412 protein-coding genes, 11 tRNA genes, 1 other RNA gene, 2 pseudogenes and 4 riboswitches (2 of these 430 only partly in view) are annotated in these 461,373 nt (G+C 72.1%); of the genes and pseudogenes, 157 read left to right on the top strand and 269 right to left on the bottom strand.

Features of this window, described 5'->3' with window-relative positions; genetic code table 11:
• On the bottom strand, positions 1-900 hold the 5' portion of the coding sequence (gene cofD, locus DEI93_RS10225) for a 2-phospho-L-lactate transferase (protein WP_111009571.1). The gene continues 117 nt to the left of window position 1, outside the view; only the first 900 of its 1,017 coding nucleotides appear in the window; its start codon is at positions 898-900; its stop codon lies beyond the left edge, outside the window.
• A gap of 339 nt (positions 901-1,239) precedes the next feature.
• On the opposite strand from cofD, the gene DEI93_RS10230 reads away from it, so the two are divergent.
• Together DEI93_RS10230 and DEI93_RS10235 are read left to right on the top strand one after the other, a co-directional pair.
• Positions 1,240-2,100 carry a DUF2382 domain-containing protein gene (locus tag DEI93_RS10230; protein ID WP_111119291.1) on the top strand — a complete coding sequence of 287 codons (861 nt, stop codon included), beginning with the start codon at positions 1,240-1,242 and terminating at the stop codon, positions 2,098-2,100.
• A 141-nt stretch (positions 2,101-2,241) separates the two neighbouring features.
• On the top strand, positions 2,242-3,630 hold the full coding sequence (locus DEI93_RS10235; RefSeq protein ID WP_111119290.1) for a hypothetical protein: 1,389 nt from the start codon (positions 2,242-2,244) through the stop codon (positions 3,628-3,630).
• 16 nt (positions 3,631-3,646) lie between these two features.
• Here the strand turns inward: DEI93_RS10235 and DEI93_RS10240 are convergent, their stop codons facing one another.
• From DEI93_RS10240 to DEI93_RS10260, 5 genes are read right to left on the bottom strand one after another with little or no spacing between them, the layout of a single operon-like run.
• A complete protein-coding gene (locus tag DEI93_RS10240) occupies positions 3,647-4,795 on the bottom strand; it encodes an NAD(P)/FAD-dependent oxidoreductase (RefSeq protein ID WP_111119289.1) in 1,149 nt (382 codons plus the stop codon).
• A gap of 41 nt (positions 4,796-4,836) precedes the next feature.
• Positions 4,837-5,790 (bottom strand): endo alpha-1,4 polygalactosaminidase, encoded by a 954-nt coding sequence (locus DEI93_RS10245; protein WP_258372179.1) that lies wholly within the window; start codon positions 5,788-5,790, stop codon positions 4,837-4,839.
• Positions 5,787-7,124, bottom strand: coding sequence for an alpha-amylase family protein (locus DEI93_RS10250; RefSeq protein WP_111119288.1), 1,338 nt, complete (start codon positions 7,122-7,124; stop codon positions 5,787-5,789). The genes DEI93_RS10245 and DEI93_RS10250 overlap by 4 nt, the downstream gene beginning before the upstream one ends.
• Before the next feature lie 60 nt (positions 7,125-7,184).
• Positions 7,185-7,877: a response regulator gene (locus DEI93_RS10255; protein ID WP_258372178.1), complete on the bottom strand. Its 693-nt coding sequence runs from the start codon at positions 7,875-7,877 to the stop codon at positions 7,185-7,187.
• Positions 7,870-9,408 carry a sensor histidine kinase gene (locus tag DEI93_RS10260; RefSeq protein ID WP_111119287.1) on the bottom strand — a complete coding sequence of 513 codons (1,539 nt, stop codon included), beginning with the start codon at positions 9,406-9,408 and terminating at the stop codon, positions 7,870-7,872. Before DEI93_RS10260 ends, DEI93_RS10255 begins: the two co-directional genes overlap by 8 nt.
• A gap of 218 nt (positions 9,409-9,626) precedes the next feature.
• Here DEI93_RS10260 and DEI93_RS10265 point away from each other — a divergent pair, with 218 nt between their 5' ends.
• Positions 9,627-9,881: an SHOCT domain-containing protein gene (locus DEI93_RS10265; protein ID WP_220037850.1), complete on the top strand. Its 255-nt coding sequence runs from the start codon at positions 9,627-9,629 to the stop codon at positions 9,879-9,881.
• A gap of 46 nt (positions 9,882-9,927) precedes the next feature.
• On the opposite strand, the gene DEI93_RS10270 is transcribed toward DEI93_RS10265, so the two are convergent.
• A complete protein-coding gene (locus tag DEI93_RS10270) occupies positions 9,928-10,401 on the bottom strand; it encodes a MarR family winged helix-turn-helix transcriptional regulator (protein ID WP_146244360.1) in 474 nt (157 codons plus the stop codon).
• A 178-nt stretch (positions 10,402-10,579) separates the two neighbouring features.
• Positions 10,580-10,655: transfer RNA gene (locus DEI93_RS10275), tRNA-Lys, on the bottom strand.
• A gap of 99 nt (positions 10,656-10,754) precedes the next feature.
• Between DEI93_RS10275 and bcp the strand changes: the two genes are divergently transcribed.
• Positions 10,755-11,225 carry a thioredoxin-dependent thiol peroxidase gene (gene bcp, locus DEI93_RS10280; protein WP_111009565.1) on the top strand — a complete coding sequence of 157 codons (471 nt, stop codon included), beginning with the start codon at positions 10,755-10,757 and terminating at the stop codon, positions 11,223-11,225.
• Between the two features lie 10 nt (positions 11,226-11,235).
• On the opposite strand, the gene DEI93_RS10285 is transcribed toward bcp, so the two are convergent.
• Positions 11,236-11,610 carry a hypothetical protein gene (locus DEI93_RS10285; RefSeq protein WP_111009564.1) on the bottom strand — a complete coding sequence of 125 codons (375 nt, stop codon included), beginning with the start codon at positions 11,608-11,610 and terminating at the stop codon, positions 11,236-11,238.
• 304 nt (positions 11,611-11,914) lie between these two features.
• Here DEI93_RS10285 and DEI93_RS10290 point away from each other — a divergent pair, with 304 nt between their 5' ends.
• A complete protein-coding gene (locus tag DEI93_RS10290) occupies positions 11,915-12,163 on the top strand; it encodes a WhiB family transcriptional regulator (protein ID WP_066515941.1) in 249 nt (82 codons plus the stop codon).
• Between the two features lie 135 nt (positions 12,164-12,298).
• On the opposite strand, the gene DEI93_RS10295 is transcribed toward DEI93_RS10290, so the two are convergent.
• Positions 12,299-13,792, bottom strand: a complete 1,494-nt coding sequence (locus tag DEI93_RS10295; protein ID WP_111009563.1) for a sensor histidine kinase — start codon at positions 13,790-13,792, stop codon at positions 12,299-12,301.
• Between the two features lie 139 nt (positions 13,793-13,931).
• On the opposite strand from DEI93_RS10295, the gene DEI93_RS10300 reads away from it, so the two are divergent.
• Positions 13,932-14,525 carry an Rv3235 family protein gene (locus DEI93_RS10300; RefSeq protein ID WP_220037849.1) on the top strand — a complete coding sequence of 198 codons (594 nt, stop codon included), beginning with the start codon at positions 13,932-13,934 and terminating at the stop codon, positions 14,523-14,525.
• 140 nt (positions 14,526-14,665) lie between these two features.
• Here the strand turns inward: DEI93_RS10300 and secA are convergent, their stop codons facing one another.
• The 8 genes from secA to DEI93_RS10340 form a co-directional block, all read right to left on the bottom strand.
• Positions 14,666-17,479 carry a preprotein translocase subunit SecA gene (gene secA / locus DEI93_RS10305; protein WP_111009562.1) on the bottom strand — a complete coding sequence of 938 codons (2,814 nt, stop codon included), beginning with the start codon at positions 17,477-17,479 and terminating at the stop codon, positions 14,666-14,668.
• 223 nt (positions 17,480-17,702) lie between these two features.
• Positions 17,703-18,404, bottom strand: a complete 702-nt coding sequence (hpf, locus tag DEI93_RS10310; RefSeq protein ID WP_111013447.1) for a ribosome hibernation-promoting factor, HPF/YfiA family — start codon at positions 18,402-18,404, stop codon at positions 17,703-17,705.
• A gap of 90 nt (positions 18,405-18,494) precedes the next feature.
• Positions 18,495-19,187, bottom strand: a complete 693-nt coding sequence (locus DEI93_RS10315) for a ComF family protein (protein WP_111013448.1) — start codon at positions 19,185-19,187, stop codon at positions 18,495-18,497.
• 101 nt (positions 19,188-19,288) lie between these two features.
• The gene (locus DEI93_RS10320; RefSeq protein WP_111119286.1) at positions 19,289-20,959 is read right to left on the bottom strand and encodes an LpqB family beta-propeller domain-containing protein; all 1,671 of its coding nucleotides are present in this window, start codon (positions 20,957-20,959) and stop codon (positions 19,289-19,291) included.
• On the bottom strand, positions 20,956-22,608 hold the full coding sequence (gene mtrB, locus DEI93_RS10325) for an MtrAB system histidine kinase MtrB (protein WP_111036638.1): 1,653 nt from the start codon (positions 22,606-22,608) through the stop codon (positions 20,956-20,958). The genes DEI93_RS10320 and mtrB overlap by 4 nt, the downstream gene beginning before the upstream one ends.
• A gap of 72 nt (positions 22,609-22,680) precedes the next feature.
• Positions 22,681-23,358 (bottom strand): MtrAB system response regulator MtrA, encoded by a 678-nt coding sequence (gene mtrA, locus DEI93_RS10330; protein WP_111009558.1) that lies wholly within the window; start codon positions 23,356-23,358, stop codon positions 22,681-22,683.
• A gap of 133 nt (positions 23,359-23,491) precedes the next feature.
• Complete coding sequence (gene ahcY / locus DEI93_RS10335) at positions 23,492-24,970, bottom strand: adenosylhomocysteinase (protein ID WP_111119319.1); 1,479 nt, start codon at positions 24,968-24,970, stop codon at positions 23,492-23,494.
• 105 nt (positions 24,971-25,075) lie between these two features.
• A complete protein-coding gene (locus tag DEI93_RS10340; RefSeq protein WP_111009557.1) occupies positions 25,076-25,285 on the bottom strand; it encodes a DUF3499 family protein in 210 nt (69 codons plus the stop codon).
• 42 nt (positions 25,286-25,327) lie between these two features.
• Here DEI93_RS10340 and DEI93_RS10345 point away from each other — a divergent pair, with 42 nt between their 5' ends.
• Positions 25,328-25,780, top strand: a complete 453-nt coding sequence (locus DEI93_RS10345) for a metallopeptidase family protein (RefSeq protein WP_111009556.1) — start codon at positions 25,328-25,330, stop codon at positions 25,778-25,780.
• A 14-nt stretch (positions 25,781-25,794) separates the two neighbouring features.
• Here the strand turns inward: DEI93_RS10345 and DEI93_RS10350 are convergent, their stop codons facing one another.
• The 5 genes from DEI93_RS10350 to manA all read right to left on the bottom strand — a co-directional run bounded on the left by DEI93_RS10350 (position 25,795) and on the right by manA (position 32,877).
• Entirely contained in the window at positions 25,795-27,210 is a 1,416-nt protein-coding gene (locus DEI93_RS10350; protein ID WP_111049239.1) for a DUF5719 family protein, read from the bottom strand.
• Positions 27,207-30,041 carry a glycosyltransferase family 2 protein gene (locus DEI93_RS10355; RefSeq protein ID WP_146244359.1) on the bottom strand — a complete coding sequence of 945 codons (2,835 nt, stop codon included), beginning with the start codon at positions 30,039-30,041 and terminating at the stop codon, positions 27,207-27,209. The genes DEI93_RS10350 and DEI93_RS10355 overlap by 4 nt, the downstream gene beginning before the upstream one ends.
• Positions 30,042-30,143: 102 nt before the next feature.
• Positions 30,144-30,467, bottom strand: a complete 324-nt coding sequence (locus DEI93_RS10360; protein ID WP_111009635.1) for a WhiB family transcriptional regulator — start codon at positions 30,465-30,467, stop codon at positions 30,144-30,146.
• 203 nt (positions 30,468-30,670) lie between these two features.
• Positions 30,671-31,633, bottom strand: coding sequence for a UDP-glucose 4-epimerase GalE (gene galE / locus DEI93_RS10365; RefSeq protein WP_111009553.1), 963 nt, complete (start codon positions 31,631-31,633; stop codon positions 30,671-30,673).
• 38 nt (positions 31,634-31,671) lie between these two features.
• Positions 31,672-32,877 (bottom strand): mannose-6-phosphate isomerase, class I, encoded by a 1,206-nt coding sequence (gene manA, locus DEI93_RS10370; protein WP_111013582.1) that lies wholly within the window; start codon positions 32,875-32,877, stop codon positions 31,672-31,674.
• 68 nt (positions 32,878-32,945) lie between these two features.
• Between manA and DEI93_RS10375 the strand changes: the two genes are divergently transcribed.
• Entirely contained in the window at positions 32,946-34,328 is a 1,383-nt protein-coding gene (locus DEI93_RS10375; RefSeq protein WP_146244358.1) for an O-antigen ligase family protein, read from the top strand.
• A gap of 52 nt (positions 34,329-34,380) precedes the next feature.
• Positions 34,381-35,814, top strand: coding sequence for a glycosyltransferase family protein (locus DEI93_RS10380; protein WP_111119283.1), 1,434 nt, complete (start codon positions 34,381-34,383; stop codon positions 35,812-35,814).
• Here DEI93_RS10380 and DEI93_RS10385 read toward each other — a convergent pair.
• Positions 35,768-36,517, bottom strand: a complete 750-nt coding sequence (locus DEI93_RS10385; RefSeq protein WP_111009633.1) for a polyprenol monophosphomannose synthase — start codon at positions 36,515-36,517, stop codon at positions 35,768-35,770. The two genes, DEI93_RS10380 and DEI93_RS10385, sit on opposite strands and share 47 nt — an antisense overlap.
• A gap of 129 nt (positions 36,518-36,646) precedes the next feature.
• Between DEI93_RS10385 and DEI93_RS10390 the strand changes: the two genes are divergently transcribed.
• Positions 36,647-37,942 (top strand): O-antigen ligase family protein, encoded by a 1,296-nt coding sequence (locus DEI93_RS10390; RefSeq protein ID WP_146244357.1) that lies wholly within the window; start codon positions 36,647-36,649, stop codon positions 37,940-37,942.
• Between the two features lie 73 nt (positions 37,943-38,015).
• On the opposite strand, the gene DEI93_RS10395 is transcribed toward DEI93_RS10390, so the two are convergent.
• The 3 genes from DEI93_RS10395 to DEI93_RS10405 form a co-directional block, all read right to left on the bottom strand.
• Positions 38,016-39,341: a hypothetical protein gene (locus tag DEI93_RS10395; protein ID WP_111119281.1), complete on the bottom strand. Its 1,326-nt coding sequence runs from the start codon at positions 39,339-39,341 to the stop codon at positions 38,016-38,018.
• A gap of 150 nt (positions 39,342-39,491) precedes the next feature.
• Positions 39,492-41,651 carry a hypothetical protein gene (locus tag DEI93_RS10400; protein WP_146244356.1) on the bottom strand — a complete coding sequence of 720 codons (2,160 nt, stop codon included), beginning with the start codon at positions 41,649-41,651 and terminating at the stop codon, positions 39,492-39,494.
• Positions 41,652-41,798: 147 nt separating this feature from the next.
• Entirely contained in the window at positions 41,799-42,821 is a 1,023-nt protein-coding gene (locus DEI93_RS10405) for a glycosyltransferase family 2 protein (RefSeq protein ID WP_111026188.1), read from the bottom strand.
• 111 nt (positions 42,822-42,932) lie between these two features.
• Between DEI93_RS10405 and DEI93_RS10410 the strand changes: the two genes are divergently transcribed.
• The 6 genes from DEI93_RS10410 (at position 42,933) to DEI93_RS10435 (ending at position 50,950) form a co-directional block, all read left to right on the top strand.
• On the top strand, positions 42,933-45,491 hold the full coding sequence (locus DEI93_RS10410) for a glycosyltransferase (RefSeq protein ID WP_220035633.1): 2,559 nt from the start codon (positions 42,933-42,935) through the stop codon (positions 45,489-45,491).
• A 68-nt stretch (positions 45,492-45,559) separates the two neighbouring features.
• A complete protein-coding gene (locus DEI93_RS10415; protein WP_111009546.1) occupies positions 45,560-46,495 on the top strand; it encodes an ABC transporter permease in 936 nt (311 codons plus the stop codon).
• 26 nt (positions 46,496-46,521) lie between these two features.
• On the top strand, positions 46,522-47,766 hold the full coding sequence (locus tag DEI93_RS10420; protein WP_111009545.1) for an ABC transporter ATP-binding protein: 1,245 nt from the start codon (positions 46,522-46,524) through the stop codon (positions 47,764-47,766).
• 2 nt (positions 47,767-47,768) lie between these two features.
• Entirely contained in the window at positions 47,769-48,884 is a 1,116-nt protein-coding gene (locus tag DEI93_RS10425; RefSeq protein ID WP_111119279.1) for a glycosyltransferase family 4 protein, read from the top strand.
• Complete coding sequence (locus DEI93_RS10430) at positions 48,881-49,747, top strand: glycosyltransferase family 2 protein (RefSeq protein WP_111009544.1); 867 nt, start codon at positions 48,881-48,883, stop codon at positions 49,745-49,747. Before DEI93_RS10425 ends, DEI93_RS10430 begins: the two co-directional genes overlap by 4 nt.
• Before the next feature lie 48 nt (positions 49,748-49,795).
• Positions 49,796-50,950 carry a glycosyltransferase family 2 protein gene (locus DEI93_RS10435; protein ID WP_111026190.1) on the top strand — a complete coding sequence of 385 codons (1,155 nt, stop codon included), beginning with the start codon at positions 49,796-49,798 and terminating at the stop codon, positions 50,948-50,950.
• Between the two features lie 96 nt (positions 50,951-51,046).
• On the opposite strand, the gene DEI93_RS10440 is transcribed toward DEI93_RS10435, so the two are convergent.
• Together DEI93_RS10440 and DEI93_RS10445 are read right to left on the bottom strand one after the other, a co-directional pair.
• Positions 51,047-52,627 carry a glycosyltransferase family protein gene (locus DEI93_RS10440; protein ID WP_111119278.1) on the bottom strand — a complete coding sequence of 527 codons (1,581 nt, stop codon included), beginning with the start codon at positions 52,625-52,627 and terminating at the stop codon, positions 51,047-51,049.
• Complete coding sequence (locus DEI93_RS10445; RefSeq protein WP_146244355.1) at positions 52,614-54,521, bottom strand: glycosyltransferase family protein; 1,908 nt, start codon at positions 54,519-54,521, stop codon at positions 52,614-52,616. The genes DEI93_RS10440 and DEI93_RS10445 overlap by 14 nt, the downstream gene beginning before the upstream one ends.
• 109 nt (positions 54,522-54,630) lie before the next feature.
• On the opposite strand from DEI93_RS10445, the gene DEI93_RS10450 reads away from it, so the two are divergent.
• Genes DEI93_RS10450 through DEI93_RS10460 form a run of 3 tightly spaced genes read left to right on the top strand, consistent with a single transcriptional unit; the run spans position 54,631 to position 58,740 of the window.
• A complete protein-coding gene (locus DEI93_RS10450) occupies positions 54,631-55,560 on the top strand; it encodes a glycosyltransferase family 2 protein (RefSeq protein ID WP_375334619.1) in 930 nt (309 codons plus the stop codon).
• Positions 55,550-57,103: a DUF2142 domain-containing protein gene (locus tag DEI93_RS10455; protein ID WP_111119276.1), complete on the top strand. Its 1,554-nt coding sequence runs from the start codon at positions 55,550-55,552 to the stop codon at positions 57,101-57,103. Before DEI93_RS10450 ends, DEI93_RS10455 begins: the two co-directional genes overlap by 11 nt.
• On the top strand, positions 57,100-58,740 hold the full coding sequence (locus DEI93_RS10460; RefSeq protein ID WP_111119275.1) for a DUF2142 domain-containing protein: 1,641 nt from the start codon (positions 57,100-57,102) through the stop codon (positions 58,738-58,740). Before DEI93_RS10455 ends, DEI93_RS10460 begins: the two co-directional genes overlap by 4 nt.
• A gap of 85 nt (positions 58,741-58,825) precedes the next feature.
• Here DEI93_RS10460 and rfbA read toward each other — a convergent pair whose 3' ends face one another.
• Both rfbA and DEI93_RS10470 read right to left on the bottom strand, forming a co-directional pair.
• Positions 58,826-59,689 carry a glucose-1-phosphate thymidylyltransferase RfbA gene (gene rfbA, locus DEI93_RS10465; RefSeq protein ID WP_111119274.1) on the bottom strand — a complete coding sequence of 288 codons (864 nt, stop codon included), beginning with the start codon at positions 59,687-59,689 and terminating at the stop codon, positions 58,826-58,828.
• Positions 59,690-59,694: 5 nt separating this feature from the next.
• Complete coding sequence (locus tag DEI93_RS10470; protein WP_111009536.1) at positions 59,695-60,300, bottom strand: dTDP-4-dehydrorhamnose 3,5-epimerase family protein; 606 nt, start codon at positions 60,298-60,300, stop codon at positions 59,695-59,697.
• Between the two features lie 116 nt (positions 60,301-60,416).
• Between DEI93_RS10470 and DEI93_RS10475 the strand changes: the two genes are divergently transcribed.
• From DEI93_RS10475 to rfbD, 3 genes are read left to right on the top strand one after another with little or no spacing between them, the layout of a single operon-like run.
• Positions 60,417-61,979 carry a DUF2142 domain-containing protein gene (locus DEI93_RS10475; RefSeq protein WP_181435980.1) on the top strand — a complete coding sequence of 521 codons (1,563 nt, stop codon included), beginning with the start codon at positions 60,417-60,419 and terminating at the stop codon, positions 61,977-61,979.
• 40 nt (positions 61,980-62,019) lie between these two features.
• On the top strand, positions 62,020-63,006 hold the full coding sequence (gene rfbB, locus DEI93_RS10480) for a dTDP-glucose 4,6-dehydratase (protein WP_111009534.1): 987 nt from the start codon (positions 62,020-62,022) through the stop codon (positions 63,004-63,006).
• Entirely contained in the window at positions 63,003-63,854 is an 852-nt protein-coding gene (gene rfbD, locus DEI93_RS10485; RefSeq protein WP_111119272.1) for a dTDP-4-dehydrorhamnose reductase, read from the top strand. The genes rfbB and rfbD overlap by 4 nt, the downstream gene beginning before the upstream one ends.
• 94 nt (positions 63,855-63,948) lie before the next feature.
• Here rfbD and DEI93_RS10490 read toward each other — a convergent pair whose 3' ends face one another.
• On the bottom strand, positions 63,949-65,043 hold the full coding sequence (locus DEI93_RS10490; RefSeq protein ID WP_258372177.1) for a glycosyltransferase: 1,095 nt from the start codon (positions 65,041-65,043) through the stop codon (positions 63,949-63,951).
• Positions 65,044-65,106: 63 nt separating this feature from the next.
• Between DEI93_RS10490 and DEI93_RS10495 the strand changes: the two genes are divergently transcribed.
• Both DEI93_RS10495 and DEI93_RS10500 read left to right on the top strand, forming a co-directional pair.
• Positions 65,107-66,120 (top strand): lysylphosphatidylglycerol synthase transmembrane domain-containing protein, encoded by a 1,014-nt coding sequence (locus DEI93_RS10495; protein ID WP_146242879.1) that lies wholly within the window; start codon positions 65,107-65,109, stop codon positions 66,118-66,120.
• A gap of 91 nt (positions 66,121-66,211) precedes the next feature.
• Positions 66,212-67,354, top strand: a complete 1,143-nt coding sequence (locus DEI93_RS10500; RefSeq protein WP_111009531.1) for a glycosyltransferase family 4 protein — start codon at positions 66,212-66,214, stop codon at positions 67,352-67,354.
• Between the two features lie 71 nt (positions 67,355-67,425).
• On the opposite strand, the gene purE is transcribed toward DEI93_RS10500, so the two are convergent.
• The 4 genes from purE to DEI93_RS10520 form a co-directional block, all read right to left on the bottom strand.
• Complete coding sequence (gene purE / locus DEI93_RS10505; RefSeq protein WP_111009629.1) at positions 67,426-67,893, bottom strand: 5-(carboxyamino)imidazole ribonucleotide mutase; 468 nt, start codon at positions 67,891-67,893, stop codon at positions 67,426-67,428.
• A gap of 162 nt (positions 67,894-68,055) precedes the next feature.
• On the bottom strand, positions 68,056-69,378 hold the full coding sequence (locus DEI93_RS10510) for a glycoside hydrolase family 6 protein (RefSeq protein WP_258372183.1): 1,323 nt from the start codon (positions 69,376-69,378) through the stop codon (positions 68,056-68,058).
• Complete coding sequence (locus DEI93_RS10515) at positions 69,336-69,761, bottom strand: hypothetical protein (RefSeq protein ID WP_258372176.1); 426 nt, start codon at positions 69,759-69,761, stop codon at positions 69,336-69,338. Before DEI93_RS10515 ends, DEI93_RS10510 begins: the two co-directional genes overlap by 43 nt.
• 238 nt (positions 69,762-69,999) lie before the next feature.
• Positions 70,000-71,184, bottom strand: a complete 1,185-nt coding sequence (locus DEI93_RS10520; protein ID WP_258372175.1) for a 5-(carboxyamino)imidazole ribonucleotide synthase — start codon at positions 71,182-71,184, stop codon at positions 70,000-70,002.
• A gap of 62 nt (positions 71,185-71,246) precedes the next feature.
• Between DEI93_RS10520 and DEI93_RS10525 the strand changes: the two genes are divergently transcribed.
• Together DEI93_RS10525 and DEI93_RS10530 are read left to right on the top strand one after the other, a co-directional pair.
• Positions 71,247-71,726 carry a GtrA family protein gene (locus tag DEI93_RS10525; RefSeq protein WP_111009529.1) on the top strand — a complete coding sequence of 160 codons (480 nt, stop codon included), beginning with the start codon at positions 71,247-71,249 and terminating at the stop codon, positions 71,724-71,726.
• An 82-nt stretch (positions 71,727-71,808) separates the two neighbouring features.
• Positions 71,809-72,546, top strand: a complete 738-nt coding sequence (locus DEI93_RS10530; RefSeq protein WP_111119269.1) for a hypothetical protein — start codon at positions 71,809-71,811, stop codon at positions 72,544-72,546.
• Between the two features lie 48 nt (positions 72,547-72,594).
• On the opposite strand, the gene DEI93_RS10535 is transcribed toward DEI93_RS10530, so the two are convergent.
• The 3 genes from DEI93_RS10535 to DEI93_RS10545 form a co-directional block, all read right to left on the bottom strand.
• Positions 72,595-73,902, bottom strand: coding sequence for a UDP-glucose dehydrogenase family protein (locus DEI93_RS10535; RefSeq protein WP_111009528.1), 1,308 nt, complete (start codon positions 73,900-73,902; stop codon positions 72,595-72,597).
• 111 nt (positions 73,903-74,013) lie between these two features.
• Positions 74,014-74,577, bottom strand: a complete 564-nt coding sequence (locus tag DEI93_RS10540; protein ID WP_146244020.1) for a PH domain-containing protein — start codon at positions 74,575-74,577, stop codon at positions 74,014-74,016.
• A gap of 4 nt (positions 74,578-74,581) precedes the next feature.
• Complete coding sequence (locus DEI93_RS10545) at positions 74,582-75,373, bottom strand: biotin--[acetyl-CoA-carboxylase] ligase (RefSeq protein ID WP_111119268.1); 792 nt, start codon at positions 75,371-75,373, stop codon at positions 74,582-74,584.
• Positions 75,374-75,504: 131 nt separating this feature from the next.
• Between DEI93_RS10545 and DEI93_RS10550 the strand changes: the two genes are divergently transcribed.
• On the top strand, positions 75,505-77,118 hold the full coding sequence (locus tag DEI93_RS10550; protein WP_181434842.1) for an acyl-CoA carboxylase subunit beta: 1,614 nt from the start codon (positions 75,505-75,507) through the stop codon (positions 77,116-77,118).
• Entirely contained in the window at positions 77,115-77,378 is a 264-nt protein-coding gene (locus tag DEI93_RS10555) for an acyl-CoA carboxylase epsilon subunit (RefSeq protein WP_111119267.1), read from the top strand. The genes DEI93_RS10550 and DEI93_RS10555 overlap by 4 nt, the downstream gene beginning before the upstream one ends.
• 292 nt (positions 77,379-77,670) lie before the next feature.
• Here DEI93_RS10555 and DEI93_RS10560 read toward each other — a convergent pair whose 3' ends face one another.
• From DEI93_RS10560 to DEI93_RS10575, 4 genes are all read right to left on the bottom strand, one after another.
• The gene (locus DEI93_RS10560) at positions 77,671-78,735 is read right to left on the bottom strand and encodes a DUF8320 family protein (RefSeq protein WP_111009524.1); all 1,065 of its coding nucleotides are present in this window, start codon (positions 78,733-78,735) and stop codon (positions 77,671-77,673) included.
• On the bottom strand, positions 78,732-80,006 hold the full coding sequence (locus DEI93_RS10565; protein ID WP_111119266.1) for a sensor histidine kinase: 1,275 nt from the start codon (positions 80,004-80,006) through the stop codon (positions 78,732-78,734). The genes DEI93_RS10560 and DEI93_RS10565 overlap by 4 nt, the downstream gene beginning before the upstream one ends.
• The gene (locus tag DEI93_RS10570) at positions 79,996-80,676 is read right to left on the bottom strand and encodes a response regulator transcription factor (protein ID WP_258368518.1); all 681 of its coding nucleotides are present in this window, start codon (positions 80,674-80,676) and stop codon (positions 79,996-79,998) included. The genes DEI93_RS10565 and DEI93_RS10570 overlap by 11 nt, the downstream gene beginning before the upstream one ends.
• Before the next feature lie 144 nt (positions 80,677-80,820).
• Positions 80,821-82,068, bottom strand: coding sequence for a class I SAM-dependent RNA methyltransferase (locus DEI93_RS10575; RefSeq protein ID WP_111119265.1), 1,248 nt, complete (start codon positions 82,066-82,068; stop codon positions 80,821-80,823).
• Between the two features lie 14 nt (positions 82,069-82,082).
• Between DEI93_RS10575 and DEI93_RS10580 the strand changes: the two genes are divergently transcribed.
• The 5 genes from DEI93_RS10580 to DEI93_RS10600 all read left to right on the top strand — a co-directional run bounded on the left by DEI93_RS10580 (position 82,083) and on the right by DEI93_RS10600 (position 88,531).
• A complete protein-coding gene (locus tag DEI93_RS10580; RefSeq protein WP_111119264.1) occupies positions 82,083-82,847 on the top strand; it encodes a Maf family protein in 765 nt (254 codons plus the stop codon).
• Between the two features lie 96 nt (positions 82,848-82,943).
• Positions 82,944-84,713, top strand: coding sequence for an acetyl/propionyl/methylcrotonyl-CoA carboxylase subunit alpha (locus DEI93_RS10585; protein ID WP_111009519.1), 1,770 nt, complete (start codon positions 82,944-82,946; stop codon positions 84,711-84,713).
• Between the two features lie 98 nt (positions 84,714-84,811).
• Positions 84,812-85,648 carry a purine-nucleoside phosphorylase gene (locus DEI93_RS10590; RefSeq protein ID WP_111009518.1) on the top strand — a complete coding sequence of 279 codons (837 nt, stop codon included), beginning with the start codon at positions 84,812-84,814 and terminating at the stop codon, positions 85,646-85,648.
• Positions 85,645-87,390, top strand: a complete 1,746-nt coding sequence (locus DEI93_RS10595; protein WP_502868530.1) for a phospho-sugar mutase — start codon at positions 85,645-85,647, stop codon at positions 87,388-87,390. Before DEI93_RS10590 ends, DEI93_RS10595 begins: the two co-directional genes overlap by 4 nt.
• 199 nt (positions 87,391-87,589) lie before the next feature.
• A complete protein-coding gene (locus DEI93_RS10600; RefSeq protein ID WP_284158409.1) occupies positions 87,590-88,531 on the top strand; it encodes a hypothetical protein in 942 nt (313 codons plus the stop codon).
• 95 nt (positions 88,532-88,626) lie between these two features.
• On the opposite strand, the gene DEI93_RS10605 is transcribed toward DEI93_RS10600, so the two are convergent.
• From DEI93_RS10605 to DEI93_RS10650, 10 genes are all read right to left on the bottom strand, one after another.
• Positions 88,627-88,899 (bottom strand): PTS sugar transporter subunit IIB, encoded by a 273-nt coding sequence (locus DEI93_RS10605; protein ID WP_111009516.1) that lies wholly within the window; start codon positions 88,897-88,899, stop codon positions 88,627-88,629.
• Positions 88,896-89,348, bottom strand: a complete 453-nt coding sequence (locus DEI93_RS10610; RefSeq protein ID WP_111009515.1) for a PTS sugar transporter subunit IIA — start codon at positions 89,346-89,348, stop codon at positions 88,896-88,898. Before DEI93_RS10610 ends, DEI93_RS10605 begins: the two co-directional genes overlap by 4 nt.
• Entirely contained in the window at positions 89,345-90,460 is a 1,116-nt protein-coding gene (locus DEI93_RS10615; protein ID WP_111009514.1) for an adenosine deaminase, read from the bottom strand. Before DEI93_RS10615 ends, DEI93_RS10610 begins: the two co-directional genes overlap by 4 nt.
• A gap of 10 nt (positions 90,461-90,470) precedes the next feature.
• Entirely contained in the window at positions 90,471-91,763 is a 1,293-nt protein-coding gene (locus tag DEI93_RS10620) for a thymidine phosphorylase (protein WP_111119262.1), read from the bottom strand.
• Entirely contained in the window at positions 91,760-92,230 is a 471-nt protein-coding gene (locus tag DEI93_RS10625) for a cytidine deaminase (protein WP_111119261.1), read from the bottom strand. The genes DEI93_RS10620 and DEI93_RS10625 overlap by 4 nt, the downstream gene beginning before the upstream one ends.
• A 65-nt stretch (positions 92,231-92,295) precedes the next feature.
• Positions 92,296-93,585 (bottom strand): ABC transporter permease, encoded by a 1,290-nt coding sequence (locus tag DEI93_RS10630; protein WP_111026204.1) that lies wholly within the window; start codon positions 93,583-93,585, stop codon positions 92,296-92,298.
• The gene (locus DEI93_RS10635; RefSeq protein WP_111119260.1) at positions 93,582-94,898 is read right to left on the bottom strand and encodes an ABC transporter permease; all 1,317 of its coding nucleotides are present in this window, start codon (positions 94,896-94,898) and stop codon (positions 93,582-93,584) included. Before DEI93_RS10635 ends, DEI93_RS10630 begins: the two co-directional genes overlap by 4 nt.
• Positions 94,895-96,415 carry an ABC transporter ATP-binding protein gene (locus DEI93_RS10640; protein WP_111009509.1) on the bottom strand — a complete coding sequence of 507 codons (1,521 nt, stop codon included), beginning with the start codon at positions 96,413-96,415 and terminating at the stop codon, positions 94,895-94,897. The genes DEI93_RS10635 and DEI93_RS10640 overlap by 4 nt, the downstream gene beginning before the upstream one ends.
• A 139-nt stretch (positions 96,416-96,554) precedes the next feature.
• A complete protein-coding gene (locus DEI93_RS10645; protein WP_111009508.1) occupies positions 96,555-97,628 on the bottom strand; it encodes a BMP family lipoprotein in 1,074 nt (357 codons plus the stop codon).
• 203 nt (positions 97,629-97,831) lie between these two features.
• Positions 97,832-98,944: a mannose-1-phosphate guanylyltransferase gene (locus DEI93_RS10650; protein ID WP_111009507.1), complete on the bottom strand. Its 1,113-nt coding sequence runs from the start codon at positions 98,942-98,944 to the stop codon at positions 97,832-97,834.
• Positions 98,945-99,171: 227 nt separating this feature from the next.
• On the opposite strand from DEI93_RS10650, the gene sdhC reads away from it, so the two are divergent.
• The 5 genes from sdhC to DEI93_RS10675 are packed head-to-tail and all read left to right on the top strand — an operon-like array spanning position 99,172 to position 103,421.
• Positions 99,172-99,645 carry a succinate dehydrogenase, cytochrome b556 subunit gene (gene sdhC, locus DEI93_RS10655; RefSeq protein WP_111119259.1) on the top strand — a complete coding sequence of 158 codons (474 nt, stop codon included), beginning with the start codon at positions 99,172-99,174 and terminating at the stop codon, positions 99,643-99,645.
• A 14-nt stretch (positions 99,646-99,659) separates the two neighbouring features.
• A complete protein-coding gene (gene sdhD, locus DEI93_RS10660; protein WP_111009505.1) occupies positions 99,660-100,106 on the top strand; it encodes a succinate dehydrogenase, hydrophobic membrane anchor protein in 447 nt (148 codons plus the stop codon).
• Positions 100,107-100,140: 34 nt separating this feature from the next.
• Positions 100,141-101,964: a succinate dehydrogenase flavoprotein subunit gene (sdhA, locus tag DEI93_RS10665; protein WP_111009504.1), complete on the top strand. Its 1,824-nt coding sequence runs from the start codon at positions 100,141-100,143 to the stop codon at positions 101,962-101,964.
• Between the two features lies 1 nt (position 101,965).
• The gene (locus tag DEI93_RS10670) at positions 101,966-102,742 is read left to right on the top strand and encodes a succinate dehydrogenase iron-sulfur subunit (protein WP_111009503.1); all 777 of its coding nucleotides are present in this window, start codon (positions 101,966-101,968) and stop codon (positions 102,740-102,742) included.
• A 22-nt stretch (positions 102,743-102,764) separates the two neighbouring features.
• Positions 102,765-103,421 (top strand): TNT domain-containing protein, encoded by a 657-nt coding sequence (locus DEI93_RS10675; protein WP_111009502.1) that lies wholly within the window; start codon positions 102,765-102,767, stop codon positions 103,419-103,421.
• A gap of 37 nt (positions 103,422-103,458) precedes the next feature.
• Here the strand turns inward: DEI93_RS10675 and DEI93_RS10680 are convergent, their stop codons facing one another.
• The 5 genes from DEI93_RS10680 to ptsP all read right to left on the bottom strand — a co-directional run bounded on the left by DEI93_RS10680 (position 103,459) and on the right by ptsP (position 109,566).
• The gene (locus tag DEI93_RS10680; RefSeq protein ID WP_111009626.1) at positions 103,459-104,400 is read right to left on the bottom strand and encodes an NADP-dependent oxidoreductase; all 942 of its coding nucleotides are present in this window, start codon (positions 104,398-104,400) and stop codon (positions 103,459-103,461) included.
• 218 nt (positions 104,401-104,618) lie between these two features.
• On the bottom strand, positions 104,619-105,770 hold the full coding sequence (locus DEI93_RS10685; RefSeq protein WP_111119258.1) for a mannitol-1-phosphate 5-dehydrogenase: 1,152 nt from the start codon (positions 105,768-105,770) through the stop codon (positions 104,619-104,621).
• A complete protein-coding gene (locus tag DEI93_RS10690; protein WP_111009500.1) occupies positions 105,767-106,204 on the bottom strand; it encodes a PTS mannitol transporter subunit IIA in 438 nt (145 codons plus the stop codon). Before DEI93_RS10690 ends, DEI93_RS10685 begins: the two co-directional genes overlap by 4 nt.
• Before the next feature lie 88 nt (positions 106,205-106,292).
• Positions 106,293-107,852 carry a PTS mannitol transporter subunit IIBC gene (locus DEI93_RS10695; protein WP_181435169.1) on the bottom strand — a complete coding sequence of 520 codons (1,560 nt, stop codon included), beginning with the start codon at positions 107,850-107,852 and terminating at the stop codon, positions 106,293-106,295.
• Positions 107,853-107,910: 58 nt separating this feature from the next.
• A complete protein-coding gene (gene ptsP / locus DEI93_RS10700) occupies positions 107,911-109,566 on the bottom strand; it encodes a phosphoenolpyruvate--protein phosphotransferase (RefSeq protein ID WP_111119257.1) in 1,656 nt (551 codons plus the stop codon).
• A gap of 227 nt (positions 109,567-109,793) precedes the next feature.
• On the opposite strand from ptsP, the gene DEI93_RS10705 reads away from it, so the two are divergent.
• The 10 genes and pseudogenes from DEI93_RS10705 (at position 109,794) to DEI93_RS10750 (ending at position 119,274) form a co-directional block, all read left to right on the top strand.
• Positions 109,794-110,564, top strand: coding sequence for a DeoR/GlpR family DNA-binding transcription regulator (locus tag DEI93_RS10705; protein ID WP_111026212.1), 771 nt, complete (start codon positions 109,794-109,796; stop codon positions 110,562-110,564).
• 97 nt (positions 110,565-110,661) lie between these two features.
• On the top strand, positions 110,662-110,934 hold the full coding sequence (locus DEI93_RS10710; RefSeq protein WP_111009497.1) for an HPr family phosphocarrier protein: 273 nt from the start codon (positions 110,662-110,664) through the stop codon (positions 110,932-110,934).
• A gap of 129 nt (positions 110,935-111,063) precedes the next feature.
• Positions 111,064-111,906, top strand: coding sequence for an exodeoxyribonuclease III (locus DEI93_RS10715; protein WP_111009496.1), 843 nt, complete (start codon positions 111,064-111,066; stop codon positions 111,904-111,906).
• A 48-nt stretch (positions 111,907-111,954) separates the two neighbouring features.
• On the top strand, positions 111,955-112,962 hold the full coding sequence (gene trpS, locus DEI93_RS10720) for a tryptophan--tRNA ligase (protein ID WP_111026213.1): 1,008 nt from the start codon (positions 111,955-111,957) through the stop codon (positions 112,960-112,962).
• A 16-nt stretch (positions 112,963-112,978) separates the two neighbouring features.
• A complete protein-coding gene (locus DEI93_RS10725) occupies positions 112,979-113,545 on the top strand; it encodes a GNAT family N-acetyltransferase (RefSeq protein WP_111009494.1) in 567 nt (188 codons plus the stop codon).
• Between the two features lie 88 nt (positions 113,546-113,633).
• Positions 113,634-114,632, top strand: a complete 999-nt coding sequence (ribD, locus tag DEI93_RS10730; RefSeq protein WP_111009624.1) for a bifunctional diaminohydroxyphosphoribosylaminopyrimidine deaminase/5-amino-6-(5-phosphoribosylamino)uracil reductase RibD — start codon at positions 113,634-113,636, stop codon at positions 114,630-114,632.
• Between the two features lie 29 nt (positions 114,633-114,661).
• A pseudogene (gene ribA / locus DEI93_RS10735) lies at positions 114,662-115,285 on the top strand (GTP cyclohydrolase II); the annotation flags it as partial.
• Positions 115,286-115,516: 231 nt separating this feature from the next.
• Positions 115,517-116,944: an MFS transporter gene (locus tag DEI93_RS10740; protein ID WP_111009492.1), complete on the top strand. Its 1,428-nt coding sequence runs from the start codon at positions 115,517-115,519 to the stop codon at positions 116,942-116,944.
• A gap of 145 nt (positions 116,945-117,089) precedes the next feature.
• Positions 117,090-117,305, top strand: a complete 216-nt coding sequence (locus tag DEI93_RS10745; protein ID WP_111009491.1) for a helix-turn-helix domain-containing protein — start codon at positions 117,090-117,092, stop codon at positions 117,303-117,305.
• Positions 117,306-117,354: 49 nt separating this feature from the next.
• Positions 117,355-119,274, top strand: a complete 1,920-nt coding sequence (locus DEI93_RS10750) for an ABC transporter ATP-binding protein (protein ID WP_111119256.1) — start codon at positions 117,355-117,357, stop codon at positions 119,272-119,274.
• A gap of 16 nt (positions 119,275-119,290) precedes the next feature.
• On the opposite strand, the gene DEI93_RS10755 is transcribed toward DEI93_RS10750, so the two are convergent.
• The 13 genes from DEI93_RS10755 to DEI93_RS10815 all read right to left on the bottom strand — a co-directional run bounded on the left by DEI93_RS10755 (position 119,291) and on the right by DEI93_RS10815 (position 132,864).
• Positions 119,291-120,826 (bottom strand): NAD-dependent succinate-semialdehyde dehydrogenase, encoded by a 1,536-nt coding sequence (locus tag DEI93_RS10755; protein WP_111119255.1) that lies wholly within the window; start codon positions 120,824-120,826, stop codon positions 119,291-119,293.
• 21 nt (positions 120,827-120,847) lie between these two features.
• On the bottom strand, positions 120,848-121,465 hold the full coding sequence (locus DEI93_RS10760) for an isochorismatase family protein (protein ID WP_111009488.1): 618 nt from the start codon (positions 121,463-121,465) through the stop codon (positions 120,848-120,850).
• Between the two features lie 42 nt (positions 121,466-121,507).
• Positions 121,508-123,034, bottom strand: a complete 1,527-nt coding sequence (dacB, locus tag DEI93_RS10765; protein ID WP_258372174.1) for a D-alanyl-D-alanine carboxypeptidase/D-alanyl-D-alanine endopeptidase — start codon at positions 123,032-123,034, stop codon at positions 121,508-121,510.
• 11 nt (positions 123,035-123,045) lie between these two features.
• Entirely contained in the window at positions 123,046-124,065 is a 1,020-nt protein-coding gene (locus tag DEI93_RS10770) for a Gfo/Idh/MocA family protein (protein WP_111009487.1), read from the bottom strand.
• Positions 124,066-124,171: 106 nt separating this feature from the next.
• A tRNA-Thr gene (locus tag DEI93_RS10775) sits at positions 124,172-124,244 on the bottom strand.
• A gap of 44 nt (positions 124,245-124,288) precedes the next feature.
• Positions 124,289-124,915: a TetR family transcriptional regulator gene (locus tag DEI93_RS10780; RefSeq protein ID WP_111009486.1), complete on the bottom strand. Its 627-nt coding sequence runs from the start codon at positions 124,913-124,915 to the stop codon at positions 124,289-124,291.
• 61 nt (positions 124,916-124,976) lie between these two features.
• Complete coding sequence (locus DEI93_RS10785) at positions 124,977-126,119, bottom strand: DNA polymerase III subunit delta' (RefSeq protein ID WP_111026218.1); 1,143 nt, start codon at positions 126,117-126,119, stop codon at positions 124,977-124,979.
• Between the two features lie 49 nt (positions 126,120-126,168).
• Positions 126,169-126,819 carry a dTMP kinase gene (gene tmk / locus DEI93_RS10790; RefSeq protein ID WP_111009484.1) on the bottom strand — a complete coding sequence of 217 codons (651 nt, stop codon included), beginning with the start codon at positions 126,817-126,819 and terminating at the stop codon, positions 126,169-126,171.
• On the bottom strand, positions 126,816-129,569 hold the full coding sequence (gene topA / locus DEI93_RS10795; protein ID WP_111026219.1) for a type I DNA topoisomerase: 2,754 nt from the start codon (positions 129,567-129,569) through the stop codon (positions 126,816-126,818). The genes tmk and topA overlap by 4 nt, the downstream gene beginning before the upstream one ends.
• A gap of 546 nt (positions 129,570-130,115) precedes the next feature.
• Entirely contained in the window at positions 130,116-130,457 is a 342-nt protein-coding gene (locus tag DEI93_RS10800; protein ID WP_111026221.1) for a TadE family type IV pilus minor pilin, read from the bottom strand.
• Positions 130,454-130,690: a DUF4244 domain-containing protein gene (locus tag DEI93_RS10805; RefSeq protein WP_111119254.1), complete on the bottom strand. Its 237-nt coding sequence runs from the start codon at positions 130,688-130,690 to the stop codon at positions 130,454-130,456. The genes DEI93_RS10800 and DEI93_RS10805 overlap by 4 nt, the downstream gene beginning before the upstream one ends.
• A gap of 156 nt (positions 130,691-130,846) precedes the next feature.
• Entirely contained in the window at positions 130,847-131,806 is a 960-nt protein-coding gene (locus DEI93_RS10810; protein ID WP_111027007.1) for a type II secretion system F family protein, read from the bottom strand.
• Entirely contained in the window at positions 131,803-132,864 is a 1,062-nt protein-coding gene (locus DEI93_RS10815) for a TadA family conjugal transfer-associated ATPase (protein ID WP_111027008.1), read from the bottom strand. The genes DEI93_RS10810 and DEI93_RS10815 overlap by 4 nt, the downstream gene beginning before the upstream one ends.
• A gap of 629 nt (positions 132,865-133,493) precedes the next feature.
• On the opposite strand from DEI93_RS10815, the gene acs reads away from it, so the two are divergent.
• The gene (gene acs, locus DEI93_RS10820; protein WP_111119253.1) at positions 133,494-135,440 is read left to right on the top strand and encodes an acetate--CoA ligase; all 1,947 of its coding nucleotides are present in this window, start codon (positions 133,494-133,496) and stop codon (positions 135,438-135,440) included.
• 236 nt (positions 135,441-135,676) lie between these two features.
• Here the strand turns inward: acs and DEI93_RS10825 are convergent, their stop codons facing one another.
• Positions 135,677-136,138, bottom strand: a complete 462-nt coding sequence (locus DEI93_RS10825; RefSeq protein ID WP_258372173.1) for a RidA family protein — start codon at positions 136,136-136,138, stop codon at positions 135,677-135,679.
• Positions 136,135-136,293 carry a Sp36 family protein gene (sp36, locus tag DEI93_RS10830; protein WP_258368513.1) on the bottom strand — a complete coding sequence of 53 codons (159 nt, stop codon included), beginning with the start codon at positions 136,291-136,293 and terminating at the stop codon, positions 136,135-136,137. The genes DEI93_RS10825 and sp36 overlap by 4 nt, the downstream gene beginning before the upstream one ends.
• A gap of 50 nt (positions 136,294-136,343) precedes the next feature.
• Between sp36 and DEI93_RS10835 the strand changes: the two genes are divergently transcribed.
• From DEI93_RS10835 to DEI93_RS10845, 3 genes are all read left to right on the top strand, one after another.
• Entirely contained in the window at positions 136,344-138,893 is a 2,550-nt protein-coding gene (locus DEI93_RS10835) for a transglycosylase domain-containing protein (protein WP_111119252.1), read from the top strand.
• Positions 138,890-139,852 (top strand): metallophosphoesterase, encoded by a 963-nt coding sequence (locus tag DEI93_RS10840; RefSeq protein ID WP_111009476.1) that lies wholly within the window; start codon positions 138,890-138,892, stop codon positions 139,850-139,852. The genes DEI93_RS10835 and DEI93_RS10840 overlap by 4 nt, the downstream gene beginning before the upstream one ends.
• 78 nt (positions 139,853-139,930) lie before the next feature.
• Positions 139,931-140,007: transfer RNA gene (locus DEI93_RS10845), tRNA-Pro, on the top strand.
• Positions 140,008-140,130: 123 nt separating this feature from the next.
• Here DEI93_RS10845 and DEI93_RS10850 read toward each other — a convergent pair.
• The 12 genes from DEI93_RS10850 to ffs form a co-directional block, all read right to left on the bottom strand.
• Entirely contained in the window at positions 140,131-141,180 is a 1,050-nt protein-coding gene (locus tag DEI93_RS10850; RefSeq protein ID WP_111009621.1) for an LLM class flavin-dependent oxidoreductase, read from the bottom strand.
• Positions 141,181-141,368: 188 nt separating this feature from the next.
• Positions 141,369-141,995: a thymidine kinase gene (locus DEI93_RS10855; RefSeq protein WP_111009475.1), complete on the bottom strand. Its 627-nt coding sequence runs from the start codon at positions 141,993-141,995 to the stop codon at positions 141,369-141,371.
• Positions 141,995-142,789 (bottom strand): DNA-binding response regulator, encoded by a 795-nt coding sequence (locus DEI93_RS10860; RefSeq protein WP_258368512.1) that lies wholly within the window; start codon positions 142,787-142,789, stop codon positions 141,995-141,997. Before DEI93_RS10860 ends, DEI93_RS10855 begins: the two co-directional genes overlap by 1 nt.
• Complete coding sequence (locus tag DEI93_RS10865; protein WP_111119251.1) at positions 142,776-143,921, bottom strand: hypothetical protein; 1,146 nt, start codon at positions 143,919-143,921, stop codon at positions 142,776-142,778. Before DEI93_RS10865 ends, DEI93_RS10860 begins: the two co-directional genes overlap by 14 nt.
• Positions 143,918-145,207 carry a sensor histidine kinase gene (locus DEI93_RS10870; protein ID WP_111119250.1) on the bottom strand — a complete coding sequence of 430 codons (1,290 nt, stop codon included), beginning with the start codon at positions 145,205-145,207 and terminating at the stop codon, positions 143,918-143,920. The genes DEI93_RS10865 and DEI93_RS10870 overlap by 4 nt, the downstream gene beginning before the upstream one ends.
• A 226-nt stretch (positions 145,208-145,433) precedes the next feature.
• Positions 145,434-146,654: an Rv2578c family radical SAM protein gene (locus DEI93_RS10875; RefSeq protein ID WP_111119249.1), complete on the bottom strand. Its 1,221-nt coding sequence runs from the start codon at positions 146,652-146,654 to the stop codon at positions 145,434-145,436.
• A 45-nt stretch (positions 146,655-146,699) separates the two neighbouring features.
• The gene (locus DEI93_RS10880; RefSeq protein ID WP_111119248.1) at positions 146,700-148,184 is read right to left on the bottom strand and encodes a malate:quinone oxidoreductase; all 1,485 of its coding nucleotides are present in this window, start codon (positions 148,182-148,184) and stop codon (positions 146,700-146,702) included.
• A gap of 63 nt (positions 148,185-148,247) precedes the next feature.
• Complete coding sequence (locus DEI93_RS10885) at positions 148,248-149,300, bottom strand: aspartate-semialdehyde dehydrogenase (RefSeq protein WP_111009470.1); 1,053 nt, start codon at positions 149,298-149,300, stop codon at positions 148,248-148,250.
• A gap of 12 nt (positions 149,301-149,312) precedes the next feature.
• On the bottom strand, positions 149,313-150,578 hold the full coding sequence (locus tag DEI93_RS10890; RefSeq protein WP_111071341.1) for an aspartate kinase: 1,266 nt from the start codon (positions 150,576-150,578) through the stop codon (positions 149,313-149,315).
• 135 nt (positions 150,579-150,713) lie between these two features.
• Positions 150,714-151,313: a recombination mediator RecR gene (gene recR, locus DEI93_RS10895; RefSeq protein ID WP_111119247.1), complete on the bottom strand. Its 600-nt coding sequence runs from the start codon at positions 151,311-151,313 to the stop codon at positions 150,714-150,716.
• A 2-nt stretch (positions 151,314-151,315) separates the two neighbouring features.
• Complete coding sequence (locus DEI93_RS10900; RefSeq protein WP_111119246.1) at positions 151,316-153,970, bottom strand: DNA polymerase III subunit gamma and tau; 2,655 nt, start codon at positions 153,968-153,970, stop codon at positions 151,316-151,318.
• Between the two features lie 645 nt (positions 153,971-154,615).
• An RNA gene (ffs, locus tag DEI93_RS10905) (signal recognition particle sRNA small type) lies at positions 154,616-154,712 on the bottom strand.
• A 66-nt stretch (positions 154,713-154,778) separates the two neighbouring features.
• Here ffs and DEI93_RS10910 point away from each other — a divergent pair.
• Positions 154,779-155,450: an SDR family oxidoreductase gene (locus DEI93_RS10910; RefSeq protein ID WP_111036796.1), complete on the top strand. Its 672-nt coding sequence runs from the start codon at positions 154,779-154,781 to the stop codon at positions 155,448-155,450.
• Positions 155,451-155,605: 155 nt separating this feature from the next.
• Here DEI93_RS10910 and DEI93_RS10915 read toward each other — a convergent pair whose 3' ends face one another.
• Positions 155,606-156,805, bottom strand: coding sequence for an acetate/propionate family kinase (locus DEI93_RS10915; RefSeq protein WP_111119245.1), 1,200 nt, complete (start codon positions 156,803-156,805; stop codon positions 155,606-155,608).
• Positions 156,802-158,922, bottom strand: coding sequence for a phosphate acetyltransferase (pta, locus tag DEI93_RS10920; RefSeq protein ID WP_111036798.1), 2,121 nt, complete (start codon positions 158,920-158,922; stop codon positions 156,802-156,804). The genes DEI93_RS10915 and pta overlap by 4 nt, the downstream gene beginning before the upstream one ends.
• A gap of 110 nt (positions 158,923-159,032) precedes the next feature.
• Between pta and DEI93_RS10925 the strand changes: the two genes are divergently transcribed.
• A tRNA-Ser gene (locus tag DEI93_RS10925) sits at positions 159,033-159,120 on the top strand.
• 295 nt (positions 159,121-159,415) lie between these two features.
• A complete protein-coding gene (locus DEI93_RS10930; protein ID WP_111119244.1) occupies positions 159,416-160,054 on the top strand; it encodes a hypothetical protein in 639 nt (212 codons plus the stop codon).
• A 35-nt stretch (positions 160,055-160,089) separates the two neighbouring features.
• Here DEI93_RS10930 and DEI93_RS10935 read toward each other — a convergent pair whose 3' ends face one another.
• Positions 160,090-161,340, bottom strand: coding sequence for a multidrug effflux MFS transporter (locus tag DEI93_RS10935; RefSeq protein ID WP_111009462.1), 1,251 nt, complete (start codon positions 161,338-161,340; stop codon positions 160,090-160,092).
• A gap of 188 nt (positions 161,341-161,528) precedes the next feature.
• Here DEI93_RS10935 and DEI93_RS10940 point away from each other — a divergent pair, with 188 nt between their 5' ends.
• Positions 161,529-162,098, top strand: a complete 570-nt coding sequence (locus DEI93_RS10940; RefSeq protein ID WP_111009461.1) for a TetR/AcrR family transcriptional regulator — start codon at positions 161,529-161,531, stop codon at positions 162,096-162,098.
• A gap of 125 nt (positions 162,099-162,223) precedes the next feature.
• Here DEI93_RS10940 and DEI93_RS10945 read toward each other — a convergent pair whose 3' ends face one another.
• The 10 genes from DEI93_RS10945 to DEI93_RS10990 all read right to left on the bottom strand — a co-directional run bounded on the left by DEI93_RS10945 (position 162,224) and on the right by DEI93_RS10990 (position 174,938).
• On the bottom strand, positions 162,224-164,215 hold the full coding sequence (locus tag DEI93_RS10945) for a S53 family peptidase (RefSeq protein ID WP_258372043.1): 1,992 nt from the start codon (positions 164,213-164,215) through the stop codon (positions 162,224-162,226).
• A 334-nt stretch (positions 164,216-164,549) separates the two neighbouring features.
• Positions 164,550-165,164 (bottom strand): type 1 periplasmic-binding domain-containing protein, encoded by a 615-nt coding sequence (locus tag DEI93_RS10950; RefSeq protein ID WP_284158413.1) that lies wholly within the window; start codon positions 165,162-165,164, stop codon positions 164,550-164,552.
• Positions 165,165-165,266: 102 nt separating this feature from the next.
• The gene (locus DEI93_RS10955) at positions 165,267-166,658 is read right to left on the bottom strand and encodes an MFS transporter (RefSeq protein ID WP_111119242.1); all 1,392 of its coding nucleotides are present in this window, start codon (positions 166,656-166,658) and stop codon (positions 165,267-165,269) included.
• Entirely contained in the window at positions 166,655-167,806 is a 1,152-nt protein-coding gene (locus DEI93_RS10960; RefSeq protein WP_111119241.1) for a cystathionine gamma-synthase, read from the bottom strand. Before DEI93_RS10960 ends, DEI93_RS10955 begins: the two co-directional genes overlap by 4 nt.
• A 79-nt stretch (positions 167,807-167,885) precedes the next feature.
• Positions 167,886-169,250 carry a cystathionine beta-synthase gene (locus DEI93_RS10965; protein ID WP_111013593.1) on the bottom strand — a complete coding sequence of 455 codons (1,365 nt, stop codon included), beginning with the start codon at positions 169,248-169,250 and terminating at the stop codon, positions 167,886-167,888.
• A 115-nt stretch (positions 169,251-169,365) separates the two neighbouring features.
• Positions 169,366-171,276 carry an ABC transporter ATP-binding protein gene (locus tag DEI93_RS10970; RefSeq protein WP_181434864.1) on the bottom strand — a complete coding sequence of 637 codons (1,911 nt, stop codon included), beginning with the start codon at positions 171,274-171,276 and terminating at the stop codon, positions 169,366-169,368.
• 194 nt (positions 171,277-171,470) lie between these two features.
• The gene (rplL, locus tag DEI93_RS10975; protein ID WP_111009457.1) at positions 171,471-171,857 is read right to left on the bottom strand and encodes a 50S ribosomal protein L7/L12; all 387 of its coding nucleotides are present in this window, start codon (positions 171,855-171,857) and stop codon (positions 171,471-171,473) included.
• A 45-nt stretch (positions 171,858-171,902) separates the two neighbouring features.
• Positions 171,903-172,418, bottom strand: a complete 516-nt coding sequence (gene rplJ, locus DEI93_RS10980; protein ID WP_111009456.1) for a 50S ribosomal protein L10 — start codon at positions 172,416-172,418, stop codon at positions 171,903-171,905.
• A gap of 255 nt (positions 172,419-172,673) precedes the next feature.
• Positions 172,674-174,149 (bottom strand): sensor histidine kinase, encoded by a 1,476-nt coding sequence (locus tag DEI93_RS10985; protein ID WP_111013526.1) that lies wholly within the window; start codon positions 174,147-174,149, stop codon positions 172,674-172,676.
• Between the two features lie 48 nt (positions 174,150-174,197).
• Positions 174,198-174,938 (bottom strand): response regulator transcription factor, encoded by a 741-nt coding sequence (locus tag DEI93_RS10990; protein ID WP_111009454.1) that lies wholly within the window; start codon positions 174,936-174,938, stop codon positions 174,198-174,200.
• A 199-nt stretch (positions 174,939-175,137) separates the two neighbouring features.
• Between DEI93_RS10990 and DEI93_RS10995 the strand changes: the two genes are divergently transcribed.
• The 3 genes from DEI93_RS10995 to DEI93_RS11005 all read left to right on the top strand — a co-directional run bounded on the left by DEI93_RS10995 (position 175,138) and on the right by DEI93_RS11005 (position 179,203).
• Positions 175,138-176,685: a bifunctional PIG-L family deacetylase/class I SAM-dependent methyltransferase gene (locus DEI93_RS10995; RefSeq protein WP_181435977.1), complete on the top strand. Its 1,548-nt coding sequence runs from the start codon at positions 175,138-175,140 to the stop codon at positions 176,683-176,685.
• A 143-nt stretch (positions 176,686-176,828) separates the two neighbouring features.
• A complete protein-coding gene (locus DEI93_RS11000) occupies positions 176,829-178,397 on the top strand; it encodes an ABC transporter permease (protein ID WP_111119239.1) in 1,569 nt (522 codons plus the stop codon).
• 131 nt (positions 178,398-178,528) lie between these two features.
• Positions 178,529-179,203 (top strand): ABC transporter ATP-binding protein, encoded by a 675-nt coding sequence (locus DEI93_RS11005; protein WP_111027065.1) that lies wholly within the window; start codon positions 178,529-178,531, stop codon positions 179,201-179,203.
• A 91-nt stretch (positions 179,204-179,294) separates the two neighbouring features.
• Here DEI93_RS11005 and DEI93_RS11010 read toward each other — a convergent pair whose 3' ends face one another.
• From DEI93_RS11010 to DEI93_RS11035, 6 genes are all read right to left on the bottom strand, one after another.
• Complete coding sequence (locus DEI93_RS11010) at positions 179,295-180,308, bottom strand: TolB family protein (RefSeq protein WP_111119315.1); 1,014 nt, start codon at positions 180,306-180,308, stop codon at positions 179,295-179,297.
• A 172-nt stretch (positions 180,309-180,480) separates the two neighbouring features.
• Positions 180,481-181,320, bottom strand: coding sequence for a carbohydrate ABC transporter permease (locus tag DEI93_RS11015; protein WP_111009451.1), 840 nt, complete (start codon positions 181,318-181,320; stop codon positions 180,481-180,483).
• Positions 181,313-182,308 (bottom strand): carbohydrate ABC transporter permease, encoded by a 996-nt coding sequence (locus tag DEI93_RS11020; RefSeq protein ID WP_111009450.1) that lies wholly within the window; start codon positions 182,306-182,308, stop codon positions 181,313-181,315. Before DEI93_RS11020 ends, DEI93_RS11015 begins: the two co-directional genes overlap by 8 nt.
• 82 nt (positions 182,309-182,390) lie before the next feature.
• Complete coding sequence (locus DEI93_RS11025; RefSeq protein WP_111009449.1) at positions 182,391-183,707, bottom strand: ABC transporter substrate-binding protein; 1,317 nt, start codon at positions 183,705-183,707, stop codon at positions 182,391-182,393.
• A 111-nt stretch (positions 183,708-183,818) separates the two neighbouring features.
• Positions 183,819-184,934 carry a Gfo/Idh/MocA family protein gene (locus tag DEI93_RS11030; RefSeq protein ID WP_111009448.1) on the bottom strand — a complete coding sequence of 372 codons (1,116 nt, stop codon included), beginning with the start codon at positions 184,932-184,934 and terminating at the stop codon, positions 183,819-183,821.
• Positions 184,931-185,677, bottom strand: a complete 747-nt coding sequence (locus DEI93_RS11035) for a sugar phosphate isomerase/epimerase family protein (protein WP_111009447.1) — start codon at positions 185,675-185,677, stop codon at positions 184,931-184,933. Before DEI93_RS11035 ends, DEI93_RS11030 begins: the two co-directional genes overlap by 4 nt.
• 176 nt (positions 185,678-185,853) lie before the next feature.
• On the opposite strand from DEI93_RS11035, the gene DEI93_RS11040 reads away from it, so the two are divergent.
• Positions 185,854-187,068 (top strand): ROK family transcriptional regulator, encoded by a 1,215-nt coding sequence (locus DEI93_RS11040; protein ID WP_111119238.1) that lies wholly within the window; start codon positions 185,854-185,856, stop codon positions 187,066-187,068.
• Between the two features lie 28 nt (positions 187,069-187,096).
• Positions 187,097-187,741, top strand: a complete 645-nt coding sequence (locus tag DEI93_RS11045; protein WP_111119237.1) for a YqaJ viral recombinase family protein — start codon at positions 187,097-187,099, stop codon at positions 187,739-187,741.
• An 8-nt stretch (positions 187,742-187,749) separates the two neighbouring features.
• Here the strand turns inward: DEI93_RS11045 and DEI93_RS11050 are convergent, their stop codons facing one another.
• The 6 genes from DEI93_RS11050 to DEI93_RS11075 form a co-directional block, all read right to left on the bottom strand.
• Complete coding sequence (locus DEI93_RS11050) at positions 187,750-188,376, bottom strand: Pr6Pr family membrane protein (RefSeq protein ID WP_111009444.1); 627 nt, start codon at positions 188,374-188,376, stop codon at positions 187,750-187,752.
• A 192-nt stretch (positions 188,377-188,568) separates the two neighbouring features.
• A complete protein-coding gene (gene rplA, locus DEI93_RS11055) occupies positions 188,569-189,261 on the bottom strand; it encodes a 50S ribosomal protein L1 (RefSeq protein WP_111009443.1) in 693 nt (230 codons plus the stop codon).
• Positions 189,262-189,340: 79 nt separating this feature from the next.
• Entirely contained in the window at positions 189,341-189,772 is a 432-nt protein-coding gene (gene rplK, locus DEI93_RS11060) for a 50S ribosomal protein L11 (RefSeq protein WP_111009442.1), read from the bottom strand.
• 126 nt (positions 189,773-189,898) lie between these two features.
• Positions 189,899-190,954, bottom strand: coding sequence for a transcription termination/antitermination protein NusG (gene nusG, locus DEI93_RS11065; RefSeq protein WP_111119236.1), 1,056 nt, complete (start codon positions 190,952-190,954; stop codon positions 189,899-189,901).
• A 119-nt stretch (positions 190,955-191,073) separates the two neighbouring features.
• A complete protein-coding gene (gene secE, locus DEI93_RS11070) occupies positions 191,074-191,355 on the bottom strand; it encodes a preprotein translocase subunit SecE (protein WP_111009440.1) in 282 nt (93 codons plus the stop codon).
• A gap of 84 nt (positions 191,356-191,439) precedes the next feature.
• A tRNA-Trp gene (locus DEI93_RS11075) sits at positions 191,440-191,512 on the bottom strand.
• 210 nt (positions 191,513-191,722) lie between these two features.
• On the opposite strand from DEI93_RS11075, the gene DEI93_RS11080 reads away from it, so the two are divergent.
• On the top strand, positions 191,723-192,937 hold the full coding sequence (locus DEI93_RS11080) for a pyridoxal phosphate-dependent aminotransferase (RefSeq protein ID WP_111119235.1): 1,215 nt from the start codon (positions 191,723-191,725) through the stop codon (positions 192,935-192,937).
• 82 nt (positions 192,938-193,019) lie between these two features.
• Here the strand turns inward: DEI93_RS11080 and DEI93_RS11085 are convergent, their stop codons facing one another.
• Genes DEI93_RS11085 through DEI93_RS11095 form a run of 3 tightly spaced genes read right to left on the bottom strand, consistent with a single transcriptional unit; the run spans position 193,020 to position 195,009 of the window.
• The gene (locus tag DEI93_RS11085) at positions 193,020-194,126 is read right to left on the bottom strand and encodes a UDP-N-acetylmuramate dehydrogenase (protein WP_258370173.1); all 1,107 of its coding nucleotides are present in this window, start codon (positions 194,124-194,126) and stop codon (positions 193,020-193,022) included.
• Positions 194,127-194,134: 8 nt separating this feature from the next.
• Positions 194,135-194,563, bottom strand: a complete 429-nt coding sequence (locus tag DEI93_RS11090; protein ID WP_111071328.1) for a MaoC/PaaZ C-terminal domain-containing protein — start codon at positions 194,561-194,563, stop codon at positions 194,135-194,137.
• On the bottom strand, positions 194,560-195,009 hold the full coding sequence (locus DEI93_RS11095; protein WP_111049301.1) for an FAS1-like dehydratase domain-containing protein: 450 nt from the start codon (positions 195,007-195,009) through the stop codon (positions 194,560-194,562). Before DEI93_RS11095 ends, DEI93_RS11090 begins: the two co-directional genes overlap by 4 nt.
• A 164-nt stretch (positions 195,010-195,173) precedes the next feature.
• On the opposite strand from DEI93_RS11095, the gene DEI93_RS11100 reads away from it, so the two are divergent.
• Positions 195,174-195,977 (top strand): helix-turn-helix transcriptional regulator, encoded by an 804-nt coding sequence (locus DEI93_RS11100; protein WP_146244353.1) that lies wholly within the window; start codon positions 195,174-195,176, stop codon positions 195,975-195,977.
• Between the two features lie 40 nt (positions 195,978-196,017).
• On the opposite strand, the gene DEI93_RS11105 is transcribed toward DEI93_RS11100, so the two are convergent.
• The 6 genes from DEI93_RS11105 to DEI93_RS11130 form a co-directional block, all read right to left on the bottom strand.
• The gene (locus DEI93_RS11105; RefSeq protein ID WP_111009435.1) at positions 196,018-196,959 is read right to left on the bottom strand and encodes an AraC family transcriptional regulator; all 942 of its coding nucleotides are present in this window, start codon (positions 196,957-196,959) and stop codon (positions 196,018-196,020) included.
• A gap of 104 nt (positions 196,960-197,063) precedes the next feature.
• Positions 197,064-197,137: transfer RNA gene (locus DEI93_RS11110), tRNA-Met, on the bottom strand.
• A 35-nt stretch (positions 197,138-197,172) separates the two neighbouring features.
• Positions 197,173-197,244: transfer RNA gene (locus DEI93_RS11115), tRNA-Thr, on the bottom strand.
• A gap of 98 nt (positions 197,245-197,342) precedes the next feature.
• On the bottom strand, positions 197,343-198,107 hold the full coding sequence (locus DEI93_RS11120; RefSeq protein ID WP_146249508.1) for a M23 family metallopeptidase: 765 nt from the start codon (positions 198,105-198,107) through the stop codon (positions 197,343-197,345).
• Between the two features lie 456 nt (positions 198,108-198,563).
• Positions 198,564-199,385 carry an inositol monophosphatase family protein gene (locus DEI93_RS11125; RefSeq protein ID WP_111009433.1) on the bottom strand — a complete coding sequence of 274 codons (822 nt, stop codon included), beginning with the start codon at positions 199,383-199,385 and terminating at the stop codon, positions 198,564-198,566.
• Positions 199,386-199,479: 94 nt separating this feature from the next.
• Positions 199,480-199,561, bottom strand: a tRNA-Tyr gene (locus DEI93_RS11130).
• Between the two features lie 124 nt (positions 199,562-199,685).
• On the opposite strand from DEI93_RS11130, the gene DEI93_RS11135 reads away from it, so the two are divergent.
• Both DEI93_RS11135 and cls read left to right on the top strand, forming a co-directional pair.
• Positions 199,686-200,174, top strand: coding sequence for a YajQ family cyclic di-GMP-binding protein (locus DEI93_RS11135; RefSeq protein ID WP_111013542.1), 489 nt, complete (start codon positions 199,686-199,688; stop codon positions 200,172-200,174).
• 36 nt (positions 200,175-200,210) lie between these two features.
• Positions 200,211-201,671, top strand: a complete 1,461-nt coding sequence (cls, locus tag DEI93_RS11140; protein ID WP_111036812.1) for a cardiolipin synthase — start codon at positions 200,211-200,213, stop codon at positions 201,669-201,671.
• Here cls and DEI93_RS11145 read toward each other — a convergent pair.
• From DEI93_RS11145 to DEI93_RS11160, 4 genes are all read right to left on the bottom strand, one after another.
• Entirely contained in the window at positions 201,652-202,719 is a 1,068-nt protein-coding gene (locus DEI93_RS11145) for a DUF418 domain-containing protein (protein WP_111119233.1), read from the bottom strand. The two genes, cls and DEI93_RS11145, sit on opposite strands and share 20 nt — an antisense overlap.
• Before the next feature lie 7 nt (positions 202,720-202,726).
• Positions 202,727-204,097, bottom strand: a complete 1,371-nt coding sequence (locus tag DEI93_RS11150) for an FAD-dependent oxidoreductase (protein WP_111036814.1) — start codon at positions 204,095-204,097, stop codon at positions 202,727-202,729.
• A 43-nt stretch (positions 204,098-204,140) separates the two neighbouring features.
• Positions 204,141-205,217, bottom strand: coding sequence for a polyprenyl synthetase family protein (locus tag DEI93_RS11155; RefSeq protein WP_111036815.1), 1,077 nt, complete (start codon positions 205,215-205,217; stop codon positions 204,141-204,143).
• Between the two features lie 88 nt (positions 205,218-205,305).
• A complete protein-coding gene (locus DEI93_RS11160; RefSeq protein ID WP_111071428.1) occupies positions 205,306-206,124 on the bottom strand; it encodes a demethylmenaquinone methyltransferase in 819 nt (272 codons plus the stop codon).
• Positions 206,125-206,212: 88 nt separating this feature from the next.
• Between DEI93_RS11160 and DEI93_RS11165 the strand changes: the two genes are divergently transcribed.
• Entirely contained in the window at positions 206,213-207,499 is a 1,287-nt protein-coding gene (locus tag DEI93_RS11165; RefSeq protein WP_375334628.1) for an isochorismate synthase, read from the top strand.
• Between the two features lie 30 nt (positions 207,500-207,529).
• Here DEI93_RS11165 and menD read toward each other — a convergent pair whose 3' ends face one another.
• Both menD and DEI93_RS11175 read right to left on the bottom strand, forming a co-directional pair.
• Positions 207,530-209,227 carry a 2-succinyl-5-enolpyruvyl-6-hydroxy-3-cyclohexene-1-carboxylic-acid synthase gene (menD, locus tag DEI93_RS11170; RefSeq protein WP_258372172.1) on the bottom strand — a complete coding sequence of 566 codons (1,698 nt, stop codon included), beginning with the start codon at positions 209,225-209,227 and terminating at the stop codon, positions 207,530-207,532.
• Positions 209,228-209,288: 61 nt separating this feature from the next.
• Positions 209,289-209,672, bottom strand: coding sequence for a PLD nuclease N-terminal domain-containing protein (locus DEI93_RS11175; RefSeq protein ID WP_111009424.1), 384 nt, complete (start codon positions 209,670-209,672; stop codon positions 209,289-209,291).
• A gap of 100 nt (positions 209,673-209,772) precedes the next feature.
• Here DEI93_RS11175 and DEI93_RS11180 point away from each other — a divergent pair, with 100 nt between their 5' ends.
• Positions 209,773-210,105, top strand: a complete 333-nt coding sequence (locus DEI93_RS11180; protein WP_111013548.1) for a DUF4229 domain-containing protein — start codon at positions 209,773-209,775, stop codon at positions 210,103-210,105.
• A 148-nt stretch (positions 210,106-210,253) separates the two neighbouring features.
• Here the strand turns inward: DEI93_RS11180 and DEI93_RS11185 are convergent, their stop codons facing one another.
• From DEI93_RS11185 to DEI93_RS11200, 4 genes are read right to left on the bottom strand one after another with little or no spacing between them, the layout of a single operon-like run.
• Entirely contained in the window at positions 210,254-211,213 is a 960-nt protein-coding gene (locus tag DEI93_RS11185; RefSeq protein ID WP_111119313.1) for a 1,4-dihydroxy-2-naphthoate polyprenyltransferase, read from the bottom strand.
• Between the two features lie 17 nt (positions 211,214-211,230).
• Complete coding sequence (locus DEI93_RS11190) at positions 211,231-212,403, bottom strand: AMP-binding protein (protein ID WP_111119312.1); 1,173 nt, start codon at positions 212,401-212,403, stop codon at positions 211,231-211,233.
• A 37-nt stretch (positions 212,404-212,440) separates the two neighbouring features.
• Positions 212,441-213,370 carry a 1,4-dihydroxy-2-naphthoyl-CoA synthase gene (locus tag DEI93_RS11195; RefSeq protein ID WP_111119231.1) on the bottom strand — a complete coding sequence of 310 codons (930 nt, stop codon included), beginning with the start codon at positions 213,368-213,370 and terminating at the stop codon, positions 212,441-212,443.
• A gap of 48 nt (positions 213,371-213,418) precedes the next feature.
• Positions 213,419-213,904 carry a hypothetical protein gene (locus tag DEI93_RS11200; RefSeq protein ID WP_146244352.1) on the bottom strand — a complete coding sequence of 162 codons (486 nt, stop codon included), beginning with the start codon at positions 213,902-213,904 and terminating at the stop codon, positions 213,419-213,421.
• Between the two features lie 139 nt (positions 213,905-214,043).
• On the opposite strand from DEI93_RS11200, the gene DEI93_RS11205 reads away from it, so the two are divergent.
• Complete coding sequence (locus tag DEI93_RS11205; protein ID WP_258372171.1) at positions 214,044-215,051, top strand: o-succinylbenzoate synthase; 1,008 nt, start codon at positions 214,044-214,046, stop codon at positions 215,049-215,051.
• 26 nt (positions 215,052-215,077) lie between these two features.
• Here the strand turns inward: DEI93_RS11205 and ccsB are convergent, their stop codons facing one another.
• From ccsB to DEI93_RS11245, 8 genes are all read right to left on the bottom strand, one after another.
• A complete protein-coding gene (gene ccsB, locus DEI93_RS11210; RefSeq protein WP_111009420.1) occupies positions 215,078-216,061 on the bottom strand; it encodes a c-type cytochrome biogenesis protein CcsB in 984 nt (327 codons plus the stop codon).
• 103 nt (positions 216,062-216,164) lie between these two features.
• Complete coding sequence (locus tag DEI93_RS11215; RefSeq protein WP_111009419.1) at positions 216,165-216,512, bottom strand: DUF7882 family protein; 348 nt, start codon at positions 216,510-216,512, stop codon at positions 216,165-216,167.
• 3 nt (positions 216,513-216,515) lie between these two features.
• A complete protein-coding gene (locus tag DEI93_RS11220) occupies positions 216,516-216,851 on the bottom strand; it encodes a hypothetical protein (RefSeq protein WP_111009418.1) in 336 nt (111 codons plus the stop codon).
• Between the two features lie 101 nt (positions 216,852-216,952).
• Positions 216,953-218,662, bottom strand: coding sequence for a cytochrome c biogenesis protein ResB (gene resB / locus DEI93_RS11225; protein ID WP_111119310.1), 1,710 nt, complete (start codon positions 218,660-218,662; stop codon positions 216,953-216,955).
• Positions 218,663-218,771: 109 nt separating this feature from the next.
• Positions 218,772-219,470, bottom strand: a complete 699-nt coding sequence (locus tag DEI93_RS11230) for a cytochrome c biogenesis CcdA family protein (RefSeq protein ID WP_111009609.1) — start codon at positions 219,468-219,470, stop codon at positions 218,772-218,774.
• A 48-nt stretch (positions 219,471-219,518) separates the two neighbouring features.
• Complete coding sequence (locus tag DEI93_RS11235) at positions 219,519-220,166, bottom strand: TlpA family protein disulfide reductase (RefSeq protein WP_258368505.1); 648 nt, start codon at positions 220,164-220,166, stop codon at positions 219,519-219,521.
• The gene (locus tag DEI93_RS11240; protein ID WP_111071319.1) at positions 220,163-220,807 is read right to left on the bottom strand and encodes a histidine phosphatase family protein; all 645 of its coding nucleotides are present in this window, start codon (positions 220,805-220,807) and stop codon (positions 220,163-220,165) included. The genes DEI93_RS11235 and DEI93_RS11240 overlap by 4 nt, the downstream gene beginning before the upstream one ends.
• Before the next feature lie 103 nt (positions 220,808-220,910).
• Entirely contained in the window at positions 220,911-222,413 is a 1,503-nt protein-coding gene (locus tag DEI93_RS11245) for a SulP family inorganic anion transporter (protein ID WP_220037848.1), read from the bottom strand.
• A gap of 82 nt (positions 222,414-222,495) precedes the next feature.
• On the opposite strand from DEI93_RS11245, the gene aspS reads away from it, so the two are divergent.
• A complete protein-coding gene (gene aspS / locus DEI93_RS11250) occupies positions 222,496-223,839 on the top strand; it encodes an aspartate--tRNA(Asn) ligase (protein ID WP_111119229.1) in 1,344 nt (447 codons plus the stop codon).
• An 87-nt stretch (positions 223,840-223,926) separates the two neighbouring features.
• Here aspS and DEI93_RS11255 read toward each other — a convergent pair whose 3' ends face one another.
• From DEI93_RS11255 to proC, 6 genes are all read right to left on the bottom strand, one after another.
• The gene (locus tag DEI93_RS11255) at positions 223,927-224,220 is read right to left on the bottom strand and encodes a Dabb family protein (RefSeq protein ID WP_181435326.1); all 294 of its coding nucleotides are present in this window, start codon (positions 224,218-224,220) and stop codon (positions 223,927-223,929) included.
• The gene (locus DEI93_RS11260) at positions 224,217-224,471 is read right to left on the bottom strand and encodes a glutaredoxin family protein (RefSeq protein WP_111009414.1); all 255 of its coding nucleotides are present in this window, start codon (positions 224,469-224,471) and stop codon (positions 224,217-224,219) included. The genes DEI93_RS11255 and DEI93_RS11260 overlap by 4 nt, the downstream gene beginning before the upstream one ends.
• A gap of 80 nt (positions 224,472-224,551) precedes the next feature.
• The gene (locus DEI93_RS11265) at positions 224,552-224,650 is read right to left on the bottom strand and encodes a 30S ribosomal protein bS22 (protein WP_003792170.1); all 99 of its coding nucleotides are present in this window, start codon (positions 224,648-224,650) and stop codon (positions 224,552-224,554) included.
• 110 nt (positions 224,651-224,760) lie between these two features.
• Entirely contained in the window at positions 224,761-224,955 is a 195-nt protein-coding gene (locus DEI93_RS11270; RefSeq protein ID WP_111009413.1) for a helix-turn-helix domain-containing protein, read from the bottom strand.
• Positions 224,956-225,075: 120 nt separating this feature from the next.
• Positions 225,076-225,594 carry an ArsR/SmtB family transcription factor gene (locus DEI93_RS16475; RefSeq protein ID WP_111009412.1) on the bottom strand — a complete coding sequence of 173 codons (519 nt, stop codon included), beginning with the start codon at positions 225,592-225,594 and terminating at the stop codon, positions 225,076-225,078.
• Positions 225,595-225,665: 71 nt separating this feature from the next.
• Complete coding sequence (proC, locus tag DEI93_RS11280) at positions 225,666-226,496, bottom strand: pyrroline-5-carboxylate reductase (protein ID WP_111009411.1); 831 nt, start codon at positions 226,494-226,496, stop codon at positions 225,666-225,668.
• Positions 226,497-226,551: 55 nt separating this feature from the next.
• Between proC and DEI93_RS11285 the strand changes: the two genes are divergently transcribed.
• Both DEI93_RS11285 and DEI93_RS11290 read left to right on the top strand, forming a co-directional pair.
• Positions 226,552-227,508, top strand: coding sequence for a cation diffusion facilitator family transporter (locus DEI93_RS11285; protein ID WP_111009410.1), 957 nt, complete (start codon positions 226,552-226,554; stop codon positions 227,506-227,508).
• 93 nt (positions 227,509-227,601) lie between these two features.
• Entirely contained in the window at positions 227,602-227,979 is a 378-nt protein-coding gene (locus DEI93_RS11290; protein ID WP_111119228.1) for a hypothetical protein, read from the top strand.
• A 24-nt stretch (positions 227,980-228,003) separates the two neighbouring features.
• On the opposite strand, the gene DEI93_RS11295 is transcribed toward DEI93_RS11290, so the two are convergent.
• A complete protein-coding gene (locus tag DEI93_RS11295) occupies positions 228,004-228,435 on the bottom strand; it encodes a nucleoside deaminase (RefSeq protein WP_111009606.1) in 432 nt (143 codons plus the stop codon).
• Between the two features lie 161 nt (positions 228,436-228,596).
• Here DEI93_RS11295 and upp point away from each other — a divergent pair, with 161 nt between their 5' ends.
• The 6 genes from upp (at position 228,597) to DEI93_RS11325 (ending at position 234,975) form a co-directional block, all read left to right on the top strand.
• Entirely contained in the window at positions 228,597-229,232 is a 636-nt protein-coding gene (gene upp, locus DEI93_RS11300; RefSeq protein WP_111009408.1) for a uracil phosphoribosyltransferase, read from the top strand.
• A 431-nt stretch (positions 229,233-229,663) separates the two neighbouring features.
• Entirely contained in the window at positions 229,664-230,506 is an 843-nt protein-coding gene (locus DEI93_RS11305) for a winged helix-turn-helix domain-containing protein (RefSeq protein ID WP_111027042.1), read from the top strand.
• Positions 230,507-230,782: 276 nt separating this feature from the next.
• Positions 230,783-231,313: a MarR family winged helix-turn-helix transcriptional regulator gene (locus DEI93_RS11310; RefSeq protein WP_309146556.1), complete on the top strand. Its 531-nt coding sequence runs from the start codon at positions 230,783-230,785 to the stop codon at positions 231,311-231,313.
• Positions 231,310-232,659, top strand: coding sequence for a cryptochrome/photolyase family protein (locus DEI93_RS11315; RefSeq protein ID WP_111049317.1), 1,350 nt, complete (start codon positions 231,310-231,312; stop codon positions 232,657-232,659). The genes DEI93_RS11310 and DEI93_RS11315 overlap by 4 nt, the downstream gene beginning before the upstream one ends.
• A complete protein-coding gene (locus DEI93_RS11320; RefSeq protein WP_181435976.1) occupies positions 232,656-234,173 on the top strand; it encodes a serine hydrolase domain-containing protein in 1,518 nt (505 codons plus the stop codon). The genes DEI93_RS11315 and DEI93_RS11320 overlap by 4 nt, the downstream gene beginning before the upstream one ends.
• Before the next feature lie 100 nt (positions 234,174-234,273).
• Positions 234,274-234,975 carry a TetR/AcrR family transcriptional regulator gene (locus DEI93_RS11325; protein WP_111119226.1) on the top strand — a complete coding sequence of 234 codons (702 nt, stop codon included), beginning with the start codon at positions 234,274-234,276 and terminating at the stop codon, positions 234,973-234,975.
• On the opposite strand, the gene DEI93_RS11330 is transcribed toward DEI93_RS11325, so the two are convergent.
• The 3 genes from DEI93_RS11330 to DEI93_RS11340 all read right to left on the bottom strand — a co-directional run bounded on the left by DEI93_RS11330 (position 234,965) and on the right by DEI93_RS11340 (position 237,881).
• The gene (locus DEI93_RS11330) at positions 234,965-235,579 is read right to left on the bottom strand and encodes a superoxide dismutase (RefSeq protein ID WP_111009403.1); all 615 of its coding nucleotides are present in this window, start codon (positions 235,577-235,579) and stop codon (positions 234,965-234,967) included. The genes DEI93_RS11325 and DEI93_RS11330 overlap by 11 nt on opposite strands.
• On the bottom strand, positions 235,572-236,162 hold the full coding sequence (locus tag DEI93_RS11335; protein WP_111119225.1) for a flavin reductase family protein: 591 nt from the start codon (positions 236,160-236,162) through the stop codon (positions 235,572-235,574). Before DEI93_RS11335 ends, DEI93_RS11330 begins: the two co-directional genes overlap by 8 nt.
• 195 nt (positions 236,163-236,357) lie before the next feature.
• Complete coding sequence (locus DEI93_RS11340; protein ID WP_111119224.1) at positions 236,358-237,881, bottom strand: MFS transporter; 1,524 nt, start codon at positions 237,879-237,881, stop codon at positions 236,358-236,360.
• Between the two features lie 138 nt (positions 237,882-238,019).
• On the opposite strand from DEI93_RS11340, the gene DEI93_RS11345 reads away from it, so the two are divergent.
• On the top strand, positions 238,020-238,568 hold the full coding sequence (locus DEI93_RS11345; RefSeq protein WP_111009400.1) for a TetR/AcrR family transcriptional regulator: 549 nt from the start codon (positions 238,020-238,022) through the stop codon (positions 238,566-238,568).
• Between the two features lie 66 nt (positions 238,569-238,634).
• Positions 238,635-238,805 carry a hypothetical protein gene (locus tag DEI93_RS11350; protein WP_181434856.1) on the top strand — a complete coding sequence of 57 codons (171 nt, stop codon included), beginning with the start codon at positions 238,635-238,637 and terminating at the stop codon, positions 238,803-238,805.
• A 167-nt stretch (positions 238,806-238,972) separates the two neighbouring features.
• On the opposite strand, the gene ribH is transcribed toward DEI93_RS11350, so the two are convergent.
• From ribH to DEI93_RS11365, 3 genes are read right to left on the bottom strand one after another with little or no spacing between them, the layout of a single operon-like run.
• Entirely contained in the window at positions 238,973-239,452 is a 480-nt protein-coding gene (ribH, locus tag DEI93_RS11355; protein ID WP_111009399.1) for a 6,7-dimethyl-8-ribityllumazine synthase, read from the bottom strand.
• Entirely contained in the window at positions 239,449-240,123 is a 675-nt protein-coding gene (gene ribB, locus DEI93_RS11360) for a 3,4-dihydroxy-2-butanone-4-phosphate synthase (RefSeq protein ID WP_111009398.1), read from the bottom strand. The genes ribH and ribB overlap by 4 nt, the downstream gene beginning before the upstream one ends.
• On the bottom strand, positions 240,120-240,737 hold the full coding sequence (locus DEI93_RS11365) for a riboflavin synthase (RefSeq protein ID WP_111119223.1): 618 nt from the start codon (positions 240,735-240,737) through the stop codon (positions 240,120-240,122). The genes ribB and DEI93_RS11365 overlap by 4 nt, the downstream gene beginning before the upstream one ends.
• Positions 240,738-240,808: 71 nt before the next feature.
• Positions 240,809-240,946: riboswitch (FMN riboswitch) on the bottom strand.
• A gap of 106 nt (positions 240,947-241,052) precedes the next feature.
• Here DEI93_RS11365 and DEI93_RS11370 point away from each other — a divergent pair.
• The gene (locus DEI93_RS11370) at positions 241,053-241,484 is read left to right on the top strand and encodes a GNAT family N-acetyltransferase (protein WP_111027051.1); all 432 of its coding nucleotides are present in this window, start codon (positions 241,053-241,055) and stop codon (positions 241,482-241,484) included.
• A gap of 15 nt (positions 241,485-241,499) precedes the next feature.
• Here the strand turns inward: DEI93_RS11370 and DEI93_RS11375 are convergent, their stop codons facing one another.
• The 3 genes from DEI93_RS11375 to DEI93_RS11385 form a co-directional block, all read right to left on the bottom strand.
• Entirely contained in the window at positions 241,500-242,036 is a 537-nt protein-coding gene (locus DEI93_RS11375) for an Lrp/AsnC family transcriptional regulator (protein WP_111119222.1), read from the bottom strand.
• A gap of 75 nt (positions 242,037-242,111) precedes the next feature.
• Positions 242,112-242,756 (bottom strand): hypothetical protein, encoded by a 645-nt coding sequence (locus tag DEI93_RS11380; protein ID WP_111009394.1) that lies wholly within the window; start codon positions 242,754-242,756, stop codon positions 242,112-242,114.
• A 38-nt stretch (positions 242,757-242,794) separates the two neighbouring features.
• Positions 242,795-243,175 (bottom strand): DUF5997 family protein, encoded by a 381-nt coding sequence (locus DEI93_RS11385; RefSeq protein WP_111009393.1) that lies wholly within the window; start codon positions 243,173-243,175, stop codon positions 242,795-242,797.
• Between the two features lie 43 nt (positions 243,176-243,218).
• On the opposite strand from DEI93_RS11385, the gene DEI93_RS11390 reads away from it, so the two are divergent.
• Complete coding sequence (locus tag DEI93_RS11390; protein ID WP_181435975.1) at positions 243,219-243,977, top strand: LysR family transcriptional regulator substrate-binding protein; 759 nt, start codon at positions 243,219-243,221, stop codon at positions 243,975-243,977.
• A gap of 4 nt (positions 243,978-243,981) precedes the next feature.
• On the opposite strand, the gene DEI93_RS11395 is transcribed toward DEI93_RS11390, so the two are convergent.
• The 3 genes from DEI93_RS11395 to DEI93_RS11405 all read right to left on the bottom strand — a co-directional run bounded on the left by DEI93_RS11395 (position 243,982) and on the right by DEI93_RS11405 (position 246,898).
• Complete coding sequence (locus DEI93_RS11395; protein WP_111119220.1) at positions 243,982-244,638, bottom strand: DNA-3-methyladenine glycosylase I; 657 nt, start codon at positions 244,636-244,638, stop codon at positions 243,982-243,984.
• A gap of 192 nt (positions 244,639-244,830) precedes the next feature.
• On the bottom strand, positions 244,831-245,190 hold the full coding sequence (locus DEI93_RS11400) for a hypothetical protein (RefSeq protein ID WP_220035630.1): 360 nt from the start codon (positions 245,188-245,190) through the stop codon (positions 244,831-244,833).
• A 28-nt stretch (positions 245,191-245,218) separates the two neighbouring features.
• Positions 245,219-246,898 carry a sodium:solute symporter family protein gene (locus DEI93_RS11405; RefSeq protein ID WP_111027053.1) on the bottom strand — a complete coding sequence of 560 codons (1,680 nt, stop codon included), beginning with the start codon at positions 246,896-246,898 and terminating at the stop codon, positions 245,219-245,221.
• A gap of 237 nt (positions 246,899-247,135) precedes the next feature.
• Between DEI93_RS11405 and aroQ the strand changes: the two genes are divergently transcribed.
• A complete protein-coding gene (gene aroQ, locus DEI93_RS11410) occupies positions 247,136-247,576 on the top strand; it encodes a type II 3-dehydroquinate dehydratase (protein WP_111119219.1) in 441 nt (146 codons plus the stop codon).
• A 336-nt stretch (positions 247,577-247,912) separates the two neighbouring features.
• Here the strand turns inward: aroQ and DEI93_RS11415 are convergent, their stop codons facing one another.
• Both DEI93_RS11415 and DEI93_RS11420 read right to left on the bottom strand, forming a co-directional pair.
• Positions 247,913-248,908: a hypothetical protein gene (locus DEI93_RS11415; protein ID WP_111119218.1), complete on the bottom strand. Its 996-nt coding sequence runs from the start codon at positions 248,906-248,908 to the stop codon at positions 247,913-247,915.
• Positions 248,909-249,443: 535 nt separating this feature from the next.
• Positions 249,444-250,049 (bottom strand): NAD(P)H-dependent oxidoreductase, encoded by a 606-nt coding sequence (locus tag DEI93_RS11420; protein WP_111027055.1) that lies wholly within the window; start codon positions 250,047-250,049, stop codon positions 249,444-249,446.
• A gap of 217 nt (positions 250,050-250,266) precedes the next feature.
• On the opposite strand from DEI93_RS11420, the gene DEI93_RS11425 reads away from it, so the two are divergent.
• Positions 250,267-250,755 (top strand): MSMEG_6728 family protein, encoded by a 489-nt coding sequence (locus tag DEI93_RS11425; RefSeq protein ID WP_111013572.1) that lies wholly within the window; start codon positions 250,267-250,269, stop codon positions 250,753-250,755.
• A gap of 236 nt (positions 250,756-250,991) precedes the next feature.
• Here DEI93_RS11425 and DEI93_RS11430 read toward each other — a convergent pair whose 3' ends face one another.
• From DEI93_RS11430 to DEI93_RS11455, 6 genes are all read right to left on the bottom strand, one after another.
• Complete coding sequence (locus tag DEI93_RS11430) at positions 250,992-251,252, bottom strand: hypothetical protein (protein ID WP_146244014.1); 261 nt, start codon at positions 251,250-251,252, stop codon at positions 250,992-250,994.
• Positions 251,253-251,340: 88 nt separating this feature from the next.
• The gene (locus tag DEI93_RS11435) at positions 251,341-252,480 is read right to left on the bottom strand and encodes a cysteine desulfurase family protein (protein WP_111119217.1); all 1,140 of its coding nucleotides are present in this window, start codon (positions 252,478-252,480) and stop codon (positions 251,341-251,343) included.
• Positions 252,481-252,487: 7 nt separating this feature from the next.
• Positions 252,488-253,429, bottom strand: coding sequence for a carboxylating nicotinate-nucleotide diphosphorylase (gene nadC, locus DEI93_RS11440; protein ID WP_111119216.1), 942 nt, complete (start codon positions 253,427-253,429; stop codon positions 252,488-252,490).
• Positions 253,426-255,054, bottom strand: coding sequence for an L-aspartate oxidase (nadB, locus tag DEI93_RS11445; protein ID WP_111119215.1), 1,629 nt, complete (start codon positions 255,052-255,054; stop codon positions 253,426-253,428). The genes nadC and nadB overlap by 4 nt, the downstream gene beginning before the upstream one ends.
• Positions 255,054-256,382 (bottom strand): quinolinate synthase NadA, encoded by a 1,329-nt coding sequence (gene nadA, locus DEI93_RS11450; RefSeq protein WP_284158418.1) that lies wholly within the window; start codon positions 256,380-256,382, stop codon positions 255,054-255,056. Before nadA ends, nadB begins: the two co-directional genes overlap by 1 nt.
• The gene (locus DEI93_RS11455) at positions 256,382-257,095 is read right to left on the bottom strand and encodes an NUDIX hydrolase (protein ID WP_111120718.1); all 714 of its coding nucleotides are present in this window, start codon (positions 257,093-257,095) and stop codon (positions 256,382-256,384) included. The genes nadA and DEI93_RS11455 overlap by 1 nt, the downstream gene beginning before the upstream one ends.
• 165 nt (positions 257,096-257,260) lie before the next feature.
• On the opposite strand from DEI93_RS11455, the gene DEI93_RS11460 reads away from it, so the two are divergent.
• The 4 genes from DEI93_RS11460 (at position 257,261) to DEI93_RS11475 (ending at position 261,693) form a co-directional block, all read left to right on the top strand.
• On the top strand, positions 257,261-257,542 hold the full coding sequence (locus tag DEI93_RS11460) for an acylphosphatase (protein WP_258370229.1): 282 nt from the start codon (positions 257,261-257,263) through the stop codon (positions 257,540-257,542).
• A gap of 23 nt (positions 257,543-257,565) precedes the next feature.
• Positions 257,566-258,723, top strand: a complete 1,158-nt coding sequence (locus DEI93_RS11465; RefSeq protein WP_220037918.1) for an MFS transporter — start codon at positions 257,566-257,568, stop codon at positions 258,721-258,723.
• An 80-nt stretch (positions 258,724-258,803) separates the two neighbouring features.
• The gene (locus tag DEI93_RS11470; protein WP_111120716.1) at positions 258,804-260,300 is read left to right on the top strand and encodes a DHA2 family efflux MFS transporter permease subunit; all 1,497 of its coding nucleotides are present in this window, start codon (positions 258,804-258,806) and stop codon (positions 260,298-260,300) included.
• A 145-nt stretch (positions 260,301-260,445) separates the two neighbouring features.
• Complete coding sequence (locus tag DEI93_RS11475) at positions 260,446-261,693, top strand: FAD-binding protein (protein WP_111120715.1); 1,248 nt, start codon at positions 260,446-260,448, stop codon at positions 261,691-261,693.
• A 1,001-nt stretch (positions 261,694-262,694) separates the two neighbouring features.
• Here the strand turns inward: DEI93_RS11475 and DEI93_RS11480 are convergent.
• From DEI93_RS11480 to DEI93_RS11515, 8 genes are all read right to left on the bottom strand, one after another.
• On the bottom strand, positions 262,695-263,207 hold the full coding sequence (locus DEI93_RS11480) for a 2'-5' RNA ligase family protein (protein ID WP_111120701.1): 513 nt from the start codon (positions 263,205-263,207) through the stop codon (positions 262,695-262,697).
• A gap of 14 nt (positions 263,208-263,221) precedes the next feature.
• Positions 263,222-264,124 (bottom strand): alpha/beta fold hydrolase, encoded by a 903-nt coding sequence (locus tag DEI93_RS11485; protein WP_111120699.1) that lies wholly within the window; start codon positions 264,122-264,124, stop codon positions 263,222-263,224.
• A 21-nt stretch (positions 264,125-264,145) separates the two neighbouring features.
• A complete protein-coding gene (locus DEI93_RS11490; RefSeq protein ID WP_111011653.1) occupies positions 264,146-265,180 on the bottom strand; it encodes a glycoside hydrolase family 16 protein in 1,035 nt (344 codons plus the stop codon).
• A gap of 93 nt (positions 265,181-265,273) precedes the next feature.
• A complete protein-coding gene (locus DEI93_RS11495) occupies positions 265,274-267,106 on the bottom strand; it encodes a hypothetical protein (RefSeq protein ID WP_111120697.1) in 1,833 nt (610 codons plus the stop codon).
• On the bottom strand, positions 267,103-269,091 hold the full coding sequence (locus DEI93_RS11500; protein WP_220037917.1) for a glycosyltransferase family 2 protein: 1,989 nt from the start codon (positions 269,089-269,091) through the stop codon (positions 267,103-267,105). Before DEI93_RS11500 ends, DEI93_RS11495 begins: the two co-directional genes overlap by 4 nt.
• On the bottom strand, positions 269,088-270,473 hold the full coding sequence (locus DEI93_RS11505) for a lipopolysaccharide biosynthesis protein (RefSeq protein ID WP_111120695.1): 1,386 nt from the start codon (positions 270,471-270,473) through the stop codon (positions 269,088-269,090). The genes DEI93_RS11500 and DEI93_RS11505 overlap by 4 nt, the downstream gene beginning before the upstream one ends.
• A complete protein-coding gene (locus DEI93_RS11510; RefSeq protein WP_181436141.1) occupies positions 270,470-271,528 on the bottom strand; it encodes a glycosyltransferase family 2 protein in 1,059 nt (352 codons plus the stop codon). Before DEI93_RS11510 ends, DEI93_RS11505 begins: the two co-directional genes overlap by 4 nt.
• Positions 271,525-272,382, bottom strand: coding sequence for a glycosyltransferase family 2 protein (locus tag DEI93_RS11515; protein WP_111011649.1), 858 nt, complete (start codon positions 272,380-272,382; stop codon positions 271,525-271,527). Before DEI93_RS11515 ends, DEI93_RS11510 begins: the two co-directional genes overlap by 4 nt.
• Before the next feature lie 536 nt (positions 272,383-272,918).
• On the opposite strand from DEI93_RS11515, the gene DEI93_RS11520 reads away from it, so the two are divergent.
• Positions 272,919-273,083 carry a hypothetical protein gene (locus DEI93_RS11520; RefSeq protein ID WP_181434970.1) on the top strand — a complete coding sequence of 55 codons (165 nt, stop codon included), beginning with the start codon at positions 272,919-272,921 and terminating at the stop codon, positions 273,081-273,083.
• 657 nt (positions 273,084-273,740) lie between these two features.
• On the opposite strand, the gene DEI93_RS11525 is transcribed toward DEI93_RS11520, so the two are convergent.
• Together DEI93_RS11525 and DEI93_RS11530 are read right to left on the bottom strand one after the other, a co-directional pair.
• Positions 273,741-273,869 (bottom strand): hypothetical protein, encoded by a 129-nt coding sequence (locus DEI93_RS11525; RefSeq protein WP_284158420.1) that lies wholly within the window; start codon positions 273,867-273,869, stop codon positions 273,741-273,743.
• A 440-nt stretch (positions 273,870-274,309) separates the two neighbouring features.
• Entirely contained in the window at positions 274,310-274,543 is a 234-nt protein-coding gene (locus DEI93_RS11530; RefSeq protein WP_111011648.1) for a hypothetical protein, read from the bottom strand.
• Between the two features lie 276 nt (positions 274,544-274,819).
• Between DEI93_RS11530 and DEI93_RS11535 the strand changes: the two genes are divergently transcribed.
• The 3 genes from DEI93_RS11535 to DEI93_RS11545 all read left to right on the top strand — a co-directional run bounded on the left by DEI93_RS11535 (position 274,820) and on the right by DEI93_RS11545 (position 277,629).
• A complete protein-coding gene (locus DEI93_RS11535) occupies positions 274,820-275,773 on the top strand; it encodes a MetQ/NlpA family ABC transporter substrate-binding protein (RefSeq protein ID WP_284158421.1) in 954 nt (317 codons plus the stop codon).
• A 99-nt stretch (positions 275,774-275,872) separates the two neighbouring features.
• Positions 275,873-276,961, top strand: a complete 1,089-nt coding sequence (locus DEI93_RS11540) for a methionine ABC transporter ATP-binding protein (RefSeq protein WP_111120632.1) — start codon at positions 275,873-275,875, stop codon at positions 276,959-276,961.
• The gene (locus tag DEI93_RS11545; RefSeq protein ID WP_111120631.1) at positions 276,958-277,629 is read left to right on the top strand and encodes a methionine ABC transporter permease; all 672 of its coding nucleotides are present in this window, start codon (positions 276,958-276,960) and stop codon (positions 277,627-277,629) included. Before DEI93_RS11540 ends, DEI93_RS11545 begins: the two co-directional genes overlap by 4 nt.
• Before the next feature lie 162 nt (positions 277,630-277,791).
• On the opposite strand, the gene DEI93_RS11550 is transcribed toward DEI93_RS11545, so the two are convergent.
• Complete coding sequence (locus DEI93_RS11550; protein ID WP_258368790.1) at positions 277,792-278,532, bottom strand: endonuclease/exonuclease/phosphatase family protein; 741 nt, start codon at positions 278,530-278,532, stop codon at positions 277,792-277,794.
• A gap of 205 nt (positions 278,533-278,737) precedes the next feature.
• Here DEI93_RS11550 and DEI93_RS11555 point away from each other — a divergent pair, with 205 nt between their 5' ends.
• Positions 278,738-278,920, top strand: a complete 183-nt coding sequence (locus DEI93_RS11555; protein WP_111011606.1) for a hypothetical protein — start codon at positions 278,738-278,740, stop codon at positions 278,918-278,920.
• Positions 278,921-279,031: 111 nt separating this feature from the next.
• Here the strand turns inward: DEI93_RS11555 and DEI93_RS11560 are convergent, their stop codons facing one another.
• Entirely contained in the window at positions 279,032-280,462 is a 1,431-nt protein-coding gene (locus tag DEI93_RS11560; RefSeq protein WP_111011607.1) for an MFS transporter, read from the bottom strand.
• A 116-nt stretch (positions 280,463-280,578) separates the two neighbouring features.
• On the opposite strand from DEI93_RS11560, the gene DEI93_RS11565 reads away from it, so the two are divergent.
• On the top strand, positions 280,579-281,823 hold the full coding sequence (locus tag DEI93_RS11565; RefSeq protein WP_111011608.1) for a mannosyltransferase family protein: 1,245 nt from the start codon (positions 280,579-280,581) through the stop codon (positions 281,821-281,823).
• Between the two features lie 97 nt (positions 281,824-281,920).
• A complete protein-coding gene (locus DEI93_RS11570; protein WP_146244130.1) occupies positions 281,921-282,253 on the top strand; it encodes a hypothetical protein in 333 nt (110 codons plus the stop codon).
• Between the two features lie 926 nt (positions 282,254-283,179).
• On the opposite strand, the gene DEI93_RS11575 is transcribed toward DEI93_RS11570, so the two are convergent.
• The 3 genes from DEI93_RS11575 to DEI93_RS11585 all read right to left on the bottom strand — a co-directional run bounded on the left by DEI93_RS11575 (position 283,180) and on the right by DEI93_RS11585 (position 286,077).
• Positions 283,180-283,830: a hypothetical protein gene (locus DEI93_RS11575; RefSeq protein ID WP_111027601.1), complete on the bottom strand. Its 651-nt coding sequence runs from the start codon at positions 283,828-283,830 to the stop codon at positions 283,180-283,182.
• Positions 283,831-284,080: 250 nt separating this feature from the next.
• Positions 284,081-285,238, bottom strand: a complete 1,158-nt coding sequence (locus DEI93_RS11580) for an LLM class flavin-dependent oxidoreductase (RefSeq protein WP_258372358.1) — start codon at positions 285,236-285,238, stop codon at positions 284,081-284,083.
• A gap of 71 nt (positions 285,239-285,309) precedes the next feature.
• Positions 285,310-286,077 (bottom strand): NRDE family protein, encoded by a 768-nt coding sequence (locus DEI93_RS11585; protein ID WP_111120630.1) that lies wholly within the window; start codon positions 286,075-286,077, stop codon positions 285,310-285,312.
• A gap of 242 nt (positions 286,078-286,319) precedes the next feature.
• On the opposite strand from DEI93_RS11585, the gene DEI93_RS11590 reads away from it, so the two are divergent.
• The 8 genes from DEI93_RS11590 (at position 286,320) to DEI93_RS11625 (ending at position 293,884) form a co-directional block, all read left to right on the top strand.
• On the top strand, positions 286,320-287,720 hold the full coding sequence (locus DEI93_RS11590) for a bifunctional phosphopantothenoylcysteine decarboxylase/phosphopantothenate synthase (protein WP_258372357.1): 1,401 nt from the start codon (positions 286,320-286,322) through the stop codon (positions 287,718-287,720).
• A gap of 148 nt (positions 287,721-287,868) precedes the next feature.
• On the top strand, positions 287,869-288,264 hold the full coding sequence (locus tag DEI93_RS11595; protein ID WP_111120639.1) for a DoxX-related protein: 396 nt from the start codon (positions 287,869-287,871) through the stop codon (positions 288,262-288,264).
• A complete protein-coding gene (locus tag DEI93_RS11600) occupies positions 288,261-289,016 on the top strand; it encodes a DUF2071 domain-containing protein (protein ID WP_111011615.1) in 756 nt (251 codons plus the stop codon). The genes DEI93_RS11595 and DEI93_RS11600 overlap by 4 nt, the downstream gene beginning before the upstream one ends.
• Positions 289,013-289,456, top strand: a complete 444-nt coding sequence (locus tag DEI93_RS11605; protein WP_111027597.1) for a DUF1810 domain-containing protein — start codon at positions 289,013-289,015, stop codon at positions 289,454-289,456. Before DEI93_RS11600 ends, DEI93_RS11605 begins: the two co-directional genes overlap by 4 nt.
• 68 nt (positions 289,457-289,524) lie before the next feature.
• Positions 289,525-290,166, top strand: coding sequence for a GntR family transcriptional regulator (locus DEI93_RS11610; RefSeq protein ID WP_111011617.1), 642 nt, complete (start codon positions 289,525-289,527; stop codon positions 290,164-290,166).
• 97 nt (positions 290,167-290,263) lie between these two features.
• On the top strand, positions 290,264-292,009 hold the full coding sequence (locus DEI93_RS11615; protein WP_258372356.1) for an MFS transporter: 1,746 nt from the start codon (positions 290,264-290,266) through the stop codon (positions 292,007-292,009).
• On the top strand, positions 292,006-292,638 hold the full coding sequence (locus DEI93_RS11620) for a MarR family winged helix-turn-helix transcriptional regulator (protein WP_111120627.1): 633 nt from the start codon (positions 292,006-292,008) through the stop codon (positions 292,636-292,638). The genes DEI93_RS11615 and DEI93_RS11620 overlap by 4 nt, the downstream gene beginning before the upstream one ends.
• Positions 292,639-292,765: 127 nt before the next feature.
• Positions 292,766-293,884, top strand: a complete 1,119-nt coding sequence (locus DEI93_RS11625) for a low temperature requirement protein A (RefSeq protein ID WP_258372355.1) — start codon at positions 292,766-292,768, stop codon at positions 293,882-293,884.
• Between the two features lie 123 nt (positions 293,885-294,007).
• Here the strand turns inward: DEI93_RS11625 and DEI93_RS11630 are convergent, their stop codons facing one another.
• A complete protein-coding gene (locus DEI93_RS11630; RefSeq protein ID WP_146244481.1) occupies positions 294,008-294,325 on the bottom strand; it encodes a hypothetical protein in 318 nt (105 codons plus the stop codon).
• Between DEI93_RS11630 and DEI93_RS11635 the strand changes: the two genes are divergently transcribed.
• The gene (locus tag DEI93_RS11635) at positions 294,293-294,934 is read left to right on the top strand and encodes an MOSC domain-containing protein (protein WP_111120626.1); all 642 of its coding nucleotides are present in this window, start codon (positions 294,293-294,295) and stop codon (positions 294,932-294,934) included. The genes DEI93_RS11630 and DEI93_RS11635 overlap by 33 nt on opposite strands.
• 95 nt (positions 294,935-295,029) lie before the next feature.
• Here DEI93_RS11635 and DEI93_RS11640 read toward each other — a convergent pair whose 3' ends face one another.
• A complete protein-coding gene (locus DEI93_RS11640) occupies positions 295,030-295,443 on the bottom strand; it encodes an MmcQ/YjbR family DNA-binding protein (protein WP_111120638.1) in 414 nt (137 codons plus the stop codon).
• Positions 295,444-295,935: 492 nt separating this feature from the next.
• Here DEI93_RS11640 and DEI93_RS11645 point away from each other — a divergent pair, with 492 nt between their 5' ends.
• The gene (locus tag DEI93_RS11645; protein WP_111120625.1) at positions 295,936-296,877 is read left to right on the top strand and encodes a putative endonuclease domain-containing protein; all 942 of its coding nucleotides are present in this window, start codon (positions 295,936-295,938) and stop codon (positions 296,875-296,877) included.
• 180 nt (positions 296,878-297,057) lie between these two features.
• On the opposite strand, the gene epsC is transcribed toward DEI93_RS11645, so the two are convergent.
• The 3 genes from epsC to cysK are packed head-to-tail and all read right to left on the bottom strand — an operon-like array spanning position 297,058 to position 298,853.
• A complete protein-coding gene (gene epsC, locus DEI93_RS11650; protein WP_258370234.1) occupies positions 297,058-297,564 on the bottom strand; it encodes a serine O-acetyltransferase EpsC in 507 nt (168 codons plus the stop codon).
• 17 nt (positions 297,565-297,581) lie between these two features.
• Positions 297,582-297,854 (bottom strand): hypothetical protein, encoded by a 273-nt coding sequence (locus tag DEI93_RS11655; protein WP_284158425.1) that lies wholly within the window; start codon positions 297,852-297,854, stop codon positions 297,582-297,584.
• A gap of 60 nt (positions 297,855-297,914) precedes the next feature.
• Positions 297,915-298,853, bottom strand: coding sequence for a cysteine synthase A (gene cysK, locus DEI93_RS11660; RefSeq protein WP_111027591.1), 939 nt, complete (start codon positions 298,851-298,853; stop codon positions 297,915-297,917).
• Positions 298,854-299,028: 175 nt separating this feature from the next.
• Here cysK and DEI93_RS11665 point away from each other — a divergent pair.
• The 3 genes from DEI93_RS11665 (at position 299,029) to DEI93_RS11675 (ending at position 300,466) form a co-directional block, all read left to right on the top strand.
• Positions 299,029-299,101, top strand: a tRNA-His gene (locus tag DEI93_RS11665).
• Positions 299,102-299,325: 224 nt separating this feature from the next.
• Positions 299,326-300,066: a TetR family transcriptional regulator C-terminal domain-containing protein gene (locus DEI93_RS11670; RefSeq protein WP_111011626.1), complete on the top strand. Its 741-nt coding sequence runs from the start codon at positions 299,326-299,328 to the stop codon at positions 300,064-300,066.
• A 55-nt stretch (positions 300,067-300,121) separates the two neighbouring features.
• The gene (locus tag DEI93_RS11675) at positions 300,122-300,466 is read left to right on the top strand and encodes a metallopeptidase family protein (protein ID WP_111011625.1); all 345 of its coding nucleotides are present in this window, start codon (positions 300,122-300,124) and stop codon (positions 300,464-300,466) included.
• On the opposite strand, the gene DEI93_RS11680 is transcribed toward DEI93_RS11675, so the two are convergent.
• The 5 genes from DEI93_RS11680 to DEI93_RS11700 all read right to left on the bottom strand — a co-directional run bounded on the left by DEI93_RS11680 (position 300,421) and on the right by DEI93_RS11700 (position 304,753).
• Positions 300,421-301,167, bottom strand: coding sequence for a nucleoside/nucleotide kinase family protein (locus DEI93_RS11680; RefSeq protein WP_258368797.1), 747 nt, complete (start codon positions 301,165-301,167; stop codon positions 300,421-300,423). The genes DEI93_RS11675 and DEI93_RS11680 overlap by 46 nt on opposite strands.
• Positions 301,160-301,951 (bottom strand): energy-coupling factor transporter transmembrane component T family protein, encoded by a 792-nt coding sequence (locus DEI93_RS11685; RefSeq protein ID WP_258372354.1) that lies wholly within the window; start codon positions 301,949-301,951, stop codon positions 301,160-301,162. The genes DEI93_RS11680 and DEI93_RS11685 overlap by 8 nt, the downstream gene beginning before the upstream one ends.
• The gene (locus tag DEI93_RS11690) at positions 301,948-303,462 is read right to left on the bottom strand and encodes an ABC transporter ATP-binding protein (RefSeq protein ID WP_111120624.1); all 1,515 of its coding nucleotides are present in this window, start codon (positions 303,460-303,462) and stop codon (positions 301,948-301,950) included. Before DEI93_RS11690 ends, DEI93_RS11685 begins: the two co-directional genes overlap by 4 nt.
• A complete protein-coding gene (locus DEI93_RS11695; RefSeq protein WP_284158427.1) occupies positions 303,462-304,244 on the bottom strand; it encodes an ECF transporter S component in 783 nt (260 codons plus the stop codon). The genes DEI93_RS11690 and DEI93_RS11695 overlap by 1 nt, the downstream gene beginning before the upstream one ends.
• A riboswitch (TPP riboswitch) is annotated at positions 304,237-304,346 on the bottom strand. It overlaps the preceding gene by 8 nt.
• A gap of 83 nt (positions 304,347-304,429) precedes the next feature.
• Complete coding sequence (locus DEI93_RS11700) at positions 304,430-304,753, bottom strand: hypothetical protein (RefSeq protein WP_111120635.1); 324 nt, start codon at positions 304,751-304,753, stop codon at positions 304,430-304,432.
• Positions 304,754-304,910: 157 nt separating this feature from the next.
• Between DEI93_RS11700 and glgX the strand changes: the two genes are divergently transcribed.
• Genes glgX through treZ form a run of 3 tightly spaced genes read left to right on the top strand, consistent with a single transcriptional unit; the run spans position 304,911 to position 311,397 of the window.
• Entirely contained in the window at positions 304,911-307,184 is a 2,274-nt protein-coding gene (gene glgX / locus DEI93_RS11705; protein WP_111027588.1) for a glycogen debranching protein GlgX, read from the top strand.
• Positions 307,181-309,613, top strand: a complete 2,433-nt coding sequence (gene treY / locus DEI93_RS11710; RefSeq protein ID WP_258372352.1) for a malto-oligosyltrehalose synthase — start codon at positions 307,181-307,183, stop codon at positions 309,611-309,613. Before glgX ends, treY begins: the two co-directional genes overlap by 4 nt.
• Positions 309,610-311,397: a malto-oligosyltrehalose trehalohydrolase gene (treZ, locus tag DEI93_RS11715; protein WP_284158428.1), complete on the top strand. Its 1,788-nt coding sequence runs from the start codon at positions 309,610-309,612 to the stop codon at positions 311,395-311,397. Before treY ends, treZ begins: the two co-directional genes overlap by 4 nt.
• 1,388 nt (positions 311,398-312,785) lie before the next feature.
• On the opposite strand, the gene DEI93_RS11720 is transcribed toward treZ, so the two are convergent.
• From DEI93_RS11720 to DEI93_RS11750, 7 genes are all read right to left on the bottom strand, one after another.
• The gene (locus DEI93_RS11720) at positions 312,786-313,565 is read right to left on the bottom strand and encodes a polyprenol monophosphomannose synthase (RefSeq protein ID WP_111120617.1); all 780 of its coding nucleotides are present in this window, start codon (positions 313,563-313,565) and stop codon (positions 312,786-312,788) included.
• A 51-nt stretch (positions 313,566-313,616) separates the two neighbouring features.
• Entirely contained in the window at positions 313,617-314,375 is a 759-nt protein-coding gene (locus tag DEI93_RS11725) for a class F sortase (protein ID WP_146244480.1), read from the bottom strand.
• Entirely contained in the window at positions 314,372-315,523 is a 1,152-nt protein-coding gene (locus DEI93_RS11730; protein WP_181436134.1) for a family 8 glycosyl hydrolase, read from the bottom strand. The genes DEI93_RS11725 and DEI93_RS11730 overlap by 4 nt, the downstream gene beginning before the upstream one ends.
• Positions 315,524-315,545: 22 nt before the next feature.
• Complete coding sequence (locus DEI93_RS11735) at positions 315,546-316,385, bottom strand: DUF4397 domain-containing protein (RefSeq protein WP_111011591.1); 840 nt, start codon at positions 316,383-316,385, stop codon at positions 315,546-315,548.
• A gap of 80 nt (positions 316,386-316,465) precedes the next feature.
• Positions 316,466-318,451: an ArnT family glycosyltransferase gene (locus DEI93_RS11740; RefSeq protein ID WP_111120614.1), complete on the bottom strand. Its 1,986-nt coding sequence runs from the start codon at positions 318,449-318,451 to the stop codon at positions 316,466-316,468.
• Positions 318,448-319,971 (bottom strand): glycosyltransferase, encoded by a 1,524-nt coding sequence (locus DEI93_RS11745; RefSeq protein ID WP_181436133.1) that lies wholly within the window; start codon positions 319,969-319,971, stop codon positions 318,448-318,450. The genes DEI93_RS11740 and DEI93_RS11745 overlap by 4 nt, the downstream gene beginning before the upstream one ends.
• Positions 319,964-320,572, bottom strand: a complete 609-nt coding sequence (locus DEI93_RS11750; RefSeq protein ID WP_111120621.1) for a GtrA family protein — start codon at positions 320,570-320,572, stop codon at positions 319,964-319,966. Before DEI93_RS11750 ends, DEI93_RS11745 begins: the two co-directional genes overlap by 8 nt.
• 178 nt (positions 320,573-320,750) lie before the next feature.
• On the opposite strand from DEI93_RS11750, the gene DEI93_RS11755 reads away from it, so the two are divergent.
• The 4 genes from DEI93_RS11755 (at position 320,751) to DEI93_RS11770 (ending at position 324,933) form a co-directional block, all read left to right on the top strand.
• On the top strand, positions 320,751-321,755 hold the full coding sequence (locus tag DEI93_RS11755; RefSeq protein ID WP_111037496.1) for an aldo/keto reductase family protein: 1,005 nt from the start codon (positions 320,751-320,753) through the stop codon (positions 321,753-321,755).
• A 160-nt stretch (positions 321,756-321,915) separates the two neighbouring features.
• Complete coding sequence (locus DEI93_RS11760; protein WP_111011595.1) at positions 321,916-322,476, top strand: YceI family protein; 561 nt, start codon at positions 321,916-321,918, stop codon at positions 322,474-322,476.
• Between the two features lie 913 nt (positions 322,477-323,389).
• Positions 323,390-323,956, top strand: a complete 567-nt coding sequence (locus tag DEI93_RS11765) for a TIGR03086 family metal-binding protein (protein WP_111120613.1) — start codon at positions 323,390-323,392, stop codon at positions 323,954-323,956.
• Positions 323,953-324,933: an aldo/keto reductase gene (locus tag DEI93_RS11770; RefSeq protein ID WP_111011597.1), complete on the top strand. Its 981-nt coding sequence runs from the start codon at positions 323,953-323,955 to the stop codon at positions 324,931-324,933. The genes DEI93_RS11765 and DEI93_RS11770 overlap by 4 nt, the downstream gene beginning before the upstream one ends.
• Before the next feature lie 118 nt (positions 324,934-325,051).
• Here the strand turns inward: DEI93_RS11770 and DEI93_RS11775 are convergent, their stop codons facing one another.
• On the bottom strand, positions 325,052-325,972 hold the full coding sequence (locus tag DEI93_RS11775; protein ID WP_111120612.1) for an oxygenase MpaB family protein: 921 nt from the start codon (positions 325,970-325,972) through the stop codon (positions 325,052-325,054).
• A gap of 70 nt (positions 325,973-326,042) precedes the next feature.
• Here DEI93_RS11775 and DEI93_RS11780 point away from each other — a divergent pair, with 70 nt between their 5' ends.
• Complete coding sequence (locus DEI93_RS11780) at positions 326,043-327,728, top strand: long-chain-fatty-acid--CoA ligase (RefSeq protein WP_111120611.1); 1,686 nt, start codon at positions 326,043-326,045, stop codon at positions 327,726-327,728.
• Between the two features lie 939 nt (positions 327,729-328,667).
• On the opposite strand, the gene DEI93_RS11785 is transcribed toward DEI93_RS11780, so the two are convergent.
• From DEI93_RS11785 to DEI93_RS11800, 4 genes are all read right to left on the bottom strand, one after another.
• Complete coding sequence (locus DEI93_RS11785) at positions 328,668-330,671, bottom strand: APC family permease (RefSeq protein ID WP_258372351.1); 2,004 nt, start codon at positions 330,669-330,671, stop codon at positions 328,668-328,670.
• A gap of 54 nt (positions 330,672-330,725) precedes the next feature.
• The gene (locus DEI93_RS11790; protein ID WP_111120610.1) at positions 330,726-331,559 is read right to left on the bottom strand and encodes an ABC transporter permease; all 834 of its coding nucleotides are present in this window, start codon (positions 331,557-331,559) and stop codon (positions 330,726-330,728) included.
• Positions 331,556-332,638 (bottom strand): ATP-binding cassette domain-containing protein, encoded by a 1,083-nt coding sequence (locus DEI93_RS11795; protein WP_111120609.1) that lies wholly within the window; start codon positions 332,636-332,638, stop codon positions 331,556-331,558. The genes DEI93_RS11790 and DEI93_RS11795 overlap by 4 nt, the downstream gene beginning before the upstream one ends.
• A 69-nt stretch (positions 332,639-332,707) precedes the next feature.
• Entirely contained in the window at positions 332,708-333,595 is an 888-nt protein-coding gene (locus DEI93_RS11800; RefSeq protein ID WP_111120608.1) for a hypothetical protein, read from the bottom strand.
• Positions 333,596-333,814: 219 nt separating this feature from the next.
• Here DEI93_RS11800 and DEI93_RS11805 point away from each other — a divergent pair, with 219 nt between their 5' ends.
• Complete coding sequence (locus tag DEI93_RS11805; protein ID WP_111027704.1) at positions 333,815-335,248, top strand: purine-cytosine permease family protein; 1,434 nt, start codon at positions 333,815-333,817, stop codon at positions 335,246-335,248.
• Positions 335,245-335,943: a nucleoside deaminase gene (locus DEI93_RS11810; RefSeq protein ID WP_111120607.1), complete on the top strand. Its 699-nt coding sequence runs from the start codon at positions 335,245-335,247 to the stop codon at positions 335,941-335,943. The genes DEI93_RS11805 and DEI93_RS11810 overlap by 4 nt, the downstream gene beginning before the upstream one ends.
• Before the next feature lie 752 nt (positions 335,944-336,695).
• On the opposite strand, the gene DEI93_RS11815 is transcribed toward DEI93_RS11810, so the two are convergent.
• The 3 genes from DEI93_RS11815 to DEI93_RS11825 all read right to left on the bottom strand — a co-directional run bounded on the left by DEI93_RS11815 (position 336,696) and on the right by DEI93_RS11825 (position 338,859).
• Entirely contained in the window at positions 336,696-337,109 is a 414-nt protein-coding gene (locus DEI93_RS11815) for a DUF3054 domain-containing protein (RefSeq protein ID WP_111011584.1), read from the bottom strand.
• 85 nt (positions 337,110-337,194) lie between these two features.
• Positions 337,195-337,848, bottom strand: coding sequence for a spermidine/putrescine ABC transporter substrate-binding protein (locus DEI93_RS11820; protein ID WP_181435257.1), 654 nt, complete (start codon positions 337,846-337,848; stop codon positions 337,195-337,197).
• A gap of 105 nt (positions 337,849-337,953) precedes the next feature.
• On the bottom strand, positions 337,954-338,859 hold the full coding sequence (locus DEI93_RS11825; RefSeq protein ID WP_258372350.1) for a DUF3097 domain-containing protein: 906 nt from the start codon (positions 338,857-338,859) through the stop codon (positions 337,954-337,956).
• A gap of 95 nt (positions 338,860-338,954) precedes the next feature.
• Between DEI93_RS11825 and DEI93_RS11830 the strand changes: the two genes are divergently transcribed.
• Positions 338,955-340,004 (top strand): zinc-binding dehydrogenase, encoded by a 1,050-nt coding sequence (locus DEI93_RS11830; RefSeq protein WP_111011573.1) that lies wholly within the window; start codon positions 338,955-338,957, stop codon positions 340,002-340,004.
• A gap of 181 nt (positions 340,005-340,185) precedes the next feature.
• On the opposite strand, the gene DEI93_RS11835 is transcribed toward DEI93_RS11830, so the two are convergent.
• The 9 genes from DEI93_RS11835 to mnmA form a co-directional block, all read right to left on the bottom strand.
• Entirely contained in the window at positions 340,186-340,950 is a 765-nt protein-coding gene (locus DEI93_RS11835) for a methyltransferase domain-containing protein (protein ID WP_258370182.1), read from the bottom strand.
• Positions 340,947-342,077, bottom strand: coding sequence for a type III polyketide synthase (locus DEI93_RS11840; protein ID WP_111011574.1), 1,131 nt, complete (start codon positions 342,075-342,077; stop codon positions 340,947-340,949). The genes DEI93_RS11835 and DEI93_RS11840 overlap by 4 nt, the downstream gene beginning before the upstream one ends.
• Before the next feature lie 154 nt (positions 342,078-342,231).
• Positions 342,232-343,731, bottom strand: coding sequence for an Asp-tRNA(Asn)/Glu-tRNA(Gln) amidotransferase subunit GatB (gene gatB, locus DEI93_RS11845; protein ID WP_111013616.1), 1,500 nt, complete (start codon positions 343,729-343,731; stop codon positions 342,232-342,234).
• Positions 343,731-345,254, bottom strand: a complete 1,524-nt coding sequence (gene gatA, locus DEI93_RS11850) for an Asp-tRNA(Asn)/Glu-tRNA(Gln) amidotransferase subunit GatA (RefSeq protein WP_111120619.1) — start codon at positions 345,252-345,254, stop codon at positions 343,731-343,733. The genes gatB and gatA overlap by 1 nt, the downstream gene beginning before the upstream one ends.
• Positions 345,255-345,271: 17 nt before the next feature.
• Positions 345,272-345,571 (bottom strand): Asp-tRNA(Asn)/Glu-tRNA(Gln) amidotransferase subunit GatC, encoded by a 300-nt coding sequence (gene gatC, locus DEI93_RS11855; RefSeq protein ID WP_111011576.1) that lies wholly within the window; start codon positions 345,569-345,571, stop codon positions 345,272-345,274.
• Positions 345,572-345,643: 72 nt separating this feature from the next.
• A complete protein-coding gene (locus DEI93_RS11860) occupies positions 345,644-347,833 on the bottom strand; it encodes a transglycosylase domain-containing protein (RefSeq protein ID WP_111120606.1) in 2,190 nt (729 codons plus the stop codon).
• A gap of 80 nt (positions 347,834-347,913) precedes the next feature.
• A complete protein-coding gene (locus DEI93_RS11865) occupies positions 347,914-349,320 on the bottom strand; it encodes an alpha/beta hydrolase (RefSeq protein WP_146244479.1) in 1,407 nt (468 codons plus the stop codon).
• Positions 349,321-349,530: 210 nt separating this feature from the next.
• Positions 349,531-352,047 (bottom strand): NAD-dependent DNA ligase LigA, encoded by a 2,517-nt coding sequence (ligA, locus tag DEI93_RS11870; protein WP_111120604.1) that lies wholly within the window; start codon positions 352,045-352,047, stop codon positions 349,531-349,533.
• 1,292 nt (positions 352,048-353,339) lie between these two features.
• A complete protein-coding gene (gene mnmA / locus DEI93_RS11875) occupies positions 353,340-354,461 on the bottom strand; it encodes a tRNA 2-thiouridine(34) synthase MnmA (protein ID WP_111011580.1) in 1,122 nt (373 codons plus the stop codon).
• 39 nt (positions 354,462-354,500) lie between these two features.
• On the opposite strand from mnmA, the gene DEI93_RS11880 reads away from it, so the two are divergent.
• From DEI93_RS11880 to DEI93_RS11890, 3 genes are all read left to right on the top strand, one after another.
• Positions 354,501-355,784, top strand: a complete 1,284-nt coding sequence (locus DEI93_RS11880) for an MFS transporter (RefSeq protein WP_111011581.1) — start codon at positions 354,501-354,503, stop codon at positions 355,782-355,784.
• A 49-nt stretch (positions 355,785-355,833) separates the two neighbouring features.
• Positions 355,834-355,914, top strand: a tRNA-Leu gene (locus DEI93_RS11885).
• Positions 355,915-356,071: 157 nt separating this feature from the next.
• A complete protein-coding gene (locus DEI93_RS11890; protein WP_111011582.1) occupies positions 356,072-356,773 on the top strand; it encodes a DedA family protein in 702 nt (233 codons plus the stop codon).
• A 144-nt stretch (positions 356,774-356,917) separates the two neighbouring features.
• On the opposite strand, the gene rdgB is transcribed toward DEI93_RS11890, so the two are convergent.
• The 3 genes from rdgB to murI are packed head-to-tail and all read right to left on the bottom strand — an operon-like array spanning position 356,918 to position 359,189.
• The gene (gene rdgB, locus DEI93_RS11895) at positions 356,918-357,589 is read right to left on the bottom strand and encodes an RdgB/HAM1 family non-canonical purine NTP pyrophosphatase (RefSeq protein WP_111120307.1); all 672 of its coding nucleotides are present in this window, start codon (positions 357,587-357,589) and stop codon (positions 356,918-356,920) included.
• The gene (gene rph, locus DEI93_RS11900; RefSeq protein WP_111120306.1) at positions 357,586-358,335 is read right to left on the bottom strand and encodes a ribonuclease PH; all 750 of its coding nucleotides are present in this window, start codon (positions 358,333-358,335) and stop codon (positions 357,586-357,588) included. Before rph ends, rdgB begins: the two co-directional genes overlap by 4 nt.
• Complete coding sequence (gene murI, locus DEI93_RS11905; protein ID WP_111010821.1) at positions 358,332-359,189, bottom strand: glutamate racemase; 858 nt, start codon at positions 359,187-359,189, stop codon at positions 358,332-358,334. Before murI ends, rph begins: the two co-directional genes overlap by 4 nt.
• Before the next feature lie 244 nt (positions 359,190-359,433).
• Between murI and DEI93_RS11910 the strand changes: the two genes are divergently transcribed.
• A complete protein-coding gene (locus DEI93_RS11910; protein ID WP_375334772.1) occupies positions 359,434-360,681 on the top strand; it encodes a nicotinate phosphoribosyltransferase in 1,248 nt (415 codons plus the stop codon).
• Between the two features lie 12 nt (positions 360,682-360,693).
• On the opposite strand, the gene DEI93_RS11915 is transcribed toward DEI93_RS11910, so the two are convergent.
• Genes DEI93_RS11915 through DEI93_RS11925 form a run of 3 tightly spaced genes read right to left on the bottom strand, consistent with a single transcriptional unit; the run spans position 360,694 to position 363,916 of the window.
• Complete coding sequence (locus DEI93_RS11915) at positions 360,694-360,957, bottom strand: DUF3039 domain-containing protein (RefSeq protein WP_111010823.1); 264 nt, start codon at positions 360,955-360,957, stop codon at positions 360,694-360,696.
• Between the two features lie 50 nt (positions 360,958-361,007).
• Positions 361,008-362,579: an ABC transporter permease gene (locus DEI93_RS11920; RefSeq protein ID WP_111120305.1), complete on the bottom strand. Its 1,572-nt coding sequence runs from the start codon at positions 362,577-362,579 to the stop codon at positions 361,008-361,010.
• Positions 362,555-363,916 (bottom strand): ABC transporter ATP-binding protein, encoded by a 1,362-nt coding sequence (locus tag DEI93_RS11925; RefSeq protein WP_349815061.1) that lies wholly within the window; start codon positions 363,914-363,916, stop codon positions 362,555-362,557. The genes DEI93_RS11920 and DEI93_RS11925 overlap by 25 nt, the downstream gene beginning before the upstream one ends.
• A gap of 265 nt (positions 363,917-364,181) precedes the next feature.
• Between DEI93_RS11925 and DEI93_RS11930 the strand changes: the two genes are divergently transcribed.
• The 4 genes from DEI93_RS11930 (at position 364,182) to DEI93_RS11945 (ending at position 366,905) form a co-directional block, all read left to right on the top strand.
• Positions 364,182-364,877: a phosphocholine cytidylyltransferase family protein gene (locus DEI93_RS11930; RefSeq protein WP_111010825.1), complete on the top strand. Its 696-nt coding sequence runs from the start codon at positions 364,182-364,184 to the stop codon at positions 364,875-364,877.
• A 43-nt stretch (positions 364,878-364,920) separates the two neighbouring features.
• A complete protein-coding gene (locus tag DEI93_RS11935; protein WP_111027116.1) occupies positions 364,921-365,739 on the top strand; it encodes an ABC transporter permease in 819 nt (272 codons plus the stop codon).
• Positions 365,739-366,509 (top strand): ABC transporter ATP-binding protein, encoded by a 771-nt coding sequence (locus DEI93_RS11940; RefSeq protein WP_111120304.1) that lies wholly within the window; start codon positions 365,739-365,741, stop codon positions 366,507-366,509. Before DEI93_RS11935 ends, DEI93_RS11940 begins: the two co-directional genes overlap by 1 nt.
• 114 nt (positions 366,510-366,623) lie before the next feature.
• The gene (locus DEI93_RS11945) at positions 366,624-366,905 is read left to right on the top strand and encodes a hypothetical protein (protein ID WP_111120303.1); all 282 of its coding nucleotides are present in this window, start codon (positions 366,624-366,626) and stop codon (positions 366,903-366,905) included.
• A gap of 22 nt (positions 366,906-366,927) precedes the next feature.
• Here the strand turns inward: DEI93_RS11945 and DEI93_RS11950 are convergent, their stop codons facing one another.
• The 5 genes from DEI93_RS11950 to DEI93_RS11970 form a co-directional block, all read right to left on the bottom strand.
• Positions 366,928-368,202 carry a CDP-glycerol glycerophosphotransferase family protein gene (locus tag DEI93_RS11950; protein WP_111120302.1) on the bottom strand — a complete coding sequence of 425 codons (1,275 nt, stop codon included), beginning with the start codon at positions 368,200-368,202 and terminating at the stop codon, positions 366,928-366,930.
• Between the two features lie 45 nt (positions 368,203-368,247).
• Positions 368,248-369,093 (bottom strand): glycosyltransferase family 2 protein, encoded by an 846-nt coding sequence (locus DEI93_RS11955; protein ID WP_258372307.1) that lies wholly within the window; start codon positions 369,091-369,093, stop codon positions 368,248-368,250.
• A 62-nt stretch (positions 369,094-369,155) separates the two neighbouring features.
• Positions 369,156-370,049, bottom strand: coding sequence for a CDP-alcohol phosphatidyltransferase family protein (locus tag DEI93_RS11960; RefSeq protein ID WP_111120301.1), 894 nt, complete (start codon positions 370,047-370,049; stop codon positions 369,156-369,158).
• Between the two features lies 1 nt (position 370,050).
• Positions 370,051-371,094 carry a glycosyltransferase family 2 protein gene (locus DEI93_RS11965; protein WP_111120300.1) on the bottom strand — a complete coding sequence of 348 codons (1,044 nt, stop codon included), beginning with the start codon at positions 371,092-371,094 and terminating at the stop codon, positions 370,051-370,053.
• A 176-nt stretch (positions 371,095-371,270) separates the two neighbouring features.
• On the bottom strand, positions 371,271-373,082 hold the full coding sequence (locus tag DEI93_RS11970; protein ID WP_258372306.1) for a S1C family serine protease: 1,812 nt from the start codon (positions 373,080-373,082) through the stop codon (positions 371,271-371,273).
• Positions 373,083-373,372: 290 nt separating this feature from the next.
• Here DEI93_RS11970 and DEI93_RS11975 point away from each other — a divergent pair, with 290 nt between their 5' ends.
• Positions 373,373-374,578, top strand: coding sequence for an aminotransferase class I/II-fold pyridoxal phosphate-dependent enzyme (locus DEI93_RS11975; RefSeq protein WP_111120299.1), 1,206 nt, complete (start codon positions 373,373-373,375; stop codon positions 374,576-374,578).
• Here the strand turns inward: DEI93_RS11975 and DEI93_RS11980 are convergent.
• The 4 genes from DEI93_RS11980 to DEI93_RS11995 form a co-directional block, all read right to left on the bottom strand.
• Positions 374,565-375,371, bottom strand: coding sequence for a carbon-nitrogen hydrolase family protein (locus tag DEI93_RS11980; protein ID WP_111120313.1), 807 nt, complete (start codon positions 375,369-375,371; stop codon positions 374,565-374,567). The two genes, DEI93_RS11975 and DEI93_RS11980, sit on opposite strands and share 14 nt — an antisense overlap.
• Positions 375,372-375,517: 146 nt before the next feature.
• A tRNA-Met gene (locus tag DEI93_RS11985) sits at positions 375,518-375,591 on the bottom strand.
• A gap of 79 nt (positions 375,592-375,670) precedes the next feature.
• Positions 375,671-378,721: a UPF0182 family membrane protein gene (locus DEI93_RS11990; protein WP_181436101.1), complete on the bottom strand. Its 3,051-nt coding sequence runs from the start codon at positions 378,719-378,721 to the stop codon at positions 375,671-375,673.
• A 162-nt stretch (positions 378,722-378,883) separates the two neighbouring features.
• Positions 378,884-379,996: a YlbL family protein gene (locus tag DEI93_RS11995; protein WP_111120298.1), complete on the bottom strand. Its 1,113-nt coding sequence runs from the start codon at positions 379,994-379,996 to the stop codon at positions 378,884-378,886.
• A 135-nt stretch (positions 379,997-380,131) separates the two neighbouring features.
• On the opposite strand from DEI93_RS11995, the gene DEI93_RS12000 reads away from it, so the two are divergent.
• Together DEI93_RS12000 and DEI93_RS12005 are read left to right on the top strand one after the other, a co-directional pair.
• Positions 380,132-381,493: a zinc-dependent metalloprotease gene (locus DEI93_RS12000; RefSeq protein ID WP_111036484.1), complete on the top strand. Its 1,362-nt coding sequence runs from the start codon at positions 380,132-380,134 to the stop codon at positions 381,491-381,493.
• An 81-nt stretch (positions 381,494-381,574) separates the two neighbouring features.
• On the top strand, positions 381,575-382,528 hold the full coding sequence (locus tag DEI93_RS12005; protein ID WP_181436100.1) for a hypothetical protein: 954 nt from the start codon (positions 381,575-381,577) through the stop codon (positions 382,526-382,528).
• Here the strand turns inward: DEI93_RS12005 and DEI93_RS12010 are convergent.
• Positions 382,419-384,134, bottom strand: coding sequence for an ATP-dependent helicase (locus DEI93_RS12010; RefSeq protein ID WP_111013632.1), 1,716 nt, complete (start codon positions 384,132-384,134; stop codon positions 382,419-382,421). The two genes, DEI93_RS12005 and DEI93_RS12010, sit on opposite strands and share 110 nt — an antisense overlap.
• A 71-nt stretch (positions 384,135-384,205) precedes the next feature.
• Positions 384,206-385,141, bottom strand: a complete 936-nt coding sequence (nudC, locus tag DEI93_RS12015; RefSeq protein ID WP_111013633.1) for an NAD(+) diphosphatase — start codon at positions 385,139-385,141, stop codon at positions 384,206-384,208.
• A 147-nt stretch (positions 385,142-385,288) separates the two neighbouring features.
• Here nudC and DEI93_RS12020 point away from each other — a divergent pair, with 147 nt between their 5' ends.
• On the top strand, positions 385,289-386,290 hold the full coding sequence (locus tag DEI93_RS12020) for a phosphotransferase (RefSeq protein WP_111120296.1): 1,002 nt from the start codon (positions 385,289-385,291) through the stop codon (positions 386,288-386,290).
• A 3-nt stretch (positions 386,291-386,293) separates the two neighbouring features.
• Here DEI93_RS12020 and DEI93_RS12025 read toward each other — a convergent pair whose 3' ends face one another.
• Positions 386,294-389,497, bottom strand: a complete 3,204-nt coding sequence (locus tag DEI93_RS12025; RefSeq protein WP_111120311.1) for an ATP-dependent DNA helicase — start codon at positions 389,495-389,497, stop codon at positions 386,294-386,296.
• A gap of 83 nt (positions 389,498-389,580) precedes the next feature.
• Entirely contained in the window at positions 389,581-392,784 is a 3,204-nt protein-coding gene (locus tag DEI93_RS12030) for a UrvD/REP family ATP-dependent DNA helicase (protein ID WP_111120295.1), read from the bottom strand.
• A gap of 103 nt (positions 392,785-392,887) precedes the next feature.
• On the opposite strand from DEI93_RS12030, the gene DEI93_RS12035 reads away from it, so the two are divergent.
• Together DEI93_RS12035 and DEI93_RS12040 are read left to right on the top strand one after the other, a co-directional pair.
• Entirely contained in the window at positions 392,888-393,112 is a 225-nt protein-coding gene (locus tag DEI93_RS12035) for a DUF3107 domain-containing protein (RefSeq protein WP_111010909.1), read from the top strand.
• 13 nt (positions 393,113-393,125) lie between these two features.
• Entirely contained in the window at positions 393,126-393,428 is a 303-nt protein-coding gene (locus tag DEI93_RS12040; RefSeq protein WP_111120294.1) for a hypothetical protein, read from the top strand.
• A gap of 101 nt (positions 393,429-393,529) precedes the next feature.
• Here the strand turns inward: DEI93_RS12040 and DEI93_RS12045 are convergent, their stop codons facing one another.
• A complete protein-coding gene (locus DEI93_RS12045; protein ID WP_258368670.1) occupies positions 393,530-394,243 on the bottom strand; it encodes a ferritin-like fold-containing protein in 714 nt (237 codons plus the stop codon).
• A gap of 119 nt (positions 394,244-394,362) precedes the next feature.
• Between DEI93_RS12045 and DEI93_RS12050 the strand changes: the two genes are divergently transcribed.
• Positions 394,363-395,904: a DEAD/DEAH box helicase gene (locus tag DEI93_RS12050; RefSeq protein WP_111120293.1), complete on the top strand. Its 1,542-nt coding sequence runs from the start codon at positions 394,363-394,365 to the stop codon at positions 395,902-395,904.
• An 87-nt stretch (positions 395,905-395,991) separates the two neighbouring features.
• Here DEI93_RS12050 and DEI93_RS12055 read toward each other — a convergent pair whose 3' ends face one another.
• Complete coding sequence (locus DEI93_RS12055; protein WP_111010843.1) at positions 395,992-396,867, bottom strand: PHP domain-containing protein; 876 nt, start codon at positions 396,865-396,867, stop codon at positions 395,992-395,994.
• A 93-nt stretch (positions 396,868-396,960) separates the two neighbouring features.
• Here DEI93_RS12055 and DEI93_RS12060 point away from each other — a divergent pair, with 93 nt between their 5' ends.
• Together DEI93_RS12060 and DEI93_RS12065 are read left to right on the top strand one after the other, a co-directional pair.
• The gene (locus DEI93_RS12060) at positions 396,961-398,439 is read left to right on the top strand and encodes an aminopeptidase P family protein (protein WP_181436099.1); all 1,479 of its coding nucleotides are present in this window, start codon (positions 396,961-396,963) and stop codon (positions 398,437-398,439) included.
• 30 nt (positions 398,440-398,469) lie between these two features.
• The gene (locus DEI93_RS12065) at positions 398,470-398,955 is read left to right on the top strand and encodes a GNAT family N-acetyltransferase (protein WP_111120291.1); all 486 of its coding nucleotides are present in this window, start codon (positions 398,470-398,472) and stop codon (positions 398,953-398,955) included.
• Positions 398,956-398,997: 42 nt separating this feature from the next.
• On the opposite strand, the gene DEI93_RS12070 is transcribed toward DEI93_RS12065, so the two are convergent.
• On the bottom strand, positions 398,998-399,975 hold the full coding sequence (locus DEI93_RS12070; protein WP_111120290.1) for a YflT domain-containing protein: 978 nt from the start codon (positions 399,973-399,975) through the stop codon (positions 398,998-399,000).
• A 68-nt stretch (positions 399,976-400,043) separates the two neighbouring features.
• Here DEI93_RS12070 and DEI93_RS12075 point away from each other — a divergent pair, with 68 nt between their 5' ends.
• From DEI93_RS12075 to DEI93_RS12085, 3 genes are read left to right on the top strand one after another with little or no spacing between them, the layout of a single operon-like run.
• Positions 400,044-401,372, top strand: a complete 1,329-nt coding sequence (locus DEI93_RS12075) for a magnesium transporter MgtE N-terminal domain-containing protein (RefSeq protein ID WP_111010847.1) — start codon at positions 400,044-400,046, stop codon at positions 401,370-401,372.
• A gap of 52 nt (positions 401,373-401,424) precedes the next feature.
• Positions 401,425-401,970 (top strand): DUF1003 domain-containing protein, encoded by a 546-nt coding sequence (locus DEI93_RS12080; protein WP_111013692.1) that lies wholly within the window; start codon positions 401,425-401,427, stop codon positions 401,968-401,970.
• On the top strand, positions 401,963-403,144 hold the full coding sequence (locus DEI93_RS12085) for an Mrp/NBP35 family ATP-binding protein (protein WP_111120289.1): 1,182 nt from the start codon (positions 401,963-401,965) through the stop codon (positions 403,142-403,144). Before DEI93_RS12080 ends, DEI93_RS12085 begins: the two co-directional genes overlap by 8 nt.
• Positions 403,145-403,254: 110 nt before the next feature.
• Here the strand turns inward: DEI93_RS12085 and DEI93_RS12090 are convergent, their stop codons facing one another.
• Positions 403,255-403,614 (bottom strand): twin-arginine translocase TatA/TatE family subunit, encoded by a 360-nt coding sequence (locus tag DEI93_RS12090; protein WP_111010849.1) that lies wholly within the window; start codon positions 403,612-403,614, stop codon positions 403,255-403,257.
• A 62-nt stretch (positions 403,615-403,676) separates the two neighbouring features.
• Here DEI93_RS12090 and DEI93_RS12095 point away from each other — a divergent pair, with 62 nt between their 5' ends.
• Positions 403,677-404,309 (top strand): O-methyltransferase, encoded by a 633-nt coding sequence (locus tag DEI93_RS12095; protein ID WP_111010850.1) that lies wholly within the window; start codon positions 403,677-403,679, stop codon positions 404,307-404,309.
• Here the strand turns inward: DEI93_RS12095 and DEI93_RS12100 are convergent, their stop codons facing one another.
• The 4 genes from DEI93_RS12100 to dapE all read right to left on the bottom strand — a co-directional run bounded on the left by DEI93_RS12100 (position 404,310) and on the right by dapE (position 407,778).
• Positions 404,310-405,032 (bottom strand): AAA family ATPase, encoded by a 723-nt coding sequence (locus DEI93_RS12100; protein WP_111010851.1) that lies wholly within the window; start codon positions 405,030-405,032, stop codon positions 404,310-404,312.
• A 157-nt stretch (positions 405,033-405,189) separates the two neighbouring features.
• The gene (locus DEI93_RS12105; RefSeq protein ID WP_111010852.1) at positions 405,190-405,360 is read right to left on the bottom strand and encodes a DUF3117 domain-containing protein; all 171 of its coding nucleotides are present in this window, start codon (positions 405,358-405,360) and stop codon (positions 405,190-405,192) included.
• A 106-nt stretch (positions 405,361-405,466) separates the two neighbouring features.
• Positions 405,467-406,711 (bottom strand): mannosyltransferase family protein, encoded by a 1,245-nt coding sequence (locus tag DEI93_RS12110; RefSeq protein ID WP_111120288.1) that lies wholly within the window; start codon positions 406,709-406,711, stop codon positions 405,467-405,469.
• A complete protein-coding gene (dapE, locus tag DEI93_RS12115) occupies positions 406,696-407,778 on the bottom strand; it encodes a succinyl-diaminopimelate desuccinylase (protein WP_111120310.1) in 1,083 nt (360 codons plus the stop codon). Before dapE ends, DEI93_RS12110 begins: the two co-directional genes overlap by 16 nt.
• Before the next feature lie 214 nt (positions 407,779-407,992).
• On the opposite strand from dapE, the gene dapD reads away from it, so the two are divergent.
• A complete protein-coding gene (dapD, locus tag DEI93_RS12120) occupies positions 407,993-408,940 on the top strand; it encodes a 2,3,4,5-tetrahydropyridine-2,6-dicarboxylate N-succinyltransferase (protein ID WP_258372308.1) in 948 nt (315 codons plus the stop codon).
• Positions 408,941-409,035: 95 nt separating this feature from the next.
• Here dapD and DEI93_RS12125 read toward each other — a convergent pair whose 3' ends face one another.
• The 7 genes from DEI93_RS12125 to typA all read right to left on the bottom strand — a co-directional run bounded on the left by DEI93_RS12125 (position 409,036) and on the right by typA (position 417,084).
• Positions 409,036-410,265 carry a citrate synthase gene (locus DEI93_RS12125; protein ID WP_258368678.1) on the bottom strand — a complete coding sequence of 410 codons (1,230 nt, stop codon included), beginning with the start codon at positions 410,263-410,265 and terminating at the stop codon, positions 409,036-409,038.
• Between the two features lie 172 nt (positions 410,266-410,437).
• A complete protein-coding gene (gene dapC / locus DEI93_RS12130; protein ID WP_111120287.1) occupies positions 410,438-411,586 on the bottom strand; it encodes a succinyldiaminopimelate transaminase in 1,149 nt (382 codons plus the stop codon).
• A gap of 3 nt (positions 411,587-411,589) precedes the next feature.
• Positions 411,590-411,907, bottom strand: coding sequence for a ferredoxin (gene fdxA, locus DEI93_RS12135; protein WP_111010856.1), 318 nt, complete (start codon positions 411,905-411,907; stop codon positions 411,590-411,592).
• Positions 411,904-413,205 (bottom strand): PIG-L family deacetylase, encoded by a 1,302-nt coding sequence (locus tag DEI93_RS12140; protein WP_111120286.1) that lies wholly within the window; start codon positions 413,203-413,205, stop codon positions 411,904-411,906. The genes fdxA and DEI93_RS12140 overlap by 4 nt, the downstream gene beginning before the upstream one ends.
• A 62-nt stretch (positions 413,206-413,267) precedes the next feature.
• The gene (locus DEI93_RS12145; protein WP_111013647.1) at positions 413,268-413,855 is read right to left on the bottom strand and encodes a hypothetical protein; all 588 of its coding nucleotides are present in this window, start codon (positions 413,853-413,855) and stop codon (positions 413,268-413,270) included.
• Entirely contained in the window at positions 413,855-415,048 is a 1,194-nt protein-coding gene (locus tag DEI93_RS12150) for an amidohydrolase (RefSeq protein ID WP_258372304.1), read from the bottom strand. Before DEI93_RS12150 ends, DEI93_RS12145 begins: the two co-directional genes overlap by 1 nt.
• Before the next feature lie 113 nt (positions 415,049-415,161).
• On the bottom strand, positions 415,162-417,084 hold the full coding sequence (gene typA, locus DEI93_RS12155; RefSeq protein ID WP_111010860.1) for a translational GTPase TypA: 1,923 nt from the start codon (positions 417,082-417,084) through the stop codon (positions 415,162-415,164).
• 86 nt (positions 417,085-417,170) lie between these two features.
• Here typA and DEI93_RS12160 point away from each other — a divergent pair, with 86 nt between their 5' ends.
• The 3 genes from DEI93_RS12160 (at position 417,171) to DEI93_RS12170 (ending at position 419,682) form a co-directional block, all read left to right on the top strand.
• The gene (locus tag DEI93_RS12160) at positions 417,171-417,971 is read left to right on the top strand and encodes a CPBP family intramembrane glutamic endopeptidase (RefSeq protein ID WP_111010861.1); all 801 of its coding nucleotides are present in this window, start codon (positions 417,171-417,173) and stop codon (positions 417,969-417,971) included.
• Positions 417,972-418,256: 285 nt separating this feature from the next.
• Complete coding sequence (locus DEI93_RS12165) at positions 418,257-418,583, top strand: peroxiredoxin (RefSeq protein ID WP_220037904.1); 327 nt, start codon at positions 418,257-418,259, stop codon at positions 418,581-418,583.
• A gap of 496 nt (positions 418,584-419,079) precedes the next feature.
• Entirely contained in the window at positions 419,080-419,682 is a 603-nt protein-coding gene (locus tag DEI93_RS12170) for a hypothetical protein (RefSeq protein WP_111120284.1), read from the top strand.
• Positions 419,683-419,823: 141 nt separating this feature from the next.
• Here DEI93_RS12170 and DEI93_RS12175 read toward each other — a convergent pair whose 3' ends face one another.
• On the bottom strand, positions 419,824-421,599 hold the full coding sequence (locus tag DEI93_RS12175) for an ABC transporter ATP-binding protein (RefSeq protein ID WP_111010864.1): 1,776 nt from the start codon (positions 421,597-421,599) through the stop codon (positions 419,824-419,826).
• Positions 421,600-421,691: 92 nt separating this feature from the next.
• Here DEI93_RS12175 and DEI93_RS12180 point away from each other — a divergent pair, with 92 nt between their 5' ends.
• Positions 421,692-422,327, top strand: coding sequence for a PH domain-containing protein (locus DEI93_RS12180; protein WP_111120283.1), 636 nt, complete (start codon positions 421,692-421,694; stop codon positions 422,325-422,327).
• A gap of 44 nt (positions 422,328-422,371) precedes the next feature.
• Here the strand turns inward: DEI93_RS12180 and DEI93_RS12185 are convergent, their stop codons facing one another.
• The 3 genes from DEI93_RS12185 to DEI93_RS12195 all read right to left on the bottom strand — a co-directional run bounded on the left by DEI93_RS12185 (position 422,372) and on the right by DEI93_RS12195 (position 426,988).
• Positions 422,372-423,388 (bottom strand): ABC transporter permease, encoded by a 1,017-nt coding sequence (locus DEI93_RS12185; protein ID WP_111010866.1) that lies wholly within the window; start codon positions 423,386-423,388, stop codon positions 422,372-422,374.
• Positions 423,389-423,419: 31 nt separating this feature from the next.
• On the bottom strand, positions 423,420-424,946 hold the full coding sequence (locus tag DEI93_RS12190) for an ABC transporter permease (protein ID WP_111010867.1): 1,527 nt from the start codon (positions 424,944-424,946) through the stop codon (positions 423,420-423,422).
• A 278-nt stretch (positions 424,947-425,224) separates the two neighbouring features.
• Positions 425,225-426,988, bottom strand: coding sequence for an ABC transporter family substrate-binding protein (locus DEI93_RS12195; RefSeq protein WP_111027091.1), 1,764 nt, complete (start codon positions 426,986-426,988; stop codon positions 425,225-425,227).
• Between the two features lie 338 nt (positions 426,989-427,326).
• Here DEI93_RS12195 and DEI93_RS12200 point away from each other — a divergent pair, with 338 nt between their 5' ends.
• Positions 427,327-429,357 carry a S9 family peptidase gene (locus DEI93_RS12200; protein WP_111120190.1) on the top strand — a complete coding sequence of 677 codons (2,031 nt, stop codon included), beginning with the start codon at positions 427,327-427,329 and terminating at the stop codon, positions 429,355-429,357.
• 171 nt (positions 429,358-429,528) lie between these two features.
• Here the strand turns inward: DEI93_RS12200 and gcvP are convergent, their stop codons facing one another.
• The 3 genes from gcvP to gcvT are packed head-to-tail and all read right to left on the bottom strand — an operon-like array spanning position 429,529 to position 434,076.
• Positions 429,529-432,516: an aminomethyl-transferring glycine dehydrogenase gene (gene gcvP, locus DEI93_RS12205; RefSeq protein ID WP_181436085.1), complete on the bottom strand. Its 2,988-nt coding sequence runs from the start codon at positions 432,514-432,516 to the stop codon at positions 429,529-429,531.
• Positions 432,517-432,532: 16 nt separating this feature from the next.
• Entirely contained in the window at positions 432,533-432,910 is a 378-nt protein-coding gene (gcvH, locus tag DEI93_RS12210) for a glycine cleavage system protein GcvH (protein WP_111071237.1), read from the bottom strand.
• A 2-nt stretch (positions 432,911-432,912) separates the two neighbouring features.
• Complete coding sequence (gene gcvT / locus DEI93_RS12215; RefSeq protein ID WP_111120192.1) at positions 432,913-434,076, bottom strand: glycine cleavage system aminomethyltransferase GcvT; 1,164 nt, start codon at positions 434,074-434,076, stop codon at positions 432,913-432,915.
• A gap of 49 nt (positions 434,077-434,125) precedes the next feature.
• Positions 434,126-434,233, bottom strand: a riboswitch (glycine riboswitch).
• A riboswitch (glycine riboswitch) is annotated at positions 434,234-434,348 on the bottom strand.
• A gap of 98 nt (positions 434,349-434,446) precedes the next feature.
• Here gcvT and DEI93_RS12220 point away from each other — a divergent pair.
• A complete protein-coding gene (locus tag DEI93_RS12220) occupies positions 434,447-434,824 on the top strand; it encodes a BlaI/MecI/CopY family transcriptional regulator (RefSeq protein WP_111010873.1) in 378 nt (125 codons plus the stop codon).
• An 11-nt stretch (positions 434,825-434,835) separates the two neighbouring features.
• Entirely contained in the window at positions 434,836-435,645 is an 810-nt protein-coding gene (locus DEI93_RS12225; RefSeq protein WP_111120193.1) for a M56 family metallopeptidase, read from the top strand.
• Here the strand turns inward: DEI93_RS12225 and DEI93_RS12230 are convergent.
• On the bottom strand, positions 435,594-435,761 hold the full coding sequence (locus DEI93_RS12230; protein ID WP_181434884.1) for a hypothetical protein: 168 nt from the start codon (positions 435,759-435,761) through the stop codon (positions 435,594-435,596). The genes DEI93_RS12225 and DEI93_RS12230 overlap by 52 nt on opposite strands.
• Before the next feature lie 220 nt (positions 435,762-435,981).
• Here DEI93_RS12230 and DEI93_RS12235 point away from each other — a divergent pair, with 220 nt between their 5' ends.
• The 3 genes from DEI93_RS12235 (at position 435,982) to DEI93_RS16535 (ending at position 437,246) form a co-directional block, all read left to right on the top strand.
• On the top strand, positions 435,982-436,476 hold the full coding sequence (locus DEI93_RS12235; protein WP_111010875.1) for an FBP domain-containing protein: 495 nt from the start codon (positions 435,982-435,984) through the stop codon (positions 436,474-436,476).
• The gene (locus DEI93_RS12240; protein ID WP_111013659.1) at positions 436,473-436,739 is read left to right on the top strand and encodes a hypothetical protein; all 267 of its coding nucleotides are present in this window, start codon (positions 436,473-436,475) and stop codon (positions 436,737-436,739) included. Before DEI93_RS12235 ends, DEI93_RS12240 begins: the two co-directional genes overlap by 4 nt.
• Before the next feature lie 96 nt (positions 436,740-436,835).
• Entirely contained in the window at positions 436,836-437,246 is a 411-nt protein-coding gene (locus DEI93_RS16535) for an antibiotic biosynthesis monooxygenase family protein (protein ID WP_181436086.1), read from the top strand.
• Between the two features lie 6 nt (positions 437,247-437,252).
• On the opposite strand, the gene DEI93_RS12250 is transcribed toward DEI93_RS16535, so the two are convergent.
• The gene (locus tag DEI93_RS12250; protein WP_111120194.1) at positions 437,253-438,095 is read right to left on the bottom strand and encodes an alpha/beta fold hydrolase; all 843 of its coding nucleotides are present in this window, start codon (positions 438,093-438,095) and stop codon (positions 437,253-437,255) included.
• Between the two features lie 720 nt (positions 438,096-438,815).
• Here DEI93_RS12250 and DEI93_RS12255 point away from each other — a divergent pair.
• Complete coding sequence (locus DEI93_RS12255; protein WP_111010879.1) at positions 438,816-439,106, top strand: hypothetical protein; 291 nt, start codon at positions 438,816-438,818, stop codon at positions 439,104-439,106.
• A 120-nt stretch (positions 439,107-439,226) separates the two neighbouring features.
• Here DEI93_RS12255 and DEI93_RS12260 read toward each other — a convergent pair whose 3' ends face one another.
• The 5 genes from DEI93_RS12260 to DEI93_RS12280 are packed head-to-tail and all read right to left on the bottom strand — an operon-like array spanning position 439,227 to position 446,519.
• Complete coding sequence (locus DEI93_RS12260) at positions 439,227-441,416, bottom strand: hypothetical protein (protein ID WP_111120195.1); 2,190 nt, start codon at positions 441,414-441,416, stop codon at positions 439,227-439,229.
• Positions 441,413-442,312 carry a carbohydrate ABC transporter permease gene (locus DEI93_RS12265; protein WP_111010881.1) on the bottom strand — a complete coding sequence of 300 codons (900 nt, stop codon included), beginning with the start codon at positions 442,310-442,312 and terminating at the stop codon, positions 441,413-441,415. Before DEI93_RS12265 ends, DEI93_RS12260 begins: the two co-directional genes overlap by 4 nt.
• The gene (locus DEI93_RS12270; protein ID WP_111013662.1) at positions 442,309-443,253 is read right to left on the bottom strand and encodes a carbohydrate ABC transporter permease; all 945 of its coding nucleotides are present in this window, start codon (positions 443,251-443,253) and stop codon (positions 442,309-442,311) included. The genes DEI93_RS12265 and DEI93_RS12270 overlap by 4 nt, the downstream gene beginning before the upstream one ends.
• A 9-nt stretch (positions 443,254-443,262) precedes the next feature.
• Complete coding sequence (locus DEI93_RS12275) at positions 443,263-444,528, bottom strand: ABC transporter substrate-binding protein (RefSeq protein ID WP_111120196.1); 1,266 nt, start codon at positions 444,526-444,528, stop codon at positions 443,263-443,265.
• A gap of 56 nt (positions 444,529-444,584) precedes the next feature.
• Entirely contained in the window at positions 444,585-446,519 is a 1,935-nt protein-coding gene (locus DEI93_RS12280) for a glycoside hydrolase family 127 protein (protein ID WP_111120197.1), read from the bottom strand.
• A 165-nt stretch (positions 446,520-446,684) separates the two neighbouring features.
• Between DEI93_RS12280 and DEI93_RS12285 the strand changes: the two genes are divergently transcribed.
• Positions 446,685-447,701: a LacI family DNA-binding transcriptional regulator gene (locus DEI93_RS12285; protein WP_111010885.1), complete on the top strand. Its 1,017-nt coding sequence runs from the start codon at positions 446,685-446,687 to the stop codon at positions 447,699-447,701.
• Positions 447,702-447,890: 189 nt separating this feature from the next.
• On the opposite strand, the gene DEI93_RS12290 is transcribed toward DEI93_RS12285, so the two are convergent.
• From DEI93_RS12290 to DEI93_RS12305, 4 genes and pseudogenes are all read right to left on the bottom strand, one after another.
• The gene (locus tag DEI93_RS12290; protein WP_111120229.1) at positions 447,891-448,355 is read right to left on the bottom strand and encodes a DUF8821 family protein; all 465 of its coding nucleotides are present in this window, start codon (positions 448,353-448,355) and stop codon (positions 447,891-447,893) included.
• 200 nt (positions 448,356-448,555) lie between these two features.
• Positions 448,556-449,290 carry a hypothetical protein gene (locus DEI93_RS12295; protein WP_220037901.1) on the bottom strand — a complete coding sequence of 245 codons (735 nt, stop codon included), beginning with the start codon at positions 449,288-449,290 and terminating at the stop codon, positions 448,556-448,558.
• A gap of 75 nt (positions 449,291-449,365) precedes the next feature.
• Positions 449,366-449,671 (bottom strand): annotated as a pseudogene (locus DEI93_RS12300) (DUF933 domain-containing protein); the annotation flags it as partial.
• Between the two features lie 107 nt (positions 449,672-449,778).
• Positions 449,779-450,726 carry an aldo/keto reductase gene (locus tag DEI93_RS12305; protein ID WP_111120198.1) on the bottom strand — a complete coding sequence of 316 codons (948 nt, stop codon included), beginning with the start codon at positions 450,724-450,726 and terminating at the stop codon, positions 449,779-449,781.
• Positions 450,727-450,825: 99 nt separating this feature from the next.
• Between DEI93_RS12305 and DEI93_RS12310 the strand changes: the two genes are divergently transcribed.
• Positions 450,826-451,425: an acyl-CoA-like ligand-binding transcription factor gene (locus DEI93_RS12310; RefSeq protein ID WP_111013668.1), complete on the top strand. Its 600-nt coding sequence runs from the start codon at positions 450,826-450,828 to the stop codon at positions 451,423-451,425.
• A 449-nt stretch (positions 451,426-451,874) separates the two neighbouring features.
• A complete protein-coding gene (locus tag DEI93_RS12315) occupies positions 451,875-452,081 on the top strand; it encodes a hypothetical protein (protein ID WP_111120199.1) in 207 nt (68 codons plus the stop codon).
• A gap of 674 nt (positions 452,082-452,755) precedes the next feature.
• On the opposite strand, the gene DEI93_RS12320 is transcribed toward DEI93_RS12315, so the two are convergent.
• From DEI93_RS12320 to DEI93_RS12330, 3 genes are all read right to left on the bottom strand, one after another.
• Positions 452,756-453,562: a hypothetical protein gene (locus DEI93_RS12320; protein ID WP_146244447.1), complete on the bottom strand. Its 807-nt coding sequence runs from the start codon at positions 453,560-453,562 to the stop codon at positions 452,756-452,758.
• Positions 453,559-455,097, bottom strand: coding sequence for a DUF262 domain-containing protein (locus DEI93_RS12325; RefSeq protein ID WP_111120200.1), 1,539 nt, complete (start codon positions 455,095-455,097; stop codon positions 453,559-453,561). The genes DEI93_RS12320 and DEI93_RS12325 overlap by 4 nt, the downstream gene beginning before the upstream one ends.
• Positions 455,098-455,414: 317 nt before the next feature.
• Complete coding sequence (locus DEI93_RS12330; RefSeq protein WP_146244448.1) at positions 455,415-457,847, bottom strand: P-loop NTPase; 2,433 nt, start codon at positions 457,845-457,847, stop codon at positions 455,415-455,417.
• 199 nt (positions 457,848-458,046) lie between these two features.
• Here DEI93_RS12330 and DEI93_RS12335 point away from each other — a divergent pair, with 199 nt between their 5' ends.
• On the top strand, positions 458,047-458,985 hold the full coding sequence (locus DEI93_RS12335) for a DNA-methyltransferase (RefSeq protein WP_111120202.1): 939 nt from the start codon (positions 458,047-458,049) through the stop codon (positions 458,983-458,985).
• On the top strand, positions 458,978-460,111 hold the full coding sequence (locus tag DEI93_RS12340) for a PDDEXK family nuclease (RefSeq protein WP_111120203.1): 1,134 nt from the start codon (positions 458,978-458,980) through the stop codon (positions 460,109-460,111). Before DEI93_RS12335 ends, DEI93_RS12340 begins: the two co-directional genes overlap by 8 nt.
• A 47-nt stretch (positions 460,112-460,158) precedes the next feature.
• Here the strand turns inward: DEI93_RS12340 and DEI93_RS12345 are convergent, their stop codons facing one another.
• Positions 460,159-460,740 carry a hypothetical protein gene (locus DEI93_RS12345; protein WP_146244449.1) on the bottom strand — a complete coding sequence of 194 codons (582 nt, stop codon included), beginning with the start codon at positions 460,738-460,740 and terminating at the stop codon, positions 460,159-460,161.
• Between the two features lie 609 nt (positions 460,741-461,349).
• Between DEI93_RS12345 and DEI93_RS12350 the strand changes: the two genes are divergently transcribed.
• A protein-coding gene (locus tag DEI93_RS12350; RefSeq protein ID WP_258372289.1) for a tyrosine-type recombinase/integrase crosses the window boundary here: on the top strand, positions 461,350-461,373 show its 5' portion. 342 nt of this gene lie beyond the right edge of the window; only the first 24 of its 366 coding nucleotides appear in the window; the start codon lies at positions 461,350-461,352; the stop codon falls past the right edge of the window.

The raw sequence follows: 461,373 nt of genomic DNA on the forward strand, positions 1-461,373 counted from the left end.
CTCGGCCGCGGCGTCCGCGTCGACCTCGTCGACGAGCCAGGCGTCGAGCAGCCCGCCGTCCCGGCGGGCGCCGTAGTGCCGTGCGATCCCCGCGGCTGTCGCCTCGACGCCGGCCACCGCACAGCAGACGTCGGCCATGCCACGCACCGGTCGACCTCCGATCACCGGGGCGACGCCGACCACCGGACCCCGGGCCGCGGCGAGCGCCTCGCGGACCCCCGGCACGCCGAGCATCGTCCCGATCGACACCACCGGGTTCGACGGCGCGAGGAGCACGACGTCGGCACCACGGATCGCCGCCGCTGCCGCCGCACTGACCGACGCCCGTTCGACGCCCTGCTGCACGAACCCGTGCGTGGGGATCGCGGCGCGATGGCGCACCCACCACTCCTCGAAGTGGATGCGGTCCCGGGTGCCGTCGGGACGGTCGACGTCGACGAGGGTCGGGACCTCGTCGTCGGTCACGGGCAGGAGCGTGACGTCGAGGGCCCACCGCGCTGCCAGCCGCGCCGTGGCGCGGGTGAGGTCGTCACCGTCGCGGAGCATCGCGGTGCGGGCGATGTGCGTACCGAGGTCGAGGTCGCCGAGTGTGAACCAGGGCCACCCCACGCCGTAGGCGGTGAGCTCGGCACTGACGCGTTCGGACTCACCGGCGCGCCCCCATCCGCGCTCGGTGTCGTTCGCGTCGGCGAGGGCGTACATGACGGAGTCGAGGTCGGGGCACACGCGCAGCCCGGTGAGCCAGAGGTCGTCACCCGTGTTCACCACGACGGTGACGTCGAGGTCCTGCTGCCGCGCGAGGTGCCGCACGCCGCGCGCGAACCGTCCCCCGCCGACGCCGCCGGCGAGCACGGTGACGGAACGGCGGGTGGGCACGGGTGTCGAGGTCGAGGAGGCCATGCGTCTGATCCTCCCAGGCACCGGGAACGCCAGGGAACGCGGCTGGATCCGGCACGAACCGGCAACAGGAGGAGCACGTCCCCCACATCCTCCGACATGCGTCGTGGCGCCGGGTCCCAGGCCGCAGAAGCGCGCCGAACGGCTCCGTTTGTCCCCCGTTCGATGGGTGGCACCCGGACATGCGGGACGGCACGGCCGAGGACGCGTTGCATCACCTTCGTCGACGTCAGCCCGTACGGCGCGTCGCGATCACACCGGAGCAGGGCCCGACGTCCACGCGCTCCAGAGCAGACCCGAGAAGCAGACCCGAGAAGCACCACCGACATCAGGGAGAACGCGATGATCGACACCACCACCATGAACGACATCTTCGACGCGACGGTCATCGACCGTGACGGCGACAAGGTCGGCACCGTCAAGCAGGTCTACGTGGACCAGAACGACGGTCACCCGCTGTTCGCCAGCGTCTCGACGGGCCTCTTCGGCACCTCCGAGTCCTTCGTCCCGCTCGAGAACGCGGACTACAGCAGCGGCACGCTCACCGTCGGGTACGACAAGGCCAAGATCAAGGACGCCCCGCGGGTGGACGCCGACGGCCAGCTCGGCATCGACGAGGAGAACACCCTGTTCTCGTACTACGGCATCACCGGCGGCACCGGCACGACGGACACCTACGCGGGCACGGACACCACCACGACCGGCACCGACACCACGGGCACGGTCGGCACCGACACCACGGGCACGGTCGGCACCGGCACCACGGGCTTCGAGGGTGCCGGCCACGACACCTCCGGCCCCGACACCGACGACGCCATGACCCGTTCGGAGCAGCACCTCCAGGTCGGCACGCAGCAGGTCCAGACCGGCCGTGCGCGCCTCCGCAAGCACGTCGTCACCGAGCAGCAGAACGTCACCGTCCCCGTCCAGCACGAGGAGGTCCGACTCGAGCGCGAGCCGATCACCGACGCGAACGTCGGCGCCGCGACCGACGGCCCGGAGCTCAGCGAGGAGGAGCACGAGGTGACCCTCAGCGAGGAGCGCGTCGTCGTCGACAAGGAGACCGTGCCGGTCGAGCGCGTCCGCCTCGGCAAGGACACCGTCACCGAGCAGGAGAACGTGACCGAGGACGTCGCGCACGAGGAGATCGAGCTCGAGGGCGACGCCGGCACCACCGGCACGACGGGCACCACGCGGAGCTGAGTCCGCAGCGCCGTCACCACGACGACGGCCCGCCACCCCTCGGTGGCGGGCCGTCGTCGTTCGTCGTGCACGACGCGTCCGGACCGCCGACCCCGAAGAGGGGCCTGTGCGGCAGCTGGGAGGCGCCGGTACGGTCGCCGCATGGGGGAACTCCGTGACACCGCCGTTCCGTCCGAGCCCGCGGGAGCGGCGGCCCCGCCGTTCCGGTTCCGCCGCCCGCCCGGGTGGCCCGAACCGTCGGCGGAGTGGGTCGCCCTGCACCAACTGTGGGAGCCGCCGGAGGGCTGGGCCCCGGCACCGGGCCTCCCGGCCGCGCCACGCGGATGGCGCTTCTGGACGCGCGATCGCGCGGCGATGCTCGCGTTCCTCGGCCCGTCGTGGTCGGCAGCCAGACGCGCCCGCTGGATCGCAGCGGTCGTGTTCCTGGCCGGCGTCGTCGTCACGGCTGTCGGGGCGGCCTCGCGCGGACCCTTCGCCGTCGCGAGCGGCGCGATCCTCGTCGGCGGCGTGCGCCTGATCGTGGCGCACCGTCGTGAACGACAGCTGGTCGGCGACGCCGTGGAGCGCATCGCGACCGACGCGCGGAGCTGGCGTGCCTGGGCGGTGCCGCAGCGGGCGCGTCGGCGGGCGGACGCCCTGGGCACGCCGTGGCTGACCGATGACCAGGCCGTGACGGCGTGGTCATCGGAGGCGTGGGGCACATCCACCGCCTCGCCGTTCGTCGAACCCGGGCGGACCACCCCCACGCAGCTGCACGAACGGCTGACCCGCCGACGGCGATCGGACACGGTCGGTGCGAGCGCCGTCGTCGCGGTGACGGCCCTCGTCGTGGCGGCCGGACTCGTCGTACCCGCCCTGCCGTCACCGGCACACGGTCCGGTGACGGCCGCGGGCCGCTCTGGAGGCCCGGGCACCGCCGACGGCACGCGCGCCGGCGGTCCCGCACCGCGAGCCGAGGACGACGTCCACGTCACCGACGTCCCCGACGCCGACGTCGGCCGCTACTGCGACCCGTCACCGACGCTGCCGGGCGCCACGGACGACGGCGGGTGCTGGGCCTGGACCCTCTCGACGACCACGACGTGCCGCGCGCGCGTCGAGGTCGGGTTCGCCGACACCGCGACAGGCGTCGCCACCCGCCTCGCGCTGCGGTTCGTCGACGTCCCCGCGGGCGTCCCCGTCGTCCTCGTCGAGTCCGGGAACGAGGCGTACGCCGGGGTCCAGGACGTCATCTGCCACGAGGTCCGCCCGTCGCTGCTGCCGGTGTCGGTCGACGGTCAGGTCCCCGCCACCGCCTACCCCGACGCGTGCAGCACCCTCGGGTGCGTCGGCTTCCGGCTCACCCCGCACGAGACCTGCCCGATGTCGACGATCACCATCGGCGTCGCGTCACGGCAGGGTGGCCAGGACGACCGACGGGTCGTGGAGTCCGAGCCGCTCACCGACGGCACGCCGACCACCGCGTTCGTCGGCGGCGTCGGCGGCGGGGACGCCGCGACGATCCGCGCGATCACCTGCGGCGGGGTCTGACCGGACGACCGGCGGATCAGCGCGCGTCGGTGCCACGGACGCCAGCGCGTCCGGGCGCGGTGTGCTCGAGCTCGGGTGCCGGTTCCCCCAGCACCCACCGGGCCACGGCGTCACCCAGCAGCGGGCCCATCGTCAGTCCGGCCGCGCCGTACCCCGTCGCGACGACGACGCCCGGCGCACCCGGCAGCGCACCGACGACCGGCATGGTGTCGTCGGGCAGGGGCCGCAGCCCGACCCGCGTCTCGATGAGCGTCGCGTCCGCGAGTCCCGGCGCGACCGCCAGCGCGTCCTGCAGGACCTGGAGCTGCCCGGCCGCGGTGACGCGTGGGTCGAACCCGCTGCCGGTCTCGCGGGTCGCGCCGACGGCGACGCGCGAGTCGTCGAACGCCACGAGGTAGTGGTGCGACAACGGGTGGACGGAGGGCCAGGCGGACGTGTCGACGCCCTCGACGCGGAGGTGCGTGATCTGACCGCGCTGCGGTGCGACCGGGACGGCGGCACCCGTGGATGCGAGGAGGTCCCGTGACCACGCGCCCGCGGCGACCACGACGACGTCCGCCGTCGTGTCCGCGCCGTCGACGTCGACCAGCGACCGGCCCTGCACGACGCGCACCGACCGGACGTGGCCGCCCCGCCGCACCGCGCCGAGGCGCTCGGCCGCCAGGAGGAGCGCATCACGGAGCGTGCGGCCGTCCACGCGTCCGCCGCCCTCGATGAAGAGCGCGTCGAGTCCCGTGGCGAGCGGAGGGAAGCGTCGTCGGGCCTCGGCGTTCGTGATGCGCTCCACCGCGCCGACGACCGACCCGGCGACGGCCGCCCGCGACCGGACCCGGGCCTCCGCGGCGTCCAGGAGGGCCGGGTCGGCGTTGACGACGAGCGCACCGCTCCGACGGTGGTCGGTCCGGGTCACGCCGACGCCGGCGAGCTGCGCGAGCAGGTCCGGGTAGAACGCGGCGCCCGCCGCGTAGAGGTCGAGGAACGGCCCGTCGACCGCGGACGACCAGGGCTGCAGGATCCCCGCACTCGCCGCGGTCGCCTGCCCGGTCGCGCCGTCGTCGACGACCGTCACGGCCACCCCACGGCGCGCCAGGGCGAACGCGGTGGCGGCGCCGGCGATCCCGGCTCCGATCACGAGGGCGGTGGCGGTGGTGTCGGAGCGGGGCACGGAGCGGCTTCCTGTCGGCGGGCGGGGGCGCGACGATGCTCTCACGAGCCGGCGACGAGGCAGCGCCGGTACCGGTACGCCGCGTGCGAGGGCGTGACGAGGTCACGATCGCGGAGGATCGTCATGCGCGGCCGCGACGCGGAACGGCAGGCGGCGGCGAACGTCGTGCGGAGCGCGTCGCTGTACTCGACGTCGATCACCCGTCCGCCGTACACGCGGGCGTACGCACGGCACTCGTCGTAGCGCACGCACTCCTCGGCGACGGCGAAGTCGAAGCCCGCGACGTCCCGCCCTCGCGTGCCGAGGCCCGGCGCGTTCTTCTGCCCCGCGGCGAGGCCGTCCCGGTGCGCCACGTCGACCAGGAGCGCGGCGGTGGCGAGGGCGTCAGCGCGGCTGAGGCGCCCGCGCGAGCGCGTCCACGAGTCGAGGTTGTCGAACTCGACGGCGTCGAACCCACGACGTGCACAGCGGTCCACGGTGCGGGACAGGACCCGGACGACGTCTCGACGGTGCGCCGCGGTCCCGGTGTCCAGGAGGACCTCGTCCGGCCACCCGGGATCGCTGACCGGTTTCCCCGATGCGGTCCGGAGGAGGTCCCTCGGGTGCTCGCGCCGCCACCACGCGGTGTCCTGGGGCTGGGTCTGGAACCCGTTGACGTAACAGATCCCGTACGTGCCCGGTGCCGGATGCGCGGTGCTGTCCCGTTCGACGATCGTGACGCTGGCGGGCGGACGGTACGCGCCGCCGAGCTGGTAGTCCGGGCGCCCGCGGGTCGGGAACGGCCGGACCGGCGGGGACGAACGCGTCGCGGTGGATGCGGGCGCCGCGACGGCGGGCCTCCCGACACCGAGCCTCCCGACACCGAGCCTCCCGATGGCGGCCGACGCGGGTCGGTCCGCCGGCACGGCGGACGCCACGGGCGGGGCGACCACCCAGCCGGCCACGACGAGCACGGCGGCCATGCAGGCCCGCCCGAAGACGCGACGAGCGGTCACCCGCCGAGCACCGCCCAACCGGAGGCCGCCAGTCGGACGCGACCGTGGTCGACCTCGCCCGCGCCCGCCTCGATCGTGGTCGACCCGGCCGCGGGCAGCGACACCGCCTCGTCGCCGATGTTGAGCGCGGTGACGACCGCGTCCGTGCCGATCGCCGTCCGGAGCACGATCGCCGTGTTCTCGAGGTGCACGACGTCCGTGTGCGCGCGGTGCAACCACGGGTGGCGACGCCGCACGGCGACGAGCGCCTGGTGCGTGCGGAAGGCGTCCCGGCCCTCCGGATCGAGGTCGGCCGGAGCCGGTGGCACGGGTGGGAACGCCGGGCGCACGGCGTCGTCGCCGCCGACCCGGGCCTCCTTGACGCCGCGGAAGGCGTACTCGTCGCCCGCGTACACGCTCGGCACGCCGGCCACCGTGAACAGGACCGCGAGGGCGTGCGGCAGGTGCCGCGGACCGACCGCGGACGTGATGCGCGTCACGTCGTGGTTGCCGACGAACGTGCTCGGGACGAACGTCGACAGGAGCGCGTCGTGCCGGCGGATCGCGTGTGCGAGCTCGTGGCAGTTGCCGTCCGCGATGCCGTGCCAGATGCCCTGCCACAGCTCGTACTGGGTGACCGAGTCCATGGTCGAGGCCCGCACGACGGCAGCGGCGTCACCGTGGATCACCTCACCTGAGAACCAAGCGTCCGGGTGCCGCTCTCGCACGCGGGGCAACACCGCCGCCCAGAACGCGGGCGGCACGGCGTACGCGGCGTCGAGGCGCCAGCCGTCCACGCCGCGGTCGAGCCAGTGGGTCATGACGTCGACGACCAGGTCGACGGTCGCCGAGGAGCCGTGGTCGAGGGCGACGAGTTGGTCGTGGCCCTCGAACACGTCCGCGTCGACGCGGTCACCGGGACGCCACCCGTCCCAGCGCACGCGGAACAGTCCGGCGGTCGGGGCCGCGGGTCCGTCCTCCTCGAGCGCTCGGAACGCCGGATGCTCGCGCCCCACGTGGTTGAACACCCCGTCGAGCAGCACCCGGACGCCGCGGTCGTGCGCCGTGGCGACGAGACGGAGGAGGTCGTCCTCGTCCCCGAGCCGCGGGTCCACCCGGAAGTGGTCGAGCGTGTCGTAGCCGTGCGTCGACGACGCGAACACCGGTCCCAGCGCGATGCCGTTCAGCCCGAGGTCGACGACGTGGTCGAGCCACGCCTCGAGTCGACCGAGCCGGTGCTCGACCGGTCGATCCCGTGCCGACGGCGTGGGGGCATCCGGCGGACGGATGTCGGCACCGACGAACCCCAGCGGGTACACGTGCCACCAGAGGGCGTGCTCCACCCAGGACGTCATCGACCACCTCCGGTTCGTCGGCCTGGTCGACCCTACCGATCCGCGCTGGGGGCCACGCGGTCAGGAGCCGGACCAGCCGGGTGCGACGAGGCCCGTCTCGTAGGCGAACACGACGAGCTGCGCCCGGTCCCGTGCGCCGAGCTTCACCATCGCCCGGCTCACGTGTGACTTCGTCGTCGCAGGGCTGATGAACAGGCGTTGTGCGATCTCGCTGTTCGACAGTCCCCCGGCGACCCACCGCATGACCTCGCGCTCCCGATCGGTCAAGCGGTCGAGTGCAGGGGTCAGTTCCGCCGGGGTGGCGTGCGTGGCGAAGGCGGCGACGAGGGACCGGGTCGCCCCCGGCGAGAGCAACGAGTCACCCGCGACCACCGTCCGGATCGCGCGGAGGAGCTCGGCCGGCTCGGTGTCCTTGACCAGGAACCCGGCCGCTCCGCCCCGGATCGCCTCGAACACGAAGGCGTCCTCCTCGAAGGTCGTGAGGACCACGACGCGCACGTCACGGAGCGCCGGGTCGGCACCGATGCGCCGCGTTGCCACGAGTCCGTCGACGCGGGGCATCCGGATGTCCATGAGCACGACGTCGGGATGGTGTTCCACGGCAGCACGCACGGCGTCCTCGCCGTCGGCGGCCTCGGCGACGACGGTCATGTCGGGCTCGGACTCGACGAGCGCCCGCAGTCCGGCGCGGACGAGTGCCTGGTCGTCCGCGATCACCAACCGGAGCGGTGCCGCCTCGCTGGCGTCAACCACGGTGTGCCTCCTGTCCTCGCTCGAGGGCAGCGGTCCGTCGGTCCGTGATGTCCGTGCCCGTGGTCGTGGTCGTGGTCGTGCCGGTGGTCGGGGTCGGGGTCTGGGTCGTGCCGGTGGTCGGGAGCCGCGCGTGCACCCGCCATCCGCCACCGGTGACCGGGCCGGCTTCGAGCACGCCGCCGACCGCAGCCACCCGCTCCCGCATGCCGATGATGCCGTTGCCCGACGGACCGAGGCCGGCCTGGGCGCGGTCGAGGGTGTCCTGCGGGGCGTCCAACGAGGCCGACGCGGAGGACGCGGCCGACGCGGAGGACGCGGCCGACGCGGAGGACGCGGCCGACGCGGAGGACGCGGCCGACGCGGCCGACGCGGCCGTGTCCGGCGGCTCAGCAGGGCCCCTCCGCACGCGCGCGTCGGGCAGGTCCTCCACGGTGACGTCGAGGACTTCCGCAGACGTGCCGACGACCACCGCGACACGATTCCACGGCGCGTGCTTCATGACGTTCGTCACCGACTCCTGCACGATGCGGAACGCCGTCCGATCCACGATGCGGTCGACGGCGCCGAGGTCGCCGTCGACGTCGAGCGTGACGTCGAGTCCGGCCGCCTCTGCGCGCAGGACGAGATCCCGGAGTCGATCGAGGCCGGGCACCGGGGACCGTTCGGGCACCACGACGCCCCCGTCCCCGGTCGCCGCACCCGCGCCGCCGCTGTTCGTTCCCGCGTCGGGATCGTCCACCCTCCGGAGGACCCCGAGCACCGCGCGGAGCTCCACGAGGGCCTCGTGGCTGGCGTCGCGGATGCTCGTCAACGCGGCCCGGGTCGGGTCCGGCAGGTCGGCGCCGAGGTGCAGCGCCACCCCGGCTTGCAGGTTGATCAGCGACATGTTGTGCGCCACCGAGTCGTGCAGCTCGCGAGCGATGCGGACGCGTTCGTCCTCGGCGCGCCGCCGGACCGCTTCCGCGCGTGCGCGGCGGGCCTCGGCCGCCCGGAGCACGCGGACGCGAGCGAGCTCGCTGAGCGCGATCGTGAGCCCACCCCACGCGAGCATGACGGTGGCCGTCCCCCAGGGCAGGACGGACGAACGCCCGGTCGCGAGGTCCACCCACGGGAGCGCGAACGCGCCGATCGCCACCGCCGCGGCCGCGGAACGGCGACGACCCGACAGCCACGCGTTCACCGCCGCCATGGTGAGGGCCGCCACGAAGGGACCCCGCGGGCTCACGAGGACCGCGTAGCCGAGGGTCGTCGCCAGCGTCACGCCGAGGACGACGACCGGCCAACGCCACCGGAACGGCAGGACGACCACCGCAGCGACGAGCATCGCGATCGCGAGCGGACCGGGTGCCGCCACGACGGCCTCCCCCGCTCCCGGCCCCCACGGCGGTCCCGGATGAGCGGGCACGGTGCCGGGCGTCGGCCCGGTCCAGCGCGACAGGACGAGGGTGCCGACGAGTTGCAGTGCCGCGACCGGGAGCACCCTGCCGACGCGCGCGAACCGCCGCCGCCCGGTCTCGGTGGGTCTCCTCATGCCCGGAAGCCTAGGTGCCGACCGGGCCGCCGTCGTCCGCCCGGGGAGGTGTCCGTGGACTCCTCCCTCCGGCGTGATGCGTGTGGAGGAACGACCTCGGGTACTGCCGTCGGGAGCACGTCCAGGAGCGTCCCCCGAGCGGACGACAGGACGACCGCGGAGCAGGAGCCTGGACCGGTCGCACCAGCGACGCCCAGCCACCGACCGAGGAGGTCACCATGACACCCGCACTCACCACCGCACTCGCCGCCGCACCGTCCTGGCACGGCGGCCCACCCGTGGCCCCGTTCGCCGTGTTCCCCGTCGTGTTCCTCGCGACCCTCGTCGTGCTCGCCCTCGTGTTCGGGGTCCTCCGCCGCGGGCCGTGGCGCGCTCGCTCCGACGCCCGGGCCGTCCTCGCGGACCGGTTCGCGCGCGGCGAGATCGACGCGACGGAGTACCGGGCGCGGTCGTCCGAGCTCGACCGACGTTGACGCCGCGGCACCGTGACGCACGCCGCGGTCGCCGCCGGTCCCGGGACTACGTCCCGTCTCCGCCCGCGGCGGCCGCGTCGGACACGACGCCCTGCGCCTGCTCGAGCAGCCCGGTCGCGAGGTCGTTCAGCACGAGGTACAGCCCGGCCCGGTGCTCGGCGTCGACGGCCCGCATGACCCCCTCGTAGCGGCGCCGGATCTGCGCGACGACGGCCTGACCCGCGGGTTCGAGCGTCAGCAGGGACCCGCGCCGGTCGGCCGGGTTCGGGATCCGCTTGATGAACCCGCCCGCCACGAGTCGGTCGAGCATGCTCGTGACCGCACCGGAGGTCAGCTCGAGGAACCCGGCGACCTCGGTCGGCGTGGACCGGGCCGTGTCGTCGATGAGCACGAGCGCCCGCAGCGCGTTCTCGTGCACGCCCGCGAGGAGGCTCAGCTGCCGCATGAGGGCGGCGTTCGCCCGCTGTACGGAGGCGAACGCCGCGATGAGGTCGGACACGTCCTCGTCCGCTGTTCCCACCCGTCACCCCCTGCTCCCGCCCGGAGGTACGCACGCTACACCGAGTCCAGGTCGTCCTCGGCGCGACCCGCGAGCGCCGCGGTTGCCGGACGACGCCCCCGATCGAGGGGGACGACGGCCGCGCCTGGCAACGACGAAGCCCCGGACCTGCGGCTGATGCCGGGAGGTCCGGGGCTGGTGGTGCGCCCCCTGGGACTTGAACCCAGAACCCACTGATTAAGAGTCAGTTGCTCTGCCAATTGAGCTAGAGGCGCGTGCCGTCGCGGCTCGCCGCAACGGAGAACAACAATAGCATGGGTCTCGGCCGCCACGGACCACGGGGCGCCGCCACCACGTCGCGCAAGGAGCACAGGATGACCGAACGTCTCGCCGCCGGGGCCGACGCCCCCGACTTCACCCTGCCGGACGAGCACGGCACGCCGACGAGCCTGCGCGACCTGCGGGGCCGCAAGGTCATCGTGTACTTCTACCCGGCCGCGTCGACGCCCGGATGCACGACCGAGGCCTGCGACTTCCGCGACAACATGAACTCCCTGCAGGGCGCCGGCTACACGGTGCTCGGCATCAGCAAGGACGACCTCCCCGCGCTGCAGCGGTTCAAGGACGAGCAGGCCCTGACCTTCCCGCTCCTGAGCGACCCGGACCTGACGGTCCACCGCGCGTACGGCGCGTACGGCGAGAAGAACCTCTACGGCAAGGTCACGACGGGCACGATCCGCTCGACGATCGTCGTCGACGAGGACGGCCGCGTGCAGCTACCGCTCTACAACGTGAAGGCGACGGGGCACGTGGCCGCGCTGCGGAAGAAGCTCGGCCTGGACTGAGTCCCTGCCCTCAGCGCTCGAGGTCGCGGCGGGCGAGCACCGCCGTCGTCGCCGGTGCGAAGACGAGCACCAGGGCGAGCAGCGCTGGCAGGAGCAGCACCCACCCGATCGCCGGGACCCGGAACACGCCCTGGAACGCACCGACGGCGAGGGCGATCTGGAGGAACTGCCAGACGACGACCCCGCTCCGCACCCAGGAGCGGGCGCGGGCCAGTCCGAGCACCATCGCTCCCAGCCAGATCGCGGCGACGGCGGCGAGGACGATGAGCGCCAGACCGTTCACGACCGAGTCCGGCGGGGCGACCACGAGGTCGACGACGAGCACCACCGTGAGCACCGCCACGGCGAGGAACTCGAGCCCCACGACGACCGCGAGACCGAGCACGGTCGGCGTCCGGAATGCCGCGCGATCAGGTGATTCCCGATCAGCGGCACCCTCGGGGCGCTCCGGGCGTGGGGCATCCGACACAGCGTTCCTCCAGCTCTCGACCCTTGATTTGGCCATATCAGTATGGAACGATGTTCGAGGTCGATGGAACGCCACGATGACGTGTGCGCCTCCCGCAGAGTCTTTCTCTCCCCCACAGAGAATCCCCCCGCAGTGCTGCAGCCCAGCTGGCCCACGCCTGCACTTGATTCGCCACGGCCGTTCGTCGTGCGATTCGAAGCTATTTAAGGAGCATCAACACATGGATTGGCGTGACAAGGCCGCCTGCCTCACCGCGGACCCCGAGCTCTTCTTCCCGGTCGGGAACACCGGCCCGGCCGTCGACCAGATCGAGAAGGCGAAGTCGGTGTGCGCTCGGTGCACCGTCACCGAGACCTGTCTGCAGTACGCGCTCGAGACCTCGCAGGACTCGGGCGTCTGGGGCGGTCTGAGCGAGGACGAGCGTCGCGCGCTCAAGCGCCGCGCTGCCCGCGCACGTCGCGCCTCCTGACCGAGCGCACCCGTTCCGACGCCGACGGCGCCCGGTCCCCCAGGGGACCGGGCGCCGTCGTCGTTCCACCCCACGTCGTCCTGCCGCGCCCGTCGTCCCTCGACTCGGACCCCGCGCGATCCCGAGGCCGAAGCCCTACGACTGCTCCGACCACCGGAAGGGGATGCCGATGGTGACCTCGGTACCGCTGCCGACCAAGGTGTGCCAGTCGATCGTGCCGCCGAGTTCGCCCTGGATCAGGGTCCGCACGATCTGCGTGCCGAGTCCCGCACCGACCTTGCCCTCGGGGAGTCCGCGCCCGTTGTCGCGCACCTGCACCTCGAGGTGGTCCTCGAACCGGTCGGCCACGATCTCGACCTCGCCGTCACGGCCGTCGAGCCCGTGCTCCACCGCGTTCGTCACGAGTTCCGTGAGGCCGAGCGCCAACGGCGTCGCCGCTTCGCTCGGGAGCACACCGAACTCGCCCGTCTTCTTGGGGCGCACGGTCGTGTTGTGACTCGCCGCGACCTCGGTCACGAGCATGAGCACGCGGTCGAACACGTCGTCGAAGTCCACGTTCTGACTGAGACCGGTCGAGAGCGTGTCGTGGACGACCGCGATGGCGGCGACCCGACGCATCGCCTGCTGCAGGGCCTCCCGGGCCTCCTCCGAATGCGTGCGACGCGCCTGGATGCGGAGGAGCGACGCGACCGTCTGCAGGTTGTTCTTGACGCGGTGGTGGATCTCGCGGATCGTCGCGTCCTTCGTGATGAGCTCGCGCTCCTGGTGCCGCTGCTCGGTGACGTCACGGCAGAGCACGATCGCCCCGATGCGCTCCCCGTGGTCGCGCAGGGGGATCGCGCGGAGCGTCACGGTCACGCCCTTCGCCTCGATGTCGGTGCGCCACGGAGCGCGACCGGTCACGACGAGCGGCAGGGACTCGTCCACGACGAGTTGATTCCCGAGCAGCCCGGTCGTCACCTCGGCCAGGGAGAGCCCTTCGAGCTCGCCCTCGAAGCCCATCCGGTTGAAGGCACTGAGGCCGTTCGGGCTCGCGAAGGTGACGACGCCCCCGACGTCGAGTCGCAGGAGTCCGTCGGAGGCACGAGGAGCGCCCCGACGCGGACCGGTCGGTGCGCCGATGTCCGGGAAGTCCCCCGTGGCGATCATGCCGAACAGGTCGTTCGCGCTCGAGTTGAACGTCAGCTCCTGGCGGCTCGGCGTGCGCTGCTCGTTGACGTTCGAGTGGCGTGTGACGACGGCGATGGGCGCCTCCGTCGTCTGGGCGCTCGTGGCGGACAACCGACGCAGGACCGGGATCGCGCGCACGCGGGTCGGGGTGTCCTCGTACCAGTCGGGCTCCGCCGAGTCGACGATCTCGCTGCGTTCGAAGCACTGGGTGATCTGGTCGCGCCACTCGTCCCGCACGCCCTGCCCGACGACGTCGCGGTAGAACAGCGTCGCGGCGGACGACGGCCGCGCGTGCGCGACGGCCACGAACGAGCCGTCCTCCGCGGGCACCCACACCACGATGTCGGCGAACGACAGGTCGGCGAGGAGCTGACCGTCGCCCACGAGCAGGTGGAGCCACTCGACGTCCGCGTCGGTGGACCGGCCTTGGGCGAGAACGAGGTCACTGAGGGTCGACACGGAGCAAGTCTAAGTGGCCGCCTCCGGTCCTCCCCGCGACCGTCCCCACCTCGGTCCGGGGATTAAATGTCACATTCCAACGGTCAGTAGCCTGAGGGCGTGGCCGGGGAGGCCGCACCACCGCACCACGAGGGGGCTCATGGACGACCGTGCCGCACAGCGCACCGACGACGGACCGGAGGGACGGGGCACGCGCCGTCAGGGGCGGCACGCCCTGACCGAGCACGGAGCGCAGCCGGCTCCTCCGCTGCCCACGGCGCTCGACGGCGCGGTCCTCCGCCCCACGCCTCCCGGGCACGAGCCGGATCGCTCTGCCGAGCACGCGCCGCGGCGCACCGCCGGGCCGCGCCGGCTCCGCCGCGCCGACGCCGCACCGCAGCCCCCTCGCGCAGCGCTGCCGGACCCCACCCCCGTCGCGCGGGACCTCGCCCGCTGTGTCGTCGAGATCCTCGCCGGCGCCCGTGAACTCGACCAGATCGCGCGGTGGGTGACGGACGACGTGCACCGACACCTCCAGGTCCGCGTCCGGTTGGCGGCCCGCGCGCGGTCGGTACGCCGGACGGCGCCGCGCCGGCCCGTCTTCTCGATCGGTTCGGTGATCGTCCGCGAACCGAGCGACGGTGTCGCCGAGGCCACCGTCATCGTGCATGCACGGGCACGAACTCGTGCGGTCGCGATCCGCCTGGAGGGCCGCGACGGCCGATGGCGCGCGACCGCGGTCAGCGTCCTCTGACCACCGGCGCGGACCGCACCGGAGCGCAGGGCTGACCGGCGCGGACCGCACCGGAGCGCAGGGCTCACCGGCGACGGGTGCGGGAACGCCGAACGGCGACGGCCCGAGGAGGACCGCCGCCGTTCCGGGAACGCTCCCGGTCAGCTCTTCTTGGCCTGCGCCCGACGGTCCGCCCGGTTCGTCGGCGCCGTGTCGCGCTGCCCGAAGGCACCGCGCTGGCCGGACGCCGTCGCCGCAGCACCGAACGACGACCCCCGCTCGGGACCCGGGACCTGCTCGGCCTCGGCGACGGCCTGCTGCCGCTGCGCGAGTGCGGTCGCGGCCTGCTCGAGGCGACCGCTCTGGTCACGGACCTCGACCTCGCCGTCGATCGACGGTGCCGAGTACTCCAGCCCGGCGGCCTCCGAGTCCTCGCCGAGGCCCTTGGCGTCGATGACGGCCGTCTCGCCGTCACGCTGCACCTGGACCTCGAGGTTGAACAGGAACCCGATGGACTCCTCGCGGATCTGGCCCATCATGCTCTGGAACAGGGCGTAGCCCTCGCGCTGGTACTCGACGAGGGGGTCGCGCTGAGCCATCGCGCGGAGACCGATGCCGTCCTTGAGGTAGTCCATCTCGTAGAGGTGGTCGCGCCAGCGTCGGTCGATCACCGACAGGACGACGCGGCGCTCGAGTTCGCGCATGGCCTCGTCGCCGAGGGCCTCCTCGCGCTTCTGGTACGCGAGCTTGGCGTCCGACAGGATCTCGCGGCCGAGGAAGTCGCGCGATGCCTTGCCCCGCGATCCGGCCTCGGTGATGACCTCGTCGATGGTGATCGACACGGGGTAGAGCGTCCCGAGCTCGGTCCACATCGCATCGAGGTCCCAGTCGTCCGGGGAGCCCTCGCCCGTGTGCGAGTCGATGATCTCGTTGACCACGCTCTCGAGGAACTGCTGCGACCGGTCGTGCAGGTCGTCGCCCTCGAGGATGCGGCGCCGGTCGTCGTAGATGGCCTCGCGCTGGCGGTTCAGGACGTCGTCGTACTTCAGCACGTTCTTGCGGATCTCGGCGTTCCGGGCCTCGACCTGGGCCTGCGCGGAGCGGATCGCACGACCGACGAGCTTGTTCTCGATCGCGAGGTCGTCCGGGACGTTCGAGCGGCCCATGAGGCTCTCGGCCGCGCCGGAGTTGAACAACCGCATGAGGTCGTCGGTGAGGGACAGGTAGAAGCGGCTCTCGCCGGGGTCGCCCTGTCGACCGGAGCGACCACGCAGCTGGTTGTCGATGCGCCGGGACTCGTGTCGCTCCGTGCCGAGCACGTACAGCCCACCGGCGTCGCGGACCTTCTCGGCCTCGACCTCGACCTCGGCCTTGACGCGGGCGAACACGTCGTCCCACGCGGCCTCGTACTCATCCGGGGTCTCGGTCGGGGACAACCCCTTCGCGTGCATCTCGGCGACGGCGAGGAACTCCGCGTTGCCGCCGAGCATGATGTCCGTACCGCGGCCGGCCATGTTCGTGGCGACCGTGACCGCACCGAGACGACCCGCCTGGGCGACGATCGCGGCCTCGCGCGCGTGGTTCTTCGCGTTGAGCACCTCGTGCTTCACGCCGCGCTTGGCGAGGAGCTTGGACAGGTACTCGCTCTTCTCGACGCTCGTCGTGCCGACGAGGACGGGCTGGCCGTTCTCGTGCCGCTGCTCGATGTCGGCGGCGACCTGTTCGAACTTCGCGGGCTCGTTCTTGTACACGAGGTCCGTCTGGTCGTTGCGCTGCATCGGCCTGTTCGTCGGGATCGGGACGACGCCGAGCTTGTACGTCGACATGAACTCCGCCGCCTCGGTCTCGGCGGTACCGGTCATGCCGGAGAGCTTCTTGTACAGGCGGAAGTAGTTCTGCAGCGTGATGGTGGCGAGGGTCTGGTTCTCCGCCTTGACCTCGACGCCCTCCTTCGCCTCGATCGCCTGGTGGATGCCCTCGTTGTACCGGCGGCCCATGAGGATGCGACCGGTGTGCTCGTCGACGATGAGCACCTCGCCGTTCATGACGACGTAGTCCTTGTCGCGCTTGAACAGGGCGTCGGCCTTGATCGCGTTGTTGAGGAACGAGATGAGCGGGGTGTTGGCCGACTCGTACAGGTTGTCGATGCCGAGGTAGTCCTCGACCTTCTCGATCCCGGGCTCGAGCACGCCGACCGTGCGCTTCTTCTCGTCGACCTCGTAGTCGACGCCGGGACGCAGGCGCGTGGCGATCGTGGCGAACTCGGTGAACCAGCGGTTGGCCTCGCCCGAGGACGGTCCGGAGATGATGAGCGGCGTGCGGGCCTCGTCGATGAGGATCGAGTCGACCTCGTCGACGATGGCGAAGAAGTGCCCGCGCTGCACCATGTCCGACGCCTGCCACGCCATGTTGTCGCGCAGGTAGTCGAAGCCGAACTCGTTGTTCGTGCCGTACGTGATGTCGGCGGCGTACTGCTCGCGACGCTCGGCGGGCTCCTGCCCCGCGAGGATGCAGCCGGTGGTCATGCCGAGCGCGCGGAACACGCGGCCCATGAGCTCGGACTGGTAGCTCGCGAGGAAGTCGTTGACGGTGATGACGTGCACGCCGCGCGAGGCGATGGCGTTGAGGTACGCGGCCGTCGTCGCGACGAGCGTCTTGCCCTCACCGGTCTTCATCTCGGCGATGTTCCCGAGGTGCAGCGCGGCACCGCCCATGAGCTGGACGTCGAAGTGACGGAGCCCGAGCGTGCGCTTCGACGCCTCACGCACCGCGGCGAACGCCTCGGGCAGCAGGTCGTCCAGGGACTCGCCGTTCGCGTACCGCTCGCGCAGCTCACGCGTCTCGTCGCGCAGTTCCTCGTCGCTGAGGGTGGCGAAGTCGTCCTCGAGGTCGTTGATCGCCTCGGCGTAGGCCTTGAGGCGTCGGAGCGTGCGCCCTTCGCCGATGCGGAGGACCTTCTCCAGCACGTTGGTCAATCGAGACTCCTCATGGTGTCGTCTGGCGCTGATCGCTCGGGGCCTCCGGACGGCCGGTCGCGCGCGCCTGATCAGCCAGCCATGCTAGCAACCTCCGCGCCCGCACACCTGGGCAGCGGGCGCTGCCGGAGCCGATGGGTGCGCCCGTTCGCTCGGGGCGGACACGAGGGCCCCGACCGCACCGAGTGGTGCCGAGCGGGGCCCTCGTGGTCGTGCGCGGAGGTCAGACGGTCACGCCAGCGCGTTCGACCGTCGCGGCCTCTTGCTGGACGGGTGCGGCGTCGTCCAGGGCGATGACGCCGTAGTCCCAGCCCTTGCGGCGGTACACGACGCTGGGGCGTTCCGTCTCAGCGTCGATGAAGAGGTAGAAGTCGTGGCCGACGAGCTCCATGTAGTACAGCGCGTCGTCGACGGTCATCGGGGACGACGCGAAGACCTTCGTGCGGATGACGACGGGGTTGTAGGCGTCCTCGTCCGTCGCCTGGGCCTCGTCCGTCACGACGGGCAGGCTGCCGGTCGCGACCGTCTCGATGAGCGTGCCGTCGGCGGGCACGACGTCCATCGTGGCGAACCCGTCACCCGCCGCCTCGGCGACCGAGGTCGGGCGGTGACGGCCCCGGTGGACCTTCTTGCGGTCCTTCGCACGCCGCAACCGTTCGGCGATGCGGGCGAACGCCAGGTCGAACGCCGCGTACTTGTCGGACGCGGTCGACTCGGCGCGGATGAGCGGCCCGGGGCCGATGAGGGTGAGCTCGACGCGGTCGTCGCCGCTCGCCCCGCTGCTCTTCTCGTGGTGTCGACTGACCCGGACCTCGAAGGCCACGGCACGATCGGCGAGCGCGTCGATCTTCGCGGACTTCTCCTCGGCGTAGGCGCGGAAACGGTCGGTGATCCCGACGTTCCGTCCCGTGATCGAGATGTCCATGGCGGCTCCCATCCAGACTCGGCGCGTCGCCTCCTCGTGGCGACTCCAGACGCCTTTCGAGCGAGCGTAGACCCGGGTGCACGCGACGATTCAGGGTCCGGTCCCAGCCTCCGACGGGGAGGACGGCTCCACGCTCGCCGTCGCCACGCACCGCACCACGCGGCCGCCCGCGGCGCGGACCGCCCGGATCGCCTCGGCCATGGTCACCCCGGTCGTCACGACGTCGTCGACGAGCACGACGGCGCGGTCGCGCACGTCCACCGCGCGGAGGGTGCCGACCGTCGCGGTCACCCGGTCCACCGCCGACAGCGACTTCTGGCCGCCGTCGCGCCTGCCGCGGGCCCGCGGGTCCGGCACCCGTCGGAGCACGCGAGCGGTCCGGAAACCACCGCGACGGAGCAGGACGACGACCGGGTCGAATCCCCGCCGCCGACGTCCCGCCCGCGAGGACGGCACCCGGACCACGACCGCGTCGGGCGCCTCGGCGAGCGCCCCCCGGAGTGCCCGCACGGTGGGGCGGGCGAGCGGTCCGACGACGTCGAGCCGTCCGTGCACCTTGAACGCGAGCACGAGGGCCCGGGCCGTCCCCCGGTAGGTGAACGGGGCGTCGAGCCGGACGCCGGCCACGAGCCGGACGCACGACGGGGTCGCGGCGAGGTCCTCGAGACACGCGTGGCACACCGGGCGGTCGTCACGCCCGCACACGACGCACGACACCGGCAGCAGCACGCCGAGCGCCTCGATCGCCGCGTCCCGCCACCGGTCGGCTTCCCGCTCCCCCATGCCTCGATCGTCGCGCCGCGGCCGCGTGACTCGGCGCCGGATCAATCAGTCGGTGGACGGCGGTCCGGACGGGAGCGCCGGGGGAGGACGGGCCTCCCGGCCTACCGCTGCGTGCCGAGGACGGCCGCCGTCACGCCGCTGTCGTCCCAGCCACCGCCGCTCTCGGCGAGCACACGGCCGTCGGTCATGCGCAGGAGCAGCGAGTCGGACGCACCGCCGACGATCGTCGTCGCCGAGCCGGACGGGCGGTTGAGCGTCGTCGAACGCCCGCCGATGGTCGACGACGTCACGGTCGAGCCGGTCGCGGTGGAGCCGAGCGACGCCACCTCGAGGTCGCTCTGCCACGTCGCGTCGACCGGGGTGCCCGCGGCGACCGGCACCCGGACGGGTGCGCCGAGCGCGGTCGGCTGCTTCTGCGAGTTCCGGAGCACGCCCATGACGTACAGGGCGGCACCCTCGTCGGTGTCGATGAGCGCGAGTGCCCGGGTGGCGTCCCGCGACACGCGGAACGCGACGAGTCGGCCGTCGGGCAGGCTCGACGAGATCGGGTGCGCATCGCCCTCGAGCCCGTACGCGACGACCGACCGGGGGTCCGCCGCCTGGGCCGACCACACGAAGCCCTCGTCGTCGATGGACGGCGCGACGAGACCGCTCCGCGTGTCCACCTGCACGGGAGCGCTCGAGCCGGACCGGACGGCGTCCACGCCGTCCGCCGTGCCGACCGCGGCGGAGGTGCCCGCCGCCGTCACCTCGAGTGACGTCGGGTCGAGGCCGCGGATCTTGTCCGCGATGCCGGCGAGTTGGTCGACGGCTCCCGCGGCTGCGTTGCCGACGGCGTTCTTCGCGACGACGAGCGGCCGGGCGTCGACGTCGGGGTCGCGTTCGGCGTTCGTGCCCGTCGAGTCGGGCACGTCGAGGCTCGTGCCCTCGACCGTGATCGTCACGGACGAGATGCTCGCGACCGACGCCAGGCTCGCGGTGAGCTGCTCGCGCATCCGGACCTTCTCGACCGTGGTCGCTTTCAGCGCGTCACTCGTCAGGTCGACCTGGGCGGACCCGCTCTCGATCGTCACGGCGTTGAGGGACAGCTGCGTGCCCTCGGGGAACGCCGTGACGACCGCTCCCTTGAGCCACTCGCTCGGCCCGGCGAGCAGCGCGCTCGCGATCCGCGTGCTCGTCGACGACCGGGCGAGGAACCACCGTTCCTCGGGCACGAGGTAGTGGTACGTCGGGTCGTAGAAGTACAGGGCGTGCGCCTGGAACACCGACTCGAAGCTGACGGGCGACAGGATGATCCCGCCGGGCGCGTAGCTGATCCGCCACTGCCCGTGTTCCTTGCGGAACTGGAACGTCAGCGTCGACGTCGCGTCGCTGTCGGCCTGCGTGTACTCGCCGTCGGCGTCCACCGTGGCCGACACCGTCATCGTGTACGAGAGCCGACGGTCCCCGGTGCGCGCGACGGTGCCGCTCCCCTGGCGGACGGTCACACTCTGCCGCGGGTTCCACCGCTGCGCGAACCCCGTCGTCAGGAACTCCCGTGCCACCGCGTAGTTGTCCTGGGCACCGGTGGCCGCGTCGATGAACTGTCGGAGGACGGTCTCCTGGTCCGAGCCCTTGACCGGCCCGTTCGGGCGGTAGTCGACGCCGGACGGCGCCTGGTCCTCGACGCGGCCGCCCTTCTGCACGGCACCGCCGGTCGGGATCGCGGCGCAGGCGGTGAGCACGACGAGCACGAGCGTCGCGACGAGCGCGGTGAGGACGCGCCGGGTCACCGCTGCGGCCCTCCGTCGCCGTCGGCGGGGACGGCCGGGAGGCGCGGCTCGTCCTCCAGGTCGTCGAGCGCGGGCAACGGGATCACCGACCGCGTCACCGCGTCGCCGGCGCGGCGCGGGAGCGTCAGCACGAACACCGATCCGACCGTCGGCCGCGACCAGACGTCGATCCGCCCGCCGTGCAGGTGTGCGTCCTCGAGGCTGATCGCGAGCCCCAGGCCGGTCCCGCCGATGGTCCGCTGTCGGCTCGGGTCGGCCCGCCAGAACCGGTCGAACACGCGCTCGACGTCCTGCGGGGGCATCCCGACGCCCTGGTCGCGCACGGCGATCGCGACCGTGTCGGCGTCGCTGTCGACCACGACCTGCACCGGCTTGGCCTCGCCGTGCTCGATCGCGTTCCCGACGAGGTTGCGGAGCACGCGCCGGATCCGTCGTCCGTCGGCCTGCACGACGACGTGGCCGCCCGGTGTGGCGACCTGCAGCTCGACTCCGGCCGACTCGGCGAGCGGCCGGAACTCGTCGACGATGTCGGTCGCGAGCGCCGCCGGCACGACCGGCTCCGTCTCGAGCTGCACCGCCTGGGCGTCGTACCGCGAGATCTCGAGCAGGTCCGCCAGCAGCAACTCGAACCGGTCGATCTGGGTGTGCAGGAGCTCGCTCGACCGGGCCACCGCTGGTTCGAACGCGTGTCGGGCGTCGAACAGGACGTCGCCCGCGAGCCGGATGGTCGTCAGGGGCGTGCGGAGCTCGTGGGACACGTCCGACACGAACCGCTGCTGCACGCGGGACAGCTCGGCGAGCTGGGTGATCTGCCGGCTCATCACGTCGGCCATGCCGTTGAAGCTCGTGGCGAGGATCGCGATGTCGTCCTCGCCCCGCACGGGGATGCGTTCGTCGAGTCGGCCGGCGGCGATCTTGCGGCTCGTCTCGGCCGCGACGCGCACCGGGCCGACGACGAGGCGGACGACGAGCGACGTGACGAGCGCGATGAGCACGACGAGCGCCACGCCGCCGACGGACAGCGTCTGCGACACGAAGTCCAGCGTCTTCTGCGCGTCGCTGAGGTCGTAGACGAGGTACAGCTCGTACTGCCCGGCGCTCGGGATCTGGAGCGTCGACCCGACCGCGAGCCCCGGTTCCCGTCGTCCGCCGTCCTCGAGCGCGACCGCCTGCAGCCGGAGCGCACCGGAGTCCTTCGCGACGGCCTTCCGCAACTCGGGCGTGATCACCGAGTCCGGGAAGTCGGGGCTGGCGATGTTCTGCAGCGTCTGCGTGGTGGACTGCCCCGGGGTGCGGAGGATGGCGATGCTCGTGCCGCCGGGGCTCGTCGTGGTGGTCAGGATCGAGGTCTGCGCCTCGTTCTGCAGCGTCTCGAGCTCGACCTGGTTGTTGTCCTCGGCGGCGGTGGCGGCGTCGAAGATGTTCTGCGCGAGGACCGTCGCACGTTCCGACTCGGCCTCGATCTGGTCCCGCCGTTGGGCGTAGACGTTGTTCGTGATGCTCAGGGTGATCGCGGTGCCGATGACGCTGACCGCGAGCCCGGTCGTCAGGACCGTGATGGCGACCGCGCGGAACAACAGGGACCGTCGCCAGAGGAACGCGACGGCGCGCCACCCCCGCCGGATCCATCGCCGGGTGCGCCGCCACACCTGCCGGACGGTGACCGCCCCGGGGGACGCGACGGATGTCGGCGTCGCGCGGGCCGCGGGCCTGGCCAACGGCTAGCCCTGCGAGCCCGCCCGGTAGCCGACGCCGCGCACGGTGGTGACGATGCGCGGGTTGTCCGGGTCGTGCTCGATCTTGGCGCGCAGCCGCTGCACGTGGACGTTGACCAGTCGCGTGTCCGCCTTGTAGTGGTACCCCCACACCTGCTCGAGCAGCATCTCGCGCGTGAACACCTGGTTCGGCTTCTCGGCGAGGGCGCGCAGCAGGTCGAACTCGAGCGGGGTGAGTGCGATCGGGGTGCGGCCGCGGCGGACCTCGTGCCCGGGGACGTCGACCGTGAGGTCCCCGACGGTGAGGACGGCCGCGTCGCTCGCCACCGGGCGCAGGCGCGTGCGGATGCGCGCGACGAGCTCCTTCGGGTTGAACGGCTTGACCACGTAGTCGTCGGCACCGTTCTCGAGGCCGGACACGACGTCGGCGGTGTCGCCCTTGGCGGTGAGCATGATGATCGGCGTGCCGCTCTCGGCACGGATCCGGCGACAGACCTCGATCCCGTCGACACCCGGCAGCATGACGTCGAGCAGCACGAGGTCCGGTCGCGTGCTCTGGAAGGCCTCGAGCGCGTCGGTGCCGTCCTCGCTGAACTCGAGCTCGAACCCCTCGGACCGGAGGACGATCCCGATCATCTCGGCGAGCGCCTGGTCGTCGTCGACGACGAGGATGCGCGGGCTCATGGTCCCCCTCAGGATCGGTGGTGCCGGGCGTTGCGACGCGCCCGTGCTGCCACCATAACCGAGGGACCCGGTCACGACGGCCGGGCGCGGCGGGGCGGCGGCCCGCGGGGATCGCCGCCGCGCCGCCCGGACGTCAGTAGCGGTAGTGCTCGGGCTTGTAGGGGCCCTCGACCGGCACGCCGATGTAGTCGGCCTGTCGGGCGTCCAGCGTGGTCAGCTCGACGCCGAGCGCGTCCAGGTGCAGTCGTGCGACCTTCTCGTCGAGGTGCTTCGGCAGCACGTACACGTCGGTCGGGTACGCCTCGGGTCGGGTCCAGAGCTCGATCTGCGCCAGCACCTGGTTCGTGAACGAGTTGCTCATGACGAACGAGGGGTGGCCGGTCGCGTTGCCGAGGTTCATGAGCCGCCCCTCGCTGAGGACGAGGACGCTCCGGCCGTTCGGCAGGCGCCACTCGTGCACCTGGGGCTTGATCTCGATCCGCTCCGCCCCCTCGAGCCGCTCCAGTCCGGCCATGTCGATCTCGTTGTCGAAGTGGCCCACGTTCGCGACGATCGCCAGGTGCTTCAGCCCGAGCATGTCGTCGACCGTCACGACGTCCACGTTGCCCGTGCAGGTCACGACGATGTCGACCTGGTCGAGGACGGACTCGAGCCGGGCGACCTGGAAGCCGTCCATGGCCGCCTGGAGCGCGCAGATGGGGTCGACCTCGGAGACGATGACGCGGGCACCCTGTCCGCGGAGCGCCTCGGCCGCGCCCTTGCCGACGTCGCCGTAGCCGACGACGAACGCGACCTTGCCGCCGATGAGGACGTCGGTGGCCCGGTTGAGGCCGTCCGGCAGCGAGTGCCGGATGCCGTAGCGGTTGTCGAACTTCGACTTCGTCACGGAGTCGTTGACGTTGATGGCCGGGAACCGGAGGACGCCGGCGCGCGCGAGCTCGTACAGACGGTGCACGCCCGTCGTGGTCTCCTCGGTCACCCCGCGCAGCTCGGCCGCGATCCGGGTCCACCGGTCGGGCGAGGTCGCGAGCGACTCGGCGATCGTGCGGAGGACGACGAGACGCTCGGCCGCGGCGTCGGACGCCGGTTCGGGGACGGCTCCGGCGAACTCGGCGTCCGCACCCTCGTGCACGAGCATCGTGGCGTCGCCGCCGTCGTCGAGGATCATGTTCGGCCCGATCCAGTCGGCGCCCTCGGCCGCGGCCTCGGCCGACCAGTCGAAGATCCGGTTCGTGCACCACCAGTACTCGTCGAGGGTCTCGCCCTTCCAGGCGAACACCGGGACACCGGCGGGGGCGTCCGGGGTGCCCGTGGGGCCGACCGCGACCGCCGCGGCCGCCTCGTCCTGCGTCGAGAAGATGTTGCAGCTCGCCCAGCGCACGCGGGCACCGAGCGCGACGAGGGTCTCGATGAGCACGGCCGTCTGCACGGTCATGTGGAGCGATCCCGCGATCCGCGCACCCGCGAGCGGCTGCGACGCACCGAACTCCTCGCGCAGTGCCATGAGGCCGGGCATCTCGTGCTCGGCGAGGCGGATCTGGTGTCGGCCGGCCTCGGCGAGCGTCAGGTCGGCGACGCGGTGGGGCAGCGCGGTCTGCATGTCGGTGGGCATGACCACCAGTCTCCCACCCTCCGGCCGGGAGGCACGTGGCGGGCTCGCACCGCGCCTCCCGGCCGGCGGGCGGTGGCGACCGCCGGGCGACGGACCCGGCCGTCGTCAGTCGCGCCCGAGGGGCGCACGGCGCACCACCTGCCACCCCCGTGGGACCGAGAGGCGTTCGGCGTGCCGGCCGCAGAGGTCGTACCCGTGCGGCTCGACCCGGATCGACAGCGGTCCCACGACGACCATGGAGTCGGCGTAGTCGTACGTCAGGGTCGCCACGGCCCCCGCCCCGCAGGCGACCTTGCTGCAGATCCGCACGTCCATCTCCCGCCCAACCTACCGGGCACCCGGCAGTACCATGGCCGCATGGTCCGCCGACGCCCTCTCGTGACGCCCGTCGACCGGGCCCGCGGTCGCTCGCGGCACGGCCGGGGCGGACGCTCGTCGGTCACCGGACCCGACCTCGCGCCCGTGGTCACCCGGGCCGAGGCGTTCGACCGCATCGTCGGCGACACGGCGCACTACCTGGTCGAGCTGTGGCCCGACGAACTGCGCGGCGTCGTGTTCCAGGTGGCGGACATGCCGTCGACGGCGACCGCACCCGACCCGGCGGACCGCACGGTGCCACGCTGGCGCATCGACCGACGGCCGGACCGCGTGACGATCTACCGGATCCCGGTCGAGCGGCTGACGCACCTGCCCGAGAAGGACGACGTCGACCGCCGGATCGTCGTCGAGACCGCGGTGTTCCGGGCGGTCGCGGAGCTCCTCGACAAGGACCCCTGGGACCTCGCCCCGGACCGGTACCGGCACCTCTGACCCCGTCCCGCCGATCAGGGGTAGACGGTGATCGGCGTCGACGCGGTGGCACCCGGGCGCAGCGGGAACCCGGCGATCCCGGCGTCGCCCGCGTAGGACACTCCCGCGACCAGCCCACGGACACCGCGGAGCGTGAGCGCGGTGCTCGTCGGCACCGTCGTGTCCGCCGTCGTCCCCGCGGCGACCGTGACGGTCGTGCGCTCCCCGCCCGCCGCCATGGTCACCGTGGCGTCGGAGGTCGTGGGGTTGACGAGCGTGAGTCGGGCGCCGGGACCGTCGACGACGTCGACGAGGGTGGTGCCCGTGAGCGTCGGCGCGGACGCGAACCACCCGAGGTCGGTCCGGCCGTCGGTCGTCGGCGTGCTCGTCCGGGCCCCGGCGACGATCGGCACGTCCGCGGTGACCGTCACCGTGTACCGGCCGTCGGTGAAGTCGTCGAGGGGCACGTCCGTCACGACGCCGCCGTCCGCCGTGGCCTGGACCGTGGTCCCACCGCCGTCCGCGGTCGTCAGGGCCATGGTCAGGTGCGCACTCGCGTCACCCGGCACGAACACGCGGACCACCGGTGCTGCGTCGGCGGTGTCGTCGCCGTGCTGCGCGCCGTCCGTGTCGCGGAGCACGACCCCGGGGATCGTCTGCGTCCGGGACGGTGTCGCCGCCGCCTGCACGACGTCGGCCCCACCCGGGGTGAGGGTCCGCACGATGCTCTCCTGCATGGTGGCGACGATCTGACCGCCGGAGGACGTCACGTGCACGACCGGCGACGCCGCGTCGGAGACGAACCCCGCCAGCGGCACGACCTTCTGCGTGTTCGGTGCGACGACGATGCCGGTGGTGCCGGGCGCCGACACCTTGCCCGTCGTCGTGAAGACGTCGAGGTCCACGGTCGCGTTGACGTCGGTGGGGTTCGCCAGGGTGACGATGCTCGTCCGACCCGTCTCGGTGGAGCCGCCGACGAGCCAGGTCGACGTCGACGGGTCGTCGCACGAGGCGGCGGCGAGGCCCGCGACCTCGTCACCGTCGGCCTCCTGGATGCCGCTCCCGGCGACGGTCGGGGTGGTGCGCCCGGCGCGTGCCGTGACGACCGTCGGGTCCGAGCCACCGCTGCTCGCGGCGGCCAGGGTCGACCGGTGCACCTGTCCCGTGGTCGACGCCGCGGCGACGGTCTCGTGGCCGATCCGGGAGGCCGTGGTCGCGTCCGCACCGGACGCGTCGGCCAGCTGGAGGAGTCCGCCCGCGCACACCCGGGAGGCGTCCGCGGGGACGGGGGTCACGGTCCGCCCGGCGGGTCGCGCCGTGATGCCGGTGAGGTCCGCGGCGTGCGCCGCGCCGATGGTGCCCGCAGCGACGAGCACGGCGACGAGCGCGGCGCTCCCCCGGACCGCCCATCGCCGTCCGTTCCGCTGACCGTTCGTGGGCTGCTGGGTCATTCGCGCTCCTCGTCGAAGGTGGTCGCGGGTTCGTCGGCCTCGATCACGTGCGACACCGCCCGCCGCCGACGCGGCCCCGTGGGGATCGCGAGGAGTGCGGTGGCACCGAACACGACGCCGAGGACGACGAGGAACAGCGCGTGGGCGGCGGACGCCGCGGCGGTGCCCGTGGCGGGCCGGTCGACGCGGCCGTCGTAGGTCCACAGGACGCCGGTGCCGGTCGCGCCGATGCTCGTGAACCGGGCGTCCTGGCCGATGGAACCGGCGGCGCGGTCGTGCAGTGCCTCGGCGGCTCGGGAGTCGGGTCCGTCCGCGAGCAGGACGAACCGCACGCCGAGCCGGCGGAGGTCCTCGCGCGGGTCGAAGCCACTCCGGCTGGCGAGGTTCGCCGCGAGCGTCGTCAGGCGCCGGTCGTCCGGACTGAGGCGGTGGGCGGTGGCCTGGACCGTCGACTGGTCGTCGAGCGTCGCCCCCTGCCCACGCTCCAGGGACACCCCGAGCGTGCCGTCGCGCTGCGGGGTCAGGACGAGCGTGCCGACGTCGGGGTTCGTCCGTGCCTCCGCGTTGACGTAGGCGCTGATCACGCGCCCCGTGGTCGGGCTGATCGCCGCCGTGCCGAGGTACAGACCCGCGAACACCGGCGCGACCGTCACGCCCGTGAGCACCGCGGCGACGAGTCCCAGACCGGGCGCGAGTCGCGGCAGCGTGTCGAGCCCGACCACCGCGGCGACGACGAGCGCGAACCAGGACACGCTGAGACCGCTGCCGGGCCACACGATGGTCGTGGTGGACCCGACGCCGGACAGCGCGAGGTGCGTGGCGCCGAAGGCCGTGAGGTACCCGACGAGCGCGAACCCGAGCGCGACCGCGGCGAGGTGCCAGCGTCGGCCGAGCAGCGCACCGATGGCGGTCGCGCCGACCGGGAGTGCGAGCACCGCGAGCGCGATCGGGAGGACCGTGGTGGCGAACCCGGCGGCGTGCGACGCCGTCGTCCACCCGTTCCAGTCCGGGAGCGGGGACCCGATCGCCAGCTGGAGCGCCGACGGCGCCCGGGTGGCGTCGGGCACGCCGGGGTCGGCGAGGACGCCGAGCGGCGTTCCCGCGCGGAGCTGCGTGATCACGAGGGGGGCGAACAGCACGACCGCGGGCAGCGGGATCGCGATGCGCCGGAGGAGGTGCCGCCAGCCGAAGGCGAGGGACGCCAGCCACGTCAGCACGAGCACCGGGATGAGCGACGGGGCGCTCGCGAGCACGGCTGCGAACAGCAGCGCGGCGCCCGCCGACGACGCCCACGACCGATGGGCGCCGAGGAGGGTGAGGAGCAGCCACGGCAGGAGCACGTGCGCGATCACCGCGCCGACATGTCCGCTCATCACGGCCGTCACGAGCGACGGCGAGAGCGCGTACAGCGTCGCACCGACGACCGGCACCCAGACCCGCGTCGTGAGCCGGCGCGACGCGAACCACCCGCCGAGGGCCGACAACGGCACCGCGAGCAGCATGACGAGCACGATCGACGTGGACGGTGACCAGAACGTGAGCGTGCCGAGCACCGCGAGCACCGCCGCGAACGGGTCACTCGGCCCCGTGAACCCGGTGCCGATCGTGTGCCATCCGTACCCGACGTTCTGCCAGAGCCGACCGACCGTCGTGCTGAGCGGCAGCAGCCCCCCACCCGTCAGCGCGGGTGCCCCGAGCAGCGGGCCGAGCAGCACCGCCGTGACGACCGCGGCGGCGAGGACGGTCCACAAGCCGCCGTCGCCGAGGAACGACGCGCGGGGCACGGCGGCGTCCTCGACCCGGGCGAGCTCGAGGTCGCGCGCGGTGACCCGGTGCTCCCGGACGCGGCCCAGACTCACGCGGAGCGGCTCGACGGCGGCCCAGCCGACCCGGCGGTTCCGCGCGAGGGTCCGACGTGCCCGTCCCACGCCACCGCCGAAGGCCACGGCGACGGCGGCACCGATCTCGGCACCGACGGCACCGGGGTGCTTCGCGACGAGGCGCCCGACGCTCCGGACGATCGCGAGCGGCACGAGCGACAGCCAGTGGAGCCAGAGGACCGCGGCCGGTGCGTACACGAGACGCCGGTGCAGCTGGGCCTGCCGCCGGAAACCGAGGCGACGGGTCTCGGACACCGACCGTCGTCCGAAGTCCTCGGGGCCGCCGGCGCTCGTCACCCGGGCCTCGGGCACGACGCTGACGCGGTGGCCGGCGAGCCGCGCCCGGACGCAGAAGTCGAGCGCGGCGTCGACGTGCGGCAGTCCCGGGTCGAAGCCGCCGAGCACGGTCCAGACGGAACGGCGGACGAGCATCCCGGCGACACCGACGCCGAGCACGTCCGCGTGCGCGTCGTGCTGTCCCTGGTCGAGCTCGTCGGCGACGAGGACCGTCGACCGTCCGAAGCGGGTCATGCTCTCGCCGAACTCCCGGATGCGCGTGGGCTCCTGGGCGACCATGACCTTCGGCCCGGCGACCGCGACGGACGGCGCGATCTCGACCGCGGCGAGGAGCTCGGCGAGCGCGGTCGGCGCGGGGGCGTTGTCGTGCCCGATGAGCCACAGCCACTCGTCGACGGACTCGTCGGGTGCGGCGTGCGGTGCGACGCGCTCCCCCTGGGCCACTGCCTCCCCGAACGGCCGACCGGCCGGGATCCGTGCGAGCTGCGCGGACCCGCCGAACGAGAGCTCGTCGGTCGACCCGTCGGTGGACCCGACGTCGACGACGACGAGGGCTTCCGGGGGGCGGGTCTGGGCGGCGAGCGCGTCCAGGGTCCTGTCGAGGAACTCCGCGCCGTTGGCGCAGACGAGGATCGCGGTGACTCTGGGCTGCATGACGCCGGTCACTCTACGTCCGGTCCGGAGCGGCTCCCGGGAGGCGCGGCGCGCGTTTCGGAGACCGCTCCCGCCGAAGCGGATCCGGTGCCGACGACCGGACTACGCGCGCTTGCGCAGCTTCCGTCGTTCGCGCTCGCTCATGCCGCCCCAGATGCCGAACCGCTCGTCGTTCTCGAGCGCGTACTCGAGGCACTGGGAGCGGACCTCGCACGAGGTGCAGATCTTCTTGGCCTCGCGCGTCGAGCCGCCCTTCTCCGGGAAGAACGCCTCGGGGTCGGTCTGCGCGCACAGCGAGTCGACCTGCCAGGCGAGCGGGTTGTCCCCCTGGTCCTCGCCGGCACGACGGACCCCGGGGACGCCGAGGTCGACGGGGTCGACGTGCCAGTCGTCCGGGACGCCGGACCGGAAGTCGGAAGCGTTCACCCTGATCACCCCTTGCTCCACCGCTGAACGGTCGTGTTGGCCACGGTCGCGGCGAGCGCCGCAGCACTAATTACACAGGTGTGATTCGCTGAGGTCAAGTCGGCGGATCATAAAACCGTCGACCTCGTATCGAAGGTCATGTCCCCCGTTCTGGCGTGTCGCGCGGCGCGTCGTCCGTGGTGTACGGGGCCACCGGACGGCGGTCAGGAGGCGTTTCGGCGGGCCTCCCAGGCGCTCGTCACCATCTCGTCGAGCGAGTGGCGCATGGCCCAGTCGAGGTCGCGCGCGGCGAGTTCGCCGGTCGCGACGATGCGTGCCGGGTCACCCGGACGGCGGGGCGCGACGGTGGGCTCGAAGTCGATCCCGGTGCCCCTGGCCATGGCGGTCATGATCTCGCGCACGGACACACCGTCACCGCTGCCGAGGTTGTACGCACGCTCGAGCCGGTCCCCCGCGTCGAGGCGCTGGGCGGCCACCGCGTGCGAGTGGGCGAGGTCCGCGACGTGGATGTAGTCACGGACGCACGTGCCGTCGGGCGTCGGGTAGTCGTCGCCGTTGATCCGCGGCGTCCGTCCGGCCAGCAGCGCGTCGAACACGAGCGGGAACAGGTTGTGGGGGCTCGCGTCGTACAGATCGGGTCCACCGGAACCGACGACGTTGAAGTACCGCAGGCTCGTCGTGCGGAACCCGGCCGCGACCTCCATGTCGTGGAGCAGCCACTCGCCGATGAGCTTCGACTCGCCGTACGGGGACTCCGGCGCCTTCGGGGTGTCCTCGACGACGACGTCGACGTCGGGGGTGCCGTACACCGCCGCGCTCGACGAGAACACAACCCGGTCGACACCGCGGTCCGCCATCGCACCGAGCAGCGTCGCCATGCCGGTGACGTTCTGCTCGTACGTGTGGAGGGGACGCTCGACCGAGACGCCCGCGTACTTGAACCCCGCGACGTGCACGACACCGGTGACACCGTGCTCGTCGATGGCGTGCCGCACGAGGTCGCCGTCGAGGATCGTGCCCTGGACGAACGGGACGTCCTCGGGGACGAACGACGCGAACCCGCTGGAGAGGTCGTCGAGGGCGACCGTCTCGAGCCCCGCGGCCCGCAGGGCGCGTACGACGTGGGAACCGATGTACCCGGCACCGCCGGTGACCAACCAACTCATGGCGCTACCGTACCGGGACGGCGCGCCCCGACCGCGGCTCAGGCGGGGGTGGCGATGAAGACGGTGGCGGTGCCGCCCGCCGCGGCGTCGGTCTCGACGGTGACCGTGCCCTCGTCGGGCGTGACGTAGCACGACTCCCCCCGGCGGAGCATGGTCGCCGACCGTGCTCCGACGAGGGTCGCGGCGCCCTCGGTGCAGATCGCGATGGACGGTCCGCCGAGCGGCACGACCCCGCCGGCGCCCAGCCCGGCCGTGGCACCGGCGCTCGACACGCGGACGAGTGCGAACCCGACGCCCGCGGGTGCGAACCGGTCCACACCCGGCGCGACGGGCTCCGGCGTGAGCAGCGGCGGCGGCCCCGGCGTGAAGTCGAGCACGTGCAGCAACTCCGGCACGTCGACGTGCTTCGGCGTCAGACCACCGCGCAGCACGTTGTCCGACGGCGCCATGAGCTCGATGCCGAGGCCCTCGAGGTAGGCGTGGATGTTGCCCGCCGGCAGGTAGAGGGCCTCGCCCCGGGCGAGCGAGACCCGGTGCACGAGCAGGGCGACCGCGACGCCCGGGTCGTCCGGGTACGACGCGGCGAGGTCGACGACGGTCGCGGTGTTCGGCGTCGGGTCCTCGACGGCGGTCGCGAGTTCCCCGAGCACACGCACGAGGGAGCGCGCGTCGTCGTCCGCGGTGACGAGCCAGCGGACGGTCTCCTCGAGGCCCTGGTCGCGCAGCCGGTCGGCGAGCGGCGCCGTGCGACCGGTCCCGCCGTCGATGCGGACGATGTCGGCGAGCGCCTCGTCCACCGGGCGGAACCCGCTCAGGGCCTCGAACCGCTCGCTCAGCGCGACGACGAGCTCGGGCTTCGGGTACGGGTCCTTGTAGTTGCGCTCCGCGGCGTCGACGGGGATCCCCGCCGCCTCCTCGCGCGCGAACCCGTCGCGGGCCTGCTCGGGCGTGGGGTGCGCCTGCAGTGACAGCGGTGCCGCGGCGGCGAGCACCTTGAGCAGGAACGGGAGGCCCTCGGCCCCGCCACCGAGCGCGGCGTCCGGTTCCTCGCGGATCCAGTCGGCGAGGGTGTCCGCACCACCGACCATCGCCGGGTTCACCACGACGCTCGGGCTGCCCGGGTGCGCTCCGAGCCAGAGTTCGGCCTGCGGCTGACCGGTGACGGTGCGGCCGAGGAGTTCGGGGATCGCGGTGCGGGAGCCCCAGGCGTAGTCGCGCGGGGTGTTCGTGATACCGAGGAACATGGCTCCGACCATATCGGCAGGGGCCGACGGCAGTGGTCCCGGGCCCGCGGCCCGGTAGCCTCGTCGTCGTGACGAACACCTGGCCGTGGACCCGCGGACGCGTCCCGGAGCGTGAGGCGTTCGGCTTCGCCGCCACCGTGCTCTTCATCGTCTTCACCGGCGACGGCATCCCGAACACCATCAGCTGGATCGGATGGGCGGTCGTCTGCGCCGGCGCGGGTGCCTGGGGGGTCGCGATCGCGATCCGGGCCCGGCCGTCGTTCCGGCGCACGCCGAACGCCCTGTGGGTGTACATCGCGTGGTGCCTCGTGAGCGTCGCGTGGTCGCACTGGCGGGTCGCGACGACCGCGAGCATCGCCGCGCAGCTCCTCTGCGCCCTCACGGCGGTCGTCATCGCCTCGACCCTGAGCTGGCGGCGGATCCTCGACGCGCTGAGCCTCGCACTCCGCTGGGTCCTCGCCCTGTCCCTCGTGTTCGAGGCGGTCGTCGCGGTCCTCGTCCGCCACCCCGTCTACCCGGTGTGGACGCACTACGGTGGCCGGCACGTGCCGGCCGCGTTCGCGTTCTCGCGGGCGGAACTGTTCACCGGCGGACGCATCCAGGGCCTCCCGGGCAACGCGAACCTCCTGGCCATGGTGGCGTTGCTGGCCGCGATCGCGGTCGGCGTGCAGCTCGCCGAGGGGCGCATGCGGCGCGTGCGCGCGACCGGGTGGCTCTCCGTGGCCGCGGTGGTGTTCCTGCTCACCCGCTCCTCCACGGTGGTGGCCGCCGCGGCCGTGACCGCGCTCGTGCTCGCCGGTGCGCTCGTGATCCGTCGCGTGCCCACCGGACGACGGACCCCGCGGTACCTCGCCGGGCTCGCGATCGCGGTCGTGCTCGCCGGCCTCGTGGCGCTGCTCTGGCGGCCGGTGCTCGCGCTGGCGGGCAAGAGCCCGGACCTGACCGGACGCGGGGAGATCTGGCGGGCGGTGTGGGGCCTCGTCGAGCAGCACCCCGTGCTCGGGTGGGGGTGGCTCGGGTACTGGTGGCCCGCCATCGAGCCGCTGAACCACCTCGCCGTGCGCAACGGCGTCACGTACCTGCAGGCGCACGACGCGTTCCTCGACGTCTGGATGCAGACCGGCGTCGTCGGGGTGGTCCTGTTCGGCCTCGCCGTCCTCACGATGCTCGTGCGGTCGTGGGCGAGCGCCACGGCGTTCAGCTACGACGCCGACCACCGCCCGCGGGCGTTCGCGCCGGTCTCGCTGCTCGCCCTGCTCGTCGTGGTGGCGCTCCTCGTGCAGAGCGTCACGGAGTCCCGGCTCCTCTACGAGGGCGACTTCATCCTCTTCGTGCTCGTCGTGGTGAAGACCCGGATCGTGGCCGTCGGCGACGAACCGCCGTCGATCGGGGACGGACCGCGTGTGCCGGTCCGCAGCCGGTCCTTCCGTCGTGCCGCGGCCGGCCGCTGACCCGCGACCGGCTACGGTTGACGCCGACCCCGCCCCCGTCCGAGAGGACCCCATGACCGCGCCGGCCGTCCTGCGCTCCCGTCCGCACCCGCTCGAGGTCGTCGGCATGGTGCTCGCCACCGTGCTCCTCACGGTCCTGAGCGCCGCGGACAAGCTCACCTGCTCCAAGGGCGTCTTCGCCTCGAACGGCGCGAGCACCGACCCGTACCAGGACGTCGTCCGCAAGGCCTGCTACTCGGACGTGCTGTCGCTCTGGGGCAGCCGGGGGCTCATCGCGCACCTCGTGCCCTACGTGCACGGGACGTACACGGCCGACCCGCCGGCGGTCCACGGCGGCACGGTCGAGTACCCGGCACTGACGGGCCTGTTCGTCTGGCTCACCGCACTCCCGGTGTCCACCGACGTCGGGTTCCTGCTCGTCACCACCTGCGTGTTCGCGGTCGTCGGCGTGCTCGTGACGCTCCTCCTGGTGCGTGTCGCCGGTCGGCGGGCCTGGGCCTGGGCAGCGACGCCGCCGCTCGCGCTCTACGCCCTGTACAACTGGGACGTCTTACCCGTCCTGATGACCGCGCTCGGGATCGCGCTCGTCGTCGCGGGCCCGCGGCGCTGGTCGCCCACCACCCGCGTGCTCCTCGCGGCCGCCGCGTTCGGGGTCGGCGGCGCGCTCAAGCTCTACCCGATCATGTTCGTGCTCCCCCTGGCCCTCGCGGTGCTCACCGACGGACGCGGTCGGACGATCGGTCGGCGTCTCCTCCGGGCCCTCGCGCCCATCGGCGTCGCGGTGGGGGTCGTCGCGGTCGTCAACGTCCCGCTCGCGGTCGTCAACTTCACCGGGTGGTTCTCGGTCTTCCGGTTCCAGGCCGCCCGCAACATCGATCGCGCGACGCTGTCGATCTGGTACTGGGGGCTCCGTCCGTGGTCCGACGACGGCACCGAGCACATCCAGCACCTGATGAGCGCGGCGTCGACCGCCGCGACCGCCGTCGGCATCGTCGTCGTCGTGGTCGTGAGCCTGCTGCTCGCGCGCGGCGGTCGGCCCTACCCCTGGCTGCAGACGAGCGCGGCGCTGCTGTGCGTGTACATGGCGTTCAACAAGGTGGACTCGCTGCAGTACACGCTCTGGCTGCTGCCCTTCTTCGTCACGGTGCAGATCCGCGTCGGTTGGATCGCCGCGTACCTCGTGGCCGACCTGTGCGCGTTCGTCGGGTGGTTCCGGTGGCTGTACTACCTGACGCTCGGGCATCCGGCCGGGACCACGTGGGCCGACCAGGCGCTCGCACTCGGCGTCTGGGGACGGGCGGTGCTGCTCGTCTGCATGGTCGTCGCGTTCCTGGCGTCACCGACGGCGCGCCTGCGGGGCACGGCGGACCCAGCGCTGCCGGAGCGCGGCTGGACGGACCGAGTGGCGGACACCGGGGACGGCGGCGCCCACGCGGAGCTCAGCGGCGCCGACGCCCGAACCGGCGCTGCAGTCCCCACTGCGTGACCCGCGCCATCGCCTCGAGCACGATCGCCCGGCTCATCTTCGAGGTGCCGAGCACGCGGTCGCGGAACTCGATGGGGCGCTCGACGATGCGGCCTCCCGCGTCGTGCACCCGTAACGTCATGTCGACCTGGAAGCAGTAGCCCTTCGAGTCGATGGTGTCGAGGTCCATCTGCGAGATCGCGTCGGCGCGGTACACGCGGAAGCCGGCGGTGATGTCGTGGACGTCGAGCCGCAGCATCCACCGCGCGTACCAGTTCCCGCCGCGGCTCAGGAGCTCCCGCGACCGCGGCCAGTCGACCACCGAGCCCCCCGTGACCCAGCGCGACCCGATCGCCAGGTCGACGCGGGCTCCGGCGGGTGCGTCGGCGACCGCACGGACGAGGTCCGGGAGCGCGGACGCCGGGTGCGACCCGTCCGCGTCCATCTCGACCAGCAGGTCGTACCCACGCTCGATCCCCCATCGGAACCCCGCGACGTAGGCGGTGCCCAGGCCGAGCTTGCCGCTGCGGCGCATCAGGTGCACGCGATCGTCCCCCGCCGCGATGGCGGCCACGATGTCCGCGGTGCCGTCGGGGCTGCCGTCGTCGACGACGAGCAGGTGCGCTTCGGGCACCACCCCGAGGACCCGTTCCGTCACGGCGGTGATGTTCTCCGCTTCGTCGTAGGTGGGGACGATGACGAGCGGACGGACGGACGACGGCATGGTGCGGACGGACTCCTCGGACGCGAGCGTGGACGGTCGAGCGTATCCCATGCTCGGTCACGCGCCCGGGAACGGCCGCCGTGCCGCGTGGTCCGGGCCGCGGCGCTCCGGGTACGAGATGATTGGTCCGTGAGCTCAGCACCCGGACGCCGTGTCCTGGCGCGCCGGTACGTGTCCGCGTGGATCGGGTTCTCCGCCGGCGGCCGGTTCTCGCAGGCGCTCGCGACCGTGATCGTGGTGTTCGCGTTCGGGTCCCCGACCGTCCACGTGCTCGTCGGCGCGGCCGGCACCGGTGCGGTCCTCGTGTCCCTGGTGGTCCTGGCCGGTCTCAGCCTGCTCGGGCAGCGCTACCGGATCGACTGGCACGGCGTGCTCCCGTTGAGCCTGCTCGGCCTCGTCGGGTACATGGCGCTCAGCGTCCTGTGGAGCACGTACTCCTGGTCGTCCCTGCGCGGGTTCGCGTCCACGATCGGGTTCGTGTCCCTCGGGCTGTACCTGGCGCTCGGACGCGACCTCGTGCAGGTGGTGCGCGCCTCGGGCGACGCGCTCCGGATCCTCGTCGTGACGTCACTCGGGCTCGAGGTCCTGAGCGGCCTCGTGCTCGACGTCCCGATCCCGGCGCTCGGGATCACCGGCGACATCGCCTACGGCGGCCCGATCCAGGGCGTCGGCGGCACCCGGAACTTCATGGGGTTCATCGCGGGCATGGCGCTCGTGACGTTCGTCATGGAGATCCTCACGCACAGCGTCACCCGGTGGCGGGGCATCGCGTCGGCCGCGCTCGCCCTCATCACGCTCATGCTCGTCCAGTCCCCGATCACGGGCATCGCCATGATCGCACTCGCGGTGGCGGTGCTCGCGATCGTCGCGCTCCGCCGGGCACCGCTCCCCCGCCGTCCCGGCATCAACGCGGCGCTCGGCGTGCTCCTCCTCGCCGCCGTCGTCACGGGGTTCGCGCTGCGTCATCCGTTGCTCCGCGGGATCGGAGCGGCCGAGGGCACCGCCACCCGCATCGCCCTCTGGTCGCGGATCCGGATCCTCATCGAGGCGTACCCGATCCAGGGCTGGGGCTGGGTGGGCACCTGGCCGACCGACGTGTTCCCGTTCGACACGCTGCTGACCGAGTCGGGTCGCCCGTTCGGTTCCGGCCTCAACGCCCTCGTCGACGCCTGGTTCCAGATCGGGCTCGCGGGCATGCTCGTCCTCGTCGCGACCGCCGGACTGGCGTTCGCGCGTGCCTGGGTCACCGCCACGACGTTCCCCGGGGTCGCCTACGTGTGGCCCGCCGTCGTGCTCGTCCTCATCGGCGTGACGAGTGCGGCCGAGAGCTACCTGCTCCACGGCGCGGGGTTGATGATGTTCGTCACCGTGCTCGTGATCACCGCGCGGCGCCGGTCCTGGCGCTCACGCCTCCGGCGCCCCTGAAGCCCGTGCACCGGTGCCCCCGCGGCGTCCGCCGGTGCGTGGGTGCACGCGCCGTGGGTGCACCCGCCGTGGGCTAGTGCTCCAGCCAGGTGCACGGCACTGCGGCCACCCACCCGGTCGGGGCCTCGAGGAGTCGTGCCGGCTGCGCGGGTCGGACGTCGCACTCCGCGGTCCACGCCGTCACCTGGTCCGACCACAGCGGCCCGGCCTCGCGCTTCTGACCGTCGACGGGCGCGTTCAGAGCGAACGCCACGGCCACCCCGGCGGCAACGACTCCGGCCACGGCGAGGAGGCCGACCCGGAGCACCCGACGCCGTGCCGCGACCGCGCGGGCCGCGAGGACGTCGGCGGCGACGAGGACCGCGGCGAGCAGGAACATCGAACTCGGCGCACCGTAGCGGATCGTCCAGACCGTCCGCAGCTGCGCGGTCGTGTACTCCGCGTACTCGTAGACCGTGTTGGCGTTGAGGTACACCGACCCCGCCCAGACGAGGAGCGAGCCGTACAGCAGCACGACGATCGCGCCACGCTGCCACCAGCCGCCGAGCACCACGCCGAGCACGAGCAGGGCGAGGACGAGCAGCGCCGGCACGACGAGGACCACGAACCCGTGGATCGCCGCCTCCGTCCCGACGTCCGCGATGTTCCACGTCGCGGCGCCGCCGACGACCTCGATGAGGTAGCCGACGACCATGTCGGCCACCGAGACGGGCACGTGCTCCGAGGCGGTCCGCGCGTTGGACAGCGTCGTCAGGACCTGTGCACCGGTGCCGATGACGGCACCGGCGACGACGGGCCACTTGCGACGTGAGCGGATCCCGACGAGGAGCACGGGCAGGAACGCGATCGACTGGATCTCCGAGAGACCGATGAGCACCGCGACGACCGCCAGCACGCCGGAGTGCCACCACGACCGGACGACGACCCCGAACACCCACGGGGCGAGGAACAGGAGGTACGAGTGGATGTTGGCGGCGTTGCCGGAGATCTCGATCGGGGCCAGCGGGAGCAGCACGGGCACGAGACCGAGGAGCACCCGAGCCACCCAGGACCGGACGACGGCGCCGGACAGGACGAACACGCCCGCGCCCGCGGCCGCGGCGACGGCACAGCAGAGGGCCGTGTCGACCTCGGCGAAGCGGCCGGGTGACGCCACGTGCTCCGCGAGGGCGATCACGGCCCGCGGGACGACGTGCAGGTACCCCTGGTAGGGCACGAGGAGCGACCCGACGGTGCCGTGGGTGAACAGATCCTGCAGGAAGAAGCGGCCGTCCTCGGCCCAGAGGGTCCCCCGGCTCTCGGGAGTGAGCCGGAACCAGGCGACGAGCGTGCCGACCGCCCACAGCGCCACGGCGCCGATCGCGACGACGACAGGGTGGACCGTCCGGTTCCTGAGCACCGCACGATCATGCCAGACCGCTCACCCGCTCCGTCGCCACGGCACGGCGAGCGTGTCCGGCGGCCTCACCCGCGTGGGGCGAGCGTGTCCCGCGGCCTCATCCGCGCGGGGCGGGCCGGTCTCCCGCGGCCGCACCCGCGCACGCCGCGGTCAGCGGACGGTGACGGTGCTGCAGCCGAGCGTCGGGTTGCTGCCGCCGGTCGCGTCGATCGCGTAGACGCACACCCGGTGGCTGCCCTTCGCGGCCGGGACCGTGGCGTCGAACCCGTGCGCCGTGCCGATCCCGCTGAAGGAGCGGGCGACGTCCGGTCGGCTGGTCGACGCGGTCAGCGCGGTCGCGCGGGTGTCGACGTACACGTGGACCGCGATCGACGTCGTCGGCGCGTCCGGGTCGAACGTCCACCCACGGACGTGGACGCCGCCGGTCACCGCCGCGACCTGGTCGAGGCTCCCCTTCGGGGCCTGGTTGACGACCGAGACGGTCCGACAGCCGAGGCTGGTGTCCGATCCGGCGCCCGTGTTCACGGCGGTCACGCAGACCGTGTGCGACCCGTTGCCGGCCGGCACCGATGTCGAGAACCCGTGTGCGGCCCCGTACACCGGGTAGAGCCGCGCGACGTCCGAGCGTGACGCGGAGGCCGTCACCCGCTGCGCCTTCCCGTCGACGGTCACCGTGACGGCCACCGGACCGGTGGTGTCCCCGTCGAGGGCCCAGCCCGCCACCGCGACCGAGTTCGTCGTGGTGGTCACGCCGTCGAGCGACCCCGTCGGGCTCGAGCCCGGGACGTGCACGGTGCTGCACGACCCGATGAGCGCGTTCGAGCCCTCGTCGACGTTGATGCCGTAGACGCACACGGTGTGGGTGCCGGCGGTCGCCGGGAGCGTCTCGTCGAACCCGTGCGCGGACCCGAGCCCGGAGGCGCGACCGACGTCGGAGCGCGCGCCGGACGCGAGGGTGGTCGTGTGCGTGTGGTCGACGTAGACGGCCACGCGGATGGAGTCCGACGTCTGCGGATCGAGCGTCCACCCGCGGACGCGGATGCCGCCCGGCGACGCCTGCGCCTGGTCCACCGCCCCGATCGGGGACGCGCTCGTCACGGTCAGCGTCCGGCACCCGAGCGCCGTCGTCTGACCGCTGCCCACGCCGACCGCGGTCACGCACACCTGGTGACTCCCCGCGGCGGCGGCGAGCGTCCCGGAGAAACCGTGGTCCGAACCCCGGCCCGGGTAGGCCCTGCCGACGTCCGCGCGCGTCTGGTCGGCCGTCATCGTCGTGGGGCTGCCACCGTCCACCGTGACCCGGACCCGGATCGGGTCGTCGACGTCGCCGTCCATCGCCCAGCCTCGGACGCTCAGCTCGTCGAACCCGCCGGTCGCCCCGTCGAACGACCCGACCGGCGACGCCGCGCCGGCCGTCGGTTCTCCGAACCAGTCGTTGTACAGGCGCCAGAAGTTCCGGTTGCCGTACGCCGAGCACGCGTCCCCGGTGCCGTAGAGGTTCGCCAGCGCCGCCGCGTTCGGCGTGTACGGCGTGTAGTAGTAGAGGTCGGCGGTCGCCTGGTCGGTGATCGTCACCGACTTGGTGCCGCACGAGGTCGGGACGTCGTACTGCACCGCGGCGGTCGTGCCGGGTGCGTACCAGGTGAAGTACTTGCTCGTGCCGGCGGGGTTCGCGTACCGCTTCCACTGCCAGGCGGCCCAGTACACCTGGTTGCCGACCCCCGAGTACGCCGGGTCGCAGGCGCCGTTCGTCGTGTCCGGGCAGGCGTAGCCCATGGCCCGCGAGAGCACGCCCGACGAGGGCTTCTGTGCGGTGCTGCCCGACACGAGTCCCTGCTCCTTCTGCAGGGTGACGAGGATCACCTTGGGGCTGATGCCGCACGCGACCGCCACCCGGGTGATGATCGTCGCCGCGCTCAGGCCCGATCCGCCGGTGACCGCCCCGCACATGGGGTCGGCGGCGTGCGCGTTCAGCGACGACGTGCCGACGTTGAGGCACGAGGTCGACTTGCACGTGCCGATCTGGTCGTCGAGGAACGACTGGACCGCCGACGCGGACATCGCGTCCCCGTCGAAGAAGTTGGCGTCCGAGATGATGTTCCCCGCCTGGAACGACGACCCGCTGAGCGCGCGGGCGACTTCCTCCCCGGGCGAGCGCGGTGCGACCTGGAACCCGACGAGCACGGTGGCCAGGGCGAGCACCGCCATGACCGTCGCCAGGAGCTTGTTCACGTCGTCGGTCTCCTCTTCGCCGGTGGCGTCGGTGCTGGTCCGGTCCGCGGGTACGGCGATCATCGGATGAGGTCGCATGACCACATCAGGTCCTCAGGGTCACTTCAGGCTACGGGAACCACTCCAGTCACACAGCCCCCGATCCGTCCCCCGAACGGGCGGCACGACGGAACGGCCGGGAGGCTCGACACACCTCCCCGACGCCGCTGCGGCGGGAGGGTGTGCTCAGTCCGCCTCGAGGAGCTCCTCGACCCGCCGACGGTCCGCACGGGTGGCACCGTCGCCGCGACGGGCGCGACGGGCATGGCGGACCAGGCCCGGGGCCTCCCGGACGAGACGCCGCCACTGCGCGGGCGTCAGCTGTGCGCGGTCGGGGCGCGCGAGGTCGAGGAGGGCGCGCACCGTGGTCCGGAGCACCACCCGCAGCGTCGTGCCGGCCGTCGCGTTGCGCAGGACGACCGCGAGCCGGTTCCGGATGCTCTGGTAGCGGACCAGGGGTGAGTCGCTGCCCGAGCTCGCCGCGTGCCGGTGGACCACCACGGCGTGCGGCGCGTGCCCGATGTCCCACCCTGTCAGGCGCAGCCGCCACGACACGTCGACGTCCTCGTAGTACATGAAGAGGTGCGGATCGAACCCGCCCACCTGGTCGAGCGCCTCGCGACGGATGAACGCGGCGCCGCCGCTGAACCCGAACACGGGGATCGTCTCACGCGGCCCCTCGATCGGGGCGAGCCAGTCGCGGTCGCGGCCGTTGCCGCTCCGGGACAGCACGACGCCCGTGCCGTTGACGAGGTGGACGCCGCCCTCCGAGCGCCGCCAGCGTGCCCCGTCGGGCGCGACGAGGTCGTCGGGGTCGCGGCCGTCCGGGTCCGGGCGGAAGGTGCCCTCGAGCAGGGCGGTCGCGGCGACCGCGGCGGTGCGGGGTCCGGCCGCCTCGAGCGCGGCCACGCCGTGTGCCAGGAAGCCGTCGTCGGCGACCGCGTCGTTGTTGAGCAGGGCCACGACCGTTCCCCGTGCGGCCGCGATCCCGGCGGTCACCCCGCCCGCGAACCCGCTGTTCCGGTCGATCGGCACGACGACCACCCGCGGCAGGTCGCGACGGAAGCGGGCGACGTCGGCGTCGCGGGCCTCGTTGACGACGAGCACCACCTCGACGTCGTGCTCGCTGCGCTGCGCGAGGACGGACTCCACCGCGCGCACGGTCAGGTCGGCGCGGTGCCAGTCGACGACGACGACCGAGACGAGCATCCGGCCATCATCCCGCACCACCGGCGGTCTCCACGGTCCCGCGCCGGGCGGCTGGCTATACTCGCCACGGCCAGTGCGCCACGACCGCCGTCGACATCTGGAGATCCCGTCTTGACCGTCACCACCACGGGCACCGTGTCCGTCGTCATCATCAACTTCCGCGGCACGGACGACACCCTGGAGTGCGTCGCGCGGTTGAACGAGGTCGACTGGCCCGCACGCCAGCTCGAGATCGTCGTCGTCGAGAACGGCTCCGGCGACGACAGTGCGACCCGCCTCCGGGCGGCCCTCGGCGACCAGGCGAACGTCAAGCTCGTCGTGTCCGACGAGAACCTCGGGTTCACCGGCGGCAGCAACCTCGGCGCCCGCACGGCGACCGGCGAGTTCGTGGCGTTCCTCAACAACGACGCCAAGCCGGACCCCCAGTGGATCCGCGAAGGGCTCGCCGCGTTCGCCGCGAGCCCCCGCATCGGCGCGGTCGCCAGCAAGGTCCTCGACTGGGACGGCACGGCGATCGACTTCGTCGAGGCCGGGCTGACCTGGTTCGGCATGGGCTACAAGAACCACACGACCGAGCCCGACGACGGCCGGTTCGACCGCGAGAAGGACATCCTCTTCGGCACGGGGTCGGCGCTCTTCGTGCGCCGGGCGCTGTTCCTCGAGATCGGCGGGTTCGACGAGGACCTGTTCATGTTCTACGACGACGTCGACCTCGGGTGGCGGCTGAACCTGTACGGCTACCGCGTCCGCTTCGCGCCGAACTCGATCGTGTACCACAAGCACCACGGCTCGATGAAGAGCTTCGGCGAGTACCGCGAGATGTACCTGCTCGAGCGCAACGCGCTGCACATGCTCTACAAGAACCTCGACGACGCCAGCCTCGGCACGATCCTCCCCGCGGCCCTCGCCCTCCTCGCCCGTCGTGCCGTCGCCAAGGGCGAGCTCGACAGCGAGTCGTACGACCTCCGCCGCTTCACCGGGGCACCGGACGAGCACGAGCCGACCACACCGGTGTCGAAGGACACCGTGGCCGGTCTGTTCGCGGTCGACCAGTTCGTGGCCGACCTGCCGAAGCTCCGGCAGAGCCGGGCCGAGGTGCAGTCCCGTCGGGTGAAGACCGACAAAGAGGTCTTCCGGCTCTTCGGGAACATCTTCCACCCGCTGTTCGGCAACGACTACTACCTCGAGGGCTTCACCGCCATCCAGGACGCGTTCCAGGTGAACCGGCCGATGATGCGCAAGCGCGTCCTCATCATCACGGGCGACGCGCTCGGCGAGAAGATGGCCGGCCCGGGCATGCGGGCGTGGAAGATCGCCGAGGCGCTGAGCGAGCACAACGACGTCCGCCTCGTCACCTGGAACGTCGCCAACCGGGCCTCGGACCAGTTCGAGGTGCACCGCGTCCGTCTGCAGGACGAGCGCGCGATGAAGGTGCACGAGGAGTGGGCCGACGTCATCTTCTTCCAGGGCTTCGCACTGCGGCACTTCCTGACGCTGCAGGCCTCGAACAAGATCATGGTCGTCGACCTCTACGACCCGATGCACCTCGAGCAGCTCGAGCAGGGGCGCGAGATGGGCGACGCCGCGTGGCGGAACCAGGTCCTCGTGACCACCGAGGTCGTCAACGAGCAGCTCCAGCGCGGCGACTTCTTCCTGTGCGCCTCGGAGCGACAGCGGTTGTTCTGGATCGGGCAGCTCGCGGCCGTGGGTCGCGTGAACCCCGACACCTACGCGCAGGACGAGAACCTGAAGTCCCTCATCGCGATCGCACCGTTCGGCATGGACTCGACGCCGCCGCAGCACACCCGCAAGGCGATCCGCGGTGTCGTGCCCGGCATCGGCGAGGACGACAAGGTCGTCATCTGGGGTGGCGGCATCTACAACTGGTTCGACACCCCGACCCTGGTCGAGGCCGTCGCGAAGGTCGCCGAGCGCCACGACGACATCCGCCTGTTCTTCCTCGGTGTCGCGCACCCGAACCCCGACGTGCCCGAGATGGCCATCGTCGCGAAGACCCGCGAGATCAGCGAGAAGCTCGGGCTGACGAACAAGCACGTGTTCTTCAACGAGCAGTGGGTCGCGCTCGACGACCGCCAGAACTACCTGCTCGAGGCCGACGCCGGCGTCTCGACGCACTTCGCGCACGTCGAGACGACGTTCTCGTTCCGCACCCGGATCCTCGACTACATGTGGGCGAACCTGCCGATCGTCACCACCGAGGGCGACAGCTTCGGCGACCTCGTGGCCGCCGAGGGCATGGGCGTCTCCGTCCCGGAGCGTGACGTCGACGCCCTCGCCGACGCACTCGAGGCGATGCTCTACGACGAGGCCGCCATCGCCGAGGCCCGAGCACAGGTCGCCCGGGTCCGTGCGGACTTCACCTGGGAGAAGGCGCTCGCGCCGCTCATCGAGTTCGCGCACGACCCGTACCCGGCTCCCGACCGCGCGAACGCCGCTGTCGAACGGGAGCGCACGGGCGGAGGCGTCGTCATCCCGCAGATCGGCAAGTCGCGCGAGCAGCGGTTCCACGAGATCGCGAACAGCCGGCACGGGCTCCGTCGCGACGTCATGCTCGCGAGGCACTACCTGACCGACGGCGGCGTCCAGGAACTCGCGGGCAAGGTGCGCAACCGTGTCTCGACGATGCGCGCGAGCAAGTACGGACGCTGAGTGCGTGGCGGTGCCGGCCGGATCGGCGCGAGGTATAGTTTCCTGTTCGTCCGACGAGTGAGGTACACATGAGCACGACCATCGCCGACCGGACCGTCGCCGACCGGACCGTCGCCGACCGGTTCGCCCGTCTCCGCACGGAGCAGCTGGTGCCCGCGGGCCGGACCGCCGGGGGTACCTGGGGGTCGGTGCGCGAGATCCACGGTCAGCGCCAGCTCCTGGACCTCCTGATCCGCCGCGACCTGAAGTCCCGCTACAAGGACAGTGCACTCGGGTTCGCCTGGTCACTCATCCGGCCGCTCGTCCAGCTGGGGATCTACTGGCTGATCCTCGGCAAGATCCTTGGCTCGTCCCGGGCGATCCCCGAGTTCGCCATCTACGTGTTCGCCGGGCTGACCCTGTACGGGCTGTTCAGCGAGATCGTGTCCGGCGCGACCGGCTCCGTCGTCGCGAACGCGGGCCTCCTCAAGAAGGTCTACGTCCCGCGCGAGATCTACCCGCTCTCCGCGGTGGGCGGCGCGCTGTTCAACTTCGGGATCCAGATGGTGATCCTGCTCATCGCGACGGCCGCGTTCCGGTCCTTCCCGATGAACGAGGGGATCCTGTTCTTCTTCCCCGCCACGCTCGTGATCCTGATCTGGGCCACCGCCATCGGCCTGCTGTTCTCGGCACTCAACGTGTACCTGCGGGACATGGCCTACCTGGTCGAGGTCCTGATGATGCTCTTCATGTGGGCGTCCCCGATCGTCTACTCGTGGCAGATGGTGCACGACCGGGCGATCGCCGCGGGGATCAGCTGGATCCTGCCGATCTACGAGAACAACCCCGTCACGCTCGCCATCCTCGGCTTCCACCGCGCCTTCTGGACCGCCGGCGGTCCCGAGCAGTACCCGGACCACATGCTCCTCCGCCTGGTGATCGCCGGTGTCGTGGGACTCGTCGCGCTCTTCTTCTGCCAGCGGGCGTTCGCCCGACTGCAGGGGAACTTCGCACAGGAGATCTGAGTCCTCGGGACCGAGAAAGGCATCACATGTCGATCGACAACGACCTCATCGCCCCGAGCGAGACCGAGGACGCCGTGTTCGAGGACGCCCCGACCGTCGTCAGCATCCGGAACGTCTCGAAGCGCTTCGTCATCCGGAAGGACAACTCCCTCAAGGAACGGATCGTCACGCTCGGTCGCGCCGGGCGCCGACACAGCGAGGACTTCTGGGCCCTCAAGGACGTCAACCTCGACATCCCGGCCGGGACGACGATCGGACTGCTCGGGCCGAACGGATCGGGCAAGTCGACCCTGCTCAAGGTGATCGGCGGCATCCTCGAGCCCAGCACGGGGTCGGTCGCTCGGCGCGGGCGCCTCGCTGCGCTCATCGAACTCGGTGCGGGCTTCCACCCGGACCTCACCGGCCGCGAGAACGTGTTCCTCAACGCCGCGATCCTCGGTCTCACACAAGAGGAAGCCGAGGAGAAGTTCGACGACATCCTCCGGTTCAGCGGCATCGGCGAGTTCATCGACACGCAGGTCAAGTTCTACAGCTCGGGCATGTACGTCCGGCTCGCGTTCGCCGTCGCGATCCACACCGACCCGGACGTCCTCCTCGTCGACGAGGTCCTGGCCGTGGGCGACGAGCAGTTCCAGAAGAAGTGCCTCGACAAGATCCGCGAGTTCCAGCAGCAGGGTCGGACGATCATCCTCGTCAGCCACTCCCTCGGACAGGTCCAGGAGCTCTGCGACCACGCCGTCGTCCTGCACCACGGCGAGGTCAAGTTCCAGGGGTCCGCGCGGCACGCCGTCAAGAACTTCCGCGAGATCCTCGAGGGCCGCCGCGTCGCCGAGGCCGAGGCCGCGGGCGAGGAAGCGACGCCCGGCAAGGTCGAGCGCGTCGAGATCGCCGCGCCGGGCCGCGCGCCGGGCGAGGAACTCCAGCCGGGCGACGACCTCGTCATCCGGATGACCGTGTCCCACACGTCGCCGCTGGAGGAGTGGAACTCGGGGTTCAAGATCGAGAACCAGCACGGCCACCTCGTGTACGGAACCGACAGCCGCAAGATCGGCTTCACGCACCAGCCGTTGCACGGTCGGACCATCGTGGAGTACCGGCTCCGGGACATCCAGTTCGGTGGTGGCCCGTACTTCATCCACTGCTTCCTCGCCAAGAAGACCGGGGAGCACATCGCGATCCTGCGCGAGGCGGCCCGGTTCGTCATGGCCGACGACGACCGTCACGCCGGGATGACGCGGGTGTCGACCGTCGCACGCGAGATCCCCGCCTGACGGTGGTCGACCTCCCGGTCCTCGTCGACGCGACCAGTCTCCCGCCGAACCGCGGAGGCGTGGCGCGCTACATCGTGGGCCTGTTGCGCGGCCTGGCCGAGGACGGCGTGGCGGTGGGTGTCGTCGTGAAGCCCGACGACCTGTCGTGGCTCCGATCGGTGGCGCCGTCGCACCGCTACGCGGTCGCGCCCGCCGCCGTGGCGCGTCGTCCGGTCCGACTGCTCTGGGAACAGGTCGGGCTGCCGCTCCTGGCCCTGCGGGCGCGGGCACGGGTGCTGCACTGTCCCCACTACACGTTCCCCCTCGCCGCTGGCCGCAGGTCCGTCGTCACGCTGCACGACGCGACCTTCTTCAGCGACCCCGACGCACACGGGGCCCTGAAGCGCCGGTTCTTCCGGCTGTGGACCCGACTCGCCCGCCGTCACGCGCGGGCCACGGTCACGCCGAGCGCCGCGACGGCCGCGGAGATCGCCCGCTTCGTGCCCCACACCGCGGTCCCCAACGTCGTCGCGCACCTCGGCGTCGACCCTGCGGTGTTCCACGAGCCGACCCCGGAGGCCGTGCGCTCGTTCGCGGCCGAGCACGACCTCGACCCCGGCGAGGGCTGGGTTGCGTTCCTCGGGACCGTCGAGCCCCGGAAGCAGGTCGCCGCCCTCGTCGCCGCCCACGCCGAACTCCCGGACGCTCCCCCGCTCGTCGTCTCCGGCGGCCTGGGTTGGGACCCGACGGCTCGGGACCTGCTCGAACGCGCGGGGAACCGGCCCGGCGCCCGCCTCCGTCACCTCGGTTTCCTGCCCAACGACCATCTCGCCGCGTTCCTCGGCGGCGCGACCGTCGTGGCGTACCCGAGCACCGGCGAGGGCTTCGGACTCCCGGTCCTCGAGGCCATGGCGTGCGGTGCCGCCGTCCTGACGACGCGCCGTCTGGCGATCCCGGAGGTCGGAGGCGACGCCGTCGCGTACGTGGAGCCCACGGCGGACGCGATCGCCGCGGGTCTCGCGGGCCTGCTCGCCGACCCGGCGCTGCGCTCCGCCCTCGCCACCGACGGCCGACAGCGTGCGCAGACCTTCACCTGGCGCGCGTGCGCTCGCGTGCACGAGGAGGTCTACGCGGCATGACGACGACCGAACGACGCACGGCCCACGTCGGGATCGTGACCGTCAGCTACAACTCCGGCCGCTACCTGACCGACTTCCTCGCCTCGACCGGTGCGTCGTGCTCCGGCCGGGTCCCGGTCGTCGTCGCGGACAACCGGTCCGACGACCTGGCCGGGCTCCGCGCGGCGACGGAGGCGAGCGGTGCCGTGTTCCTGGAACTCGGCACCAACGCCGGGTACGGCAGTGCGGTGAACCGCGCCGTGGCCGCGCTCCCCCCGGACGTCGACTGGGTGCTCGTGTCGAACCCGGACGTCGTCCTCGCGCCCGGTTCCGTCGACCGCCTCCTCGCGACCGGCTCGGAACGAGCGGACATCGGCGCCGTCGGCCCGGCGATCGTCGAACTGGACGGGACCGTCTACCCGTCGGCGCGCGCCGTCCCGTCGCTCCGGAACGGGCTCGGCCACGCGCTGTTCGCCAACGTCTGGCCCCGGAACCCGTGGACCGCCCGGTACCACAGCGACCGCGACGGCGCCCGACGACGCGACGCCGGCTGGTTGTCGGGGGCGTGCCTGCTCGTGCGCCGCAGCGCCTTCGAGCGCATCGGCGGGTTCGACGAGCGCTACTTCATGTACTTCGAGGACGTCGACCTCGGCTACCGGCTCTCCAGAGCCGGCTTCCGGAACGTGTACGAGCCGGCGGCTCGCGTCACGCACGTCGGGGCGCACTCCACCCGTGGCGTGTCCGAGCGGATGCGCCGCGCACACCACGCGAGCGCGTACCGGTTCCTCGCCTCGAAGTACCACGGGTGGTACCTGTGGCCGCTGCGCGTCGCGCTCAGGCTCGCCCTGGGTGTCCGCAGCAGGATGCACGGTTCGACCATCTGACCACGTCGGCCTCCCAGGCCGACCCGACACCTCCCCGGGACTCCACCGATGAAACTCGCAGTCACGCTCATGGTCCGCGACGAAGCGGACGTCATCCGACCGTGGTTGGACCACCACCTCGCACAGGGCGTGGACGTCTTCGTCATCACCGACAACGGATCGGTCGACGGCACCCGCGAGGCCCTCGAGGCGTTCGCGGCGTCCGGCGTCGCCGAGGTCGACCTCCGACACGACCCGGTGCACCGGAAGCAGCAGAGCGAGACCGTGACACGGATGGCCCGCGAGGCGCACACGCTGCACGGTGCCGACTGGGTCGTCAACGCGGACGCCGACGAGTTCCTGTTCGCCAAGGACCGCAGCCTGACGCTCCACGAGGTGTTCGAACGGCTCGACCCCGCGGTGAACGCGTTCGTCGTCCCCGTCGTCAACATGGTCGGTCCCCTCGCTCGGCGCGGCGCCGGCCTGTCGCGGCTCCTGTGGCGCGACGAACGCTCCGCGTCCGAACTGCACGCGGCGGGCCTCATCTCGCAGCCGTCCGGGAACGCGATCCACGTCGGACACCCGGACGTCGCCGTCGTCCAGGGCAACCACCTCGTGACCATCCCCGCGGGCGAGGCCCCCGCCGAGGACCTCGCGCTCGAGGTCCTGCACTTCCCCTGGCGATCGTGGGGGCAGTACGAGCACCGCGTCGAGATCGCCGGTCGCGCGTACGAGGCGAACCCCGACCTCAACCCGAGCCCGAACCACCACGGGATGCGTGACTACCGGCGCCTCCAGGAGGGCGTCCTGCTCCACTACTACGCGCTCCGCCACGTCACCGAGGCGGAAGCCGAAGCGGGGCCGTTCACCCGGGACGACTCCCTCGTCCGCTCGTTCGCCGACCGCGGGACGCCGCTTGCCGACGGCGAGGACGAGGTCGTCCCGGAGGACGAGTTCGTCGACCTGCGCCGGGTCGGAGCCGCGTTGGCGGCGCGCGATGCCGAGGTCGACCGCCGCGAGACCGAACTCGGACGCGTCCGCGAGAACGTGCGGCTGCTCGAGTCGACGGTGCAGCACCAGCAACTCCGGATCGACGCCGTCGAGCAGCTCGCGAACCACCGGGAGGCCGAGCTCCAGCGCATGCGGGCGCGGCGCGTCGTGCGTATGGCCGACCGTGCGGGCGACGTGGCCCGGTCGGTCCGGTCGCGCATCCGCGCGCACTGACACGCGCACTGACACGCGCACTGACACGCGGTCGTCCTCGCTGCGACGCGGAGGTGCCGGAGACGCCGGAGACGCCGGAGACTCCGGACGCGACGCTCAGGCGCCGTCGGGCCGTCCGCCGTGGTCGGCGTGGACGTCGGACTCGGAACCCGCGTCGACGCCGACTGCCGGCGGCCGCCGGAGGCGGAGCACGACGGCCGCCACCACCATGAACGCGAAGACGACGAGCGAGACGACGTAGTCGCCACGCGTGGCGGTCAGCGCGATCGCCGGGCCGACCGGGGTCACGAGCCCGACGGCGCTCGAGTAGGCCACGACGGCGCAGATCGACCAGAGCACCGTCAGGACCGTGCCCGCGATGCGCCCGAGCGCGGTCAGTCCGATCGCCCCGACGATCGCGGTGACCGGGACGAGCGGGAGCGCGTAGCGGGTGTTCGGGGCGCCACCGCCCATCACGAACCGGACCTCGAGGAACACCGTCAGCACGAAGACCGCGACCATCATCGCCGCGACCCACCACCCTGCCGGGACACCCCAGAGCGGCCGCCCGACGACCCCGTCGACCTCGGCCGGCTGCGCATCGGCGGCGGCGGAGCCGTGGCGGCGTCCGCGTGCACGCAGCGTGCGGACGAGGACGACGACACCGACGACCGCGGCGAGCACGAGCGGTGCGAGGAGCAGGACCCACGTGAGCGGGCTCGTCGTCGGCAGGCCGGCCCGGTACACGGCGAACAGCTGCTCCCAGAACCCCTTGTCGGTCACGACGGACGACGCGGTCCGGTCGTGCCGACCGAGGTGCGCCGCGGCCCAGGCCGGGTGGCTGCCGGCCACGTTGCCGGTGAGCGCGCGATTGCGGAGGTAGAACCACCCCGCCCCGAGCGCGGCGACGACACCGACGACGACGGCCGCCAGCACCCGGCGCCCCCACGCCCCGCGCGCGGTGACGGCACGGGTCGGCGCGACGAACAGGGCGACGACGAGGCCCAGGAGGAAGACGGCGAACACGAGCCGACTCAGCATGCCGCCCACGCCGACGAGCGCCGCGGCGACGACGAGCCGCGTCGTCAGGCCGGTCCGCAACGCCCGCGCCGCCAGCCCGATCGCGAGCGCGCAGAACGTGACGTTGACGAGGTCGTTGTAGATCGCGCCACCGACGAGGATGAGCATGCCGGTCGACGCGGTGGCGAGCGCGGCCACGACCGCGACGACGCGGTCCCCCGGACGCACCTGCCGCGCGGCCCACCACGTCGCGAGCACCGTCGTCCCCGCGATGAGCGCGTCCTCGAACCGGCCGGCGATCACCGCGATGTAGAGGTGGTTGCCGTCGATGAGCGGTCCGACCACGGGCGCGAGGAGCGCGTAGAACAGCGGCGGGTGCTGCGAGACCCACTGCACGGGCGGGACGGCCCCGAAGGCGGGGTGGAACTGGATCCCGCGCTCGAAGACCGGGAGGTGACCGTGCCACACCTCGTAGGCGTAGTCGAGGTGCGCGGTCTCGTCGGCCGTCGACAGCGGCCCGTTGCTCAGCGCACGGGCGACCGAGGCGAGCACGACGAACACCACGGCGGCGACCAACCCGGCGACCTCGAGCCGCGCGTCCCGCCGCGCCCGTCCCTCCCGGCGTCGCTCCCGCGTCGCACTCCGGGGTCCCTCGGCCCACGACTCAGCTGCGGACACGGAGGACCTCCTCGATCAGGACGGCGGCTCGGCGGTCGAACGAATGGTGTTCGGCGAACACCGCGGCACGCGCCGATCGGATCATCTCGTCGCCGGGTTGCGCGGCCGCGACGACGCGCCGCAGGTCGTCCGGACCGCCGGCCGTGACCACGACGCTCGGTCCTGCGACCTCGCGGATGCCCGGCACGTCGTCCGACACGACGATGGCCCCCGTGGCGGCGGCGTCGAAGAGCCGGTTCGACAGGAACCCACCGTCGGCCATGTCGGGCCAGTGGTCGTTGAGCACGACCCGAGCGCTGCGGTAGGCGTCGGGCAGGCGGTCGTTCGGGAGGAACGCCCCGCGGACCCGGGGCGCCACCGATGTCGCGTCCCACCCGGATCCCCACACCGTCAGGTCGAGGCCGGCCGCGACCGCGTCGGCGACGACCGGCCGGACGGTGTCGCGGGTCTTGCCCACGAAGAGGACGTCGCTGGCGAGTTCGGGATCGGACGGTCCGGGTGCGAACCGCGCGGGATCGGTGGCCTGGAGCAGCGTCCGGACGGGCAGTCCCGTCCGGGCCGCCGTGGCGTCCGCCCACCGAGCGCCCGCGGCGAAGCGCAGGTCGAACCGGGCGAGCTCCGGGTCGGTGACGAGGTCGGGGTGACTGATCACCCAGAGCACGTTGACGGCGCCGGGGACGACCGGGGTGTCGTCGAGTCCACGGAGCACGAGGCTGACGTCGTCGAGGTGCTCGGAGCGCGGACGGACGTGCCGGTCCCGCGCGTCGACCACGACCTCCTGACCCGCTCGCCGCAGGGCGGCCGCGAGGTCCTGGGCGAAGAACAGGTCGCCCCAGTCGTCACCGCGGCGGCCGGCGTGGGCCGCGATCTTGAGCGACCAGCGCAGACGGACGGCGCGATCGGTCGCGTGCACGGCCCGCACGAGCCACGGCACGGGGACGCGCAGCGCGACGGGACGCCCCGCAGGACCGGCGTCGACGCGTGCGATGGCGAGACCGCGCGCGGCGAGGGTCGTCGGCGTCCAGGCGTCCGCTCGGTCGTCCCACCCGCGGACGACCGCCTCGGCGTCGGTGTCGAGGCGCCGCGGTGTCTCGCGCGCGTCCCGGTACACGCGTCCGACCGGCACGGCCCGTACGGCCCCGCCGTGCACGTCCGCAGCGGCACGTGTCCAGGCGGCGAGCGTGACCTGTGCGTCGATCGTGCGCGGCGGGATCCCGACTGCGCTCGTGTGGACGGCGAGGACGGGTTCGTCGGCGGCGAAGACCACCGTGCCCGCCTCGCCGACGTCCTCGACCGGGAACCCCTCGAGGACCGGCCACGTGGGCCACCCTGGACGGATCAACCCGGCACCCGCGCTCGCGACGAGGTCGTCGCGGGTGCGCACGACCGCCTGGACCACCGCGGTGTCCGGCGTGAGCGCGTCGAGGAGGCGTCCCCACGCCTCCGGCTCGGCGTCGAGCGCCGCGTCGACCACGAGCAGACGCGCTCCGACCACGGCCGGGAGCGCGGCGGCGACGGCGCCGCCGACCGTCGCGTGCACGCGCTCGTCGACGCCCTGCCACCCCTGCGGGACGCGCGGTACGGGATGTGCGGTGGCGGGTCCGGCGTGGACGTCGTACGTGGCCAGGAGCACCTGCGCGGCGTCGACCGAGGCTGCGGCCGCGTCGAGGGCGGCGGCGCGGTCGGCGAGCGACGTCCGGACATCGGCGAGCACGAGGACGGTGGTCACGTCGGCGCGGAGCGCCGCATGGTCCACGCCGCGCTGGTCGATCTCCGTCGCGATGCCGAGCACGACGGGTCCGTGCCCCGCGTCGGGTGGGCTGACGTCACGACCGGCCAACAGGCGTCGAGCGACACCCGCAGCGACGCGAGCTGGTCCCCGGGTCAGCGCCATGCGTCCGAGGGTAGTGCCCGCGCGCCGCCGACACCGTTCCGCTCACGACCTCCGCTAGGATCGACAGCGCTGTCCAGAGCCCGAGGTGTTCCGAATTTTGAAACTGTTCGTGCAGATCCCCGCCCTCAACGAAGAGGCCACGATCGCGTCCGTGATCGATTCGATCCCCCGCGAGATCCCCGGCATCGACGAGGTCGAGCTGCTCGTGATCGACGACGGCTGCTCCGATCGCACCGTCGAGGTCGCGCGCGAACACGGCGTCAAGCACTTCGTGCACCACACGACGAACATGGGTCTCGCGCGGTCCTTCCGGGACGGCGTCGACTACGCGCTCCTGCACGGCGCCGACATCGTCGTGAACACCGACGGCGACAACCAGTACCCGCAGGCCATGATCACCGAGCTGGTGCAGCCCATCCTCCGGCGCGAGGCCGACATCGTCATCGGTGACCGGCAGACCCGCACCATCGAGCACTTCTCGGCCTTCAAGAAGAGCATGCAGCAGTTCGGCAGCTGGGTCGCCAGCCGCGCGGCCGGCCTCGACCTCCCCGACGCCGCGAGCGGCTTCCGCGCGTACTCCAAGTACTCGCTCATCCGGCTGAACATCGTGACGCGCTTCAGCTACTGCATGGAGACCATCGTCCAGGCCGGGTACAAGCGCCTCGCGATCGCCAGCGTGCCGATCACCACGAACCCGAAGACCCGCGAGTCCCGCCTCTTCAGCAACATCTGGCAGCACATGTTCCAGTCGGGGTCCGCGATCGCCCGGGTCTACCTGATGTACCGACCCATGGCCCTGTTCGCCTGGATCAGCGTGCTGCTCGCCGTGTGCGGGCTCATCCCGTTCGTCCGGTACCTCGTCCTGCTGGCGGTGGACGGCGGGGGCAACCACCTGCAGTCGCTCATCCTCGGCGTCGTCCTCGTCATCACGGCCCTGCTCTCGATCGTGATCGGCGTGGTCGCCGACCTGACACGCCTGAACCGGACGTTGCAAGAGGAGACACTCGACCTCCAGAAGCTCGCCCGGTATGGCGATTGACGCCCCTCCGATCACCCGTCGCGAGCGCATCGCCGTCGTCGCGCTGACGGTCGCGTTCGGGCTGGTACTCGCGCTGTGGGCGGTCCTGACCCCGCTGTTCCACACGCCGGACGAGGCCGCGCACGTGGACGCCGTGGTGCACGTGGCGCGCGGCGACGGCTGGGCGGCACCCGGGCATCTCCGCTACGAGGGCGCGACGGTCCAGGCGCAGGCGCTCGTGGGACACGTCCCGACCGACCAGGGCCCGACGTGGGGCGCGCTGGAACGCCGGTACACGCACGAGACCGGCGTGAACCAGATGACGCAGCACCCGCCGACGTACTACGTGCTCGCGGCCGGTGTCCTGCACCTCGTGCACTACGAGCACCTCCGGTACGACCTCGTCGTGCTCACCCTGCGGCTGTTCGACGCCCTCCTCGTGCTCGCACTCCCCCTGCTGGCGTGGGCGACGACCCGACGGCTGACGGGCTCACCCGCCGCGGCGCTCGTCGGCGGGGCAGCCGTCCTCGCGGTGCCACAGGTCGCACAGATCGGTGCCTCCGCGAGCAACGACCCGCTCGTCATGCTCGCCGGTGCGCTCGTCACGTGGCTCGGGGTCCGGGTCGTGACGGGCGACGTCCGACGCCGCACGCTCCTGGCGCTGTCGGTCGCGCTCGGACTCACGGTCGCGTCGAAGGCGACGGGTCTGCCCGCGATCCCGTTCGTCGCCGTCGCCGCGTTCTGGTCCGGGGTCGGTGTCCTCCGTCCCGTGGTGCGCGCGGTCCGGGCGCTCGTCGCGCTCGCCGTCGCCGGGGTGCTCGGCGGCTGGTGGTGGCTCCACAACATCGTCGTGTACCACGCGCTCCAGCCGAACGGACTCATCGCCCTCCGTCCGGACGAGCCCTGGACCGGCGGGGCGACGCCGAACTTCGGCCAGTTCTTCAACAGCGAGTGGACGGGCCTCGGACCGACGTTCTGGGGTGACTTCGGACGCGCTCAGTTCCCGATGACCCCGGTGCTGACGGACCTGCTCACGATCGTCGGGATCGGCGGGATCGTCGTGTGGGGGTTCCGGCGCGGCCCCGCGCTCCGCTCGGCGATCGCGCTCGCGGTGTTCCCCGCGTTCCTCGTCGCGACCCAGCTGCTCAACAACTGGCAGAGCTACGACCGCACGCAGTTCATCGGCGGCGTGCAGGGCCGGTACTTCTTCCCGGGCATCGTGGCCCTGGTGGCGTTGAGCGCGCTCGCGTGGCGACGCGCCGTCCTGACGCCCGCAGGTCGCGCCCGGTTCGGCCGGGTGGCCCTGGTGACGGCCGTGCTCGTGGCCGCGTACGGCGTCACCGTCGGGTACCGCGGCTTCTGGGAGAAGAACCAGTTCCTCGTCACGCAGGACGGCCTCCACCGGCTCGCGAGCGTGAGTCCCGTCGGCGGCGCCGGCGTGACGGTGCTCACCGTGCTCCTCGGCGTCGCCCTCGTCGTGGCGGCCGTCACCACGTGGTGGGCGATCCCCGCAGCCGCGGCGGCGCGGACGCGCGCGGCGCGGAGCGAGGAGGTCCCGGTATGACCGCCGCCGAGCGCCTCCCGGCCACCGCGGTGGTCGTGCCCCGCCCCCGGGTGACCCGGCGCGAGGTCGTGGTGGTCGCGGTGGTCACGCTGGCGTTCGCGCTCCTGCTCGTCGTGTGGGCGCTCGTCACCCCGATGTTCCAGGCCCCGGACGAGGCCGCCCACGTCGACGCCGTGCTGCACCTCGCGCTCGGCGGCCACTGGGACGCCCCCGGGCAGCTGCACTACCTCAACGCGACGCGTGCCGCGGTCGACTCCGCCGCGTCGACCCCGCCCCTCCAGCGGCCCACCGTCGGTGCCCTCCTCGCGGCGCACCCTGGCGAATCGGTGCTCGTGGACCAGATGTCGCAGCACCCGCCCACCTACTACCTGGCCGCGGCGGTCGTCCTCCGGATCCTCCACCTCCACGACCTCCGGTGGGACGTCGCCGTCGTCGTGCTCCGCCTGGTCGACGCCCTCCTCGTCGCGCCGCTGCCGGTCCTGGTCTGGGCGACGGTCCGGCGGCTCACGCGGGCGCCGCGACTGGCAGCGGTCGCGCCGTTCGCGCTGTTCGCGGTGCCCCAGCTCGCGCAGATCGGTTCCTCCGTCACGAACGAGGCCCCCGTGTTCCTCCTGGGCGGCCTGCTGACGTGGTTCGGCGTCCGGATCCTCACCGGTGACCGGCGCTGGTGGACGACACTCGCGCTCGGGCTGACGTTCGCCGTGCTGGCGTCGGTGAAGGCCACGGGCCTCCCGGCGGTCCTGTTCGTCGCCGTCGTCGTGCTCGCCGCACGCGCCCTCCCCTGGCGGGCACGGCTGTCCCGCGCCGGGGTGGCGCTCGCGATCGGCGTGGTGCTCGGCTCCTGGTGGTGGGTGCACTGCCTCGTCGCCTTCCACACCCCGCTGCCGAACGGTCTCGCCGGTCTCACCCCGGTCACGCCGTGGCCGCCCGGCTCGACGCGGAACCCGGGGCTGTTCGTCGACCAGCAGTGGGACGGACTGACGCGATCGTTCTGGGGCGAGTTCGGCGGCTTCCAGTTCCCGATGACCCCGATCGTCACCGACCTCCTGTCGCTCGTGGCGCTGCTCGCGATCGCGTGGTCGTTCACCCGCCGGTTCCCGCAGCGCGGTGCCGTCGTCGCACTCGGCGCGCTGCCTGCGTCCGTGCTCCTCGCCGTCGTCGCGTACGACTGGCGGTCCTACGGTGGCCTGCACCAGATCGGCGGCACCCAGGGGCGGTTCCTGTTCGTCGCACTCGTCGCGGCGATCGCGATGAGTGCGGTCGCCTGGTCCGCGCTCGTGGTCCGGCCGGTGCTCCGTCGCCGGGCCGCCCGGGTCCTCGTCGTCGCGGCCCCGGCCGTCGGTGCGTACGGCTTGAGCGTCGCCTACCGCGGCGAGTACGAGCAGACGAACCTCGGGATCACGCGTCCCGGGCTCGCGCACCTCGCGTACACGACGCCGCTCGGGTCGCACACCCTCGCCGTGGTCGGCGTCCTCATGGCGGTCGCGGTCGTCGTCGCGGTGGTGCTCGCGTGGCGCTGGTGCGGGCTCGGGTCCGGTCGGGACACGACCGGCCGGGAGGCCCCGCCCACCCCGGTCCCGTCGGTCACCGCCACGGTCCCCGCGACCGCGACCGACCGCCTCCCGGACGTCGACTGACGGAGCGCGGGACGCGACGACGCCCCGGCTCCTGGCGGAGGTCCGGGGCGTCGGGGTGCCGGGGTGCCGCGCGACGGGACGCGCGTCAGGCGTCGAGGAGGCGCTGCAGGTACACGCCGTACCCGCTCTTCGCGAGCGGTGCGGCGAGCGCGGCGAGCGCGGCGTCGTCGATCCAACCGTTCCGCCAGGCGATCTCCTCGATGCAGCCGATCTTGTGGCCCTGCCGGTCCTCGATCACGCGCACGTACTCCGACGCCTGCATCATCGACTCGAAGGTGCCGGTGTCGAGCCATGCGGTGCCGCGGTCGAGCACCTGGACGTTGAGCGCACCGGCCTCGAGGTACCGCTCGTTGACCGTCGAGATCTCGAGCTCACCGCGGGCACTCGGCTCGATCGTCTTGGCGATCTCGACGACGCGGTGGTCGTAGAAGTACAGCCCCGGCACGGCGTAGTTCGACTTCGGCTCGGCGGGCTTCTCCTCGATCGAGATCGCGCGGAAGCCGTCGTCGAACTCGACCACGCCGTAGGCCTTGGGGTCGGAGACGTGGTACGCGAAGATCGTCGCGCCGTCGATGTGGGTGTTCTTGCGGAGGTTCGTGCCGAGGCCGACCCCGTGGAAGATGTTGTCGCCGAGGACGAGCGCGACGCTGTCGTCCCCGATGAAGTCCTCGCCGATGACGAACGCCTGCGCGAGGCCGTCGGGCGAGGGCTGGACCGCGTACTCGATCGTCATGCCGAGCGCGGAGCCGTCGCCCAGGAGCGCACGGAACTGGTCGTTGTACTCCGGCGTCGTGATCACGAGGACCTCGCGGATCCCGGCCATCATGAGCGTCGACAGCGGGTAGTAGACCATCGGCTTGTCGTAGATCGGCATGAGCTGCTTCGAGATGCCCTTGGTGATGGGCCACAGCCGCGTGCCGGAACCGCCGGCGAGGATGATGCCCCTCATCGCGATCAGGCCCCCTTCAGCGAGTCGTAGAACGACCGGGCGTCCGCCCACTGCGGCAGCAGCCCCTGTGCCTCGGCCTCGGCGAGCGTCGGCGCCTCGGTGTCCTTCGGGGACAGCAGCAGCTCGCCCGCCTCCTCCGGGAACGCGAGCCCGATGGCCGGGTCGACCGGGCTGATGCCGTGCTCGCGCGTGGGCTGGTAGACGTCCGTGACGAGGTAGGACACCGTGGCGCCCTCCGTCAGTGCCACGAAGCAGTGCCCGAGCCCCTCGGACAGGAAGATCGCCCGCCGGTCCTCGTCATCGAGGAGCACGGAGTCCCACTCGCCGTACGTCGGCGAGCCGACCCGGATGTCGATGACGAAGTCGAGGACCGCGCCGTGCGTCGCCGTCACGTACTTGGCCTGGCTCGGCGGGATGTCCGCGAAGTGGATGCCGCGGACGGTGCCGCGCTTCGACACGGACGTGTTCGCCTGCTTGAGGTCGATCGAACGGCCGGTGGCCTCGGCCAGGCGGTCGAAGCGGTACCACTCGAGGAACACGCCACGGTCGTCCCCGAACTGCTTCGGCGTGATCTCGTAGCTGTCGGGGATCTTCAGTTCGCGGATCTGCACCCCGAGAGCGTAGCAAGGCACCGGATTCGCGCCCTCGCCGGGGAGCGGCGCGGCGCGGGTCGGCGGGTGGGCGGGGCGGTAGCCGATCGGTAAGCTCGCCGACGATGGAGGTCCGGATGCCAGTCACCCGCACGGAGCGCTGGACGATCGGCTCGATCACCGCGGCGTTCACCCTCCTGCTCGTCGTCTGGGCGCTCCTCACGCCGCTCTTCCAGGCGCCCGACGAACTGCCGCACACCGGTGCCGTCGTGGCGATCGCCACGGGCGAGGGCTGGCCGGCGCCGGGCGCACTGCGGGTGTCGAACGCGCTCCTCGCGGCCCGCGCCGAGGTCGCGACGACCGCGCCGGCCGACCGGGGCACCTGGGCCGAACTCGTCCGTGCCGCCCCCGGTGCGAGCGCCGGGGCGGACCAGATGACCCAGCATCCACCGACCGCCTACGCCCTGGCGGCCGTCGTGCTCCGCATGGTCGGGTTCGAGGACCTGCGGTGGGACCACGTGATCGTCGTCCTCCGCCTCCTCGACGTCGCACTCGTCGCGCCGCTGCCCATGCTCGTCTGGGCTGCCGGCCGTCGCCTCACGCGGTCCCGGCGGTTCGGCGTCGTCGCGGCTGCGGCCCTGGCGGCCGTGCCGCAACTGGCCCAGATCGGTTCCTCGGTCACGAACGACGCGCTCGTGATCCTGCTCGGCGCGGTCGTGACCTGGCTGGCGGTCCAAGTGGCCACCGGCGACCTCCGGTGGCGCACCACGGTCGCACTCGGCGCCGCCCTCGGCGTCCTGGTGGCCACGAAGGCGACCGGGTTCCCCGCCGTCCCGCTCGTCGGCCTCGCCTTCGTCGTGGCCACCACGGCTCGTCTCCGCGTACGGCTGGGACGTGCGGCGGTGGCCCTCGCGATCGGCGCCGCGCTCGGGGGCTGGTGGTGGGTCCGCAACGTCGTGCGCTACGGCACCGTCCAGCCGAACGGGCTCGCCGGCACCTGGACGGCGTCGCCGTGGGCCCCGGGCCAGCAGCGCGACCCGGGGTTCTTCCTGTCGAGCGAGTGGTCCGCGCTCACGACGTCGTTCTGGGGTCGGTTCGGACTCCTCTCGTACCCGATCGACCCCGTCGTGGTGGTGGCGTTGACCGTCGTCGGGCTCGTCGCCGTGGCCGCCGCGGTCGTGCTCCGGTCACGGTGGCGTGGACCCGTGCTCGCGCTCGTGACGTTCCCGGCGGTGTCCCTGCTCCTCCTCCTCGCGAACAACTGGCAGTCGTACGGTCGGCTGCACCGGATCACCGGGGCGCAGGGGCGGTACTTCTTCGTGGCGCTCGCCGCGCTCCTGCTCGTCGCCGCCGTCGGCGGACTCCGTCTGCTCCCGACGCGCTGGTGGCCCGTCGCCGGTCGGGTCGTCGCGGTCGGGGCGCCCGTCATGGCGGTCTACGGACTGTCCGTCGCCTACCGCGGCTTCGACGAGGGCGCGGCGCTCCGTGTCACCCGCGCCGGCCTCGCCCACCTCGCCGCGACCACCCCGCTCGGTGCGCCGGTCCTGCTCGCGGCCGTGTGCCTCCTGGCCGTCGCCGGGAGCGCGACGGTCGTCGCGGTGTGGCGATCGGCCGGCCGCGGGAGCGACGTCGGAACGACCCCCGTCGGCGCGGGACCGGACCGCCCGTCGCTCCGACGAGCCCCCGCGGCGTCCCGCTAGAATCCTCGGCGACCCTCCGCCAGACCGTTAGGAACAGTCCGTGAAGATCCTCGTCACCGGTGGAGCCGGGTTCATCGGCTCCAACTTCGTCCGACGCACGCTCGAGGACGCCTACCCGGGCCTCGAGGGCGCCGAGGTCGTCGTCTACGACGCGCTGACCTACTCCGGCAACGAGCAGAACCTCGCCCCGGTCGCCGACTCCCCGCGCTACACCTTCGTGCACGGCGACATCACCGACGCGGCCAAGCTCGACGAGGTCGTCCCCGGCATCGACGCGATCGTGCACTTCGCCGCCGAGTCGCACGTGGACCGTTCCGTGCGGGACTCCGGCGTCTTCGTCGAGACGAACGTCGTCGGCACCCAGCGCCTCCTCGACGCGGCCCTGCGGCACCGCACCCAGCGCTTCGTGCACGTCTCCACCGACGAGGTCTACGGCTCGATCGCCGAGGGGTCGTGGACCGAGGACCGGCCGCTCGAGCCCAACTCCCCGTACTCCGCGTCGAAGGCCGGCAGCGACCTGCTCGCGCGCAGCTACCACCGCACCCACGGGCTCGACCTGTCGATCACACGGTGCTCGAACAACTACGGCCCGTACCACTTCCCCGAGAAGGTCATCCCGCTGTTCGTCACGAACCTCATCGACGACCAGCACGTCCCGCTGTACGGCGAGGGCAACAACATCCGCGACTGGCTGCACGTCGACGACCACACGCGCGGCATCGCCATGGTCCTGACCCGGGGTCGCGCGGGCGAGATCTACAACATCGGCGGCGGCACGGAGCTCACGAACAAGGAGCTGACCCAGCTGCTGCTCGACGCCACGGGCAAGGACTGGTCGTACGTCGACCGCGTGGCCGACCGGCTCGGGCACGACCTCCGCTACTCCGTCGACATCTCGAAGATCCAGGCCGAGCTCGGCTACGAGCCCCTCGTGCCGTTCGAGCAGGGCCTCGCCGACGTCGTGCAGTGGTACCGCGACAACCGCGCGTGGTGGGAGCCGCTCAAGGAGCGTGCGGCGCTCGCATGACCCGGTACCTCATCACCGGCGCCGGCGGCATGCTCGGCCAGGACATCCAGCAGGCGCTCCTCGGGCGGGCGGTGACCGCGCTGACGCGTGCCGAACTCGACATCAGCGACGGCAGCGCCGTCGGTGCCGCGGTCGAGGGCCACGACGTCGTCATCAACGCGGCGGCGTACACGAAGGTCGACGACGCCGAGACCGACGAGGCCACGGCGCGGCGCGTCAACGCCCAGGGCGCCGAGATGCTCGCCCGGGCCGCGGTCCAGTCCGGTGCCCGGCTCGTCCACGTGTCGACGGACTACGTGTTCGACGGCACAGCGACGACGCCCTACGCCGAGGACACGCCGACCCACCCGGTGAGCGCCTACGGTCGCACGAAGGCCGAGGGCGAGGCGTTCGTCCGCTCCGTCGCCCCGCACTCGTCGTACATCGTCCGGGGCGCGTGGCTCTACGGCGCCGGCGGCCCGAACTTCGCCAAGACGATGCTCCGGCTCGCGGCGTCACACGACACGGTGAGCGTCGTCACCGACCAGGTCGGCCAGCCCACGTGGACGGGCGACCTCGCACGGCAGATCGTCGCGCTCGTCGACGCCGACGCTCCCGCCGGGGTCTACCACGGCACGAACAGCGGACAGGCCTCGTGGTTCGAGTTCACGAAGGCGATCTTCGTCGAGGCCGGCCTCGACCCGGAGCGCGTGCTCCCGACGGACAGCAGTGCGTTCGTCCGTCCGGCACCGCGGCCCGCCTACAGCGTGCTCGGGCACGACGGCTGGGCGGCGGCCGGGATCGCGCCGATGCGCGACTGGCGGGACGCCCTGCACGCCGCCGCTGCCGCGGGGGTCCTGACGGCCTGAGGGTCGCCGGGCGCCGTCGCGGCTCGGCGCCGTCGCGCCCGGCGCCGCCCTGGGCCGTCGCGCCCTGGGCCATCGCGCCCTGCGCCGACCGCGTTCAGCGCCGAGCGAGCCGCTCCTCGAGCGGGGCGACCACCGCGGCCGGTCGGAAGGCGTCCGCACGGCTCCGTGCAGCTCTGCGCAGCGCCGCCAACCGGTCACGGTCCTGGGCGAGTTCGCGCAGCGCGGCCCCGAGCGCGGCCGCGTCCCCCGGCGGCACGAACAGCGCGTCCTGCCCGAGCATCCGTCGCTGCGGGGCGGTGTCGCTCGTCACGATCGCGGTGCCCGCAGCGGCGCACTGGTACACCTTGTTCGGCACCACCCGGAGCGCCTTGTCGGTCGTCCCGAACACGCCGAGACCGACGTGGTGCGCGGCGACCACGGACGGCAGATCGGCGGCCTCCACCCAGGGCGTCCAGGTGACGTCGGGTCGGTCGCCGACGGCCGCGCGCGTGGCGTCGAGGTCCTGACCGGACCCGATCATGGAGACCTCGACGAGCCCCTCGGGGAGGCCCGCGAGCGCGTGCCCGATCACCGCGGCCCCTTGGAGGGGCGTGAACAGTCCGAAGAACACGACGCGGACGGGTCCGTCCCCCGGCTCGGGCGCGGGCTCGACCGCGGACCACTCCGAGGGCGCGCCGACGGGCACGACGACCGCCTTCGACCGCAGCGCGGCCGGCACGAGGTCCCGGTGTTCCTCGGTGTCGAGGACGATGACGTCGGCGATGGTGAGGGCGGCGCGGTCGAGCCACCGGAGGGCGCGCTGGACGACGCCACCGCCGACGCCGCGGTCGGCCGCCGTGTCCGCGGCGAAGATCAGGTGGTCGAGCACGATGGTGGTCCGGGGGAACAGCGCTCGCGCCAACCAGACGTCGAAGTGCCCCATGTACCCGACGAGCAGTGCGTCGGGACGACCGGCGGCGCGGACCCGCAGTGCCCGGACGGCGAGCCGGCTCCACGACGACAGCAGCCGCACGGCCATCCGGACCGCCCCGGTCCGCGACCCGAGCATGGCCACGCGGTCCCGGGTGCTCAGGCCGAGCGGCACGTTCGCCTCGACGACCCGGTGGCCTCGGGCACGGAGGCCCTCGACGAGGACCGTGACGCGCGGGTGGTTCGCCGCCTGGTACGTCCCGAATGCGAGAATGCGCACGTGGCCTCGTGTCCTCCCTGCCCGGGCCGATGCGTCATCGGCCGCGAACTACCCTAGGTGATCATGACCACGAGCCCCGAGACGCCGCCCGCCCCGCGACGCAGCCGCCGGACCGTCATCCGCGTCGTCGCCCTCGTGCTCGCACTGGCGCTGTGCGTGGCGTTCCTCGTGCCGCGCGCGGACGACATCGCCGCCGCCTTCGCGCGGCAGCGTCCGGCTCCGCTCGCGCTCGCACTCCTGCTCGGGTTCGCCGCGACGTGGGTGACGTTCCTGTCCTGGCGGAGCCTCCTGGCCGGCGCGGGGCACCGCCTCCCGCTCGGTGCCGCGCAGCGCGTGTTCTTCCTGTCGCAGATCGGCAAGTACATCCCGGGCTCGGTGTGGCCGATCGTCGCGCAGGCGGACCTCGGCCGCGAGCACAAGGTGCCCGCGGCCAAGAGCGTCGCCGTCGGCATGCTGACCCTGCTCGTCAGTTGCGGTGCCGGCGTCTGCGTGGCGGCCGTCACGATCCCGTTCGTCGCCCCCGGCGCCTTCCGGACCTACTGGTTCGTGCTCCTGCTCGTGCCCATCGTCGTCGCCGCACTCCACCCGTCCGTGCTCGGCTTCGGCATGCGCCTGGCCTCACGGGTGACGCGTCGGGAGCTCGGTCAGCTCACGATCCCCTACCCGACCCTGGCCCGCGCGTTCGGGTGGGCGGCGCTCGCCTGGGGGCTGTTCGGCACGCACATCGCCCTCGTCCTGTCGCCGCTCGCGCACCTCCGCCCCGGCGTGTTCCTGCTCGTGATCGGCGGCTACGCGCTCGCGTGGCTCGTCGGCTTCGTCGTGTTCTTCCTGCCGGCCGGGCTCGGCGGGCGGGAGGCCACGCTCACCGCGCTGCTCGTGGCGGGCGTGCCGCTCGCCAGCGGGACCGCGGTGAGCGTCGCGGTGATGTCCCGGGTGCTGCTCACGGTCGTCGACGTCGTGTTCGCGGCCGTGTTCGTGCTGAACCGGCGGCACCGTCCCGTGCCGCCCGTCGCGGTCCCGACCGAGCGGGACGACCTCGGCGCGCTCGGCTCTCGCGGAACTCCAGGGCAGCACTGATAGGTTCGTGCGGCCTGCCGGGGACGTCCGCGGGCCGAGCGAGACCGGGTCCGACGCGTCGTCGGCGAACTCCAGGAGACCGAACAGCCCCATGACCACCCTCCGCGTGATCGTCGACCAGATCGTGGCCCCGGTGCCGGGCGGGATCGGGCGGTACGCCGAGGAACTGACGCGGGAACTCATCGCCACCGCACCGGCGGGCTGCGACGTCGAGGGCATCGTGTCGGCCGTCGACGCCGGGGACCTGGCGCACATCCGGACGCTCCTGCCGGGCCTGGCGGACCTCGAGCGCCTGTCGCTGCCCCGCCGCGAGCTCTCGCTCGCCTGGCAGGGCGGGTTCGCCCACGGCGCCAGCCGCGGGATGGTGCACGCGCCGAGCGTGCTCGCCCCGTTGGTCAAGCACGACCGTGGTCTGGAGCCGGGCCGGCAGACGGTCGTCACGGTGCACGACGTCGTGCCGTGGACCCACCCCGAGACCCTGACGCCCCGCGGTGTCCACTTCCACAAGGCGATGGTGAAGCGCGCGTACAAGTACGCGGACGCCGTCGTGGTGCCCACGCACGCGGTCGCGGCCGAGCTCAACGAGATCCACCGGTTCGAGGACCGCCTCCGCGTGATCGGTGGAGCGCCGAGCGGGCGACTCCGGGTCCCGGTCGACGCCGACGTGCGGGCCGAGCGCCTGGGCCTCCCGGAACGGTACGTGCTCGCGGTGGGGACGCTCGAACCGCGCAAGGGCCTCGGGCACCTCATCGCGGCGATGGCGCGCCCCGATGCTCCCGCCGACCTCCCGCTCGTCATCAGCGGTCCGGACGGCTGGGGCGACGTCGACGTGGCCGGCACGGCCGCCGCCGCGGGCCTCGCCCCGGACCGCGTCAAGGTCCTCGGACGGATCGAGGACGCCGACCTCGCGGTCGTCTACGCCCGCGCGTCGGTGTTCGTGTTCCCGAGCCTGGCCGAGGGCTTCGGCCTGCCCGTGATCGAGGCGATGAGCCTCGGCACGCCGGTCATCCACTCGGACGCGCCGGCCGTGCGCGAGGTCGCCGCGGACGCCGCGGTCGTGGTCGACACGAACCCCATCGAGACGTACCCGGAACGGCTCGCCCACGCGATCTTCCAGGTCGTCGGCGACCAGGCGCTCGCCGCGCAGCTCCGGGTCGCCGGTCCCGACCGCGCGCGCATGTTCGATTGGCGCGACTCGGCCGCCGAGGTCTGGCACCTGCACGCCGACCTCTGAGCGGCACGCGCGGGAGGCCCGTCACCGGACTCGCCGCGTCGCCCGGGACGCCGTGGTCGGCCCGGCACCCCTCAGAGCTGCGCGCGGAGCGCTGCCGCCTTCTGCTCGACGAGGTCCTCGAGTCCCGCGGCGTAGTCGGCCAGACGCGCCGAGACGGCGGCGTCGGCGGAGCCGATGATGCGGGCCGCGAGGAGCCCCGCGTTGGCCGCGCCGTTGATCGAGACGGTCGCCACGGGTACTCCCGCGGGCATCTGCACGATCGACAGCAGTGAGTCGAGGCCGTCGAGCCGCGCGAGCTGCACGGGGACGCCGATGACGGGCAGCGTCGTCACGGCGGCGAGCATGCCGGGGAGGTGCGCCGCACCACCCGCGCCGGCGATGACGACCTGGATGCCGCGACCGGCGGCCTCCCGACCGAACCGCATCATCTTGTCGGGCGTGCGGTGGGCGGAGACGACGTCCGCCTCGAACGGGATGCCGAGCTCGGTCAGGATCTCGGCGGCCGCGCGCATCGTCGGCCAGTCCGAGTCGGATCCCATGACGATCGCGACGAGCGGGGACGACGGTGCGGTGGTGTCGGTCACGGGTCGATGTTACCGGCGCGGGACGGGCCACCCGGCCGCGATCCGTCCGTCCGTTCGTCCGTCCGTCCGCGCGTCGAGATGGCCGCGCCGGCACACCGGCCACCGCGGTCGGTGGGCCTACCGGCTCGTGTTCGGCACCGTGACGGTCTTGCACCCGAGACTCGTGTCGGCGCCACCGCCGACGCTCACCGCCGTCAGGCAGACCCTCCGCGACCCGGCCGCCGCGGGGACGAGTGCCGCGAAGCCGTGGGACGCCCCCGCCCCGTACACCCGCGCGACGTCCTTCCGCGTCGTGTCGGCCGTGAACGTGGTCGTCGTCGACCCGATGGCGGCCCGGACGGTGAGGGCGGTCCCGGTCTGGTCGCCGTCGAACGCCCATCCGGCCACCCGGATGCCACCGGCCGCGCCGGTCGCCGAGTCGAAGGACCCCTTCGGGCTGACGGACGGGACGGTCACGGTCCTGCATCCGAGGCTGCTGTCGCCGCCGCCCGCGACCCCGGCCGCGCTCGCGCAGACCGCGTGCTTCCCGCTCGTCGCCGGGACGGTGGCGGAGAACCCGTGCGCGGCCGTGACGCCGTAGGCGCGCGCGACGTCCGGCCGGGTGACGTTCGCGGTGATCGTGGTCGCCGCGCCGTCGATGGTGATCCGGACGGACAGGGGCGTTCGGGTCGCGTCGGGATCGAACGCCCATCCCTGGACGGTGACACCGGCGGTGACCGCGGTGGCGCGGTCGAACGACCCCTTCGGGGCGGATCCCGCGGGCGCGGTCGTGCCGCCGTTGCCGGAGCTCGCGCTCACGGTGCCGTTCGGGTCCAGCACGGCGTTCGCGACGAGGGCCCGGGCGTAGCTCGGGTACCACTCCCCCGCGGCGGGCGCACCGCCACAGGAACCGTCGCTCGCGCCGGGGGTCTTCACCCACAGGAGGGCGTCGAGCGCCGTGCCGTCGTCGACGACGCGCGGGGCCGCGCCGAGTCCGGCTCCGGGCCCGTTGCACCAGGTGCCCCGCCAGCCCTGCCCGTTGCGTGACGTGTCGATGACGTAGTGGGCGCCGCCCGTCGCCGCGGAGACCTGCTGGTCGTAGGCCTGCTCCTGCGCGGTCGGGTAGTAGTTCGCGACGTTGCTGAAGAAGCCGCGCGCATCGGCGACACCCGCGGAACGGAGGCGCTGCGCCATGGTGGCCGGGGGGACCCAGTTCGAGTTCCCCCCGTCGAGGTACGCCGGGACCCCCGCGGCGGTGAAGGCGCTGACCTCGTGCGACAGGAGCGCGTACCGGCTCGTCGCCTCGTCGGGGCAGCTGCTCAGCATCGCGAGGGAGTCCGGCTCGACCATCACGGCCGCTCGCTTCCCCCGCAGGGTCGATGCGATGAGGTCCACCCACCGCGTGTACTGCGTCGCGGTCATGCCGCCGGACGAGTAGCCGCCGCAGTCGCGGTTCGGGATCGCGTAGGTGACGTAGACGGCCTCGCGCCCGCCCCGGCCGCCGCGGCCTCCGTCGAGGTGAGGAGGTCGACGAGCTGCGCGTCCGAGTACCACTCGCCCAGCCAGATCGCGACCGGGTACTGCGCGATGGCGCGGGCGGCCGCGGCCCCGCTGCTGTCGCCCGCCGCCGCGAGGCTGCTGGCCGCCTGGGCCGCCTGGCTCGTGGGCTCGCGGTACGGTCCGCCGGCGAAGACGCCGCTCGACGCGGCGCTGTGGACCGTGGCGGCGGTGAGGGGTGTGCCCGACGCGGCGGACGCCGCGGACACGGGCACGACGGCGATCGAGACGACCGCGGCGGCGGCCGCGACGATCCCGGCGGTCGCGGCGCAGAGAGAGCGGAGCATGGACGTTCCTGACGGCGTGGTGGGCGCGGTCGTGCGTCGGGGACGCACGGGGTGGAACGTGCGTCGGGAGCACACGTGACTGGCTGTTGTCCATGACAACAGCAGTGGTCACCCCTGTGCACCGCCCAGTCCGGGGGATCCCCCATCGGGGGACGGCGCCGGTCGGGAGGGACGGCGCCGGTCGGGAGGGACGGCGCCGGTCGGGAGGGACGGCGCCGGGCCGTCGCGCGGCCGCCCGTCAGTCGTCGAAGTGCGCTGCGGCCGCCCGGGCACGGAACACGACGTCGTCGACGTCGTCGCCCGTGACCGTGACGTGGCCGATCTTCCGCCCGGGCCGCGGCGCCTTGCCGTAGAAGTGGTACTTCGCCTCGGGGAACTCGGCGAGTGCGGCGGGGTAGCGCGACGCGAGGTCGCCGTCGGCCGGGCCGCCGAGCACGTTCACCATGGCCGCGATGGGCGCGTGCATGCCCGGCGCTCCGAGCGGCAGGTCGAGGACCGCGCGGAGGTGCTGCTCGAACTGGCTCGTCGTGGCACCGTCGATGGACCAGTGCCCGGTGTTGTGCGGCCGCATCGCGAGTTCGTTGATGAGGATCCGCTCATCGTCGGTCTCGAACAGCTCGACCGCGAGCACGCCCGTGACGTCGAGCTCCTCGGCGATGCGGACGGCGATGTCCTCGGTCGTGTCCGCGATCCGCCCCGCGCTGCCCGGCGCCGGCGCGATGACCTCGGCGCACACGCCGTTGCGCTGGACGGTCTCGACGAGGGGCCACGGGACGACCTCGCCCGAGGGACGCCGCGCCACGGACTGCGCCAACTCCCGCGTGAAGCCGACGAGCTCCTCGACGAGCAACGCGTCACCCGAGGCGGTCTCGGCCAGGGCGGTGAACCAGTCGTCGGCCTGGTCGGACGCCGTCACGACGCGGACGCCCTTGCCGTCGTACCCGCCACGGGCGGTCTTGACGACCGCGCGGCCGCCGTGTGCGTCGAGGAAGGCGCCGAGTTCGGCCGCGTCGTGCACGGCGGCCCAGTCCGGCACGGGCAACCCGAGCGACGACAGCCGTGTGCGCATGACGATCTTGTCCTGCGCCACGGCGAGGGCGGCGGGGCCGGGACGCACGGCCACGCCGGCGTCGACGAGGGCGGCCAGCACGTCCTGGGGCACGTGCTCGTGGTCGAACGTCACGACGTCGACCTCGCGCGCGAAGGCGAGCACGGTCGCGGCGTCGTGGTAGTCACCCGTGGCCGTCGCGGCGATCGAGGCCGCCATGCCCGGCTGCTCCGCGAGCACCCGGATGTCGAGGCCGAGTTCCACGGCCGGGGGCACCATCATCCGGGCCAGCTGTCCGCCACCGATCACGCCGACGCGCAACGCCATGTCCGTGTGTTCCCTCCACGACGACCGGGACCGATCCCAGCCCGTCATCTATACTCGCGGCGGCCGTTCTCGCATCCGCCGGCCACAACTCTACGGAACCGGGAGGGCCCGTGCGGCGTCTCTTCGCACAGCTCGCGCGCTTCGGCATCGTCGGAGCAGTCGGGTTCGTGGTCGACACCGGCCTGTTCAACCTCCTCCGCCTCACCGTCCTCGCCCCCGAGCACGTGCACGCCGGTCCCTTCTTCGCCAAGCTCATCTCGACCACGGTGGCGATCCTCGTGAACTGGGTCGGGAACCGCTACTGGACGTTCCGACACCAGCGCCGTTCCGTGGCCGTGCGTGAGGGCATCGAGTTCGTCGTCGTGTCACTCGGCGGCATGCTCATCTCCCTCGGGTGCCTCTGGATCTCGCACTACGTCCTCGGCTACCACTCCGCGCTCGCGGACAACATCTCGTCGAACGTGATCGGCCTCGTGCTCGGTACGGCCTTCCGGTTCTGGCTGTACAAGGTGTGGGTGTACCACCCGGACCGCACCCTGGACACGCAGGACCGCAGCGTCCCCGCGGTCGCAGCCGACACAACGCCCTGACCGCGAGCCGTCGTCGGCGCGTTCCACGACCCTCCCGGCCGTTGCGGGGTGGGGCGGGGGCCCACCTGCCAGGATCGGGTCCATGCCAGGTTCTCGCCGTCGGGGCGGTCTCGTCCCGCTGCCCGTCGTCGTGTCACTCGGGGTCGGCGTGGCCCTCGCCCTCACGGGGTGCAGCGGCGGCGGCGAACCGACACCGACACGGACCGCGCACGGCGCGAGCGCGACGCCCCACCCGACCGGCGACGCCACCACCGCGACGGGTGCGACGGCGGGTGCTGCCCCGATCAGCAGCGGCGCGCCATCGGGACCGGCGTCAGCCGACCCGGGAGCGACCGCGGGTGCCGGCGGGTCCGGCTCCGGCGGGTCGTCATCCTCGGGCGGGGCCGGCACCGGGACGACAGCGCCGGTCGACGTCGCCGGGATCGCCGCGCAGGGCGTCACGGCCGCCGGTGGTGGCACCGTCATCGCGTTCTCGAAGTCCGGTGCCGACGGGTGGACCGTGCTCGTCGTGGGGACCGGCGGGGCCGAGACGCAGTCGGTCGTCTCGGGGACGACGGAACGGGTGATCAGCGGCCCCTTCCCGAAGCAGGTGGACGCCGCGACGCAGGCCGCGGACGCCGCCGCGGCGACGGCGGCACACGTCGACGTCGCCCACGCCGCCACGACGGCGACCGCCGCGGTCAACGGCGGCAGGGTGACGTCCCTCCGCCTCGGCGCCGCCGGATCGTCGCACCGGTGGACCGTGCTCGTCAGTGCCGACGGCACCACCCACACGGTCGTCGTCGACGCGACGACCGGCAGCGTCGTCTCGACGGCCTGACGGACGGGCGGCCGCGGACCGGGCGGCCGGTGGAGCGTCGGACTCCGGTCAGCGCCCCATGCCGCGGTACGTGAACCCCGCCTGCCGCCAGGCCTGCGGATCGAGGCAGTTGCGGCCGTCGACGATCGCCTTGGCAGCCACGAGGGCACCGACCGCGGCCGGCTCGAGGTCCCGGAACTCCTGCCACTCGGTCAGCACGAGGACGACGTCGGCACCGCCGAGGGCCTCCGCGGCGCTCTCGGCGTAGGTGAGTTCGGGATGGACGCGCTGCGAGGTGTGGACGGCCTCGGGGTCGTAGGCCACGACCACGGCCCCCGCCGTCCGCAGTCGTGCCGCGATGTCGAGCGCCGGGGAGTCGCGCACGTCGTCCGAGTCGGGCTTGAACGCCAGACCGAGCACCGCGACGCGGCGGCCCTGGACGTCACCGCCGAGGAGCTCCGTCGCGACGTCCACGAGGCGGTCGCGACGCCGCAGGTTGACGGCGTCGACGTCCTCGAGGAAGTCGAGCGTGTGCGGCAGGCCGAGTTCGATCGACCGGGCACGGAAGGCACGGATGTCCTTCGGCAGGCACCCGCCCCCGAACCCGAGGCCCGCGTTGAGGAACCGCCGGCCGATGCGGGCGTCGAGCCCGATGGCGTCGGCGAGGGCGGTGACGTCGGCGCCGGTGACCTCGGCGATCTCGGCCATCGCGTTGATGAACGAGATCTTCGTCGCGAGGAACGCGTTCGCGCTCACCTTCACGAGTTCGGCCGTCGCGCGGTCGACCACGAGTCGGGGCGTCCCCGCGGCGAGGGCCGCGGCGTAGACGTCGTCGAGCACCTCGACCGCGCGCTCACCCTCGACCCCGTCCGGCACGCCGTACACGATCCGGTCCGGGCTGATCGTGTCCTGCACGGCGAAGCCCTCGCGCAGGAACTCGGGGTTCCAGACGAGCGTCGCGTCGGGTTCGGCCGCGGCGAGGTCGTCCGCCAGGCGCGCCGCCGTGCCGACGGGCACGGTCGACTTGCCGACGACGAGCTGTCCGGCACCGACGTGCGGCAGCAGTGCGGCCACCGCCGCGTCGACGTACCGGAGGTCGGCCGCGCCGTCGGCACCCTGCGGGGTCCCCACGGCGAGGAAGTGCACCTCGGACCCCGCGACGTCCGCGATCTCCGTCGTGAACCGGATGCGGCCGGTCGCGAGGGCCTCGCTGAGGATCTCGGGGAGTCCCGGCTCGAAGAACGGTGCCTCACCGCGGGACAGCGCCGCGATCTTGACGGGATCGACGTCGACGCCGACGACCTCGTGTCCGAGCTTGGCCATGGAGACGGCGTGGACGGCACCGAGGTACCCACAGCCGATCACTGAGATGCGCACCCGACGAACTTACCGGAGCGTGCCGACGCCGAGCGGCCGGACGCACCGGGGCCTCACCCGGCGCCCCACCCCCGGTCTCCCCGTGGGCCCGGACCCCGGATCACCGGCGCGTCACGACCGAACGCCTCCCGGTCCGACGTCGTCGGGCCCGGGGCCGCGGAGGATCTCCTCCCACGTCGGACCGGTGCCGTGCGCGGCGGGCGGCGGTGCGGCACGGCCGGCGAGCTCCTGCACGGCGGCCGCCACGAGCGCGACACCCGGCACGTCCCAGAACAGCACCGGACGGTCCGACGCCCCCTGCACGACCACGTCCCCGGATCCGCAGAGCCGCTGCCCGATCGAGCGGTGCACGGACACGACGAGCGCTGGCGTCAGCACCACCTCGGTGCGGTGCCGCATGAGGACCCCCTCGTGCGCGACGAGTCGGTGCGTGGTGACGACGAACCGCGTCGACAACCAGCGGAGGAACGGCACGAGCGCCCCGAGCACGAGCACCACGAGCGCCGCCACCGACACGACGAGGTCGACCCACGCCCACTGCGCGTGGAACACGCCGTGACCGTAGCCGTAGCCCGCGGCCGCGACGAGGAGCGCGACGACGGGCCGGACCAACTGGCGCCCGGAGGGCCGGATCCGGGCGACGACGCGCTCGCTGGGTCCGTCCTCGTCGGGCATGGCGTCATGCATACCGCAGGTGCGTCACATCGCCCACGGCGATCGCCGTGACGGCACCGGATGCACGGCCTGCTCCCGGCGTGGACGCAGTGCCGGGCCCCTCGACGACCAGACGCCCCTCGTCGTCGAGGTCCCTCGCGGTCCCCTCGAGCACGGACCCGTCCGGGAGCTCGACGCGCACCTCGCGTCCGATGGTTCCGCACGCCGCACGGACCCGGGCGCGCACGGCGGGCAGGTCAGCGGACAGACCGGACACGGCCTCCCGGAACCGCGTCCAGAAGCCGGCCAGCACGACGTCGGCGAGGTCGTCGGCGCCCCCACACGCACCGGCGAGCGCGAGCGACGTCGCGACGGGTGTGGGCAGGTCGTCCTCGGTCAGGGTGAGGTTCACGCCCACGCCCACGACGACGGACCCGTCCGCAGCGACCTGGGCGAGGATCCCGCACAGCTTCCGGTCGTCGACGAGCACGTCGTTCGGCCACTTCACGGCGACCGCGGCCGCCGTGACGAGCGGCGCGACCGCGTCCCGCATCGCCACGCCGGCCACGAGCGGCAGCCAGCCCCGCGCCACCGGGTCGAGGTCCGCACGGACGAGCACGCTGACCGCGAGCGTGCGGCCGGGCGGCGCCGTCCACACGCGGTCGAGCCGCCCGCGCCCGGCCGTCTGGTCGAGTGTGGCCAGCGCGGCGAGGTGCTCGGTCGCCGGGGCGGTGGCGAGGAGATCCGCGTTCGTCGACCCCGTCGACGCGACGACCGTGAGCGGCACCCCGGCGGCACGGGATCGTTCGAACGACATGCGAGCCAATGTACGGGTCGCGCCCCCGCCGGGAGCACGTCCACCGGTTGCATGACACCGTGCACTCCGACCCCCAGGAACCGTGGGGACCCTCCAACGGACGGCGCTCGACCGGCCGGTAGGGTGATCGGGTGAGCACCCCCGAGTCCCCCAACGGCGTGGACGCGCCGGACCTGTCGACCACCGCCGGGCGCCTCGCCGACCTCCGGGTGCGGTACCACGAGGCCGTGACCGCCGCAGGCGAGGCCGCGATCGCGAAGCAGCACGCCAAGGGCAAGATGACCGCCCGCGAGCGCATCGCGGCGCTCCTCGACGAGGGCTCGTTCGTCGAGCTCGACGAGTTCGTGCGGCACCGCACCTCCGCCTTCGGCATGGACGCCAAGCGCCCCTACGGCGACGCGGTCGTCACGGGTACGGGCACGATCCACGGCCGGCAGGTCGCCGTGTACGCGCAGGACTTCACGGTCTTCGGCGGATCACTCGGCGAGGTCGCGGGCGAGAAGATCGTCAAGGTCATGGACCTGGCGCTCAAGACGGGTGTCCCGATCATCGGGATCCTCGACTCCGGTGGCGCGCGCATCCAAGAGGGCGTCGTCGCACTCGGCAAGTACGGCGAGATCTTCCGCCGGAACACCGCCGCGTCCGGCGTCATCCCCCAGATCTCGATCGTCATGGGTCCGGCCGCGGGGGGCGCGGTGTACTCCCCCGCCCTCACGGACTTCGTGATCATGGTCGACAAGACGAGCCACATGTTCGTCACCGGACCGGACGTCATCAAGACCGTCACCGGCGAGGACGTCGGGTTCGAGGAACTCGGCGGCGCGCAGACCCACAACGCGGTGTCCGGGGTGTCGCACTACCTCGCCGAGGACGAACAGGACGCACTCGACTACGCCCGCTCGCTGGTCGGGTTCCTGCCGGACAACAACCTGTCCGACGCCCCGGCCTACGACACCGCGGTCGAGCTCGAGACCACCGACGCGGACCGGGAGCTCGACGTCGTCATCCCGGACTCGACGAACCAGCCGTACGACGTCATGACGGTCATCGACCACGTCGTCGACGACGGCGACTTCCTCGAGGTCCAGCCGCTCTTCGCACCGAACATCGTCATCGGGTTCGGTCGTGTCGAGGGACGCACGGTCGGCGTGATCGCGAACCAGCCGCAGGCGATGGCGGGGACCCTGAACATCGACGCCGGCGAGAAGGCGGCCCGCTTCGTCCGGTTCTGCGACGCGTTCTCCATCCCGATCCTCACGCTCGTGGACGTCCCGGGGTACCTGCCGGGCACCGACCAGGAGTGGACGGGCGTGATCCGGCGCGGCGCGAAGCTCCTGTACGCCTACGCCGAGGCCACGGTGCCGCTCGTCACGGTCATCACGCGCAAGGCGTACGGCGGGGCCTACATTGTCATGGGCTCCAAACAGCTCGGCGCCGACATCAACCTGGCGTGGCCGACGGCCGAGATCGCCGTGATGGGCGGCCAGGGCGCCGTCAACATCCTCTACCGGAGCGACATCAAGCGCGCCGAGGAGGCCGGCGAGGACGTCGCCGCGGTCCGGGCGCAGCTCGCCAACGAGTACACGTACAACGTGGCGAGCCCCTACCTGGCCGCCGAGCGCGGCGAGCTCGACGGGATCATCCAGCCGCACGCGACGCGGGTCGCCGTGGTCAAGGCCCTGCGCGCCCTCCGCGGCAAGCGTGCGGCCCTCCCGCCCAAGAAGCACGGGAACATCCCGCTGTGAGCGCCGACGCGAGCGCGTGGGACCGGCCGGGAGGCCCGGGGAGCGCCGACGGGATCGACCTCTCGGTGGTCGCGGGGTCGCCGACACCCGAGGACATCGCGGCCGTCACGGCCGTGCTCCGCGCTGCCGCCGACGCCGCAGCGGCGCGCGGCCGCACCGTGGTGTCGTTCGACCCCCGCGCCGGGTGGGAGGCCGCCAGCCGCTCTCCGCGGACGATGCCGTCGGGTGCCGCCGGCACCTGGTCCCGCTCGCTCCGCTGATCCCGGGCACCGCAGCGGCCACGTCGCGACATTCCGGGGTACGACATCCAGGAATGTCCCCCGAAATGACGACTGTCCCGGGACCGCGGCCGTGTCATCATCGAAGTGTTCGATGTGCCTCTTCGAGGAACATCGCCGAGCGACGACCGATTCGGGTTCGGCGTCGCTCCCGTCGAGTCAGAGCGACATTCGGGTTGTCGCTCTGACTCGTTCCCTTCGACGAGCGGGCTGGTGGACCACCGGCCCGCTTCGTCGTTCCACGAGGCGCGTGAGCGTCGCGGGACGCCGTCCCTCAGCCGGCCGGGCGCGGGTCGAGGTGCCGTGGGATCTCGAGCCACAGCACGACGGAGTCGTCCTCGTCGCCGTCCTCGTCGTCGAGACCGGCTCCGAGCGCCGCGGACTCGCTCGCGTCGCCGTCCAGGCGGAGTCCGACGACCGTGACGGCGGTGTCCGATCCCCCGGGAACGGTGCGGATCACCACGGTGTCGGCACCCGCGGCAGCCCGGAGGCCCCGCGCCAGCTCCGCGTGGACCCGCGCGCGGTCCTCGTCCTCGAGTTCGTCGAGACCACCCTCGTCGAGGAGCTGGACGGTGGCACCGGCGCGCCGGAGCGCCATGACCTCGTGTCGGACCTCGTCCGAGAGCAGGCTCCGCCCCCGGATCTCGTCGCGGATGGCGCCCTCGAGGTTGATGGACTCGAGTCGCTCCTCGGCGGACAGGTCCCCGCAGGTGGCGATGATCCGCTGGAGCATCGGCAGCGCCATGCGGGTCGTCTGCTCGAGCCGGAACTGCCGCTCGTGCACGTGGGCGTCCTGTGCCGCCTGCCAGTCGACGGTCTCCTGCTCGGCCCGGACGAAGTCGCGGAGCACGCGGGTCGCACCGTTCATCGCGGCGACGAACGCCGACGCGATGGCCACCCAGGACAGACTCCCGATCACCCCGAGCGACGCCAGCCCGCCCGGTCCCGCCCACAGCACCGAGTGGAGCGCGAGGAACCCGACGCCGATCCACGCGAACGCCGTGCGCTGGCGGACGACGAGGATGACCATGAGCGTCCCGACGGCCGCGACGTACCAGGTCGCGTACCCGGTGCCGACCGAGGCCGGGGGGACCTCCGGCGCGATGACGAGCGGCATCACGACCGACGTGGCGAGCGCGAAGCAGGCCGACCACACCGGGAGCGTGCCGTCCGTCGTGACGAGGGCGGCAGCGGTGGCGGCGACGTAGAGGACCATGCACGCGATGACCGGCTGGACGTCCCGGACCTCGGACAAGGACGTCACGGCGAGCACCAGGTGGTACAGCGAGAAGATCGCGGCGAGCGCGGTGGCGACGCCGGCGGGGAGGGAGGCCCTCATCGTCCACCCCGCGACGGAGCCGCCTCGACCGGGACGGACGCGGGCGCGGCCGCGGGCGCCCAGGTGAGCACGACGCGGGTGCCGCGACCGGGCGCGCTGACGAGCTGCGCCTCCCCGCCGGCGACCCCGACGCGCTCGATGATGGACCGACGCACGCCGAGCCGCTCGGCCGGCACGGCCCCCGGATCGAACCCGGCGCCGTCGTCGCCGATCTCGATGCGCACGCCGGCGGCGCCGATCCCGATGAGCGTGACCCACCGACGGACGGCGTCGTCGCCCGCGTGTTGCACGCTGTTCACCGCGGCCTGCAGGGTCGCGGCGGCGAGGGCCTCGGCGACCGACGCCGGCAGGTCGCGGTCGTCGACGTCCTGGGAGCGGACGTCCACGGGGGCGGCGAGCGCCCCGACGGTCTCCACCACGCGGGACCGGACCGCGGAGAACGGCACCGGCGGCACCACGGCGGGGCCGCCCCGCGCGGCCGCCGCGTCGAGGTGGGCGATCGCGTTCCGCGCCATCGTCGCCGCGAGGGTCTTCGCCTCGGGGGTGTCGGCGCGCGCCGCCGAGAGCAGGGTGGTGAGCACGCTGTCGTGCACGATGGCGTCGACCTGCACCCGCTCGAGCTCGATGGCGTGTTCGCGCATGGCACGGGCGTAGCGCTGCACCGCGGTCGCCTGCGCGGCGTCGACGGCGGCGGCAGCACGGCGGATCACGACGATGAGCACGAGGGCCGCGCCCCCGAGGAAGATGACGTACACGCCGTCGAGCACGGCGCGGGGCAGCGAGACGGCGCCACCCGATGGGGTCATCCGGACGACGACGTAGGCGACGGGCACGAGGACGTTGTAGACGGCTGCGATCTGCCACGTGTGGAACGCGATGGCGGCTGCGATCGTCGCGACGTTGCACAACCACCAGAGCCAGGGCACCTGCGCCTGCGGGAGGGTCCCCGGCACCGTCAACGGCCAGGTGACGAGCGCGACGAGGAACACGACCGCGACGACGATCTGCGCGGTCCGCGCGAGCCGGCGGACGACGGCCGTCGCCCCGACGAACACGATCGAGGCGCAGACGACGAGCGCCACGACGAGTCCCCACACGGGGTCGAGCGACGGGAGCTGCTGGAGCACCGGCGGGACGGTGACCGCGCCGAACCCGAGGGCCGCCGCGGCGAGCATGACCGCGATGGCCCGCTCGAGGGTGGTCGCGGTGATGGCCGGCCGGATGCTCCGGCTCGGGTCCGCCGCGACCGGCGGTGCGGCGTCAGCGACCATCGCCGTCCGCGTCGAGTCCCGGCAGGATGCCGTCCTCGACCGCACGGCGCAGCAGATCGACCTTGGTCGGGGCCGGGCGTCCGACCTCGACGTACTTCACGCGGATGCGGTCCAGGTACTCGCGCGCGGTGGAGTAGCCGATGCCGAGCTGCTGGGCGGCGAGCTTGAGCGGCAGCCCGGACGCGTACAGGTGCAGGATCTCGCGTTCGCGACGCCCGAGCTGGGCCTTGGCGAAGTCGCGGTCGGCGTCGATGGCGCTCGCCCACTCGAGGTTGTTGAGGACGTCCCCGCGCGCGACGGTCGCGACCGCGGCCATGACGGTCTTCGTCGCGGAGGACTTCGGGATGACCCCGGCGGCACCGGCGGCGAGGGCCTCTCGGACGCTCGCGACGCGGTCGGCGATGCTGTGCACGAGGACGGCGGCCCCCGTGCCCTGGACGTGCTTGACGTTCTCGGTCACGGTCGAGCCGTCGCCGAGGGACAGGTCGAGCACGACGACGTCGACCTCGCGCCCGGCGAGGGCCTCGACGTACTCCGGGACGCTCGCGGCGGTGAGCACGACCTCGTAGCCCTCGGCCTGGCACGCGGCCTGGATGCCGAGCCGGACGGACTCGTGGTCGTCGACGATCGCGACCCGGACCGGCCTGGTCGTCGTGCTCGTGTGGTCCACGCTGGTGGACGTCGTTCCTGATGCCACGGTCGCCTCGCTTCCGGCGTGCGGCCCCTGTTCCGCTCGCCGTCACCATCGTACTCAGGCCGCCACCAGCATCGGGCTCGGTTCCGGTCCGCGGTTCGGGGGACGGCGAGGACGGGGTCAGACCTCGGGGACGAGCCGCGCCACGGCCTCGACGTGGTGCGTGTGCGGGAACAGGTCGTGCCCGCGGACGTCGTCCAGCCGGTACCCGAGCTCGGCGAACGTGGCGACGTCGCGCGCCAGCGCGACGGGGTCGCACGCGACGTACACGACCTGGGCGGGCGCGAGCGCGACGACGGACTCGACCACGTCCCTCCCGGCCCCGGCCCGCGGCGGGTCGAGCACGACGGTGCCGGCCGCGAACCGGTCCCGCTCGGTCCGCCCGACGGTGTCCAGCGTGCGCCGCAGCCACCGGTCGACGCGCCCCGTCTCGGCACGCGCTCCGACCCATTCGGCGAGGTTCTCCTGGGCGTGCTCGGTCGCGGCCGCGGCGCTCTCGACGCTCGTGACGCGGTATCCACCTCCGACGAGGTCACCGAGCGCCGCCGCGAGCAGCCCGACGCCGCCGTACAGGTCGAGGTGGTGGCCCTGGGGGTCGAGCCGGTCCGGATCCACGGCGCGCCGGACGGCGTCGGTCAGGACCCGGGGTGCGGCACGGTGTACCTGCCAGAACCCCGTGTCGTCGACGGCGAACACCCGGTCGCCGACCCGTTCGTGCACGACGGTGGGTGCCTGCGCGTCGATGACGAGCCGACCCTCGCCCGACCCCTCCGACGGGGCCAGGACGTCGACCACGGCCGCGCCCGGCATGGTCCTCGCGCCGAGCGGTGCGGCCGCCGCGACGGCGGCCGCCGCGAGCGGCAGGTCGTGCACCGCGACGACGTGGTGCGAGCGCGCGGCGAAGGGGCCGGGCGTGCCGTCCTCGTCGACGTGCAGCCGGACGCGGGTCCGCCAGCCGAGACCGTCCGCGGCGTCGTCCCCGGGCGCGGCGACGACCTCGACGTCGGGCAGGTCGAGGTGTGCGAACCGCGCGAACGCCTCGACGAGGACCTGCTGCTTCAGGGCCCGCTGGTGCTCGAGTGCGATGTGTCCGAACTCGGCACCACCGGCCCGCTCGGCGGGATCGCGCTCGATCGCGGCGGCCTCCCAGACGTGCGGACGACGGTGCGGTGACGGCGCGAGCACCTCGACGGTGTCCGCGCGCCAGAACGACTTCTTCCGGTCCTCACCCACCCGGGCGACGACCCGCTCGCCCGGGATCGCGTCGGTCACGAACACGACGCGTCCCTCGTGCCGCGCCACCGTGATCCCGCCGTGCGCGATCCCGGTGACGTCGAGTTCGAGCAGCGTTCCGACCTGGTCACCCATGGAACGATGGTCGCATGCGCACCCGCCTGTACCTCGCGAGCACCTCCCCGGCACGGCGGGCCCTCCTGGCCCAGTCGGGGATCGAGCCCGTCCTCGTGGCGCCCGGCGTCGACGAGGAGTCCACCGCCGCCGCCGAGGCACAGCGCCTCGGTCGGGCGCTCACGGGCCCCGAGCTCGTGTCGCTGCTCGCCGTCGCGAAGGCCCGCGCCGTCGCGGACCGGTCGATCGCCGGCTCCCCCGTGGACGGTGTCGTCCTCGGAGGCGACTCCGCGTTCGAGGTCGACGGCCACCTGTACGGCAAACCCCACGACCCGGTCGTCGCGCGCGAGCGGTGGCGCGGGATGCTCGCGGCCGGCGGCGGCACCCTGTGGTCCGGCCACTGCGTCGTCGACCGCCGACGGGACCGGCCGGGAGGCTCCGGTACGGCCGCGTCGACGACCGCCGACGACCACGCGACCGGTGCGCATGCGGGACCGGCGGGCCGGGCCGGTGCCGTTCCTCCCGGCATGCGGATCGAGGGTGACACCGTCGTGGCGGTGGACGGTGCGCGGCTCACCTTCGCCGACGACGTCGACCCCGACGAGGTGGCGGCGTACGTGGCGACCGGCGAGCCGCTCGAGGTCGCGGGCGCGTTCACGATCGACGGCGCCGCCGCCGCGTACATCACCCGGATCGAGGGTGCCCCGAGCGCGGTCGTCGGACTGTCGCTGCCCATGCTGCGGTCGATGCTCCGTCACGGCTTCGGCATCGCCTGGCACGATCTGTGGGCCACCGCCTGACCCGGAGGGCGTTGTAGCAACCGCACGGCCGGACCACGCCTTCTTTGTGCATGCCGGTCAATGGGGGCACCCGGGGCGCGAATACGCTGAGTTCTCATGCCCCGTATCAGCAAGGTCCTCATCGCGAACCGTGGCGAGATCGCGGTCCGGATCATCCGAGCGGCACGTGACGCGGGCAAGGCCTCGGTCGCCGTCTACGCCGACCAGGACCGTGACGCCCTGCACGCCCGCCTCGCCGACGAGGCCTACGCGCTGAACGGGACGACGAGCGCCGACACCTACCTCGTCATCGACAAGATCGTCTCCGTCGCCCGACGCTCCGGTGCCGACGCCGTGCACCCCGGGTACGGGTTCCTCGCCGAGAACGCGGACTTCGCCCGCGCGGTGATCGACGCCGGACTCGTGTGGATCGGCCCGTCGCCCGAGGCCATCGAGCGGCTCGGCGACAAGGTGTCCGCCCGGCACGTGGCGGAGGCGGTCGGCGCGCCGCTCGCACCCGGCACCATCGAGCCGGTCCAGGACGTCTCCGAGGTCGTGGCCTTCGCGGACGAGGTCGGCCTGCCCGTCGCCATCAAGGCGGCGTTCGGCGGCGGCGGTCGTGGCCTCAAGGTCGCCCGGACCCGCGAGGAGATCCCCGAGCTGTTCGACTCCGCCACCCGCGAGGCCGTGGCGGCGTTCGGACGCGGCGAGTGCTTCGTCGAGAAGTACCTCGACGAACCGCGCCACGTCGAGACCCAGTGCCTGGCCGACGCCGAGGGCAACGTCGTCGTCGTGTCGACGCGTGACTGCTCGCTGCAGCGCCGCCACCAGAAGCTCGTCGAGGAGGCCCCGGCGCCGTACCTGACGCCGGAGCAGACCGAGCAGCTGTACACCTCTTCGAAGGCCATCCTGCGCGAGGTCGGCTACCTCGGCGCGGGCACCTGCGAGTTCCTGGTCGGTCGGGACGGCACCGTCTCGTTCCTCGAGGTGAACACGCGCCTGCAGGTCGAGCACACGGTGTCCGAGGAGGTCACCGGCATCGACCTGGTCCGCGAGCAGTTCCGCATCGCCGAGGGCGGCACGCTCGACTACCCGGACCCGGAGGCCCGAGGGCACTCGTTCGAGTTCCGCATCAACGGCGAGGACCCCGGCCGCAACTTCTTCCCCGCGCCCGGCCCGGTCCACGTGTTCCACGCCCCGTCCGGTCCCGGCGTCCGCGTCGACTCCGGTGTCGTCTCCGGCGACGTCGTCACCGGTGCGTTCGACTCGCTGCTCGCCAAGCTCGTCGTCACCGGAGCGTCGCGCGCCGAGGCGTTGGAGCGTTCGCGTCGTGCGCTGGCCGAGTTCGAGGTCACGGGCCTCCCGACCGTCCTGCCGTTCCACCGCGCCGTCGTGGAGGACCCGGCGTTCGCTACCGCCGACGACGCACCGTTCAGCGTGTACACCCGCTGGATCGAGACCGACTTCGTCAACGAGATCCCCGCGTGGTCGGGCGAGCCCGAGGCGCTCCCCGAGCCGCCGGCGCGCGAACGCGTCGTCGTCGAGGTGGCGGGCAAGCGGATCGAGGTCACGATGCCGAGCGTCGTCGGCGTCGCGGCGTCCCCCCGGCACCGGACCGCTCCCCCGAAGCGCCGCACCTCCACGGTCCGGGGCGGCGGCGCCGGTGGTCCCTCCGGCGCGAGCGTCACCTCGCCGATGCAGGCGACCGTCGTCAAGCTCGCCGTCGAGGAGGGCCAGGAGGTCGTCAAGGGCGATCTGCTCGTCGTGCTCGAGGCCATGAAGATGGAGCAGCCCGTGCAGGCGCACCGCGACGGCGTCGTGCGCGCCGTGAACGCGCCCGTCGGGCAGACCGTGTCCTCGGGACATGTGCTGCTCGAGCTCGCGTAGCGCGGCCCTGGTCCTCCACACGCCGGGAGGCGCGGCGCGGCTCCACACGCGGGGGCCGTCGACGAGCGCGCGGACGAGCCGCATCTAGAGTTGTCGGCATGGCCACCACGACCAGCGAGAACCCCCTGAACGACCCCGCGGTCGACCCGTTCGAGGTCGCCCGCGACGCCGCCGCCGTGATCGCGGACCGCTCGGGCATCGAGCACCACGACATCGCCCTGACCCTCGGGAGCGGCTGGGCGAAGGCCGCGGACCTCCTCGGCGAGACCGTGTCCGAGGTCCCCGCCACCGAGGTCCCCGGGTTCAGCGCCTCCGCGGTCGTCGGACACACCGGGACGCTGCGATCCGTGCGGATGCCTGACGGGCGGCACGCGCTCGTCATCGGCGCTCGGACGCACTACTACGAAGGCCACGGCGTCCGGCGGGTCGTGCACAGCGTCCGCACCGCTGCCGCGACCGGCGCGTCGATCATGGTGCTCACGAACGGCGCGGGCGGCATCAAGGAGCACTGGAAGCCCGGCACGCCCGTCCTCATCAGCGACCACATCAACCTCACCGCGGACAGCCCGCTCGAGGGCGCGACCTTCGTCGACCTGACCGACCTGTACTCCGCACGGCTCCGCGCCGTGGCGAAGGAGATCGACCCGACGCTCGACGAGGGCGTGTACACGCAGTTCCGGGGGCCGCAGTACGAGACCTGGGCCGAGGTGCGGATGGCCCGGACGATCGGCGGTGACATCGTCGGCATGTCCACCGCGCTCGAGGCCATCGCCGCGCGGCAGGCCGGCATGGAGGTCCTCGGCTTCTCGCTCATCACGAACCTGGCCGCCGGGATCCAGAAGGAACCCCTCTCGCACGCCGAGGTCCTGCAAGCCGGCAAGGACGCCGAGCCCGTGATCGCCGACCTCCTCGCCCGGGTCGTGGCGGCACTGTGAGCGGCACGGTGTCCGGCGCGCACGACCCGGACGACGAGTCGACACGCGCAGCCCTGCTCGATGCCGCGACGCGCTGGCTCGACCAGGACCCCGACGACGAGACCCGCGCCGAACTCGACGCGCTGCTCCGTGCTGCACGCGACGACGACGACTGGGCGCCGCTCGCGGACCGTTTCGGGTCACGCCTCGCGTTCGGCACGGCCGGCCTCCGGGGCGAGCTCGGCGCCGGACCGACCCGGATGAACCGCGTGCTCGTCACCCAGGCCGCGGCGGGACTCGGACGCTTCCTCATCGACTCCGGGCGCGTCCGCAGTGTCGTCATCGGCTACGACGGCCGCGTCAACTCCGACGTGTTCGCCCGCGACTCCGCCGAGGTCCTGGCGGGGCTCGGCATCGAGGTCACGCTGCTGTCCGAGGCCCTGCCGACGCCCGTGCTCGCGTTCGCCGTGCGGCACCTCGACGTCGGCGCCGGGGTGATGGTGACCGCGAGCCACAACCCGCCGCGGGACAACGGCTACAAGGTGTACCTCGGCCAGGGCGACCACGGCTCCCAGATCGTCCCCCCCGTCGACGCCGAGATCGCCCAGGCCATCGACGCCGTCGCCGCGGGCGACACCCGTGACCTCGCCCGCAGCGATGCCTACGCGATCCAGGGCACCGAGGTCGTCGACGCGTACGTCGCCGCCACCGCCGGTCTCGTCGACGCACCCGCCCTGCCGCCGCAGGAGCAGCCGCGCGTCGTCTACACGGCCATGCACGGCGTCGGCTGGGCCACCGCCCGCCAGGTGTTCGCGGCTGCCGGGTTCGCCGAGCCCGACGTCGTCCCCGAGCAGATCGAGCCCGACGGGGCGTTCCCCACCGTGGCCTTCCCGAACCCGGAGGAGCCGGGGGCCATGGACCTGGCGCTGGCGCGCGGTGTCGAGCTCGACGCCGATCTCGTCGTCGCCAACGACCCGGACGCCGACCGCCTGGCGCTCGCGATCCCCGTTCCCGCCGACGACGGCTCCCGGTCCTTCCGGCGGCTCTCGGGCAACGAGGTCGGATGGCTGCTCGGCTGGCGTGCGGCGGAGCAGGCTGCTCAGGGTCGAGCTGGGCGGGCGACGGGTGACGCCGCGGACGAGGGCACCAGGCCGACCCTCGCCGCCAGCATCGTGAGCTCCCCCGCACTCCGGCACGTGGCGGAGCGGTACGGCCTGGACTACCGCGACACCCTGACCGGCTTCAAGTGGGTCTCCAGGGTCCCGGGCCTCGTCTTCGGGTACGAGGAAGCCCTCGGGTACCTCGTCGACCCGCAGGTCATCCGCGACAAGGACGGCATCTCGGCGGCGGTCGTGCTCCTGGGTCTGGCCACCGAACTCGCCGCTCGTGGACGCACCATCGCCGACCGGTTGCAGGAGTTCGCCGACACGTTCGGTGCCGCTGGCTCCGGGCAGGTCTCCGTCCGTGTCGACGACCTCGACCGCATCGAACAGGTGATGTCCGCGCTCCGGGAGACGCCGCCGGCCGATCTCGACGGCATCCGTGTCCTCGAGGTCACGGACTTCCGCGACGGCGTGGACGGTTTCCCGCCGTCCGACATCCTGCGCTGGGACCTCGACGGCGGCGCACGGGTGATCGTGCGGCCGAGCGGTACGGAGCCGAAGGTGAAGGTCTACATCGACACGGTGTCCTCCGAGGGCCCGGACGCCGCGGCGGTCCTCGTGCAGCGGATCGCGGACGCGGTGCGCCCCCTCGTCTCCTAGTCCCCCGGACCCTGCCGCTGGAATGAACCGGAGCATTCCGGTCGAACACCCCGAGTGACGTGTTCAACCGGACGAAGGGTGTTCGACGTCTGCTTCCACGCTCGAACGCGCCGTCCCACTGAGCCGGCGCTCGGGCAGTTGTCCACAGAAGTCGAACATCCTCGGAGCCGGGGGTCGGCTACCCGGCACACTGCTCGACATGGACGAGCTCGAGATCCTCGAAGGTGGCACGGCTGATCCGTCGGGCGACCGCGGCCGACGGCTGCTGCGAGCAGTTGAGCGCGGTAGAGCCGTGCGCCTCGCTCCCGGCCGCTTCGTCGCGGAGCCCGGGTGGAGCGCCTCGACACCCGCCGCGCGGCATCGCGCTCGGCTCCGCGCGGTCCTCCCGACCGTAGCCGAACGGCTGATCATCTCGCACGCGTCGGCGGCCGCCGTTCATGAGCTCCCGTGGGTCGGCGAGTTCCCGTCGGTCGTCACGTTCCTCGACCCCGAGCGACAGACCGGACAGCGTCGTACCGGAGTTCGCAAAGTCGGCGCCGCCGGCCGTGTCGTGTCGATCGACCGCTGGTGTGGCGCGCCGGTGACGGCCCTCGCGGTCACCGCTGTGGACATCGCGCTGGAGCCCGATCGACGCTCATCGCTGATCGTGCTGGACGCAGTCCTCCGTCGCGGCGTGCGCTCCGCGGACCTGACCCGAGAACTCCAGGATCGACCCACTCCGCGCGCTGTCCGGAGAGCGGGGGATCTCGTCGCGTTGGCCGCCCCGGAGGCCGAATCACCGGGAGAGAGCGCCACTCGGCTGCTGATGCACGACCTCGGCGCCCCGACTCCGCTCCTCCAGGCCCGGTTCACGGACGCCCGCGGAACGATCGGCATCGTCGACTTCTGGTTCCCGGACCAGGGTGTCATCGTGGAGTTCGACGGCCTCGTGAAGTACCGCTCGCCCGCGGTGCGTGCCGGGAGGACACCGGAGCAGGTGGTCATCGAGGAGAAGCGCCGCGAGGATCGTCTCCGATCGGTACCGGGTGTCCGGGCGGTCGTGCGCTTCGTCTGGGCCGACATCATGCCCGGCGGAGCCGCACCCGCCGTCCTCGCACGCATGGGATTGCTCCCGTCGGTGGGCCGCGCGCGCCGCGGTTGAACCGCCGACATCCGATCGAGCCGCGACACGTGGGGGTTCAAACGGAAGGAGCCGGTGCAATCGCGATCAGACGAGCGGGAGCGACCCGGCCGCGGTCAGCCGAGCGCTCGCTCGACCGCGGCCGAGATCTCCTGCTGGTCGAAGTGGTTCCGGATGACGATGACCTCGGCGTAGGTCCGTCCGATGGCCTCCACGAACTCCTCGCTCGTCAGGATGACCTGCGCGTCAGCCGCGACGTCCCGCACCGAGGCGACGTCGGCCGCGACGACGTCGGCGTCGAGCCCGAGGTCGGCGAGCGCCCGCTCCGCGTTGACCTTGAGGATCCCACTCGAACCGATACCCGCACCGCAGATCGTCACGATCTTCATGCCGTCACCCCCATGATCTGCCGGACCTCGTCCGGGCTCTGCGCCGCCGCCAACCGATCGGTCACGGAGGCGTCGTTGAACAGGTTCGCCAGGGCGCCGATGGAGTCGAGATGCCCTCCGACGGACGCCACGGCGAGCCCGAGCACGACCCGAACGGGGTCGTTGTGCGGATGCCCGAAGACCACCGGTGCGGCCAGGGTCACCACGGCGAGACCGTCGCGGTGCACCTCAGGACCCGGTCGGGCGTGCGCCAACGCCAGCCCGGGCGAGATCACGATGTACGGGCCGTGCTCCTCGACCATGGCGACCATCGACCGGCCGTAGGAGGGGTCCGTCGCTCCCGATGCGGCAAGCGCTCCGCCCGCGAGACCGATGGCCGCGCGCCAGTCCGCCGCCGTCTCGTGGATCACGACGGCGCTGTCAGGGAGCGGCGGGAGCGTGGCGGTCATGCCTCGGCGTGACCCGTGGTGATCGTCGCGATGATCTCCTCGCGGTCCTCGAGGGGCAGGAACGCTCCGAGCGCGGCGTTGATCTGGAACGCCGCGAGGTCGTCGAGGTCGTACCCGAACGTCGCGGCGAGGAGCGCGAGCTCCTTCGACAACGACGTGTCGCTCATGAGCCGGTTGTCGGTGTTGACCGTGACCCGGAACCCGAGCTGGTACAGCGTGTCGAACGGGTGGTCCGCCAGGTCGTCGCCCCAGGCCGCGATCGCCCCGGTCTGCAGGTTCGACGACGGCGACACCTCGAGCGGGATCTCACGGTCCCGCACCCACGACGCGATCTCGCCCAGGGCCGCGAGGGCCGAGCCGTCCGTGTCGGCGTCGGTGATCTCGACGTCCTCGAACACGCGGACGCCGTGCCCGAGCCGCAGCGCACGACCGTCGAGCAGCGCCGATCGGATGGAGTCGAGCCCCGCCGCCTCGCCGGCGTGCACGGTGACGGGCATGAACTGCGCCGCCAGGTAGTCGAACGCCGCACGGTGCCGCGATGCGGGGAAGCCGTCCTCGGCGCCCGCGATGTCGAAGCCGACGACCCCGTGGTCACGGTGCCGCACAGCGAGTTCCGCGATCTCGAGCCCGCGGTCGGCGTGGCGCATCGCGGTCACGAGCTGGCCGACGCGGATCCGCCCGCCAGCGGCGTCCACGGCTTCCTCGATGCCCTGCTGCACCGCCTCGACGGTCTGGTCGAGCGTCAGACCGCCCTGGAGGTGCTGCTCGGGCGCCCAGCGCACCTCGCCGTACACGACACCGTCGGCCACGAGGTCCTCGACGAAGTCCCGCGCGACACGCGTCAGTCCCTCGCGGCTCTGCATGACGGCGGTCGTGACGTCGAACGTCTTGAGGTACTCGACGAGCGACCCGGAGTTCGACTGGTCCGCGAACCAGCGCCCGAGGTCGTCCGGGTCGGTCGTCGGCAGGGACACCCCGGCCGCGTCGGCGAGCTCGACGATGGTCGTCGGGCGGAGGCCGCCGTCGAGGTGATCGTGCAGGGACACCTTGGGCAGGTCGTTGATCACCGCCCCGCCGTCCGGGAGCCGGTAGGTCTGGTCGGGGGCGCTCATGCCCCCAAGGCTACCGGCCGATGCGCTCCCGCACGATCGAACCGCGCTCCGGCGCGGTGTCCCCGATCCCCCAGGCGCCCTCGAGCGCATCGAGGGCCCGGTCGAAGCGCGCGGGCTCGTCGGTGTGCAGCGTGAACAGGGGCTGCCCCGTGGTCACGGCGTCGCCCGGCTTCGCGTGCAGCTCGATCCCGGCGCCCGCCTGCACCGGGTCCTGCGCGCGCGCACGACCGGCACCGAGCCTCCAGGCCGCGATGCCGAACGGCAGCGCCTGCTGCTCGGTGAGCACGCCCGAGCGCGGCGCGGTGACGACGTGGGTCTCGCGAGCCGTCGGGAGTGGCGCGGACGGTTCGCCGCCCTGCGCGGCGATCATCCGACGCCAGGTGTCCATCGCTCGTCCGTCTGCGAGCGCGGCGGCCGGGTCGGCGTCGGGCAGGCCTGCGAGCTGCAGCATCTCGGTCGCGAGCGCGAGCGTCAGCTCGACGAGGTCGGCCGGACCGCCGCCGGCGAGGACCTCCACGGACTCACGGACCTCGAGCGCGTTGCCGATGGTCCGGCCGAGGGGGACGTCCATGTCCGTGAGCAGTGCCGTGGTGGCGACGCCGGCGTCCTGCCCGAGTTCGACCATCGTGCGGGCGAGGGCCCGGGACTGCTCGATGTCCTGCAGGAACGCGCCGGACCCGAACTTGACGTCGAGGACGAGCGCGCCCGTCCCCTCGGCGATCTTCTTGCTCATGATGCTCGACGCGATGAGCGGGATGCACTCGACCGTGCCGGTGACGTCGCGGAGCGCGTACAGCTTCTTGTCCGCCGGCGCGAGTCCGGACCCGGCCGCGCACACGACCGCACCGACGTCGGCGAGGACCTCACGCATCCGGGGGTTCGACAGCGAGGCCTGCCAGCCGGGGATCGACTCGAGCTTGTCGAGGGTGCCACCGGTGTGCCCGAGTCCACGGCCGGACAGCTGCGGCACGGCGACGCCGAACGACGCGACGAGCGGGGCGAGCGGCAGGGTGGTCTTGTCGCCGACGCCACCGGTCGAGTGCTTGTCCACCGTGACCTTGCCGAGTCCGTCGAACGACATGCGTTCGCCGGACGCGATCATCGCCAGGGTGAGGTCGCGCACCTCGCGCCGGTCCATGCCGTTGAGGAAGATCGCCATCGCGAGCGCCGCCATCTGCTCGTCGGCGACGTAACCGCGGGTGTAGGCGTCGACGAGCCAGTCGATCTCGGCGGTCGACAGCGTGCCGCGGCCCCGCTTCGTGCGGATGAGGTCGACGGTGTCGAACGGCTCCACGGCGGTCACTGGTGCTCCGCCCGGTAGGTCGCGAGGGTCCGCGGCCCGAACGCGCCCGGCAGGACCTCGTCCATCGTGCGGACGCCCGACACGGTCTCGAGCAGCATCCCGTCCGCGGAGTGCTCGAAGAGCAGCTGCCGGCAGCGCCCGCAGGGCATGAGCACGGAGCCGCTGCCGTCGACGCAGGTGAACGCGACGAGCCGGCCACCGCCCGTCATGTGGAGCTGGGACACGAGCGAGCACTCGGCGCAGAGCGTCACACCGTACGAGGCGTTCTCGACGTTGCAGCCGGCGACGACGCGGCCGTCCTCGGTGATCGCGGCGGCCCCGACGGGGAACGACGAGTAGGGCACGTACGCGTGGCCCATCGCCTCGGTCGCGGCCGCCCGCAGGGCGTCCCAGTCCACGTCGGCCGGGAGGGACGGGGCCGCCTCCGCCGCGTGAGCGGACTGGGTGGCGGGGTCGGTTGCGGACATGGGGTGTGCCTCCCGGCGGAGCAGGTCGCGGCCGATCGCTCCCCCTGGGGGGCGGCCGCGGTGGATCAGGACTTGATGTACGGCTTGCCGGACGCGGCTGGACCGCGGGACTGCCCGACGAGTCCGGCGACGGCGAAGATCGTCACGACGTACGGCAGCATGAGCAGGAACTGCGTCGGCACCGGCGAGTGGATCGCCGCGAGCAGGTTCTGCAGATTCGAGGCGAACCCGAAGAGCAGCGCGGCGAGCGTCGCCTTGATCGGGTCCCATCGACCGAAGATGACGGCAGCGAGGGCGATGTACCCGGCACCGGCCGTCATGTCCTTCGCGAACGGGCCCGCGTTCCCGAGGGTGAAGTACGCACCGCCGAGACCGGCGATCGCGCCCGCGAGCGAGACGTTCCAGAACCGGGTGCTGGTGACGTTGATGCCCACGGTGTCGGCCGCCTGCGGGTGCTCGCCGACGGCCCGGAGCCGGAGGCCCCAGCGGGTGGTGAACAGGCCGATCGTGACCGCGGCGACCGCGATGTACATGAGGTACACGATCACCGACTGGTGGAAGAACACCGGGCCGATGATCGGGATCGCGGAGAGTCCGGGGATCTCGATCGCCGGGAACCGCACGCCGACGTTGAGCGCCGTGTCGGTCGCGAGGACCTTGGAGTAGAGGAACCCGGTGAGGCCCGAGACGAACGCGTTGATGACGACGCCGACGATCACCTGGTCGACGAGGTACTTGATGCTGAACGCCGCGAGGATGAACGACACGAGCACCCCGGCGATCACCGCGGCGACGAGTCCGACCCACGCCGAACCGGTGATGCTCGCGACGACGGCGGACGCGAACGCACCGGCGAGGAACTGCCCCTCGATCGCGATGTTCACGACACCGACGCGCTCGGAGATGACACCGCCGAGCGAGCCGAAGATGAGCGGGGCGGACAGGCCGAGCGCGCCGACGAGCAGACCCGGGACGGGGATCGTCGAACCGGGCGAGGCCCACGTGAGGAACGCGATGACGAAGGCGATCGCGAACAGCACGGTCACCCAGGTCTGCACCTTCCGCGACCGTGCTGCCCGCCACGTGGCGTAGGCGGTCCCGATGGCGAGGAGGACGATGACGACGATGCCGGTCCCGGTCGCGGGGAGCGGCACGGCGGGCAGCTGCACGAGGTCGTGCGCCGACGCGAGCTCGAACGTGGACGTGCCGGGCTTGTGGAACACGCCGAACAGCACGAGTGCGAACAGCGTGAACACGCCGTACCCGATCGGTGCCTTCCAGCTCCGGATGGCCGTCACCGGACGGTCCGCGGCGGACGCGGCCGGCGCGGTGGCGTTGGGGGCGAGGACGCTCACGCGGCGACCGCCTTCCGCTTGGTGCGGCGAGCACCCGGCTGCGGGATCCGGAAGATCGCGCGGACGAGCGGCGGGGCCGCGATGAACAGGACGATGAGCGCCTGGATGACGCTGACGATGTCGATGGGGATGTTCTGGCTGGCCTGCACGTAGCTGCCGCCGGCCTTGAGCGCACCGAACAGCAGACCGGCCCAGAAGACGCCCCACGGCTTCGAGCGACCGAGCAGCGCGACCGTGATGGCGTCGAACCCGATGCCCGCGTCGATGCCCTGGTCGTACCCGCTGGTGACCGCGGCCTGCACCTGGTAGGCCCCGGCGATGCCAACGAGGGCCCCGGAGATCACCATGGCCCAGATCGTGATGCTGCCGACGTCCATGCCGGCGACGCGCGCCGCACGGGGGTTCTCGCCCACGGTGCGGAAGCGGAACCCCAGCGTCGACCGGTTCATGAGCCACCACGTGAACACGACGGCCGCGATGGCGATGAGGATCCCGATGTCGACGCCGGTCCCCTGGCCACCGATGAGCGTCGGGAGGACCGCGGACGGCAGCGTCGGCGACGACTGCGGGTTCGCGCTCCCGGGCGCCTGGAGCAGCCCCTTCGTGCCGAGGCCGTACTCGAGCAGGTACAGCGCCACGTAGTTGAGCATGATCGTGACGATCACTTCGTGCGCGCCCGTGCGGGACTTCAGCACGCCCACGATCCCGCCCCAGATCGCACCGCCGACGATGCCCGCGACGACCGTCAGCGGGATGTGCACGATCGCCGGCATGTGGAACGAGTACCCGAACCAGGCGGCGGAGGCGGCGCCGACGAGGATCTGCCCCTGGCCGCCGATGTTGAACAGTCCGGAGCGGAACGACACCGCCACCCCGAGGCCCGCGACGATGAGCGGCGTGGCGAAGTCGATCGTCGTCCAGAGCGACGCGATGCCCGACGAGAAGGTCGACTGGCCCGGGTCGTACACCGCGCCGTCGAACATGCTGAGGAACGCGCCGCCCACGCTGTGCCCGATCGCCACGAAGGTGTCGGAGGGCCGGGCGAAGAAGTAGCCCATCGCCGTCGTGACCGTCTTGTCCGTGATCGCGATGAGGATGCCGCTGGCGACGAGCGCCAGGACCACGGCCAACACCGTGACGAGGACCGAGCCGCCCAGGATCCCGCGCAGCGCCGCCGACCAGCGGTCCACGCCGCCGCCGTCGTCGGCGGTCTCGGTGGTCAGCGACGTGCCCGCTTCGAGGTCCTGCAGTCGGTCGTCGGTCTGGAGGTCCGGTTCAGCCGCCGTCGTCGGCGTCCGGGTGTCGTCGGTCATGCGGCGAGTTCCGTCCCGGCGGGGAGTTCCCCCGCCATCATGAGGCCGAGCACGTCACGCGGGGTGTCCGCCGGGACGATGCCGATGATGGTGCCGCGGTACATCACGGCGATGCGGTCGGCGAGCGCGACGACCTCGTCGAGCTCGGTCGAGACGACGATGACGGGAACGCCCTGGTCGCGCGCGGCGACGATGCGCTTGTGCACGAACTCGATCGACCCGACGTCGATGCCGCGGGTGGGCTGCGCGGCGACGAACAACCGGAGGTCGCGGCTCAGCTCGCGTGCGATGACGACCTTCTGCTGGTTCCCGCCCGACAGGCGTCCGACGGCGGTGGTCCGGCTCGGCGTCCGGACGTCGAACTCGGCGATCTTGTCGTCGGCGAAACGGTCGCGCTCGGCGGACCGGATCGTGCCCGCGCTGGCGAACTCGGACGAGGACGTGCGGTCGAGGATGAGGTTGTCGGCGATCGAGAACTCGGCGACGAGGCCGTCCTCTTGTCGGTCCTCGGGAACGAAGCCCACCCCGGCGTCGAGCACCTTCTTGACGCTCGCGTCGGTGATGTCCCGGCCGTCCAGGGTGATGGTGCCCGCGTGCACGGTCTCGAGCCCGAGGATGGCCTCGGTCAGCTCGGTCTGGCCGTTGCCCTGGACGCCCGCGATCGCCAGGATCTCGCCACGTCGGACCGAGAACGACAGGTCGTCGACGAGGACGTGGCCCGCTGCGTCGGTCACCGTGAGGTCGCGGACCACGAGGGCGTCCGCCCCGGGTGTGGCCGGGGCCTTGTCGACGACGAGCTCGACGCTGCGGCCGACCATGAGCGCGGCGAGCTCGGCGTTCGACGCGGTGGGCGAGGCCTCGCCGACGACGCGACCGAGCCGCACGACCGTGATGCGGTCGGCGACCTCGCGGACCTCGCGGAGCTTGTGGGTGATGAACACGATCGCCGTGCCGGCCTCGCGCAGCTGCCGCATGATCGACATGAGCTCGTCGGTCTCCTGCGGGGTGAGGACCGCGGTCGGCTCGTCGAACACGAGCACCGAGGCGTCGCGCGACAGGGCCTTGATGATCTCGACCCGCTGCTGGACGCCGACCGGCAGGTCCTCGACCTTGGCGTCGGGGTCGACGTCGAACCCGAAGCGCTCGGAGATCTCGCGGACGCGCTTGCGGGCGCCCGCGAGGTCGAGACGGCCGCCGAAGGTCGTGGGCTCGTGTCCGAGCATGACGTTCTCGGCGACGGTGAACACCGGCACGAGCATGAAGTGCTGGTGGACCATCCCGATGCCGGCGCGCATCGCGTCGCCCGGGCCGTCGAAGTGCTGCACCGTGTCGTCGAGGAGGATCTCGCCCTCGTCCGCCTGGTACAGGCCGTAGAGGACGTTCATGAGCGTGGACTTGCCCGCGCCGTTCTCACCGAGCAAGCAGTGGATCTCGCCCGGCTCGACGGTGAGCGAGATGTGGTCGTTCGCGACGAGGGCGCCGAAGCGCTTGGTGATGCCGCGGAGCTCGAGCTTCATGGGCCGGATTCTATTTCTCTCGGGAGTCGCGCAGGGGTGGGCGCGGGTCCGCTGGTGGAGGGCGGCGCCGCCGCGGTGGTCCGATGGCGGGCGCACGAACGCGGGCGGACGGCCGGAGCCGTCCGCCCGCGACGGGGTGTTACTTGACGTTCGACTGGGTCGCGACCTTGATCTTGCCGCTGATGATCCCGGCCTTGATCGTCTTCAGCTCGCCGGCGAGCGAGGAGTCGACCTTGGACGAGTAGTCGTGGAACGGGGCGAGCCCGACGCCGTCGTTCTTCAGCGTGCCGACGTACGGGGCGTTCGAGTACTTGCCCTTGCCCGCGGTCTCGACGACCGAGGTCGTGGCCTGTCGGATGCCCTTGAGGACGCTCGTCAGGGCGATGCTCTTGTAGCGCGGGTCCGCGGTGTAGAGGTCGCTGTCGGCGCCGATGAGGACGCTGCCGTTCTTGGCGTCGTTGATCGCCTCGGCCGCGGACTGGTAGATCGGGCCACCGACGGGGAAGATCACGTCGGCGTTCTGGTCGAGGAGCGACTGTGCCACCGACTTGGCCTGGGTGCCGGCCGAGAAGCCACCCGTGAACGAACCCTGCTGCGTCTTCTCGTTCCAGCCGACGACCTTGACGTCCTTGCCGTGCTGCTGGTTGTAGTACTGGACGCCGTCGTAGAAGCCGTCCATGTAGATGGTCACGGTCGGGAGCTTCTGGCCGCCGAAGGTGCCGACCACGCCGGTCTTCGAGTAGCTGGCCGCCGCGTACCCGCCGAGGAACGCCGCCTGCGAGGTGTCGAACGTGATCGGCTTGATGTTCTTCGACTGCAGGGTGTCGTCGATGATCGCGAAGTTCGTCTTGGCGTTCGACGCGGCGTTCGACTTCGTCGCGGCCTCGAGGTTGAAGCCGACCGTCACGATCAGGCTGCACTTCTGGCTGAGGAGGGTGCGGATGTTCGGGTTGTAGTCGTTCGAGTCGGTCGACTGCACCGTCTTCGGGGTGACGCCGAGCGACTTTGCCGCGTCCTGCAGGCCGTCGTAGCCGAGCTGGTTGAACGAGTGGTCGTCGAAGCCGCCGTTGTCCGAGACCATGCACGGCAGGAAGTCCGACTTCGAGCCCGACGCACTGGACGACGACGGGGCGGCCGAACAGCCGGCGAGCATCGTCACGGTGCCCAGCAGGGCCAGGCCGCCGAGCGCGAGCTTACGGGTGCTGAATGTCACGGGGTGTCCTCCACAGGGGTGCAGCCCGGCTCTGCGCACCGGGCGATCGGAAGGACAGTACACGACGGTCCGGCCGGTGCAGGACCGCTCCGGCCGGGGGCTGGGCACCGTTGCCCGATCGCGACGAACCTGTAACGCGCTCGTAACGCTGGTACCCCGGACGCGGGCACCGGGGTACCAGCGCGGACTCCGACGCGGCGTGGCTACAGCACGTCGTCGCGGCCGCTGATCTTGAGCGCGTCGACGACGCCCTTGACCCGCTGCGCGTTGGCGCTCGTCGTGACGAGCAGCGCGTCCGGGGTGTCCACGACCACGATGTCGTCGACGCCGATGAGCGAGATGAGCCGGTCGCTGTGGCTGACCACGATGCCGCTCGACGAGTCCGCGAGGATGCGGGCGTTGTCCCCGAGGACGGCGAGGTTGTGCGGTCGGCCGCCGGACTGCAGCTTGGCGAGCGAGGCGAAGTCGCCGACGTCGTCCCAGTCGAAGTCCCCGGGCACGACCGCCATGCGCCCGGCCGCCGCGGCGGGCTCGGCGACGGTGTAGTCGATCGCGATCTTCTTGAGTCGCGGCCACACCTGGTCGACGACGGCCCCGCGCGAGGACGTGTCCCACGCGGCGGCGAGCTCCTCGATCCCGGCGAGGAGTTCCGGTTCGCTCCGCCCGATCTCCTCGAGCAGTCGGTCCGCCCGGGCGATGAACATCCCCGCGTTCCACATGTAGGAGCCGTCTGCGACGTACGCGGTCGCCGTCTCGAGGTCGGGCTTCTCGACGAACGACTGGACGGCGTGGACGTCCTTCGCCGAGTCGACGTGGATCCGCTCCCCCGCGTGGATGTAGCCGAAGCCGATCGCCGGCTCGGTCGGGGTGATGCCGATCGTCGTGATGTAGCCGGCCTCGGCCGCGACCACGGCCTCCCGGACGGACCGGCGGAACCCGCGGACGTCACCGATCACGTGGTCGGCCGCGAACGAGCCGATGACGACGTCGGGCTCGCGGCGGCGCAGGATCGCGGCGGCGAGGCCGATCGCGGCGGTCGAGTCCTTCGGTTCGCTCTCGAGCACGACGTTGTGGTCGGCGAGACCGGGGAGCTGACGTTCGACGGCGGCGCGGTGCGCACGGCCGGTGACGACCATGATGCGTTGGTCGCCGCTCAGCGGGGCGAGGCGGTCCCAGGTCGACCGGAGCAGGGACGCGCCCGTACCGGTCAGGTCGTGGAGGAACTTCGGCGCGTCCGCCCGGGACAACGGCCAGAGTCGGGAGCCGATGCCACCGGCGGGGATGATGGCGTAGAAGCGCTCGAGGTCGTCGGTCATCCGGTCACCATATCGGCGGGGGCGGCACGAGCGGCAGGGGCACCGGCCGCCGGTCCGGGAGGCGCGGCCCCCGTCCCCGGATCGCCACGGCCCGTTCACGTGGTCACCCCCGGACGGCATGGCACGAGGAGGTCGGTGCCCGGCCGTAGGATGGTCCGTGTTCCACACGAACACGAACGGCAACGGCCGCCGATCGGCGGCCGAGCATCCCACGGGAGGGCGCGCTCATGGCCGAGCAGACCGCTGTGCACGACGAACCCGGTGGCGCGACGGCACTCGCGGCGCCGGTCGGTCCCACGTCGGCACCGACACCGCGACCACCGCGGGCCCCGTCGGGCACGCTCTACCGCGGCGGCGCCGGCATGTGGTCGTGGGTGCTGCACCGCATCACGGGCGTCGCGATCTACTTCTTCCTGCTCGTGCACATCCTGGACACGGCCCTCGTCCGACTCTCGCCCGCCGCGTACGACGCCGTCATCGGCACGTACAAGACGCCGATCATGAACCTCGGCGAGACCGGCCTCGTGATGGCGATCGTCTTCCACGCGATCAACGGCCTGCGCATCGTCGCGGTCGACTTCTGGAGCAAGGGACCGCAGTACCAGCGGCTCATGTTCTGGATCGTGGTCGGGATCTGGGTGGTGCTCATCGCGGGCTTCCTGCCGACCCAGATCATGAACCTCGTGGCCGACCTGCACTGAGCGGAGGAGATCCGATGACCACCGAGACCGTCGAGGCCCCGCGTTCCGCCCCGGCCGCCCGCCGCACCACCAACTGGGAGAAGTGGGGCTGGATCTACATGCGCGCGTCGGGGATCGTCCTCGTCGTGCTCATCTTCGGGCACCTGTTCATCAACATGGTCGCCGGGGGTGGCGTCAAGCAGATCGACTTCGCCTTCGTCGCCGGCAAGTGGGCGAGTCCGCTCTGGCAGGTGTGGGACACGCTCATGCTGTGGCTCGCGCTCATCCACGGCTCGAACGGCATGCGCACGATCATCAACGACTACGTCGGGCGACCGGCCGTGCGGCGCACCCTGCTCGGCGCCGTGCTCGTCGCGTGCGTCGTGCTGATCGCGCTCGGCACGCTCGTCTGCTGGACGTTCGACCCGTGCCCGGCGGGTGCCGCGGCCGCCGACCTGCCGTCGTTCTGCCCCGCGCACTGAGCTCCGCCCTCCTGACCACACTCGAGAGAAGTCCGTGACCGACACCACCGCTGCACCCACGAGCTCCGTCGTCGACGGGGTCCACCACCACCAGTTCGACATCGTCATCATCGGCGCGGGAGGCGCCGGCATGCGAGCGGCGATCGAGGCCGGCCCGCAGGCGAACACAGCCGTGATCTCGAAGCTGTACCCGACGCGATCCCACACGGGCGCGGCGCAGGGCGGCATGGCAGCGGCGCTCGCCAACGTGGAAGAGGACTCCTGGGAGTGGCACACGTTCGACACGATCAAGGGCGGTGACTACCTGGTCGACCAGGACGCCGCCGAGATCCTGGCGAAGGAGGCCATCGACGCGGTCATCGACCTCGAGAACATGGGGCTGCCCTTCAACCGGACGCCCGAGGGCAAGATCGACCAGCGTCGGTTCGGCGGCCACACGCGCGACCACGGCAAGGCGCCGGTGCGCCGCGCCTGCTACGCGGCGGACCGCACGGGCCACATGATCCTGCAGACGCTGTTCCAGAACTGCGTCAAGCTGGGCGTCAACTTCTTCAACGAGTTCTACGCCCTCGACCTCGTCATGGCCGAGGTCACGGGCGATGACGGCGTCACCCGCGAGCAGCCGGTCGGCGTCGTCGCGTTCGAGCTCGCGACGGGCGAGCTCCACGTGTTCCACGCCAAGGCGTTGATCTTCGCGACCGGCGGGTTCGGCAAGATCTACAAGACGACCTCGAACGCCCACACCCTCACCGGCGACGGTGTCGGCATCGTGTGGCGTTCCGGCCTGCCGCTCGAGGACATGGAGTTCTTCCAGTTCCACCCGACGGGCCTGGCGGGCCTCGGCATCCTGCTCACGGAGGGCGCCCGCGGTGAGGGCGCGATCCTCCGCAACGCCTCCGGCGAGCGTTTCATGGAGCGCTACGCACCGACCATCAAGGACCTCGCGCCCCGCGACATCGTCGCAAGGTGCATGGTGCAAGAGGTCGCGGAGGGCCGCGGAGCCGGCCCGAACAAGGACTACGTCCTGCTCGACTGCACGCACCTGGGGGCCGAGGTCCTCGAGACCAAGCTCCCGGACATCACCGAGTTCGCGCGCACGTACCTCGGTGTCGACCCGGTGACGGAGCCCGTGCCGGTGATGCCGACCGCGCACTACGCCATGGGGGGCATCCCGACGAACACGAACGCCGAGGTCCTGCGGGACAACGACACCGTGGTGCCGGGCCTCTACGCCGCCGGCGAGTGTGCCTGCGTGTCCGTGCACGGGTCGAACCGGCTCGGCACGAACTCGTTGCTCGACATCAACGTGTTCGGCAAGCGGAGCGGCAACAACGCGGCGGCGTACGTGCAGACCGCGGAGTTCGTCCCGCTCCCCGAGGACCCGGCGGGCAACGTGCGCCGCATGCTCGAGCAGCTGCGGGCCTCCACGGGCACCGAGCGCGTGGCGAGCCTCCGCAAGGAGTTGCAGGACGAGATGGACAAGAACGCCCAGGTGTTCCGCACGGACGAGTCGCTCGCCAAGGTGACGGCGACCATCCACGAGCTGCGCGAGCGGTACCTGCAGGTCTCCGTCCAGGACAAGGGCAAGCGGTTCAACACCGACCTGCTCGAGGCCGTCGAGCTCGGGTTCCTGCTCGACCTCGCCGAGGTCGTCGTGTTCTCCGCCCGGAACCGCAAGGAGTCCCGTGGCGGCCACATGCGCGACGACTACCCGAAGCGCGACGACGAGAACTACATGCAGCACACCATGGCGTACCTGACGGGCGATCCGCACTCCTCGCTCGCGGACGACCACATCACACTCGACTGGAAGCCCGTGGTCATCACCCGGTACCAGCCGATGGAGAGGAAGTACTGAGATGACCGACACGCTGGTCAGCGACGCCCCCGCGAGCCGCACCGAGGACCGCACCGCGCCTCCCGGCTCGTTCCCGGTGACCCTCATGGTCCGCCGGTTCGACCCGGACGTCGACACCGAGCCGCACTGGCAGGAGTTCGGCGTGATGATGCTGCCGACGGACCGGATCCTCGACGCCCTGCATCAGGTGAAGTGGGAGCAGGACGGTTCGCTGACCTTCCGCCGGTCGTGTGCACACGGTGTCTGCGGCTCGGACGCCATGCGCATCAACGGCCGGAACCGGCTCGCCTGCAAGACGCTGATCAAGGACCTCGACGTGTCGAAGCCGATCTACGTCGAGGCGATCAAGGGCCTGCCGCTCGAGAAGGACCTCGTCGTCGACATGGAGCCGTTCTTCGCCTCCTACCGCGAGGTCCAGCCGTTCCTGCAGTCGAAGTCCGCCCCGCAGAAGGGCAAGGAGCGCGTGCAGTCCGTCGCCGAGCGTGAGCGCTTCGACGACACGACGAAGTGCATCCTGTGCGCGGCGTGCACGTCCTCGTGCCCGGTGTTCTGGACCGACGGGCAGTACTTCGGTCCGGCCGCGATCGTCAACGCGCACCGGTTCATCTTCGACTCCCGCGACGACGAGGCGAAGGTCCGTCTCGACATCCTCAACGACAAGGAGGGCGTGTGGCGCTGCCGCACGACCTTCAACTGCACCGACGCCTGCCCGCGGGGCATCCAGGTCACCAAGGCGATCGCAGAGGTCAAGCAGGCACTCGTCCGAGGCCGCGCCTAGGACCGCTCGGTAGGCTCCGACCATGACCTTCGCGGACGTCCGCCCCACGCTCGATCAGCTCGGCTACACCGACCGGTACGTGGTGCTCCCCGGGGAGCACCCGCTCGACGAGCCGGTCGAGGGAGCCCTGCGGATCGTGCCGGTCGACGCCGCGTCGGCGCACGGGCAGGACTGGGCCCTCGAGGTCGTTGACTACGGCAACCCCCGCCGATTGGCCGTGGCCCGCAGTGAGGACGACGCGGTCGAGATGCTCCGGCGGTTCCTCAACCGTCCGTTCCCGCCGGCCCGCGACGTCCGGCAGTCCGAACTCGACGCCCTCCGCGATCGTGCGGGCGCCACGTACCCGCAGCTCGCCGCGCAGGCGCACGGCGCGGGCAACGCGGGCCTGACGATCCAGATCCCAGCCGGGATCCCCGTCGACCGCGTCGGCGGTCCCGACGGTTACCTGCTGCACCCCCTGGACACACCGCTCCCCGCTCGGTCACTGCCGCCGCACGCGATGCAGCGCCCGGACGTGCACCGCTACGTGACGGACCGGCCGTTCCTCGTGAACGTCCGGCTCGTGCAGCCCTGGTTCGACCAGCCCGGCGGTGCGTTGCGGTTCGCGATCGCCGATCCCGGGGTGACGGTGCGCGACCTCGTGGTCGATGGTTCGCTCGTCCGACTCCGGGTCGTCTGACCGCGACCGCCCCGCCGACCGCACCGAGGCGACCTGCTCAGGGGACGAGTGCGAGCTTGCCGCCCGGGTGGCCTTCCTGCAGGAACCGCAGCGCCTCGACGGCGTCGGCGAGCGGCCATGTCCGGGCGACCGGCACGACGAGCTCCCCCGACGCCGCCATGTCCACGAGCTGCTGCCGCACCGAGTCCCGGAAGGCGGCACTCTCGGGCTGCGCACCGCCCACGGCCCGGAAGCCGTCCTGCTGGGCACGACCGTGCGCCGCGATGGTCACGATGCGGTCGCGGTCGGCCACGAGCTCGAGCGACACGTCGACCGCCTCGTCGGTGCCGACACAGTCGATGGCCGCCGCGACACCCTCCGGTGCGAGCGCGCGCACCCGGTCGGCCAACCCCTCGCCGTACGCCACGGGCTCGCCGCCGAACCGCCGTACCGTCTCGGCGTTCGCCTCCGACGCGGTGCCGATCAGGCGGACGCCCCGCTGTCGCGCCTGCTGGAGCACGCTGACCCCGACCGCTCCGGACGCACCGTGCACGAGCACCGTGTCGCCCTCGCCCGGGTGGACGACCCGCAGCACGTCGGCCGCCGTCGTCCCGGCGAGGAACAGGTTCGCCGCCGCGGCATCGTCGAGGGTGTCCGGCGCCGCGAACACGTCGTGCGCCGGGACGGTGATGTCCGTCGCGTAGCCGCCGTCGACCCGGAACGCGATGACGCGGTCGCCGGTGCTCCCACCACCGGACGCGATCGTCGTCCCCGGTCCGATGGCGCTGATGACGCCCGCGACCTCGTACCCGATCCCCATCGGCAACTGGGAGCGGTCGGCGTTCGGACCGCCCTGGGTGTGCTTGTAGTCGGCGGGGTTGACGCCGGCCGCCCGGACGCTGATCGTCACCTCACCCGCGCGGGGCTCCGGCACGGTCGTCTCCACGAACTCGAACACCTCGACGCCGCCGAACTCCGGCGCGATCCACCGCTTGGCCATCCCGGTCCACTCCCGTCCGGTGTCGTCCGTCGGCACCGTCCGCGCCATCCAACGCCCGACGGCTGCACGGCGCCCCGGAGCCGGCCTGGAAGCGGGGCGGTCGGCGACCGCCCCGGCGCGCTTGGCGCAGACGACACGACGGCCGCCGGCCCGGGAGGGACGGCGGCCGTCGAGCTGGCCCGGTGCGGGCCTGCGTCGGTGCGGGATGCGGCTCCGCGTCAGGCGCGGACCGCGGCCACGCGGTCGATGAACGGTGCGAGGAACGGGTGTCCGGCCTCCAGACCGGTGATCTGCTGCGCGACGTCCGTGTCCGAGGCATCCGATCGGAGCAGGGCCTGGAGTTCGACGCTCTGCTCGTCGTCCGGGACGTCGAAGCGGAGCGCGGCGCCCATGGCGTCGAGCAGCGCGGTCGGCTCGACGCCCTCCTCGGCGAGGGCAGCCCCGGGCGACACGAAGCGCTCGTCGCGCGAGAGCTTGCGGAGCGGCTGCCGCCCGACCCGCGTCACCGTGTCGGGCAGGTGCGGGTTCTCGAAGCGGGCGATGATGGCCGTCACGTAGGCGCGGTGCACCTCGGGGTCGAGCTCGTGCCGACGGACGAGCAGGTCGCTCGTCTCGCCGAGCACGGACTCGAGGGCCGACCGGACCGCGGGGATCGCGATCGCGTCCGAGATCTTGTCCGCACCGGCGAGGTACCCGTGGTAGGCCACGGTCGCGTGCCCGGTGTTGACGGTGAAGAGCTTCCGCTCGATCGACGCGGCGAGCCCGTCGACGTAGTGCGCTCCGGGGATCGTGGGCTCCGTGCCGGCGAACGGCGTGCGGTCGATCGCCCACTCGAAGTAGGTCTCGACGGTGACGTCGAGGCCCGCGTCGGCCGGCTGTGCCGGGACGATACGGTCGACGGCGGTGTTCGCGAACACCGCCTTGGCGAGCGCCGCGTCCCGCTCGCCCTCGGGCAGTGCGTCGACGATGAACTCGCGGAGGCGGTCGGTCGCGTTGATCGCGTTCTCGCACGCCATCACGGCGAGCGGCGCTGTCCCCGGGTCGCGCTCGACGAGGCCGCGCGCGATGACCGGGGCGATGAACCGGAGCACGGTGGGCCCGACGGCGCACGTGACGACGTCGGCCGCGGCCACCTCGGCGACCACGCCGGCCTCGTCCTGAGCGCTGTTCACCGCGCGGAAGCCCGTCACGACGTGGTCCTGCGCACCGGCGCCGACCTCGTGCACCGTGTACGAGTCGGCGGCCGCGAGTGCGTCGATGAGCGGCGCGGCGACGTCGGCGAAGACGACCTCGTACCCGGCCTCGTGGAGCAGGAGCCCGACGAAGCCGCGCCCGATGTTGCCGGCACCGAAGTGGACGGCGACGCTCACTCGTTCACCTCGCCGAGGATCGCCATGATCGCCCCGGCGTCGGGTGCCTCGGTGAGCGCCTGCACCTGGTCCTCGTCGGAGAACACGATCGCGATCTTCGACAGGATGTCGAGGTGCTCGTTGTTGACGCCGGCGATGCCGACGACGAATCGCACCTCGTTGCCGTCCCAGTCGATGGGCGACGCGTAGCGGATGAACGACAGCGCGGACGTCTTGATGGCGTCCTTCGCCTCGTTCGTGCCGTGCGGGATCGCCAGGAAGTTGCCCATGTAGGTGGACACGCTCTTCTCGCGCTCGAGCATGGCGGGATAGTAGTCCCCCGTGACCGCACCGGCGGCCTCGAGGATGTCAGCCGCCTCCTTCATCGCCTCCGTCTTGGTCGGAGCGGTGTCCTCGGTGTGGATCCGGATCTGGCTCTCCTGCAGGACGGGCATCGGTGGTTCTCCTTGTTCGTGGCTGTGGGGCGGGGGAACACGTCGTCCGCGTTCCCCCGCCCCGTGGGTGTGGTGCCGTGTGGTGCGGTTACTGCTGCTTCAGCTGGTCGACGACCTGGTCGTACTGGGGCGCGTTCATGAAGTTACCGACCGACACGTGCTGCGCGTTCGGGTTCTTCTGCTTCGCCCGGTCGGTGAGCTCCTCCTGGGTGATGATGAGGTCCTCGTCACCCGAGAGGTTCGCGATCGCCTTGTTGACGACCGTGACGCCCTCGATACCGGCCTTCTTGATCTTGTTCCGCAGGACGCTCGCGCCCATGGCACTCGAGCCCATGCCGGCGTCGCAGGCGAACACGACGTTCTGGACGCGCGTGGCGGTGGTGGTGCCCGTCGCGGACCCGACGCCGCCGAAGGACGACTCGGTCTCCTCCTCGTTCGCCGGGGCGTTCGAGCCGAAGATGCCCGCGGTCGCCGCGTTGACGTCGCGGCCCTTGTTCGCCTGCATGCGGGCGAGGGCGTCGCTCATGTCGCCACCACCGGCGGCCAGGTCCCGCTTGCGGGTCGAGATGAGGAAGAAGGACGCGACGGCGCCGGACACGAGCGCCGACAGGACGACGGAGAGGATGACGCCGACGTAGCTGTCCCGCGAGGTGTTGAAGAGCACCGCCAGGATCGAACCGGGCGAGGCCGGGGCGACGAGACCGGACCCGAACGTGACGTTCGTGGCGACACCGGTCGCACCACCGAGGATGACGGCGATGAACAGGATCGGCTTCTGCAGCACGTACGGGAAGTAGATCTCGTGGATGCCACCGAAGAACTGGATGAGGATCGCGCCGGGAGCCGTCGACCGCGCGACGCCGACACCGAAGAAGGTGAAGGCGAGGAGGATGCCGAGACCGGGGCCGGGGTTCGCCTCGAGGAGGAACAGGATCGACTTGCCGGACTGCTGGACCTGCTGCGCGCCGAGCTGGTCGAGCACGCCGTGGTTGATCGCGTTGTTGAGGAAGAAGACCTTCGCCGGCTCGATGATGACGCTCGCGAGCGGCAGCAGGTGCGCGTGCACCAGCCACTCGACGGCGGCACCGAGGCCGTCCGCGATGCGGAGGAAGATCCAGGACAGCCAGAAGAAGCCGACCATGAACAACCCGAAGCCGAGGATGCCGGCCGCGTAGTTGTTCACGAGCATCTCGAAGCCCGGCTTGATCTTGCCGTCCCAGATGCGGTCCACCTGCTTGATGAGGTACGCGCCGAGCGGGCCGCAGATCATCGCGCCGAGGATCATCGTCGTGCCCGACGCGCCGAGGATGACGCCCATGGTGAAGATCGAGCCGACGACCGCACCGCGGATGTCGTAGACCATCCGGCCACCCTGGATCGCGATCGCGAGCGGGATGAGGTAGGTGAGGATCGGGCCGACTACGCCGACGTTCGCGACGCCGTGCGTGGTGCCGAAGCCGCCGAGGACGCCGACGGGAGTCCAGCCGGTCTGGATGAAGAAGGCGGTGATGATGCCCCACGCGATGAAGATCGCGATGTTCGGCATCACCATGCCGGAGAGGAAGGCGCCGAACTTCTGGACGGCGACCCGACCGCCGCCCCGCTTCTGTGCGGGGGCGCCGGTCGCTGCGACGGACGTCGTTGTCATGTGCGTTCTTTCTGGTGTGGGTTCGTGGGAACGGATCGGAGGGAACGGGACGGGGAGGTCAGACGACGTGCGCCGACGTCGCAGCGGCACGTGCGGCCGCGGCGGACGGGGCGGCGAGCGCGGCCCGGGCCATCTCGCGCGCCTGCTCGAGGGTGTGCTGGCCGAGTTCGGCGCGCACGTCCGCGAGGGCGGCGGGGGTCATGGAGAGCGTGGTGGCGCCGAGACCGACGAGGACGACGGCGAGCAGCGGGTCGGCCGCGGCCTCGCCGCAGATCCCCACGGCCTTGCCCGCGTCGCGCCCGGCAGCACCGAGCTGGGCGACGAGGCGCAACACCGCGGGGTGCCACGGGTCCTGGTAGGAGGCGACGGACCCGAGCAGCCGGTCCGCGGCGAGCGTGTACTGCGTCAGGTCGTTCGTGCCGACGGAGACGAAGTCCGCCTGCTGGAACACCTGCTCGGCGAGGAGCGCGAGCGACGGCACCTCGGCCATGACACCCGCGGTCCGGACACCGAGCTCGCGGGCCAGGGACACGAAGTACGCGGTCTCCTCGGCGTCCGCCACCATCGGCGCCATCACCCAGAGGTCGGCCTCGGTCTCGGCGTCGGCCTGGACGAGCGCGGTGAGCTGGTCACGGAGGACCGCCTCGTGGTGTCGCAGCGCCCGGAGGCCACGGCGACCGAGCGCGGGGTTCTCCTCGTCCTGATCGGTCAGGAACGACAGCGGCTTGTCCGCCCCCGCGTCGAGCGCGCGGACGACGACCTTCTTGCCGGGGAACACGGACAGCAGCTGCACGTAGGCCTGACGCTGCGCCTCCACGGTCGGTGCGGTCGGCGAGTCGAGGAACAGGAACTCGGTGCGGAACAGGCCGACGCCCTCGGCGCCGAGCGCGACGGCGCCCGCGGCATCGGCGGGGTTGCCGAGGTTCGCCAGGAGCGGCACGAGCGTGCCGTCGGCGAGCGCGCCGGGGGTGACCGGTCGGTCGGCCGCGGCGAGACGCTCGGCGATCCGGGCCTCCGTCGCGGTGACGAGGTCGGGATCGGGGTCGGTGACGACCACGCCGGCAGCGGCGTCGACGACGACCGTCTGGCCGTCGACGAGGTCCGCGGCGCCCTCGACGCCGACGATCGCCGTGATGCCCTTCGCCCGGGCGAGGATCGCGGTGTGCGAGGTGGGGCCGCCGTCGCTCGTGACGAGCGCGAGCACCTTGTCGAGGTCGAGCAGGGCGGTGTCCGCCGGGGCGAGGTCGCGCGCGACCAGGACGAACGGGGTGTCCGAGTCGGGCACGCCCGGTGCGGGCACCCCACGGAGCTTCGCGATGATGCGCTGGGACACGTCGCCGAGGTCGGCCGCCCGCTCCCCCATGTAGCCGCCCATCGCGGCGAGGATGTCCTGGAACGCGGCGAACGCGTCGTGCACGGCGCGCTCCGCGTTCGCGCCACCGCTGATCCGGGTGTGGACGTCGTCGAGCAGCGTCGGGTCCTGCGCCATGAGCGCCTGGGCCTCGAGCACGGCCTGGGCGTCGCCACCGGCGAGCGCGCCGCGCTTCGTCAGGTCGTCGGCGACCGCGGCCACGGCCTCGTGCACGGCGGCGTCCGCGGCCTCGACCGGACCGTCGAGCGGTGCCGACGACGGAGCGCCGAGGGGCTCGGGCATGCGCAGCACGGGTCCGAGCGCGACGCCGCGGCCCACCCCGGTTCCGGGCAGTTCGGACATTCGAGACTCCTTCATCTCATCGCGCAGATCAGGCGGTGCGGTGGGGCTGGACGACGGCGCACGGGCGGCGCGCTGCGACGACCATACATCGATTCCGATTGACAAACAAACAAATCCGGGGATAAAAATGCAGAAACAGATGCCCGTTTGCGTCTGACTCCCCCCGCCCCGGCCACTCGGGCCCCGGGGACGTCGGTCGATGCCCGTTTCGCCCACTCCGAGGTCCGATGTACGCACCAGAACGTCACCAGCGCATCGTCGAGCAGGCGCGCGCGCAGGGGCGGGTCGACGTCAAGGACCTCGCTGAACTCCTCGCGGTCACGCCCGAGACGATCCGCCGCGACCTCACGAGCCTCGAACGGCGCGGCCTCGTCCGGCGCGCGCACGGCGGCGCGATCCCGGTCGAGCGGATCACGATCCACGCGGGCGTGGGCGACCGCGGCGGCATCAACACGGCCGAGAAGATGGTGATCGCCGAGGCCGCGCTCGACGAACTGCCCGAGGGCGGCTCGATCATCATCGACGCGGGCACCTCGACCATCTGCCTCGCCGAGATGCTGCCGACCGACCGCGGGCTCACCGTCGTGACGCACTCGCTGCCGGTGGCGATGGCGGTCGCCACCCGGCCCGGGATCGACCTGCACTTCCTCGGCGGGAACATCCGGAGCGACTCCCTCGCGGGCGTCGGCACGTGGACCCACCAGCTCGTCGGCATGGTGAGCGTCGACGTCGCCTTCCTCAGCATCAACGGCATCACACCCGAGCGGGGCCTGACGACGCACAACATGGCGGAGGCCGCCGTGAAGACCGCACTCATCAAGGCCGCGCGGCGGAGCATCCTGCTCGCCGACCACTCGAAGTTCGGCCGCGAGGAGTTCGGGCGCGTGGCACCGCTCGCCGCGATCGACACGATCATCACCGACCCCGCGGTCAACCTCGACCTCGTGCGCGAGGTCGAGGCCGCCGGCACCGAGGTCTTCTGGCCCGGACGGGACTGACCCGTCGGGCGCGACCGTCCACGGCCACACCGGCCGCGCTCGCTACCATGAGGGCGCATCCACTCGGACCATGCGTCCGATCGAGACAGGAGTTCCGATGTCCGAAGCCACCCGCACCGTCACCGTCGCCAGCGGATCGGGGCTGCACGCGCGGCCCGCTTCGCTGTTCGTGCAGAACGTCACGGCGTCCGGTCACCAGGTCACGATCGCCAAGGGCGACAAGTCGGCCAACGCGGGCAGCATCCTCGGTCTCCTCGGGCTCGGCGTCGAGAACGGCGACGAGGTCACGCTCACGGTCACGGGCGACGACGCCGACGCGACCGCCGACGCACTCGTGACCTTCCTGCAGACCGACCACGACGCGGCCTGACCGCGGCCGCGCCGGCCGCGTCGCGCCACCCGCCGGCCGGGAGGCCCGTGGTGGCGCCGCCACGGACCTCCCGGCAGGGGCGCACGTCCGGGACGGGCCCCGTCGGAGGCCGCCGCTAGGGTTGGACGCATGACCCGCCTGCGTCTCGCGACCGTCAACGTCAACGGCATCCGCGCCGCGTTCCGCAAGGGCATGGGCGACTGGCTGCAGGGGCGGGACGTCGACGTGCTCGCCCTGCAAGAGGTCCGTGCGTCCACCGACGACCTCCAGGAGCTCCTCGGTGAGGACTGGAACGTCGTGCACGACCCCGCGACGGCGAAGGGCCGCGCGGGCGTGGCGATCGCCTCGCGCGACCGGGCCCGGATCCACCGTGTCGAGCTCGGCCCGGACGACTTCGACTCGGCGGGCCGGTGGCTCGAGGCCGACTACGAGGTCGGCGACGCGGTCGTCACGGTGGTGAGCACCTACGTGCACTCCGGCGAGGCCGACACCCCCAAGCAGGACGAGAAGTGGCGCTTCCTCGACGCGATGGAGCAGCGCCTCCCGGCCCTGCAGCGGCACAACGAGCTCGCGGTCGTCGTCGGCGACCTCAACGTCGGGCACGACGAGCGCGACATCAAGAACTGGAAGGGCAACGTGAAGCGGGCCGGCTTCCTGCCCCGCGAGCGCGCCTACTTCGACCGCTTCCTCGGCGCCGCCGGCGAGCAGGTGGACTGCGTCGACGGCACCACCGGCACCGGGCTCGGATGGGTCGACGTCGGACGGGAGCAGGCCGGCGACGTCCCCGGCCCCTACACGTGGTGGTCGTGGCGCGGCCAGGCGTTCGACAACGACTCCGGTTGGCGCATCGACTACCAGATGGCGACGCCCGCGCTCGCGGCGAAGGTCACGGCGTACGCGGTGGACCGCGCGGCCGCGTACGACCAGCGATGGTCCGACCACACCCCCGTGGTCGTCGACTACGAGGTCTGACCCCCGACTCCCCGGCCCCTCGGCCGCCCACGCAAGGACACCTGCACCATGACGAAGACCCGCTTGTTCTCCGGCATCCAGCCGTCCGCCGGATCGCTCCACCTCGGCAACTACATCGGCGCGCTCATGCAGTGGCGGGACCTGCAGACCACGTACGACGCCATCTACTGCGTCGTCGACATGCACGCGATCACCTCGCCGCAGGACCCGGCCGCCCTGCGCGAGAACACCCGTCGCACGGCCGCGCAGTACATCGCGGCCGGGATCGACCCCGAGCAGTCCACGCTGTTCGTGCAGTCGCACGTCCCCGCGCACGCCGAACTCGCCTGGGTGCTCAACACCATCACCGGCTTCGGTGAGGCGAGCCGGATGACCCAGTTCAAGGACAAGGCCGCACGGCAGGGCACCGAGTCGGCGTCCGTCGGCCTGTTCACGTACCCGATGCTCATGGCCGCCGACATCCTGCTCTACGGGTCCGCGATCGTGCCGGTCGGCGATGACCAGCGCCAGCACGTCGAGCTGACGCGGGACCTCGCGGGCCGCTTCAACTCGCGCTTCGGCGACACGTTCGTCGTGCCCGAGGCCCACATCCTGGCCGAGACCGCACGGATCTACGACCTGCAGACGCCGACGAGCAAGATGAGCAAGTCGGCGGCGACCGACGCGGGTCTCATCCAGTTGCTCGACGACCCGAAGCGCACCGCCAAGAAGATCCGATCGGCCGTCACGGACACCGAGCGCGACGTCCGCGCCGACCGCGAGCACAAGCCGGGCGTGACCAACCTGCTCACGATCCTGTCGGCGTTCACGCGGACCCCGGTCCCGGAGCTCGAGCAGGCCTTCGTGGGCAAGGGTTACGGCGATCTCAAGGGCTCCGTGGCGGACGCCGTCGTGGCCGAGCTCGAGCCGGTCCGCGCGCGGACCCTCGAGCTGCTCGACGACCCGGCCGAGCTCGACCGTCTCCTCGCCGTCGGGGCGGACCGGGCGGAGTCGATCGCCGAGACCACGCTCGCCACCGTCTACGACCGCATCGGCTTCGTGCCGCGGCACCGCTGACCCGTCCCCGCCGGACGTGCTCCCCGTCACGCTGCGGTCCCCCGTCGCCCGCCTCGACATGCCGACGCGGGCGGACGCACCCGCGATCACCGAGGCATGCCAGGACGCCGAGATCGCGCGCTGGACGACGATCCCGATGCCGTACGGGCCGCGTGACGCCCATGCCTTCGTCGACGCCCTGGTCGGCCCGGGCTGGGCGTCCGACCGCGAGTACACGTGGGCGATCCGCCGGCCGTCGAGCACGTGGCTCGAGGGCGTCGTGGCGTTCCGGCCCGCGCACCGCGACATCGGCTTCTGGCTCGCGCCCTCGGCGCGCGGGCACGGGCTCATGGCCGAGGCCGTGCGGCTCGTGACCGGGTGGGCGTTCGAGCAGGGCCACGAGGACGTGTACTGGGAGTGCTTCGTCGGTAACCGGGCGTCGGCCGCGGTGGCGCGACGGGCGGGGTTCGCCTACACCGGAACCGGTCCCGGGCTCATCCCCGGCCGTGACGGCACCCCCGTGACCTGCTGGAAGGGACTGCTCCGAGCGGACGGCCGATCGGCCTCGGACCTGCCATGGCCCGCGGCCGCGCTCGACGCCTGACGCCCGGCCGCCAGCCGGGAGCCTCGCTATGCTCGACCGGGTGAGCACCGCGCCCTCCGGACCCGTCTCCCCGGCCGAGGAGCGGGCCATGCGCCGCGCGCTCGAACTCGCGGCCGAGGGCCCGCGCGTCGGCGACCACGCGCGCGTCGGCGCCGTCGTCCTGGCGCCGGACGGCTCCGTGCTCGCCGAGGGACACCACCGTGGTGCGGGCACGCCCCACGCCGAGGTCGACGCACTGTCGGCGCTCCCGCCGGGCGCGGCCCGTGGTGCGACGATGGTGGTCACGCTCGAGCCGTGCGACCACGTCGGCCGCACCGGACCGTGCTCGGTCGCTCTGCTCGACGCCGGGGTGACCCGCGTCGTGTACGCGATCGACGACCCGGGCGAGCACGCGCACGGCGGTGCCGCGCGCCTCCGCGCCGCGGGCGTCGACGTCGTGTCCGGGCTCCTCGCGGACGAGGCCGAGTCGTTCCTCGAGCGCTGGCTGCTCTCGGTCCGACTCGGCCGGCCCTGGGTGACGGTGAAGTGGGCCATGAGCCTCGACGGCCGAGCCGCGGCGGCGGACGGCTCGAGCAAGTGGATCACCGGGGCGGCCGCGCGGCAGCACGTCCACGAGCAGCGTGCGGACCACGATGCGCTGCTCGTCGGTACCGGTACCGTGCTCGCCGACGATCCGAGCCTCACCGCGCGGGGCGACGCGGGCGAGCTCATGCCGGTGCAGCCCCTGCCCGTCGTGGTCGGTGACCGCGCGGTGCCGGACGACGCCGCACTGCGTCGCCATCCCCGCGGCTTCCGCGCGGTTCCGGGCCACGACCTCGAGGCAGTGCTGCGCTCCCTCCGCCCCCTCGGGGTGCACACCGTCTTCGCGGAGGGCGGTCCGACGGTCGCGAGCGCCCTCATCCGGCACGGCCTCGCCGACGAACTGCTGGTGTACACGGCGCCGGTCCTGCTCGGCGGTCCACGGACGGCCCTCGACGACCTCGGCGTGGGAAGCATGGACGACCGCCTGCGGTTGACCATCGCATCGTCCACGGAACTCGGCCCGGACCTGCTGTTCCGGGCCCGCATCGACCGGAGCACCACATGAGCGACGCGCTGACCTCCCCCACACCGGGCAGTCCCGTGCGGTTCGAGGTCGCCACCACCGTCCCGACCGTCCACGGCCGGTTCGAGATGCGCGCGTACCGGGACCTCGTGACCGGGGCAGACCACGTCGCCGTCATCGCGCGCGACCGCACCGGGAACGCCCCGGCCGACGGAGCGCTCGTTCGGGTGCACTCGGAGTGCCTGACCGGCGAGGCCTTCGGGTCGCTCAAGTGCGAGTGCGGCCCGCAGCTCGACGCCGCGCTCGACACCATCGCCGCCGAGGGCGGGGTCGTCGTCTACCTGCGGGGGCAGGAGGGCCGGGGCATCGGGCTCATCGACAAGCTCCGCGCCTACCGGCTGCAGGAGGACGGGCTCGACACGCTCGACGCGAACCTCGCGCTCGGCCTGCCCGCGGACGCGCGTGAGTACGGCGGGGCCGCGGGGATCCTCACGGACCTCGGGATCACCCACATCCGGCTGCTGTCGAACAACCCCGAGAAGCGCCGGCAGCTCGAGGAGCACGGGATCGTCGTCGACGAGCTCGTGCCGCTCGTGGTCGGAGTCTCGGCCGAGAACGCCGGCTACCTCGACACGAAGCGCGACCGGATGGGACACGCCCTCCCCGCGCATCTCGAGGCGGACCTCCCCGGCTGATCGGTCGGGCGGCGGAGCCCATCCGGCGCCGCGGCGTTGGTATCCCACGCTCTGGGCGGATTCGCAGGTTCGACGACGAGCACGTAGACTGTGTGGACCGTCACGAGCGGTACCTCGACGAACGCATCCGACCGGTGTCCGCGCCCACCTGCGCGAACCGGTCGTCGACCCGACGTTCGTGTCCGCACCGCACCCGTCCCGGGTGCTCCCCTCGGAGTCCGACGCGCAACCATGTCCGCACCCGCTCCGGCGACGTCCGTCGCCGCACCCACCACCAACCCGCGCTCCCGCGTGGTGATCGCCAGCCTCGTCGGCACGTCGATCGAGTTCTACGACTTCTACGTCTACGCGACGGCCGCGGTCCTCGTGTTCCCCAGCCTGTTCTTCCCGAACGAGAGCGCGGTCGCCTCGCAGCTGTCGTCGTTCGTGACGTTCGCGCTGGCGTTCTTCGCACGCCCGGTCGGATCGATCATCTTCGGCCACTTCGGTGACCGCATCGGCCGGAAGACCACGCTGGTCGCCTCCCTCCTCGTGATGGGGAGCGCGACGTTCCTCATCGGCGTCCTGCCGACGTTCGCGCAGATCGGTGTCTGGGCGCCGGTCCTCCTCGCCGTCATGCGGTTCTGCCAGGGCGTCGGCCTCGGGGGCGAGTGGAGCGGGGCGGCGCTCCTGGCGACCGAGAACGCGCCGTCCGGCCGCCGGGGCGTCTTCGGGTCGCTCCCCCAGCTCGGCGCGCCGATCGGGTTCCTCATCGCCAACGGCGTCTTCATCGTGCTCAACGCGCTCATGCCGGCCGCGGCGGGACAGGCGGCATCGCCCGCGTTCCAGTCCTTCGGCTGGCGGATCCCGTTCCTCCTCAGCGCCGTGCTCGTGGTGATCGGACTCTACGTCCGGTTCAAGCTCATCGAGTCGCCGGTGTTCACGGGGGTCGTGGAATCGGGCGCGGTCGCCAAGGTGCCGCTCGGCCGTGTGTTCCGCACGTCCTGGCGTGCGGTCGTCGTCGGGACGTTCGGGATGGTCGCGACGTACGTGCTGTTCTACTTCATGACGACGTTCACGCTGACGTACGGCACGGCGCCGTCCACCGTGACCGCCGGTGCGAAGATCGGGCTCGGGTACCCGCGGGGCGAGTTCCTCGGCCTCCTCATGATCGGCGTCGTCTTCTTCGGGATCTTCACGCCGATCGCCGGCATGCTCGCGGACCGCTTCGGGCGCCGCCCGACGCTCATCCTGACGACGATCGGTATCGTGCTGTTCGGCCTGACGTTCCAGTTCTGGTTCGCGTCCGCGCACGGGCCGCTCGGCACGGTGACGTTCCTCGTCGTCGGACTCTCGCTCATGGGCCTGACGTTCGGTCCGATGGGTGCGCTCCTGCCCGAGCTGTTCCCCGCGAACGTCCGGTACACGGGCTCGGCCGTCGCCTACAACGTCGCGAGCATCCTCGGCGCCTCACTCGCCCCGACCGTCGCGATCGCCCTGTGGAGCGCCAAGGGGAACATCTTCCTCGTCGGGCTCTACCTGACGGGAGCGGCGGTGGTCACGCTCGTCGCGCTGTTCTTCGTCCGCGAGACCCGCGGGAGCGACTTCGACCGCACGGACGGCACCGTCGGCGCCGGCACGACAGAGGGGACCACCAGCGCGGGGAGCCTCGCTCCCTGACGCGGGCCACCGCCAGCACGACGGGCGCTCGCCGACCGACCGGGAGGACCGGCACCGGTCGACGGGCGCCCGTCGCCGTGGCGCGGACGGGCGCCTCCGTCAACGCGGGTTGACATGCTGCGAGTGTCAATGTAGGTTGACACCCATGGACAGCGGCACGATCACCGCGCTCGCGGCCGACGCCGGCGACGACGACCCGTTCACGGCCCTCGGTGCCGTGCGGGACCTCCGTCGCGAGGTCGACCGGGTCGAGGCGATCGCCGCCCGTCGCGCACGCAACGCCGGAGCCTCGTGGCAGGAGATCGCCACGCTCCTCGGCGTGAGCCGTCAGGCCGTGCACAAGAAGTACGGCCGCTGCTGACGCGACCTCCGTCACGGGCATGCGCCCGGCACCATCCGAGAAGGAACCGATGAGCAATCCCCTGGCCCGACGCGGCCGCAAGCAGCCGGACGGACCCCGCGCGACCTTCCGTTCGCTGCTCCCGTACCTGTTCGAGAACCGCCCGGTGATGGTGTTCATCGTCGTGCTCAGCGTGCTCGGCTCGGCTGCGTCGCTCGCACAGCCCCTGCTCGTGAACCAGGTGATCCAGGCCGTCGAGGCGGGGCACACCCTGACCCTGCTCGTCGTCGCGCTCGCGGCGATGGTCGTCGTCGCGGGGCTCATCAACGGTTTCCAGCACTTCATGCTCCAGCGGGCGGGCGAGGGCGTCGTGCTGTCGAGCCGGCGGCGCCTCGTCGCGCGGATCCTGTCCCTCCCGATCTCCGAGTTCGACGTCCGCCGCACGGGTGACCTCGTGTCCCGCGTCGGCAGCGACACGACGCTCCTCCGCGCGGTCCTGACCCAGGGACTCGTCGAAGCGATCGGGGGCGCCCTGACCTTCATCGGCGCCGTCGTGGGCATGGCGATCATCGACCCGCTCCTGCTCGGACTCACCGCCATCGTGATCGCCGTCTCGATCGTCGTCGTCGGCGTGCTGTCGCGCCGGATCCGCGCCGCGAGCAAGGCCGCGCAGGAGAAGGTGGGCGACCTGACGGCCGCGGTGGAGCGCGGCATCAGCGCCGTCCGCACGATCCGAGCCGCGGGTGCCACCGAACGCGAGGTCACGGAGATCGACGGCCACGCCTCGGAGGCCTACCGCCGCGGTCTGGACATCGCGCGGATGTCGGCGTTCGTCGTCCCGGTCGCGAGCATCGCCATGCAGCTCTCGTTCATCGTCGTGATCGGCGTCGGCGGAGGACAGGTCGCCGCGGGCAGCATCCAGGTCGCCACCCTCGTGACGTTCATCCTGCTGCTGTTCATGATGATCATGCCGCTCGGTCAGGCGTTCGGTGCGGCGGTCGCGGTCAATCAAGCCCTCGGGGCCCTCGGCCGCATCCAGGAGATCCTCGACCTGCCCACCGAGGACCAGGACGACCACGCCGCCCTCCCGGCCCCCGCGGTCGCCACGGACGACGCCATCACCTTCGAGCACGTGTCCTTCCACTACCGCGAGGCCGCCGTCCGCGCGGTGACCGAGGCGGACGGCACGGTCCCCGGAACCGCCGCCGCGATGTCGGCGCCAGCGGTCGACGGAGCGGGCGCGCGGAACCTGCCGGGCGCGCGCACCGCCTCCCGGCCGGACGGCGACACGACCGGCACGGCCAGCGACACGGCCGTCCTGCACGACGTGTCGTTCGGCGTGCGGCGCGGCACGCGCGTCGCGCTCGTCGGCCCCTCCGGTGCCGGCAAGAGCACGACGCTCGCCCTCATCGAGCGCTTCTACGACCCGACCGACGGCGTCGTCCGGCTCGGCGGGATCGACGTCCGCGGGCTCGACCGTGCCGAGCTCCGCAGCCAGATCGGGTACGTCGAACAGGACGCCCCCGTGCTCGCGGGGACGATCCGGGCGAACCTGCTGCTCGGCAAGCCCGAGGCGACCGAAGCCGAGTGCGTGCGCGTCCTCGAGGCCGTCAACCTGTCCGACGTGCTCGAGCGCGACGAACGCGGCCTCGACGCCCAGGTCGGCGAGGACGGCGTCATGCTGTCCGGCGGTGAGCGCCAGCGGCTCGCGATCGCCCGCGCGCTCCTCGCCGCACCGCCGATCCTGCTGCTCGACGAGTCGACGTCGAGCCTCGACGGCATCAACGAGCAACGGATGCGGGCCGCGATCGACGCGGTGGCCGAGGACCGCACGCTCCTCGTGATCGCGCACCGACTGTCCACCGTCGTCGACTCCGACCACATCGTCGTGCTCGAGCAGGGACGCGTCGTCGGGCAGGGCACCCATTCTGAACTCGTGCAGACGACGCCGCTCTACCGGGACCTGGCGAAGCACCAGCTCCTGGTGTGAGGGCCTCCCCGGACGGTCAGGGCGCGGCGAACGGATCCGGCGTCAGGACGTACACGGTCTCGAGGTACTCCTCGAGACCGTCGTGGGCGCCCTCACGCCCGAGCCCCGACGCCTTGACACCACCGAACGGTGCCGCCGCGTTCGAGACGACACCCGTGTTCAAGCCGACCATGCCCGACTCGAGCCGCTCCGCCATGCGCTGGCCGCGCGCGAGGTCCTTCGTGAACACGTACGAGACGAGACCGTACTCGGTGTCGTTCGCCAGCCGGACGGCCTCGTCCTCGGTGTCGAACCGGGTGATCGCCACGACCGGCCCGAAGATCTCGGTCGACAGGATCGCGGACCCGGGCTGGACCGTGTCGAGCACCGTCGGGGCGTAGTAGGTCCCCGGACGGTCCACGCGCTCCCCGCCGAGCACGAGGGTCGCCCCGCGATCGACGGCGTCCGCGACGAGTCGCGCCGCCTTGTCGACCGAGCGCTCGTCGATGAGCGGCCCCATGGTCGTGCCGTCCTCGGTCCCGCGGCCGATGCGGAACCCGCGGACGCGGTCGGTGAGCGCCGTGACGAAGGCATCGGCGATCCCGGCCTGCACGAAGAAGCGGTTCGCCGCCGTGCAGGCCTCGCCCACGTTGCGGAACTTCGCTGCCATCGCCGCGGACACGGCGGTCTCGAGGTCCGCGTCGTCGAACACCACGAGTGGCGCGTTGCCGCCGAGCTCCATGCTCGTCCGGAGCACGTTGTCCGCCGCCAGCTTGAGCAGTGCCGAGCCGACGGGCGTGGACCCGGTGAACGTGAGCTTCCGGAGTCGCGGATCGGCGATGAGCGGCCCCGACTGCGCCGGGGCGTCCGAGGTCGGCACGACACCGAGCACCCCGGCAGGCAGCCCGGCCTCGGCGAACAGCCGCGCGAGGTACAGGGTCGTCAGGGGTGTGAGGTCAGCGGGTTTGACGACGATCGTGCAGCCCGCCGCGAGCGCCGGCCCGATCTTCCGCGTCGCCATCGCCAGGGGGAAGTTCCACGGCGTGATCGCGTAGACCGGGCCGACCGGGCGCTTGAGGACGATCGCGCGACCCGTGCCCTCCGGGTTCGTGCCGTAGGAGCCACCGATGCGCACGGCCTCCTCGCTGAACCACCGGAGGAACTCGGCGCCGTACACGACCTCGCCGCGCGCCTCGGCCAGGGGTTTGCCCATCTCGAGCGACATCAGCCGCGCGAGGTCCTCGGCGTGCTCGTGCACCAGGTCGAACGTGCGACGGAGCACGTCGGAGCGCCCCCGGGGCGAGGTCGCGGCCCAGGCGTCCTGCGCGACCACCGCGGCGTCGAGGGCCGCCATCGCGTCCTCGGGGGTGGCATCGGCCACTGCGGCGATGACGGCGCCCGTCGACGGGTCGCGGACGTCGAAGGTCCGGCCGGACGACGAGGCACGCCATCCGCCCGCGATGAACAGGCCCGTCGGCACGTCCGTCACCCGGACGACGCCGTCGTCGATCGTGGTCGTGGGGGCGGTCGTGGCCGTGGTCGTGCGCGCGGTCGTGGCCGTGCCGTCGCTCATGCTCGTCTCCTCGGGGTCGCGTCAGATCTGGGCACCGTCGGTGCGCTCGAGTCCCTCCCCGACGTCGCTCCGACCGACGTGCCCACCGGCCGCGCGGATCTCGTCGAGCGCGGCCGCGCTCGGTCCGGACGCGACCCCGGCGATGAGGTCCTCGAACACGAAGACGTCGAGGCCGGCTCGGGCACCGTCGAGGGCGGTCGCTCGGACGCAGTGATCCGTCGCGATGCCGACGACGTCGAGCGCGTGCACCTTCCGGTCGTACAGCAGGTCGACGAGCCCCCGGCCCTGGTCGTCGACGCCCTCGAACGCGGAGTACGCCGGCTCCCCCATGCCCTTCCGCACGTGGATGTCGACCGGTGCGGTGTCGAGGTCCGGGTGGTACTCGGCCCCGAAGGTGTCCGCCACGCAGTGCACCGGCCACGTCGTGACGTAGTCCGGATCCCCCGACGCGAAGTGACCGCCGTTGTCGTCGTCGCCGTGGTGCCAGTCGCGCGAGGCGACGATGACGTCGTAGTCGCCCGCGTGTCGCCCGAGGAAGGTCGTGATGCGCGCGGCCGTCGCAGCACCCCCGTCCACACCGAGGGCGCCGCCCTCGGTGAAGTCGTTCTGGACGTCCACGATCACGAGCGCTCTGGTCATGCGTCCATCCTGTCCCCTGCCGCCGTCTGCGGCCGCACACGGTCAGGTGTTCGCGAGCTTGCCGCCGCATCGGTAGACCGCAGCGGTGATCGCGTCGAGCGCCGGCAACGCGGCGGCCCGCGACGACCCGAGCGCGTAGAACGCGAAGGTCAGCCGCGTGCCGTCCGCGGCGTCCATGTACCCGCCGAGTGTGTTCGCGGTGTCGATCCATCCCGTCTTGGCGTGCACCTTGCCGGCGGCGACCGCGTTCGCCCCCGTGAAGCGGCCGGCGAGCGTCCCGGTCCGACCGGCGATCGGCAGCGACTGCGCCAGCACGCCGAGGCCCTTCTGCCCGGCCGCAACCTGCACCATGAGCTTCGCGACGAGCGCTGGTGCGACGGCGTTCGAGGCGCTCTCGCCCGAGCCGTCCCTGATCGTGATCGCCGAGGCGTCGATGCCGTAGGTCGACAGGGCCGCGCGGTACACGCCGGTCAGCGATGCCGCTGAGCCGTTCGACCCCGACACCTTCGACGAGATCCGGGCGAGCATCTCGGCGAGCGTGTTGTCGGAGTTCGGGATCATCTGCCCGATCAGGGTCGACACCGGCTGCGACTGCACCTCGGCGATGGTCGTCGTGCCCGTGGTGGCACGCTTCGTGATCGTCGCCGACGCCGCACCGACCACGCCCGCGTTCGCCAGGGCGGTGCGGAACATCGCGCCAGCGCGGCCGACGGGATCGGTCGACCGGGGGGAGGTCGCGAGACCGGGACTGGCGCGGTCACCGTCCACCATGAGCGCGGTGATCTCCGGCTGGTAACCGATGGTCCGCTCGGTGACCGGCCACGTCGGGTCCCACGCGTCCGCGTCGTTCCAGTACGTGTCGTCGGTGACGATCGTCGTCACGGGCGTGCTGCCGAGCGTCGTCTTGACCTGTTGCGCCAACTGCGCGAGCGTCGGGGCCCCCGGGTAGACGGTGGCCCCGCCCGCCGAGAGGGTCGGGTCACCGTGGCCGACGATCGCGACGGTGCCGCCACCCTCGGAGACCACCGTGGTCGGGATGCGGTAGCCCGCTCCGAGGTCGGCGAGCGCCGTCGCGGTCGTGAGCGTCTTCATGACGCTCCCCGTCCGTGCGGGCGTGCCGCCGCTCCGGTCGAACAGGGTCTCGCCCGTCGCGGCGTCGACGACGACGCCCTCGAACTGACCGAGACCAGCGGCGGAGGCCGCCCCTGCGACCGAGCACGTCCCGATCGCCGTCGGACCGGCGGGGTCGGTCGGCACCGGTCGGGCGGCCACCGTCGGCGTCGGCGTCGGTGTCGCCGACCGCGTCGCCGGAGGCCCGGACCGGGAGGCGCCACTCGCCGCCGTCACGCCGGTCACGGGCCTCCCGGCGCCGGGTGTCGTCGCCGCCGCGATCGCGGCGGCGCCACCGGACCCGAGCACGAGGACCGCGACGAAGGCGCCGACCGCCCACGGCATCGGGCGTCGCGCGACCGCACCGCGGAGGCGCGTCAAGGCCGCGCGCCCACCGTGCGGGGCGTCGGCGGCGGGGACGTGGTCGGCGTGGTTCGGCGCGTCGAGGTCGTCGGACATCGCCGACGATTCTACGGGTGGGTCGGCTCCGCGCCAGTGTCGGTGGCGTCGTCCGTCTCGCCCGGGTAGCGCACGCCGACCTGCCGACGCGCCTCGTCCATGACCTCCATGATCGCGACGGTCTGCTCGATCGGCATCGGTCCGCCCTCGTGGTCACCCGACGCGATCATCTCCTCGAACGCCCGCGCCTCGTGGTGGTAGCCGACGCGGTCCTCACGCCCGTCGAACTCCTCGAGCACGTGGCCGTCCCGATCGCGCAGCCGGTAGGTCGTCGGGCCGATCCACGACGGGTCGAGGTCGATCCGCCCTTCGTCCCCGATGATCGACGCCGCGTTCGGGCTGCGCAGGTCGAGCGCGAAGTGCAGCACCGACTGCGCGCCGTCCGGGTGCCCGAGCACGAGCCCCATCTGCGTGTCCACACCTTGATCGCTCAAGGACCCCACCGCCGCGACCGTCTCCGGCACGCCGAGCGCGTCGACCGCGAACGCCAGCGGGTAGACGCCGAGATCGAGCAGCGCACCGCCGGCCAGCGCCGGGTCGTTCAGCCGGTGCCGCGGGTCCGTCGGCAGGGCCTGGTGGTGCGTCGCCTCGACGAGACGAGGCCGTCCGATGCGACCCTCGTGCACGAGCTGGCGGATCCGGCTCGCCTGCGGCAGGAACCGCGTCCACATCGCCTCGACGACGAGGACCCCGGCGGCTCGTGCCGCGTCCACCACCCGTCGCGCCTCCGCCGCGTTCACCGTGAACGCCTTCTCCACCAGCACGTGCTTGCCCGCCTCGATCGCCCGCAGGGCGTCCTCGGCGTGTGCCGAGTGCGGGGTCGCGACGTACACCGCGTCGACGGTGTCGTCGGCGACCAGGGCGTCGTAGTCGCCGTGGGCGTGCTCGATGCCGTACTCGTCCGCGAACGCCTGCGCTCGGTCCCGCGTCCGCGACCCCACCGCGGTGAAGCGCACCCCGAGCGCCGCGCCGTCCTCCACGAAGGAGCGAGCGATGCCGCCCGTCCCGATCACGCCCCAGCGAACCGTCATGGTCCCTGTCTACCGGGACCGCGACGGACGTGTGCGCAGCGCGCCGCGGACCACCGCTCACGACGAAGAGGCCCACACCCCGACGTGGGGATGTGGGCCTCGATCGAGCCGCCTGTCGGAATCGAACCGACGACCTATTCATTACGAGTGAATCGCTCTGCCGACTGAGCTAAGGCGGCGGACGCTCCGGATCCGGAGCGGCACGGGTGTCAACTGTAGCGGATCAGGCGGGTGTGCGCGAAACGAGCACGGCGAGGTCCGCGAACGCGGTCTCGATGCTGTCCACCAGGGTCGCGTCCTCGTCCGCCGACCACTGCGACCACGCCTGCCGCACCGCCGCGAGTGCGACGAACGCCACGAGCGTCGAGCGCCGAGCGAGCACGACCGGGTCGCCATCGGGGTGGTCACGCAGGAGCCGTCGTTCCACGACCGCCGAGAGCTGCGCCTGGAACTCCTTCATCGACGCCATGCGCTGACTGAAGAGCTGGGGGTGCTCCTTGAACAGGCGCTGCCGCTCCGGCAGCAGCTCGCGGTCGGCGATGAGTTCCTGCGTCGAGTGGATCAGGAGCGAGCCGACGTCCGACAGCAACGAGCCGGTCGGACCGCCAGCCGCGAACTCAACCAGGATCGCGTCGTCGGGTAATGAGGGATCGTCACCCTGGAGCGCTTGCTCCTTGTTCGGGAAGTAGTTGAAGAACGTGCGTGGCGAGACGTCGGCGCGCCGCGAGATCTCGTCGACGGTCACCGCGGCGAGGCCCTGCTCGAGCGCGATCCGGATCGCCGCCTGCTGGATGGCCAGATGGGTCGCCCGACGCTTGCGTTCGCGCAGGCCCGGCTCGGTGTCGCTCATCGTCTGATCATCCCAGAGGCGGTGCGGTCGGCGACGGTCGTCCGCCGAGGGCGTCCGTGCATCAGCGGACGGCCCGCGCGATCGTCACCATGAGCGCCTCCAGCGCCAGGAGCGCCGCCACGTTCGCGGCGATGCGGTCTCGGGCGAGGGCGACCGCGTCGAGCACCTCGAGCGCGGAGGCGGGAGGCACCGATGTGAGCGCACGATCGAGTTCCGCCTGCATTGACGCGTTCACGGGCTCGACGGGCGCGCCGAGACCGAGCAACAACAGGTCGCGGTACAGGGACATGACGTCGACGAGGATGCGGTCGAGGCCGTCGCGGAGGCTCCGGGTGGCGCGCCGCTTCTGGTCCTCCTCGAGCCCACGCAGCTGTCCGCGGAGCGCCGGCGGCACCGTCCCGCCCGGCTCCACGCCGAGCGACCGGAGCGCCGCGTCACGCTCCTCGGCGTCCTTCTCCTGGGTGATGGCCTTGGCGTCCTCGTCCGCCACGGCGAGCAGGTCGGCCGCGGCGACCACCGCGTCCCCGACACTCCGGACGGCGAGCACGGTCTCGAGGGTGCGGCGACGGCGGTCCCGCGCCTCGGCGCTCGTGGCCAGACGCTGCGCCATCCCGATGTGGCTCTGCGCCTGCCGGGCCGCGTCGACCGCGAGGGTGCGGTCGACGCCGGTGCGGGCGACGATGAGGTCGGCCACCGACGCGACGTCCGGGACCCGGAGGCGCACGGACCGCACCCGCGAGCGGATGGTCGGGATGAGGTCGGCCTCACTCGGGGCGCAGAGGATCCAGACCGTCCGCTCCGGGGGCTCCTCGAGCGCCTTGAGCAGGAGGTTCGAGGTGCGCTCGGTCATCCGGTCGGCGTCCTCGACGATCACGACGCGGTGCCGACCCACCGACGGCGCGTAGTGCGACCCCGTCACGAGCGAGCGGATCTCGTCGATGGTGATGATCACCCGTTGCGTCGACAGGACCGCGACGTCCGGGTGCGTCCGGGCGGTGACCTGCGTCAGGGCTCGGTCGTCGTCGGGGCCGTCACCCACGAGCGCCGCGGCGAACGCGAGCGCCACGTTCGACCGCCCGGAGCCGGGAGGCCCGGTGATGAGCCACGAGTGCGTCATGCTCCCGCTGCCTTCGGGGGCCTCGGCCGCCGCTCGGAGCGCGGCGACCGCGTCCGCCTGGCCGGTCAGCCCGTCCCACACGCTCACCGGGACACGCTCTCATCGGCCACCGACAGCGCGGAGCGATCGCGGGAGGTCACGCCGCCGCTCCGAGCACCTGCGCGACCCGAGCGCGCACCGCCCCCGCCAGTTCCTCCACGGGGCGTGTGGCGTCGAGCACGAGGAACCGGTCCGGCTCGGCTCGGGCCATGGCGAGGAAGGCGTCGCGCACCGCGGTGTGGAACGCGGTCGCCTCCGACTCGAGTCGGTCCAGCGTCCCCCGTGCGGCGGCCACCCGACGGCGGCCGACGACGGGGTCGAGGTCGAGCAGCACCGTCAGGTCCGGGGTCAGGCCGTCCGCGGCCCAGTCCGAGACCGCTCGGACCCGGTCGGCGCCGAGCGATCGCGCGACGCCCTGGTAGGCCACCGACGAGTCGATGTAGCGGTCCTGCACCACGACGTCGCCCCGGGCGAGCGCCGGCCGGACGACGGTCTCGACGTGGTGTGCCCGGTCGGCGGCGTAGAGCAGCGCCTCGGCCCGCGGGGCGACGTGCCCACGCTCGTGCAGGACCATCTCGCGGATGCGCTCGCCCAGCGCGGTGCCGCCCGGCTCGCGGGTGCGCACGACGGTCCGGCCACCCTCGGTCAGCCAGTCCTCGAGGAGGGCCGCCTGCGTGCTCTTGCCCGCGCCGTCGCCGCCCTCGAGGGTGATGAACCGTCCGCGGCCGGTCCGGCCCGACGCGCTCACTTCTTCTTGGTGGCGGGCTTCCGGGTGGCCTTGGCGCGGGGCTTCGCCGGGCCCTTCGCGCGCTTGTCCGCGAGCAGCTGGACCGCCCGGTCGAAGTCGACCGCCTCGACGTCCTCGCCGCGGGGGATGGTCGCGTTCGTCTCGCCGTCGGTGACGTACGGCCCGAAGCGGCCGTCCTTGACCCTGATCGGCTTGCCGCTCACCGGGTCCGCCTCGAACTCCTTGAGCGCGCTCGACGCTCGACGCGCGCCGTACTTCGGCTGTGCGAAGAGCTCGAGGGCCCCGGGCAGGTCGATGTCGAAGATGGCGTCCTCGCTCGGGAGCGTCCGCGTGTCGGCGGCCTTCTTGAGGTACGGGCCGTAGCGGCCGTTCTGCGCCGTGATCTCCTCGCCCGACTCCGGATCCGTCCCGACCACGCGCGGGAGGTCGAGCAGCTTGAGGGCGGTCTCGAGGTCGATGGTCTGCGGGTCCATCGACTTGAACAGCGAGGCCGTGCGCTCCTTCGGGGGCGCTGCCTTCTTCGTGGTGCGCTTCGGCGCCGTCGCGGTCGTCGTCGTGCCCTCGGCAGCGTCTGCCGCCGTCGACGCCCGGACCTCGCCGGTGGCCTGGTCGACCTCGGCCTCAGGTTCCGGCGTCCGCTCGGTCACGTAGGGCCCGAACCGGCCGTCCTTCGCCAGGACCTCCTTGCCGGTCGCGGGGTTGATGCCGACCACGCGGTCCCCCACGACGGGCGCCTCGATCAGCTCGCGCGCCTTCTCGGCCGTCAGCTCGTCGGGTGCGAGCTCCTCGGGCACGTTCACACGACGGGGCTGCTCGGGGTCGTCACTCGGCGCCTCGATGTAGGGGCCGTACTTGCCGATCCGCAGCGTCAGGTCCGGTGCGAGCTGGACGGAGTTGATCTCGCGCGCGTCGATCTCGCCGAGGTTGTCGATGACACCACGGAGGCCACGCTGGGCGTCGGTCCCGAAGTAGAAGCCGTTGAGCCAATCGACCCGGTCGGCCTCACCGTCGGCGATGCGGTCGAGGTCGCCCTCCATCTCGGCGGTGAAGTCGTACTCGACGAGGTCGTGGAAGTACTCCTCGAGCAGCCGGACGACGCTGAAGGCGATCCAGCTGGGAACGAGCGCACTGCCGCGCGGCGTGACGTACCCGCGGTCGACGATCGTCGACAGGATCGCGGCGTACGTGGACGGACGGCCGATGCCGAGCTCCTCGAGCGCCTTGACGAGGCTCGCCTCGGTGTACCGCGGCGGCGCCGACGTGTCGTGGCCCTTGGCCTCGATGTCCTCGACGCCGAGGTGGTCGCGCTCCGCCACCTGCGGGAGCGACGTGTCGGCCGCGTCGCTCGCGTCGTGCCGGTCCTCGTCACGACCCTCCTCGTAGGCGTTGAGGAACCCGCGGAAGGTGATGACCGTGCCCGACGCGGTGAACTCGGCGTCCGTCCCGCCCTGCGTGACCGCCAGCCCCTCGACGGCCTCGGGTGCGGCGATCCCGATCACCACGGAGGCCGTGGAGCCCTTGGCGTCGGCCATCTGCGATGCGACCGTCCGCTTCCAGATGAGGTCGTAGAGCTTCCAGTCGTTGCCGCGGAGCACGCCCTCCATCTGGCTGGGCGTCCGGAACGTGTCGCCCGCCGGCCGGATGGCCTCGTGGGCCTCTTGGGCGTTCTTGCTCTTGCCCGCGTACGTGCGTGGCTTGTCCGGGACGGTGTCCGAACCGTAGAGCTCGGCCGCCTGCTTGCGCGCGGCGGTGACGGCCTGCTGCGAGAGGGACGCGGAGTCGGTCCGCATGTAGGTGATGTGCCCGTTCTCGTACAGCGACTGGGCGACGCTCATGGTCTGCCGCGCGCTGAACCGCAGCTTGCGGGCTGCCTCTTGCTGGAGGGTCGACGTCGTGAAGGGCGCCGCGGGACGACGTGTGTACGGCTTGGACTCGACGCTGCGGACGACCGCATCGCCGGCCTGCTGGAGTACCGACGCGAGGCCGTTCGCCGAGGCCTCGTCGAGCCGGACGGCGTCCGAGGTGGCGTTGCCGCGGTCGTCGAAGTCACGGCCAGCGGCGACGCGGGTGCCGTTGAGCCGCGCGAGGCGGGCCGGGAACACCGACGCGTCCTTCGCGAACCGCGCGGTGAGATCCCAGTAGTTCACCGACACGAAGGCGAGCCGTTCGCGCTCGCGATCGACCACGAGCCGGGTGGCCGCCGACTGCACGCGGCCGGCGGACAGGCCCGGGCCGACCTTGCGCCACAGGACCGGGGAGACCTCGTACCCGTACAGGCGGTCCAGGATCCGGCGGGTCTCCTGCGCGTCGACGAGCGCGGTGTCGAGGTCTCGGGTGGCCTCCTTCGCGCGCTGGATGGCCTCCTTCGTGATCTCGTGGAACACCATGCGCTTGACGGGGACCTTCGGCTTGAGGACCTCGAGCAGGTGCCAGGCGATCGCTTCACCCTCGCGGTCCTCATCAGTGGCGAGGTAGAGCTCGTCGGCGTCCTTCAACGCGCGCTTGAGCTCGGTGACCGTCTTCTTCTTCGCGTCGGAGACGACGTAGTAGGGCTCGAACCCGTTCTCGACGTCGACGGAGAACTTGCCGAGCGAGCCCTTCTTCTTGTCGGCCGGGAGGTTCTTGGGCTCCACGAGGTCACGGATGTGACCGACGGATGCCTGGACCTCGTACCCGTCGCCGAGGTACTGGGCGATCGTCTTCGCCTTCGCGGGGCTCTCGACGATCACGAGCTTCTTCGTGCCTGGCACGTGACTCCTTGATCGAATGCTGCGGGCGGTCGTCGCGCGACGAGCGGCGCTCGAAGGACCGTGGGTGTCGGTGGGTGGCGGACCGACAGGCACACCATACACACACGACCGGCGGCTTCCGCCGCTCGCGTGCGCCGCTGTGTGGTGAGGCCGGGGTGCTGCCCGGGCGTCGTCCGGGGACGGCGGCGGGACCCGCACGTGCCGTCGCCGCCGTCGGGACGAGCGGTCCGACGGCCCGGAGGCGGACCGTCACCGTCGCGCCGTCGACGTCGCACCGTTCGACGTCCGTGCCCTCGGCGCGGGCGACGTGCGACACCGCGTCGCAGGGCGGTCCCGGAACGAGTCCGACGGCGGCGGCCGCGCCGGCGACCGCCGCCGAGTCCGCCGCGGTCGCGACGTGGAGGGCGTCCACGCCGCGCCGGATCCCGGCGAGCACCGCGGTCGACAGGAGGACCGTGGCGAGCACCGTGGCGACCAGCACGATCGTCACCGCGCCGCGGTCGTCCCGGGCGTCGGGATGCGCCGCTCGCGCCCGGGGTGGCCCGGTCATCGCCCGCCCGCTGCGGCACACCCGCGCGCCGACACCGCCACCGCGGGCATCGGTCCCATCCGACGATCCGCTCGGAGCACCGCGCACACGAGTCCGGACGGGAACTCGAACCGGACCGCGGCGCCTGGAGCGAGGGCACCGGCCGCGCCTGCAGCCGCCGCACCGTCCCCACGAGCCGCGGCGCGCGCCGCCACGGCCGCGGCGACCTGCATCCGGGCCTGCTCGCCGGCCAGCACCACACCGCCGAGCACGAGCCCCAGCACGACCGTGACGACGGGGAGCGCGACGGCGAACTCGACCGTCACCGATCCGCGCTCCCCACCGACCGGGGACGTCACAGCGAGAGCGCGTCGCTGATGATGCCACTGAGGAGGGACTGGACGGCCCCCGACCGCACCACTGCCACGAGCACCCCTGCGAACGCCACCGCCGCCAGCACCACCACCGCGTACTCCGCCGTGGCCGAGCCCCGCTCCCCCGCCGCCCGAGACCACCACCGCCCCCACCGCGTCGTCCGCCGGGCCAGAGCCCGCCGTGCGTCCCGCCGTGTCCGTCCCCCGTCGACCACCATCGTCGTTCCTCTCTGTCATGCACACATCGGTCATCCGGCACCCGGGCGGCCGTGTCGTCCGCCCGGGTCGACCGCGGGCCCCCGCCCGCGGTGTCGAATCTGATCATCGCGGCCCGGCGTCGTCGCCCACGTCGCCGTCGCCCGGCTTGTGGACGATCACGTGACGGCGGCGATGGTGGACGACGCGATGCCGACGACGACCGGGACGACGCCGACGAGGACGAACGCCGGCAGGACACACAGCCCCAGCGGCACGACGAGCTGGGCGTTCAACCGCTCCGCCGCAGCCAGACGGTCGGCGACCACGCGACGTCGGACGTCCAGTGCGCTCGTGCGGAGCAGCGCCGCCGCGGGCACGCCCGCCTCCGCAGCGACGGCCAGGGTCTCGGCGGCCGCGCGGGCCTCGGCGTCCGGAGGCGGCACGACCGACTCGGCGACCACCCGTTCGGCGGTCGACCACGCCGCACCGCCCGAGACCGCGATCGCCCAGGCCTCGAGGACGAGCCCCGGCACGGGCCCGTCCGGCCGGGCCCGACGGACGAGGGCGGCAGTCCAGGCCCTCGCGAGCGCCACCAGCCCGACGGCGACGACGATCGACGCCCAACCGAGCGGTGTCAGGAGGAGGAAGCGCAGCGCGTCCGCACCCGAGAGGAGCCCGAAGAGCACGCCCACCAGCGGCAGCGCGAGGACGATACGAGCACTCGCGCGTGGACCCGCGAGCGCCACCTCCACGGCACGTTCGCCCTCGGCGACGTCGCGGAACGCCGCGGCGGCCGCGCCGAGCGCCGGACCGGCGGGCGCGCCCATGCGCTCGGCGACCCGCCACATCGCGGCCACCTGCGCCCAGGCAGGACCGGGCAGCCTGGCGATCGCCGCGACGAGGTCCTCGCCGGCGTCGCACGCGACGACGAGCGGTGCGATCGCGGGTTCCCGCGCCGCAACGATGCGCCAGGCACGGCGCGGTGGGAGCCCGCCGCCCACCAACGCCGCGACCCGTTCGAGCACGCGCGCCGTGGCGGTGGCGACCTCCGCGGGACGGTCGGGCGGACGGGCCTCCCGGGTCAGACGCGAGGCGGCGACGGCGGAGGCCGCCGTCGCGTCATGCGGGCCGGTCACTGCGCCGCCGCCGTCGGCACCGTCTGACGGACGACCAGTCGGCCGCTTCCGTCGAGCGCCAGGGACGCGACCGCCTCGAGCCGCCGGGTCCCGGCGATCCGTCCGACGTGGAACACACGCTCGAACGCGCTGACGGCCTGCCGCGCGAGCGCGTCCGATCCGAGCCCGGCGAGCGCGCCGAGGGCCTCGAGCCGCGCGGGGACGTCCGCCACACCGTTCGCGTGCAGCGTGCCCGCGCCGCCGTCGTGTCCGGTGTTGAGGGCGCTCATGAGTTCCCGGACCTCGGCTCCGCGACACTCGCCGACGACGATCCGGTCCGGCCGCATCCGCAGGGCCTCGCGGATCAACCGGTCGAGCCCGATCGCGCCCGCACCCTCCGCGTTCGCCTGCCGGGCCTGCAGCGCGACGACGTGTGGGTGAGCGACGCGGAGTTCGGCGACGTCCTCGACCGTTAGGATGCGTTCGTGGTGCGGGACGAGTGCGAGCATCGCGCCGAGCAGGGTGGTCTTGCCGCTGCCGGTCGCTCCGCTGACGAGCACGTTCCGGCGCGCGCGCACGGCGTCCTCGACCTCGGTCCGGGCGACGCTGGCGAAGAACCCGGCCGCTTCGAGGTCCGACAGCCCGAGCTGCTCGGTGCTCGGCAGCCGGATGCTGATCGCGGTCCCGTGGTGGGCGACCGGACGGAGCACGACGTGCACGCGGATGCCGCCGACGTGGTGGACGTCCGCGCAGGGCGTGGACTCGTCGACGTGGCGACCGCCCAGCGCCACCAAGCGGACGGCGAGTTCCCGCGTCCGGGCCTCCGGGAGCACCATCCCCACCACGGATCGGAGTCGGATCCCGTCGTCGACCCAGACTCCGCGGCCACCGATCACCAGCACGTCGGTGATGTGCGGATCGGCGACGAGCGGGTAGAGCTCGTCGAAGTCGACGAGCCGGTCCGGACGGGGCCGGGAGTCGAGCAGCGGCCGTCCGTCGCTCGTCGTGGACGGAACGAACGGTGTCACGTCCTGCGTCCAGGCCACCCCGGGCGGACGCGGCGTCTCGGTGTCGTGCATGCCGCGGAACGGTACGCAGGCGCCGAGGGCGCCGATCGCTCGGCAGCGCCAGCGGTGGATGAATCCGAGGCGGCGCGACCTGTGGAGGAGGCATGTGATGCGCGCACCGACGAGACGCGATCTGTACCCCGTTGTGCAGGTGCGGTCCGCGCCCGCGGTCGTCGCGGCCCGGGTCGGGCATACGGTGCCGCGAGGCACGACGAGCAGTGTCGACGACCGCTGTCGGTGCGAGGGTCAGCCGCTCGGCTCGGACGCGGATGGACCGCTGCGGCGACGTCCGCCGAGCCCCCAGACCGACCGTTCTGTGTACAGCGCGGCGATCGGGCGGCGTCCCGGGGGCCCACGGTCGCCCTCGACCGCGTCGACCCTCACCAGGAAGAGAAAGGGGCGGCACCAGTTGGGGGGAACGGGTGCCGCCAGACAACGGAGGATTGGGGGGAATCCCGACCGCTGCCCCCGGAAACGAGTCCGGTACCACCAGTGTACCCCACGACAGCACCGTCGTGGGCGCACCGCGACCGTTCCGAGGGCAGTCTGTCCGCACCGGCAGGATCGGACGCGTGACCGCCGTCGTCCGCGGTAGTGTCCCGAACAGCCACAACCCGTCGCGACGATGCGAAAGGACGCCGATGCCCACTCCCGCCGAGTCCCCGGTCACGCCCCACGACGGGTTCCCCCCGTCACCGGAGTTCTCCGCGACCGCGATCGCGCAGCCCGACGTGTACGACGCAGCACGAGAGGACCCGGCGGCGTTCTGGGCCCGACAGGCACACGAGCTCCTCACCTGGCGGACTCCGTTCGCGCGGACCGTCGACACCTCGGACTCACCGTTCGTCCGCTGGTTCGAGGACGGCACGCTCAACGTCGCCGAGAACTGCCTCGACCGGCACGTACGGGACGGGCACGGCGAGCGGGTCGCGATCCACTTCGAGGGCGAGCCGGGCGACCGACGGGACATCACCTACGCGGAACTGACCGACGAGGTCCGCCGCGCCGCGAACGCCCTCGAGTCCCTCGGCGTCGGGGTCGGCGACCGGGTCGTCGTGTACATGCCGCTCGTCCCCGAGGCCGTGGTGACGATGCTCGCGGTCGCCAGGATCGGCGCCGTGCACTCGGTGGTGTTCGGCGGCTTCAGCGCCGAGAGCCTCCGCGCCCGGATCGAGGACGCCGGCGCGAAGGTCGTCGTGACGGCCGACGGCGGCTGGCGGAAGGGCGCGGTCGCTCCGCTCAAGCCCGCGGTCGACGAAGCCCTCGCCGGCGCGGGGACCGGATCGGTCGAGCACGTCGTCGTGGTCCGCCGCGGCGGGAACGCGGTCAGGTGGCAGGACGATCGCGACGTGTGGTGGCACGACCTGGTACCGGGCGCCTCCCCGGAGCACGAGGCCCGGGCGTTCCCGGCGGAGCAGCCGCTGTTCATCCTGTACACGTCGGGCACCACGGGGCGCCCGAAGGGGATCGTCCACACGTCGGGCGGCTACCTGACCCAGGCGGCCTGGACGCACCGGAACGTGTTCGACATCCACGCTGACCGCGACGTCTACTGGTGCACGGCGGACATCGGCTGGATCACCGGCCACAGCTACGTCGTGTACGGCCCCCTGGCGAACGGCGTCACCCAGGTGCTGTACGAAGGCACCCCGGACGAACCGCGTCCCGGGCGCTGGTGGGACGTCGTCGACCGGTACGGGGTCACCGTCCTCTACACGGCACCCACCGCCGTCCGCGAGGCGATGAAGGCCGGGCGTGCGATCCCCGACGAGCGCGATCTCGGCTCGTTGCGGCTCCTCGGCTCGGTCGGCGAACCCATCAACCCGGAGGCCTGGCACTGGTTCCGGCAGGTCATCGGGCACGACCGCACGCCGGTCGTCGACACCTGGTGGCAGACGGAGACGGGCGCGATCATGGTGTCCGCCCTCCCCGGCGTGACGCGGTTGAAGCCCGGAGCCGCGCAGACGCCGATCCCCGGGATCAGCGCCGAGGTCGTCGACGACGACGGAGCGGTCGTGCCGCGAGGCGGGAGCGGCTACCTCACGATCACGGAGCCCTGGCCGTCGATGGCGCGGGGCATCTGGAACGACCCGGAGCGGTTCGTCGAGACCTACTGGTCGCGGTTCCCCGGCCGCTACTTCGCCGGTGACGGCGCACGGCTCGACGGCGAGGGTGACATCTGGCTGCTGGGCCGGGTGGACGACGTCATGAACGTGTCGGGGCATCGCCTCTCCACCGCCGAGATCGAGTCGGCGCTGGTCGAGCACCAGGCGGTCGCCGAGGCGGCCGTGGTCGGCGCCGCCGACCCGACCACCGGACAGGCGATCGTCGCCTTCGTCATCCTGCGGGCGTCCGCCGACGATGTCGACCGGGAGGCCGTGGCCGCGGAACTCCGCACCTTCGTCGCCACGCGGATCGGTGCGATCGCCCGCCCGCGTCAGGTCGTCGTCGTGCCGGAACTGCCGAAGACCCGGTCGGGCAAGATCATGCGGCGGCTGCTCCGCGACCTCGCGGAAGGACGGGGCGTCGGGGACACGACGACGCTGGCGGACGCCGACGTGATGCGACGGATCACGGAGTTGCTCTGACGGACCGGTCGAGCCGGCCCGCGGAACGGGCACGGACCTCCCTGCTGCGGCGGGACCGCGAAGCGCACGCGTTGTCCGATCAACGACCGGATGGTGACGACGCGGCGCCCGCGCGGACGACGCTCTGACGAGCGGTCACCGCACCTGCGGCGATGCGCGGCGCCGTGGCCGGTCTCCCCCAACACACCGACCGGTCACGGCGTACCCGGCGTCGGTTCGCGGCGTCCCGGGCGGTGTCAGGCCGTGAGCTCGAGGACGAGCTCGATCTCGACGGGCGCGTCGAGCGGCAGCACCGCCACCCCGACGGCGCTGCGCGCGTGCACGCCGACGTCGCCGAACACCGTGCCGAGGAGGTCCGACGCGCCGTTGACGACGCCGGGCTGCCCGGTGAAGGACGGGTCGGAGGCGACGAACCCCGTCACCTTGACCACGCGAGCCACGCGGTCGAGCGACCCGATCGCGGCACGCGCCGCGGCGAGGGCGTTGAGGGCGCACTGGCGTGCCTGGTCCCGGGCGACGTCCGCGGTGACCTGCGCGCCGACCTTGCCGCTGACCGGGAGCGCTCCGTCGACGAACGGCAGCTGCCCGGAGGTGTACACGAAGCCCTGGGCCACGACGGCGGGGACGTAGGACGCGACCGGGGCGGCGACCTCCGGCAGGGTGATGCCGAGTTCGGCCAGCCGCGCGTCGACGTTCACGCCGACGTCAGCGGACGCTTGAGGTACGCCACGAGCCCGCCCTCGGGACCCTGCACCACCTGCACCAGCTCCCAGCCGTCCTGGCCGAAGTTGTTCAGGATCGCCGTCGTGTTGTGGATGATCAACGGGGTGGTGAGGTACTCCCAGCGGGGCATGCGGCTCCTTGTCAGCTGGACGGTCGGGGGCATCATCTAGGCTGCATCCTATGTCTGCCCAGAGGACGAAGCCCGTCTCCGCCGTCGGCGCCCTGGTCGGTTTCGTCGGCTTCAGCGTGCTCGCCGGACTGCTCGTGACGATCGGGGTGACCCCCGCCATCGCCGTCGCGGGCGTCACGACGACGTCCACGATCGGCGTCTTCGAGTCGCTGCCGGAGTACATCGAGATCGGTGCGCTGCCTCAGCGGAACGAACTCTACGCGTACCAGGGCGGCAAGTCCGTGCAGTTCGCGACCGTGTACGACCAGAACCGCGAGGAACTGACGTACGACCAGATCTCCCCGATGCTCAAGGACGCCGCGGTCGACGGTGAGGACCGCCGCTTCTGGAGCCACGGCGGCGTCGACGTCGCGTCGTTGGTCCGCGCGGGTGTGGGCAGCATCGCCGGTGGCAGCCTCGGTGACTCCGGTGGGGCGTCGACGCTGACGATGCAGCTCGTCCGGAACATCAAGATGCAGCAGGCGCTCGAGAAGCCGACCAAGGCCGAGCAGCTGAAGGCCTACAACCAGGCCGTCGAACAGACGATCCCGCGCAAGCTCGAGGAGATGAAGCTCGCCATCGGTCTGGCGAAGAAGTACACGAAGAAGCAGATCCTCACCGCGTACCTCAACATCGCGTACTTCGGCGACAACACGTACGGGGTGCAGGCGGCAGCGCAGCACTACTTCAACAAGAGCGCCACGAACCTCTCGCCGGTCGAGGCCGCGTCGATCCTGGCGGTCGTGCAGTCGCCGAACACGCGGAACCTCTCGGACCCGAAGTACTACGACGCCAACCAGGCCCGCCGCGACGTCATCCTCAAGGCGATGTTCGCCGAGCACGACATCTCGAAGGCGCACCTCGACAGCGCCCTCGCGACGAAGCCCGCGGACTACGTCCACCTGACCCCGGCCACGCAGGGGTGCCAGGCGGCCGGTGGGACCGGCGCGCAGTTCTTCTGCGACTACGCCGTCAAGGTCGTCAAGGAGATGGACCAGCTCGGCGGGACCCAGGAGGAACGCGACGCCGCGTGGCGGACCGGCGGGTACAAGATCCAGACCACGCTCGACCTCGACCTCAACGGGCAGCAGAAGACCTTGCTCGACACGTACGACGACAAGGGCTCGACAGCGCTCTCGCTCGGGTCGACCTTCGACTCCGTCGAGACGTCCACAGGGCGGATCCTGACGATGGCGCAGAACAAGGACTACGACCAGTCCCCGACCTCGCCCCCGTCGTCCACGAGCATCAACTACAGCGTCGACCACAAGTACGGCAACTCGATCGGGTTCCAGACCGGGTCGACGTACAAGCTGTTCACGCTCCTCGACTGGCTCGAGAACGGGCACGGCTTGTACGAGAGCGTCAACGGGACGCCCCACACCGTGAGCGCATGGCAGCACTGCGGGAGCACGCTGTACACGCCCTGGAACCCGAAGAACGACTCGCTCGGCGAACGCGGGTACTACTCCGTCGTCAACGCCACCGCCGAGTCGGTCAACGCGGCCTTCGAGTCCATGGCGGCCAAGCTCGACCTCTGCGACATCCGCGACGTGGCGCAGAAGCTCGGCGTGCACGACGCCGACGGCAAGGCGCTGAAGACCGTGCCCTCGTCCGTGCTCGGTGTGAACAACATCGCGCCCCTCACGATGGCGTCGGCGTACGCCACCGTCGCGAACAACGGCGTGTACTGCGCTCCGATCGCGATCGACGGCATCACGGACGCGAACGGCACGTCGCTCGGCGGCCAGACGAAGCAGTGCAAGCAGGTCATCGACCCGAGCGTGGCGCAGGCCGCGGTCTACGCGATGAAGCGCACGATCTCGAGCGGCACCGCGGTGGGCGCGCAGACGTACGACGGAGCCCAGCTCTTCGGCAAGACGGGGACCACCGACAACGCCGACCAGATCTGGCTCGTCGGCGGGAGCACCAAGGTCGTCACGGCCTACTGGCAGGGCAACACGGACGGCAAGCGGACCAGTCTCCGGCACGTGTACTCGCCCGCGAGCGGGACCACCCTCGCGTCGCAGCGCGCGTCCGTCTGGCGGCAGGCGCAGACGCCGGTCAACCAGCAGTACGCACCCGGCGTGTTCACGGACCCCACGTCGTCCGCGATCAACGGGTCGTCCGTGAGCGTGCCGGACCTCAGCGGGAAGACGACGGCCGACGCCCAGACGACGCTCGCCGCGGACGGCTTCACGTTCGTCGACGGCGGCACGCAGGCGGGGTCCGCCGCCGCGGGCACGGTGTCCTCGACCTCCCCTACCGCGGGCACGATGCTCTCGAAGGGATCGAGCGTCACGGTGTTCACCAGCGACGGGTCCCAGGCGAAGGTCCCCGACGTCAAGGGCAGGACGTCGTCGGACGCCAAGGCGACCCTCGGCGATCAGGGCTTCACGTCCGTGACCGTGAGCGGCACCTTCCAGAAGGGCACGAACGGCCAGGCCTGCAAGGTCGCGTCGACGGACCCGGCCGCCGGGACCGCCGCGACGAAGTCGGCCCAGGTGACGCTCACCCTGTACGGGACGCCGGACGGCAAGGACCCGGGGAACTGCAAGTGACGCGCGGTCGCGGCGGCTCGGCCGCGCTCGGCGTCCTCGCGGTCGGCGCGGCCGTCGGCGTCGGGAGTGCGGCGTGGGGCACGCTCGTGGAGCGTCGGCGGTTCTCGATCCGGTGGGAGACCGTCCCGGTCCTGCCGCCGGGATCACGGGACCTGACCGTGCTGCACCTGTCCGACATCCACATGGCGCCGTGGCAGTCCGACAAGCAGCAGTGGCTCCGTGATCTGAGCCTCGTCGAGCCGGACTTCATCGTGAACACGGGCGACAACGTGAGCCACCCGATGGCGAACGCCGCGGTGGAGTACGCACTCGAACCGTTCCGCGGCGTGCCCGGCGTCTTCGTCGACGGCTCGAACGACCACTTCGGGCCGAGCCCGCGCAACCCGCTCAAGTACTTCGGCGGCCCCAGCCAGCTCCGCAAGGACGTCGAACCGGTGCGCCTCGACGTCACGCGACAGCACGCGTTCTTCGAGTCCCTGGGCTGGCTCGACCTGAACAACCGGGCACATGCCGTCGAACTCCGCGGCTCACGCCTCGAACTGTTCGGGACCGGCGACGCGCACCGCGGTTGGGACCGCCTCGATCTCCTGCCGAACACCGTCGATGAGCTCCGCGAGAACGTCCCGTGGACGGACGAGCCGGGACCGGAGCCCGTGTCGATCGGCGTGACGCACGCGCCCTACCGCCGCGTGCTCGACGCGTTCGTCGCCCAGGGCGCGGACATCGTGTTCGCCGGACACACGCACGGCGGCCAGGTCGCGGTCCCCGGGTACGGCGCGCTCGTCACGAACTCGGACCTCCCCCGGCGCTACGCGAGCGGTCTGCACCGGTGGGAGAACCGGACGCACTGGTCCTGGCTCGAGGTCTCGGCGGGGATCGGGACGTCGATCTACGCGCCCGTGCGGTTCGCAGTCCGACCCGAGGCGGTCGTCGTCACGCTCACGGCGCGCACGGTCTGACGATCCGACGCGTGGTCTCGAACACCTCCGATCATCCGGTAGACTTCTGGGGTTGCTCCGATTCGGACAACCGCACCGCGGGGTGTGGCGCAGCTTGGTAGCGCGCCTCGTTCGGGACGAGGAGGTCGCAGGTTCAAATCCTGTCACCCCGACCACCACGAAGGGCCCGGCTCATGTGAGCCGGGCCCTTCGTCCTCCCGCAGGCAGGACCGCCGCTCGCGAGCGGCCAGCCCCAGTCCGTCGGCCGCTCGCGGATGCGCGTCCGCGTGGCGGACGCGTCAGAGGGCGGGAGCAGCAGCCGAGGCGGTCCGGGTGATCCGGCCCTCCCGGTGCAGCCGCATGACGGTCTCGAGCGCCTGGTGCCGGTACGGGGCCTGCGCGGCACCCGGCGCGATGATCAGGCCGTCGGCACCCGTCGAGTCGAGCAGGGACGACAGCTTGTCGGCGACCTCGTCGGCGGAGCCGTACGCCTGGCGGGCGATCCGCGCGGCGATGAACCGGCGCTCGAGCTCGTCGAACTGATAGGCCCGGGCCTCGTCCATGCTCACGGGCTGCGGCTTCGCACCCTGACGCATCCGGATGAACGAGATCATGCCCGGCGCGGACTGCTCGTCGACGACTCGGGGGTCCTCGTCGGTGACGACCTGGACGCCGATCATCGACCGCGGTTCGGACAGGAACCGCGACGGACGGAACGAGGACCGGTAGAGCTCCAGCGCCGCCTCGGTGTTGTCCGCGGCGAAATGGTGCGCGAACGCGAACGAGACGCCGAGCACGCCGGCGACCTGGGCGCTGTAGCCGGACGACCCGAGCAGCCAGAACTCCGGCACGTCGCCGTATCCCGGGACCGCCTGGATGCGCGCGAGGGGGTTCGTGGGCTCCATGCCCGTGAAGAACCCGATGAGGTCGGCGAGGCGGTCGGGGAAGTCGTCGACGTCGAGCCGGTCGGTCCGACGGAGGGCCATCGCCGTCGCCCCGTCGGTACCCGGAGCGCGTCCGAGCCCGAGGTCGACGCGGTCGCCGTAGAGGGCACGGAGCGTGCCGAACTGCTCGGCGACGACGAGCGGGGCGTGGTTCGGCAGCATGACACCGCCGCTGCCGATACGGATCGTGGACGTGGCCGCGCCCACGGCGGAGAGCAGCACCGCCGGTGCGGACGAGGTGATGCCGGGCATGCCGTGGTGCTCCGCGACCCAGAACCGCTCGTACCCGAGCCGCTCCGCGACGGTCGCGGTCTCCACGCTCCCCCGGAGCGCGTCACCGTTCGACTGCCCGTACTCCCGCGTCGCCAGGTCGAGGACGGACAGGTGCACGCTGGTGTCGGTCATGCCCACTGCAACGCCTCGTGGCGCCGCCGGATTCCCGGGAGGCACGGCCCGGGCCCACCCGCAGCGGGCCGGCACCGCGGCTGGCTCCCGGGAGGCACGGCTCGGGGCCACCCGCAGCGGGCCGCCACCGCGGCTGGATCCCGGGCGGCACGGTGCGGTTGGACCGGCACCGCGCCTCCCGACCGACGTCAGTCGCCGTCGAGGACGCCGCCGGACTCGGTGAGGTAGCAGGTGGCGCAGAGCGACTCGTACGTCACGTCGGCGCCGTCGATCGCCACCTGCGACCCGGCGAAGACGAACACGCCGTCGACCTTGCGCGCGTTGAACACGGCCTTCCGGCCGCATCGGCAGATGGTCTTCAGCTCCTCGAGGGAGTGGGCGACCTCGAGGAGACGGCGGCTGCCCGGGAACGCCTCGGTCCGGAAGTCGGTGCGGATGCCGTAGGCGAGCACCGGGACCTCGTCGAGGACGGCGATGCGGAGCAGGTCGTCGACCTGCCGGGGCGTGAGGAACTGGGCCTCGTCGACGAGGACGCAGCTCACCGGCCGCACCATGCCGTCGAGGGACGACGACATCGGGTCGGTCCCGCTCGCCGTGGCCACCGCGGCGCGCACGTCGTCCGACCCACCGACGACGAGGTCGACGGGACGGGTCACGCCGAGGCGCGAGACGATGTGCCGGTCGCCCTTCGTGTCCACCGAGGGCTTCGCGAGGAGCACCCGCTGGCCCCGCTCCTCGTAGTTGAACGCCGCCTGGAGCAGCGCGGTGCTCTTGCCGCTGTTCATGGCGCCGTAGCGGAAGTACAGCTTCGCCACTACTGGAGGAACCCGTCCTCCGCCGCGCGCCGGATGAGATCGGACTTCTTCGATGCCGGCCGACCGACCTTGCCGTACTTCTCCCGCACGCGACGCAGGTACGTCTTGGCGGTCTCGTACTGCACGTTCATCTGCGCGGCGACCTCGTTCGTCGAGAACCCCGACACGTACAACCGGAGCGCTTCTTCCTCACCGTGGCTCAGCTTCGGCCGCTGGTGCGCGTTCGCACCGGTCGGCAGTGGACGCCAGTCGCGCTGCGGAGCGGCCTCACGAGCGACGCCCATGATGTCGCGGGCGATGTCCATGACCTCGCGCATCGGCAGCGACTTCGACAGGAACGCCGCGGCACCGGCCTGTAGTGCACGGTCGCGGGACTCCCGCGTGTCGACGCTCGACAACACCACGACCTTCGCGCCGGCAGCACGGCAGGTCCGGACCCGGGCCTCGATCGAGACGGGTTCCTTGAGCTGGAAGTCGAGGAACACGAGGTCCGTCGGGAAGCTGTCGCTGTGCACCATCTCGAGCCAGCTGTGCGCGGTGAGCGCGAGATCGAAGTCGTAGGCGTTCACCGAGATCCAGCTCGACAGGCTGTCGAGGAGGACCTCGTGGTCGTCGAGGATCGCGAGCCGGACGCGCCGTGCGCCCTGCCCTGCTCCTTGACCCGGTGCCCCCTGAGCGGCGCGGGCATCGCGCGCGGTGGCCGGCACGGACGTCGCTCCGGCGGGCCGGGCGTCGGTGGCAGGGAACCGCGCCGACTGCCCGTTGGTCAGCCTGTTCGGGTCAGTGCTGGTCATAAGAGAACCTTAGTGCGAGGGCGGAAGGACGGACCTCGACGTCGAGGTCCGGGAACGTCACGCGGAGGACGGCGAGGTACGGATCGAAGGCGCGGTGGATGGCGAGGTCCGTGGCTGCGACCGCGGCCTCGAGCGTGAAGCGGACGCGGCCGTCGTGGTGCGGGTCCGGCTCGATCCGGATCCGGACGCCCGCCGGGTCGACGGTGGACGCCCGGAGCACCGCGCGGACCGCCGTGCGGACGACCGTCCGCTGGTCGACGTCCATGCTGCGGATGAGGGCACCCGGATCATCGACGTGCGCGGCCTCGGCGCCGTCCGCCATGAGCGCCTGCTCGAGCCAGGTGCGATCGGCCTCGGCGACCATGACGCGGCGGATGCCGTCGGCGATGGAGCGCGCGCGGGCACGGTCGGCGTCGGTGATCGCCTCGTGCCTCCGGAGCTGTTCGAAGAACGGGATGACGTCGCGCGCGAGGATGGTCACCCGGTCCTGCTGGACGCTGCGGGCGATGCCGTCCCGCTCCGCGCGCTCGACCGAGTACGAGGCCGCGCGGATCTGCACCCGCTCGGCGAGACCGACGAACGTCCACGCGAACGCCACGGCCGCGGTCGTGAGCACGACGGTGGGGACGGCGGCGAGCACGGCCGACACCGCGACCGGCACGCTGGACGGGAACGCGGCGGCCACGGCCCCGAACGCCACGGCGTCGACGACCGCCAGGACCGCCCCGCCGACGAGGACGTCGCGCCAGGGCCGGTAGGGCGCCATCACGAGGATGCCGACGCCCGTGACGAGCGGCATGAAGTCGTTCGCGGCGTCCCGGTCCGGACCCCACTGCGCCGCGACGCTCGCGATCGACGCCGCCGCGAGGAGCGCGGTGTAGGCGACGAACGCCCCGCGCGCGAACGGCGCACGGAACGGACTCGTCGCGAACGCCGAGACACCGGCGGCCGCCGCGACGAGCAGCACGGTGAGCGCGGAGAGCGTGGGACTCCCCGGTACGTCTCGGGCGACGATGGAGGCCACGAGCGCCCAGACGACCGAGGCGGCCCCGGTCACGAGGGCGAGCGGGCGGGACCCGAGTGCGCCGAGCGGGTCGTACTGCTGCGGGGTCCGAGCGGGCTCGCGGTTCACGAGGCCGACCTGAGCCGGCCGTCGTCTCCGGCGGGGAACGAGGGTGCCGAGACCGCGCCGGCGCGCCGCGCGTCACCCTCGGCGGCACCGCGTCGGCCCGGACGGAAGGGCACGGACATCATGACGCTGGTCCCGCTGCCGGGCGAGGACCACACCTGCACCTCACCACCGACGCGATCGATCCGCTGCCGCACGGAGTTGCGGAGACCGAGGCGGTCGGCGCCGGTCGTCCGCTCGTCGAAGCCCCGGCCGTCGTCGACGACCATCACGGTGCACATGAGGCCGTCGTCGAACACGCTGACTTCGGCGCGATCGGTGCCGGCGTGCTTCTGGACGTTCGTCAGGCACTGCGCGAGCGCACGCGCGAGTGCGGCCGCGACCGGCTGGTCCAGCCGGGCGGTGACGCCCGGGTCGCCGGTCAGGTCGACCTGGAGGCCCGCGGACCGGCACTCCTCCACCGTCCGGTGGACCACGTCGTCGTCCGTCACGGCTCGTCCCTGCGCATCGGCGTCCCGGCCCGCGTCCGGCGCCGCCAACCACTCGTGTCCGGCGAGCATCGCGAAGTCCTCGTCGACGGTCCGGGCGAGGGTGGCGTCCATGGGGCCCGCGGGGGCGAGGGCGATCGCGTTGAGGTGGTTGAGGACCGTGTCGTGGAGGATCGCCGCGGCCTCGAGCTCGATGCCCTGCCGGTACGTCGACACGTGCTCCTCGCGCGCCGACCGCAGCAGCTCGGGTTGGACGCGCTGCAACCGCGCGGTCAGCCCCGTGGCGACGCCCACGATCCCGACGACGAGCCCCATGGTCACCCACGCGAGCAGGGTCGGCACCACCTGACCGATCACCTGGGCGGTGCCGATCAACGTCGCGAGGTGACCGACCGAGAACCCGAGGATCGACCACGCGATCACCCGTCCCGTCGACGTGCTCGCCCCACCTACGAGGACGAGCGGGATGACGGCGAGCGACAAGAGGTAGGACTCGATCCAGGTGGGCGCGTCGAGTCCGCTCGCCACGACGATCGTGAACCAGTACGAGCACGCGCCCCCCACGAGCAGGAACGCCGCCGCGGAGCGCCACGTACCGATGCGTGCGTGGACGGCGATCATCACGGTCGTCGGGACGAGCGCGAGCACCGCGAGTCCGACGCGCGGCGACCCCGTGACCGCGCCGTACAGCCCGAGGACCGCGACGAGTGCGACCAGTGCTGCGAGGGCGGCAGCGTGGAACGCCCGCACCAGCGACCATGCGTTCACGCGCGGCGCGAGGTGCGTTGGGATCCCGAGCATCGGTGCCGTCCCTTCCGCCGCCCTGGTGCGCCGCGGCCGATTCAACCACCACAGCGCGCGTCGTGTACCCCGAACAGTGGAGTTGGCTCGGGTTGACCTGATTGTAGCGGGCCGTCGCGACCATGGTGTGTCCCCCGAATGCCCGGACCCGAGCCCGAGAGCCGGCCCCCGACGTCGGCGGAGGCAGCGCCCGCGCGACCATGCTCGCCGGGCGTGGAGGACGACGTCAGAACAGGGTGACGGCCGACCCTGCGGCGACGTCGAGGTCCCCTCGGGCGCGGCCTGCCGCGGTCGGGGACACGGCGGTCGGCACCGCCGGGGCCCCAACTGCCGGGAGGATCCGGGCAGCTGCTGCCGGGGCCACCGGGGTCGCCGCAGCAGCCGCAGCCGACGCAGCGCCCTGTGCCTCGCCGACCTCGTCACCGAAGGACGCCGCGGCCCGTTTGAGTGGCGAACCGTCGTGGAATCCCATGGAGCCCGTCGCCGGGTCCACTCGCCCCATGGGCAGGCCGTGGTGGGCGAGGATCGGCCGCATCCGCTCCGAGAGCCACCGTCGGTAGTCCCGCGGTGCGTACGCGGCATCGAGGTACATCCGCCGGTAGCGCTCGACGAGGTCCGGGTGGCGTCGTCCGAGCCAGTCCATGAACCACGGCTTGACGCCCGGCTTGAGGTGCAGGGCCGAGAACACCACGCTCGTCGCCCCGGCCGCCGCCGCACGGCCCACCGCATCGGTCAGGTGCGCCTTGGTGTCCGTGAGGTACGGGAGGATCGGCATGAGGAACACGGAACAGTCGAGTCCGGCGTCGCGCACCGCGCGCACGGTCGCCAAGCGCGCGGCCGTCGAGGGCGTCCCTGGTTCCACCGACTGCTGGAGGTCGTCGTCGTACACGGCGATGGACATGGCGAGGTCCACCGGGACGCGCTCCGCGGCCTCGGCGAGGATCGGGATGTCGCGACGGAGCAAGGTGCCCTTCGTCAAGATGCTGAACGGCGTGCCCGAGTCGGCGAGCGCGCGGATGATCCCGGGCATGAGCCGGTACCGCCCCTCGGCACGCTGGTACGGGTCCGTGTTCGTGCCCAGCGCGACGGGATGACGATCCCACGAGGGTCGCGCCAGCTCACGCGTGAGGACCTCGGACACGTTCGTCTTGACCACGATCTGCCGGTCGAAGTCCGCTCCGGCGTCGAACTCGAGGTAGGCGTGGGTGGGGCGGGCGAAGCAGTACACGCAGGCATGACTGCAGCCCCGGTAGGGGTTGATCGTCCACCCCCACACGCCGCCGTCGTGGCCGCCGACCCGGTTGAGCGCCGACTTGGCCAGGACCTCATGGAACGTGACCCCGGCGAACTCCGGCGTCGTCACGCTCCGGACGAACCCGCGGTTCGACGCGAGCCCGGGGAGCATCGCGTCGTCCGAGGCATCGATCGTCTGGCCGTCCCACCGCATGCCCCCATTCGAACACGTGTTCGAACGGAGGTCAAGCGGCGGCGGTCAGCGGTGGAGGTGCAACGTCGCCGCGGTCCGGGTGAGCGTCTCGTCAGCGAGCGCCGGGTCGTCCGACAACCGCTTGCCGTACGTCGGCACCATCCCCCGGATGGCATCCGCCCAGTGGTCCCGGCGGTCGGGGAAGCAGCGCTCGAGCAGCCCGAGCATGATCGGCACCGCGGTCGACGCCCCGGGCGAGGCGCCGAGCAGCCCGGCGATGCTGCCGTCCGCCGAGGTGATGACCTCGGTGCCGAACTGCAGGACACCGCCTCGCTCGCGGTCGGGCTTGATGACCTGGACGCGCTGTCCCGCCGTGATCCGGTGCCAGTCCCCCGGCTGTGCCGACGGCATGAAGTCCCGGAGCGCGGCGAACTTGCGGGACCGGCTCGCGAGCAGCTGCCCGACCAGGTAGCGGACCAGGTCCATGTTCGAGAACGCGACCGACAGCATCGGCCGCAGGTTGTGGAGCCGGATCGACCGGAAGAGATCCGACCACGAGCCCTGCTTGAGGAACTTCGGGCTGAACCCGGCGTACGGCCCGAACATCAGACTCGCCTGACCGTCGACGATCCGCGTGTCCAGGTGCGGCACCGACATGGGCGGCGCACCGACCGACGCCTTGCCGTAGACCTTGGCGGCGTGCTTGACCACGACCGCCGGGTCGTCGGAGCGGAGGAACTCACCGCTCACGGGGAACCCGCCGTAGCCGCGGATCTCCGGGATGCCGGAGCGCTGGAGGAGCTGGAGCGCGCCACCGCCGGCACCCACGAAGACGAACTTCGCTGCGATGCGGGACCTCGACTGCCCCACCTCGTTCTTGACGAGGAGCTCCCAGGTGCCGTCCTTCCGGCGCGACAGGTTCTTCACGACGTGGTTCGACTCGAACTGGACGCCGTCCCGGCGCAGCCCGTCGACGAGCTGACGCGTCAAGGAACCGAAGTCGACGTCGGACCCGGCGGGCGAGTACGTCGCCGCGATGGGCTGCGACCGCTTCCGGCCGGGGATGAGCGCGGGCGCCCACCGGCGGATCTGGCGTGCGTCGTCGCTGTACTCGAGGCCGGCGAAGAGCGGGTGGTCCTTCATCGCCTCGTACCGTGTGCGCATGTAGGACACGTTGTCCTCGCCCCAGACGAAGCTGATGTGCGGCGTCGGGTTGATGAAGGTCTCGGGAGCGGCGAGCGCGCCGGTCTCGACGAGGTGCGCCCAGAACTGCCGCGAGACCTGGAACTGCTCGTTGACGCCGATGGCCTTGCTGATGTCCACGGAACCGTCGGGCAGCTCCGGCGTGTAGTTCAGCTCACAGAGTGCCGAGTGCCCGGTTCCCGCGTTGTTCCAGGGGTTGGAGGACTCCTCGGCGACGTCGGCGAGGCGCTCGTAGATCCGGATGGACCAGTCCGGCTCGAGACGGTGGATGAGCGCGCCCAGCGTCGCGCTCATGATGCCACCGCCGATCAGGACGACGTCCAACGGCTGCACTGGCTTCTCTGGCACCCGATGATCCTACCGGCGGCGGTCCGACACCGGCTGCGCCGGGGCCGGGAGGCACGGCCTGGGTCAGGCGACGACCGCGCGGCGGGCGAGCACCGCCTCCGCGATCTGGACCGCGTTGAGCGCGGCACCCTTCCGGAGGTTGTCGTTGCTGACGAAGAGGGCGAGCCCGTGCCCCTCGGGTGCCGAACGGTCCGTCCGGATCCGCCCGACGAAGCTCGGGTCGGCGCCGGCAGCCTGCAGGGGCGTCGGGACCTCGGACAACTGCACGCCCGGTGCGGCGGCGAGGACCTCCGACGCTCGCTCCGGCGTCAGGGGGCGCGCGAACTCCGCGTTCACCGAGATCGAGTGCCCCGTGAACACCGGGACCCGGACGCAGGTCCCCGCGACGAGCAGGTCGGGCAGCTCGAGGATCTTGCGGCTCTCGTTCCGGAGCTTCTGCTCCTCGTCCGTCTCGCCCCAGCCGTCGTCGACGATGCTGCCCGCGAGGGGGATGACGTCGAAGGCGATCGGCGCGACGTACTTCGTGGGCTCCGGGAAGGTCACGGCGGAGCCGTCGTGCGTGAGGGCTGCGGCGTCCTGCTCGAGCGCCGCCCGGGCCTGCCCGAGCAGTTCCTCCACGCCGGCGAGGCCGCTGCCGGAGACGGCCTGGTACGTCGTCGCGACGAGCCGGCGCAGACCGGCCTCGGCATCGAGCACCTTGAGGACCGGCATGATCGCCATGGTCGTGCAGTTCGGGTTCGCGATGATGCCCTTGCGTGCCTCGTCGATCGCATGCGGGTTGACCTCGCTCACGACGAGCGGGACATCCGGGTCCATCCGCCAGGCGCTCGAGTTGTCGATGACGAGCGCCCCCGCGGCGGCGAAGCGCGGTGCCAGGGTCCGGGATCCCGATGCCCCGGCGGAGAACAGAGCGATGTCGATGCCCGTCGGGTCCGCGGTCGCCGAGTCCTCGACGACGATGTCCTCGCCCCGGAACGGCAACGTCGTGCCTGCGGAGCGGGCGGTGGCGAAGAACCGGACCGTCGTGGCGGGGAAGGCACGGTCCTCCAGCAGACGGCGCATGACGGTGCCGACCTGCCCGGTGGCGCCGACGACGGCGACGGTGAGCTCGCTCATGGTGTCTCCTGTCTACCGGCCGGTGCCGGCGTAGACGACGGCTTCGACGTCGGCGTCGAGACCGAACGCCGAGTGGACGACGCGCATCGCCTCGTTCAGGGTGTCGGCCCGCGTGACGACCGAGATCCGGATCTCGCTCGTCGAGATCATCTCGATGTTGATCGAGGCCTCGTGGAGCGCACGGAACAGCTGCGCCGACACCCCGGCGTTCGTCCGCATGCCGGCACCGACCAGGGCGAGCTTGCCGATCTGGTCGTCGTACTGCACGGTCTCGTAGCCGATGCTCGCCTTCGAGGCCTCGAGCGCGGTGAGGACCCCGGAGCCCTGCGACTTCGGCAGCGTGAACGAGATGTCGGTGCGGCCGGTCGCCGCGGCGGAGACGTTCTGCACGATCATGTCGATGTTCGCGCCGGCCCGGGCGACGGTCGTGAAGATCTCGGCCGCCTTGCCCGGCTGGTCGGGCACGCCGACCACCGTGATCTTGCCCTCGGAGAGGTCGCCAGCGATGCCGGTGATGATCGGTTCTTCCACGGACTCCCCCTCGGCAGGGTTGTAGACGATGGTGCCCTCGGTGTTGTTGAACGAGGACCGGACGTGCAGGGTGACGCCGTGCCGCCGGGCGTACTCGACGGCGCGGATGTAGAGGACCTTGGCGCCCGCGGCCGCGAGCTCCAGCATCTCCTCGCTCGTGATGCGGTCGATCTTGCGCGCCTTCGGGACGACCCGCGGGTCGGCGCTGAAGATGCCGTCGACGTCGGTGTAGATCTCGCACACGTCAGCACCGAGGGCAGCGGCCAGGGCGACGGCGGTCGTGTCGGAGCCACCGCGGCCGAGGGTGGTGATCTCACCCGTCGTGCGGTTGAAGCCCTGGAACCCCGCGACGATCGCCACGTGCCCGGCGTCGAGGGCCTCACGGACGCGCTTCGGGGTGACGTCGACGATCCGGGCACGGCCGTGCTGGGCGTCGGTCAGCATGCCCGCCTGGCTGCCGGTGTACGAGCTGGCTTCGACCCCGAGGCTCTTGATCGCCATCGCGAGCAGCGCCATCGAGATCCGCTCGCCCGCGGTGAGGAGCATGTCCAGCTCGCGACCGGACGGCAACGGGGTGACCTGGCTCGCGAGGTCGAGGAGCTCGTCCGTCGTGTCGCCCATCGCGGAGACGGCCACGACGACGTCGTTGCCGGCCTTCTTCGTCTGGACGATCCGCTTGGCCACGCGCTTGATGCTCTCGGCGTCCGCGACGGACGACCCACCGAACTTCTGCACGATCAATGCCACTGACGAACTCCTGGACTCCCACGGACGCGGTCCGCCGATTCTACCGAGTGTCCTCGGACTGTTGCGTCGCGCGCACGCCGCACGCAGCGACCCCGGGCGGTCGCCGACCGGCGCCCGTCGACCGGGAGGCCCGGGTCAACCGCCCACGAGCCGGCGCCCCTCGAAAGCGCGTCCGAGCGTGACCTCGTCGGCGTACTCGAGATCCCCACCGACCGGGAGTCCGGAAGCGAGGCGCGTCGTCCGGACCCCCATCGGCACGAGGAGCCGGCTGAGGTAGGTGGCCGTCGCCTCGCCCTCGAGGTTCGGATCGGTCGCGATGATGACCTCGTCCACGGTGCCGTCCGCGAGCCGCGTCAGCAGACCCTGGATGCGGAGGTCGTCGGGGCCGACGCCGTCGATCGGGCTGATCGCGCCGCCGAGCACGTGGTACAGCCCGCGGAACTCACGGGTCCGCTCGATCGCGGCGACGTCCTTGGCCTCCTCGACCACGCAGATGACCGCGGGCGAGCGGCGGGGATCGCGGCAGATGCTGCAGCGTTCTGTCTCGGTCACATTCCCGCAGACCTCGCAGAAGCGGACCTTCTCCTTGACCGCCATGAGGAGTTCCGCGAGGCGCGTCGGGTCGAACGACTCGGTCTGCAGGATGTGGAACGCGATCCGCTGCGCGGACTTCGGACCGATCCCCGGCAGACGGCCGAACTCGTCGATGATGTCCTGGACGATGCCGTCGTACATGGTCAGAAGCCTCCGGACCCGCTGCTGTCGAGCGTGGTCTCCTCGATGAACTGGGCCCCGAGGATCTCACGGACGACCGCCTCGCCGTAGCGTCCGGGGACCGGCACACGGGCGGGCCGCTCCGGCGCCGACGGGGCCGTCCGGGCGGGAGCTGGGGTGCCGCCCCCGCGGGGCGCGGACGCCGACGGTGCTCGTCCTCCGGTGGGTACGGGCCCCGCGGCGGATCGACCCGACGGGCCCGGGTCCGGGAACGGCGCTCCGTCGTCGTAGGGCTCGTCGTCGAGGGGGTAGTCGTCGACCGGCACGTCGCTCGGTCCGCCTGCGACAGCCGGGGTGCTGGCCGGACCACGGACGGCACCGGCAGCGGGCGCGCTCGTCGCGGCACCCGCGGGCGCACCGCCCGTCCGTCCGGCTGGCGCGACGGCGGCCGGTGCCGTGCCGTCCGGGCTCGACGCCACCCCGAAGGGCGCGGCCCACGACGGCTCGACGTCGTCCGGGACGGCATCTGCAGTGGGATCGGACGCCGGGATCGTCGCGACCACCCAGTCGGTGACCGGGCCGGTGGGCGCGGGGGCCGGCGCGGCTGCGGATGCTCGGGACGGAGCAGGCGCGGCTGCTGGCGCCGATCCCCCGGCTGAGGCCGGCACCTGCGCGCTGCTCTGCTCGGAGGATCCGCGAGCGCCGTCGCGCGTCGGCGCCGCCGGTGCGGACTCGGGCGCCGACTGGCGCTCGGGTGTCGACTGGCGCTCCGGCACCGCCTGGCGCTCGGGTGTCGGCTGACGCTCCGGCACCGCCTGACGCTCCGGTGTCGCCTGACGCTCCGGCACCGCCTGACGCTCGGGTGTCGCCTGACGCTCCGGCACCGCCTGACGCTCGGATGCGGGCCGTCCCGCGTCCAGGTTCGACCCGGCGGGTGCCGGCCCGCGAGCAACGAACTTCACACGGACGCCGAGGACATCGAGGATGGCGGCCCGGAGGTACTCGCTGACGCTGTCCTTCGGGTCGGTCATCTGCTTGAACGACGCGACGTCCTGCTGACTCGGGAACGTCAGTGTGAGGACGTCGTCCGTGAAGGCGGTCACCTGCGCGGTCACGACGACCATCCAGGCGGACCGCCGAGCGCGCTGCACGTGCTCGACGACCTGCGGCCAGCTGTCCCGCACCTGTTGCACGCCCAGCTCGCCGACGGCCCGGACCGCCGGCGAGGCCGCGAGCGCCGCGCCGACGCCGGTCGACGAGGGCGAGCCCGCGCCCGAGGGCGCGCTGCCGGCCGTGGGGACGACCTCGACCGCGCCGGGGACCGCGCGCTGCTCGTCATCGTCGGCCCGTTCGGTCCCGGACGCGCTGGCCGGGGCGGCAGCAGCGGTGGCTCGGGTCGAAGCGGGGGTCGGCGCGGCCGGCATCGGCGCGACCGGCGTCCGCGCGGGTGCGGCAGCCGGTGCGCTTGACGTGACGACAGCGACGGGCGCAGAACCGGTCTGGCCCCCGGCGTCACCGACGCCGACGCGACGCTCGAGGCGCTCGACGCGCGCCAGGGCGCCCCGCTGGCTGTCGTCGCTCTCCGGCACGAGCATCCGCGCCACCATGAGTTCGAGGTGCAGGCGGGGCGACGTCGCGCCGGTCATCTCGGTGAGCGCACGGTTCGCGATGTCGGCCGCGCGCGAGAGCCCGACCGCGCCGAAGACGGCCGCCTGCCGCGTCATCGTCTCGAGTTCCTCGGGCGAGACTCCGCGCAACACGGCCGCAGCGCCCTCGTTGGTGGCGGCGACGACGATGAGGTCGCGGAGCCGTTCGAGCAGGTCCTCGACGAAGCGACGCGGATCCTGACCTGTCTGCACGACGCGGTCGACGGCCGAGAACGCCGAGGCCGGATCCGCCACGGCGAGCGCGTCGACGACGTCGTCGAGCAGGGCGGCATCGGTGTACCCGAGGAGTGCGACCGCGCGGTCGTAGGCGATCGTGCGGTCCTCGCTCCCGGCCATCAGCTGGTCGAGGAGCGACAGGGTGTCCCGTACCGATCCCCCGCCGGCCCGGACCACGAGCGGCAGGACACCGGGCGCCACCGACACGGACTCCTGCGCGCACAGCTGCTCGACGTACTCGAGCATGGACGCCGGCGGCACGAGCCGGAACGGGTAGTGGTGGGTCCGCGAGCGGATGGTCCCGATGACCTTCTCGGGCTCGGTCGTCGCGAAGATGAACTTGACGTGCTCCGGTGGTTCCTCCACCAACTTGAGGAGTGCGTTGAACCCCTGCGGCGTGACCATGTGGGCCTCGTCGAGGATGAAGATCTTGTAGCGGTCGCGTGCCGGGGCGAACACGGCGCGGTCGCGGAGGTCGCGTGCGTCGTCCACGCCGTTGTGGCTGGCTGCGTCGATCTCGATGACGTCGAGCGACCCACCGCCGTCCCGCGCCAGCTCCACACAGCTCGGGCACACTCCGCATGGCGTGTCCGTCGGGCCCTGAGCGCAGTTGAGACACCGCGCGAGGATCCGTGCCGACGTGGTCTTGCCACAACCCCTCGGTCCGCTGAAGAGGTAGGCGTGGTTGACGCGGTCTGCCCGGAGTGCTGTCCGCAGCGGATCGGTCACCTGCGACTGGCCGATGAGTTCGGCGAAGTTCTCGGGCCGGTAACGGCGATACAAGGCGGTGACCACGCGACCAGGGTAATCGGCGCCGCCGACACCGGGGGTCGTTCTCCACAGACCCCGGCGATGTCAGCTCGTGGTCCCGGCGCTCGCTGGCGAACCTGGACGTCGACCCAGAAAGGGCGTACCGATCAGTCCGTGGAGCGGTATCGTCCACCTACGGCCACGGCGCGACCGACCATCGCAGGACCATCCGTGGCGGATCAGGATCAGGAGTCGAGCTCATGAACGAGCGGTTGACGCTGCCGTGCACGCTGCGCCGGACGATCGTCCGGACCGCCGTGGCGCGGACGGCTGGCCGGGCTCGGAACGGCACCACGACGAGCGCCTGATCGCGGGCTCCGGGAGCCTCGGCCCCCGGAAGCCGGGGCGCGTCGGTGTTCGGGTCATCGCCGCCCCGGCCCCTCGGAGCGGCGGACGACGATGTTCGGGTCATCCTCGTCCGCCGCTCCCTCATGCGTGTCAGGGCCGCGTCCGCGCCGCTGCCCAGCGGCCGCAGCTGATCCGGCGGACGCGCACCGCGGACCGGACCCGGGGAACGGGGGGTCGGTGCCGGCCGTGGCGGTCCGCGCCGGACGCCGGACAGCGCCACCGGTCCCCTGCAGCGGTCTCCGAGCAACCGTGATCGACCGGTTCCAGCGGGCGGCGGCGGAACGAGAAGACTCCCCACGTACCCGCCAGAGCCCGGTTGCCCTTGCTGCGTTTCCGCCCTGGGGGAGTTGGCCTGGATGGCGTCACGTGAGGAGCCGCCGACAGTCTAGCGGACGCCTCGCCCGTTCATCGACGCGCACTCAGCCGCGGGCGGTTCAGTGGAGGCATGAAGATCGTCATCGCCGGAGGACACGGCAAGATCGCCCTGCTGCTCGAACGACTCATCACGCAGGCGGGACACGACGCGGTCGGGATCGTCCGCAACCCGGCGCATGTCGCCGACGTCGAGGCCACCGGCGCGACCGCGATCGTCCGGGATCTCGAGCAGATGGACGAGGACGACCTGGCGGTGGACCTCGAGCAGGCCGACGCCGTCGTGTTCGCGGCGGGCGCCGGACCGAACAGCGGTGCCGAACGCAAGTTCGCGGTCGACCGCGACGCCGCGATCCTGCTCGCCGACGCCGCCTCGCGGGTCTCGGTGCCGCGGTACGTGCTCATCTCGGCCATGGGCGCCGACTCGTACGACCCGGCCACGGCGGTCCTGCCGGCCGCGGACGACCGCGCGGTGTTCCAGGTCTACCTGCGGGCGAAGGCGGAGGCGGACGCGAACATCCGCGCACGCGGGTTCCAGTGGACGATCGTGCGTCCCGGAGGTCTCCTCGACACCCCGGGCCAGGGCACCGTCCGCGCCGGCACCGAGGTGCCCCGTGGTTCCGTCTCGCGGGCCGACGTCGCGGCGGTCGTCCTGGAGGCCCTGCTCGCGGGTGCCGCGATCGGTCGCCAGTTCGAGCTCACGTCGGGCGACGTGCCGATCCACGAGGCGCTCGCGGCGCTCTGAGGCGGCGGCGCGCCACGGCCCGCATCTGAGGCGGCGGCGGGTCACGGCCCGCATCAGCCCGGGCGGCAGCAGCGGCGCGCGCTGGAGATCAGGGGACGCGCCAGCGGCGCCACGACGCCGACGCCGACGCCGGGCGAGCCCGCGAGTCCGGTAGATCAGTGCAGTGCCACAGCGGCGGACTGCCGCGCGATCTCCAGCTCCTCGTTCGTCGGGATCACGAGCACCGCGACCCGGGAGTGGTCGGTCGAGATCCGCCGCGCACGGCTGGAGTGCAGGTCGTTGCGGTCGTGGTCGACCTCGATCCCCAGGTGCTCGAGCCCGGCGAGGACCCGGCGCCGCAGGAGCGCGTTGTTCTCGCCCACACCCGCCGTGAACACGACGGCGTCGAGGCCGCCGAGCTGGGCGGTGTACGCGCCGACGTACCGGCGGATCCGGTGCCGGTAGACGGCGAGCGCCGCCTCCGCCCGGTCGTCGCCCTCGGACGCGTCGCTCTGGACGTCCCGCATGTCCCCGTTCCCGGTGAGTCCGAGCAGGCCCGACTGCTTGTTGAGCATGGTGTCGAGGTCCTCGAAGGACATGCCTGCCTCGCGGTGCAGGTGGATGAGGATCGCGGGGTCGAGGTCGCCCGAGCGGGTCCCCATGACGAGCCCCTCGAGCGGCGTCAGGCCCATCGACGTCTCGATGCTGCGCCCTCCGTCGATCGCGGCCGCGGACGCCCCGTTGCCGAGGTGCAGGACGATCGTCTTGAGCTGCTCGAGCGGGCGGCCGAGGAACACCGCGGTCTGCTCGGACACGTACTTGTGGCTCGTCCCGTGCGCGCCGTACCGCCGGATCGCGTAGCGCTGCGCGAGGTCCGCCGGGATCGCGTACGTGTAGGCCTCCGGCGGCATGGTCTGGTGGAACGCGGTGTCGAAGACGGCGACCTGCGGCACGTCTGCGAACACGTGCTGTGCGGCCCGGATCCCCTCGAGGTTGGCCGGGTTGTGCAGCGGTGCGAGGGCGGACAGGGCGTCGATCCGCGCTTCGACCTCGGGCGTGATGACGGTGGCGCGGTCGAAGTCGGTGCCGCCGTGGACGACCCGGTGGCCGACGACGGCGGGCGGCTCGTCGTCGAACGAGGGTCCGACGGCGGCGAAGGCGTCGAGCATCGCGCGGAACCCGGCGGCGTGGTCCGGCACGTGGGCGTCGTCGTTCGAGGTGGACTTGCCGGTCACGGCGTTCGTGTGCTTGGTGGCGCCGGAGGACTCCCCGATGCGCTCGACCAGCCCGGACGCGAGCATGCGCTCCCCCTCGAGCTCGATGAGCTGGTACTTGAAGGAGCTCGATCCGGAGTTGACGACGAGTGCTGTGGTCACGATGCCTGCTTCCTGGGTTCGGCGCTGGTCCCGGCCTGGATGGCGGTGATCGCGACGGTGTTGACGATGTCCCCGACGAGTGCGCCGCGCGACAGGTCGTTGATCGGCTTGCGCAGCCCCTGCAGGACGGGCCCGATCGCGACCGCGCCGGCGGACCGCTGCACGGCCTTGTACGTGTTGTTGCCGGTGTTGAGGTCCGGGAAGATGAACACCGTCGCGCGGCCGGCGACCGGCGAGTCCGGCATCTTGGCGCGGGCGACGGTGGGGTCGGCGGCGGCGTCGTACTGGATCGGGCCCTCGACGAGCAGCTCGGGGTGCCGTTCGCGGACGAACGCGGTGGCGGCCCGCACCTTGTCGACGTCCGCCCCGGATCCGCTGTCCCCGGTCGAGTAGCTGAGCATGGCGACGCGCGGTTCGATGCCGAACTGCGCGGCCGTTGCCGCGCTGGACGTCGCGATGTCCGCGAGCTGTTCGCTGGTCGGGTCCGGCACCACGGCGCAGTCGCCGTACACGAGGACGCGGTCGGCGAGCGCCATGAGGAACACGCTCGACACGATCGACACGTCGGGCCGGGTCTTGATGATCTCGAACGCGGGGCGGATCGTGTGCGCGGTGGTGTGCCGGGCTCCGGACACCATGCCGTCGGCGAGGCCGAGGTGCACCATGAGCGTGCCGAAGTAGGACACGTCCGTCACCCGGTCGCGCGCCAGCTCGACGGTCATGCCCTTGTGTGCGCGGACACGGGCGTACTCCTCGGCGAACCGTTCACGGAGCGGTTCGGCGGAGGGGTCGACCACGTCGGCGGCGTCGAGGTCGAGCCCGAGCTCGGCCGCGCGGGTGCGGACCGCCGTCGGGTCCCCGAGGATCGTGAGGTCGCAGACGTCGCGCTGCAGGAGCGTCGACGCGGCCCGGAGGATCCGGTCGTCGTCCCCCTCGGGCAGGACGATGCGCTTCCGGAGCTCCCGAGCACGGTCGATCAGACCGTGCTCGAACATGAGCGGCGTCACGACGGACGACGGTCCGACCTCGAGCCGGGCGAGGAGTTCGTCCGCGTCGACGTGCCGCTCGAACAGCGACAGGGCGAGGTCGGTCTTGCGCGGCGAGTCCGCCGCGAGGCGCCCCCGGGTCTGCGTGATCCGCAGCGCCGTGTCGTAGGTGCCGAGCCCGTTGCGGGCGATGGGCAGGGTGCTCGACAGACCCTCGAGGAGGCGCTGGATCTGCGGCGACGTCTCGAACCCGCCGTTGAGGACGACCCCGGCGAGCGAGGGGAACGTCTCCGAGTCGTTCGCGAGCAGCGTCGCGATGAGGACGTCGGTGCGGTCGCCCGGGACGACGACGATCCCGCCCTCGATGAGCCGGGGCAGGACGTTCTCCATGCTCATGGCGGCGACCACCGTGCCGAGGGCCTCGCGGTCGAGCAGGGCCTCGTCACCGCTGACCAGGGTGGCGTCCGTCGCGGCGAGCACGGCACGCACCGTCGGGGCGACGAGCACGGCGTCCTCGGGGATCGCCCAGACCGGCGTGCCCGGGTGCTCTGTCGCGATCGCACTGCGGATGCCGGCGACGACCTCGTCGATGCGCTCGGGCGCGGTGCGGTTCGCGACGACCCCGAGCAACGACGCGTGGGCGGCGCGGAGTTCGCTCGTGGTCAACTCCGCGATCTGTCGGACGTCGTCGCCGGTCCGGGCGCCGCGCTCGGAGCTGCTCCGCCCGCCGAGCACGAGGAGGACCGGTGCGCCGAGGTTCGCCGCGATGCGCGCGTTGTACGACAGCTCGGTCGGGCTGCCGACGTCGGTGTAGTCGGAACCGACGACGACGACCGCGTCGCACTGCCGCTCGACGAGCGCGAACCGGTTCACGATCGTGGCGAGCGCCCCGTCGGGGTCCGCGTGGACGTCCTCGTAGGTCACCCCCACGGCGTCGTCGTAGTCGATGCCCGCCGATGTGTGCTGGAGCAGCAGCTCGAGGACGTAATCCCGCTCGGCGGTCGACCGCGCCACGGGCCGGAAGACGCCGACCCGGCCGACGGTCCGCGCGAGGGTCTCGAGCACCCCGAGGGCCACGGTGCTCTTGCCGGTGTGCCCTTCTGCTGACGTGATGTAGATGCGGGTCGACACCTCCCCAGGGTAGGACCGGGGGCCGGGTGCCGCCCCAGGGCGCGGTGTCGCGGTCGTCGGCCCGCCTCCGGACCTGTACCATGGGGTGTCGTCGCCACAGGGCGACGCCCGGAGGATTCGCCTAGTGGCCTATGGCGCACGCTTGGAAAGCGTGTTGGGTGCAAGCCCTCGGGGGTTCGAATCCCCCATCCTCCGCCACGATCGACCGTCGATTCCCGTCCGTCGCCCCTCGCGTGGCGCGCCCGGGAGGCCCGTCACCGCCCGCACCGGAGCTCCGGTCCCCCACCTGCCGGACCCGGTCGAACCCCACGTCGCGGGGATCCGCAGATCACCTCCACAACGCTGGGACGGCGCGGGGGTCAGGCCCTAGGCTGACGCTCGCAGGCCGCTCCGTCACCGGTGACGGCCGAGATCCGGCAGCGGCAGGGGCGTCGCGTCGGACCACCGGGACGGCTCCCGGTGGCCGCCGGACCGTGAGGGGCGAGGAGCATCCGTGGGGGAGACGACGGCACGCGTCAGGGCGACGCCGGGGAGGGCGCACCTCGTGGTGCGGCCGAGCGGGGCGTTCCTGCGGAGCACCGCATTGAGCATCCTGTTCTCCGCGGTGCCACTCGCGGTCGCGCTCGTGTGGGTGTCGTTCCCGCTCGGGTTCGTCGCGCCGGTGGGGACCGTCGCGGTCGTCGCGGCGGTGCTGACCTCGCTGCTCGTGGTCCGGTTCCGCACGGTGTACGCCGGCGTCGGCTCGCACCACGTCGAGATGCGCGGGCTGCTCGGACCACGCGTCGTGCTCGACCGTGCGCATGTGCACCGGGTCGTGCTCGCGACGACGTTCGGTCCGTCCGTGGACCGCACGACCCGCCAGCTCGTCGCGCTGACCGAGTCCGGGCATCCGCTCTTCCGGATGCGGGGCGTGCTGTGGGACGACACGGCGCTCGGGCACCTCGCCGAGGCACTGGACGCACGGGTCACGGAGCTCACCAAGCCCATGCCGCTGCGCGAGTTCCACCGCCTGTACCCGCAGAGTCGCGCTTGGTACGAGCGGCCGATGGCGATCCTGGGGATCGCGGTCGGGGTCGGGTCGCTCGTGGTCCTGGCGCTCGTCGCGGAGACCGCGGGACGCATCGCTCACTGACGTCGGGCCGCACCCTCGGCGGTGCGGATCCGGGGTCAGTGCGACAGCGCCGGCACCGTGCGCGGCCGGACCACGAACCAGAGCACGAACACGGCCACGACGGCGGTGGCGGCCATGACCTCGGCCATGGGCACGGCGGAGCCGATGCCGAGCAGGCCGACGACCGGCGAGATGATGCCGGCCACGCCGAAGTTCATCGCGCCGAGCAGTGACGCCGCCGTCGCGGCCTCCTTGCCGTGGGCTGCGAGCCCGAGCACCTGGATCTGCGGGAACGAGAACCCACACGCACAGATGAAGAACCACAGGGGCACGAACACGCCCGCGCGCCCCACCCCGACGGAGTCGAACACGGCGATGGCGACCGCGCTGACGAGCAGGACGGCGGTGGAGCAGGCGAGGATCCACTGCGGGCCGACGCGCCGTGCGAGGCGCGACGACACCTGCACGCCGATCACGACGCCCAACGAGTTGACCGCGAACAGGACGCCGTACTGCTGGGTGCTGAGGCCGTACACCTGCTGGAACAGGAACGGCGACGCGGACAGGTACGAGAACAGGCCGCTGAACACCATCGCTCCGATGAGCGCGACGCCGACGAACACCCGGTCCGAGAACAGTGCGCGGTACCGGTCCCGTACCGACGCGTGTCCGACGTCGTGGCGGCGCTCGCGCGGGAGCGTCTCGACGATGAGGCTGATCATCGCGATGATCACCACCGCCCCGTAGCAGGCCAGGAACACGAACACCCCACGCCAGTCGACGACGCGCAGCATCTGCGAGCCGATGAGCGGGGCCAGGATCGGGGCGAGCCCGTTCACCATCGCCAACCGCGACAGCATGCGCACGAGCGGGATGCCCCCGAAGAGGTCGCGCACCATGGCCATGGCCACGACGACGCCCGCCGCGGCGCCCATCCCCTGGAGGAACCGGAGCACGGCCAACGTCTCGAGGTTCGGCGCGAGGGACGCGGCCACCGAGGCCACGATGTGGAGGGACGTGGCGAGGATGAGCGGGAGCCGCCGCCCGACGCGGTCGCTCCACGGCCCGACGAGGAGCTGGCCGACGGCGAAGCCGACCGTCGTGGCGGTGAGCGTGAGCTGCACCGCTCCGGCGCTGATGTCGAAGGCACGCTCGAGCGACGGGAACGCGGGCAGGTAGAGGTCGATCGTGAACGGCCCGAGCGCCGTGAGCGCGCCGAGGACGACCACGTAGACGAGGCGCTGGGAGCGACGCAGAGCGTCGCCGGGGTGGACGACGGTCAGGGCGCCGGTGGCAGGGGCGGTCACGGGGAGGAGGGCCTTCCGGGGTGAGGGGTGGTCGCCGGTCGAATCGATTCGGGTCCGGGACCAATGCTACGGGTCCGCATCGGCCCGCGCACGGCGGGCCGCGCTTCTGCGTGCATCGGCGCGGCCCGTGCGCGAACCGGCCCCGCGACCCGCCCTCCTGGTAGCGTCGGGGCGTCCACAGAGGGGTGATGACCATGGTCGACGCGCGGATCCTGCACACCACGGCGGCGCTGCGTGGGGCCATCCTCGGGCTCGCAGCCGACCGGCCGGTGTCGGCCATCACCGTCGCGGACGTCACGCGCGCCGCTGGCATCAACCGCGCGACGTTCTACTCCCACGCGGTCTCCCCCGGCTCGCTCCTCGCCGACGTCCTGACGCCCGAGCTCGACAGCATCCGCGACGAGGACGCCGCGCTCCGCGAGGTCCCGGGCGCCGACCCGAGCACGATCACCCGCAGGGGCATCAGCGCCGTCGTCGAGCACATCGTCGCGCACCGCGAGATCTACCGGTGGGCACTCCCCGACCCGAACGACGCCTCGCTGCATCGGCTGCTCGCCGAGCACTTCCGGGTGTCGTGCGTCGCGCACATCGCCGGCATGGCGCCCGAGGACCGGCCCGAGGTCCTCCACGACGTCGCCGCGGGGTTCGTCGCACAGGGATTCGTCGGCGCGATCACCGTCTGGGTCGCCGGTCCGCGGCGGTCACGAAAGGCGCTCGTCGACACGATCACCGCGTCGCTCCCCGCCTGGTGGCGCTGACCCCGCCAGGCCCGCGGGTCGCCTGACGGGGCGCTCCGGGCCTCCCGGCGGGAACGGCGAGACGCCGGGCCCCTCGTGGGGACCCGGCGTCTCGTGCTCCCGCGGCGGTGCGTCGGACCGGTCGACTAGACCTTCGCCTTCGCGAGCGCGGTGAGCAGGTCGAACGACACCGAGCCGAGGCCGGTGACGTCGTCGTAGCCGCGCGCGGTCGTGAGCGACGTGTCCGTGTTGAGCGTGACCAGGTAGCTGTTCCCGCTCGTGGCACTCGTGTACGCCAGCGCGATCGGCGAGGCTGGCGGGGTCACGTCGTTGAACAGCGACGGGGCCACGCGGTCGACCGCGTAGAGCGTCGGGTTCGCGAACCCGATCCGCGAGTGGGTCGTCTGCTGGACGAGCGCCATCAGGGCCGCCGTGATCGGCGACGCGAGCGAGGTCCCACCGTAGGTCTCGGTCTCGTAGGCCGCCGCGGCGAGCGTGCTGTCGTCCTTGATCGGACGGATGCCGATCGAGAACCCGGTGTACGGGTCGGCCAGCGCCCCGAGGTCCGGCGAGACGCGCTTGCCGTTCGCGAGACCGGCGGGGACGATGCCCTTCTGGTAGCTCGGCTGGGCGAAGTACGTGCTCGCACCGCCACCCGCGCCGCCACCGAACAGGTTGCCGGGCAGCGGTGCCGCGTAGGAGTCCGTGCCGTTCGTCGACACGATCTTGTCGAGCGTGTCCCCCCAGCCGGTCTCGTAGGCCTTGCGACCCGCCGCGTCGATGCCGAGGCTCGTCCCGCCGACCGCCGTGACCCACGGGGACGAGGCCGGGAAGTCCGGCTCGGGCTGCCCGAGGGCCGCCGTCTCGTCGCCGTTGTCACCGCTCGAGAAGTACAGGCCGATGCCCTCGCCGGCGGCCTGCAGCTGGATGTTCTCCTCGCCCTGCAGGGTCGACAGCGGGACGTCCTCGCCGGTGTTGCCGTAGCTGTTGCTGACGATGTCGGCCAGGCCGCCGTCGAGGATCCGGGACATCGCGATGTCCAGGCCCCCGCCGCAGTTCGTGCCACCGACGTACAGGATCGACGCCGCGGGCGCGACCGCGTGCACGGACTCGACGTCGAGCGTCTCCTCGCCCTGCCAGCCGCTCGGCTCCGCGCAGGCCTCCTGGTCGGTGAACTGCGACACCGACGGGATCTTCTGCGAGAACGTGCTGCTCGTCAGCTGGGGCTCACCGTGGCTGGCCGAGTAGGTGTTCGTGTCGTGGATGATCGTCGGCGACGCGTACGCGTCGATGATCGCGACGGTCTGCCCCTGGCCCTGGACGCCCCGTGCCTCGAGCGCCGAGACACCGTAGGCGGACCGCAGCTGCGACGGGATGTAGCCGCAGTTGAAGGTGTCGACGGTGGTCGTGCCGTACGCGGCCGGGACGGTCGCGGTGTGCTGCCCGGTGTAGGCCGAGCACTGCGCGTTCACCGCGGCCGGCGCCGTGGTCGACTGAGCGAACACGTGCGACGGTGTGGTGGCGGCGGGCGTCTGCCCCTGCCCGACGATCTCGGGACGCGTGGTGAACCGGCCCTGGTCGACGCTGACACCGGAGACCTTCGCCGCGATCGCGGTCGGCAGGGACGGCGTGGAGGACGGCGCGACGAGCGAGCGACCGTCGTGGCGGTACTCGTGGAGCGTCGTGCCCATGACGCTCTGGACCGTGGCAGCGGGACCGCGGAAGACCACGTACTGGTGGCTCGCGGGGACGCCCGAGATCGTCAGGCCCTGCGCGCGCAGGTAGCTCGTCACCTGGTCGACGTCGGCCTTGGTGGGCGCGTACTTCGCGATCCACGCGGCCGGCGACAGCGGCGTGCGGTACTGCGGGTTGCCGGGCGTCGACACCGCCGTGGCGAGGGCGGTCGCCCCGGCCAGGTCGCGGAGCGGCAGGTAGACCTCGCCCTCCACGCTCGTGTCGGCGGCGACGGTCCCGCTGTCGTTCGCGTGGGTCGCCCACGACGGGACGGAGTTGCCCAGCGGCGCACGGGTGGCCGCGTTGGCGGGGGCCGCGGCGAGGAGCGAGGTGCCGGCGACGCACGCCGCGGCGATGACACCGACGAGGACTCGTCGATGAGGGGTGAGTTTGGGAGTTGGCACTACTGTCCTCTCTGACCGTTGTCCAGGAGACCCAGGGAGCTCCAGGAGATTCGTGTGCTGACCCTAATCTGGGGGGTCCCCGGCGGGACAGTCAGCACATCGCGGGACGGTCGCCGTGCCCCGGGCGCGGTCCGGATCCTGAGCGGACGCACAGCTCCGCGCCGCGCGGAGGCAGGCGACGATCCGCTCGGTGGGCAGCACGGCTGGGAGGACGCCCAGAGCGATCCGGGCCCCCTGCCGGCTGCCGTCAGCCACCAGCCACCAGCCACCAGCCACCAGCCGCCAGCCGGAGCGTGCCACGGATGCCCGTCGCCGGACGACGGTCCGACGGCGCTCACTCCCCGGACGGGCGGCGTCCCTCCTGGAGCCGGTCGGTGAGCCGGACCACTCGGCGGACGAGGTCGGCATCGCTGCTCCCCACCGGGAGCCGGAAGTCCGAGACGACCGGCCGTGACACGCCCCCCTTCCGCAGGGGTTCCCCGATCGCGACCACCACCGCGCCCGCGTCCTGCGCGCGCTGGACCGCCGCGGCCAACGCCGTCGGGTCGACCGCTTCGACCACGACCACCTTCGCCCCGGCCATCGCCGCGGCGACGATCGCCGCGGACTGCGCGTCCGGACGGGAGGCGATGCGCACGTCCGGCACGTAGCCGGATGCAGTGAGCGCGGATCGGAAGGCCCCGTCGAGTCCCGGCGTGGGTGTGGCGATCGCGCCGGGCTGCGTCGCGCCGGGTGTCGCGTCGGCGGTCGCGTCGGCCTTGGCTCCGCGCGTGCCGCCGGCCGATGCGCCCGCCGGCACCACGACGGCGATGCGCGCGTGCTCGTCGAACCCGCCGTCGGCCCCCGTGAGGTCCGTGCTCCGCACCGGCGTCGGGGTCGTGCCGTCCTCCGCCGCGCAGGCGGCCGGCCCGACCGCGACCACCGCGGCGAGGATGACGCACCGGGTCACCACGGCCACCGTCCTGCCCCGCCGCATCACGTCCTCCCTGGTCGCCCGGCGCCCCACGCTACACACGGCGGGACGGCCGGCACCGCCGCGTCGCCCGCTCCGTCACCCGCGCGGGGCGGGCACGGGCCCGACGCGGCGGACGAGGGCCAGGCCGGCGAGCGCCACGAGCGTCATCGCGCCGAACACCACCGCGAACGACACGGTGGCCGCCCGACCCCCGAACGCCGTGAAGGCGACGCCCGTGATCGCGAGCCCCACGACCGCGCCGGTGGCGTCGCCGATCGCCAGGGCAGAACTCGCGGATCCCTGGTCCGCGCGGTCACTGAGCCGGAGTGTGAGCATCGAGGTCCGCGGGTAGACGATCCCCATGCCGGCACCCGCCACGAACCACCCGGCGATCATCACGACCGGCAGGACACCGGTGACGGCGACGACGAACGCGGCGAGCAGCCCGAGCGCCACGAGCGTCAGTCCGATGCTGAAGGTGCGGCGCGCCGTGAGCACCCGTTCCGGGATCCGGCCGTGGGCCCAGCTCGCGGCGGCCCAGCTGATCGCCGCCAGGGTCAGGGTGACACCGGCCGCCGACGGGCTGAACCCGTGGTGCGCCTGGAGCAGGTACGGCAGGTACACCTCGCTGCCCATGTAGGCGGCGCCGGCGACGGCGCGCATCACGACGACGGTCGGGAGGCCCGGTGCGACCCGGAACGTCCCCACCGGCAGCAGGGGGCGCAGCCCGACCACCGCGACCACGAGTCCGACGGCGAGCACGAGGGGCCCGAGTGCGCCGGCGAGGTCCGGGGCGGTGTTGAGCCCGAGCACCGCGACGGCCGCGACGGCGGACCAGGCGATGCGCGGGCCCGGCCACGCTGGTCGGTCCGCGACGTCGGGGACCGGGAGACGCCGGAGGCTCGGCAGCAGGAGGACGAACGAACCGACGGCGATGACGAGCGCGCCGACGAACACCCAGTGCCAGCCCCACGTGTCCGTCACGACACCGGCGGCCGCCGGACCGACGAGGCCCGGCACGACCCACGCGCCGGCGAAGCCCGCGAAGATCCGTCCGTGCAGGTGCTCGGGGTAGATCCGCGACACGATGACGTACAGCACGACCGTGAGGGCCCCCGCGCCGAAGCCCTCGACGAGGCGTCCGCCGAGGAACACCGGCATCGACCCCGCCAGGGCCACGATCGCCGTGCCGAGCGCGAAGAGCAGCGCGGAGACGATCGTGACCACGCGTGCCCCCGACCGGTCCGCCCAGGTGCCGGCCACCACCATGCCCGGCACCCCTGCGGCGAGCGGCGCGGCGAAGGCCAGCGAGTACAGCGCCTCGCCATCGAGGTCGCGGCTGATCACCGGCATGATCGTGGCCATCGCCAGGTTCTGGAACGCGCTGACGGCGACGATCGCGACCATGCCGACGGTCGGCAGGACGTATCCGCGTCCCAGGATGCCCGCGCGCCCCGGCCTCGCCGCGCGCCCGGGCGGGATGGTCACCGCGTCAGGGCCTGCTCGACGTCGGCCACGAGGTCGGCGACGTCCTCGATGCCGACCGACAGGCGGACCACGTGCTCGGGCACCGCGAGCTCCGTGCCCTTGACCGACGCGTGGGTCATCTCGCTCGGGTATCCGATGAGCGACTCGACACCACCGAGCGACTCCGCGAGCTGGAACACCTCGGTGGACTCGGCGAACCGGCGTGCGGCCTCCGGACCACCCGTCAGCGCGACCGACAGCATGCCGCCGAACCCGCGCATCTGCTTCGCCGCGATCGCGTGACCCGGGTGGGACTCGAGGCCCGGGTAGAACACCCGCTCGACCGCCGGGTGCCCGACGAGCGCCTCGGCGACGGCCTGCGCGTTCGCCGAGTGCCGTTCCATCCGGACCGCCAGTGTCTTGATGCCCCGGGTCGTCAGCCAGGCGTCCATCGGCCCGGAGATCGCTCCTGCGGCGAACTGCACGAAGCCGACGCGCTCGGCGAGCTCCTCGTCGCGCAGCACGATCGCACCGCCCACCACGTCCGAGTGGCCACCGAGGTACTTCGTGGTGGAGTACGCGACGACGTCGGCACCGAGCGCGAGCGGCTGCTGGAGGTACGGGGACGCGAACGTGTTGTCGACGACGACGAGTGCGCCGACCTCGTGCCCGATCGCGGCGAGCGCGGCGATGTCGACGATCTTCATCAGGGGGTTCGTCGGCGTCTCGACCCAGAGCACCACCGTGGGGCCGGGCTCCCCTGCCTGGAGGACGGCGCGCACCGCGTCGAGGTCGCTCATCTCGACGGTGGTGAGCTCGACCCCCCACGGCACGTGCAGGCGGTTCACGAGGCGGTGGGTGCCGCCGTAGACGTCGTTGCCCATCACGACGTGGGCGCCCGGCGCGAGGACGGCGCGGAGCAGGGCGTCCTCGGCGGCGAGGCCGGACGAGAACGACAACGCCCGGACGCCACCGTCGAGGTCGGCGAGTTGCTCCTGCAGGGAGTCACGTGTGGGGTTGCCGGACCGTGAGTACTCGTACCCGTTGCGCATCCGCCCGATGCCGTCCTGCACGAACGTCGAGGTGAGGAACACGGGCGGGACCACCGCACCGGTGCGCTCGTCGGGCTCCTGCCCGGAGTGGATCGCGCGGGTGGAGAACTCGGCCATGGGGTGACTCCTGGTGATGACGGCGGGGTGGATGGTCGGACGGCTCCACGGAGGGGCCGCCCAGCGGGGCCGGGAACGGCTACGCGGACAGGAACGCGAGCAGGTCGTGGCGGGTGACGACCGAGACGGGCTTGCCGTCCTCGACGACGAGCAGGGCGTTCGTGTCCTCGAGCGCACGGCGGGCAGCCGTGACGGACTCACCGATGCCGATGATCGGCAGCGGGTCGCCGACCGAGGCCGACAGCGAGTCGGTCATGCGGGCCGCGCCCGTGAACACGGCCTCGAGCAGCTCCTGCTCCTCGATCGCGCCGACGACCTCGCCGATGACGACGGGCGGCTCGGCCGAGAGCACCGGCATCTGCGAGACCCCGTACGTCTTCATGATGTCGATGACGTCGCGCACGGTGTCCGACGGGTGGGCGTGCACGAGGTCCGGCAGGGCGCCGGTCTTGGCCTGCAGGAGTGCGCCGACCGTGCGCTCGTCCTCGGTCTCGACGAATCCGTACGAGCGCATCCAGCGCTCGTTGAAGATCTTGCCGAGGTAGCCACGGCCCCCGTCCGGCAGGAGCACGACGACGACGTCGTCCGGTCCGAGGTCGCGCGCGGCACGGAGGGCGGCCACGACGGCCATGCCGCTGGAGCCACCGACGAGCAGGCCCTCCTCGCGGGCGAGGCGGCGGGTCATCGCGAACGACTCCGCGTCCGAGACCGCGATGACCTCGTCGACGACGCTGCCGTCGTAGGCGGGCGGCCAGAAGTCCTCACCGACACCCTCGACGAGGTACGGGCGTCCGGTGCCGCCGGAGTAGACGCTGCCCTCGGGGTCCGCACCGACGATGCGCACGCCGCCCTCCGAGACCTCCTTGAGGTACCGTCCCGTCCCGCTGATCGTGCCGCCGGTTCCGACGCCCGCGACGAAGTGCGTGATCGTCCCGTCGGTGTCCCGCCAGATCTCGGGGCCGGTCGTCTCGTAGTGGCTGCGCGGCCCGTTCGGGTTGGCGTACTGGTTCGGTTTGAACGCGCCGGGGATCTCCTGCACCAGGCGGTCCGAGACCGAGTAGTAGGACTCGGGGTGCTCCGGCGGCACGGCGGTCGGGGTGATGACGATCTCGGCACCGTAGGCGGTGAGGACGTTGCGCTTGTCCTCGCCGACCTTGTCGGGGAGGACGAAGACGCACCGGTACCCACGCTGCTGGGCGACGAGCGCCAGACCGACGCCGGTGTTGCCGCTCGTGGGCTCGACGATCGTGCCGCCCGGTCCGAGCTGCCCCTTCGCCTCGGCGTCGTCCATGATCCGGGTGGCGATGCGGTCCTTGGCCGAGCCACCCGGGTTGAAGTACTCGACCTTGACGAGGACGGTCGCGGCGACCCCCGCCGTCACCGAGTTGAGGCGGACGAGCGGGGTGTTCCCGACCAGGTCGATGACGGAGTTGGCGTAGCGCACGGTCATCGAGTGTACGTCGTGCCCCTGCCGCATGACCTGGCAGGTCGGCGAACGCCCCCCGGCAGCGGACGTCGCACGGGTCTCCCGCGGCGCCGCGCCTGCTGAGGCCCTGCGTTCAGGCCTCGACGCCCTGGGCAGCGGCGACCACCGGCTCGTTCTGCTGACGGTGCAGCGCCGCGTAGACACCGCCGAGTGCCAGGAGCTCCTCGTGGTCGCCGCGCTCGACGATCCGGCCGTGGTCGACGACGAAGATGACGTCGGCGTCCCGCACGGTGGACAACCGGTGCGCGATCGCGATCGTCGTCCGACCGCGGGCGGCCGCGTCCAGGGCGTCCTGCACCACCCGCTCCGAGATGGAGTCGAGCGCGCTCGTCGCCTCGTCGAGCACGAGCACCGGCGGGTCCTTGAGCAGGACGCGCGCGATCGCGATGCGCTGCTTCTCGCCGCCGGAGAGTCGGTAGCCGCGCTCCCCCACGACGGTCGCGTAGCCGTCGGGGAACGACTGGATCGTCGCGTCGATGTTGGCGGCACGGGCGGCCGCGCGGAGCTCGTCGTCGGTCGCGTCCGGCTTGGCGTAGCGGAGGTTGTCGGCGATCGTCGCGTGGAACAGGTAGGTCTCCTGGCTGACGACGCCGACGTGCCGCACCAGGTCGTCCTGCGCGATCGCGCGGACGTCGGTGCCAGCGAACCGGACCGTGCCCGTCGTCGCGTCGTACAACCGGGGCACGAGGTACGAGATCGTGGTCTTGCCGGCGCCGGACGGTCCGACGAACGCGGCGAAACGTCCGGGCTCGAGGTCGAACGACAGCCCACGGAGCGTCGGCTCGTCCGGGTCGCCGTCCGGGTAGACGAACGTCACGTCCTCGAACGCGAGCGCGCCGATCCGCGACTCGTCCACGGGGACGGGATCCGCCGGGTCGGTGATGGCCGGCCGCAGGTCGAGGTACTCGAAGATGCGCGCGAACAGCGCCCCGGACGTCTGCAGGTCGAGCACGACGCGGAGCAACCCGACCGTCGGGAACAAGAGCCGCGACTGCACGGTGGTGAACGCGACGATCGTCCCGGCGGTGACGGGCACACCACCGACGATGAGCCAGGCCGCGACGAGGTAGATGATCGCCGGGATCACGGACAGGAAGATCTGCACGATCGCGAAGAACCACTGCCCGGACATCTGCTGACGTACCTGCAGGCGGATCTGGTTGCGGTTCTCGGCCTCGTACCGGTCGATCTCGGCGCCCTGGCGGTTGAAGCTCTTGGCGAGCAGGATGCCCGACACGCTCAGGGCCTCCTGCGTGATCGCCGTCATGTCCGACAGGGACTCCTGCGTCTCGGCGGCGATGCGGGCGCGGACCCGGCCGACGCGACGCTGCGCGATCACCAGCAGCGGCAGGAGCACGACCGCGACGATCGTCATCTGCCAACTGAGCAGCACCATCGCGACGACGGCGGCGATCACGGTCACGGTGTTGCCGAGGACGGACGAGATGGTGTTGTTGAGGACGCTCGCGACCCCACCGACGTCGTTCTGGAGGCGCGACTGGATGACACCGGTCTTCGTGCGTGTGAAGAACGCGAGTTCCATGCGCTGCAGGTGACCGAACAGCTGCGTGCGCATGGCACCCATCACCCGGTTGCCGACGGTCGCGGTCAGGTAGGTCTGCCAGACGCCGAGCCCCGCCGACGCGATCCACAGCGCGACCATGCCCGCGACGAGCCATCCGAGCACGGGCAGGTCGGGATGTCCGGACCGGGGGAAGAGCCCGAGGTCGAACGCCTTCTGGGTGAGCAGCGGCGGGATCACGCTGAGCGCCGCCCCGAGGAGCACGAGCACGACGGTCCCGATGATCGCCGTCCGATGCGGCCGGAACAGCCCCGCGATGCGACCGAGCAGGTCGGGGATCTTCGGCGCTGCCGCGTTCATGGCCCGCTGGGCGTCCGGGTCGCCGCTCGAGATCCGGTTGCCGCGCATGGGTCCGCCCCCGCCGCCGCCCCGCATGCCACCGCCGCCGGCGACGGCGTCCATCCGGCTCACGGCGCGATCCTCGTCATGAGGGTCCAGGGTAGTCGCGCGCGCCGACGCGGACGGGCGCCGTCGCACCGTCGGTGAGCGTGCGCGTCGTGGCGCCCGGCGACGACGGGCGGTGCGTCGCCCGGGAACGACGGAGGCCGCCGTCCCCGAGGGGACGACGGCCTCCGTGCGAGCGGTACCGACGGGTCTTACTTGACCGTGACGGTCGCGCCGGCGCCCTTGAGCTGGTCGGCGGCCTTGTCGGCGGTCTCCTTGTTGACGCCCTCGAGGACGTTCGCGGGGGCACCGTCGACGAGCGCCTTCGCCTCGCCGAGGCCGAGGCTCGTGAGGGCGCGCACCTCCTTGATGACCTGGATCTTCTTGTCGCCGGCGGACTCGAGCACGACGTCGAACTCCGTCTTCTCCTCGACCTCCTCGGCCGGGGCGGCGCCCGCGCCACCAGCGGCGGCGACGGCGACGGGAGCGGCGGCGGTGACCTCGAAGACCTCCTCGAACTTCTTGACGAAGTCCGAGAGCTCGATGAGCGTGAGCTCCTTGAAGGCGTCGATGAGCTCGTCCTGGGACAGCTTGGCCATTGTTCTCTCCTTGCTACGTGGTGTGGTTGTCTACCGCAGGCCCGATCAGGCTGCGGACTCCTGCTTCTCGCGCAGTGCCTCGACGGTGCGGACGGCCTGCGAGAGGGGCGCGTTGAACAGGTACGCGGCGCCGAACAGCGATGCCTTGAAGGCGCCGGCCAGCTTGCCGAGCAGCACCTCCCGCGACTCGAGGTCGGCGAGCTTGTCCACCTCAGAAGCGGTCAGGGGGTTACCGTCGAAGTACCCCCCCTTGACCACGAGCTGAGGGTTCGCCTTGGCGAATGCACGCAGCGACTTCGCGACGGCGACGGTGTCACCGTGCACGAAGGCGATCGCGGACGGACCGGCCAGCTCGTCGTCGAACGACGAGATGCCCGCCTCGTTGGCAGCGATCTTCGTGAGCGTGTTCTTCACCACGGCGTACGTGGCGTGCTCGCGGATGTCAGTCCGCAGCTGCTTGAGCTGGGCAACCGTGAGACCGCGGTACTCGGTCAGCAGGACGGCGTTCGAGTTGCGGAAGTGATCCGACAGCTCGGCGACCGCAGCTTCCTTGTTCGCCATGGCTCTCCTTAGGGTCTGTGCCGGCAGCCCCCGGTCCCGAACACGAAAAAAGCTCCGGCGCAGAGGCTCGGAGCTGGACCCACGCGAGGCGTGTGAGCGGTTCGGAACACCTGCGCGGGCTGCCTCGTCGGACGAGGACCTTCGGCCACCACACCAGCGACAGTGGGAACTGTGCAGGCACGGCGGCAACCGGCGGTCTTTGGCTTCCGGAAGCGTACCAGCCCCGCCGCAGGGCCACAACCGGCGGACGACCGCTCACGCGCCCGACGCGGCGACTCCCGATCGGCGCAGGTCGTCCGGGCGCGACGGCACCGCCGGCAGACGGACCGTGAACACCGTGTCGCCCGGGACACTCCGGACGGACACGACGCCGCCGTGGGCCTGGACGACCGCGTCGACGATCGCGAGCCCGAGGCCGGTCGATCCGGCGGTCCGGCTCCGCGAGCTGTCGGCACGCGCGAACCGCTCGAACATCTTCGGCAGGAACGCGGGGTCGATTCCCTGTCCGGTGTCGCGGACGGTCAGGTCCACCCCCTCCGGACCGGTCGCGATCCCGACCGTGATCCGGGTGCCGTCCGGGGTGTGCGTGCGGGCGTTCGTGACGAGGTTGACGACCACCTGGTGCAACCGTGCGGCGTCGCCGAGCACCACGACGGGCTCGTCCGGCACGTCCACGTCGATGAGATGGCCGGGACTGGCGGCGTGCGCGTCGTTCACGGCGTCGAGGACGAGCCCGGTCAGGTCGACGTCGTCGAACTGGATCTCGCGCCCCTCGTCGAGTCGGGCGAGCAGCAGCAGGTCCTCGACCATCCCGGTCATCCGGACGGACTCGGCCTCCACGCGACTCATGGCGTACACGACGTCGTCGGGCAGGTCGACGGACATGCGCCGCGTCAGTTCGGCGTACCCGCGGATGGAGGCCAACGGGGTCCGGAGCTCGTGCGACGCGTCGGCGACGAACTGCCGGACCTTGTCCTCGCTGGCCTCACGGGCACGCATGGCGTCGCCGATGTGGCCGAGCATGCGGTTGAAGGCGGTGCCGACGCGCCCGACCTCGGTCCGCGGGTCGGTGTCCTGCTGCGGCACCCGCACGTCGGCGAGCTGGTCGCCTCGGACGAGGGGCAGGCGCGCGACCGTCGTCGCGGTCTCGGCGACGCGTTCGAGCGGGCGCAGGGAACGGCGGACGGCGTACGTGGCGACGAGGCTCGCGGCGACGAGCGCGACGACCATCACGACGACGACCACCCAGATGAGGTTCCAGATGCTCGCGTAGACCGGGGCCATCGGCAGGCCGACGACGAGCACGCCGTTCGTGGTCGCGACCGCGGCGACCCGGTAGTCACCGACGCTGCCCCCGAGGTGCACGGTCTGCGCCCCGTTCCCGACGGTCGCCTGCGCGAGCGTCTGCGCCTGGCCCGCGGTGAGCTGCTTGATGGAGCCGCTCTCCTGGATGATCGTGCTGAAGACACGGTTCCCGTTGAGGTACACGGCCGTGAGCGTGCCGGCCGCTTGACCCGCCGGTCGGGCGAGGTCGTCGGGAGGCGCGCCTCCGAATCCGCCGCCGCCCTGGTTCAGGTGGCTCTGCGCCCGGTCCGTCGCGTGTTCGATCTGCGAGTCGATGCTCGTCGTCTGGATGGTCGCGAGCGCGATGATGCTGCCCGCGCCGATCACCGCGCTCACGGCGACGACGAGGGCGACGATGCTGAGCACGAGGCGTCGACGGAGCGTCATGGGTGGAGGTGCCTTCGTCGGGGCGGTCCGGGCGTGGTCACCCGTCGGTCAGGACGTCGGCTTGATGACGTAGCCGACGCCGCGGACCGTGTGGATCATCGGCGTCTCGCCCGCGTCGATCTTCTTGCGCAGGTACGAGATGTAGATCTCGACCACGCTCGACTTGCCACCGAAGTCGTAGCTCCAGACGCGGTCGAGGATCTGTGCCTTCGAGAGCACGCGTCGCGGGTTCCGCATGAGGAAGCGGAGGAGCTCGAACTCGGTGGCGGTGAGTTCGATCGACCGACCGGCACGGTGCACCTCGTACGACTCCTCGTCGAGCACGAGGTCGCCGACGGTGATCGTGGAGTCACCGGCCTCGGCGATGCTGATCTGCGACCGTCGGATCAGTCCGCGGAGCCGCGCCACGACCTCCTCCAGGCTGAACGGCTTCGTGACGTAGTCGTCGCCGCCCGCCGTGAGCCCGCTCACCCGGTCCTCGACGCTGTCCTTCGCGGTGAGGAAGAGGACGGGGGTGTCGTCGTTGTTCTGCCGGAGTCGGTTGAGGACCTGGAGGCCGTCGAGGTCCGGCATCATCACGTCGAGCACCATCGCGTCCGGCCGGAACTCGCGGGCCTTGGCCAGGGCGTCCTGACCGCCGTTCGCGCTCGTGACGTCCCATCCCTCGTACCGCAGGGCCATGGAGAGCAGGTCGGTCAGGCTGGACTCGTCGTCGACGACGAGGATGCGCAACGGCGAGCCGTCGGCACGGGTGAGACGGGGAGCGGCTGAGGGCTGGGAGATGGTCACGTCTTCCGAGTATCTGGACTCGCCTATGAGCGGTCTGAGGAGGACCGGAGGACCGCCTGTGGATGCGATGGCGTCGGCATCCCCGACATCTGTCGGGCGGCGGCGCAGCCGCTCCTCCGTGCGTACGGTGGCAGGGTGCTCCACCCGACCGCCGCGCCGTCCGCGCACCACCCGTCCGACACGACCGAGGAGGACTGACATGGTGAGCTTCGACCACCGGGAGCCCGGCACCGACCCCGCGTCGTGGACGACGTTCCTCGCGGAGCGGACGACGGAGCGGCTCGACCTCGACGGGATCGCGTCGGTCGTGGTGCTCGCACCCCACCCGGACGACGAGACCCTCGCCGCCGGGGGGCTGCTGGCGACGGCCGCCGAACTCGGGTTGCCGGCACGGGTCCTGCTCGCCACGCGCGGCGAGCGGTCGCACCCGGACTCCCCGACGACCACGCCCGATCGGCTCGCCGCGCTCCGCGAGTCCGAGTTCGCAACGGCGCTCCAGGTGCTCCAGCCGGACATCCGCGCCACCCGCGTCCGCCTGCCGGACGGCGAGCTCCGCGAGCACCGCTCGACGTTGCGTGACGCGCTCGACCACGTCCTCGCGGGCATGCCGACCCCGACCCTCCTCGCGGCGCCGTGGACGGGTGACGGTGACCGCGACCACCGCGCCGCGGGCGAGGTGGCCGAGGAGGCCGCCGCCGCCCACGACGGCGTGACGCTCGTCGAGTACCCGATCTGGATGTGGCACTGGGACGACCCCGCGTCGGCGAGCGGTCCGTGGGACCGTGTCACGGCCCTCCCGGTCCCGCCCGCGCTGCGTGAGCGGAAGTTCATCGCGCTCACGATGTACGCGTCGCAGGTCGGCGCGCTCTCGGACGCCCCGGGCGACGAGGCGATCGTCGACCTCCGTCACCTCGAGCACTTCACGCGCGCCGAGGAGGTCTTCTTCCGCATCGCCGCCACCGAGCGGCCGAGCATCGAGGAGCCCGGAACGACGGCAGCACCCGCCGAGGAGGAGCCCGGAACCACGGCAGCACCCGCCGAGGAGGAGCCCGGAACGACGGCAGCACCGGTCGAGGAGGACCCCAGGACGACCCCCGCACCGGGCGGGGGCGAGGCCGGACCGGCGGACCAGCCGTCGCCGGACGGGTCCGGCTCGCGGACCCGCGCGTCCTCCGAGGCGCACTCCGCGCGCCGACCGGACGGCCGGGACTTCGAGCACGACTGGTACGAGCGCCGGAAGCGGGCGGTCACGCTGGCGGCCCTCCCGCGCGAGCGCTGGCGGTCCGCGCTCGAGATCGGCTGCGCGACGGGGTTCCTCACCCGTGAGCTCACGGAGCGGACGGACGCGGTGCTCGGCGTCGACATGGCCCGGGCACCCCTCGAGCAGGCCCGCCGCACGGCACCGCGCGCGACGTTCCTCCGCATGACCGTCCCCCAGGAGTGGCCGGACGGGCGCTTCGACCTCGTCGTGCTGTCCGAGGTCGGCCACGACCTGAGCGCCGCCGACCTCGGAACGACGGTCGAGCGGGTGTTCCGGTCCCTCGACCCAGACGGGGTCCTCGTCGCATGCCACTGGCGCCACCCGATCGGCGACGCTGGGCTCGACGGCGACGCCGTGCACGCCCGCCTCCGCGCGCGCTGGCCCCGGTCACCGCTCGTGCACCACGAGGAGGACGACTTCGTCCTCGACGTGTTCCCCGGCCCGGCCGTCCCCTCGGTCGCGCAGGAGTCCGGTCTCGTCCGGTGAGGTGCTGAGCCGAGGTCGACCGCACTGGGGAATCCCATAGGAGCGGGCAACTCCGCGCACAGCACCCCTCCCTACGGTCTCCTCGTCGGCCCCGTCCTGCGACAGCATGACGGTGTTCCCCGCCGGCCCCTGCGAGGAGAACCATGTTCCTGACCTACCTCAGGCGCGAGCTCACGAACCGCAAGAAGCAGACCGTGATCATCGCGATCGGGATGGCGTTGGCCATCGCGCTCGTGATCATCGTGTCGTCGATCTCGAGCGGCGTGAAGGCAGCGCAGTCCACTGTGTTGCAGTCCGTGTACGGCGTCGGCACCGACATCACGGTCACCCAGACCGCGAGCGCCACCACGGACGGCGGCCGCCCGAGCTTCGGCTTCGGCCAGAGCGGCGGTGCCACCGGCAGCGACGGCACCACGAAGCTGTCGAAGTCGCGGCTGTCGGTCACCCGCGGCACCACCGCCATGTCGGACAGCACCGTGACGACGGTCACCTCCACGGCCGGCGTGTCCGCCGCGTCCGGGGTGCTGAACCTCACGAACAGCACGTTCTCGGGTTCCATCGCCCAGCGACAGGACTCGTCCTCCGGCACGTCGGGCTCGTCCGGCTCGTCCGGCTCGTCCGGCACGCGTCAGGCGCCGACGGGCGGTCAGGGCGGCGGGTTCGGCGGCGGGAACTTCAGCATCGACGAGTTCACGGTCACGGGCATCCCGACGAGCAGCAGCACGGTCGGCCCGCTGACGAGCGCGAAGCTCACGAAGGGGCGGGCGCTCCGGTCCTCGGACGCGGGCAAGGACGTCGTCGTGCTCGACAAGACGTACGCCAAGAGCCAGTCGAAGACCGTCGGCGACACCATCTCGATCGGCGACACGACGTTCACCGTGGTCGGCATCGTGGCGTCCACGTCGTCCGACTCCGCGACCGCGTCGGATTCGTACATCCCGCTCGACACCGCACAGAAGCTCTCGAGCGAGACCGGCAAGGTCACCACGATCTACGTCTCCGCGGCCTCGTCCTCGAACGTCAGCAGCATCAAGACCGCGCTCGAGAAGAAGCTCACCAAGGCGACCGTCTCCACCGAGGCCGACCTCGCATCGAGCGTGTCCGGGTCCCTCTCGACCGCGTCGAGCCTCGTGTCGAACCTCGGCACCTGGCTGTCGATCGTGGTCCTCGCCGCCGCGTTCCTCATCGCCATCCTGTTCACGATCTCCGGCGTGAGCCGCCGCACCCGCGAGTTCGGCACCCTGAAGGCCATCGGCTGGTCCAACGGCCGCATCACGCGGCAGGTCGCCGGGGAGTCGTTCGTCCAGGGCATCATCGGCGGCGTCGTCGGAGCCGTCGCGGGCCTGGTCGGCATCCTCGTCATCAACGTCATCGCCCCCACCATCTCCGCCAGCGCCTCCAGCACCGGCACGAACGGGGCCCGTGGCGGCCCCGGCACCGGCGGCGGGTTCCCCGGGGCCGCCGCAACCGGCGCGCCGAACGCCGGCACGAGCGGATCCGGTGCGACCTCGGGTGGGTTCGGCGGGGCGGGGGGCTTCGGCGGCGGACAGACGGCCTCGACCACCGACGTCGTGCTGCACGCCCCCGTCACCGTCGAGATCATCCTCGTCGCGATCGGTCTGGCGATCCTCGGCGGGCTGCTCGCCGGTGTCCTCGGCGGCTGGCGGGCCTCCCGGCTCCGCCCGGCAGAAGCACTCCGGAGCGTCGCCTGATGCCCACCGACACGTCCTCGAACCCCTCTCGGATCCCGAGCGCCACCGACCAGTCAGGAGCACCGATGTCCACCACGGACCGCGTCTCGACCATCGCACCCGCCGCAGCACCGGCCAGCGGGAACCGCCCGATGTACCAGCTGAGCGGCGTCGGCAAGACCTACGCCCAGAAGAACAAGAAGGTCACCGCCCTGGCCGGGGTCGACCTCGAGATCCCGACCGGCCAGCTCGTCGCGATCCAGGGTCCGACCGGCGGCGGCAAGTCGACGCTGCTGCAGATGCTCGGCGCGCTCGACCGACCCACGTCCGGGTCCGTCGTGCTCGGCGACCGGGACATCGCCGAGCTCGGCGACGGCGCCCTCACCGAGATCCGGGCATCCGAGATCGGGTTCGTGTTCCAGTCCTTCAACCTCATCCCGACGCTGACCGCTCGCGAGAACGTCGAGACGGCGTTCGCGGGGTCGCTCGCCCGGTCGTCACGTGACGAGATCACCCGGAGCGCGACCGCGGCGCTCGAGTCGGTCGGACTGGGCGAGCGCCTCGAGCACCTGCCCGCCGAGCTGTCCGGCGGCCAGCAGCAGCGTGTCGCGATCGCCCGGGCGCTGGTCAAGAACCCGAAGGTGCTCCTCGCGGACGAACCGACGGGGGCACTCGACGAGGGCACCCGTGACGAGATCATGTCGATCATCGAGGGTCAGTGGAAGGACCGCGGCCTGACGGTCGTCATCGTGACGCACGACTCGTGGGTCGCCCGCCGCGCCGAGCGCCGTCTGCACATCAAGAACGGCCAGGTGCGCGACATCTGACCGTCCCGCACGCACGGCATCTGCGCCGACATCGCACGACACGCCGCTTCCCCACGACGGGAGGCGGCGTGTCGTGCGATCTCGACGCGGGTCAGTCGACTGGGTAGTCGCAGTAGGCGAACCACGTCGAGCTCGGCGCCCACGGCGGCACGTTCACCGTTCCCTGGCCACCCTGCGTCACCGCGACGGTCCGCGGAGCCTCGGTCGTGGTCCCGAGCACGGCGTCGCCGGGGAGCATCCGGAGTTCGACGTCGCGGTCGGCCGGGTGCCCCTGGGTGCCCGTCGGGTACGCCAGGTACAGCAGGTGCCGGCCGTCCGGGGACGGGTGGGGGAACCAGTTCACCCGCTCGTCGTGCGTCAGTTGCTCCGCTCGTTCCGTCAGCGCGGGGTGCTCCGCGGTGCTGTCCGGCACCCCGTCGAGTCGCAACCGTGTCAGCTGCGCGTGCCCGGGCTCGGGCTCCCATCGTTCGGAGTTCCAGAGCAGGGCGGACCCGTCCGGGGCGAACACCACGCCGTCGTCGGCGTGCTCGTCGCGCGTCACGAACGTCGGTTCGCCGGTCGCCGGGTCCACGAGCGCGACGTCCGTCGACCACACGCCGTCGTCCGACAGCTCGCCGACGATCGCCGCGAGCGAGGACCCGTCGGGCGCGATGCCGTGCAGGTAGAACTTGCGGCGGACCGGCGCGGCGGCGGCGTCGGTGATCCGCTCGGCGGGCTCGGCCGCGGTGCCCTCGGGCAGGGTGACGCGGTAGAGGTCGCCGTCGCGGGCGGAGACCACGATCGAGGTGCCGGACGGATCGAGCACGTGGTCGTTGTTGATCTCCGGGACACCGTCCATCGGCACCCGCACCAGGTCGTTCTCGTCGAGGACCAAGCCGGTCCGCGGCACGGGGAGCGTGAAGAGGTCGCCGTCGCCGTTGAGCACGAGCCGTTCGTCCGAGCTCCCCGCCCGGTCGATCCACACGTTCGGCGCCTCGACGAGCACGCGGTCGCTCACGAACACGACGCGGTCCTCGCCGGTCGTCACGTCGACCACGTGCACCCGGCTCGTCTGTCCGGGCCGCAACTGCCGCCCGCGCGGCTCACTCGTGCTGTCGTCGCTCATGGTCTCCATCCTCTCCTGGTCCGCCGCCGTCCGCCGGTCGCTCGGACGCGCCGTGCGGAGACAGGTCGGCCTGTCCCGCCGGCTCCGGACCGTCGCGCCAGCGACGGGGCGACCGTGCCGGGAGGGACGGTGCGGGTCCGACCCGCACCGTCCCTCCCGGAGTGGCTCGTCCCTACTTGACGGCGCCTGCGGTCAGACCGGCGACGAACTGCCGCTGGACGATGAGGAACGCGACGACGACCGGGATGCTGACCACGAGCGAGGCGGCCATGATCTGGTTCCAGTACACGTTCGTCTGGGTCGAGTACTGCTGCAGGCCCACGGCGAGGGTCTGCGAGTTCCCGTTCGTCAGGACGGACGCGAACAGCACCTCACCCCAGCTCGTCATGAACGAGTAGATCGCGACGGCCACGATGCCCGGTCGCGCGGCCGGCAGGATCACCCGGAACAACGCCCCGAGCGGACCCGACCCGTCCACCATGGCGGCCTCGTCGAGATCGCGCGGGATGGTCTCGAAGTAGCCGGCGAGCATCCAGATCGAGAACGGCAGCACGAACGTCAGGTACGTGATGATCAGGCCGAGCTGGGTGCCGACGAGCTGGATGCCGAGGAGCTGGTCCAGGTTGACGAAGATGAGGTACAGCGGCAGCAGGAACAGCACGCCGGGGAACATCTGGGTCGCCAGGATCGAGGTGGTGAACGTGCTGCGACCGCGGAACGTCCACCGCGACACCGCGTACGCGGCGAAGATCGCGATGACGAGCGAGAACAGCGTCGCGATCGAGCAGACGACCAGGCTGTTCACGAAGTAGGTCGCCAGCGGCACCGTGGTCCAGATGTCGATGAACGGCTGGAAGGTGAGGTGTGTCGGGATCCACGTGAACGCGCCCTGCACGTCACCGAGCGGCTTGAGGGCCGAGGTGATCATGACGTACAGGGGCACGATCGTGAAGATCGACAGCAGGACGATGACGATGACGCGGAACGTCTTGGAGCCAGTTGTCTCACGCACGCTGGGACCTCCGGTTGGTGAAGAGCAGGTAGGCGCTCGTGACGATGAGCAGGAACAGCAGCAGCAGCACGCTCATCGCGGCGCCGGAGCCGAAGTTCCACGTGATGAACGAGGCGTTGTAGATGTGGAACGAGATGAGGTCCGCGGCCGGCGGCTGCGCGGTCGAGCCGAACAGCACGTAGGGCGTGTTGAAGTCGTTGAAGGTCCAGAGGAACATCACGAGGACCAGGGTGACGTTGACCGACCGCACCATCGGCAGGGTGATGCTGCGCCACTGCCGGAACGGCTTGGCGCCGTCCACCGAGCTCGCCTCGTAGACGTCCTGCGGGATCGACTGCAGGCCTGCCATGAGCATGAGGAACGCGAACGGCCACAGCCGCCAGATGGCGACGATCACGATCGCGACGAACGCGTTGTTGCCGATCAGCCAGAACGGACCGTGCGCCATGAGGTGCAGCTGGTCGACGAGGATGTGGTTGATCGCGCCGGTGTCGCGCTGGAACATGAACTTCCAGGCGATGATGCCGGCGTAGAGGGGCAGCGCGTAGGGCACCAGGAACAGCGTGCGGAACAGGGAGCGTCCGCGGAACTCGCGCTGCAGGGCGACCGCCGCGGCCATGCCGAGGACCCACGCGAACCCGACCACCAGGACGGTGAACCCGCACGTGACCAGGAACGAGTTGAGCAGGCTCTTGCCGATCGCCTGGTTGAAGTCGAGCGCGACGCTGTAGTTGTGCAGGCCCGCCCACGGTGCGCTCGACCAGTTGGCGATGAAGTACTTGGTGAGCTGGACGAGGCTGATCCAGATGCCCGTGAGCATCGGGACGATGTGGATGAGCAGCTCGAACAGGATCGCGGGAGCCAGGAGCACGTACGGCAGCCACTGCCCGTGACGGCGCCGCTTGGGCGGCTTGTTCGCGAGCGTGGACCGTGAGTCGGTCGTCAGCTCCGCAGCTCGGGACGACTCGGGGAGGACCGTCGTTGACATGTGGATCACCTTCCGGCGGGTGCAGGGATGGGAAGGGGCGGCGCCCCGGGCGATGGCACCATCACCCGGGGCGCCGTCGGGATCAGCCGTTGGCCTGGGACACCTGGTCCTGCGCGGTCTGCAGTGCCGACTTGATCTGGCTGGTCGACACCGTGCTGCCGGTGGCGATCTTGGCGAACATGTCGTTCATCGACTTGCCCACGGTGGACTCGAACTGGTCCTCGGCCGGCACCAGCGGCAGCGGCTTCGCCATCGTGTTGTAGATGTTGAGGAACGTCTTCGTCTCGGCGGACAGGTCCGTCGCGTTCGCGGCGCTCTTGAGCACCGGCAGGGCCGCGTACGGCTTGTCGAGGGTCGCCTGGGTGCTCTCGCTCGTCATGAACTTGACGAACTTGAGCGCGCCGTCCTTGTTCTTCGTGTTCTTGAAGATGGACAGGTTGATGCCGGCCGGGAAGCTCGCGATCTGCTTCGCACCCGTCGGCGCCGGGAAGGGCACCACACCGTACTTGTCGGCGGACATGCCGTTCGACTGGATGGTGGCGTCGGCGTTGTTCTGGTTGAGGATCATCGCCGCCTTGCCCTTGGCGAAGTCCGACGTCGACTGCGTCGCGTTGTCGTACTGGGCGTTCGAGGTGTTCACGGCCTTCTGGGTCTGCATCAGGTCGAGGTACCGCTTGATGCCGTTGACGTTCGCGGTCGAGGTGAACGTCGGGTCACCCTTGCTGTTGAACCACTGGCCACCGTTCTGCGCCGAGTTGATGAACGCGAAGTGCGCGTTCTCGGTGTAGGAACCCGCGGCGAGGGAGAACCCGTACTGACCCTTGGCCGGGTCGGTGAGCTTCTGCGCGTCGCTCGTCAGCTCCTCCCACGTCGTCGGCGGCTTGAGACCGGCGGCGGCGAACATGGCCTTGTTGTAGAAGAGGCCGTAGGCGAGGCCGTAGAGCGGGACGCTCGTCACGGTCTTGCCGGGGGCGCCACCGGTGGACAGCGGCACCTTGCCGAACTTGTCCGAGCCGCCGATCGCCTTCATCGCCGAGCTGTCGAACGGCATGAACGCGCCGGTGGCCTGGAGCGAGGTCGCCCAGGTGTTGCCGATGTTGACCACGTCCGGGCCCTGGCCACTAGTGACCGCGGTCTGGATCTTGTTCTGCAGGTCGTTCCACCCGATGACCTGGAGGTTCACCTTGATCCCGGTCTGCTTGGTGAACTTGGCCAGCTCCGGCGTGAGCACCTCCTTGTCGTTCTGGAGGCTCGTGCCCTGGTTGCTCGCCCAGTAGGTGAGCGTCTTGCCGTCGCTGCTGGAGGATCCGGATGAACCGGAGGAGGAACAGGCCGCGAGGCCCGTGACCATCAGTGCGCCTGCGGCGGCGACGGCCAGTGCGCGGAATGTGGTGCGCATGACTCTCTGCTTTCTCGTCGTTGAGTGGGAGGTGCTATCGGGAAGGGAAAGGAAGGGAAACGGAAGTTCGGGGGCCCGCGCGGCCGTTGGTGTCGGCCGCGCGGGTCGGGGTCAGGCGAGCGTCGACGCCGCGGGGTCGAAGTCCTCGGGGAGGACGGGACTCGAGGACACCGTGCTCTCGACGCGGACGGGGCCGTGCTGCTCGGCGGCCTCGGCGATCGAGACCATGACGTCGAGCACGTGGAACGCCAGCGCACCGGGGACGCGTTCCGGCACGTCGGCGCGGATCGCGCGAGCGAGCTCGACGACGCCGGTCCCCCGCGTGTAGGTCGACCCCGTGGCGGGGATGACCTCGGGCTCCTCGGAGCCGGCGGTCCAGAGCTTCGTGTCCCCGTCGAACATGTTCGGGTCGGGGAACACCACGGTGCCCGTCTCGCCCGAGACCTCGACGAACCCGGCACGCGGCTGGGCCGACTCGAAGCTGAAGATGCTCTGCGCGCTGCCACCGTTCTCGAACTCGATGAGCGCCGAGTAGTGCGTCGGGACCTCGACCGGGAACTCCGTGCCGGCCTTCGGCCCGGACCCGATCACACGGGTGGCGCGGGCCTTCGACGCGGTGGCGCTCACCTGCGCGACCGGGCCGAACACCTGGACGAGCGTCGTGAGGTAGTACGGGCCGATGTCGAACAGCGGGCCACCGCCGAACGCGAACAGGAACTCGGGGCTCGGGTGCCAGGACTCGGGGCCGGGGCTCTGCATGATCGTCAACGCGTTGAGGGGCGTGCCGATCGCGCCACCGGCGATGGTGCGGAGGGACGTCTGGAGCCCGGCGCCGAGGAACGTGTCCGGCGCGACGCACACGCGCTTGCCCGCGGCGTGGGCCGCCTCGACGAGGGCGCGGCCGCTCTCGCGGTCGAGGGCGTACGGCTTCTCGCCCCAGACGTGCTTGCCGGCCTCGAGTGCCTTGGTGGCGACCTCGACGTGGGCGGCGGGGATGGTCAGGTTCACGACGATCTCGATGTCGTCGATGGCGAGGAGCTCATCGACCGTGCCGGAGCCGGGGACGTTCCACTTCTCGGCCTGTGCCGCCGCACGCGGCAGGTCGATGTCCGCGATGAACAGGACCTCGAGGTCGGGGAAGACGGTGAGGTTGGAGAGGTACTGGTCGCTGATCACGCCGGCGCCGATGACGCCGACGCCGACCCGGCCGGTGCGTGCGGCGCTCATGCCTGGACCCCCGTGAGGAAGGCGTGGCTGTCGGCGACGGCCTGGAACACGTCGCCCTCGTGGTCGTCGAGTTCGATGACCTGCTGGGCCTGCGGCGCCGCGGCGATGATCTCGCGGACGGGCATGATGCCGTTGCCGACCGCGACCTGGGCCTTGTCGTTCTTCGTCCCGTCACCGTCCTTGACGTGCAGGAACCGGACCTTGTCACCGAGCTTGCCGAGGATCTCGACCGCGGAGTCACCCCCGACCTGGCACCAGTACGTGTCGAGCTCGAGCACGACGTCGTCGTGCAGGGCGTTCGCGAACACCTCGTAGGCGGAGACGCCGTCGATGCGGTGCTCGAACTCGAACGCGTGGTTGTGGTACCCGAGGGCCAACCCGTGGTCCGCTGCCCGTGCGGCGACGGCTCCGAGCTCGCGGGCGATCGCCTCGACGTCCTCGCGGGTGGTCCAGCGCGCCTCGTCGATGTGCGGGTCGATGAGCGTGGTGAGGCCGACGGTGACGCTCGCGCTGAGGATGCGATCGAGATCGAGGCCGGCGTCGCCGAGGAGGCGAGCGTGACCGCTCGGCGCGGTGAGGCCCGTGGCCTGCAACGCCTCGGCGTACTCGTCCGCGCGGTCGACGTAGCCGGCGAGCTCGACGTTCGTGAACCCGATGTCGGCGATGCGCCGCAGGGTTCCGGGTAGATCGGTCGCGATGGCGTCCCGGACGGTGTAGAGCTGGACCGAAAGCGGTGGGGTCACCTGGTTCTCCTCGTCGAGTGGTGCGGTACCGGCCGGTGTCGGTCCTCCTCCGCGAGGGGCGCCGGCGCTGGCCGCAGGTCACACTACGAGCACTTCTGCCGAGCGTCAAGCAGAAGTCACATGTCGCTCGGCGATCTTGCTTGCTGCCGCCGTCGTTAGTGTGGTTCACTCCGACCATGGTCGATCTGACGCGTGCGGCAGCGCCGCCCACCGTCGGGGCGAGTGAGCTGTTCCAGATCCTGCGGGACGGCGTCCCCCGTACCCGCGCCGAACTCGCCGCCCGCACCGGGCTGTCCCGCTCGACCGTCAGCGTGCGCCTCGACGCGCTCGTCGAGGTCGGCCTCGTCGGCCCGCTCGACACGGCTGTCTCGACGGGCGGACGGCCACCCGCGCAGATCGCACTCCGACCGACCGCGCGGGTCGTCGCCGCCGCCGACCTCGGTGCCTCCCACGGGCGTGTCGCGCTGACCGACCTCATGGGCAACCGCCTCGCGATGGACGAGGCCCGCATCGACATCGCCGAGGGGCCCGTCCCGATCCTCGAGTGGCTCGTCGGGCGCCTGGACCTGCTGCTCGACCGGATCGGTCGCCGCCGCGAGGACGTCGTCGCCATCGGGATCGGTCTGCCGGGCCCGGTCGAGTTCTCCACCGGACGCCCCGCCAATCCGCCGATCATGCGCGGCTGGGACGGCTTCGACGTCCCCGGATGGGTGCGCCAGCACATCGACACCCACGTGCTCGTCGACAACGACGTCAACATCGCGGCGCTCGGCGAACGGGAGCACGCGTGGCCGGACGTCGACCACATGATGTTCGTCAAGGTCGCCACCGGTATCGGCTCCGGCATCGTGTCCGAGGGCCGCCTCCAGCGTGGCGCACAGGGCACCGCCGGCGACATCGGGCACGTCCGCGTCGCCCGCGCGGGCGAGGTCCCCTGCCACTGCGGCAACACGGGCTGCCTGGAGGCCGTCGCCTCCGGTCCGGCGATCGCCCGCGCGCTGCGCGCGAAGGGCCACGACGTCACGTCGAGCGACGACATCCTCGCGCTCGTCGCCCGCGCGGACATCGACGCGATCGGCGCCGTCCGGCAGGCCGGCCGCGACATCGGCGAAGTCCTCGCCACGTGCGTCTCGCTCATGAACCCGGCCGTCATCGCGCTCGGCGGGTCGATGGCGCAGGCGGGGGAACACCTCCTGGCCGGCGTGCGCGAGGTCGTCTACTCCCGATCCATGCCGCTCGCGACCTCGCACCTGGTCATCGCGCAGTCCCGCGCGGGCTCCGCCGCCGCGTTGCACGGCGCGTCCGCCCTGGCGATCGACTACGCGCTCTCCCCCGCCGGGATCGACGAGATGGTGGCCGTGGGCGAGGATCGCCGCCTCGTGTCCTCCTGACCGTCCCGGCGCGAGGGACAATGGTCGCGTGACCATCGTGCAGCCGACGCTCTCCCTCTGGGACGACGACGACGCGCACGACCGGTTCACGGTCCTCCGCGACCACACCGCGCGCATCCTGGCCGACGCGACCGACCGCGTCGACTGGCTCCGTGCCCGCGCGGCCGGGATCACCGCGACCGACGTCGCCCGGCTCGCGTCCCTCCACGCCGTGGAGGCCGTGGTCGCCGACAAGCGCTACGGCTCACGGTTCTCGGGCAACGCGTTCACGGACCACGGTCGCGAACGCGAACCGGTGATCGCCGCCTGGGTCGCCGCCACGCACGGCATCGAACCGTCGAGCGCCCTGTTCCACGCCCGCACGAACCGAGCCCACCTCGCCACACCGGACGGCGTCGGACACGATCACCAGGGTCGTCTGGTGCTCGCCGAGATCAAGACGACGTCGACGGGCTGGCGTCGGATCCCCCGCCACTACCTGCGGCAGATCTGGTGGCAGCAGTACGTGCTCGGCGCCGAGCGCACGCTGTTCGTGTGGGAACGACACGACGACTTCGTGCCCGTCGCCGACGAGCCCGAGTGCCGCTGGGTGGATCGCGACGACGACCAGATCCGCGGGCTCGTCGAACTCGCCGACCTCGTGCTCGACCGCCTCCGCGTCGCCCGGAGCTGACGCCGGGGCTACCGCCGCTCGACGCGGAGGAGCCGCACCCGCGCCACCCGCGCGACGACGATGCCGATGAGGGTGATGAACACCCCGATCGCCACACATGCGATCGCCACGACGCCGTAGCCCTGCCGCGGATCGAGGAACGGGTACGGCACCCAGCCGTCGGTGCCGCCCCGGACGAGGACCACGCCGAGCCAGACCGCGGGGTAGACGAGGAACCACGGAACGCGCCGCAGCGAGATCGGACGTCGGTCGTCGACGAAGAGCCAGTCGAGTGCCAGGTAGAGCGGCACCCAGCGGTGCAGGACGTCGTTCGACCAGGCGAGCCCGAACGCGCCGAGCGGGACGTGCACGAGGAGGGTGTTGTACACGACGCCCGTCGTGGCCATGTACGTCGTGGCAGCGGCGCGCACGAACGTCAACCGGCTCGTCGACCGTCCACGCGCGGCGAGCACCACGACCGCGACGAGCACCACCGCGGCCACGCAGTTCGACTGGATGGTGAAGTACCCGAAGAAGTCCCACGGTCGGAACACGTCCCCGCGCACGAGCACCACGAGCTGCCCCACCACCGCGGTCACGATCGCGATCGCGACGACGAGCCGGACGGCGGACACGACGGTGAGGCTGGTGCGCACGTGGCTCACAGTAGTGGCCCCGGCTGCTGCACCGTGCCTCCCGACAGCTGCCTGTGGACGTCTGCCGAGCGCGGGCGGTGCTGTGGGCGGACGGTCCCTGTCGCGGATGGTCCCCGGCGGCTCGGACGGCGCAGGAACGCGGAACGGCCCACACCGCGTGCGGCGGTGTGGGCCGTTCGGGTCCTCCGGGACTCAGCCGATCGCGTTGACGTCGAGCGGGATGCCCGGGCCGAACGTCGTCGAGATGGCGCCCTTCGTGATGTAGCGGCCCTTCGAGGCGCTCGGCTTGAGGCGGACGACCTCGTCGAGCGCGGCGGTGAGGTTCTCGTTCAGCTGCTCCGGCGTGAACGAGGCCTTGCCGACGACGAAGTGCACGTTTGCGTGCTTGTCGACGCGGAACTCGATCTTGCCGCCCTTGATGTCGTTCACCGCACCCGCGACGTTCGGGGTGACGGTGCCCGTGCGGGGGTTCGGCATGAGACCACGCGGGCCGAGGACGCGGCCGAGACGACCGACCTTGCCCATGAGTTCCGGCGTCGCGACGGCCGCGTCGAACGAGGTGTAGCCGCCGGCCACCTTCTCGATGAGCTCGTCGCCACCGACCTCGTCGGCACCCGCGGCGATGGCGGCCTCGGCCGCCGCACCCGTCGCGAAGACGATGACCCGGGCGGTCTTGCCGGTGCCGTGCGGGAGGATGACGGTGCCGCGCACCATCTGGTCCGCCTTGCGGGGGTCGACGCCGAGCTTCAGCGCGACCTCGACGGTCGAGTCGAACCTGCTCGAGCCGGTCTCGCGCGCGATGTCGACGGCCTCGGACGGGGTGTAGTACCGGTCGGCCTCGATCTTCGCGGCCGCGGCCCGGTAGGCCTTGGAATTCTTCGCCATGGTGGTTCTCCTAGTCGAGAGTGTGGTTGACGAGCCTGGCGAGGCTCTCCCACGGGGGTGTCGGAAGGGGTGCGGGGCCTCAGGCCTCGACGGTGATGCCCATGGAGCGGGCGGTGCCGGCGATGATCTTCGCCGCGGCGTCGACGTCGTTGGCGTTGAGGTCGGCCTGCTTCGTCTCGGCGATCTGACGGACCTGGTCCATCGAGATGCGCGCGACCTTGACCGTGTGCGGGGTCGCGGACCCCTTCTGGATCCCGGCGGCCTTCTTGATGAGCTCGGCGGCCGGCGGGGTCTTGAGGACGAACGTGAACGAGCGGTCCTCGTACACGGTGATCTCGACCGGGACGACGTTGCCGCGCTGGGACTCGGTCGCCGCGTTGTAGGCCTTGCAGAACTCCATGATGTTCACGCCGTGCTGACCGAGCGCGGGACCGATCGGCGGGGCGGGGTTGGCCGCGCCGGCGTTGATCTGCAGCTTGATCAGGCCCGTGACCTTCTTCTTCGGAGCCATGTCTCTTCCTTCTCCTGGGTTCGAACGCACGGGGACCCGTGCACTCTCCCGCTCGTCCGGCCGTTCCGGACCGCGGTGGCGAGCTCGGTCCGCGACACGGATCCGAGCCCAAACTCGAACAGTCTACTAGAGCTTCGTCACCTGGTCGAAGCTGAGTTCGACCGGCGTCTCGCGCTCGAACAGCGAGACGAGGACCGTGAGCTTGCCGCTCTCCGGCTTGATCTCGGAGATCGACCCCGGCAGACCCGCGAACGAGCCCTCCTTGATGGTGATCGTCTCGCCGATCTCGAAGTCGACCTCGGCGGGGGTGACGCGCTGTGCCGCGGCACCACCCTTCGCGCCGCCCTTGGCCGGGGCCACCTCGGCCACCTGCACCAGGCTCTTCAGCATGCCGAAGGCCTCGTCGAAGCGGAGCGGCGTGGGGTTGTGCGCGTTGCCGACGAAGCCCGTGACGCCCGGCGTGTGACGCACGACCGACCAGCTGTCCTCGTCGAGGTCCATGCGGACGAGCACGTAACCCGGGATCCGGACACGCGTGACGAGCTTGCGCTGGCCGTTCTTGATCTCGACAACGTCCTCCATCGGGACCTCGACCTGGTAGATCGCGTCCTCCATGGACATCGACACCATGCGGTTCTCGATGTTGGACTTCACACGACGCTCGAAGCCCGCGTAGGAGTGGATGACGTACCACTTGCCCGGCTTCATCCGGAGCTCGGTCTTGAACGCCTCGTACGGGTCGACCTCGACCTCGTCCTCGTCCTCGTCGCCCAGCGCGTCGGCGGCCTCCTCGGCGGCCAGGTCCGCGTTGGCGGCGACGAGGTCACCCTCGGCCTCCTCGGTCTCGAGCTCGAGCTCTTCCTCGTCCTCCACCGCCTCGACGGCGGCCTCGGCCTCTTCCGGCGTGTCGATCTCGAGCGCGTCGTCGACGATCGCGTCGGCCTCGGGGTCGCGCGACTCGGCGAGGGCGGCGAGCGCCTCGTCGAACGCGTCGCCGTCGGTCGCGCCGGTGGCGAGGGCCTCGTCCTCGTCCTCGACGGACATGGCGCGCTCCTCGGCGGACTCGATCGAGCGACCTTCGGAGGTCTCGACGTTGCCTTCCTGGTTCTCCTCGACCTCGGAGCCCTGCTCGGCGGCGGTCGAGAGGTCGATGTCGTCGCGAGCGCGAGAGTTGTCAGACACTGTCGGTTCTTTCCGTTCGGTTGGCGGATCGGGTGTTCGTTCGGTCCGGTCCGGCGGTGCGGCGCGGCCCCGGGGAGCCGACGCGGATCAGGACTCCGGTCCGGAGCCCGTGGTGGTCGTCAGGAGGTCGCGCCGTTCCCGAAGACGTAGCCGACGCCCCACCCGAACACGAAGTCGAGCACGGACACGAGCACCATCATCACGACGACGAAGACGAGCACGACACCGGTGTAGCTGAACAGCTCACGACGCGTCGGCGTGACGACCTTGCGGAGTTCAGCGATCACCTGGCGGATGAACAGCGCGACGGCGGCGACGGGACCGCGACGCTTCTCGCGGTCACGCTTCGCCTTGGTGACGACGTCGTCGGTCGTCGTCGTCTCCAGGTCTCTTCTCGCCACTTCACACCCTTCGGAGGCCAGATCGCAGACGGTGCGCCTGCTGACCCGTCGTCCGGTCCGCACCGGATCGTGCGGACCGAGCTGCAGGGCGGACAGGACTCGAACCTGCAACCTGCGGTTTTGGAGACCGCTGCTCTACCAATTGAGCCACCGCCCTTCGGAAGGGCTCGCCCTTCCGTCGGTGAGGGAATCCATCCGCTCGACCGTGTCACCCTACCGGGTGCCCGACCGAGGGGCGATCACACGGCGAAGAGGCGCGCGAGAGCGTGGCGGATTCCGACCACCGCGCATCAGTCTACGGGAGCGGCGGAGGCGGTGTCCACTCGGGTGCCTCCGGCCAGGCGGGGCGCCCCGGTAGGCTGACCGCGTGAGCACCGAAGCCCCCCGTTCCGCGCCCCGCATCGCCTCCCGTGTCGCCGCCATCGCCGAGTCGGCGACGCTCAAGGTCGACGCCAAGGCGAAGGCGCTCAAGGCCGAGGGGCGCCCGGTCGTGTCGTTCGCGGCGGGCGAGCCCGACTTCGCGACGCCGCAGCACGTGGTCGACGCCGCTGTCGACGCCGCCCGCGACCCCCGCAACCACCACTACACACCGGCCGCCGGGCTGCCCGAGCTGCGCGAGGCGATCGTGGCGAAGACCCGGACCGTGTCCGGCGCGGACGTCACCGCCGGACAGGTGATCGTCACGAACGGTGGCAAGCAGGCGGTCTACCAGGCGTTCGCGACCCTCGTCGACGTCGGCGACGAGGTCCTCCTGCCCGCCCCCTACTGGACCACCTACCCCGAGGCGATCCGTCTCGCGGGCGGCGTGCCGGTCGAGGTCTTCGCCGGGAGCGACCAGGACTACCTCGTCACGGTCGAGCAGCTCGAGGCCGCCCGCACCGACCGCACGAAGGTGCTCCTGTTCTGCTCGCCGTCCAACCCCACGGGCGCCGTGTACTCCCCCGAGCAGACCCGCGCGATCGGCGAGTGGGCGCTCGAGCACGGCATCTGGGTGATCAGCGACGAGATCTACCAGGACCTCGTCTACGACGGCACGGTCGCGACGGGGATCCTCGCCGCCGTGCCCGCGCTCGCGGACCAGACGGTGCTCGTCAACGGCGTCGCGAAGACCTACGCGATGACCGGCTGGCGCGTCGGGTGGATGATCGGCCCGGCGGACGTCGTCCGCGCCGCCGGCAACCTGCAGTCGCACCTCTCATCGAACGTCTCGAACGTCTCGCAGCGTGCGGCGATCGCGGCGCTCACCGGGCCGCAGGAGCCGGTCATCGCCATGCGCGAGGCCTTCGCCCGTCGGCGCCGACTCATCGTCGACGGTCTCAACGCCATCCCCGGGTTCACCACGCCCACGCCGCAGGGCGCCTTCTACGTCTACCCGGACGTCACGGCGCTGCTGGGCCGCACCTGGCGGGGCGTGACGCCGACCACGTCCCTCGAGCTCGCGGACATGATCCTGGACGAGGCCGAGGTCGCTGTCGTGCCCGGGGAGGCGTTCGGACCGAGCGGGTACCTGCGCCTGTCCTACGCACTCGGCGACGACGACATCCGCGAGGGCGTCGCACGTCTGATGCGCCTGTTCTCCTGATCCCCCGCGGCCCGCGCCCCGACGAACGGGTCGCCGGCCGGGAGGCCCGACACGTGCCCGGAACGTGCGTCCCAGCGAGCGGTCAGTCCGGCACCGAGTCGAGCAGGTCACCGACCACGACGGGTTCCGGCACGAGGGCGACGCCGAACCGGGTCATGACCATCGTCTGGACGTAGCGCGCGAGCTCGGCGACCTCGCTCGCGCTGGCGCCACCACGGTTCGTCAGCGCGAGCGTGTGCTTCGACGACACGGCGGCCCGCGACCCGGGCAGGGCGAACCCGCGGTGCACGCCGGCGTGCTCGATGAGCCAGGCCGCGCTGAGCTTCACCCGCTCGTCGGCGACCGTCGGGGGCGCCGCCGGAGCAGACCCGAGCGGGACGACCGCCGGAGCGGCGTCCGGTGCGACCGGCCAGCGCGGTGCGTCGAGCGGCAGGGTCGCGGCGAACGTGGGCGACACGATCGGGTTCGTGAAGAACGACCCCGCGCTCGCGGTGTCCGCGTCCGTCGGGTCGAGCACCATGCCCTTCGCGGCGCGGAGGCCGAGCACCGCCGACCGGACCGCGGTCGGGGCGACGGCCGCGCCGAGCTCCACGGCGAGCGCGGTCGCGAGCTGCGGGTACCGCACGGGGACGCCACGGTCGTCGGCGAGACCGAGGCGGAACTCGACGGTGAGCACGACCCCCCGGCGTCCGCGCTTGAACACGCTCGTGCGGTATCCCAGGCCCAGTTCGTCGACGGGGAGCCAGGCCCGCTCTCCGGTGTCGGCGTCGAGGAACTCCACCGCGGCGAGGACGTCGCCGACCTCGACGCCGTACGCGCCGACGTTCTGCACGGGACTGGCACCCGTCGTCCCGGGGATCCCGGAGAGCGCCTCGAGCCCGGTCCAGCCGCGTTCGACGGTCCGGGCGACCAGGTCGTCCCAGGGTTCGCCCGCCGCGACGCGGAGCCGGACGGCGTCCGAACCGTCCGGGACGACCTCGACCCCGCGGGTCCGGACCAGCAGGACCGTTCCGGGGAACCCGGCGTCGGCGGCGAGCAGGTTGCTCCCGCCGCCCACCACGAGCCAGTCGTCGCCGTCGGCCCAGGTCCGTCGGGCCGCCTCGACCAGCCCGTCCGTCGTCGCACACACGACGAGCCGGGTCGGACGGCCGCCGACGCGCAGGGTCGTGAGCTCCGCGAGTGCGGTCACCGACTCGGTCAGCGGAACACCACCCACACCTGGGCCTTGCCGAGCACGGTGACGCCCGCCGCGGTGACCGTGAGGTCGATGCGCTCCGGGCGGCCGTCGTCGTCGAGCAGCCCGATCGTCGCGACGACCGTGACGTCGGCGCCGCCCTCGGCGTCGACGACCACGGGACGGGTGAAGCGCACCCCGTACTCGCGGACCCACCCGCGGTCACCGAGCCACTCGGCGACCGGCTGCACGGCGAGCCCCATCGTGAGCATGCCGTGCGCGAGCACACCGGGGAGCCCGACCGCCGCCGCGACGTCGTCGCGGTAGTGGATCGGGTTGAAGTCGCCGGAGGCCCCCGCGTACCGCACGAGGGCATCGCGCGTCAGGTGCACCGTCCGCTCGGCCACGACGGCACCGACCTCGCTCGCGCCGGTGGTGTCGACCGCGCTCATGCGACGTCCCCCCGCACGACCAGGGTCGACGTGGCGGTCACGACGTGGGCTCCCGAAGCGTCGACCACGGCGGACTCCGCCGTGACCATCGCGTTGCCGCCGAGGGTCTTGACCCCCGTCACCGTCAGGGTGGCCGTGAGTTCGTCGCCGGCGACGATGGGTCGCTCGTAGCGGAAGCGCTGCTCGCCGTGCACGACCCGCGCGAAGTCGATCCCCGCGTCCGGCTCGGCGAGGAGCTGCGCGAGCGTGGCCTCCTGCACGACGACCGCGAACGTGGCCGGCGCGACGACGTCGGGGTACCCGGCGGCGCGGGCGGCCGCGGCGTCGAGGTGGACGGGGGCGGTCGCGAAGACGGCGCGAGAGAACTCACGGACCTTCTCGCGACCCACGAGGTACGGCGCTGCCGGCGGGAACGTCCTGCCGACGAGCTCGGGGTTCACTGACACCCGGGCAGTCTACCGAGGACCGCGTGCGCGGCACCCTGCCCGGCTCGGAGCCAGTGAACGAAGACAGTTGTCCCGTGCGCGCACGGCTTCTCCGCGTGCGCGCTCCCCGGCGGTCCCGACGTCCGTCCCGCTCCTAGGATTCCGGGGCAGGAAAGCGAGGGCGAGTGACGCAAGTGTCGGGGCAGCCCCGGTCGACGGAAGAGGACGGTGTCCCCACCGACCGGCAGGCGGGCACGGACCACGTGGGGTCCGATCACGTGCGCGTGCTCCGTCTCCGCCACGTGGTCAGCCCCGAGGACCACGGGAGCGATCACCACCTCCTGCTCCTCCCGCCCGGCGATCACGATCTCCCCGCGACGCTCGACGTGCTCGAGGCGGTCTCGATCCAACTCGCCGTCCTGCACCGCGTGGCACGGACGACCACGGGCAACGAACGACTCCGGCTCCCCCGTCAGCCCGCGCGCCCCGTCGGCACCGCCCTGGCTCGCTACTGGGCCAGTGCCGCAGCACACGCCCGTGCCGCGGCAGCGCTGCCCGGCGTGGAGGCCGGCAGCATCGTCCGGACGACGGCCGAGGAGTCCCTGGCGGCGGCCACCATCGCGGCCTTCGAGCTCGCGCCGGTCGACGCCGGGCTGACCGAGGCCCCCTTGGCTGTCCGGCGCGCGGTGGCGTTCATGGAGGAGCACGCCGGCGCACCGATCACGATCACGGACGTCGCCGCGGCCGCGCACATGAGCGTCCGCGGACTCCAGAGCGCCTTCCGCCGCGCGCTCGGGTCGACCCCGCTCGAGTACCTGCGGTCCTACCGCCTCCGAAGCGCGCACGCCGACCTCGTGGCCGCGGATCCGTCCCGCGGCGACTCGGTGGCGGCGATCGCGACGCGGTGGGGCCTCATGCACGCCGGGCGGTTCTCGCAGCGCTACCGCGAGCGCTTCGGCGAGTCGCCGATGACGACGTTGCACCGCTGAACCAGCACGTTCGGGACCGTGGTGCCCGCACCACGCCTCGTCAGTGCCGCAGGGTCTCGCCCGGCGACCGGCCGTACTCCTCGCGGTAGGCACGACTGAACCGGCCGGCGTTGCCGAACCCCCAGCGCCCCGCGATCTCGGTGACGGTCGCGCCGGTCCCCGGATCCGCTGCCTCCAGTTCCTCGTGAGCGGCGGCGAGCCGAGCCCGCCGGAGATGGTCGAGCGGCGTCGTGTCGAGGTGCCGACGGAACGCGAGCTGCAGTCCGCGCACCGACATCCGGGCCTCCGCGGCGATGTCGGCCACGCTCATCGGACGGCCGGGGTCGTCCTCGATGAACCGGACGGCGCGCCGCACGGACGACGGGAGCGAACCCGTCCCGCGGACCGTGCCCGCCACGACCTCGATCGGGAACGCGTGGAGCGCGGCACCGATGAGCGCGCGGAACGCCTGCTGCCGGACCAGGTCGAAGCCGCCCGACAACTCGTCCTCGCCATCGTCCATGACTCCGCTCGCGGCGAAGTCGACCACGCTGGACCAGAGCGCCGCCGCCGCCGCCGACACGGGCGCCGTGCCGTGGAACCGGACGACCGCCGTCTCGGCGCCGAGGTGCTCCGCGGCGAGCCGCTCGACCGCGGCCGTGGTGACGTTCACGACGAGGAGCCGCGAGTCCTCCGAGTGGCTGCGGACGGCGCCGTGCCACAGGGACGGGCCGGCGGTGGGTCCCGTGTCGACGTTGTCGTAGCGGCCCTCGAGCGTGTGGACGATGCTGAAGCCGTCCGTCAGGTCGCTGGCGAGGTCCATGACCGATCCGAAGCGGATCCGGGCGAAGGTGACGTCCTGGTCTCCGTCGACGTGTTGGGTGAACCGGAAGCCACCTCCGGCGGGCACGTCCTGCACCCGCACCGTCGGGTAGACCGTGCGGAGCGCCGCCAAGGCCTCGTCCGGATCGCTCGTGTCGAAACGCGCGTGGATGAGGGCCATGATCCATCCTGCCTGTCGGTCGCACCGCGACTGCGGGGGACGGAGCGGCCGCGGCCAGGACCGGCCGGACCGACGCCAGCGGCGTCGACCGAGCCGGAGAACGGTAGCGAGGGCGGGACTTGAACCCGCGACACCACGATTATGAGCCGTGTGCTCTAACCAACTGAGCTACCCCGCCGCGGACACCGCGGCGCGGGGAGCGCTGCGGGTCGGAGCCCCGAGTCAGGATTGAACTGACGACCCCTTCCTTACCATGGAAGTGCTCTACCACTGAGCTATCGGGGCGTGGCCGCGGACGGGAACCCGGCGCGCGGCACCGTACGAGGATAGCAGAGCCGGCGCGCCGTGCGTGCACCGGTCACGCTCCCCGGGCGTGCCGAGCGTCAGTCCGCGTTCGCCCGGAGCCAGGCGATCGGGTCCACCGCGACGCCGTCGACGTGGACCTCGAGGTGCAGGTGCGGACCGGTGGAGTTGCCCGTGCTCCCGACCAGGCCGAGTTCGTCCCCGACCGCGACGTGCTGCCCCTCGACCACCTCGAACGAGTCGTCCTCCATGTGACCGTAGACGCTCACGAACCGCTTGCCGTCGACGTCGTGCTCGACCCACACGTCGTTGCCGTACCCGCCGTCGTCCGCCTGCACTTTGGTCACGGTGCCCGCGGCGATCACCCGGATCGGCGTGCCCGCGCCCGGCGCGAAGTCCGCGCCCTCGTGGAACGTGGAACAGAACGAGCAGCCCTCGACGTTGCGGGCGCCGAATCCGCTCGTGATCGGCACGCCGGTCGTGAACGGCCACTGGATGGTCCCGTTCGGGTCGTTCGTGAACGTGTCGCTCGTGTTCGCGGACGCGGCCGCGGGTTGGGAGACCGTGTAGCCGTCCCGACCGGTCTCGGCATCCGAGGCGCCGTCGCCGACGGTCAGGGACTGCGCGGTCGTGCCGGCGGCCGCGTGTCCCGGGAGGGGCATCGGGGACCAGGACGCCTGCGCCGGCAGGGAGGTCGACACGACGAGTCCTGCCACGAAGAGCAGCGCCACCGCACCGGTGACCCGCTCGGCCGCGCGCCGCAGCGCGCCGTCCGTGGCGACCCCGGCCCCGCGGCCCCGCCCGGCACGCCGGGGAGCCGCCACGGCCGCGCGACGCTGCGCCACGACCGGGACCGAGCCCGTCCTGCTCCCCCGCACACGGGCCGACGTGGCCGCGGCGAGCGGGACACCCGCACCGCGGACGGGCGGGACGACGAGCGGCCGGTGGACCGGCGTGACCGCGGGACCGTCGGCGGCCTCCGTGTGCGGAGCGGAAGCCGCTGGACGCGACGCGGATCGGACGCGAGCCGACCTGCGTCCACCGCTCCGGGCCTCCCGGCGTTCTGCGTCGATGCGCTGACGCCGGGTGGTCGGTGCGACCGGAGCTTCGGGACCGGTGACGGACGGGGCGGTTGCACTGGCGTCGAAGGGCATGGCGGCGTGGACGAGATCCTCAGGACGGGGCGGAACGCGCTCGCGGGGCGAGCAGTGACGGAACTGGCACGGTACCAGCGTCCACGGTGCGCCTGCCAGTCGCGCACCCCCGACCTGGGGACGGCCAGTCCGAGGCGGATGGCGCCGTCAGTCCGTGCCCTCGAGGCCCCGCACGAGCTCCACGAGTGCGCCGGCGATCACCGGCGCCGCGACGACGTACCCCCGGGCGTCACCCGAATCCCAGCTCTCGACGGTCGCGCCGGCCTCCGCCGCGACGAGGGCGCCCGCCGCCATGTCCCACGGGTTGATCCCCCGCTCGTAGTAGGCGTCGACGGTCCCCGTGGCCACCGCGCAGAGGTCGAGTGACGCCGCTCCCCCACGTCGGATGTCCCGGACCTCGGTGATGAGTCCCGCGAGCACGCGGACCTGGTCGCGGCGGCGCTCGGCGGTGTACCCGAACCCGGTCGCGACGAGGGACTCGGCGAGCGACGCCGGTGCGCCGACGTGCAGCGGGCGCCCGTTCAGCCACGCTCCGCGACCGCGTTCGGCCCGGTGGACGTCGCCCGTGGCCGGCGCCACGACGACCCCGGCGAGCGCCGACCACCGCGCGGGGTGCGGCTCGCCCTCGACCACCGCGATGCTGACGCCGTACGACGGGCTGCCGTACAGGTAGTTGACGGTTCCGTCGATCGGATCGACCACCCAGGTCAGCCCACTCGACCCCACGCTCGTGCCGGTCTCCTCGCCGAGGAACCCGTCGTCCGGTCGCACCTCGGCGATCCGCCGTCGGATCATCGCCTCGACCTCACGGTCGGCCGCGGTCACGACGTCGACGAGGCTCGACTTGCGGTCGGTGACCTCGACCCCCTCGGTCCGCCGTCGCTGCGCGAGGGCTGCGGCGTCGCGCCCGATCGACTCGGCGATGTCGGCGAGTTCCGGGACGCTGACGGTGGCGCTGGCTCCGGGCACGGGGGCCTCCTCGGGACGGACGGGGCCCGGGACGGACGGACCCGTCGGGACGACGAAGGGTCCGTCCGATGCGGACGGACCCTCGTCGCGTGGGTGGCGAGTGAGGGATTCGAACCCCCGAAGGCTACGCCGGCTGATTTACAGTCAGATCCCTTTGGCCGCTTGGGTAACTCGCCATGTGCGCACCCGACCCGTGTGATCACCGACCGGAGGCGCCGTACGAGCATACCGTGTCGGCGGTGCCGCTCGGGACCATCCGGGGCCCCGCCGCGTGGTGCCGCATTCGTTAGGCTGTCGGGCATGGCAGACAGCTCCTTCGACGTGGTCAGCAAGGTCGACAAGATGGAGGCGGAGAACGCCCTCAACCAGGCCGCCAAGGAGATCGAGCAGCGCTACGACTTCAAGGGCGTGGGCGCGTCGATCGCGTGGAGCGGCGAGGACGTCCTCATCAAGGCCAACTCCGAGGAGCGCGCCAAGGCTGTGCTCGACGTCTTCGAGTCGAAGCTCATCAAGCGCGGCATCAGCCTGAAGAGCCTCGACGCCGGCGAGCCGTACGCGTCGGGCAAGGAGTTCCGCATCGAGGCCGCGCTCAAGAACGGCATCGAGCAGGACGTCGCCAAGAAGGTCGGCGCGCTCATCCGCGGTGAGGCCCCGAAGAGCGTCAAGAGCCAGATCCAGGGCGACGAGATCCGGGTCTCCTCGAAGAGCCGGGACGACCTCCAGGCCACGATGGCCCTGCTGCGGGGGGCCGACTTCGACGTGCCGCTCCAGTTCGTCAACTTCCGCTAGCCGGCATCCCCCGACCGCCGAGACCGGAGGCCCGCTGTGGAGCACTGGCTCGACGTCGCCGTCATCGTCCTGCTCGTCCTGCTCGACCTCGCGATCCGCGCGTTCTCGATCATCTACGTGCCGATCAACCGCAAACCACAGACGGCGACGGGGTGGCTGCTCGCGATCTTCCTGATCCCGTACCTCGGGTTCATCGTCTTCCTGCTCATCGGCTCGACGAAGCTGCCGAAGGCACGCCGCGAGAAGCAGGCCGAGATCAACCAGTACATCCTCGACCAGACCGAGGGCATGGACCGGGTGCGGCGGGAACCGAGCTGGCCGTCCTGGCTGCACGGCGTCAGTGAGCTGAACCGCAACCTCGGGTCGATGCCGCTCGTCGGCGGCAACTCCGCGGAGCTCTACCCGGACTACGAGGAGTCGATCGCCGAGATGACCCGTGCGGTCGACACCGCGCGGCGCTTCGTGCACGTCGAGTTCTACATCGCGACGCTCGACGAGACGACCGCCCCGTTCTTCGACGCGCTCGGGCGAGCGGTGCAGCGCGGTGTGACGGTCCGGTTCCTGCTCGACCACATCGCGAGCCGCGGCTACCCGGGGTACCGGGCGACGCTCGCGCGCCTCGACGAGATCGGGGCGCAATGGCATCTCATGCTCCCCGTGCAGCCCCTGCGCGGGAAGTACCAGCGTCCGGACCTCCGGAACCACCGCAAGCTCCTCGTCGTCGACGGCGGGCTCGGGTTCACGGGCTCGCAGAACCTCATCGACTCGAGCTACGACACGGGGATCAACCGCCGACGGGGTCTGCATTGGAAGGACCTCATGGTCCGGTTCGAGGGTCCCGTGGTCGCGGGGATCAACGCGCTGTTCGTGACCGACTGGTACTCGGAGACGGACGAGCTCCTCGTGCGCGAGAGCGACCCGGTCCACCGCGCCGACCGGCAGGACGCCCTCGACTGCCAGGTGGTCCCCTCGGGCCCCGGGTACGACGGCGAGAACAACCTCCGCCTCTTCAACGCGCTGCTCTACGCGGCGCAGGAGCGCGTCGTGATCACGAGCCCGTACTTCGTGCCGGACGAGTCGATGCTCTACGCGATCACGACGACGGCGCAACGCGGCGTGGCGGTCGAGCTCTTCGTCGGCGAGATCGGTGACCACGCCCTGACCTGGCACGCCCAGCGCTCCTACTACGAGGGGCTGCTGCGCGCCGGCGTCCGGATCTACCTGTACAACAAGCCGACGATCCTGCACGCCAAGCACTTCACGATCGACGACGCCGTCTCGGTGATCGGATCGAGCAACATGGACATGCGGTCGTTCAGCCTCAACCTCGAGATATCGGTCATGGTCCGAGGACACCGCTTCGTCGACGCGCTCCGCGAGGTCCAGGACGCCTACCGCCGTGACGCGTTCGAGATCACGCTCGACGAGTGGCTCGAGCGGCCCACCCGTTCGCAGGTGCTCGACAACGTCGCGCGGCTCACCGCGGCCCTGCAGTAGCCGCGGCGAGGAGCATCTCGAGCGGACCGCGCCGGAACCGGTGCCGCCAAAGCACGGCGACGAGCACCGCGCCGAGCAGGAACGAGGCCGCCACGGCGGGACCCTCGGTCGGCCCGAGGGTGTGCGCGAGCACGGCGATCGCGACGATGTGCAGCGCGTAGACGGACAACGGCATGCTGCCGACCGCCACCGCGGGCCACACGATCCGCGCCAGCCGGGCTCGGCGTTCGGTCAGGAGCAGACAGGCGCCGAGGACCGCGACGGCCACCCCGGTCGAGCCGAGGACGTCGACGACCGACGACGAGTGGGCCCGCGGCGACAGCCACTCCTGCACGACCGCTGACGGTCCCGTCGCGCCGCCGGCCGAGGGCACCCCGGTGACGACGACCACCGCGGGGTCGACCGGCGCGACGACCGCACCGACCGTGTACGCGGCGACGGCGAGCGCCGTCCCCATGACGACGAGCAGCATCTGCGTCCGGCGAGCGGGGAGGTCGCTCCGCCCCACCGCGAGTCCGACGAACAGGAACCCGAGGAACGTGAGGACCGGGTACGTCCGGCCGAACTGCGCCGTCGCGGCGTCCGCGTGGGCGAACAGCGCGGCGGTCGCGAGCGCGACCGGGACCGACAGCGCGACCGCCCCCGCGGCGAACGACAGCAGGACCGACCGGGGACACCGCAGGACCGGGACGACCAGCAGGAACAGCGCCCCGTACGTCGGCAGGATCACGGCCACGGACGTGCCGAGTGCCACGAGCAGCACCCCGAGCGCGACCAGGAGGACCGCCCGGACCACCAGCCGGATCCGGGCGGCGGCCATCGCGGGCGGAGCGAACGGGCGAGTCCGACCCGTGACGAGCGCGACCGACACCCCCGCGAGCAGCGCGAAGAGTGCGGAGGAGCGCCCGTTCACGACGGCGGACCAGGTGGACGGGTCCGACCACGCCACGGTCTGGGACACCGCCCCGACGTGCGCCACGACCATGCCGGCGAGCGCGAGTGCCCGCGCGAGGTCGACCCCCACGAGGCGGCCGCCGGACGGCGCCACGGGTCGGTCAGACCCGCTGTGTGGCGCCCCGGCGGAGCGAGACGTCCACCATGTCCTCGCGCGGGACCACCTTGACGCGCGCACGCCCCGCCGGCTCGCCGAGCGCGATCTCGTGCGCGTCGAGGGCGTGCCAGCCGTCGAGGTCCGTGTACTCGACGCCGCGCTCGCGGAGCAGGGCCGGGACGGCCTCCTCCGACGGGTCCTCCGGACTCCACCAGCTCGCCTGGTCGGTGACGAGGTGCTGGACGGTCTCCATCGCGTCGGACTTCGTGTGCCCGATCAGTCCGACCGGTCCGCGCTTGATCCACCCCGTCGCGTAGACACCCGGCATCTGCTGGTTGTCGTCGTCGAGCACCTGACCCTCGTGGTTCGGGATGACGCCGTGGCGCTCGTCGAACGGGACACCGGGCACCGGCGACCCGAAGTAGCCCACCGCGCGATACACGGCCTGCACCGGGACCTCGCGGAACTCGCCGGTGCCCTCGACGCCGCCCTGACCGTCGGGCCGGGTGCGCTCGTACCGCAAGGCGGTCACCTTGCCGTCGGCACCGACGATCTCGACCGGCCGCGCGTGGAAGTGCAGGTGCAGCCGGCGTGACGCCGTGCCGGGCTCGCGCTTGCGCCACTGCTGCAGGACGCGGTCGATCACCATGACCTGCTTGTTCGTCGCCACGGCGGCCTTGGACGCCTCGTCGTAGTCGAAGTCCTCGTCGTACACGACCATGTCGACGTCCGGCACCTCGCCGAGCTCGCGGAGCTCGAGCGGCGTGAACTTGACCTGCGCGGGGCCGCGGCGCCCGAAGACGTGCACGTCGGTGACGGGCGACGCCTTGAGGCCCTCGTACACGTTGTCCGGGATCTCCGTCGGGAGCAGGTCGTCCGCGTGCTTGGCGAGGATCCGCGCGACGTCGAGCGCCACGTTGCCGTTGCCGATGACCGCGACGCTCTCGGCCTCCAGCGGCCAGGTGCGCGGGACGTCGGGGTGGCCGTCGAACCAGCTCACGAAGTCCGCGGCGCCGAACGAGCCCTCGAGGTCGACGCCCGGCACGTCGAGCTCGGCGTCCTTGATCGCCCCGGTGGAGAACACGACCGCGTTGTAGTGCCGCTTGAGGTCGTCGAGGGTGATGTCCTGGCCGAACCGGACGTTGCCGAACACGCGGACGGCACCGCCGTCGAGGACGTCGCGGAGTGCGTTGATGATGCCCTTGATCCGGGGATGGTCCGGTGCGACGCCGTACCGGACGAGACCGTACGGCGCGGGGAGCTGCTCGAACAGGTCGATCGAGACGTCGAACCCGCGTGCCTCGCGCTTGAGGATGTCGGCGGCGTAGATGCCGGCGGGGCCTGCACCGACGATCGCGAGTCGGAGAGTGGTCACCGTGTGCTCCAGTTCTTGTTCGGCGTGCGACGAGCGTCGCGGGTCAGCGGGTGCGGTCGACGACCGACTCCGCGAAGCGGGTGAGGGCGCGCTTGACCGGCCCGGACGGCAGCGGTGCGATGGCCGCGACGGCCTCGTCCGCCCAGCGGTGCGCGACGGCGCGGGTGGCCGCGGTGGCCTCGTGCTCGCGGAGGTCCGTGACCGCCGACAGGTACGGCGCGCTCGTCACCGCGTCGTCCGCGGCACCGGTGACGTCGCGTTCGATGCGCCGGACGAGGTCCGCCGCCGCGGCGTCCGTCGCCGCGGCGCGCCGCAGGTGCAGGAGCGGCAGCGTGACGACACCGGCGCGGAGGTCGTTGCCCGTGATCTTGCCCGTGCGGTCACCGGCGGGGGCGAGGTCGATGACGTCGTCGACGAGCTGGAAGGCGACCCCGACCTTCTCGCCGAACTCCGCGACGGCCGGCAGGTACGTCCGGTCGGCTCCGGAGAACATGATCCCGGCGCGGGCAGCGGTGGCGATGAGGGACCCCGTCTTGTCGCTCAGCACCTGGATGTAGTGCGCGACCGGGTCGTCGTCCGGGCCGGGGCCGGTCGTCTCGTGGAGCTGCCCGAGGCACAGGCGGGCGAAGGTCTCGGCCTGCATGCGGATGCCCTCGACGCCGAGCTCGGCCGTGATGAGGCTCGCGCGGGCGAAGAGCAGGTCACCCGTCAGGATCGCGACGTTGTTGCCGTAGGTCACGTGGGCGCTCGGCACACCCCGTCGGACCGGCGCCTCGTCCATGACGTCGTCGTGGTACAGCGAGGCGAGGTGGGTCATCTCGACGCTCACGGCGGCACGGACCACGGCGTCGGTCACGCCCTCGCCGAGCTGCGCGATGAGCAGGGTCAGGGTGGGGCGGATGCGCTTGCCGCCAGCCGACAGCAGGTAGCGGCTCGTCGTGTCGGCGAGGGTGTCGGCCGACCGCATGGCCTCGTCGAGCTGTTGTTCGACGAGTTCGAGCCCGTCGTCGATCCGGCCGACGAACCGGCGCTCCGCGGGGGTCGCGAACATCCGCTCACCGACGCCGAGCGAGGCACGCAGGCTGGGCGCGCGTCGGGCGACGGGGACACTCGGGTTCACTGCTGCTCCGTACTGGGGACTGGGTCCGACGCGGACCGTTCGTCGTGGACCGGATCGGTGGGCTCGGCCGCGGGGCTGGCCCCGGCGGTCACGCTCCCGGTCGTTCCGTCGCGGGCGCGTCCGGCTCCGTCCCGACGCGGGGCTGCTCCCCCGTCGGCTGGTGGGCACGCCGTGCCTTCGCCCGGCGTGCGGCGGACTCGCGCACGGCACCCGCGACCGGCTTGCGACCGCGGTGGAGTGCCACGATACCGGCGGTGAGGTTCCGGTACGCCACCATCGTGAACCCCACACCGCGCAGCCACTGGCTCAGCACCTGCTGGTCGGGCCACGCGGAGATCGACTCGGCGAGGTACCGGTACGCCGCCGGGTTGCTGCTCGACAGCCGCGCGATGCCCGGCAGGACCCGCTTGAGGTAGGCCGTGTACGACAGGCGCAGGACGGCGAGCGGCGGGGTCGAGAACTCGCAGATGACGACGCGGCCCCCGGGCTTGAGCACCCGGTACATCTCGGCGAGCGCCACGGACGGCTCGTTGACGTTGCGGAGCCCGAAGGAGATGCTGACGGCGTCGAACGAATCGTCCTCGAAGGGGAGCTGCTCGGCGTCACCGTGGACGAAGGTGATCTCGGGGTGACGCTGTCGGCCGACCTCGATCATGCCCGCGGACAGGTCGAGCGCCGTGACCTCGGCGCCGCGCTTGGCGAACGCGACCGAGCTCGTCCCGGTGCCGGCGGCGAGGTCGAGCACACGTTCGCCCGGCCGGGGGTCCACCGCGCGGGTCGTCGCCACGCGCCAGAGCGCCGCGTTGCCCGCCGAGAGGATGTCGTTCGTCAGGTCGTACCGTGCCGCGACGTCGTCGAACATCGCCGCCACCTCGTCCGGCCGCTTCTCCATGTCCGCCCTGCTCACGAGGAGCCATCCTAGTTGGTCGACGCCGGACGGCAGCCGTACGACGGCGGGCCCGCCGAGGCCGGACGCGTACCATCGTGGGGTGCCCCTGACCGCCGTCGAGACCCCCCGTCTGACCGTCGCGACCCGCATGCTGGACGACCCGGGGGACGTGCTGGCCGCGACGCTCCCCGACCGTCCCCTCGCCTTCGTCCGGCGCGGTGACGGCATCGTCGGCATCGGCGAGGCCGTGCGGTTCGTGTTCACCGGCCCGGCCCGGATGCGCGACGCCTCCGCCACCTGGCGCCGCCTCGTGGAGCGCGCCACCGTCGAGGACGGCCTCCGGGTCCGCGGGACCGGACTCGTCGCGTTCGGGGCCTTCGCCTTCGCCGACGACTCCGCCGCCCCGAGCGTGCTCGTCGTGCCGCGGATCGTCATCGGTCGCCGTCACGGGCGGGCGTGGATGACGACGATCGACCCCGAGCCCCTCGACGGCGACGCGTTCCCCGCGGTCGTGGCGGACGTCGTCCCGACCACCGCGACCGCGTCGATCACCCTGCCCACCCCGGCGCCCGCCCACCTCTCGGCCGCGTTCGGTCCCGGTCGCATCGACGAGGACGCCTACGCGGCCGCGGTCGCCGAGGCCGTCCGGGTGATCCGCGCCGGCGGGGTCGAGAAGGTGGTGCTCGCCCGTGACCGCGTGGCGCGCCTCCCGGCCGACGCCGACCGCCGGGGGGTCCTCGTCGACCTCGCCGCGGCGTACCCGGACTGCGTGACGTTCGCGGTCGACGGCCTCGTCGGCGCGACGCCGGAGACACTCGCCCGTACCGACGGGCGGACGCTCACCGCGCGGGTGCTCGCGGGCAGTGCCGCGCGCGGTGCGGACGCCGAATCGGACCGCCTCGCCGCGGAGTCCCTGGCCGCCGACCCGAAGGACCTCGAGGAACACGCCTTCGCGCGGGCGAGCCTCGTCGAGGCGCTCGGCACGGTCGCCACGGACGTGCGGGCCGATCCCGCACCGTTCCGCCTGCAGCTCCCGAACCTCTGGCACCTCGCCAGCGACGTGTCGGCCACGCTGCCCGAGGGCACGACCGCCCTCGACGTCGCCGACGTCCTCCACCCCACCGCGGCGGTGGCCGGGACGCCGCGAGCGGCTGCGCTCGACCTCATCGCCCGACTGGAGGGCACGGACCGCGGCCGATACGCCGGACCCGTGGGATGGATGGGTGCCTCCGGCGACGGCGAGTGGATGCTCGCGCTGCGGAGCGCGCAGATCGACGACGACGGCACCGTGACCGCGTGGGCCGGTGCCGGGATCGTCGCCGGGTCCGTACCGGACCGCGAGGTCGCGGAGACGGCGTTGAAGCTCCGGCCCGTCACCGACGCGCTCGCCTGAGCCGGACCTCCCGGCCACCCCAGGAGGCGGTCAGACCTGGAGCGGCACCTCGATGACGAGTCGGTCGGCCGGATCCGTGAGGACCTGCTCGAGCTCGGCCCAGGTGGCGGCGCGACGGTACTCCCACCCGAGGCCACGGACGACGGGCTCGATCTCGACCACCTGCGGTGTCGCCATCATCCGGCGCATGTCCGCCGGGTCGGTCGTCGCGGCGACCTCGAGCCCGCCGAAGATCGCACCCCCGCCGTCGTTGCCGACCACGATCTGGAGGCGCTGGCGCCGCTCCTCGACGCCCGTCACCAGCCCGCCGAGGTCGTGCAGGAACGTCAGGTCGCCGACGAGGACGCGGGTCGTGCCCCCCGTCGCGCCCGAGGCCTCGACTCCGGCGGCGATGCCGAGCGCGGTCGAGATCGTGCCGTCGATGCCCGCCAGTCCGCGGTTCGCGTGCACCCGCACCTTCTTGCCCGGGACGCGGCCGTCCGCCACCCGGATGAGCAGCGACGCACCGAACACGAGGCGGTCGTGCGGCCAGGTGGCACCCCAGACCGCGTCGACGAGCATCGCCCGGTCCACGGGACGCCGCCGCACCGCGAGCTCGTCGCGGAAGAACTGCGCCCGTTCCGCACGGTCGGCGGACCGCTTGGCGTCGAGATCGGGGGCGGTGTCCCCGTCGCCGAGGAGGGCACGGCTCGCACCCACCCAGGTGCCCACCCATGCGCGGTGCTCCGGCCCCGGGCGCCCGTCGACGCGGATGCCCGGGACGACGACGGCCGGGTGCGGAGGACGGGCGGCGCTACCGGGGTCGTACGCCTCGGCCGCTGCGCCCCGCACCACGACGACCTCGACGTCCGCGCGCTGGAGGAGCGCCGGGACCTCACGACTGAGCGTCGGGTGCCCGAGCACCACCACGCGGCGGACGCGACCGCCGAAGGCGAGGTCACGGAGCAGCTGACGGTAGGCCACGACGAGGTTGCGACCGAAGTGGGCGCCGCTCGAGACCTCGGCCAGGAGGGGGGCGCCGAGCTCCCACGCGATGCGCTCGGCGTCCGCGCCGGCGTCGTGGCCCGCGACCACCACCGTGGCGGGGTCGGCGTCGACGACCAGGTCGTGGTCGCGCTCGGGTGCGGGTCCGGTGCGACGGGTGGCGAAGTCGGCGTCGACCTCGTGCGGCTCGGGGGCCGTCACGGCCGCGACCGCGGCCGAGAGCGGCTCGCGGAAGGCGAGGTTCACCTGCACCGGCCCGGGAGGCCCGTCGTGGCCGGCCGCCGCCGCGACGGCCTGGCGGACGAGTGCCCGGAGCGTGGCCCGGGTGGAGTCGTCCACTCCGTGGGTGGTCGGCGCCTCGACGTCCCGGACGAACCGCGTGGCGGCGCCGAAGACCCCCGGCTGGTGCGTGGTCTGGTTGCTGCCGATGCCACGGAGCTCGTCGGGTCGGTCGGCGCTCACCACGATCATCGGGACGCCCGAGTGGTGGGCCTCGAGCACGGCCGGGTGGAGGTTCGCCACGGCCGTCCCGGACGTCGTGACGACCGCGGCCGGCCGTTGCGTCTCGACCGCGAGTCCGAGCGCGAAGAACGCGGCGGTCCGCTCGTCGAGCCGGACGTGGACCCGGAGGGCACCGGCGCGCTCGACGGCGGCCGCGGCCAGGGCGAGGGCCTGCGACCGCGACCCCGGGCTCACGACGACGTCCGTGACGCCGGCGCGGGCCAGCTCGAGCAGGAACGCCACCGCGAAGTCGGTCGCCGGGCTCCCGGACCCTGCGGGCCGGATCGGGGAATCGCTGCCGGGACTACCGGTCGGGGCGGTCGCCGCCGGGGCCGCCGCTGGCGCCGGGGTCGTCGTCGAGGTCGGCGAGCTGTTGTTCGAGGTGCCGGAGGGTTGCGTCGCTCTGCTCTTTCTCGCTGCGGGTCATCCCGGCGCGCGCGGTGGCGCCGAGGAAGTCCGGGTCGTCGTCCGGCCCACGGTACCGCTGCCGGGGCACCGCCCGTGCCGGGGCCCGCCCGAGCAGGTACCAGAGCACGGCGCCGATGATCGGCAGGACGACGACGAGGACGATCCACAGGGGCTTGTTGAGGGCACGGACCCGATCGCGCGGCACCCATGCACAGTCGATGACGGCGTACACGGTGAACGCAACGGCGGCGACGACGGCGCCGATGAGGAACTTCACCATGGACGGAGTGTAGGTCGCTCCGGCTGGGACGCGCCGGGACGTGCACACCGGTCGCCGGACGCTCAGCTCCCGCGTCGTCGCCCGACCGTAGAATCATCGGGTGAAGTCGTGGCTGGTGTACTCCCTGGCGAGGATCGGGATCTTCGCGGTCCTGCTCGCGGTCTTCCTCGTCATCCGGCTGCCGTGGCCCGTGGCGACGATCGGCGCCGCGCTCGTCGGGCTGCTCATCTCGTACATCGCGCTGCCGAAGCTGCGGTGGCAGGTGGCGACCAGCTTCGCCGAGCGGCGACGCGGGCCCGACCACGACGAGGACACCGACTTCGAGGACGACTTCGTCGACGCCGAGGACTCCGCTGCTCCGTCGGTCGACCCGGCCCGGAGCGCTGAGCCGGGCGTCGTCGAGCGTCCCGCGTCGCCCCGCGCCGACGCCTGATCCCGCTGACGCCTGATCCCGCTGACGCCTGATCCCGCCGGGGCCTGATCCCGCCGGGGCCTGATCCCGCTGGAGCCCGGCCCCCGCTGCCGCAGACCTCCTGGCGGAGGCAGCCGCCCTGGCAGCGACGTCGCGATCGCTGTCCGCCCTAGGGCTGCAGCGCGAGCGCGATGCCGAGCACGATGCCGTACGCGAGCGCCGAGAACGACGACAGCTGCAGCGCCGTGATGAGCTCTCGCGGGCGGCTCGACGTCGCGCCGATGATCGCGGCCGGCAGCGCCAGGAGCAGCGTGAAGTACGTGTAGCCCGTGCGGAAGTACAGCACGACGAACCACACGAGCACGACGTACGGCAGGACGAGGAACAGGACGTACAGGGTCCGCGCGGCGCGGCTGCCGAGCACGACCGCCAGGGTGCGCTTGCCCGCCAGACGGTCCTCGTCGATGTCCCGGATGTTGTTGACCATGAGCACGGCGCATGCGAACAGCCCGGCGGCGACCGCCGCGGCCCAGGCGTTCAGGGTCACGTGGTGGATCTGGACGAACTCGGTCCCGAGCACCGCGACGAGGCCGAAGAACACGAACACGAAGACCTCGCCGAGCGCGTTGTACCCGTACGGCCGCTTGCCACCCGTGTAGAACCACGCGGCCAGGATCGCCGCGGCGCCGACCGCCAGGAGCCACCAGAGCCCGGTGAGCACGACGATCACGACACCCGCGACCGCCGCGAGCCCGAAGAACGTCAGCGCGACGGTGAGCACCGTCCGCGGACGCGCTCTGCCGGAGCCCGTGAGCCGCGCCGGGCCGACGCGGTAGCGGTCGGTGCCGCGGACGCCGTCGGAGTAGTCGTTGCTGTAGTTCACCCCGATCTGCAGGAACAGGGCGACCGCGAGGCACAGCAGCGCGATGCCGAGGTCGTACCCACCGTCGACGTACGCGACGGCGGTCCCGAGCACGACCGGGACGACGCCGAGCGTGAGGGTGCGGAGCCGGGCGCCGCCGATCCAGTCGCGTGCGGTCGCCTTCTGGGAGCGCCCGACCGGTCGGCCACCGGGCCGTCCGGATCGGCGCTTCGACGTCGGTCGGGGTCCCTTGCCTCGTTGTGCCACGGCCACCGATCGTATCGTCAGGTGTCCATCGAGCCGCTGGGAGCGGCGTCGGCGGCGAGCCGCTGCACCGCGCGTCGGTCCGGCTTGCCCGTCGGGAGCATGGGCACGGCGTCGACCACCACGACGGCGGCCGGCCGGGCGGCACGACCGAGCACGGCGCCGACGCGCTCCCGGAGCACCGCGACCTCCACCGCGACGTCGGTCACGACGACGGGCACCTCGCCCCAGCGGTCGGAGGCGCGGCGGGTGACGACCGCGCTGGACTGGCCCGGGGCCTCCCGGACGACCCGTTCGACCGCGCCGAGCGCGACCTTCTCGCCGCCGGAGATGACGACGTCGTCGAGGCGGCCGACCACACGCACCGTGCCGTCGGCCGCGATCTCGGCGGCGTCCGCGGTGCGGTACCAGCGGAGCCCGTCGCCCTCGACGAACGCGGCGGCGGTGCGCTCCGGGTCGTCCAGGTACCCCTCGGCGAGCATCGGACCGGACAGTTCGAGGCCGCCATCGACGAGCCGCGTGCGGACCGGGCCGAGCGGGACACCGTCGTACACGCAGCCGCCGCTCGTCTCGCTCGCGCCGTAGGTGGTGACGATCCGGGCACCGGCGGCACGCGCGCGGTCGCGCAGCGCGATCGGGGTCGCCTGTCCCCCGACGAGCACCGCGTCGAGCCCGGCCAGCGCGGCGGTCGCGCGGGCATCGTCGAGCACGCGTGCCAGCTGCGCCGGGACGAGCGACGTGTACCGGCGGTCGGTGTGCAGGCGGTCGACCGCGTCGGCGAACGCCGTCGGGTCGAAATGCCCGGGCGGCACGACGACGGGGCTGGTGCCCGCGGCGACGGAGCGGGTGAGGACGTTGAGACCGGCGATGTAGTGCGTCGGCAGCGCCAGCACCCAACCGCCCGGACCGCCGAGCGCCGCGTCCGCCGCCGCGGCGCCGGCCAACAGCGCCTCGGACGACAGCGCGACCCGCTTCGCGGCGCCGGTCGATCCGCTCGTCTCGACCACGAGGGCGACCCGACGCGGCACGACGGCGGGCGGTGTGGAGGACGTCGGGTCCGGCGAGGGCACCGACGCCGACCGGGGCGACGTCGTCCGCGGCAGGATCGCCGGCCCGCCCGACAGCGCGGACTCGAGCGCCCGCAGCACGTCGAACGGGTCGTCGGTGGGGACCGGGAGGAGCGGCCGCGTCATCGGCGTCGGCTCACCGCCGTCACGCCCCACCGATGCATCAGTAGTGCCACGGGTACGCGGTCCACTCCGGCGTGCGCTTCTCGAGGAACGCGTCACGCCCCTCCACGGCCTCGTCCGAGGCGTACGCGAGCCGCGTGGCCTCGCCGGCGAACACCTGCTGCCCGACCAGGCCGTCGTCGACCGCGTTGAACGCGTACTTGAGCATCCGGATCGCGGTGGGTGACTTGCCGAGGATGGTCTCGCCCCACTCGATCGCGGTCCGCTCGAGGTCCGCGTGCGGGACCACGAGGTTCACCGCGCCCATCTCGTAGGCACGCTGGGCGCTGTACTCCCGGGCGAGGAAGAAGACCTCGCGCGCGGCCTTCTGGCCGATCTGCCGGGCGTAGTAGGCGCTGCCGTACCCGCCATCGAACGAGCCGACGTCGGCGTCCGTCTGCTTGAACCGGCCGTGCTCCGCGCTCGCGATGGTCAGGTCGCACACCGCGTGCAGGGAGTGCCCACCGCCGGCCGCCCAACCGGACACGACCGCGATGACGACCTTCGGCATCATCCGGATGAGGCGCTGGACCTCGAGGATGTGCAGGCGCCCCATCGACGCCTGTGCCGCCGCCGGGTCCACGCCCTCGGGCGGGGCGCCCTCGTCGCCGACGTACTCGTAGCCGCTGCGGCCGCGGATGCGCTGATCGCCGCCCGAACAGAACGCCCAGCCCCCGTCCTTCGGGCTCGGTCCGTTGCCGGTCAGGAGCACGCAGCCGACGCGGTGGTCCTGCCGGGCGTCGTCGAGCGCGCGGTACAGCTCGTCGACGGTGCGCGGTCGGAACGCGTTCCGGACCTCGGGACGGTCGAAGGCGATGCGGACGATCCCGCCCGACACGTGCTTGTGGTACGTGATGTCCGTGAACGACGCGGCGATCGGCGCCGCGTCCCAGACGTCGGGATCGAAGGTGTCGGAGACGGGTGCAGCCATGCTCCGAGCCTATCCGGCGGCCCCGACCGGCTTCAGCCTCGGCCTCGGTCAGCTGCCGAACTGCGTGAGCACCTCGGGCGCCGCCACGACGAGGACGACCACGATGACGACGGGGTTCGCGGCGAACGCGATGAACACCGCCACGACGCCGTACCAGCGGCCGAGACCGCCCACCGCGGCGACGAACCCGAGCACCGCGGCGATCACGGTGAGGAACACCACCACGAAGCAGATCCCGCCCGCGAAGTCGACCTCGCCGCCCATGAAGACGGCGAACGCACTCGCGTCCACCGCCACACTCGCCACGGCCAGGGCCAGCCCGACCTTGCCGACGACCGGGCTCCGGCGGGCACGACTGGGCGGCCGGTCGACGTCGACCGTGTTCGTCCGCAGCAGCTGCGCGAACTCGTCGGACCGGTCGACGGCCCGCACCCCACGGCCGCCGTCGGGAGCGACACGACGCGTGGACGAGGCGGGTCGACGGCCTCCGGTGCGCTGCTGCGACTTCGGCGTCACCGGCTCTCCCCGCGTCATCTCCGACCGTTCCTGGTCGTTCCCGTCCCTGGTTCGCGCGACCCGGCGGCCGCTCGACCTGAGGATGCTAACGGCCGGAACTGGCGGTCGCCTCCGAGCACACGGCGCGGCACCTGAGCGCGCCTGGGAGGATCGGGGGGTGACGACCGTGACTCCCCCACCCACCGCTCCGATCCCGTCGATCGACGAGCTCCTGGCCGCCGCGCACGTCGTGGCGCTGCCCATGCGTGTCCGGTTCCGCGGGATCACGGTGCGCGAGGCCATGCTGCTGCGTGGCCCCGAGGGCTGGACCGAGTTCTCGCCGTTCGTCGAGTACGACGACGCCGAGGCGGCCGCATGGCTCCGCGCCGCCGTCGACTTCGGCTGGCGACCGCATCGGGCGGACGCCGACACCGTGCCCGTCAACGCGACCGTGCCCGCGGTGCCCGCGGACGCGGTCCCCGACGTGCTCGCCCGCTACCCCGGGTGCCGGACGGCCAAGGTCAAGGTCGCGGAGCCGGGCACCGGCCTCGCCGACGACGTCGCCCGGGTCCGTGCGGTCCGGGCCGTGATGGGCGACGACGCCGCCGTGCGCGTCGACGCGAACGGACTGTGGTCGGTCGACGACGCCGCACGGGCGCTCGAGGCCCTCGCGCCGTTCGGCCTGCAGTACGCCGAGCAGCCGTGCGCGACCGTGCCGGAACTCGCGGCGCTGCGACGGCGTCTCCAGGGGCTGGGCGTCGCGATCGCGGCCGACGAGAGCGTGCGCAAGGCAGAGGACCCGCTCGCCGTCGCGCGCGCGGGTGCCGCGGACGTCCTCGTCGTCAAGGCGCAGCCCCTCGGTGGGATCACCGCGGCGGGGCGCGTCGTCGCCGAGGCCGGGCTGCCGTGCGTCGTCTCGAGCGCGCTCGACACGTCCGTCGGGATCAGCATGGGCGCGCACCTCGCCGCAGCGGTGGCGGCTGACGGGTTCGCCTCGGGACTCGGCACCGCCGCGATGTTCCGTGCCGACGTCACGGCCCGGCCGATCCTGCCGCAGGACGGGAGGATCGCGGTCCGTCGCGTCGACGTCGCGCCGGACCTGCTGGAGCGCCACGCAGCCGCGCCCGACCGCCGCTCCTGGTGGATCGAGCGGCTGCGTCGGACGCACGCAGTCCTCACCGCGTGACGGGACGGGCAGGCGCCCGCGCTGCCTCACAGTCCGGAGTAGCTGTGCAGCCCCTTGAAGAACAGGTTGACGACCGAGAAGTTGAACATCACGGCCGCGAACCCGATGAGGGCCAGCCAGGACGACCGCGCACCCCGCCATCCACGGGTCGCGCGCGCGTGGATGTACCCGGCGTAGATCACCCAGATGATGAAGGTCCAGACCTCCTTGGTGTCCCACCCCCAGTAGCGGCCCCAGGCACGCTCGGCCCAGATCGCGCCCGCGATGAGGGTGAAGGTCCAGAGCACGAACCCGACGAGCAGCACGCGGTAGGTCATGACCTCGAGCCGGTCGGCGTCGGGGAGGGTCTCCATGAAGCGGAGCTGCTTGACGTCGCCGCCGTGGCCCTGCCGGTAGGTCTGCACGAGCTGTGACACCGCGAGCCCGGCGCCGAGGGCGAAGAAGCCCGTGCCGCAGATCGCCACGAACACGTGGAGGACGAGCCAGTACGACTGCAGCGCCGGCGGGAGCGGCACGACGTCGACGTAGAAGTTGACGGTCGCGATGCCGAGCAGGATCAGGACGAGTCCGCTGACGAACACGCCGAGGAACTTCAGGTTCTGCCAGAACTGCACGGCGAGGAAGATCGCGACGATGATCCCGGTGCCGGTGAGCGAGAACTCGAACATGTTCGCCCACGGCACGCGGTGCGCGGCGACACCGCGGAGCACGATCGACCCGACGTGGATCACGAGCCCGAGCACCATCATCGCCATGCCGACGCGCTCGAAGCGGCTGCCCGACCGGGGCCGGTCGACCGGCGCCTCGACCCGCTCGAGCACGACCGTGCCGCCCTGGACCGTCGCGACCGTCCGCGCCTCGGCCCGCTGTTCCTGCCGCGCCGAGCGCTCGAGCTGCACGTCCCCGGACCGCTTGGCGACGTCGAGGATGAACGAGATGAACGCGATGAGGTACACGGCCATCGCCGAGTACACGAGGACGACCGAGTACTGCGCGAGGTCCGAGGTCATGTCGTTCACCCCCTGATGGTACCGCGCGCCCCTGACCCTGCCGGGGCCGGGGCGGTCGAGCGGGCGCAGTCTGAGCGGATCCGCACCGCGGGCGTCCCCCGGTTCACACCGCTCCGGTCGACAGCTCGGGCCGCCGCGTCTGCGCCTCGCCCTCCGGGGGTTCCGCGAGCAGGTACAGGCCCGTCCCGCTGCCCGCCGCGTCGTCGAGTGCCGCGATCCACGCCCGGTTGAGGCGCGGAGGTCGGCCCCCGATGAACTTGAAGTGCAGCTCGCAGTACGGGTGCAACCAGATCGTGGTGCGGCCGTCGCCGACGCGGACGTCGTCCTTCCACGAGAACGCGAAGCTGTCCCCGCGTCGCAGCCGGTTCACGATCACGACCTGCAGGTGCGCGAGCGTGCGGTCCTCGATCTCCATCCCGAGGCGCATCGCGCCGTACGTCAGATGTCCCATCGCTCAGACCTCCTCGTCGCCCGGGGCGACGATGTCCTCGAGTCGTGTCGTGATGGGCTGCGGCTCGCGCAGGAGCATGATCCGCCGGCGGATCTCCGTCACCGTCTCGTCGTCGACGAGTTCCTCGCCGTCCGCGTCCGGGACGTCCGAGAGCACGATCTCGCTCGCCGGCCCGACGAGGAGCGACACGTGCACCACCGACCCGTCGGCGGCTCGGGCCGGGATCCGCACGGGCTCGGCCGTCGCCTGGTGCGCCAGCTCGGCCGCGTAGTCCACGACGGCATCGGCGATGGCGTCCCCCGTCAGCACGTGGGCGTCGCTGTAGTCGATCGAACGCATCGGGCCTCCTCCCGGTCGATGCAACCAGGACCCGCCCGTGTGCCGGTACGGGCGGAGCACGACCCGCGCCGCCGGCGTCCCGATCGGGACGCCAGCGCGCGTCAGGTCAGCGAGGCCCCCGCCGTCGGCACCACCCCGAGCCCGGCCGTGTGCCGCTCGGCGATCTCGTCGACCGCGCGCTCGAGGTTCGGGTCCTCGCCGCGCGCCAGACCGGCGTACTCGAGGTCGAAGCCGTCCTCGCCAGGGCGGGCGACGGCCTTGACCCACACCCGCCGACGCGGCACGAACAGCGAGGTGAGGAGTCCGGCGACCGCGAGGATCGCGAACCCGGCGACCCACAGCTGCGAGGCGTCGTGGTGGACGTCGAGCGAGACGTACCGCTTGACGCCGTTGAAGGTGATCGAGCCGGTGCCGTCGGGCAGTCGCTTCGTCTGGCCCGGCTCGAGCTCGATCGCGCCGTGCGCCGCCGTCGTCCCCGCGATCTGCCGCAGCCCCTTCGTCGAGAGCTGGTACACGGAGCGCGGGACGCCGTCGTCGAGGCCGAGGTCGCCCGTGTAGACCTGCAGGCTCAGCAGCGGGTTCTCGGTGTCCGGGTAGTTCGACGTGTAGGCGCCCGTCGCCTGCTTGACCGCAGTGGGGTAGAAGAACCCGACCATGCCGAGCTGGTCCGGCTGCGCGTCCGGGACCTTGACCACGCCGAGCGAGGTGTAGTTCGTGTCCTGCGGCAGGAACGGGACGACGTCCTCGAACGCCACGTGCCCGTCGCCGTCGCGCACGGTGACGTCCATCGCGTACCCGTTGCCGAGCAGGTACACGTTCGTCCCGCCGATCGACAACGGGTCGTTCACCTTGATGGTGCGCTTGGTCGCCGCACCGCCCTTGGTCCGGGCGGTCACGACGGCCTTGTAGTCCGTCGCCTGACCGAGCGCGTTGAGGTTCTTCTGCTCGTACGTCGTCGTGAAGTCGTCGAGCGTCAGGTTGTAGCCGCGCAGCTGCGACTGGCTGAACCAGCGCCCCGGGTTGAACGAGTCGTACGAGCCGAGCACGTTCGAGAACGTCTGGCCCTCGACGAGGAGCCGCTGCCCCGTGTAGCTGAACCCGCCACCGATGCCGACCGCGAGCAGGACACCGACGAGCGCGGTGTGGAACACGAGGTTCCCGGTCTCGCGCAGGTAGCCGCGCTCGGCGCTCACCGAGTCACCGAAGCGCTCCACCCGGTAGCCGGACCGCTTGAGGAGCGTCATCGCGCTCGTCACGGCGGTCTCGGCGGTCGGGAGGGCCGGAGCCGGGCCCGTCGCGGACCCCCCACCCGTGACCGTGGTCGGGTCGACCGCGATGCGCTGGTACCCGGCGAGGCGCCCGAGGCGAACCGGCGTGCGGGGCGGGCGGGTCCGGAGGGCCTGCCAGTGGTGGCGTGTCCGCGGGATGATGCAGCCGATCAGGGACACGAACAGCAGGAGGTAGATCGCGGAGAACCACACCGAGGTGTAGGTGTCGAACACCTGCAGCTTGTCGAGGACCGGGTACAACGTCGGGTGGTCGACCTGGTACTGCGTCACGCCGTTCGGGTCGGCCGTGCGCTGCGGCACGAGCGACCCGGGGATCGCGGCGAGCGCGAGCAGCATGAGCAGGAACAGCGCCGTGCGCATGCTCGTCAGCTGGCGCCAGAAGAACCGGACGTAGCCGAGGAACGACAGCGCGGGCTGGTTCACCCCGCCGTCGTCGCCGCCCCCACCGCCACCGCCGCCGGTACCGCCACCACCGGTGCCGCCCGACGTGGGGGCGGCGTCGACGTGGTCGGACGGGCGCATCGGATCGCCGACGATCGTCGTGCCGTCGGCCTCGTCCATGCCGGCGGAGGCAGCCGTGGACGTGCGGTCCGTGACCGGAACCGCTGCGGCGATCCGGTCCTCCCGGATGTCAGACGAGCGGGACATAGCTCTGGATCACCGCCCCGACGCTCGACATGATGGCCGACCAGAGTCCGGTGACCATGAGCAGACCGATGACGATCAGGATCGCTCCTCCGATGACGTTGACGAGGCGGATGTGGCGCCGGACCGTGCGGAGGGCGCTCGACGCCCACCCGGCGCCGAGCGCGACGAGCAGGAACGGGATGCCGAGTCCGATGCAGTAGGCGACGCCGAGCCACATGCCCTGCCACGCGCTGCCGGCCTGCACGCTGAGCAGGTTGATCGCGGCGAGCGTCGGGCCGAGGCACGGGGTCCAGCCGAGGCCGAACACGACGCCGAGCAGCGGCGCCCCGACGAGGCCCGTGGCGGGCGACCAGGACGGCTTGACGGTGCGCTGCAGGAACGTGAACCGGCCGACGAACACCAACCCCATGGCGATGACGACGACCCCGAGCACCTGGGTGATGAGGTCGCGCCAGCGCACGAGCCAGAAGCCGAGCGCGCCGAACACGGTCGTGTACGCGACGAAGACGACCGTGAACCCGAGCACGAAGAACAGGACGCCGAGCAGGACGCGGCCACGACGTCGCCCGACCTCGGTGACGCCGCCGACGTACCCGAGGTACCCGGGCACGAGCGGCAGCACGCAGGGCGACAGGAACGACACCAACCCGGCGAGCGCCGCGACGGGCAGTGCGACGGCCATCTGACCGCTGAGGATCGCGTCGGAGAAGGGGTTGCCGCCGGTCACGGGTCAGGCGTTCCCGTTGAGCTCGTCGCTCACGAGGGTGTCGATGATGCTCGACGAGTCGACCGCACCGAGGACGCGCGCGGCGACGCGTCCCTGCTTGTCGAGCACGATCGTGGTGGGGACGGAGTTCGGGGCGATCGTGCCCGAGAGGGCGAGCTGCATGGTGCCGTGGTCGGCGTCGAGGACCGAGCCGTACGCCGTCCGGAAGGTGCGCTCGAACGCCTGGGCGGTCGGCTTCCGGTCGCGCACGTTGACCCCGACGAACGCGACGTCCTTGCCCTGGAACGTCCCGTACGACTGGTTGAGGTACTTCGCCTCGGCGCGACAGGGCGGGCACCCGGCGTACCAGAAGTTGAGGACGACGACCTTGCCCTTGAGCGCGGCACTCGACACGTGGTCGCCGTCGTCGGTGGTGGCCGAGAAGGTCACGGGCGCGCTCCGCTTGTCGGCGGCGACCTCGGTCACCGCACCGTCGCCGGAGATGTAGTTCTGCGTGGTGCCCTTGCCGTACTGGTTCGTCAACTGGTCGTTCGAGCTCGACGAGCAGCCGGCGAGCGCGAGGGCCGCGACGACGGCACCGGTGATCGCGACGGCGAGGCGGGCGCGGGTCGAACGGCGCCGCGGTTGGACGGTCGTGCTGGTGGTGATCACACTGCTCCCATGTCGACGGCTCCGGCCCGGAGCGGACCCGCGGGATCGGCGTAGCCGACCTCGACGAAGCGTCCGCCACGGCGTTCCACGCTCGTGATGCTCGACAGCGCGCACCGACGGGCACGCGGGTCGTGCCAGAGGTGCTCGCCGGCCAGCCGGCGGTGCACCGTCCAGATCGGGAGCTGGTGGCTCACGAGGACGACGTCACCCCCGTCGATGCTCCCCCACGCGGTCTCGAGCGCGGCCGTCATGCGGTTCGCGATGGACGCGTAGGCCTCGCCCCAACTCGGCCGCAACGGGTTCGCGATCCACGGCCACTCCGTCGGCCGGGCGACCGACCGCCGTGTGAAGCCCGGCGGCTGGCCCTCGTACCGGTTCGTCGGCTCGATGAGCCGCTCGTCGAGCCGGACGTCGAGGTCGTACGCCTCCGCCCACGGCGCGGCTGACTCCTGCGTCCGCTGCAGGGGCGATGCGACGACCGCACGGACGTCCACACCGGCGTCGACGAACGACCGTGCGGCGGCCTCGGCCATGCGTCGGCCGAGATCGCTCAGCCGGAACCCCGGCAGGCGTCCGTACAGGACGCCATCGGGGTTGTGGACCTCGCCGTGACGAACGAGGTGCAAGCGGGTCGCGGGCATGGCCTCCAGTGTAGGTCGGGCGGCGCGTCCACCTCCCACCCAGTTCCCGCACGGGTATGCGGAACCGCTCAGCAGCGGCGTCCGGGAGGCCCGGGCGGGCCCGTCAGGACAGGTGGCCCGACAACCGCGTGTGGATCCGCAGCGAGCGGGTGTCGAGCCCCACCACCTCGACGGTCGCACCGTGCATCGCGTACCGCTGCTCGATGGCGTCCAGCGCGGCGACCGTCGACGCGTCCCACACCTGGGCGCCGGCGAGGTCGATCTCCACCCGCGCCGGGTCCTCGGCGTACGAGAACCGCGTGGGCAGATCGCTCGACGAGGCGAAGAAGAGCGCGCCGTGCACGCGGTAGCGGACGAGGTCGCCACGGACCTCCCGCTCGACGGACACGACGTGGGCGACCCTCCGGGCGAACACGAGCGCGGACACGACGACGCCGATGAGCACGCCGGTGGCGAGGTTGTCGGTGAACACGACGACCACGACCGTGATCACCATGACGCCCGTCTCCCCGAGCGGCATCCGGCGGAGGGTCCGCGGACGGACGCTGTGCCAGTCGAACGTCGCGACGCACACCATGACCATGACGGCGGTGAGCGCCGCCATCGGGATCTCGGCGACCACCCCGCGCAGGGTCACCGTCAGCACGAGCACCGAGACGCCGGCGACGAAGGTCGAGACGCGGGTCCGGGCCCCGGCCGTCTTCACGTTGATGACCGTCTGGCCGATCATCGCGCAGCCGCCCGTGCCGCCGAAGAACGCACTGACGACGTTGGCGATGCCCTGCCCCCACGACTCGCGCCACCCGCTCGACCGGGTGTCCGTGAGCGCGTCGACGAGCTGTGCGGTGAGCAGGGTCTCGATGAGCCCCACGACCGCCATGCCGAAGGCCGTCGGGGCGATGATCCGCAGCGTCTCGAGGTCGAGCGGCACACGGATCCCGGCGAAGGTCGGCAGCGACGACGGCAGCGCGCCCTTGTCCCCGACCGTCGGGACGTCGACGTGGAACAGCAGCGTGAGCGCGGTGACCACGATCACCGCGATGAGCGGGGCGGGCACCGCCTTCGTCAGGAGCGGGAACGCGATGATGATCGCGATGCCGAGCGCCGTGAGCGGCCAGACGACGAACGGCACGCCACGACCGAACAGGTTCGGCAGCTGTGCGGTGAGGATGAGGATCGCGAGCGCGTTGACGAACGCGACGTTGACGCTCCGCGGGATGAACCGCATGAGACGAGCGACGCCGAGGAAGCCGAGCACGAGCTGGAACACACCGCCGAGGACGATCGTCGGCACGAGGTACGCGATGCCGTGGTCCCGGATGAGCGGCGCGACGACCAGCGCCACGGATCCGGCCGCCGCGGAGACCATGGCAGGACGACCTCCGATGAACGCGATCACGACCGCGATGACGAACGACGAGAACAGGCCGACCGCCGGGTCGACCCCGGCGACGATCGAGAACGAGATCGCCTCGGGGATCAAGGCGAGCGCCGTCACGACGCCAGCGAGCACCTCGCGCGTGAGCAAGCGCGGCGACCGCAGCGCCTGCAGCACGGAGTGGGCGACGGGTGCCGACGGACCGGACGGGACAGCTGCGGAGGTCATCGGCGACCACATTACGGGCGGGCGTGAGCGCTCACCACGGCGTCCGACGCGGGACGGGGGCCGCCCGCTAGACTCGACCCCCGTGATCGAACGCACCCGCATCGCCGACCTCGCCGCACTCCCCGACGGTCCCGTGACCGTTGGCGGATGGGTCGAGACCGTCCGTGACCAGAAGAAGGTGCAGTTCGTCGTACTGCGCGACGAGACGGGCGCCGTCCAGCTCGTCAACCCCGCCGTCCGCGCCGTCGACGACGACGCCGACGACAGCGCACGTGCGGCGCTGACCACGACCGAGACGATCTCCGGGCTCGCGCACGGGACCTTCCTGGTGGCCCAGGGCACGCTCAAGCACGACGAGCGCGTCAAGCTCGGTGGCATCGAGGTCAAGATCGACCGCCTCGACGTCGTGACCGCCGCGCTCCCCGAGACGCCGATCGCCGATGACTCCTCGCTCGACAAGCGCCTCGACTGGCGGTTCCTCGACCTCCGGAACCGCAAACAGAACCTCGTGTTCCGGATCCAGACGACCCTCGAGCACGCGTTCCGGACCTACTGGATCGAGCGCGACTTCATCGAGATCCACACGCCGAAGCTCATGGCGTCCGCGTCCGAGTCCCGCGCCGAGCTGTTCGAGCTGCCGTACTTCGACACGACGGCGTACCTGGCGCAGAGCCCGCAGAACTTCAAGCAGATGGCGCAGCCGGCCGGATTCGGCGCGGTGTTCGAGATCGCGGACGCGTTCCGGGCCGACCCGTCGTTCACCTCCCGGCACGCGACGGAGTTCACCAGCGTCGACGCCGAGATGAGTTGGGTCGAGTCCCACGAGGACGTCATGGCCATGCACGAGGAGCTCCTCGTCGCCGGCATCACCGCCGTGCAGGCGAAGTACGGCGAGGAGATCAACGAGGTCTTCGGCTTCGAGCTCCAGGTCCCCACCGCGCCGTTCCCGCGCATCCCGCTCGCCGAGGCCCGCCGGATCGTCGCGGAGGGCGGCTACGAGATCCCCCGCGCCGACGGCGACCTCGACCCCGAGGGCGAGCGCCGGATCTCGGCGTACGCCAAGGAGCAGTTCGGCTCGGACTTCGTGTTCGTCACCGACTACGACGCCACGATCCGGCCGTACTACCACATGCGTCACGAGGACGACCCGACGCTCACGAAGAGCTACGACCTCATCTACAACGGCACCGAGATCTCCACGGGCGCCCAGCGTGAACACCGCGTCGACGTCCTGACGCAGCAGGCGGTCGAGAAGGGCCTGGACCCCGCCGAGCTCGAGTGGTACCTCGACTTCTTCCGCTACGGCGTCCCCCCGCACGGTGGCTTCGGCATGGGCCTGGCCCGGGTGCTCATGCTCCTGCTCGGCCAGTCGTCGATCCGCGAGGTCACGTACCTGTTCCGCGGTCCCACCCGCCTGCTCCCGTAGCGGTTCCCGACCGCACGACAGGAGGCGCTGCCCCCCACCGGGGCAGCGCCTCCTGCGTGTGCGGCAGCGACGGCCGGGAGGCGCGGCTCAGGCCTCCCAGTCGATGGCGGTCCGCCCCGTGACCATTCCGCGGACGGTGTCGGCGGCGGCCTGGTGCTCGGGGTGGACCTGGTAGGCCTCGAGCCCGGCGAGGTCGTCGAACGTGGCGACCACCGCGACGTCCGCGTTGCTGCCGGGGTACGCCACGTTGTCGACCACGCGGATGGAGCGGATCGACGGCACGACGCCGTCGAGGGCTTCGAGCACGGCGCGGATGTGGGCGATCGCCTCGTGACGGACGACGTCGTCGCGCAAGCGCCAGGCGACGACGTGGTGGATCACGCGCGGGCCTCGGCCGCGGCGAGCGCACGCTCGAACCGCTCGGCGTCGACGCGCCAGGTGCTGTGGACCCGGCCGTCGACGATGACCACGGGGATGTCCTCCGCGTACTCCTCGCGCAGGGCGTCGTCCTGGAGGATGTCCCGCTCCTCGAACACGACGTCGGGGTGGGCGTCGAGCACGGAGCGGACGATCGGACGGGCGTCGTCGCACAGGTGGCATCCGGGCTTGGTCAGGAGCGTCACGGTGGGCACCCGTCCAGCGTAGTGCGGAGACGACGAAGCCCCGGCCGGTGATCGGTCGGGGCTCTCGTGGTGAGCAGGTCCGGTAGGACCTACTTCTTGTTGCGACGCTGGTGTCGCGTCTTGCGCAGCAGCTTGCGGTGCTTCTTCTTCGCCATGCGCTTGCGGCGCTTCTTGATGACAGAACCCATACGGCCCTCCTACGGCTGATGTGGACACCGGGTCGGAGACCGCGGAAAAATACCTCGTGCGACATTACCGGAGCCGACCGGCGTTGTCGAACGGCGTGGGCGTGGCGCGCTCAACCGACGTCGGCGACACCACCGCGGAGCATCTCCGCGACGGCGGACTCCGGGACCCGGAACGACCGGCCGAAGCGGATGGCGGGGAGCTCCCCCGCGTGCACCATGCGGTAGACCGTCATCTTCGAGACGCGCATCATCTCGGCGACCTCAGCGACCGTGAGGAACCGCACGTCGTCGAAGTTGCCGGCCATGCTCTGCCTTCAGAAGGGGCCCGGCGCCTCCGGACCATGGTGTGACCTGCGTGGTCTCTGGCAACCATAGGGGCGGCCGTGGCGCGGTGTCCAGCCCGCCCGCTGCCCCGGGAACGGGGGTCAGTCGTCGTCCTCGCCGGCACGCCGCTGGAGCCGACGCCGCACCGGGTCGACCACGCGCTCCCAGCCCGTCTGCGCCCCCGAGATCGCCGTCGTGGCGCGGAAGGACGCCTCGGCCATCACCCGTCCGAGTTCGGTGCCGACGTCCACCCGAGACCGTCCCGCGGCGCCGCGGCGCACCGACACGGGGCGGCCGTCGGGGGTCCACGCCGTGGTCGCCGGGACCTCCTCGGCAGCGACGACACCGGTGAACGGTGCGAGCCATTCCTCGACGCCGACGAGGGGCTCCGGGTCGAGGCGGTAGTAGCGGTGCTGGCCCTCGTCGCGCGTGCGCACCAGGCCGGCGTCGCGGAGCACCCGGAGGTGTTTCGACACCGTCGGTTGGCTGATCCCGAGGCGCGTGACGAGCGCACCCACGCTGAGTTCGCCGACGGACCCGGCCGCGCCGTACTCCTCGAGCAGGGTTGCGAGCAGTCGGCGCCGCGTGGGGTCCGCGATCACGCCGAAGATGTCGGGCATGCGCTCAGGGTAACGGGGCGCGCGCGGCGAGGGCCATCCGGACGCCCTCGGGGTGCCCGAGGGCGCGTGCGTCAGAGCGCGGCGAGCTCCGCGGCTCGGGCGATGGCGGCATCGGCGGCACGGCGGAGGGTCCCCTCGAGGTCCGCGTCCTCGAGGACCGCGATCGCCCGCTCGGTCGTGCCCTTCGGACTCGTCACCGCGCGCCGGAGGGCCTCGGGGCCGTCGTCCGACGTGGCGAGGAGCTCGACCGCGCCGCGGAGCGTGCCCTCGACCATGACCCGCGCCTGCTCGCGGTCGAACCCGAGCGACTCGGCCGCACGCCGCCACTGTTCGACGAGCAGGAACACGTAGGCGGGCCCGGACCCGGACACCGCGCTGAGGGCGTCGAGCTGGGCTTCGGGGACCTCGAGCACATCGCCCGAGACCGCGAAGAGGGACGAAGCGAGCGCGACCGCCGCCGCGTCGGCGCGACTGCCCCCGCTGACCCCGGTGACACCGCGGCCGACGCGCACGGGGGTGTTCGGCAGCGCCCGGACGACCCGCACGCCCTCCGGCACCAGGGACTCCATCGTCACACTCGTCACCCCGACGGCGACACTCACCACCACCGCGTCCGGCTCGAGGTCGGCCCGCACCTCGCGCAGCAGGTCGGCGACGAGGAACGGCTTGACCCCGACGACGACGAGCCCCGCCCCGCGCACCGCGCGCCGGTTCGCCTCCGGGTCGGTCTCCACGGCGACGGCGTCGAGGCCCCGGACGCGGAGCGCCTCGGCGGACGGCTCCGACCGGTTGGTGACGGCGAAGCGATCCGCGGGGACGCCTGCGGCGAGCAGGCCGTCCAGGACCGCTCCCGACATGGATCCGACGCCGAGCATCGCGGTACGTGGCAGATCGAGGACCATCCGGCCATCCTAGGATCTGACCGACCGCACAGGAACGAGAGCAGGGCTGGGCACCATGAGCGCATCCGGAGGCAACAGGGCGATCGTCGCGGCCCTCGGCGCGAACGTCGGCATCGCCGTGGTCAAGTTCATCGCGGCCGCGATCAGCGGATCGGCGTCGATGCTCGCCGAGGGCGTCCACTCCCTCGCCGACTCGGTCAACCAGGTCCTGCTCATCATCGGCGGCCGACGGTCGAAGCGGGCGGCGGACGAGGAACACCCGTTCGGCTACGGCCGCGAACGGTACGTGTACGCCTTCGTCGTGTCGATCATCCTGTTCTCGATCGGCGGCGTGTTCTCGCTGTACGAGGGCATCGAGAAGCTCGAGCACCCGCACCCCCTGGAGACCTGGTGGCTCCCGCTGGCGGTGCTCGCGATCTCCATCCTGCTCGAGGGCTTCTCGCTCCGGACGGCGTTGCGGGAGGCCCGGTCCGACCGCGGGGACCAGTCCCTGGTGCAGTACATCCGTCGGGCCAAGGCACCCGAACTCCCGATCGTCATGCTCGAGGACACGGCGGCGCTCACCGGGCTCGTGTTCGCGTTCCTCGGCGTCGGTCTGACGGCGCTCACCGGCAACGGCGTCTTCGACGCGATCGGCACGATCCTCATCGCCCTCCTGCTCGTCGCCGTCGCGGTCGTGCTCGGTGTCGAGACGAAGAGCCTGCTGCTCGGCGAGGGGGCGACGCCCGCGGACCTGCAGGCGATCAAGCGGGCGATCCTCGACGGCCCGGAGGTCGACTCGATCATCCACATGAAGACCCTGTACCTCGGCCCGGACGAGCTCATGGTTGCGGCGAAGGTCGCGGTGGACGGGGACCGTCGCCTGGGGGACGTCGCGGCGGGCATCGACGCCCTGGAGGCCCGGGTCCGGTCCGTCGTGCCCGTCGCCCGGGTCATCTACATCGAGCCCGACGTCCGGCACGACGCCCCGCGGCCGCCGACCGAGGCGATCATCATCCGCGCGGCCGACTGACGCGTCCTCCCCCGGTCGGGAGGCCGAGCGAGCGTCCGCAGGGAAGGCACGCCTTCGTGGCGGAGCCGGCCGGGCCTCCGCCACGATCGGAGCATGTCCGTGTTGCAGAACGTGTTCCTGGCTCTCCACTTCCTCGGTCTCGCCGCCGTGATCGGCGCCTTCCTCGCGCAGGTCCGGCGCAAGGAGCACATCGAGACCCAGTGGCTCGTCATCGGCCTCGTGACGCAGCTCGTGACGGGTCTGGCACTCATGGGCATCATCGACGCGACCACCCACGGCGGGGCGAACCACGTCAAGCTCGGGGTCAAGCTCGTCATCGCGCTGATCGCCCTCACGACGGCGTTCGTGGCGCGGTCGCGGCAGCGCCGGGCCGACGCGGGGACGGCCGGACCGAAGGCGGCGCTGCCGTTCTTCCACACGACCGGAGCGCTGGCGATCGTCAACGTGCTCATCGCCGTGTTCTGGCACTGAGGCGCGTCCGGTCGCCGAGCGGCCTCAGCGTCTCGCGGCGAAGAACGTGTCGAGCATCGCGGCACAGGGCTGTTCGAGCACGCCGCCGACGACCTCGGCCCGGTGTGGGAGCCGTCGATCGCGCGCGATGTCGTAGACGCTGCCCGACGCACCCGCCTTCGGATCCCACGCGCCGAACACGATCCGGGGTACCCGAGCGGCGAGCACGGCGCCGGCGCACATCGGGCACGGCTCGAGCGTGACGACGAGGGTGTGCTGCTCGAGGTGCCAGTCCCCCGTGCGTGCCGCGGCGGCGCGGAGTGCGAGCACCTCGGCGTGCGCGGTCGGATCCTGTCGGGCCTCCCGTTCGTTGCGCCCCGTGGCGACCACCGCACCGGTCGCGTCGAGCACGACCGCGCCGACCGGGACGTCCCCCGTCGCGAGACACGCGCGGGCCTCGTCGAGCGCCCGTTCCATCGCGGCCACCCACGGCCGGGCCGCCGGGTGCTCGCCCCGGTCCGCTCCGCCGCCGATGCCCGAGGGTCCGGGGCCGACCGGCCCGGGTCCGTGCTGCCGGTGCTCCACTCGCCCTCCTCGTCCGCCGCGGTGGCGCCTCCGTGGCCGGTACCCTTGAGCGTATGCGAGTCCACGTCGCCGACCACCCGCTCATCACGCACAAGTTGTCGGTGCTCCGCGACCGCACGACGCCCGCACCGACGTTCCGCGCTCTGACCGAGGAACTCGTGACGCTCCTCGCGTACGAGGCGACGCGCAACGTGCGAGTGACCGCGACCGCGATCGAGACCCCCGTCGCGAACACCGTCGGCGTCGCCATCGCCAAGCCGCGTCCGCTCGTCGTGCCGATCCTCCGAGCGGGCCTCGGGATGCTCGAGGGCATGGTCAAGCTCGTGCCGACGGCCGAGGTCGGGTTCCTCGGCATGGCGCGCAACGAGGAGACCCTCGAGCCCCAGACGTACGCCGAGCGCCTGCCCGAGGACCTGTCGAACCGGCAGTGCTTCGTCCTCGACCCGATGCTCGCGACCGGTGGCTCCCTGACGGCCGCGATCGAGTTCCTGTTCGACCGGGGCGCCGTGGACGTCACCGCCGTCTGCATCCTCGCCGCGCCCGAAGGGCTCGCCGCGGTCGAGGAGGCCACCGCGGGCAAGGACGTCACGATCGTCCTCGGTGCCCTCGACGAGCGACTCGACGACCGCGGGTACATCGTGCCCGGACTCGGCGACGCGGGCGACCGGTTGTACGGACTCGCCGAGTAGCCCCTTCCACCGCCCTCGCAGGCTCGGTCGGCGCTGGCGTCGCGCCGACGCACGTCCGCCGGGACAGTTGACAGCCCCCTGGTATACCGCCGATACTCGCCCCATGACTGTTTCCTCGTCCACCCGCGTCCTCATCGAGGTCCAGGGGACTGCCGGCATGATGATGCCGGGCATGGCGGTCATGTGTTGTCGAATGTGTGCCTGACCGGCACCCGTTCCAGCCGGACCCACCCCGACGGCGACCCCGTCCTGTGTGCGGTCCCCGGGATCCGGCGCCGACGACCATCGTGATCGTCGACGCGGAGGCACCCGCTCCCCTCGGTCCGTCCCGCCCTCGAACCCCCTCGCCGGGGTCCGGGCAGCGCGGACGCCGCGACCGAGGACGCATTCGACGCACCGGCGCTCCGAGCGCCACAGCCAGGAGGACTCCCATGTCACTCACCATCGATCGCCCGCGACACACCACCGCCCCCGCCGACACCGCGCTCGCCGGCGCTGCCTCGCCGACCCATGCCGGGCCGGCTCTCCCCGCGGCCCAGCACGCCCGCACTGCTGCGCCCGTGCGCACCCCCGCTGCCGGCACCGCCCTGCCCGCCCGTGCCGCACGGCCTGCGCCCGCTGCCGAGGACGTCCCGACGAGTCCCGTCGTCGCTCCCGCCCGGAGCCGCGCTCTGCCCGAGGGCACGGAGGCACGCGGATTCGCCCTCTACGTCGGGATCGACGAGGCGAAGGCCGCTGCGGCTGGCACCTCGCTCGCGGCCATCGTCGAGCAGCTCAAGGCCCTGACGGCCCAACTCGCCCCCGCCGCCGAGACCTACGCGGCGGTCGCCGTGGCGGCCGAGGGCTCCGGGGGCCGCGACGTCGAGGTCGTGCGCCTCGCGCTGCAGGACCGATCCGCGGTCGCGGCGCGGAAGCAGACCTCGCCCGCGGAGCCCGAGGAGACCGGCGTCGTGATCGACATCTCGCGCAAGCGGGTCGTGCTCGACGGCGAGACCGCACCGCTGACGTACAAGGAATTCGAGCTCCTCCAGTTCCTGGTGCTCCGCGAGGGCCGGACGGTCGACCGCCAGGCGATCATCGAGGGACTCTGGGCGGACGGCGAGGACGAGACGCCGAACGAGCGGACCATCGACGTGCACGTCCGACGCCTCCGCTCGAAGCTCGGTGCCTTCGAGGAGATCGTGCGGACGGTCCGGGGTGTCGGCTACCGGTTCGACCGGCACGCGGACGTCGCCGTCCGGTACGCCTCCACGCCGTCCCCCGACCTCTTCTGACGGCCGCGGGGGCTCCCGGCGTCGGCATCGGGCCCTCTGGGTGAACTCGCAGTGAAACAACGATCCGGTACCTACCGCTCGTTACCACCTCGTTATATTCTGACGGAGCAGTCGCTGTTTGCTGTGGCAGCGGTTGCGGAATGTGATTGCAGGACACTCTTGGGTGCAAGGGAGGAGGGCGGCCACCACGCCTCTGGTGGCCGCCCTTCGTCGTGTCCGAGCCGGTCGGGCGTCCGACCCCGTCGATACAGTTGGCGGAGGTCGGAAGGAGCCGCAGTGAGTGACACATCGAAGGCCGTCGCCGCGTGGGAGGCCCTGTTCCGCGCGCAGGTCACCGTGATGCGCAACCTCAACACCGCGTTCCCGTCGTCCGACATCTCGTTCAACGAGTACGACGTCTGCTACAACCTGTCCAAGCAGCCCGGACGGCGCCTCCGGATGCGGGACCTGACCGGCCAGCTCCTGCTGACCCAGCCGAGCATCAGCCGCCTCGTCGAACGGCTGGCGGCCCGCGGCGTCGTCGAGAAACTCCCCGATCCGACGGACGCCCGCGGCGTGATCGTCGCGTTGACGACACACGGCTTCGACCTCTACCGCACCGTGGCGAAGCAACACGCCGCCACCATCGCCGAGCAGGTCGGCGCCGGACTCGACGACGACGAGCTGGGCGAGCTCGAACACCTGTGCACGAAGCTGCGCACGGCCGCCGCTGCCGCCACCGACGGCACCACGGCGCACCCGGCGCTCCGCGCGAACCCGGACCCGTCGGCCTCCGATCTGGCCTCCGACACCGTGCCGAGCGTGTGAGCGGCGCGCTCGTCTGGCTGCGGGACGACCTGCGCCTCCACGACAACCCCGCCCTGCACGCCGCCGTCACGGCCGGCGGCCCGGTCACCGTGGCGTACGTCCTCGACGACCAGTCGGAGGGCCTCCGTCCGTTCGGTGGCGCCGCGCGCTGGTGGCTGCACGGGTCGCTCGCCGCGCTCGACGCCGACCTCCGGGCCCGCGGGAACCGCCTCGTCCTGCGCCGGGGTGCCGCGGCCACCGTGATCGACGAGCTCGTGCGCGACACCGCGGCGGACACGGTCCTCTGGAACCGTCGGTACGGCGCCGCGGAACGCGCGATCGACACGGGGATCAAGCAGTCGCTCACCGACCGCGGTCACGTCGTGCACAGCGCGGCGGCGGCGCTGCTCTGGGAGCCGTGGACGCTCGCCACCGGCCAGGGCCAGCCCTACCGGGTGTTCTCGCCGTTCTGGCGCGCGGCGCAGGCGATGCCGACACCCCGCGAACCGCTCCCGCGGCCCGTGACGGTGCCGGCCGGGCCGTCTGTGGCGAGCGACGCCCTCGACGACTGGGGTCTGCTGCCGACCCGACCGGACTGGGCAGGCGGCCTGCGTGCGACCTGGACCCCCGGCGAGGCCGGAGCCGCGGCCCGGTTCCGCCACTTCCTCGAGCACGGTCTCGAGGACTACGACCAGCGTGACCAGCCGTCGGCCGACGCCGCGAGCGGACTGAGCCCGCACATCCGCTGGGGCGAGATCAGCCCGTACCAGCTCTGGCACCGTCTGCACGGCGAGCTCACGCCCGCGCAGCGTCGGCAGGCGCCGTCGTTCCTCCGACAGCTGGCCTGGCGCGAGTTCAACTGGCACGAGCTGTACCACGAGCCGGACATGGCGACCGTGAACGTCCGCCCCGAGTTCGACGCCTTCCCGTGGCGCTCTGCGTCGTCCGACGAGCTCGACCGCTGGCGGTACGGCCGCACCGGCATCGACCTCGTGGACGCCGGCATGCGGGAGCTCTGGCACACCGGCGCGATGCACAACCGCGTTCGCCTGGTCGTCGGGAGTTTCCTCGTCAAGAACCTGCTCGTGGACTGGCGCGTCGGCGAGCAGTGGTTCTGGGACACCCTCGTCGACGCCGACTCCGCGAACAACGCCGGCAACTGGCAGTGGGTGGCCGGTTCCGGGTTCGACGCCGCCCCCTTCTTCCGCGTCTTCAACCCGCAGCTCCAGGCGGACAAGTTCGATCCCCACCGGAGCTACATCCGGCAGTGGATCCCGGCGGACGAGGTCCGGCCGGAACCGATGGTCGACCTCAAGTCGAGCCGCGCCCGAGCCCTCGACGCCTACCAGCAGATGCGGGCCGTGTGACCAGCGCATCCTCGTCGGACGCCGCTCCCGGCGGCGCCGCCTCCGCCAGGGCTCCACGACCCGCGGACCGACTCCCCGCGGACGTCCTGAGCCGCATCGACGACCTGTTCCGGCAGCGTGTGGAGCGCGGTGTCGCGCCGAGTAGCGCGTGGGGCGTGTTCGACCGCCAGGGCCTCGTCGCCAGTGGCGGCCACGGGGACCGCGGTGACGGACGAGCGCCCGACCATGACACGGCGTACCGGATCGCCTCGTGCACGAAGAGCGTCACCGCCGCGGCCCTGCTGCTCCTCGCCGAACGGGGCCTGCTCGACCTCGACGACCCGGTGACCGCGTTCGTGCCCGCGTTCGCGTCGGTCGCACTGCCCCGCCCGGACGCCCCCGTCCCGACGCTGCGGATGCTGCTGACGATGTCCGCCGGGTTCCCGACCGACGACCCCTGGGCCGACCGGCAGGAGTCCCTGTCCGACGACGCGTTCGACGGCGTGCTCCGCGGCGGCCTGCTCTTCGACCGGGTGCCGGGAACGGGCTTCGCCTACTCGAACCTCGGTTACGCACTGCTCGGCCGTGTCGTGGCGCGGGTGAGCGGTCGGCCGTACCAGCGCTTCGCGACCGAGGAGCTGCTCGACCCGCTCGGGCTCACCCGGACGGCGTTCACCGCGCCCGACGGGGCCGCGCTCGCGTCCGGGTACCGATCTGGCCCGGACGGCTGGGAACGGCTGCCGTTCTCCGGCCCGGGTGCGTTCTCGAGCATCGGCGGTCTGTTCTCGACGGTCACGGACCTCGCGGCGTGGGCGCGGTTCCTGGCCGCCGCGTTCGACGGCATCGGCGTCGGGACGACCGGGGCGGCGCCGTGGTCCGGGTCGGCGCCACTGTCGGCAGCCGACCGTCGTGCCATGCAGCAGGCGTCACGGACGATCCCGGGCGGGACGGGCCTCCCGGGTCTGCGGGATCGCCCTGCCGGGTACGGCTTCGGGCTGTTCGTCGAACAGGACCCGGTCGTCGGGACGATCGTGTCGCACTCGGGCGGCTACCCGGGCTTCTCCGCACACATGCGATGGAGCACGGCCGACGGCGTCGGCGTGGTCGCGTTCGAGAACGCGACCGGGGCTCGGGTGCCGATGGCCGCGACGGAGGCGCACGACCTCCTGCTGTCCGCACGACCCGCACCCCCTGCGGACCCGGTGCTCGACGTGACGCGACGCGCGCAGGCGGCCGTGACGCGCCTCCTGGCCGACGGGTTCCCCGACGACCTCGCCGACGCGGTGTGCACACCGAACGTCGCGATGGACGTGCCCTACGAACGCCGCCGTGCAGCCGTCCGGGAGGCCCTGTCCGCGTCCGGCGCGGACCTCGCGGCCCGCCCCGTGCGCGAGGAGACGCGGTCACCCACGCACCTGGTGTGGTGGCACCCGGGGAGCACCGGTCTGCTGCGGGTCGAGATCCGTCTCGCTCCGATCGCGGCCGGACTCGTGCAGACGCTCACGGTCCGGGTGGAGGACGCACCTGCGGTCTGACCGGCTGCGGACGCCTGTGGAACGTGCACGGGCGCACGACCACCTCCGGTAGCATTCCACATGCCAGTCGACCTCGACGACACCGGAGGACAGGACCGCCGTGCGACGCAGACCCGATCCCAGCATCAAGCCCGCGATCGTCGAACGCGTCGCCGCGCATCTGCGGGCCACACCGATCGAGGCCGTCACGCTGCGCGGCGTGGGTCGGGCCCTCGGCACCAGCGCGTACCCGCTCGTGTACCACTTCGGATCCCGGGACGCCTTGGTGGACGCCGTGGTGGAGCACCTCGAGCGGACGTGCGACCACGTGGAGCTCGATTCCGCCGCGACGCCGACGGACCTCCGCAGCTGGTTCCGGGAGCAGTTCGGCAACCTCGGCGATCCCGATCGGTACTTGGCCGCGCGGTTGACGTTCGAGCTCGGCGCGACCGAGCCGCTCCGCGGCGGATGTCGGCACCGCCCGCGGCACGACCGCCAGGTCGCGTCCGTCGTCGCGTGGTGCCGGCATCACGACGTCACTGATCCCGAGCGACGGGGGCGCGAGGCCGTCCTGTACGCGCGGGGCGTGCAGTGGGGCGGGGTGCTCGACGGCGACCAGCAGGCGGCGGACCAGGCGCTGCACCGGATCGCACGCACGTTGGCCCTCGCCGCCGGACGTGCCGATGCGGCGGTGGGGCCGATCGACACCACGGGGCCGGACGCCGAGCACGACGAAGGCCGCCCCGAACGGGGCGGCCTCCGTGTCGAACCTGATCGCGATCGCGGCGTCGTGCCGGACCGCGACGGTCAGGTCAGAGCGTGACGAACGACTGCGCCTTGGCGTTGGCGAAGCGCGCGGCGACGTTCTCCCAGTCGACGATGTTCCACACGGCCTTGACGTAGTCCGCCTTGACGTTGAGGTAGTCGAGGTAGAACGCGTGCTCCCACATGTCGAGCATGAAGATCGGGACGAGCCCGAACGGGATGTTGCCCTGCTGGTCGAACAGCTGGAACGTCGTGAGCTGCTGCCCCACGATGTCCCAGGCGAGCACCGACCAGCCCGAGCCCTGGATGCCCGTGGCGACCGCGGAGAACTGGGCCTTGAACTGGTCGAACGAGCCGAAGAACTCGTCGATCGCCGCGGCGAGCTCACCCTCGGGCACCTTCGTGTCCGGGCCGAGGTTCGTCCAGAAGATCGAGTGGTTCACGTGGCCACCGAGGTTGAACGCCAGGTCCTTCTCGAGCTTGTTGACGTTCGCGAGGTTGCCCGACTCACGGGCCTCACCGAGCTGCTGCAGGGCGGTGTTCGCCCCCGCCACGTAGGTCGCGTGGTGCTTGTCGTGGTGGAGCTGCATGATCTTGCCGCTGATGTGCGGCTCGAGCGCGGCGTAGTCGTACGGCAGTTCCGGAAGGGTGTACTCAGCCATCGGATGTCCTTTCGTGTTGGGTTGGACGTGCGGGTCCCGCGGCCGGATGGACCAGCCGGGAACGATCGGTGAGGGAGTGGAACTCCCGGTTGTGGTAGACGAGCGGCTCACCCTGCTCGAGGCCGAGCACGATGTCGAGCACCTCGGCGACGACCACCGTCGAGCTGCCGATCGGCGTCGTCGAGAGCGGACGGCACCGCAGGACCGATGCCGCCGCGGGCAGGTACCAGTCGCCGGAAGGCAGGCGCTCCCAGATGCCCGGCTCGTCGACGGACGGACTCCCCGTGGAGGCGAAGCGCCGGGCGAGCTCCACGCCGCCCGCGTGCATCAGGTGGACCACGAACAGCGGCGCACCGAGCACCGCACCCGCCGACCCGGAGTTCGTCGACAGCGAGAACACGAGGACGGGCGGGTCGACCGCCACCGACGCCACCGACGAGGCCGTGAGCCCGGTCGGACCGTCCGGTGTGTCCGCCGTGATGACCGCGACCCCCGCAGGGTGTCCGCGGAACGCCGCCTTGTAGGCGTCGGTCAGGTCACCCGGGGTGCCGGGCACGAACTGGGGGGCGTCGACCTGGGGCATCAGTCGGGGCTCGTTCTCTTCCTCTTCGGGCGCGACCCGTCAGGGCCACGTCCCAACGTAGGACTTCGAGCGCCGTTGAGGTCAAGATCCACAGCATTCGCGTGCGGTCGGGCGTGGCACGGGCGGCCGAGGCGTCCACCGGCGCGGCGGGCGCGACCGGCGCGGCTGGCCCGACCGGCGCGGCGGGCGCGAGGGTCAGCGGACGCGCCGGAGCGTGAACCACGCGCCGACCGCAGCTGCGACCATGAGCACCGCGGCGACGCCGGCGGTCGTCGTGACGCCCGAGTCGAACGCGGCGCGCGCCGATGCGAGCAGCTCAGCGCCCGCGTGGCCGCCGAGGGACCGCGCGGCGGCGACCGCCCCGCCGAGCGTCTGGGCGGCGGCGACGTGCTCGGTCGATGACAGCCCCGCCGGCACGACGACGTGCGCGCGGTACGCGGCGGCGAGCACGGTCCCGAGCACGGCCGTGCCGAGCACGGCGCCGATCTCGTAAGCCGTCTCCGACAGCGCCGACGCCGCACCCGACTTCGCGGCGGGCACCGTCGACACGATGAGGTCGTTCGTCACGGTCTCGGACGCGCCGATCCCGACGCCCAGGAGCACGTACGCCACGGCGAGCGCCCGGATGTCCGCACCGTGTCCGAGCGCGGCGACCAGGGCGTACGCGGCGGCCGAGGACAGCAGCGACACCGCGACCACCCATCGCGGAGCGATCCGGGCGACGACCGGGACGACCACGAGCCCGGCGACGACCGACAACACCGTGCCCGGCAGCAGGACGAGTCCGGCGGTGAACGGGTCGAGCCCGGCGACGAGCTGCAGGTGCTGCGAGATGAAGTACAGGAACCCCGTGAGCGAGAACATCGCCGTCATGTTCGTGACGATGCTGCCCGTGAACGGCACGCTGCGGAACAGCCGGACGTCGAGCATCGGCACACGCGCGGTGAGCTGGCGCCGGACGAAGGCGACGCCGCAGACGACCCCGACCGCGAGTGCGGCGAGCGCGGCACCCCGGGTGTCCGGATCGGCCAGCGACTTGATCGCCCACGCCGTCGGGGCGAGCGCCGCGAGCGACAACGCCATGCTCACGAAGTCCACGGGACCCGGAGCGGGATCACGGGACTCGGGCACGAGGAACGGCGCGGTGAGGAGCAGCAGGACGAGGATCGGCACGGCGAGGAGGAACACGCTCCCCCAGGCGAAGTGCGCGAGGAGGACGCCACCGACCAGGGGCCCGAGCGCGCCGCCTGCGGAGAACGTGCAGGACCACACCGCCAGCGCGAGGCGTCGCTCTGCACGGTCCTCGAACACGTTCCGGATGAGCGACAGCGTCGACGGCATGAGCATCGCGCCGAAGACGCCCATCGCGACCCGGGCGGCGACGAGCATCCAGGCATCGGTCGCGAACGCGGCGGCGACCGAGAACGCGGCGAAGCCCGTCGCGCCGACGAAGAGCAGGCGGCGGCGCCCCCACCGATCGCCGAGGCTGCCCATGACGACGAGGAGCCCAGCCAGGACGAGGGGGTACGCGTCGACCACCCAGAGCAGCGTGGTGGCGGCGGGGTGGAGGTCGGCGGAGATCGCCGGGAGCGCGAAGCTCAGCACGGTGTTGTCGACCGCGATGAGGAGCACGGGGAGCATGAGGACCGCGAGGGCGGCGAACCGTCGGGTGCGTGTCGACGCGGACGGACGGCGGACGGGGGCGAGGAGCAGGGACATCGGTGGTGCTTCCGGGACGGCGGTGGTGCTGCGCAGGCGACGGCATGCGTCGCGGCGAGGTTGACCGATCTACTGTACCGACCGGACGGTACATGCTGCAAACGCTGGCTCCCGCACCGCGCTCCCTAGACTGAGGAGATGACCAGCGCGCGGGACCGCATCCTCGACAGCTTCGTCGGCATCGTGTGCGACGACGGCGAGCGCGTCGCCACGCTCGATGCCGTCGCGGCCCGCGCTGGGGTGTCGAAGGGCGGACTGCTCTACCACTTCGGGTCCAAGGCGGCGCTCGTCGCGGGCCTGTGCGAGCGGCTCTCGGACCTCGGGGTCGCCGACGTCGAGCGGATGCGGGCGGCGACGGACGGCCCGGCGCGGTACTTCGTCCGCAACTGCGAGTTCGTCGGCAGCGAGCTCGACCTCGCACTCCTCGCCGCGTCACGGCTGCAGCAGGCCGGCTACGAGGAGGCCGGTCGCACCCTCGACGAGGTCGAGGGTGCCTGGCTCGCGGCGCTCGTCGACCACCTGGGCGACGTCCCCACGGCGCAGGCGATCAAGCTCATGGGCGACGGCCTGTACCACGCCGCGGCGCTCGGCGCGGTCGCGGGCGGGCGCTCCCGTGCCGAGGGTGTCGTGATGGAGGACATCCTCGGCGTCGTCGACCGACTCGTCGCCACCCGCCCCGGCGCCTGAACGACCGCGGCCGTCACCGGGGACTAGACTGGGCGTCGTTCAACCGCTCGTCACCGGAGGTACCTCGTGGGCCGCGTCTTCCTCGCCCTGTTCTCGATCGCACTGTTGGTCGTCGCGATCTACCTGTTCGGTGTCGCGTTCCAGGTCTCCAGCGGGCAGGGCTTCATCTTCTTCGGCGGCATCCTCCTGATGTGCCTGTCGTTCGGACTGCCGATCCACGCCTTCTCCAAGCGCTAGCGTTCCTCGACGGAACGGAACGGCCCCGCATCCCATCGGATGCGGGGCCGTTCGCCGTCCCGGCGACAGTGTCGAGCGCGTGCGGGGCGATTCGCCGTCCTGGCGACAGTGTCGAGCGCGTGCGGGGCCGTTCGCCGTCCCGGCGACAGCGGCCGGTCGCGGGTCGGTCAGGCGCGACGGTGGAGACCGCGCAGCGCCACGGCCGTCGAGACCGCCGCGTGCAGCGCCTCGGCACCCTTGTCCTCCTTCGAGCCGGGCAGCCCGGCACGGTCCAGCCCCTGCTGCTCGTCGTCGAGGGTGAGCACCCCGAAGCCGACGGGCTTGCCCGTGTCGAGCGCGACCCGGACCAGGCCGCTCGTCGCGGCATCCGACACGTACTCGAAGTGCGGTGTGCCGCCACGGATCACGACGCCGAGGGCGACCGCCGCGTCCGCCCCGGCCACGAGCGCGGCCTTCGCCACGACCGGCAGCTCGAAACTGCCGGGGACGTGGATCACCTCGGTGCTCGCCCCGAGCCGCTCGGCCTCACGCAGGGCGCCCTGGAGGAGCCCCCCGGCGATCGTCTCGTGCCAGCGCCCGGCGACGATCGCCACGTGGACTCCCGTTCCGTCGACCTCGTCGCGCTCGGCCGCTCCTGCTCCGCTCATCCGTCCTGTCCTCTCCGGGACCGTCCGGCCCCGTCCCGCGCCGTCAGCCACGCGCTGAGCTCGGCGATCGTGATGACCGGGACGCCTTCGCGCGCCCCGAGTTCCAGCAGCGCCGGCAGGCGCATCATCGCGCCGTCGTCGCCGACGATCTCGCAGATCGCTGCGGCAGCGCGGAGGCCGGCCGCCGTCACGAGGTCGATCGCCGCTTCGGTGTGCCCCGGGCGCTCGCGGACGCCGCCGGGACGTGCCCGGAGCGGGACGACGTGACCCGGTCGGTGGAGGTCCCCGCGCTGCGATCGCGGATCGGCGAGCACGCGGAGGGTCCGTGCACGGTCGGACGCCGAGATGCCGGTCGTGATCCCCGCGGCGGCGTCGACCGTCACCGTGTAGGCGGTGCCGCGGACGTCCTCGCTCCGCTCGACCATCGGCGGCAGGTCGAGGGCGTCGGCGATCGCGGCGCTCACCGGCGCGCAGATGAACCCGGACGAGTGCCGCACCGTCCACGCGATCCACTCCGGTGTCGCGAGTTCCGCGGCGAGGACGACGTCGCCCTCGTTCTCACGCTGCTCGTCGTCCGCCACGATGACCGGGCGGCCGGCGATGAGCGACCGGAGGGCCTCCTCGACCGACGCGAGCCCCGCCGGCGGTGCGTCGGCGCCGGTGGCGGTCATCGTGCCTCCAGGCGGAGCATGCGGCGGACGTGCCGGGCGAGCACGTCCGTCTCGACGTTCACACGGTCGCCGGTGCGCAGGGCGCCGAGCGTCGTGGCGGCGAGGGTCTCCGGGATGAGCGAGACCTCGAACCACGCTGCGTCCGGGGCGACGGCCTCGTCCGACACGGCGCTGACGGTCAGGCTGACGCCGTCGAGGGCGACGGACCCCTTGTCGACGACGAGGGGCGCCAGTCCCGGGGTCAGGGCGAAGCGGACCCGTCGCCAGCCGTCGCCGTCCTCGGTGGCGAGCACGGTGGCCGTCCCGTCGACGTGCCCCTGCACGATGTGACCGCCGAGTCGGTCGCCGACGCGCGCCGCCCGCTCCAGGTTCACGCGGTCACCGGCCCGCAGGCCGCCGTGCACGCTCATGTCGAGCGTCTGCCGCATGACGAACGCCGTGAACGACGACGCGTCGTGTTCCACGATGGTCAGGCAGACGCCGCTCACCGCGATCGAGTCGCCGTGCCGGACGCCCTCGACCGCGACGGGGCCGGTGACGGTGAGCGCGATGGAGTCCCCGCGGTCCTCCACGCGGTCGACGTGGCCGAGTTCCTCGATGATGCCCGTGAACACTGGTGTCCTGTCTGTGTGACTCCGGAGGGTTCCACGGGAGGACGCCACGGACGGCCCACGACGGTGGACCGCCCAGCGCTTCCTCCCGTCCGGACTCTCACCGTCGGTCCCGGAGTTCCACCGGGTCGACCGCGGTCGGACATCGGTCCGCCCGCAGCTCGTGGACTGTCACCACCGGTTCGGAATTGCACCGACCCCGGAGCGCTGTACGTGGACGGAACATTACCGCACCGGTCCCGCCCGTAGAGTGGACGACGGCCGCCACCCGGAGCGGCCGGTTCGCATCGCCCCACGACGGGCGGCAGGAAGGACACCGTGGCCTCGATCTTCAGCGCCCCGACCCGCAACCTCGACGTCGTCACGCTCCACGAGATCCTGCGGCTGCGGCAGGACGTGTTCGTCGTCGAGCAGGAGTGCGCCTACCCGGACATCGACGGCCGCGACCTCGAGCCCGGGACCGTGCAGTGGTGGAGCGGCAACGGATCGGTCGACGCCACGCTCCGGGTGCTCCACGAGCCGGACGGCACCGAGCGCATCGGCCGGGTCGCCACCGCCCGCGGTGCGCGGGGCACGGGGCTCGCGTCGGAGCTCATCCGCGCCGCGATCGACTCGTGCCGCAGCGGCAGCATCGCCATCGACGCCCAGTCCCACCTGCGCGACTGGTACGCCCGGTTCGGCTTCGTGCAGACCGGTGACGAGTTCATCGAGGACGGCATCCCGCACGTCCCGATGACGCTGACGCGCTGACGCGCTGACGCGTCGCTACGCCTGCCAGCGCCGGAGTTCCCCGAACGAGCGCGCCTGCCGGGGTCGCTCGGCGACGAGCCGCTCGAACACGATGTTCGTCTGCGTCGTCGCGACGGACGGGTCGCCGCTCAGCTCGTCGGCCACGAAGTCCCGCAGCTGCTCGGTCGAGGTGCACGCGATGTGCACGAGGAAGTCCTTGTCGCCGGCGAGGAACGACACGTCGAGCACGACCGGGATCGCGAGCAGTCGTTTGGCGAACTCCCGGAGTTCTCGACGTGCCGCGGCGTGGACCCGCACGGAGACCATCGCCTCGATCGCGAACCCGAGGCGTGCGATGTCGACGTCGGCGCGGTACCCGCGGATGATGCCCGCCTGCTCCAGGGCCCGGACCCGGGTCAGGCAGGTGGACGGAGCGACGCCGACCTCGGCCGCCAACCGGTTGTTGGGGATCCGAGCGTCGGACGCCAGGACCCACAGGATGCGCTCGTCGACCTCGTCGAGGCGGACGGACCAGCTGTCGGCGCGGGTGGCCGGAGTCGAACGATCGAACACGCGCGGGCCTCCTGGTCGAATCATCCGTCGATGGTGTCCCTGATCGTCGCACGACGGGGCAGCCGGCACCACCCGTCACATCATGAGCGTCATGCCGACGACCGCGACCGTCATCGCGAAGACCTCGCCGCTCCGCACCGCACGGCGGTCCTCCCGGCCCCACTCGTACCGCAGCAGCCACCCGCTGAACGCGCAGTACCCCACGACCCCCGCACCGAGCACCGCCGTGAGGACGAGCGTGTGCGCCATCGGATCGGCCGACGCGGCACCCAGCACCGCCGACGCGGTCGAGCCGTGCCCGGCCCCGCTCGTCGTGACGCCGCTCGCGCCGCTCGATCCGGCACCGCTCATCGCACCGCCCATCGCTCCACTCATCGCACCGAGCAGCAGCATCCCCGCCATGACGACCGCGGAGAGCGCCCGGTGCACGTCCATCGGGTCCGCGCGCCGGGCCTCCCGGCCGTCCTCGGCCCGTCCTGGTGCGCCGGCCGCCCGAGCGCGCGACCCGATGACCGGGAGGGGCGCCACGAGCAACAACGCCGCCCCGGCCACGAGGGACCAGCCGGTCCCCACGCCGAACGCCGGGAGCAGCATGGCCACGAGCATCACCAACGCCGGTACGACCACCGCCGGCCGAGGCCGGTACCGGTCGCCGACGACGCAGCAGACCGACGCGAACTGCGGCACCACGAGCATGGCGGTCGCGATCGGGTCGTGCACCAGGAGGCCTCAGCGGCTCGGCAGTCGGGGGTGCGGGGTCAGCGCGTCGCGGCCCGTGCGGCTCGCTGCTCCTTGACGCGGGTGTTCTCGGCACGCACCGCGGCCTGGGTCGCACGCTCGCGGACGAGCCACTCGGGCATCTCCTGCAGGAGCGCCTTGATCTCGGCCGTCGTCAGCGCGTCGTCGACACCGGCGCGCGCGAGTCCCGAGACCGACACGCCGAGCTTCGCGGCGACGACCGGCCGGGGGTGCGGACCCTCGCGCCGGAGCTCCGCGAGCCACTCCGGCGGCTCGGCCTGCAGCGCCTCGAACGTGGAGCGCGACACCGGCGCCGAGCGGAACGACTCGGGCGCCGCGGACACCAGGATGCCGAGCTTCTTCGCGGCCGTCTCCGGCTTCATCGTCTGTTCCTGCGCCATGCCCACCAGGGTACGGGACCCGCCCCGGTCCTATGCTCGACGCATGCCCGGAACCCTCACCGTCGCGTTCGTCCCGGGCGTCTCCCCCGCACGGTGGGCACGGGTGTGGCGGGAGCGGATGCCGGACGTCGAACTCGTGCTCCGCGCGGTCGGCGCCGACGAGGTCGACCGGGCGCTCGACGGCGACGCCGACATGTGCTTCGCCCGGCTCCCCGTGACCGAGGGTCTGCGCGCGATCCCGCTGTGGACGGAGACGCCGGTCGTCGCCGCTCCGAAGGACTCCGAGTTCGCCGAGGTCGACAGCGTCACCGAGCGCGACCTCGTCGGGATGACCCTGCTCGGCGGCGGCCCGGTTCCGGACGACCTCGACGGCACGCTCGATCTCGTCGCCGCGGGCGTCGGCCTCGCTGTGCTGCCTCAGTCCCTGTTCCGTACGGCGAGCCGCCGCGACCTCGTCGCCCGTCCGCTCGTCGACGTCGAGGGGACGCGCGTCGCGCTCGTCTGGCGCGACGCGGACGCCTCCCCGGTGACGGACGAGTTCATCGGCATCGTCCGAGGGCGCACCGCGAACAGCTCCCGCGGGCGGGACGCCGCGGACGTGCGTGACGCGGACGGCACGGACGGCCGGCAGACCCGCGGTCGCGTCAGCAGCGACGGCCGGGAGGCCCGCGGTCGCCCCGGTGCCGACGGCCGGGAGGCGCGGCGCGGCTCCGGCAACGAGTCCAACGGCCGCCCCGGCACGGCCGGCGGCCGCGGTCGGACCGCCCGCCCGACGCGCGGACGTCCGAGACGAGGGCGCTGAACGGTCAGGCCGGCCAGACACCGGAGCTGCCGCGACGGTGGCTGCCCACGAGGTGGGTGTCGACGATCCCGACGGCCTCCATGAGCGCGAACATCGTCGTGGGACCGACGAACGCGAAGCCCCGCTTCCGCAGGGCCTTCGCGAGCGCGACCGACTCCGGGCTCGTGGTCGGGACCTCGGCGACGCTCCGGGGCGCGGGTGTCGTCTCGGGCCGGAAGGACCACACGAACTCGGCCAGACCGCCCTCGTCGCGGAGGGCGATCGTCGCGTTCGCGTTCGTGATCGTCGCGAGCACCTTCGCGCGGTTCCGGACGATGCCCACGTCGGCCATGCAGCGGGCGACATCGGCCTCGCCGAAGGACGCCACCACGTCCGGGTCGAAATCCGCGAATGCACGTCGGAACGCCGGTCGCTTCGCCAGGACCGTGCGCCAGCTCAGGCCGGACTGGAACGCCTCGAGGCTCAACCGTTCGTAGAGGCCGCGCTCGTCCCGGACGGGCATCCCCCACTCGGTGTCGTAGTACTCGCGCAGCAGCGGATCGGTCGCCGCCCACCGGGGGCGTGCCAGGCCGTCCTGGCCGCGGACGAGGTCGGGAACGACGCTCCGCGCATCGGCGGGCACGGGCACGGGCACGGGGTCGGCGGGCGTCGGATCGGTCATGTGCCGATCCTCCCGGCCCCCACCGACAGGTGCCCGGCGCCGGCCGGGGGCTGGCCCTCGGCAGCGGAGGACGCGAGGAGCGGGTCGGGTGCGGCGCGTGGCGGTTCCGCGCCGCGCCTCCCGGCCGGGACACGACGGACGGGAGGGCCGTACCGGTGCCGGTACGACCCTCCCGTCGGGCGTGTGCGCGCGTCAGGCCAGCTCGTGGCCCTCGCCCGCGGCCTTCTCGACGTCCTCGCGCTCGAGGTTGCCGACGATGTCCTCCTCGGGCACCGGCGCCAGCCGGTCCCACAGGAAGAAGAGCAGCCCGAGGACGAGCATCGAGATGCCCGTCCACAGGTTGATCTGGATGCCGCCGGTCTTCTGACCGTCGGTCGCGTGGTGCGCGATGCCCGTCAGCGTGACGATGATCCCGTACAGGACGAACAGGCCCCCGAGGATGCGGCGCAGGTCGAACCGACGGGTGGACGTGACGTACTCGCGCTTCTCGGCGTCCGTCATCGGAGCGCCCTCGCCGCCGGGAGCGGTGCCCGGCTTGTTGGTCTCACTCATGGTGATCTCCTTGTCGAATCAGGACGGTCTACAGGAACGGCAGGTACAGGAGCACGCACAGGACGAGCGCAGCCGTCCCGAGCAGTGCCGGCGACCGGTACCAGGCGGTGTCCGTCGCGACCGAGTCGCCGTGCAGGTCGATCTTGCCGATGCCGTACACCAGCCCACCGAGCTCACGCTCGTCCCGCGGCTTCGTGAACATGCTGATGAGGAACCCGAACACGAGCACCGTGACGAACGAGATGATCGCGCCGTAGAGGGTCTCGGCCGTGCCCGTCGCGAAGAGCTTCGGGTTGACGAGGTAGGCGATCCACGTGACGGTCGGCGCGATGATGCCCGCGATGTACGACCACAGCGCCGCCGAGGTCGTCATGCGCTTCCACAGCAGGCCGAGGATGAACACGGCGAACAGCGGCGCGTTGAAGAACGAGAACAGCGTCTGCATGTACGTCATGATGTTCTGCGCCTGCGCGGCCAGGAACGCCGTCGCGATGCCGATGAGCACACCGACGATCGTCACCCAGCGCCCGGTCTTGAGGTAGTGCACGTCCGGCATGTTCGGCTTGATGTAGCGCTGCCAGATGTCGTAGGTGAAGACCGTGTTGAAGCTCGACACGTTCGCCGCCATGCCGGCCATGAAGCTCGCGAGCAGCCCGGTCACCGCGACGCCGAGCACGCCCGTCGGCAGGTACATCTGGATGAGCTTCGGGATCGCGTCGTTGTAGCTCAGCCCGGAGTGGTGCGCACCGGCGAGCTGGTTCCCGAGCGTCGCCGCGGCGATCAGACCCGGGATGACGACGATGAACGGGATGAACAGCTTCGGGAACGCCGCGATGAGCGGGGTCCGACGGGCGGCCGACATGTTCTTCGCCGAGAACGCGCGCTGCACCTCGGTGAAGTTCGTGGTCCAGTACCCGAAGCTCAGCACGAAGCCGAGGCCGAGCACGATGGCGAGCCAGTTCGCCCCGATCGGGTTCGTCGTGTGCCCGATCGCCGTGCCCGCCCAGGTGGACAGGTGCCGCGCACCGTCGGTGTGCTCGACCGCCTTGGTGAGCCCGGACCAGCCACCGACACGGTGCAGGCCCACGATCGTCAGCGGGATGAGCCCGGCGATGATCACGAAGAACTGCATGACCTCGTTGTAGATCGCGCTCGAGAGCCCGCCGAGGGTGATGTACACGAGCACGAAGCCCGCGCTGACGATGATCGCGAGCCACTCGGGCCAGCCGAGCATCGCCTCGATGACGATCGCCATCGCGTAGAGGTTGATGCCCGCGATGAGGACGTTCGACACCGCGAACGCCAGGGCGTTGACGAGGTGCGGGGCCTTGCCGAACCGGCGGAGCATGAACTCCGGCACCGATCGCACCTTCGAGCCGTAGTAGAAGGGCATCATCACGAGGCCGAGGAACACCATCGCCGGCACCGCGCCGATGAGGTAGTAGTGCAGGGTCGCCATGCCGATCTGCGCGCCGTTCGCGGCCATGCCGAGGATCTCGGTGGCACCGAGGTTCGCGGAGACGAACGCCAGACCGGTGATCCAGGCGGGCATCGACCGGCCCGACAGGAAGAAGTCCATGCTCGTCCGGACCCGGCGACGGGCCGTGAAACCGATGCCGATGACCACCGCGAAGTACACGATGATCATCACGTAGTCGACCCAACTCAGATCGAGTTGGATCCCGTTCTGTCCTGCAGCGAGAACCATGTCAACTCCTCGTCGAAGTGCTTGCGGGGCGGGGCCCGGGGACGGGCTCGGGAGACGCACTCGATCGTGTCGGCGTGCCTCCGTGTGGGGGCGGGAGCGGCTCGGAGCCGATCCGACCCGGAACGTTACACCTCAGGGAACCGGGTGGAACTTCTCCGCCGACTCTCGGTTTCGATGCGTGTGACCGTTCACATCCGGTGAGGCGCACAGGATGGGCTCGGTCGTTATCCTCGGAGGATGCCCGCGCCCCGCATCCTGGTCCTCAACGGTCCGAACCTCGACATCCTGGGACGCCGTGATCCCGCGCAGTACGGCACGGTCACGCTGCAGGAGCTCGAGGACCTGGTGCGGACGACCGCGGAGCCGCTCGGACTCGAGGTCGCCTTCCGACAGAGCAACCACGAGGGCGAGCTCGTCACGTGGCTCCACGAGGCGCTCGACGACCACGCCGGCGTCGTCATCAACCCCGCTGCCTACGCCCACACGTCGGTCGCGCTGCACGACGCGGTCGAGGCCCTGACGGTGCCCGTCATCGAGGTCCACCTGTCGAACGTCTTCAAGCGCGAGCCGTTCCGCCACGTCGACCACGTCGCGACCGCGGCCACCGCCGTCATCGAGGGCGCCGGGGCCGACGGCTACCGGCTGGCCGTGCTCCACCTGGCGACGCTGCTCGGCTGACCGCGCTCGGCACCGCCCGCGCTGCCGGTCGACAACGCAGGAAACCGCCGCCGGGAGGGACGGGCGCGAGCCCGCACCGCGCCTCCCGTCCTGCGTTCTCATCGGAGCCGCGGCAGGCGGCAGGCGGCAGGACCGACTCGCGTCGACACCGCAGGACCCGCAGCCAGGAGGGACGGTGCGCGGCCGTACCGCGCCTCCCGTCCTGAGTTGTCGCCCCCGAGTCGCGGCGGGACGCGCGCGCGGGCGGTCGACACCGCAGGAACCCGCAGCCAGGAGGGGCGGGGCGCGGCCGCACCGCGCCTCCCGGCCGTCGGCCGTCCGCGATCGGCCGCCGACCTACGTCGCGGGGTCCATGGCGAACGGGGCGCTCGTCATCGTGTCGTCGGCCGTGTCGCGGTCGGCGTCGTCGGAGACGCCGGTCGCGATCGACACCACGACGCTGTTGTACGCGAACCGCTCGACACCGACCGGCCGGACGTCGAGGGCGACGGTGAACCCGAACGCGGCCCCGGCGGGGATCGGGACGGCCACGACGAAGTCCTCCGCGAATCCCTCCTCCGGGGCCACGGGACGTGGGGTGACGGTCGCGGCGCTCATCCCCAGCGCGGTGGCCGTCGCGCTGAAGGCGACGATGCGAGCCGCGGAGACCAAGGCGCCACCGGCGGGCAGCACGTCCGGCACGACCACCCGGACGACCGCGCCGGCAGGGGCGTCCGGTCCCGCGTTGCTGAAGGCCGTCGTCACGGAGTACGTCCTCCCGCTCTGCCAGAGCCACTGCTGGTGCTCGTCCAGGTACTCGAGCGGCCGTTCGACGAACGGCTGCCAGCCGCTCCCGGCAGCGTTCCCCACGTCGGTCACCGCGAGGTCCAGAACCGGCGTGGTCGTCACCTGCGCCACCGCGGGCGGCAGTCCCGCGACCGACGCGGTGAGCACGATGACCCCGGGGTCGAGCGATGCGACGAGGCCGGTCGCGGTGGCCTGTCCCGCCGCGTCCGTCACCGCCGTCGCGGTGGTGGTCCCCGGCGTGCCGAAGAACGCCGGTCCGGACACGCTGAAGACGACGGTCTCCCCTGGCGACGGGGTTCCGCTCCCGGAGAGCACCGTCAACATCGCGTCGGACAGCGCGTCGCCCGCGGGGCGCACCGATGCGCCGGTGAAGGCGAGGGTCGCAGTCGCTTCCGCACTCGCGGCAGCCGCCGGGGTCGCCACCACCACGCCGAGCGCAGGGACGGTCCACGCAGCCGCCACGACCACCGCCCGCCGCGGTAACGAGGACGGCGCAACCACCGCCTCCCGTCCGGTGCCGTCGTCGTCCGTGCTGCCCTGTCCCACCGTGGAGTCCCTCCTGCGGGCCGCGACCGACCCGACGACCGGACCATAGGCTCGCCAACCGTCCTGGCGCCGCTTCGGGACCCCCGTTCCACCACCGACGTCACCCCATGCCTCGAGGGAGGTCACCCGCAGGCCCGTCGACAACGCAGGAAACCGCCGTCGGGAGGGACCGCACCCGCCCGCACCGCACCTCCCGTTCCTGAATCACCGACACACCAGCCGCAGGACCGGCCCACGTCGACAACGCAGGAAACCGCCGTCGGGAGGGACCGCACCCGCCCGCACCGCACCTCCCGTTCCTGAATCACCGACCGCACCAGCCGCAGGACCGACCCACGTCGACAACGCAGGAACCCGCCGCCGGGAGGCACCGCACCCGCCCGCACCGCACCTCCCGTCCTGAATTGCCGACACACCGGGCCCGGTGGCCGCGGCCGGCAGCGACCGCGCCGCCGCCAGCGGGCCCGATGGGCTGGGTCGACGCGACGCGTCGGAAGGCTGCGCAGCAGAACGCCGCCCAGCGGAACGCGGCGCGTCAGAACTCGGCGGGCCGCCGCACGTCCGCTCCGGCGAGCGCACCGAGGCGCCCGCTGCGGACGATCGGGAGCGCCCGCTGCACGGCCTGGTCGATGCGCAACTCGAGCTCGACGCTGCGCAGCTCGTACGACCCCTCGTGCTTGACGAAGTCCCGCTCGTTCCCGAACACCCCGATCGGCAGCGTCGTCGACTGGAAGAACCCGAACAACGGCCGCATCTGGTGCTCCACGAGCAGCGCGTGCCGATCGCTGCCGCCGGTGGCCGTGAGCAGCACCGGGGTGTCGACGAGCTCGTACTGCCCGACCCAGTCGAAGAACAGTTTGAACGCTCCCGAGTACGCCGCTCGGAAGGCCGGGCTCCCGACGACGAGGACGTCGGCGGTCTCGACCGCCTCCAACGCAGCTCGTGTCGCCGCTGCCATGCTGTCGCGGGTGGGCGCGGCGCCGAGGTCGGCGAGCACGGGTCCGATCTCGACGACCGTGGTGCGGGCGTCCTCGAACTCGGCGGCGAACCGGTCCACGGTCGCGCGCACGAGCGTCGACGTCCGGGACGGGTCCGAGGGACTCCCGCTCACGCCGACGATCCGGGGGCTGCTGCTCGTCATGCGCCGATGCTCACACGCCCGGCCATGGACGAGCCGCGATGTGACGACATGTGTCGAGGAACGGTGACCGGCACGGCGCCGGATCGGACCGCCGCCAGCCCGATCGCGACAGGCGGTCCGGCCCCACTCCCGGTCCCCACCGACCGCTCGCGCGTAGCGTCGGTCGCGGTTCGGCGCGCCCCGGACCGCACCCACGACCGGGAGGCACGACCGCGGCATGCAGACCTTCCTGCCCTATCCGGACTTCCGTGCCTCGGCGGAGTCGCTCGACGACAAGCGCCTCGGGAAGCAGCGCGTCGAGACCCTGCAGGTGATGCGAGCGTTGACGTTGCCCGGGTACGGCTGGCAGCACCACCCGGTGGTCGCGATGTGGCGGGGCTTCCGACCAGCGCTCATGGCCTACCAGGACGCGACGTGCACGGTCTGGCTCGAACGGGGCTACGCCGACACGTGCCTCGGCAAGACGCTGATCGACCTCGGCCGGGTCGAGGAGGACCTCGAGGCGTACGAGCACGGCGACGTGACCATGCCGCCGTGGTTCGGGGACGAGGCCGTACACCGATCGCACCGCTCGAAGCTCGTGCAGAAGGCGCCGGAGTTCTACCGGGAGCGGTTCCCGGACGTGCCGGACGACCTGCCGTACACGTGGCCGGGCGAGACGGTCCGCGCGGAGGCGGCGCACACGCCCGAGGCCGACCTCGACTGACGCCGCTCCGCGGGCGGAGTACGCGCGGTCCGACGCCCGGGAACGGCAGAGCCGGCCCCGCCACGGTTCAGGGGGGTGTCGTCGTAGGGTCAGGGGTTCGTACGACGACGCCGTGGCGGAGCCGGCTGCCTGAGCGCGACCACGTGGGCCGTGCTCCCCGCCGGGCGCTCAGGGTGCGTCCGGCGGAACGCGTCGATGACCGATCAGGGGGTGGTCACCGGCGCGGGTCCGAGGTGTCAGGAAGTGCGGCGATCGCCTCCGAGGGGGTGGCGGGCCGGTTCGGCGGACATCGGGAGGACGGCGCTGCCGACCGTCGCCAGGATCCCGGCGACCGCGACGACCGCGAGCGGCACGAGTGTCAGCCCGTGCGCCGCACCGAAGCCGAGCGCGAGGATCGTCGCGGGGGCCGGCAGGAGCTGCACCGCGTGGAACCGGGAGGTCCGGGTCGCGGGGCGCAGCGCCGGACTCGCCAGTCGCTGCTCGCTCGTGTCCGTCATGTCCTCCATTGTGCGGACCCCGGGCTGTCCGCGGAAGGGGGGACACGCCCCCCGAGATGGAGTAGACCGTCTAGTACACCCCTCCGGGTCAGACGGCGAGGGCGCGGACCGTGTGGACGGCTGCCGCGATCGCGTCCACCACGGCGGCCGCGCCATCCGGCCCGAGGTGGTCGTCGAACGTGAACCGCACGGCGGTGCGAGCGACCTCCTCCGGCAGCCCGAGCGCCGCGAGCACGTGCGACGTCTCCGTGCTGCCGGCCGCGCACGCGCTGCCCGCCGACGCCAGGATCCCCTGCTGCTCCAGCTCGAGCAGCACCGTCTCGCCGTTCGTGCCCGGCAGGCAGAACGACGCGTGGCCCGGGAGGCGGTGCTCGCGCGACCCGGTCAGCACCGCGTCCGGTACGCGGTCCAGGACACCCGCGACGAGCACGTCCCGCGCCGACTCGGCGACCGCGGCAGCGCGCGCACGTCGCTCGAGCGCGAGTTCGAACGCCCGGGCCAGACCGACGGCACCGGCGACGTCCTCGGTGCCCGAGCGGACGCCACGTTCCTGCCCACCGCCGTGCAGGAGCGGCTCGATCGGGATCCCCCGACGCACCGCGAGCGCGCCGATCCCCTTCGGGGTGCCGAGCTTGTGTCCGGACACGCTGACCGCGTCCGCGCCGAGCACGTCGAGCCCGACGGGCAGCCACGGGGCGGACTGCACGGCATCGCTGTGCAGGGGTACGCCGACGGCGTGCGCGACCGCGGCGAGCGCCGGGATGTCCTGCACCGTGCCGATCTCGTTGTTCGCGTGCGCGACGCTGACCAGCGTGGTGTCCGGCGTGAGCGCGGCGGCCAGGTCGGCCGGGTCGAGCCTCCCGTCCGACCCCACCGGCAGGAGGTCGACGGTGAAGCCGTGGTGCCGTACCAGGTGGTCGCAGCTCGCGAGGACGGCGTCGTGCTCGGTCGGGAGGGTGAGCACCCGGCGACCGCGCGGCGCGGCGAGCGCGATGCCCTTGACCGCGGTGTTGTCGGACTCGGTACCGCCGCTCGTGAACACGACCTCGGCGGGTCGGCAGCCGAGCGCGCCGGCGACCACCGCCCGCGCCGCGGCGAGGCCCTGCGCGGCCCGGGCACCGACCTCGTGGGTGGACGAGGGGTTGCCGAAGTCGCCCGTGAGCCAGGGCCACATCGCCTCGAGGACCTCGCGGCGGACGGGCGCGGTCGCGGCGTGGTCGAGGTACACGGCCGTCCTACCGATCGCGCGGGGCCGTGGCGACGTCGGGCTCGACGACGACGTCGAGCCCGAGGTCGAGCGCCCGGGCCGAGTGCGTGAGCGCTCCGACGGACACGATGTCCACGCCGGTCGCCGCGATGGCCGCGACGGACTCGAGCGTCACGCCACCCGACGCCTCGACGAGGGCGCGACCGCCGACGAGCGCCACGCCCGCACGGAGCATGTCCGGCGTGAAGTTGTCGAGCATGATCGTGTCGACGCCGGCGCCGACCACGGGTTCGATCTGGTCGATGCGGTCGACCTCGACCGCGAGGTGGACGGTGTGCCCGAGCCGCTCCCGCGCTGCGCGGATGGCCTCCTCGATCGGGACGCCCCGGGCTGCGAGCACCGCCAGGTGGTTGTCCTTGGCGAGCACCGCGTCGGACAGCGACGTCCGGTGGTTGTGTCCGCCCCCGCAGCGGACCGCGTGTCGCTCCAGCGCGCGGAGGCCGGGCGTCGTCTTGCGGGTGTCGACGATGCGAGCACGGGTGTCGGCCACCGCCGCGACGTAGCGCGCGGTGACCGTGGCGATGCCGGACATCCGCTGCACGAGGTTGAGGGCGACGCGTTCCGCGCGGAGCACCGACCGCGCGGCACCGGAAACGATCGCGAGCGTGTCGCCGGCCGCGAACGTGGCGCCGTCCGCACGCTCGAGTGTGACGACGATGCCGGGGTCGACCGCGGCCATGACGGCGGCGAACACGCCACCGCCGCTGAGCACGCCCGGCTCGCGCGCGGCCAAGGTGGCGGTGGCCGTGGCGTCGGCGGGCACGAACGCCTCGCTCGTCACGTCGCCCCAGGGGGCGTCCTCCTCGAGGGCGGTCTCGATGACGCGACGCAGCGCATGCGGCGGGATCGCCCCGACGGCGGTGGGGGTCGTGGGCGCGGCGGCAGTGGCACCGGTCGTGATGTCGGTCATGCAGGAACTCCCTGTCGTGATGCGGTGGTGGGGACCGTGCGGGACACGGTCCCCTGCGTCGTCGACACCCAGGCGAGGGGCCGCGCCTGCGCGGGATCGGTGCCGGGGTGGTCGGTGCGGGCGTGGGCGCCGCGGGACTCGGTGCGGGCCGCCGCCGCGTGGGCGACGAGGCGGGCGAGGGTCAGGAGGTTGCGGTCCTCGAGGGCGCCGACGCTCGGCGTCGGGGCGGCGACCTCGAGCGCCGCGAGGTCCCGCGCGGCGTCGGCCAGTCCGTCGGCGTCGCGGAGCAACCCGACCCGGTCCTCCATGACGGCTTGGAGCGCCGGACGCACGCGGGCCTCGTCGACCGGTGCCGGGCCTCCCGGCCGGGAGGCCCGGTCCGGGTCCGCCACGGACGTGACCGCGAGTGCGTGCGGACCCCGCAGGCGCGGCCGTGCCGGCCGCGGGACGTCGAGGGCGTCGGCGGCGCGCACGCCGAAGACGAGCCCCTCGAGCAGGGAGTTCGACGCCAGGCGGTTCGCGCCGTGGACGCCGGTGCAGGCCGCCTCACCGACCGCGGACAGGCCCGGGAGGCTCGCCCGGCCCTCGACGTCGGTCGCGATCCCGCCCATCGCGTAGTGCGCCGCCGGCGCGACGGGCACGGGTTCGCGCGTCCAGTCGAACCCCGCCGCGCGCGTGGCCCGGGTCAGCCCCGGGAACCGGATCGGGAGCGTGGCACCGAGCGCGGTGGCGTCGAGCATCACGGGATCCCCGCCCTGCGCGCGCATCGCGGCCGCGATGCCGCGAGCGACGACGTCACGGGGTGCGAGCTCCGCGTCGGGGTGCACGGCCGTCATGAAGCGGCGCCCCGCCTGGTCGCGGAGGACCGCGCCCTCCCCGCGCACTGCCTCGGAGACGAGGCCGCCGCCGGGGACCGCGAGCCGGGTCGGGTGGAACTGCACGAACTCGAGGTCCGCGAGGACGGCACCGGCCCGCCACGCGGCCGCCACGCCGTCCCCCGTCGCCACGAGCGGGTTCGTGGTGTGTCGGTAGAGGTGCCCGGCCCCACCCGTCGCGAGGACGACCGCGTCGGCGGCGATGCGCAGCGGTTCGCCGAGGAGGTCGAGGACGTCCACGCCGCGGACGGCGCCCTCGTGCACGACCAGGTCGACGAGGAACGTCCGCTCGAGGATCGTGACGTGGCGGTCGAGCAGCGCGCGGACGAGCGCTCGTTCGATCGCCGCGCCGGTCGCGTCGCCGTCCGCGTGCAGGATGCGACGGCGGCCGTGGGCGGCCTCGACACCGCGCGTCAGGTCGTCGCCGTGCACCTCCTGGCTCGCCGGGTCGCGGGTCCGGTCGAACGCGATGCCGATCGCGAGGAGGTCCCGGACGCGAGCCGGTCCGTCGGCGCAGAGGACCTCGATCGCGTGCTGGTCCCCGGCTCCCGCACCGGCGGCGACGGTGTCCGCGACGTGGGCGCCGACCGAGTCGTCCGCGCCGAACGCGACCGCGATGCCGCCCTGTGCGTACGTGGTCGCCGCGTCGGTGAGGGCGCCCTTCGTCACGAGGGTGACGTCGTGTCGTCCGCTGGCACGGACGGCGGTGGTGAGGCCCGCGATGCCGGAGCCGACGACGACGACGTGCATCAGGCCTCCCGGCCTGCGTCGAGGGGACGGGCGGGGGCGAGGGGGCGAGTGGGCGCGAGGGGGCGGGGGCGTGCGGCGAGCATGCGCTCGAGCGCGACCCGCGCGTCGGCCGCGATGTCGTCCGGGACCCGGACCTCGTTGAGGACCTCGCCGCGGACCAGCGCCTCGAGCACCCATGCGAGGTAGCCCGGGTGGATCCGGTACATCGTCGAGCACGGGCACACCACGGGGTCGAGGCAGGAGATGTCGTGCTGCGGGAACTCGGCCGCCAGCCGGTTCACCATGTTGATCTCGGTGCCGATCGCGAAGGTCGTGGGCTCCTCGGCCGCGGCGACGACCTTGCGGATGAGGTCGGTGCTGCCGGCGACGTCCGCGGCGTCGACGACCTCCATCGGGCACTCGGGGTGCACGACCACGACGACGTCGGGATCGGCGGCGCGCGCCTGCTCGATCTGCTCGACGGTGAACCGGCGGTGCACGGAACAGAACCCGTGCCACAGGACGACCTGGGCCGCCTGGAGCGTTGCGGCGTCGTTGCCGCCGAGCGGCTTCCGGGGGTTCCACATCGGCATGCGGTCGGTGCTGATCCCCATCGCCTTCGCGGTGTTCCGCCCGAGGTGCTGGTCCGGGAAGAACAGGACGCGCTGGCCGCGCTCGAACGCCCACTCGAGGACGGTCGCGGCGTTCGAGGACGTGCAGACGATGCCGCCGTGACGACCGCAGAACGCCTTGAGGTCCGCCGCCGAGTTCATGTAGGTGACCGGGATCACCGGCACGCGGCCGTCGGCGTCGGGCTCGGTGCCGTACAGGAGTTCGAGCTGCTCCCAGGCCGCCTCGACGCTGTCGATGTCGGCCATGTCCGCCATCGAGCACCCGGCGGCGAGGTTCGGCAGGATGACGTGCTGCTCGGGGCGGGCGAGGACGTCCGCGGTCTCGGCCATGAAGTGGACGCCGCAGAACACGATCGCCTCGGCGTCGGGACGGGTGAGCGCGGCGTTCGCGAGCTGGAAGGAGTCGCCGAGGAAGTCCGCGTGTCGCACGACCTCGTCGCGCTGGTAGAAGTGCCCGAGCACGACGACCCGATCGCCGAGGGTGGCCTTGGCGGCCTCGATCCGGGCGTGCAGCTCGGCCTCCGGCGCGGTCCGGTACTCCCCCGGGATCACGCCCTGGCGCGGCGCCCGGGTGGGGATGAGGTCGGACATCGAGGACCCGGGACCGTAGCCGGGCCGGGCATCGAAGGTCCAGGTCGGAGCGGCGAGGTCGGGCGTGCAGGTGCTGCCGGCCGCGCGACCGTTCGAGATGAGGTCGATGGTGGTTGCGATGGACATCAGGTTCCCGTCGGTGGTGCTGGGGGCCGGTCGGATCCGAGGGGCCCGTTGTCGGCGAAGGCGAGGAGGGGGTTGGAGCGGTACAGGCGCGCCGGCCGGTGACGGCCTCCCGACGACACCTCGTCGGTCGCGACGATCGCGTCCGACTGGGCCACCTGCCGGCGGAAGTTCGCCGGGTCCAGGCGGCGGCCGAGGATCGCCTCGTGGACGCTGCGGAGCTCGGCGAGCGTGAAGCGGTCGCCGAGGAACGCCTGGGCGATCCGCGAGTAGCCGACCTTGTTCCGCAGGCGCCACAGCGCGTAGTCGACGATGCGGTCGTGGTCGAAGGCGAGTCGTGGCAGGTGCTCGGCGAAGAACCAGCGGACGTTCCAGTCGTCGGGCACACCGGGCGTCTCGTCGCCGCGGACGAGCGCCCAGTAGACGATCGAGACCACCCGGTCCGGCGATCGGTCGACGTCGCCGAAGGCGTACAGCTGCTCGAGGTACCGGGGCTGCACGCGGGTGGTCTCGAACAGCCGGGTGGCCGCGGACTCCTCGAGGCCCTCGTCGACGCCGACCCATCCACCGGGCAGCGCCCAGGACCCCTCGAACGGCTCGGTCACGCGGCGGACCAGGGGCATCGCCAGCGCGAGTTCGCCCGTCTCAGGGTGCCGTCGGAGCGCCACGATGACCGTCGACACGGCGACGCGGATGCCGTGGTCCGGTGTGGTCATCACGATCCTGGTCCATCGGGTTCTGGTCGGAGTGACCCGAACTGATGAGGTCAGTATGACCCCATCCCTCCGCCGACGCGAATCGGTAGAGGTGCGGCCGGATCGTCACCGCGACGAGGACGGGCCGTGACGGCCATGGAACGCGCCGCTCCTACAGTGGGCGGCATGACACCGATCACGAGGATGCACGCCGTCGTGTCCGGATCGGTCCAGGGGGTCGGATTCCGCTACTGGACCGCACGGAAGGCGGACGGGCTCGAGCTCGCCGGGTACGCACGCAACCTGTTCGACGGGACGGTCGAGGTGGAGGCCGAGGGACCGGAGACCGCGGTCGACACGCTCATGGAGCTCCTCCACGTCGGGCCGCCGTCGGCCACCGTCACCGACGTCGCGGTGCGCTCGGTCGTGCCCCACGCCAACGGCGGGTCGTTCGACATCCTGCACTGACGCCGCCGAGTACGGTCGGACGGGTGCCCGGACTCGTCGCCGCCGTCTACGTCTTCACCGCCGTCATGATGGGGACGACCATCCCGACGCCGCTGTACCCGACCTACGAGGCGCACTTCGGGTTCGGCAGCGCCGCGACGACCGTGCTGTTCGCGGTCTACGCCGGTGGCGTGATCCTCGCGCTCGTGCTCGTCGGCCGCCTGTCGGACACGATCGGCCGACGACCGGCGCTCCTCGTCGGCATCGTGCTGTCCCTGCTCTCGGCGGGGCTGTTCACGGTCGGCACCCCCGAGTGGCTCCTGTACGCGGGGCGCGTGCTCTCGGGGTTCTCCGCGGGCATCTTCACGTCCACCGCCACGGTCGCGGTGCTCGAGGCCGCCCCCCGGGGCCGCGAGAAGCTCGCCGGAGCGCTCGCCACCGCGGGGAACATCGGCGGGCTCGGACTCGGCATGCTCATGGCGGGCGTGGTCGCGACCGTCACCCCGTGGCCCCTCCGCGCGCCGTACGTGGTGCACGCCGGACTGCTCGTCATCGCGGGGTTCGCCCTGCTCACGATGCGCGAGACCGCCGGTGAGCGGACGCCGTTCCGGCTGCAACCGCCGCGCGTCCCGTCGGAGACCCGGTCGGTCTTCGGCGCGGCCGCCATCGGGGCGGTCACGGGGTTCGCGGTGTGCGGGCTGTTCTCGTCGATCGCGCCGAACTTCGTCGGCACGGTCATCGGGGTGCACTCGCCCGCGGTCGTCGGGACCGTGACGTTCCTGCTGTTCGGCGCCTCCGCGGCGGCGCAGGTGTCGCTCCGTCCCCTCTCGAACCGGGCACTCGTCCTCGTCGGGACCGTCGGCCTCGTCGTCGGCATGGCGGTGCTCGTCGTCGCTCTGCTCGCCGCGTCGCTGCCCACCCTCATCGCGTCCGCAGTGCTCGCCGGGGCCGGGCAGGGCCTCCTGTTCATGGCGGGCCTCCGGACCGTCACAGGCGCCACGGCGGCAGCGGACCGCACCGCGACGACGACCACGTACTTCGTGGTGGCGTACCTGGCGATCGCCGTCCCCGCCGTCGCGGCGGGGCTGCTCAGCCATGCCGTCGGACTGACCGCGACGGGCGTGGTGTTCGCCGCCGCGGTCGTCGTCGGGACGCTGCTCGGGCTGTTCCGGCTGCGGTCGTTCGACGCGGTCGCGCGCTGAGCGTCGCCGCGCTGGCCCCGGGCTCCCTGGACGTCCAGCTGACCCTGTCCGATGTCACAGGAGGCCGCTAGCCTCGGTGCATGGCCGATCCCGACGCCGCCACCGTCATCACCAGTGCTCGTTCCGAGCCGGCTGGGCCGTCGTCGACGTCCCCGGCGACCGCGCGCCTGGTCATCGGACTCCTGCTCGTCTCCGCGTTCGTCGTCATCCTGAACGAGACGATCATGGGCGTGGCCCTCCCGCGGCTCATGACGGACCTGGACATCAGCGCGACGACGGGGCAATGGCTCACCACCGGGTTCATGTTGACCATGGCGGTCGTGATCCCGATCACCGGGTTCCTGCTCGAGCGGTTCCCGACGCGGCCCGTGTTCACATGGGCGATGAGCCTGTTCTCGGCGGGCACCGTGATCGCCCTGCTCGCGCCGGGGTTCCCGGTGTTGCTCGTCGGCCGGGTCGTGCAGGCGAGCGGAACGGCGATCATGATGCCCCTGCTCATGACGACCGTGCTGACACTCGTCGAGCCGCAGCGCCGTGGCCGTGTGATGGGCAACATCTCGATCGTGATCTCGGTGGCGCCGGCGATCGGGCCCACGATCTCGGGGCTCATCCTGCAGTCGTTCACGTGGCGGTCCATGTTCGGTTTCGTCCTCCCGATCGCGCTCGCGGCCCTGGTCATCGGGCTCCTCAAGGTTCGGAACGTCTCCACGCCACGACGCGTCCCACTCGACGTCGGTTCCGTCATCGTGTCCGCGTTCGCCTTCGGCGGGATCGTGTACGGCCTGTCCAGCATCGCGACGATCGGCAGCGGGGGCATCTGGACTCCCGTCGTCGCGCTCACGGTCGGACTCGTCGCACTCGTGGCGTTCATCGCGCGGCAACGGTCCCTGCAGCGACGGGACCGCGCGCTGCTCGACCTGCGGACGTTCCGGGTGCGGACGTTCACCATCGCGATCGTCGCCATGTGCATCGCGATGATCGCCATGTTCGGCACGCTGATCCTGCTGCCGATCTACCTCGAGACCGTGCTCGGGCTGCCCGTCCTGCAGGTCGGTCTGCTGCTCCTGCCTGGCGGGCTCGTCATGGGTCTGCTCTCGCCGGTGGTCGGGCGGCTGTACGACCAGCACGGCGCGCAGGTGCTCGCGGTGCCGGGCGCAGTCCTCGTGAGCGTCGTGCTGTGGATGTTCACGATGCTCAGCCCGACGACGAGCGTGTGGTTCGTGCTCGCGGCGCACGTGCTCCTCAGCATCGGGCTCGCGCTCACCTTCACGCCGTTGTTCACCGCGGGACTCGGTGGACTCACGCCCGACCTGTACTCGCACGGGTCGGCGCTGCTCGGAACGGCTCAGCAGCTGGCGGGGGCTGCGGGGACTGCCCTCTTCGTCACCCTCATGGCGATCGGCACCGCTGCCGCGGGTGGGGGCGCGAGTTCGGCGGTCTCGGTCGATGCGACCGCAGCCGGCGTCCGGACGGCGTTCCTCGTCGGCGCGATCATCTCGCTGTTCGGCATCGCCGCCTCCGCGATGGTCCGCAAGCCGGAGCTCGCGCCGGGCCTCGTGCCGTCGGCCACGCACTGACCCTCGGTGCGACCGACGGACCGACTGACCGACCCACGCGCTGCGCTGCGCTGCGACCGAGACGCGACCGACACGACCCGTCTGTCCGTCTGACCGACGGGTCGGAAGCACCGACGCCTCCCCGTCGCATGAGAGGGTGACCCCCATGGGCGCGATGACGAGCGAGCTGAACTGGGCGGGCACTTACACGTACACCGCCGAGCGCATCGAACGCCCCACCTCGATCGAGGCCGTGCAGGAACTCGTGTCGGGAGCCGGACGGGTGCGCGGCATCGGCACCCGTCACTCGTTCAACGACGTCGCCGACGGACCGGGCGTGCTCGTGGACGTCACGGCGATCCCCGCCGACCTGGAGATCGCGCCGGACCGCCGGACGGTGACGCTCGGCGCCGGCACGCGGTACGGCGACGTCGCTCCCGCGCTCGACGCCGCGGGTCTCGCGCTCCACAACCTGGGCTCGCTGCCGCACATCTCGGTCGGAGGCGCCACCGCCACCGGAACGCACGGCTCCGGCACCCGCCTGGGGTCGTTGTCGTCAGCGGTCGCCGGTCTCGAGTTCGTCGGCTGGGACGGGACCCTGCACCGGATCGTCCGAGGCGACCCGGAGCACGCGGGCGCGGTGCTCCACCTGGGCCTCCTCGGGGTCGTCACCCGGATCACACTGGACGTCGAGCCCACCTACCGGATGCGCCAGGACGCATACGGCGCGATCCCCTGGACGGCGTTCCTCGGGTCCGTGCGCGAGGTCTTCGCCGCCGGGACGAGCGTGTGCTGCTTCACGAACTGGGACGGCACGGTGCGCGAGGTCCTCGTGAAGACGCGGATCCCCGACGGCGCCGACGACGTCGCCGTGCCCGAGGCCATCGTCGGCGCACATCGCCTGCCGCCGCTACCGGGTGACGACCACCGCACGGCCCGCGACGGGACACCCGGACCATGGTGGGACCGCCTCCCCCACTTCACCGTGGGCACGGTGCCGTCGGTCGGGTCCGAGATCCAGAGTGAGCACTTCGTGCCGCTCGACCGGGCCGCCGAGGCACTCGACGCCGTCCACGCGCTCGGCGACCGCATCCGCCCACACCTCCACGTCGCGGAGCTCCGGACCACCGCTCCTGACGACCTGTGGCTCAGCCCCGGTCAGGGATCCGCGACGCTGTGCATCGCGTTCACCTGGCGCCGTCACGTCGACGAGGTCGCCGCGCTGCTGCCGGACATCGAGGCCGCGCTCGTCCCGTTCGAAGCACGGCCCCACTGGGGCAAGATGTCGTCCCTCGGATCGGATGCCATCGCGGCGCTCTACCCACGGCTCCCCGCGTTCCGGTCCCTCGTCGCCCGGATGGACCCGGAACGGCGGTTCGCGTCCGCGTTCGGCGAGCGCGTCCTCGGGGTCTGAGGCGCCTCCCGGCCCGGCCTCGGTGGCCGGGCCGCAACCGTCGTCGCGGCGTCACGTGCCGCTCATCGGCGCCGCGCCTCCTGTCCGGTCGCGCCCGCCGCACCTCCGGTCGCGCCGCGCCTCCGGTCCGGTCGCGCCGCGCCTCCGGTCCGGTCGCGCCGCCCGTGCCGCGCCTCCCGCCCTGCCGGCACCGCGCCTCCCGTCCGGAGGCGCCGCGCCTCCCACCCTGCCCAGTCCCGTCCCGTCCCGTCCCGTCCCGTCCCATCCCATCCCATCCCATCCCGACCGTCGATGAATCAGGAAATCGGCGCGAATGGCGAAGCGCCCCTCAACGGCGACGCCGTCTTCCTGCGTTCTCGACACGACAGCGGAGCGAACCGTGCGCAGCGCACGGGCGCAGCGCACGATCGCAGCGGACGATGGAAGCGCCCAGGAGGAACGGCACCCGCCTCAGGGCCGCAGCGACCCGTCGACAACGCAGGAACCCAAGCCCGGAGCAGAGCCCTCGCCCCACCAGCGACGCTGTCGTCCTGCGTTCTCGACACGACAGCGGAGCGAACCGTGCGCAGCGCACGATCGCAGCGAGCGGCCACAGCGAACGGTGGAAACGACCCGGAGGAACGGCACCCGCCTCGGGGCGGCAGCGGCCCGTCGACGACTCAGGAAAATGGTGCCGCTGCAGGGACCCGACCCCCGAGTGAACGCGGTCTTCCTGCGTTGTCCACGTGGCAGCGGAGCGAACGGGAGAAGCCAACGGACGGGACGGCCGGACGGGGTGGGCGGACGGAACGGACCGGAGCAACAGCAGCTGCCTCGAACCCCGAGCGCCCCGTCGACAACGCAGGAACGCAGGTCCGGAGCGGAGGCCCGACCCCGCCGGAGACGCCCTCTTCCTGCGTTGTCGACACACGCGTTCACGCGGTCACGCGGCCACGCGGTCGCGCGGTCGCGCGGTCGCGCGGTCACGCGGTCACGCGGCAGCGCGGTCGCGCGGCCGCGCCTCACACACCGGTGAGGGGCGTCACCACCCGCTCGTCCCCGTCCCAGAACCGGACGCCGGCGACCGCGCCGAACTCGGGCACGGGGACCGCCGCGAGCGCGGAGACCGCTGCGGGGAGCGCCTCGGGCGGCAGGCGTCGCGCGATGGTGACGTGTGGCGACCAGGCGTCCGGCAGGCTCGTCGGGAGGCCCCCGGGTACGACCTCGTGGACGCGGCGGTGGAACGCGCCGAGTGCCTCGGACACGACGACGGCGCGCACGAGCACGAACCGCCCGCGGGCGGCCGGGAACAGGGTGAGGCCGCCGAACCGCACCTCGGCAGGGTGGGTGGCGGCAACGGCCGGGAGGGACGGCACCGGTTCCAGCGTCGGCCCGGCCACCAGGGTCACGTGCGGCCGGTTCGACGGGCTGTCGTGGAGCGCGAGGCTCGGGAGCCCCGCGTCGACCAGGGCCCGCCATCCGGCACGGAGGGCGCCGTCGGTGGCGTCGTCGAAGACGAGCTCGATGCTGCGCACGGTGCGGGGGCCCCTCAGGCGTCGGCGGCGCGGCGCACGCGGTCGAGGTGTGCGCGGACCGCGGCGGCGACGGCGACGGGGTCCTCACGCTGGACGAAGTGGCCCACGCCGGGGAGCTCGACGAGGTCGCGTCCGCTCGCGAAGGACGCCTCGTTGCCCCGGGCTGCGGGCAGGGTCTCGGACCCGTCGGCCGTGCCGATGAGGAAGGTCGTCGGCACCGTGATCGCCGGCCACGTGTCGAGGAGCGCCTGGGTCGAGGCGTACCGGGGCGAGCCGGGCGCCTCGCCCGCACCGTGTCGGTAGTAGTGCACGACGTCGGCGGCGAACTCGTCCGTGTCGAACGCCCCGAGCATGGCCTGCTCCTCGGTGGGGTCGAGCCGGAGCGAGGGGGACCAGTTGGCCCAGGCCCACCGGACGAGCGCGGTGGGGTCGGTGCGGAAGGCCCGCGCGCCGGCCTCGGTGCAGAGCCAGTACCGGTACCAGGCGACCGCCGCGTCGTCGAGTCGTTCCGCCGCGCTCAGGTGTCCCCGGTCCCCGTACGGCGTCGCGATCGTGACGAGTCCGGTGAGTCGCTCGGGAGCGAGCACGGCGACGGCGTGCGCGGCCCTGGCGCCCCAGTCGTGCCCGACGAGCAGGAACCGGTCGAGTCGGAGCGCGTCGGCCAGGTCGAGGACGTCGGCGGCGAGCGCGGCGACCTGACCGGACCGGGCGTCGGCGGCGTCGTCACGGACCCGGCTCGCACCCACTCCGCGGAGCATCGGCCGGATCGCCCGGACGTCGTCGGGCAGGAGCGCGAGCACACCGTCCCAGGTCGCGGGCGTGTCGGGGAACCCGTGGAGCAGCAGGACCGGGGTGCCGTCGGCCGGTCCGTCGTCGTGGTACTCGAGGTCGGCGACGGGGGTCGACACGATGGGCATGCCCCGAGCCAACCACGATCGTCAGGCTCGGGAATCCACCTGGATCCAGTCGATGACCATCCGTGACGTCGTGGGGGTGGACGCGTCCGGCGGACCGGGCCAGTTCCCGCCGACGGCGAGGCTGAACAGGACGTCCATCGGCTGGTCGAACACCCAGCGCATGGTCGGCGGAGCGGTGGAGCGGGTGATGCGCATCGCAGTGTGACCGTCGATGGCGGTCGTGATGCTGTCGGCGGTGCGCGACACCGAGTACACGTGGAAGCCGTCGCTCAGCGGTGTGCTGTGGTGGACGGTCGTGCTCGACGCGACGTCCTGGGTGTCCGAGGTGGTGCTCGGCGCGTGGACCGTGTGCACCGAGTCCGCGGTGGTGTTCGGCGTCTCGACGATGTCCACCTCACCGGCCGCGGGCCATCCGACGTGGTCGACGTCCGAGCCGAGCAACCAGAACGCGGGCAGGAGCCCCTGGCCGTCGGGCAGCTCGATCCGGGCGGACAGCGTGCCGGTGGTGAACGAGAACTTGCCCGCGGTGGTCAGCCGGGCCGAGGTGTAGGTCGGCGTGGCGGGGGTGCCCCCGACGTGCGCGGTGAGCACGAGGTGCCCGCTGCCGTCGAGCACGCCGTTCGCCGCCTGGTAGGTCTGCAGTTCGCCGTTGCCCCAGCCACCGGCCCCGGTCTGTGCGGTCCAGACGGACGGGTCGGGCGGAGACCCCGCGGTGCCGTCGAAGTCGTCGCGCACGACGCCGGACGGGCTCGGGGTCGAGGACGGTGTCCCGTTCGGGGTCGGCGCGGGCTGGGTCACCGGGTCTCCTCCTCGCGGCCGGACGGCCCAGGCGACGACGAGCGCCACGACGACCACCCCGGCGAGCACGACGATCCACAGCAGGGGGCGACGCCGCCGTGGGACCGGGATCGTGCGCCCGCCGTCCGAGGCACGCGCGAGCGCCGAACCCCCGTGCCGAGCCGTCCCGCCGTGTCGCGTGGTGCGGTCGTGGAGGGGCACGCCGCCGTGCTCGACGATCCGGGCGACGGGGAACGCGTCAGGTGTCGGGGTCGGCACGAGCGTCCTCCCACCGCCGCTCGGTGGCGGGAGCGCTCACGCGGACGGCCGTCGGTGTCGGCAGAACGCGGTCCGGACGACGCGCGATCGCGGTCACGAGGTCGTCCCCGTCAGCCGGTACAGCACCACGCCGGGCGCCGACACGACGGTGGTCCAGCGCGGGTCCGCAGCGATCTGTCCGCTGAGCCGCTGCAGCGCGCCGTGGGGGTACGTGCCGTTGTACTCGGCCCAGTCGACCATCTGGTCCGTGATGAGCATGTAGACCGGGCGCCCGCCGCCCCGGAGGGCCGTGGTGAGCTTCTGCTCGACGGCCGGGTCCCGGAAGGACTGTCCGGCCCACCCCGCCCAGGTCGTCATGCTCGCGTCGAACTGCGGGTCCACGCGCGCCTGGTCGACGTACTGCTCCGTCATCCGCCCGGGTCCGGCGGCGGCGGGCGCGAGGAGCTGGGACGGCACGGGCGCGGTCTCGAGCAGCTGCGTGCTGACGCTGAGTTCGGCCGGCGTCACGAGGTTGGAGAACCAGGCACCGTAGACCGCCTGCCCGGATGCGAGCGACGCCACGACGACGGCGACCGCCGTCCCCGTCAGGGCGAGTCGACCGGCGAGCACGGCGCTCCTCGATCGACGGGCGTGGACCGCGCCTCCCGTCCGGATGTCGACGCGGCCCCGGACGCCCGCGCGGATGCACCGGACGAGCACCGGCGCGATGAGGACGGCGCAGCCGGGGACGGAGTACAGGAACACGCGGTAGATGGCCTCGCCGCCGTAGCTCTGCCCGGCGAGGAGCGCGAACGGCGCGAAGGCGACCACCGCCAGCCGGAGGGTGCTCCAGCGGCGGAGCCGTGTGCCGCCGAAGCGGTCGGGACGGAGCCCGGCCAGGACGAGCAACCCGGCCGACCCCCAGACGCCGAGGGACACCGCCCGCGCCGCGAGTGCCGTCACCGTCATGCCGATGCTGCCGGCACCGGTCGACGCGGTCTGCGCGTTCGCGAGCGGGTCGAACGCCTGCCCCGTCGTGTACTCCTGCACGAGGTGCCAGTTGAGCAGCACCATGAGGCCGGCGAGGATCCCGAACGGGACGACGATCGTCCGCGGCCGGACCGTGCCGAGCACGCCGAACGCGGCCGCGACGACGAGCAGCCAGTACGGCGTCAACTGGTGGGACACCGCGATCGCGGCGAACAGGGGCAGGGTCAGCCATCCGAGCACCGGACGCGTGCGGCTGCGGACCAGGAGTGTGACGATGACGATCCCGAGGAGGAACGACACGGCCTGCGGAGACAGGTAGTCCTGGCCGACCCAGTTCGCGACGCCGACGATGAACGCGGCGGTGACGGCGCTCAGTCGCGACGTCCCGAGGGACCGTGCGAGGGCGCCGACGGCGCCGACGAGGGCGATGTCCGCGCCGACCTCGAACCACTGCGCGATCGACACCGGCGAGATCCCCGTGGCGGTCGAGAACCACGCGATCGCCGCGAACACACCGGGCCACCCCGCGTAGATGTCGACCCCCGTGGCGACGTGCCCGTGGTGCTGGATCCAGTCGACGACCCCGAGGTGCTTGTAGGTCCAGCTGTAGATCGGCGCGCCGGCCCCGAGGGCGATCGGGAGGCGCATGCACAGCACCGACACGACGGTCGCCACCCACGCGTCCACGACGGAGCCCGACCGGACCGCGAGCACGAACCCGAGGCCGGACAGGCCGATCGCAATCGGCACGCCGGGCACGCCGGCGAACAGCAGCCCGAGGGTGGTGTGCGTCGCGGACGGGATCGCGGGGATCGACACCACCGCCACCACGAGTGCCGCCACGACGACGAGCCGGGTCGCCACGACGAGGTGCGCGCGCGACCGCGGAACGGTGACGCTGGCGGACCGGAACCCGGTGGCCCGCAGGCCCGCGAGGAGGAGGGTCGGTGTCGTCACGACGAGGCTCCCTCCTCGGCGCGTCCGTGGCGGCGCACGGGACGCAGGCGGCCACGGATGACGTTGGCCCGTTCGGTGAGCCAGCGTTCGAACCGCGGGACCCTCGACCGATGGGCGGTGCGGCGTTCGGGTCGCCGTCCCGCGAGGACCCACCGGTCGAGGCCGCCGGCGGCGGTCAGGAGTGCGATCACGACGAGCGCCCCGTCCACGCCCCAGATGCCCGTGGCCGCCATGGCAGCGGTGAGGAGGATCGTGACCGCGATGCCCGTCGCGGGCACCACCACGACGGTCGTCGAGGGTCGCATGTCGATCCAGGTCCGCAGGGCCGCGCCCGGTCCGACGAGCACGAGGGCGCCGACGGCGATGCCGCGCCACCACTCCGCGGTGTCGGGCACGAGTGCGGTCAGCCCGACGAGGGCGACGAGCACCGCGACGATTCCCCAGGGGGTGGGGCGTCGGATCGGCATGGTGGAGGCCGTGGCCGGCGCGCCGGCGTCGGTCACCGCGGTGCGCGACGCGGGGTCGAGGACGGTCGCTCCGTCCCACCGCTGCCGGAGGAACCGGGCGGGACCGAGCAGGACGCTCGCGAGTTCGAGCCGGCCGACGCGGCGGACCTCGCGCGCGAGCTCCTCGTGCGTCGGGGTCGCGACGAGCGCCGTGGGCTCGGTCAGGGCCGTCGCGGCGGTCGAACCGGCGGTGGTCGGAACGGCCGCGGCGGTCGAGCCCATCAACATCGCGGTCACACTGCCGGCGTGAGCGGACCCCACCGTCGGCGGCGGACTCGGGTCCGTGCCGCCGACGGCGTGTTCGGGTCCCTCCGCCAGCCCGCCGGCGCCTTTGCCGACGAGCCGGACGAAGGCCTGGGGCGCACGACGGGCCGCGCGGGCCGCCATGCGGGGCTCGAGGGCCACCTTCGTGAGCCACGCGCCGAGCCCGACGCCGTAGCCCTTCGCCTGCGATCGGAGCGCCGCCAGGTCGGAGCGGTGGCGGTGCCACACGAGCGCGGACGGGTCGACGACGAGCGCCCCGCCGGCGAACAGCACCCGGGTGAACACGTCGAGGTCCTCGCCGCCGCCCGTGCGGGTCCCGGCGCCGAACGCCGTGTCGAACCCGCCGAGCTCCAGAGCGGTGCGCCGACGGAGGGCGAAGTTCGCGCCCGTGCCGAACTCGCCGACCGAGAACGGGAACATCGGCAGGTCGGCGGGCTGCTCGGCGAGCCGGAACTCGCGGCGACGCAGGTTCCGGGACCAGGACACGCGGTCGTCGAAGTACCGCTGCACCGGGGTCCTGAGTTCGCCGCTCGGCACGAGTCCCGACACGCACTCGACGTCCGGCGCGCTCGCGAATGCACGGGTGATCGCCGTCAACCAACCCGGATCGACCACGACGTCGTCGTCCGTGAACGCGACGACGTCGCCCGTCGCGTGTCGGAGGCCCGTGTTCCGTGCGCTCGACAGCCCCGGGACCGCCTCGTGCACGAGGCGCACACGCGGGTCCGTGAACTCGTTCGCGATGAGGTCCGCGGTGGCCGTCGTCGCGCTCGCGTTGTCCACCACGACGACGTCGAACGCCGGATGGTCGACCGCGAGCACGCTCCGCAGGGCGTCCCGGAGCTGGTCGGCCCGGTCGCGGGTGCAGATCACGACGGTCACGGTCGCCGCGGTGGTGTCCGGCGCCGAGGACTCCGCGCGTTCCGCGGCACCCCGGTCGAACCGCGCGGCCGCGTCGGCGAGCACCGGGATCGCGAGGCCCCCGGCCACGACCGGGACCTCGACGAAGCCGAGCACCGTGTCGCCGCGACGGACGAGGAGCCGGGCACCCCGGTAGCCCTCGGCGCCGTCGAGCCGCAGCACCTCGGTGTCCCGGGCGACGGCGTCGTCGAGCTCGCGGACGTCGAGGTCGCCGACCCAGAGGGCGCCGGCCCACACGGGAGGAACGGGGCTCGTCATGGGACGGTGCAGCACGCGGTCGGTTCCGATGGTCACGCGGCGCCTCCCGTGATCGGGGCGGGCGAGGCGACGGCGCTGTGTCGGCCCGTGCCCGGCGCGCGTCGGGCGCGGAGGAGCCCGACGAACCCCACCGCGGCGAGGCCGACCGTGGTGACGACCATCGCGATGGCCCCGCCGAGCGCGCCCCAGGCGCCGATGCACAGGATCGCGACGGGCACGAGGACGACGGTCGACGACGCGCTCACGACGAGGACCGCAGTGGTGCGGTGCAGCGATCGCTGCATGGACCCCCACACCTCGTACGCCGTCCGCAGCACGGAGCCGATCGCGAGCGTGCTGAGTACCGCCACGCCACCGGCGGCGACGTAGTAGTGCCCGAGGAGACCGAGGACGAACGGCGCGAGCGCGACGAGGGCGACCACCCCGAGCCCGACGATGGTCACCACGGCGAGCCAGGTGCGGAACGCGAGCGCGCCCGCCTCGCTGCGGTTCGTGGACGCGTGGGTCGCCATGGAGGTGCCGATCGCGATGACGACGAGGTCGAGCACCTGCCCGATCTGGAAGCACAGCGCGAACAGGGCGCCCTGCGCGCTGCCCGCGACGGTCGTCACGAGGAACGGCATGATGAGCACCCCACCGAGGTACAGGCCGTTCGCGACGCCGACCCGGCCCGCGAAGGCTGCGAACCGGCGGAACGGCCGCTCCTCGTCGGTGGACGCGGGAGCGACCTCCGGGCCCGGCTCCGCGGCGTTCCCGACGACCGGGACGAACGTGCGCATCCTCCGGGGGATCAGGATCCCGTAGGCGACGACGAGCGCCCCGGCCGCCGGGAGGACCGCGGCGACGAGCACGGGGTTGCCGACCGCGCCGACCAGTGCGACGAGCACCGGGATGAGCGCGAGCTTGGCGAGGTTGACCGGACCGTTCATCGTCAGGTTGAGCCGGGCCCCACCGAGCGAGGTGAGCACCGGGTCCTTGAGGACGAACAGCGTCCACACGACGCTCGAGAGCGTGACGCCGAGCACGACCGACCACGCGGGGGCGGCGGGGTCGACGAACCGGACGACGAGCACGCCCGCGACGACCCCGGCGGCCGTCGCGACGAGCACCGCGGTCAGGACGCCGACGCGGTAGAGCGGTCGGCGCCAGCGACGCAGCCCCGGCAACATGACGAGCAGGGCGTCCCCGATCCCGGACGCCGCGACCTGCGCCGCGGCCGTGAAGATCGAGAAGATCGCGGTGTCGACGCCGAGCTTCCCCGGCGGGATGATCCGCGCCGCGACCACCCAGAACACGAACCCGGAGGCGCTCGTCACGGCGTAGCCGGCGAGGATCCAGATCGAGTCGAGCGTCACGCGACGACCGATGGTCGTGCGTGCCGGCGTCGACACGGCGGGCGTGAGGACCTGGTCGCTCACCCGGACACCACCTCGCCGCGGAGCTGCGGGGCGGACGGGTGTCGCGCCTCCAGACCGACGGACGGGAGGGCCGGAACGGATGACGCGGGCCCGGTCACCATGGGGACGGACGGGAGGACCGTGGCGGCACCGAGCGTCGGCGTCGCCCGTGCCGCGCGCAGGTACCCCGCGATCGTCGCCGCCGCCATGAGGGCGATCGCAGCGATGCGGCGCGCACCACCGCGCCCCACCTGGCCGAGTTCGCGGACGAGGGCGGCGGGCAGCACGTGCGCGGCGTAGGCGGTCTCGCTGGACAGGGCGTCCTCGCGGCCGAGCTTGCGGCCCAGGATCGCCTTCGAGATGCCCTCGTGGTAGCTCCGACTGCGGACGTACGACCACGTGGCGCGGTCGGCGCTCACCCGGTGGTGCACGACGGCTCGGGGGTCGAGCAGGATGCGCGCCTCCGGGTCCTGCTGCCGGAGGCGGATGCAGAGCTCCGTCTCCTCGCCGCCGAGCGGGACCGCGCCGACGCGACCGGTGTCGGTGTCGAAGCCGCCCGCGGCCAACGCCGGACGACGCCGGAACGCCATCGAGCAGCCGAGGACGTTGCGGACCTCGGCGAGCTCCTCGGGGAGGCCGCGGTGGCTGCAACCGACGATCCAGAGGAGTTCGTCGGGGTACATCGCCGAACGGGCACCCGCGGGCCAGACCGGCTCCGCCCGCCCGCCGACCGCGATCACCTTCGGGTCGGTGAACGAGGCGACGAGATGACGGAGCCAGTCCTCGGCCGCGGTGGCATCGTCGTCGAGGAACGCGACGACGTCTCCGTACGCGACGTGCATGCCGGTGTTCCGAGCACCGGACAGACCCTGGGGACCACGGTTCGCCACGACCGTGAGGTGCGGCCAGCGCGTCTGCGCCATGCGGAGGAGCTCCGGCTCGTGGTCGATGACGACGACGACCTCCGTGGCCTCCGGCTGGAGGAGCGCGGAGTCGACGGCGTCCTGGAGGTCACCCCACCGTCGCTGCGTGTACGCGCAGACGACGACGCTGACGGCGGGGTTCCACACCGTCACGCGACGTCCCGACGCTGACGCGCCGGCACCGCGATCGCGCCCCCGGCGGGGTGCACCGATCTGGTCCTCGCGGCGGTCCGGGCGACGCGGCGAGCGGCCAGGCCGCGCGTGCGCTCGTCGAGGATCGTCTTGAGCACGCGGAAACCGTCCGACACGGCGTTGAGGTTGCTCTCGCCGTGGATCCGCAGTCGTTCGACGCTCGGGACCTCGACGACGGCCAGGTCGGCGAACGCGATCCGGCAGTTGATGATCGTCTCGATCTCGAACCCGTCACCCCAGAGCATCCGGCCGTCGGCCGCGGGCGCGGCGTCGACGGCGGGCAGGTCGAGGTGCGGGAGCACGGACCGCCGGAACGCGTTGAAGCCGTAGCACAGGTCCGTGTAGTCGGTGCCGAGCAGCAGGTTCGTCAGGACGTTGAGCCCGGCGTTCCCCACGCGACGGACGCCGGTGATGTCCTCGCTGCCACCGCCGAGGCGGAAGCGCGAGCCCTTGGCGACGTCGGCCCCGGCCACCAGCGCCTCGACGAAGCGCGGGATCTCGGTGGGGTCGGCGGAACCGTCGGCGTCGAACATGACGATGACGTCACCCGTCGCCACGGCGAAACCACAGGCGAGGGCGTTGCCCTTGCCGCGCCGGGTCTGGGACACGACGCGGATGTCGGGCATCACGGCCTTCGCGGTCGCGGCGGTGCCGTCGATCGAGTCGCCGTCCACGAGGATGACCTCGTGCACCGGCGGCAGGGTGGGCAGGACGAGCGCCAGGTTCTTCGCCTCGTTCCGTGCCGGGATGACGATGCTGATCGTCGGTTCCGCCGGGATCGGGGCGTTGAGGGGCGCAGGCAAGTTCGGGTTCATGCTGTGTCCACTTTTCGGGTTCGGGTGACGACCGGCCTCGGGAGCCGGTCTGGACCCCTCCGCGATCGACCCGCACCGACGGGTCGGTACGGCCGGCCAGGGAAGGGTCGGCGAGGGCAGCCTTCTGCCCTCGTGGTGCAGCGTGGATCAACGTCGACACGGTCGGCGGTTCGGGTTCGGGTTCTCGGGTGAGCAACCGACCGGCCGGAGCTGATCCTCGCCACCCTCGGGTAAGGGTGGTGGTGAGCAGGAACATACGCTCCCCGCCCCCGAGGGACAAGAGCCCCCTGTCCACCCTGCGCGGTCGGGGTACACGCGGGTCGGCGTCCGCGGCGCCGGGCCGGAGTCCTGGAGGACGGGCGCGGTCCGGGCTCCTCACGGACGGGGAGCGACCGTTCTCCGGGAACCCCCATGAGCACCCGAGTTGTCCCCCGATCGCCCCCCGATGAGGGGCGAGTCCGGCGGATAGGATCGACAACGGCCGACCTGGTCGAACCATCCGCCCCGCCCAGTTCCATCCACGCCCGGAGGACCCGATGGCACGTCGCGACGTCGACCCCCGCGAGCGGTGCGTCTGCGGACACGAGCGGCAGGCCCACGAGCACTACCGGCGCGGGACCGACTGCGCGCTGTGCGGCGCGGCGACCTGTGGCCGGTTCCGTGGCACGGGCGTCATCGTGGTCGCGATCGACGGACCCTGACCTCCGACCGCTCCGGCTTTGTACCCCGTTCGGGGCGCTTCCGAACTCGTCCTGCACCCCTCGGCAGCGTCCGGAGGACGTGCGTTCTCCGGGAGCCGGGGGACGCGCTCGAGCCGGTCCGGGCCTCCCCGTCGCGTGCCCCGTTCTGGGGTCGTCTCCCTGGGTCCGTTCACATGCTCGTTACCCGGGATGTGGGCCCGCCCGTGGTGCGGCCGCGCGCGGCGGGGGCGCGGGCGCGCGGGCCGTGGGCCGTGGGCCGTGGGCCGTGGGCGCGCGAAGCGTGGCCAGCCCCCGTCGCTGGTCGACGAATCAGGAGGATCGTGCGGAACCCGCGCCGCGCCTCCCGGCCGGGAGGCCCGGACCTGATTCGTCGACAGGCACCGGTGTGCAGGCGCACCCGCGCGCAGCCGCCCGAACCGGCGCTGGAGGGCCCTCGCCGCGACGGCACCGGCCCGCGCCGACCCCGGCCCGGCCCGCCTCGGTCGACGAATCAGGAGGATCGTGCGGAACCTCCGCCGCGCCTCCCGGCCCGGAGGCCCGGTCCTGAGTTGCCGACCGATGCCGACGGGCGCGGACGGAACACGCCGCACCAGCCCGCTGCGGCCAGGCAGCCCGCTGCGGCCAGGCAGCCCGCTGCGGTCAGGCGGCCCGCTGCGGTCAGGCGGCGGACGCGGTGGCGACGGACGGGACGGACCGCGCGGGGCGGACGTGCGTGAACGCCGCCCAGATCGCGGCGACGTCGGCGGTGCGCTCGAAGTCCTGCGTCGCGTGGTACTCGCGTCGCACGAAGTCGACGAAGGCGGTGGTGGTCGTCGGGTCAGCGGCGCGCGCGGAAGCGGCAGCGACGACCCCGGCCCGCGCCTCCTCGGTCGACGAATCAGGAGGATCGTGCGGAACCCGCGCCGCGGCTCCCGACCGGGAGGCCCGATCCTGAGTTGTCGACCGATGCCGCGTGCAGGCGCGCACCCGCGCGCAGCCGCCCGAACCGGCGCTGGAGGGCCCTCGCCGCAACGGCACCGGCCCGCGCCGACCCCGGCCCGGCCCGCCTCGGTCGACGAATCAGGAGGATCGTGCGGAACCTCCGCCGCGCCTCCCGGCCCGGAGGCCCGGTCCTGAGTTGCCGACCGATGCCGACGGGCGCGGACGGAACACGCCGCACCAGCCCGCTGCGGCCAGGCAGCCCGCTGCGGCCAGGCAGCCCGCTGCGGTCAGGCGGCCCGCTGCGGTCAGGCGGCGGACGCGGTGGCGACGGACGGGACGGACCGCGCGGGGCGGACGTGCGTGAACGCCGCCCAGATCGCGGCGACGTCGGCGGTGCGCTCGAAGTCCTGCGTCGCGTGGTACTCGCGTCGCACGAAGTCGACGAAGGCGGTGGTGGTCGTCGGGTCAGCGGCGCGCGCGGAAGCGGCAGCGACGAGCTGGGTGCGGAACGGTTCCGTGAGGGTGGGGACGAACGGCATCGGTCTTCTCCGGTGTGGGCCCGAGGGACGGGCGGGGGCGGTGGGCTGGATCATCGTGCAACGCCGTCGCGGGCCGGCCAAGTCCCCCGTTCGTGGAGCGCTCGCCCGAGGGACACCGCCCACCCCGCGCTCGCCCGAGGGACTCCGCCGTAACACGACGGAACGCGAGTGGACCCTCCCCACAGGCGCCTGCACAGTGGAGGCACGTTCTGCCGCAGCACCGGCCGGAACGCAGCAGCACGACGCACCACCGCACACCGAGCACCAGGAGCACCGATGTCCGCCGCACCGACCCTTCCCGACCGCCCCCGCCGCCGACGCCCCCTCGGCTGGATCATCGCCGCGATCGTCGTCGTCGTCGCGATCATCGTCGCGATCGTCGTCGCCGCCACCCGGGGCGGGGACGACACCGCGTCGTCGGGCTCGTCCTCCGCGGCGCCGAGGACCGTCACGATCGGCGTGGCCGACAAGTCCCTGCCCTACTGGGCGACGTACACCAAGCTCGCGAAGTCGCGACTCGACGTGACGGTCAAGCTCGTCAACTTCTCGGACTACAGCCTCCCGAACCCGGCGCTCAAGCAGGGGCAGGTCGACCTCAACCAGTTCCAGCACATCCAGTACCTGGCGAACTACGACGTGACGGCGCACGACACGCTGCAGCCGATCGGCGCGACCGCCGTGTACCCGCTGCCGCTCTACTCGACGACGGTCAGCAAGCCGTCGGGGTTCAGCGACGGCGCGAAGATCGCGATCCCGAACGACGCCATCAACGAGGCCCGGGCGTTGCTCGTGCTGCAGTCCGCCCACCTGTTGGAGCTCCGGGACGGCGGGAGCGCGTTCTCGACGACGGCCGACATCACGTCGCACAAGGTCGACGTCACGACGGTCGACGCCTCGCAGACGGCGAACGCGCTGCAGAACGGCTCGGTGGACGGTGCCGTCGTGAACAACAACTACGCGACCGCTGCGGGCCTGTCGAAGCACGACGCGATCTACCAGGACGACCCGTCGAGCACCTCGGCGGCCCCGTACGTGAACGTGTTCGCGGCGCGCAAGGCGGACGTCCACGACGCGACGTACCTCGCGTTGGCCAAGCTGTTCCACGACAGCGCCGTGCAGAAGGTGTTCCTGAAGGACTACCCGGACGCGGTCGTGCGCTCCACGTCGGCGACCGAACTGCAGCACGAGCTGCGGTCCGTCGAACAGGACGCGAAGGCCGCACAGGGCTGACCCGTCGGCCCTCCGGCCCACCAGCCGGGAGGCCCGCCCCACCCCGGACGCGCACGGTCACGAGCCGTGCGCGTCCGCCCGTCCCCACCGGAAGGACCCATGCCCGCGCTCGTCCGCCTCGAGGCCGTCTCGAAACGCTACGTCCGCCGCGACCACGACGACCCCGTGGTCGCGGTCGACGACGTCACCCTCGATGTGGAGGAGGGCGAGGTCCTCGGCATCATCGGCTACTCCGGTGCGGGCAAGTCCACGCTCGTGCGGCTCGTCAACGCGCTCGAGCTGCCGACGTCGGGACGGGTCACCGTCGCCGGTCAGGAGCTCACGAGCCTGCCGGAACGCGACCGGCGTCAGGCCCGACGCCGCATCGGCATGATCTTCCAGCAGTTCAACCTGTTCCGCTCGCGCACGGTCGCGGGCAACGTCGCCTACCCCCTGCGCGTCGCCGGGGTCCGCCGCGAGGAACGGGACCGCCGGGTGGCGGAGCTCCTCGACTTCGTCGGTCTGCTCGACCGCGCGCACGCCTACCCCGAGCAGCTGTCGGGCGGGCAGAAGCAGCGGGTCGGCATCGCCCGGGCGCTCGCCACGAACCCACCGCTGCTCCTCGCCGACGAGGCCACGAGCGCGCTCGATCCCGAGACCACCACCGAGGTCCTGTCGTTGCTCCGCCGCGTGAACCGCGAGCTCGGGGTGACGATCATGGTCATCACCCACGAGATGGACGCAGTCCGGCAGATCGCCGATCGCGTCGCCGTCATGGAGCGCGGCCGCGTCGTCGAGGTCGGCGACGTGTACGACGTCTTCTCGGCGCCGGGCACCGAGGCCGCGCGTCGATTCGTCCGATCGGCGCTGCACGACCGGCCCTCCGCGGCGACCCTCACCCGGCTCCGCGACCGCCACCCCGGCCGGCTCGTGACCGTGCGGATCACGGACGAGCACGGCCTCCAGGCGCGGATCGACGCGGTGTTCGCCGCGGCCGGCGTCGGAGCGGAGCTCGTGTACGGCGGCGTCAGCGAGATCCGCGAGCGCCGCATCGGCGCGCTGACCTACGAGCTCTCCGGCGCGGACGCCGTGGTCGACCGCGCACTCGCGGCACTCCGGCAGGCAGGGGTCACCGCGGACGAGGAACGACCGACCGCCCCGACGCCGGACATCGCCGACGGCCCGACAACGGAGGAGGCCCGCTCATGACCACCGGACTGCAGGGGTTCGTGACGACGATCGACGTGTACCTGTCCTCGATCCGGGACACCCTCGTCATGTCGCTCGTCTCGTTGGTCGTCGCGGGCGTCATCGGGCTCGCGCTCGGCCTGGCCCTGTACGCCACTCGACCGGGCAACCTGCTCGGACACCGCGGCGTCTTCACGGTCCTCAACGTCATCGTGAACATCGTCCGGCCGATCCCGTTCGTGATCTTCCTGGCCGCCGTCGCACCGTTGTCCCGAGGCGTCGTCGACACCACGATCGGGGTGCCCGCGGTGACGTTCGCGATCTCCCTCGCGGCGGCGTTCGCCGTGGCCCGGATCGTCGAGCAGAGCCTCGTGTCCCTCGACCCGGGCGTCGTCGAGGCCGCGCGGTCGGCCGGCGCGCACCCGCTGGCGATCGTGCTGACGGTGCTCATCCCCGAGGGACTCGGGCCGCTCGTGCTCGGCTACACCTTCATCTTCGTCGGCATCGTCGACATGACCGCGCAAGGCGCCCTGGTCGGTGGAGGCGGCCTCGGCGAGTACGCGATCACCTACGGGTCGCAGCGCTACGACTGGTGGATCGTGTACATCTCGGTCGCGACGATCGTCGTCATCGTGCAGCTCGGCCAGTTAGTCGGCAACCGGTTGGCGCAGGCGACGCTCCGGCGCTGACGACGGACGGGAGGTCCGGGACCGGCCCGCACCACGCCTCCCGTCCGGCGCGACGGACGGGAGGGCCGGGACCGGCCCGCACCACGCCTCCCGTCCGGCGCGACGGACGGGAGGGCCGGGACCGGCTCGCACCGCGCCTCCCGGCCCGGCGGATGGCGCGGGTCAGGCCGCCGGCTCGGCGACCGACGACGGAGCGCCGCTGATCGCGGGGGCCTCGTAGTGGGCGGTGACGAGGATCGGACGGTGGTCCGAGATGCCCGCGGGGAGCGTCTCGACGCCCGCGATGTGCAGACCGACGCTCGTCGCGAAGTCGAAGTGCCCCGTGAACCGGCGGTACCGCAGGTAGGTCGGCTGGTCGCTCAACGAGAGGGCGAAGCCGTGCTCCTCGATCTTCTTGCGGAGGTTCGTCTGGAACCAGGGGTAGTTGAAGTCCCCCACCATGATCGCCGGTGCCTCGCTCGACAGGTCACGGACGAACTGGTGCGCGGCCTCGATCTGCTTGCGCCGCAGGCTGTTCGTCGCCGTCAGGGGCGAGGCGTGGAAGGACGCCACGATGACCTCCGCGTCCGCCTCGTGGTCCTCGAGGTGCATCGCGATGAGCCGCTCGTGCGCGGGCGCCAGGACGCGGTCGTGCAGGGACTTCTGCAGCGAGTGGATCGTGAAGTCGCGCACATCGAACCGGTCGTCGCGCTTGTAGATCGCGAGCCCGAGCCGATTCGCGCTCGTCGACGCCGCGAGGGTGAGCCCCCCGACCTCGGGCGCCAGGTCGTTGCTGTCGCACTCCTGCACGCACAGCACGTCGGCCTGGGACGCCTCCGCCAGTGCGGCCAGCTCCCCGTTCGCGGTGTGCTCGCGCAGGTTGTAGCTCACCACTCGGATGGCTCGCTGCTCTCCGCCCTGCATGTCGCCTCGCATCCTGCCGTTCGTCGTTCGTCCGACCTGGTGGTCGCGCGCCAGGGCAGGGCCCCGGCGCCGCCTTCGGACCGTACCCCCGGTACGCAAGCGCTCGCTGTGACTGTATCGCCGCGAGGCGCCCGAGGGTACGGGGCACCTGGACCCCGGCCGTGAATGACGGACGGCGGAGCGGCCCGGCCCTACCGTTCGGGTCATGAGCTACAGCCAGCCTGACCCTGCCGAAGAGTCCACCACGCCCGAGGCGCCCGAGCAGCCGGACACCGACGCGCCCGACGAACGCCAGCAGTCCGCCGAGGACATGCCCGACGGCCTGCACGGGACGAACGACCACGCCGACCTCGGCGACGACGTCGACTCGGGCAGCCCCGAGCAGTGAGACCGTGGAGGACCCGCTCGCGTGGCGGGTCCTCCCCCACGCATCGCCCGGTGGTGCGGATCCTCCCGCGGCGCGCACCACTCGGCGGCGCGCCGCTCGTCGCGCCTCCGCTCAACGGGCGGCCGCGCGGCGAGCCGGACGCACCGCTGACCCGGCGTCGCGGCTCATGAGCACGCCCTCGAGGCACGCTGCCGCGAGCAGCACCGTGATGACGACGAACGCCGCGTCGTAGGGCACGGAGGACCCCGGGCCGCCGAGCGGTGCCGCAGCGCGGAGCACCACCGCGGCCACGGCCACGCCGAACCCGGCGGCCACCTGCTGCAGCGTCGACGAGAGCGTGTTCGCCGGCGTCATCGCCGTGGGCTCGACGTCCGCGAACGCGATCGTGTTGTACGCCGTGAACCCCACAGAACGTGCGGCACCGCTCACCACGAGCAGGACCGCGAGCACCCAGAACGGCGTCGTCGGCGTCAGGAACGTCATGAGCACGACGGACACCGCGGCCGTCGCCGTCGAGCCGATGACGACGGGCCGGTACCCGAACGCGCGGAGGAGCGGCGTCGTCGTCGGCTTGATCCCGAGGTTGCCGACGAACACGAACAGCACCGCGGACCCCGCCGCGACCGCGGACCAGCCCCAGGCGTCCTGGAACAACAGCGGCAGGACGAACGGCACCGCCGACACACCGAGCCGGAACAGCGAGCCCCCGGCATGCGACACCCGGAAGGTCTCGAGCCGCAGTGCGTCGAGCCCGAGGATCGGGTGGTCCGCCCGGCGGAGGTGTCGCACCGCGAGCCAGCAGCAGACCGCCCCGACGACGCCCGCGACCGTCGCCGCGACCACCGGCACGTGGGTGAGGGACAGCAGCGACGCCATCACCACGAGGCCGCCCAGCCCGAGACACGCGAGCACCGCGCCCACCCAGTCGAAGGGCACGCGCTCGGCGCCACGCTCCTGCGGCACGAGGACGGCCGCGGCGACGAGTGCGACCGCGCCGATCGGCAGGTTCACGAGGAAGATCCAGTGCCAGGACAGCGCGTCCACGAGCACCCCGCCGAGGAACGGCGCGACGATCGGTGCGGCCAACGCCGGCCACGTGAGGATCGCGATGGCGGTCACGAGGCGGTCGCGGCCCGCGCTCCGGAGCACCACGAGCCTCCCGACCGGCACCATGAGCGCGCCACCGAGACCCTGGACGACCCGCCATGCCGTCAGGGTCGCGAGCGAGTCCGCCGCGGCGCACAACCCCGACGCGGCGGTGAAGACGACGATCGCGCCGAGGAACACCGTGCGCGACCCCACCCGGTCCGTCACCCATCCGCTCACGGGGATGAGGACCGCCAGGGTCACGAGGTACGCCGTGATCGCGATGCCGACCGCCGCCGAGTCGACGCCGAGGTCCCGCCCGATCGCCGGCGCCGCCGTGCTGACGATCGTGCCGTCGAGCAGCTCCATGAAGTACGTGCCCGCGACGAGGACGGCCAGGGCCGTCGCGCTCCGTCGCCGTCGTCCGGTCTGCGCCTGCGTCGTCGCCTCGCTCATCTCCGTTCGAGCGTAGTCCGACGCGCGTGCCCCGGCGGTCCCCCCAGGAACGCCGTCTATCGTGGCGGCGTGAGGTCTGCTCGGAGGGTGCCACCCGCCCGCGGTGAGGTGGCTGCATGAGGGGCCCCGACGAACTCGAGCGCCCCGCTCGGCCCGCCGCCGTCTCGGTCGTCGCCCGTCCCTCCCGGAACCGCCTCGCCGACCTCGCCGTCAGCACACCCGCATGGGCGGTGGTCCTCGTCCTGTTCGCGGCGTCGCGGATGCTGTCGACCACGTGGCTCGCCCTGGTGTACCCGCTCATCGTGCGGGCGCAGCCAGCGAACGCCATCCGGGGCAACGACCACGGGTTCCTGACGTTCCTGACGAGCTGGGACGGCCAGTACTACGAGGACATCTCCCTGCACGGGTACCCGTCCGTGCTCCCGACGGACGCCCTCGGACACGTCATGCAGAACAACTGGGCGTTCCTGCCGGCGTTCCCGTTCACGATCCGGATGCTGACGGCCTCCACGGGCCTCCCGTTCCGGATCGGCGCGCCGCTCATCGCCACCATCGCCGGCCTCGTCGCCGCATACCTGCTGCACGCGCTCGTCCGCGAGCGCGCCGGCGGCACCGCCGCGTTGTGGGCCGTGTTCTTCTTCTGCCTCGGGCCGCTCTCGTTCCTGCTCGAGGTCGGGTACGCCGAGAGCATGTTCCTGGCGCTCGTGTTCGGTGCCCTCCTCGCCATGCAGCGGCGGCGGTACCTGCCACTCACCCTGCTCTCGATGGTGGCGGCGTTCACCCGTCCCGGCGAGCTGGCGATCCCCCTCACACTCGGGGTGGTCGCCCTCGTCCGGTACGTCCGGGACCGCGGGTCGTTCCCCGTGCGCGAGCGACTCACCGTCATCGGGACCGGACTCGTCACCGCCGCCGCAGGTGTCGCGTGGCCGGTCATCGCGTCGCATGCCACCGGCCGGCCGAACGCGTACCTCGACACCGAGATGTCGTGGTGGGTCAACTTCATCGGTCGGGTGCACTTCGTGCCGCTCTCGCCCTGGTTCCTCACCGCGGCCCGCTGGGTCGGTGTCGGCGGGGTGCTGCTCGTCATCGCCATGGCCGTCGCGTACGGCGTGTGGTTGTCCCGGCGGTCCACGCGCGAGCTCGGGCTCGTCACCGTCGTGTTCGCGGCCGCGTACGCGCTGTACGTGTTCGCCGTGTCGATCCCCATGGCCTCGACCCCGCGGCTCCTCATGCCGCTCGCGCCGCTGACGGGGTCGCCCGAACTCGTCGCGCGGCCGTGGGCGCGATGGATCATGGTCAGCGGGGCGCTCGTCGGGCAGCCGGTGCTCATCGCGGTGCTGTGGCTGATGGGGCCGCCGTAGGCAGAGGCAGAGGCGGACGCGGACCGGCCCGCTGGCGGTGGTCCACCGACTCGGGGATCTGGGTCCGGTCGACGGCGCCGGGAGTACGGTCCCGGCCATGACCGGTCCGCACGATGACGACCCGACCCTGGTCCGGAACCAGCCAGCCCTGACGACCTCGGACGGCACGATCTGGGTCGTGGTCGGCGCCATCACCGCGATCGTCGTCGGGCTCGTGATGTGGCTCATGGGGCTGCTCGTGCCCGCCGTGGGATGGACCGGCCTCGTGCTCGTGCTCGCGCTGTTCGTCGCCATGCTCGTCGTGCGGTTCGCCGTCCGGCACGTGCGGCACCGGCTCGCGACGCTCGCGGCTCTCGAGGGCGCGATGGTCCTCGTCGGCCTCGTGGTGGTGTTGGTCGTGCTCGTCGGGCAGGCGCGCGCGGTCGGTTGACGGGGTGGCTGCCCGGACCCCCGCCGGCGCGGCTCGCGGCTCGCGGCTCCGCGGGGTGCGGCTCGCGGCTCGCGGGGTGCGGTTCCGCGGGGTGCGGTTCCGCGGCTCCGCGGGGTGCGGCTCGCGGCTCCGCGGGGTGCGGCTCGCGGCTCCGCGGGGTGCGGTTCCCGGGGTGTGGCGCCGGGGACCGCAGTTCCCGGAGGCGCGGCTGTCGTCTGTGCTGATCTGGGCCCCCTCCCCCGGCAGCGCCGACAACTCAGGAAAACCTCGCCAGCCGGGAGGCCCGACACCCGACCGGCACCGATCCTCCTGAACCGTCGACCACAGGCGGCAGATCAACCGAGGCGGCGCGTCGAGACCAACCCACGTGACGACCTCCGAACAGCCCGGAGGGCCGAGCCTGAGCCCGTCGCCCCGCCTCCTCGGCAGCGCCGACAACTCAGGAAAACGGCGCCAGCCGGGAGGCCCGGCACCCGCCCGGCACCGATCCTCCTGAACCGTCGACCAGGGGCGGCAGACCAACCGACAACTCAGGAAAACGGCGCCAGCCGGGAGGCTCGGCACCCGCCCGGCGCCGATCCTCCTGAACCGTCGACCGCAGGCGGGAGATCAACCGACAACTCAGGAAAACCTCGCCAGCCGGGAGGCCCGACACCCGACCGGCACCGATCCTCCTGAACCGTCGACCACAGGCGGGAGATCAACCAACAACTCAGGAAAACTGCGCCAGCCGGGAGGCCCGGCACCCGCCCGGCACCGATCCTCCTGAACCATCGACCGCAGGCGGGAGATCAACCAACAACTCAGGAAAACGGCGCCAGCCGAGAGGCCCGACACCCGACCGGCACCGATCCTCCTGAAGCCGGTCTGCTCGGTCGGGGGTGTCACCGGCGGAGTTCCCCGGGACCTCCCGCGCCCGCGGCGAGTCAGTCGGTCCCCACGCCCGGCCCGCGGATCACGGTCTCGACGTCGACGACCTGGGGCGTGGCGGGCATGGAGGCGAAGCCGAACCGGACCGGCGGGTCGAGCGGTGTCAGGGTGCCGAGGTCAGCGCCGTCCCACGTGCCCGTCACTGCGGTCACCGCATGAGCGCCGGTCACGCCGTAGTACTCCCGCCGACCTCCCCCGGCAGAACCCGCGGTCCCCGCCCCGCGCACCAGCAGGCGCGCGACCGGATCGACGATCGCGAGCCATCGGGGATCGGTGGCGATCCTCCGCGGAACGAGCCGGAGCAACCGGCCGAGGAGTGTGATCGCGCCGACGGTGACCTCGAGGTGGAGCGGTCCGGCGTCGAACTCCAGGCCACGTGTGGTTCGAACGAGGTGCACATCGACGACCCGGGTCGCGTCGAACCGGTAGGTGCTCGACACGTACCGCTCGACGAGTTCGTCCGGCGCCAGGAGCAGGCTGCTGCCGTCGGGCAACTCGACGAACACGTCGGTGAAGTGCCGGAACGGGGAGTCCTGCCACATCCCGACGACGATGCGGTGCCCGGACGTGGTCCCGACGCCGAGGATCCGTCCGCGGAACCGCTCCTCGCGCGCTGAGCGGTCTCGTCGGCTGGACGTGTGGGCCATCGCTGGATGCTACCGGGGCGCGGCCGGACGGACGCACGAGGGTCACCGCCGTCGCGTTGTCACATCCGCCGTACGGGAGGAGGCGCACCGGACCCGAGTTCGGGTCATCGGATCCGGTGCACGCGGGCACGAGCGGACGGCCGTCTGCATGACACAGCTCGACGCGGCTCGCCCCTTGTTTGTGTTCGGTGCCCTCCGCCTCCGGGTTTGGTCACGGATCACCATTTCAGGGAGGCCCGTGGCGCCTCGGTCAGACCGCGGGGACCTCCTCAGCGAGCATCTCCTCGACGAGCGGCTTGACCTTCGTGCCGTACAGCTCGATCGACCGCATCATGTGTTCGTGCGGGAGTCGACCGGTGCTGTAACGGAGATCGAAGCGCGAGACCCCGAGGATGCGCATGTTTCGCGCGATCTTCTTCGCGACCGTCTCGGGCGATCCCACGTAGAGGGAACCGCCCGCCGACAGGCCAGCGCGGTACTGCGACTCGTCGAAGGGCGGCCACCCGCGCTCGCGTCCGAGCCGATCCGTGACGTCCTTGTGGTACGGGTAGAACAGCTCGGCCGCCTCGTCGTCCGTCGCTGCGACGAACCCTGGCGAGTGCATGGCGATCGGCTGCTGCGGGAGCTCGAACTGGTCGAGCGCCTGTCGGTAGAGGCGCGAGAACGGTGCGAACTGAGCGGGCTGACCGCCGATGATCGCGAGGAACAGCGGGAACCCGTAGCTCGCCGCCCGGATCACGGACTGCGGCGAACCCCCGACTCCGATCCACGTCGGGATGCGGCCGTGTTCGGTCTTCGGCCAGACCTCTTGCTCGTGGAGCGGGGCGCGCTTCGTGCCGGACCAGCTGACCGGTCCCTCTTTGAGGACCTCGGCGAAGAGCTCGAGCTTCTCCTCGAAGAGGGTCTCGTAGTCTGCGAGGTCGAATCCGAAGAGCGGGAACGACTCGGTGAAGGACCCGCGGCCGAGCACGACCTCGGCGCGCCCGTTGGACAGCGCGTCGACGGTCGCGAACCGCTCGTAGACCCGCACCGGGTCGTCTGAGCTCAGCACCGTGACCGCGGAACCCATGTGGATCCGTTCGGTGCGCGCGGCGATGGCCGCCAGGACGACCTCGGGTGCGCTGACGGCGAAGTCGACGCGGTGGTGTTCACCGACCCCGATGAAGTCAATGCCCACCTGGTCGGCGAGGACCGCCTGCTCAACCACGTTGCGGATGCTCTGGGCCTGGGTCAGACGGACACCCGCGGTCGTCTCGGTCACGTCACCGAACGTGTCGAGCCCGAGCTGGACCGCTCCGACCCGGTCCGGCGCCGCGGGCGGGACGTCGACCGGACGCCCGGGTCCCGCGCCACCACCGCTGATGTTGCCAAATGCGCTGCCACCCATGAAGTCCTCCAGACGGATCAATGCGTTTGCATGATCCTACAACCGGTTCAGTACGCCAGAATTCCGCGATGCGACGGGAAGGCGCGGGAGCATCAGGAACGCGTGCCGAGCCTCCCGGGCGTCGCCAACCGCGCGTGCTCGAGGACCACGCCGGACGGTCCGACGGCCGCGGCGACGACCGACAGGGTCGCGAATCGGCCGTCGGCACGGAGATCGTCACGGAGGATCGCGTCCGGTCGGTCCGGCGCGACGTCGGCACCCGAACGGAGCACGGCGAACCAGTCCTCCCAATCGGCCCCGAGCCCCGTCGTCGGCGCCTCCGCCGCGAGGAGTGGCTCGATCGACGGTGGCGGTCCGACCGGAGCCGATGCGTGGCGGAAGGGATCGAGCCACCGAGCGATCCGTGGGAGCGCGACGTCGTCCGGAGCGCCTTCCGTCACGACGTGGACGCCCGGTCCGAGTCCTCGCGTGAGGACGCGCGTACCATCCCACGACGTCACGCGCACCCCCTGCGGCGTTGCGTGGACCAGGTTGTAGGAGCGCTCGGTCGGCCGCTCGCTCGCCCGGGTGGCCCCCGTGACGGCGTCGAGCGGAAGCCACCCCCGCGTCGCCCAACCGCCGTCCGTCGCGGGCACGGGCTCGGCGCGGTTGAGGACGACCGCGAGGGCTCGGCGAGGAGCGGACGCTGCGAGCCACGCGCCCCCTGCCGTCCGATCCCGGACACCGACCACGTCGTCGCCGCGGTCCTGCCACCAGGCGCGTGGGGGGTCCCAGGGACGGGACGGGTCCTCGTCTCGCAGTGCGAGCAGGGTGACCGGCCACGCGGTGTCGGGTTCGACCCGGACGACGACGGTGCACATGCGTCGATCATCGCACCCGCCGCACGACGTCCGGGGCTCGCCTGCCCACCTGTGGACGCGCCTCGACGTCGAGCAGCATGTGGACGCGATGGCGCCCGAACGCCCCTGCCCAGGCTCAGCGGACGCGTGAAACAGCGCGCACTGTGGAGAGAGCGATGCGTTGTGGAGGACGGCCTGCCGCTCCCTGCCCGCTGGTACCGTCGGCCGGGCGGGGATCGGCCCCGCCGGAGCGGAGGTCGACCGTGTCACAGTCCGAGCAGCGCCGGACGATCGTCGTGGGCATCACCGGCGGCATCGCGGCGTACAAGGCCGTCGGAGTCGTGCGGGCGTTCGTACGGCTCGGACACGACGTCCACGTGGTCCCGACCGAAGGAGCACTGCGCTTCGTCGGACTGCCCACACTCGAGGCCATCAGCCGTAACCCCGTGTCGACGAGCGTGTTCGAGGAGGTCGCGGAGGTCCGCCACGTCGCGCTCGGGCGCCGCGCGGACCTCGTCGTCGTCGCACCGGCCACGGCCGACTTCCTGGCACGGACCGCGGCGGGACTGGCCGGAGACCTGCTCGGAACGACCCTGCTCGCGACGACAGCACCGGTCGTCGTGGCGCCAGCGATGCACCCGCAGATGTGGGACCACCCCGCAACCCGCGCGTCGGTCGCCACCCTGCGGGAGCGGGGCGTCCACGTCGTCGGTCCGGAGGACGGGCCGCTCACCGGCGAGGACTCGGGGATCGGGCGCATGAGCGAGCCCGACGCCATCTTCGCGGCAGCGCTCGCCGTCCTGCCCGCGAGCGGAACGGGTGGACGCGACGAGTCGTCCGCTGCGACGACGGTCACCACCGCGGCCGACAGCCGGGAGGCCCGCCACGGGTGGACACCGACCGCTCCCGTCCCCCATGTCGACGAGTCGACCACCGCGCCCGAGACCGCGGTGCACCCCGACGCCCGACGCGGGGACCTGTCGGGCAACCACGTCGTGGTGAGTGCGGGCGGCACCCGTGAGCCGGTTGACCCCGTGCGGTACATCGGCAACCGCTCGAGCGGGCGGCAGGGAGTCGCGATCGCGGCCGAGGCAGCCCGCCGGGGAGCCGTCGTGACCCTCGTGGCGGCGAACATCGAGGACGCGGTGCTCGCGGCCATGGACGACGCGCCCGATGCACTCCCGGTCGAGGTCATCCGGGTGGGCACCGCGCTCGAGCTCGCCGATGCCGTCCACGCCGCCGCGGTGGCCGCTGACGTCGTCGTGATGACGGCGGCCGTCGCCGACTTCCGTCCGGCCGAGGTCCGACCATCGAAGCTCAAGAAAGAGGACGCGGGCGACCACCTGACGCTCGAACTCGTCCGGAACCCCGACGTCCTCGCCGACCTCGTGGCGGCGCGCCGTGCGGGCCAGCTCGTCGTCGGGTTCGCGGCCGAGACCGAGCCCGACCGCGCCGCTCGCCTGGACCTGGCCCGCGACAAGCTGGGCCGCAAGCCCGCTGATCTGCTCGTGGTGAACCGGGTCGGCTGGGACCACGGGTTCGAGCGTGGCCACAACGCCGTCGAGGTCCTGGCTGCCGGAGGCGACGTGGTGCGCGAGGCGTCGGGATCGAAGGCCGAGATCGCCCATGTGGTGCTCGACCTCGTGGCGACAGCGCTGACGTGACCCGCGCAGCGGAATCCGGGCCTTCCGGGCGCCCCGGCGGCCCCGGCCGCCCCGGTCGCTCGGGCCGCCCCGCTCGCTCCGGCCGCCCCGCTCGCACGGGCGGATTCGAATGCCGATGCAGCACAGCCGACCGGTCCAGGATGGCCTGATGCGACGAACACGACGCGCGCGCCGCGCGGCCACGACGGCTCGCGGACTCGCGATCCTGTTCACCGGGGCTGGCGTGACCCACTTCCTCCGTCCCCGTGTGTACGACGGGATCGTGCCGGAGGCCTTGCCGACTCGTGCGACGACGATCGGTTCGGGCGTCGCCGAGGTGGCGGTGGCGGCGGCGCTGGCGGTGCCACGCACCCGGCGGATCGGCGGATTCGCGGCTGCCGCGCTCTTCGTCGCGGTCTTCCCCGCGAACCTCAAGATGGCGCGTGACCTGCTCGACGACCCGCGCTCGCAGCGACGGATGCGCGTGGCGGCCCTGCTGCGCCTCCCGCTGCAGGTGCCCCTCGTGCGGTGGGGCCTCCGCGTCGGCATGGACAGCAGGCCATGACGAACGGACCCCAGGAGCTCGACGCCCTCGCCGACATCCTCGTGGCGCAGACGGCCGCGCCGCTCCCGCACCGAGCCGTCACCGCGCACCGCTGGGCGGACGTGGTGTTCGCGTCCTGGCGGGTGGACGCGGACACGGTGGCCAGCCTCGTGCCACCGCGGACCGAGCCGGACCGGATCGACGGAAGCGCATGGGTGTCACTGACGGCGTACGAGTTCCGCCGGACCACGGTGCCGCCGCTGCCGCCGCCCGGGCCGCTCGGTCGCCTGACGGAGATCACCGTCGAGGTGCCCACCGTCGACGACGCCGGTCGACACGGAACGACCTACCTGACCGTGGACACGCAACACGTGCCGGCCGTGCTCGCAGCGCGCATCGGGATCGGCGTGCCCTACACGGCAGCGCGAGCGGGATCACGGCGCGACGGGGACGTCCTCGCCCACCGCACCCGCCGACGGCACGGCGGCGCGTCAGCGTCGGTCCGGGTCCGTGCTGCCGGAGGGGTCACGCCGGACGCGCTGTCGGTCGCTCTCACGCACCGCCCGGGTGTCCACGCCCGCCACCTCGGCGTCACGTCGTGGTGGCGGCGCTCGCACGCTCCCTGGCAGCTGCGTGCCGCCCGGGCAGAGGAACTCCGCGGCGACCTGCCCGACGTCGTCGGGTTCCCCCGTCTGCTCGACCGCGTGCCCGACCGTCTGCTCGTCGGGGACGGCGTCGACGTCGAGTACGCATGGGGAGGCCTCGTCCGATGAGCACCACCGACGAGGATGCCGACCCCTTCGACCTCGAGCGCTTCAGGCGCGCGCAGGCCGGCGTCTTCGAGCAGGCGCTCGCCGAACTCCGCGCGGGCCGCAAGCGCTCGCACTGGATGTGGTTCGTGTTCCCGCAGATCGCTGGCCTCGGCAAGAGCGCGACGGCCGTGCGGTTCGCCATCGGTTCGCAGCGGGAGGCACGGGCCTACCTCACGCATGCCGTCCTCGGTCCACGCCTGCGCACCGCGGCGACCGTCGTCGCAGAAGCGCCCGCCCGCGACGCGATCGCGCTGCTCGGTGAGATCGACGCGGTGAAGCTCCGGTCCTCGATGACGCTGTTCGCGCACGTGGCGGAGGACGCGGCACCGTTCCGCGCCGTGCTGGACCGTTGGTACGGCGGCGAGGAGGACCGGGTGACGCTGGACCTGCTCGGCGGGTGACATCAGCATCCGCCACGTCACATATCAGGTAGCATCGCGGTACTCGAACCCGACGAGGGAGATCCGCCATGCCCGTTCCCGTGACGCCGCCCGCGCATCACCGGCTCCTCCGCGACACCGTCCGCGACCGCATCCACGAGGCCATCATGGACGGCACTCTCGAGCCGGGCGAGCGCCTGAACGACGAGGACCTGATCGCCTGGCTCGGTGTGTCCCGCACCCCCATCCGGGAGGCCCTGAGTCAGCTCGCTCGCGCCGGTCTCGTCGAGATGGCGCCGAACCGCTACACCCGCGTGACGCGGCCGGATCCCACCCAGGTGATCGAGGCCCTCCAGACCTTGGGGGTGCTCCTCGGTGGTGTGGTGCGTCTCGCGGTGCCACGTCTGTCCGGCGAGGAACGTGCTCGGGTGCTCGCCGCCCTCGACACGACGATCGTCGAGATGGCGAACCACGACGTCCTCGGGGCGAACCGTGACGCGCTGGCCCTGTTCGGGATGTTCGTCGACGCCTGCGGCAACGCCTCGCTGGTGCGGGTGTGTCGCGACACGATGGACGGACTGGCCTTCCGCCTCCGCTTACGGGACCTCGATCGGCTCGTGGACTGGGCGGGGATGACGGAGCAGTTGCGCGCTCTCCGGGCGGCGACGGCCGCAGAAGACGCGATCGCGGCCGAACTCGCGACCGAGGCGGTGCATCTGCTCCCTGCGTGACGGTTGCTCGAGGTGACGTCGCCTCGGGGGCCCACCCGGTCCTCCCGGCCGTATGATTGGTTCACAACAGCTAACCAATCGTGTCGGAGGCAGCACGTTGACCACAGCCCGCCCGGCCCTGTTCACCAAGGACCACCCCCACTACAAGTGGATCGCGCTGAGCAACACCACGCTCGGCATGCTCATGGCGACCATCAACTCGTCGATCGTGATCATCTCGCTGCCCGCGATCTTCAAGGGCATCCGGTTGAACCCGCTCGGCGCGGGGAACGTGAGCTACCTGCTCTGGATGCTCATGGGCTACATGCTCGTGACCGCCGTCCTCGTGGTCGGATTCGGGCGACTCGGCGACATGCTGGGCCGGGTCCGCATCTACAACCTCGGGTTCGTCGTGTTCTCGCTCGGGTCCGTGGCATTGGCGCTCGACCCCTGGACCGGCGGATCCGGAGCCATGTGGCTCATCATCTGGCGACTCGTGCAGGGTGTGGGCGGTGCGATGCTGTTCGCCAACTCGACGGCGATCATCACCGACGCGTTCCCGGCGCACCGGCGCGGCATGGCGCTCGGCATCAACCAGGTGGCGGCGATCGCAGGGTCGTTCATCGGCCTCATCGTCGGCGGTCTGCTCGCCGTGGTCGACTGGCGGGCGGTCTTCTTCGTGAGCGTCCCGATCGGCATCATCGGCACCATCTGGTCCTACAAGTCGCTGCACGAGGTGGGGACGAAGAGCCCCGGGCGACTGGACATCCCGGGCAACCTCACGTTCGCCGCCGGACTCACCGCGGTCCTCGCGGGCATCACGTACGGGATCCAGCCCTACGGGAACAGCGCGACCGGGTGGACCAACCCCTGGGTCGACGGAGCGATCGGTCTCGGCGTGCTCATGCTCATCGCGTTCGTCGTCATCGAGCTCCGATCCGCCCAGCCGATGTTCGACCTCGGGCTGTTCCGCATCCGCGCGTTCGCGATGGCGAACCTCGCTGGTCTGCTCGCCTCGGTCGGTCGCGGCGGCCTGCAGTTCATGCTCATCATCTGGCTGCAGGGCATCTGGCTGCCGCTGCACGGCTACTCCTACGAGGACACGCCGCTCTGGGCCGGCATCTACATGCTGCCGATCACCATCGGCTTCCTCATCGCGGGGCCGCTCTCGGGGACCCTGTCCGACCGGTTCGGCGCACGTGCCTTCGCCACCACCGGACTCGTCGTGGTCGCCGGGACCTTCGTCGCGCTCCTGCTCATCCCGGTCGACTTCCCGTACTGGCTCTTCGCGATCATCACCGGTCTGAGCGGTTTGGGCTCGGGCATGTTCGGCGCCCCGAACCGCAGCGCGATCATGAACAGCGTGCCGAAGCACCAGCGCGGTGCGGCGTCCGGCATGGCGGGCACCGTGCAGAACGCCGGGACCTCGCTGTCCATCGGCATCTTCTTCTCGCTCATGATCGCCGGACTGTCGACCACGCTGCCGGGGACGCTCACGCGGGGCCTCAGCGCCCACGGCGTGCCCTCGACGGTGGCGGAGCAGATCGGCCAGACCCCGCCCGTGGGCTCGCTGTTCGCTGCGTTCCTCGGGTACAACCCGATCGGCAACCTGCTCGGGCCGTCCGGGGTGCTGCATCGTCCGGGCGTCGACGCCGCGACCCTCACGGGCAAGGAGTTCTTCCCGCAGCTCATCTCCGGGCCGTTCCACCACGGACTCGTCGTGGTCTTCGCCGCCGCCGCGATCATGTCCGTCGTGGCCGCCGTCGCCTCGCTCATCCGAGGCAAGCGATACGTGCACGCCGACGGCGACACCGGTACCATCGCCACGACCAAGGACCCGGTGACCGACGGAGCGCGTGCATGACCGAGACCCCGATCGACCGCGGCGACGTCGCCGCGCGCCTGGCTGTGGCGGTCGGACGCATCAATCGGAGGGCACGGCCCGGCACCGGCGCGTTGAGCTACGGCCTGGTGTCGGCACTGTCGACGATCGTGCGGCTCGCTCCGCTGCGGCCCGGCGATCTCGCCCGACACGAGGTCGTCACGAAGCCGACGATGACGCGGGTGCTCAGCGACCTCGACGCGCGCGGGCTCATCGAACGGGTCACGGATCCACTCGACGGCCGCGCGTCCGTCATCACGGCCACCCCCGCGGGTGTCGCAGCCGTGCACGAGGCACGCCACGAGCGCGCGGGCATCGTGTCGCAGCTGCTCGCTGATCTCGACGACGGCGACCTGCGTGCCATCGCGGGGGCACTCGACGCGCTCGAGCGGGTCGCACAGGTCGAGCCCCTGCCCGCGCCCTCCGGTCGTTCCGCCGCGCCAACTGGGTCGGTGCACTCCGCGCCCTCCGCGCACGCAGCCAGCGGCGGGGCCGCGAGCGGCGGGGCCGGCGGCGGGACCGCGAGCGGCCGGGCTGGCGGCGGGACCTTGAGTGACACCGTCTCCGGCGAGGCGCTCGCCGCAGTGCCGGCGGCGACCTCCCGGGCTTGACGCGAGCCGGTCCTCCTGGCGGGCGGATGTTACGGCGCTCCCTCCACAGGTCGTCGCCGTGCCGCGGTGTCCACGGCGGCACGTTCCGCCACCCCTGCACCGCCCCCGGCGCTGCCACTATGACACCGTGACGATCCCGAACAGCCCGACGCGACGGTGGCCTGCCGCCGGCCTGCGGCGGATGGTGCCCCGTGACCCGGCCGAAGCCCACCGAGCAGCCAGTCCGCTGGAGCTGTTTTTCGACCTCGTGTTCGTCGTCGCGGTGTCCTTCGCGGCGACGGACCTGCATCACCTCGAGGTGCGTGGTCACCTCGCGGACGCAGTCACCGGCTACGTCCTCGTGTTCTTCGCGATCTGGTGGGCCTGGGTCAACTTCACGTGGTTCGCCACCTCGTTCGACACGGACGACTGGCTCTACCGCGTCACCACGTTCGTGCAGATGGCCGGCGTGCTCGTCCTGGCGGCCGGCATCGGACCGGCGATCGAGCACGGTGACGACTTCGTCGCCACGATGGGCTACGTGGTGATGCGCCTCGCCATGGTGAGTCAGTGGCTCCGGGCGGCGTCGGCGCACACGCGGTACCGCCGCACCGCGCTCGAGTACGCCGTCGGGATCACCGTGGTGCAGGTGCTCTGGGTCCTCCGCGTCACGGTGTTGGCCGATCTCGCGTCGACCCTGACGTTCCTCCTGCTCGTCGTCGCCGAGCTCGCCGTCCCCGTCGTCGCGGAGCGCACGGACACCACCCCGTGGCACACCCGGCACATCGCGGAGCGATACAGCCTCTTCACGCTCATCGTCCTGGGCGAGGGCCTGGTCGCGAGCGCCAACGCGGTGATCGGGGCCTTGGCGGCGTCGGAGCGCATCGGGCCCCTGCTGGCCCTGGCCGGCGCGGGTCTCGTCATCGTGGCGGCGATGTGGTGGATCTCCTTCGCGCGCAGCCAGCACGACCGGATCACCTCACTGCCGAGGGCTCTGGCCTTCGGCTACGGTCACTACGTCGTGTTCGCTGCCGCCGCCGCGATGCCCGCCGGGATCGAGGTGCGATCGCCGCCAGCGAAGGCACTGCGCGCCTCGCTCCAGCTGCGGCCGCCGCGACCATCTCGGTGCCGGTCGCCGCGTTCGTGCTCGCCGTCTGGGCGCTCGCGCTCCGGCCGACGCTCGGGAGGCCCACCAGCGCCCTCGTGGTCGTCCTCACCCTGGCAGCCGGCTTCAGCGCGTTCCTCCCGCAGCTCTCGATGGTGCTGACCGCCATCCTGTTGGCGGCGATCGTCGTGACGCTCGAGGTCGCGGACCGGAATCGGGGCCGCGGCACGAGCGGGGTCCGGAGCCGGGGTCGGGCGCGAGCGGTCGCTCCGGCGTCCAGTCGAGTCAGCTGACCGGAGCGCGGGCCGCGTGCGCCGCGGAGACGACGGGAGCCAGCGTCGCCGGTTTCCAGGCACGCCGACAGCGTTGCAGGCACGCCGACAGCGCGAGCACGCACGCGGGCGCCGACGCCTTCCCTGCCGACTGCCACGGCAACAGCCACAGCCACAGCCACAGCCACAGCCACAGCCACGCCCGCTCTGTCCGCGGCGTGGGCAACGCCTGCCCTGCCGGCGGCGTCGGCAACGCCGTGAGGTTGATCGTGAGCCCGGATGGCGGAACGATGGCGACATGCCCTTCGTCACGGCCGTCTGCCGCGTGCACCAGCTCATCCCGGACTCCGGGACGGTCGGGGTGACCGCGATCGACAAGCGGCCGGTGACCGATCCGTTGCGGGTGCGTCCACTCGGCCTCCAGGGCGACGTCCAGGCGAACCGCAAGCACCACGGCGGCGAAGACCAGGCCGTCTACGCGTACGCGGACGAGGACGCGGCCTACTTCAGTACGGTGCTCGGGCGTCCGGTGGAGCCTGGCCTGTTCGGTGAGAACCTCCGGACGAGCGGGATCGAGGTCAGCACCGCCGTGGTCGGCGAGCGCTGGCGGGTCGGCGATGGTCTCGTGCTCGAGGTGACGCTGCCGCGGGTCCCGTGCGCGACGTTCGCTCGCCGCATGAAGGTGGACAAGTGGGTGCGGACCTTCACGGACGCCAACCGCACCGGCGCCTACCTGCGCGTGGTCCGGTCCGGAGCCGTCCAAGTCGGTGATCGGATCGAGCGCTTCGACCGGCCTGCACACGGCATCACGGTCGCGGATGTGTTCGCCGGCCTCGGGCGGGATCAGGCGGTCGTGCTCCTCGAGGGCGGCCGCGGGCTCCCGTACAAGATCGAGGCGGTCGCCCGGAAGGTGCTCTCGGGGGTCCCGGCCTCGCTCTGACGTGCGGTCACGACGGCACGGTCACGACGGCACGGTCACGAACGCACGGAGGACCCGCCCGCCCACTCGGGAGCCGACGCCCGACGCGACTCGGTTCATCCCGCGCTGTCGGGAGCTGGCCGCAGGTCCCCGACGTCCCCGCGGCGCCAGGGGTCCAGCGGCCGCCGATGCCGAGGCAACCCGACGACCACGAGGTCGTACGAGCTGCCGACCAGATCCTCCACCAGGACCTCGTCGACCCCCGCACCCGGCGCGACCGTGATCCAGTGCTGCTTGTTCAGGTGGTACCCGGGCGTGATCTCCGGATGATCCCGAACGAGCGCCGCTGCGTGTGGCGGCCGGCATTTCAGGGAGACGATCGGAGTGCCGCGGAGCTCGCTGACGATGGCGAACACCTTGCCGACGACCTTGAAGACCTCAGCTCCCTCGCCGAACGGCTGCCCCTGCGTCACGGCCGGCAGCCCCGCGGCGACGCGCAATGCCGTCGCGTGCAGTCCGGGCCCGTCCATGCCCCGACCCTGCCGCACACCACCGACGCTGGCCCGGCCCTTCGCGACGTTCCTCCATCGCTCACCCGCGCTCTGGAGTCGCAGCCCCGCCTGCTCGCGCCGTCTCCCGCCGGACCGGCCGACAGCCGGACCGGCCGACAGCCCCGGACACTGTGCCCGCCCGTCACACCGTCCTCGCGTGCCCGCACAACGGCCGCCACCACCCCGCCCCGCCGCCATCGCCGCTCGCCCCGCCGCCATCGCCGCTCGCCCGGCCGGGCGGCCCGGCCGGGCCGCGAGTCAGCCGGCCAGCCGGCCAGCCGATCTCATCGTCGACAAGTCAGGAAAACGGCCTCCAGACCGCCGGAACGGCCGGAACCGGGAGGCCCGTTCCTGAGCGAGCAACGAAGCCCGCACTCTGTGCCCCCTCCACAGCATCGTCGACAGGGCGGTCGTCCCCGGGTTCCTCCGGGAGCGAGCACGAAGCCGAGGCGACCCGGCACCATCGACGAGATGAACCACGTCCAACACCTCGTCTCCGCGGCGGGCGGGCTCCTGCACCGACGCGACCTGGTCGGCGCAGGAGTGCGCGACCGACAGTTGACCGCTGCCGTCAGGACCGGCACCGTCCGCCGCCCGCGCCGCGGGTGGTACTCGACCTGGGCGCCCGAGGACCCACGGTTCGTCGCCGTCCGCGTCGGGGGCCGGCTCACCGGCTTCATCGCACTGGCCCCGCTGCTGCCATGGAGCGCTGACGGGCGCCGCACACCGGCGCCGATCACGGTCTCCGTTCCGCGGAACGCCGCCCGTCTCCGGCCCCGACGTGGCGTCCGCGTCGTGTACGACCCGCCGCGGGTGCAGGACCGCGGCTCGGAGTGGGCAGTCCATCCTCGTGACGCACTCGCCCGTGCGATCGTGGACGCACCGTTCGACGAGGCCGTTGCACTGCTCGACTGGGCCATGCACTCCGGCGCACTGACGCGCGGCGACGTCCTGGCCGCGGTCGGCTCGCTCCCGGAAGACGCTCGCGGCGTCCTCGACTGGGCGGATCCCCGCTGCGACAGTTACCCGGAGAGCATCGCCAGGACCAGACTCCGCCGAGCGGGCCACGCCGTCCGTCCCCAACTTCCTCTCCCGACCGGCGAACGCGTCGACCTCCTCGTCAACGGTGCTGTCGCACTCGAGATCGACGGTCGTGCCTTCCACGAGGCCACGTTCGAGCGAGACCGGCGGAAGGACCTCACGATCGCCGCGTCAGGTCTGGTCCCGCTTCGGGTGTCTGCGCGGATGATCGCGACGCTCTGGCCGCAAGTGGTCGCCGCCGTCGAGCGAGCCTCGAGGACGCGCTCGCACGGGCGCCGTTCAGCATGGGTGCGCGCGGTGCGGGAGACGCCCGGTGCTCGGCGACGGTGGCACCTCCGCCGCAGCGGTCCCCTCCCCGCACCCACCTGGTAGCCGCGATACCGAGCCCCGTACACGGAGGGCCGGCACGATCCGGTGCGCGCGAAGCACCGTGTGAGCGTGTTCGCCGCCTCACGGCCCCTCCCGTCGCTCACGCAGCCCTTCCCTCGCCAGCTGCACTGCAATCACCTGCCGCTGAGCGGAACCGGCCCCCGGCCGCGAGCAGCCAGCCCGTCAGCGCCGACGCGGACGCGCGACGCCGGGTTGGCCCGTGACCAGCGAGCCGGGAGGCACGTCATGCGTCACGACCGTTCCCGCTCCCACCACCGAATCAGACCCGACGGTGATCGAACCGAGGACCACCGCGCCCGCACCGAGCATCACTCGGTCGCCGATGCGCGGGTGCCGTTGCCCCTGGCCGCCGCCCTTCCCGCCGAGGGTGACGCCGTGGTACATCAGTACATCGTCGCCGATGACCGCCGTCTCGCCGATCACCACTCCCATCCCGTGGTCGATGAAGAACCGCCGACCGATGCGCGCGCCCGGATGGATCTCGATCCCGGTGGCCGTTCGCACCATCTGCGACAGCAGCCGCGCCCCGAAACGCGATCCGGGCAGACCGCGAGCTCGCCACAGGCGCCGCGCGATCCGGTACCCCCACACGGCGTGGAGGCCCGAGTACAGCACCGCGACCTCACCGTCGGCGCGCGCCGCGGGGTCGTTGCGCCGGGCGGTGGCCACGTCCTCGCGCAGACGATTCAGGATGCCGACGCGGGTCCGAGAGCCGGAGGCCCGGGGAAGCACCCCGTTTCCTGAATCGTCAACGGCGACGCCCGGGGTCTCCGCCGCTGCCTCGGGCGCCGGGACCTCGGACCGGTGCCGCGCACCGGAAGCCGCAGCACCGGAAGCCCCCGCACCCGCAGCGCCCGCAGCACCAGCGCCCGCACCCGCAGCACCAGCACCAGCAGCACCAGCACCAGCAGCACCAGCACCAGCACCCGCACCAGCACCCGCACCAGCACCCGCACCAACCGCAGACGCACCCCGAGCCACGGACCCGCCGCGCCGAACGACGCCTCCGGGACGGTCAGTCACGCAACCAGGTCCTGGAACAGCACGGTCGACAGGTACCGCTCGCCGGTGTCGCACACCATCGCGACGATGCGCTTGCCGGCGTTCTCGGGCCGGGCGGCGATCTCGATCGCAGCGTGGATGATGGCGCCGGACGAGATGCCCGCGAGGATGCCCTCGTCGGTGGCGAGGGCACGGGCCACGCGCAGGGCGTCGTCGAGCTCGACGTCGAACACCTCGTCGATCACGGAGCGGTCGAGCACCTCGGGGATGAAGTTCGCACCCATCCCCTGGATCTTGTGCGGCCCCGCGGTCCCCTTGGTGAGCAGTGGGGAGTCCGCCGGCTCGACGGCGACGATCTGCACGCCCGGCACCTGCTCCTTGAGCACGTTCCCGACGCCGGTGATCGTCCCGCCGGTGCCGACGCCCGCGACGAAGACGTCGACCTTGCCGTCGGTGTCGCGGAGGACCTCCTGTGCGGTGGTCCGCCGGTGGATCGCGGCGTTCGCGGCCGTCTCGAACTGGTGCGCGAGGACGGCTCCCGGGGTCTCGTCGACGATCTGGGCGGCGCGAGCGACGGCGCCCTTCATGCCCTCCGACCCGGGCGTGAGCACGATCTCGGCACCGTAGGCACGCATGACGGCGCGACGCTCGATGCTCATGGTGTCCGGCATCGTGATGACGACCCGGTAGCCCCGCGCTGCTCCGATGAGTGCGAGGGCGATGCCGGTGTTGCCGCTCGACCCCTCGACGATCGTGCCGCCGGGCTGCAGGTCGCCGGCTTCCTCGGCGGCGTCGATGATCGCCACACCGAGTCGGTCCTTGATGCTCGCACCGGGGTTGTAGAACTCGAGCTTCGCGAGCACCTCGGCGCTGCCGGGACGGGGCAACCGGTTGAGGCGGACCAGGGGCGTGTTGCCGAACGCCTGGGTGATGTCGTCGTGGATCGTGCCCGTCATTGCCAGTCCCGTCGTGGTCGTGCTCGTCACCGCATCCCTCGCAGGCGCGGGCCGAGGCCGATTCTATGCGCGCGACCCGGCCGGATGACGGGCGCGACCCGCAGGCGGTGGTTCGCCGGGCCTCCCGTGTGTACTACAATCGGTGAGCCGCGTTCCACGCCCCGGACGCGACATGGTGGGTATAGCTCAGCTGGTAGAGCGCCTGGTTGTGGTCTAGGAGGTCGCGGGTTCGAGCCCCGTTACTCACCCCGAGAACGAAGCGGATGGCCGCGGTGGTCCACACCGGTCATCCGCTTCGTCGTTGGAGGACCGTGGTCGCGTGAGCAGACCGCGCAGCGGTACGCGACGGGCGTCGCGGAACCGGCGCAGCCGCCCCAGTTCTGGGCCTGGCGGCGACCGCGCGGAGGCGGTCGAATGGGAGCACGAGCGGAGCCGTCCGGAGGCGTCCGCCCGGTGACACCGCGAGGAGCCCGTGACCGACATCCAGAGCCACCTGCACCTGCCGCTCGGGACGCTGCGTAGCAAGACGCACGACACCGACGAGTTCGGCACGGACGAACCCGGCAGCCGCGGCACCGACCAGCACACGGCCTCCGACGCCGCGCAGGCCGACCGGCAGATCGCCGCCGACTCGCGGGTCCAGATCATCGACGGCATGATCCGCGTCCTCCAGACGACGGCCTTCCACGAGGTGACGGCCGAGGCGGTCGCCGCCGAGGCGGGCCTGACGCTCGAGGCGCTCCGCCACCACTTCCCGTCCTGGGACGGTCTGGTCCTGGCCACGCTCGACCGGTGGAACAGCGCACGGATGACCCCGCTCCTCCCGACCGCGCGGTCGCACGGCACGATCCGGCTCGTGCGGGCGATCATGGCGGACAACGCGGCGGAGCCGTCGCTCATGCGGTTCCTCGTCGCGCTCCTCAGCATCGCGGCGACGCCGGGCCACGCGCTCGCGCCGATGCTGCAGCACCGCTACCGGCAGTTCCACCTGGTGATCCAGCAGAGCTTGGTCGACGACGTCGAGGCGGGCCGTGAACCGCAGACGATGCAGCCGGCTCGCGGCGCGGAGCAACTCATCGCGCTCTACGAGGGCCTGCAGCTCCAGGCCATGGTCCGCCCGAGCATCGACCTGCTCGGCGCGTTCGACCGCGCGATCACCCGCATGCGCGACGGGTGGGGACGACGGTACGTCGCACCCGTCTGGGAGGCGTGACCGCGCGTCCCCGACGCATGCACGGTCCTGCTCCCCGTGCGACGATCGTGCCGTGATGGAGATGTCGCCCGAGCGGTTCGAGGACCTCGTCGTCGACGAGCTCGACCGGCTCCCCGACGAGATGGTGGACGGGCTGGAGAACGTGGCGTTCGTCGTCGAGGACGCCCCCGAGGACGGGGAGGACCTCCTCGGCCGTTACGACGGGGTCGCGGTGACCGAGCGGGACCGGTACGGGTTCGGGGAGCTCCCGGACCGGGTCGTCGTGTTCCGGCTCGCGCATCTGGCGTCCTGCGACACCGAGCAGCAGCTCCGCGACGAGGTGCACACGACCCTCGTCCACGAGATCGCGCACTGCTACGGCATCGACGACGATCGGCTGCACGAGCTCGGCTGGGACTGACCCGCGTCGGGCTCGGCGATCCGGAGCACGACGTCAGCCTGCTCCCGTGGCTGCTCCTCGGCGATGAACGCGGCCTCCTGCGCGGCCCACCGGTCCCACTCCCGCGCGAAGACCGGGCCGTCGCGGTCGAGTGCCCGACGGCGGCGCGCGTCGTCCTCGCCGTCCAGCCAGATCCGGAACGTCGCCATGCCCGACGCGACCCGGGACAGCGCGCCGCACCCCTCGACGACGAGGTCCTGGTCGGGTGCGACCGACACCCATCCGGCCGGGAGGCCCGCCGCCCAGTCCCACCGCCGCCATCCCGGGCGTCCGGTCGGGTCCGGCGGCGCGAGCACGTCCCGCACCACGGCGTCGGCGGCGGCCCGGAGTCCGTCCCAGCCGGGGTAGACGTCGTCGAGGTGGACGACCTGCGCGGGCACGGCTGCGGCGAGCTGGTCCGCGAGCGTCGTCTTGCCGGTACCGGACCGCCCGTCGACGAGGACGACCACGCGCGGTGCCGGAGCCGTGCGCCCGGCACTCGCGCGGGTGGCACCGGTGCGGACACCGCCGCCTGCGGCACGGATGCGGTCGACGAGGGCGCGGACGTCCACCGGGCGCCCCTCGGCGTCGACGAAGCGAGCCGTCGCCGGGACCCCGGCGCCCGGCGCGGGCCACGCGGCACCGGCACCCAGCGGCGCGCGGGCGTCCTGGCCCTCACACACCGTGCCAGGTCCCCGCCACGACGGCGGCGGCGATCGCGACGAGGCCGACCGCGCTGCACACGAGGACCATCGCCCACTCCGCTCCCCCGAACCGGACCGGCCGGGCCCAGGTGCGCCGGACGGGAGCACCGAAGCCGCGCGACTCCATGGCGACGGCGAGCGTCGTCGCACGGCGCAGGGCGAGCACGAGCAGGGCGAACGCCATCGACGCGCCACGCCGCACCCGGCCGCGGTCGGCGATGCCCCGGGCACGTCGGGCCATGGCGAGTTGCCGCCAGTCCTCGCGCATCAGGGTCGTCATCCGCACGGCGGCGAGCGCGCCGAGCACGAACCGCGCGGGCAGGTGCAGGACCTGCGCCAGGCCGTCGGCGAGGTCCGTCGGGTCGACGCGTGCGAACAGCGCGACCGCGGGCAGCCCGATGGCGAGCAGCCGCAGCACGGTGGCGATCGCCAGCACCAGCGAGCCGTCCGTGACGTGGGCGAACCCGAGGTCGAACCAGGTGCGGCCCGATGCGCGTCCGTAGAGCGCGATGCTCACCCCGGCCACGGGTGCCGCGACGAGGACCGGTGCGGCGCGGAGGAGCAGCGACCGCACGGGCACCCGGACGATCGGCAGGAGCACGAGTTCGAGGCCGAGCGCCACCGCGGCCGACACGACGTCGAGGGTCGTCACGAGGCACACGGCCAGGGCGACGCCCCCGAGCAGCGAGGCCACGGGGGCGACGCGGTCGAGGGGCCCCCGGTCGTGCCGCTCGGCGGTCGGCGGTCCGTCGAGCGCGATCACGCGGCACCCGCTTCCACGCGCGCTGGTGCGAGCCGGAGTTCGTCGGCGCCGAGCGCGCCGAGCAGCGTCGCGTCGTGCGTCACGGCGACGATGCCGGACCCGGCGTCCGCCAGCTCCGTGAGCCGGTCGACGATCGCCTGCCAGGTCGTGCGGTCCTGGCCGGACGTCGGTTCGTCGAGGACGACGACGGGCGGCCGCGCCACGATCGCGGTACCGATCGCGAGTCGGCGCTGCTCGCCTCCCGAGAGCGTGAACGGGTTCGCGTCCGCGAGGGCGTCGAGGCCGAACGCCGCGAGCACCGCGTCGACGCGCTCGTCGACGGTGTGGCGGTCGAGCCCGGTGGCGACCGGTCCGACGGCGAGTTCCTCGCGGACGCTGCGGGCCACGAACTGGTGGCCGGGGTCCTGGAGGACCGTCCCCACCCGGGCGGCGAGGTCGCGGCTCGACCACCGCGAGGGCATCGGCCCCGCACCGGCCGCGAGTGCGTCGGACGCCGCGAGGACGCCGCCGGCCGGCGGGAACAGCCCCGCGAGCGTCAGGCCGAGGGTGGACTTGCCGACACCGTTCGGTCCGGTCACCCCGAGCACGCGGCCGGTACGGACCTCGGTGTCGATGTCGTGGCCGACGGGGCTGCGACGCCCTCGAGCCGTCGCGAGCCCCGAGGCCCGGAGCAGCAGCTCCCCACCGGTCCGGAGCGGACGTGGGTCGGGTTCCGCGCCCGGCACCCAAACGCCCGCTGCGGTGAGCGCCGTGCCGTGCCGGGCGAGCACCTCCTCCGGCGTCCCGTCGGCCGCGATCCCACCGCCGGGCGTGAGCAGCACGAGCCGGTCGACGAGGTCGAGCCAGGTGCCGATGCGGTGCTCCACGACGAGGAGGGTGGCCCCGGTGGCCACGAGGACGTCGCGAACGGCGTCGTGGACCTGCCGCACGCCGTCGGGGTCGAGGTTCGCGCAGGGTTCGTCGAGCACGAGTGCCCCGGGCCGCATCGCGAGGACCCCGGCGAGGGCGAGGCGCTGCCGCTGCCCGCCGGACATCGCCGAGGTCGAGCGGTCGAGCGGGAGGTCGAGTCCGACGAGCGCGAGTGCCTCGCGGACGCGCGGACCGATCTCGGCTCGCGGGACGCCGAGGTTCTCGGGGCCGAACGCGACGTCGTCGCCGATGCGCGACATCACGGTGTGCGCCTCGGGGTCCTGCATGACGAGCCCGACGCGGCCCCGCACGCGGCGCGGGTCCTGCCCGTCGACGAGGACGCCGCCCTCCTCGACGCCCGCGCCGACGTCACCCGGCTGCGTGCCGTCCGCGTCGTCGTCACCGAGGACCCCCGCGACGGCCCGGAGGAGCGTCGACTTGCCCGAGCCGGACGCGCCGACCACGGCGACGCGTTCCCCGGGCCGGACGTCGAGGTCGACGCCGCGCACGGCCCAGACGTCACGGTCGGGGTACCGACGCCCCCAGCCACGGAACCGGATCGCCGCGGGGCGCGTCCGTCCGTCGGTGGCGGCGGTGGGCATCAGGACCGGGAGGGGCGCTGCGGGCGGCGACGGGCCTCCCGGCCGGCAGCGAACGCACTGAGCACGCCCGTGCGGGCGAGCGCGCGGACGAGCAGCCACGATCCGCCACCGGCGATGACGCCACCCGAGATGATCGCGCAGACGATGTAGACGACCTTGAACGCGAGTGCGTACGCCGGGTACCAGAGCACCGAGTCGTTGATCCCGAGGGCGAGCCCGGCAGCGGCGCCCGCGAGGACGACGACCGGCGCTCGGTACACGCGGTAGAGGAACAGCGCGAGGACGATCTCGGCGCCGAGGCCCTGGACGAGCCCGGACACGAGCGTGAGCCAGCCGCCCCACTCGTTGCCGACGAGCGCTTCGACGCTCGCGGCGACGACCTCGCCGTAGAGCGCCGCGCCCGGCTTCCGGACGACGACGCCGACGAGCACGCCAGCGAACAGCCAGACCCCGCCGACCAGGGACTGCGACCCGGGGAGGACCAGACCGAGTCCGACGCTGATCGGGGAGTAGCCGAGGTCCCACAGTGTGAAGACGAGACCCGCCGCGACCCCGAGGACGCTCGCGACGACGATGTCGACCACGCGCCACCGGAAACGGCGACGGGAGGGCTGCGGGGCTCCGTCGGTGACAGCGGCGGTGCCGGTCTGGAGGGCCGGGTCGGCTGCCCGGTCGGCGGGGCCGGTCGCCGCGGGGCCGGTCGCGGTGGGGCCGGTCGCGGTGGGGCCGGTCGCGGTGGGGCCGGTCGCGGTGGGCATGGGCGTGGACGCGCGCTCGCGCATGGTGACTCCTCCCTGCGCCGGCATGACCCGGATCAGGTTCGACGGTCGGAGCGCCGTTCGCTCCCTCTCAGCCCGCAGGTCGCGGACTCCCGTGTGTGTGGCCCCGAGTATAGGCGCGGTGGGCCACGTCCCCACGCATGGATCCGTGGCCGGGCAGGAGGCCCGGTCCCCGCGCCTCCCGTCCGCTACTTCTTGAGGGCGCGCACCAGCTTGCGCAGGACCGTGCCGACGGTCCACGCGAACGGCGTCGCGACCGCGAGCAGGGCGATGATGTTCGGCTCGAACACGAGCGCACGACCGGGGCGGCGGACGTACGCAGCGACGGGGATCGACGCGCTGCCGCCCCCGCCACCGCCGTTCTCGTCCTGGTCACCGCCGGCGCCGAAGCCGTACCACCCGATCGACACGGGCACGATGGTGGCGTCACCGACCTCGATCGGGTCGCCGTAGTTCGTGGCGACCCCGAGCGGGCGGACCTTGTCGGCGAGCTGCGCCGCGATGTTCGTCATGCGCGCGAGGCTACTCCCGAGCATCGGCGGGAGCACGGGCACCCCGGCCGTCCACAGGGGAACGGGACCGCCGACCGTCCACAGGCGTGGCTGCGCTCCGGACATCGCCGAGCGGTGCCGATAGGTTGGGCCGGTCATCGACCAGGAGGTCCCGCTTTTGCAGACTTGGCCCGGCAACCCCTACCCCCTCGGTGCGACGTACGACGGCAGCGGCACGAACTTCGCGATCTTCAGCGAGGCCGCCGAACGCGTCGAGCTCTGCCTCTTCGACGACGACGGCACCGAGACCCGCATCGACCTGATCGAGGTCGATGCCTACGTCTGGCACGCCTACCTGCCGAACGTCGGTCCGGGGCAGGAGTACGGATTCCGCGTGCACGGCGAGTACGCCCCGGAGCGCGGGCATCGAGCCAACCCGAACAAGCTCCTGCTCGACCCCTACGCCAAGGCGACCAGTGGAGACATCGACTGGGACCAGTCGCTGTTCTCGTACACCTTCGGTGCGCCGGACAGCCGGAACGACGAGGACTCGGCGTCGCACATGGTGAAGGGCGTGGTCATCAACCCGTTCTTCGACTGGCAGGGCGATCGACACCCGAAGGTCCCCTACGGCGAGACCGTGATCTACGAGGCCCACGTCAAGGGCCTGACGAAGACCCACCCGGACATCCCCGAGGAGCAACGGGGCACCTACGCGGGCGTCGCGCATCCAGCGGTCATCGGGCACCTCAAGCGGCTCGGGGTCACCACGCTCGAACTGATGCCCGTGCACCAGTACGTGAACGACTCGATCCTGCAGCAGAAGGGCCTCAGCAACTACTGGGGGTACAACACGATCGGGTTCTTCGCCCCGCACTCGCACTACTCCGCCAGTGGGGACCGTGGGCAGCAGGTGCAGGAGTTCAAGGCGATGGTCCGGACCCTGCACGACGCCGGGATCGAGGTCGTGCTCGACGTCGTGTACAACCACACGGCCGAGGGCAACCACCTCGGACCCACCTTGTCGTTGAAGGGCATCGACAACGCGGCGTACTACCGCCTGATGGACGACGACCAGCGGTACTACCGCGACTACACGGGAACGGGGAACTCGCTCAACGTCCGGCACCCGCACTCGCTCCAGCTCATCATGGACTCGCTCCGGTACTGGGTGACCGAGATGCACGTGGACGGCTTCCGGTTCGACCTCGCCGCCGCGCTCGCCCGCGAGTTCTACGAGGTCGACCGCCTGGCGACGTTCTTCGAACTCGTGCAACAGGACCCGATCGTGTCGCAGGTCAAGCTCATCGCGGAGCCGTGGGACGTCGGGCCCGGCGGGTACCAGGTCGGGAACTTCCCGCCGCAGTGGACCGAGTGGAACGGGCGGTACCGCGACACCGTGCGCGACTTCTGGCGAGGCGAGCCGTCGACGCTCGGTGAGTTCGCGTCGCGCATCTCCGGATCCGCCGACCTGTACGAGCACGACGGGCGCCGCCCGGTGGCCAGCATCAACTTCATCACCGCCCACGACGGCTTCACGCTGCTCGACCTGGTCTCCTACAACGACAAGCACAACCAGGCCAACGGCGAGGACAACAACGACGGCGAGAGCCACAACCGATCCTGGAACTCCGGGGTCGAGGGCCCCACCGACGACCCGGAGATCACGGCGCTCCGGCTCCAGCGACGCCGGAACTTCCTCGCGACGCTCCTGCTCAGCCAGGGCGTGCCGATGATCCTGCACGGCGATGAACTCGGGCGCACGCAGCTCGGCAACAACAACGTGTACGCGCAGGACTCGGAACTGAGCTGGATCGACTGGGCCCACGCCGACCAGGAGCTCATCGACTTCGTCGGCGAGGTCGTCCGCCTCCGGCGCCACCACCCGACGTTCCGACGGACCCGGTACTTCAACGGCCGACCCGTGCGCCGCGGGCAGGACGAGCCGCTGCCGGACATCGTCTGGCTCACCCCGGAAGGCGACGCGATGCAGCCGGAGGAATGGGACTCCGGCTTCGGCAAGAGCGTCGGGGTGTTCCTCAACGGCGACGGCATCCGCGGCCGTGACTCCCGCGGCGGACGCGTCACCGACGTCAACTTCCTCATGTACTTCAACGCCCACTCCGAGACCGTCACGTTCACGGTGCCGTCCGACGAGTACGCCCACGCGTGGAAGATCCGGATCGACACGGCCGACCCGGGCGAGAAGGGCGACATCGTCGCCGCCGGAGAGCCGCTCGACGTGCCGGCGCGCTCGATGCTCGTGCTCCGCGCGGAACCCCCGCAGGAGCCGACGAGTACACCGGTGTCGACGACCACCACGAGCGCTCCGACCGCGACCCCGACCGCCCCCGACGGCGTCGACACCGCGACGGAGGCCATGACCGCCACCCCGCCGGGCACCCCGCGCCCGGCACCGACCGCCGATGCCGGCAAGGGAGACCCGACGTGACCTCGACCCACAACGAGCAGGCAGCGGTGCCCGCTCGCCGTCCGGGAGGCGCGCGTCGCGTCCCGGACTCCACCTACCGCCTCCAGGTGACCGCCGACTTCGACCTGACGGCCGCCGCCGAGGTCGTCGACTACATCGCCGCGCTCGGTGCCGACTGGGTCTACCTGTCCCCGGTCCTCCAGGCCGAAGCGGGGTCGAGCCACGGCTACGACGTCGTCGACCACTCCCGGATCGACGTGTCCCGCGGCGGCGACGACGCGTTCCGCGTACTGACGACCGCTGCGCACGCGGCCGGGCTCGGGGTCCTCGTCGACATCGTGCCGAACCACATGGGCGTCGCGGACCCGGCGTCGAACCCCTGGTGGGAAGACCTGCTGACCCACGGGCGGGACTCCGCCGTGGCCGACGCGTTCGACGTCGACTGGGCCGCGGGCGGCGGACGCATCCGCGTGCCCGTGCTCGACTACGACCTCGAGAGCGGCACCGAGGACGGCCTGGACGCCATCACGCTCGAGGGCGACAAGCTCATGGTCGGGACGACCGCCTACCCGACCGCCCCGGGGACCGTGAACCCGGGCGACGACGTGCGCACCGTCCACGACCGCCAGCACTACGAGTTCGTGCACTGGCGTCGCGCCGACCACGACCTCAACTACCGCCGGTTCTTCGCCGTGAACACCCTCGCCGCGATCCGGGTCGAGGAGCCCGAGGTGTTCACCGCCTCGCACGGCCTCATCGGGCAGTGGTTCCGCGACGGTCAGGTCGACGGTCTCCGCATCGACCACCCGGACGGCCTGTACGACCCGGCGGGGTACCTCGACGACCTGGCCGAGTTGACCGGCGGGGCGTACACCCTCGTCGAGAAGATCCTCGAGCCCGGCGAGGAGCTGCCCGCCTCGTGGCCCGTCGACGGCACGACGGGCTACGACGCCCTCGGGTACGTCGACCGCCTGTTCGTCGACCCGGCCGGCGCGGAGCCGCTCGGCGCGCTCGACTCGCGGCTGCGCGGCGAACGGGACGCCTTCCGGTGGGACCTCCTGACGCACGGCACCCGGCGCGACGTGACCGACGGCATCCTCGGCAGCGAGGTCGCCCGACTGACCCGTCTCCTGGCGCCCGAGGTGCCCGACGTGGACCCTCGTGTCATCGAGGACGCCGTCGCCGAGGTCACCGCGTCGTTCGGCGTCTACCGGACCTACCTTCCCGAGGGCGCACACGACCTCGTCGAGGCCCTGGAGACCGCGTGCGAGCGCCGTCCCGACCTCGACCCCGTGATCGACCGGATCGCCCCGTTCCTCGCCGACCCCGAGCACCCGGCGGCGATCCGCCTGCAGCAGACGTCGGGGATGGTCATGGCGAAGGGCGTCGAGGACTCGGCGTTCTACCGCTACTCGCGCCTGACGAGCCTGAGCGAGGTGGGAACGGACCCGAGCGTGTTCTCCATCACGCCGACCGAGTTCCACCGCGCGCAAGAGAGTCGCCTCGCCGCCTGGCCGCACGCCATGACCACGCTCACGACCCACGACACGAAGCGGAGCGAGGACACCCGCGCCCGCATCGCGACGCTCGCCGAGCTGGGTGACGAGTGGGTCGCCGCGTTCGAGCGTCTGAACGCCCTCGCACCGCTCGAGGACGGCGTGCTCGCGAACCTCCTCTGGCAGGCGATCGTCGGCGCGCGGCCCGCCTCACGCGAGCGGCTGCACGCCTACGCCGAGAAGGCCTCGCGTGAGGCCGGGAACACCACGACCTGGACCGCGCCGAACGAGCCCTTCGAGGAGCGTATGCACGCGCTCGTCGACGCCGCGTTCGACGATCCGGAGGTGGTCGCGGAGCTCGACGCGATCGACCGTCGCATCGAAGCCGCCGGCTGGTCGAACGGCCTCGGCATGAAGCTCGTGCAGCTCGCTGGCCCCGGCGTCCCGGACGTCTACCAGGGCACCGAGCTGTGGGACCGCTCCCTCGTCGACCCGGACAACCGACGACCCGTGGACTACGCCGAGCGACGACGTCTCCTCGTCGCCGTCGAGGAGGGCGCACTGCCCCCGATCGACGCCTCCGGCGCGGCGAAGCTCCTCGTGACCTCGGCCGCCCTGCACCTGCGCCGCGACCGGCCCGAGCTGTTCACGCGGTACCTGCCGGTGCCGGCTTCGGGCGTCACCGCGGACCACGTCGTCGCGTTCGACCGCGGCGGTGCCGTGGTCGTGGCCACGCGCCTCCCGATCGGACTCGAACGGACCGGCGGCTGGGCGGACACGATGATCCACCCCGTGCCGGAGGACCGCATCGACGTCCTCACCGGCCGGACGTTCCGGGCGGGACGCGGTATCGCCGTGGCCGACCTGCTCAGCACCTACCCCGTCGCGCTCCTGGCGCCGGCGGCCAACACGACGGACGAGCCCTCGGGCGTCACGATGGAAGGCCACGCATGATCCCCGAACCGCCCGCCGGAACCGTCCGCACCGGCTCCTCGTTCCGCTCCGGACCGATCCGTGCCGGCCGGTACGAGGTGTGGGCCCCCGACGCCGACCGCGTGCGGTTGGTCGTCGATGGCACGGACCACGAACTGACCCGCGACGACCACGACTGGTGGAGCACGGATGCCGTCACGCCCGTCGTCGGCGCCCGGTACGGGTTCCGACTCGGCGACGACGACGCGGTGGTCCCCGATCCGCGCACGCTGTCGCAGCCCGACGGCGTCCACGGGCTGTCGGAGGTGATCGACCTCGACGCCTTCTCCTGGAGCGACGAGGGCTGGACCGGGCGTCCGGCCCGGGGCGCCGTGATCTACGAGATGCACGTCGGCACCTTCACCCCCGAGGGCACGCTCGACGCCGCTGCCGCCCGCCTCGAGCACCTGGTCGCGCTCGGCGTCGACCTGGTCGAGGTGCTGCCCGTCAACGCGGTGAACGGCATCTGGAACTGGGGGTACGACGGCGTCGACTGGTTCGCCGTGCACGCTCCGTACGGGGGCGCCGCCGCGTACCAGCGGTTCGTCGACCGGGCGCACGCACTCGGTCTCGGCGTGGTGCAGGACGTCGTCTACAACCACCTCGGGCCGAGCGGGAACTACCTGCCGCTGTTCGGGCCGTACCTGCTCGCCGGGCTCGGCAACACCTGGGGCGACTCGGTGAACGTCGAGCAGCCCGAGGTCCGGGCGTTCGTCCTCGACAACGTCCGCATGTGGTTCCGGGACTTCCACGTCGACGGGCTCCGGCTCGACGCCGTGCACGCGATCCGCGACACCACCCGGCCGCACGTCCTGGCACAGATGGCCTCGGAGACCGACGCGTTCGCGCAGTGGATCCGGAAGCCGCTGTCCCTCATCGCCGAATCCGACCTCAACGACCCGATCATGTTCCGCCCGCGCGAGGCCCACGGCTACGGGCTGACCGGGCAGTGGTCGGACGACTTCCACCACGGTCTCCACGTCGCGCTCACGGGTGAGACCACCGGGTACTACGCCGACTTCGCACCACTCGCCGCGTTGGCGAAGGTGCTCGAGCGCGGGTTCCTGCACGACGGCACGTGGTCGTCCTTCCGCGGACGTCGTCACGGGCAGCCGATCGACACCGAGACCGCGCCCACCACGGCGCTGGTCGTCGCGAACCAGAACCACGACCAGATCGGCAACCGCGCCACGGGCGACCGCCTGGCGGAGCACCTCGACGAGGCCGGTCTGGTGGTCGCCGCCGCCGTGACCCTGCTCGGGCCGTTCACGCCGATGCTGTTCATGGGCGAGGAGTTCGCGGCGTCGACGCCGTGGCAGTTCTTCACGTCGCATCCCGAGCCGGACCTCGGCATCGCGACGGCGAAGGGTCGCATCGAGGAGTTCGAGCAGATGGGGTGGGACCCGAACATCGTCCCCGACCCCCAGGACCCCGAGACGTTCCGACGGTCGAAGCTCCGGTGGGAGGAGACCCTCGAGGGGCGTGGCCGTCGCGTCCTCGATGCCTACCGGGCGTTGATCGCGCTCCGCCGCCGTGAAGAGGCCCTGGTCGACTGGCGCTTCTCGTCCAACAGCGTCCGGTTCTCCGAGGACGACCGCTGGCTGGTCCTGACGCGCTCGGACATCCACATCGTGGTGCACTTCGGGGACGCCGCTGCCTCGGTGCCCGTCGTATCCGGCGCTGAGGTGCTCTTCGCCACGGAAGGTGCCACCGCCTCGGCCGACGGCGTGGAGTTCACCGGCCGGGGCGTCGTCGTCCTGCGCTGACCCGTCCATCCCGCGGGGTGGGGCGGGGCGGGGCGGGTACGCCCCGCCCCTGCTCTGCCCGTCCGCACGTGGGGCCGGGTGCCGTCCCCGTCCCCGCACCGCGCTCGGGGACGAGCACCCGGTCGCCCCGCTCTGCCCCTCCGCGCGTCACCCGGTCCGCACGCGCTCGCTGCCGGCGGCGCCTGCCTCCTTGCTGGCCGCGTGCCCGCCCGGTCCCCCGGCCCCCTGGCCGCCTCGCCCCCTGGCCGCCTCGCCGCCTCGCCGCCTGGCCGCCTGCTGGACTACCCGCTCTGGTGCGCCTTACCCCCTGCGCCCGCCCCACGGACCCGCCTGCGCCCCCACCCTCGGCTCCGCGTCGACAACGCAGGAACGCGACGTCGGGATCGAGCCCCATCGGACGCACCGCGACGGGATCTCCTGAGTTGTCGCCTCTCGGGCGTGCCCTCACCTGCGGCGCTCCGCTGCCCCCATGGGCGCCGCCGCGTCGGCAACTCAGGTGATCGACGCCGGAACCGGCCCGCACCGGGGGCAGCGCAACGAATCTCCTGAGTTGTCACCTCCAGGGCTCCGGATCGCCCCCCCACTCGCGGGATTCGCCGCCTCGTTGCTCGCGCTTCCGCGCCGCTCGCCCTCGCCCGCCTCCCGCAAGCGGACAACTCAGGAGATCAATGCCGGTCGCGGCCCACACGGCGGGCAGCGCAACAGTCCTCCTGAATCGTCGGCTGCGCGGCTGCGCGGCTGCGCGGCTGCGCGGCGGCGGGCGGCGGAGGAGGACGGAGGATCTCGCGTGCACCACCAGGTGCGCGCGGACGCCGCGGCATCGCCCGCACGTCCACGTCCACGTCCACGTCCACGTCCACGTCCACGTCCACGTCCACGTCCACGTCCACGTCCACGTCCACGTCCACAACGCAGGAGAACCCACGAGCCCACGGGAACGCGGCGGAGCGCGCGACCGATCCTCCTGAGTTGTCGCGTCTCGCGCGCCGGCGGCCCCGGATCCGGATCGACCGCCCGCGGCCCGGACCGACAGTGGGACCGCGCCCGCTCACGTCGACAGCGCAGGAAGCGGCGCACGCCACGGCGACGCCCGGGAGGCCCGGCACCGGTCCTCCTGCATCGTCACCAGAGGAGGGGGACGCTGGCACGGTGCCCACGCTCGGCGGGCCCGACCGGCGTCCCACGCCGTCCTCGCTCACGTCGACAACGCAGGAAGCAGCGCACCCCACGGCGACGGCCGGGAGGCCCGGCACCGGTCCTCCTGAGTTCTCGCCAGAGGACGGCGACGGTGAGCGGGGCGGCGCCGCGCCGCGCCCGAGCCACGACGCGACGCGCCGCGCCCGACCTACGCCGCGCCGCGCCCGACCTCCGCCGCGCGCGGGCGAGAGCTACGCCGCGACGTGCGCGTTCGCGCGCACCGACGGCAGCCGCCGCCGGTGCAGCACGAGCGACTTCACCTCACGGATCCTGCGGTCGACGCCCCACTTCGTCACGAGGGTGAGCGACTCGCGCACGATGTTCCCGCTCATCTTGGACACGCCGAACTCGCGCTCGGTGAACGTGATGGGCGTCTCGACGACGCAGAGCCCGGCTTCGAGCGCACGCCAGCACAGGTCGACCTGGAAGCAGTACCCGCGCGACGCGATCCCGGTCAGGTCGATGCGCCGGAGCGCGGGGGCGGTGAACACACGGAACCCGCCGGTGGCGTCGTGCACCGCGATGCCGAGGGCGAGGCGGGAGTACAGGTTGCCACCGCGCGAGAGCAGCGACCGGTGCCAAGGCCAGTTCTCGACCTCGCCGCCGGGGACCCAGCGGGAGCCGAGCACGAGGTCGTTCGTCTCGGACAGCTCGAGCATGTGCGGCAGATACTCGGGGTGGTGCGAGCCGTCGGCGTCCATCTCCACGAGCCGCTCGTACCCGCGCTCGAGCCCCCAGGCGAAGCCGGCGAGGTAGGCGCCGCCGAGACCGTTCTTCTCGGCCCGGTGCAGCACCTGCACTCGCGGGTCCGCAGCGGCGAGCTCGTCGGCGATGGCGCCGGTGCCGTCGGGCGAGTTGTCGTCCACGACGAGGACGTCGACACGGTCCGATGCCCGCAGCGTGCGCGCGACGATGGCCCGCACGTTGTCCTTCTCGTTGTACGTGGGGATGACGACGAGGGCGTCGTTCATGCGTGATGTCTCCTCGGTGGGCACGAACGGACGATACCGTTCACGCACCGCTCAGTCGTTCGCGAGGTCTGCGAACACGATCAGGTTGTCGACGTAGTGACCGGTCGCGCGGTCGAACGCGCCGTCGCAGGTGATGAGCCGCAGCTCGGGCGTCGGGGTGGGGCCGTAGACGTCGTTCGTCGGGAACGCGGTCTTCGGCGCTCGCTCGGTGCCGGTGACCGTGAAGTGGATCGTGGTGCCGTCCGACATGCCGACCGCGATGTCGTCTCCGGGGGCGAGTTCGTCGAGTTTGAAGAACACGGCTGCGCTCGTGATCGAGTCGACGTGCCCCGCGATGACCGCCGGTCCGGTGTGCCCGGGGACGACGCCGTCGCTGAACCACCCCGCGTCCATCCACTGGGTCGGCGGTTGCAGCGCGCCGGTGGCGTCCTTGTGCAGGTGCTCGAGCGATGCGTCGACACCGATGGACGGGACCTCGACCCGCATCGGTGTCGCGTCTGCCGCGGTCGTGGAGGCGCGGTTCGCGGTCGGGTCCTGGAGGCCCGGGGCCGCGTTGGTCCCACCGCCGCCGGACGAGCGCGACGAGCCCGACGACCCGGACGAGCCCGACGCCCCGGACGAGCCCGACGACCCAGCGGGCCGCGGCGCACCGGAGGCACCCGCGCCATGTGCGCCCGCCGCAGCCGACGTACCGGTGGCGCTCGGAGCCTCCCGGCCGGCCGCCACCGCGGTGGCGACCCCGGCACTCCCGCCGACCACCACGAGCGCGGCGGCGCCGGTCACCCACATCCAGCGGGGCAGGCGGATCACGACGCGCCGCCCGAGCTCGTCGCGCAGCCGCCGAGGACGTCGGAGGTGAGCATCGTCGCGCCGAGCGCGGCCCACGCGTCGCCGTAGTACGTGTGCGTCGTGGCCGCGGTGCGGTCGGCGCGGAGCAGGTCGCGCGACGCCGCCATGGTCGACCCGGTGGCCTGCTCGCTGGCGGCGCGAGCGGCGTAGGCGAGCGCGCTCGTCGAGTCGGTGACCGCGGTGCCGCCGAGGTCGAGCTGCGCGGCGAGCTGGGTGTTGCGCTGGAGGGTCGGTGCGATCGAGCCGGCGAGCGCCCGGTCCGACGCGGTGCACGACTCGGCGTACCGGAGCGGCATGCGCATCGCGTCCCACCCGTAGACCACGGGGCCGCCGGTGCCGTTCGCGGACGGCATGGGGTCGACGGTGCCGTCCTGGTGGACCTGCGACCAGTCGCTCGGCAACGCCGCGTTCGCCAGGATCGTCCCGGTGACGGCGTGCGAGCCGCGTTCGAGCTGCTCCCATCGCGGGTCGCCGGTGGCCTTCGCGAGGACCGCGAACGCGACGGGTGATGCGTACGACGCGTCGTACGCATACGGCTGGCCTGTCGCGGCCCACGGGCCGGGCAGGAGGATCCGCCCGACGTCGGTCTGGGCGGTCTCACGATCGAGGATCGCCGACGCCATCTGCTTCCCGGCGGTCGTGTAGGACGGCCGGTCGAACCGCTCGCCGGCGAGCACGAGGGCGCGTGCGGCGTCGAGGTCAGCGTCACTCGCCGACTGCTCGTCCGCGGTCCCGCCCGCCGTCGTCCACCGCCAGGCGAGCAGGTGGTCGTCGCCCTGGAGGTGCTGCCTCGTCCACGACCAGATGCTGCGGAACCGCCGCTGGTCACCCGATGCGAGCGCGACGAGCATGCCGTACGCCTGCCCCTCGCTCACGGTGTCGCCGCCCTGGTCGGTCCGGACGACGCGGCCGCCCCGCACGTACCGGTCGAGGAAGTCCTCGCGGAGCGTCGCGGCCGATCGCCGTCCGCCCGGGGCCGAGCCGGACGTTGCGGTGGAGGCCGGTTGCGCCGCCCGCTCGGTGTCCGTCGATCGGCCCGGGGCCGTCGCGACGATCGCGATGCCGATGGTCAACGCGACCGCGACGACGGCCACGAGGGCCGAGGTCATCCACTGTCTCCTCGTCATGCGGTCAGTGGGCCAGCCCGTGGAGGAACCGGATCACCGCGTGTTCGAAGCGCGTGAACGGCCCCTCGGCGGCGGTGCCACCCCCACCGGTCTGGACCCCGCCGACCGGGGCCGAGGCCGTCGCGGCGCTGTCGACGACGGGCACCACCGTGAGCTTGCCTGCGCTGTTGTCGAGGACGAACAGCGTCGAGACGGTGCCGCTGCCGAGGTCGACCGAAGCCGTTCCCCGCTGGCCTCCGCCGGACACGTTCAGGGTCCACTTGCCGGCGTCGACGGTGGCGTACTGCGTCGCGGTGCCGAACCGGGCGTCCTGGGCGACCGTCGTGCCGGTGGAGGTCTTCACGTCGATCTCCTTGGCGTTCGTCGCGGCCTGCACGAGTCGGAGTCGCGCCTGGCCGTCCCCCGGCTTCGTGAGGTCGTCGGCGAACGCCGTGGTGCGCAGCCGCTTGTTCTTGCCGTAGGCGACGACGGTGGTCGGCGAGCCGGCCTTGACGGTGACGTCGGTGGAGATCACCGGCGTCGAGTCCGGCGAGTCCGCCGCCCGCATCGACAGCACGTACGTCCCGGCGGGGAGCTCCTTGTAGGGGCTCACCTGGCCGTACTCGACGTCGTCGAGCTCGAACACCTTGGCCCCGCCGGACAGGTTCGACAGCTGCACGTCGACCCCCTTCGTGTCGGGCGACAGGTGTCCGACGCGGAGCCAGCCGTCGGGCTGGGCGGCGGCGTTCGCGGGGGCGCCGACGCCGACGGTGGCGGCGACGACGACACCGGCGACGGCGCCGGCGATGGTGAGGCGCCGGGCGCGGAGCGTTCGGGTGGGCGTCGTGGTGGTTCGGGTGGACATGAGGGCTCCTCCTGCGGAATCGGGTCCGCGTCGGTTGTCGGCGTCGTGGTGGTGCGGGGGCCAGGGAAGCCCCCGCACCGTCACGGCGTCGAGGTGACGACCGTGGTCGCCGGGTCGATCGCCGAGAAGGTGATCGTCAGGGTGTCACCGGAACGCAGGACGCGCTTCGGTTGGAACATGCCGGTCATGGCCTGCAGCGTCTTCTGCATGCGCACGGTGGCAGCGGTCGAGGTGCCGTGGACGACGAGTCGGCGGAAGGTCTGGCCGGTCTCGCCGGGGAGCGGCGTGAACGTGTCGAGGCGCACGGTCTGCGCGGCGAGCAGCTGACCGAGCACGAGGATCGCCCGTTGGTCGACCTGGCCCGCGCGCAGCTGACTCGCGGCCTCGTCGGTGGCGTGCAGGCCCGGGTTCCGCGCGAGCTGCGTGCCGAGCGTCTTCCGGACGTCCGCGGCACGGGTGATCTCCGTCCGTGCTGCCGCGTGGCCCTCGGAGTGGATGCGGCGCACGTCGACCTCTTGGTCGCCCGTGCCGAACGAGGCGACGATGCTCGAGTTCGCGATGGCGGCGTGGACGTCCTTCGAGCTCGTGCCGCCGGTGCGCATCGAGTCCGTCGTGACGACGTAGTCCGAGTCGCGCCAGCCGTCTGGCGACTGCCGCTCGACCGCGCCGTCGGTGTCGAGCTTGTAGTACCAGATGACGTTGTCGCGGGCGAAGCCGTCGTGGACGAGGTCCACCCACATCGCGTCGTCGACGAGCAGCCGCGAGCTCTTCGGCACGTTGCCGCCGACCCAGTTCTCGGCCTGCTGCATCGGCTTGTCCAGGTCGGCGAGGAAGAACCCGCGGAGCTGCACGGTCCACAGCGGGACGGCCACCACGAGGGCGGCGGCGCACGCGACGAGCCAGGTGAGCCCGACCGCCCGACGAGCGCGGACCCGACGGCGTCCGAGACCCATGACGGCGATCACCGCACGCTCGGCGGTGTACGCCACGAGGACCGCACCGATCGGGATGAGCATGATGACGTACGGGACCGGCAGGTAGCCGTTCGGTCGGAACATCATCGCGAGCAGGAACACCAGGAGCGCGGCGATCGGCCGGACCCGGCGCAGGAACAGCCCGACGACCGCTGCGGCCGAGCCGAACACGATGAACACGGGGTCGAGGTCCCACCACTGGGACACCGCCTTCGACGCCAGGCTCGACGGGTCGAAGATCGATCCGCTCGCGTTCCTGGAGCCGAGCTGGTACGTGATGCCGTCGAGCAGGCTGACCTGACCGGAGCGCGGCAGGAGTTCGCCCTTGACCGCGGCGAGCATGATGTACCCGCCGCCGATGATGGCGAGCACGGCGCCGGCGACGCTCAGTGCGTACCGCCGTGTCGAGGGGTCGGCGCGGCGGATCGCGATCCAGGCGACGAACGGCAACGCGAGCAGGTAGGTCTCCTTGCTCAGCACCGCGACCCCGAGGCACGCGGCCGCCGCGGTGAAACCGGCGAGCTGCTGTCGTCGGCTCAGGGCGAACACGAACGCGGCGATGAGCCACGGCGTCGCGACGTTGTCGATGTACACCGTGCGGTGGTACTGCACGGCGAGCGGGGACAGCGCGAAGAGCAGCCCGGCGACGGTGGCGCCCGCCCGCGACAGCCCGAGCTTGCGTCCGAGGACGAACAGGAGCGCGGCGGACACCACGGCGAAGAACACCATGGCCTCGCGAGCGGCGTCGACCGCGTACGGGTAGCGCAGCCACGCTCCGGTCAGCTGCGTGTACCCGGCGATCTGGATCCAGCCGAGCGGCGGGTGGTCGTACCAGTACGTGTAGTGCGTCAGTTCGCCGAGGTGGCCGATGGCCCAGGCCTGCGCCGTGTAGGTGCCCTCGTCGTCGATGCGCTGCGGGGTCCCGGTCATGTTCCAGGCCTGCACCACCGCGGTGATCGCCAGGAGCGGGGCGACCCAGACGAGACTCGCGCCGTGCCGGGCGACCCACGTCGCGATGAGCGACTGGTCACGGAGGGCACGACCGGTCCCGATGCTGCCGGCCGCCGGGGTGTGTGTCGCGCTCGCGGTCATCGGTCGCCTCCTCGGGTGGTGTCCGCGCCGGCCATCGCCAGGACGCCGTGCGAGCTGGTCGGTGCCGCCACGTCCTGGGTCACCGCGGATGCGAAGCCGTGGACGGCGGCGGGACGGTGCTGGTTCGTGTGCTCGGTCTTCTCCCAGGCGTTGAGACCCTGGAGGTGCCGGACGACCGCCCGGACGGCGGCGGCGGCGAGGAAGATCTGGTATGGGACGAGGCCGACGACGAGCTTGACGTAGTCGCGGATGCGGACCTTCTCCTGGTAGATGCGGCCGAACTCGTTGAGCCCGACCACCTCGACGGCCAGGAGCATCAGGGTGGGCGCGACGGGGATGAAGCTGATGAGCGCGATGACCGTCGGCACCTTGACGAACACGATCATGAGGACGCTCAGCGGGATGAGGAGCCCCGTCGCCGCCTGGATGAACGGCATGGTGAGCAGGTACCGGGCGAAGAACCGCTGCTTCGCGCTCGGGAGCTGCTTCCACTCCCCCTTGCCGAGCACCTGCAGGAACCCCTGGTTCCAGCGCGTGCGCTGCTTGAGGAGGGACGCGAAGGTCGGCGGGGTCTCCTCGCGGGTGACCGCCTCCGGGCTGTAGGCGACGACCACCTTGGCGCCGTCGGCGGAGAGCCGCACGCCGAGCTCGCAGTCCTCGGCGAGGCAGCCGGCGTCCCAGCCGTTCGACCAGTCGAGGCGTTCCTTCGTGACGAACACGGTGTTGCCGCCGAGGGGGATGAACTTCGACTCGGCGTGGAAGTGCAGGCGGGACCGGAACCAGAAGTAGTACTCGAGGACGTTCCGCAGGCTCCACCAGCTCGACCGGAAGTTCATGAGCTGCACGCCGCCCTGCACGACGTCGGCGCCGGTCTCCTGGAACCGGGAGTCGACGAGCGTGAGCAGGTGGGGGTACACCTCGTCCTCCGCGTCGAACACGCCCACGACGTCGCCGGTCGCGTACTGCAGGGCGAGGTTCATCGCCTTCGGCTTGTTCTTCGGGGCGGTGTCGTCGACCACGACGCGGATGAGGTCCGGGTGGCGTCGGGCGGCGGCCCGGACGACGGCGTCGGTCTCGGGGTCGTCCTCGCCGACGATCGCGATGATCTCGAAATCGGGGTGGTCCTGCCGGGCGAGCTGGTCGAGCGTCTCGCCCATGACGTCCTGTTCGTGTCGCCCCGGCACCAGGAGCGTGAACCGGTGGGCCGCGGGACGAGGGCTCTGGCTGAAGCTGGTCTGCCGCAGCGCCTCGCGCGACCGCCACGCGTGCAGCATCCACCAGAGGGTCGACAGCGCCACCACGGTCAGGAGGATCGACACGGCGATGAGCGCCGAGTACCCGATCCACTCCCCCAGGCTCCACACCGCGTGGTGGGTGGACCCGGAACCGCCGGTCGGCACGGACGTGGTGCCGCGGTTCGGGGTGTCGGTCGCGGGCGCGTCGTGACTCGGCTTCAACAGCGGGCCCGCCGCCGTGATGCGCGAGATCGACGCGAGCGCCGCGACTGCTGTGTCATTCATCAACCGGTGCCTCCTTGATGCGGAAAACGACTGCCTTGTAGGCGACGAAGCGGAAGATCGTGCCGAGCACGAGGCCGACTCCGTTGCCGGCGACGTTGTCGGCGAGGGTCGAGGTGAAACCGAGCAGGTAGTGGGACACGAAGAGGCACCCGGTCGCGATGCCGAGCCCGATGAGGTTCGACAGGACGAACAGGGCACCTTCGCGAGCCGTCTCCCGACGGTTCGCGGTCCGCTGGGACCGGAACGTCAGGAACCGGTTGCCGAGCCACGCGACGAGGGTCGCGACGGCGACGGAGACGATCTTGGCGCCGACGGGCTTGTCGTCGAGCACCGTGGCGCGGAGCAGGTTGTAGACGCCGACGTCGACCACGAAGGACACGCCACCGACCGCTCCGAACGACGCGAGTTCCCGGACGGCCGCGGCCTTCGGGAGGCGCCGACGAACCGAGGGCAGGGGGCGCCGACGCACGGCCGGCGGGAGGCGCACCGCATGGTGACGGGACCGTGGGACGACGGGTACGCCTCCGGTCACCGCCTCCACGAGGACGTCCGCCGTCCCCTGAACGGGTCGCCCCTGAACGGGGGTGGTTGCTCGGGTCATGACACCCATTCGAGGGTGGTCCCCGGGACGGTTTGGGCCGGGTACAGACATGTGCAGGCCATTGCCAGGGGCGCGTCACCCGACGTTCACATCCCCGACACACGCCGGCAGGTCGGCCGGGAGGCCCGGGGCGCCCTTCCGAGCGCCGGATCGGTACCGTTCCGGTAGCGTCCGGAGCATGGAATTCCGATACCTCGGCAACAGCGGACTGAAGATCTCCGAGATCACCTACGGCAACTGGCTCACCCACGGGTCGCAGGTCGAGAACGACGTCGCGACGCAGTGTGTGCGCGCGGCCCTCGACGCCGGCATCACCACGTTCGACACGGCGGACACGTACGCGAACACGGCCGCCGAGACCGTCCTCGGCGAGGCGCTCAAGGGCGAGCGGCGGCAGTCCCTCGAGGTCTTCACGAAGGTGTACTGGCCGACCGGCCCGAAGGGGCACAACGACGTCGGCCTCTCGCGAAAGCACATCCTCGAGTCGATCGACGGTTCGCTGCAGCGCCTCCAGACCGACTACGTCGACCTCTACCAGGCGCACCGTTACGACCACGAGACGCCCCTCGAGGAGACCATGCAGGCCTTCGCCGACGTGGTGCGGCAGGGCAAGGCTCTCTACATCGGTGTCTCCGAGTGGACCGCGGACCAGATCCGTGCCGGACACGAGCTCGCCCAGCAGCTCGGGTTCCAGCTCATCGCGAACCAGCCGCAGTACTCGATGCTCTGGCGCGTGATCGAGGGCGAGGTCATCCCGACCTCGAAGCAGCTCGGGCTGTCGCAGATCGTGTTCTCCCCGATCGCCCAGGGTGTGCTGACGGGCAAGTACAAGCCGGGTCAGCCGCTCCCCGAGGGCTCCCGCGCGACGGACGAGAAGGGCGGCGCGCAGATGATCTCGCGCTGGATGCGCGACGACGTGCTCGAGCGCGTCCAGGCCCTGCAGCCGATCGCGGACGACCTCGGCCTGTCGATGGCGCAGCTGTCGATCGCGTGGGTCCTGCAGAACGACAACGTCGCGTCGGCCATCATCGGAGCCTCCCGGCCGCAGCAGGTCGTCGACAACGTCGTCGCGGCGGGGGTGACCCTCGACGCCGAGGCGATGCAGCGCATCGACGACGCCATCGGCTCGATCGCGGAGCGCGACGCGTCGAAGTCGGTCTCCCCGACCTCCCGTCCGGCCTGATCCGGGCGGTCGGGTCCCACGGCGACACGCGCGTCCCGACCGTTTAGTAGTCGCTACAACCATTTTCGTCGATCCCGGGTTAGACTGCCGACCGATGCGCTTGCATCGACCAGCGGTCACCGGGCCGCGACGAACGTCCCAGCACCACGAGGAGAACTCCATGGCCATCACCGCCGCCGCCATCCCCGGCTACATCGCCGGCACCTGGAAGCTCGACCCGACCCACTCCGAGGTCAGCTTCTCCGTCCGCCACCTCGCCATCAGCAAGGTCAAGGGCACGTTCCAGACCTTCGACGTGACCGCCGTCACCGCCGAGAACCCGCTCGAGTCGACCATCGAGGCGACCATCGACATCGCCAGCGTCAAGACCGGCCAGGAGGCCCGCGACCAGCACCTCGCGACGAGCGACTTCTTCGCCGCGGACGAGCACCCGCAGATGGTGTTCCGCTCGACGGGCATCCGGGAGCACGGCGACGACCTCCTCATCGACGGCGAGCTCACCCTCCGCGGCGTCACCAAGCCCGTCACGCTGAAGACCGAGCTCGGCGGCATCACCACCGACGGCTACGGCCAGACCAAGCTCGGCGCCGAGGCCACCACGAAGATCGACCGCACCGAGTTCGGCGTGAACTGGAACGCGGCGCTCGAGGCCGGCGGGTTCACGCTCGGCAACGACGTCACGATCACCCTCGACATCCAGCTCGTCCTCCAGGCGGCCTGAGTCACCTCCCTCGGGGCCGCAGGCCCACCGGGACACGGAGCCCCGACGCGTGCGCGCGTCGGGGCTCCGCCGCGTCCGGGTCCGGGTCCGGGCCGGGGTCCGGGCTCCGGCCGGGGTCCGGGCCGGGTTCGGGGTCCGGGTCCGTTCCGGGTCCGAGTCCGTTCCGGGTCCAGGTCCGGGTCCGGGTCCGTGCAGGACGGGAGGCTCGCGGCGGCCCTGTCGCGTCCCTCCAAGCAGCGCACGCCTGGACCGTCGACGCAACGCGGGCGCCGCTCCCATCCCGCCGCGGATGCGGGCCCCGCTCCGCCGCCGACAACTCAGGACGGCAGGCAGGAGACGGAGCCGCCACGCCCCTCCCGGCCGAGGATTCCTGAGTCGTCGATCGGACGGGGATCTGCTGGACACGCTCTCGCTGCACCGCTGCCCACCCGCGCGCACGCTGCATCTCCTCCGAACCGTCAGCGGCACCCCGCGGCCCTCCCCCACCGGCGTGCGGGCAGCCTGGTGACAACGCAGGACAGGAGGTCCGCGGCAGCCCCGACCCGTCCCTCCCGACCGCGTGTTCCTGATCTGTCGACGCGACATGGCCGGCAGCCCGCATCGCGCACGCGCGTGCGAGGCGCGCACGAGCACACGAGCGCACGAGCGCGCGAGCGCGCGAGCCAGCGCACCAGCGCGCCGGCTCGCCGGCGCCCACGGCGAACCACGGACGCCACCGCATCCGCGCACACCCACCGCATCCGCGCACACCCACCGCACCCCGCCACCCACCGCACCCACTGCACGAGTAGCGTGGTGACGCCCGACCAGCAGGACGCGCCCGGGCCGAGACCGCGGGGAACACGCCGCCCGCCGGGCACGTTGCCCCGCAGGCACCGCATCCCGCACCAGGACCCGAGACAGGAGCCCGACCATGGCCTTCGACTGGATCACCCTGCAGGCGCTCGCGGCAGCCGAGTTCGGCCGTCGCCTCGAGCAGGTCACCGACTGGGACGCGCCGACGCCCGACACGGAGTGGTCGACGCGCGACCTCGTCACCCACGTCATCGACGAGCAGCGGTGGATCCCACACCTGCTCGCAGGCCACGACCACGAACAGGCCCACGACGAGCTCGAGCCGATCGGCGAGGACCTCGTCGCCGCGTGGACCCGGTTCTCCGTCGCCGCGACGGAGGCCTGGCGGAACGCGCCCGACGACACCCCCGTACACCTGGCGACGGACACGGTGCCCGCCGCGGAGTACCTCGCCGAGCAGACCTCCGACATCACGATCCACACGTGGGACCTCGCCCGCGCCACGCATTCGGACGAGCACCTGCCGCTCGAACTCGTCGAGGCCGTGTGGACCGTCTTCGAACCCCAGATCGACTCGCTCGCCGCGAGCGGTCTCTACGACGCACCAATCCAGGTCGACGACGACGCCCCGCTGCAGACGCGGCTGCTCGCCGTCACCGGCCGCGACGAGAGGATCACCGCATGAAGACCGTCCGACTGGGCAACTCGGGACTCGAGATCAGCGCCGTCGTGCTCGGCATGATGAGCTACGGGGACCCCGCCAGGGGTTCGCACGAGTGGAGCGTCGGCCTCGACGACGCCCGCCCGTTCATCCGTCGCGCCTACGAAGCGGGCATCACGACGTTCGACACCGCGAACGTGTACTCCCTCGGCTCGAGCGAGGAGATCACGGGCACCGTCCTCAAGGAGCTCGCTCCGCGCGAGGAGGTCGTGATCGCCACCAAGGTGTTCAACCGCATGCGCGAGGGCCGCAACGGCGCCGGCCTGAGCCGGGTGTCGATCATGCACGAGATCGACGCCTCGCTGCAGCGGCTCGGCACCGACTACGTCGACCTCTACCAGATCCACCGCTTCGACCCGAACACGCCGATCGAGGAGACGATGGAGGCCCTGCACGACGTCGTCAAGTCCGGCAAGGCGCGATACATCGGCGCCTCGAGCATGTGGGCGTGGCAGTTCGCCGAGATGCAGCACGTCGCCGAGCGGCACGGCTGGACGAAGTTCGTGTCGATGCAGGACCAGGTGAACCTGCTCGAGCGCGAGGAGGAGCGCGAGATGCTCCCCTTCTGCGAGGCCACCGGCGTCGGCGTGATCCCGTGGAGCCCCCTGGCCCGCGGCAAGGTCACCCGCCCCTGGGGTGAGGGCGGCACGAAGCGCGAGGGCACGGACGAGTTCGGCAAGACGCTCTACAAGCAGGGCGAGGAGTCGAACAAGGCGATCGTCGACGCGGTCGCCGCGATCGCGTCGGAGCGCGGGGTCACCATGGCACAGGTCGCGCTCGCCTGGGTGGCTGGCAAGTCCTCGATCACGGCCCCGATCATCGGTGCGACCAAGGAACACCACATCGACGACGCCGTCGCGGGCGTGGAGCTCGAGCTCACCACCGACGAGATCGCTCGGCTCGAGGAGCCCTACACGCCCCGGTACCCCTCCGGGTTCTGAGCGTCCGTCGCGGTCGTGGGCCGCGCCTCCAGGCCGTCCGGTCGGGAGGCGCGGCCCGCGTCCGTCAGGCCGACCCGCGCCTCCAGGCCGTCCGGTCGGGAGGCGCGGCCCACGTCCGTCAGGCCGCCTGCTGTTCCGCGCGGAGCCGGTCGATGCGTGCCAGGGCGACCCGCTCGGTGCCGCTCCGCCCACCGAGCACCCTGCCGATGCCGTCGAGCACGAGCCGCGTCGAGGCGATCGCCGGTGCGGGCAGCGGTCCGACGCCCGGCGCCCGGAGGCCGAGGAGCTTCCGGTGCCGCGGGTCGAGCGACGCCACCGCGCCGTCGAACAGCACGCGGTACCCGGGCCGGAGCATCCGGGACAGGGGCGGGTTCCGGATGAACGAGACGACCTCGTGCGTGCGGTCCGTGACGGCGAGGTCCCCGCGGTCGAGGTACCCGTCGAGCTGGGCGCGCAGTTCCTCGTCGGACTCCGGCGGCCCGTCCACACGCATGAGTCGCCCTGCCGTCGCCCACTCGCGCACGTAGGCGTCGGCGCCGCCGGGGATGCGCTCGCCCCAGAGCTCGGCCGTCCGCAGGAACGAGTCCGCGAACGCCAGATGCACCCAGCGGAGGAGGTCCGGGTCGTTCGCGCTGTAGGGGCGGGTGACGCCGTGGGCGTCCGTGAACTCGCCCCGGACCCGCTCGTGCAGCCGGAGGACCCACTCGCTCGCGGCCGTCGCCGTCGCGGTGTCGCCGTGCGAGACGGTGTAGATCCAGCGGATGGTGCCCGCGAGCCGGCCGAAGGGGTCCTCGCGGTAGCGGGAGTGGTCGGCGACCCCGGCGAGCGCCCCCGGGTGCAGCGCCTGCACGAGGAGCGCCCGCACGCCCGCGACGATGGTGGACATGCCGCCGTGCACCGCCCACGTCGCGGAGTCGGGGCCGAAGAACCCCTCGTCGGTGCCGTGCTCGAGATCGCCGATCCACTGGGGCCGCTCGGTGGCGCTGCCCGTGAACGTGGCGTTGAGGCGATCGCGCATCGCCGTGGCCAGGGAAACCATGCACGGATCGTCCCTCGCACGCCGGGGAGTCGCCTGAGCGCGGGCATCGGGCCGCCTCTAGGGTGAACGGGTGAGCACCGACACGCCACGGCCTTGGCAGCGCAGCTACGCCCCTGGAGTCCCGTTCGACATCGACGAGCCCACCGGGTCGTTGCTCGACCTCGTCGAGGGCTCCGCGGCCCGCTACCCGCGCAACGTCGCCCTCGAGTTCTTCGGCGCGACGACGACCTACCGGGAACTGCAGGCGCAGATCGAGCGCGCGGCCCACGGACTGCAGCAGCTCGGGGTCGGAGCGGGCGACCGCGTCGCCATCGTCCTGCCGAACTGCCCGCAGCACGTCGTCGCGTTCTACGCGGTGCTCCGGCTCGGCGCGATCGTCGTGGAGCACAACCCGCTCTACACGCCGCGGGAACTCCGGCACCAGTTCGAGGACCACGGCGCCAAGGTGGCGATCGCGTGGGACAAGTCGGTGGCGACGCTCCAGGACTTCCCGATCGACCTGGCGCTCGACGCGATCGTCTCGGTCGACATGACGCGTGCGATGCCCCGGTCCACCCGGGCGGCGCTCGCGCTCCCCGTGGCGAAGGCGCGCGAGTCCCGTGCGAAGCTGACGACGAAGGTCCGCGGGACGACGCGCTGGGAGTCGCTCGTCGACGGCCGCCGGCTCTCCCGGAGGCACCCCCGCCCGGCGACCACCGACACGGCGCTCATCCAGTACACGTCCGGCACGATGGGGAACCCGAAGGGCGCGGTCCTGACGCACCGGAACCTCCTGGCGAACGCGGCGCAGGCGCGGGCGTGGATCCCCCAGATCAAGCCCGGTGACAGCGTCGTCTACGCGATCCTGCCGATGTTCCACGCCTACGGCCTGACGCTCTGCCTGACGTTCGCGATGAGCATGGCGTCGCGGCTCGTCCTGTTCCCCGCGTTCGACCCGCAGCTCGTGCTCGCCGCGATGAAGCGCCATCCGCCGACGTTCCTGCCCGCGGTGCCGCCGATCTACGCCCGACTCGAGCACGCCGCCGGCAAGAAGGTCTCGCTGCGGGGCATCGAGATCGGCATCTCGGGTGCCATGCCGCTCTCGCAGGCCGTCATCGAGCCGTGGGAGGCCAAGACCGGCGGCGTCCTGGTCGAGGGCTACGGCCTGTCCGAGACGTCTCCCGTCATCATGGCGAACCCGGTCTCCGACGCTCGGCGACTCGGCACGATCGGCCTCCCGTTCCCGTCGACCGACATCCGCGTCGGCGACCCGGACGACCCCTCGAAGGACGTCCCGGTCGGGCAGCCGGGCGAGCTGCTCGTCAAGGGTCCGCAGGTGTTCCAGGGTTACTGGGGGCGCGCAGACGCCACGGACGAGGCGTTCACGGCCGACGGCTGGTTCCGCACGGGTGACATCGTCTCGATCGACGAGGACGGCTTCGTGTCGATCGTCGACCGCCTCAAGGAACTCATCATCACGGGCGGCTTCAACGTCTCGCCGTCCGAGGTCGAGGACACGCTCATCCGCTCGCCCCTGGTCCGCGAGGTCGCCGTCGTCGGCATCACCACGGGCGGCAACGAGCAGGTCGTGGCGGCGGTCGTGCCCACCGACCCCGCCACGTTCTCGGCCGACGCGCTCCGTGAGTACGCCCGGGAGCACCTCGCCCCGTACAAGGTGCCGCGTCGCGTCGTGGTGGTCGAGGACCTGCCCCGCTCGATGATCGGCAAGGTGCTCCGGCGCAAGGTGCGGGACCGCATCACCGGCGCGGACGCGTAGCGGCGGCGGCGCGGGGCTCGGCGGCGTTGCGCGGCCCAGCGGCGTCGCGGCCCGGTGGCGCTGCCCGTGGTACGGCCGTCGCGCGTGGATTCCGGTAGCCAGCAGCTGCCAGGCAGACAATTCAGGAAAACGACGCCGGGAGGGACGCCACAGGCCCGCCACCCCACCTGTTCTCCTGAGTTGTCCGCCTCCGGCGACGAGACGTACCGCGCCCTGCGCGTCCCCGACGTGCCGGGCGCACGCCGCACCTCCCGACGGCTGGCGGACGACGAATCAGGAACCGGACGCCGGGAGGGACGCCACGGGCCCGCCACCCGACCCGCTTTCCTGAACCGACGTCCGCGCGCGGCAGCCGCTGCTGCCGCCGCCGGCGACAAATCAGGAAGCAGGCATCGCGAGGGGCGCTGCGGAGCCACCAACGGGCTCGCATTCCTGATTTGGCCACACCATGGCGACGGACGGGCTGGGCCCACCACGTCCCCACCTCCCGACCTGCGCCGACCTGCCCAGCCCGCGCCGCGCCGCGGACGACGGATCAGGAACACGACACCGGGAGGGACGCCGCGGCACTGCCGGACACTCGCGTTCCTGAATAGGCCACCCATGACGACGGCCGCACCGCGCCCGCTTCGCCCCATCGACGACGCGCGCCGACCAGCCGACCCCGACCCGCGCCTCCCGGCACCGGCCCCGACACCGGCACCGGTACCAGCCCTGGCACCGGCACCGGCACCGGCCCCGGCACCGGCACCAGCCCTGGCCGCGGCACTGCCCGGCGCCGGCCGCGGCGCAACCGCGGCCCGCCGCGGCCCCCGCCCCAGCACAGCGCGCTGGTGACAGATCAGGAACACGGGCCCGGGAGGCACGCCACGAGCGCGCCACCGGGCCCGCTTTCCTGAGTTGCGCACCGCGGGCGATTGTGAGCACCCGCGCCGCGCCTCAGGACACGTGGACGACGGGACGGCGGGCGACGTCCGGCTCGGCCTCGCGGAGCACCTCGCGCGTGACCGGTGCGACCTCGCCGGCGCCGGTGAACAGGAAGCGCACCATGTTGCGGATGGGGCTGCCCTCGGTCCACGCGAAGTAGATGCTCGGCACGACGCCGGTGAGGTCGCGGACGGCGAGGAGCGTCGACGCGATCGTGTTGGGGACGGTGCCCGAGCGCACACGGAGGATCCGGAAGCCGTGCTTGACGACGCCCTCGATCTTGAGGTCCTCCTCGAAGTCCGACGAGTCCGCCGGGTACACCTCGAGGAAGATCGTCGGGACGCGCGCGGGGATGCCGCTCGACCGACGCTCGATCTTGCCCTTGGTCCGGTACTCCTCGGCGCTCCCGTCGTCCGGCTCGTTCGCGATGATGCACACCTGCCCGAACTGGTCGGCATCGCCCACGACGAACTGCTGCGCGACGGCGTCGAGCTCGATCGACGATGCCCGGAGCTCGAACGACCGGCGCACCCGCGAGAGCAGCGACACGACGACGATCGCCAGGATGAACACCGCCGCGATCCGCACGCCGTCGGGGCGTTCGATGACGTTCGCCACGGTCGTGTAGCCGAACACGAGCGTGATGACGCCGAACGCGATGGTCCGGCCCCGCTGCCGCTTCCGCCGTGCCGACAGGGTCACGGCGACCGATGCGCTCGTGATGAGCACGAGCACCCCCGTGGCGTAGGCACCACCCTGGGCGTCGACGTCCGCCTTGAAGATCAGGGTGATGGCGAACGCGATGAGCGTGAAGATGAGCACGAGCGGCCGGACGGCTCGAGCCCATTGCGACGCCATCCCGTAGCGCGGCAGGAACCGCGGAACGAGGTTGAGCAGGCCCGCCATCGCGCTCGCGCCCGCGAACCACAGGATCGCGATGGTGGAGGCGTCGTACACGCTCCCGAAGACGCTCCCCAGGTACTCGTGGGCCAGGAAGGCGAGCGCTCGGCCGTTGGCCTCGCCACCCGGCTGGAACTCCTTCTGCGGGATGAGGAACGTGGTGACGACGCTCGACAGGATGAGGAACGAGCTCATGATGAGCGCGGCAGTGGTGAGGAGGCGCCGGGTCCCCCGGATCCGCCCCTCCGGGCGCTTCCCCGGCACGTCCCCGTTCCCGCCGTCCACCTGTGGCATGACCGACACCCCGGTCTCGAACCCGGACAGACCGAGCGCGAGCTTCGGGAACACGAGCAACGCGATCCCGATCATCGCGAGTGGATCGGCGTGCTGTGCGGTCAGTCCCGACCACCAGTCCGTGGCCAGGGAGGGACGGCTCAGCACGTGCACGAGCGCCACGGCGACCACGACGAGGTTGAGGACGAGGTACACGGACACGAGCACCACGGCGATGCCGATCGCCTCGCGGAACCCGCGGAGGAACACGACGCCGAGCAGGGCGATGAGTGCGAGCGTCAGGGGCACGGGGATGTCGGTGAACCAGTGCGGCGTGTACGGGTTCTCGGCGAGGTGCGCCGTGGCGTCCGCCGCCGACAGCGTGATCGTGATCATGAAGTCCGTCACGGCGAACCCGAGCAGGACGAGGACGAGGAGCTTGCCCGCCCACCACGGCAGGAGCTTCTCGAGCATGGCGATCGACCCGGCTCCGCGGAAGCTGTCCTGCGCGACCCGCCGGTACACCGGGAGCGCGCCGAACAGCGTGACGAGCACGAGCACCACCGTCGCGATCGGCGACAGCAGCCCCGCGGCGAGCGCCGCGATGGCCGGCTGGTACCCCAGGGTGGAGAAGTAGTCGACGCCCGTGAGGCACATCACGCGCCACCACGAGTGGGTGCGCTCCACCTCGACCTGGTGCGGGCCCTCGTGGGCGCCCGAGCTCTCGGCGCCCTGCAACATCCAGCGCCGCAGGCGGGTGCTCCGGTCGAGCCGCGGCTCGGTGGCGTCGCGGTCCGCTGCTCCGGGACCCGGCAGGGAGGGGCGGGGGTCGGTCGTCGTCATGGCGCGAGCAGCCTATTCTGCGGGCGGCGTCCCCGCCTGGGGAAGCGCAGCGACCTACCGCTTGCTGATCGAGGCGTACTTCCGCACGCTCCAGGGGACGAACACGACGAGCAGCACCACGATGCCGACGAGCACCGTGGCGACCGGGTGCTGCATGGTCCAGACGTCGGGGACGGGACTGCTCCCCACGTTGCCGAACAGTTGCCGGACGGCCTGCACGAGCGACGACACCGGGTTCCACTCGGCGAACACCCGCAGCACCAGCGGCAGGGTGTCGCTCGGCACGAACGCGTTCGAGATGAACGTGATGGGGAACAGGATCATGAAGGAGGCGTTGTTGATCACCTCGGGCGACCGGACGCTCATGCCGAGCAGCGCCATCACCCAGCTGAACGCGTAGCTGAACGCGAGGAGCAGGACGAGGCCGGCGACGAACTCCCCCGGCGACGAGTGCACCCGCCAGCCGACCGCCAGGCCCGTGAGCATCATGATCAGGACCGAGATCCCGTTGAGGACGAGGTCCCCGTTGGTCCGCCCGACGAGCACGGCGGACGGACTCATCGGCAGGGTCCGGAACCGGTCGATGATCCCCTCCTTCAGGTCCTGGGCCATGCTGTAGCCCGAGAACGTCGCGCCGAACACCACGGTCTGCGCGAAGATCCCGGCCATGAGGAACTGCGTGTAGTCGGTACCACGCACGGCGATCGCCCCGCCGTACACCTGGCTGAACAGCAACACGAACATGATCGGCTGCAGCACCGCGAACACGAGCATGTCCGGGGAGCGGCGGATCTTGAGGAGGTTGCGCCGGGTCACGGTCCAGCCGTCGTTGCACCATGCCGCGACGCGACGGTCGCGCACGACGGGGAGCTGCGCGGTCGCGGTCATCGCCGTGCCGTCCCCGACGAGGCCGGGATCTCCGGCGTCGACGCCGCACGGTCCTCCGGCCCGGGAGGCCCGGTCACCGTGGTCGCGTCCGTCGCGGTGGTCGGGTCCCCGGCGTCGGCATCGGGTTCCGTCGTCGCGGCGTGCCCGGTGAGGCGCAGGAACACGTCGTCGAGCGTGGGGCGTCGCATCCCGGCGTCGTGGAGGTCCACCTCCGCCTCGGCGAGCTCGGCCAGGGCCGCGCGGAGCGCCGACGGGCCCGACCGGACGGCGACCGAGAGGGTCCGGCCGTCCCCACCGATCTCGACGGATCCGTCCCCGTGCCGCTCGAGCACTGCCGCCGCGGCCGCCCGGTCGTCCGCCGACACGAGCGTGACCACCACGCGGTGCCCGCCCACACGGCTCTTCAACTCGTCCGCCGTCCCGTGGGCGATCACCCGGCCGCCGTCGATCACGGCGATGTCGTCGGCGAGCCGGTCCGCTTCCTCCAAGTACTGCGTCGTCAGGAGCACCGTGGTGCCCTCGGCGACGAGGCCCTCGATGACGTCCCAGAGCCCGAGGCGGCTCCGCGGGTCGAGGCCGGTCGTCGGCTCGTCGAGGAACAGCACCGGGGGCTTCGCCACGAGCGCGCCGGCGAGGTCGATCCGCCGGCGCATCCCGCCCGAGAACCCCTTGACGGGCCGGTCGCCCGCCTCGGTCAACCCGAACGCCTCGATGAGCTCCCGCGCGCGACGACGCGAGGCCGACCGCCCCAGGTGGTACAGCCGCCCGATCATGTCGAGGTTCTCGAACCCCGTCAGGTTCTCGTCCACGGCCGCGTACTGACCCGACACCCCGATGCGCCGTCGGATGCGCTGGGGCTCCGCGACGACATCGGTCCCCGCGACCCTCACGCGTCCGGAGTCCGGGCGCGTGAGGGTCGTCAGGACCTTGACGGCGGTCGTCTTGCCCGCGCCGTTCGGGCCGAGCAACGCGGTGACGCTGCCCTCGGGCACGGCGAGGTCGAGCCCCGCCAGGGCATGGACCGGCCCCGTCTTCGCGCGGTAGGTCTTCGTCAGCCCGACGGCTTCGATGAACGGCACGGCGACTCCTTCGACGCGTGTTCCCGGTGTTCCTCGTGTGCGGCCGCGCGACCGGTGCGGCCGATGACCTCAGACGTCGAACCCGCCGAGGTCCTGGTCGAATCCTCCACCCCAGTCGGACCCTGCGTCGAGGCCCGATCCGGAGTCCCACCCCGCTGCCTCGTAGCCGCCGCCGTCCGCGCCGACGTCGGTGCCGTCCGCCCCGCTGCCGTCATCCCCGCTGCCGTCGCCCCCGCCGCCACCGTCGCCACCGTCGTCACCGTCGTCACCACTGCCGTCACTCCCGTCGTCCGCCCCACTCGCGTCGACCGGCTCACCGAACATGCCGGGCTCGGGCAGGAAGGCGCTCATGATCGTCGACCCGATGACGTAGCCCGCGACGGAGCCGAGGAGCGAGGCACCGAGCATGCTCCCGAAACCGGACCCGGACCTCCCGTACCCGCCGAACCCGCCGAATCCGCCGCCGAACGCGCTCGCACCGCCGTACGCGCCGCGACCCCCGTACCCACCGCCCCAGCCGCCGAGCGACCGCTCGAGGGTCCCCGGTTGCCGGATCTCCGACCGCGTCGCGGCCTGCGCGAGCGAGCGGGGGTCGTCGGCGCGAGGAGCCTCACCGGCGGGCGCGGTGCGCGACAACTCGTCGAACACCATGCGTCGCTGCTCGGACGTCAACCGGGCGAAGGCCTCGGCGTGGACGTCCTCGATGCGCTCGGGCGGCGCCGTACGCAGGAGGTAGCGGTAGCGCTCCACCGCGAGTTCGTCCTCGCTCGGGGGCGTCGACGATCCCGCGGACGCGGTACGCGCAGCACCCGGTGGCACGTCGTACGACTGCTGACCGTAGCGGTAGCCCGCAGCGGACTGCTGCCCGTACGGGTCGGCGTTCGTCGGCCATGCCTGTCGGCCACCGCCCGGCTGCGATCGGTCCTCGCGCCCGAGCAGTCGATCGAGGAATCCCATGGTGTGCCTTCCGTTCGTGTGACCGCCGAGCAGAGCTCGTCGGGGCGTCCGACACTACGGCGACGGCCGCCGCTTCCGCTGTACACGTGCTCAGAGTCGACCGAAGAGCACTGGGAGCATGCTGGGAACCGGCGACGGCCTCGCGCCGCCGTGTAAAGAGCGTGTGACGAACCGGCCATCACGACCCCGGCCGGCCGCGGGCGCTCGTAGGCTTCCTCAGTGACCACCACTGCACCGTCCCCCGTGCACGCCCGCCCGAGCCGCGTCGAACCCGGCGGCATCGAGGCCATCCCCGCTTCCGCCCGTCACGGCTCCCCGTGGCAGCTCGCGGCCACCTGGACCGCGCCGAACCTCGAGTTCGCCACGATCTACGTCGGCGTCATCGCGGTGCTGTTCTTCGGGCTCGACTTCCGCTGGGCGATGATCGCCCTCATCATCGGCAACGCACTCGGGTCGATCACACAGGGCATCCTGTCGACGTGGGGGCCGCGTGAGGGTCTCGCACAGCTCGTGCTGAGCCGCACCGCGTTCGGGTTCCTCGGCAACATCCTGCCGGCGGGCATCAACACGATCATGGCCGGCCTGGGCTGGTTCGCCACGAACTCGGTCTCCGGCGCGCTGGCGCTGTCGACCCTCACCGGCATGAGCACGTGGCTCGCGCTGATCATCGTCGTGGTGCTCGAGGTCGCCGTGGCGTTCGTCGGCCACGACCTCGTCCAGGTGTTCGAGCGCTACGCGTCGTACATCCTCGGGATCATCTTCCTCATCGCGACGATCGTGATCTTCTCCCACGCCCACCTCGAGTACACCCCGAAGGGCGGGGGCTACTCCTTCGCCGGCTTCACCCTCACCGTGAGCGCGGCGTTCGGTTACGCCGCCGGCTGGAACCCCTACGCGTCCGACTACACCCGGTACCTGCCCGCCAGCGCATCCCGCCGCACCGCCGGCTGGGCCGCGGGCATCGGCGACTTCGTGTCGTGCACCGTCCTCATGGCGGCGGGCGCGGCAGCCGTCACCATCGGTGGGTTCGACCCGGGCGACCCGACCGGGTCGTTCACGTCGAGCCTCCCGGTCGTGATCCGCGACCTGACGCTCATCGCGATCGCAGTGGGCGCCATCGCCGCCAACTCGCTCAACATCTACTCCGGCGCGATGTCGTTCCTCGCCGCGGGCGTTCGCATCCGGTTCGGGCTGCGCCGGGCCATCGTCGCCGTCGGGTTCGGCATCATCGGGTTCTTCGTCGCGCTCTGGGCCCTGCCCGACGCCGGCGAGAAGTACGAGAACTTCCTCCTCGTCATCGCCTACTGGATCGCGCCATGGCTCGGGGTCGTGTTCGCGGACCGGATCCTGCGTCGCGGCACGTCCATCGCGCAGTTCATCCCCGACCGCGTCCGGTACCGCAACTGGGCGGGCATCACCGCGTTCCTCATCGGCGGCGTGCTGTCCGTGTGGTTGTTCTCGAACCAGACGTTCTACGAAGGTCCCGTCGCCAAGGCGACCCCGGTCGGCGACCTCACCCCGCTCGTCGGGTTCGTCGTCGCGTTCGTGGCGTACTTCCTGCTATTCCGCGTCGCGAAGCCGGCCGTCGGCGGTCCGCTCGCCGAGGCCCCCGACACCGTCATCGGCGTCGACGGCGCGGACGACGTCGCATGACCGACGTCGAGGAGCCGGCCGAACCGCGGGAGCCGGCCGAGCCGCAGGAGCCGACCGTCCGGCATCCCGGTGGTGATCCCAGGGACCCGGCGACGGGCCTCCCGGCCGAGGGAGCGAGCGGCGACGCGGCCCCGTCGGCGGTCCCCGGTGGATCGGTGCAGGACGCGGCAGCGGCGTCCGGCCTCGGTGCCGTGGCGGACGACCCAGCCACCGCGGCGGGCCCGGAACCGGTCGGCGCCGGGCCGCGCTTCACGACCGCCGAGGAGCAGCTGGCCGTTGCCCGCGCCGAGGCGGAGCAGGGGCTCGTCGAGGGTGGGATCCCGATCGGCGCCGCGCTGTTCGCCGCCGACGGCACCCTGCTCGGCAGCGGCCACAACCGGCGCGTGCAGGACGACGACGCGTCGATGCACGCCGAGACGAACGCGTTCCGCAACGCCGGACGGCAGCCCGGCTACTCGGGCACGACGATGGTGACGACGCTGTCGCCCTGCTGGTACTGCTCGGGCCTCGTCAAGCAGTTCGGCATCTCCCGCGTCGTGATCGGTGAGGCGGAGACGTTCTCCGGCGGTCACGACTGGCTGCGGGAGCAGGGCGTCGAGGTCACGATCCTGGATGACCCGGACCTCGTCGCCATGATGCGCACGTTCATCGCCGAGGAGCCGACGCTCTGGAACGAGGACATCGGGGTCGAGTAGCGGCGGCGCGCGGACGCGGGCGTTGTCGCGCCCCGACGTGGGCGCGGCGGGCGAGCGCGGGGGCGGCGGGCGCGGGTACGCGCGGCAGGCGCGGGCTGGAGGCGGCAGGCGCGGGCGCGAGGCGGCAGGCGCGGGCGCGCGCGGCCGGCGGTCGGCGGGCGCGGGCGCGGTCCCGAGAGGACGGCTTGCGTCCCCCCGTCCGTTCCAGGCCGCACCGGTGTCCCCCGCTCTGCCCGTACCGGCGCGGTCGACAACGCAGGAACACCGAGCCGGGAGGCACGGCACACCCCCGCCGCGCACCAGGACTCCTGAGTTGTCACCCCCGCCCTGGAGGCCCCACCTCCGCAGCCAGGGCCGCACAGCCGCGAGTCCCAGCTCCGGCCCAGAACCTCGCGGCCGAGGCCGCGCCGCGCCGCGCCTCGCCTGAAGGTCGCGCCTCGCGCACGAAGTCCACCTCGCCCCGCGTCAGACCCCACCGGTCGACAACGCAGGAACACCGAGCCGGGAGGCACGGCCCACCCCCACCACGCACCAGGACTCCTGAATTGTCACCGCTGGTCACTCGTCACCGCGCTGCTTCGGGGCGCCGCTGGTTCTGGGCGCCGCTGCTTCGGGGCGCCGCTGGTCAGCGGTCGCCGCTGGTGCGGGGCGCGGCGCCGCTGGTGCGGGGCGCGGCGGGCGGACCGCCGCGCCGCGCCGCACCGTGGACAGCTCACGCTGCGAGCCGCCGCCGACGCGCCGTGAATCGCCGCTCAGGCGTGCGCGACGGCCCCGCCGCGGCGCTCGCCCCGCCGCACGATCGGCCCGACGATCGCGCGCCAGCCGAGCAGGAACACCCCGAGGACCACACTGGCCACGATGAAGAACGACACGGGCAACGGATTCCCGTGCTCGACGCCCTGCCCCGCGGTGACCCGGATCGCCATGCCGACGAGCACGGTGAGGATCCAGGCCACGACACCGGTCGGCCACAGCGCCAGCGGCCGGGACCACGCCCCGCTCGTGACGTAGGCGATCGCCCAGCCCGCGAGGAACGGGTAGGCCGTGATCCACAGCGTCACGGGCGTGGCCCCCTCGCCGTGCGAGAACCGTCCGATGAGCGCGAAGACGACGACGAGGACGACGTCGATCACGGCCGCGAGCCAGCCGAAGGTGCGTGTGGTCACGAAGCCATTGTCGCGCACCGACTCGTGCACCAACACCGAGCGGCGGTCGGCACCCCGATCCGTGCCGGCCCGATGACAGCCACGATCAGAACAGGCCGCCGCGCGGGGGCGTGCCCGGCACGTCGAGCCCGCGGAACATGTCGGACACCAGGGCCTCGATCTGCGGTTCCACCAGGCGCTCGATGGCCTCGGCGATGCGGTCGCGGTGTTCCACCAGCGCGAGGCACACCGCCGTCCCGGTGGCCCGAGCGCACTCGTCCGACAGCGCGATCTCGTGGTGCAGCGCGGCCTTGGCCTCGTCCGACAGCGGTTCCCGTGGCGACGTCGCCTGGGCTCCGGTGCCGGTGAGTTCGGCGAGCGTGAACAGGAACGGCGAGCCGGGCTCGGGTTCCGGGTCGACGTCGAGACCCTGGAACTCCGGCGACAGTCCGTCGGCCGGCTGGTACCCCGCGGACCGCTTCCGTGCGTCGGAGCGGTCGAGTTCACGCTTGAGCAGCGGCAGGTTCTTGGCCGTGTAGTCGTCCACGGCGTCGTCGATGATGGTCGAGACCCGACCGATCAGCGCGTGCTGGACCGGATGCGGCACGTCCGGACCGAACCCCGCCGCGGTCGCGATCGGGGACCCCACGCAGCGCCGGCAGATGCGCGTCCGTGGCCGGGCCGACCCGATCTGCCACCGCGGCAACCAGCGGAGCCAGACGTCGACCGCGGTCCGCACGCGCCCGTCGATCCCGTCCACCCCTCAAGGGTACGGTCGGGAGGCCCGGTGCGCCCCCGTCCCGCACCGAACGGTGCAGAACCCATCTCTGTGCAGGACCGCAGCGCGAGCCTGCGAGCCGCAGGATCAAGCTGCTTCGGTGACGAAGTCGATCAACTCCTCGACCCGGCCGAGCAACGCCGGCTCCAGGTCGGCGTACGTCCGCACCTGCCCGAGGATCCGCTGCCACGCGTGCGCGATGTCGGCCTGGGACTCGTGGGGCCACCCGAGCGCGTCGCAGATGCCGTGCTTCCACTCGATCGACCGCGGGATCGTCGGCCACTCGCGCAGTCCGAGTCGCGCCGGCTTCACCGACTGCCACACGTCCACGTAGGGGTGCCCCACCACGAGGACGTGCCGACCCCATTTGCCCCGCATCACGGCATCGGCGAACCGAGACTCCTTCGACCCGGGCACGAGGTGGTCGACGAGGACCCCGACGCGGCGTCCACGCTCGGGCCGGAACTCCTCGAGGACGTCGGCGAGGTTGTCCACCCCCGACAGGTACTCGACGACGACGCCCTCGACGCGGAGGTCCGCGCCCCACACCTTCTCGACGAGTTCCGCGTCGTGGCGGCCCTCCACCATGATCCGGGAGGGCAGGGCGACCCGCGCCCGCTGTGGTCCCACCGCGAAGCTGCCGGACGCGGTGCGTGCCCGGCCGGTGGCGGTCCCGGTGCCGGGCGCCGCGCCTCCCGGCCGGTTCGCGGCGCGCCCGCCGATCGGCGCGGCGGGACGCCCGAGCCGCACGAGCTCCCCCTCGAGCAGGAACTGCCCCGTCGCGGGGAACGAGCGCGTGCGCCCCTTCCAGTCCTCGAGTTCGACGAGACCGGCCTCGAGCCGGACGACCGCGCCCGCCCATCCCGACGCGGGGTCCTCGAGCACCATGTCCCGTTCGAGCGGGACCTCCCGCACCGTCTTCCGTCCCTGTGCTCGCCAGTCCCCGGCGAGCACGTCGGAGCCGTAGCGGTCGTCGCCGGATCCCGATTGCACCCGCCGAGGGTAACGTCGAGGCATCCCCTCCCCGGCCCGGCGGCGCGGTGCGTCGTGGTGCCGGGAGCATCCACCCCACCCCGAGAGGCCACCCCATGCGTGCCACCGTCATCCACGCCGCCCGCGACATCCGCGTCGAGGACCGCGACGACCCCACCATCATCGAGCCGGGCGACGTCGTCGTCCGGGTCGTCGCCGCCTGCGTCTGCGGCTCCGACCTGTGGCCGTACCGCGGCGTCCGCCCGGTCGAGCCGCACACGATCGGCCACGAGTTCGTGGGCACCGTCACCGAGGTCGGCGACGCGGTCACGACCATCGCCCCCGGCGACTTCGTCATCGCGCCGTTCACGACGAACGACGGGACCTGCCAGGCGTGCCGCCACGGCATCACGTCGAGCTGCGAACACGGTTCGGTGTTCGGCGGCAAGCAGGACCCCTACGGCCACCCGATGGGTGGCGCCCAGGCCGAGATCGTGCGGGTCCCCGACGCGGAGGCGACCCTCGTGGTCGTCCCCGGCCCCGTCGACGACGCGCTCGTGCCCTCGCTCCTCACGCTCTCGGACGTCTTCTCGACCGGGCACCACGCCGCGGTCTCCGCTGGGGTCGGCCCCGGCAAGACGGTCGTGGTGGTCGGCGACGGCGCAGTCGGCCTGTGCGCCGTGCTCGCGGCTGCCCGGCTCGGCGCCGACCGCATCATCGCGATGAGCCGCCACGAGGACCGCCAGCGGATCGCGCGCGAGTTCGGTGCGACGGACATCGTCGCCACCCGCGGTGACGAGGGCATCGACGAGGTCCGCGCCCTGCTCGGCGGCGAGCTCGCCGACTGCGCCCTGGAGGCCGTGGGCACCAAGGAGAGCATGGACCAGGCGCTGCGCGTGGTGCGGCCCGGCGGCGCCGTCGGGTACGTCGGCGTTCCCGCGGGTGGCCCGGAGCTCCCGATGTCGTTCCTGTTCGGCAAGAACATCACCGTCGCCGGTGGGGTCGCCCCGGTGCGCGCCTACCTGCCGGAGCTGCTGCCCGACGTGCTCTCGCGCGCCGTCGACCCGGGGCGCGTGTTCGACCTGGAACTGCCCCTCGAGGAGGCCGCCGAGGCCTACGCGGCGATGGACGAGCGCCGCGCCGTCAAGGTGCTGCTCCGCCCGTAGCGGCGGTGCGTGGGCCGGGAGCGCGGGCGGTGGTCAGCCACCCGGCCCACGCGACGCGGCGGTGACGCCGACGCCGCGCTCATCGCGTTCCGCCGCTCGTCGCGCTCATCGCGTTCCGCCGCTCGTCGCGCTCGTCGCTCGTCGCTCGTCGCTCTCGTCGCGCTCGTCGCGCTCGTCGCGCTCAGGCGTCGTGCACGGCGAGCAGGCGATGGGGTGCCGCTTCAACCACGTGCCACGGCGTCCCCTCGGGCAGGACGCCGCGCAACTCGCCCGCGGTGTAGCTCCGACGGATCGAGCGCAGCCCGTCGACGCGGACGAAGGTCCCGGCGGCCACCGGTACGACCCCGAGCGCGTACGCGCGGTAGGCCGCCGCCGAGCGTCGGATGTCGCTGTGCACGACCCGGCGCGTCGCGAGCGTCACCGAGTCCGCGAGGAACGCCGCCCGTGCCGCATCGTCGAGGTGGTGCAGGACGTGGTTCGACACCACCACGTCGAACCGCTCCCCCGCCGCGACGAGGTCCTCGCTCGACGCCCGCCGGAAGACCACGCCGTCGGTGGTCGTCCGCTCCGCCGCCCGGATCGCCCGGGGGTCGGGGTCGATGCCGACGACCTCGACGCGATGTCCGGAGGCGTGCGCCCACCTCGCGATCGAGCGCGCCACGTCGCCGCCGCCGCATCCGAGGTCGAGCACGCGCGCGGGCCGCTCGACCGGGAGGACCGGCCGCACGAACCGCCGCCAGACCCCACGCCAGCCGCCGACGAGCGGATTGACGATCGCGAAGCGCCGGAAGGTCCGGTCGAGGGCACGAGGGTCGCATGCGGGGTCGTCCATGACCTCGGCGAGGTCCGTCGCTCGGACGCTGAGGTCCGGACGCAGGGGCTCGCCGAAGACGCGCGCGCCCCGCCGGTGCTGCAGATCCGGGCCTGTCCCGACCGCCGCGTTCACGCTCGCACGACCTCGAGCGCTGCCGTCTCCACCGTCAGTCCCGGGCCGAACGCGAGGGCGACGACGCGGCTGCCGGGCTCCGCCCCGTCCTGCAGGATGCGGTCGAGCACGAACAAGACGGTGCCGCTCGACATGTTCCCGTGCTCGGCCAGCACGCGACGGGAGGCGTCGATCGCCATCGCGGGCAGCTGCAGTTCGTCCTCGACCCGGTCGAGGATGGCCCGGCCGCCCGGATGCACCGCCCAGAGCGGTACCGACGTCGCGTCGTCACACTCGATCGCCGCGAGGACCGGCGCCACGGCTTCTGCCACGTGCTGCTCGATGAGGTGGGGCACGGCCGAGGACAACACCATCTCGAAGCCCTCGTCGCCGATGTTCCACGCCATGTCGCCGGCTCCCTCCGGGATCACCGACGACGCGAACGCGTCGAGCCGCAGGGCCAGGGGCGCGTCGGGGTCCGGCTCCGCGGTGAACCGCGCGTCCGGGAGGTCCGGGGTCACGACCGCCGCGGCCGCTCCGTCACCGAACACGCTGTTGGCGACGATCTGGTCCGGGTCGTCGGAGGCCCGGATGTGCAGGGTGCAGAGCTCCGCGCACACGACGAGCACGACGGCGTCGGGGTCCTCGGCGCAGAACGCCGCCGCGGTCCGGAGTGCCGGGAACGCGGCGTAGCAGCCCATGAACCCGATGTGGTGGCGGAACACCCCCGGCCGCATGCCGAGTTCCGTCGCCACGGCGAGGTCCGGGCCCGGCTGCGTGAACCCCGTGCAGGACACCGTGACGACGTGGGTGACCTGGTCGGCCGCGATGTCCGCCTTCGAGAGCGCGTCGGCGGCAGCGGCGACGAACAACGGGAGCGCGGTCTCGCGGTAGCGGTCGTTGCGGAACCGGGTCGACGGTGAGCGGATGACCCCGTGCTCATCGACGAAGTCGCTCGCGCCCTCGTGGAGGAGTTCGGAGAGCACGGTGTGCCGCTGGTCGACCGCCGAGGCACCGAACGCAGCCCCGACGATGCGCTGTCCGAGCCGACTCAACGCCGGCTGCGCCGCGAACAGCCCCTGCACCGCCCGCTGGTCGAGGGTGGTGGGCGGGACGGCCGTACCGACGGCGCGGATGATTGCGGGCACGATTCATCCTGCCACCGGCCCCCGCGCGCCGCCCAGGCGCGATGCACCCCGTGGTCGTCATGCGATCCGGGAACGTCGGATCGGGACCGACCACGGGGTCACGCCTCGTGGCGGCGGGACGACGATCTCGGCCGTACCGCCGGGCAGCGCGAGGTCAGGCCTGCGCGCGCTCCAACACCAGCTCACGGACACGGGCGGCGTCCGCCTGACCCTTCATCGCCTTCATGACGGCGCCGATGATCGCACCGGCGGCCTGCACCTTGCCGTCGCGGATCTTGCCCAGGACGTCCGGCTGGGCACCGAGCGCCTGGTCGATGGCGGCGATGAGCGCGGTGTCGTCCGACACGACCTTCAGGCCGCGGGACTCGACGACCTCGGCCGGCGACCCCTCGCCGGCGATGACGCCCTCGAGCACCTGACGGGCGAGCCGGTCCGTGAGGTCCCCGGTGTCGACGAGCGCGATGAGCTCGGCCACCTGTGTGGGCGACACGAGATCGGCCGGAGCGGCGTCCTGGGCGTTGGCGATGCGGCTGATCTCGCCCGTCCACCACTTCCGGGCGGACTGCGGTTGCGCGCCGGCGGCGACTGTCTCCTCGACCTCGACGAGCAGACCGCCGTTCACGACGTCCTGGAACTCCAGGTCCGCGAACCCCCATTCGGCCTTGAGACGACGACGGCGCGCCGCCGGGGCTTCCGGAAGGGCCGCGCGGAGTTCCTCGATGAGCTCGGGCGCGGGCACCACGGGCAGCAGATCGGGCTCGGGGAAGTAGCGGTAGTCGTCAGCGTCGGACTTCGGACGCCCCGCCGAGGTACGGCCGGTGTCCTCGTGCCAGTGACGGGTCTCTTGCGTGATCGTCCCGCCGTTGGCGAGGATCGCGGCCTGCCGCTGGATCTCGTAACGCACCGCACGCTCGACCGCGCGGAACGAGTTGACGTTCTTCGTCTCGGTGCGCGTCCCCAGGCGCTCCTGCCCGCGAGGGCGCAGCGACACGTTCGCGTCGCACCGCAGGTTCCCGCGCTCCATCCGCGCCTCGGACACCCCGAGCGCCCGGACGACGTCGCGGATGGTCTGCACGTAGGCGGCACCGAGCTCGGGCGCGCGGTGCTCCGCCCCGAAGATGGGACGCGTGACGATCTCGACGAGCGGCACGCCCGCTCGGTTGTAGTCGACCAGGGAGTACTCGGCGCCCTGGATGCGGCCCGTGGCGCCACCGACGTGCGTCAGCTTGCCGGCGTCCTCTTCCATGTGGGCACGCTCGATCGGCACCGTGAACATGGTGCCGTCGGCGAGCTCGACCTCGACCGACCCGTCGAACGCGATGGGCTCGTCGTACTGGGAGATCTGGTAGTTCTTCGCCAGGTCCGGGTAGAAGTAGTTCTTCCGGGCGAAGCGCGAGGACTCGGCGATCGAGCAGCCGAGCGCCAGTCCGAGGCTGATCGAGTAGCGGATCGCCTGCTCGTTCACGACCGGGAGCGACCCGGGCAGCCCGAGGTCGACCGGCGTGATGTTGGTGTTCGGCTCGCCGCCGAAGAAGTTCGGCGCGTCGGAGAACATCTTGGTCTTCGTCGCGAGCTCGACGTGGACCTCGAACCCGAGCACGGGCTCGAAGCGCTCGATCGCCTCGTCGAAGTCCATGAGTGCGTCCTTGGCCATCAGATCACGCCTTCTTCCGCTGCCGACTGCTGAGTCTCGTCGAGGTCGGGGACCTGCGAGATGAGGGTGCGCCCCCACGAGTCCTCGAGCAGACGCTCGAGCGCCGCGCCGTACCGGTAGAGGCGGGCGTCCTGACGCGCGGGTGCCATGAGCTGCACGCCCGTGGGCAGGCCGTCCTCGGGTGCCAACCCCATGGGGATGCTCATGCCCGGGATCCCGGCGAGGTTCGCGGGGATCGTCGTGAGGTCGTTGAGGTACATCGCGAGCGGGTCGTCGATCTTCTCGCCGAGGGGGAACGCCGTGGTGGGCGCACTGGGGCTGACGAGCAGGTCGACCTGTTCGAAGGCGCGGTCGAAGTCACGCTGCACGAGCGTGCGGACCTTCTGCGCGCTGCCGTAGTACGCGTCGTAGTAGCCGGCGCTCAGGGCGTACGTGCCGAGGATGATGCGGCGCTTGACCTCCGGACCGAAGCCGGCCTCGCGCGTCGCCGCCATGACGTCCTCGACCGTGCCACCGGCCGCGGGCGTGACGCGCATGCCGAACCGGACCGAGTCGAACTTGGCGAGGTTCGACGAGGCCTCGGCCGGGAGGATCAGGTAGTACGCGCTGATCGCGTACGCGAAGCTCGGCGCGTCGATCTCGACCACCGTGGCCCCGGCCGACTCGAGCAGGGCGACGGTCTCGGTGAAGCGCTGCGTGACGCCGGCCTGGAAGCCGTCGCCACCGAGCTCCTTCACGACGCCGATCCGGACCCCGGCCAGGGTGCCGTCCTGGAGACCGGAGCGAGCGGCGTCCGCGAAGGACGGCCAGGCGTCGGTGAGGGACGTCGAGTCGCGCGGGTCGTGTCCGCCGATGACGTCGTGCACGAGCGCGGCGTCGAGCACCGTCCGTGACACGGGCCCCACCTGGTCCAGTGAGGACGCGAGCGCGATCGCACCGTAGCGGCTCACGCCGCCGTACGTCGGCTTGACACCGACCGTTCCGGTCACCGCACCCGGCTGGCGGATCGATCCACCCGTGTCGCTGCCGAGCGCGACCGGTGCCTCGTACGCGGCGACGGCCGCTGCGGAGCCGCCCCCCGAGCCTCCCGGGATGCGGTCGAGGTCCCACGGGTTGCGCGTGGGACCGTACGCCGAGAACTCGGTCGACGATCCCATGGCGAACTCGTCCATGTTGGTCTTGCCGAGCGGGACCATGCCCGCCTGGCGGAGCCGGGCGACGACCGTGGCGTCGTACGGCGGCACCCAGCCTTCGAGGATCCGCGAGCCGGAGGTCGTGGGCATGTCCTGCGTGCAGAGGACGTCCTTGATGGCGACGGGCACCCCGGCGAGCGGGCCGAGAGCGTCACCCGCGGCGCGCCGAGCGTCCACGGCCTGGGCCACGGCGAGCGCGGACTCGTTGACGTGGAGGAACGCGTGCACGTCGGTGTCGACGGCGGCGATGCGGTCCAGGTGGGCCTGGGTGACCTCCACGCTCGACAGGTCGCGGGAGACGAGCGCGTCGGCGAGCGCCGCCGCGGTCATCCCGGTGATCTCGGCGCTCACTGTTCCTCTCCCAGGATCGCGGTGACCCGGAACCGGGAGCCGTCGGAGTCCGGCGCACCCGCGAGGGCCTGCTCCTGCGTCAGCGTCTGGCCGACCTCGTCCGGTCGGAACACGTTCTGCAGCGGGATCGGGTGACTGGTCGAGGGCACGTCGGGCGTCGCGACCTCGCTCACCTTGGCGACGCTCTCGACGATCTGCGAGAGCTCCCCGGTCAGGCGGCTGATCTCGTCCGGCGTGAGTGCGATGCGTGCGAGGTGCGCCAGATGCGCGACCTGCTCGCTCGTGATGTCAGGCATGGTGCTCCGTCGATCGGTTCGTGGGATGCCGACCAGTCTAGAGCGGCGGCGTCCGCCGACCGGGCCGCCGGGTCACTTGCCGGTGGACGGGGCCGGGATCGTCGCCGTGGTGGAGGACGAGCCGGACCGGGCGGTCGACTTCGCGGAGGTCGACCCGACCATCGTGGGGTCGGGCGTCGGCAGGGCATCGCCGCCGTACTTCTGGTCGAGCGTCGTCATCATGGTCCGACCGACGCCGAACTTGGCGCTGTAGCCGGTGGTCCCGGCGAGCATCGGGACGTTCGCGAGCCCGACCGCCCCCTTCACGTTGCCGATCCAGGTCGCGTTCGTGTACTTCGTCGTCGAGGTGACGAGCCAGTTCTGCACGTCGGCGTCGGTCGTGCCGGTCTTGGCGAACTTCGGGGTGCTGTCGCCGGGGTTCGCCGAGGCCGCGGTGCCGCTGCCCTGCAGGACGCCCTGCAACGCGTAGTCGACCGTGGCGGCGACCTGCGCGGAGACACCGCGGGTGCACGTCGTCGGGGTCGGCGCGATCGACTTGCCGTTCGCCTGCGTCACCTTGTCGATCGCGACCGGCGTGCAGAACACCCCGCCGTTCGCGAACCCGGCGTAGGCGCTCGCCAGGGTGAGCGGCGAGAGCTCGTTGACGCCGAGGATCATCGACGGCCCCTCGAACAGTCCGCTCGCACCGTTCGCCTTGTGGATGCCCATCGCCTCGGCGAGCTTCGCGATCTGGCACAGGTCGAGCTGCTTGCCCATCGCGGCGAACGCGGTGTTGATCGACTCCGCCGTCGCGAGCATGACGCTCATCGACGCCGGGACCGCCTCGGCGTTCGCGACGGGCCAGGGGGCACCCGCGATGTTCTCGCACGTGTTCGTGAACTCCGCGGTCGGGTAGGTGTGCTCCGTCGTGTTCACGTACTGGTTCAAGGTGTGCCCGGACGCGAGCCACTCGGCGAGCGTGAACACCTTGAACGTGGAGCCCGTCTGGAACCCGGTGGAACCGCCGTACGCCTGGTCGGTGCTGTAGTTCACCGAGGTCGAGCCCGGAGGCGCCGCGTCCGACTGGTTGAAGCTCGTGTTCTGCACCATCGACAGCACGCGACCCGTCCCGGGCTGGATGGTGACGTTCGAACCACCGATGTGGACGTAGGTCATCGTCGACGGCACGTAGGTCGAGAGCGCGGACTGCGCCGTCGCCTGCAGATCCAGGTCGAGCGACGTGTAGATCTTCAGGCCCTTGGTGTCGAGGGTGGTGATCCGGTCGGCCTCGGTGGTGCCGAAGGCGCTGTCGTGGAGCACGACGTTCCGCACGTAGTCGCAGAAGTACCCGGCGTCGTACTGGACCGCCGCGGCGCACCCGTTCGTCGTCGCGGTGATCTTCGGCGTGATCGGGGCCGCGATCGCCGCGTCGCGCTGCTGCTTCGTGATGTCGTGGTGCACGTACATGCGCTTGAGCACGTAGTCGCGGCGCGCCTTGGTGAGCGCGTACCCGTTCGCCGAGCCGTTGTCCGTGTCGGCCGGCTCGTCGATCCGGAGGTTCGCCGGGTTGTTGAGGATCGCGACGAGCGTCGCCGACTGCTCCAGGTTCAACTGCGCGGCCGTGACCCCGAAGTAGTACTCGGCACCGGCCTCCACGCCGTACACACGACCGCCGAGCCCGACGATGTTGAGGTACCCGGTGAGGATCTGCGACTTCGAGTACTTCTTGTTCACGGCGATCGCGTACCGCATCTCCTGCAGCTTCCGCTGCGGGGACACCTCGGTGACGTGCTGGTAGCAGGAGTCGATCTTCGACTGCGTCCCGAGCTGCTCGCACTGCTGGACGAGGACGTTCTTGACGTACTGCTGGGTGATCGACGACCCACCCTGGACGTCCTTGCCGAGGGCGGTCGACGCGGCACCGCGGAGCGTGCCGACGACGTCGATCCCGCCCTCGGTGGCGAACCGCGGGTCCTCGGTGTCGATCGCGGCCTGCTTCACCGTGGTGGCGATCGCCGAGTCCTTGACGATCACGCGGTTCTCCGCGAAGAACGACGCGATCGCGACGTCCTGGCCGCCCTTCTTCGCGTAGATCGTCGAGACCTGCTGCGGCGTCGAGATGTCGAGGTAGCTCGGCAGGTCCTCGAAGAACTCGGCCGCCGACGACACCCCCTGCCCGGCGAGCGCGACGCCCGGCGTGACCGCGACGGCGACGAGGACGCCGGCCACGACCGCCATGACGACGAAGAGGAGGAACGCTCCAGGCCACCGCACGACACGCATGTGATGACGGTACGGACTACCGCTGTACCCGGGCCGCTGCGACTCGCCCCGAATCTGCGTGGATGCTCAGGCCCAGCGGGTCAATCGCGCAGCTGGACGTCCTGCGGACGCACGAGCAGCAGGTCGGGGGACTCCGGCCCGCCACCACCACCACCACCACCACCGCCGCTCCCGCTGCCGTCCGCAGCGGTGCCAGCGACCGCACCTTCCGCGGTCAGGACGGTCCGCCCCGACGGGCCCGCGCCCGTGACGAGGTCGGAGCGGCCGACCGCGATGAGCGCGACGTCGTGGATGGATGCCGTCCCGGGCACGAGGTACTCGTTGTGGCCGTACGGGCGCCGGAACACCTCCTCGTCCTCGCGGTGATCGACCCCGCCGCGCAGGTCGAGCACGGTCGACCCGAACCCGGGGGCCGCCGGATCGGTGCCGAAGTACCCGGTTCCCGCCACCGGATCCCAGTGTGCGGCGCCGACGAACACCTGCCCCGCCGGCACGGCCAGCTCGGACGCGCGGGTGACCGCGCTGCCGGGCGACCCGAGCACGGTCAGGCTGTCGACGTGGATGCGCCCCGACGACAAGGCCAGCAGGGCGGTCGTCGACCCGTACGAGTGCGCGACGACGGACACCCGCACCGGATCCGCCGTCCTGGTCGCGTCGATGCCCTCCACCACCCGCTCGAGACGCACCGCCCCGGCCCGGGCCAGTCCCACCGACAACACGTTCGTCAGGTCCGGCGTGCGGTAGCCGAGCCACGCGACGACCGCCACACCGCCCCGGCCACCACGAGCGAGGGGTGTCAGGGTCGCCTGCTCGCGGTACAGGTCCGCGCCCGTCGCGGTCCAGTCGGCGAACTGCCCGGAGACGGTGAAGAACATCCCGGGCACCATCACCGTCACGTCCGAAGCGGTCGTGAGGTCGCCCATCGCGATCGCCGCCCGCCCGGACCCCCGAGGATCGAGGGTCAGGAGCTGCTTCGGCGGGTCCTCCGGCCCCCGTACGAGCGCGGTCCGCACCTGCTCGAGCATCCGGAGGCGGGACGCCGACCCGGAGTCCGGGGCACGCGCGGTCCGGAGGTCCTCCCCCAGCACCCGCCGGTTCGCCCGGTCACGCACCGGGTACGGGACGCCCTCGAGGTTCCCCACTGCCTGCGGGGCGGACGTGACCAACCGGTGTCGGGCCTCCCGGCCGAGTCCGGACCACCACCGCGCGACGTCACCGGCGTCCGGCGGGGCGTCGAGCAGCGTTCGCATGACCGGCCCCGCCAAGCGGGCGGCGTGCCGCAGCGTCGCGTCCGACGCCGACGACAGTCCCGACAGCAGCGCACGGCCGTGCAGGTCGTCGAGCCGCTCCGCCCGGGAGGCCCGGTGCACGCCCGTCGCGTCCGGCGCCGCCGCCTCCCGCGGGGCCGTCGCGACGACCACCTCCGCAGCTGGGCTCGACGCGGCCGCGGGCAGCGGCGTGGCCTCGATCACTCCGAGTGAGTGCACCGAGGCGGTGAGCAGTGCTGCGACGAGGAACAGCAGAGCGGTCTCCCCTGGGAAGGCCTGCCCGTCGCCGCCCTGTCGACGACGGGTGATGCAGGCACCATCCTACGGACGTCCTCGTCATCCGGTCCGGGCGACGTGTGTCGCTCTCGCTCCGGACGATCACGCGTCCGGATGATCAGGCGTCGCCGAACCGGTTTCGCCGATGCTGCGTCACTCGCTCGGGGTCGCCTCTGTCGCCGGAGCGCTCTCCTCTGTCGCCGGAGCGCTCTCCTCTGTCGCCGGAGCGCTCTCCTCCGTCGCCGGAGCGATGTCGGCCGCCGCGATGTCCTCCGGGTCGCCTGCCGTGGCGTCGTCTTGGTCGCCGTCCACAGAGCGCTCGTCCGGCTCCAGCGCCGCGGGGCCCTCACGCACGAGCACCGCGAACTGGGCCGCGTCGATGATCCGCAGTCCGAGCTGTTCCGCCTTCGTCAGCTTCGAGCCGGCGCCGGGCCCAGCAGCCACGAAGTCGGTCTTCTTGCTCACGCTCGACGCCGCCTTGCCGCCCGCGGCGATGATCGCCTCTTGGGCGCCCTCGCGCGTGAACCCCTCGAGCGAGCCCGTCGCGACCACCGTGATGCCGGACAGCACGCCGCCCTCCACCGCCGCGCCGCCGGGGCCCGGGTGGTCGGGCGTCGTGAACTGCACGCCGGCCGCCGTCCAGCGCTCGATGATCTCGCGGTGCCAGTCGACCTCGAACCACTCGAGGAGCGCGTCCGCGATGATCCCGCCGACGCCGTCCACGGCCGCGAGCTCGTCGCGCGACGCCGACCGGATGGCGTCGAGGGACCCGAAGTGTGACGCGAGCGCTCGGGCCGCGACCGGACCCACGTGGCGGATGCTCAGCCCCACGAGGATGCGCCAGAGCGGCTTCGTCTTCGCCGCGTCGATGTTCCGCAGCATCTCGAACGCGTTCTTCGACGGGTACCGCCCCGGCTCTCCCCGGTAGTCCGCTCCGCGAGCCTCCGGGTCGAACGGCGGATCGGTCTTCTTGCGCGCGCGACTGAAGGGCGTCACTCGCTTCTGCACGGCCTGGCCGGTGGCATCGGTGTCGTCCTCGAGTCGCACCATGCCCGTCTCGGCGTCGCGCACGATGACCTCGATCGGGACGATGTCCTCCATCGTCAGGTCGAACAGCCCCGCTTCGGTCACCAACGGCGGTGTCTCGGGGAACAGGGGCTGCGTCAGCGCCGCCGCCGCGACTTCGCCGAGCCCCTCGATGTCGAGCGAACCCCGCGATGCGATGTGCTCCACACGACCGCGGACCTGCGCCGGGCAGCTCCGCGCGTTCGGGCAACGGAGGTCGATGTCGCCCTCCTTCGCCGGCCGGAGCTCCGTGCCGCACTCCGGGCACCGCGTCGGCATGACGAACTCGCGTTCGGAGCCGTCGCGGAGCTCGACGACGGGCCCGAGGACCTCGGGGATGACGTCGCCGGCCTTCCGCAGCACGACGGTGTCCCCGATGAGGACGCCCTTCGCCTTGACCACCTGCTGGTTGTGCAGCGTCGCCTGCCGGACCACCGACCCGGCGACCTCGGCCGGTTCCATCGCGGCGAACGGCGTGGCACGGCCGGTGCGTCCGACACTCACGACGATGTCGAGCAGCTTCGTGTGGACCTCTTCCGGCGGGTACTTGTAGGCGGTCGCCCACCGCGGCGCGCGCGAGGTCGCCCCGAGCTCCTCGTGCAGCGCGAGGTCGTCGACCTTGACGACGATGCCGTCGATCTGGTGCTCGACGCTCGCGCGGCGCTCCCCGTAGTCCCGCACGAACCCGATGACCTCGTCGATCGTGTCGAACACGCGGTAGTGGCTGCTCGTCGGCAGACCCCAGCCGCGGAGCAGGTCGTAGACCTCGGACTGCGCCCGCACGTCGGTGTCGCGCTCGAGCTCCCGGACCGGCCAGGCGCCGATCCCGTGCACGAGCATCCGCAACCGCCGGAGGCGGTCGACCATGAGCGCCCGCTTCGCCGGGGACTTGCCCTCTTCCTTCTGACGGAGCGAACCGGCCGCTGCGTTCCGCGGGTTGGCGAACACGCGCTCGCCGGCCTCGCGCTGCCGCGCGTTGAGCTCGTCGAACTCGGCGACGGGGAAGAAGATCTCGCCTCGGACCTCCACGATCGGTGGATGTCCGGACCCCGCGAGGCGCTCGGGGATGGTGCCCATCGTCAGGACGTTGCCGGTGACGTCCTCGCCCACCACGCCGTCGCCCCGGGTCGCCGCCGTGACGAGTCGGCCGTGTTCGTACCGGAGGTTGATCGCGAGCCCGTCGATCTTCAGCTCGGTGAGGAACCGGACCCGCTCGGCACCGGCGTCACGCTCCACCTTGACGGCCCACTCGGTCAGCTCCTCCGGGCTGAAGACGTTGTCGAGGCTCAGCATGCGCTCGGCGTGCTCGACGGGCGCGAACTGCGTCGTCTCGGCCCGGCCGCCGACCGTCTGGGTGGGGCTGTCCGCCGTCAGGAGTTCGGGGAACCGCTGTTCGATCGCGTCGAGACGCCGGACCATCGCGTCGTACTCGGCGTCCGTGACGGTCGAGGCGTTCTGCTCGTAGTACGCGTCCCGGAGCTCCGCGATCCGGGTCCGGAGGCGGTCGGTCTCCTCACGCGCCTGGTGGCCGTCGAGGTCCCCGACGTCGATGGTCTCGAACGTCTCCTCGACGGCGGGTGCGGCGTCCGCGGGCTCGGTGCTCATGGTCCAGTTCTACCGGTCGCCACCGACGCGGGGACGCCCGGCGGGGCCTCGCTCCGGGCGGCGTCGAGTCCCCGGGCTGCGACGCCTGCCGCGCTCGTCGCCCCTCCGTCCGTCGGCCCCTCCACGCCGCCGACCCCGTCGACAGCTCAGGACGATCCAGCCGGGAGGCCCCGCGCCCCGCCACGCAACCGACCCTCCTGAATTCTCCGCCGCGACTGCCCCCTCCCGCCCCGTCACCCGGTCCCCACCGGCCTCCCAGCAGCCCGACGGCCCGCGCGTCAGCCAGCGCGTCCGCCCCGTCCACAACTCAGGACGACCCAGCCGGGAGGCCCCACTCGACCACGCCACACAGCTGACATTCCTGAGTTGCCAACGGGACGGGGCCCGAGGGTCCGTCGCGCCCGCCGCACCCGCGCCCCGCCCGCGCCCGCCGCACCCGCGCCCCGCCCGCACCCGCGCCCCCGCCCGCACGCGCGCGTGGCCTGGCCGCCCCGCCGCCCGCCCGCCCCGGACCGCAGGTGCCGCACCGGGCCTCCCGGCCGCTGCGGCTGCCCCGTCAGCCCCGTCGACAACTCAGGACAAGGCAACCCGGGAGGCCCCCGCACCCCGCCACGCAACTGACCCTCCTGAGTTGTCCGCCGCGACTGCCCCCTCCCGCCCCGTCACCCGGTCCCCACCGGCCTCCCAGCAGCCCGACGGCCCGCGCGTCAGCCAGCGCGTCCGCCCCGTCCACAACTCAGGACGACCCAGCCGGGAGGCCCCACTCGACCACGCCACACAGCTGACATTCCTGAGTTGCCAACGGGACAGGGCCGACGGTCCACCCGGCCCCGAGCCCGACCCCGACCGCGCCAGACCGCCGCCCGCCCGCCGGTGCCGCACCGGGCCTCCCGGCCGCTGCGGCTGCCCCGCTCGTCAGCCCCGTCGACAACTCAGGACAAGCCGGCCAGGAGGGCTCACGCGGCCCCGCCACACAACCTCGTTCCTGAATTGCCAATAGGGCTGAACAAGCCGGGCCGCGCCGACCCGCCGGTGCCGCACCGGGCCTCCCGGCCGCAGCGGCTGCCCCGCTCGTCAGCTCCGTCGACAACGCAGGACGATCCCGCCGGGAGGCCCCACCCGACGCCGCCCCACGACCAACGGTCCTGAATTCCCAACGCAGCGGCCCCGGCGGCCGGAGAGGGCCGGACGGCCCGCGCCGACTGCCGGCCGGGTACGGCCGCGCGCTCCGCGCGCTGACGGCCCCGCGGCCAGCGCCGGACCACGCCCCCGTCACGCCCAGACACGCCGCCTCAGCGGACCGCAGGCACCGCCGAGACCGTGCGGTCGATCGTGCACTGCCCGAGGACGCGCGTGCCGACGTACACGACGGCGGTCTGCCCGGGGGCGACGCCGACGATCGGCTCCGCCGGCGTGACGACGAGTTCCGTCCCACCGGTCGGCGTGGCGGCGACCCGAGCCACCGCCGGCACGGGGTCGGCGTGGGCGCGGATCTGGACCTCGCAGTCGAACGGGAGGGTCGGGTCGGCCGGGGCCGCACCGGCCCACGTGAAGCGCGCACCCGCGAGCTCCGCGATCGCCAGGGCCTCCTTCGGCCCGACCACGACGGTGTTGTCCTTCGGCCGCACCTCGAGCACGAACCGCGGCCGCCCGTCCGGTGCGGGGTGACCGATGGCGAGCCCCCGCCGCTGCCCGACGGTGTACGCGTGGGCGCCCTCGTGCGAGCCGACCACGGTGCCGTCGCGCTCGACGATGTCGCCGGTCGCCGTGCCGACGCGGTCCGCGAGCCACCCACGGGTGTCCCCGTCCGGGATGAAGCAGATGTCGTGGCTGTCGGGCTTCTGGGCGACGGTCAGGCCACGTGCTGCGGCCTCGGCCCGGACCTCGGCCTTCGACGGCGTCGCGCCGAGCGGGAACATCGCGTGCGCGAGCTGCTCCGCCGTCAGGACCCCGAGCACGTAGGACTGGTCCTTCGCCCAGGCCGCGGCACGGTGGAGTTCGCGGGAACCGTCGGCACCCGTGACGATCGAGGCGTAGTGCCCGGTGGCGACGGCATCGAACCCGAGCGCCAGGGCCTTCTCGAGCAGCGCCGCGAACTTGATCCGCTCGTTGCACCGCATGCACGGGTTCGGAGTGCGGCCAGCGGAGTACTCGGCGACGAAGTCGTCGACGACGTCCTCGGCGAACCGCTCGGAGAAGTCCCACACGTAGTACGGGATCCCGATCGCGGCTGCCGCGCGCTGGGCGTCCATCGAGTCCTCGATCGTGCAGCAGCCACGGCTGCCCGTCCGGAGCGTCCCCGGCATGCGACTCAGCGCGAGGTGGACCCCGACGACGTCGTGTCCGGCGTCGACGGCCCGGGCCGCGGCCACGGCCGAGTCGACGCCACCACTCATCGCTGCCAGCACCCTCATCCCTCAAGCGTACGTCGTCGGGCGTACCGTGGAGGGGCCATGAGCTCGCGCGACGCCACCTTCGACCTCCGCGCGGTCGCGTTGTCCGCGTTCCTGCCCGCGACGCTCTTCGCCATCGGCGAGGGCGCGATCATCCCGATCATCCCGATCGCGGCGCACTCGCTCGGGGCGACGCTCGCGTTCGCGGGGTTCGTCGCGTCGCTCATCCTGGTGGGCGAGCTCATCGGCGACGTGCCGAGCGGCTGGGTCGTGGCGGCGATCGGCGAGCGCACCGCCATGATCGGCGCGGCGCTCGTGAGCATCGTCGGCCTCCTCGTCGCGGTGTGGTCCCCGAACGCGGTCGTGCTCGCGGTCGGGGTGTTCCTGGTCGGGGTCTCCACGGCGGTGTTCGCCCTCGCGCGGCACGCGTACATGACGACCTCGGTGCCGATCGCGATCCGGGCCCGGGCGCTCTCGACCCTCGGCGGCGTGTTCCGCTTCGGGTACTTCGTCGGTCCGTTCCTGTCCGCGGGCCTGACGCACGTGACCGGCTCGACGCAGAGCGCGTTCTGGATCCACGTCGTCTGCTGTCTGGCGGCCGCGGGGGTCCTCCTCGTCGTACGCGACCCGGTCGACGGCGCACGCGGCCTCCGGATCCGGCCCCGGGCCTCCCGGCCGTCGCCCGCACGTCCCGCTGCCGCGTCCGCGGACCCGGGCGGTGAGGCCGCCCGAGAGGGCGCCGAGGGCCTGTTCGGCACGATCCGCCGACACCGCGCGGTGCTCCTGCGGCTGGGCAGCGGCGCGGGCCTCATCGGCGCGATGCGGGCGGGGCGTCAGGTGATCCTGCCGCTGTGGGCGGTGAGCGTCGGCATGGACGACTCGACCGCCGCGCTCGTGATCGGGATCGCCGGCGCGATCGACTTCGCGCTGTTCTACACGAGTGGTCAGATCATGGACCGGTTCGGCCGGCTCGCGAGCGCGCTGCCGTGCCTCGGGGGCCTGAGCCTGTGCTACTTCCTCCTGGCGTGGAGCGACCACCTCGACACCCGGGTGGTCTGGTTCGTCGGGGTCGCGATGCTGATGTCGCTCGCGAACGGCGTCGGATCGGGCATCCTCATGACCCTCGGCGCCGACCTCGCGCCGCGCACGGCGCCCGCGCCGTTCCTCGGTGCGTGGCGGTTCACGGGCGACTTCGGGAGCGCGGCAGCACCCCTCGTCATCTCGGGCGTCACGGCGGTCGCCTCCATCGCCGTCGCGAGCGGTGTGATGGGGGTGCTCGGGATCGTCGGCGTCGGCGTGCTGCTCCGGTACGTGCCGCGGTACCTCCCGCGCCCGCTGCGCTGACCGGCACCGCGGGTCCTGTCCGCACCCGCTGGCTACACTGACCGTGCCGGCGGGAGTGGTGAAACTGGCAGACACGCAGGATTTAGGTTCCTGTGCCCTAGGCGTGAGGGTTCGAGTCCCTTCTCCCGCACGGAGCCGGCACCGAGCAGACGTGGACCGGCTCATGACCGTCCCACTGGTCGAGGCCGCGGAACCGCTACCCTCGTGGTGCGGGCGCCCGCCCCGCGAGCCGCCGTGCCGCCGCTGGCTGCGCAGCCAGCCGAGCGCCCGACGACCGGAAGAGAGTCATGACGACCGTCGCACTTGCCCTGATCCCGTGGCTGGATCCGACCTACATCCTCCACCACTTCGGATCCATCGCGGTCCTCGTGCTGTGCGCGATCATCTTCGCCGAGACCGGCCTGCTCATCGGGTTCATCTTCCCCGGTGACACCCTGCTCGTGATCGCCGGACTCACGGCGTTCGACCAGCACGGGCACCTCGGCGGCCTGCCGATCTGGCTCATCGCCCTCTGCGTCGGCGCTGCCGCGTTCCTCGGTGGCGAGGTCGGGTACTTCATCGGTCGCAAGGTCGGTCCCCCGATCTTCGAGCGACGCGAGAGCGGTCTGTTCTCGAAGTCGAACGTCGACCGGACCTACGCGTTCTTCGACCGGTTCGGTGCACTCGCGGTCATCGTGGCCCGCTTCGTGCCGGTCGTCCGGACCTTCGCGCCGATCGCCGCCGGTGTCGGCCGCATGTCCTACCGCCGGTACTCGCTGTACAACGCGATCGGCGCGCTCCTCTGGGGCACCGGGGTGACGTTCCTCGGGTACGTCCTCGGCTACATCCCGCCGGTCGCGCACTTCGTGCGCAACTACATCGACGTCATCCTGCTCGCAGCGGTCGTCGTCACGGTCGTCCCGGCCGCGCTGACCTACGTGCGGAACGCGCGCAAGGCGAAGCGCGAGTCGGACGAGCACGGGACCGCGGGCGAGTCGACCGCCCGCTGACCCGGCCGGGAGGCCCTGACCCGGCCGGGAGGCCCGCTGGCGGCCCGCCAGGTCGGGCCGACCCCGCGCGCCCTTCCTCGCTCCGCCGTCCGGGAGGCCCGTCAGCAGCCCGACGGACCGGGGCCGATCCATCCGGCGCCGGTGTCAGACGCCGAAGTACTCGCGGACGATCGGCGCGATCGCACGGAACGCCTTCGACCGGTGGCTGAGGGCGTCCTTCTCCGCCGCGGACAGCTCGGCGGCCGAGACCCAGGCGTCGTCCGGTCGGAACACCGGGTCGTACCCGAAGCCGCCGGACCCCGCGGGGGCCTCGAGCACCTCGCCGTTCCACACGGCTTCCTCGACGTGCTCCCACTCGGCCGACGTCGCGGGGTCGGACGACGGCGCGACGAACGCCGCGGCGCACACGAACGCCGCGGTTCGCTGCACCACGCCGGCCATGTTCGCGAGCAGCAGTCGCAGGTTGTCCCCGTCGTCGCGGGTCCCGGCGTAGCGCGCCGAGTGGATGCCGGGCGCCCCGCCGAGGGCGTCGACGGCGATGCCCGAGTCGTCGGCCAGGGCCGGCAGTCCGGTGTGCGCCGCGCACGCCCGCGCCTTGATCAGCGCGTTCGCACCGAAGGTGTCGCCGTCCTCGACCGGCTCGGGACCGTCGTAGGCGACGAGGCGGATGCCCGCGAGTGCGTCGCCGAGGATCCGCTGCAGCTCCTGGACCTTGTGCGCGTTGTGCGTCGCGAGGACGACGACGCGGTCGCGCGCCGCCCCGGCGTCGGCGTGGACCCCGGCGGCGGCGTCGGCCCCCGCCCCGGCCCCGGTCATGCCGTCGCCGCCTCGGCGAGGACGGCACGCTGGATCGCCGCGAGCGAGGCCGTTCCGGCGAGCCCGAGGTCGAGCAGCGTGTCGAGCTCGGCCCGGTCGAACGGAGCGTGCTCGGCGGTGCCCTGCACCTCGACGAAGGTCCCGGCGCCCGTCGTGACGATGTTCATGTCGGTGTCCGCGCGCGAGTCCTCCTCGTACGCCAGGTCGAGCATCGGCACGCCGCCGACGATCCCGACGGAGATCGCGGCGACGCTGTCCGTGAGCGGCGTCGCCTTCTTGCCGACGAACCCGCGCTCGCGGCCCCAGGCGATCGCGTCGGCGAGGGCGACGTACGCGCCCGTGATGGACGCCGTCCTGGTCCCGCCGTCGGCCTGCAGGACGTCGCAGTCGAGCACGATGGTGTTCTCGCCGAGTCCCTTCATGTCGACGACGGCACGGAGCGACCGGCCGATCAGCCGCGAGATCTCGTGCGTCCGCCCGCCGACCTTGCCCTTGATCGACTCGCGCTGCATGCGCTCGTTCGTGGAGCGCGGGAGCATCGAGTACTCCGCGGTCACCCACCCGGTGCCCTTGCCCGCCATCCAGCGCGGGACGCCGTTCGTGAAGGACGCCGTGCAGAGCACTTTTGTGCCGCCGAAGGCGATGAGCGCGCTGCCCTCCGCCTGGGCGCTCCAGCCGCGCTCGATGGTCACGGGACGGTGGTCGGTGGCGGTGCGTCCGTCGATGCGGGTGCCGTCGTCGGTCATGGTGTCCTTCCGGTGGTGGCTGGGATGCGTGGCAGGTCGATCGCGCCGGTCTCGAGATGACCGACGCGGGAGACCTCCGGTCCGAGGAACCGGCGGGCGAGCCGGATGAAGCCGGCGCGGTCGGTCCCGGTGGTGTCGAACGCGTACGTCGGCGGCGTCGTCGCCGTCCGCTCGATGCCGTGCTCGACGAGTCGACGGTAGACGTCGTTCGCGGTCTCCTCGGCGCTCGAGACGAGGGTGACGTCCGGACCCATGACGTACTGGATCGCGGCGGACATGAGCGGGTAGTGGGTGCAGCCGAGCACGAGCGTGTCGACGTCGGCGGCGCGGATCGGCGCGAGGTACTGCTCGGCCACGGCGCGGAGCGCGGGCGAGGCGGTGTCCCCGGCCTCCACGAACTCGACGAACCGGGGACAGGCGGCGAGGGTCAGCGTGACGTCCGAGGCCGCCGCGAAGGCGTCCTCGTAGGACCGCGAACCGATGGTGCCGATCGTGCCGATGACGCCGATCCGGCGCGTCCTGCTCTGCTTGACCGCGGCGCGCACGGCGGGCTGGATCACCTCGACGACCGGGATCCCGTAGGCCTGCTCGTAGCGCTCCCGGGCGTCCCGGAGCACGGCGGAGCTCGCCGTGTTGCAGGCGATGACGAGCGCCTTGACCCCTTGGTCCACCAGGTCGTCCATGACCTCGAGCGCGTACCGGCGGACGTCGGCGATCCGCTTTGGGCCGTACGGCGAGTGTGCGGTGTCCCCGACGTAGCGCATCGACTCGCGCGGCAGCTGGTCGATGATCGCGCGGGCGACGGTGAGGCCGCCGACACCGCTGTCGAAGACTCCGATGGGCGCGTCCGTCACGGCCCCCAGCGTACCCGCGCGGCTCGGCCGGGAGGCCCGACACCCGTCCGGCGGTCACGCCCGCCCATCCCGCGGCCGCTCCGACGCGCGGCCGCTCCGACGGCGCGCCGGTCCGGCGCGCGGCCGCTCCGACGGCCCGCCGTTCCGGCGCGCGGCAGGTCGGCAGCACGACGGCAGCACGACGGCCCGGACTACGCTCGGGCGGGTGACCACGGCCCTCCTTACCGACCAGTACGAGCTCACGATGGTGGACGCCGCCCTCAAGGACGGCACCGCGGACCGCCGCTGCGTGTTCGAGGTGTTCGCACGGCGCCTGCCCGACGGCCGCCGGTACGGGGTGTCCGCGGGACTGGGACGGTTCCTCGCCCTGCTCGACGAGTTCCGCTTCGACGACGACGACATCGCGTTCCTCCGCGACCGACGCATCGTCGCCCCCGGCACCGCGGACTGGCTCGCGGGCTACCGGTTCCGTGGCGACGTCCGGGCGTACCGGGAAGGCGAGGTGTACTTCCCGAACTCGCCGATCCTCCAGATCGAGGGCACGTTCGCCGAGGCGGTCGTGCTCGAGACACTCGCGCTCAGCGTGCTCAACGCCGACTCGGCGGTCGCGTCCGCCGCGGCGCGCATGGTGTCGGCGGCCGACCGCCGCCCCCTCGCCGAGATGGGGTCGCGCCGGACCGGGGAACGCAGCGCGGTCGCCGCCGCCCGGGCGGCCTACGTGGCGGGGTTCGGGGCGACGAGCAACCTCGAGGCCGGCCGCGTCTTCGGCATCCCGACGATGGGCACGGCCGCACACGCCTTCACGCTCCTCCACGACTCCGAGGAGGCCGCGTTCCGGTCACAGCTCGCGGCACTCGGTGACGGCACGACCCTGCTCGTGGACACCTTCGACATCGAGCGCGCGGTCGAGACGGCGGTCCGACTGACCGACGGACACCTCGGTGCGGTCCGCATCGACAGCGGCGACCTGCCGAGCGTCGTCGCGACCGTGCGCGCGCAGCTCGACCGTCTGGGAGCGACGTCGACGAAGATCACGGTGACGAACGACCTCGACGAGTACACGATCGCCGCGCTCCGGGCAGCCCCCGTCGACTCGTACGGCGTCGGCACGAGCGTCGTGTCCGGCAGCGGTCACCCGGCGGCGGGCATGGTGTTCAAGCTCGTTGCACACGAGGACGCCTCGGGAGCGTGGGTGCCGGTCGCCAAGAAGTCCGCCGACAAGGCGACGGTCGGTGGTGCGAAGACCGCGGGGCGCCGGCTGCAGGACGGTGTCGCGGTCGCCGAGGTCCTGCGCGTGGGCGGTGCTCCCGCGGACGACGAACGGCCCCTGCTCGTGCCGGTCGTGACGCACGGCGAGGTCGACGACGCGTTCCTCGGCGTGCACGGGGTCGATGCTGCGCGCCGGCATCACCGCCGGGCGAAGGCCGAGCTCCCGGCGGACGCCGAACGGATCGGTCGCGGCGAACCGGCCGTCCCCACGCTGTACGCGTGAGGACGGGACGGGCTACTCGTCGCGCATGCGCTCGTAGATCTCCTTGCAGGTGGGGCAGACCGGGAACTTCTCCGGGTCACGTCCTGGCGTCCATTTCTTGCCGCACAGCGCCTTGACGGGCTTGCCCGTCATCGCGGACTCGAGGATCTTCTCCTTCTTCACGTAGTGCGAGAAGCGCTCGTGGTCCCCGGGCTCGACGCCCTCGTCCTCGAGGAGCTGCTCGAGCTCGCGGTCCATCACGTCGAGGCCGCCACCACCCGGTTCCATCGTGCTCATGGACCCAGGGTACGTCGCCGTCCGGTGGACCGGATGTGCGCTCCGCCCGATCAGTTCCGCTGCGCCGCAGCGAGGATGTCCGGCCCGGAGCGGTCGAAGAGCCGGCCGCCGACGAACACGCCGATCACGAGCACCACGACCCCGATGGCGATGCCCGAGCCGAGCGTCGCGAGCGCCCAGGGGTGCGGACCGTCACGGAACGCGCGCACGGCGAACCATCCGGCGGGCAGGGTCAGCAGCACGGTCACGACGATCGTCGCGGACTGCGCGGTGACGGCGAGCGCGCCCGTGGCCTGCGGCTGCCGGAACGGGTGGTCGCCCGGTCGGACCGCCGGGTACGGCAGGAGCGCGGACGCGATGCTCGACAGCCCGAGGCCCGTGAGCAGTGCGCACCCGGCCACGCCGAGCACCACCGGCAGCAGCGACGGGTCGCCGTAGAGCCAGACGGACACCACCGCGCCGATCACCAGGGCGGGTACGCCGACGACGAGCACGGGCACGAGCCGACCGAGCCGGTCGCTCCACCCCGGTGCCCCCGACGCGACGTGGAGCCACACCGCGGTGTTGTCGTACGAGGCGTCGTTGTGGGGCAGGAACCCGGCGATGAGCGCCATGATCGGCAGCGGCACGAGCGCGGTCCAGTGCCACGGCATGCCCGCGACGCCGAGCGGCAGCACCACGATGGGCACGAACAGGAGCACGAGGTACGACGACCGGTAGCGCGGGTCGCGGCTCCAGTAGGTCAAGCTCCGCGCGGCCACGGCGCCGACCGGGTGCGCCGGGAGCTGGTCGAACCAGCCGAGCGTCCGGTACCGCCGAGTGCGACGACCCGCGTCGACGTGTTCCAGCAGCGTGCCGACGAGTGCCCACCACGCCCACCCGAGCACGCCGACGACGGCGAGGGCGACGACGAGCTGCCCCACGGCGGCCCCCACGTGCCCGCCCGCGGCGGCCGCGGGGAACGACCACGCCGCACCCCACGGGGTCCAACCGGCGGCCCGTGCCGCGTGCCGGACGCTCGCCGACACGGGGTCGTGTCGGGCCGCCATGACCACGAGCGAGAGCGCCGGCAGGCCGAGGACCACCACCACGAGTGCGACGAGCCAGCCGGCGTCGCGGGTGCGGTGCGCGGCGAACAACCAGGCGCCGAGCGTCGCCGTCACCCGTGCGAGGAGCGCGCAGGTGAGCACGACGAGGACCGCGGACAGCAGCGCGAGCAGTGTCGTGCCGACGCCCCGGCTCCAGGCGACCACCTGCGCCACGGCGACGACGGCCACGGCCACGGTCGGCACCCCGACGAGTCCGGCGACGCCGAGCCCGAGGGTGAGGTCACGACGGCCGATACCGAACGTGGCGAAGCGCCGTGGGTCGAGCTGGTCCCCCTCCCCGAGCGCGAACGGGACGAGCGTGAAGCCGAGCGCCACGAGTGCGCCGACCGGCACGACGAGGGCCGCAGCCGTGGACGCGGTGTCATCGCGGACCCCGGCCACGGCGGCGGCGGCGCATGCGGCTGCGACGAACGCGGCCAGCGCGGCGACCACGACGAGGACGGAGCGGGACGCGGACCGGCGGAGCGCGCCGCCCAGCGAGTCGAGTCTCAGTCGGAGGAGTTGTGCAACCATTCCATGCTCTCTCCGACGACCCGGCCACCGGCGAGTTCGACGAACTTGTCCTCGAGGCTCTTGCGCCCGCGGACCTGGGCCATCGTGCCCGACGCGAGCACCTGCCCACCGACGATGATCGCGACCGAGTCGCACGTGCGCTGCACCAGTTCCATGGAGTGGCTCGACAGCACCACGGTGCCACCGCCCGCGGCGTACCGGCGCAGGATGTCGGTGATCGTGACGGCACTGACCGGGTCGACCGACTCGAACGGCTCGTCGAGCACGAGGAGCCGCGGCGAGTGGATCAGTGTCGCGGCGAGGGCGATCTTCTTCGCCATGCCGACGGAGTAGTCCGCGACCTGCCGACCGAGGGCCTCGCCGAGGTCGAACGCCTGCGCCAGGTCCGCGCTCCGCGAGCGTGCCGTGGCCCGGTCGAGGCCGTGCAGCGTCGCCGAGTAGAAGAGCAGCTGTGCGCCCGTCAGGCGGTCGAACAGGCGGAGTCGGTCCGGGAGCACCCCCATCGCGCGCTTGGCCGCGGTCGGGTCGGACCAGACGTCGTGGTCGAGGACGGTCACGCTGCCCGCGTCGGGGCGGAGGAGCCCGGTCAGCATCGAGAGCGTGGTCGTCTTGCCGGCACCGTTCGGACCGACGACGCCGAACACCGAGCCCTTGCGGATCTCCAGGTCGATGTGGTCGGCGGCGACCGTCTGGCCGTACCGCTTGACGAGTCCGGAGGCCGCCAGGACGACCGGTTGCTGCGGCCGGGGCGAGGTGCGCTTCGTCACGGGTCGGGCGGCCCGCTTCTTGCCGGTCCGGGCGGTGCCGGGCGCGGCGGCCGTGGTGCGTTGTCCCCGGGCGTCCCGGGGGGCGTCGTCCTGCTCGGCCGGAACCGCGGGCGCCGTGGCCCCGACGGGCGGAGCGTCCGTGGACGTCACGACCGCATCGTCGTCACCGACAGCGGGAGGCAGGCCACCGACGTCCTCGAGCGGGAACTCCGACAGGTCCGCCGTCGCGTCCATGGTCGCGTAGGGCGAGGACTCGTCCGCAGCGGGGCCGGCGGCCGCGGCCGCCTCCTCGGCGCCACGGGCACCGCGGGCAGCGCCGGCGCGACCGCGCGGTGCACCCGGACGTGCAGCGCCGGAACGACCGGCACCCGTCCGCGGTGCCGCCGGTCGCTTGACCCGGGGCTTCGGCGTCGTGCTCTTCGGGACGGCGGCGGGCAGCGCGCCGCCCTCGCCGTCGGTCCGCTCGCCGTCGGTCACGTCGTCCCCCGTACCGCGCCGTTCGTCGACGCCATCCATGTTCCGGGTGGCAGCACCGACGGCGTCGTCCGCATCGTCGGTCACAGCTCCCACCGCCCCACCGTACCAACGCCAGGGATGACGCGAGCCCGGCTCCGCACGATCACGAATCGGACACGAAATGCGCGGTGCCCGGCCGCTCCGCGCACGAGGGCGCCTAGGATTCACCGAGACACAACGGTGTGTTCACGAATCAGCAACCTGCCGCGCTCGTCCGTCCCCGGGGTACCGATGTTCTCGGGCATCTCAGAGACGTCTCGGGCAGGATCGATCAGCCCGACCGCGCAACGGCGCCCGGGCGGACCCCGAGGAGACCAGCATGACCACGCAGATCGTGATCCTCGCCGCGGGCATGGGCAGCCGGCTCGGTCGCTCGCTCCCGAAGCCCCTCACCGAGCTGGCGGACGGCCGGACCATCATGCAGCAGCAGTTCGACAACATCCGCGCCGCGTTCGGGTCCTCCGCACGCGTCACGATCGTCGTCGGCTACAAGTCGGAGTACATCGTCGAGGCCTTCCCCGAGGCCTCCTTCGTCTACAACGAGTCCTACGACTCCACGAACACCTCGAAGAGCCTCCTCCGTGCGCTCGGCGCGTCCGGCAAGGGCGGAGTCCTCTGGATGAACGGCGACGTCGTGTTCGACCCGCGTGCGCTCGTGCGCGCTGCGGACATGATGGACCAGGACCGCTCGTTCGTCAGCGTCAACACCGAGAAGGTCTCGGACGAAGAGGTCAAGTACACCGTCGACGCCGAGGGCTTCATCGACAAGCTCTCGAAGCGGGTCGTCGGTGGGCTCGGTGAGGCCGTCGGCATCAACTACGTCTCCTCGTCCGACAAGCAGGCGCTCATCCGTCAGCTCGGTCGCGTCGACGACCAGGAGTACTTCGAGGGCGGCATCGAGGCAGCCATCGCCGAGGACGGGCTACGCTGGTCGCCCGTAGACATCTCCGACCTCTACGCGGTCGAGATCGACTTCGCCGAGGACCTCGAGCGCGCGAACGACCTGTTCGTCTGATCCGTTCCGTCCGGGTCGCCTCGGCTCGATGCCGAGGGAACGCATGACCACGACGAGTGCGCCGGTGACCACGCCGACCGCCCCGGCGGCCTCACGGACCGCGAGCACCCGGTACCGTCACGCACTCTGGCTCCTGACGATGCGGGACCTCCGGGTCCGGTACTCGACCTCCGCGCTCGGGTACCTGTGGTCGATCCTCGATCCGCTCGTCATGTCGGGCATCTACTGGTTCGTCTTCACGCGGGTGTTCCACCGCGACGTCGGCGAGGAACCGTACATCGTGTTCCTGCTCACGGCCCTGCTGCCGTGGATGTGGTTCACCGGCGCGGTCTCCGACTCCACGCGGGCGTTCATCAAGGAGACCAAGCTCATCCGCTCGACGACGATCCCGCGGAGCATCTGGGTGGCGCGGGTCGATCTGTCGAAGGGCATCGAGTTCCTCTTCAGCATCCCGGTCCTCGCGCTGTTCGCCGTGGTCTCCGGAGCGCCCGTGCACTGGCAGATCGTCTGGTTCCCCGTCGCGATCGTCGAGCAGCTCGTGCTCGTCTACGGCATCGGCATGATCGTCGCCCCCCTCGTCGTGTTCTTCCGGGACCTCGAGCGCGCGACGAAGCTCGTCCTCCGCTTCGCCTTCTACGCGTCGCCGATCATCTACTCGCCCCTCAACCTGCCGAAGGCCCTGCACGGCTGGTCGTCGTTCAACCCGCTGACGGGCATCTTCAGCATGTACCGGTCGGGGTTCTTCCCCAACCAGTTCAACGAGCGGGCGATCGTGGTCGGCGCGGTCGTCACCCTCGTCGTGCTCGGCGTCGGCCTGCTCGTGTTCCGCGCGAGTGAGCGCCGCGTCCTGAAGGAGCTCTGATGACCGCACCCGTCGCCACCGTCGACGTCCGCACGACCCCGGTGATCGCGGTCGAGGAAGCGGGCATCCGGTTCCGTCGCAACCGCCGCTCGCACCGGAGCTTCAAGGACCTCTTCGCGGGGCGGAACCGACGACGACGCCCCGACGAGTTCTGGGCCCTCCGACACGTCTCGTTCACGGTGCAGCCGGGCGAGTCGATCGGCGTGGTCGGGCGCAACGGCCAGGGCAAGTCGACGCTGCTCAAGCTCGTGGCGCAGGTGATGCTGCCCGACGAGGGCCGGGTCCACGTCGGCGCCGGGGTCGCGCCGCTCATCGAGATCACCGGTGGCTTCGTCGGCGACCTGACCGTGCGCGACAACGTCTTCCTCACCGCCGGCCTCCACGGCATGTCGAAGGCCGAGATCCAGGCGGCCTTCGACGACATCATCGCCTTCGCCGAGATCGGTGACTTCGTCGACACCCCCTACAAGCACCTGTCGAGCGGGATGAAGGTCCGGATCGCGTTCGCGGTGATCGCACGCCTCGAGGAGCCGATCATCCTGGTCGACGAGGTCCTCGCCGTCGGCGACAGGGCGTTCCGCGAGAAGTGCTACCGCCGCATCGACGAGATGCTCGCCGGTGGTCGCACGCTGTTCTTCGTGTCCCACAACGACAAGGACCTGCGCCGCTTCTGCACGCGCGGCCTCTACCTGGACAAGGGAGCACTCGTGCTCGACGGCACGATCGACGAGGCGCTCGACCGCTACGCGGCGGACAGCGCCGGCGCCTGACCCGCGCTCGCTCCCGCTCCACAACCGGAGCCGCACCGCCCCGCTCCACAACCCCCGTCGGCCCATGGGTCCGCCCGGCCCCCACCGTCGGCCGCTCCCCCTAGCGTCGGCCCCATGCTCCACACCGAGACCGCGTACCCCGTCCCCTTCCAGCTCGAACGATCCGACAGCCCGCACCGCTACGACCTCCGGAACCGGAGCGACGAACCACTCGACGACCTCACCCTCACGCATCTCGGCACCGGGTACGCTCCCCCGCTCCGCATCCGCCGGCTCGATCCCGGTCAGGCACTCGGCATCGCCGTGTTCGGTGGGGCGTCGGAGGACGCCGGCGTGGTCGTCGTCCGGTGGCGCCGGCCCGACCGGCAGGAGTACCTCTGGCGGGTCGCCCTGTGAGGGCGCCCGGGCCGGAGCGCAGTCAGGCGGTCGGCGCCGGCGCGGTGGGCGTGTCACCGCGCGCGTCATCGGCACCACGTTCGCGCGCGACCTCGTGCCAGCGGGCGAGCAACCGCTCGACCGCGGCGTGGAACCGCGCCGTCGCCGCTCCGGGCGTCGTGTCCCCGAAGTACCGGCCAACCCAGTACCGGAGCCGCTCGGTCTGCGAGGCGTCGTGCAGCGCCGCGTCGACCCGGTCGAGCACGGCGGGGGCGTCCTCGGCGTGGAGCCAGTCCGCAGCCGTCAGGTAGCCGCCCTCGTCGACCTCGGCGTCCGGATGGACGGGCCGCGTCACGATCAACGGGCGCCCGACGGCGAGCCGGTCGTAGATCATCGCGCTGATGTCCGTGATCGCGACGTCGGCGTCGGCGAGCTGCCACCCGAGCACCGGACCGTCGTCGTACACGTGGTGAGCGGCCGGATCAGCGGCGTTCGCGGCGGTGATGGCGGCGACGATGCGCTGGTGGGCCTCCCGGTAGTCGGCGTCGCGGACGCCGCTGCGGGGGTGTGGCCGGTAGACCAGCCGGTGCTGGGGCGACGCGAGCACGCGCTCGGTGAGCTCGACGCCGTGCGTGGCGATGGAGCCGTACGCGGCTGCCGGCCGGTCGCCCTCCCACGTCGGCGCGTAGAGCACCACGGTGCGACCGTCGGACGGGTACGGCACCGCGCCGGCGAAGTGATCGGCCTGCGGACGTCCGATGGCGATCGTCCGGCGATCGAGGTCGTAGTCCCACAGCGCCTTCGACAGCCGGTCGCGCGCGGCGTCCCCGGCGATCAGGGCGTAGTCGTACGCCTTGAACTGGTTCGTCGTCATGTACATCTTGTCGCTCTCGCCGTGGTTGACGAAGACGTGCCACATGCGCCCGTACCGCATCATCTGGAAGTTCCGGGCGTTCTGGTTGACGTACAGGACGATGCGCGGGCGCTGTTCGTCCACGAACCGCTCGAGGTCGACCACTTGCCGCGCGTACACGACCGGCACGGGCGCCTCCTCGAGCAGACTCAGCATGGTGCCGGGCGACCGCGCGATGATCGCCACCGGGTGCTCCTTGGCGAGCTTGGCCAGCGGCGCGTACCACTGCCGGATCTGGTACATGTTCACAGGTCCGTCGGCGAAGTACACGGCGACCTCGATCGAGCGGGGATCCGGGACGTCGACGGACGGGAGCCGTCGGTCGAGTTCGCGGCGGTTGCGGCGCGAGCGCACGAGGCGGGTGACCAGCCGGCGCGCGGTGCGGACGTCACGGAGGATCGGCAACGGTCCCTCCTTCCGGCCGTCCTGGGACGACCACTTCGATCTGGGCTAGACGACGGGCGGCCGACCGGCGGCGGTCATGCGCGCGATGGTGATGAGGCCGAGCGGTCGGCGGGGGCCGCAGTCGGTGGACCAGCCCTCGCGGAGACCGGCGAACCACACGAGCAGTCGTCGCGGGTGTCGACGCCACCGGATCAGCTGGACGAGGGCCCAGCTCGCCACGTACACCGGCTGCAGCACCGCCGGCAGGTTCCGGCGGGCGAGCCACACCCGGTTCCGGGCGTTGAGCCGGTAGTACTCGCGGTGCCGAGCCGGGTCGATCGCGGGGTGGTTCGCGACGAGGTCCCCCGCGTACCAGGCACGCCGACCGACGCCCCAGACGCGCCAGGCGAGCTCGATGCCCTCGTGCGCGTAGAAGTACACGTCCCCCCAGCCGCCCGTGGCGCGGAACACCTCGAACGGCAACATCGTCACGCCCTCCCACACGCTGAACACCGGACCGGACCGCTGCGGGTCGCCCTTGCGGATCCGGGGCACCCAGCGGCGGGGGTTGGACGCCCCGCTCGGGTCGACGACCCGCGGCTGGATGAGTCCGAGCGTCGGATCTCCCTCGAAGGCACGCACGGCGTCCGCGAGGAACGACGGGGACGGGATCGCGGCGTCGTCGTCGAGGAAGAACACGTAGTCGCCCTCCACGACGGCTGCTCCGGCGTTCCGGCCCGCGGGGATCCCGACGTTCTCGGCGAGCGCGAGCGGTCGGACGCCCTCGGGCAGGCCGGTGGGGGTCCAGCCGTTGCCGACACACACGACGTCGAGCTCGACGCGCTCCTGTGCGAGCACGGACTCGAGCCCGCGCCGGAGGTCGTCCGGACGCGTGCCCTGTGTGAGGCTCACCACCGCGACCCGTGGACGGTCACGATGCGGCACCGCTCGGCGGCGCAGGGTCCCGGGCCCGGTCACGCCCGCACCCGCTTCGAGGCGATGATCGCGAGGAAGTGCCCGGCGAGCGCCAGGACCGACAGCGGCAGGAGCGCCCCGACGAGGATCCGGTCCGCCAGCGGGTGCCCCATGACGAGCCCGAGGAGCGCGAACACGAACGCGAGGATGGTGAGCTCGACGGAGTGGTACAGCCGGTGGAACGGCAGGAACCGCGCGACCTGGCGGAGGGACGCGAGGCGACGGCCGCTCGGCACGGTCGTGTGGTCACGGCGGTCGACCAGTCGATCCAGCCCCGCGTTCGCCCGCGCCACGTGCACCATGTCGTTGAGCGCCTTGTTGAGCACGATCACGAGCGCCAGTGCGAACCCGATCGTCGTCCACGCGTAGTCGCCGCCGTGCACGGGCCAGGTCGCGGCTCGGACGCCGAGCGCAGCCGGGATCAGGCCCTCAGTCGTGTAGTGCCCGACCTTGTCGAGGAACACCCCCGCGGGCGACCGGGTCCCCCGCCACCGGGCGACCTCACCGTCGGAGCAGTCGACGAGCATCTGGAGTTGTCCGAGCACGAGCGCGAGCGCGGCCCCGAGGAGTCCGGGCACGAGCAACGCGGCCGCCGTGCTCCAGCCGACGAGGATCATGACGCCCGTCACCTGGTTCGCGCTGATCCGGGTGCGCAGCAGGAACCAGGTCAGGTACGGGGAGACGTCGCGCAGGTACAGCGACGCCGTCCAGTGTTCCGCATTCGCACGTGAGCGGACCTCGTCGGGCTGCGTCACCGTGCGGAGCTCGGCGATGGACCGCGGCCGGTCGTACGCGTGCTCGACGTGGTCGCCGAAGGGGCGGTCCTGGGGCAGCGACTCGTCGTCCGCTCCCGACTCGCCCGGGACGTGCTCGGGGATCTGGTCGTCGGTCATGTCACCTCCCGGTGTGGGTCGTGAGTTCGGAGGTGCGGGCGAGGAACCCGAGGACGAACCCGATCCCCCACCCGATGTGGATGCACGGCAGCACGACGACGAGCCACGCCCGCGTCACCGGGTCACTGCGGCGTGCGACGACCGATGCACCGACCACCACGAACGCCAGGTACGCGCCCGGGACGACGAACCCGAGCATCGCCCAGGAGAGGGCCGACCGGAGGATCGCCCCGACGACGCCGACGATGCCGGCGATGACACCGCCGGACACCGCCACGACCATGACCGGGGGGACGAAGTACCGCAGACCGTTGCCCGTCGGGAAGCGCCGTGCGAGCTCGCCGCGCCACAGACCGGTCGCCACGAACTGCCGCACGAGGCGACGCAGGCTCGGCCGGGGCCGGTACGTCACCACGAGTTCGGGGGTGAACCACACCGTCCCGCCCGTCATCCGCAGACGACGGTTCAGCTCCCAGTCCTGGCCGCGCTTGATGCCCTCGTCGAACAGACCGACCTCGACGAGCCGCTCGCGTCGGAACACGCCGAGGTACGCGGTCTCGGCCGGACCGGCCTGACCGCCCACGTGGTGCGGGGTGCCACCGAGCCCGACCCGGCTGCCGTACGCGAGCGCGACCGCGCGCTCGAACGGGGTGCGTCCCTCGGCCCGCATGATGCCGCCGACGTTGTCGGCGCCGGACTCGAGCAGCACGCGGACCGCGACCCGCGTGTACTCCGGCGGCAGCACCGAGTGGGCGTCGACGCGGACGACGACCGGGTGCACCGAATGCCGGATGGCGACGTTGAGCCCCGCGGGCGTGGAGCCGGCCGGGTTCGGGACGGCGCGGATGCGGGGATCGGCGCGGCTCATCTCCTCGACCAGCTCGTTGGTGCCGTCGATGGAGGGGCCGAGCGCCAGGATGATCTCGATCGGTCCGTCGTAGTCCTGGTCGAGCAGGCTCCCGACCGCCGCACGGACCTCGGTGACCTCGTTGAGGACCGGCATCACGTACGAGACCCCCGGCAGGGGCTGGCCGTCTGGCTGCATTCGATCAGTACCTCGTGGTCCTCGCGGAACGGAGCCGTGGCCCATCGGGGACCGCCCCGTAGAGCGTGCACGAGCCTAGCAGCGCCGTCGACCGCGCCCCTGCGCCCGGCCGGGATGGCGGGAGGCCCGGCCCACCTCGTCGAGGTGGGCCGGGCCTCCCGGTCGGCCGCCCGGCGTCAGCTGGCCTTGTAGGTGCCCAGCGTGACGTCGGCGGTGTGGCTCTGCCCGTTCCGGACGTACGTGACCGTGGTCTTCGCACCGCCCGCGAGGTACCGCACCTGTGCGGTGAGGTCGGTACCGTCGGTGACCTGGACGCCACCGAGCGCCGTCACGACGTCGCCCTTCTGCAGCCCGGCCGACGCCGCGGCGCCACCGCTCGTCACCGACTTGATGACCGCGCCCACCTGCGTGGCGCTCGTGTCGTCGGTCGCGTCGCCGACCGTGGCGCCGAGGAGACCGTGGCTGGCGGAACCGCTGTCGATGATCTCGCCCGCGACGCGCTTGGCGAGGTTCGCCGGGATGGCGAAGCCGACGCCGATGCTGCCCGACTGGGAGTCGGACGACGACGAGGAGCTGCCCGCGCTCGCGATCGCGACGTTGATCCCGATGAGACGCCCCTTGGAGTCGAGCAGCGCACCACCCGAGTTGCCCGGGTTGATCGCCGCGTCGGTCTGGATCACGGGCAGCGACACGACGTCCGACGTGGACGCGCTGCCGTTGTCGCCGTTGCCCCAGAAGTCGTACGGGCCCTGGCCGTTGTTGCCGCCGCCGTCGTTCGAGTCACCGGAACCGCTGCTCGGCGCGCTCGACGTGACCTGGATGCTCCGGTTCAGGGTCGAGACGATGCCGTCGGTGACGGTGTTCGACAGCCCGAGCGGCGCGCCGATCGCCACGGCGGTGTCGCCGACGTTGAGCTTCTCCGAGTTGGCGAAGTCCATCGGGGTCAGGCCGCTCGCGTCGATCTTGACGACCGCCAGGTCGACCGTGGGGTCGGTGCCGACGAGCGTGCCCTTGTAGATCTTGCCGTCCGAGGTCGTGACCTGGATCGTGCCCTTCGAGCTGTCACCGTCGAGCGTCACCACGTGGGTGTTCGTGACGATGTAGCCGTCCTTGTCGAGCACGACGCCGGATCCGGTGCCGGCCTCGCCGCCCGCGGTCACGTTGATGGTGACGACCGAGGGCGTGGCCTTCGCCGCGACCGCGGTGACCACGGTCGCGGAGTTGTAGTCGTTCACCGTGAGGTGCCCGTTCGAGGTGGTGCCCGACGAGGTCGTCGTGGTCGTCCCGCCGTCGTGGTCGGCCACCGCCCACACGGTGGCCCCGCCCAGCCCGCCGATGATCGCGCCGATGACGAGCATCCCGATGAGCGGCAACGCGCCACGACGTCGGGCGTCGCGCGGCTGACCGCTGTCGCCGCCCTCGAAGTACGTCCCGTTCCGCCGGTCGGCGCCGTCCACGTCGCCGAACGCGCTCGTCGGCGCCTGCGAGGAACCCGGAGCGGTGGTCTGGTGCGCACCCGGTCCGTAGCCGATCGGGTGTCCGTACTGGTCGGTCGCTCCTTGGCCGCCGGCGGACGGAACGCCGTACGCCGAGCCGCCGTGCGACTGCCCGTAGGGCGACTGCTGGCCGTACTGGCCGCCCTCCTGGTGGCCCTGACCGTACTGACCGTACTGGCCGCTGTCCTGGCCCTGCTGGCCGTACTGCCCCTGCTGGCCGTACTGCCCCTGACCGTACTGCCCCTGCTGGCCGTACTGCCCCTGGCCGCCGTACTGCCCGGAGTGGCCCTGATCGCCGTAGCGACCCTGCTCGCCCGAGGGGCCCTGGCCGCCCGCGTCGCGGGGGTAGGGGGCCGTGAAGCGATCGGTCTGCTGCGCGTCCTGCGCGCGACCGTCGGAGCCGTACCCCGGCAGTCGCTCGCCGTACCGCGGCTGGTCCGCGTCCCCCGTGTCGGCCCCGGTCGTGCGGGCCTCGTCGTCGTCGGCCGTCATCGGCGTGCTCCAGTTCTCATCGCGGTCGGCTCGTCGGCGCCCCGCTCCATGGCGGCCGCTCGACGGTCGTCGTTCCCGGTCGGGGTGGTGTCGGTCATGCTCGGCGTGCTCCCTTCCAGCGCAGAGCAGTCTCGCCCACCCACCTGAACGGTCGTCCTGCCACCCCTGGCAGGACCCTAGGTCGAGCATAAGCACCACCTGAACGTCGTGGTCGTCACGCCCGGACACATCGGTCGCCGGGTGCGCCGCGGCCGTTAGGTTGGACCGACCAGCCCAGAGACGGGAGCAGCATGCGAACCACCGGACCCTGGCTCCGCGCCGCCGAGGGAGCGATGCTGCTCGCCCCGGACGGACGACCCGCCCCGACCGTGTTCGCCGAGATGAGCGCGCTCGCGGCGGCCACCGGCGCCATCAACCTGGGCCAGGGGTTCCCGGACCAGGACGGGCCTGCCGCGGTGGTCGAGGCCGCGGCCGCCGCCGTGCTCGCCGGGGTCAACCAGTACCCGCCGGGCCGCGGCATCCCGGACCTCCGCGCCGCCATCGCCGAGCACCAGCGGCGGTTCCACGGGATCGACCTCGACCCGGAGCGCGAGGTCCTCGTGACGGCCGGGGCCACCGAGGCGCTCGCGGCCACCCTGCTCGCCCTCGTCGACACCGGGGACGAGGTCGTCACCTTCGAGCCGTTCTACGACGCGTACGGCGCGCTCATCCGCCTCGCGGGCGGGACGCACGTCACCGTCCCCCTGGTCGCACCGGACTTCCTGCCCGACGAGGCCGCACTCCGCGCCGCGGTCACCGACCGGACCCGGGTGATCCTCGTCAACACGCCGCACAACCCCACCGGTCGGGTCCTGCCGCGCGAGGTCCTCGCGACCATCGTGGAACTCGCCGAGCGGCACGACGCGGTGATCCTCACCGACGAGGTCTACGAGCACCTCACGTTCGGCGTCCCGCACGTCCCCATCGCGACCCTGCCCGGCGCCTGGGAACGCACCGTCACGGTCTCGAGCGCCGGCAAGACCTTCAGCACCACCGGGTGGAAGATCGGCTGGTTGAGCGGCCCGGCCGCGCTCGTGGACGCGGCGCTCGCGGTCAAGCAGTTCCTCACCTTCGTGAACGGCGCGCCGTTCCAACCCGCGGTGGCGGTCGGCCTCCGGTTGCCGGACGCCGTGTTCCAGGGCGTGGCCGACGACCTGCGCGTCAAGCGCGACCTGCTGGCGGCCGGCCTCACCGCCGCCGGCTTCGACGTCATGCTGCCGGACGCCACGTACTTCGTCATCGCGGACGCGGCCCCCCTCGGCGCTCCGGACGCCCGCGCGCTCTGCCTGGACCTCCCGCGCCTCGCCGGGGTCGTCGGAGTGCCCGTGACCGCATTCGTCCGACCCGACCACGCGGCCGGCTACCGCTCCCTCGTCCGCTTCGCCTTCTGCAAGCGCCGCGAGGTGCTCGAGGAGGCCGCCGGCCGGCTCGCGGCACTCCGCGCTACCGCGGTGTGACCGCGTAACGGCGCAACGCCAGCGACGGGTTGACCGCCCGCACGCGTTCGACGGTCGCGGTCTCGATCGTCGCGGCCAGGAGGCCCGGATCCGCTCCGAGCCCGGCGACGACGACGCCCGACGGGTCGAGCACCACCGAGTGGCCGACGCCGACCGGGGGTGTCTGCCCGGCACCGACCACGTACACGGTGTTCTCGATCGCCCGAGCCGCCAGCAGTGTCCGCCAGTGGTGCTCCTTGCCCGGCCCCCGGACCCACTCCGCCGGCACGAGCAGGACGTCCGCGCCAGCGACCGCGAGCCGACGGCTGACCTCGGGGAACCGGAGGTCGTAACACGTCTCGACGCCGATCCGTACGCCGCCGCGCTCGAACACGGGCTCCTGCTCCGGATCCCCCGGCTCGATCCACTCCGACTCCCGAGCGCCGAACGCGTCGTAGAGGTGCACCTTGCGGTAGGCGAGCACGACGTGACCGTCGGGGCCGACCGCCACGACCGTGTTGCGGAACCGGTCGGCGTCCGTACCGCGTTCGCTCATGCCGGCGACGATGGTGAGGCCCGTCCTCCTCGCGTGCCGCGCGAGCCCCGAGACGAACGGGCCGTCCAGCGGCTCTGCGGCATCGACGTACGAACGGCCGAGCTCGGGCTCGAAAAACGAGCTGTACTCCGGTGCGACGAGGACGTCGGCACCACGGGCGGAGGCGCCGTCCGCCGCCGCACCGATGGTCGCCACGTTCGCGGCGACGTCAGCGACCGGCGCGAACTGGGCGACGGCGATGGTCAGGGTGGCGGGCACGGTCACGAGCGTAGACACCGGCCGGGAGGCACGCGACCCCACCGACGCGCCGTGTCTGCTCCGCCCTCGACCGGGAACGCACCAACGGGGAACACCGGAGCGGGAACGCAGAAGGCCCGGTCCTGACGGACCGGGCCTTCATCTTGTTGCGGGGGCAGGATTTGAACCTACGACCTCTGGGTTATGAGCCCAGCGAGCTACCGAACTGCTCCACCCCGCGGCACGGTTCAGAAGCCTAACACGACCGCGACGAGGACGCGAATCGGGGCCGACCGCGCACGCGAGGGCCCCGATCCGGATCACTTGCTGGACGAACTCGTCGAGCTGCTCGACCCCGTGGTCGCACCGTTCGACTCGGCCTGGAGCGCGTCCTGCACCGCCTGCTGCAGTCGCCTGTCGGCCTCGGCCGCCGCCACGAGGTCGTTGTCGGCGTAGGCCTGCTGACGGTCCTGGAGCGCTTGGCTCGCGTCCTGGAGCGCCTGCTGGAGGGCGGCGTTCGCGCTGACCGATCCCGCGCCGCTCGATCCACCGGAACCGCTCGCGCCCGAGTCGGAACCCGTGTCGCTCGAGCCGGATCCGCTGGATCCGCTGGTACCCGAACCGGTACCGCTCGAGCCCGTCGACGCGCCCTGGTCACCCGCCGCGGCACCGGAGTTCCCATCGAACAACGAGTTGAGCGCGTCGTTGAGGGTGTCCTCGAACGCGATCTTGTCCCCGAAGGCGACGAGGACCTTCTGCAGTAGTGGGTACGACGTGTTCGAGGTCGACTGCACGTACACCGGCTGGACGTACAGGAAGCCGCCGCCGATCGGCAGCGTCAGCAGGTTGCCGCGCTTGATCGTCGTGTCACCCCGCTTCAGGATGTTCAGCTCGGTGGAGACGTCGGTGTCCGCGTTGAACGACGACTGGACCTGACCCGGACCGGGCACGCTGTCGGTCTTCGGGATCGTCAGGAGCGACAGACGCCCGTACGCCTTCGAGCGCTTGCCCTTGCCGCGGCCGCCGGCGTCCGAGTCGACCGACAGGTACCCCGTGAGCACGTTCCGCGCGTTCGACCCCGACTGCTGCGGGATGTAGGTCGAGTAGAGCGTGTAGGCCGTCTGCTCCCCCGGGACCTTCATCGTGAGGTAGTACGGGTCCTGCAGGTCGGCGCTCGAGGTCGTCGTGGTGGTGCCGAGTGCGCTGGTGACCCTCGACGTGGACGAACTCGACGAGCTCGACGACGGGTCCTGCGGCGTGACCCAGGCGTCGTCACCGGAGTAGAACGAGTTCGCGTTCGTGACGTGGTAGGTCCCGAGGATGGTCCGCTGCACCTTGAACAGGTCGGTCGGGTACCGCACGTGGTCGAGCAGCTCGGCACTCATCGACGACATCGGCTGGACGGTCGCGGGGAAGATCTTCTTCCACGTCGTCAGCAGCGGGTCCTTCGCGTCCCAGGAGTACAGGGTGACCTTGCCCGTGTAGGCGTCCACCGTCGCCTTGACCGAGTTCCGGATGTAGTTCACCTGGTCGGTGTTGTACCCGGACGAGGTGGTGCCGTTGATGCTGTCCGACAGGCTCGCGCTCTGGGAGTACGGGTACGCGTCGGTCGTCGTGTAGCCGTCGACGATCCAGACGATCCGGTGGTTGACGATCGCCGGGTAGACGTCCTTGTCGAGCGTCAGGTACGGCGCGACCTTCTGCACCCGCTGGAGCGGATCGCGGTCGTACAGGATCTGCGAATCCGCGTTCACCGCGTTCGACAGCAGGATCTGCTCCGACCCGAACTTGGCCGCGTAGACGAGACGGTTGAACACGTTGCCGATGCTCGGTCCGCCGTTCGCCTGGTACGTGGTCGTCGCGTTGCTCGCCGCAGCGTCCTCGGCGCCCGAGGGGTAGTCGAGCTCGATCTTCTTCGTCCCCTTGGCCGCCCCGACGATCGAGTACGCGGGCGAGCTCTCGCCGAAGTACACGCGCGGCTGGTAGTCCCCGAGGTCGCCCGTCGAGGGGATGCCGGACTCGAGGAACACGGGCTTGCCGTCGCTCGTGCGCTGGTTGCCGTACGCGGCGACGACCCCGTACCCGTGTGTGTACACGAACGTGCGGTTGTACTGCGTCGCCGAGGAGCCGAGGCCCTCCACATCGATGTCGCGCACGGCGATCACGGTGTCCTCGGAGGTGCCGTCGATGTCGTAGCGGTCGACGTCGAGGGTGGAGGGGAACTTGTAGTACTGGCGGTACTGCTGCAGCTGGCTGAACGACTCCGACACGATCGACGGGTCGATGATGCGGATGTTCGCCGTGGTCTGCGCGTCCGACGCGAGCGCTCCGGTCTGCGTGTCGGTCCTGGCGTCGTACGAACGCTCCTTCACTCCCGCGACGTCGTACGCGGACCGGGTCGCGTCGATGTTGCGCTGGATGAACGCCGACTCGTAGCTGCGCTCGCTCGGTGCCACCTGCAGGCGCTGGACGACCCAGGGGTAGATCCCGCCGACGACGATGGCCGACACGAGCAGCAGCGCGGTGCCCACGACCGAGATCCGCCAACGGCCGATGACCGCCGTCACGACGAACAGGAGCGCGACGACGGCGGCGATGCCCGCGAGGATCTCGCGCCCGGGGATGGTCGCGTTGACCTCGGTGTACTGCGCACCCGTGATGAGCGAGTTGTCCTTCGAGAGGGTCGCGTACTGGTCGAGCCAGAGGCTGACGGCCTGCAGGGCCACGTACAGGGCCGCGGTGACGGCCAACTGGACCCGAGCGGTCCGCGAGATCCGGACCTCCCGACTGCCGAAGCGGAGCGCGCCGTACAGGTAGCTGGCGGCGACGGCGGCGAGTCCGGCGATGAGCACGACAGCGGAGGCGAAGGCGACGAGCGCACGCCAGAACGGCAGGTCGAACACGTAGAACGCGATGTCGAGGTGGAACTGGGGGTCGACGCGGCCGAACGGCGTGCGGTTGAAGTAGGCGAGCACGAGGCTCCAGCGCGGCGCGGTCGCGAGGCCGGCGAACAGTCCGAGGACCGACGGCACGCCGAACATGACGGCGCGGCGGAGCGGTTCGATGACCTGCTGGTAGCGGTCGAGTTGGGCGTTGAGCTTGGCGTAGACCGGCCGGAACCGGTAGGCGACGGCGATGCTGACGTACACCGGCACCGCCATGCCGAGGAAACCGGCGAAGAACATCGCGGTGCCGGCGAGCCACCGGGTGGTGAGGACGCGTTGGAACCCGAGCTGCGCGAACCAGAGGTAGTCGGTGTACAGGCTCGCGAAGACGAAGAACGCGATCACCAGCGCCGCCAGCACGATGATCGTGACGACGATCGGGATCCGCGGCGAGCGCCGCCGGACAGCGGACGATGTGTTCGTCACCAGGTGAGCTCCAGACGTGTCGACACGACGGCGTCGCAGCCGTCGGGACCCTGATCCTATGGGTTCGGGCTGACGATCACGCTGGGCGGAGCGCAGGCTGTGGAGCGTCGGTGGAACCGCCCGGAGCCGCCCCGGCGTGCCATGGACGGCGGCAGACCCCGGTCAGGATCCGCAGCGCGCCAGGTGGGCGGTGCTCGCGCCACTCCGGACGACGGACAGGTCGTGCACGGCCTGCCGGAGCGTCGACACCGCGTAGACGTCGAGCCCGTCGGGGACGTGTCCGGCGACCTCGTCGCAGTTGCTCTCCGGGGCCAGGAACACCGTCGCGCCCGCCGAGCGCGCACCGTAGAGCTTCTGCCGGATCCCACCGATGGCACCGACGTCGCCGTCGACGTCGATCGTGCCCGTCCCGGCCACGTGGGCTCCGCCGTTGAGGTGCCCGGGCGTCAGCTTGTCGATGGTCCCGAGCGCGAACATCATGCCGGCGCTCGGGCCACCGACGTCCTGCAGGCGGATCTTCACCGAGAACGGGAAGTCGTAGTGCTGGCTGACGCCGATGCCCAGGAGCACCGCACCGTCGGAGGCCTTCGGTGCGATCGAAACGGTCCGGGTGGCGCCGTCGCGACGGACCACGAGGGTGGCGGCCGTCCCGGCGCCGTTCGCGGTCACGCGCGCGCGGAGGGTGCTGGCGTCGCTGTCGTGCGTCAACGACCTCCCGTTGATCGACTCGATGACGTCGCCCTCGCGCAGGACGCCATCGGCCGCCGACCCGGGTTCGACCGCCGAGACGGTGAGCGTGGAGCCGACCGTGAACCCCTGGTGGACGAGGGCCGCCGCGACCGCCGCCTGCTGGGAGTCCGCCATGTCGGCGGCGTCCTGCTTGTTCACCTGCTCCGTGGTCTCGCCGGTCGGGTAGATCGCCTCGGCGGGGACGACGGCCTCGGACTTCGTGAACAGCGCGCGGATGACGCTGAGCCACGACGGGCGTTCGGTCTGGGTGCCCTCGACGCTCACGGTGAGCATGTCGAGCGCGCCCGCCGTGGGGTAGGTGGGGTGTCCCGACACCTGGATGAGCTGCACCCGCTTCGGCTTCGCCGCGGTGCCCTGCTGCTGCGTGCCGATGGTGTTGAACACCGGGCCCGGCAGTTCGATGACGTACGGGCTCGGCAGCACGGTGGCGAGGAGGGCGAGGACGACCGCGGCGACGACGAGCACCCAGCCGACGGTGCGAGCGCGGGAACGCGGGCGGGCAGGAGCCGGGGCGAAGAGGGTCAACGAGGTCCTTCCGACGGGCCGGTGCTCCGCGCGTCCCGGTCACGGGAGCGCGTGTTCGCCCACGGCGCAGCGCGAACGGGCGTCCGAGGGGCACGTCCCAGGTCCGGGTGCAGGGCAGCGGTTAGCGTAGTGCGCATGGCTGATGATCCGCAGCGGCAACCGGACGACGAGTTCCAGGAGATGCTGCGCCGCCTCCTCTCCGGCGGTGCCGACATCGATCCGTCCCAGCTCGCAGGCGCCGCGGGGCTCCCGAACGACCCGGCCTTCGTCGCCCGGCTGATGGGGCAGTTGCAGGACGCGGTCCGCGGCGGCGGCGACGGCATCGACTTCTCGGCTGCCACGGAGCGCGCGGTCGCGATTGCTCGCGAGGGCGGCCAGGGCGTCGACCCGGCGACGAGCGCCGCGCTGACGCAGGCGTTCCAGGTCGCCGCACTGTGGCTGGACGACGTCACCTCGGTCGCCGAGCTCACCGCGGCGCCGCGCCTCATGACACGCGAGCAGTGGGCGTCCGCGACGATGCCGGTCTGGAGCCAGATCGCCGAGCCCGTCGCGACGAGCATCGCCGACGCCCTCACCGAGGTCATCGACCAGCAGGCGCCCGAGGAGCTCCGGAGCATGCTCAGCGGTGCCGGTCGCATCATGCGGAGCGTCGGCGGCGCCCTGTTCGCGGTGCAGCTCGGACAGGTCGTCGGGCAGCTCGCGACCGAGGTCGTGTCCGGCGGCGACGTCGGGGTCCCGCTCCTCGACGACCAGCAGGCCGCCCTGGTGCCGCAGAACGTCGCCGCCTTCGCCGAGGGCCTCGACGTCCCCGTCGACGAGGTCCGGATCTACCTGGCGGTCCGCGAGCTCGCGCACGCGCGCCTGTTCCGCTCGGCGCGGTGGCTGCGCCTCCACCTCATCTCCTCGATCACCGAGTTCGCACGTGGCATCCACGTCGACACCTCCGCGATCGAGGAACTCGCGAGCGGCTTCGACCCCTCGAACGCCGAGGAGCTGCGCGACGCCCTGTCGAGCGGCGCCCTCATCCCCCCGCGGACGCCCGAGCAGGACCAGGCGCTCGCGCGACTCGAGACCATGCTCGCGCTGATCGAGGGCTGGGTCGACGTCGTGACCGCGGCGGCGACCACGCGCCTGCCCCGGTCGGCCGCCATCGCCGAGATGGTGCGTCGACGTCGCGCCGCGGGCGGTCCCGCGGAGTCCGCGTTCGCCACGCTGGTCGGTCTCGAACTCCGGCCGCGGCGGCTACGCGAGGCCGCGGCGATGTGGCAGCGGGTCGTCGACGAGCTGGGCCCGGAGCAGCGCGACGCGCTCTGGTCGCACCCGGACCTCGTCCCGACGTCCGCGGACATCGACGACCCCGACGCGCTCGTCGCGCGGCTGCGGGACCCGGGCACGGCCTCCGACGACATCGACCGCGCGCTCGAGGACCTGCTCAACGACACGACGGACGACCGTCCGCACGAGTCGCCGGACGGCACGGCGCGCGACGACGACTAGCGCTCGTCCACAGGTCCCGGTTCTCCACAACTGCCGGGAGGTCCGGGAACCGTCCGCCCCGGACCGGCGAGACTGCCGGACATGGGCATCCGCATCGATCCGTCGCTCGAGTTCGTCTGGCGCGACCTGCACACGGTGCAGATCGGGGTGGATCCGCCACGGGCTGTGGTCCCCGTCGCCTCTGTGGCGGAGGAGCGCTTCCTGACGTCCCTCCGGCGTGAGACGAGCCGTGAGGCCCTCCCCGCTCTCGCCGCCCAGGCCCGGTGCGGCCCGGCAGCGGCGGCCGGCGTGCTCGCGGCGGTCGCGCCCGTGCTGGTCGACCGGCCGGTCGCACGCCGACGGTGCGTCGAACTCCACGGATCCGGGCCGGTCGTCGACCTGCTGCAGGGGCACCTGCGCGGCGAGGGCGTGACGGTGGCCCAGCCCGATCCTCCAGCGGGGGAACCGCATGGACCGGCGACCCCGGAGGCCGACCTGGCTCTGGCGGTCGCGGACCACGTCCTCGATCCCGCCCTGCGGTCGGCGTGGCTGCTCCGCGACCTCCCGCAGCTCACCGTCGTCGTCGGCGACGGGCGCGTCCGGGTCGGCCCCGTCGTCGAGCCGGACCGCGGTCCGTGCCTGCACTGCGTCGAGCTCGCGCGGGTGGACGAGGACGATCACTGGCCCACGCTCGCGACACAACTGTGGGGGCGACGCGCCGCGCCGCTGTCACCCCACCGCGCGGCAGCGGTGGCCGCGATCGCGTGCCGCCTGGCGCTCGACCGGCTGGGCACCGGGACGGGCGCCGGACCGATCACGACCTCGGTCACCGACGGCGAGGGCGTCGGCGACGGCGACGGCGACGGCGACGCGTCCGCTGACCGGGACGCCACCACCGGTCACGCGGCTGGCGTGCAGGTGTTCGTCGACCGCGAGACGCTCGCGGTCACGAGCCGGACGCTGCTGCCGCATCCACGGTGCGCGTGCCGAGCGCTGCCAGGAAACGACTCGGCTGACGGTCTCCTCCGCGCCCCGATCCCCGCCGCGCCCACGTGACCGTCAGCGAGGCCCGCGCCCGCGTGACCCCGACGTAGAACAGGCGGCGCTCCTCGTCGACCTCGGCGTCCGTCGTCGCGTACGAGATCGGCAAGAGGCCCTCCGACGCCCCGACGATCGTCACGTGCGGCCACTCGAGCCCCTTCGCCGAGTGGAGGGTGGAGAGCGTGACGGCCTCGACCTCGGGCTCGTGATGGGTCGCCTCGCGGTCGACGAGGTCCGCCGCGAAGCGCTGGAGGGTGGTGCCGGGCGCGGCCTGCTCAGCGAGGCCCATGATCGCCTGGAGCGCCTCCCACCGGTCGCGCACCGCACCCGCACCGGCGGCATCGGGCGGCGACGCGGCCCAGCCGAGGGACCGCAGGACGTCGGACACGGTCTTCGTCACCGGCTCGTCCGTGATGCTCATCGCCGCACCCCGGAGGAGCAGCACGGCCTGGCGCACCTCGGGCCGGTCGAAGAACCGTGGGCCGCCCTGCACGCGCGTCGGGACACCCGCGCGCCCGAGTGCCGCCTCGAGCGCCGCGGACTGCGCTCCGATGCGGAACAGCACGGCGCACTCCGACGGCCGCGCCCCGCCGGCGATGCGATCGGCGACGCGGCGGGCGACCTCGCGCGCCTCGGCCGCGTCGTCGGCGACGGGGACGACCTCCGGTGGGTGCCCCGGCTCGTCCGTGCGGGCCTCCAGGTCGAGCGCCCCCGGCTGCCCGCGCATGAGCGTGTTCGCGACGTGGACGACCTCGGTCGTCGACCGGTAGTTCCGCTCGAGGCGGACGACCGAGGCGCGGGGGAAGTCGGTGCCGAAACCGAGGAGGTACCGGCTCGACGCACCCGCGAACGAGTAGATCGTCTGCGAGGCGTCCCCGACGACGCACACGTCGTCGCGGTCACCGAGCCACGCTCGGAGCAGGTCGTGCTGCACCGGGGAGACGTCCTGGTACTCGTCGACGACGAAGAAGCGGTACTGCTGCCGGACGTACGACGCGACCCGCGGTTCCGACTCGACCATGCCGAGCGTCGCGAGCAGGACGTCCTCGAAGTCGAGCTGCCGACGATCGTCCTTGAGGTCCTCGTACGCACGCATGAGGTCGACGACCCGGCGCGGCGTCGTCCCGGTCGGGATCGCGCGGTCGGCCGCGGCGGCCTCGTACTCCTCGAGCGTCAGGCGTTGCACCTTCCGCCACTCGACCTCGGCGGCCAGGTCGCGGAGGGCAGCGGTGTCCACACCCATGCCGATCGTGTCGGCCGCGTGCGCGATGAGGCGGCCCTTCGACTCGACGATGCGCGGCGCCGGACCCCCGATGGTGTCGGGCCAGAAGTAGCTCAGCTGGGACATGGCGGCCGCGTGGAAGGTGCGGGCCGCGACCTGACCGGCGCCGAGTGCTCGGAGGCGCGCGCGGAGCTCGCCGGCCGCGCGGGTCGTGAAGGTCAGCGCGAGCACGTGGCTCGGCGCGTACGTCCCCGTCGCCACGCCGTACGCGATGCGGTGTGTGATCGCACGGGTCTTGCCGGTCCCGGCACCCGCCAGGACGGCCACCGGTCCGAGCAGGCGCCGTGCGACGGTCCGTTGCTCCGGGTCGAGCGCCTCGAGCAGGCGTTCGGGGTCCATGGGCGATCTCCCCTCTCGTGCGGTTCGGTCCGGCTCGTCAGCGGGACGCCGGGACGCCGGGCCGATCGACGTCAGGGGACGTCGAGTTCGGCTCCGTACCAGTCCTCGATGATGGCGCGAGCGATCGAGGTCCGACCGGGCAGGTGGACCGAGCGTCCGGCGACCGCCGCGAGGTCCGCACGCGAGAACCAGCGGACGTCCATGATCTCGACACCGTCGGGCCGGATCGTCGAGGCGTCCCCGCCCACGGCGCGAGCGCGGAACCCGAGCATGAGCGACGCGGGGAACGGCCACGGCTGGGATCCGAGGTAGACCGGGTCCTCCACGTGGACGCCCGACTCCTCGAAGACCTCGCGGCGCACGGCGTCCTCGAGGCTCTCGCCCGGTTCGACGAAGCCCGCGAGGAGCGAGTACCGGCCGGGCTCCCAGGCGGCGTTCGAGCCGAGCAGCAGGCGGTCCTCGCCGTCGGTGACCCCCACGATGATCGCCGGGTCCGTCCGGGGGAAGTGCTCATGGCCCTCCGGGTCGCGCCGCACCCACCCGCCACGCTCGGTCGTCGTGGCGCTGCCGGTCCTCGGCGAGAACCCGTGCACCGCGTGCCAGTTCGCCATGGCCACGGCCTCGACCGCGATGCCGGAGTCACGGGCCGAGAGCTCGGTGCCGAACATCCGGAGGTTCTCCCACGCCGTGTCGTCCGGCTCGATCGCGGTGGCAGTGGCGTCGTCGACGAAGGCCGCGACGAACCGCGTACCGCGCGGTGCGTCCGGGGCGTCCGCGAGCGCGCGCCCCAGGTACAGCAGCGTGGTGCCCTCGGGGATCGCGGCCGCGTCGACGAACCGCAGGACACCGTCCGGCTCCCGCAGCAACGCGGCGCGGCGGACGGGCAGGAACCGCGTCTCGCGGTCGGCTCGGAGCAGCCGCTCGAGGTCCGGTGTCTCCCGGTACTCGCCGTCGCGGTCGAGCTCGTTCCGGGCGAGCGGCAGACGATCGACGAACTCCTGCGACACGATGCGGTCCTCTCTGCGATGCGCCCGGGCGGACGCCGAGACGGTGGGACGCCAGGCGGGACCGCCGCGTCGAGTGCGCGGCGATGATCGTCCGGGAGACAGCGTGGCGTCGGTTCGACACCAGGGCACCGACCTACCCTTGAGGACATGGCGGGTTCCCACTTCACTCTAGCGGCGTTGGCCACCACGGCCGTTCCGGGGCTCGTGGTCACCGGCACCCGGACGCTCGGTTCCGCGCAGGCCGGGGACTACGACTCGGCGGTCCTCCGTGACGCCGAGGGCGAGCAGCTCGTCATCCGACGTCCACGCAGCCAGCGAGCCGAGGGGCGTCAGTCGGCCGACCTCGTCGCCATCCGTGCGCTGAGCACCGGGATCCGGACGCGCCTCCCGTTCGCGGTGCCGGAGTACCGCGGACAGGCACCCATCGGCCAGACCCGTGCGATCGTGACCACCTACGTGGACGGCACGCACGTCGACCTCGGCGCGCTCGTCGAGCGACCCGATCTGGCGACCGCGCTGGGCGGCGCGATCGCCGCGGTCCACGCGCTCCCCACGAGCTTCGTGACGGACGCGGGACTGCCGTCGCTGACACCGTTCGAGATCCTCCGCTCGGCGGTGTCGGTGATGGACCGGGCCGTCGCCACCGGGCTCGTGCCGGCGGCGCTCACGGAACGGTGGGAGGGCGCCGCGCGCGACCAACAGCTGTGGCAGTTCACCCCGACGGTGGTGCACGGCGGTCTCGCCGCGGATCGGGTGCTCGTCGTGGGCGACCACGTCAGCGGCGTCCTCGGCTGGGGCGAGCTCCGGCTGGGCGACCCGGCACGAGATCTCGCCTGGGTCCTCAGCGCACGGAACGCGTCCGCCTTCGAGACGGTCATGCACGCCTACACGGCCGGCGGCGGCGCCCGGGACCGGCAGGTGCCGCAACGGGCGCGGCTCTACCACGAGCTCGAGACCGCCCAGTGGCTCCTGCACGGCGTCCAGGTGAAGAGCACCGAGGTCGTGGACGACGCGGTCGCGATGATGCACCGCCTCGTCGACGTGGTGCACTCGCCCCTCGCCCAGCCGCTCCAGGCCGCGTCGCCGGAGACGATGGAGATCACCGAGGTGGAGCAGCTGCTGTCGTCGACGGAGCGTCGGCACGCCTGACGATCAGCCGATCGCACGCACCCACGCGCGCTCCAGACCGGCTCGGTCGAGCAGTTCCGCTGGACGCACCTCGAGGTCGTCCGCGACGAAGTAGAAGACCGCGTCGACGTCCTCGACCGGCCGTCCGGTGAACTCCGCGTACGCCACGCGGTAGAGCGCGAGTTGGAGCTGCCGCCGCTCCAGGTCCTCGGCCCCGGACGGCGCGCGCCCCGTCTTCCAGTCGACGATCTCGATCCGCCCGTCGATCTCGTACACGGCGTCGAGCTTGCACACGACGCTGTGCCCCAGGAACGGGATGTGGATCTCGCGCTCCACCTCGACCGGGGTGCGGTCGGCCCAGCGGGACCGTGCGAACGTGGCCTGGAACTCGGCGAGCCGCCGGGCGTCGTCGTCGGACGGGGCAGCGGCCGTGCCGCCGTGCTCGTCGACGTCGGCGTCGAGCTCGCCGTCCCAGGCGTCGAGGGTCTCGAGCGACCCCGACGGCCGGGCCCGGCGCTCGACCCACTGGTGGAACAGGGTCCCGAGGCGGGTCGCCCGGTAGGGCCGCTCCGGCATCGGGCGACGGAGCCGCTCCGCGACCGCGGCGGGTTCGGTCAGGTAGTCCTTGAACCCCGAGGCCGGGATCCGGTGGGGCACGGTCACGACGTGACGGTCGCGGTGAGCGGCGCGTCGCTCGGCGAGCAGGAGGTCGAGGTCGGCCGCGTACCGTCCGGCGGCACCCGGGTGCGCTGCCCGCACCCGGTCGGCGGCCGCCAGGACACGCGCGCCCCGTTCGCCGAACGGCAGGTGGGGCCACGGCATGGTCGCGCCGGAGTCGGCGAGCGGGTTCTCGTCGAACTCGGTCCCCGCCGGGATCGCCTCCGGATCCACGACACCGGCGGCGACGAGGTCGGCGAGGTAGCGACTCGGCTCCGTCGGGCGCACGCCGGTCCCCCAGTACGAGCCGGTCACGAGCAGCGCCTGCCGTGCGCGGGTGAGCGCCACGTAGGTGAGCCGGCGCTCCTCGTCGAGGTTGCTGCGCCCGACGGCCTCCTTGAAGGTCGCGATCGCGTCCGCGACCGCCTTCTGGGTCTCGGCACCCCGCCAGGCGAGATGCGGGAGCTCGTCGGCGTCGCCGCGGAACTCGTACGGCAGCCGCCCGAAGCCGAGCCAGCCGGTCGAGCCCTCCTGCGGACGGGCCGGCAGCGCGCCCTCCACCATCCGCGGGACCGCGACGGCGTCCCACTCGAGCCCCTTCGCCCCGTGGATGGTCAGGATCTGGACGGTGCCGGGTTCCGGCTCCTCGCTCCGCGGCCCCATGTCGTCGCGGCGCGCGGCCGCGTCGAGCCAGCCGATGAACGAGCCGAGATCGGCTCGGTCGTCCGTCGCCACGAACCCGGCGAGTTCGTCGAGGAAGGCGTCGAGGTGGTCGGACGCGCCCTGCTCGTGCGCCGCGACCTCGACGTCGAGCCGCATCTCATGCACCACGAGCGTGACGAAGTCGACCAGGTCACCGCCGGCGCGGGCGCGGAGCGCCGCGAGGGCGGCACCGAGCGCCCGCATCCGGAGTCGCCCCTCGGCGCTGATGTCGGCGGTCGCCCCGTGCTCGTCGGGTGCGGTCGCGACGAAGTCGAGGGCGTCGACGAGCGACCCGTGCTCGCCGGCCGCGACCGAGCCCCGGAACGCGTCCGCGACCGCGGGGTCGAGACGCGCGTGCGTGTGGTCGCGCTCGAACAGCCACCGGCCGACGCGCTGCAGGGCGACGACGTCGGCGGGACCGATGCGCCAGCGTGCGCCCGTGAGCAGGCGGATGAGCTCGTTGCCGGCGGACGGGTCGTGCAGCACCCGCAGGCAGGCCACGAGGTCGACGATCTCCGGCCGCTGGAGCAGGCCGCCGGTGCCGAGCACGCGGTAGGGCACCTTGCGGTGACCCAACGCCGCGGTGAAGGCCGCGAGGTCCTTCCGGGCCCGGAGCAGCAGTGCCATCGACGTGCCGGGTCGCGCCGCCCGGCGGGCGGCGAACCAGTCAGCGACCGCAGCGGCTTCCTCCGGCAGGGTCTCGGGGAACCGTGCCTCGACCGTCCCGACCTCCGCACCCGGTCGGGGGCTGAGTTCCTCGACGCGGACGCGCGCGGCCTCGGTGAGCGGCGCCACGAGGGCGTTCGCCCCGACGAGCACCGACACGGGGTTGCGCCAGCTCGTCGAGAGCGCGTACGTCCTGGGCGACGGGTCGTCCGCGCCGAAGTCCCGGGGGAACCGTGCGAGGTTGGCCGCGCTCGCCCCGCGGAACCCGTAGATGGACTGGTGCGGGTCACCCACGGCCATGACGGGGTGCCCGCGGAACAGCCGCGCGAGGAACCGCGTCTGGACGACCGACGTGTCCTGGTACTCGTCCAGGAGCACGACCCGGTAGCGGGCGCGCAGGTCGTCCGCGACGCGCGGTGCCGCCTCGGCCGCGGCGAGGGCGAGGGCGATCTGGTCGGAGAACTCGACGAAGCCCCGCTCGGTCTTCTGGCGTCGGAACGTCTCGACCAGGTCCACCAGCGGCGCGAGTCCGCCGACGGCCGGCACCGTCCCGACCAGCGCGGCCGACGGCTTGCCCCGGGTGGCGGGGAGCTCGAGCAGCGCGGTGAACTGCTCCGCGAAGCGACGGAGCCGGTCCGGGTCGACCAGGTGCTCGCTCATCGCGCCGTTGAGGGCGACGAGCGCCGCGGTGACGGTGTCGACGTTCCGGCCCAGACCCGCCAGGCGGTCGTCCTGCGCGGCGACCACGACGCGTCGCGCGAGCTGCCAGGCCGACGGCTCCGTGAGGACCTGCGACTCGCCGTCACGCCCGACGAGCAGGGCGTTCTCGCGGAACACCGCGTTCGCGAAGGCGTTGTAGGTGGAGACCGTCGGGGCCTCGAAGGCGTCGGCGGGCTCGATCAGCCCGGCGCCCTCGAGCGCGGCGATCCGGTCGTTGATCCGCACGCCGAGCTCACCGGCGGCCTTGCGGGTGAAGGTCAGGCCGAGCACCTCGTCCGGGCGCACCGCGCCGTTCGCGAGCAGCCACACGACCCGGGAGGCCATGGTCTCGGTCTTCCCGCTCCCCGCGCCCGCCACGACGAGCGCCGGCGCGAGCGGCGACTCGATCACGGCGCGCTGCTGGTCGGTGGGGCGAGGCCGCCCGAGGGCGTCGGCGATCGCGTCCGCCGAGTACCGGGCCGCAGGGCGGGCTGCCGCGTGCATCGCAGCCGACGGGACCGCCGCCTCCGCCGATGCCGTCGGCGCGACCTCGGCGTGCCGGTCCTGCTCCGCGGTGGGGACGCCGTTCACCAGGTGACCTCCCCGACGACGTGGATCCGGCACTCGACACCGGTCCGGGCGCGCTCGCAGTGGTCGTCGACGTGGGCGACGAACACCCGCCCCGCCATGCCCTCGGCGACCGTGTGCAGGCGCTCCCGGTAGGACGCGCGGGCATCGTCGTCGAACGCGGGCTGGATCCGTTCCGTGAACGCGTGCCCACCCTGCCCGCTCGCGACGAACACGAGCCGTGCGTCCGACACGGGGACGTCGGCCGGGAGGCCCTCCACCGCCCCGTCGGCGAGCGCGAGCTGGTACGCACCCAGCTGTGCGTGCTCCGGCATGGCGGACTTGCCCGGCATCGTCGTCCCCGTCTTCAGGTCGACGACGCTGACGGTGCCGTCGGGCGCTTCCTCGATCCGGTCGATGCTGCCGCGGAGGCGAGCGGGGCCGGTCACCAGCACGAACGACGCCTCGGCACCGAGGACGCGACGGCCGGCGGCGGCAGCGGTGCGGAGGTAGTCGCTGAGACCCTCGATCATCCGCCGCGTCCGAGCGCGTTCCCGCTCGGCGATCCAGTCGGACTCGAACACGAGCTCGGACCACCGGTCCTCGACGCTGCGCCAGAGCGACTCGACGTCGACGTCGGTCGCGTGCTCCATGGCGTCGTGGACGATCGTCCCGATGCCCATGGCCGGGCTCGGTGCGCCACCGCCGAAGGACTGGGCGAACCAGTGCAGCGGGCACTCCTCGAAGGTCCCGATGCGCGACGGCGACACGGCGACGGTCGGGGGCACGGCCTCCCCGCCGTCCTCCGGCACCACCGGTTCCGCCGTCAGGTCGACGAGGGGTCGGTCGGTGCTCGGCTCGGCTATGCCGTACCACTCGTCCGGATCGGCCCCGGGGACGCCCTCCGCCGCCAGGCGTGCCAGGGCCGATGCGGCTTCCGGATCGCCGGTGGTCACGACCCGTCGGCGCAGGGACCCGGCCATGCCCCGGAGCGAGAGCGGGTGGGGGTTCGGCGTGCGGTCGGGTGGCACCGGGACGAGCCGGAGGAAGGGGCTCGGAGCCTCGTCGTCGTTGGCGATGCTGCCGAGCACCACCTGTGTCGTCGCGCGGGACACCGCCCTGGCGAACAGCCGCAGCTCGTCGGCGACCACGGCGGCGCGCTCGTCGGTCGGTGTGCGCTCGATCCCGGCGGCGGCCCGGACGAGGCCGTCGGGGTCGAGCAGGCTGCCACGGACGCGGGTGTTCGGCCACACGCCGTCCTGGAGTCCGAGCACCACCACGACGTCGCACTCCACCCCGATGGTCGCGAGCGGCGTCACCACGCGGACCCGGCCGGCGGTCCGGTCGGGTCCGATCGTGTCCTCGGGCAGGTCGGCGCCGAGCAGGTCGTCCACGAACACACGCGCCGGGGCGTCCGGTGTGCGTTCGACGAACCGCTTCGCCGCCGTGAACAGACCGACCACCGCGTCGAGATGCCGGTCCGCCTCGGCCGCGCCGACACCGCCGGCGGCCGACTGCCCGCCCCACGTGCGGGCGAGTCCGCTGCGCTCCCACAGCCCCCAGAGCAGTTCCTCGATGCTGGCGCCCCCGGCGGCATCGCGGCGCGCCCGCTCGAGGCTCGCCGCGAGGCGTCCGGCTCGGCGCGCGAAGCCCGCGTCGATCGTCGTGAAGCGGTCCGGGCCGGAGAGCGCCTCGACCAGCAGGTCGTCCGCCGGGCGCGTGCCCCCGGCGGCGAGCTCCTCGCGGCGCAGGGCGAGCCGCAGCCGCCGTACCGCGAGGGCGTCGAGGCCGCCCAGCGGCCCGGACACGAACGCGGTGGCCAGGGCGGGGTCGAGCGCGCGGACCCCGAGGGCGACCGCCGCCGCGTCGATGAGCGCCCGAGCGGCGACGTCGTCCCGCGGGCGCGCCGGAGCACTCGCGGCGGTGGCGGGGACCTCGGCAACGGCCAGGGCGCGGACGAGGTCCGGCACGGCTGCCCCGCTCCGCGTGACGACGACCATGCGCTCCCACGGCACGCCGTCGAACAGGTGGTGTTCCCGCAACCGACGGGCGACGGCGGCCACGAGGCCGGCGCGGCTCGGGGCCTCCAGGTGCACCACGGCGTCGGCCCGGTCGTCCGCAGCCGCGGCGGCCGCCACCCGCTGCCGCCCCGCGGCCGCCGCACCGATCCGGGCGGTGACGGCGCTCACGAGCGCCCGGATCGCGGGCGGGTGTCGGTGGACGGTGTCGAGCACGACCTCGTGCACGGCCGGCACGCCGAGCCGGACCGCCAGGCGACCGAGCACGTCAGGCTCGGCGCCGCGGAACGCGCTCGAGGCGATGTCCGGATCGCCGAAGGCGACGATCCGCACGCCCTGTCGGGCGAGCGCACCGAGGAACGCGACCTCGCCCTCCACGAGTTCCTGGGCGTCGTCGACGAGGACGTGGCGGAGCGCGGCGACCGCGGGCGGCACCTCGCCCCGCGCCACGGCCGCGGTGGCGAACGCCACGAGTTCCGCCGCGTCGAGCGCGGTCTCGCGGTACGCCGTGACCGCCGCGCGGTACTCGTCGACGAGGTCCCCGACGGCCGCCCACTCCGGGCGCCCGTGGTCGCCTGCGAGCTCGCGCATGTCGTCGGGCTCGATCCCGGCGGCGACCGTGCGCATCATGACGTCGCGCAGCGCGGTCCGGAAGCCGGCACGTTCGCGGACGGCAGGGGTGATCGGATCGGGCCAGGCCGGGCCGGTGCCGTCGACGGCGTGCCCGGCGATGAGGTCGGCGAGGACCGCGTCCTGTTCCCCACCGGTCAGCAACGTCGGGGCCTCCTGCCCGACGAGCGCTGCGGCGTGCGTGACGACCTGGAAGGCGAGCGAGTTCACGGTCCGGGCGAGCGCGCCGGGCACCACGCGGTCCGCGGCCGCCGCCAGGCGGTCCCGCAGCGCGGTGGCGGCCGGACGCGACGACGTCAGGGTCAGGACGCTCGTGTACCCGTCGGCGCTGACGCCCCCGGGCTCGGACAGCAGGTGGGCGACGAGCTGCGCGAGCACCGTGGTCTTGCCCGTGCCCGGCGCACCGATCACGGCGGCGCACGTGTCGTGCGGCAGCGCGAGCACGGACCGCTGCGCGGGGTCCAGGAGGACCGGGGCGACGACCACCGCGGCACCCGCCCGCCCGCGGCCGGTCAGCCCGGCGTCGCGCAGGACGGCACGGCGGGGCGCACTGGTCGTCGAGGTCGCGGTCGGCACGCCGTCACGCTACCGAGGGCCGCCGACACCACCGGGACGGCGCGCATGTGCGCTGTGGGTGAACGCCGGAGCCCGCCCCTGGGCCCTCGGATACGCTGTGCTCGTGGACATCAAGATCGGCATCACCAACAGCCCGCGTGAGATCGCCTTCGAGACCAAGCAGACGGCCGCCGACATCGAGCAGGCCGTGTCGGCCGCGCTCTCCTCGGGCGCCACGCACCTGTCGCTCCAGGACGACAAGGGCCGACGGTTCATCGTCCCGGTCGCGTCCCTCGCGTACGTCGAGGTCGGCTCCGAGGAGTCGCGCCGCATCGGTTTCGTCGCCTGACCCCTCGGTCCACATGGAACTCCTCTTCGCCGTGCTCGGCGGGATCCTGACCGGCCTGTTCGCGCAGATCGTCGTGCCGTGGCACGTGACGCGGGGCGTGTTCCTCGCCCCCGCCGTGGGCGGGGCCGTCGCGGCCGTGCTGTGGGAGGCCCTCACCTGGGCCGGGTGGTCGTACGGCCAACCCTGGATCTGGGTGGTCACGCTCGTGGTCGCCGGCGTCGTCGCGCTGGCGACGGCGTGGTCGGTCGGGCGCCGGCGGGAGCGCGCGGACGCCGCGTTCTTCGAGCGCCTCCGCACCGTCGGTACCGCTTCCTGACGCATCCGCCGGGAGGCCCGGTCGGCCGGGAGCACCACGGTCCGGAGCGGAGACCCGGACCGGGTCCGGGATCCGCACCGGGTCCGGTCACCCGGTTCGGCTCAGGCGGTCAACCCGAGGGCGTCCATCCGCCGGGTGTGGGCCGCGATGAGCTCGGTGAACACCGGCTCGAGGCGCTCCTCGTCCTCACGGGCGTGCGAGGCGAGCGCCGACCGCGCCACGAGCAGCGTGTCACCGACGAGGCGCCGCCCCCACATGGCGAGGCGCGAGGCCACGAGCGGGTCGCGGGCGATGTCCGCCGTCAGTTCTTCGACGACCGCGGGCTCCTCGCGCGCGTCGAACACCCCACGCAAGCGGTTCCGGACGTCCGTCGGCAGCGACCGGGCGAGGTTCGCGAACAGGTCGTTGAGGATCCCGGCCGTCACGTAACCGGTGAGGATCGACTCCGCCCAGTCCGCACCGGCCGTCCGTCTGAGGAACGCGTCGATGGCCTCGCGGTGGGGCTCCATGAGTTCCGCCGGCTCGTGTCCGGACCGTTCGATCTCGGCCACGATGGCGCGGTGCCGATCGAGCGCGGTCGTGGCGAGCACGCCCGTGACGAGGCGCCCCGACATGGTCGGCGCCGAGGCACCGGCGCGCCCCATGGCCTCGTACAACGACAGCTGCAGGTACGCGGCCTGGCCCAGGTAGACGGTCAGTTCGGGCGAGACGTCGTCGAGTTGGAGCCGCTCGACGGACGCGGCCGCGCGGGGGTTCCGCGACGCCAGCCAGCTCGCCGCGAGACGCGCGCGTCTCCGGTTCCACCACGACACCACCGGACCAGCATAGGGGCCGCGCGCGTGCCCCATCCCCAGTCCGCCAGCGTCCCGAACTGCGGAAATGCGCAGAACGGTAGACTGAGCGGACTCCCCGACAACGAACAGGGTTGAACTCTTTGACTTTCTCAGATCTCGACATCGAGCAGGACATCGTCGACGCGCTCGCGGCCAAGGGCATCACGGAGCCCTTCCCGATCCAGCAGCAGACGATCCCGCTCGCACTCACCGGCCAGGACATCATCGGCCAGGCCAAGACCGGAACGGGCAAGACGCTCGGCTTCGGCCTCCCCCTCATCCAACGGCTCGGGCACGACCCCGAGCCGGGCGTCAAGGCGCTCGTCGTGGTCCCGACCCGCGAGCTCGCCGTCCAGGTGTTCGAGGACCTCGAGCTCGCCGCGTCGAACCGTCCGGTCAAGCTCGCCGCGATCTACGGCGGCAAGGCGTACGAGGGCCAGATCGAACAGCTCAAGGACGGCGCGCAGATCGTCGTCGGCACGCCGGGTCGCCTCATCGACCTCCACCGGCAGCGGGTGCTCGACCTCGGCCACGTGCAGGAGATCGTCCTCGACGAGGCCGACAAGATGCTCGACCTCGGGTTCCTGTCGGACATCGAGCGCATCTTCCAGTCGGTCCCGGCGGTGCGCCACACCATGCTGTTCTCGGCGACCATGCCGGCCCCGATCGTGGCGCTGGCCCGGCGGTTCATGTCGAAGCCGATCCACATCCGCGCTTCCGACCCGGACGAGGGCCTGACCCAGGCGAACATCAAGCACCTCATCTACCGGGCGCACGCGCTCGACAAGGACGAGGTCATCGCCCGGATCCTCCAGGCCGACGGGCGCGGCAAGACCGTCGTCTTCACGCGGACCAAGCGCGCCGCGGCCCGGCTGATGGAAGAGCTCCAGGACCGCGGGTTCAACGCCGCGGCGGTGCACGGCGACCTGAACCAGGAGCAGCGGGAGCGCGCGATGGCCGCGTTCAAGGCCGGCAAGCGGGACGTGCTCATCGCCACCGACGTGGCAGCGCGCGGCATCGACGTCGACGACGTGACCCACGTCATCAACCACACGATCCCGGACGACCCGGACACCTACCTGCACCGGGCCGGGCGGACCGGCCGCGCGGGCAAGACCGGCATCGCGGTGACGTTCGTCGACTGGGACGACCTCCACAAGTGGTCGCTCATCAACAAGGCGCTCGACTTCGGGCAGCCGGAGCCGACCGAGACCTACTCGTCCAGTCCGCACCTGTACACCGACCTCGACATCCCGGCCGGCACCAAGGGCCGTCTGCCCGGTTCGTCCCCGCACGCGGCCGCGCCGGCCAAGCAGCGGTCCGAGGGCGGCCGGTCCGAGGGCGGCCGGTCCGAGGGCGGCCGGTCCGGGTCCGGGTCCCGCTCGCGCACCCGGTCGGGAGGCCCGACCACGACGAGTGCGCCCGCCGTGGGCTCCGACGCGGTCGGCGCGGAGCCGGAGGCGGCGGAGACCACCGCCGGCACGACCGGTCCCGAGGGCAGCTCGCCGCGGCGTCGGCGTCGCCGCCGTCGTGGTGGCAGTGGTCAGGCCGGGACGACGGCCGCCGACGCGGCGGCCACCGGCGGCGGGTCCGCGGGGTCCGCGGCGAGTTCGTCCGCGGCGAGCGGTCCGGCTGCCGAGTAGTCCGCACACGGTGGTCGTCCGGCGACGACCACCGTGACGGGTCCCGTCGACGCGCGTCCAGCCTCCCGGCCGGACGCGCTTCGCTCGTCAGACGGTGAGTCGGGATCCCTCGCCGACGACCGGTTCGGAACCGGTCGCGGACGCGACGATGGTCCGGAACGCGCGCTCGGCGGTGCGGTGCTCGCCGAGCCGGTTCGGCTTGCCGGTGCCGTGGTAGTCACTCGAGCCGGTCACGAACAGCCCGTAGCGGTCCGCCCAGTCGAGCAGGACGCGCTTGCCGTGCGTCAGGTTCTCGCGGTGGTCGACCTCGAGCCCGCCGAGTCCGGCCTCGACGAGGTCCTCGAGCGCTCGCTCGTCGAGCACGATCCCCCGGGTCGACGCCGCCGGGTGCGCGATCACGGGGACCCCGCCCGCGGCACGGATGAGCTCGACGCCGGCCAGCGGCGACGGCGCCTCGTGGGGCTCGTAGTAGCCCGCGGCGGGGTGCAGGATGCCGCGGAACGCCGCGCTGCGGTCGGCCTCGAGCCCGGCGGCCACGAGTGCGTCCGCGATGTGGGGTCGGCCGATCGTGGCACCCGGGCTCGCCTGCGCGATGACGTCCTGCCACGACACCGGGTGGTCGCGGGCGATCCGCTCGACCATGCGCATCGCACGATCGACGCGGCCCTCGCGGATCCGCTGCGTCTCGGCGACGAGTCCGGGGTGGGTGGGATCGACGAGGTACCCGAGCACGTGCACGCTCCGGTAGCCGATCCGCGTGCTGAGTTCGAGCCCGGGCAGGAGCGTCATCGGGAGCGTCCGGGCCGTCGCGATGGCCTCGTCCCACCCGGCCGTGGTGTCGTGGTCCGTCAGCGCCAACGCGTCGAGGCCCGCGGACGATGCCGCACGCACCAGGTCGGCAGGCCGCTCGGTGCCGTCCGAGACGCTCGAGTGCGTGTGCAGGTCGATGAAGGGATCGGGCACCCGGCCATGCTAGCCGTGGACTCCCCGGTGCCCTGGCGATCGACGCCCACGGCGCCCGGGTCGGTGCGCGACGCATGGTGGGATGATGTGAGCATGGCCGAGCCGACTCCCCGCGCGACGAGCAACCGATCGACGACCCCCGGGTCCTCGACCTTCAAGGACCACATCGCTTCCAACTGGGCGGAACACGACCGCGCACTGCCCGACGCACGCGAGCAGGCATCGTTCGCTGCGGAGCGCCGGGCACGGCTCTCCGCGCTGCACCCGGGCCGGACCCTCGTGGTCCCCGCCGGCCAAGCGAAGGTGCGCTCGAACGACTGCGACTACCCGTTCCGACCGCACTCCGCGTTCGCCCACCTGACGGGCTGGGGCACGGACGCGGTCGTCGGGTCGGTCCTCGTCCTGACGCCGAGGGCCGACGGCCACGACGCGACCCTGTACTTCCGCGCGAGTGCGGGCCGGGACTCCGAGGAGTTCTACGCGAACCCCGAGATCGGCGAGTTCTGGGTCGGACCGCGCCCGTCGCTCGAGGCGGTCGCGGCGGACCTCGGCATCGCGACGCGCGATCTCGGCGCATTCGCCGACGTGGCGGACCGGCTCGACACCGACGCGCTCCTCGTCCGTGACGCCGACCCCGCGTTCACCGAGGCGCTCGACGGCCGGCTCGGGGTCGCGGTGGGCGGGATCGACGCCACGAGCGACACGCCCGCGACGGACGACGTGCTCGCCCGCGACCTCAGCGAGATGCGTCTCGTCAAGGACCCGTACGAGGTGAACGAGATGCGTCGTGCCGTCACCGCGACCAAGCACGGGTTCGACGACGTCATCGCGGACTTCGACACGGTCCTGGCACACCCCCGCGGCGAGCGCATCGTCGAGGGCACGTTCAACCGTCGCGCCCGGGCGGACGGCAACACCGTCGGGTACGACACCATCGCCGCGGCGGGCTCCCACGCCTGCATCCTGCACTGGACCCGGAACGACGGTGCCGTCGCGCCGGGCGACCTCATCCTCATCGACGCCGGGGTCGAGGTCGAGAGCCTCTACACAGCCGACATCACGCGGACGTTGCCGGTCTCCGGGCGCTTCACGGAGGTGCAGCGCCTGGTCTACGACGCGGTACTCGAAGCCGCGGACGCCGCGTTCGCCATCGTGCGCCCGGGCATCACCTTCCGCGACGTCCACGCGACCGCCATGCGCGTCATCGCCGAGCGGACCGCCGAGTGGGGCTTCCTCCCGGTGAGCGCCGAGGAGTCCCTGCGCCCGGAGGCCCAGTACCACCGCCGCTACATGGTGCACGGCACGAGCCACCACCTGGGGCTCGACGTGCACGACTGCGCGAAGGCCCGTCGCGAGCTCTACCTCGACGGCACGGTCGAGGCCGGCATGGTGTTCACGATCGAGCCGGGCCTGTACTTCCAGGAGGACGACCTGACCGTCCCCGAGGAGTTCCGCGGCATCGGCGTCCGCATCGAGGACGACATCCTGGTCACCGAGGACGGCGCGGAGAACCTGTCCGTCGGCATCCCCCGCACCGCCTCGGACGTCGAGGCCTGGGTCGCGAGCCGCTGAGCCCAGAGGTCGACCGGTACCCTGCTGCCCGTGAGCACCCCCGAGACGCGCCCGTTCACGATCGCGCCGGAGCACTTCGACGCCCCTGACGCCGTTCGCCTGCGCGCCGCCCAGCGCATCGAGATCGACGGCACGTACGGGCGCGACACCGAGCCCGGCGAGAAGCCCACGGCCGAGCCCATCGCGGTGTTCTTCGTCGCCCGCGACACCCACGGCGCGCCGCTCGGCTGCGGCGGACTGCGGGTGGTCGAGGACGGCGTCGTCGAGATCAAGCGCATGTACGTGCGGTCCGAGGCGCGCGGCACCGGGGTCGCCGCGGCGCTCCTCGCCCAGCTCGAGGTCGCCGCACGGACCCTGGGGGCTCCGGCGCTCGTCCTCGAGACCGGGACGGAGCAGCGTCGGGCGATCCACTTCTACGAGCGCGAGGGCTTCACCCGCATCGCGAACTTCGGCCCGTACGTCGGCGCTCCGTTGTCGGTCTGCTACGCCAAGGTGCTGACGGCCCCCGAGGCGTGACCGACTGACCCGCGTGCGGCTGGCCCCGCGCCGTCCACGTGCTCAGTCGGCCTGGTCGTCCCGCCGGCCGCCCTGGTGGCGGCGGTCCTCGGCGCCCTCGTGGTCGCCCGAGTCGTCGGATGCCGGCTGCGCGGGCGTCGGTGTCGGTGTCGGCGTCGGCGTCGGCGTCGGGCTGACCCGTTCCCCGTAGCGCGGCGGCTCGTCCACCGGTGCCTGCGGGCCCGGCTGGCCGGGGCGGGCCTCCTGTCCGGACGGCCGCTCGGCCCGGACGGCGCCCGGTTGCCCCTCCTGCCCGTACGGCGGCTGCTGCTGCTGTCCGGACGGCTGCTGCTGTCCGTACGGTGGCTGCTGTTGCTGCCCGTACGGCGGCTGCTGCTGCTGCCCGTACGGCGGCTGCTGCTGCTGCCCGTACGGCGGCTGCTGCTGCTGCCCGTACGGCGGCTGCTGCTGCCCGTACGGAGCCTGGCCGTGCCCACCCTGGGGCGGTCGGCCGGGGTACTGCGGCCCGCCGAACTGCTGGGGACCCGCCGCCCAACCGCCCTGCTGCTGACCGAGCAGCTGCCGGGCCCGCATCGTGAGCTGGGGGTCGACGATGATCTGGTAGTTCATGGCGAGGACCTGGTGCACGCTCGTGAAGTCGCGCTGCCGCCGCGTCACCGAGAAGCTCACGACCCCGTAGAGCATGCCGAACGCGGCGCCGATGAGCGCGGCGGCCCAGAACGACCCGCCCGGCGCTCCGGAGAACAGCGTCAGCACGATCCCGAAGAAGAACCCGAGCCACAACCCGCTGAGTGCACCGGCGAGCGCCGCGCGTCCGTAGGTCAGCTTGCCCGTGACCCGCTCGACGGTCTTGAGGTCGTTGCCGACGATCGACACCTGTCGGACGGGGAAGTCCGCCGCGGCGAGCTGGGCCACGACGCGCTGGGCCTCGGGGTACGTCTGGTACGTGCCCAGGACGTCGCCGCGCGGTGGGGTGGGGAACGCGGCGCCGGGACGACCGAACGGGCTCTGAGTACTCACACAGGGCATCTTCCACCAGCACCCTTGGCGCCCGACGTGAACCAGGTGCGAGCGACTACGCTGGACGGGTGAGCGCCACGAAGGTCTTCGTCGCCCGCCTGGCCGGGTGCTCCGTCTTCGACCCCGCGGGCGATCGCGTGGGCCGCGTCCGTGACGTCCTCGTCGTCTACCGCCGAGCGGATCCGCCCCGGGTGGTCGGGCTCATCGTCGAGGTCCCCGGCAAGCGCCGCATCTTCGTCTCGATCGGCCGGATCACCTCGATCGGCGCCGGACAGGTCATCACGACCGGGCTCGTCAACATGCGTCGCTTCGAGCAGCGCGGGGGCGAGGTCCGGGTCATCGCCGAGATGCTCGGTCGCCGGGTGCTCGTGACGCGGGACCGCGTCCGCGCCACGATCGAGGACGTCGCGATCGAGGACCGCGGCCAGGGTGACTGGGAGGTCGCGCAGCTCTTCCTCCGCAAGCCGAAGACGACCCCTTCGCCGTTCGGCAAGGGCCCGACGACGTTCGCGTCCTGGAACGAGGTCACCGAGGAGGACACGCTCCCCGGCGAGTCCCAGTCGGCCGAGCACGTCATCGCCGCCTACTCCGACCTGCTGCCGGCCGACCTCGCCTCGACACTGCTCGACCTCCCCGCCGAGCGCCGACTCGAGGTCGCGGGCGAACTCCCCGACGACCGTCTCGCCGACGTGCTCGAGGAGATGCCGGACCAGGAGCAGATCGCCATCCTCTCGGGCCTCGAGGACGCCCGCGCGGCCGACGTCCTCGACCAGATGCAGCCGGACGACGCGGCGGACGTCCTCGCGCAGATGCCGGACGAGCGGAGCGAGGCCCTGCTCGAGCTCATGGAGCCGGAAGAGGCCTCCGACGTCCGCATGCTCCTCGAGTACGCGCCGGACACCGCCGGCGGGCTCATGACGACGGAACCGGTGATCGTCTCGGCCGACGCGACCGTCGCCGAGGGTCTGGCACTCATCCGCCGACACGAGCTCGCTCCCGCGCTCGGCGCCGCGGTGTGCGTCACCCTGCCGCCGTACGAGCCGCCCACCGGACGGTTCCTCGGCTTCGTCCACTTCCAGCGCATGCTGCGCTACCCGCCGAACGAGCGCCTCGGCACGCTCGTCGACACCCAGCTCGAGCCCGTCCGCGTCGACGCCAGCGCGGCCGAGGTCACGCGGATCATGGCCACCTACAACCTCGTGTCCGTCCCGGTCGTCGACGACGCCCACCGTCTCGTCGGGGTGGTGACGATCGACGACGTCCTCGACCACGTCCTGCCGGATGACTGGCGAAGTCAGGACGGGCCCTCCGGCCCGGCCTCCAGACCACGGCAACGCACGCGCAGGACCCCGGTGACAGCCGGAAGGAGGACCACAGGTGGCACGAGCACGAGATGACGACCGTCGCCGCACCGACCGCAACGAGCTCCGCCTCGACTCGCCGAAGGGCATGCGGACGCGGGTGCTGCCGAGCCGACGCCGCGGCCGAGGGGACGCCTTCGGCCGACTGACCGAGGCGATCGCACGCGGCATGGGCACGCCGTGGTTCCTCGTCGGGCTCACGCTGTTCGTCGTGGTCTGGATGGGCTGGAACACGCTCACCCCGGCGGCTTGGCAGTTCGACTCCGCAGCGATCGGGTTCACCGCGCTGACGCTCGTGCTCTCACTGCAGGCGTCGTACGCGGCACCCCTCATCCTGCTGGCGCAGAACCGGCAGGACGACCGCGACCGCGTGCAGTTCGAGCAGGACCGGCAGCGCGCCGAGCGGAACCTCGCGGACACCGAGTACCTCGCCCGCGAGGTCGTCGCGCTGCGCCTGGCCGTCCGGGACATGGCGTCGAAGGACTTCATCCGCTCCGAGCTCCGGTCGCTCCTCGAGGAACTGGATCGTCGCGACGAGGCAGCGGCCGCCGCGGCCGCAGCGGCGGCGTCCGACGCCGCCGACGCCGCCGCGAAGGCCGGACAGGAGACGGCGGCGAGCGGTCTGCATGGCTGAGGTCGCGCCTCCCGGTCGACCCGCGACGACCGGTGACGTCGCGCTCGCGGGTGCCGTCGTGGCCGCGCTCGGTCGTGTGCTCGACCCGGAGATCCGCAGGCCGGTGACCGAACTCGACATGGTCCGGAGTGTCGACGCCGAGCCGGGAGGCACGGTGCGGGTCGACCTGCAGCTCACGATCGTGGGGTGCCCGGCCGCCGACACCATCGAGCGCGACGTCCGCGCGGCCGCCGCGAGCGTGCCCGGCGTGGCCGACGTCGTCGTCGACCTGTCCGTGATGTCCCCGGCCCAGCGGTCGGCCCTGACGGAGCGGCTGCGCGCGGGGCGCCCGCGCGGGGTGCAGTTCACCCCCGAGACCCTCACCCGCGTCGTCGCCGTGACGAGCGGCAAGGGCGGCGTCGGCAAGTCGACCGTCACCGTGAACCTCGCGGTGGCGCTCGCCCGCCGCGGGTTGCGCGTCGGCGTCCTCGACGCGGACGTGCACGGGTTCAGCGTGCCGGGCCTCCTCGGGCTCACCGACGAGCGTGGGCGGGCGCCGCGGCCGACGCGGGTCGACAGCATGATCCTGCCGCCGGTGGCCCACGACGTGAAGGTCGTCTCGATCGGGATGTTCGTCGACGACGCCTCGACGGCCGTGGCCTGGCGGGGGCCGATGCTCCACCGCACGATCACCCAGTTCCTCACCGACGTGTGGTTCGGCGACCTCGACGTCCTCCTCCTCGACCTGCCGCCCGGCACCGGTGACGTCGCGATCTCGGTCGGGCAGCTGCTGCCCCACGCCGAGGTCCTCGTCGTCACCACACCGCAGGCGCCGGCGGCGGACGTCGCCGAGCGGAGCGGCGTCGTGGCGCGCCAGACCGGTCAGCGGGTCGTCGGTGTCGTCGAGAACATGGCCGGCCTCGTGCAGCCGGACGGCAGCGTCCTCGAGCTCTTCGGGTCGGGCGGCGGTGCCGAGACCGCCCGACGGCTGTCCGTCGGGCAGGACGAGCCCGTGCCGGTGCTCGGGAGCGTGCCGCTGTCGGTGGCGCTGCGCGAGGGCGGGGACGCCGGCGTCCCGGTCGTCGCGGCACACCCCGAGGACCCCGCTGCCGTGGCGCTCACCGCCGTCGCGGACCGTCTCGTCGGGATGGGCCGCGGTCTGGCGGGCCGGAAGCTCGGGCTCGGCGTGCGGTGACCCGCTCGACGGGGCGTCAGCGCGGTCGCACCGCTGGGTTCCGGTCGAACACCGGGATCACGCGGTTCGACCGGAAGCGAGCGGTGCGCCCCGGCGGCGGGAGGCTCGGGTCAGGTCGCTTCGCCGTCGTACGGCGCCGCCTCGCCCGCCTCGAGGGTCTCGACGGGCGCGGTCGCCCGGACCGCCGGCGGGGTGATCGGCTGCGGCGTCTCGCCCACGGAGTCGGCCAACAGCGCGTCACGGATGATGCGCCGGGGGTCGTACTGTCGCGGGTCGAGCTTCTGCCACTCGATGTCGTCGAAGTCCGGCCCCATCTCGTCCCGCATGCGGGTCTTCGCGGTGTCGGCCAGGCCGCGGAGCATCTTGACGAACTGCGCGAGCTTCTGCGCGTACATCGGGAGTCGCTGCGGGCCCAACAGGAACACGGCAATGATCCCGATGACGAGGATCTTGTCGAACGAGATGGACACGGGAGAAGGGTAACGCCTCCGGCGGTCAGGTCACCCGTAGAGTTGATGGCCGAGGAGTGTGCGTGTCAGAGAAAGAGTCGAACTGGAAGTTCGCGGAGGACATCGTCGCGGAGCCCGAGGTCGTGGCCCGTGCGCGGGAACACTCCCTCGAGCTCGGCGTCGAAGCGGTGTCCCCCGCCGTCGGCGCCCAGATGAGCGTCATCGCGGCGGCGTCCCGCGCCACGGGCATCATCGAGATCGGGACGGGGCTCGGCGTCTCGGGGCTGTACCTGCTCGCGGGTGCCCCTGACGCCACGCTCACGACCATCGACGTCGAGGTGGACCACCAGCAGTACGCGCGCGACGCGTTCCTGCACGCCGGTGCCGTGCCGAGCCGCGTGCGCCTCATCCCCGGTCGCGCCGCCCAGGTGCTCCCCCGCATGAACGAGGCCTCGTACGACGTCGTCGTCGTCGACGCGGACCCGGAGAACGTCATCGAGTACGTCGAGCACGGGCTGCGGCTCGCGCGGATCGGCGGGACCGTCCTCGTCCCCCACGCCCTCTGGCGCGGCCGGGTCGCCGATCCCACCAAGCGCGACCGGGCGGCGACGGACTTCCGCACGCTGCTCACCGAGGTCTCGACGTCGGGGGCGGTCCGGAGCGCGCTCTCGCCCGCCGGTGACGGTCTGCTCCAGATGACGAAGGTCACCAGCTGATCAGAGCAGGTGCCGCAGGTACCGCTCCGGCGCGTCCAGGTAGGCGCGCCAGTTCCTGACCAGCTCGAGGTCCTCCCAGGCGGACGGCCGGATGCCCCACTCGCCCACCTCGTGCACCTTCGCACCGGGGAACGACGCCAGGATCGGCGAGTGCGTCGACAGCACGATCTGCGCCCGCGGATCCGTCAGGACGTCCTGCATGAGCCGCATGAGCTCGAGACACCCCTGGAACGACAGCGCCGACTCGGGCTCGTCGAGCAGCCAGAGACCCGGCCAGGTGGACCGGTCGGCGACGAAGTCGAGGAACGCCTCGCCGTGGCTCCGCTCGTGGAACACCGGTTCGGGCCGTCCGCCCGGGTGCTGCTCCAGGTAGGTGAAGAACCCGTACATCGTCTCCGCGCGCAGGAACGTGCCGTTGCGCTCCGCGCCGGGGTCCCGGACGAGCCGCAGGTGGTCGCCGAGTGTCGACTCGGACGCACGCGTGCGGTGCACCGCTCCGGTCGACCCGCCCTCGGCGTTCAGTCCGAAGGCGATGGCGAGCCCCTCGACGATCGTCGACTTGCCCGCGCCGTTGTCGCCGACGAGGACCGTGCACCGATCGAGGTCGAGCCCGGACTCGAGGACCTGCGCGACCGGTGCGAGGGTCGCGGGCCACACGCCGCGGGGCATGGGGTCGCCCCCGCGCTCCTCGATGCGACGGACGGGCAGGCGCGAGGCGGGCATGCGCTCATCCTGCCCGATCCGGGAGGCCCGCTGACCGCCGTCCGGGGAGGCGCGGCGACGGCGATCCGAGCGGCCCGGCGACGGCCGCTCCGGCGGCGGAGACGACGAACCGCCCGGGTCCGAGGACCCGAGCGGTTCGTGTGGTGCGTCGTGACGACTACACCGAGACGACCTCGGCGAGTGCGTCGTGGAGTTCCTTCGCCTCGGCATCGTTGACCGAGACGACCAGACGGCCTCCACCCTCGAGCGGAACCCGCACGATGATGAGTCGACCCTCCTTAACAGCCTCCATCGGCCCGTCACCGGTCCTCGGCTTCATGGCTGCCATCAGATGTCCCCTTTCGTGCAGTACATGCCCGTCCATTATCCGGCACGGAGGGCCGATCTGCGAAACCATCCAGCTCGACGTACCCCGAACCGCCCCGGGAGCCGGATCACGGCGGCGTCCAGTCGTACCCGTTGATCCACCAGCAGGAGTACATCCACGCCACCTGCAGCGCGATCGAGACGGCCACCACGGCGACGCGGTACGTCACCCATCGCGGGCGGGCGACGATCGCGAGCATCGGGAAGAGCGGCATGAGGATGCGCCAGGTGCTCGACTGCGGGAAGAACACCGCGAGCAGGTACACGAAGTACGACGCCGACCAGACCCGCAGCTCCGGCCCGATCGCCCGGGCAGCCGGCATGAGGAGGAACCCGGCGAACCCCGCGAGCACGAGCACGAGCAGGACGCCGCCCGCGGGCTCGTGGAACCACCAGTCGAACCCCTGGATCCACGGCGCGAACGGGACCAGTTCGTGTCGGCCGATGTAGGACTGCCGCCAAGCGAGCTCGGTGTCCGTGTACGCCTTCGGCACCCCGGTGACCGCCCACGCGATCGTCGGCCACGCCAGCCCGACGAGCCCCGCGACCACGGCCACGACCGCCGGCGGGATCGCGGCGCGCAGCGACAGGGGGTCCGCGGCACTGCGGCGCACGAACCGCAGCACGAGGTAGCCGACCATCATGAGGGCGATCGCCAGGCCGGTCGGCCGGGTGAACCCGAGGACGACCACGACGGGCAGCATCCACCAGAACCGGCGCGTGACGAGCAGCCACAACGCGAGCGTCAGGAGGAACACCCCCATCGACTCCGCGTAGGCCACCTGGAACATCGTGGACACGGGGGCCACGCAGAACAGCACCGTCGCGAAGGTCGCCGTGCCCTCGGGCAGGAACCGGCCGACGAGACGCCGGAAGAGCAGGGCCGCCGCCCATCCGAACAGCACCGAGACCGTCACCGCGACGACCGCGTACCCCGCCCCGGTCGCCTCCATGAGGCCGCGGACGAGGAACGGGTAGGCGGGCATGAAGGCCCAGGCGTTCTCCGTCACGGCGCCGTCGGTCCCGATCGGCAGTGTCGCGGGGTACCCCGTCTGGGCGATGAGGGCGTACCAACGGCCGTCCCAGATCGTCGCGAAGTCGAGGTAGCGCGGCGAGGCCAGCGTGAACGAGTTCTGGGTCTGGACGCGCGCGAACGCGGCCAGCAGCCCGAAGGTCACGATCCGCGCGAGGACGTACACGATGGTGACGCGGAACCACCACGGCACCATCCGGTACTGCACGAGCAGCCGGACCCGGACCGGCCGTCGCGGGCGCTCCCGCTCCGGCCTCGCGGTCGTCAGGCCGTCAGCCACCGCCGGAGGCCCTCCTCGACCGCGGTGATCTGCGCGACCGGCACGCGCTCCTCGTCGTGGTGGGCGAGCGCCGGGTCCCCGGGGCCGTAGTTGACGGCGGGCACGCCGAGCGCCGAGAAGCGGGCGACGTCCGTCCACCCGTACTTCGGCTTCGGGGCGGCGCCCCCGACCGCGGCGACGAACTCCTGCGCGAGCGGCGCGTCGAGCCCGGGGCGCGCACCGGCCGCGAGGTCGACGATGGTGACGTCGTACCCGTCGAACAGTTCGGTGACGTGCGCCACGGCCTCGTCCGCGGAGCGGGAGGGTGCGAAGCGGTAGTTGACGTGGAGCATGACCTCGTCGGGGATCACGTTGCCCGCGATGCCGCCGGTGATCCCGACGGCGTTGAGGCCCTCGCGGTACTCGAGACCGTCGACCTCGACCGTGCGCGGCTCGTAGGCGGCGAGACGGTCGAGGGCCCCGGCGATCTTGTGGATGGCGTTGTCACCGATCCAGGAGCGGGCACTGTGCGACCGCTGGCCGTACGCGCGGACCTCGGCGCGGAGGTTCCCGTTGCACCCGCCCTCGATCTGGGCGTTCGACGGTTCGCCGAGGATCGCGAAGTCCCCGGCGAGCAGCTCGGGCCGCGTGCGAGCGAGGCGCCCGAGGCCGTTCAGGGCGTCGCTCACTTCCTCGTGGTCGTACCAGACCCACGTGACGTCCACGGTGGGGTCGACGAGGTCGTGCGCGAGCTTGAGCTGGACGGCACACCCGCCCTTCATGTCGACGGTGCCGCGGCCCCACAGGACCTCGGCGTCCGCTTCGGTGCGGGTCTGGGTGGGCAGGTTGGCGTTGAGCGGCACGGTGTCGATGTGACCGGCGATGACGACCCGGCGATCACGGCCGAGCCGCGTCCGCGCCACGATCGCGTCGCCGTCGCGCGCGACCTCGAGGTGGTGGAGCGGCGTGAGCACGGCCTCGATGGCGTCCGCCAGTCCGCCCTCGTTCCCCGACACGGACTCGACGTCGCAGATCGCGCGCGTGATGTCGATGGACGAAGCGGTCAGGTCCAGCGTGGCGACGGGCATGGGGGCAGCCTAGCGGGGCCGCCCCGGCACCCGACCGGGAGGCCCGCGACCGCCCGCCCGGACACGCAGGACGAGCGGCCGAGGGGGGCCGGGCCTCCCGTCCGGACGGTCCGCGGACGGACGGAGGGGCGCCGCTACCCTGGTGCCCGTGACCGAATCGAGCAGCAGCACCGACGCCCAGCAGCGTGACCCGGACGCCGTCGGCGACGACCGGGTGCCGACACACGCGTGGGGGCACGGTCTCGCGACGATCGCCGCGGACGGCACGGTCCTCGACACGTGGTTCCCGGCGCCGCGGCTCGGCCGACGGCCCGAGGGCACGGACGGTGCCGTTCCCGCCGACCTCACCGAGGCCGCCGGCGACGACCCGCGCCGCGCCGTCCGGCTCACGGTGACGACCGTCGAGATCACCCTCGACGCCGCGCCCGCCTCGACCCCGGATGCGTACCTCCGGCTCCACCTGCTCAGCCACCTGCTCGTGCGGCCGAACACGATCGCGCTCGACGGCGTGTTCGCGCACCTGCCGACCGTGGTCTGGACGAACGCGGGTCCGGTCGCCGCCGACGACTTCCCGCGACTCCGACCGGCACTGCAGCGGGCCGGGATCGTCGCCCACGCGATCGACAAGTTCCCCCGGCTCCTCGACTACGTCGTGCCCGACCGCGTCCGCATCGCGGACGCCGCACGCGTCCGGCTCGGCGCGCACCTGGCCCCGGGCACGACCGTCATGCACGAGGGCTTCGTCAACTTCAACGCGGGCACCCTCGGCGACGCCATGGTCGAGGGCCGCATCTCGCAGGGCGTCGTGGTGGGGCACGGCAGCGACATCGGTGGTGGCGCCTCCATCATGGGGACGCTCTCCGGCGGCGGCACCCAGCGCGTGCGCATCGGGGACCGCGCGCTCCTCGGCGCGAACGCAGGGCTCGGGATCTCGCTCGGGGACGACTCCGTCGTCGAGGCGGGCCTGTACGTCACGGCGGGCACGAAGGTCACGCTCGTCGGCGCGGCCCCCGCCCCCGACGGCACCCCCCGGACCGTGAAGGCCGTCGAGCTGTCCGGCGCGCCGAACGTGCTGTTCCGCCGCAACTCGCGGACCGGCGCCGTGGAGGCCCTGCCCCGGTCCGGCACGGGCATCCAGCTCAACGCGGCGCTGCACGCCTGACGGGCGGCCGGTCCGGCCGGCGCCGGGCCGGCCGGTCCGCTCCCGTTCCGTACGGGAACAGCCGCGGGGGCAGCCGCGGGGATCAGCCGCGGGGGTCAGCCGCGGGGCGGCAGGTCGCGCTCGGCGTGGCCGAGGTACAGCTGCTGCGGCCGACCGATCTTGTTCTGCGGGTCGGTGTTGAGCTCGCGCCACTGGGCGATCCACCCGGGCAGCCGGCCGATCGCGAACAGCACGGTGAACATCCGCGGCGAGAACCCCATCGCCTTGTAGATGACGCCCGTGTAGAAGTCGACGTTCGGGTACAGCTTCCGCGACACGAAGTACTCGTCCGCGAGCGCGATGCCCTCGAGCTCCATGGCGATGTCGAGCAGGTCGTCCTGCACCCCGAGTGCCTCGAGGACCTCGTGGGCGGACTCCTTGACGAGCTTGGCCCGGGGGTCGTAGTTCTTGTAGACCCGGTGCCCGAAGCCCATGAGCTTGACGCCGTGTTCCTTGTTCTTCACACGCTCGACGAACCGCGACACCGGCTCGCCCGAGTCACGGATCTTCGCGAGCATCTCGAGCACGGCCTCGTTCGCACCACCATGCAGCGGACCGTAGAGGGCGTTGATGCCCGCCGAGATCGACGCGAACATGTTCGCCTTCGTCGAGCCGACGAGTCGCACGGTGGACGTCGACGCGTTCTGCTCGTGGTCCTCGTGCAGGATGAGGAGCCGCTCGAGCGCCTTCGACAGGACCGGGTTGACCTCGAACGGCTCGGCCATCGTGCCGAAGTTGAGCCGCAGGAAGTTGTCGACGAAGCTCAGCTGGTTGTCCGGGTACAGGAACGCCTGCCCGATGCTCTTCTTGTGCGCGTAGGCCGCGATCACGGGGAGCTTGGCGAGCAGGCGGACGGTCTGCAGCTCGACCTTCTCGGGGTCGTCGACGTCCATGTCGTCCTCGTAGTAGGTCGACAGCGCGCTCACCGCGCTCGACAGGACGGACATCGGGTGCGCCGAGTGCGGCAGGGCGTCGAAGAGCCGCCGGAGGTCCTCGTGCAGCAGCGTGTGCCGCCGGATGCGGTCGTCGAACGCCGCGAGTTCGTCCGCCGTGGGGAGCTCGCCGTAGATGAGGAGCCAAGCGACCTCGAGGTACGTGCAGTTCGCCGCGATCTGCTCGATCGGGTACCCGCGGTACCGGAGGATCCCCTGCTCGCCGTCGATGTAGGTGATCGAGCTCTTCGTCGCGCTCGTGTTCACGAAGCCGTAGTCGAGCGTCGTGAAGCCGGTCTGCTTCGTCAACGTCGCGATGTCGATGGCCGACGCACCGTCCGTGCTGCGCAGGATCGGGAACTCGGCGGTGCCTCCCGGGTAGTGGAGGACCGCGGTGGGTGCCGCCTCGTCCGGGGTGCCGGTCGGGGGCAGTGTGGCCGCCTTCTGAGCGTCATTGGCAGTGTCAGTCACGACGACAGCCTAAACCGACGACCGTGGCGCACGCGCACGGGAGGCCCGGCGCCCGTCAGCGCGGAACCGGCGACTCCGCCGCGTGGTCGGCGACCGGACCGGTCCCGGACGACCGCAACCGCACGACCGCGGCATCGATGCGCTCGTCGGTCGAGGTGAGGGCGATGCGCACGTGCGAACCACCAGCACTGCCGTAGAACGTGCCCGGTGCGACGAGGATCCCGAGTTCCGCGAGCGCCGCGACCGTGGTCCAGGCGTCCTCGCCGCGCGTCGCCCAGAGGTACAGCCCGGCCTCGCTGCGGTCGATCCGGTAGCCCGCCGCCACGAGTGCCGACGCCAGGCGGTCGCGCCGTCCCGCGTACCGCGCCTTCTGCTCGCGGACGTGGGCGTCGTCGGCGAGCGCGACGATCATCGCCTGCTGCACCGGCGCCGGGGGCATCATGCCGGTGTGCTTGCGGACGGCCAGGACCTCGGCCAGCACCCGCGCGTCACCCGCCACGAAGCCGGCGCGGTAGCCGGCGAGGTTCGACTGCTTACTCAGCGAGTACACGCTGAGCACGCCGTCGTGCGTGTCACCGACCACGCGGGGGTCGAGGATGCTCGGCGTCGGGGTGTCGTCGTACGGCGGCTCCCACCCGAGCTCCGCGTAGCACTCGTCGCCCGCGATGACCGCGCCGAGGGCACGGGCTCGCTCGACCGCGACCCGGAGCTCCTCGATCGACAGCACGCGGCCGTCGGGGTTGCCCGGCGAGTTGAGCCAGACGAGCTTCGTCGACGCCGGCCAGGACGCGGGGTCGTCGGCGGCCAACGCCTCGGCGCCGACGAGGGCCGCGCCGAGCTCGTAGGTCGGGTAGGCGGCCTCGGGGAACACGACCGTGTCACCGGGGCCGATGCCGAGCCACAGCGCGAGTCCGGCGATGAACTCCTTCGACCCGATCGTCGGCAGGACCTCGTCCGTCGTCAGGGTGATCCCCTGACGTCGGCCGTACCAGGCGACGATGGACTCGCGCAGCGCGGGGGTCCCGGCCACCTGCGGGTAGGCATGGGCGTCCGTGGCGTCGGCCAGAGCGCGACGGACGAGCTCGGGCGTCGGGTCCACGGGCGACCCGACGCTTAGGTCGACGATGCCGTCCGGGTGGCCGCCCGCGCGATCCTTCGCGGCGGCGAGCTGGTCCCAGGGGAAGTCCGGCAGGTCGAGCGGCACGGGTCAGCCCCGCGGCGGCTCGGCGAGCACGACCGGGTGGTCCTGGTGGATCACACCGACCTTGGCGGCGCCGCCCGGCGACCCGATCTCCTGGAAGAACTCGACGTTCGCCTTGTAGTAGTCCGCCCACTCCTCGGGGAGGTCGTCCTCGTAGTAGATGGCCTCCACCGGGCACACCGGCTCACACGCACCGCAGTCGACGCACTCGTCGGGGTGGATGTAGAGCGAGCGGTCGCCCTCGTAGATGCAGTCGACCGGGCACTCGTCGATGCAGGCGCGGTCCTTGACGTCCACACAGGGCTGGGCGATCACGTACGTCACGGTTCTTCGGTGTCCCTTCGAGGCGGCAGCGTCGAGTCTACTCCGGGCGGGTGGGCGTCCCCGCCGTCGGCCATGGCGTCGACGGCGGCCGGACCGCGCTCTCGGCCGTCGGCGGGGACCGTGCCCGCCGGCGGAACGCCGCGAGGGGGCAACGACGGCCACGCGAGCACGAGCATCGCGATCACGGCCGGCCCGAACGTCCACACGTACCCGGCCGTGTTCGCGAGGACGAGCGGCGAACTCGTCCCGCCGACCGCCACGAGCACCTGGGTGACGAGCAGGACCCCGAGCGCCGCCGCCGTCACCATCCACCGGGAGCGGAAGACGAGCCGGACGCCGAGCAGCAGGCACGCGACGAGCAGCGTCGTGATCACCATGCCGACCGGGAGGCTCCCCAGGGTCTGCTGGTGGGTGATCGTGCCGAGGCCGCCGACCACGGCCCCCGCTGCGAGCGCGGCGACGACGAGCAGTGACTGCACCCCCCGGCCGTGCTCGGCGAACGACTGCGCCGCCGGCGCTGCGGGTGGCGCGTCGTGCCGGAAGCCCTCGCGCGCGGGCGCCTCGAGCCGGGCGCCGTGCGGCATGACGTACGTCAGGCGCTCGGGCTGCTCGGGGTCGAGGGGATCGACCGTGAGCTGGCTCCGGTACTGCTCGAGCGCGGCACGCACCCGGGGGCGCACCGGCAGCACGTCGACGACGAGGTCGGCCTGACCGCTGTCGGCGTCGACGATGGTCGAGAACGGGACGTCCTCGGCACGGGCGGCGTACCGGGCAGCCGCATGCACCCGCACGTGGTCCGGGTGTCCGTACCCGCCGTCGTCCGCGTAGCTGACCACGGCATCGGCACCCGTCGAGCGGATCGCCGCGCGGACGTCGTCGACGACCTCCCCCAGGTCCGCCGCGGTGAGCGAGTCGGCCGGCGCGTCCTCGGCGGCCGTCGCCCGCCCGTCCGCGGCCCACCGCATGCCGGAGTCGCTGTACCGACGCGGCGGCAGGTCCGTGGGACGGGCGCCGGGGCCGCCGAGCCACAGGTGCCGAGGCCCGCCGAGCGCGGCGAGCGCGGCCGCGATCTCGGTCTCGCGGTGCGCGGCGACCCGGGGCGCGTCGCCGAAGAGCGGCGCGAGCGCCGGCGTGAGCATCTCGCCGCGTTCACCCCGTGTCGCGGTGAGCACCGTCACGTCGGCACCGAGTTCGACCAGGGTCGCGATCGTGCCCCCGGTCGCCAACGTCTCGTCGTCGGGGTGGGCGTGGACGAACAGGACACGCTCGGGGCGCGTCGCCGGGGTGGGCGTGGACATCGCCACCCAGGGTACGGGATCGGCTGGGATCGGCTCGGTGGTGGAGCGCCGCCGGACGGCGGTCAGCGCGGGGTGACGATGTACGTCGCGGTCACGCCGTCGTGGCCGGTCGAGAAGGCGAGCACCACGCGGTACCGGTCGCTCCGGAAGAGGCCGAATGCGCTGCGGGCGTCGCTCCGCACGGCACCGTCCGCGAAGCCGTCCGCGGTGAGCCGAGCGTGTGCCGTCGTGAACTCCGCGACCGAGGCGACGCGGACCTGCACCACCCAGCCCGACCCGGCGGGTCCGCTCCCCCCGCCGAGGACCGTGCCGTCGACGAGCGGGACGGCGTGGGTCGGGAACCCGGCGGGGACCGCACCGTCGGTCGTCACCGCCGCGCCCCGCAGGGCGGCGTCGAGCGCGCCGTCGATGCCGCCGGCCACCTGCCGCATCCCGCGCTGGATCGAACCGCCCGTGACGCCCTGGAGGCCCGACCGGACGCCCGACGCCACCGACGACGCGACCGCCGTCCCGACCCCCGAGACGTGGTCGGTGATCCCGGCGCAACCCGTCAGCCCGACGGCGAGGACCGCCAGGACCGCGGCCGTCGGCACGACCCGCGGTCGCGCCGCACGGCGATGCGCCCGACCGGAACGCGGCGTGCGCGACATCAGGCGAGCCAGGCCCGGGTCGCCGCGACGAAGGCGTCCACCCCGACCGGGATCGACGCCTCGGCGAGCGGGGCGAAGAACGGCGAGTGGTTCGTCGGGACCTCGGCGCCGTCGGCGAACAGCGCCGGGTCCGTCGTGCCCGTGAACCAGTACACGATGGGGGCCTCGGCCGCCGTCGCGAGGTCGCCGACGTCCTCGCTCGCCATGCCGAGCACCGAGTCACCGGCCACGAGCGACGGCACGACCCCCTCGAGGGCGGCCAGCACGCGCCCGGCGGCGTCGGCGTCGTTCACGAGGACGTTCGCCCCCGGCCGCACCCGGACGAGTGGCTCCTCGAGGCCGCCCGCCGCCGATTCCGCCGCGACGATCCGGCGCACCGCCTGCTCGACCTGGTGCCGGGTGTCGTCGGTCTGGGCACGCGTGCTCACCTCGATCGTCACCTCGTCGGGGATGATGTTGGCGCGGGTGCCACCGTGGATGCTGCCGACGGTGACGACCGCGGCCTGCCGGGGACCGACCTCCCGGGCGACGACCGACTGCAGCCGGACGACCGCCGACGCGGCGGCGACCACCGGGTCACGGGTCGTCTGCGGCGCGGAGCCGTGGCCGCCCCGGCCGCGGAACGTGATCGTGAACCGGTCGCTCGCGGCCATCACCGGCCCAGACCCGACCGTCACCCGTCCGACCGGCTCGGGCGCGGTGTGCTGCCCGAGCACGACGTCGGGGCGGGGGACGCGACCGACCAGGTCGTCGTCGACCATCGCGCGGGCACCGCCGATGACCTCCTCGGCCGGCTGGAACACCGCGACGACGGTCCCCGCCCACGAGTCCCGCGTCGCGATGAGTCGCTCGAGCGCACCGAGCAGCCAGGTCATGTGCAGGTCGTGACCGCACGCGTGCATCGTGCGGGTCTCGGAGCCGTCCTCGTCGACGGCGGTGTGGACGCTCGCGTACGCCAGGCCCGTTCGCTCCTCGACCGGCAGGCCGTCCATGTCGGCGCGGAGCCACACCACCGGGCCGGCAGCGTTCTCGAGGACCGCGACCACGCCCGTGCCACCGACCCCCGTGGTCGGTTCGAGGCCGAGCGATCGGAGATGGTCCGCGACGACACCGGCGGTCCGGTGCTCGGCGAACGCGAGCTCGGGGTGCGCGTGCAGGTCGCGGTAGATGTCGAACAGCGGGAGCGTCGTCACCCGACAACCGTAACCGGCTGCCGTCGACGCGACGGGCATCTCGTCCGGGAACGACGACGCCCGCCGGCTCCGGAGGGACCGACGGGCGTCGTCGTGTGCGGAGGGACCGCGGCTCAGGCGTCCTGGCGCTTGAGGCGCGCCGTGGCCCGGGCCCGGGACTGGGCGTCGAGCTCGACCTTGCGGATCCGGACGGCGTCGGGGGTGACCTCGACGCACTCGTCCTCGCGCGCGAACTCGAGGCACTCCTCGAGCGAGAGCTGCCGGGACGGCGTCATCGACTCGAACGTGTCGGCCGTGGACGACCGCATGTTCGTGAGCTTCTTCTCCTTGGTGATGTTGACGTCCATGTCGTCGGCGCGCGAGTTCTCGCCGATGACCATGCCCTCGTAGACCTCCTCGGTCGGGTTGACGAAGAACGTCATCCGCTCCTGGAGGTTCGTGATCGCGAACGGGGTCACGACGCCGGCGCGGTCGGAGACGATCGAGCCGTTGACGCGCGTCTGGATGGGGCCGGCCCACTCGCCGTACCCGTGCGAGATCGCGTTCGCGATGCCCGTGCCGCGGGTCTCGGTGAGGAAGGCGGTGCGGAAGCCGATGAGCCCACGCGACGGGACGATGAACTCCATGCGCACCCAGCCCGTGCCGTGGTTCGTCATGTTCTCCATGCGACCCTTGCGCGCGGCCATGAGCTGCGTGATCGCGCCGAGGTACTCCTCGGGCGTGTCGATCGTCATGTGCTCGTACGGCTCCTGGAGCTTGCCGTTCTCGTCACGCCGGGTGACGACCTGCGGCTTGCCGACCGTGAGCTCGTAGCCCTCGCGCCGCATCTGCTCGACGAGGATCGCCAGGGCGAGCTCGCCGCGGCCCTGGACCTCCCACGCGTCGGGACGGCCGATGTCGACGACCCGGAGCGAGACGTTGCCGACGAGCTCGCGGTCGAGGCGGTCCTTGACCATGCGCGCGGTGAGCTTGTGCCCCTTGACCTTCCCGACGAGCGGGCTCGTGTTCGTGCCGATCGTCATGGAGATCGCGGGATCGTCGACCGTGATGGTCGGCAGCGGGCGGACGTCCTCGGGGTCGGTCAGGGTCTCGCCGATGGTGATGGTGTCGAACCCGGCGACGGCGACGATGTCACCCGGGCCGGCCGACTCGGCGGGGAACCGGTCGAGCGCCTTCGTGATGAGGAGCTCCGTGATGCGGGCGTTCACGACCGAGCCGTCGTGCTTGACCCACGCGACGGTCTGCCCCTTCTTCATGGTGCCGTGGAAGATGCGGAGCAGCGCGAGACGACCGAGGAACGGCGAGGCGTCGAGGTTCGTGACGTGCGCCTGCAGCGGGTGGGTGTCGTCGAACGTCGGCGCCGGGACGTGCTGGAGGATCGCCTCGAACAGCGGCTCGAGGTCGTCGTTGTCGGGCAGGGTGCCGTCGGCGGGCTTGTTGCGGCTCGCGGCACCGTTCCGGCCGGACGCGTAGACGACCGGGACGTCGAGGATGGCGTCGAGGTCGAGGTCGTCGACCTCGTCCGAGAGGTCCGACGCCAGCCCGAGCAGGAGGTCCTGGGACTCGGCGACGACCTCGTCGATGCGCGAGTCGGGACGGTCCGTCTTGTTGACCAGCAGGATCACGGGGAGCTTCGCCGCGAGCGCCTTGCGGAGCACGAAGCGCGTCTGGGGCAGCGGGCCCTCGGACGCGTCCACGAGCAGGACGACGCCGTCGACCATCGAGAGGCCGCGCTCGACCTCGCCACCGAAGTCGGCGTGGCCCGGGGTGTCGATCACGTTGATCGTGATGCGTCCGCCGTCGTTGAACTCGGCCGCGTGGATCCCGTTGTAGAGCACCGAGGTGTTCTTCGCGAGGATGGTGATGCCCTTCTCGCGCTCGAGGTCGTTCGAGTCCATCATCCGGTCCTCGCCCTCGAAGTGGGCGTCGAACGAGTTGGTCTGCGTGAGCATGGCATCGACCAGGGTGGTCTTGCCGTGATCGACGTGTGCCACGATGGCGACGTTGCGCAGGTCGGACCGGGTGGCGAGCGCCATACAGGACTTCCTTAGAGCGTGAGGGAGAGGATCGGGCAGAATGCCCGGCGTCCGAGTCTACCGGGCGCGGACGACCCGGAGGGACCTTGGACGAGGACGTCGACACGCCCACCGCGAACACCGCTCCGCCGACGTCCCGCGGCCGGCTCGCCGCCGAGGTCGTCATCGTCCTCGCCCTGTCACTCGGGGCGAGCGCCGTGTACTCGATCGTCGAGATCGTCGACGACCTGACGAAGACCACGGCGCTGGCGTCGCAGACGACGACGCTGAACACGTCGCAGGACGACCGCTCGCTCTTCGACCTGCTCGACCAGCTCATCGGCGTCGCCGTGGACCTGGCGCCGGTCGCGCTCGTCGCGTTCCTGCTCTGGCGGAGCGCGCGACCACACCTGGCGCGGCTGGGGATCGACCGCTTCCGCCCGCGTGCGGACCTCGGGGGCGCCGCAGGTCTGGCCCTGCTCATCGGCGTCCCGGGGCTCGGCCTGTACTTCGCCGGACGGGCGCTCGGCATCACGGTCGACGTCGTGCCCACCGCGCTCGGCACGTACTGGTGGACGGTCCCGGTGCTCCTGCTGTCGGCGATCCGCTCCGGCCTGCAAGAGGAGGTGATCGTCGTCGGTTACCTGTACGAGCGCCTCGGCCGGCTCGGGTGGGGCCGCTGGACGGTGATCACGTCGACGGCGGTCCTCCGCGGCAGCTACCACCTGTACCAGGGCTTCGGCGCGTTCGTCGGCAACGCCGTGATGGGCATCGTGTTCGGCTGGGTGTACACGCGGTGGGGGCGGCTCCTGCCGCTCGTGATCACGCACTGCCTGCTCGACGCCGCGGTGTTCGTCGGCTACCCGTACGTCGCGTCGGCGTTCCCACACCTCTTCGGTGCGCACTGACCGCTCCGTCGATCGGTTCGGCGCCCACCGACCGCGCATCGGATCGGCCGAGACACCGGCGACGGCCCCCAGATCGAGGGGGTTTCACAGGTCAGCGGTCCAGTGAGCGTCCGAGGACGCCTACCGTGGAGGCATGGCGATCCCCGGCGTCGGCGAGCTGGCTCCCGACTTCACCCTCCCCGGCACGCTCCTGCGCCGCGGAGAGCGGACCGACGACGCCTACTCGCTGCGCGCGCAGATCGGCCGGACCGTCGTGCTCGCCTTCTACCCGGGGACGCGACGCCCGTGTGCACGGCGCAGATGTGCAGCTACGAGCGCGAGCTCGACGAGTTCCTGGAGCTCGGGGCCATCGTCTGGGGGGTCAGTCGCCAGGGACTCGACTCGCACGAGTCGTTCGCCCGCGGGGCTTCGCTGTCGTTCCCGCTGCTCGCCGACACCGCGGGCGAGGTCGTCCGTGCGTACGGTGTTCGAGCCCCGGGCGTCGGTGTCCGGCGCTCGGTGTTCGTGATCGGCCCGGACGGGGTCGTGCGGTGGCGCCACGTCGGCCTCGTCGGCATGCGGTTCCCGAAGGCCTCGACCATCCGCGAGCACGTCGAGGCGCTCGTCGCCTGAGGGCCAGGACCGGAACCCGCGACCCCCGTTCCGGCGCCCACCGCTCCGCCGGGGCGGCATCGCCGACGCGCGGTGTTCCACTGGACACGGCGCGCCCGGGATGACGTCTTCGACCGGGGGGCTTGACACCCGAACGGGGGGTACCCGTTAATTGGTATCGGAGAGTCAACCTCCTTCAGGACTGTCTCCCCGGGGAATCGGGTCTTTCTCCGGTTCGCGGTGCGTGTCACGCCCGCTCGGCAGAATGTCCCCGGGGAGACCTCTCCCCACTCAGGGACCCGCACCGCATGCTCCACCGCAACACGCAGCACTGCAAGGAGGAATCCGCAGACCGCTGCGGCCCCCGCCGACGGGTACGGCAGGAACCGCAGCTGTCGGCTCCGTTCCCACGACGACCACGGGTAGGTCGTCCGGGAGCGTCCGGCGCAGCACCGGCGATGACGACGGGTACGTCATCGCCGGTGCAGCGGCCACTCGTGTCTGCGACCATGGGAGCGTGAGCGTGCCGCACGACGACCCCGTCCCGTTCCGGCTCGTCGCGCCCGCGATGCGCCGCTTCGCCGTCGCCCTCTGGATCGTCGCCGTCGCCCTCGTGCCCATCGGGCTCATCACCGACGGCCCCCGCGCACTGCTGCTCGTCCCCGCCCCGTCCGCGTTCACGGCGTGGTTCGCCTGGACCGCTCTCTGGCGTCCCCGCGTGCTCGCGACCGCCGACGGCGTCGTGGTCGTCGACGTCCGTCGCACGACGCGGATCGCGTGGGGCCGTGTGCTCGAGGTCCGATCACGGTTCGGCCTGGAGGTCGTCACGAGCGAGGGTGACCGCCGCACGTGGATCGCCCCGCGGCCCACCGCGCGTCTCCGCCTGACCCCCGTCGCACCGCTCGGACCGGGAGGCCCGGCGCAGGCCGCGGAGACCACCCTCACCGTCGCCGAGGCGGCGGACCGCCTCCGGGCCTTCGTCCCGTCCCCGGCGCCCCTGGAGGGCCCGCCGCCCGCCGAGGTCACGCCCGCTCGGATCGAGCACCGCGTGCACGGCTGGAGCGTGGTGGCGCTCATCGCGCTCGGCCTGCTCGGGTCGATGGCTGGCGCGCGCATCTGAACCGGGCCTCCCGGTCCGGCCCGGCGCGCACATCGGAGCCGGGCCTCCCGGTCCGGCCCGGTGCGCCACCGGAACCGGGCCTCCCGGTCCGGCCCGGTGCGCCACCGGAACCGGCCGGGAAGGCCCGACCAGGGCCTCCCGTCAGGCGTCCGCGCCGGCCGCCAGGATCGCCCGGCGCAGCTCGCGACGCTCGCGCTGGACCTCCGGGTCCGGCAGCGGGACGGCGGCGATGAGGCGCTGCGTGTACGGGTCCTGCGGGTCACGCAGGATCTGGTCACGCGTGCCGAACTCCGCGAGCTTGCCGTGGTGCATCACCGCGATCCGGTCCGCCAGCACGTCGATGACGGCGAGGTCGTGCGTGATGAACAGGCACGCGAAGCGGAACTCGCGCTGCAGGTCCTTGAGGAGCTCGAGGACGGTCGCCTGCACGGACACGTCGAGCGCGCTCGTCGGTTCGTCGGCGATGAGGAGTGCGGGCTTCAGCGCCAGTGCCCGGGCGATGCCGATGCGCTGCTTCTGCCCACCCGACAGCTCGTGCGGGAAGCGGGTCGCGTAGGCGCGCGGCAGCCGGACGCTGTCGAGCAGGGACTCGACCTCGCGGTTGAGCGCGCCGCCCTTGATGCCCTTCGCGAGCAGCAGCGGCTCACCGATCGACTGCCCGATGGTCATCCGCGGGTTGAGCGACGACGCCGGGTCCTGGAACACGATGCCGGCGTTCTTGTGCACCTGACGGACGAGCGACCGCGTGGACTTCGACAGGTCCACGCCCGTGACGTCGAGACGGCCCGAGGTGATCGGCAGCAGCCCGATCGCCGCGCGACCGAGCGTCGTCTTGCCCGAGCCGGACTCGCCCACGAGACCGACGACCTCGCCCTCGTGCACCGTGAGGTCGACGTGGTCCACCGCACGGAACGCCTTGACGCGCCCGCGGCCCGGGTACTCGATCACGACGTCGTCGAACGCGAGGACCGGCTTGCCGACCTCGGGCACGTCGTGGTGCACGGGGTGCACGACGGCGACCGGCTCGTCCGACTCGACGACGTGTTCGAGCGTCTCGGTCACGTCGATGGCCTCGCCACCGGCCTGCCCGAGCCGCGGCACGGCGTCGAGCAGCGTCCGGGTGTACTCGTGGCGGGGGTCCGCGAAGACCGTGGCGACCGTGCCGGTCTCGACGGCCTCCCCCTGACGCATGACGACGATGCGGTCCGCCAGGTCGGCGACGACGCCCATGTCGTGCGTGATGAGCAGGACCGCGCTGCCGAGCTTGCCCGCGAGGTCACGGATCAGGTCGAGGATCTCGGCCTGCACCGTCACGTCGAGCGCGGTCGTGGGCTCGTCGGCGATGAGGAGCTTCGGATCGCACGAGATCGACTGCGCGATCATCGCCCGCTGACGCTGACCGCCGGAGAGCTGGTGCGGGTACGAGTCGAACGCCTTCTGCGGGTCGGGCATCTCGACCATGGCGAGGAGCTCGATCGCGCGGTCGCGTGCCTCGTTCGGCGAGATCCCGTAGTGGATCCGCAGCGTCTCGACGATCTGCGAGCCCACCGTGAACACGGGGTTCAGCGCGGTCATCGGCTCCTGGAAGATCACCGCGATCTCCTTGCCCCGGTAGTCCCGCATCTGCGCCGGACGGAGCCCGAGCAGTTCGGTGCCCTGGAAGCGGACCGAGCCGTTGACGCGGGCGTTCCTGGGCAGCAGCCCCAGGATGGACATGGAGCTGACCGACTTGCCCGAACCGGACTCGCCGACGAGCGCCAGGACCTCCCCCGAGCGGATCTCGTAGCTGAGGTGCTTGACCGCGGGGGTCCAGTAGTCGTCGACGGCGAAGTCGACGTCGAGGTCGGTGACCTCGACGATCGGCGCACCGACCGTGGTCCGGGTGGCAGTCGCGGAGGCGGGCGTGCTCGTGCTCATCGACGTCCGGTCCTTTCCCGGCCGCACGAGGCGACCGCGTGGTTGGTGTTGACGATGTGCGGAGCGCTGTGGCGACCTGCGACGATGGCCGCATGGTCTCCCCCGCGCCGGATCCGCGCACCGTGTTCGTCTCGAGGTTCAACCGCGTGCTGGCGATCGCCCTCTGGGTCATCGTGGCGGCGCTGCTCGCCGCTGGCGTGGCGAACGGCCACGACTGGCACCGCTGGCTCGGCCTCGTGCCCGCGGCGTTCGGCGGACTGCTCGGCTGGACCGCGCTCTGGCACCCGCGCCTGGTCGTCGACGACGACGGCGTCGAGGTGGTCAACGTGTTCCACACCGCCGACGTCCCGTGGGCGGCGCTCGTGCACGTCGACACCCGCTTCGCCCTGACGCTCGTCACGCCGCACCGCAAGATCGCCGCCTGGGCGGCCCCCGCGCCCGGCCGAGCGGGCGTCGCCCTCGCGCGGCGCCGCAACCAGCGCCACGGCCGAGTCGGACTGACCCCGACCACCGCGCCCGGCGAACGCAGCGCCGGTGACCTGCTGTCGACGGAGTCCGGCGACGCGGCGTACCTGGTGCGTGAGCACTGGGACGGCCTGCGCGAGTCCGGTCGGATCGAACTCGGCGTCGCCGACACGGTCGCCGTACCCGTGCGCCTGCACGTCGTGACGATCGCCCTGCTCGTGGCGACGGGCGTCGGCGGCTGGTTCGCGATCGCCGCGCAGTGACACTCGCGCGGCTCCGCGCCCGCTGACGGTCAGGACCAGGGCGGTCACGCGCTGATCATCTCCGACTCGGAGGAGTTGTGGAGCTCGCGCTCCTTGGTGCGACGGATGCTGAACCGCTTCGAGCGCGGGTCGAACGCGTCGCGCAGGCCGTCACCGACGAAGTTCACGCACAGGGCGAGCAGCACGATGAACGAGGCCGGCCACCAGAACAGGTACGGCCGCGTCTGGAACGCCGACTGGTTCTGGCTGATGAGGAGACCGAGCGACGAGTCCGGCGCCTTGATGCCGTAGCCGAGGTAGCTCAGGGCGGTCTCGAGCAGGATCGCGGTGGCGATGAGCAGGGTCGCGGAGACGATGATCACGCCGATCGCGTTCGGCAGGATGTGCCGGAAGATGATCCGGATGTCGGACGCGCCGGCGACGCGGGCCGCCTCGACGAACTCACGCTCGCGGAGCGACAGGAACTCGGCGCGCACGAGTCGGGCGATGACCATCCACGACACGAGTCCGAGCAGCAGCGCGAGACCCCACGCCCCGAGGCCGTTCGCCGTCTTGCCGACGACGGCGCCGATGACGATCGCCGGGATCACGATGAAGATGTCGGTGATGCGCATGAGGATCGCGTCGGTCTTGCCGCGGAAGTACCCCGCGACCGCGCCGACGACCACTCCGATGAAGGTCGCGAAGACGCCGATCACGATCATGACGAGCACCGAGTTCTGGATGCCCCGCATGGTGAGCGCGAAGTAGTCCTTGCCGATGCGGTCCTGGCCGAACGGGTGGTCACTGCTCGGGGCGCCGCCGCCGACGAGCGGGTTGAGCGCCTTGTACGAGTAGTGCCACCACCCCGGGATGGGACCGAGTCCGATCGCCGAGATGCTGAACAGGATCACGAGCACGTAGACGACCAGCGAGATCACCGCGAGCTTGTTGCCGAGGAACCGACGCAGGATGATGCGGCCCTGGCTCTCGCCGGGCTCGTGTTCCTGACCGGAGGCCGCGTCGTCGAAGCCGTCGCTGATGTTCGGCTCGAGCGGGGCGCCGCCCTGCAGGGTGCTCATCGCATGTCCTCCGTGTTGGTCGTTGCCGTGCTCATCGGACGCGCACCCGCGGGTCGAGCACCGAGTAGGCGAGGTCGGCGAGGAAGTTGAAGACGATCGCGGTGATGGCGATCACGAGGAAGTACCCCATCACCGGATTGACGTCCGTGATCGACAGCCCGCTGTTGAACAGGGCGCCCATGCCGGAGATCGCGAACACGGTCTCGGTGATGATCGCGCCACCGAGCAGGGCGCCGATGTCCGTCGCGACGAGCGTCGCGATCGGGATGAGCATGTTCCGCAGCGCATGCCGGACGATGACGGTCCGCTCCGGGAGGCCCTTCGCACGGGCCGTCCGCACGTAGTCCTGCTCGAGGACCTCGAGCATGCCGGACCGCGAGTAGCGCGTGTACGACGCGAAGCTGATGAGCAGGAGGCTGATCGACGGCAGCAGCAGGTGCGTGTAGGTGTCGAGACCCGTGATCCAGAAGTCGGCCTGGAGGCCCGGGGTGCCCGATCCGACGGTCGCGATCGGTCGGCCGCCCACGAAGTTGATCGAGTAGTTGTGCCACGAGCGCATGAAGCGGTCGAGCACGATCACCCCGGCCGTCAGGAACGCGGTCAGCGCACCGATGCGCATCATCAGGCCGCGGTCGTGCCCACCGACGAAGTACCCGGAAGCGAGACCGACGACCACCGCCGCGACCGCGAGGATGAAGATCGTGCCGCCGGACGAGACGTTGAGCAGGCCCTGCAGCGTGAAGTAGCAGATGATCGCGATGAGGACGTTGATGCCGCCGACGAGCCAGGCACGGTTGTTCCTGGTGCCGGCGAGCATCGTCACCATCGCGAGTCCGAGACCCGCGCTGAACAGGATCACGAACACCGGACCCAGCGACGGGTCGTTGAACCAGCCGGTGGCCTCCATGAGCAGGAGCATGCCCGCGGTCACCACGGCCGTCAGGCCGAAGACGATGGCGCGGCGGCGGGCGTCGCCTCCGACGACGAGTTGCACGATCGCCCCGAGCACGACGGCGATGACGATGAGCGTCGTGACGGCGATGTGCGGCTTCGCGAGGAAGTTGTTGTAGTCGAGCGCGACGAACGACTTGAGCAGGACCGCCATGAGGAACGACGGCAGGGAGTACAGGAAGAAGCTGACGAGCGTGACGCCGTAGTCGAAGCCCGAGTAAGCGCGGAGCGCGGTGACGATCCCGAGCCCGATGCCGAAGATGATCGCGAGCACGAACGAGAAGGTGACGAGCTGGAGCGTCGACTGCATCGCCTGGGGCAGGAGCTGGGTCACCGGCTGGTTGTGGAACGTCGTGCCGAGGTCGCACTGTCCAATGACGCACTTGCCCACGCCACCGATCCAGATCCCCCAGCGGAGCGGCGGGATGACGTCGAGGTGCTGCGTCGCGACGCGCGCGGCGATGAGCGCTGCGCGGTTCGGGGAGTTGCTCCCCTGGAGGTCCTGCAGGGGGTTCCCCGCGATCGCCGCCAGGTTGTACATGATGAACGAGGCGGCGATGAGGATGAGGACCGAGACGAGGATCCGTCTCGCGATGAAGCTCACCATGGGCGAAGGGGCCTCTCCGGTGTGGGAAGGGTGCAACGGTCGATCACGTTCGTGACGCGCCGACCAAGGGTAACGGGTGCCGCTGAGCCCGACGAGCCCGGTTGGGGCGCCGGACGGGGCGGTGCTGCAGGGTCGCTCAGGCGGGGGGCCGCCGGAGTGACCGACGGGGCGGGGCGGGGATCGCAGGGCGTCCCCGCCCGCCCACACGGGAGGGCGCCGGACTCGTCGAGCCCGGCGCCCCCGCCGCGGTGGTGCTCAGGATGCGGTGGTCCTGGGGATCAGCCCTTGGTCCAGTCCCACACGTTCCAGAAGATCCCGTTCTGGCCGCCGAAGTACTTCACGCCGTGGAGCGTGGAGTTCGTGGCGAAGATGCCGGGGAGCTGGAACAGCGGCAGACCGTAGGCGTCGTTGAACGAGATCTTGTCGATGTCGACCTTCATGGACTGCAGCTTCGACGCGTCGAGGGTCGTCTGCGTGTCGACCGCGAGCTTCGAGGCCTTCTCGTCCGCGAACCGGTTGTAGTTGCCGGAGTTGCCGGTCTGGAACAGCTGCGGGACCGCCGCGTTGCCCGCACCCGGGTTCACCCAACCGAACAGCGAGGCGTCGTAGTTGCCGCCGGTGAGGAGCGAGCTCCAGTCGGGCGAGCCACCGTCGACCACCTTGAAGCCGGCCTTCGCCGCCGAGGCCTGGATGGCCTGGAACGTGTCGACACGGTTCGGGTTCTCGGTGTTGTAGAGGATCTTGACCGTCGGCGTCGCGCCGTTGAGGAGCTTCTTGGCGCCGGCGATGTCGACCTTGTTGTACTCGTCGGAGTTGTTGTCCTTGACCGCCTCGTCGTAGCCCTTCTGACCCGGCAGGAACAGCTGCGAGTTCAGGACCTTGGCGCTCTTGTTGATCGGGGTGACGATCGAGTCGAGGATCTGCTGACGCGGGATGGTCATGAGGAACGCCTTGCGGACGTTCTCGTCCTTGAACACGCTCGAACCGAAGTTGAGGTCGAGGTGGTCGTAGGCGACCTGGCTGCCCTGCTGGATCGTGATGCCGGACGCCTGCTTCAGCGCCTTGACCGTGTCGGCCGAGGCCTGCGGCTGGATCGCGTCGACCTCGCCGTTCTGCAGGGCCGTGACCTGGGCGTTGGCGTCACCGATGAAGCGCATGACGAGCTTGTTGAACTGGACCTCGTGCTTGCCCTTGTAGTACGGGTTCTTGCTGAAGGTCATCGACTGCTTCGGCGTCCAGGCGCTGACCTGGAGCGGGCCGCCCGAGACGAGGAGCTTCTTGTCGCTCGGCAGGCTCGTCTGGTCGTAACCGGTGTTGATGAAGCTCGCGACCTTCTTGAGGGTGTCGTTCGCCGGGGCCGGGCTCGCCGTGTTGCCGGCGGGGGTGTCCTTGAGCGCCTTGACGAACGCGGACTCGGAGACACCGGCCTCCTGCGACACGACGTGCGCGGGGAACTGGATCGGGTTCACGAGGTTCCAGTCGACGTACGGCTTCTTGTACGTGATGGTGATCGACTGCTTCGTGATGTTCGTCGGGTAGTCCGTCTGGAACGGGTAGCCGGCGGCGGACGCGAAGTACTGCGTGCCCTTGGTGACGTTGCCGTCCGCGTCGGTGGTGGCCGACTCGTAGTAGCCCGACGACTGCGCCCATCCGAGGAGGAGGTCGTCCGAGGTCATCGGCTTGCCGTCCGACCACTTGGCGTTCTTGTTCAGCGTGTACCGGACCTTCAGCGGGGAGCTGCTGATCTTCTTGTACGTGCCGAGGTCGGTGTTCGGCTCGACCTTGTAGTTCGTGCCGAGGGTCATGAACTGGGGCTGCGTGAGCTGCCAGATGAACCCGTTGGTGTCCAGGTTGCCCTGCGGGGTGTTGTAGTTGAACGAGGTCGCCTCGTTCACCTCAGCGACCGTCACGGTGCCGCCCGAGCTCGACGTCTCGCTGTCGCTCGACGTCGAGGTGGTGCAACCGGCAAGCACGACGGCAGCCGAGCCCGCGATCGCGACGGATCCGATGACCTGTCGCCACCGCCTCTTGGTGATGTTCACTCTGTGATCCTCCTGGATGGAATGTGATCGAACCGCTGGCGGCAGGGCGCACCGGCGCGTTCGCAAAGAACCATAGGTGGGCCTCGCGAGCACCTCAAAATCCAGCGGGAACTTGTTACACACCGGAAATGACGGCGCAGGATCCATGCACCGGCCGCCGTTTCGTTGCTTCTGATTCACCGATTCGCAATGATTCTGCTTGCGCTCACGCGTCCGCGCGGCACGTCGCAGGACCGATCCGCACGAACCGCACCGCACGCCGTCCGTCTCCTGCCGTCCGGGAGGACCGGGGTACGCCCCCACTCCCCCTCCCGCCGACCGGTGATTAGCGTTGCATCATGCACCCCTCCGACATCGCCCACCTCGTCATGCCGTCCCGCGCCGCCGCCGTCGCCGACCCCCGCTCCGGGGCCCCACTGCTCGTGGGCCTCACCCGTCCCGACCTCGACGCGGACGAGAACGTCGGCCACGTCGTGCGTCTCGCGGCCGCCGACGGGCGGTGGACCACGACCGACTGGACCCACGGCCCGCACGACGGCGCCCCGTCCATCTCGCCCGACGGCCGGTGGGTCACGTTCCTCCGTCGCGTCGGCCGCACCGGCCCGGACGCCCACCCGCAACTCGTCGTGATGCCCACGGCCGGCGGGGAGGGCCGGGTGGTCACGGCCCTGCCGCTCGGCGCCGAGGCCCCGGCGTGGTCCCCCGACTCCACACGGATCGCCACGACGGCCCGGATCCCCGAACCCGGCCGTTACGGCACCCCGACCGCGAACGGCACCGCGGCGGACGCCTCGGCCGAGCCACCGCGGCACATCACCCGGCTCGACTACCGCCAGGACGGCATCGGGTTCCTCCGCGACCGTCTGCGGCGTCTCGTGGTCGTCGACGTGGCCGCCGCCCTCACGGGAGACCCCGTCGAGACCGCGATCACCGATGACACCACCGCGGTGAGCGACCCCACGTGGACGCCGGACGGCACCGCGCTCGTGGTGAGCGCCCCGCGTGACGCCGGCGCCGCCGAGACGACCGAGAGCGACCTCTACCGGGTCGACGCGGTCTCGGGCGCGATCACGCTGCTCGTCGAGTCCGACGGCACCGCGGCCGCACCGCAGTTCGGACCCGACGGCACCCTCTTCTTCCTCGGGACCGACCGGACGCAGGGGATCGTCGCGGTCCCGACCGGGCTGTACGCGGCGCGCACCAGCGGCGACCCCGTCCGTGCCCGCCGCCTGACGGACCACCGCACCGTCGACCTCGAGGTGGGGCCGGGCCTCCTCGTCCCGCGCAGCGGTGACGTGCTCGTCGGGGTGCTGCACCGCGGGGCGGTCGAGCTCCGTGCGGTCCCGTGGACCACGGACGCCACCGCGAGCACCGCGGACGACGACGCGAGCACCGGCGCGGAGCCGCTGCCCCTCGACGCCCTCCCCGTGCTGCACGGCGGCGACGTCGTGGTGCGGGCGATCACCGCGATCGGCGAGGACGTCGTCATCGCCACGGTCGGCCTGCCGGACAGCGCCGGGGAGGTCGTGCTCATCGACACCGCGGCGGGCTCCGTCGAGACCCTGAGCGATCTCGGCGCCGGCCTCCGCGCTGTGGGACTGCGGCCCGTCGAGGAACTCGTCGGCACCGCTCCCGACGGACACGAGGTGCACGGCTGGCTCGTCCTGCCCGAGGGCGAGGGCCCCCACCCCGTGCTCCGCGTCGTGCACGGCGGCCCGTTCGCGCAGCAGGACCGGGCGGTGTTCGACGAGGCGCAGGTCTACGCCGCAGCCGGGTACGCGGTCGTCCTCGGCAACCCCCGCGGCTCGGCCGGGTACGGCTTCGACCACGGTCAGGCGATCATCGGACGGCTCGGCACGGTCGACGTCGACGACGTCCTGGCGCTGCTCGACGTGGCGCTCGAGCGGAACGACCTCGACGCCTCGCGGGTCGGGATCATGGGTGGCTCGTACGGCGGGTTCATGACGAGCTGGATCGCCGCCCGCGAGCCCGAGCGGTTCACGGCTGCCTGGAGCGAGCGGGCCGTCAACGCCTGGGACTCGTTCGCCGGCAGCTCGGACATCGGATGGTTCTTCGCCGAGGCGTACGTCGGCGCGGACCCGGAGGACCAGCGCCGCCAGAGCCCCCTGACCTACGCCGCGGACGTGACGATGCCGTTCATGGTCGCGCACTCCGAGCAGGACTGGCGGTGCCCGCTCGAGCAGGGGCAGCGCCAGTTCGTCGCCCTGCGCCGGGCAGGGGTGGAGGCCGAGTTCCTGCTGTTCCCGGGCGAGGGCCACGAGCTGTCCCGGTCCGGGCGCCCGAGCCACCGGGTGCAGCGGTTCGACCACGTCCTCCGCTGGTGGAACACGCACCTGCCGGTCGTCTGACGGCCGCCCCTGTCCGGCGAGAGCGCAGAACACGCCGCTCACCTCGCGAGGTGAGCGGCGTGTTCTGCACTCTCGGCGCCGAGCCGGGCCAGCCCGGCCGACCGGACGGGCCGGCCGGCCGGACGGGCTGGCCGGGCCGGACGGACCGACCGGGCCGACCGGCCGGGCTGATCAGGCCTGCGCGAACGCCTCGATCGGCGGGCAGGCGCACACGAGGTTGCGGTCCCCGTACGCCTGGTCGATCCGGCGCACGGGCGGCCAGTACTTGCGACCGGCGATGCCCGGCAGCGGGTAGACGGCCTGCTCACGCGTGTAGGCGTGCGCCCACTCCCCCGCGATGACGCTCGACGCGGTGTGCGGCGCCCCGACGAGCGGGTTGTCGTTGGCCGGCCAGGTGCCCGCGGCGACCTCGTCGGCCTCGGCACGGATCGCGAGCATGGCGTCGACGAACCGGTCGAGCTCCGCCAAGTCCTCGCTCTCGGTCGGCTCGACCATGAGCGTGCCCGCGACCGGGAACGACATCGTCGGTGCGTGGAACCCGTAGTCGATCAGGCGCTTCGCGACGTCGTCCACGGTGATGCCGGTCGCCTCGCGCAACGGCCGGAGGTCGAGGATGCACTCGTGCGCGACGAGGCCGTCGTCGCCCGTGTAGAGGACGGGGAACGCGTCGCGCAGCTTCGCGGCCAGGTAGTTCGCGCCGAGCACGGCCGACTCGGTGGCGCGCGTGAGCCCCTCGACGCCCATCATGCGGACGTAGGTCCACGTGATGGGCAGGATGCTCGGGCTGCCGTACGGCGCCGCCGAGACGGGTCCGCCACCGTGCGCGAGCCGGTCCGCGCCGTCCGGCGTGACCGAGCCGGGGCGACGGTCGGCGTCCTGCGCGAACGGATGGCCGGGGAGGAACGGGGCCAGGTGTGCCCTGGCGGCCACCGGTCCGACACCGGGTCCGCCGCCGCCGTGCGGGATGCAGAACGTCTTGTGCAGGTTGAGGTGCGAGACGTCGCCGCCGAAGTCGCCGAAGCGCGCGTGCCCGAGCAGCGCGTTGAGGTTCGCGCCGTCGACGTAGACCTGCCCGCCGGCCTCGTGCACGGCGTCGCAGATCGCACGGATCTCGTGCTCGTACACACCGTGCGTCGACGGGTAGGTGATCATGAGCGCGGCCAGGTCGTCCCGGTGCTGCTCGGTCTTGGCGCGGAGGTCGGCGAGGTCGACGTTGCCGTCCTCGTCGCACGCCACGACGACCACGCGCATGCCCGCGAGCACGGCGCTCGCGGCGTTCGTCCCGTGCGCGCTCTGTGGGATGAGGCAGACCGTGCGTGCGGTGTCCCCGTTGGCGCGGTGGTACCCGCGGATGGCCAGGAGTCCGGCGAGCTCACCCTGGCTCCCGGCGTTCGGCTGCACCGAGACGGTGTCGTACCCGGTGACCTCGGCGAGCCACGACTCCAGGTCGGCGATCATCGACAGGTACCCGGCGACGTCCTCACGCGGCGCGAACGGGTGGATCCCCGCGAACTCCGGCCAGGTGACGGCGGCCATCTCGGTCGCGGCGTTGAGCTTCATCGTGCAGCTGCCGAGCGGGATCATGCCGCGGTCGAGCGCGTAGTCCTTGTCGGCGAGGTGCTTGAGGTAACGCATCATCCGGGTCTCGCTGCGGTGCGCCTGGAACACGGGGTGCGTCAGGTACGCCGACTCGCGCCGCAGCGCGGCCGGGAGGCCCGGGGCGGCGTCACGCACGGCGGCCTCCGCCATCGGGACGGTCATGGTCGACGCGGCCGACTCGGAGGCCTCCGAGTGGGCTGCGGCGACGTCGCGGAACACGGCGGCGAGCGCTGCGACGTCCTCGGGCGTGGTCGTCTCGTCCGCCGAGAGCTGGAGGGTGTCCGCGTCGACGAGATGCAGGAGGTACCCGCGGTCACGCGCCGCGTCGACGATCGCGGCGGCCCGGCCGGGGGCGCGGAGCGTCAGTGTGTCGAACCAGGCATCGACGGGCACGCCGATCCCGGCGGCACGAGCCGCGTCGGCGATCGCGGCGGTGGTGCGGGCGACCCGGTCGGCGATGAACCGCAGGCCCTCGGGGCCGTGGTAGACGGCGTACATCGAGGCCATGACGGCGAGGAGCACCTGCGCGGTGCAGATGTTGCTCGTCGCCTTCTCGCGCCGGATGTGCTGCTCGCGGGTCTGCAGGCTGAGGCGGTAGGCCATGCCACCGTCCGCGTCGAAGGACACCCCGACGAGGCGACCGGGCAGCTGCCGCTCGAGGCCCGCGCGGACGGCGAGGTAGCCGGCGTGCGGTCCACCGAAGCCGAGCGGCACGCCGAAGCGCTGGGTCGTGCCGACGGCGACGTCCGCGCCGAGGTCACCGGGCGACGCGAGGAGCGTCATCGCGAGCAGGTCCGCCGCGACGACGGCGATGCCGCCCCCGTCGTGGATCCGCTCGATCACCGACGCGGGGTCGACGACCCGGCCGGACGCGCCCGGGTACTGCACGACGAGTCCGAAGGCGCCCTCGACGTCGACCTGGTCCGGTCCCCCGGCGACGTCGAACGTGCGCAGGGTGATGCCGACGGCCTCGGCCCGGTGCTCGAGCAGCGCCATGGTCTGCGGCAGGACGTCCCGGTCGACGAGGAACACGTCCCCGCGGACCTTCGAGGCCCGGCGGGCGAGCAGCATGCCCTCGACGACCGCGGTGCCCTCGTCGAGCATCGAGGCGCCCGCGGTGGCCATGCCCGTCAGGTCCGCGACCATCGTCTGGAAGTTGATGAGGGCCTCCAGCCGGCCCTGCGAGATCTCCGGCTGGTACGGCGTGTAGGCCGTGTACCAGCTCGGGTTCTCGAGCACGTTCCGCTGGATGACGGCGGGCGTGTGGGTGCCGTGGTAGCCGAGTCCGATCATCGGGCGGCGCACGGTGTTCCGTGCCGCCATCCGACGGAGTTCCGCGAGCGCCTCGGTCTCGCCGACGGCACCGGGGATCACCGAGTCGACGACGGGCTCGGCGTGGATCGCGGCGGGGACGGCCGCGCGGACGAGCGCGTCGAGGGAGTCGTACCCGACGGTCTCGAGCATGAGGCGCTGGTCGGCCGCGCCCGTGCCGATGTGGCGGTCGGCGAAGGTGGTCTGCAGGTTCTGGTCGGCCTGCGGGGTCCGGTCGTGCTGGGTCATGTCCTCGTCCATCCGATCAGCCCGCGAAGGCGGCGTACGCCTCGTGGTCCATGAGGTCCTCGGGGAAGCTGGTGCCGTCGACCTGGATCTTGACGAGCCAGGCCCCACCGAAGGGGTCCTGGTTGACGAGGTCCGGGGTGTCCACGACGGCGTCGTTGCGCTCGACGACGGTGCCCTCGATCGGCGAGAACAGCTCGCCGACGCTCTTCGTCGACTCGATCTCGCCGAGGGTCTGTCCGGCCGTCGCGGCGGTGCCGACCTCGGGGAGCTCGACGAACACGACGTCGCCGAGCTGGTCCGCGGCGAACTGGGTGATGCCGACGGTGACGACGTCACCCTCGACGAGGAGCCACTCGTGGTCCTTGGTGTAGCGGAGCGCGGTGATGTCGGTCATGGTCAGCCTTTCTGGCCTGGGGCGGCGCTGGCGGGGCGGCGGTAGAAGGGGAGTTCGGAGACGGTCGCCGGGACGGCGGTGCCGCGCACGTCGACGCGCAGGACGGTGCCCCGGGTGGCGACCGCAGGGTCGACGTACGCCATGGCGACGGGGTGCCCGAGCGTCGGTGACAGGGCGCCCGAGGTGACCGTGCCGACGGTCTGGCCGCCGTCGAGCACCGGGTAACCGGCACGGGCGGCACGGCGACCCTCCATGACGAGCCCGACGAGGAGCGGGGCGTCGGTGGCGGGCGTGACCCCGGCCCTCCCGACGAATTCCGTGTCCATCGCGACGACGCGACCGAGTCCGGCCTGCGCGGGACGCACGGTGGTGTCGAGTTCGTGGCCGTACAGCGGCATCCCGGCCTCGAGCCGGAGCGTGTCGCGTGCGGCGAGCCCGGCGGGCACGACGCCGCGGTCGGCACCGGCGTCGAGCAGGGCGTCCCAGAGCACGGGCGCCAGGTCCGTGGGGCAGTAGATCTCGAAGCCGTCCTCGCCCGTGTAGCCGGTGCGGGCGATGAGGACGTCCTGCAGGTCGAACGAGGCGTGCAGGACGCGGTAGTAGCGGAGCTCGTCGAGCGGCGTCTCGGGCTGCAGGCGATCGGCGACGACGAGCGCGTCGAGCGTGCCCGCGGCGGCCGGGCCCTGGATCGCGACGAGGGCCGTGGTGTCGCTGTCGTCCGTGACCTCGACGTCGTGGCCCACCGCGCGGTCGCGCAGCGCGGCGACGGCGACGTCGCGGTTGGCGGCGTTCGCGACGACGAGGAACGCGTCGTCCTCGGTGCGGTACACGACGACGTCGTCGAGCACGCCGCCGTCGTCGGTCAGGAGCAGCGAGTACTTCGCCCGACCGACGGGCATCGTGGCGTGCTTGCCCGCGAGCGCGGCGTCGAGGTACGCGCCGGCGTCGGGCCCCTGGACACCGATCTCCGCCATGTGCGAGAGGTCGAACAGCCCCGCCGCGCTGCGCACGGCGTGGTGCTCGGCGAGGTCGGAGCTGTACCGGACGGGCATCTGCCAGCCCGCGAAGTCCGTGAACGTGGCGCCGGCGGCGGCATGGGCCTCGTGGAGTGGGGATCGGCGGTGCACCGATGGTCCGGCACTGCCCGACGGGGTCGGATCGGTCATGGGGTGGAGTTCTCCTGCGTCGACGCGTCCCGGCGGGGACGCCGGTCGGAACTCCCCCTCTGTCATGTGCCTGAGAGTTTCGCCGACCGGTCGGAGGCGGTCGGCTTTCACCGTGGGCGAGGGCACGCCGTGACGGCGCCCTGCTTTTCAGAGTGGCCTGACCCCTGCGGTCGTACGACCTGAGAGATTGACGGGGAGGTTGCTCCTTCGGTGTCCGGTCTCGCGATCGCCGGCTCGGCGCGCTCGTGATCGGACTCTCCCGCAGGGTGTGGTCGGCCCGGTGTGCTGTTGTGGCCCCGATCGTACCAACGCCGTGTTACGGCCTCGTGACGAGGCCGGCCGGTCGTTCGACATCTCGTAGGATCACCGCGTGGCCGGACAGCGATCGCGCCCGCGTGGGCAGCTCGAGCAGGCGGTGCTCGACGTGCTCTGGTCCGCGGGCCCCGACGGCCTCACCGCGCGTGAGGTCCTCGACCGCTGCGACGAACCACGACCCGCGCTGACCACCGTGCTGACGGTGCTCGAGCGCCTCGGGCGGAAGGGCGGGGTGCTCCGCGACGAACAGGCCGACGCCCCCCTGCGGTTCCGCGCGAGCCGCTCCCGCGCCGACCACGCCGCGTCCCTCATGGAGTCCGCGCTCGCCGCGTCGAGCGACCGCGAGGCCGCGCTGCTCCGCTTCACCGGCTCCCTGGCGTCGGACGACCTCGAGGCCCTGCGTCGCGCGATCGACGCGCGCGCCCGGTCCTGACGGGAACGACCGTGATCGTCTGGGGCGTCGCCCTCGTCGTGACCGCGGTCGTCGTGGCCGCCGCCGCTCCCCGGCTGCTCACCCGGTGGGCGTGGACGATCGACCGCCCCCGGACCGCGCTCGTCAGCTGGTGCGCCGCGGTCCTGATCGGGGTCGGCGGCTCCGTGTCGGGCGTCACGCTCGTCGCGCTCGGGAGTCGACACGGGGCGGACCCGTTCCGGCTGGCGGCCTCGCCGACCCACGGCGCGCACCTCGTGGTGGCCGTCGCCGCGGTGCTCGCGTTCGTGGTCGCCGTCCGCGTCCCTCCCGGGCCGGAGCACGCGGCCGTCCGCGCGGCCCTGCGAACCGGGGCGGCGGAACGTCGTCGGGTCGCCGGGACCGAGATCGCGGTGGTCGCGGGCGAGCGCGCCCTGGCGTGCGCCGTGCCCGGACGCGACCGCACCGTGCTCGTCAGCACCGGACTGGCAGCGCGCCTCCGTCCCGACGAACTCGATGCCGTCGTCGCACACGAGGCGGCGCACCTGACGGGGCACCACGCGGCCGTGGTCGGCGTCGCGGCGTCGATCGAGCGGGCGGTGCCGTGGGTGCCCGGCGCGCGCGCCATGGCGAGTGCGACCCGGGTCCTGGTCGAGTTCGCCGCCGACGACACCGCCGCCAGACGCGTCGGTGCCGAGGTGGTGGCCCGAGCGATCGAGCGCAGTGACGTCGGTGGTGCGGCGCCCCTGACCGGCGTCCGGGTCGCTCGACTCCGGAGGCCGGCCACACCGGGTCAGCGCCGGTGGCGGGCAGCTCCGGTGACGTCGCGGAAGAAGTCGGCGTAGAGCACGGGCTCGAGGTCCCCGTCGACCGGGTACCCCCAACGGCGCTCGCGGCGCTGCTGTCGGAACGTCTTGATGCGAGCCGGGGGGACGCCCGGCTCGGACTCGTACAGACTCATCTGATCCCCTGGTGCCTGATCGCTTGGGTGTCGGTGGTCGGTCGTCGCCCGTCGAGGACGACGTCGGCGCTCGCTGCGCTCGGTGTGCACGCGGTGCGCTTCTGGTCCTTCGAGAGTACGTGCGGCGTTCTCGGCGAGTCAGGGGTTGACCTGGCCCCCGGACAGGGGTAGTACCAGGGCGCCGTGTGCGGCCCGCGCGGTAGGATCGGGTACCACCACCATGAGGGGGACCGTGAAGGCACTCACCGAGTCCGACATCCGATCGTCGTTCGTCAACGCGACCCCGGAGGAGCTCGACCACCTGCCGATCCCGGGTCTGCACGAGATGCTCTGGGACGAGCGCGAGTACCTCGGTTGGCGCGACCCGCAGGCCGCCCGTCGCGGCTACATGGTCCACTGGATGGACGGCCGCCCCACCGGGATCGTCGTCCGCGCGGCCGGCGGTTCGCTCCGGCCGGGCATCGCGGCGATGTGCTCCTTCTGCCACTCACCCCAGCCGGCCACGCAGGTCCGGTTGTTCTCGGCTGCGCGTGCCGGCGAGTCCGGCCGGAACGGCAACACCATCGGGTCCTACATCTGCGAGGACCTGGCGTGCTCGCTCCTCATCCGCGTGGCGCCCCCGCACCTCAACCCGCCCGAGACGATCGCAGCCCGGTCCGCGGCCCTGCTCCAGCGCGTGCAGAACTTCACCGCGGACGTCATGAAGACCGCGTGACCACGGGTGCTCCCGACCGGTTCGCCGCAGCGCGCTGGGTCACCGTCGAACGCCACGACGCCGGGCGGTGGTCCGTCACGGTCCTCGATGAGGCCGACGACGAGATCGCCTCGTTCGGCATGGGGGTCGAGGGCGAGTGGGAACCCGACGTCGTGGACCACGTGGCGTTCGCGCTGACCCGGCTCGGATTGCGGACCGTCGGCGCCCGCCCCTGGCGTGAGGACGAGCTGGGCCTGGCCCGCGCAGCCGTCCTGCCCGCCTGACACCGCGCCCCGGTCGCGTTCAGCGCGCCCCGTTACGGTTCGGGAGGCACGGGTGCGGCCCGCACCGCGCCTCCAGACCGGAAGGACCACCGCAGCATGTCCGTCGTCAAGATCAACGCCATCCACGTCCCCGCCGGTGCCGGCGCCGAGCTCGAGCAGCGGTTCGCTGCCCGCAGACACGCGGTCGACGGGGCTCCCGGCTTCGAGGGCTTCCAGCTCCTCCGCCCGGTGAAGGGCGACGACCGGTACTTCGTCGTCACGACGTGGGCGGACGAGGCGTCGTTCCAGGCGTGGGCCGCCGACGGCGCGAAGGCGGCGCACGGCGGTGGGTCCGAGGGTGCGCACGGTCGGCATGCGGCGGCGGCCGGCGAGCACGGCGCTCCTGCCGGACACGGTGCTCCTGCCGGGCAGGGCGCTCCCGCCGGACACGGCGACGCGCAGGACGGCGCCCGACGCCCCGTCGCGACCGGCGCGGATCTGCTCGAGTTCGAGGTCGTCGAGCTCTGAGCCCCGCTACGCCGTGACGGACCGCACGCGGTCGAGCACCACCTCGGCCACGAGCGCGGCCGCGTTCTCGGGCAGCCAGTGGTCCTCGTCGACGGCCACGAACCGGTAGGGCGCCGCGACGTACCGCTCGGTCGCCTCGGCCGCGACCCGACCGAGTGCCGCGTCCCGGGAGCCCCACAGGTATGACGTCGGGACACGGACCAGCGAGTCGACGCGCGGCGTGCCGGCCGGAGTGGGCAGCGCCAGTGCGCGGTACCAGTCGATCGCCGCGCGCAGTGCTCCTGGCTCGCGCATCCGGCGGTCGTACCGCTCGGCGGTGGCGCGTGCGAGGCCCATGCTCTCGAGCACCGGGACGAGACGCCCCCGGAGCAGCCGTTCGGGGAGCCAGGGCACCTGGAACGCCGCGATGTACCACGACCGCAGGGCCTGGTCGGAGCGGACCGCCGCGAGCGCCATCGCCCGCGGGTGCGGGGTCGCCAGGACCGTGAGCGACGCGAGCCGGTCGGGAGCCCGCTGCGCGAGCCGCCAGGCGACCAGCCCGCCCCAGTCGTGGCCGACGAGGTGGACCCGCTCTGCGCCCAGTCGGTCGGCGAGCGCCAGGACGTCGTCGACGAGCCAGTCGCGCCGGTACGCGCGGCGTCCCTCCGGCCGCGCCCCGACCGCGTACCCGCGTTGGTCCGGCGCGACGACGCGGAGGCCCTCGGCCGTCAGGAGCGGCGTGACCGCCCGCCAGGTGCTCCGGTCGGCGGGGAACCCGTGGAGGAGGACCGCGACCGGACCGTCTTCTGGGCCGCTGTCGTCGACGTCGAGGACGAGGCCGCCGCGGCGGAGCTGGTCGATGCGGGTCATGCCGCCACGGTAGGCCGCCCACGAGTGGCGGTCCGGCCGAACGGGGTACGTGCGAACTGGGAGCGACGGCGCAGCGGCCCATCGGGCGGCCTGCTGTGGGAGCGGGAGGAAGATCCGACGCCCTCGACCTGCCGGGAGGACCGGATCGGGAGGGGTGGGGGCTCGGCACCCGAAGCCGAGCCCACCACCGGCGGCACCCGAATCGCCGCTCGTAACCACGGGCCCCGAAGCCCGGATTGGTTGCGAGCATATTGGGACGGCCGTGTCCGCCGCAGCTCCCGCACGTCCCCAGACCAGAGGTAGAACGAGTGTTCTGTACCCCGCCAGAGGGTGCCGTTGGTCGGAACACGCGCCGTTCATCCGCCGAGCGGCGGCGGATGCGTCCCCCAGCCGCACGGTACGGATTCTGGACCGACACAGGTCACGCACGTCACCCCGGCACGCACGACGCGCCGCCCTCTTCCAGTCCTGCCCCGATGGTGCTAGAGTTCGGAGCTGGCGTTCTGCCGCGGACCCATCTCATCCGCCCCGCCGCCTGCTCCGTACCGGCTCCATCGAGTCGCATTCCACCGGGGCCCCGTCCCGCCGATCATGGCCGGACAACCCACGCCGACCTCCGGCGTGTGCGATCCGAGTGCCCGCCCGGCCAGCGCCCTGTACAAGGGATCGAGGCCAGCGCACCGCGCTCGTCGCCAACGAACCATCGGAAAAGACAGCACCATGACCAGCACCATCGACTTCATCCAGATCAGCGGGACCGTGCTCGACGCGCCCGTCCTGACCACCGACGACCTCGTCGAGTTCGTCGTCGCCGACGACGTCTCCCGTCGCGAGTTCCTCGTCCGCCTCCCCCGCACCGAGCTCGGCGCGCACGTCGTCGCCGGCGCCCACGTGCAGGCCGCCGGCGCCGCCGGCTGGGTCGTCCCGGGCCGTCCCTGGCGGCACGAGCCGAGCCGGACGATCCTGCAGGCGCATGACGTGCAGCTCGCGGCGCTCGCCTTCGCGGCCTGACGGCACCGTGCGACCCGACGGCACCGTTCCGCCCGACGGCGCGGTGCCGACGGTACCGTTCCGCCCGACGCCGCGGTACCGCCCGACGGCACCGTGACACGCGCCCGGCCCTGAGCGGGTTCAGTCGGCGCGGAGCACGCGTGCAGCGACGTCGGGTGGACACCGATCCTCGACGCGGTACATCCCCCGGGCGTGCGCGACCGGCACCCACGGCAACCACCGACGGTTGAGGCCGAACCCCCGACGCGGGGCGAACGACCAGTGCTCCTGCTGCCACCCGACCCCGCGGAGGTCGAACGCGTGCTCGACCGTCGCGAACATCGTGGTCGTGCCGTGTGTGACCACGCGAGCGACGTCGAGCCAGTGGTCGTCGTGCGTCAGCGCGAACAGCCGGGCGAACACCGAGGCGTTCACGGCGAGGAACCCGTCCGTCATCGACACCCCGGACGCGATGAGCTGGTGTCCGATGGTCGAGACCCCGTGCTTCCAGTGGAGCAACCCTGGATCGGCGTCCTCCGGCATGGGCACGTCCCAGACGTAGATCCACGTCTCGGCGACCGAGGCCGCGGAGGCGGCCCGGTCCAGCCATTCGGCCCCGCCGGTCGCGTCGTACAGGTCGAGGAACCCCTCGGCGGCCAGGACCGCGGCTTCCTTGTCCACCACGTCGGGATTGTCGAGGGTGCCGCCGGCGTACCACCCGCGGCGTCCGTACTCCCGCCAGACGAACTCGGCGGCACGCACGGCGCCGGCGAGCGCCTCCTCCGACCCCACGGCGACGAGGAACGGCACGACGGTGGCGGTCCCGGACGGCGAGTCGTCGAGCACCTCGCCGGTGCCGGCCACCCAGGCGCGCGGGAGGGAACCGTCGAGGGCCTGGTTCCGGAGCAACCAGCTCGCTGCCGTCGTGACCCAGGCGGCCCAGGACGGGTGTTCCTCGCCGTGACGGCGTTCGAGCGCCAGGGCGTCGAGCACCGCGAGCGCTCCCTCGGCCACGGCGCGGGCGTACACCGCCGGCTGGTCCCGGAACGTGCGGTACGTGGTCGTCGCACCCGTCACGGTGTCGAACCCCTCGCCAGCGGGCGGGTCCAGGGCGAGCGTGACGAACGAGTCGATGATCGCCAGACCGCTCGCCCGGTACCGCTCAGCCACGGCGCCGTCATCGGTGCTGTCCGCCTCGCGGAGCAGGACGACGGCCGCGTCCGTGTTCGCCCCGACGAACCCCATCACCGCGGCGGTCGCCTCGTCCGTCCGCTGCGGAACGACCGCGTCCGCCTCGAGCGGGACCCCGGTCCGGCCGCCGACCGCCACGACCTGATCGGCCAGGACGGCCGCCGCGCTGCGCACGACGTCCGCGATGTCCGCGCTGCGCACGGCCGGGGCGAAGCGGTCCCAGACCCAGCGCCAGGTCTGCCGGACGACGTCGGGGAAGTCGGTCGAGCCTCCCGTCCGCACCGCGACGGCGTACTCCTGGGTCGCGCCGTCGTCCAGGGGGTGGAAGCGGCGCCGCCACGCGTCGAGCTGGAGGAGCGGAAGACCGCCGCTGCTGTAGGTGACGGGTCCTTCGGTGCCGGGGAACCACACGCCGAGCTCCACGCGGTCGCCGGTGCTCCGCGCGCCGATGGAGGCGAACGCGAGCCGCGGGTCGACGATCGTCTCGCCACCGTCCTCGACCATCCCGTCGGCGGCGATGGTGTCACCGCGCGGGTCGCGGTGGGCGATGGCCGCCCAGCCTCCGTCCTCGAGTCGGATGCCGAACAGCGGTGCCGCGGCACGGTCCTCCCGGACGATCGCGGTGGTGACCCCGGCCCGCCGTGCGTGCACGCCGGCGATGGCGAGCGGCGCGACCTGTGGCGCGTTGCCGTAGGCGACGCCGGGGCAGAACGGCTCGACGCGCTCCCACGGCGCGGCCGCGTCGACCTCGACGACGACCGCCGTGCCGTAGCCGCGGGCGGGCCCCTGGCCGCCGCGGACCGTGACCCGGCGGGCCATGCGGACGTCGTCGCCGTCGGTGTCCCACCGGTCCTCGACCTGGAGGACCGTCCCGCCCCCGACGTCGATGCGTGCGGTGCCGACGAGGCCGTCCGCCGTGACCGTCAGCGACTCGTAGGGCGCGCGGTGCTCGGTCTCGACGCCGGTGCCCGTGTCCGCGTCCGTGTCCGCGTCCGTGTCCGTGTCCGTGTCCGTTCCGGGCTTCCACGTGAGCACCACGACGGGCGCCGCCGCCACGAGCGCCGGACCGCCCACACCGGGGGTCGCGATGCGGACGCCGAGCCCGCCCGGGACGTCGGTGGCCTCGACGCGCGTGGTCATCCCTTGATGCCGCTCGACGCGATGCTCGGCACGATGAACCGCTGGAACACGAGGAACATCGCCACGACGGGCAGGGTGAGCAGCACCACGCCCGCCATCTGCACCGTCGGCAGCGTGTAGTTCTGCGACTGCAGGCTGTTGAGGCCGAGCGTCAGGACGTACATGTCCTTGTCGCTCGTCATCGTCACCGGGATGAGGAAGCTGTTCCACGTCCACGTGCCGGCGAGGATCGCCTGCGTGGCGATCGCCGTGACCGACAGTGGCAGCCCGATCCGCAGGAAGATCCGGAAGCGGTTCGCGCCGTCGAGCGCCGCGGCCTCCTCGAGGTCCTTCGGGATCGTGCCGAACGACTGCCGCATGAGGAAGATGAGGAGCGGGTTGACGATGAACGGGATGATGAGCGCCGCGTAGGTGTTCAGCCAGCCGAGCTTGACGATCTGCAGGTAGAGCGGGATGAGGTACGCCTGCAGCGGCACGAGCAGGATCACGATGATGCCCGTGAACACGACGCGCTTGCCGCGGAACTGCAGACGGGCCAGCGCCCAACCCGCCAGGGTGTTCACGATGACGGCGCCGGCGACGACGCAGCCCGTGACGATCGCGGTGTTCGCGTACCAGCGTCCGATCGGGGCGTGCGTGAACACGTACGTGTAGTTCGACAGGGTCAGGTGTGACGGCGGGACGATCGAGAAGAAGTCCGCTGGCGACAGGAACGAGCAGTACAGCACGAACAGCAGCGGGGCGACCATGATCAGTCCGAACACGATGAGGAACGTGTACCGGGCGGACCGGGCGACCGTCTGCTGGGTGCGGTGCGAGCGCATCGGGCGACCGGTGCCGCTGGTCGGTGTGCTCGGGCGGGTGACCGCGGTGCGCTGCGTCGAGGTGGCGCTCATGCGTCCTGCTCCTTCGGGCCGAGGAGCCGGCTGACGACGCCGGCGAGGATCACGATGGCGAGCAGGATCACGGTCGCCGCCGAGGCGTACCCGATGTTGCTCAAGCGGAACGCCTGCTGGTAGATGAAGATCACGATCGTCGAGGTCGCACCGGCCGGGCTCCCGAGCACGGTGCCGCCGGAGATGACGTACGCCTGGTCGAAGACCTGGATCGCCTGGATGATCCCGGTCAGCACCACGAACGCGGTGAACGGACGCACGCCCGGCAGCGTCACGCTGAGGAACTGACGGAAGGCGCCCGCACCGTCCATCTCGGCGGCCTCGTACAGGTCCGCCGGGATCGTCTCCATGCCCCCGACGAAGATCACGATGTACAGCCCGACGAACATGTACACGTACACGATCACGAGGAACCACAGCGCCAGGCCGGGGCTCGCGTACCAGGTCGCGTTCGGCAGGCCGAACAGCGACAGTGCGGTGGACGCGATGCCGCCCTTGACGAACAGCTGCATGAAGATCGTCGTGATCGCGACGGTCGATGTCATGTAGGGCACGAAGTACGCGGTGCGGAGTGCGCCCTTGCCGACGGTGGCACCGCGCAGGACGGCGGCGACGACGATCGCCAGGACCGTCTGGGCCGGGACGACGCCCGCCACGAAGGTCGCCGTGATCCCGAGGGAGCGGCCGAACGCCGGGTCGGCGAACAGCTGCCCGAAGTTCTGCAGCCCGACGAAGCTGCGCTGGTCGAAGTCGAACTTTCCGACCTGCTGCACGCTGAGCACGACGGACTGCGCGATCGGGTAGGCGAACCACCACAGCAGCAGGACCACCGCGGGGGCGAGCATGAGCCACGCGGCCGGGTTGTCGGTCCGGAGCCAGGCGCGGCGGCGCGACGACGTGGGCCGTCGCGCCGCCCTGATGGAGCTCTTGATGGCACTCACGCCGCTCGGCTACTTCCCGTACTTCTGCTGGAGCTGGTGCAGCAGGGCCGTGGAGCTCGTCGCCTTCTTCGCGACGAGCTGCTGGAACCCGTTGACCAGGTCGTTGCCGAACTCGGTCGACTTGGTCGGGTAGTCGAGCGACTCGCCCTTCGCCAGCACCGAGTTCGTGAACGCCGCGTACTGCGGGGTGTCCTGGCGGTACTGGCTGATGTACTTCGTGGCGGCCGGGACGTACCCGAGCTTGGTCGTGATGATCGCCTTCTGCGAGTACGAGTCGGTCATCGCGGCGATGACGGCCATGTCGACCGCCTTGTCCTTCGACTTCTGGGCGATGCTGAAGCCACCGCCGTAGGTCGCCACCGTCGACGAGGACGCCGTCTTCCCGGGGAGCGTCGTCAGCGTGTACTTCGTCGACGGGTCACTCGTCTGCATGAAGCCGATGTACCAGGGGCCGGCGTCGGACATGGCGGCGTTCCCCTTGCCGAAGGCCTCGCCATCCCAGGTCGCCCCGAGCTGCTCGGCGCTCTCGGCGTCGCCGTTCTTGAACATGGTCAACAGTTGGTCGAGCGCCTGCACGTTCTGCTTCGAGTCGATCGTCGTGCCGCCGTGGTAGCCGCCACCGTTCGCGATCATGTACTGCGTCAGGTGGAACAGGTTCTCGAGCAGCACCACGCCGGGCTTGCCCGTCTTCGCCTTGACCTGCGTCGCGGCCGTCGCGATCTCGGCGAGGGTCTTCGGGGTCGAGGTGACGCCCGCCTCCGCGAGCACGTCCTGGTTGTAGGCGTAGCCCGAGTTCTGCAGGTACGACGGCACCGCGTAGAGCTTGCCGCCGATCTTCCAGCCGTTCACGAGCGCCTTCGGGAACGCGCTGAGCTGGACATCGGTCTTCCCGATCACGTCGTCCATCGACGCGATCGCCCCCTCGGTCGCGTACTCGGCGACCGGTGCCGAGTTGTCCCAGAGGGTGATGTCCGGGGCCGTGCCCGCGGCGAACTGCGTCGGCAGCTGGTTCAGCTGGTCGTCGTAGGTCGGGTAGACGTGCGTCTTGATCGTGACGCCGGGCAGTTCCTTCTCGGCGTGCTTGATGATGTCCGACATGTAGGTGTCGACGACGCCGCCGCCGGAGTACCCGACGGTGACGGTGCCCTTGAGGGACGAGCTCGAGCCGGAGCCCGAGCCGCCCGAGCTGCCCGAGCTGCTGCAGCCGGTGAGCACGAGCGCCGCGGCGATGCCGAGCGCTCCCACTCCGGTGACGGTTCGCGTTCGCTTGATCATGATGGGCCTCCTTGCCCTGGCGTGATGACGGGTGGTGCTGCTGGTTCGGGTTCGGGTCAGGCCTGCGCGGTGGCGGCGTCCGCCAGCGGGAGCCAGACGCGCATGGTCGACGGACCGCGCTCGGCCCACTGGTGGTACGGGCGGAGCCGGACGGTTCCGGGGCGCTGCGCGTCGTGCGCGGGCGAGGCGGCGTACGGCCAGTCCCGCTCGGGCGCGTCGACGGCGACCGCGTCGAGCGCCGCGTCGGTGGCGCCGTCCGCGGTCGGCTCGGCCCCCGGGAGGACCTGGATCACGTCGACCCGATCGGCGTCCTGGTCGATCGACTCGGCGCAGAGCACGAGCGGCCCGCGCTCCACCGCGACCGTCCCGCGGAGCGCGTCGATCCGTTCGTCCGGGGCCACGAGCCGCGGCTGCGTCGGGAGGTCGAGGGTGACGTCGTCGCCGGCACGCCAGGCGCGACGGATCACGACGGACCCGCCGTCGACCGTCTCGGCTCCCTCGCCGGCGTCGACGGTGGCGCTGCCAGCGGCCCAGCTCGGCACGCGGAGGGTCAGGGTCCACGGCTCGGGCGCGTCCTCGGCGACGACGACCCGCACGCGGCCGTCGAGCGGGTAGTCCGTGGCGACCTCGAGGCGGACCGTGCGGCCGTCGGGCAGCGTCGTGTCGATCCGGCCCTCCGCGTACTGGTGCAGTTGCAGGCCGTCGTCGTCCACCGTCGCCACGTACGCGGTGAGGCTGGCGAGGGTGCGCGCGACGTTCGTCGGGCAGCACGACACCGCGAACCACGGCGCACGCTGGCTCGACGCGGCGCGCTCGCTCGGCTCGTCGACCGCGGCCGGGGTGCCGGGCACGTTCCGCTGCAGCGGGTTCACGTAGAAGAACGCGGTGCCCTGCTCGTCCGGGCTCGTCGCGATGACGTTGTACAGCGTCCGCTCGATGAGGTCGGCGTACCGCTCCTCACCGTCGGCGAGCAGGAGCCGCCAGCTGAACATGATCGACCCGACACCGGCGCAGGTCTCGGAGTAGGCCCGATCGGAGGGCAGTTCGAAGTCGTCGCCGAAGGACTCGCCCTCGTGCCGCGACCCCATGCCACCGGTCAGGTACGTGCGGTGCGCGACCGTGTTGTGCCACTGCGTCCGGAGCGCGTCCGACAGCTCGGCGTCGCCCCGGTCCACGGCGAGGTCGACCGCGCCGGCCGCCAGGTAGAGCGCGCGGACCGCGTGGCCACGGAGCACGTCTGCGTCGCGCACGTGCAGGTCGTCGAGGAAGTACGACGCGGGCACGTCGGGATCGTGCAGCGTGCCGTCCCCGCGGCGCTCGATGAACAGCGCCGCCTGCGTCCGGTACCGCTCGTCACCGGTCACGCGGGCGAGCTCCACGAGCGCGACCTCGATCTCCGGGTGGCCGCACACGCGCTGGTCGCCGTCCGCGCCGAAGACGTCACACACGTGGTCGGCCACGCGGATCGCCGCCTCGACGAACGCGTCGCGGCCGGCGGTGCGGGCGCGCGCCACAGCGGCCTGGATCATGTGCCCGGCGCAGTAGAGCTCGTGGCCCCACTCGAGGTCGGACCAGCGCGGCTGCTGCCTCGGGCCTCCGAAGCGCGTGTTGAGGTAGCCGTCCTCCTGCTGGGCTGCGACGACACGGGCCGACAGGTCCTGGAACGTCTGCTCCACCCAGGCATCACCCGAGCGTCCGGACTCCCACGCGAGCGCCTCGAGGAGCTTGTAGATCTCCGAGTCGGCGAACTCCCGACCTGCGGACGGAGCCTCTCGCCCCTCGGCGGCGCGGTCGAAGTTGCCGACCCAGCCGAGTCGCTCCATCCACTCGAGGCAGTGGCGGAGCGTGGCGCGGGCGTTCGTCGCCTGGCGGTCACCCCAGAAGCCGCCCGTGATCGCGACGTCGGTCATGGGGACGGGGCGGAGGCGGCCCGTCGTCGGCGCGACCACGAGGCCGCGCTGCGAAGTGGGGGTGGTGCTGATGTCGGTCATTCGTGCGTCCTTGCTGCAAATCTCCGGAAAGCTTTACGAACCGTAACTGCCGGGTCTCGATTGCGTCAAGCGGAAAGCTGCCGGTACTGTTTGCGGCAACGGGTTGCCGGTACTGTTCACGGCAGCGGGGTCGACGCCTCGGGCGGTCGGACAAGAGGGGGCTGCGTGAAGGAACGGCAGAAGGCGGCCACGCTCACGGATGTCGCACGAGCCGCAGGGGTCTCGATCGCCACCGCCTCGCGCGCGCTGAACGGGCGGGGCGAGGTCCGCTCCGAGACCCGCGACCGCGTGTTCGCCGTCGCCGAGCGCCTGTCGTTCCGGCCGAACGTGCTCGCGCAGAACCTGCTCGCAGGGCGCACCGGCACCGTCGGCCTCATCACCTCGGACCTCGAGGGCCGCTTCTCGCTCCCGATCATGATGGGCGCCGAGGACGCGTTCGGCGCCGGTGCCACCCAGATCTTCCTGTGCGACGCCCGTGGCGACACGATCCGTGAACAGCACCACGTCCAGGCGCTGCTGTCACGCCGGGTCGACGGCCTCATCGTCGTCGGGTCGAGCACCAACCCGCGCGCGTCGCTCGGCGACGACCTGCCGGTCCCCGTCGTCTACGCGTACGCACCGTCCGAGGACCCCGCGGCGCTCTCCGTCGTCAGCGACAACGTGCAGGGTGGCCGGGTCGGGATGCAGCACCTCATCGACGCCGGACGACGGCGCATCGCGCACATCACCGGCGAGATCGAGTACCACGCCGCCCGCGACCGCGCGCGCGGTGCCCTCGATGCGCTCGACGACGCGGGCCTCGAACTCGCGGGCGGACGCGTCCTGCACGGCACCTGGAACGAGGCCTGGGGTCGCGGTGCCGCCCGCATGCTCCTCGAGTCCACGCCCGACGTCGACGCGGTCTTCTGCGGCAGCGATCAGATCGCGCGCGGCGTCGTCGACGTGCTCCACGAGCTCGGGCGCGACGTCCCCACCGAGGTCGCCGTGCTCGGCTTCGACAACTGGGGCGTCGTCACACAGAGCTCACGCCCGGAACTGAGCAGCGTCGACATGCAGCTCCAGGAACTCGGCCGCATCGCCGCGAACCGGCTGTTCGCCGCGATCGACGGCCAGGACGACGGCGGGCGTACCGAGGTGCCGTGCCGGCTCGTCGTGCGGGGGTCGACGGCGCCGATCGACTGAGCGAATCCGCCGGCGTGCACAGCGGATGCGCGCTGCACGCGCTGCACGCGCTGCACGCGCGTGCAGCCGACAAGTGCGCCATCTCGACGACGGCGCAGTTGTCGTCGACGCGCGCGGTCGCGGCGACATGCCGGACGGGAGGGCCGGGGCGGGCTCGACGCGGGCCTCCCGGCCGTGATCATGGGTACGTCAGTACTCGCCCTTGATCACGAAGAACGAGCCGCGGATCTCGCCCGCGAGCTTCGACCGCTGCCGGGCGAACTTGAACTTCGACGCGAGCTCATCGGGGACGTCCATGCCCTGCGAGAGCTTGAAGCCGACCGCCCGCTTGCCGCCGTCCTCGATGCTGTACATCACGTTGATCGCGAGGCCCGACTCGTAGAACACGTACGTCATCCGGAGGCCGTCGACCACGAAGTCGGTGGCCTCGAGCGGACGTGACGCGATCACGATGTCGCGCTCCTCAGCGAGGATCCGCGTCACCCGGTCGACCGCGTCGGGGGCCTCGTCCGCGGGCGACGTGACGAACTCGTGGTCGTACTTGTTCTTGTAGTACCGGGCCTCGTTCGCGCGGAGGCCGGCGAGCGCCTCGGCCACCGGCGAGGACTCGAGACCGGCCGTGCTGACGTCCACGAAGTCGACGACGTTCGACATGCGTTCCTCCTCGTTCGGGTGGGTGGGCACCACGGTAGTGCTGATCCACCAGGGTCGGGGATCATCCACAGACGCAGTAGGGCTCTCCGCGACCGACACCCCATGGACGTCCGGGTGTGGGCGGTGATCGAGCACCGCATCCCCGCGGTGATCATCGCGCTCGTGGACTGAGCGGCACCGCGGCGCCCACCCGGATGGTCTCAGCCCCGCTCGCTCCACAGCAGCCAGACCCGGGCGGCGAGCGCGCGGTAGCGGAGGGCCGGACCGGCCGTCGAGGCATCGAACCAGGCGACGAACTCCTCGTGGATGATCCGCTGGACGTCGTCCACCGACGTCGCGTCCGGCAGGCGCAGCGCGATCGTCTCCGCTTCGGGCCGGTACTCGTCGGTGTTCGTCTCGAACGCGATGCCGACCGGATCGGCAGAGAACAGGATCGATTCGAGCTCGGGCACGAACGCCGCCGGGTCCGGAGTGGGCTGGGGGTGCGACGACCGGGAGGCCCGGAACAGTCCGGCGAGCCCGGACCGCGGGCGGCGTGCGGCTTCCGGCCCGGCTCCTGGCACAGTGGCGGTCGTCGCCTCACGTTCGGGGTCACCCGCCACGGTGTCGGGCGCGAGCGGGTCGCTCGTGCCCGCGATCCGCAGAGCATCGTCCCGCAGCGCAAGCTCGGCGACGAGCAGCAGGTGTACGTAGTACACCCGGGCAGCCTCGGGGAACGCGATGAGCGATGCCGACAGTCCGTCAGCGCACTGCCGGAGCCCGCGGACGGCCTCCGGCGCGAGGACACCCCCAGCGGACACCTCGGTCGCCCAGCCGACGATGTCCGAGTCGATCATGACGGCGTCCACGAGACCGTACTGTTCGCCGCGTTCCACCGCGTCGGGGAACGGCGCTGCTCGGTGCGCGGCGAGTGCGACATCCAGGTCAGTGCTCATCCGGAGGAGCCTAGTGCGGCGAGCACACCACGCCACGCCTCACCGTGCGCTTCGCCGTGGGGCCCGAGTCGCGGGTCACGACTCGTTGTTGCAGCGGAACTCCACCACGTCGCCGTCCTGCATGACGTAGTCCTTGCCCTCGATGCGGGCGACCCCACGGGACCGTGCCTCGGCGATCGACCCCGCGGAGATGAGGTCGTCGAACGAGATCACCTCGGCCTTGATGAAGCCCTTCTCGAAGTCGGTGTGGATGACGCCCGCGGCCTGCGGCGCCTTCCAGCCCTTGCCGATCGTCCACGCGCGGGACTCCTTGGGACCGGCGGTCAGGAACGTCTGCAGCCCGAGGGTGTCGAACCCGATGCGGGCGAGCTGGTCGAGCCCGACAGGCTGGCCTGGTCGACACGAGGCGTCGACCAGGCCAGAGCGGTTCTCCCCTCCGTTCGGCGCCCGAAGAGCTCGTCACGCACCACGTGTCATCGGGGAGCGTCTCAGGCAGTCGCGGCCGCGCGCGATCCCTGCACGCGCTCGGCGAACGCGTCGATGCGGGCGATGTCATCAGGCGTGAGGACGACGTCCGCCGCGGCCACGTTCTCCGCGACCCGGTTCGCATTGCGCGACCCCGGGATCGGGACGAGGTCGTCGCGCTTCGCGAGGATCCACGCGAGTGACAGCTGCGAGAGCGAGATGCCCTTGTCGTCCGCGATTGCCGACAGCCCCTGGGCGACGGCGACGTTCGCGTCGAAGTGCTCCGGTGCCCACCAGTCGAGCATGTGCCGGATGTCGTCGGACGGGTAGTCGGAGCGAGGGCGGACGGCTGCACTCAGGAAGCCGCGCGCCAGCGGCGAGTACGCGACCACACCGATGCCGAGCTCATCGACGACGGGCAAGAGCTCCTCGGACTCTCGGGCGAACACGGAGTACTCGGTCTGGAACGCCGAGATCGGGTGGACGGCGTTCGCCCGGCGGAGCTGCTCGGCATCGGTGTTCGACAGCCCCAGGTAGCGGACCTTCCCAGCCTGGACGAACTCCTGCATCACGCCGACGACGTCCTCCACGGGCACCGCGGGGTCATGGACGTGCTGGTACAGGAGGTCGATCGAGTCGGTGCCGAGGTTCCGGAGGCTCGCCTCGACCACCTCGCGGATGTGCTCCGGGCGCGAGTCCGGCGTGTAGGCACCACGGGCGAAGCCGAACTTCGTCGCGATGGTGACCTCGTCGCGGATCGGAGCGAGGGCGGTTCCGAGCAGGCGTTCGCCGACGCCCCACCCGTACAACTCTGCGGTGTCGAAGTGCGTGACCCCGAGTTCATGCGCGTGCCGGATGGCGGCGGTCGATTCGGTGTCGTCGCTCGGCCCGTAGGCGAACGCCGTGCCCATCGCGCCGTAACCGACAGCACTGACGACCAGACCTTGGTCGCCGAGGATGCGCTGCTGCATGTGGTTCCTTCCGTGTGGAGAGCAAGAGGTCAGTGTACGCCCTTCGTGTCAGACTCTGACACTCTAGGCCCACGGTGTCAGCGGCAGTAGGATGACCCCGTGAGCGAGACGACGAGCCGGACGGGGTTGCGGGACATCACCCGCGACGCCGTGCGTTCTCGGATCGCCGCGGTGGCCGTCGCTCGGTTCGACGCGGAGGGTTTCGACAGCGTGACCGTCGAGCAGATCGCGGCCGAGGTCGGCATCTCCGCCCGGAGCTTCCACCGCTACTTCCCCGCGAAGGAGGACGCAGTGATCGGCGATCCGGCTCGCCACCGAGACGACCTCGCCGACGCGCTCCGCGCCCGACCAGCGGGCGAACCTGTTTGGGACGCGCTCCGCGAAGCGTTCGTCGTGATGCTCGAACGCGGCGGCGCGGACTCCGACGCCGGCCGTCAATCGGTCCGCGTGATGCTGCGCACGCCGTCGCTCCGTGCCCGCAACCTCGAGAAGCACCTGTCCTGGGCCGAGGTACTCGTGCCGCTCACAGCTGAACGCATCGCCCGCGACGACGCTGACCTCCGCGCCCGGACGCTCGTGCACGCCGCGCTCAGCTGCTTCGACGTGGCGATCAGCATCTGGGCCGTGGAGGACACCCCCGGCGTCCTCCCCGTCGATCTGCTTCGCCGGACCTTCGACACGCTCGACGCCAGCTCCTGACGCCGCTCACGGATCTGTGCTCATCCGATCCGCCGGTCGACGTCGGGGAGCTGCCAGGTCCGTGATCAGACGAGCCGGCTGATCGGCCTCGCTACCCGTGCGCGAAGGCCCGCCCCGCGTGACAGTCGCGGCGGTCGCGGTCGTCGAGCCGATCCAGGAGGACCGTGCTGTGCCTCCAGGACCGTTGTGCGCCAGCCTGTCGGGAATGTCCGCCCCACCCCGAGCCGCGGCGCAGAGACCGCGACGTCGACGAGTCCGCGAGGTCGTGGGACCGCCGGCAGGGTGATGCGGCCGCCGCGGCCGTCGGGGGGACCGAGAGCGAACCGTCGCGGTGACCTCGGGGTTGCAAAACCGAGGCAGATGATCCATCCTCCCGGACGAGGGCTGAGCGGAGCGGAGCGGAGATCGCCACTTACACTGATCTGCACAACGTCAGAAGTGGAACCGTCATGCTGCTCTTGTTCACCTGGCTCCTGGGGGCCGCCGTCGGTTTGTGGCTGATGTACGTCGTCATTCGAGCCGCCGTGCTGAACGCCCTGAGCAGTCACTACAAGACCGTTCGGTGGTTCGAGGCGACCGGCGAATGGGACTACAACAAGAGCGGCTCGCTCGCACCGCAGCCCATCCCCGCCTCCGAGCACAAACCCGTCGAGTAGCCCCCCTCGGGGCATTGGCTGGGCGAGCGGTCCGTCAGGTCCCACCGCAGTCATCGGGCCGGAGCGCCGTCACGCCTCCGCCACCAGTACGACGGACGCCACCAGGACACGACGTCGGGGTCGCGAGGCCGTGTCCCCTCCGGCTCAGTCTCGAACGCGTCGGTCAGCGGTTCGATCGGCCGCCAGCGACCCAGCACACGAACGGGTAGAACGGCGTGGGGCTCGTGTCACGGCGCATGACTAGTTGTTGAACCGGAACGTCGGACGGGCAAATGGGGACATCGATCCACCGTAGCAGGCTTGATTCCGTGGGCAAGTAGGCGCGGTCGGCGCGCTCTGCGTCGGCCGGTGTTAGGAGCTACGACGGACTGAATCCGGACTAGATGTGGCCTACTCGGCCACCGACACGACCAGGCAGAACACAGTCGTTGTACTGGGACAAACTGAATCGACGCAGCAGACCAGTGGCCCAGCTGACTTCTCAACCCCCGCCGAGGCACAAGCGGTCCGCTCCCCAACTCAGCTTCGAAACGGCAACACTCGTGCCTCGTCAGTAACGCTGTTGCGACAACCCCGCTTATCGCGCCAGCGACTCTGATTCTTGGCGGGTTACCACTCAGCGTGACTCAAGGTGCTCGCTTCCGCCCAAGGGAACCGACTGCCGAAGCTGTCGCCTATTCCGACCGCTCAGCACCCTGCCTCCATGATCCTGGCTTAGCGGTCGCCTTTAGGTAGTAAACCGTGCCACCTCCCAGGCCGCCGCCAGAAGCGATCGTCTCACCACCCTCGCGGTCACGAAGCTTTGGGAGGATGGTTTGAACCCTTGATTGAGACGCACTAAGCACATATTCGACCTCCGAACGCCATCTCGTTCCATTCAGGCTCGAGTACTCCACCACTATCAGAACAGGGAGGCCGCTCGAGCCGAGCGCGCTCAGCGCCGTTAGCGCTGATCCTCCAAAAAAGGACAGAGCAACGTCGGTAGGCTCATGGTCCCCTGTAGCGAGCGGCAGAGCAATTGGCACCTCGCCCGACTTCACGTTTTCAGCCTGGTTGAGGGCCTTAACGGCGACGTTGAGCGCTGGGTCCCGGGTTTGATTCGACAGCGAGACACTTATCACGATCGCAAGCTGCAGCTGGTCACCCAACCATTCGGACCTTTCGATCCGCGCATCTCTTTCAGCCACGTGACCGACCACATAGGGCCGCAAACTCAGACGCTCGTTTTGAGCAACTAGTTCACGATGGTCGAGGTCCGTCTTCCGCTCGTTCACGTCGAAGACCAGGACCACCGCCACAGCTGCAACCGCTACTCCCGAGAAAAGCGCAGAACCCGCACCGAACATGTCCCCGACTTGCCCGAACTTGGCAGATTCGCCGTCGGGCACGAACCTTGCGAGAACCCAGACTAGACCCCATACCGCGATCCAAGCGATCAGGGCAGCGACGGACGCCCAAACCACCGCAGTGCGCATCTTCATGACAGCCTCGCCAACAGTCTCTCCGCAAGCAGATTCGCCCGCTCTTGAACATCGTCATCATCGCCGAGCGAATAAATGCCTCTCGGAAAGCCCTGGCTTCTTAACGCGCCCTCATGGAGGATCTCCGACGGCGCCTGACCAAGAGTTCGTCCCTTCCGTATCAGGCGAACCGACTCCTTCCCGATGAATACGAGACCAGCGACTGGCACGTCACCATCGGTTAACGCCTGCCCGCGCCCAAGAGCCGTGGAAGAGACTTCAACGACCGACTCCGTTAGTGGCTCGTCGGTAACAGGATCGCGATCCTCGTGCAGCACGGCGAGGCCGCGTAAGCCAAGCCGAAGGATCTTATTGCGTCGCGATTCGTCGAGCAGAGCAGCACCTAGGGCGGGAACGACAACCTCGGCCGAAGGGGCAAGAGGCTCGCCGTCGCGAGTGTCAGTCAGGACTTGGGTATTCGCTCCCTGCGCATACGTTTGGAGAGCGACTGAGGACCAATACCATCGTGTGATGGCAGCTCTCGATACTCCGGCATCGAGGAAATACGCTACGCCGAGAACCATTGCATCAGTAGGCACTCCGCCCGGTCGCACACCAAATTCAGACGACATAAAGTCCAACGCGCTCGCGTACGACGAAACCGCGCGGTTCCACATTTGCGAGACGGAGTCCGGCGGGATGTTCAGCACATCTCGCTGGCGCACACCGGTAACACGTCTGGACGCGGGGCGCGATTTAGTCTTTGCATCAATATCGCGCTGCCACAGGGCAACGAGCTTCAACACCTCTAACCCATTGACCTCAAAGCGCTCAAGCAGTTCGGAATTCGCCTTCGCAAACTCCCACTCATCTCGCAGATTGAAACCCGACGGAAAGAGGACAGCTACCATTAAGTCAAAGGAGTTCAAGCGCACTCCCGTGCGATTCAGCGTCTCAAAGATCCGAGTCAGAGCCTCGAGACTAATTGCCTGTTCCATTACAATTGCAGGTAAGGTGTACGATGCGCGGTTATCTTCGTCTGTGAAGACTTGGCGGGTTTCGAGCATCCAGGCAGACATCCGTGCATCAACGACTTGAATCGCCGCGTCGAACTTCGCCGGATCCAAGAGCGACTCGAACGCGACCCGTCTCGACACTGCCGCCTCGAATGAGAAAGACTTGCGGGGCGCCCACTTGAGGCTTGGGTCGCCATCCTCGGTCGTATCGTTGAAATCGGCGAAGTACACCGTTTCGCTCGTCCCGGTTAGCGCGTGGTAGAGCGCAGTTACGCGTTGCTGCCCATCGAGGAGATAAAGCTCCACCTCGTCCTCGTAGACCTCGGGTGCACCGTCGATCGGCCGGATCCGGAACGGCTGGGGTCCTTCGAGCACCAGCAGCGAACCGACTGGCCAGCCGTTTAGGACACTATCGAGCAACTCGATCACCCGACCCGGTTCCCAGACGAAGGGCCGCTGAAATTCCGGTAGCGCTAGCAAACCGCTCCGCGCCAGGCGGAGGAGCTCAGTGACGCTGAAGTCCCGCGATCTATGTTGCATTGTTTGCGCACTCCCTCATCAGCCGCTCCATCGCGGCGACACTATCGCATTTGACTACTGACAAGCAGCACGGAGCGGGGTGCGCGACCGGTAGGACGCTAGGCACGAAGCGATACTCGGTACGACTGCGGCACCTGGCAGCGAGGCGGAAGGATGTGCTCACGGCAGTCAACCAGCGACCGCTGCAACGGGGGCGTCGTTCCGAATGACCGGCTCCCGCGCGCCCCGACAAGGGCGCGCAGAACGGAGGGACGGTCGAGGCCCGGACCTCGGCAGCGACGCCACGACGATACGGTCTCACTCAGGAATTCCGACCGTCACAGAGATGCCTGCACGACCGCATTAGTTGCGATGTAGCGCTGGACCGTGCCCCACGCCTCCTGGACATCGAGCTGACGCCGATGAATACCTGCACCCATTCGACCGAAATACAAGAGGTCGTCCCGCAGGGCCCTTTGCTCCTCGTTGCCCAACCGCTGCTCCTGCAGCCAACGAAGACCGAAGTTGAGAAAAATTGCAAACGTATGCGGTGAGTTACTGGCAGTGTTTCGCATGATCGGTTTGAGCAGCCCGAATGCCTCTTCAACAAGCGAATGAGCGTCCGGACCCTGCAAGTCGTTCAGCGCCTTCTTGAGCAGGAGCAATGCCCAAGCCGTGTCGATTTGAACGTCCTCAGGGGCGAGAACGCGTGCTTGACGCAGGAAGTTCTCGGCAAGGACGAGGTCTCCAAAGTCCGTTTCAAAGCTTCCCCGCTGGAGCCAGAAGTGCGGGTCATCCGCAAGCCACTGCTCAGCCGTACCGTAGATGCGCTGCACCACGGAGTTCTCGCCCACGAAGCTCTTGAGATTGTTGTGGCTTAGCAGACGAATCAGAATCCGCCCGTAGCGCGTCCGACGAACACTGGCGCGATCATAGTGTCCGGCAACGAGGAATAGTAGGTCCTCGATCCAGTGCTCCAGCTGCCCCTCACTTCGGAAGTAGTCGACTGCCGACTCTGCAACCACTCGGTGGCGTGTGCGGTAGCGAGAATGTTCCGCGACGAGAAGATGCGCGGTTTCGAGCCGTCTCAGCGCAACCAGGGCCTCATTCGGTTCATAGTTACGGCCCGCCGCGTACAGCACGTCCTGACGAGACAGGGGTCGATTATCCGCCCATGCAGCAGTGCAGACCGCGCCGTAGAGTGCAACTTCGGCGCCTTGAAGCGACCGGCATTCGCTCGCCACACGCTCCTGAAAGCGTTCGCCTGACGTGGCCTCGATTAGGGTGACTAGCAACTGCCTATCAGCGTGCTTCGTGATTCGTTCGATGCGCTGTTGCACGCTCAGGCCAAGGAGAGCGCCTAGTCGGTGGCCACGACTAAGTTGCCCCAGCAAGGCCGTAGCGTCGCTATCCGTGAGGCGGGCCTGGTCGAGTGTTGCATCAACTCTTAGCCGATCTTCGTACCGCAACTGCACATAGCGCCCACTTCGTGCCGCGACTACGGTGACCAAGGAGTCAGACTCTTGGGACAAGCTCCTGAGCAACTCGGGAGCCTGGTCGGCGAACCGGTCTACATCATCGATGAAAAGATAGTCCGCCTTCCGATTGACGGCTTCACGACGGATCTGCGCCATCGGGACTTCGCTCTCCCGGCCGAGCCACAGGACAGTGTTTCCGCGAGCCGCAAACGTTGCAGCAGCCTTCATCAGGGAAGTTGTCTTTCCGGACCCCGCGCTTCCCGTCACCGCGATAGCACCGCCAGTCACGGCGTGAATCTGAGCTGTCAGCGCGTCATCAAACTCGAAATTGGCCGCGTACCCGTTGACTACGTCTGCCCACTGTGGCGTAGTGCCCAGCAGATAGTTTGGACTACCGGCCGGAGCAGCACGAACCGCTTCTGACACATCGATGAGTGCGGCTTCAGCTCGAACCACCTCCTCTGCCCTCTGAGCAGCAACGAGGCCCGGCGCAAATGGCGCGATACTGGTCTCGAAGAAGTTCTCTTCGGTCTCCGCGATGTGCACAAAGTTCAGCCTGGCCAGCGTCGCCTTGCGCCCGCGGTCCAGCTTCGGCGAGACAAGCCATGAGCGCGGTCGTAGTTCATTGTTGTTCCCACGCTCGCCGCGGAGTTGCAGGTAGTGCCAAAGAGGAGGCTCGTCGAGTACCGAACCAACTACAACCACGGGGCGCGTGGTTAGGTCTGTGACAAACTCTTGATACCAGGTATCAGTTCGCGCCGTTCGGTCCGCGTAGTCCCATTGGCTGAAAGTGAGGTCAGGGAAATCACCAAGGCGACCGTTCACGTGCACCACGGCGAGCTTATCCCCATCCACGACCCCAGGGCTGGTATTCAACGCAGAAATGATCTGCATAGCTCGCCCCCCGGATTGGTCGCGGATTACTTCGTCGCCGTCGTCAATGTTGAGCGTGTAAATGCGATGCCAAGGAAGCGAATACCAGGTCTGATACCGAGCCGGAACGAGTCCGGGATCGATCTTGAAAAGTCGATCAAGTTGGTCACGCAGGAGTGTCGGCGAAGTGCGCAGCGCCTCTGCGTATACCAAGCTGAGGGGCGTTTCAGCCTCGAACGGTTCATCCCTGAACGCAATTGGCCAGATACTTTCCGCGAGCTCCGGACCGAGCGGCAGCGGCTCGCCATCATGGTCGGTCAGTCCTCTTGAAAACCCCGCGCCCGTGAGCAACACCGCCTGGCCTCGTGCGATCGCGTTCACGATCGCCGCACCATGCTCCGTCATGATCACCCCCTTCATCGTTTCGCTGATGCTAAGCGCAGCCCGGAGCTACGGGGAGGATCACGACCCCCAGACCCGCGCGCACCGTGAGATGCAGCACGTACCGATCACTCAGAGCGACCGGGGGGCACCCCTAGCCTCCGCACCTCGGCAGCACTGCAGATCACCGCGACGTGCCTTGCCAGGGTCGTCACACCCTCGACCTAGACTGTCGCCCATGACCCTGATCCCTCGCCCGGACCCTCGGGTCAGCACCGCCACGTCGACCGTGCACCACGGCGACGCGTACGACCTCCTGCCGGAGATCGAGGCCAACTCGATCGACTTGATCCTCACGTCCCCGCCCTACTGGGGGCTTCGCGACTACGGCATGGAGCACGACAACGGGGTGCTCGACGCGTGGATCGCTGAGGGCAACAGCGCCGACGACATTCCCCCGTATGACTGGTACCGAACTAACGGTGGTGTGCTCGGCCTCGAACCGCGTCCGGAGTGGTTCGTCGGGCATCTTGTCGAGATCTTCCAGCGCGGTGCTCATGCGCTCAAGGCGTCAGGCAGCATGTGGATCAACATCGGCGACACCTACTTCGCGCGTTGGGCGAGCATCCGTAACGACGGACGCCAGGGCCTCGGCGGCAATCCACGAGCGCGACGGCGCGCGCCGATGGGCGGATTCCGACAGGAGAAGCAGCTCCTGATGATTCCCGCCCGCTTCGCGATCGCCATGCAGGACAAGCGGTGGATCTTGCGCAATGACGTGATCTGGCACAAGCCGAACGTCCCGCCCCGCCCCGAGAAGGATCGACTCAGGCTGTCCCACGAGCACTTTTTCCACTTCGTCAAGCGACCGACCTCGGGCCGTGCCAAGTACTTCTACGACTTGGATGCCGTCGAGGACGGCGCACGAGACGTAATCACGACCAACGTGCGCGCGGGACAGGACGGGCACTCCGCAACCTTCCCCCGCGACCTCATCACGCCGCGGATCCTCAGCTCGTGCCCGGAAGGTGGGACCGTGCTCGACCCGTTCTGCGGCACAGGTCGCTCTCTCACCGTGGCCACGGAGAACGGGCGCAACGCGATCGGCTTCGACCTGAACGAGAACTTCTCCGCGGTGGCTCGCGCCAACGCTCAAGGGAGCTCCATCGATGGCTAACGTGCAACGCGAGGCAGGCAACGTTCTCGCCGAGTGGTTCGGACACCGGATCTACCCGGTCGCAGCGGACGATGACGAGGCGCGCATGGCGCAGGATTCCCAGACATGCCCGTTCCTGACACAGCTCACCGGTCGGACCTGTGTCTGCGTGAAGAGTGCGAAGAAGGTCGGCGGGTCTAACAACGGAGTCTCGCGCGGCGTGTGCACCATCAGCAGCACGAGCAACGGCATTCGCCAGGACTGGCTCGTTTGCCCGTTCCGCGCGCTTGACGTCGACTTGCTGGCGGACGCCGCAAGGCGCTTGTTTGGGGCCCGGACCGACCAGGAGGTCGCTCTCGTGCCGGTGACGTCTCTGGTCGAGGCCGATGCCGTCGACTCTCTCAAGGAAACGATCCGAGCTGGCGGCATCGGCGTCGCGTACTTCCAGAGCAAGCTGGGAGGTGAGATCAGCGTCGCGTCGACCGGTCGATCGCCCGAGCTGAACTTCGACGCGACGATGGTGAAGCTGTCCCTCGACGCGAACGGGCTCCTCGACGTGGATCGGTATGCCATCTTCGAGATCCAGACGATGGACTTCCACGGCACCTACAAGCGAGCCGTCGACAACCTGTCGAACGCAAGCCACCTGCACCGAGAGGATTTCGCCAGCACAATCAACCAGCACCCCGAGTGGTTAGCCGAGGGGGTCGAGGGTCCGAACATCTCGAACGCGTTCAAACGAACGTTCTACCAAATGATGTTCAAGTTCCAGATCGGTGCTCATGGCCGCGCAGCTGGATGCGTTCTCGCTATCCCTGAGGCCGTCTGGGACAGCTGGCAGCGGTTCCTTGGAAAGCCCGATTTGATCCCTGTCGACGACGGCACCTGGCGGCTGCTCGGCTCCCCTTCGGACGAGCACCCCCCAGCTTGGATCTACGTCTTCGATCTGGACGCTGAGTCCGGTGTCACTCCGAATCCCGTCTGCCTCAAGAAAGTCATTGGTACGACGGCCGCGGCTCTGTCGCACTTCACGCTTGATGTCGCGCCCGAGGCTGCCCTTGAGGCTGGTGGGAGCGTGGATCGGTTGCTCGAGACGATCCGGATGCGCCTGGCACGATTCTTGCCCGAGGTAGCAGCGACGGCTTGAGCACGGATGGAGGGGGGCCCGAGCGGGTCATGCGCTCGGGCCCCGCTTCATGCGGCGATCTGCCTCCGCTCGCGATGTGCTCCGTCCTGTCGGGAGCAAAGGGCATTTGGAGTGCCCGGGTCAATCGGTTCTGCGCAGACGACGCATGACACAGGTATCGCGACCGTCGGCCAGGTGAGCCTGGCTGTTTCTTCCTCCACCTCCCTTGTCCTGGCCTGGCCTTTCCTGTCCTCTCCTTGGTGGTGACCGATCACGTGATCGATCACGTGTGTTGCCGTTCCGGAGGTCCGACGCTTCCGAGCGACATCGCGCGCCTTCTGGCTGCTCTCCCTGCTCTTGCGTCGCTTGTCGCTCAGCTGCGCAGCGGTCGTCTGGGTTTCGTCCCAGCTAGTAACCCGGTAGCCGATGCCGTCGACCCCCCAAAGGCCGGCCAGGACGAGTTCCTGGACCGCGCTTGCCTCCGCCGCGACGGGATGCAACCAGCGGAGCTGTCCGGGCGCGATGTAGCCATCCGACTGCTGCTCGTTGCTGAGCATGAGGCCGCACGTGAAGATCCGCCAGGACGTGTCTGACAGCCCGTCCATGCGCGGGTCGTGGAGCCAGCGGGACGGCAGACGAGAATCGACCACCTACCGGCCTCCCAGTGTCGGATCTACCCCGCGTTGCGTGAGCGCTCGGTTGATCATGCCGGTCCGCGTCGGGTGGAGCGGTCGATCCGGTGGGCAGCTTCGAGCAGACGGACAGCGACGCGGCGAGCGCCGTCGGTCGTCAGCTCGGGCATAACCGAGAGGCCCATGTTGAGGCCTGAATCAAGACGATGAGTCTCACTCTCGCTCCGAGCACCATCCGAACCCGTGTCAACAACGTGCGAGCAGCCCTACGCGCCGCGGTGAGGGACAAGGTGCTCGCCGCCGATCCGTCCAACGGAGTCACACTCCCGCGCGCGCGGAAGGCTGAACACGCGATGCGCATCCCGACTCCTGCGACCGTGGGTATCGTCATGGCCGCGGCAGAGGAATGGTTCCGACCTTTCATCGCGCTCTGCGCCTTTGCCGGGCTACGCCTCGGGGAAGCCGCGGCAGCGCAGTTCTCGGATATCGACTTCCTAAGACGCCAGCTGCACGTTCAGCGACAGGTACAGCGGGCCACCGGCGGGGAGGTTCGAATCACACCCCCGAAGTACGGGTCGGAACGGGTCGTTCACCTTCCCGACGAGCTGGTGACGATGCTCGCTCAGCATGCGAGCCTCGTCGGCACGCACG

Source organism: Curtobacterium sp. MCBD17_035 (assembly GCF_003234815.2).
Classification (GTDB): domain Bacteria; phylum Actinomycetota; class Actinomycetes; order Actinomycetales; family Microbacteriaceae; genus Curtobacterium.

Coding starts and splice junctions, on each gene's coding strand:
- DEI93_RS11430 (WP_146244014.1), bottom strand. CDS start 251,252: ATGACGGACACGAGCGAGCAGCGACTGGCGAGTCCGGCGCTGCGCCCC.
- DEI93_RS12340 (WP_111120203.1), top strand. CDS start 458,978: ATGGCTAACGTGCAACGCGAGGCAGGCAACGTTCTCGCCGAGTGGTTC.
- DEI93_RS12175 (WP_111010864.1), bottom strand. CDS start 421,599: ATGAGCACGAGCACGCCCGCCTCCGCGACTGCCACCCGGACCACGGTC.
- DEI93_RS11305 (WP_111027042.1), top strand. CDS start 229,664: ATGTCACTCACCATCGATCGCCCGCGACACACCACCGCCCCCGCCGAC.
- DEI93_RS11540 (WP_111120632.1), top strand. CDS start 275,873: ATGCCCGCGCTCGTCCGCCTCGAGGCCGTCTCGAAACGCTACGTCCGC.
- DEI93_RS10970 (WP_181434864.1), bottom strand. CDS start 171,276: ATGGACGCCGTCGCCGGCGGCGGTGGCATGCGGGGCGGCGGCGGGGGC.
- DEI93_RS11880 (WP_111011581.1), top strand. CDS start 354,501: ATGAGCTCGCGCGACGCCACCTTCGACCTCCGCGCGGTCGCGTTGTCC.
- DEI93_RS11000 (WP_111119239.1), top strand. CDS start 176,829: ATGTTCCTGACCTACCTCAGGCGCGAGCTCACGAACCGCAAGAAGCAG.
- DEI93_RS10670 (WP_111009503.1), top strand. CDS start 101,966: ATGACCGACACGCTGGTCAGCGACGCCCCCGCGAGCCGCACCGAGGAC.
- DEI93_RS11800 (WP_111120608.1), bottom strand. CDS start 333,595: ATGGGATTCCTCGATCGACTGCTCGGGCGCGAGGACCGATCGCAGCCG.
- DEI93_RS10750 (WP_111119256.1), top strand. CDS start 117,355: ATGAGCAATCCCCTGGCCCGACGCGGCCGCAAGCAGCCGGACGGACCC.
- DEI93_RS11335 (WP_111119225.1), bottom strand. CDS start 236,162: ATGCCCCAGGTCGACGCCCCCCAGTTCGTGCCCGGCACCCCGGGTGAC.
- DEI93_RS12295 (WP_220037901.1), bottom strand. CDS start 449,290: ATGAGCACTGACCTGGATGTCGCACTCGCCGCGCACCGAGCAGCGCCG.
- DEI93_RS11730 (WP_181436134.1), bottom strand. CDS start 315,523: ATGACCTCGGCCCTCGTGGCCGTCGTCGCGGTCGCGTTGACCATCGGC.
- DEI93_RS10230 (WP_111119291.1), top strand. CDS start 1,240: ATGATCGACACCACCACCATGAACGACATCTTCGACGCGACGGTCATC.
- DEI93_RS12185 (WP_111010866.1), bottom strand. CDS start 423,388: ATGAGCACCCTGCAGGGCGGCGCCCCGCTCGAGCCGAACATCAGCGAC.
- DEI93_RS11610 (WP_111011617.1), top strand. CDS start 289,525: ATGCCCGTTCCCGTGACGCCGCCCGCGCATCACCGGCTCCTCCGCGAC.
- DEI93_RS11285 (WP_111009410.1), top strand. CDS start 226,552: ATGAGCGCATCCGGAGGCAACAGGGCGATCGTCGCGGCCCTCGGCGCG.
- DEI93_RS10985 (WP_111013526.1), bottom strand. CDS start 174,149: ATGACGCTCCGTCGACGCCTCGTGCTCAGCATCGTCGCCCTCGTCGTC.
- DEI93_RS11215 (WP_111009419.1), bottom strand. CDS start 216,512: ATGGGACATCTGACGTACGGCGCGATGCGCCTCGGGATGGAGATCGAG.
- DEI93_RS11290 (WP_111119228.1), top strand. CDS start 227,602: ATGTCCGTGTTGCAGAACGTGTTCCTGGCTCTCCACTTCCTCGGTCTC.
- DEI93_RS12040 (WP_111120294.1), top strand. CDS start 393,126: ATGGAACTCCTCTTCGCCGTGCTCGGCGGGATCCTGACCGGCCTGTTC.
- DEI93_RS10580 (WP_111119264.1), top strand. CDS start 82,083: ATGCGCACCCGCCTGTACCTCGCGAGCACCTCCCCGGCACGGCGGGCC.
- gatB (WP_111013616.1), bottom strand. CDS start 343,731: ATGGCCAAGGACGCACTCATGGACTTCGACGAGGCGATCGAGCGCTTC.
- DEI93_RS10860 (WP_258368512.1), bottom strand. CDS start 142,789: ATGACCAGCACTGACCCGAACAGGCTGACCAACGGGCAGTCGGCGCGG.
- rplK (WP_111009442.1), bottom strand. CDS start 189,772: ATGGCTCCGAAGAAGAAGGTCACGGGCCTGATCAAGCTGCAGATCAAC.
- DEI93_RS12140 (WP_111120286.1), bottom strand. CDS start 413,205: ATGTCCACGCCCACCCCGGCGACGCGCCCCGAGCGTGTCCTGTTCGTC.
- DEI93_RS10680 (WP_111009626.1), bottom strand. CDS start 104,400: ATGGCCAAGCGGTGGATCGCGCCGGAGTTCGGCGGCGTCGAGGTGTTC.
- DEI93_RS11860 (WP_111120606.1), bottom strand. CDS start 347,833: ATGCGTGTCGTGCGGTGGCCTGGAGCGTTCCTCCTCTTCGTCGTCATG.
- DEI93_RS10500 (WP_111009531.1), top strand. CDS start 66,212: ATGACCACCCTCCGCGTGATCGTCGACCAGATCGTGGCCCCGGTGCCG.
- galE (WP_111009553.1), bottom strand. CDS start 31,633: ATGAGTTGGTTGGTCACCGGCGGTGCCGGGTACATCGGTTCCCACGTC.
- DEI93_RS11720 (WP_111120617.1), bottom strand. CDS start 313,565: ATGAACGACGCCCTCGTCGTCATCCCCACGTACAACGAGAAGGACAAC.
- DEI93_RS11515 (WP_111011649.1), bottom strand. CDS start 272,382: ATGAACCCGAACTTGCCTGCGCCCCTCAACGCCCCGATCCCGGCGGAA.
- DEI93_RS12005 (WP_181436100.1), top strand. CDS start 381,575: ATGGGCATCCGCATCGATCCGTCGCTCGAGTTCGTCTGGCGCGACCTG.
- gcvT (WP_111120192.1), bottom strand. CDS start 434,076: ATGACCGATCCGACCCCGTCGGGCAGTGCCGGACCATCGGTGCACCGC.
- DEI93_RS11475 (WP_111120715.1), top strand. CDS start 260,446: ATGGGCGCGATGACGAGCGAGCTGAACTGGGCGGGCACTTACACGTAC.
- DEI93_RS10960 (WP_111119241.1), bottom strand. CDS start 167,806: ATGGCCGAGTTCTCCACCCGCGCGATCCACTCCGGGCAGGAGCCCGAC.
- DEI93_RS11010 (WP_111119315.1), bottom strand. CDS start 180,308: ATGAGCGACGACAGCACGAGTGAGCCGCGCGGGCGGCAGTTGCGGCCC.
- DEI93_RS10910 (WP_111036796.1), top strand. CDS start 154,779: ATGAAGATCGTCATCGCCGGAGGACACGGCAAGATCGCCCTGCTGCTC.
- DEI93_RS11105 (WP_111009435.1), bottom strand. CDS start 196,959: ATGGCCCTCATCCACGCGCGTTTCGACACGAGCGATCCGGACGAGGCC.
- DEI93_RS11395 (WP_111119220.1), bottom strand. CDS start 244,638: ATGACCGATCCGACGCCCGCCGACCCCGTGCCCGTGCCCGTGCCCGCC.
- DEI93_RS12180 (WP_111120283.1), top strand. CDS start 421,692: ATGGTCTCCCCCGCGCCGGATCCGCGCACCGTGTTCGTCTCGAGGTTC.
- DEI93_RS12200 (WP_111120190.1), top strand. CDS start 427,327: ATGCACCCCTCCGACATCGCCCACCTCGTCATGCCGTCCCGCGCCGCC.
- DEI93_RS10605 (WP_111009516.1), bottom strand. CDS start 88,899: ATGAAGATCGTGACGATCTGCGGTGCGGGTATCGGTTCGAGTGGGATC.
- DEI93_RS11555 (WP_111011606.1), top strand. CDS start 278,738: ATGAGCTACAGCCAGCCTGACCCTGCCGAAGAGTCCACCACGCCCGAG.
- DEI93_RS12290 (WP_111120229.1), bottom strand. CDS start 448,355: ATGTCGAACGTCGTCGACTTCGTGGACGTCAGCACGGCCGGTCTCGAG.
- DEI93_RS11975 (WP_111120299.1), top strand. CDS start 373,373: ATGCGAACCACCGGACCCTGGCTCCGCGCCGCCGAGGGAGCGATGCTG.
- DEI93_RS10850 (WP_111009621.1), bottom strand. CDS start 141,180: ATGACCGACACCAGCGTGCACCTGTCCGTCCTCGACCTGGCGACGCGG.
- ptsP (WP_111119257.1), bottom strand. CDS start 109,566: ATGTCCGAACTGCCCGGAACCGGGGTGGGCCGCGGCGTCGCGCTCGGA.
- DEI93_RS12080 (WP_111013692.1), top strand. CDS start 401,425: ATGCGGACGCGGGTGCTGCCGAGCCGACGCCGCGGCCGAGGGGACGCC.
- DEI93_RS12250 (WP_111120194.1), bottom strand. CDS start 438,095: ATGACCCGCATCGACCAGCTCCGCCGCGGCGGCCTCGTCCTCGACGTC.
- DEI93_RS12275 (WP_111120196.1), bottom strand. CDS start 444,528: ATGATCAAGCGAACGCGAACCGTCACCGGAGTGGGAGCGCTCGGCATC.
- DEI93_RS11560 (WP_111011607.1), bottom strand. CDS start 280,462: ATGAGCGAGGCGACGACGCAGGCGCAGACCGGACGACGGCGACGGAGC.
- DEI93_RS10380 (WP_111119283.1), top strand. CDS start 34,381: ATGACCGCGCCGGCCGTCCTGCGCTCCCGTCCGCACCCGCTCGAGGTC.
- DEI93_RS11400 (WP_220035630.1), bottom strand. CDS start 245,190: ATGAGTGAGACCAACAAGCCGGGCACCGCTCCCGGCGGCGAGGGCGCT.
- DEI93_RS11740 (WP_111120614.1), bottom strand. CDS start 318,451: ATGACCGCGAGCGCGACACACACCCCGGCGGCCGGCAGCATCGGGACC.
- DEI93_RS10695 (WP_181435169.1), bottom strand. CDS start 107,852: ATGACAACGACGTCCGTCGCAGCGACCGGCGCCCCCGCACAGAAGCGG.
- DEI93_RS16475 (WP_111009412.1), bottom strand. CDS start 225,594: ATGCCCGACATCTTCGGCGTGATCGCGGACCCCACGCGGCGCCGACTG.
- DEI93_RS10675 (WP_111009502.1), top strand. CDS start 102,765: ATGACCTTCGCGGACGTCCGCCCCACGCTCGATCAGCTCGGCTACACC.
- DEI93_RS11695 (WP_284158427.1), bottom strand. CDS start 304,244: ATGCGCGAGCGCGCGTCCACGCCCATGCCCACCGCGACCGGCCCCACC.
- DEI93_RS11345 (WP_111009400.1), top strand. CDS start 238,020: ATGACCAGCGCGCGGGACCGCATCCTCGACAGCTTCGTCGGCATCGTG.
- DEI93_RS11760 (WP_111011595.1), top strand. CDS start 321,916: ATGGCCATCACCGCCGCCGCCATCCCCGGCTACATCGCCGGCACCTGG.
- dacB (WP_258372174.1), bottom strand. CDS start 123,034: ATGTCCGACGACCTCGACGCGCCGAACCACGCCGACCACGTCCCCGCC.
- DEI93_RS11910 (WP_375334772.1), top strand. CDS start 359,434: ATGGTGGACGCCGCCCTCAAGGACGGCACCGCGGACCGCCGCTGCGTG.
- DEI93_RS10565 (WP_111119266.1), bottom strand. CDS start 80,006: ATGGTCGCTGACGCCGCACCGCCGGTCGCGGCGGACCCGAGCCGGAGC.
- DEI93_RS10575 (WP_111119265.1), bottom strand. CDS start 82,068: ATGGGTGACCAGGTCGGAACGCTGCTCGAACTCGACGTCACCGGGATC.
- DEI93_RS10420 (WP_111009545.1), top strand. CDS start 46,522: ATGTCGATCGACAACGACCTCATCGCCCCGAGCGAGACCGAGGACGCC.
- DEI93_RS11585 (WP_111120630.1), bottom strand. CDS start 286,077: ATGTGCACCGTCGTCGTCCGGGTCGAACCCGACACCGCGTGGCCGGTC.
- acs (WP_111119253.1), top strand. CDS start 133,494: ATGCCCACTCCCGCCGAGTCCCCGGTCACGCCCCACGACGGGTTCCCC.
- gatC (WP_111011576.1), bottom strand. CDS start 345,571: ATGCCTGACATCACGAGCGAGCAGGTCGCGCATCTGGCGCACCTCGCA.
- DEI93_RS11340 (WP_111119224.1), bottom strand. CDS start 237,881: ATGTCCCTGCTCCTCGCCCCCGTCCGCCGTCCGTCCGCGTCGACACGC.
- DEI93_RS12085 (WP_111120289.1), top strand. CDS start 401,963: ATGGCTGAGGTCGCGCCTCCCGGTCGACCCGCGACGACCGGTGACGTC.
- DEI93_RS11600 (WP_111011615.1), top strand. CDS start 288,261: ATGACGAACGGACCCCAGGAGCTCGACGCCCTCGCCGACATCCTCGTG.
- DEI93_RS10315 (WP_111013448.1), bottom strand. CDS start 19,187: ATGGGGGAGCGGGAAGCCGACCGGTGGCGGGACGCGGCGATCGAGGCG.
- DEI93_RS10405 (WP_111026188.1), bottom strand. CDS start 42,821: ATGCTCGTCTCGGTCGTCGTCGTCGACTGGCACCGCGCCGACCTGACC.
- DEI93_RS11700 (WP_111120635.1), bottom strand. CDS start 304,753: ATGACGAACATCGCGGCGCAGCTCGCCGACAAGGTCCGCCCGCTCGGG.
- DEI93_RS10835 (WP_111119252.1), top strand. CDS start 136,344: ATGTCTGCCCAGAGGACGAAGCCCGTCTCCGCCGTCGGCGCCCTGGTC.
- DEI93_RS11645 (WP_111120625.1), top strand. CDS start 295,936: ATGAACCACGTCCAACACCTCGTCTCCGCGGCGGGCGGGCTCCTGCAC.
- DEI93_RS11965 (WP_111120300.1), bottom strand. CDS start 371,094: ATGCAGCCAGACGGCCAGCCCCTGCCGGGGGTCTCGTACGTGATGCCG.
- treZ (WP_284158428.1), top strand. CDS start 309,610: ATGATCCCCGAACCGCCCGCCGGAACCGTCCGCACCGGCTCCTCGTTC.
- DEI93_RS11785 (WP_258372351.1), bottom strand. CDS start 330,671: ATGACGACGACCGACCCCCGCCCCTCCCTGCCGGGTCCCGGAGCAGCG.
- DEI93_RS10460 (WP_111119275.1), top strand. CDS start 57,100: ATGACCGCCGCCGAGCGCCTCCCGGCCACCGCGGTGGTCGTGCCCCGC.
- DEI93_RS10495 (WP_146242879.1), top strand. CDS start 65,107: ATGACCACGAGCCCCGAGACGCCGCCCGCCCCGCGACGCAGCCGCCGG.
- rfbD (WP_111119272.1), top strand. CDS start 63,003: ATGACCCGGTACCTCATCACCGGCGCCGGCGGCATGCTCGGCCAGGAC.
- nadB (WP_111119215.1), bottom strand. CDS start 255,054: ATGCACGTCGTCGTCGTCGGCTCCGGCATCGCGGGCCTCACCACCGCC.
- DEI93_RS10690 (WP_111009500.1), bottom strand. CDS start 106,204: ATGCCCGTCCTGCAGGAGAGCCAGATCCGGATCCACACCGAGGACACC.
- DEI93_RS10760 (WP_111009488.1), bottom strand. CDS start 121,465: ATGACCAGAGCGCTCGTGATCGTGGACGTCCAGAACGACTTCACCGAG.
- ribB (WP_111009398.1), bottom strand. CDS start 240,123: ATGACCGCCACCGGCGCCGACGCACCGCCGGCGGGGCTCGCGTCGGTC.
- DEI93_RS11765 (WP_111120613.1), top strand. CDS start 323,390: ATGGCCTTCGACTGGATCACCCTGCAGGCGCTCGCGGCAGCCGAGTTC.
- DEI93_RS10520 (WP_258372175.1), bottom strand. CDS start 71,184: ATGACGGGCTGGGATCGGTCCCGGTCGTCGTGGAGGGAACACACGGAC.
- DEI93_RS11460 (WP_258370229.1), top strand. CDS start 257,261: ATGACACCGATCACGAGGATGCACGCCGTCGTGTCCGGATCGGTCCAG.
- DEI93_RS10400 (WP_146244356.1), bottom strand. CDS start 41,651: ATGCGACCTCATCCGATGATCGCCGTACCCGCGGACCGGACCAGCACC.
- DEI93_RS11485 (WP_111120699.1), bottom strand. CDS start 264,124: ATGCCCATCGTGTCGACCCCCGTCGCCGACCTCGAGTACCACGACGAC.
- manA (WP_111013582.1), bottom strand. CDS start 32,877: ATGTTCCTCGGTATCACGAACACCCCGCGCGACTACGCCTGGGGCTCC.
- DEI93_RS10650 (WP_111009507.1), bottom strand. CDS start 98,944: ATGACCGACGACCTCGAGCGCTTCTACGCCATCATCCCCGCCGGTGGC.
- DEI93_RS11960 (WP_111120301.1), bottom strand. CDS start 370,049: ATGACCGACGACCAGATCCCCGAGCACGTCCCGGGCGAGTCGGGAGCG.
- DEI93_RS12280 (WP_111120197.1), bottom strand. CDS start 446,519: ATGACCGACATCAGCACCACCCCCACTTCGCAGCGCGGCCTCGTGGTC.
- DEI93_RS11245 (WP_220037848.1), bottom strand. CDS start 222,413: ATGACCTCCGCAGCTGTCCCGTCCGGTCCGTCGGCACCCGTCGCCCAC.
- rplL (WP_111009457.1), bottom strand. CDS start 171,857: ATGGCCAAGCTGTCCCAGGACGAGCTCATCGACGCCTTCAAGGAGCTC.
- DEI93_RS11945 (WP_111120303.1), top strand. CDS start 366,624: ATGCTCCACACCGAGACCGCGTACCCCGTCCCCTTCCAGCTCGAACGA.
- DEI93_RS12335 (WP_111120202.1), top strand. CDS start 458,047: ATGACCCTGATCCCTCGCCCGGACCCTCGGGTCAGCACCGCCACGTCG.
- DEI93_RS12320 (WP_146244447.1), bottom strand. CDS start 453,562: ATGAAGATGCGCACTGCGGTGGTTTGGGCGTCCGTCGCTGCCCTGATC.
- DEI93_RS11230 (WP_111009609.1), bottom strand. CDS start 219,470: ATGGCCGTCGCACTGCCCGTCGCGGCGCTCGCCGGGTTGGTGTCGTTC.
- DEI93_RS10640 (WP_111009509.1), bottom strand. CDS start 96,415: ATGAAGCTCGAGCTCCGCGGCATCACCAAGCGCTTCGGCGCCCTCGTC.
- DEI93_RS10515 (WP_258372176.1), bottom strand. CDS start 69,761: ATGCTCCGCTCTCTCTGCGCCGCGACCGCCGGGATCGTCGCGGCCGCC.
- ahcY (WP_111119319.1), bottom strand. CDS start 24,970: ATGCCCACCGACATGCAGACCGCGCTGCCCCACCGCGTCGCCGACCTG.
- DEI93_RS10590 (WP_111009518.1), top strand. CDS start 84,812: ATGGCCACCACGACCAGCGAGAACCCCCTGAACGACCCCGCGGTCGAC.
- DEI93_RS11890 (WP_111011582.1), top strand. CDS start 356,072: ATGACGACCGTCGCACTTGCCCTGATCCCGTGGCTGGATCCGACCTAC.
- DEI93_RS11220 (WP_111009418.1), bottom strand. CDS start 216,851: ATGCGTTCGATCGACTACAGCGACGCCCACGTGCTGACGGGGGACGCC.
- DEI93_RS11755 (WP_111037496.1), top strand. CDS start 320,751: ATGGAATTCCGATACCTCGGCAACAGCGGACTGAAGATCTCCGAGATC.
- DEI93_RS10755 (WP_111119255.1), bottom strand. CDS start 120,826: ATGAGCGACGGCACGGCCACGACCGCGCGCACGACCACGGCCACGACC.
- DEI93_RS10530 (WP_111119269.1), top strand. CDS start 71,809: ATGCCAGGTTCTCGCCGTCGGGGCGGTCTCGTCCCGCTGCCCGTCGTC.
- DEI93_RS11550 (WP_258368790.1), bottom strand. CDS start 278,532: ATGCAGGGCGGAGAGCAGCGAGCCATCCGAGTGGTGAGCTACAACCTG.
- DEI93_RS11635 (WP_111120626.1), top strand. CDS start 294,293: ATGCCCTTCGTCACGGCCGTCTGCCGCGTGCACCAGCTCATCCCGGAC.
- DEI93_RS12025 (WP_111120311.1), bottom strand. CDS start 389,497: ATGCACGCGGCAGCCCGCCCTGCGGCCCGGTACTCGGCGGACGCGATC.
- DEI93_RS11810 (WP_111120607.1), top strand. CDS start 335,245: ATGACCGACGTCGAGGAGCCGGCCGAACCGCGGGAGCCGGCCGAGCCG.
- DEI93_RS10235 (WP_111119290.1), top strand. CDS start 2,242: ATGGGGGAACTCCGTGACACCGCCGTTCCGTCCGAGCCCGCGGGAGCG.
- DEI93_RS10815 (WP_111027008.1), bottom strand. CDS start 132,864: ATGCACGACACCGAGACGCCGCGTCCGCCCGGGGTGGCCTGGACGCAG.
- resB (WP_111119310.1), bottom strand. CDS start 218,662: ATGCGCCCGTCCGACCACGTCGACGCCGCCCCCACGTCGGGCGGCACC.
- DEI93_RS11405 (WP_111027053.1), bottom strand. CDS start 246,898: ATGGTTCTCGCTGCAGGACAGAACGGGATCCAACTCGATCTGAGTTGG.
- DEI93_RS11595 (WP_111120639.1), top strand. CDS start 287,869: ATGCGACGAACACGACGCGCGCGCCGCGCGGCCACGACGGCTCGCGGA.
- DEI93_RS11745 (WP_181436133.1), bottom strand. CDS start 319,971: ATGAATGACACAGCAGTCGCGGCGCTCGCGTCGATCTCGCGCATCACG.
- aroQ (WP_111119219.1), top strand. CDS start 247,136: ATGCCCGCGCCCCGCATCCTGGTCCTCAACGGTCCGAACCTCGACATC.
- DEI93_RS11270 (WP_111009413.1), bottom strand. CDS start 224,955: ATGGCCGGCAACTTCGACGACGTGCGGTTCCTCACGGTCGCTGAGGTC.
- DEI93_RS12230 (WP_181434884.1), bottom strand. CDS start 435,761: ATGAGTCTGTACGAGTCCGAGCCGGGCGTCCCCCCGGCTCGCATCAAG.
- rplJ (WP_111009456.1), bottom strand. CDS start 172,418: ATGGCGAACAAGGAAGCTGCGGTCGCCGAGCTGTCGGATCACTTCCGC.
- DEI93_RS10385 (WP_111009633.1), bottom strand. CDS start 36,517: ATGCCGTCGTCCGTCCGTCCGCTCGTCATCGTCCCCACCTACGACGAA.
- DEI93_RS11295 (WP_111009606.1), bottom strand. CDS start 228,435: ATGGAACGGGCGCTCGACGAGGCCCGCGCGTGTCTCGCGACGGGGGAC.
- DEI93_RS10745 (WP_111009491.1), top strand. CDS start 117,090: ATGGACAGCGGCACGATCACCGCGCTCGCGGCCGACGCCGGCGACGAC.
- DEI93_RS12100 (WP_111010851.1), bottom strand. CDS start 405,032: ATGCCCGCCTCGCGCCTGCCCGTCCGTCGCATCGAGGAGCGCGGGGGC.
- DEI93_RS10610 (WP_111009515.1), bottom strand. CDS start 89,348: ATGACCGCCACGCTCCCGCCGCTCCCTGACAGCGCCGTCGTGATCCAC.
- DEI93_RS11425 (WP_111013572.1), top strand. CDS start 250,267: ATGCAGACCTTCCTGCCCTATCCGGACTTCCGTGCCTCGGCGGAGTCG.
- DEI93_RS10435 (WP_111026190.1), top strand. CDS start 49,796: ATGAAACTCGCAGTCACGCTCATGGTCCGCGACGAAGCGGACGTCATC.
- DEI93_RS11690 (WP_111120624.1), bottom strand. CDS start 303,462: ATGCCCACCGCCGCCACCGACGGACGGACGCGCCCCGCGGCGATCCGG.
- hpf (WP_111013447.1), bottom strand. CDS start 18,404: ATGGACATCTCGATCACGGGACGGAACGTCGGGATCACCGACCGTTTC.
- DEI93_RS12105 (WP_111010852.1), bottom strand. CDS start 405,360: ATGGCAGCCATGAAGCCGAGGACCGGTGACGGGCCGATGGAGGCTGTT.
- DEI93_RS12190 (WP_111010867.1), bottom strand. CDS start 424,946: ATGGTGAGCTTCATCGCGAGACGGATCCTCGTCTCGGTCCTCATCCTC.
- nadA (WP_284158418.1), bottom strand. CDS start 256,382: ATGTCCATCGCAACCACCATCGACCTCATCTCGAACGGTCGCGCGGCC.
- DEI93_RS10615 (WP_111009514.1), bottom strand. CDS start 90,460: ATGAGCGCCCCCGACCAGACCTACCGGCTCCCGGACGGCGGGGCGGTG.
- DEI93_RS10445 (WP_146244355.1), bottom strand. CDS start 54,521: ATGGCGCTGACCCGGGGACCAGCTCGCGTCGCTGCGGGTGTCGCTCGA.
- DEI93_RS12315 (WP_111120199.1), top strand. CDS start 451,875: ATGCTGCTCTTGTTCACCTGGCTCCTGGGGGCCGCCGTCGGTTTGTGG.
- sdhD (WP_111009505.1), top strand. CDS start 99,660: ATGACCACCGAGACCGTCGAGGCCCCGCGTTCCGCCCCGGCCGCCCGC.
- DEI93_RS11005 (WP_111027065.1), top strand. CDS start 178,529: ATGTACCAGCTGAGCGGCGTCGGCAAGACCTACGCCCAGAAGAACAAG.
- DEI93_RS11935 (WP_111027116.1), top strand. CDS start 364,921: ATGACCACGACGAGTGCGCCGGTGACCACGCCGACCGCCCCGGCGGCC.
- mtrA (WP_111009558.1), bottom strand. CDS start 23,358: ATGAGCCCGCGCATCCTCGTCGTCGACGACGACCAGGCGCTCGCCGAG.
- DEI93_RS12330 (WP_146244448.1), bottom strand. CDS start 457,847: ATGAAGGGGGTGATCATGACGGAGCATGGTGCGGCGATCGTGAACGCG.
- DEI93_RS12020 (WP_111120296.1), top strand. CDS start 385,289: ATGGCGGGTTCCCACTTCACTCTAGCGGCGTTGGCCACCACGGCCGTT.
- DEI93_RS11385 (WP_111009393.1), bottom strand. CDS start 243,175: ATGGCGCAGGAACAGACGATGAAGCCGGAGACGGCCGCGAAGAAGCTC.
- trpS (WP_111026213.1), top strand. CDS start 111,955: ATGACGAAGACCCGCTTGTTCTCCGGCATCCAGCCGTCCGCCGGATCG.
- DEI93_RS11040 (WP_111119238.1), top strand. CDS start 185,854: ATGGTCGATCTGACGCGTGCGGCAGCGCCGCCCACCGTCGGGGCGAGT.
- DEI93_RS10415 (WP_111009546.1), top strand. CDS start 45,560: ATGAGCACGACCATCGCCGACCGGACCGTCGCCGACCGGACCGTCGCC.
- DEI93_RS11565 (WP_111011608.1), top strand. CDS start 280,579: ATGAGGGGCCCCGACGAACTCGAGCGCCCCGCTCGGCCCGCCGCCGTC.
- DEI93_RS11190 (WP_111119312.1), bottom strand. CDS start 212,403: ATGACGCGGCCGCTCCTCCCGGTCCCCACCGACGACCCGTTCGACGTG.
- DEI93_RS11265 (WP_003792170.1), bottom strand. CDS start 224,650: ATGGGTTCTGTCATCAAGAAGCGCCGCAAGCGCATGGCGAAGAAGAAG.
- DEI93_RS10995 (WP_181435977.1), top strand. CDS start 175,138: ATGGTGAGCTTCGACCACCGGGAGCCCGGCACCGACCCCGCGTCGTGG.
- DEI93_RS11090 (WP_111071328.1), bottom strand. CDS start 194,563: ATGAGCGCGGTCGACACCACCGGCGCGAGCGAGGTCGGTGCCGTCGTG.
- DEI93_RS12235 (WP_111010875.1), top strand. CDS start 435,982: ATGAGGGGGACCGTGAAGGCACTCACCGAGTCCGACATCCGATCGTCG.
- proC (WP_111009411.1), bottom strand. CDS start 226,496: ATGGTCCTCGATCTGCCACGTACCGCGATGCTCGGCGTCGGATCCATG.
- DEI93_RS11240 (WP_111071319.1), bottom strand. CDS start 220,807: ATGCCCGCGACCCGCTTGCACCTCGTTCGTCACGGCGAGGTCCACAAC.
- DEI93_RS11915 (WP_111010823.1), bottom strand. CDS start 360,957: ATGAGCACGATGGAACCGGGTGGTGGCGGCCTCGACGTGATGGACCGC.
- DEI93_RS10290 (WP_066515941.1), top strand. CDS start 11,915: ATGGATTGGCGTGACAAGGCCGCCTGCCTCACCGCGGACCCCGAGCTC.
- DEI93_RS11195 (WP_111119231.1), bottom strand. CDS start 213,370: ATGGCTGCACCCGTCTCCGACACCTTCGATCCCGACGTCTGGGACGCG.
- DEI93_RS11790 (WP_111120610.1), bottom strand. CDS start 331,559: ATGACCGCGACCGCGCAGCTCCCCGTCGTGCGCGACCGTCGCGTCGCG.
- DEI93_RS11530 (WP_111011648.1), bottom strand. CDS start 274,543: ATGCCGTTCGTCCCCACCCTCACGGAACCGTTCCGCACCCAGCTCGTC.
- DEI93_RS12010 (WP_111013632.1), bottom strand. CDS start 384,134: ATGGACCCCGAACGCCTGCTCGAGGCGCTCGACCCGGAGCAACGGACC.
- DEI93_RS11770 (WP_111011597.1), top strand. CDS start 323,953: ATGAAGACCGTCCGACTGGGCAACTCGGGACTCGAGATCAGCGCCGTC.
- DEI93_RS10430 (WP_111009544.1), top strand. CDS start 48,881: ATGACGACGACCGAACGACGCACGGCCCACGTCGGGATCGTGACCGTC.
- DEI93_RS11735 (WP_111011591.1), bottom strand. CDS start 316,385: ATGTCCACCCGAACCACCACGACGCCCACCCGAACGCTCCGCGCCCGG.
- DEI93_RS10250 (WP_111119288.1), bottom strand. CDS start 7,124: ATGACGTCCTGGGTGGAGCACGCCCTCTGGTGGCACGTGTACCCGCTG.
- DEI93_RS12325 (WP_111120200.1), bottom strand. CDS start 455,097: ATGCAACATAGATCGCGGGACTTCAGCGTCACTGAGCTCCTCCGCCTG.
- DEI93_RS10260 (WP_111119287.1), bottom strand. CDS start 9,408: ATGAGGAGACCCACCGAGACCGGGCGGCGGCGGTTCGCGCGCGTCGGC.
- ribD (WP_111009624.1), top strand. CDS start 113,634: ATGCGCCGCGCGCTCGAACTCGCGGCCGAGGGCCCGCGCGTCGGCGAC.
- DEI93_RS11640 (WP_111120638.1), bottom strand. CDS start 295,443: ATGGACGGGCCCGGACTGCACGCGACGGCATTGCGCGTCGCCGCGGGG.
- DEI93_RS12145 (WP_111013647.1), bottom strand. CDS start 413,855: ATGTCGCGCACGCCGCGTTCCGGTCGGGCGCATCGCCGTGCGGCGCGA.
- DEI93_RS10780 (WP_111009486.1), bottom strand. CDS start 124,915: ATGAGCGACACCGAGCCGGGCCTGCGCGAACGCAAGCGTCGGGCGACC.
- sdhC (WP_111119259.1), top strand. CDS start 99,172: ATGGCCGAGCAGACCGCTGTGCACGACGAACCCGGTGGCGCGACGGCA.
- DEI93_RS10870 (WP_111119250.1), bottom strand. CDS start 145,207: ATGCTCGGGATCCCAACGCACCTCGCGCCGCGCGTGAACGCATGGTCG.
- DEI93_RS11605 (WP_111027597.1), top strand. CDS start 289,013: ATGAGCACCACCGACGAGGATGCCGACCCCTTCGACCTCGAGCGCTTC.
- DEI93_RS10540 (WP_146244020.1), bottom strand. CDS start 74,577: ATGCCCGACGAGGACGGACCCAGCGAGCGCGTCGTCGCCCGGATCCGG.
- DEI93_RS10600 (WP_284158409.1), top strand. CDS start 87,590: ATGGACGAGCTCGAGATCCTCGAAGGTGGCACGGCTGATCCGTCGGGC.
- DEI93_RS11025 (WP_111009449.1), bottom strand. CDS start 183,707: ATGCGCACCACATTCCGCGCACTGGCCGTCGCCGCCGCAGGCGCACTG.
- DEI93_RS12305 (WP_111120198.1), bottom strand. CDS start 450,726: ATGCAGCAGCGCATCCTCGGCGACCAAGGTCTGGTCGTCAGTGCTGTC.
- DEI93_RS10885 (WP_111009470.1), bottom strand. CDS start 149,300: ATGAGCGAGCTCACCGTCGCCGTCGTCGGCGCCACCGGGCAGGTCGGC.
- DEI93_RS11830 (WP_111011573.1), top strand. CDS start 338,955: ATGCGTGCCACCGTCATCCACGCCGCCCGCGACATCCGCGTCGAGGAC.
- DEI93_RS11470 (WP_111120716.1), top strand. CDS start 258,804: ATGGCCGATCCCGACGCCGCCACCGTCATCACCAGTGCTCGTTCCGAG.
- DEI93_RS11570 (WP_146244130.1), top strand. CDS start 281,921: ATGACCGGTCCGCACGATGACGACCCGACCCTGGTCCGGAACCAGCCA.
- DEI93_RS10635 (WP_111119260.1), bottom strand. CDS start 94,898: ATGACCGACGACACCCGGACGCCGACGACGGCGGCTGAACCGGACCTC.
- DEI93_RS11545 (WP_111120631.1), top strand. CDS start 276,958: ATGACCACCGGACTGCAGGGGTTCGTGACGACGATCGACGTGTACCTG.
- DEI93_RS11940 (WP_111120304.1), top strand. CDS start 365,739: ATGACCGCACCCGTCGCCACCGTCGACGTCCGCACGACCCCGGTGATC.
- DEI93_RS11535 (WP_284158421.1), top strand. CDS start 274,820: ATGTCCGCCGCACCGACCCTTCCCGACCGCCCCCGCCGCCGACGCCCC.
- DEI93_RS10805 (WP_111119254.1), bottom strand. CDS start 130,690: ATGGTGGTCGACGGGGGACGGACACGGCGGGACGCACGGCGGGCTCTG.
- DEI93_RS10300 (WP_220037849.1), top strand. CDS start 13,932: ATGGACGACCGTGCCGCACAGCGCACCGACGACGGACCGGAGGGACGG.
- nadC (WP_111119216.1), bottom strand. CDS start 253,429: ATGACCGACATCACGACCGGTGCCACTGCCGCCGCGCCCACGACCCCC.
- DEI93_RS12000 (WP_111036484.1), top strand. CDS start 380,132: ATGGCTGATGATCCGCAGCGGCAACCGGACGACGAGTTCCAGGAGATG.
- DEI93_RS11970 (WP_258372306.1), bottom strand. CDS start 373,082: ATGACGGCCGACGACGACGAGGCCCGCACGACCGGGGCCGACACGGGG.
- ccsB (WP_111009420.1), bottom strand. CDS start 216,061: ATGACCTCGGACCTCGCGCAGTACTCGGTCGTCCTCGTGTACTCGGCG.
- upp (WP_111009408.1), top strand. CDS start 228,597: ATGCGAGTCCACGTCGCCGACCACCCGCTCATCACGCACAAGTTGTCG.
- DEI93_RS11175 (WP_111009424.1), bottom strand. CDS start 209,672: ATGGTGAAGTTCCTCATCGGCGCCGTCGTCGCCGCCGTTGCGTTCACC.
- typA (WP_111010860.1), bottom strand. CDS start 417,084: ATGGCGCTCGCCACCCGGTCCGACCTGCGCAACGTCGCCATCGTGGCA.
- DEI93_RS11420 (WP_111027055.1), bottom strand. CDS start 250,049: ATGACGAGCAGCAGCCCCCGGATCGTCGGCGTGAGCGGGAGTCCCTCG.
- DEI93_RS11330 (WP_111009403.1), bottom strand. CDS start 235,579: ATGGCTGAGTACACCCTTCCGGAACTGCCGTACGACTACGCCGCGCTC.
- DEI93_RS10350 (WP_111049239.1), bottom strand. CDS start 27,210: ATGACCCAGCAGCCCACGAACGGTCAGCGGAACGGACGGCGATGGGCG.
- DEI93_RS11930 (WP_111010825.1), top strand. CDS start 364,182: ATGACCACGCAGATCGTGATCCTCGCCGCGGGCATGGGCAGCCGGCTC.
- DEI93_RS12255 (WP_111010879.1), top strand. CDS start 438,816: ATGACCAGCACCATCGACTTCATCCAGATCAGCGGGACCGTGCTCGAC.
- DEI93_RS10475 (WP_181435980.1), top strand. CDS start 60,417: ATGCCAGTCACCCGCACGGAGCGCTGGACGATCGGCTCGATCACCGCG.
- DEI93_RS10705 (WP_111026212.1), top strand. CDS start 109,794: ATGTACGCACCAGAACGTCACCAGCGCATCGTCGAGCAGGCGCGCGCG.
- DEI93_RS11030 (WP_111009448.1), bottom strand. CDS start 184,934: ATGAGCGCCGCACGCACCGGCCGGGTCGGCGTCGGCGTCATCGGCGCC.
- DEI93_RS10355 (WP_146244359.1), bottom strand. CDS start 30,041: ATGCAGCCCAGAGTCACCGCGATCCTCGTCTGCGCCAACGGCGCGGAG.
- cysK (WP_111027591.1), bottom strand. CDS start 298,853: ATGACGGGCACGATCCACGACGACATCACCCAGGCGTTCGGCAACACG.
- DEI93_RS10710 (WP_111009497.1), top strand. CDS start 110,662: ATGTCCGAAGCCACCCGCACCGTCACCGTCGCCAGCGGATCGGGGCTG.
- dapE (WP_111120310.1), bottom strand. CDS start 407,778: ATGCCCGTCGCCACGCTGGACCTGACCGCTTCGTCCATCGACATCACG.
- DEI93_RS11135 (WP_111013542.1), top strand. CDS start 199,686: ATGGCAGACAGCTCCTTCGACGTGGTCAGCAAGGTCGACAAGATGGAG.
- ribH (WP_111009399.1), bottom strand. CDS start 239,452: ATGAGCGGAGCAGGAGCGGCCGAGCGCGACGAGGTCGACGGAACGGGA.
- DEI93_RS10770 (WP_111009487.1), bottom strand. CDS start 124,065: ATGACGGTTCGCTGGGGCGTGATCGGGACGGGCGGCATCGCTCGCTCC.
- DEI93_RS10585 (WP_111009519.1), top strand. CDS start 82,944: ATGCCCCGTATCAGCAAGGTCCTCATCGCGAACCGTGGCGAGATCGCG.
- DEI93_RS11920 (WP_111120305.1), bottom strand. CDS start 362,579: ATGGTTGCACAACTCCTCCGACTGAGACTCGACTCGCTGGGCGGCGCG.
- DEI93_RS11750 (WP_111120621.1), bottom strand. CDS start 320,572: ATGACCCGAGCAACCACCCCCGTTCAGGGGCGACCCGTTCAGGGGACG.
- DEI93_RS11455 (WP_111120718.1), bottom strand. CDS start 257,095: ATGACCACACCGGACCACGGCATCCGCGTCGCCGTGTCGACGGTCATC.
- DEI93_RS12060 (WP_181436099.1), top strand. CDS start 396,961: ATGGCCGAGCCGACTCCCCGCGCGACGAGCAACCGATCGACGACCCCC.
- DEI93_RS11775 (WP_111120612.1), bottom strand. CDS start 325,972: ATGGTTTCCCTGGCCACGGCGATGCGCGATCGCCTCAACGCCACGTTC.
- DEI93_RS11200 (WP_146244352.1), bottom strand. CDS start 213,904: ATGACGCGGGGAGAGCCGGTGACGCCGAAGTCGCAGCAGCGCACCGGA.
- DEI93_RS10875 (WP_111119249.1), bottom strand. CDS start 146,654: ATGCGGTGGGACGGCCAGACGATCGATGCCTCGGACGACGCGATGCTC.
- mnmA (WP_111011580.1), bottom strand. CDS start 354,461: ATGAGGGTGCTGGCAGCGATGAGTGGTGGCGTCGACTCGGCCGTGGCC.
- DEI93_RS10625 (WP_111119261.1), bottom strand. CDS start 92,230: ATGTCCGCAACCGACCCCGCCACCCAGTCCGCTCACGCGGCGGAGGCG.
- DEI93_RS10715 (WP_111009496.1), top strand. CDS start 111,064: ATGACCCGCCTGCGTCTCGCGACCGTCAACGTCAACGGCATCCGCGCC.
- purE (WP_111009629.1), bottom strand. CDS start 67,893: ATGGGATCCGACTCGGACTGGCCGACGATGCGCGCGGCCGCCGAGATC.
- recR (WP_111119247.1), bottom strand. CDS start 151,313: ATGTACGACGGCATCGTCCAGGACATCATCGACGAGTTCGGCCGTCTG.
- bcp (WP_111009565.1), top strand. CDS start 10,755: ATGACCGAACGTCTCGCCGCCGGGGCCGACGCCCCCGACTTCACCCTG.
- DEI93_RS10545 (WP_111119268.1), bottom strand. CDS start 75,373: ATGTCGTTCGAACGATCCCGTGCCGCCGGGGTGCCGCTCACGGTCGTC.
- DEI93_RS10940 (WP_111009461.1), top strand. CDS start 161,529: ATGACCATGGTCGACGCGCGGATCCTGCACACCACGGCGGCGCTGCGT.
- DEI93_RS10740 (WP_111009492.1), top strand. CDS start 115,517: ATGTCCGCACCCGCTCCGGCGACGTCCGTCGCCGCACCCACCACCAAC.
- DEI93_RS11520 (WP_181434970.1), top strand. CDS start 272,919: ATGGCACGTCGCGACGTCGACCCCCGCGAGCGGTGCGTCTGCGGACAC.
- sp36 (WP_258368513.1), bottom strand. CDS start 136,293: ATGCCCCGCTGGGAGTACCTCACCACCCCGTTGATCATCCACAACACG.
- DEI93_RS11575 (WP_111027601.1), bottom strand. CDS start 283,830: ATGGCCCACACGTCCAGCCGACGAGACCGCTCAGCGCGCGAGGAGCGG.
- DEI93_RS11675 (WP_111011625.1), top strand. CDS start 300,122: ATGGAGATGTCGCCCGAGCGGTTCGAGGACCTCGTCGTCGACGAGCTC.
- rfbA (WP_111119274.1), bottom strand. CDS start 59,689: ATGAGGGGCATCATCCTCGCCGGCGGTTCCGGCACGCGGCTGTGGCCC.
- DEI93_RS10345 (WP_111009556.1), top strand. CDS start 25,328: ATGGTCCGCCGACGCCCTCTCGTGACGCCCGTCGACCGGGCCCGCGGT.
- DEI93_RS11020 (WP_111009450.1), bottom strand. CDS start 182,308: ATGTCAACGACGGTCCTCCCCGAGTCGTCCCGAGCTGCGGAGCTGACG.
- DEI93_RS11390 (WP_181435975.1), top strand. CDS start 243,219: ATGCCCGGAACCCTCACCGTCGCGTTCGTCCCGGGCGTCTCCCCCGCA.
- DEI93_RS16535 (WP_181436086.1), top strand. CDS start 436,836: ATGTCCGTCGTCAAGATCAACGCCATCCACGTCCCCGCCGGTGCCGGC.
- DEI93_RS12260 (WP_111120195.1), bottom strand. CDS start 441,416: ATGACCACGCGCGTCGAGGCCACCGACGTCCCGGGCGGGCTCGGCGTC.
- DEI93_RS11620 (WP_111120627.1), top strand. CDS start 292,006: ATGACCGAGACCCCGATCGACCGCGGCGACGTCGCCGCGCGCCTGGCT.
- DEI93_RS10560 (WP_111009524.1), bottom strand. CDS start 78,735: ATGAGGGCCTCCCTCCCCGCCGGCGTCGCCACCGCGCTCGCCGCGATC.
- rdgB (WP_111120307.1), bottom strand. CDS start 357,589: ATGACCGGGGCCGGGGCGGGGGCCGACGCCGCCGCCGGGGTCCACGCC.
- gcvH (WP_111071237.1), bottom strand. CDS start 432,910: ATGACCGACATCACCGCGCTCCGCTACACCAAGGACCACGAGTGGCTC.
- DEI93_RS10455 (WP_111119276.1), top strand. CDS start 55,550: ATGGCGATTGACGCCCCTCCGATCACCCGTCGCGAGCGCATCGCCGTC.
- DEI93_RS10340 (WP_111009557.1), bottom strand. CDS start 25,285: ATGGACGTGCGGATCTGCAGCAAGGTCGCCTGCGGGGCGGGGGCCGTG.
- gcvP (WP_181436085.1), bottom strand. CDS start 432,516: ATGACCCAGCACGACCGGACCCCGCAGGCCGACCAGAACCTGCAGACC.
- DEI93_RS12265 (WP_111010881.1), bottom strand. CDS start 442,312: ATGAGCGCCACCTCGACGCAGCGCACCGCGGTCACCCGCCCGAGCACA.
- ligA (WP_111120604.1), bottom strand. CDS start 352,047: ATGAGCACCGAGCCCGCGGACGCCGCACCCGCCGTCGAGGAGACGTTC.
- rph (WP_111120306.1), bottom strand. CDS start 358,335: ATGACCGACGACGGCACCCGCATCGACGGACGCACCGCCACCGACCAC.
- gatA (WP_111120619.1), bottom strand. CDS start 345,254: ATGACCGCGGCGGCGCTCGCCGACGCGCTCGTCTCCCGCGACCTGTCG.
- rplA (WP_111009443.1), bottom strand. CDS start 189,261: ATGGCGAAGAATTCCAAGGCCTACCGGGCCGCGGCCGCGAAGATCGAG.
- DEI93_RS10265 (WP_220037850.1), top strand. CDS start 9,627: ATGACACCCGCACTCACCACCGCACTCGCCGCCGCACCGTCCTGGCAC.